This window comes from Hymenobacter sp. 102 (assembly GCF_049949205.1).
GTDB lineage: Bacteria > Bacteroidota > Bacteroidia > Cytophagales > Hymenobacteraceae > Hymenobacter.
Map to the genome: position 1 here is coordinate 401407 of NZ_CP188172.1, position 459520 is coordinate 860926.

Below are 459520 nucleotides of genomic sequence, written 5' to 3' on the forward strand. Positions count from 1 at the left end.
CTGGAGTTCATTGGGATTTACCTGGGGCCCACGCTCATGGCCCCGGCCTCCTGGCTGGTATTGCGCAAAATCATCCGCATCTGCCGCGGGCAGCGCCTCACCTCCATTGCCGATTTTATCTCGGCCCGCTACGGCAAAAGCGCCGGCCTGGGGGCCCTGGTGACGGTGGTATGCGTGCTGGGCGTGGTGCCCTACATTTCCTTGCAGATTAAGGCCATTGCCGCTTCCTTCGATATTCTGACCCGGGATGTGGCCACCCTGAACCTGCCGGTGCAGGATGCTTCGGCGGCGGCGGGCTCGGCCTTTTATACCACCGTGGCGCTGGCGTTTTTTACCATCGTGTTCGGGGTGCGCTCCATTGAGGCCACCGAGCGGCACGAAGGCATGGTGCTGGCCGTGGCCCTGGAAAGCCTGGTGAAGCTGGTGGCGTTTCTGGCGGCCGGGCTGTTCGTCACGTACGGTCTGTTTAATGGGTTTGCTGATGTGTTCGAGCGGGCCGCCGCCCGGCCTGAGCTGGGCCGCCTGTTTACGCTGGACGGGGCCGGTACCACGCCCGGACAATGGTTTACGCTGCTGTTACTGAGCATGGCGGCCATTTTGCTGCTGCCCCGGCAGTTTCAGGTATCGGTGGTGGAAAACGTGAATGAGGACCACCTGCGCAAGGCCATGTGGCTGTTCCCGCTCTACCTCATCGTCATCAACCTGCTGGTGCTGCCCATGGCCTTCGGGGGCCGCCTCCTGGATGCGGCTGGCCGCTTCGACGCCGATACGTTTGTGCTGGCCCTGCCGCTGCAGGCCGGGCACCCGTGGCTGGCCCTGCTGATTTACCTGGGCGGCCTCTCGGCGGCCAGCAGCATGATTATCGTGGAAACTATTGCCCTGAGCGTGATGATGAGCAACCACCTGCTCATGCCCTTGCTGGTGCGGATTCCGGCGGCCCGGGGCCAGGCGGCGCACTGGTTTGCCCGCCTGGGACAGGTGGCGCTTAATAGCCGCCGCATGGCCGTGGTGCTGGTGTTGCTGCTGGCGTTTGGCTACTATGTGGCGGTGGGGCACTTACTGCCGCTGGTGAATATTGGGCTGGTCTCGTTTGCGGCGGTGGCCCAGTTTGTGCCGGTGGTGCTGGGCGGACTATACTGGAAGGGTGGCACCCGCCAGGGAGCCACGGCGGGCATTTCGGCGGGCTTTGCGGTGTGGTTTTTCACGCTGGTGCTGCCCACCATGGTAGGGCCTGATTTGCTGCCGGATACCTTGCTGACGGAAGGACTGTTTGGATTCCGCTGGCTGCGGCCGTTTGCGTTGTTCGGGCTAGAAGGGCTGGACTACCTCTCGCACGGATTATTCTGGAGCTGGTTTTTCAACCTGGGGCTGTACGTGGGCGTGTCACTGCGGCGGCAGCCCTCGGTTCTGGAGCAGCGCCAGGCCGAGTTGTTTGTGAATGTATTCCGCCACGGTACTAGTTTTGAAGGGCCGGCCGGCTGGCACAGCGCCGCCGCCCTGCCCGACGTACGGACGCTGCTGGTGGGCTTCCTCGGAAAGAAGCGGACCAACCAGGCGTTGCGCGTATTTGAGACGCGCTTCCCCGATGCTCACGTAACCGATGCCGTAGCCCCGCCCCAGGCCGACCCCCGCCTGCTGGCTTACGCCGAAAAGCTGCTGGCCGGCTCCATCGGCCCGGCCTCGGCCCGGCTGCTGCTGCGTTCCTCAGTGGGGGTGGAGGATATCAGCTTTGATAGCGTGGTGGGCATCTTGCGGGAAAGCCAGCAGCTGCTGGAAGCCAACCGCCAGCTCCAGAAGCAGCAGCGCCAGCTCCAGCGCCTCACCCAGCAGCTGCAGCAGGCCTACGACCAGCTTCAGGAGCTCGACCAGCACAAGGACGAATTTCTCTACACCGTCACGCACGAGCTGCGCACCCCGCTCACCAGTATCCGCGCCCTGGCCGAAATCCTCTCCGATAACCCCGACGTGGAGGAGGAAGAGCGCCAACGTTTCCTGCTCACCATCACCAAAGAGTCGGAGAGGTTAAGCCGGCTGATTACGCTGGTGCTGGATCTGGAGAAGTACGAATCGGGTAAAGCCACGCTGGAGCTTACTCCGGTGGATGTGGCTGACGTGGTAACCGATGCCCTGGAAGCCGTGGGCCAGCTCCTGCGCGACAAGCAGATTCAGCTGGACCTGGCCGTGCCGCCCGCTCTGCCCCAACTCCCCGGCGACCGGGACCGGCTCATGCAGGTGCTGGTGAACTTGCTCAGTAACGCGGTAAAGTCGTGCCGGGCCGGCGGGTTGGGACGCATTGCGGTGGAGGTGAAGGTGCTGTCGGCAGCCCTGCGCATTACGGTACAAGACAATGGAAAAGGTATTGCCCCCGAGTTTCACCAGCTCATCTTCGATAAGTTTTTTCAGGCCCGCCACCAAACCATCCGCAAGCCCGAGGGCTCGGGGCTTGGCCTGGCTATTACGCGCAAAATTGTGGAGTTGCACGCCGGCCGCATCTGGGTGGAAAGCCAGCCTGAGCAAGGGGCCCGGTTTTCGGTGGAGCTGCCCTTTTTAATTAATAATTAGGAATTAGTAATGAGTAATTCTTTTACACAGTCAGATTCTGCTCTGCTGCATGCAGCTTGGCAGGAAGGGTTATATCGTGAACATGCGTGTATCGGCTTTGCCGCCTTTGGCAATTATTAATTACTAATTCTTAATTACTAATTGACATGAACACGCCCCACATACTCATTGTCGATGACGAACCCAACATCGTCATGTCCCTGGAGTTTCTGATGCGCAAAAGCGGCTACCAGGTCAGCATTGCCCGTAACGGCACCGAGGCCCTGGCTGCGGTGGATGAGCAGGCCTTCGATGTGGTGTTGCTGGATGTGATGATGCCCGATGTGGATGGCTACCAGGTGTGCCGCCACCTGCGCCAGCGCCCCGACCGGGCCGGAACCCGCGTCATTTTCCTCTCGGCCAAAAGCAAAGAGGCTGACATCCAGAAAGGTTACGAAGCCGGTGCCGACCTGTACATTCCCAAACCCTTCAGCACTCGTCAGCTTATGACCATGGTAAAAAACCTGCTGAATATGCCCGCTTAACGGCTTCTACCAGCTCAAACTTCCTATCTTTTGCCAACTCAAGCCCCCATCAAACCCCCAGTGCCACCCATGCCCGATCACGCCCGCATCCGTAGCATCGAAGGCTACCACGAAGCCTACCACCTGAGTATCAACCACCCCGAAGAGTTCTGGGCCTCCGTGGCCGCCCCGTTTACCTGGCGGCGCAAGTGGGATAAAGTGCTCAGCTCCGATATGCCCGCCGGCCGCAACGAGTGGTTCCAGGGGGCCCGCCTCAACATCACCGAAAACTGCCTGGACCGCCACCTGGCTACCCGCGGCAACAAGCTGGCTCTTATCTGGGAGCCCAACGACCCCAAGGAGCGTCACCTGCGCCTAACCTACCGCGAGCTGCACCAGCAGGTGTGCCAGTTTGCCAACGTGCTGCACAACAACGGCGTGGAGAAAGGTGACCGGGTGTGCATCTACATGCCCATGATTCCGCAGCTGGCCGTGGCCGTGCTGGCCTGCGCCCGCATTGGGGCCATTCACTCGGTGATTTTCGCCGGCTTCTCGGCCACCGCCATTGCCGACCGGGTGAACGATGCCCAGGCCAGCGTGGTCATTACCTCCGACGGTCTCAACCGGGGCCCCAAGCAGATTCCGGTGAAGCGCGTGGTGGATGAAGCACTGGAAACCTGCCCCTCGGTGCGCCGCGTGCTGGTGGTGGAGCATCTGGGCTGGCCCGTGCAGATGGAGGAAGGCCGCGACGTGTGGTACCACGAGGAAGTGGAAGGCGTGGCCAAAACCTGCCCCGCCGAGGAAATGGACGCCGAGGACCCGCTGTTCATCCTCTACACCTCGGGCAGCACCGGCAAGCCCAAGGGCGTGGTGCACAGCACCGCCGGCTACATGGTGTGGGCCGATTACACGTTCCGCAACGTATTTCAGGTAGAAGAAAACGACATCTACTGGTGCACCGCCGATATTGGCTGGGTAACCGGCCACTCGTACCTGCTCTACGGCCCGCTGCTGGCCGGCAGTACCTCGCTCATGTTTGAGGGCGTGCCCACCTACCCCGATGCCGGCCGCTTCTGGGAGGTGATTGACAAGCACTCGGTCAGCATTTTCTACACCGCGCCCACGGCCATCCGCAGCCTCATGGCCGCTCCCCTGGACAACGTGCTCAGCTACTCGCTCGATTCGTTGCGGGTGCTGGGCTCGGTGGGGGAGCCCATCAACGAGGAGGCCTGGCACTGGTACCACACCCACGTGGGCAAGGAGCGCTGCCCCATTGTGGATACGTGGTGGCAGACGGAAACCGGCGGCATCATGATTTCGGCGCTGGCGGGCATTACGCCCAGCGTACCGGCCCGGGCCGGGTTGCCGCTGCCGGGCGTATTGCCCGTGCTGCTCACGCAGGAAGGCCAGGAGATTGAGGGTAACGACCAGGAGGGCTACCTCGCCATCAAGCAGGCCTGGCCCGGCATCATCCGGACCACTTACGGCGACCATGAGCGGGCCGTGCAGACCTATTTCAGCGCTTACCCCGGCTATTACTTCACCGGCGACGGGGCCCGCCGCGACGAGCAGGGCCTTTACCGCATCATTGGCCGCGTGGATGACGTGATTAACGTATCAGGCCACCGCTTCGGCACGGCCGAAATCGAAAACGCCATCAACCAGAACCCCAACGTGGTGGAATCGGCCGTGGTGGGCTACCCCCACGATGTAAAGGGCCAGGGCATCTACGCCTACGTGATTTGCCGTGACGGAGCATGTGAGCGGGACTCCGACAAAGCCCACGTCGAAGCCAGCATTATTGAAACCGTAGTGGCCGAAATCGGTAAAATTGCCAAGCCCGACAAGATTCAGTTGGTATCGGGCCTGCCTAAAACCCGCTCCGGCAAAATCATGCGCCGCATCCTGCGTAAGGTGGCCGAAGGCGAAACCAGTTCCCTCGGCGACACGACTACCCTGCTCGATCCGGCCGTGGTAGAGGAAATTATCAAGGGCAAAAAGTAACTGGAGGGGGGCTACACAGCCAGTGACTACGTGGCGCTGCTCCAAAAAAACGCCTCAGCTGAAAAGCTGAGGCGTTTTTTTATCAGGCAAAAGCAACTGGAACTTTTAATATCGGCTCAGGTAATTTTTCTTCAGGAGAGCCTTTTTTTCTTTCTTGCCCGACGACAGCCACACCACCATTCCAGCCGTAATGGCCCCGATAATGGACATCTTGGTAATAAAGGCAGTGCGGTTATACTTCCACTCCACATCATAGCCTTTTTCGGCCCAGATATTGGGGACTTTACCATGTGCTAAGTCGCCTACAATCCCCTCTATCACGTTTACCCGGTCGGCCACGATGAGGGGTAGCCAGTGCCGGTAACGGTTTTCGCTGTAATGGAAAGCGGCCCGCCGAATCAGGCCGCTAAGGCCTCGTGGCGGGGCTGGCGTGCCAAATACCGCCGATATGTTGGGCCGCTCAATGGAGCGTAGCACTTCCGTCGTTACGGGTTGAAGGGAGGCAGGCCGGTGTTTGCTGTCCGGGTCCTGGCTCACGTTCATCCGGTCCCGCATGGGGTAGGTGGGGTCGTTCTTGGGGTCGGCATCTATGCCCCAGCCTTTAATCTGGGTGGGGTCGGTTCGCTTGTTTTCCATGATGAGGGCAGCGTTACTGGTTGGCGGTGGGAGGGAGCAGCACAGTTTTAATGTTGTTATCGAGCTTGGCCGAGAACATGCGGTAGCCATCGGCCACTTCTTCCAGGGGCAGGCGGTGCGTAATCAGGCCTTTGGGGTTGAGTACACCATTCTGCACGTGGTCGATCAGGCGGGGCAGCAGGCGCTTCACCGAGGCCTGGTTGGCCCGGATGGTGAGGCCCTTGTTGAGCACGTTGCCAATCGGAATCAGGTTGTCAGTAGGTCCGTACACGCCCACAATACTCACTACGCCGCCTTTCTTCACGGAGTTGATGGCCCAGTGCAGGGCCGTGGCCGAGCCGGCCTGCAGCAGCAGCTTGCGGCCCGTGATAGTCTGCATCGTATTACCGGCGGCCTCGGCCCCCACGGCATCAATCACGCAATCAGCCCCCATCCAGTCGGTAATCTTTTTGATGAACACCACCGGGTCGTTCATTTCCCGGAAGTTGTAGGCCTCGCAGTAGGAGTAATTGCGGGCAAACTCCAGGCGGTAGTCTTCCTGGTCGATGATGATGACGCGGCCGGCCCCGAACAGCCAGGCGCAGCGGGCGGCCATGATGCCGATGGGACCGGCTCCGAACACTACCACCGTGTCGCCGGTCTGGATGCCGGCCATTTCGGCGGCCTGGTAGCCGGTAGGCACCACGTCGGTGAGCAGCACGGCGTCGTCCAGGTCCATACCCTCCGGAATGATGGTAGGGCCGACGTTGGCGTAAGGCACGCGGGTGTACTCGGCCTGGCCGCCATCAAAGCCGCCTGCCGTGTGGGAGTACCCGAAAATGGCCCCCACAGCCGACGCCTCGGTGTTGGATTCGTGGCAGTTGCCGAACATACCCTGGCGGCAGAAGTGGCATTCGCCGCAGGCAATGTTGAAGGGCACAATCACCCGGTCGCCGGTTTTGAGTTTGGTCACCTCGGAGCCAATTTCCACCACCTCGCCCACAAACTCGTGGCCGAAGGTAGAGCCCACGCGGGTATCAGGTACGTTGCCGTTGTACAGGTGCAGGTCGGAGCCGCAGATGCAGGTGCGCAATACCCGCACAATAGCATCCTGCGGATGCTTTATCTCGGGCATGGGTTTCTGAATGGCGCGGACCCGCTTGGGGCCCCGGTAATCCATTGCTAACATACAGGTGGACTTAGAGAACGAATGGAAGTTTGTTTTTGCTGCCTGTAGGCGGGGCCATGCTGCCTGCGGCAGACCATCCCGGAATAGGGCAGAGGTAGTCCTGCATAGTACTAGCCCCTGCCCGCAAGGTTCTTCTTAAAGCTGCTGGAATACCCGAATTAGGTATTAATACCAGTCGATTAGGGTATTAATACCGAGCACCTGCGGCCACAACCCCATAACGCCACGTCGCCCGGCTTTCCTTATGGAAAACCGGGCGACATGGTCACGGAATGCTTTCGAAACAGCCTAGAGTTGTGGAGCCGGTAGCACCTGGCCCGTCACCTCCCCAAACCCGATGCGCAAACCGTCCTTTTCGCAGTAGCCGCGCATGGTTACCCGGTCGCCGTCCTGCAAAAACTTGCGCTCCGAGCCATCGGCCAGCGGCACCGGGCGGGTGCCGCGCCAGGCCAGCTCTAGCATCGAGCCCAGCGAGTCGGGCGTGGAACCGGAGATGGTGCCCGAGGCGTACAGGTCGCCCACCTGCAGGTTGCAGCCGTTGGAGGCGTGGTGGGTGAGTTGCTGGGCCATACTCCAGTACATGAGCCCGAAGTTGGAGCGGGAAATGGTAGTTTCGGGGCCGCCGTCGGGCTGAATGGCTACTTCCAGGTGCACATCGAAGTTGTGCTGGCCGGGCTGGCGCAGGTACAGCAGGGGCTCGGGCTCCTGCACGGGGCCGGCCACCCGGAAGGGCTCCAGGGCATCCAGCGTGACTACCCACGGCGACACGCTGCTGCCGAAGCTCTTGCCCAGAAACGGCCCCAGTGGCACGTATTCCCAGCTCTGGATGTCGCGCGCGCTCCAATCATTGAACAGCACCAGCCCGAAAATATGCTCCTCGGCGTACTGAATCGGCACGGTTTCGCCCAGGTGCGTGCCCTTGCCCACGATGAAGCCCACTTCCAGCTCAAAATCCAGCTGCTGCGAGGGGCCGAAGGTGGGGGCGGCGGCATCGGGGGCCTTGCGCTGCCCGTTGGGCCGGCGCACGTCGGTGCCGCTTACCACGATGCTGCTGGCCCGGCCGTGGTAGCCGATGGGGATGTGGCGCCAGTTGGGCAGCAAAGCGTTGGCCGGGTCGCGGAACATCATGCCCACGTTGGTGGCGTGCTCGATGCTGCTGTAAAAATCGGTGTAGTTGTGCGACTTTACGGGGCGCAGCATCCGCACCTCCTGCTGGCGCAGCAGGCACTCGCGCATCACTTCATCGGAGCGCAGGGCGGCGTTGTCGTGGCGCAGCAGCTCCGATACGCGCTGGCGCACGGCCCGCCACGCCGGCCGGCCCAGGGCAATAAACTGGTTGAGGGAGCGGCGCCGGAACACCTTGGGCATCTTCGCGCCCAGCTCCAGGTCATCAAAGAAGCCGAACTGGGCTACGGCGTACAAATCCAGCACGTACTCGCCAATGGCTACGCCCAGCCGTGGGCCCCGCTCCTCCGTCTCAAACACGCCAAACGGCAGGTTTTGAATGGGAAAGTCGCTGCCGGGGGCAATATCAATCCAGGAGTGCAGGGCGGGGTCGTTGGGGTTAGCCATTCGGGGTGGAAAGTTGATGGTAGGAGCGGCAAAGGTAGCGGGCCGGGCGGAATGCCGGTAATCGAGGCATAATGCTATGAAGCCGCTATCTTGTGCCGTAGCTTCTGCCACGTATTGCCGCAACTAATTCGGAAGGGTTTGTTTGAGTTATGGAGTGTCTGCTGGAGCTATAACCGAAATAGGGAGCCGATAGAAGATGCTGTGCGTCATCACAAAACCGTAATAATTTTGCACCTGTGAGAATTGTACTGATCATAATAGCTACTATCCTTTCACTGATTTCTTTGCTTTTCATTGCAATTAGCATAGAAGGGTTAATACAATATTCAGGACAGCATATGAGCAATGAGGCAAGAGGTTTTCAGTCGTTTTTTACTGCTTTGGCCTTTGTTTTTACTGTCTTGGCTGTGCTTCTGTGGATTTATATTTTCAATAAGAGAAAAAAGCAATTGCCTCAGGATCAAGGTGCAGTGTAGGTTTCAATGCTATTGATGGCCAGTGTATATCTGTAATGCTCAAACCTGCTGCCGTTAACCCCATACTTCTCAAATCCGCTAGCCTAAAACTCACAGCGCCCCGCCCCAACCGGAAAACCGGCAGGAGCGGGGCGCTGCTGTATGTAACTCTAAGAAGCTTAGAACTGCGGGGTGGGTACCGGCGCGGGCGACTGGGGGTGCCCGGTCTGGCCGGCGGGCTGGGCCGACATGGGCGTGAGGTTGATGGCCTCCACGGCCCGGATTTCGGGCACGGCCTTCTTCACCGATTCCTCCACGCCGGCTTTCAGCGTCATCGGCGACATGGGGCAGGTGCCGCAGGCCCCGAGCAGTTCCAAGCGCAGCACCATATCGTCGGTAATGTCCAGCACGCGCACGTTGCCTCCGTCGGCGGCCAGGTAGGGCCGGATAGTATCCAGGGCCTGTTCGATGCGGGGCAGGAGCGGATGGGTTTCCACGGCGGGTGATACGGTCATAACGGAAGTTTCACTGGGTTGTACGCTGGGCGGGTGGCAAAAGGGCCCGCCAGCGTCGGCAATACGAAAGCAAAGGTAGAACATTCGCCCGACGCTACGGTAAACCGGCCGGAACGGGGAGAAGTTCAGGAGAAGCGCAGGCCCCCAGGGCTGAAGCCCTGGGGCGCGGTGCCTGTTACGACTTCATCTCCACGATGTTCGTTTTCGGAGCCATGGCGTTGCGGATACTCACCTGCCGGGCCAGGTCCTCGGCCAACTGGGCGAAGACGGCGGCGGCCGACGTGTTTTCCTCCAGGATGGCGGGCGTGCCCTGGTCACCGTGCTCACGGATACTCTGCACCAGCGGAATCTGGCCCAGCAGCGGCACCTCGTGCTTGGCGGCCAGCCCTACGCCGCCGCCTTCGCCGAAGATGAAGTACTTGTTATCGGGCAGCTCGGCGGGCGTAAACCAGGCCATGTTCTCCACAATGCCCAGCACCGGCACGTTGATTTGCGGCAACCGGAACATCTGCAGACCCTTTTCGGCGTCAGCCAAGGCTACTTTCTGGGGCGTGGTTACGATGAGCGAGCCGGTGACGGGCACCGTCTGCACCATGGTCAGGTGGATGTCGGAGGTGCCGGGGGGCATGTCCAGGAGCAGGTAGTCCAGTTCGCCCCAGTCCACCTCCGTGATGAACTGCTTGAGGGCCGAGGAGGCCATCGGGCCGCGCCACACAATGGCCGATTCGGCCGGGGCCAGGAAGCCGATGCTCATCAGCTTCACGCCGTGGGCCACCACCGGCTGAATGAGGTTTTTGCCATCGGGGCCCTGAAATACGTGGGGCCGGGCGTCCATCACGCCAAACATCAGGGGCATGCTGGGGCCGCTGATATCGGCATCCACCAGGCCCACTTTAGCGCCGGATTTGGCCAGGGCAATGGCCAGGTTGGCCGTAACGGTGCTTTTGCCCACGCCGCCCTTGCCCGAGGCAATGGCAATAATGTTTTTCACGCCGGGCAGCAGGTCACGGTTCTGGCGCATGGTGGTCACGCGCGAGGTCATCACAATCACCACCTCGGCGCCCGGGTCCACCATCGTGTGGATGGCCCGCTCGCAGGCGTCGTGAATGAGCTGCTTGAGGGGGCAGGCGGGCGTGGTGAGCACCACCGTGAACGATACGCGGCGGCCGTCAATCTGCACATCCTCAATCATGTTGAGTGTCACGAGGTCTTTGCCCAGGTCGGGCTCTTCCACGTAGCTCAGAGCCTTGAGGACGGCTTCTTTGGTGATGGGTTCCATTATAGTCAGCGAAGAAAAGGCGAATGCAAAGCGCAAAGATAACCCGGAAACCTGGCCGGTGGTTGCCGGCGGCGCACCAGGGCGTTCCGGCCCTACGAGCCCGTTCCCTATCTTGGAGGCACTTCGCTATTCTATTACACTTGTTCTCATGCTCGATTACGCTTTGTGCCGCCGGCTGGTCCGGCTAACTGCCGCGGTGGGGCTGGTGGCTGGCAGCTACCAGGCCCGCGCCCAGGCTCCCGCCGATACGGCCTTTCAGCGCTTGGTGCGCGCCAATCAATTTACTCTGACGCAAAGCGGTACCCAGTTCGGGGGGCCAGGCTGGGAGAAATTGCAGCGCGACATCCGGCAGAGCGCCGTGGTGCTGCTGGGTGAGGACCACGGCATGGCCCAGATTCCGGTGTTTGCGCAGGCAGTGGCCGAGGTGATGCAGCCCAAAGTGTACGTGGCGGAAATCGACCGGTACCAAGCCCAGGACCTCACCCGCCTGACCGCCCAGCCCGGCCTGCCTTCGGCCTTTCTGCGGCAGTACCCCATGGATTTGTCGTTTTACAGTTGGGCCGAGGAGTTTGAGCTGGCCCGCTCACTACGGGCCCGGAACGCGGCCATTGTGGGTATTGATCAGCTGGGCTTCGCCGCCGTGGGCCGCACGCTGGCGCTGATGGCCGAGCAGGTTAAGAGTAAAACCACCCGCGCCTACCTACGTCAGCAGTCCGCCGCCATCCAGGCCCGCGACCGGGCCGCGCTGGTAGCCGGCAACTACGGCGGCGTCAGCATCAACGGCCTGCGGCCTTCCCTGCTGGACAGCCTGCGCAGCCTTACCCGCACCGAGCCAGCGCCGGTGCGCCAGATGCTCCAGGACCTGGAAGCCAGTGAGGCCATCTTCCGTACCAATGCGGCCGGCAAACCTGGCGGCCACCAGACGCGCATTAACCTGATGAAGCGCAACCTGCTGCAGGAGCTGCAGCCGTATCAGCCCACTGCGCAGCCGCTGCCGCCCATGCTGTTCAAATTCGGGGCCTACCACGTGGGCCGGGGCCGCAGCATCTGGGGCGACATTTATGATGTGGGTAATCTGATGGTAAACTTGGCCGATGTCCACGACCAGAAAACGCTGCACATTTTCATTATCGGTAAACAAGGGCAGCAGGTGGGGGGCCAGAACCCGGAAGATTTCAGCAAGAATGCCGTGCCGTACTCCAATGCCGAGGCTCCCATGGTGCAGCCCTTCATGGCCGCCTCGGCGGCTGGCGCGGCCTGGCAGGTGTTCGACGTGCGCCCGTTGCGCCGGGCGCTGGTGCGTAAGGGGCTGCCCGTTGCTTCCCAGGAGCTGCAGGCCACCATTCTGGGGTTCGATTACGTGGTCATCATCCCCGAAACCACCGCCAGCCGGAATTTCTAGGCTGGTGGCGTAGAGGCGTAGAGCCGCGAGGTGGCGCGTCTCTACAGCCAAGACGTGCTACTACGCGGCTGATCCTGCCTACCTTTGGGGTTCCGTTCAGTGCCACCCTATTGCCCGCACCGCCTTGGCCCGCATCCCCAAAGAAACCGTTGATCAGATTATTCACCACGCCGACATTGTGGAGGTAGTGGGGGATTTTGTGAGCCTGAAGCGCAAGGGCCAGAATATGTGGGCCTGCTGCCCGTTTCACCACGAGAAGTCGCCGAGCTTCTCGGTGGCCCCGGCCAAGGGGCTGTACAAGTGCTTCGGGTGCGGCAAGGCCGGCGGGGTGGTGCAGTTCATCATGGATATTGAGGGCACCAGCTACGTGGAGGCCCTGAAGTACCTGGCCAAAAAGTACGGCATCGATGTTCAGGAGGAGGAAAAGACGCCCGAACAGCAGCTGGCCCAGAACGAGAAGGACTCCCAGTTCATCGTGTCGGACTGGGCCAAGAGCCACTACCACCACCTGCTGCTCAACACCGACGAGGGCCAGGGCATTGGGCTGAGCTACCTGCGCCAGCGCGGGCTTAACCAGGCCACCATCAAAACCTTCGAGCTGGGCTACTCGCTCGACCAGTGGGACGATTTGCTGAAATCGGCCACGGCGGCGGGCTTCGAGCAGAAGTACCTGGAGAAAACCGGCCTTGTGATTCGCCGCGAGGACGACAACGGGCAGGACACCGGCCGGCGCTACGACCGGTTCCGGGGCCGGGTGATGTTCCCGATCCACAACATTTCGGGTCGCGTCATCGGCTTCGGGGCGCGCACGCTCAAGCCCAACGACAAAACGGCCAAGTACCTGAACTCGCCCGAGTCGGAGATTTACCACAAGTCGGATGTCCTCTACGGGCTCTACCAGGCCCGGCAGCCTATTCGCTCGGAGGAGTTGTGCTACCTGGTGGAGGGCTACCTCGATGTACTCAGCCTGCACCAGGGCGGCATCAAGAACGTGGTGGCCTCATCGGGTACCTCGCTGACGGACGGGCAGATTCGCCTCATCAAGCGCTACACCGACAACGTGACGGTGCTCTACGACGGCGACGCGGCCGGCATCCGGGCCTCGCTGCGCGGCATTGACATGCTGCTGGAAGGCGGCCTGAACGTGCGCGTGGTGCTGTTCCCCGATGGCGACGACCCCGACAGCTACATCCGCAAAGTAGGCGACCAGCGCTTCAAAGAGCATCTGGAAGGAGCCAGCCAGGACTTTATTCAGTTTAAAACCGACCTGGTGAGCCGCGAAGCCGCCCAGGACCCGGTGAAGAAGGCCGAAGCCATCCGCGACGTGCTGCAGAGCATCGGCAAAGTGCCCGACCCGATTAAGCGGCAGGTGTTTCTGCAGCAAACCTCGCAGGCGTTCGGTATTGATGAGCAGGTGCTCATTACGGAGTACAACAAGCTGGTGCGCAACGCTTCCCAGAAAGCCGCCGGTGGCCAGAACAGCAGCGGGAGCGGGGCGGCGGGCAGTGCCAGTGGCTACAGCGGAAATCAGCAGGCGGCGGGCGGTGGCGGACAACGCCCGACCCCGCGGCCCCTGAGTCCCGAGGAAGAGGCCGAAGCCCTGATGTACGGGGCCTCGCCCGAGGACCTGATGGGCGGGGGCGGCGACCTGCTGAGTCTCACTCCCGAGGAGCTGGAGCCCGTGCCCGACGTGCTGGCCCAGTGCGAGCGGGAGGTAGTACGGCTGTTGCTGCTGTACTCACCCCAGCCCCTGGCCCCGGAGGTATCGGTGGCCCAGTATCTGCTGGAGCAGCTGGAGGATACCAACTTCAAAACCGGCCTGTACGCCGATTTGCTGCACCTGTGCCGCGAGGAGTTGGAGCAGGGCCGCTGGCCCGAGGTGCGCACCCTCATCCAGCATGGCCGCTCCGATATCCGGGCGCTGGTGGCCGAGCTGGCTACCGAGAAGTACGAGCTCAGCCCTAACTGGACCACCCACCAGATTCACGTACCCCGGGAGCTGGACCTGCTGCAAACCGCCTGCGACAACGCCATCCTGCGCCTCAACAAGGTGAACGTGGAGCGGGAGCTGGCCGCCCGCCTCGAAGCCCTGCGCCATCCCATGGATGATGCCGCCCTGATGGAAAACCTGCAAACCATTCACCTGCTTAAGCAGATGGACAACCAGCTGGCCAATATGCTGGGTACGGTAATTCCGCGGGCGGCTATGTAACCCAGGTTGCTGGCCTGCCTGCACCCGGTCAGGATAACGCCGCCCTAGTCCTGACAGGGTGAAATCAGCGTGTTTTACGCTCGGGCGAGTCGTTTTATCTTTGCAACATGCCTGCCCCTCCGCCTGTCCAGTCCGCCGCGCTGCGCTACCTGCGCACGGTGTGGCAACGCTTCAACCTGAGCCGTTTTGTGGGCGCGCTGGCCCTCACGGCAGTTAGCCTGGCCGTGGGCATTGGTGGGTTCATGTGGATTGAGGGTTACTCCCTGCCCGACGCACTGTACATGACGATGATTACCGTCTCGACGGTAGGCTTCGGCGAGCTGCACCCGCTGTCGGGGGCCGGGCGGCTGTTCGTCTCGTTCTATATCTTCTTTAACCTGCTGATGCTGGCCTACCTGTTGTCGGTGCTCACCACCTACATCTTCGACGGAGGCCTGCGCTCTATGTTTGCCATGCTCAGAAACGACCAGGAAATCCGCCGCTACTCGGGCCACGTGATTGTGTGCGGCTTTGGCCGCAATGGCCGTAAGGCCTACCATGAGCTGCGCAGCAGCGGGGCCGATGTGGTGGTGGTAGAGCAGAGTGAAGCCCTGCTGAAAGAAGCCACTGAACTGACCGGGGAGGCCGTGGCCGCGGTTTTCGGCGACGCCACCCTCGATGATACCCTGCGTGCCGCCGGAGTGGAGCGGGCCCGCGCCCTCATCACGGCCCTGCCCAAAGACGCCGACAACGTGTTTGTGACGCTCACGGCCCGCGAGCTGGCCCCCGATATCACCATTGTGGCCCGGGCCAGCCTCAAAAGCTCCGAAACCAAGCTGCTGCGGGCCGGGGCCAGCTCGGTGGTGATGCCCGACGAAATTGGCGGTTCGCACATGGCCAATCTCATTACCCGGCCCGAGGTAATCCGGTTTCTGGACATGATTTCGGGCCTGGGCCCCAACAAGCTGCGGCTGGAAGAGCTGCGCACCGAGGAGCTGCGCGGCGAGTGGCGGGGCCTGAGTATCCGGGAGCTGGACATCCGCAGCCGTACCGGGGCCACCGTCATCGGCCTCAAGCACCAGCGCGGCGAATTCACCGTGAGCCCCTCCGCCGACATCGTACCCGTGGCCGGCGACATTTTCCTGTTCCTGGGCACCGACGAGCAGATTACCAGCCTGCTCGATCAGTTCCGTCGGTAGCCAGTAAGTAGCGCGAAGCCTTTGCTTCGCGCATAGCTGCCCGGTGCGGCGTTTCACGCGCAACGGTACGCGAGGCCAAAGCTTCGCGCTACCCGGTTCGTTGGAGGCGGGGCAGGCGCTGCTTTGTAACGGGCCGCCACTTTGTAGCTTTGCAGCCTGACCAGCCCCTTTCCTTCGTGCATATTCTGCAGCTTTGTCCGCGCGTTCCGTACCCGCCCACCGATGGCGGGGCCATTGCCATGTACGACGTGGCCGCCGGACTGGCCCGGGCCGGCCACCGCGTGACGGTGCTGGCCATCAACACGCCCAAGCACCACCAGCCCGCCACCGTGCTCGACCACCTGGGCCCCAACGTGCGGCTGATTACCGTGGACGTGAACACCAACCTCTCGCCGGTGAAAGCGCTGCGCAACCTACTATTTAGCCAGCTGCCCTACAACGTGGAGCGGTTCGTGAGCGACGCGGTAAAGGCGAAGCTGGCCGAACTGCTGGCGCAGGAGCAGTTTGACGTGGTGCAGCTGGAAGGTACCTTCGTGGCCTGGTACGCCGGGTATTGGGTGGAGCGCACAATCTCTGATGGGCCAAATTGGCGGCACCTGCCGCCCGTCATTTTGCGGGCGCATAACCTGGAGTACACAATTTGGCAGCAACTAGCTGAGCATACCAGCAATCCGCTCAAGAAGTGGTATTTAAGCAAGCTCGCGCACCGTCTGAAATGGTTTGAACACTGGATGCTGACCCGTTTCGACGCCGTGGCCGCCATAACGGAGGCCGATCAGCAGCGGATGCGCCAGATCGGGTGCCAAGAACCCGTAGTGTTCATTCCGGCCGGCGTGGACCTCAGCCGCTTCCGGCGCGACGCGACCGTGCGGCCCCGGCCCCGCACCCTGTTCATGATTGGCTCCTTCGACTGGCTGCCCAACCAGGAGGGGCTCGACTGGTTTCTGCGGGAGGTGTGGCCCGCGGCCCGGGTGCAGTTTCCGGAGCTGGAGCTGCATCTGGCCGGCAAAAACCTGCCCGAGCGGTTTGCCCAGCTGCAGGTGCCGGGCGTCACGGTGCACGGCTTCGTGGAGTCGGCGGCGGCGTTTATGCAGCAGTACGAGCTGATGCTGGTGCCCCTGCTGAGCGGGGGCGGCATGCGCATCAAGATTATTGAGGGCATGGCCCTGGGCAAGTGCATCCTGAGCACCGGGCTGGGAGCTGAGGGCATCCACGTGCGGCCCGGCTTCGATATCGTGCTCGGCGACTCGCCCGGGGAATGGCTCACGCACCTGGGGCGCTTCTACCGCGGTGAGTTGGGGCACACGGATATCGGGGAGGAAGCCGCCCGCACCATTGTCCGCCTCTACGACAACCGCCGGGTGGTGGAGAGCTTCGTCGATTTGTACACCATTCTGCAGCCCGCGCCCCGTGTTGCCGCTTCCTGAGGCCCTGGCGGCGGCCGGCCTCTGGGGCGGGCTGGGACTGGTAGCCCACACTTATGTGCTGTTCCCGCTGCTGCTGGCCCGCCTGGCCCGGGGCCGTCACCAGAACGCCAACGTATACGCGCCCGACAGCCCCGAGCTGCCGGCCGTGGATGTGCTGCTGGCCGTGTACAACGAGGAGCAGGTGATTGAGCAGAAAATCCGCTCCACCTTCGCCACCACCTACCCGCCCGAGAAGCTCACCTTCTACATCGGCTCCGATAACTCCTCGGACGGTACCAACGCCCTGGTGGAGCGGCTGGCCCGCGAGTACCCGCGGCTGCGGTTCCGGCCGTTCGGGCAGCGCACCGGCAAGCCCGGCGTGATGGATGCCTTGTCGCGGGAGGCTACGGCCCCCGTGCTGGTACTCACCGACGCCAACGTGTTTTTCACGCCCGATACGCTCTACCACCTCGTCAAGCACTTCCGCAACCCCCGGGTAGGGCAGGTGGGTGGCAACATCCTCAACCCCGACCACCGCCACGACGGTATTTCGGGCCAGGAAAAAGCCTACCTGGAGCGCGAAAACCTCATCAAGTACCAGGAAGGCGTGGTGTGGGGTAGCATGATTGGGGCCTTCGGCGGCTGTTTTGCCGTGCGCCGCGCCTGCTACCACCCGGCCCCGCGCACCTTCATCGTCGATGATTTCTTCATCTCAATGGCCGTGCTGCAGGATGGCTACCAGGCCCTCAACGAGCTGGCGGCCGTGTGCCACGAGGATGTGTCGGACAAGCTGCCGGAGGAGTTCCGGCGCAAGGCCCGCATTTCGGCCGGCAACTTCCAGAATCTGGTAGCGTTCCAGCGGCTGCTGTGGCCGCCCTGGCGGGGCGTGAGCTTCGCGTACTGGTCGCACAAGGTGCTGCGCTGGCTCACGCCGCTGCTGCTGGTGCTTATGCTGCTGTGCAATGCGGTGCTGGTGCTGCGCGGCGGGGGCTGGTTCTACCAGCTGATGCTGGCCGGGCAGATGGCCGCCCCGGCGCTGCTGCTGCTGGATGGGGCGCTGCACCGGCTGGGCATCCACCTTCGGCTGCTGCGCTTTATCACCCATTTCTACAGCATGAACCTGGCCCTGCTGCTGGGGTGCTGGCGGTTTCTGCGGGGCGTGAAAACCACCGTCTGGGAGCCTACCCAGCGGTTTCAACACAAGCGGTAAGCAGCGGGTGAGGCCGAGTGGGCATCCGCTGTCCTGGTCCAGTGCCCTGGCCGGCCTTTGCCGATTCCTGCTTATGTTGCCCGCCTGAACCTACTGGCCGTCACGGCTGCTTCGGTATGAAACCCCTTCGGATTGCCATTTTGGGCTGCGGCAACATGGGCATGGCCTTCGCCAAAGCCTTTCTGCACTACAACCTTGTGAGCCGCGCCGACCTGCTGCTGCTGGGCCGCCACCTCACGCACTGCCAGCGCCTCACCGCCGCGCACCCCGGCCTGCCCGTGGCCGAGCTCAGCCCCGCCGTGGGCGACTACGACGTGGTATTTGTGGCCGTGAAGCCCCAGGATTTTGGCACGGTGGCCGCCGGTTTGCGGGCCGTGCTGCAGCCCGGGCAGGTAGTGGTATCCATTATGGCCGGTATTCCCATGGCCCGCCTGCAGCGCGAGCTCAGCCACCGGCAGGTGATGCGGGCCATGCCCAACACGCCGGCCTTGCTGGGTATGGGCATCACCGGGTTTTCGGCCGCGCCCGAGGTGGAGCGCAGCCGCCTGCACCAGGTAGAAAACCTGCTGAACGCCACCGGCCGCTCTATTTTTCTGGAAGAGGAAAGCCTGCTCGACGCCGTAACGGCCGTGAGCGGCAGCGGGCCGGCCTACTTCTACTACATCGTGCAGGCCATGATGCAGGCCGGGCAGGAGTTGGGCTTCTCCGAATCAGTGGCCGGGCTACTGGTGAAGCAAACTATGCTGGGTGCCTACCACCTGCTGAATACCTCTGACAAAAGCCCCGACGAGCTGATAGCCGCCGTCGCCTCTAAAGGCGGCACCACCGAAGCCGCCCTCCGCGAGTTTCGGGCCGGTGGCCTGGCCGAAACCCTGGCTGCCGGCATTAAAGCTGCCCAGCACCGCGCCACCGAGCTGGCGAAAGAGTAACTGAGTAGCGGAGTAACGGAGTAGGTGCTGTTTCGCAGCAGGCCCGGACAGCCATGCATGACAGGGTTTTATCATCGTCCTCCAGTGCCGGGCTCGTAGGGTTTTACTCCGTTACTCCGCTACTCCGTTACTCTCTCGTAACTTCGCGGCACCGTTACGGGTTGTAGCGGCGTACTGCGCATTGAAGACGGCTTACCCGGGCCGAAACCGCAATCCGCGAAATTCTTTCATCCGTTTAATCCGCGCTCCATGCTGGATTCCATTGAAGACGCCATTGCCGACATCCGCGCCGGCAAAGTCGTAGTAGTCGTTGACGACGAAGACCGTGAAAACGAAGGCGACTTTATCTGCGCCGCCCGCTGCGCCACCCCCGAGGTTATCAACTTTATGGCCACCCACGGCCGCGGCCTGGTGTGCGCCCCGCTCATTGAGCAGCGCTGCGAGGAGCTGGGCCTGGAGCTGATGGTAGGCCGCAACACGGCCCTGCACGCCACCCCGTTCACCGTGAGCATCGATTTGCTCAAGAACGGCGTAACCACCGGCATTTCGGCCTCTGACCGGAGCAAGACCATCCTGGCCCTCATCGACCCCGATACCAAGCCCGAGGAGCTGGGCAAGCCCGGCCACATCTTCCCGCTGAAAGCCCGCAAGGAAGGCGTGCTGCGCCGCGCCGGCCACACCGAAGCCGCCATCGACCTGTCCCGCCTCGCGGGGTTTGAGCCGGCCGGCGTGCTGGTGGAAATCCTGAAGGAAGACGGCGAAATGGCCCGCCTGCCCGAGCTGCGCGAAATTGCTACCAAGTGGAATCTGAAGCTGATTTCGGTGCAGGACCTGATTAAGTACCGCCTCGAAAAGGAAAGCCTCATCACCCGCGAAATTTCGGTGAAGCTGCCCACCGACTACGGCGACTTCGACCTGATTGCCTACACCCAGCGCACCACCAACGCCCAGCACCTGGCCCTGGTGAAAGGCGACATTTCGGGCCCCGAGCCGGTACTGGTGCGCGTGCACAGCTCCTGCGTCACGGGCGACATCTTCGGGAGCTGCCGCTGCGACTGTGGCCCCCAGCTGCACCGCGCCATGCAGCAAATTGAGCGCGAAGGCCGCGGCGTTATCGTGTACATGAACCAGGAAGGCCGCGGCATCGGCCTGCTCAACAAGCTGCGCGCCTACAAGCTGCAGGAGCAGGGCCGCGACACGGTAGAGGCCAACCTGGAGCTGGGCTTCGGCATGGACGAGCGGGACTACGGCGTGGGCGCCCAAATCCTGCGCGACCTGGGCATCAGCAAGATGCGCCTGCTTTCCAACAACCCCCGCAAGCGCACCGGCCTCATCGGCTACGGCCTCGAAATTGTGGACTCAGTGGCCATTGAGGTGGAGCCCAACGAGCACAACGAGCGGTACCTGACCACCAAGCGCGACAAACTGGGCCACACCATCCTGCACAAGGACCGCACCCCGCACCCGGATACAGCCCCGGCTACTGCGGCGGAATAGCGTAGTGGCAGTAAGTGAACATGGGCCCCTGTCGACAGTGTGTTTGGCAGGGGCTCGTGCTTTACGTAGAAAGCCGTATCTATCGAAGAGACTTCTCGCAATAAACTAATTTCTGTGTCCCGAACATTTCGCTTTTCCGGTTTTTTGATAGTTGCGGAAATGCTTTTCGCCCTGACCGGACAGGCACAAACTAGGGTCAGCCATCCGCCTACTGCCAGTGAGGTGAAAAAGGCGGTAGAGCACTTGGCTAGCCTCACAGGAGAAGGGGACGATGGTCGGGCTGAAGGGGTGGCCCGGAAAGTGGTAGCCTATCTGAAAGCACATCGGCCCGACGAGGATGAGGCCAGCGAATTAGGCCTCACGCTGGATACTGCATTGGATGACCAAGCCCAACTGAGCGTATACAGCTTCTCCCATGAGTCGGGCGGTACCCGCGGTACGGTGCATAACGTGGTGGTACAATGGCAGAACGCGACGGGCCAGCTGTTTGCCTATCATATGCCGGTGGAGTGTGCCTTCGCAGAACTATATCGGCTCCGGGCTCCTGGCCGCAACCTGTATCTGCTACTAGGCAATGAGAAAGGCAGCGGCATTTGTCTGGGATACACGGCATACGTGCTGGAATTGAAAGGCAACTACCTGATTCTGAATAATCAGGTGTTTGACGGTATTGACCACGGCAAACAAAACGAGCTAACCACTTGCAACGTGGCAATGACGTTTGACCCTGCACGGCAGGTATTGTCATTAGATGCAGATGGTGGCCCCAACGACCCGGATGTGTATTCCGACAAGCCCTTCAAGCCGTTCAAGCTGGTATTCCGGCAGGGACGGTTTGTGCTGCTGCCGTAGCCGCCGCTGAAATCAATGGGTTTTCGTATCCTGCGTTATGAAACAGCTTCTTGGCTACCTTCTGCTGTTGCTGCCCGTAGCCGCACAGGCTCAGCGGGGGGGCGAAGGCTTTACCCAGCAGTTCAACCGGGCTTCCGTGCTGCTCAGCACCGGCGACACCCTTTCGGGCCCGGTGATGCTGCACCGCACCGAGGAAACCCTCACCATGAGCCTGCCCGATAATACGGTGCGGACCCTGCCGGCCGTGAGCGTGCAGAGTTTTGCTGTGCAGGGTGAGCGGTACGACCGGAGCCGGGAGCGGTTTTACTACGACGACTTCTACGCCATGCGGCAGGGCTACTAATACGGTAACCCGCTGTACACGCTGCCCATACCCCGCCGCCGGGAACGGCCCGATACGGCCCTGGTGCGCGTGTTCCGCACCTACCGCTGGAACCGCGGCAACGACTACAGCGACTTTCGGGCCCCGGGCTTCTTTGAGCAGCTGAGCAGCGGGCCCATCATTCTGCTGCGGCGCGAGGGCTTGGTGCAGCGTCCCATCAACTCCGGGCTAGGCCCCTACGGCGGCTACGGCTACGGTATGCCCGGCCGCACGGTGGGCTACTACACTGATGTGCAGGATTCCTTCTTCCTCGGCCTGCCCAATGGTAATGTCCTCAGCCTGCGCAACCCCAAAAAAGACCTGCTGGCCTATTTCCACGACCAGGCCCGGCGAATTGAGCAGTACGCCAAAGACAATAAGCTGAGCTACACCGATGCCCGCGAGCTGGCGTACATCGTTAACTATGCCAACTCGCTGAGCGCCGCAAAACCGTGAGCGGGTGGTCATCTTGCAGACAGCCGAAGTGGTACTACAACTGGAAATCGTAGTACCACTTCGGCTGTCTGCAAGATGACCGATGTGGTTTTTTAGAGTACCCGCAGTACCGGGTAGCGCAGGTGGGAGGTTTCGTAGTGGTCGGACTGGCGGTACACCCAATCAAGCTGGGCGGCGGCACTGGCGGCAAAGGCGGGGTCCTGCTTTTTCTTCGTCTCCAGCTGGGCACGCAGCTCGGGCCGGCGGCGCAGCAGCTCGGCGGCCACATCCTCAAACACGTAATCCGAGAAATACTCCTTCTGCTGCAGGATGCTGTCGAAGAAGCCCCAGGCAAAAAATGAGTCGGTGGCCTGAGGTTCCAGGGTTTCAATGAGGTAGCGGGCCGCCGGCTGATCGAGCGAAATCAGGTAGTCGCCGCGCAGGAAGGGGCGGGCTTGGCGCACCGGGCGCACCTGCACCTGGGAGTGCAGGTAGTGGCCCTCGTAGGGGCGCGGGGCGGTTTTGTAGTCCTGGATGTAGTAGGTTTCGCCGTTGATGACCGTATCGGCGGCCAGTTGCCGCAGCTGCACCCCCGAGAGGCGGAGGCGTTCTACCACCTCGCCCCAGGCCTGGGGCAACACGTAGGCGCGGGGGCGCTGCACCTGCACCGTGGGCCGGAAGGTGTTGCGGTACGGAACGGCTTTGGTGTAGGGTGCTTTCCGGTCATAAAACAGCCGGGGCAGGCCGCTTACCTCGCTGGGCTTGGTCTTGCCCTCAAACCCGCGGAAAGTAAATTGTTCAATCTGCGTAGTGTCCAGCCTCCAGCCTAAGGCAAACTGCTGTTGGGTTCGGGTCTGCTGGGCCGCTTCGGCCCGGGCCTGGGCCAGGGCCGCGCCATCCTGGTGCACCTGCCCAATGAGCAGGACCAGGAAATCATAGGTGGCGCGCACGCGGGGCGTGTAGGCCTTCAGCATGTGCGTTTCCGTCACAAACCCGATGGTATTGAACAGCGTGGTGTAGCCGGTGGAGTAGCGCGGCGTTTCCAGGAAGCCCACCAGGCCCCGGGCATCGGGGGTGCGGCCCTCGAAGTCAACGTAGGGCGTGAGGTGCCACTTTTTCTTGTCCATGCCGCTGTACAGGGCCGGGAGCAGGCGCTGCTGCATGTACCGGCTCAGGGCCGGGTGCAGCTTGTCCTTCTGGGTGGCAATCAGCGTCATGGTGTACTGGTAGTCGGCCCCGTTGGAGGTGTGGGTGTCCACGTACACCTCGGGCTGCCAGCGCTGAAACAGCTGGGCAAATGCGCGGGCATTGCGCGAGTCCTGCTTGATGTAGTCCCGGTTCAGGTCGAGGTTGCGGGCGTTGCCCCGGAAGCCGTAGCTCTCGGGCCCGTTCTGGTTGGTGCGGGTGGTGCTGTTGCGGTTGAGGGCCCCGTCCACGTTGTAAATCGGGATGAACACCAGCACCACGTCAGCCAGCTGCCGGCGCAGCTCTTTTTTCTGCACGTAGTCGCGGGCCAGCATCATACTGGCATCAATGCCCTCCGGCTCGCCGGGGTGAATACCGTTCTGGATGAACACAACGCGCCGCCCTTTGGCCCGGAGAGAAGTCGGTTCAAAGTCCCCGTCCAACGAAACTACCACTTCGTGCAGGGGCCGGCCACTGTCGGTCTGGCCCACTTCGCGCAGCTGAATTTCGGGGTAAGCCGCGTCCAGCTGCTGGTAGTACCCGATACACTCGGCGTGGGTAGTGGTGGTATTGCCGTTGCCTTTCTCGAAGGGCGTGCGCCAGTCGGGCGCAGGGGCGGTAGTCAGCAGCAAAGCAGAGAGGAGAGTTGCCAGCATGGAAAAGAGGTAAAATGGTCGAAAGGACGCAAGTTGGGGGAGAAGGTGACGTATAAAGAGAAGAGTCATCCTGCTTCAGGTGCAGAATGACTCTTCTCCAATCAACAACGTAGTGCACGACTTCCTCCTGATAGATAAAAAACCGGAAGTATATGCCGGGGCTTAGTGTGTTGGTTTCTTAGGGTAGTTCCGTTTCCACAGTAAGCGAATAACCAGAAAGGCAATCAAGCCGCCCGCTGCCAACACGAAAAGCAGCCAGATGATGAGGATAGTTTTGGGTGCGAGTTCCATTATGCCCGAGAATACACAGTTAGCGAGTGAGTTGCATATACAGCATCCTTAATACAGCCGGCGCGGGGCCGGAAACAGCAACTGGTCGAGGCTGTACCGGCCCGGGCCGATGAAGGCGAGGCTGAGAAACAGAATGGCTGACTCCAGGGCGTGGGAATACTGGTTAAACCCGTCGCCGTTGCTTAGGTGCACCACGGTGGCTACCACCATCGTGCCGAGCAGCAGGGCGCAGGTAAACCGAAAAAACAGCCCGATGGCCAGCAACTGACCGCCCACTGCTTCGGCGAAGGCCGCCAGAAACCCCCAAAACGCCGGAGCAAACCGAATGCCCAGCAGTTGCATGGAGCCACCCAACTCGGTCCAGGCTTCAACCCCGCCCGTAAGCTTGGGGTAGCCATGCATGGTGAACATAATCCCAATTCCGAGGCGCAGCAGCAGCAGGCCCACATCATGCGTACGGTAGCGGTTTTCAAACAATGCCATAGGCGGGCAGGGTGAGGCCAGGGGCGAAACGGATGGAAGAATGCGCTAAGCTTGGCCAAAGTACAATATTTGCTGCTAAATCCAACTGCCCTGCCCCGGGCGCTACCGGTAAAGTAATACCCCCGTGATGCGCGCCGCCGGTGGAATCTCGCTGGATTGAATCTGCTCCGGGGGCTTAGTGGGCAGGGATTTCGGATCAACCACCCAGGCCAGCTGCACCTGTCCCGATACCGCCGCCAGCCCGGCCGGGGTATTCCGAATGCGGGTGAGGCCCAGGTTCTGCCGGGCGGCCCCGAACGGCGAGCCAACCCCAATGCCCTCGGCCGTGCGATAATAGGGCGAGTAAATGCGAATCCGGCGGATGCGGTAGCCCGTACGCGCATCCCCAATGAGCTGCAGCAGGGAGGCCGGCGCGTCGGGGTGGTCGGCGTCCCGCAGCTCGTAGGCCGGCAGCGTCTGGCCTTTATCCTGGTAAGTGATGGGCGTGAGCAGGGCCTCGGGCACTACCTTTTTCAGCCGCGCCTCCGACATACCCAGGCGCAGCCGCCCGGCCCGGCCCGGACTGATCAGGTGTAGCGAATCGGGGACGGGGGCCCCCGGTGTGGGTCCTGGCACGGCGGCACTTTGCGCCACCGCTGCCGAGCCCGGCGAAACCGGGGCCGCGCTGCCATCGGCCGGAGTGAAAGGCGGGGTGCCGGGGTCGGTGGCGGTGCGGGTGGTGGTGCCCGGCTCGCAGCCGGCTAAGGCGGCGGCCAGGGGCAGGAGGGCGAACAGAAGACGAGCAGACATGCCCGCCTATACGAGGCCACCAGCGGAGTTGTTGAAAACCCGGGCGGATGGGCCGGTGTTACCTCTGGGGTGGGCGCGAAGGCCGGGTTGCGCGGCCGTTTTTACCTTTGCCCGGTTTCTCATTTATCCACTCATCCCGTTGCTTGTGACTGACACCGCCCGTAAGCCCCTGATTTTGATTTCCAACGACGACGGCATAACTGCTCCCGGCATTGCCGTACTGGTACGCGTGATGCGCCGCATCGGTGAGGTCGTTGTTGTGGCCCCCAACTCCCCGCAGTCGGGCATGGGGCACGCCATTACCATCGGGCACCCACTCCGCCTCGATGCCAGCCGGATTTTTGAGGGCGTGGAGGCCTACGAGTGCAGCGGTACCCCGGCCGACTGCGTGAAGCTGGCCAAGCACCAGGTACTGAAGGACCGGCGGCCCGACCTGGTAGTATCCGGCATCAACCACGGCTCTAACTCCGCCGTGAACGTGCTGTACTCGGGTACTATGTCGGCGGCCATTGAGGCGGCCGTGGAAGGACTGCCTGCCATTGGCTTCTCCCTCTGCGACTACGGCCACAATGCCGATTTCTCCCACACCGAGGAGTGGATTGAGTTTCTGACCCGCCAGGCTCTGGCGCACGGTATTCCGCAGGGCACGGCCCTGAACATCAACATTCCCAAAAAATCGGCGGAGCCCATTGCCGGAGCCCGCCTGTGCCGGCAGGCCCGGGCCAAGTGGCAGGAGGAGTTTGATCTGCGCCACGACCCGCATAACCGCCCGTATTACTGGCTGATTGGGTCTTTCGTGAATGAAGACCACGGCCAGGATACCGATGAGTACGCGCTGGCCAACAACTACATTTCCATTGTGCCCTGCCAGTATGATCTCACGGCCCTTTATGGGCTGCGCGAGATGAACGCCAGCTGGCAGCTCAGCCCCACGCCCACGGGAGGCAATGCCCCGGCCCCCATAACCGGCAGCGCCGAGCCCGCCCTCGGCGAATCGGCGGAAAGCCTGGGCTAAGCGCAAGGACCGTCACGCAATGAGCCCCGGCTTACCCAACCAGGGTTGGGAGTCGGGGCTCAATGCGTAAGTTGGTTTGGTTAGCGGGGCGGCAGCGAGACATGCTTGGGGTGAGCAGCAGGGTGTTCAGGCTTGCGGACCACCGGTACCGCTGCCATGTGGGGGGGCGAGGGTAAAGCCGGCGGCAGCAGCCGGCCGAGCAGCCATAGCAGCCCCAGCAGGGCCGCGGCCAGCAGCAGAAGCTTCTTCATAAACGGAGGAAAATACGTGAGCGGGCGCGCTGCCAAACGTACCGGCCTCCGCATGAAGAGCGCGTGAACCTACCGTTGCATCGTGCGCGTGCGTTGGGTGGTGTTACGACGGCTCATGGAGGCTTTGCGGGTGCTGGCGGGCGTGGTTACCGTTTGAGTTTTGGCCGTGGCGTTGTAGTTGCCGCTGGGCGTATGAACCTCGTGGGTGCGTACGGTGGTGCGGGCCGCACCGGTAGGCGTGGAGTGGGTGGTGGTGGCCGTTGTTTTTTTCTGTACGGCCTGGGCGTGAGCAGTAGCGGCAGCGGCGGCCAAACAGGCCAGTAACAGGAGCTTTTTCATGGAAACGGGGAAGGTGTAGTGGGCGTATGTCCCGTGTACGCTTCCGCCCGGCTCAGGATGCCCGCGCCCGGGTCCGGTTACGGGAATAGCAGCGAAAACGTAGTGCCTTTGCCTTCCGCCGATTCTACCGCGAGCGGGGCCTTGTGAAACTCGGCAATGGTCTGGGCAATGGGCAGCCCCAGCCCGTACCCCTCCGGGGCCGAGGCTCCCGCTTGAAACCGCCGGAACCGGTCGAAGAGGTGAGGCAGGTGCTGGGCGGCAATGCCGGGTCCGGTATCGGCCACCGACAGGCGGTAGCCACCTGCTTCGGGCCGGCCGGTTACGGTAATGCTGCCGCCCACACGGTTGTACTTCACGGCGTTGCTGATAAGGTTAAACAGCAGCGTGAACAGCAGCGTGCGGTTGGCCTGGGGCACCACGTAATCGGGCTGCAGGTCCTCCAGCAGCCGGATGTCGCGCTGGGCCAGGCGGTCTTCCAGCTCAGTAGTTACATCGGCCAGCACTACGGCCAGGGATACGGCCTCGTCGCGCAGGTACTGCTCGTTTTCGATGTTGGCAATCAGCAGCAGGGTTTTCACGGTGTTGCGCAGCCGGTACAGGGTTTTCTGCGACTCCACAATCTTGAGGGAATGGGCGTGGCTCAGTGCCGGGTCCTGCAGCATATTTTCAAACCTGGACTGCAGAATGCTCACCGGCGTCAGCAGCTCGTGCGACACGTTGGACATGAACTCCCGCTCTTTCTCGAAGGCTGTCTGCACCCGGCGCATGGTGTCATTCAAGCTGTCATCGAGGCGGCGAAAGTCGGTGGTAGTAGTTTCCAGCGGCTCATAGGAAAACGCCGAGGGATGATGCACGCCCTGCAGCTTGCGGCTGATGAGCTGGCGCAACGGGCGTAGCAGATAATGGGCAAAAGCGGCATCAGTGGCAATGGTGAGCAGGGCGGCCATTACCAGCACCCATAACGCCATGCGCTGCAACGTATCGGTGAGCAGCTCCACCGTGGCCAGCGACGAGCCGATTTCCAGCCGGTAGTTGCGGCCCGCCGTGCTGAACTGCTGGCTTAGAATCCGGAAATCCTCCACCTCATTATCCACCTGCCGGGGCTCATCGAAAATGCGGGGCGGGTGGGGACGGTGGCGCGGGTCGGCGCTGGTGGGCAGGGGCGTGAGGGTGATGTACTCCTGCTTCAAAATGTTGTAGTCGGCGTATTCCTCACCCTGCACGAACGTTGAAATACCGTCCCGCTCAATGAGAGCCAGCACTTCCGTCCGCTTTTCGTGCAGGCGCTGGTCGGTGTGGGATACGGCCACCCGGCTCACAATTGGCGGAATCACCACGGCCCCCAGCAGCACCAGCAACAACTTCGAGAGGGCATTCAGCAGGGCCAGCTTGGCTTCCAGGCGCATGGTGGAGGAGAGTAACGGAGTAAGGGAGTAACTGAGTAATTTGTGGGTGATTTATACACGTAGTCCGTGCCTGTTTCTATGTCCGATGAAAACAAGATTGCTCAGAACGAAGCCATGCGGTTACGCACCAAAACGGCCGCGCTACGGATCATCAAACTCTATCAGCAACTGCCCCGCAGTGGAGAGGCTGAGGTGCTGGGCCGGCAGATACTTCGCTCAGCCACTTCGGTAGCTGCCAATTACAGGGCAGCGTGCCGGGCGCGTTCCGCTGCGGAATTCTATGCGAAGCTGTGCATCTGCGTAGAGGAAGCCGACGAAACACAGCTGTGGCTGGAACTGCTGGGGGATGTCAGTATTGTTCCCAAGAGTCGATTGACTGATCTGGAAAACGAATATGCCCATATCACGCCATTCTCACCAGAGCCCGCAAAACGGCCTCCGGAGATAGAGTAGCGGAGTAACGGAGTAATCGTTCTGCTTGCTGGCAATTTGGCCCGGCCCGCCAAGCAGGACGATTACTCCGCTACTCCGTTACTCCGCTACTCGATACCCAATGCCGCGCACGGTTTCCAGGAAGTCGGTAGGAGCGAACTGGCTTAGCTTTTTGCGGATGTTTTTGATGTGCACGTCAATGTAGTTGGAGTCCGAGTCATCTTCCAGCACGTTGCCCCAGAGGTGTTCGCCCAGCTGCAGGCGCGTGAGCACCCGGTTTTTGTGCAGCAGCAGGTAGTGCAACAGGTCAAACTCCTTCTTGGTGAGGGCCACATCCTGGTCGTGGTGGCGCAGCGTGCGGCCGGTGGCATCCAGCTGAAAGCCGCTGCCAAACGTCAGCTCCTGCCGCTTCAGTCCGAACTTGCGGCGGGTGATGGCCTGCATGCGGCTCTGCAGCTCCAGCAATGAGAAAGGTTTGGGCAGGTAATCGTCGGCTCCCAGGTCCAGCCCCTTCACCCGGTCGTCAATGGCCCCGCGGGCCGTCAGAATAATAAACGAGGCCTCCTGCCGGTCGTTGCGCCGGGCCTCCCGCAGCAGGTCCAGCCCGTCGCCGCCGGGCAGGCCCAGGTCCAGCAGCACAAAGTCGTAGCTGTTGACGAATATCTTCTCGGAAGCCTCCGCGTAGGTATAGGCCGAATCGACGAGGTACTGGGACTGCAGCAGAAACTGCCGGACTTCCTGGTGCAGACTTTTCTCGTCTTCCACAATCAGAACGTGCATAACAGAGGCGGAATGGGCGGATGAATGGTGCAACATACGCAGCCTGCCGGTGAAGAGTACATGAAGCGGGCTCATTTGGCCGGATTTGCCGCCCAAACGGCCCGGTAGCAATCAGCCCGGGGCGCAGGTGCCAAAAAGGCCCTCCCGGGAACGGGAGGGCCTTACGGGTTACGCCGGGAAAGGAAGTATCCGATTATTTCTTCTCTATTTTCAACACGGTCACCTGCCCATCGAGCACTACGCGGGCCAGGTACACCCCGGCCGGCAGTGCGGGTAGGCCGGGCAGCGCCAGCACCGCCGCCGGGCTCAGGCTGCCGCTGAAATCGTGGGTGTACACGGTGCGGCCGGCCAGCGTACTGAGCGTTACGGTGGCCGAAGCGGGTACCGCGCCGGGGCTGCTCACGTACAGCGCCAGCTGAGTGTGGAAGGGGTTGGGCGCGGCCGTTACGGTGGCGGCTCCGGGGCCTCGGCGGGGCGTGAGCGTTATCACCGAGGAGTATGTGCTGGTGCCGTCCTGGTCTATCTGCCGCAGGCGGTAATAGCGCGGGCCGGGCTGCGTGGTGGTGTGGCGGAAAGTATAGCGGCGGGTCTGGGTAGAGCTACCGGCAGCGGCCACCCGACCCACTACCTCAAACGCCCGTCCATTAAGGCTGGCCTCGACCTCAAATGCTGCCGAATTCACCTCCTGGGCCGTATGCCAGGTCAGCTCCGAATACGTGGCCGTGGCCTGCCCCCCGAAGGAGGAGAGTGTTACGGGCAGCGGCGGATTGGAGAAGGTGGCCGTCTGGGCATTGTACGCTACAAAGGCCAGGTCGCTGTTGCCGCTCAGCAGCACCCGAAACTTGCGGATGCTGCCCACGTTGGCGCTGGTGATGCCAAAGGCGCTCAAATCGGCGGCCCAAAGGCGCAGGTCCCGGTCGGTCTGCCGAAAGCCGGTAGTCAGCGACATGGGCCGCTGGGAGGCTTCGTAAAAATCGGCCGTCCAGCTGCCCACCGGGGTAATGCTGGTGAAGGTAACCGTAACCGTATTTCCGATGACCTGGTTGTTGGCATCCAGAAACTGGTACTGATCCTGGGAGCCAGCCGGGTCGGCAATCTGGGTTACCAGAATATCCGGCGTCCCGTCGCCCAAGGAGGAGGTTACCACGTCGGAAATCGAAAAATCGAGGGACCCGTTGGGCACGTTGGCCGCACCCGTTCCCAGGTTGAGGCCGTTGCGGCCGTCGCGCAGGTAAAACGGAATATCGTTGGCCGGCGGCGGGGAGCTTGCCCCGTTGGCTACGTTATCATACAGCTCGCCCAAGCCTACTTTGGTGTTGTTGCCAATGGCTCCGCTGATGGCCAGTACCGGCAGGGCCTTAAACTGAGCGGGCGTAAAAGTAAGCTTGTTCGACTCCAGCACCGCGTCATCAACTCCGGTAGAGTACCGGATGCCGTTCAGCGAAAACGCCAGCAAATCGTGCGAATTATTAGGCTTGACCGTGTTTTTAGCCGTGGTCGAGCTTTGCCAGTAGCCGCCGAAGCTGGTTACTACTTCCGTTACGTTGTTCACGGCCTGAGCGTGCGCCCCGGTGCCGGCTAGTAGTAAAGCGGCCGCGAGCAGGGGGTATCTGTTAAGCATAGAAAGGGCAGATGGTAAGTGTGTAAGGCAGGTGTAAAGAATTGCTATTCAGAGAGCTGATAGCGGAGCAGGGACAGGGATGTGCAAAATTATGGTATAATTTCGGGGCAAAACAACACCTTCCCCAGAAATAAGTCCGCCGGATGCCGCCGAATTTCCGCTGTTCCGGCTGCTTGATTTGCCCAGAAAGTCGCTTGTTTTGTGTGGCCCGGGCTTACAGTCAAGCCTTTCTCCTGGTTTTTTACTACCCGCTGATTCCATGAACCATCGTCTTTCTCCGCTGCTGCTATTGGCGGCATTGCTGGTGCTGCTGCTCGGCAGCAACTGCAGCCGTCAGGTCTGGCAAAACCACTACGCCAAAGGATTCGACACCCGCGTGTACATCGTCCGCCACGGCGAGAAGGAACTTACACCCGGTCTGCCCGACCCGCCCCTCACCGCTGCTGGCCAGCAACGGGCTCTAGCCCTGCGCGACTCCCTGCAGCGTGATGGTATGCTGGCGGGCGTGTTCAGCACCGCCACGGCCCGCACCAAAAGCACCGCCCAGCCCCTGGCCGATAAGCTCCGGCTGCCCGTGCAGCCCTACGACGCCAAACAACTAGCCGTCCTGGCCCGGCGGGTGCGGCAGGAGTACCGGGGCAAAAGCGTGCTGGTGGTAGGCCACTCCAACACCATCTTGGAAACGGTGGAGGCCTTCGGGGCCGCCCGGCCCGTGCCCACCATCGGCGACAATGAGTACGATTACCTGCTGGAAGTGCGCATCCCGCGCGACTCTACCCGGCAACCCACCGCCTCGGCCCGCCGCTACGGAGCCGCCAGTCACTGACCTCAGGCAACCCGGCGGCCGTTTTCGGTTCTATGGGGCACCTTTACGCGAAATTCTTTCTCTCTCCCGATGCCTACACCTTTCTTCCGCCGGGCCCTGGGGCTGGCGGCCGTGCTGCTGACCACCGCGCCCCTGGCGGCCACCGCCCAAACCACCATCGACTCGGTGGCCATCCGCAAAATCTACGATGAGGCCCTGGCCCGCGGCCAGAGCTACGACAACCTGCGCTACCTCACCGGCCAGATTGGCGGCCGGCTCAGTGGCTCGCCCCAGGCCGAGCAGGCCGTGCAGTGGGGCAAGGTGACGATGGAAAAGATGGGCCTTGACCGGGTGTATCTGCAGGAGGTGATGGTGCCGCATTGGGTGCGGGGCGCAAAGGAAAAAGCCCAGATAAAAGGCTCTAAGGGCAAGGGCCTGAACCTGAATGTGTGCGCCCTGGGGGGCTCGGTGGGCACCGGCGGTAAGCTGAAAGCCCAGGTGATTGAGGTGCAAAGCCTGCAGGAGCTGGCTGCCCTGCCGGCCGAGAAAGTGAAGGGCAAATTCGTGTTCTTCAACCGCCCCATGAACCCACTGTACATAGAAACCGGCCGAGCCTACGGCGAGGCCGGTGACCAGCGCCGCAGCGGTGCTGCCGAGGCCGCCAAGCGCGGAGCCGTGGGCGCACTGGTGCGCAGCCTCTCCCTGGCCCACGACGACTTCCCGCACACCGGCACCATGCGCTACGAGGACAACGTGGCCAAAGTACCCGCCGCCGCCCTTAGCACCAATGGGGCCGACGAGCTGAGCCAGCTGCTGAAAGCCGACCCCGACCTGACCGTGGAGCTGGAAATGAGCTGCCAGCAGCTGCCCGAAACCAAGAGCTACAACGTCATCGGTGAAATCAAGGGCTCGAAATATCCCGAGGAAATCATCAGCGTGGGCGGCCACCTCGACTCCTGGGACCTGGGCCAGGGTGCCCACGACGACGGTACCGGCTGCACCCAGAGCATGGAGGTGCTGCGCCTGCTGAAAGCCACCGGCCTGCGCCCCGAGCGCACTATCCGGGCCGTGCTGTTCATGAATGAGGAAAACGGCGTACGGGGCGGCAATAAGTACGCTGCAGAGGCCAGAGCCCTCAAGGAAAAGCATCTGGCCGCCATGGAGTCGGATGGGGGCGGGTTTACGCCCCGGGGGTTCTCCATTGAGGCCGACCCGGCCACGGTGCGCAAAATCCAGAGCTGGCAGCCCCTGTTCCGGCCCTACGGCAGCGGGGAGTTCACCACCGGCCACTCTGGCACCGATATCGAGCCCCTCAAAGAGCAGGTGAAAGCCCTGGTAGGCTACCACTGCGACTCCCAGCGCTATTTTGACCTGCACCATACCGCCGCCGACACCTTCGACAAAGTAAACCGCCGGGAGCTGGAACTGGGCGGAGCCAGCATGGCTGCTCTCATTTACCTGATGAGCAAATACGGCCTGTAGCGCAGCCCGAAAGGTCATTTCAACGCCCGCTAGCGGGGGCGCGTACTCCTGCGTGCCCCCGTGAGCGGGCGTGTTTGTTGGCGTAACTTATCGGCATGGATTTATATCTCGTTGCGTTTCTGCTGCCCCCGGCGGCCAGCCAACCAGTGTGGGCCCTGAAACAGGAAGTACACCGGCTCACAGGCAGCCGCAACGCCATTCGGCTACCGCCCCACCTTACGCTGCTGCCGCCCCTGCGCCGCCCACCTGAGTTTGATGGGGAGTTACGGCAGCTGCTGGCGGCCTTCGCCGCCGAAACGCCCGCCTGTCCGGTGGCGCTGCGCAACTTTGCCTGGTTTCAGGACCGGACGCTGTATGTGTGCGTTGAGCCGGATACCGGGCTGCAGCAACTGCACCATCGGTTTTATCAGCTCTGCGCCCGGGAACTGCCTGCCGTGCCGCTACCCACGCGCCCGTTTGTGCCGCACGTAACCCTGGCTACCCGCGACCTGCCTCCGGATCAGGTGCCGGCCCTGCGGGCGCTATTCGCGCCGCGCTCCTTCGCGGCCGATATCGTGCTGAACGAGTTGGTGCTGTTTCGGCACACCGGGCAGCAGTGGGAGGCTGAAGCCCGGTTTTACCTCCCAGCCACGCCGGTTAAGTAACCAACCAGAAACACGCCCGCCCGGCTCAGGCGAGTCGGGCGGGTGGGGGAGAATAATTTCAGCGGGCGAAAGTATTATTCGGCGCTGGCGTTTTTGCGGGGACGGCCGGGGCGCTTGCCGTTGGCGTTGACGGCGCGGGGCTTGCGTTCTTTTTTAACTACTTTATAACCGGGCTCCAACATTTCGTTGAGCTCCGTCATCAGCTCATTTACTTTCGTTACCTGCTTACGGATTTGCGAAAGTACAGCATCGTTTTCTTCGGCATTAGCCAGAATTTGTTGCAGTTTGTTTAGATCAGCAGTTGCCATTGAGCAAGAAATTTATTTGGGAGAGAAAATGGAAGTTCAAATGTGCGGTTTTTTAGCGAAAATATAAACCTGTAATTAATAAATAAGCGGATTAGGTGACGAGCTATTCTTAAATACCATCAAGAATATAGCAGTTGCTCGTGCGATTCTGTGAATTGACTACGCTTACGCGGATTGTTGCAGGATGTTTCTGAGATTCAGTAAGAAAGCCTGAATTAATTAATTGCGCGCGGAACAGGCCAGCTGCAACCAAGCCGAACATTCTGAATATTACAACGGCCGGCTTGGTTCCGGAGAAATAAATACGCCTAGTTCTGCTCCAGAATCTGAAACAGCTCATCAAGCTTAGGCGTCAGAATAATTTCGGTGCGACGATTGAGGGCTTTATTCTGGGGCGAGTCATTGGTGGCTACGGGTACGTATTCGGCCCGGCCTGAGGGGGTAACCTGCCCGGCCGGTAAGCCGGCCTGCGTTAGAATACGCGTTATTTCAGTGGCCCGTAGCACGCTCAGGTCCCAGTTGTCACGCATACCGGCGGTGCCCCGCGCAATGGGTACATTATCGGTGTGGCCCTCCACCAGTACATTCACATCCTGATTACCCTTCAGGGCGGCAGCTAATTTGGTCAGAGCATCCTGGCCTTTGGGGTCAACTTTGGTGGAGCCGGATTTAAATAACAATTGCTCGGAAAGTGATACATATACTTTTCCGTTGCGCACGTTTACCTGTAAATCCTGAGCGTTAAATCCAAGCAGCGCATCACCCACTTTCTGGCGCAACGCTTTTACTGCCGCATCTTTCTGATCCAGGATGCGCTGCATCTCCGCAATGCGCTGTTCCTTGCTGCGCAAATCGGCTGAGAGCTGGGAATTTTCCTGCTGCGCCCCGCTTAAATTAGCATTCAACTGGTTTACCTGCTGATTTTTAGATAGCAGACTGGTGCGTAAGGCTTCTTCGTTTTGCGTTTTCTCCTGTTGCAGCGCCGTCTTTTCTACCATCAGCTGGTCGCGGGAGCGAGTGGCGTCGTTATACTGGCTTTGCAGCGCGGTATATTTCTTCTGCGAAACACAGTTGGCAGTGCCAACCAATAAACCAATACCGCAGGCGGCGTGCAGAAAACCCAATGGAAGAGAATATTTCATGGCAAAAAATTAATTAAAGCAGATGTGGTGCCCAAGGCCCCCCTGCTTTATTCAACGCCCGTTTTGCGGGAGGAGTTACGGAGCTGGGTGAGTAGCATATGTTATTGGGGAGGTATTGCGCAGTTTGCCGTACTTTGAAGCCACGGTATCATTCTTCGGTTTAGATTTATTGATTTGCGTTTACACTACCTCGGTTTTTTACTGCTGCTACTGCCGGGCGCAATCCGGGCGCACACTCCTCCGCCAACGGCGCGCTACTGGGTAAGCTTCCGCCACAAAGCCGGACAGACGTTCCAGCCAGCCGCGTATTTCAGCGCGGCGGCCCAGGCCCGTCGCCGTCGTCAGCATCTGCCCCCGGCCGATAGCACCGATTTTCCCGTGCGCCCGGATTTCGTGGCTCAAGTGCGGGCCGTGGCCGATTCAGTAACGCTGGTCAGCCGCTGGTTTAACGCCGTGGCCTGCCGGGCAACGGCGGCGCAGGCCGCGCAGCTGGGCAGGCTTCCGGGGGTGGCGCAGGTAACGGCCTGGCCCGAGGCTGCCATGCTGCCGGCCGGGCTTGAGGCTGCCGCCCGCCCGCTCACCGCCGCCGACCGGTCGCTGGCCCGGCGGCAGACGGCTTCGTTGGGCGGGGCAGCGTTTCGGCGGGCCCGGCTCAGCGGTAAGGGGCTGCGCATTGCTATTTTTGATGTGGGCTTTAACGGCGCCGATGTACATCCGGCCTTTGCGCACCTGCGGCGCCGGGGGGGCATTGTGGCCACCTACGACTTCCTGCGCCGCAGTCCGCACGTGTACCAGGGTGGCAACCACGGTACGGAAGTGCTTTCCTGCGTGGCGGGGCAGCTGCCCGACAGCACCTACCTGGGGCTGGCCCCCGGTGCCGAGTTTCTGCTGGCCCGTACGGAGCAGATGCACCGAGAAAAATATGCCGAGGAAGAAGCCTGGCTGGCCGCCGCTGAGTGGGCCGACCGCAACGGGGCGGACATCATCAACTCCTCCCTGGGCTACACCGACCGGCGGTACTTTCCGGAGCAGATGAATGGGCGCACTAGCTTAGTAGCCCGGGCCGCAGAGCTGGCGGTGCGCAAGGGCATGCTGGTGGTAAATGCCGCCGGCAACGACGGAGCCGACCCGCGCTGGCGCACGGTGGGTACCCCGGCCGATGGTGACTCCGTACTGGCCGTGGGGGGCCTCGACCCCGATACCTACCTGCACATTGATTTCAGCAGCTACGGGCCGGCCCCGGGCAAACGGCTCAAGCCCAATGTGGCGGCCTTCGGCTCGGCGGTGGTGGCTTTGCCGGGCGGCTACACCCGCACCGAGGGCACGTCGTTCGCCAGCCCTTTGGTGGCGGGCTTCGCTGCCTGTGCCTGGCAGCAGCAGCGCAGCCTCACGGCTATGGAACTGTTCCGGCAGCTGCAGCAGTCCGGCCGGCTGTACCCGTATTTCGATTACGCCCACGGCTATGGGCTGCCCCAGGCCCGAGCATTTCTGGGGCCCGCTCCGGCTGTTGCGCCCACCTTCGATTTCGTTCGGCAGGATTCCACCGTGCGGGTTATCATCCGGGCGGCGGCTACGTATGTGCCGGCCCGCACGCTGCCCCTGCTGGCCGACTCGGTGCAAGCCGTTACGCCCGCCGAAGCCAGGCCAGTAGGGCCGGTGGGGCAGGAGCAGGCCGCAGAAACGCCGCTGGCCCGGCCCGATGAGGTAGTAGTTCCCGAGCCGCCGCACTACCTGTACTGGCAGGTGCTGGACGCCGTCGGCCGGCCTCTGCGCTACGAGGTGCTGGAAGTGACCCAGCGGGCTATCCTGCAGGTACCCTTACCAGAACTGGAGGAAGGCAAATCCGTGCGGGTCCATTATCAAGGTTACACAGCAACGTACCCCACTCCATGAGCCTTTTGCGCAAGCTGACCTTTACTTTGGCCGGATGCCTGGGAGCTTTGAGTGCCCCGGCCCAGCGGGTACTCCTCCGGGCCGAGCCGGCCACTGATTCCATGGATGTGCGCTACGGTCCCAATCGGGCCTTTTTCCAGCACGTATTTCTGGGCTATACGCCCGTGGTGGGCCGCCCGGCCGGACCCGGGGCCGATTTGCGGCCATTTTCCTCGGCGGAGCTTTTTCTGGGAGTACGCTACAAATTCAAGCTCAGTACATCAACGGCGGCGGGCGTTGATGTGCGCTACGCCCGCCTAGTGTACGCGCTGGAGCAGAATGCTCGCAAAGTGGTACCCAGTGCGCAGCAGCACCAGCAGGAGTCTTTGGTACTCTCGCAGCTGCAGCTGGCGCCCTACTGGCGGTTCAGCTACGGGCGGCGCGGTAACGTTATCGGGCGCTACGTGGATGTGAGCGGCTGGGGCGGCTGGGCCATGGCCGTTACGCACCGCACCGAAGACGCGCCCGGCCCAACCGGCGGCAAACGCCTTACCAGTACCGAGCACGGCCTGCGCTACCTGCGCCGCTGGCCCTACGGGGTAGGTGCCCGGCTGGGAGCGGGCCGCTACGCGCTGGTGGGCCGCTACCGGCTTTCGCGCACCTTCACCGCCGCCGCCAACCCGGCCTACGTGGAACTTCCGCGCTGGCTGGTGGGGTTGGAGCTGGGGATATTCTAAAAAGGCCCTAAAAAAGTCCGTTCAACACATCCTCAGGGATAGTTAATCCCGTAAAAAGCCCTAAACGGTCACCGGCTTGCGGGGCCGCGCCAGCCGTGCGGCTTGCTTTAGCCGCCGCCGTATGGTGTGCTTTTTCTACCTCCTTTCGGCTGACGGTAGTTTTTGTATTTTGCCGAACTGATTTGACGATGGTTTTCTTCCCCTTCATGAAAAAGATTCTACTCCCCACCGCTGGAGCCCTGGTTTTGCTGCAGCTTGCCTCCTGCATTAACACGGAGCGCGAAGTGGGGACATCCAAGAATGCCGACCGGGTATTCACGCCTACGCCCGAGGCCAACCGGGGCCGGGTATCGGAGCGCACTATTCTGCGCACGGTAAATGCTCAGCACACGTTCTCGTCTACCAAAGGCAAGGATAACTTTGTGCTACAGCTCCGGGGACCTAAAATTGCTACTTCCCAGGCTTACTTCATGATTGTGAGCAGCACCGGTGATACACTACGCAAGGAGGTAATGCCGGCCACGGCCCTCATCAACGACCGGGAGCTAGATGATCCTCAGGCGGCCACCGTACGCGACAAGGAAATTGCTATTCTGCAGGCCATGAACAATTTCTTCCGCGACGACCGGTTTGTGCAGCCCGCCGTGCCCCGCGCCGCCACTCAGCCCGAGAATGTGGATGCGCAATCCTGGACTTCGGTAAAGGAAGACAGCCGCGCCGTAGGGTTCGACTATCCCGCAGCCGATGGACGGGAGCGGCGCCTGGCTTACTCCAAGAAACTGGGCCGCGCCGTCGTCATTGCTGAATAGACCACAGGCCAACATACAGTGAAAAGCCCCACCCGATGCAGTATCGGGTGGGGCTTTTTGGTGTTTGATGTGAGGGTTTATTTAGCGGCCGAATACCAGTTGCGGAGCCGGACGTCAATTTTCTTGTTGGCGGCAGTCACGGTTTTGCGGAACGCAGCCACGTCGCTGAGGCCGTTCTCGCCGCGGTAGTGGTAAGGGTACACGATGCCCGGCTTAAAGGCCAGAACACCCTGCGCGGCCTGCTGCACGTCCATGGTATAGGGCAGGTTCATGCACACGAAGGCCACATCGATGCCCTTGAGGGCGCGCATTTCGGGGGTGGCTTCCGTGTCGCCGGAGAGATACACGTTTTTGCCGCCCAGCGTGAGCACGTAGCCGTTGCCCCGGCCTTTGGGGTGGCGGGCCTCGGGCGTGGCAGGCAGGTTATACATGGGAATCGCCGCCACGCGCACGCCCAGCGTATCAAGCTGCTGCCCATTGCTTAGCACGCGCGCCCGGCTTCGGTACTCGGCCGGCAGCTTATCGGCCACGGCTTGGGGCACCAGCAGCAGGGCCTTCGCCAGCGAAAGGCCGCCCAGCGTTTTCAGGTCGAGGTGGTCGGGGTGAATGTCAGTGATGAGCACCATATCGGGGGCGGCCAACCCGGCGTAAGCGGCGGCGCCACCATAGGGGTCTATGTACAGGGTTTTGCCGCTCCAGCTCAGCACTACGCTGCCGTGGGTGATGGGCTGCACTGTAAGTGGGCCCTGGGAGGTGGCAATCTGGTCGGCGGGTACGCGGGCGGCGGCCGGGGTGGCGGCAGTCGTCTGGGCTTGGGTAGGCGCGGCCAGGGCCGTTAGCACTGTGGCGAGGAGGAGAGTAGCTTTCATGCCTTTTGTACCGGAAAGGCGGAAAGCAGGTTCGATTTTTTTGGTCAGTGGACAGTGAGCGGGCTCAGCCACTCGCCATCCACTGACCGTATTATCCGCCTGGCAAACCCGCTAAATGGCGTCCTGCCCCGGCAGGCCGAGCAGCTCCGCCGCCTGCCGGGCCACAGCCTTGACGCCGGCTGCCTCGGAGCCGGTGATGGTGAGGTGGCCCATCTTGCGGCCGGGGCGGGCCTGGGTTTTGCCGTAGAGGTGCAGGTGCGTGCCGGGCAAATTCAGCACAGCCGGCCAGTTCGGCTCCCGCAGCTGCCCGGCGGCGTCAAACCACACGTCACCCAGCAGGTTGAGCATGATGGCCGGGGAATGTTGGCGGGGCTGGGGCAGAGGTAAGCCGGCCATGGTGTGCACCTGCAAATCAAACTGAGAGGCGTCGCAGGCATCCAGGGTGTAGTGGCCGCTGTTGTGTGGGCGCGGGGCCATTTCGTTGACTACCAGGCGGCCGTGCGCCGAGCCATCGTCCACCACAAAAAACTCCACGCACAGCACGCCCACGTAGCCCAGGTGTTGGGCAATAGCCACGGCCGCCTCCCGGGCCCGCTCGGCCAAAGCGGGCGGCAGCGCGCCTTCGTAGGCGTGCGTCACGGCCAGAATGCCCGCCTCGTGCACGTTGCGCTGGGGCGGGAAGCTGACTACCAGCCCATCCCAGCCGCGGGCCACCAGCACCGAGCACTCGGCGGTAAGCGGCAGCATCTTTTCCAGCACGCAGGCGGTGTGGCCCAGCCCGGCCCAGGCGGCGGCCAAGGCGTCGGCGGTTTGCACGCGCACCTGGCCCTTGCCGTCGTAGCCCAGGCGGGCAGTTTTCAGGATGCCGGGCAGCAGCTCCGCCGGATTGGCCTGAATAGCCGCCAGCTGGGCCGGCGTTTCCAGTACCGCGTAGGGCGCGCAGGTTACGCCCGACACATCGGCGCAGGCCGAGAAGTGGGCTTTTTCCTCGATGCGGTTCTGGGCAATGCCCACCACGGCCGCGCCCGGGGCCACGGGCCGGGACTGGGCCAGCGTGTGCAACGCCTGGGCAGGCACGTTCTCAAACTCGGTGGTAATGGCCTGGCACAGCTGGGCTAACTGCGCTAAGCCGGCCGGGTCGTCGTAGCTGGTCTGGATGTGATGGTGGCTGACCAGGCCGGCGGGGCTGTGGGCGTCGGGCTCCAGCACGGCCGTGTAGTAGCCCAGCCGCTGGGCAGCGTGCACGAACATGCGGCCCAGCTGGCCCCCGCCCAGCACGCCCAGGGTGGCGCGGTGGCCGGTGGCGTCCAGGCTGCCCGGGAAAATTGGCTTCGAGGTGATTATAGCGGCTTCCTGGCTCATACGGGCAGCGTCATGGCGCGGGCGGCTTCGGTTTGGGCGGCGCGGAAGGCCAGCAGCTTGGCGGCCAGCTCTGGGTTGTGCAGGGCCAGTAAGCTCACGGCAAACAACGCAGCGTTGGCCGCGCCGGCCGTGCCAATGGCAAACGTAGCCACCGGGATTCCCTTGGGCATCTGCACGATGCTGTGCAGCGAATCAACGCCTTGCAGGTGGCGGCTGGCTACGGGCACACCCAGCACGGGTACGGTGGTTTTGGCGGCCAGCATACCCGGCAGGTGGGCCGCCCCGCCCGCCCCGGCAATAATGGCCTGCAACCCACGCGGTCCGACCTGCTCGGCGTAGGCAAACAAATCGTCGGGCATGCGGTGGGCCGATACCACCCGGGCTTCGTGCGCCACGCCGAAATCCGTGAGAATCTGGACGGCGTGCTGCATGGTGTCCCAGTCGCTGCTGGAGCCCATTACTACCCCAATCAGGGGTTTATCGGAGGAGGAAATGCTCATTAAAAGTTATTTAATCGTCGTGTTTCATCTAGTGTCCGCGCAGCCGAAGCACCTTTACTGCTTAGAGGGTATCAAGCCTAGCTGCGTTTTCGTCCGTAAGACATGACGCCAATCTTATTGAATCCCATTGCTTTTGTAAACGAAGTATTACAGAGCAATATATCTGTCAACATCAAAACCGTACTCACCTTCTCTAACGCTTCTTTTAGAGTTGACAAATATGAGTCATGACGTCCGATAACAACATACACCTCGTCTTCATCAAAGAGAGAATATGCATACTCGGCCACCTTTTCGGCTTTATATTCATTTGACTGTGCATGGTTCAAACCCACATAAATCGAGTCTGACCATTCAATAGTGCTTAATCGGTGTTTGCTTGAAATGAAGATGTTTTTTGAATCCATATAGTCTTCGACTTTCAAAACCGGCTAAGTTCAACCAAAGCGGTAGAGATGCTTCGACTACGCTCAGCATGACGTTCTATTTTGCGCCCAGTTAGCCAACGGCCACCGTGGCTTCCCGCTCTAGCAGAATTTCCGGGCCCAGAATCACCATATCCACCCGGCCTTTCAGCGTTTGGTTGATGAAGGGCGTGTTCTGGGATTTGGATTTCATGAACTCCCGGGTGAAGGTGGTTTCGGCTTCGGTATCAAACAGCACGCACTCGGCGGGCTGGCCTACTTCGATGGTGGGCACCGGTAGGCCCATCAGGCGGCGGGGCTCGGCGGAGTAGCGTTTCACTACCAAATCCCACCCAAACTTGCCGGGCTCCACGAAGTGGTGGTAGAGCGACACCAGGGCCGTATCGAGGCCGGTGATGCCGTTGGGCGCGCTGATGAAGTCCTGGGCTTTCTCGTAGGGGGTGTGGGGGGCGTGGTCGGTGGCAATCAGGTCGAACACGCCTTCCTTGAGCCCTGCCAGCAGCGCGTCGCAGTCGGCCTGGGTGCGCAGGGGTGGGTTCATCTTGTAGTTCGTGTCGTAGTCGCCGATGTGCTCGTCGGTAAACATCAGGTGGTGGGGGGCCACCTCGGCCGTTACCTTCACGTCGCCGCGCGACTTCCACCACTTAATCGTTTCCATACCCAACTTGCTGGATACGTGCTGGATGTGAATGTGCGCGCCCGCCGCCCGGGCCAGCCGGATGTCCCGGTCGATGATGATTTCCTCGGCGCAGGCCGGCGAGCCTTTGATGCCCAGGCGGTAGCTCATTACGCCCTCGTTGAGGGCGCGGGGCCCGGCCAGCTCCGGCACCTCGCAGTGGCTGGCGAAGAACATCCCAAACTCAGTGGCGTACTGCATGGCCCGCAGCAGCACGGCCGGGTCGTTGGTGGTGTCGCCGTCGTCGGTGAGCATTTTCACGCCCAGCAGGCGCATCCCGTCAATTTCGGCCAGCTCCTTGCCTTCCCGGTTTTTGGTGACGCAGCCGGAGGTGTACACCGGAATGCGGGCCTTGCGGGCAGCACTTTCCAGCACCGCCGACACTACTGCCGCCGAGTCGATGGCCGGGCGGGTGTTGGGCATCATCACTACGCCCGTCACGCCCCCGTTAATGGCCGCCTCGCTGCCGGTGGTAATGGTTTCCTTGTTCTCAAAGCCCGGGGCGCGAAAGTGCACGTGGGCGTCAAACATGGCGGGCATCAGTATCCGGCCGCGCGCATCAATAACCCGGACTCCCGCCGGCACGGCCAAGTTACGGCCGATTTCCTGAATTTTTCCGTCGATGAGCAGTACGTCGCTTTCACTGAGTTCGGGCGAGTGTTCGGAGGCAATACGGGCGTTCTGAAGCAGGAGCATAGGGGGAACAGGGGAGTTAAACGGCAAAAAAGGGTGGCTTTGGGGTAGAGGATGTGCAAATAACGTACGGAAACAGTGGCCGGGGGCTAGGCCAGCAGGTGGGGCAGCGGGGCCGAAGAGCGCCCGGCCGTGGGCTCCGACTGTGGGCCTTCGCCGCCCGGCGTAAGCCAGTCGAGCACGGCCATGCGCACGGCAATGCCGTTTTCTACCTGGTTGTTAATCAGGCTCCGCTCGTAGTCCATCACGGCGTCGCAGAGCTCCACGCCCCGGTTCACGGGGCCGGGGTGCATGATGTAGAGGCCGCGCTGGCGGATTTCCTCCAGGCGGGTGTTGGTGATGCCGTAGATGCGGTGGTACTCGCGCAGCGTGGGGAAAAACTGCACGTCCTGGCGCTCCATCTGCACCCGCAGCAGGTACACCACATCGGGGGCCCACTGCATGGCCTCGTCGTAGTTGGTGAAGCGGCGGATGGTGGCCGGGCCGTAGGTGGGCACCAGGGAACCGGGGCCGAGGTAGGCCACTTCCACGCCCAGCTTCTGGAGCAGGTTGCTGGTAGAGCGGGCCACCCGGGAGTGCAGAATATCCCCGATGATCAGAACTTTCTTGCCCGCGGGGTTCGGGAATTTCTCCTTGATGGTGAAGGCGTCCAGCAGGGCCTGGGTGGGGTGGGCGTGGGCCCCGTCGCCGGCGTTGATGACCGAGGCCGTGGTCTGGCGGGCAATCAGGCCGGGCAGGCCCGAGCGGCCGTGGCGCACCACAATGTAGTCGGTGCGCATGGCCTGCAGCGTTTCAATGGTTTCCCGAATCGACTCGCCCTTGGTGATGGAGGACTGGGCCACGTTGAAGTTCGTTACCTCGGCCGAGAGGCGCTTGGCCGCCACCTCGAAGGAGGTGTGCGTGCGGGTGCTGGGCTCGTAGAACAGCATCAGCACCGACTTGCCCTCCAGGGCGGGTACCTTCTTCACCGAATGGGTGAACAGGTCCTTGCAGGTGGTGGTGCGGTCGAGCAGAAACTCGATTTCCTCGCGGTGAAGGGATGCAATGTCGAGCAGGTCTTTACGTGCCATACCGGAAGAGAGGAAAAGTAAGGTAGTGTAGCGGAAACGCGTGGGATGAAGTATGCGCAGTGGGTACCGGGGCAGGACCGCCGGAACCGGAAACAGGCCGCCGGGTAGGGGCTGCCAAACTCAACGGGCATAAAAAAACCGTTTCGGAATCCGAAACGGCGGCGGGGTAACACCCGAAAAAAACAACAGAGCCAGCAGCGGCCAAATCAGCAAAACCGATGAGGGGGCAGACCTTGCAGTCCACTCGCGGGTCCTGGCCGGGCAGGCCCCCGCGCTTCATCAACGGGTTCTGGGATTGAAGCACGTTGCAAAACTACGGCATTGTTCCCCCCGCTCGCGCATTGGGGGCGGTAATTTTTTTCCGGGCGGCTGATTGTGGGTATTGCAGCGGATGCTGGCCAGCCAAGTACGCAAGTGTTTGGCGGCTCTGCGCCGGAAGGCGTAGGTGCAGAAAGCAGAAGTTTGATTCAGAGATGGTTAATAGGGCAGCTGAATACGCGCTACGGCCAAGTGCAACGCACCCAGCAGCCCACTGCCAGCGAGCGGAAAGGGCGGCGGACGGGCTCCAAAAATCCAGCCCGGACCACATCTGTCGTCGGGTCACGCATGGGGGGATTTGCAAACAGCCCGCCCGCTTCCGTAGCGGGCGGGCTGTTTCGGGCAGTATAGTTACCCCGGCTACGGCATAGTAAAGGCCAGATCGAAGCTCACCACGCTGGCGTGAAAGTCGACGGTGCGTTGGTAATAGGCGTAGCGCACATCCAGGGACTTGAACTTGGCCACCTTGCGGCCGCCAGCGCCGTTGCTGAACGGCGTTTTGAAGCGCGAAATACCGTACACCGGCGAGTAGCGCAGCCCCAGCCCGTACTTATTGGCCGAGAATTTCGAGAGGTCATAGTCGGACGTATAAAACTCGTCCTGGAGGCTGTGTTGGGCGTAGGGGGCGAAGTACTTGGCCGCCGTCTGGGTGTGGTAGCGGTAGAAGGGGTACAGCACGAAGAAGGGCGTGAGCTTCAGCGGGGCCTCCAATTCCAGCGTATGGGCCGTAATGCCGAAGTTGTCGTTGTAGAAGCGGTAGAAGCCCCGCAGCTGCACGAAATCAGAGGCGTAGTAGCTCACGCGCAGGCCCACCGGATACTTAAAGCGGTGCTGGGGCAGCTGCTCCACTTTCGGCGCGGCGGAGCCCTGGAAATACACCCGGTGGAAGGGCGTGCTCAGCAGCCCGTTCTGGTACACCAGCTCAGTGCTCACGGCTAGCTGCAGCCGCTGGCTAAGCACCTGCGAGTACACCAGATTCAGGTTGTAGCTCTGGCGCTTATCGGTGGGCACCAGCATCTGGCCGGTGCGCAGCTCGGTGGGGTAAATCAGCTTGGCCTGGTCGAAAAAGGCTTGTCCGGCCACGCTCAGTTCCCGGTTGCCATCCTGCGAGGCCCTGGCCCAGGAGGCGGCCACGTTCACCGAAAAATAGTCGTACTCCTTCGACACGCCGCCACCCACTCCCACAATGCGGTGCTTGGCCTTGTTCTCGCGCGAGTAGCCCAGATCTACGTGGTAGCGGGCATCGTGCGAGGAAGGCGTGGAGAGGTACACTCCTTCCACGCCATCAATCCGGTCAGTGGAGGCTGAGGCGTAGAAGTCGGCCCCGATGTTGGCCGTCAGGCGGCTGGCGGTATCGAGCGGGATGTTGAGGAGGATAGTGGGCGTGACGTCGGTGAGTTGCTCGGTACCCCGGCCGCCCTGCACCGCGCCGTGAGAACCATCCTGCTGATAATAGCTGCCGAGGATGTTCACCTCCGTTTCGCCGGGTGAAACCGTGCTGACGTTCGTGGTGGTGGGCGTAGCGGGTACACCGGAGCCATCAATCCGGTTAGGCGTGAGGCCACCCTGCGCCAGGGCCAGCCACGGCAGCAACAGCAGCCCCGCCGCCACCGGCAGCATCCGGAAATTAAAGGAGAAGTTCATAGCAAAACGAGGGGAGTGGTGTGGGGACTTCAGGCCGTCATGCTGAGCGAAGCCGAAGCATCTCTACCGCTTCTTGCACTCGCATTGGTTAGTCAGAGGTAGAGATGCTTCAACTCCGCTCAGCATGACGTTCTGTAAGACTTACTGAACAGCTAATTACAGCCGCAGCCGCCGCCAACTTTGCCGCCGTTGGCACCGCCGGCACCTTCGCGGTAGCTTTCAAAGTTGGTTTCGTACACTTCCACCCGCTTGTTGGCAAGCTTCATGTCCTCGTCGTTGAGATATACTTTCTGGTAAGCGGCCACCGACACGCAACCCGAAAGGCTGGAAGCAGCGGTTAGTAGTCCGGCCAGGCCCAGAATCGGGCGGCGCAGACGCGCACAAATAAGGTTTCGGTTCACGGGCGAGGGGAGAAAAGGGCGAAAAAACTGAGCCGCCGCTAGGGCCGCAGAGCGGTGGCGGGCACCGGGGCGTTGTTGCGCAGGTAGCGCACCTGCATGTTTTTCGACACCAGCGTGTGGTTGTCGTCGGTGATGAGCGTACAGTCCACGCCTTTCAGCGTGTTAATGAAGGCCAGGCCGTTGGTCGGGCCCTTCACAAAGACGACTTCATCCAGGCAGTCGGCCAGTTCCACATCGGGGCAGATGATGGTCACGGAGCGCAGGCCCGTGGCGGGCAGGCCGGTAGCGGGGTTGATGATGTGCCCGTACACCTTGCCGGCCGCGGTAAAGTACTGCTCGTAGTTGCCGGCCGTTACCACGGCCACGTCGGTTACCTGCACCCAGGAGGAAATACTGCCGGGATGGTCCGGGTCGCCGATGGCTACGCGCCACAGCGAGCCGTTGGCCTGCCGGCCCCAGCACAGGATGTCGCCCGAGCCATTAAGCAGACCGCCTTTGATGCCCATTTTATCCAGCACCTGCCGGGCCCGCCGGATGCCGTAGCCCTGCAGCACCCCGGCCAGGTTCAGGCGCATACCTTTTTCCTTGAGCAGCACGGTGCGCTGGGCGGGGTTGAGCACGACGTTGCGGTAGTTGATGCGGGCCACAGCGGCCATCCTTACCGCGGGGTCGGGCAGGGGGTGCTCCTGCCGGTCAAACCTGTAGATCTTGTCGGCCGAGGCGAAGGTGATGTCAAACGCCCCGCCACTCAGCTCCGAGATGCGCAGGGTGCGCTGAATCAGGTCGAATACTTCCTGGTCCACCACCACCGGGCGCAGGCCGGCGGCGCGGTTGATGCGGGTAATCTGGGAGGTGGAATCCCAGAACGACATGAGCCGGTCGATGCGGCGGGTTTCGGTAATGGCGGCATCGAGGGCAGTCCAGCCCAGCGAATCGTTGTCGGCCACCACCGTGTAGGTGAAGTGAGAGCCCATCAGGTGGGCTTGCTTGGAGAAATTGCGCGGGTGGGCCGGCCCGGCCGTAGCGGCAACGGGAAGCAGAAGCGTAATCAGAAGTGTAATCAGACGCAGCATAGCAGCAACAGCAAAGGGCGAAACAACCGGTGCCCCGCGCAAGAGACACACCGGCAGGCGGGGTGAAGTGGCTTACTTCTGCGCCAGCAGCGTGTTCAGGTAAGCGGTATAGGCCGTGGCTCCACCGGCGCGGTAGCCGGTTTTGGCCAGCACCTTACCCTCGGGCGAGAGCAGCACCACCAGCGGAAACGAGCCCTCCTTGTTCAGCATGGCCGCAGCCTGCTCGTTCTGTTTCGTTTGCTCGGCGGGGAGCTTGTTTTTCTTGCTGCGCGGGAAGTCGAAGCGGGCCAGCACCAGCTTATCCTGGGCATAGCGGGTAAACGCGGGCTGATCGAATACTTCCTGCTTGAGCATGATGCAGGGTTTGCACCAGTCGGAGCCCGAAAATACAGCCAGTACGGGATGACCGGTAGCCCTGGCCTGCTGCATGGCCGCGTCGAGAGTGGTATTCCAGGTAGCCGGAGCGGCCGTTGCAACGGTGGCCAGGGCCTGCGCCCGGGCAATGGGTGTGGCGGCCGCGAAAGTCACCGACAAAACAGCCAGCAGGAGGGGAGTGCGCATGAGCGGGAATTCGGATAAGGGGAAGTTGAAAAGCCAATACCGAGCACCTGGAAACCACCATGACGGTGCATGGAAAAACGCGGAACAGCTTTGGTTATAAGCCACCCCGCGTTCTTTACTCCAATCACCGTAACAAACGTACAGGCCAGTGGATGAAGGCCGAATGAAGAAACCAGCCTGTCTGAAAAAAATATCAGGCTTAGGTGGGCTGTACGGCCAGCCAGCCGGTACGCCCATCGGCCTGGCGCACCAGGCGGTAGCCGCCAAACTCGCCCAGGACCGCCACGGCCGTTTGGGCGGGCAGAGAGGCAATGGCTGGGGCATCAGCCAGGGGCGAGGAACGAAGCTCCGCTATGGCCGCCAGGTTTTCACGGCGTAGGGGCGCGGCCGTCAGCACGGCTCGGGCGGGCACAAAACCCGTGCGGCCGGCTGGCAACTGCACCCGCAGCCACTCGGCGGAAGCGCCCAGCACCAGCAGCGGAGTGGTGCGGGTAGCCGCGGCGGCCACGCCCGCCGTGGTGGCCGGCATGCGGCGCAGGTTCAGGTTGGCCTCCTTGGCCCGCACCCACTGGCCCAGTCGGGCCGGCAACACTTTGTGGGCGGGCGGCAGGGCATCGGCCCGGCGCACGAAGGGGAACGGGTCCACGGCCCCGTTGCGGTACACGCCGAAGTGCAGGTGGGGCGGGGTGGTTTTAGCGTTGCCGGTATTGCCCACCAGGCCCAGCGTGTCACCGGGTTTCACCTGCTGGCCGGCCTGTACCAGCTGCTTATCGAGGTGGGCGTAGTAGAGGTGCTGGCCGTGGTCAGTATCGGCCAGCCACACCACCCGGCCCCCGCGCGGGGTTTCCTGCACCCGCGTGATGTAGCCGTTGGCAGATGCCACGGCCGGCGTGCCACGCTGGGCAAAGATATCGATGCCCTCGTGGCGGCGGGCCCCGCCGTCCCGGTCCACGCCCCAGAACGAGCCCACGGCCACGTCCGATTTGCCTTTTACCGGAAAGCTCAGGCTGGGCTCGCGCCGGATGCGCAGGGTATAGCGGCCGCCGCGCAGTAACTCCGGCTGCACCCGCAGCAGGTGCTGGCGGTCGGCCTCGGCCACGTAGCGGAAGCTCAGGTCAGCAGTATCGGCGGAGGCCAAAGGGCGCGGCGTGCGGCGGTCGGGGCTCAGCTCAAAGGCGTCCACGAACACCTTGGGGGCGCGGGTACCGGGAGCCAGCGTGAGGCTGATGTGGATGGTTTCGCCCTGGCGCACCGGGTAGCGCAGGCCGGTGGCTACGGCGCGGTCGGCCGGGAAAAAGCCCGATTCCTGGAACGGCAGCTTCACCACCAAGGAGTCGCGCAGGGCCTGGTCGGCGGCCCGCAGCCAGTCGCGGCCCAAAGCGGTTTCGGCCAGGCCGGCCTCCTTCAGCTTGTGGGCGTAGGCCTCGTGTGGGGTGCGGGCTTGGAAGATGCCCTGCAGCGTCTGGCTTTGGCTGCAGGCAGTAAGAAATAGGACAAACAGAACGGCGGGCAAGGCCCGGAGTCGGTGCAGCATAGAACGGGGTAGGTAATGGAGAACAGGTAATTGGATAAACCCCAGCCGCGGCGGAGTAGTTCGGCTTCCGTCATTGTGAGGAGGCACGACGAAGCAATCCTTCCTTTTTCAAGGTGATAAGCTCTGTGATTCGAAAAGTCTTTAACCTGTGGGGAAGTATGGGAGCCGGGCTTTTGAAAGTGGTTGCGAACGGATGACTCCAGAAGCACCTGCATCAGGGGCTTTTGAATAGGTTGAAGATTGGTCCCCTGAAAAGGACGGATTGCTTCGTCGTGCTTCCTCGCAATGACGGAAGCCAGTACCTTCGCAACTTCACCACCCTTTCCACCCATGCTCCACCTCACCGAATGCCCGCGCGACGCCATGCAGGGCTGGCCCACGTTTATCCCTACCGCCGATAAAATCAGCTACCTCAACACGCTGCTGCGGGTGGGGTTTGATACGCTCGACTTTGGCTCTTTCGTGTCGCCGAAGGCCATTCCGCAGCTGGCTGACACGGCCGAGGTGCTGGCGGGCCTCGACCTGAGCCAATCCAAAACCCAGCTGCTGGCCATTGTGGCCAACCTGCGCGGGGCCGAAACCGCGGCCCAGCATACGCAGATCCGGTTTATCGGCTTCCCGCTGTCGGTTTCCGAAACCTTCCAGCAGCGTAACACCAACAAGAGCATTGCCCAAGCCCTCGACGACGTGGCCCGGATGCAGGAGCTGAGCGCCCGCACTGGGCAGGAGCAGGTGGTGTACCTGAGCATGGGCTTCGGCAACCCCTACGGCGACGCCTGGAGCCCCGCCGTGCTGGGCGAGTTCACCCAGCGGCTCGATGCGCTGGGCGTGGGCATCGTGGCGTTGTCGGATACCATTGGGGCCAGCACCCCGGCCACCATTGCCCCCGCCTTCCGGGAGCTGACCGCCGCTTACCCGCACATCCGCTTCGGGGCGCACCTGCATACCACGCCCGCCACCTGGCGCGAGAAGGTGCAGGCCGCCTACGAGGCCGGCTGCCGCCACTTCGACGGCGCGCTGGGCGGCTACGGCGGCTGCCCCATGGCGGCCGATGAGCTTACCGGCAACATGCCCACCGAACGGCTCCTGGACTTCGCCGCTGAAGTAGGTGCCGCGCCGGAGCTGAATCAGGAGGCCCTGGCTGAGGCACTCGCGTGGAATCAGCGCATATTTGCGGGGCATTAATGATGTGAGCTACTTCAGATGACCATTTCGGATTTAGATCAAATTCTTATAAGGATGAGGATTCGCCCTGACGCTTATGATTTAGGCGGTGGTCTTCCTAATGAAGTGATGTGCTTAAATCAGAATGGTCAGTTGTGGGAAGTATATTACAGTGAACGGGGGCAAAAAACGAATCTATATAGCTTCGAGTCAGAAGACGTAGCTTGTAAGTACTTACTTGGAACACTAATAGGCATGTTTTATTCGTAGCTCGAGCCTGCTCAGCTGTATCTGTTCCTCTACGTTCTTTCTTACGCTTCAACAGTTTCTGCTCTTTATGCCAGCCCCTCAAGTCGATCTGTTCATTCCCTGCTTTATTGACCAGCTTTTCCCGCATACGGCCCTGAACATGGTGAAGGTGCTGGAGGCGGTAGGCTGCCAGGTGCACTACAACGCCAACCAGACGTGCTGCGGCCAGCCCGCCTACAACGCCGGCTATAAGGAGCAGAGCTGTGAGGTGGCCCGCAAGTTCCTGGCCGATTTCCCCACTGAGCAGGAGCACTACATCGTGAGCCCCTCGGCCTCCTGCATTGGCATGGTGCGCAACACCTACGCCGATTTATTCGAGGGCACGCCCGACTCGGGCCGTTACCACGGGGTGCAGCGCCGGGCCTATGAGCTGACCGAGTTTCTGGTGGACGTGCTGGGCGTGAAGTCGATTCCGCAGGCCCGGCTCAGCGGCAAGTACACTTACCATGACTCCTGCTCTGCTTTGCGCGAGTGTGGCATCCGCGAAGCCCCGCGCCAGCTGCTGGATGCCGTGCCGGGCCTGGAGCGGCTGGAAATGGCCGAGACTGAAACCTGCTGCGGCTTCGGTGGCACCTTCGCCGTGAAGTTCGAAGCTATTTCGGTGGCTATGGCCGAACAGAAGGTGGAGCATGCCTTGGCCACCGGTGCCGACTACCTCATCAGCACCGACACCAGCTGCCTCATGCACCTCGACGCATACATCCGCCGCGAGAAAAAGCCCCTCAAAACCCTGCACGTAGCCGATGTGCTGGCCAGTGGCTGGTAAATCAAGGATTTAGACGAATTTTCAGGTGATTTATAGAAAGCGAATCTGTATCCTGTTGCTTGGTATTTGGATGGTGGTAGCCTGCAGCCAGAATACGGCTGAGCTACCAGTGACACAGGAGCCTGCTATTTACACCAGAAATAAGGAGTTTGTGTACTTGGTGACACGTGATACCGTCGGGCAATCTGTCGCAGTGGATACTATAGTATTGACTTCAACCGGCCGCGCATGGAACTCGGATTCCGCGCAAAAAGCCATTAGCTGGGCTGATCGGAGAAATAGGACTACTAATTTCACCGGTGTAAAGGAAAGTGTGGATGGCGTCTGGATTCATCCACCGCGTTTTAATCAGTACGCTATTCTGGAGCTGAGTCCTTTTCCGGAGGTGAAGAAGCCCTGCAAGAAGGGGCAGGAATGGGACTGGGAGTTAGGGGTGGGCTCTCAGTATGCAAATCCAGCCTGGGCAGTTTGGGAAGGTGATATGCTGGTCAAAACCCACTATCGGACAGTTGGTGAACAAACCGTAACTACCCGGCTTGGCCGGCTCACCTGCCAACGCGTAACGGCCGTGGCTCGCTGTGCCCAGGGCTGCTCTACGCTGGATCTGCTGTTTCACCCTCTCTATGGATTTATAAGGTTGGATTACGTGACCATTGACGGTAAGCGGATGCGGCTCGAACTAGTATCCGCGACCGTAACAAATCAGTTTAACGGCAATGAGTATTTTGGGAGTTAACCGTTTCGAGAGGTTGCTTAGCCAATTCTCAAAACGGTTAATCTACATATTCGAAGGATGAATGGTCTGACGATGACTAGGGCGTGTTAACAGTCACGCAACCAGAGCACGGTTGCGGCGAGGTGAATAAAGGCCAGGAAATGAGCATCCAGCTTGTCGTAGCGTGTGGCCAGGCGGCGAAACTGCTTGAGGCGGCTGAACAGCCGTTCGACCGGGTGCCGTTGGGCGTAGCGCAGCGGGTCATAGGCCCGGGGATACCGACGCTTGCGCCGGGGCGGAATGACGGCTTGCGTGCCGCGGCGGGCCAGGTCGGCCACCAGCGGGTCTGAGTCGTAGCCGCGGTCGGCGATGAGCCAGGTCGGGGCGAACCCGTCGAGCAGCGGCAGGGCTTGCGGCGCGTCGTGGCGCTGGCCCGCTGTGAGCCGGCAGCGCCGCAGGCGGCCCCGAGCGTCGGCCGCCACGTGCAGCTTGGTGGTCAGTCCACCGCGGCTGCGCCCGAGGGCTTGCGGCCCGTTTTTTTGCGCGCCCCGCTCGCGTGCTGGTGCGCCCGTACGGTGGTGGAATCGACCAGCAGCGTATGCAGCGCCGCCTCGTCCTGCACGGCTTCGAACACGCGTTGCCACACGCCCGAGGCCGCCCAGCGCTGGAAGCGCGTGTACGTCGTGTGCCAGTTGCCCCGCTCGGCGGGCAGGGCCCGCCACCGCGCCCCGTTACGCGCCAGCCACAGCACGGCTTCCACGAACTGCCGGTTGTCCCGGCCCCGCCCACCGCTGGTGCCCGGCCGGCCCGGCAATAACGGCGCCAACCGCCCCCACTGTGCATCTGTCAACATCTGCTCCATAACGCAAGATAACCACTGTTAACACTTCCTAGTGGGCCATGTCCTCGGCAAACTCCAGGATGTTGCCGTGCAGGTCCGTGACGAAGCCGCAACGCTTGCCAATAGCCGGCACCTCGAATGACTCCCGCACAACGGGCACCCCTTTTTTCCGCAGGTCCGCTAACGTGGCGTCCAGATCATCCACTTCCAGGCAAAGATGATGGAAGCCGGCTGTAACTGGCAGGGCCGGCGGCAGCGTTGAATCCGTGGCGGCTTCGCACACTACTTCCAGCCAGAAGGCGTCGTCGTTGGCCGGTGCCAGGAAGGCCAGCCGCAGGCTCCCGACGGTCCATTCTTTGAGTATGCGGAAGCCTAATTTTTCGGTATACCAGTTGAGGGTGTCAGTGTAATGGGCCGTGCGCAGGCCTACGTGGGCGGCGCGCATGGTACCATTACTGCCTGCTGGATTTTTTGCCGGTAACGGCAGCTGCGGGTTCTGCATGTGGGTACTTTGTGTCAGGATAAATCGTCGGCTGCCAAATGTTGGGCGGGTAGCAGGGCTACTGAGGCCGCAGCAGCTGACGAAGCACAAAGGTCCGGGGCTTTCAGCGGGGCGCACTGGTGAATATTTCAGTTTTTACTGCGTGGAGTACTACAGTTTTGCGGCCGGCATGCCAGTCTGGAGTCTGCTAGGGCCGTTGGGCTGGCTGCTATGCTGAGGTTGTACCGTCTTTATCCTAGCGTTAGCGAATAGCAACCGGGTCAAGGTGATTCACTGAGCGAACTGCGCCTTGAATTGACGACTCTGAGTTGAAATCAGGACCGTAGTGGTATCAGGGTGAGGCGACAGTAAGATGTGCAGGGTCACCGCGGAGTCAAGGGCAGTAAACTGGGCCGCTTCCAAGTCAACAGAGGTGCCGTTATGTCGCTCAAATATGCCCGCACAAGTTGTAACCAGCGCCACGCGGGGTGGCCCCAACGGAGTGTTGGCACTGCGAAAGGTGTACTCGCCCTGCCGGTACATATCGGTTTGCGGGAGCAGGGCGAAAACCGGAGCTGATATCACAAGGAAAAATATCCGGTCGAGTAAAAAGGCCCCGGCCATCAATAAAGGATACGAAAACCAACTGCCAAAATAGAGCTTGCCGGCCCAGCTCATGTGCTTGCGGCGCAACAGGAAGTAGCTGCCGGCGGCTACCCATGCTACTGCAACAGGTAGTATCTCAAGCCATTGCCCGCGTAAGGATATTTTTCCGCCTGCATAAACTACTGCTAACAGCAACGAAAAGCCCCAACTGCTCCAGTGAACAAACCGGAGAAGATGGGGCTTTTGCCGAAGCAGGCGAACTTTGGTCAAGCCAGCCACGCAGCCATAAAACCCTACCAGGAATAGGCTATTGGCGGCTTCCACTTCGCTTACAGCAATACGCTGATTCGCTCCTTCAGCCCCTCCGAGCCTTCTACCAGCGGCAGGCGCACGGCATCGGCGCAGAGGCCCTGGGCGGCCAGGGCGGCTTTCACGCCGACGGGGTTGCTTTCCTCGTACATCAGCGGGTTCAGCTCCACGAAGCCGAACAACAGCTTGGACGCGGCCGGGAAGTCGCCGGCCAGGGCGGCACGGGTCATGTCGGAGAAGCGGCGGGGGAAGGCGTTGGCCAGCACCGAAATGATGCCCACGGCCCCGAAGCTGATGAGCGAAGTCGTCATTATGTCGTCGCCGGAAATCAGCAGGAAATCGTCGGGTTTGGCGGCGGCAATGGTAATGCACTGTTCCAGGTTACCGCTGGCCTCTTTGATGCCGATGATGTTGGGGTGCTTAGCCAACTCCAGAGTGGTAGCGGCCGTGAGGTTGGAGCTAGTGCGGCCGGGCACGTTGTAGAGCAGCACCGGCACCGGCGAGGCATCGGCCACGCGCTGGTAATGCGCAATAATGCCGCGCTGGGTAGGCTTGTTGTAGTAGGGCGAAGCCGAGAGCAGGGCCGCAATGCCCGTGAGGTCGGTGCTGCGGATGGTGCGCTCCACGGCGGCCGTGTCGTTGCCGCCAATGCCGTACACCAGGGGCACGCGGCCCGCTACGTGCTCCTTGGCAACGCGCAGGATTTCGGCCCTTTCCTCGGTGGTGAGGGTCGGCGACTCGGCCGTGGTGCCGTTGATAACGAGGTATTCCACCCCGCCTTCGAGGGTGAAATCAATCAGCCGACGCAGGGCCGGGTAGTCCACGGCACGGTCGGGGGTGGGAGTGAAGGGGGTGACGAGGGCGACGCCGGTACCACGAAGGTTGTCCATGCGGAAAATTAGCGGTTGATTTGTAGAGGGAAGACCCGCGGCGAAGATACGCACCCTGCGCCCAAGGTCGGCCTCTCATCTTTAAAAGTACGGTTCGGAGCCTCTCGGGCCGCGTTATCCTTCTTCATGAACTTCCCTAAGTACCCCGTGCTGGCCGCCGCGCTGGCTACCCTGGGCGCCCTCAGCGCCTGCAACGATGCCAAAAACGCCACGGCCTCCGAGGCTTCTGCCGTAGCCAACAAAGCCCAGGATGCGGCCGACTCGGCCAGTACCGCCGCCACGCCCACGGCCGGCAACGCCTCGGCCGCTAGCACCAGTGCCGGCAGCCCTGCTACCATCCCCGCCGGCCAGCGCGCCGATGCCGCCACCGTGCTGGCCCGCCCCCAGGTGCCCATTCTGTGCTACCACCAAATCCGCGACTGGCGCGCCAAGGACTCGAAAGGGGCCAAGGATTACATCGTGCCCGTAGAGCAGTTTAAGGCCCAGATCAAGATGCTGGCCGATTCGGGCTACCACACCATCCTGCCCGATCAGCTCTACGCCTACCTCACCACCGGCGCGGCCCTGCCCAGCAAGCCCATTATGCTGACCTTCGACGACACCGACCTCGACCAGTTCACGGTAGCCCGTCCCACCCTCGATAAGTACGGCTATAAAGCCGTGTACTTCATCATGACGGTGAGCCTGGGCCGGCCCAACTACATGAGCAAGGAGCAGGTAAAGCAGCTCTCGGACGAAGGCAACGTCATCGGCTCGCACACCTGGGACCACCACAACGTGAAGAAGTACGAGGGCAAGGACTGGGTGACGCAGATTGAGGAACCCACCAAAAAGCTCGAAGAAATTACCGGCAAGAAAATCAACTACTTCGCCTATCCCTTCGGCCTGTGGCGCCCCGAGTCCATCCCCGAGCTGAAGAAACGCGGCATGGATGCGGCCTTCATCCTGGCCGAGAAGCGCGACCAGCAGGACCCGCTCTACACCATCCGCCGCATTATTGCCAGCGGCTACTGGAGCCCCCGCACCCTGCACAACAGCATCGTGCAGAGCTTCTAGGGTAGAAGCGAGAGGCGAGCTATGAGAAACGAGACAGACAAGCCGCAATCATTGCGAGGGCGCGGGCCAACATAGTCCGTCCTTTTTCCAGAGTAAAGTTTAGACCTACGCAAACAGCCCCCTTCGTACGCACGAAGGGGGCTGTTTGCATGTAGAGACGCGACCCTTCGCGTCTCACGCCTACAATCGGGTTGGCATCAAGCGCTTGGCGAATTCAGCAGCCTCTGATTTTAAGAAGTAGAAATTGCCTCGGCTTAGCCTCGCCATGACAGACGGTTCTACTTTTTGACATCCTGTTTCTTCAACTCCTCGTAGCCACCGGCATTCAGCACTTTCTTAAAACCTTTGTCCTGCATTACCAAACCAGCTTGGTTGCTGCGGTTGCCGGAGCGGCAGTATAGCACATACACCTTGTTGGGGTCGAGCGACGCGAGGCGGGAGGCGAAATCAGGGGAGTTGAAGTTGAGGTTTTCGGCCCCGGCAAGGTGGCCGGCGGCGAATTCCTCCGGAGTACGCACGTCGAGCAGTACCGTGCCGGGTTGCTGGAGCAGAACCTTGGCTTTCTGGGGCGGAATTTTGGTAACGGCCGGAGCGGCAACGACGGCCGTTTCACCCCGAAGTGCGACATTCTTGGGGAGAGGAGAAGCCAGCTTAGCATCTTGAACCACATTGGTTTGCGCCATGGCGCTCAATGAGGCCACAGCAAAAGCGAGGGTAAGCGAATAGCGGAGCATAGGGTAGCTGGATGAAGGAGATGGACGAAACTGATTGAAAGACAAGTGCTCAGCAGAAATCGTTGCCTGCCGGGGAAATGATGTCCGAACAATAGCAGACAGAGGTTGCAAGTTGCCGGAACGGATTCAGGAAGGAAACAGACCGTCAGGCTCTACTACCGGCCTTTTGCTTAGAACAGGCTGGTTTGCTGACCAGCATCGGCTTTGGGCTGGGGGGCCGGGGCGGCGGGCTGCTGCTGTTCCTCCGGGGTTTCGGCCTCGTCGGTGGCGGTGGGGAGCATGGCCAGCAGGTCGGTTTCGCCAATGATGGGGACGTTGAGCGAAGTGGCTTTTTCGCGCTTGGCGGGGCCCATTTTGTCGCCGGCCACCAAGTAGCTGAGCTTCTTGCTGATGCTGCCCGTGATTTTGCCGCCGTGCTGCTCAATCAAATGCTGCAACTCCTCGCGGCTGTGCTGCTCAAACACCCCCGACAGCACAAACGTGAGGCCCGCCAGCCGGTCGCTCTGGGGCTGCGGGGCCTCGCCGGTGAGGGCTAGCTGCAACCCGGCGGCCTGCAACCGCTCCAGCAGCTGCCGGTTGGCGGGCTCCTGGAACCAGGCCGCCGCCGATTCGGCAATGACGCCGCCCACCTCGGGCACGGCGGCTAGGTCGGTGGCCGTGGCGGCGGCCAGGGCCTCCACAGTGCGGTAGTGGTTCACCAGTTTCTCGGCCACGGTCTCGCCCACGTACCGGATGCCCAGCCCGAACAGCACCCGATCAAAAGGCACCTGCTTGCTGGCTTCGAGCCCGGCCATGAGCCGCTGCACCGATTTTTCGCCCATGCGGTCCAGCTGGGCCAGCTCGGCGGCTTTAGCGGGCAGGTCGTAGAGCGAGGCGGCGTCCGTCACTAGCCCTAGGTCGAAGAAGCGGCCCACGGTTTCGGCTCCCAGCCCGTCGATGTTCAGGGCCTTGCGCGACACAAAGTGCTCCAGCTTGGCCTTGCGCTGGGGCGGGCAGCCCCGGTCGTTGGGGCAGCGGAAATGGGCCTCGCCCTCGGGCCGGATCAGCGGCGTACCGCAGGCCGGGCACTCGGTGGGATACACAATGGGCTGACTTTCGGCGGGGCGGGCGGCTACGTCCACGCCGGTAATCTTCGGGATAATCTCGCCGCCCTTCTCCACGAACACCATGTCGCCGAGGCGCAAATCGAGGGCGGCAATCTGGTTGGCGTTGTGCACCGAGGCGCGCTTCACCACGGTGCCCGCCAGGGGCACGGGCTCCAGCAGGGCCACCGGCGTAACGGCCCCGGTGCGGCCCACCTGGTACTGAATGGCCTGCAAACGGGTGCGGCCGGCCTCGGCGGGGTACTTGTAGGCAATGGCCCAGCGGGGGCTTTTGGCCGTGAAGCCCAGCAGCTCCTGCTGGCGAAAATCGTCCACCTTAATCACAATACCGTCCGTAGCTACGGGCAGCTCAAACCGCTTTTTGTCCCACTGATGCACGAAGTCCAGCACTTCCTCAATCGTGCCGCACAGCCGCCAGGTATCCGATACGGGCAGGCCCCAGGCGCGCAGGGCTTCCAGCGAGGCGCTGTGGGTGGGGAACTGGTTGCGGCCGGGCATCAGGAAGGAATAGGCGTAGAAGCGCAGCCGGCGGGCCGCCACCTGGGCCGAATCCTGGAGCTTGAGCGCGCCCGAGGCGGCGTTGCGCGGGTTAGCCAGCAGGGCCTCGCCGTTGGCTTCGCGCTCCTGGTTCAGCTCCGCGAATACGGGCAGGGGCATGAAAATCTCGCCGCGCACCTCAAACTCGGGGGGCTGGGGCGCGCCCTCGGGGCGCAGGTGCAGGGGCAGGTTCCGGATGGTGCGTACGTTGCTGGTCACCACGTCGCCGCGGGTACCGTCGCCGCGCGTAACGCCCTGCGTGAGCTGACCCTGCTGGTAGGTGAGGCTCATGGCCACGCCGTCGAACTTCAGCTCGCACACGTAGGCCACGTCGGCCCCTTCCAGGCCCCGGCGCACCCGCTCGTCGAACTCGCGCAGGTCGGCTTCGGAGTAGGTGTTGCCCAGGCTGAGCATGGGGTAGCGGTGCTCGGCCGTGGGGAACTGCTTGGTGATGGTGCCGCCCACGCGCTGCGTGGGGGAGTTGGGGTGGGCCAGGTCGGGGTACTGCTGCTCCAGCTGGGCCAGCTGCGCCAGCAACTCATCAAATTCCTGGTCCGATACCTCGCTGATGTCGCGCTGGTAGTATTGGTAGTTGAGGTGGTGGAGGCGCTCGGTGAGGGCGGTTATCTGTTGCTGAAGTTCGGTCATGATGCGCGGGGCGGATTAGGGCTGCAAGCTACAAAGTAGCGGGTTTTTGGGCCCGGTTTCGCGTAGTGTCTCGGGGTGGAAGGCGCAGTGGTTCGCAGTGAACGGCCACTGCGAACCACTGCGCCTTCCACCCCGAGACACTACGCGAAAAAAGAAAGCCCCGGCCGGAAAGGGCCAGGGCTCTGGAATAGGAGTTAAAAATCTTAAAGCTGGCCCTGAATCAGGACTCCATCAGCTTCGAAATTGAGCTGCTCCTGGGGTTTGGTAATGGCGGCAATTTCCTGGGCCGATTTGCCGGCATCCTTGGCGTAGTGCTGCTGGGCCGCTACCGATACCACTTCGCGCTGGGCAATGCCGTTGACCACCACGGTGCGGCCGGCAATGTCCTTGGGTACGAAGAAGGCGTAATCCTTAAACTTCACCCGCATCTTCTGGCCATCGGGCAACGCCAGCGTCAGCCAGCAGCCTTTGGCCTGGCACACGGCATCGGCCTTGCCCACCAGCGTGAGTGGGGCCGAGCTGCGGCTGCCCAGCAGCTGCCGCACTTCGCCCACCGGTCGGGCCTTCGCTGCAGCAAAGCCAGCGCCGTAAATGGTGCCGGGAGCCACGGTTTGGGCTTTGGCCTGGGCGGCGGTTTCAGCCTTGTCGTCGCAGGCTTCGGCTACTTTAGTCGACTTTTTCTGGGCCGATACGCTTACGGGCAGGCTTAGCGCCAGGGTAATGGCCGGTACACTCAATGAGAGGAAAGTGCGCATAGCAGGCAACGGGATGAAGTGATTGGAGGCCTGAATTTACGATTTTTTCACCTTGACTTTCTCTTTCACTTTCTGCGGACCCTGGGTAGCCATACCACTGTTGATGGCCGTCAGGAGTTGTACTTGGCTGAGCTTACCTTTTTTGTCATACAGTTCGGTTTTGACTACGCCCACCTCCGGTGCGTAGAACTGCACCACCCGCAGCGCGTCGCGCATCACCATATCGGCCCGGGCAATGGTCGAAATTTCCTGCTGGCCTTCCACCTTGTAGCACTGAAACGTGCCGGCGGGCGTAGTTACCGCCTCCGTGCCCGTGATTTTGCGATTCTGCACTACGGCATTTACGGTGGCAATGCTCACGGCCGTGCTGCTAACCTGCACGTTCACCCCGCCGCCGGGCAGGCTGCTGCCCACGGTGGGGCGGTTGGGCCAGGCAATGGGCATGGGCGTATAGGCAAACAGCCGGTCGCGGAAGGAGCGCAGGGCCGTGGGTTCCAGCAGGGCCATACCATCGGTGAAGGCCGTATCCTGGCGACAACGGAACGTAAGGTCCTGCTGGTGTAACAGGCGGTTTTTGGCATCGTAGAGGCCTTGCTTGAGCAGCACGGTGCCAGTAGTAATGGTTTTCTTTTTATTCTGCTCGGAGCCCATGCTCACCACGCGCTGCCGGATGGTGCCGGCGGGTTTGCCGCTCCCATCCTGCAACTGGTACACGCGCTCCATATTGTCGTGGAGGCCAAAGGGGGCCTGGCACTCGGGGGTGGGGGCAGGCGTCTGAGCCTGGGCGAGGGTGGGCAGTAAAACGGCCAACGCGGCAACAAATCGAATCATAACTAGGAAAAAATGGGTGGCAAACCAACCGTTGAGGTTGCATACGCAGCCTGCAGTATTTGGATTCTGGCGGTACAGCGGGCCGCCGGTTTCCCCGCAGTGGCAAATGCCTTGCCAGTTGTAGCGTGTAACTTGCCCCGGCAACGGCCGTTTGCCGGTGTACCATCGACGAGGTCGTCGGCGGTTTTTCTGTTATTCTCTCCTTTCATTATGCCTGAACAACCAACTTCCTGGGCCGACACAGCGGCTTCCCTGCTTTCCAAGCTTTCCGGGGGCGTAGAACTGGCCCTGAACTTCGAGCAGATGGAGCTGCAGGTGCCCAACCCCCAAAATCCGGCCACGCCCACTACCTGGCGGCTCAATGGCTCGTTGCGCATCCGTACCCGGGGCGAGAATCCGCCCAGCAACGCGCTGCCACCCGTTACGCCCCCCGGCCTTGGCTAAGGGGCTGGATGTTGAGGCCCGGCTACTCATCAGCCTCGATGGGGACGACATTCAGGTGGCGGGCTCCGGGGGCTACCTGATTGTGAACCTGCCTAGCCAACGGGTGCTGGACAAGCTGACCAGCGGCCCACCCAAGGACCCCAACGCCCCGCCTGAGCCCCGTACCGGCCCCCGGCCCGACCCCATGCAGCAGCTCAACGACTTGGCGCACGAGCTGGGCCTGGTGCTGGACCTGCGGGTGGGTGGCAAAACCTACGTAACCTTCGGAGCGGGCCGCTCCGCCAAGATTACACTCAACGCCGTGCTGGGTAAAATCGGCTCTTTCTTCCGGAAAGAGTAAGCCAATGGCTGCCCAGCAGTGCTGATACCGGACCTGCAGCTTGGCAGTGGTTAGCGCCCTAAAAACGCACGTCGGCGCGGGCTACTTTTACGTACCTTGGAGAAGCCTCATCTGGTAGGTGCCGGGTGCTCCGGCCGGAACTAATGGGGAAGCAATTGGTTTGCTAGCACGTACGCAACTCCGCTCTACCACCATGAATTCCGATTTTGAACCCAGCAACAAGGTAGGGGCCAACCGCCCGGCATCATCTTTCCAGCGTCTGGAGCGCGTGCCGCTGTTGATGATGATGCTGTATGTAGGGCTGGTGGGCATTTCAGCGTTATTTCTGGTGCTGGTAGGAGCATACGCCTACACGCGGCTGCGCAACGGCGAAACCATTGGCAACGGGTATGCGCTGCCCCGCTACTTTTCGCTGAGTACCCTTGTGCTGCTCCTGAGTACCTACGTTATTTCTCAGAGCCGGCGGCTGTACGCACAAGACAATCTATCGGCCCTGACACGCTGTCTGGGGGCTACATTCCTGTTGAGCAGTATTTTTTCCGGCCTGCAGTTACTAGGCTGGCAGGAGCTGAGTCAGCAGGGACTTAACTTCACCGGCGAGGCCAGCAGCACATTTGTGTACCTGATATCGGGGGTGCACGTGCTGCACGTGCTGGGGGGGATGTTGTTTCTGCTGGTGCTGCTGGTACGCACTCACCACGCCTCCCGCGACGCCGTGCGCAGCCTGGTGTTTATCCGTAACCCCTACCGCGTGCTCCAGCTGCGCATGATAACGCTGTACTGGCACTTCATTGATGGGGTGTGGCTGGCCCTGTTTGCCGCGTTTCTGTTCCTGTAGTAACCCGCGTTGTTCACTACCAGAAGACCTCGGGCCAGGATCAATCCGGTAAAACCGGTGGTCCTGGCCCGAGGCTTTTTTTGCGCAATGTGCGGAGCCTAGTCGGCAATAGTTACGGTGCCCTTGTACTTCTTTCCGTCCGTAAACTCAATCAGGTAGAAATACACGCCCGACGGCTGCTGGCCCCCATCCCAGCGAAAGGCCCGGTTAGTGGTGCGAAACACTTGGTTGCCCCAGCGCGAGAAAATCAGGATATCGGCGAAGTTGGAGTCGCAAAAATCAGGGGGGAGATTAGCCCGGGCGTTATCAAGGGTAAACACATCATTCAGGCCATCTGCGTTGTGGGGGGTGATGATATTGGGGGGCAAAAAAGGCTGCACCGCCGGCGGCTCCACCACAAAGCGTACCCTGCGGGCGCGGGGCTGCGGCCGGCAGGTGCTTTCCTGCAACTGAAAGGTGACTTCCAGCCCGTTACGCCGCACGGCTTCACAGTTGCTTACCCATCGGAAAGTGGCGCTGGCGGCCCCGGTGCCGTTGCGGGGCGTGAACGTCATGCCTGCGGTAGCCAGGACGAAGCCGTTGCCAGTGGCATCCAGTACCAGGGCATCCTGGTCGATATCGGTGCCCTCCAGCGTGGCCTCAAATACCCCATTCAGCGGCCGGCGAATAACGAGAACAGAGTCGGCGGCAGTGGAGGCGGGGAAGCTGGAACGCAGGACGGGTGGCGTATTCTGATAATCAATTTGTATTGGAATGATTACGGTGGTGGCCTGCCGCTCATTACAGGGAGAGGCTGCCGCCGTAAATTCAAACTCATATACGGGTTTATCCACGGCCCGGCAGTCAACCCGCCAGCTGAAGCGCCCATTCAGTTGCTTGCCGGCACTGCCCTGGGTGAGGCCGGCACCCAGGTTCACCGGCGCGAATCCCCGGCCCGTCATGGTCAGGGTCAGCGGGTCGCCGTCGGGGTCAGTAGCCGCTAGGTCAAAGGTTATCAGGTCGCCGACGCGGGCGCGGAGGGGCGGAGTAGCCGTGGTAGTAAGGGCCGGAGCACCGTTAGGGTCGGGCACAGAGGTGAAAGCCACTCGCACTGTATCGCGCTTGGGCAGGCTGCAGCCATTATCGGCCACTATTACATCCAGCAGGAAGACCTTGCCCCGGGTGTTGAAGCACTCCGGAAAACACAGCCGCGACACCACCGTATCGGGCACGCCGGGGGCCCTTACCGTGCCCTGCTGCACACTCAATGAAGGCAGCACCCCGGTAAAGTTAACCGGACTCAGCGACAGGGACAGGGCGGAGGCAGGGTCGGCATCGGTGAAGCGCAGCGTAACGCACCGGTCTTTGCCCGGCGTCAGGCGGAGCGTGTCCCGGCTGGGTTGGTAGGCGCGGGTAGCCCCGGGCAGTTGCAGCAGTACTTTGGGGCGGGTGTTGGTGGCGCAGGTGATGACCTTGAGCTGAAAATCGCGCCGTACTTCCCCCAGGCGTACCCCTTTGCGGTATTCCGTGCACCGGATGGCAAACACAAACAGGCCCAGCTGAGTGGGCCGCACCTCCAGCCGGCCATTCTGCCGGCCAATCCGCAGGGTGGGGGCGCCCGGAATCTGGTAGGTTTCGCTCAGGCCCGGCACCCAGAAAATGGGCGCGTAGGGAGCCGGGTCAGCGAAGCCGGGATTTGGGAAGGCCGTGGTGGAGTGTCCGTTGAGTGGAGTAGCCAGGTCATACACCAATGAGTCGCCATCCACGTCCTGCCCGCCGAAATTATAGTAGAACAGCTCGCCCCGGCAGGCATAGTCGCTCAGGGGCGGAAAAATGCGGGGCGTGGAGTTGCGCAGTGCCACGCCATTGCGTACCACCGGCGGAATCTCCAGGTAAAATGTTTGCGCAGCTCCGGCGGGATTGATAATGTTGCTGATAGTATTGTTGCGGCAGCAGCGCTCCACGGCCACGTAGTAACCGGTGGCATTGGCGTAGGTCTGGGGCGGGAGGGCAATAGTGCTGGTGTACACAATCCGGCGCGTTACCAGATCGGAGGTGGCACAGGCCGGGCTGGTGTAGCTTACCAGCGTGTTGTTGAGCTGGGAAAGGGTCACATTCATCATGCGCCGGTTGGATCCTTTCTCAAAGATGCTGGCCACCATCTGCGGGTCCAGGGCTCCGGGGTTGCCATTCACCGCATCAAAGTACAGATTGAGGGTCAGCTGGTAGGAGTTGCCACTCAGGTACTGCAAGTCCAGCTCCCCGCCCACAATGTGCGTAGCCCGGGCCGCCGGCGCGGCCAGCCAGCACACTAGCAGTAGCACTACAAAGCGGCCGGAAAGCAGAAAGGAAGGTAAAGTTGACATCATACGCGCACAAAAAGCTAGCTCCCCAGTAAGGTACAACGACTTTAGCCAACTATCTATACCAGAACGGTGCCGGACACGGGCAATGGTGCCGTACCTTAGGCTTTCATCCCACCTTACGCGGTTTCTATGCTATCCTCTCGTTACTACGCAGCGGCCCTGCTCATCCTGGGGCTGAGCAGTTCGGCCTTTGCCCAGTTGCCCGCTTACCAACCAGCCGCCATTGATCTGGACGGCTCGGCGGCGCTGGCCTGTGCCCGTACCCATACCAGTGCCCTACGCCCGGCCTACGCCAGCCTCAGCCACCGCCAGAAAATGGCCCGCTACGACGTGAAATACTACAAGCTGGACCTGAACCTGACCAACACCACCCGCTCCGTAAGCGGCGTGGTAACAATAAAAGCGCTGGCTGGCGCAGCGGGGCTTGATTCGCTGGCGTTCGAACTGTACTCCACGCACACCATCGACTCGGTGGTGGTGAACGGCAAACCCGCGTTGGGCAGCCGGCGCAAGGGACTGGGCGACGTTACCGTGGGCCTGGGGCAGCCGGTAGCGGCCAACACGCTCTTCAACGCCCTGATTTACTACCGCGGCACCGCACCCAACGGTGGTTCGGCGGCCATCGGCAACGCCCTCGATACCCGGGTGGCCCCGACGTACGGCGTCAGCACTACCTGGAGCCTTTCGGAGCCCTACAACGCCTATGAGTGGTGGCCCTGCAAGCAGACGCTCACCGATAAAGCCGATTCCTCCGACGTGTGGGTGTCAACAGCGGCCACCAACAAGGTTGGCTCCAACGGGGTGCTGCAACGCACCACTGCGCTGCCCGACGGCCGGGTGCGCCACGAGTGGAAGTCGCGCAACCCCATTGCCTACTACCTGATTTCGGTGGCCGTGGGGCCCTACGTGGAGTACGTGAACTATGCCAACCCCGCCGGCGGCTTGCGCATCCCCATCGTCAATTACCTCTACAACCAAGCTAATCTGAACGCCTACCGTACCGAAATAGACCGCACGCCGGGCTTTCTGGAGCACTTTTCGGAGCTGGTGGGGCTGTATCCGTTTGCCAACGAGAAATACGGGCACAGCATGGCTCCTTTCGGGGGCGGCATGGAGCACCAGACCATGACCACCCAGGACGGTTTCACGTTCACGCTCACCGCTCACGAGTTGATGCACCAGTGGTTTGGCGACAACGTGACCTGCGGGGCCTGGGAGGATATCTGGCTGAACGAAGGCTTTGCCTCCTACGGCGAGTATTTGGCCCTGAACCGGTTCAGCTCGGCCGCTGCGGCCCGCAACTGGATGGACCAGGCCCACGCCACCGCCATAAGCCAGCCCGGCGGCAGCGTATTTGTGTCGGACACCAGCGTCGTGAACCGTATTTTCAGCTACCGCCTGACCTATAAAAAGGCCGCTTCGCTGGTGCATATGCTGCGCTACGTACTCAACGACGACGTGAAATTCTTCCGGGCCCTGCGCACCTACCAGAGTTCCTACGGGGGGCGCACTGCCCGCACCCGCGACCTGCAGCGCATCTTCGAGGCCGAAGCGGGCCGCTCCCTGCAGTATTTCTTCGACCAGTGGTTTCGGGGCGAAGGATACCCCACGTTTGCCGTGCGCTGGAATCAGGCCAACGGGCTGGTGTACATCCAGAATACTGAAACCACATCCATGCCCGCCGTCACGCCCTTCTTCCTGACGGACGTGGATTACCGGCTCACCTTCACCGATGGCAGTACCCGCACCTTGCGCCTGAACCAGTACCAGCCGGTGGTAGCGGCGGCCGTGGCCGAAACGCGCCCCATCAGCAGCATCAGCGTCGACCCGGACCAGTGGCTGCTCAACGGGGCCGGCACCGTCACCCGCGACAATGGCCTGCTGACCGGCACCCGCACCGCCGCCGCTGTGGCTGCCCTTACGCTGTATCCCAACCCTTGCCGCGACCAGCTTCGGCTGGCCGATTTCAGCGGCGGGCAGGCCACGGCCGAGGTGCTGGATGCTACCGGGCGCGTGGTGCTGCGTCAGCGCGTGACGGCGGCGGTTCCCATTCTCCATACAACCGCGCTGGCTCCCGGCCTTTACCAGCTCCGGCTGCTGGCGTCAGGCGGCGTGGTCGCCCAGGCCCGCTTCGTGCGCGCTGAATAGAAACTGCCTGGCTTGTTGCAAAAAACACCGCCCGCTTTTCCTGAAAAAGCGGGCGGTGGTCTGTTATTGCCAGGAGAACCTGCTGCAGATTACAGCTTGCGGTATTCCGCAATCCGCTGCTCAATTTCCGGGGTAGGGGCCGGCTGGTTGAATACGGCCTCCATCAATTCATCGAAGGAAGCAGCCGGGGTGAAGATGGCATCCGAAAACGGGTTGCTCAGCACCCGGATAAAGCCGGGCTGCCCGTTGATGCGCACCAGATCCACGGTTACGTTACCGAAGCGCTGGTCGCAGCGGCCGGAGCTGGCGCAGTCGTGGGGGCGGGGTTTCAGGAAATACTTCTGGGTAGATTCCGTGAAGGTCTCGTGCCGGGTAGTGCGCTCATCGGCGGCACCCAGGTGATAGCCCAGCCCCAGCACCCGGTCCCGCAGATAATCGAACAGGTGCTGGAAGTTACCCGGACCAATGCTGGGGTCGTATAGAAAGACAGCCCCGTGCAGATGTGCTTCCCGGATTAGCTGCACCCGGAAACGGGCCCCCGGCAAGCCGGCCTTCTGGTAGTGGTAGGCCTTAAAGAACGGTCCCGTCCAGTTGCGGAATACCTCATCCGCCAGCCACTGCTGCCGCCGCCGCTCGTGGGCCGGGTGGCGCTGCAAGGGCTGCCATTCCGCCGAAGCGGGATGGGAGCTGGAAAAAAGCCGTTTAATAAAATTCAACAACGTGGTGCAGATGAGTTCAGTTGGTAACACGGCCCGGCACAAATGGTTTGTCGGCCCGGGCCAGCATGTGGTCCCTCAACCTAAATCAAACTGCGGGCCACACGCCGGCAAACCGGCAGTGAACAATAAAAAAAGCCTCTTCTGAGATAGAAGAGGCTTTTTTTAAACAAAGGCGCAGCTTATTTCACCCGCGTCCAGGTCTGCGACTTGCCAATGAGGGAGAAGCCGATGTAGCCTTTTACCTCCATGGTGTTGGCATTTTCCATTTTCATGTAGCAGGAGTACGTTTTGCCGCTTTCCGGGTCGTAAATCTTGCCGTCGTCCCACTTATTGTCGCTGTCGTACTCGAAGCCCTGCATGAACACCAGGCCCAAACGGGGGCGGCTGCGCAGCTTGGGGTCGGGATTCATGGAGTCCGTCTTGGGCTTGCCGGTTTTGGGGTCGTTGGGCACGGTAAGGGTTACAATTTTGCCGCAGAGCTTATTGCCGCACTTGTAAATCTCAAACGTGGCCTTTTTCTCAGCGTTTGTCCACACCCCCAGCGGAGACAGGGACTGGGCCGAGGCCGCACCGATCAGACCCAAAAAGAGGCCCAGGCAGAGGAACAAAATTTTTTTCATGGTGGTGGTGATGAAGTAAATGTGGGGTTTTCGGGAAAAAGATAGAGGAAAAGTCGGGAATGACGATGCACATCAACTCAACTATTGTCCGGAGTGGCAGTTGCAACTTTGGGGCCAGCCTGCCAATTGCGCAGCCAGAGGTATAATAGGTTTTGCTAAAACCTTTGATGGTCAGGTAGATGAAGAAAATATGGCGTGGGAGGCCTAAAAAAAGGCCTTTTTATTTTGAACCATCCCGGGGGCTTTTAACTTTACCTACCGTAGTGAGTGCTACAGCCCCCGCCAAGCAACCCTAAGGTGCTGGGAAGCGCGGCCCGGGTTATGTCGGATCTAAAGAAAGGAGGTACAAAATGTCTAGTAGTCCCAAACAAATCCTGCCAAGCCTGTCGAATGTAGTCCGCTTCACCGCCGGACGCGCGTAACAAGAGCTTCGCGCGGAACTCGCTCCTAACTGAGTTATTTCCCGCATTCTGGCAAGGTCTTACCTGATACGTAGATGGCGGGCCTGTACCCCAGGCCAACCGCTTGGTAAGATTTGAAGGATTAGATGCCCGGTCGCCCAGCACCCTCACCTTGGAGGTCTGCACAGGCAACCGGGCATCGTTGCGTTTATAGTACTATGAGAGATGAGTTATGAGAGTTGAATTATGAGTAATAGCACGACCAAATTCATAATTCATCTCTCATAATTCAGCTCTCACTCACAGCACCCGCCGCACCTGCATAAAGCGCCGCTCGTAATCGGTGCCTTCTACCTGGCTGATTTTGACGCCTGACTCGCGGCGGGCCGAGGAGGAGTGGATGAAGCGCAGCGGTTCACCGGGCTGGCTGAGCACAATGCCCGCGTGGCCGGGCGTGGTAGCCGTTTGGGCCGTGCCCGTGAAAACCACAATGTCGCCGGGGCGGGCCTGCTGGCGGGGCACCGGCCGGCCCACATCAATGAGCAGGGCCGTGGAGTGCGGCACCGGTACTTTGTAGCGGGCAAACACGTAGTTCACGAAGCCCGAGCAGTCGAAACCGGTGTCGGGGGTACTGCCGGCGTAGCAGTAGTTGGTGCCCAGCTGGCGCATAGCAAAGGCCACGATGCTGTCGGCGCGGGGGGAAGCGGTGTTACGGATGACGTAGGCCGTTTTACGGGCGGGAAGTGAGGCCGACGTTTCCGGTCCGGTTTGGGCAGAGTGCAGACGGGCATACGTGGCCCAGGCCAGCAGCCCTGCTACCAATCCCAGAAATATCAGCCAGACAAGACGCATAGGAGGATGACGCACGGTGGAGTTGCTCCCGTAACGGGCGGGTTCCGGTGGAGGTTGGGTAAAGCGTAAAGCCAGTGATGAAGAAAGCATCATAGATACAATAGGGGGGAGTTGGAGCGACGCGGGGAGAGGTATTGGCAATTTTGCGGCCAGGGTTGCAGCCTTCCACGGTTTTCCCCGTTCTTTGGCCGCCCGGCGGTATCGGCCGGCAACCCGTTTACTTTCTCACCCCCCTTCCCGTTCATGCGCCTGATTTCTGCCCGCTACCTGACGCTTGCCGCCCTGGGTGGCCTGCTGAGCACGGCCAGCGCCGCCTCGGCGGCCCCCGCCATCCGCTACACCCTGTCGATGCCCGCCCCGCAAACCCACTACTTCGAGGTGGACATGCAGCTCGACGGCTTCAGCAAAACCTACACCGACGTGAAAATGCCCGTGTGGGCCCCGGGCTCGTACCTGGTACGCGAGTTTTCGAAAAACGTGGAAGGCTTTGAGGCCTCGGCCGGCGCGGAAAAGCTGCGCACCGAAAAGATTACCAAGAATACCTGGCGGGTGTATCACCCCAAGGCCAAAAACTTCCGGGTGCACTACCGCGTGTACGCCTTCGAGCTGAGCGTGCGCACCAGCTTTATTGATGCGGCCCACGGCTACGTGAACGGCACCAGCGTGTTCATGTACCCCGCCGAGGGTAAACAACTGCCTAGCACCCTAGAAGTGAAGCCCGCTCAGGGCTGGAGCCAGGTGAGCACCAGCCTGAAGCCCGCCGGTGGCACCTTTACATTCCGCTCCGGCAGCTACGACGAGCTGGCCGATTCGCCCATTGAAATCGGTAACCAGAAGCTCTATACCTTCACCGCCAACGGCACGCCCCACACGGTGGCTATGTTCGGCGACCCGAAGGTGGACGAGCAGCGGCTCACCCGCGACATGCAGCGCGTGTGTGAGGAAGCTCACAAAGTAGTTGGCCAGAACCCACTGGACCGCTACGTGTTCATCGTGCACAACATCGACCGGGGCACGGGCGGGCTGGAGCACCTGTTTTCCACCACCCTGTCGGTGTCGCGCAACGCCTATTCCTCGGAGGCTGGCTGGAAGGGCTTCCTCGGGCTGGTGGCCCACGAGTACTTCCACCTCTGGAACGTGAAGCGCATCCGCCCGGTGGCCCTAGGCCCGTTTGACTACGACCAGGAAAACTACACGCACATGCTATGGGTGAGCGAAGGTGGCACCGAGTATTTTTCGAATCTGATTACCCAGCGGGCCGGTTTTGTGAGCCCCGACGAGTACCTGGGTGACCTGAGCAACGGCATCACGCGGGTGGAAAACACGCCCGGCAACAAGCAGCAGTCGGCCGCCGAGTCGAGCTTTGATGCCTGGATTAAGTACTACCGCCCCAACGAGAACTCCTCAAATACCGGCATCAGCTATTACGACAAGGGCGAGGTAATCGGGGCGGTGCTCGATCTGATGGTGATTAATGAAACCAAGGGCCAGAAGCGTCTCGACGACGTGATGCGCTACCTCTACGACCAGTACTACGTGAAGCAAGGCCGCGGCTTTACCGACCAGGAGTACCAGGACGCCGTGGCTAAAATAGCAGGCCGCCGCTTCGATGACTTCTTCCGCCGCTACGTGTACGGTACCGAAACCCTGCCCTACGAGCAGGCCCTGGGCTACGCTGGCCTGAAGCTGACCGTAACTGGCCCCGCCGCGTCCGACGCGGCGTTGGGTGCCAGCATCAGCCCCGCCGGTGGCAAGCAAACCGTGAGCAGCGTGCTGCGCGACGGCAGCGCCTGGCAGGGCGGCCTGAGCGTGGGCGACGAAATCCTGAGCATCGACGGCACCCGCGTTACCGACGACCCCAACAAGCTGCTGGCCGGCCGCGCCGTGGGCTCGGAAGTGAAGTTTCTGGTAAACCGCGACGGGCAGATCAAGGAAATTAACATTCCGCTGCAGGCCTCGGTAATGCGCCGCTACCGCATCGAGCGCCAGGCTACCCCCACTGCCGAGCAGCAAACGGTACTGGCCAAATGGCTGCCGGTAAAGCAATAACCTAACCTGGAACCTGTTTTAACCCCTCCGATTCCACCCGGTAAATAGCCTGGAGGCTATTTGCCGGACTCCTCCTCGTTGCATGCACGTATTAGTTGTGCTGGCTCATCCAGAGTCAGCTTCTTTCAATGGCCACCTGGCCCGCCTGGCCGAAACTACGCTGACGGCTGCCGGCCACACTGTCGAAATTTCAGATTTGTACCAGCAGGAGTTCGGTGCAGTAGCTGGCCTGGCTGATTTTACGGAGCCTCTGTCCACCGATTATTTTGATCTGCAGGCGCAGCAGCGGGCGGCTGTAGCCAACCGCACTTTTGCTCCCGATGTACAAGCCGAAATGGATAAGCTGCGCCGCTGCGACCTACTGCTGTTCCAGTTTCCGCTGTGGTGGCATTCAGTACCGGCCATACTGAAAGGCTGGATTGACCGGGTGCTGGCCGTGGGCTTCGCTTATGGGGGCGTGAAGGAATTGGCTGGCAAGAGGGCCTTGGTGTCTCTGACCTCGGGCACGCCCGAACACCTGTGGGATGGAGTTACTCTGCCCACACTCGAAAGCACGCTGAGTCATCTGCTGCGCGGTACGCTGGCATTCTGCGGGATGGCCGTGTACGAGCCATTCATGATTGGGGGCGTCAAACAACTCAGCCCCGAGCAACGGGCCCAGGCCGAAGTTGATTTTGTGGAGATGCTACACCACCTGCCGCAGCGTCGGCTGATTTTTTAGCTAGGCCCGCCCCGCTGGCACCCCCTGCAATACAAACGCCCGGACCGCACTGCGCGGTCCGGGCGTTTGTATTGCAGGGACTAACCGGTTACTGCAGCACAGTTGCCCCCACGGCCGAAGCCAGGTTCACGCGGCCCCAGCCGAAGCTGGCGTTGCGGGCGGCGCGGTTGGAGCTGGCCGCTACCAGGCGGCTCATAATCTGGGCGCGGGTTTCGGTGGGATATTTGGCCCACACCACGGCCGCCATGCCGGCCATGCTGGCGGTGGCTACCGAGGAGCCGCCGATGGTGCTGGGCGCGTCGCCGGTCATGGCCAGGGAAAGGGGGCGCAGGTTATTGCTGCTGCGCTGCATTACCACGGTAAACTCCACGTCGGCACCCACGTGGCACTCGTCGCAGCGGGTAGGCGTGGTGAGGTTATCCTTCATGCCCGTAACGGCCACCGCCTCCGCCAACGAGGCCGGGTAGATGACGCCTACGAAGCCCGCCGACCAGTCAAAGGAAGTGCCGGCCGCGCAGAAGATGAGCTTGCCCTTGCCGTAAGCATAGCGGATAGCATCGGTCATCTGCGACGACGACGTGATCCGGCCCATGCTCATGCTGATAATGCGCACATCGGCGCGGTTACCGGCCAGCAGATAGGCATCCGTCACGCCCTGCACCTCCCGGCTGGCATCCAGAAATACATCTTCAGCGGCGCGCACCGTAATCAGGTTGGCGTTGTAGGCCACGCCCACACTGGCGCCATCGGTGCCACGGGGGGCCGCGCAGGCTCCGGCCATACCGGTGCCGTGGCCGCAGCCGTCGTTGGGCGTTTCGTAGTCGCCGTAGGGAATGCCGAAGATGGTGTTGCGGGGCAGCGTCACCAGCCGCTCCAGGGTGCGGCCGGAACTCAGGCCCTGGTTGAAGGCCGCGCCCAGGTTCTCCTGCCCATCCGAAGCACCGGTATCAATGATGAGCACTTTGGAGCCCCGGCCGGTGCTCTGGCTCCAGGCCGCCCGAATGCCGTGGTACACGTCGGCCTGGTTCCAGGAGGATTTGCTGCCGTTGCTGAGCACCGTGTAGTCGGCGCCGGCCACCAGCCCGGCGGTGGCCACGTTGCTGCCGCAGCCACTGCTGCTGAGAATGGCGGCGGCTTTGCTGGCGGCCGGGTGATAGGGCTCGTAGCCAATGGGCTCGGCGTAGCGCACCAGCCCGGAGGCGCGCAGGGCCTTAATCGTGCTCAGCTCCCGCACCGTTACCGTCAGCACCGGCAACGCATTCGGCTCAAATACCTGCAGCTTGTCGGCCGTCATTTCAGGGTGTGCCCGTTGCTCCTCGCGCAGAATCAGGGCCAGCACCTCGGCGCGGGCCTGCTGCCACTCGGGACTTAGGCGGGCATCTTCGGGCAGCGGAGCCGAGGCCCGCACCGTGGCCGGGCGGTAGCCCACCGACAACACTTGGTCGGATTGCCGCAGGGCGCTCCACACGGTGTGGGCCGGGGCCGCATTCCAGTCGAACCGGCCCTGCTGGCGCAGGGTGCTGTAAATCTGCTCGTCCAGCTGCTGCTGCGAGAGGGCCGTGGTGGGGTCGGGTTGGGGCGTGGGCAGCTGCTCACTGGCTTCCTGCTGACAGGCAGTGAAAGCCACGGCCAGCCCCGCCGCGGTGGCTAGGGGTAAAAAACGCATAGAATGGTGGGTGTTGGTTGGGAAAAGAACAGTAGCTAAAGAAAGCTGAATAGTAGGGAGTTACAATGTGTAGAATTATGTTCGGCTTGCCGAGTAATTCGGAAACCGGCTGCCGGTAAACGCAACGCGCCCCCTCACCAAGTGGCAAGGGGGCGCGTTGGATCTGAACTTCTGGCTGAGCAGATCTACTGCACGCGCTTCAGGGCCACGTCGCGGACGGGCGTAAGCACCAGCGGTACCTTTTCCACCTTCACCGAACTGGTATCCAGCCCGAAATACTTGTCCTCGGAGGCAATGAACTGCTTGATGTAGAAGTACGCCTGCATCACCAGCTTCTCCACCATCGGGAATTCGTTTTCCACCGAGAGGAACTTCTCCAGCACCACGAAGCGGAAGTCGCCGGTTACGTGCTGCTTGCTCAGCGACTCGTAGCGGGACGTAATATCCACTTCCTTGTTGCGCACGAGGTCCTCCACCACTTTGCGGAAGTACAGGTTGATGCGCTGCTCCACCCGGAAGCCCAGCCGGAACGTGATGCGGAACACGTCGTCGTGGGCAAGCTCCGTCACTTTATACTCCATGGTGTACGGCTCATCGGTAGTATCCACGTGTACAAACCAGTAGATATCAGCCCGTTTGGGGCGCTTCTGGAAGATGGAATAGATGATCTTCGACTCGATTTCCGACTGCCGCTCGGCCGATGACATGAACACCAGGTGGGTGGCGTACTTGGACACGGTTTCGTCGTTGCTCAACTCCTTCAGAGCATCAATGTACGGGTCAATCTTGACGAATTCCGTGAGGCGGCGCTTGATGTAGAAGGCCCGGAGCCACACGTACATGACGCCCATCAGGGTGATGCCAATGGCCAGGGAAACCCAGCCGCCGTGGGGAAATTTGATGAGGTTGGCAATCAGGAACGACCCCTCAATAGCTCCGTAAACCAGCCCGAACAGCAGAATGGCCGGCAGCGGCACCCGCTTGGTGCGCAGCCACATAATGAGCAGGATGGTGGTCATCAGCATGGTAAGCGTGATGGCCAGGCCGTAGGCCGCTTCCATATTCTCCGATTTCTGGAAGTACAGCACCACGGCAATGCAGCCCAGCAGCAGCAGGCGGTTCATGCTGGGTACGTACAGCTGGCCCTTCACATCGGTAGGGTAGTTGAGCTTTACCTTGGGCCACATGTTCAGTCGGATGGCCTCGGCCACCAGCGTAAATGAGCCCGTAATGAGGGCCTGCGAGGCAATGATGGCGGCAATAGTGGCAATGCCAATCCCGATGAGCAGAAACCACTCGGGCATCAGTTCATAAAAAGGGTTGCGCTTATTGAGCATCTCACCCTGGTGGGCCAGCAGCCAGCCGCCCTGCCCCAGGTAATTCAGCACCAGGCACGATTTTACAAAAATCCAGCTGATGCGGATGTTGCCCTTGCCGCAGTGGCCCAGATCGGAATACAGCGCCTCAGCCCCGGTGGTGCACAGGAATACCGCGCCCAGCAGCCAGAACCCGCCGGGGTAGTTCACCAGCAGATCGTAGGCGTAGTAGGGGTTGAGGGCCTTCAGAATTTCCGGGTGCTGCAACACGCCGGTTACGCCCAGCACGGCCAGCATGGAAAACCACACGAACATAATCGGGCCGAACGCCTTGCCCACAATCTGGGTACCAAAGCTTTGCAGCAGAAACAGCCCCGCAATAATGCCAATGACAATGGGTACCGTGGGAATATTGGGGTACACGGCTTCCAGTCCCTCAATAGCCGAGGAAACTGAAATGGGCGGCGTAATTACCCCGTCGGCCAGCAGCGCTGAGCCCCCGATGATGGCAATGGCCGACAGCCAGGCCCCACGCCGGCGCACCAGCGCGTACAGCGAAAAGATGCCCCCTTCCCCGTTGTTGTCGGCGTTAAGGGTGAGCATGACGTACTTGATGGTAGTTTGCAGGGTGAGCGTCCAGAAAACGCAGGAAATTCCCCCCAGCACGAGCATTGGGTTAATCTGCTCCGGCACAATGGCCTTCATTACGTACAGCGGCGAGGTGCCGATGTCGCCGTAGATAATGCCGAGGGCAATGAGCAAGCCCGCCGTGGAAATGGCGGTGTGCTGGTGTTTGGCGTCCATGTGCGGGGTAGTAGTGAGAGAATAGCCGTTTTTTGACGAGCGGGGCCAAAGGTAGTAGTTGAACCGGAAAGCCGGTACTAGCCGCGCTTACGCAGCAGCGGAAGAAACGGCTAACCGGCTTGGCTGATACGTCAGGTCAGGGCAGGAGTGCCGGTGGCCGGGCCGCCGCCTGCCAGTCGGCCAGCGCCAGGGCATAAGCCGCCGCCGCCGCCGCCTCGTCGTGGCGCTGCCGGATGCGGCGGTTGGCCTCCAGAGCCAGCCCGGCCCAACTGGCGGCCGGCCCCGACAGGGCCACATGGTACGGCTCCCGGCCGGGCCGGTACACGCGCCAGCGGTTGGTACCCCGCACGCCCCAGGCCAGCAGGGCCAGGCCCGCGCCCACTCCCAGCGCCGCCGGCACCATTCGCAGCCAGAACTGCAGGTACCCGAGCAGAAATGTGCCGAGCACAAAAATCCCCAGCAGTACCCCCAGCAGCCAGCGCACCGGGCGCACCTCCACGCCCTCCAGTTCCCGCCAGCCAAAGAGCTCCTCCCGCAACTCCAGCCCGGTGTTGGTCAGGGCCACCCGGCCGTCTTCGCTGCGCAGCTCCGTAAATTGCTCGGGCGGCGGTGGCGGCTGGGGTGGAGCCGGCGGGGCAGGCCAGTGGGATGCCGGCTCATCGGCGGGCGGCAGGGCTGGGGGAAGAGTCGAATCGGAGGCGGACATAGCGGCAAAAGCCCCGCTGCCGGTGGTGGTTCGTACCCATGGTGGGGAAACGAGGCGCACGGGTGGCAGCGGGGCTCTCATGTAAGTGAAGAGGTTGATTACATTAGTCAGTAGCCTCTCAGTCAGCTATGTAAAAAATGTAATCGGCTTCGGGCTAGCGGTTTACTTTCAGCAGCTCTACGTCAAAAATCAACGCTGAGTCGGGGCCAATGTCACGGCCGGCGCCGCGTTTGCCGTAAGCCAGGTTGGAAGGAATGTACAGGCGCCACTTCGAGCCCTCGGGCATCAGCTGCAACGCTTCTGTCCAGCCGGCAATTACTTGATTGACGCCGAAGGTGGCCGGCTGGCCGCGCTGGTACGAGGAGTCGAATACGGTACCGTTGATGAGCGTGCCGTGGTAATGGGTAGTCACCGACGAAGAAGGACCGGGCTTGGGACCGGTACCTTCCGTCAGCACTTCGTACTGCAGGCCGCTGGGCAGGGTAGTCACGCCCGATTTCTGGGAATTTTCCTGGAGGAAGGCGTCGCCTTCGGCTTTGTTGTTGTTCATGGCGTTGGGGTCTTGGGTATCATCTTGGTCATCACCACCGCCCAACTGCTCCTGCAGCTGCTGCATGGCGCTCTGCATCTGCTCGGGGGTGAGACGGCTGGGCTCCCCGGTCAGGGCTTCTTTCATACTCTGGGCAAACACGTCGATGTCCAGGTCGAGGCCCTGCTGGGCGAAGTTGCGGGCCATGTCGCGGCCGATGATGTAGCTGATTTGCTCTTTCAAGCCGGTCAGGTTCATAAAATCGAGGATTTTGCCGGTTTCCCGGGCCGGGCCGGGTGGTTGGCGGGTACGTTTGTGCAGCGGCCCCCCATGGGTCGCCGCTGTGAAGTACCGAAAACCGCCGCGAATGGATATGGTTTTTTTTGCCCGGGACGGATAACCTCCTGAGCGTGAAGGTCACAAAACCACCTGAAAACAGCACACCCCACCGAATGGGTGGGGTGTGACGGGTAAAACCGGTAGCAGCTCCTGCTTAGCAGAAGTGCAGCTCCTCTTCGTCGCGCAGGTCGAAGAACAGGTTCAGGTCGCGCACTTGGGCGGCTAGGAAGCTCAGGGAGCCCAGGCCTCCCAGTACCAGCAGCGAAGAAACGGCAGCAGTGGACTTTTTCATGCAGGTATGGCTAGAATGATGGTAGTCAGTTTGTTGGGTGCAAAGATAGTACGCGAATATGAATAAAATGTTATGCAAGCATCATTTTTTATCCGTGAATAGGGTAGGCTGCCCGTTTTCCAGTTCCAGCAGGCGCTGCTTGCGCCACAGGCCGCCAGCGTAGCCCGTAAGCTTCCCATCGGCCCCGATAACGCGGTGGCAGGGAATGAGAATGGCCACCCGGTTCTGACCGTTGGCGGCGGCCACGGCGCGCACTGCCTGAGGGCGCTGCAGGGTAGCTGCCTGGTGCCCGTAGCTGCGGGTGTGGCCGTAGGGAATGCGCGTGAGTGCCTGCCACACCTGCTGCTGGAAGGCCGAGCCGGGCGTATGCAGCGGCACCGTGAAGTTACGCCGCGTGCCGGCAAAATACTCGGCCAGTTGCGCCCGCAAGGGGCCGAAATGCGGATTTTCGCCCTGCACCACGGGGGCCTGCACGCGGCGGCTGAGGTCCTGTAGCTCGGTTTCGAGGCCCCGGCGGTCAGTGAATTCGAGCAGGCATACGCCCGCGGCAGTAGCGGCGGCTACCATGGGACCCAGCGGTGTATCGAGGCGGGTGAGGTCGATGACCTGCTGCTGGCGACTGTGGCTGGGCGCGGCCCCAAACACCGTCCGAAACGACTCCTGAAACCCGCTCAGCGACTCGTACCCGCTGCCAAACGCCGCCTCGGTGACGGGCGAGCCGCTTTGAAGCTGCTTGAAGGCAGTGTTGAGCCGGTACAGGCGCTGGTAGGCTTGAAACGTGAGGCCGTGGGTGCGCAGGAACCAGCGCCGCACGGTGGCCGGCTCCAGGCCCAGGGCCCGCAGGTGCTCGTCGCGGATGCGGGTGGCGGGGTCGGCGGCCAGCCGGGCCAGCAGCTGCGCCACAAAGGCGGGCGCATCGGAGCCGGTGGCGGCCAGTGGGGCGCACACCTTGCAGGGGCGGTAGCCGTGTACCAGGGCCTCGCGGGTGGTGGCAAAGAACTCCACGTTCTCGGCCTTGGGCTTGCGGGCCCGGCAGGTAGGACGGCAGAAGATGCCCGTGGTGCGCACGGCAGCAATAAAGCGGCCCTCGTAGGCGGCATTGCGGGCCACCAGGGCGTGGTAGCACTCAGCGGTGGGGGGCAGCGGCAACGTGGTTGGCATGGGCAGCAAAGGTCAGGTAAAGAGCGGAGACAGGCTAGCGGATTCGGCTACGCGCCGGGCCAGCGGCAGAGGCGAGGCGGCCTCGTACAGGAAGTTGCCCATGCTCACGCGGCGCACGCCGGCTGCGGCCAGGTCGGGCAGGGACGGGAGCTGGGGTAGGGCCATCACGTTGAGCGGCAGCGCCGTGTGCTGGTGCAAAGTCCGCATGGCGGCCAGGTCGGTGAGGCCGGGTACGAACAGGCCATCGGCTCCGGCAGCGGCGTAGGCGGCGGCCCGGCCTTGGGTTGCGGCCAGCGGATCGGGGATGGGGAGCAGGTAGGTGTCGGTGCGCACGTTGAGGAACACGGCCAACTGGTGCTCGACGCAGTACGCACGCAGGTGGTGGAGCAGGGCGACCATTTCGGCGGCGGGGCGCAGGTAGCGCGGGCCGCTGGCGGTGGGCACCGAGTCTTCGATATTGATGCCCACCACGCCGAGCCGGAGTAGCGCGTGCAGGTGTTCGGCCACCTGGCGCGGGTCGGGGCTGTAGCCACCCTCCAGGTCCACGGTGAGGGGCAGTGGGGTGGCGGCGCGCAGGCGGCTCACCAGGTACAACAGCGTGTCGAAGGGAAGCTGCTCGCCATCGGGGTAGGCCAGCATATCGGCCATGGCGGCGCTGGAAGTACCCACGGCGGCAAAACCGGCGGCCGTGCAGGCGGCGGCGCTGCGGGCGTCCCAGGCGTTGGGCAGCAGCAGGGCCTCAGATTGGTGGTGAAGGGCGCAGAAGCGCTGGTATAGCTCGGCGGACATAGGGACAGGTGCAGAAGGTGAATTCGGCGGCAAACCTCGCTCATCACCACCCCGGCCCGCAACCGGAAACTGAACACGTATTTTTTTCCGGGCTACTCGGAGGCGTATCAGAAGTCTATTCAAAAAGTAGTGGAACGTCCTGCTGAGCTTGTCAACGTATCGTTCCCACTTTGTCCAAGCAAATCCGTCGAAGCGGTAGCCATCCGTCGACAGGCTCAGCAGGACCGCCCCCCGACCTCCCTCAAAAGGGAGAGAGGGGAGCTGAACGATTGAGGGGGGACATGGACTGGAAAACTGCTCAAAGCCCTTACCCAAGCCGCCCCCGCGGCACGGGGCAGCGGGGGCGGCGGTAACAGAGTCGGAAAGCCGGGGCTTACTTGGCGAAGTCGGCGTCGAGCACGATGCGGTAATGAGCCTTACCGGCGCGTAGGTGGTCCATAGCAGCATTCACCTGACTCATGGGGAAGTGCTCCACCACGGGCGCAATCTGGTGGCGGGCGGCAAAGCGCAGCATCTCGTCAATCTGGCGGCGGCTGCCGGTGGGCGAGCCGGCCAGCGACTTTTTGCCGAGCACCAGCGCCATCACGTGTACCGGCACGGGCTCCAGCACGGCCCCCACAAAGTGCAGCTTGCCGGTGGGCTTCAGCAGGGCAATGATATCGTTCCAGTCGAGGGGCACGTTGGCAGTGATGACCAGGAAGTCGAAAGTGCCGGCCAAGGCTTTCAGCTCCTCGGCATTGGTGCTGGAGGCTGCGTGGTGGGCCCCCAGGGCGCGGGCTTCCTCGTGCTTGGCGGCGCTGCTGGTAAAGGCCGTCACGTCGCAGCCCCAGGCGCTCATAAACTTAATAGCCATGTGGCCCAGCCCGCCAATGCCAAACACGCCCACCTTGTGCGTGGGCAGCACCTGCTGGTCGAGGAGGGGGGAGAAAACGGTGATGCCGCCGCAGAGCAGCGGCCCGGCTGAGGCCGCATCAACGCCTTCCGGAATGGGTACGGCCCACACCCAGTGGCTGCGCACCTGCTGAGCAAACGCGCCGTGGTGGCCCACAATGGTAGGCTGCACCGTGGAGCAGAGCTGATGCTCACCGTCGAGGCAGTGGGCGCAGTGCAGGCAGCTACCCGCGTTCCAGCCCACGCCCACGCGCTGCCCGATCTGCAGGCCCTTCTGGCGGGCAATGTCGCCCAGGCCCACCACCCGGCCGATGGCCTCGTGGCCGGGCACAAAGGGGTAGGCGCTGATGCCCCACTCGTTGTCGAGCATCGACAAATCGGAGTGGCACACGCCGCAGTATTCTACTTCAATGTCAACGTCCTCGGGGCCCAGCGGGCCAGGGTCGTAGGAGTACGATTCGAGGGGAGCTTTGGCCGCTTGGGCCGCCCAGGCGTGTACTTGTGCCATGCGTGGTTTGGTTGGGGGGTAGAAGAACAGGAACAATGCTGCCAGTGCCGCACAGATGCGTTAAACCACGCGGCGGAAAAAAGGTTGAGCCTGGCCGGAAGGCCGGCACCGCATCCAGAGGAACTGGTAGAATAACGCCAGACCATACGTTCCCTGCATACGGTAGTCCTGACTATTGATAGTCCTGCCATCGGTGAATGTGACGTGGCGATAATACGTCTGATCATCAGTGCAGTGAACGGCGCAGCGTGATTGCGCAGGCTGTTACCGAATCTGCTGCAGCAGTTGTCACAGGTACGAGTAATCCGCAGGGCTAAACTGCTGCCAGTGAACCGCGGACCAGTGGCAATGCGGCAGGTGGGGCCCAGTGAAGCCGCGTATAGCATCGGGCGGTGCTGCACCAGATACAGCGTATCAAAGGTGAGATGGTAGGTGGGGCGGCTGCTTTGCGCGGTACAGAGTGCTGTTCATGTGCGGTACACAACGTAGGCCCGACCCTTGCTGTGCAAGGGGGGCGCTACCCGCTCCGGATGGTTGCCGGAGGTGAACCGGGCGTTGTCAAGCTCAACAATAGCTGGGTAAGGGCCACCGGTCAGGACCAGCAATTCCTCCGAGCCCTTGCGCTTTCCGCTCCGGGTTACGAGGGCGCGCACCAGAAAATCAGGCGCGTTGTCGTGGTTGACATCAGCCTGGTACCAGAAGACTGGCACGGATGGCTTAATCAGAACGGTATCCTGAAGGAGCGTAGTAACCGGCAGCAGCTCCACCCTCGCAAAATGTCCGATGCGGATTGCGGCTGTGGTTGGGCGGCTGGTATCCGCCTGCTCCAGGGTACGAAATACGGGGAGTGAGAACAGAAAAAGTACATACAGTCGCATTGACGTCGCGAGAGAAAAACCGGGTACAAGCTGGGTGCTGATCTGGTCCGGTTTGCACACGTGGGGGCAGCTTTATTTCGCCTCGCTCACCTCTACCCGGCGGTTGCGGGCGTCGGGGGAGGGGTGCAGGGGGCGGGCGTCGCCGTAGCCCGTGGTGCGTATGCGGTCGGGAGCCACGCCGGCCTGCACCAGAAACGCCTTGACGGCCTCGGCCCGCTGCTCACTGAGAACCTGGTTTTTCTGGGGCTCACCAATTTTGTCGGTGTGTCCGGCAATGAGAATGCGCAACCCAGGGCGCTGCAGCAGCTCGGCGGCCAGCTGCTGCAACGCCGGCCGGCTTTCGGGCAACAGCTCCGGGGAGCCCAGCTTAAATAGCACGGTGGGTAGCACCACCGGCCGCTCCGACAGCACCGGAGCCGCTGGTGGCCCGGGCGCAACAGGCCGCAGCGTTGGGGGCAGCGCCGCTGGGGGCGGGGCGGGCACGCCCGAGATGGTGCGCCCGGGCAGCGTGGCTACGGGAGCAGGCTGCGCGGGCAGAAGGCCCCCCTCAACCTGCACCGTGATAGGAATAACCGCGCTTTCGCGGGTGGGATAGAAGCCTTGGGTAAGGTAGAAGGTGGTGGTTTGGCCGAGGCGGGTGCGGTAGGTGTTGCCAGTAGCCACAGGCTGCTTCAGCTCGGCATCAGCGTACCAGAGCACGTTGCGGCCCGATACTCGAATGGTCGTTTCGGCCCCGGCCGGCACCGTGGCAGCCGATTTGAGCTTGACCCGGTACAGCACAAAAGTGCCGTGGTCACAGTCGCCTACGGGGCGGTAGGTAGCCCGGCCGGTCAGCCTTTCCTGGGCGGCGTCGTAGGTGAAGGTGATGGCGCCGTCGCACCAGTAGCTGAAGGGGCTGCGGCCGGTTTCGGCCAGTTTACGCACGTGCTCCAGCTGCAGGCCCCCGGCAGTGCGGGTGGCCCGGATCTGAAACGTTACGCTTACCTGCGGCGCTTCGCCCACTTCCTGGTAGAGTACTCCTAATACATTGCCCGATTTGCTCTGCTGCACGCGCAGCAGGGCCGGCCAATACCCGTCCCGGTCACCGGTGTCGGTTTCTACGCCCTGCCACACCCCGGATAACGACTGGGCCTGCCCGCTCAACGCAGCAAAGGCGACGAATAGCAGTGAGGTAACGACGTTTTTCATGGTTATTGCTGTGGTAGACTTTATCCCGGGAGCGGGGCGAGGGTAGCAGCAGGAGTCACGCGCCGGACTCCGGGTGGCGGACTGTTCACATCAGCTTGGTTGTATGGCTGAAATATCGGCCCGAACCGGGGTTGAACGCAAGCCGTCCGGATTAGGGCCGGCCGAATATGCGCTGCAGAAATTGCACGGTGTACTCCAGCGTGGGCGCAAACCAGGGGTTGAATAGCGGAAAGGGGTGCGGAGCCTCGGGAAAGGAGTGCTCTTGGGAGTAGATGCCCAGCGCAGTTAGCTGGCGGTGCACGTCGTCGCGGCCGGCGTGCCCGGACCAATGTGGCTCAGGGCCGAGGCCTGGGGCCACGCAGTGGCTGGCGAGCCGGCTGCTGCCCAGCCACTGCGTGGCCGCCGAAAGGCCCTTGGTGTCGTCGCCTTCCCCTGATTCAGGGTGGGTGAAGGCCAGAATGCCATCCACATCCACAATGGCCTGCACGTGGCTATAGCGAAGGGCACGTTCACGTGGCTGCGAACAGTGCCGGGCACCGGCGTCCGGGCAATACTAATGCTGGGGTGCTGCTTGCGGGCCTTAAGGAAGGCGCTGTAGGTGGTGAAGGAGGTGTCGCGCGGTACAGGGAGGGGCTGGGCCTGGGCGGGGGCGCCTCCCAACAGCCCGCCGGCCACCAGTAGCGGGCATACGAAGGCAGGGAAGAAAACGAAGCGCAGCATAGGGCAGGGACACAAAAGCGGCTGTAAGCTACGCAAGCTCCCGCACGACTCGGCCGGCCGTGGATTCCTGCGTAGCTTGCGGCTCTTTTTTCTCTACCTCATTTTTTTCTACTATCGTATGAAGTACATCATTACCCTTGCGGCGGCACTGACTATTCAGCAGGCTCAGGCTCAGATAAGCCTGATAATGAATGCTACCCGGGCCGCCACCGCAGCGGCCACGCTGGCCGCCCGCCAGAAAAAGAACAAGGCTGCCCACCAAGCGGCCGGTACTGCCACTACCCCAGTGCTGGGCCGGGGTGTTACGCTGTTCACGTACCGCGGCGAAAACGTGCAGCGCAAGCGCACGGCCCCCGAAACCTTCAAAGGCAAAGGCGGCCCCGAAATTCAGGCTTTGGAAGCCCTGCTGGAACAGCGCCACCAAGCGTTGCTGGCCGATTCCACCGCCTCGGTAATGACTCCGGAGCAGCTGACGGCCCTTACCACGGCCGCCCGCACCGCCGCCACCGCCCGCCCCGACTGGAACTATGCCCCCTACCAGCAGGAACTGGCTTTCTATCGGAAAGAGGAGGAGCGCCGCCACCCGGCCACACCGCCCGCTGCAACCAAGTAAACGACCGGCTGCTTCTGCTTCCGACGCCCCATCTGCCGGAACTAGCTGCTACCCATCCGGACCACCGCCAAAAAGCCGCCGCACCAGTACGCAGGTGTGGCGGCTTTTTGCTGGTTAACTATCGTCGGAAATGATTTACTCCAGGTACGCCATTTCCGCGCTGTCCAACCGGATAGCGGCGGCAGCCAGATTTTCGCGCAGGTGAGCCAGCCGGGAGGTGCCCGGAATCGGCAGCAGCCAGGGCGACTTGTGCAGCAGCCAGGCAATATGGAGCTGGGCTTCCGTGACACCGTGGTGGCGGGCTACTTCGGCCACGCGGGTATTGGAGTGGGGCAACGCGTGCAGCAGGGAAAAAAACGGAATGAGCGGAATGCTGTGCTGCTCGCATAACTCCAGCACTTCCGCACCGCCGGGGTTGGTACCATGGGCATGCACCAGGGTAGTGCGCTGGGCGTGGCCGTACATGTTCTCGACGGTGGCAATGGGCCCCTGCTGCAGCCCTGCTTCCAGCTCGGTCCGCGTAACGTTGCTCAGGCCCACGTGCAGCACCTTACCTTCAAGTTGCAGCTCAAACATGGCCCCCAGTTGCTCCTCCAGCGGCACCGGGCCTGCGCCCATCAGCCGCAGGTGCACCAGCTGCATCTGCTCCTGGCCCAGGGTGCGCAGGTTGTTGTCGATGCTGGCCCGCAGCTGCTCGGGGCGGTTGTAGGGTACCCAGCTTTTATCGGGGCGGCGGGTGGCCCCCACTTTGGTGCAGATTACCAGGTTGGCCGGGTAGGGGTGCAGCGCCTCGCGGATCAGGCGGTTGGTCACGTCCTCACCGTAGTAGTCGGCCGTGTCGAGGAAGGTGACGCCTACGTCCACGGCCTCACGCAAAATCTGCAGGGCCTCGGGGCGGTTGGCCGGCTCCCCCCAGATATCGGGCCCGGTGAGCCGCATGGTGCCGTAGCCTAGCCGCGCCACGGTGAGCGGGTGCGCGGAGTGCGGGGCAATGGTAATGGTGGACGTCATAAACGAAAGGATGAGGAGGAAGGAATACCAAAGAATCGGCTGAATGCCGGCGCTGGCAATCTGTGTTACGTCAGTTTAAACGGTGCTGCCGTTGGTGTTTGGGTACTGGGAAGAGTAATCAACGAGCCGCCTTATAGATCTTATCTGCCAGCACTTCCAGGTCGGCGGCGTCGGTGTTGGTGAGTATAAGTACGACGCGGCGAAATTCCGGGTCAGTGAGCAGGACGGAGTTGAAGCCCTCGATGCTGCCGCGCCGTTCCAACACGGGCCGGGGCAGGGTTTTGTCGTTGTAGTAAAAGCCGATGGTGGGGTAGCCCCGGGCGTAGTCGATGAAAGCCGACTGCTGAGGTTGCCGTACCAGCGCGGCCGTGGTAGCGGCCGACAACAGCGTGTGGTGGCGCAGGGCTTCCGTCAGGCGCAGCAGATCGGCGGCGGTGGAGTAGAGGGCCCCGGCCCCGGCGTAGTTGGAGAGGTAGCGGGGCGCATCGTTGCGGAGCGTGTCGCGGGTGGTGCCGGCCCCGAAAGTGTAGTTGTGGTAGCCGTAGACCAGGCGCGGTATTACCCGCTCTTCCTGCACCACACCCGAGTCGTGCATTCCAAGCGGCGTGAAGATGCGGGCCTGCAGCAGGCGGGCAAACGGCTGCTGCGTCACCACCTCCAGCACCCGCGTCAGCACCACGTAATCCACGTTGTTGTAGTGAAACGTACCGGGCCGGCGGGCCTCGTCGCGGCGTACGAACCGGCTGACGTACTGCGCCGGTGAGTACGGGGCGGCGTAAGCATCCTGTGGTTCATTCCGCAGGCCCGAGTGGTGGGTAAGCAGGTCCAGCAGAGTAATGTACTGACAGTTGACCGGTAGCTCCGGTAGGTACGCGGCGACTTTACTGCTTAGGCGAAGCTGGTTCTGCTCGACCAGCTGCAGCACCAGAATGGCCGTGAACGTCTTCGACAGCGAGGCAATGGGGAAGCGGGTGTCGGGGCCGATGGGAACGGCGAACTGCCGGTTGGCCAGGCCGTAGCTGATGCGGGTGGTGGGCCGACCCTCGTGGGCCACCAGCACTGTGCCGCTGAAACGCCCGGCCTCATATTCGACCAGGAGCAGCCGGGCAATGGAGCCCTGCGCGTAGCCCCCTACGGGCAGTACCATCAACCCCACCACCAGCATTCGATACCAGAATAAGAAGGACATAATTACAAGTTGATACGATAATAACAGCCTGGAGTATGGATACGGGCGGCGGGGCAGAGCAAAGCTCTGACCGGCGCAAATGCGCGAAAAGCGTCCTATATCAGCCCTCTTGAGGTGTCAATATATGAATTGAAGCACCGGAAGGTGGGGAGTTGCCGTGCTTTGGCTCACTTGCTGGCTGCTCCGGCCCGGATAAGCCCGACAAGTCTTTCCCTTCACCTCCAACCCTCGCTGCCATGTTCCGCCTCCTACGTCCGCTTCTCGAACCCGTTGTGTTGCCCCATTGGTGGCAGGATGCGTTGCTGCTGCTGCCCCGCGTAGTGTGCGGCTACCTGCTCACCGCCGAGTTTGGGGCCGCCAAGTTCGGCCTGCCCTGGTCGCCGCCCGACAACAACCTGGGCCTGTTTGAGGTGGCCTTCTGGTTTCCGCAGGACGTGGCCGCGTATGGTGGCATCTTCGCCGTGCTTCCCGCCTTCTTTGCCTGGATGGGGGCGTTCAGCGAAGCGGTGGGCGGCCTGCTGCTGCTGGCCGGGCTGGGCACGCGGGTGTCAGCCTTCCTCATCAGCTGCACCATGCTGGTGGCCATCTTCATGCAGCAGCTGCCGCAGGGCATGTGGAACACGCTGCCGGCCGCGGGTTTTTTGTGGGTAAGCCTGATGGCCCTGGTGCTCGGCTCGGGCCGCTTCGGCCTCGATTACCTGCTGGCCCGCTGGCTCCGCCCCGGCCCGGCCGCCCCGGCGGTGGCCCCGTTGCGCCCCGCCACTGCCCTGGCCCTGCTGACCCTGCTGGCGCTGCTGCTCCCCGGCTGCGTGCAGCCCGCCCACGACAAAACCGTGGTGTACCTGCTCGACGTGAGCGGCCACGGCCCGGTAAAGCAGGTGGGCCTGCGCGGCCGCGACAAACCCCTGAGCTGGGAGCAGGACCTGTTCCTCACGCCCGTAGTGCCCGACAGTCTCTACCGCGCCGTTGTGACCACCCACACCGGCTACCGCACCACGGAAGTGAAGTTCACCCTCAACGGCGACTTCGAGCTGGCCGGGGCCGATAACCGCCGCATCGAGTTCGGCCCCGGCGATATGGTGACGTACCGGGCCCGGCTGGGCGTGGCGCAGTAGGGTGCGGGGCTTGTCCCCGCCCTCCGTTGGTACGGATTCAACAATTCTGGCTGCAACGGGCGGGAGCAAGCCCCGCCATCAGCGCGAATGGCGGGCGGGGACAAGCCCACACCCTACGGTTTCTGGCGCAAAGTGTAACTACCCGCATTGCCAGCCCCGGCTACTTCTTATCCGCCTGCATCACGGGGTGGCGGCTGAGGTCGAGGGGCTGGGCGAAGGGCACGCCGGCCAGGGCGGCATCGTCCTGCTGCTGTAGGGCCTGGCGGGCCGCGTCGGGCAGCAGGGTGTGGGTGGCGAGGGGGCGGCCCCGGGCATCCAGCACCTGCACCCGCAGCTCCCGGGCCGACTGGCGCAGGTGCAGCGTGGCCCCGTCGGGCAGCTGCACTTGCTGGGTAGGGAAGGGCGCAACGTCCACCACGGCGGTGGTGCTGAGGCCGTGCAGGGTGTAGCTGTGGGAGGTGGTGGGGCCGGGCTGGTACTGGGCATCGAGTTGGCCCGCGCCGAGGCGCACGGTGTAGCCGAGGGCCGGGCAGGCCTGGGGCAGGCGCGGGGCCAGCGTGAGGCGGCCGGTGCCCAGGTCGGGGCGGATGCCGAGGAAATACTGGTACCACACGCGCAGCTGCTCGGCGTTGGACCAGGCCTGCAGATAGGTGCCGGTGAGGCGGGGCCAGGCTTCGCCGGGGTGGGGGTAGGCGTCCATATTTTCGCTCAGGCCGCCCACCACGCCGCGGGTCAGGGCCTGGCGGTTCATGTTCGCAAACAGCTGCCAGGCCGTGGCCGACTGCCCGGCTTCCAGCATGCGCTGCATGGCAATGCCGTTGTTCCAGAGCCACACGGCCCCGCGGTGGTAGGCGGCATCCTTGTGGTACACGCCGGGGGCAAGGTGGTAGGGGTGGAAGGCCGGGTCCTGGCGGTTGAGCGAGGCCACGCCCCAGGGGTACACCAACTCCTGCCAGCACTGGCGCACCACCTGGCGGCGCAGGGCGGTGTCGGGCACCAGGTCGAGGGCGTAGAGCTGGTTGGGGCGCAGGGTGAAGTCGGGGCGGTTTTGGGCGTCGAGGCGGTCGGCCAGGTAGGGGTGTTGGGAATCGGGGGCGAAGTCGCGGGCGAAGTGGGCCTGCACCCGGTCGGCCAGCTGCTGCCACTGCTGCTGGCGGCCGGCGTCGTGCAGCAACGCGGCAAAGGCCGCACCGGCCCGCAGCTGTTCCACCCACAGGGCCTGGATGTCGTTGGCGCGGGTGCCGCGGGGCGTGTAGGCCACCAGGTTCTGGTCGCGGGCGTCCATCCAGGTTTCGTTGTCCTCGTGCAGCAGGTAGCCCTTGTCGTCGGTCCAGTACTTCAGCGCCCCCTCAATGCTGGCCCGCACGTTGGGGTAGAGCTGCCGCACCAGGGAGGTGTCGCCGGAGTAGCGCACGTAGTCCTGCAGCCCCAGCACGAAGCGCGGGGTGCCGTCGGTGGTGTGGTAGTCGATGTTGCTGGGGTTGACGATGTTGGGCACCCGCCCGTAGTAGCGCGAGGTGGGGTCGAGCTGCTGGTACTGGGCAAACGACAGCAGAATGCGCCGGGCGGGGCCAAACTGCCCCGTCACCAGGGCCGTGCCGGGCAGCGAGATGAACTCGTCGCGGCCCCAGTACTCGTTGAACCACGGCAGGCCGGCGTAAATGCCCTCGCCCTGCTGGTGGGTGATGAGCTGGTCGGTGGTGGCGTGCAGCCAGCGCAGGGCCTGAGTCAGCGAGTCGTGGGGGCTGTGCAGGTACACGGGGCCGCGCAGGTACTCGCCCATGCGCGTGCGGCGGGCCTGCTTCAGCTCCTCGCCCCGCTGCTGCGCCTCCCGAATCAGGGCCGTGGCCTCTGCCTCATCCTTGCCCACCGCCACCAGAAAGCCGGTGCCGCCGGTAGTCTGGGCGCGTTGGTTTTCTACCGTCAGCGCCTGCCCGGCCTGGCGCGGGGCCACGGCTATCAGGAAGTTGCCCTCCCGCGCCGAGAAGAACGCCACGTTGGCCTGCTGACGCAGGAAGTTTACTTTTTCGCCCTTCAGGTGCAGGGCCAGGGGCGCGTTGTGGATCTGGTCAAGGTCCACGGCCAGCACGTTGCGCTCATCCAGCAGCCACAGGGTTTCCACCGCGCCGCCGGCGTGCCGGCGCTGCAACTGGTGCGGGTACACGGCCACTTCGGTAGCGGCGGCATTATCGAGGGGCTGGCCGTTCACCCACAGCGCGTAGCCGCCGAACACGCGGTTTTTGGCCACGTTCAGGCCCTCAAACCAGCTCCACTCGGGGTGGTCGGTGCGGTGCGTCTGGGTGAAGTAATAGGCGGCGGCTTTGTTGGTAAACGACACCGGGCGGTTGGCCGCGCGGGGCACCACCATGCGCATCTGCGCCAGCAAATCGGGGGCCGAGGGACGGGACATGGCAGTGGGGCGGCCGGGGCGGGCAGCGGTGCAGGCGGCCACGGCCAGCAGCAGCAGCGGCGCGGCCCGGCGAACCAGGAAGGAAGACATAGGCAACGGACTAGGGACGGCAAAGGTAAGTCCTCAGGCCCGAGCGGGTAACGGCTGAGCTTGTACGCCCCGGCACATACAGCGGTGGTCCACTACCTGTCGTTGGTCAGTTGCCCGGGCTATTCCTCCGCCAGCTTACGGCGTATTTCATCCAGAAACTCCTGCGGTTTGGTCAGAAAGCGCACGGCGCTGGATTGCTCAATGGCCGCCCATACGGCCGGTACTTCGGGCTTCAGCAGCCATCCTTTGTCATCGAATACCAGCAGGTGCTGCTCCCGGCAGAGGGTGAGCATGGCCGCCAAAAAGCCGGTGTTCCGCGGGTGCGGGCGCAGGTCGGTTCGGAATTCCAGCCACTCCAGCGCGTCGGTAGTTTCGTTGCGGTGCAGATAACAGTCGTGGTCGGGACCGTCTTCGTCATTACTTTTCCAGCTGTAATAATCCGGGCTGGGCTTGCCCCAGGTAGTGCGGGGTAATAGCGCATCTATTTGGGTAGCCACCGGAGCGGCAGGAATGTGCAGCCCGTCCCACCACGCTGTCGAATAGGCATCATTGAACACGGGCTCATCGTCCTTATCCGTGAAGCTGCGGTGCTGCCACGCGTTGCGCCGGCCTTCGTGGTCGATGAAGAGCTGGGTGGGAAGGTGGTCGTAACGGCGGCGCACGGCCTCTTCCGGAACGGCTGTCAAACGATATTGCCAGATTGCCATAAAGCCAGGTCTGAATTCAGGCGAGGTAGAATTACGTAGTCGTTTTTGATAAATGAAGTGTATTTCAGAACGTCATGCAGAGCCGGAGGCGAAGCATGACGATTATAGCTCCTCTGCATCCGTACTTTGACTACTCCCGCCGCGCCCGGCTCATGATGCGCCGTTCCCAGTGCTTGCGCTTGGGGGCAATGGAGCCGCGCAGATACTTTTCCATCACCATCACGGCGCAGGGCGCGGCAGCGGTGGCCCCGAAGCCGCCGTTTTCCAGGTACACGGCCACGGCAATTTTGGGGTTGTTGGCCGGGGCGAAGCCCACGAAGGCGGCGTGGTCGTCGCCCTCGTCGTTCTGCACGGTGCCGGTTTTGCCCGCTACCGTAATGCCCACATCGGCCAGGCTGGAGGCGTCGGCGGTGCCGCCGCGCTCTAGTACGGCCACCATGCCGGGCACCAGGGCGGCAAAGTGGGCGCTGTCGATGAGTGTGTGGCGTTTCTGGCGGAAGCGGGGCAGCGGGCCGCCCGTGCCCACGCCGCGCACTAGGTGGGGCGGGTAGTACCAGCCTCGATTGGCCACAATGGCCGCCATGTTGGCCATCTGCAAACCCGTCAGGTTGATTTCGCCCTGCCCGATGCTGAGTGAGTAGATGGAGCGGTAGGTCCAGTTGCGAGTGTGGCGGGCTTTGTCGTAATAGGCCGGGGTGGGCAGAAAGCCGGGTGCCTCCCGGGGTAAATCCACGCCCAGCACTGAATCGAGGCCGAAGGAGCGCACGTACCGCCGCCACTGCGCTAGGTTGGCGTGGCGGGCGGCCACGGTATCCTGCGCCAGCGAGTCGGGAACGCAGTCGATAAGGCTCTGCATCACCTGGTAGAAGTAGGGGTTGCAGCTGTATTTGAGGCCCAGGGTGAGACTGGTGGCCGGCCGGTGGTGGTGCACGCAACTCACCAGGCTCTGGTTGCAGCGGAAGCTGCTGGCCGGCGTGATGGCCCGCAGCTGCAACGCCACGGCCGCATTCACCAGCTTAAACACCGAGCCCGGCGGGTTGGCCAGCATGGCGGGCCGGTTCAGCAGGGGCATGTCCTCGTGCTCCAGCAGCTCGGCCCGCACCCCGGCCTGGTCGGGGGCGGTGAGGGTGCTGGCCGGGTACACGGGGCCGGAAACGTAGGCCAGGATTTCGCCGGTGCGCGGGTCGAGGGCCACTAGGTAGCCCTTACGGCCACCCAGCAGCTTCTCGGCGTAGGTCTGCAGCTTCACATCCAGGGTGAGGTGCAAATCCTGGCCCTGCTGGAAGGCGGTATCTTTCGCCCAGCTGCCGTGCTGCCGACCCTGCTTGTCAAGCAGCGGGTGCTGGTAGCCGCGGTGGCCGCGCAGCAGGCCGTTGTAGTAGCTTTCCACCCCGCCGTTGCGCAGGCGGTAGAAGCGGCCCCGCCCGGTGCGGCGGGCCTGGCGGTAGAAGCTCTGGGCCTCGGCGCTGAGGTAGCCCAGGGCGTGGGCGGCGGCCGGGGAGGTGTACACCCGGCAGCGCTGCTCCACCAGCTTCAGCTGGGGCCAAGCGGCGCTGTCCTGGCGCACGCGCGCCACTTCGGCGGCGGTCAGGCGCAGTAGGCCGGGGTAGCTGGCGGGACCGGCGCCCGGGAAGGGCAGGGCGTCCTGAATGCGCCGCCGCACGGTGGTGGAGTCCCAGCCCAGTAGCAGGCCCAGGGCCAGGGTATCGAGGGGGTAGCGGCGTGGCAGCTGCAGCAGAAACTGCGGGCGGGTAGCCACCAGCACCGAGTCGTGGCGGTCGAGGATGCGGCCGCGCTCCGGCACCTGGGGCAGCACCACGCGGCGGGCGGTGTAGCGCACGCGCACATCGGGAGCCTGGGGCGAGTGGGTGGGCTGATCGGGCGAGGAGCAGGCGGCCAACCCGATCAGCAGTGCCAGCAGGCCGGTTTGCCACCAGAAGAGAGCAGTGCGCATGGGGTAAAGCTAGCTAATTGCCGGGCTTCGGCGGCGCGACTTTCGGTGAACGGGGCCGGCCGCGGGTTGAGCAACGGTCCGGCCGGCACCTACCCGGCCACTCTTTCTAAACCAGCAGCCACCGAAACCCGGCTTCGACTCTCAACAAAACCTACTCCAGCACCACCTTTCGCTACACCCAGACCCGGCGGAACTGGTTTCTGCCCCGCCCCGGCCAGCCCCACTACTGCTGCCACGATACCACCGCCACCGCCGCCGAAACCCCGCAAACCACCCGTGACTCCACGCCATTCTCCAGGGTTCGATATTGCCCGTTGCCCTCCCGCGCTGTGCGCAAACTGTCGTAGTAGTGAGCTAAGTATGTCGTATCCGCATAACACCGCCGCGCTTGCATCTCCTGTTCTGTTGGAGCAGGGGTAGAACAAGTGTCTGAATAGTTTACAGAAGTTGGGGGCTGCCCTATTGCCTCTTGGCTTAGGCATAGGAATGGCTGTAGCCAGCAAAAAGCGGCTACAAACAGAATGTACGCGTGTTTCATAGAGGAGGGGTTAGGGCTTATATAAAGTTAAGCTTGGCAGATACAAACCCTCCCCTTCAGCCACTATTCGGCCGTTGTATCTAAGCGTGTACCGCTCGAACTCCGCAAAGTCGCAGCGGTTGTTTTTCAAGCGAAAAGACAGGGCAAATGTGTCTTGATCGGCCCTGTTTAGGCGCAGGTAATACGTTCTCACCAAGTCAATGCCGAGTGGCAACTTATCCATTTCATATTTAAGGGCATGAAAGTCAACATAGCCGTCCGGGCGAAGGGGACCGGGAAAAACTACCTCTCCGGTTGAAGCCACGACCTTGACACTATCCGGGTAATAGGGGCCGTTCCAAGCCAGCAAGTTGCGAGAAGTGCGTTGCTCTAGGAGCGAAAAGGAAATGACGGCGCTGTGATAGACCTTATTATCACCCGGCTCGCATTTCTCACTTGCACCAACTAAGCTGCAACCGCTCAGAAGAAAACACAAAGATGAGAGTTTGCGCATATAACAAGTAAGGTATGAGCGAGGAGCAAGGAGCAAGAAGAAATACGCTCGGAGTTGGTTTGGTGCCTTGCTTCGGCCGCATCAGCTTCGCGGAGTTTCAGGGAGTGGAAGCAGTAGAGTAGGTGAAAATAACCGCGCCGCCTGGAGCAATTCGAGCGGCGCGTTCTCGGCTTGGCGCGCCAGCTGGGTTAGCGGAGCTATTTACAATACTTCTTCTGCAAATCATGAGCTTCTTCAACGTCGAAAGCAACAGCTTTGGCTAGATCAACACAGCCAATATTTGGCTTATTTCGCTTTTCTATGAAGTGCAGTGCTTTGGTTAAATGGCCATAACCGATTAACTCCCGCAACTGATATAGGCTATCCGGGCGCCCTTCTTTGCTTTGGCCGAATTTCTCGATCCTTGCCAGATGTTTTTGCATCTCGCTCAGACGTAAGTCACACGTTTGGGCATACAGGCGGTCATCTTGCATTTCTGCATACATGTTAGCTAGATCTTCGTAAACGTCCGAATGCTCATGGTAAAGCTTTAAGGCTCGATGATAATCATTATCGGCAGCCGAATAGTTTTTCAAGGCTGCATACAGAAATGCACGCTGTCTATAATAGTAGCCAACTTTACTGTTTAGGGCAATAGCCTTATTTAGGTAGCTAACAGCTTGTAAGTGGTCCTGTTGCGTGCTTGCTAGCCACACCCAGCCCATATCTAAGTCCGGATAGGTATCAAGTAGTGTCTTGAGCTGAGCTCGTTGCGCTGTAGCATCGAATTTTCCAAATGGCTTCGGATCGAAAGGGTATATATCAGCTAGGCTGTGTCTGAAAAGTGGTGTTGCTTAACTTAGAGTATGGCAGCACGATACGAGTTAACGGATGCGCAGTGGGTCGTGGTGGCAGCCGAGTTGCCACCGCAGCGCACGGGCCGGCCGCGGCGCGACGACCGGCCGCTGTGGAACGCGTTGTTGTGGATCCTGTGCACGGGTGCGGCGTGGCGGGACTTGCCGGCGCGCTACGGCCCGTGGCAAACGGCTTACGAGCGGTTCCGGCGCTGGTCCTCGGACGGCACCTTCGAGCGGGTGCTGGCCGCCTTGCGCTTACGCCTGGACCAAGATGGGCTGCTCGACCTGGACACGTGGCTGGTGGACTCGACCACGGTGCGCGCCACGAAAAGCGCGGCCGGCGGGGCGAAAAAAAAGCCCAGTGCCTCGGGCGCAGCCGCGGTGGTCTGACCACGAAGCTGCACGTGGTCTGCGACGGAGCGGGCACGCCACTGGCCCTGCAGCTCTCGGCCGGGCAGCGCCACGACGCGCCGCAGTTCGAGCCCTTGTGCGAGCAGGTACGCGCCCGCCGCCGACCGCGTCAGCTCATTGCCGACCGCGGCTACGACGCACAGCACATCCGCCGCTGGCTGCGCCGGCGCCGCATTCGCGCGGTCATTCCGCGGCGCCGGCCTGCCGCAGGCCAGCACTGCCGCCGACGCGGCCGCCCGCCGCGCATCGAGCCGCAACGGTATGCCTGCCGCAACGTCGTAGAGCGCTTTTTCGGTTCGCTCAAGGAGCACCGCCGCGTGGCTACTCGCTACGACAAACATGATGCACACTTCCTCAACATGGCCTTGTTGGCCTGTATTCGGCGCATTTTGCAACACCACTTTTCAGACACAGCCTAGTAAATCATTCAATGCATCAGGTGCTTTACGGATGCGTTGAGTAGCCTGTGCCAAATGGTTTGTTTTATTCGCCGTAGGCTCAAAAACGAAATAGGATACATGAGGGCCTCCTGATACCTGGGTAAGTAAAATGGGCGACAAAACCGCAAGTTCCTCGTCCAGCCTTACCAAAGCGGCTTCTTTCGAAGCAGGCTTGGTTAGAACTAATAGGGTAGGTGATGAACAGGTTGAGAATAGCAAAGCCGCAAAGAGCAGACAGGATAATTTCATATAGTTTCTATAGAAAAGGGCGCTACCTCAGCAAGGTAGCACCCGTTTTCATTCAGCCAAAGTGGCCGCAGCTTACATATTCCTTCTATACTGCCCGCCCACCTCAAACAGCGCATTCGTAATCTGGCCCAGGGAGCAGAACTTCACGGTTTCCATGAGGGCCTCGAAGAGGTTGCCGTTGGCCACGGCCACTTGCTGCAGCTGCTTCAGGCGCTGCTCGGTGGTGGCGTGGTTGCGGGCGTGCAGGGCCTGCAGCATCGTAATCTGGTACTGCTTTTCCTCCTCCGTGGCCCGGATTACCTCGGCGGGTACCACCGTGGGCGAGCCGGCCGACGAGAGGAAGGTGTTCACCCCGATGATGGGGTACTCGCCCGTGTGCTTGAGCGTCTCGTAGTACAGGCTTTCCTCCTGAATCTTGCCGCGCTGGTACATGGTTTCCATGGCCCCCAGCACGCCGCCGCGCTCCGTAATCCGGTCAAATTCGGCCAGCACGGCTTCTTCCACCAGGTCGGTCAGCTCCTCGATGATGAAGGAGCCCTGCAGCGGGTTTTCGTTTTTGGCCAGGCCCAGCTCCCGGTTGATGATGAGCTGGATGGCCATGGCCCGGCGCACCGAGGCTTCGGTGGGCGTGGTAATGGCCTCGTCGTAGGCGTTGGTGTGCAGCGAGTTGCAGTTGTCGTAGATGGCGTAGAGGGCCTGCAGGGTGGTGCGGATATCGTTGAAGTCGATTTCCTGGGCGTGCAGGCTCCGGCCGCTGGTCTGAATGTGGTACTTCAGCATCTGCGAGCGGGCGTCGGCGCCGTACTTCAGCTTCATGGCCTTGGCCCAGATGCGGCGCGCCACGCGGCCAATTACGGCGTACTCGGGGTCGATGCCGTTGGAGAAGAAGAACGACAGGTTGGGGGCGAAGTCGTTCACGTTCATGCCCCGGCTCACGTAGTACTCCACAAACGTGAAGCCGTTGCTGAGCGTGAGGGCCAGCTGGGTAATAGGGTTGGCCCCGGCCTCGGCAATGTGGTAGCCCGAAATGGAGACGGAGTAGAAGTTCCGCACCTTGTTGGTGATGAAGTACTGCTGCACGTCGCCCATCAGGCGCAGGCTGAACTCGGTAGAGAAGATGCAGGTGTTCTGGGCCTGGTCTTCCTTCAGGATGTCGGCCTGCACGGTGCCGCGCACCTGCGCCAGCGTGCGGGTTTTGATGGCGTGGTACACCTCCTGGGGCAGCACCTGGTCGCCGGTTACGCCCAGCAGCAGGAGGCCTAGGCCGTTGTTGCCCTGGGGCAGCTCGCCCTGGTAGCGGGGGCGGGGCTGGCCCAGCTCCCGGTAAATGGCCTCAATCTTCTGGTTGACTTCGTCTTCCAGCCCGTTTTCCCTGATGTACAGCTCGCACTGCTGGTCGATGGCCGCGTTCATGAAGAAGGCAGCAATGGTGGCGGCCGGGCCGTTGATGGTCATCGACACCGAGGTCATCGGGTCGGCCAGGTTGAAGCCGGAGTAGAGCTTCTTGGCGTCGTCGAGGCAGCACACGCTCACGCCCGAGTTGCCGATTTTCCCGTAGATGTCGGGCCGGTGGTCGGGGTCCTCGCCGTAGAGCGTCACCGAGTCGAAGGCCGTGCTCAGACGCTTGGCGGGCAGGCCCATGCTCACGTAGTGGAAGCGGCGGTTGGTACGCTCGGGGCCGCCTTCGCCGGCAAACATGCGGGTGGGGTCTTCGCCCTCGCGCTTGAAGGGGAACACGCCGGCCGTGTAGGGGAACTCGCCGGGCACGTTTTCCTGGAGCTGCCACTTCAGCAGGTCGCCCCAGGCCGTGTAGCGCGGCAGGCTCACCTTCGGAATCTGGAGGTGGGAGAGGCTCTCGGTGTGGGTTTTCAGGCGCAGCTCCTTGTCGCGCACCTTAAAAATGAACTCGGGGGCTTCATAGGCGGCTACCTTCTGCGGCCAGGTCTCCAGGAGCTTCCAATTTTGCCCGTCCAGACGGAGCTTGATTTCCTCGAAGGTGCTCTCCAGGCCGGCCACGAGGCTTCCTGCTCCGGGTGCGTGGCTGCCGTGCCCGCTGCCAGGTCCGCCAGCGGCGTTTCCGAGACTTTCGACGGCTCCGACGGCTTGTCGGATTCCATAGAGCTGCTGAGCAACGTCAGCTTGTTTTTGAACCCACTGGTCATACTGGCGGTTGGTTTCGGCAATTTCAGACAAATACCGCGTGCGGTGCGGCGGAATGATGTAAATCTTCTCCGAATCCTGTTGGGAGGTTTCGAGCTGGGAGGCGAAGGCCGCCCCCGTCTTGGCTTCTACGGTAGCCAGCACGGCGCGGTAGAGGCGGTTCATGCCGGGGTCGTTGAACTGCGAGGCGATGGTGCCGAACACGGGCATCTCGTCCAGGGGCTTGTCCCAGAGCTGGTGGTTGCGCTGGTACTGCTTGCGCACGTCGCGCAGCGCGTCCAGGGCCCCGCGCTTGTCGAACTTGTTGAGGGCAATGACGTCGGCGAAATCGAGCATGTCGATTTTCTCCAGCTGGGTGGCCGCGCCGTACTCGGGCGTCATCACGTAGAGGCTGGCGTCGGAGTGCTCAATGATTTCAGTGTCGCTCTGCCCGATGCCCGAGGTTTCGAGGATAATCAGGTCGAAGCCGGCGGCGCGTACCACGTCCACGGCGTCCTGCACGTACTTGCTCAGGGCCAGGTTGCTCTGGCGCGTCGCCAGGCTGCGCATGTACACCCGCGGCGAGTTGATGGCGTTCATCCGGATCCGGTCCCCGAGCAAAGCCCCGCCGGTTTTGCGCTTGCTGGGGTCCACCGAAATGATGGCAATGGTCTTCTCGGGGAAGTCCAGCAGAAACCGCCGCACCAGTTCATCCACGAGCGACGACTTGCCCGCGCCGCCGGTACCGGTAATGCCTAATATAGGAGTTGTCAGTTGCGAATTGCCAGTTGCCTGTTCGTTCTGCTGGTCGCCTTCAACTGGTAACTGAGAAACGGCAACTGGCAACTGAGCCCGCATCCGCTCAAACTCCTCGGGGAAGTTTTCGGCGGCCGAAATGAGGCGGCCGATGCTGCGGGCATCTTTGGCTTTGATGTGCTTGGCCTCGCCGTTGAGGTGCTGGCCGGTGGGGAAGTCCGACTGCTGGAGCAGGTCGTTGATCATGCCCTGCAGGCCGAGGGCGCGGCCGTCGTCGGGGGAGTAGATGCGGGTGATGCCGTAGCCCTGCAGCTCGGCAATTTCGGTGGGCAGAATCACGCCGCCGCCGCCGCCGAAGATTTTGATGTGACCCGCGCCACGCTCCTTCAGCAGGTCATACATGTACTTGAAGTACTCGTTGTGGCCGCCCTGGTAGGAGGTAATGGCAATGGCCTGGGCATCTTCCTGAATGGCGCAGTCCACAATTTCCTGGACCGAGCGGTTGTGGCCAAGGTGAATAACCTCGGCCCCGCTGGCCTGGATGATGCGGCGCATGATGTTGATGGCCGCGTCGTGCCCGTCAAACAGGGCCGCTGCCGTCACAATCCGGACGTGGTTCTGGGGCTTATAAGGAGCTACGGGAGCTGGGTGCATACGCGCAGTACAAAGTGGGTGGAATTCGAGGGGTGAAGGTACAAAAAAAGCCCCGGCGGGGAGGCGCGGGGGCTATTTGATGATTACGCATGGCAGAACGGCTGGACAAGGGGCCGCAGAAAATTATAGCTTTCAGGAGGTAAATTGATTTCACGGGCTACGGCCTCAGCCTGCTGAAAAAAACTCTCGGTAATCCTGATATCAAATTCGTAAAGCTGCACTACGATAATATCAAACCCGACTTCCCACTCGGCATGCTCGAACATCTCTGCGTTTGCACTATCTCGCGGCGGTAATCCCAAAGCTGTGGCAGTGGATAATAGTAACCAGTATTTCTCCTGCTGCTTTCTCATATGCTAGCTGAGTCAGCCCTCAGCGGGGCGGCATATCGGTAGTAATGATAGGAGAATTCAGGGAAAGCCCCAGCGAGTCGACACTGGTTCCGGGTGTCGACCCGCTGGGGCTTGAATAATTCTATTAGCCGGCTTTTCTACCGATATATCGCCCCGCCGGGGTTGGCTGCGGAGGTGTCATCGGCGGCTGTTGAACCGATGAGGGCTGCTTGCATAACTACGGCCATTCAGGAAGCCTTTGGTTACTTCTTGGCAAGTACGCTGGGGTTGAGGACCTGCTCAAGCGGGCCTATTGTCAACAAGTCAGCAATAGTGGCTTCTATACATTGCCGGGTCAGTTCTCGCACGAATAAATCGGGCGGGCGTTGGTACAGGCCGCCCAGGTTTTCACCCTGTGCTATGTCTAACTGAATGACAGTCTGTAGAAACTGATAAGTCCAGACATTGATGCCATACTGCCGGCCATCAGGAAGGGTTACATGAATGTTACAAGCCTCATTTGCTTTTTCCCAATCACCACCCGTTACAAACGTTTCTGTATCCGGGGCCCACTTGATGGAATAATCAACGTGCTCGAATTCGAGCCAGAGCGTGAATGCCTGCATATCCGAACATCTCAAAATGTATACAAAACGGCTACCGCTTGTCCACTTCCTCCAGCACCGTGAAGTATAGGCTGGGCTGCATGGCCTGAATCGTCCAGACGGCCTGGCTGTTCTCCCGTTCCACCATCACCTGCTTTTTGTCGCGGCGCACCGGAATCGAGAAGTATTTGTCCCAGGGGTCCGTTTTCTCGCTTTGCAGCCACTGAATGGTGGCCACCACGGGCTGGGCTTCCAGCCGGATATCGTAGCTGCTCACGTCCAGCTGAACCCAACCCCGCTGCTTGTTGGTAGTGGTTAGCTGGATGTCCTGGGCCAGCAGGGCCCGGCCGGGGCGGCCATTTTCCAGCGTGTACAGGTTCAGGCGGAAGCGCAGGTGCTCGTAGGTATTCGTGGACAGGTACACGTGTAGGGCATCGAGGTAGGCGGGGCGCTTGGGCGTGAGCACCGTGCCCAGTTCCCAGCCCCACTCATCATCCACAGTTTCCTTGCCCGAGGAACCGGCCGTCCAGAGCACCTCGCCGGTGGGTTGGGTACGGCCGATTTGCCCGGCTTTCACCCGGCGGCGCTGCACTACCACGTCGGGCAGGGCCTGTTCCAGCGGCACCAGCGTAAATTCCCGCTGCCCGTTCAGCAAGGCCTGCGGCGACACGGCCGCCCGGAAAAAGCCCACGCTGGTAATGACCAGGGAATCGGTGGGGGCAGCCGGAAACCGCAGAATATAGCGGCCCTGCTCATCGGCCACGGTGCCGATGTTGCGGCCTACAATACCCAGGGTGGCAAATGGGATGGGCTGGTCGGTGCGGGCATTGCGTACCTGCCCTTCGAGGGTAAAGGCCTGCGCGTACAAACAATAGGAGGATAGGCAGAGCAGCCAGCTCAACAACAGCCGACGAATAGACACGGGCAGAACTACGGAAAGGAGGGTTGGGCCGCGAAATAACACGGTTTTTCGTCGGGAGTTGCCCTATCGGGTAGCTTTCTTTTCGGGGGCTTCCGGCAGTGCCTTGGCTGGTAGCGGTAAGCTGAGCGGGTGCCGTTGGAGTCGGATGTAGCCCGGACTTGGGCTGCTAGCGTTTTTGGGGCCTTTTGCGTACCTTCGCCCTCGGAAAAAACCGCCTCTAGTGAAGAACATTCGCAATTTCTGCATCATCGCCCACATCGACCACGGCAAAAGCACCCTGGCCGACCGCCTGTTGGAATTCACCAGCACCGTGGCCAAGCGCGACATGCAAGCCCAGCTGCTCGACAACATGGACCTGGAGCGGGAGCGGGGCATCACCATCAAGAGCCACGCCATTCAGATGCAGTATCAGTACAAGGGCGAGCAGTACACGCTCAACCTGATTGATACGCCCGGCCACGTCGATTTCAGCTACGAAGTATCCCGCTCCATTGCCGCCTGCGAAGGCGCGCTGCTGATTGTGGACTCCTCGCAGGGTATCGAAGCCCAGACGATTTCCAACCTGTACCTGGCCATCGGCTCCGACCTGACCATCATTCCGGTACTTAACAAAATCGACCTGCCCCACTCCATGCCGGAGGAGGTATCGGACGAAATTGTGGACCTCATCGGCTGTGAGCGGGAGGAAATTATTCCGGCCTCGGGCAAATCCGGTATCGGTATCGAAGCCATTCTGAATGCCATCTGTGAGCGGATTCCGGCCCCCCAGGGCGACCCGGACGCGCCGCTGCAGGCCCTCATTTTCGACTCCGTCTTCAACTCCTACCGCGGCATTGAGGTTCTGTTCCGCATCAAGAACGGCACCATGAAAAAGGGCGACAAGCTCCGCTTTATGGCGACCGGCAAGGAATACGGAGCCGACGAAATCGGTATCCTCGGCCTCAACCAGGAGCCCCGCCCCGAAATTTCGGCCGGCAACGTGGGCTACCTGATTTCGGGTATTAAAGAAGCCCGGGAGGTAAAAGTAGGTGACACCATCACCCACGTAGCTCGTCCCACGGCCGAAGCCATTGTGGGTTTTGAGGACGTGAAGCCGATGGTATTCGCCGGTATTTATCCGGTAGATACCACTGAGTATGAAGAGCTTCGTTCGTGCATGGAGAAGCTGCAGTTGAACGACGCCTCGCTGGTGTGGGAGCCCGAAACCTCAGTGGCCCTGGGCTTCGGTTTCCGCTGCGGCTTCTTGGGCATGCTGCATATGGAAATCGTGCAGGAACGCCTGGAGCGGGAGTTCAACATGACGGTGATTACCACCGTGCCCTCGGTGCAGTTCCACGCCACCGGCACCAAAGACCAGCTGCTGACCATCAACGCGCCGAGCGAAATGCCCGAGCCGAACATGATCAAGCACATCGAGGAGCCCTACATCAAAGCCCAGATCATCACGGCGGCCGACTACGTGGGACCCATCATCACCCTGTGCATGGAGAAGCGCGGCATCATCAAAGGCCAGAGCTACCTGACCAGTGAGCGGGTGGAGCTGACGTTTGAGCTGCCATTGTCGGAAATCGTGTTCGACTTCTTTGACAAGCTGAAAACCATTTCGCGCGGCTACGCTTCGCTCGACTACGAGCTGATTGGCTTCCGCGAATCGGACATGGTGAAGCTGGACGTGATGCTGAACGGGGAGAAGGTCGATGCCCTGTCGGCCATCGTGCACCGTAGCAAGAGCTACGAGTGGGGCCGCCGCCTCTGCGAAAAGCTCCGGGAGCTGCTCCCGCGCCAGCAGTTCGAAATTGCCATTCAGGCGTCCATCGGGCAGAAAATCATTGCCCGGGAAACCGTGAAGGCCCTGCGCAAAAACGTAATTGCCAAGTGCTACGGTGGCGACATCAGCCGGAAGCGCAAGCTGCTGGAAAAGCAGAAGGAAGGCAAGAAGCGGATGCGCCAGGTGGGCTCCGTGGAAATTCCGCAAGAGGCCTTCCTGGCCGTTCTTAAAATCGATTAGTAGCGAAAACGCGGCTCCGGAAACGGGCCGCGTTTTTTGTTTCCTTACACTCTTTACCTCATTTTCTCACCTCATACACTTCTTGACACGGCGTGTACTGATTAACCACTTCAAGAACATGTCCGACACCCTTCTCAAGAACTGCACGAGCCCGGAGCAACTGGAAAAAATCATCAAAGGCCAGGAGCGCAAGTTCCGGTGGCGCGACGACTGGCCCGCTATGGAGGCCGCGTTGCAGGCTGCCGGAACCGCCGCCATTGCCGCCCACACCAACACGCAAACCCCCGATCAGAAATAACCGCAACCCAGCATGACCAACAACCCTGAAGCGACTACCTACCAACTTATCGACGGCAAACAGACGGCCGAGAACATCAAAGAGGAAATTGCCGCCGAGGTAGCCCAGCGCAAAGCCACCGGCCAGAAGACTCCGCACCTGGCCGCCATCCTGGTGGGCCACGACGGGGGCTCCGAAACCTACGTGCGCAACAAGGTACTGGCCTGCGAGCGGGTAGGGTTCGGCTCCACGCTGCTGCGCTTCGAGGACGATATTACCGAAGCTGAGCTGCTGGCCCAGGTGGACAAGCTGAACAACGACCCGGAAATTGACGGCTTCATTGTGCAGCTGCCCTTGCCTCGCCACATCGATACCAATAAGGTAATCGAAGCCGTGCGCCCCGAGAAGGACGTGGACGGTTTCCACCCCATGAACATTGGCCGCATGGTGGCTGGCTTGCCTGCGCTGCTGCCCGCTACACCTTCTGGCATTGTGGAGCTGCTGCGCCGCTACGAGCTGCCGACGGATGGCAAGCACTGCGTGGTAATTGGTCGAAGCAACATTGTGGGTACGCCGGTTAGCATACTGTTGGCTAAGAACTTAGAGCCGGGTAACTGCACGGTTACTTTATGTCACTCGCGCACTCAAAACCTGGCCGAGATTACCCGCAACGCCGATATTCTGGTGGCTGCCCTGGGCCGCCCCGAGTTTGTAACGGCCGATATGGTGAAGCCCGGTGCCGTGGTAATTGACGTGGGCACTACGCGGGTAGAGGACGCCGCCAAGAAATCGGGCTGGGCGTTGAAGGGGGATGTGAATTTTGCCGAAGTGGCCCCGCTGGCCTCCTACATCACGCCCGTTCCCGGTGGCGTCGGCCCCATGACCATTGCTATGCTGCTGCTCAATACCTTACGCGCCGCCAAAGGAGAGGTGTATGCTAAGTAAGCTGCTGCCAAGTACCACAGTGGTGCTGAAACAGACGAGAAACCAGGCTGCCTGACTCGGTGATTGGCCTTGTTTAATCCAATTAAAACCGCCTCAGGCTTTTAGATTTCAAGGCAGTGTACTACTTTTAAAGTCGGGCCGTTAGGAGAGGGGCTTGTCTGCGGAAGCGGAATCCCTGCCAACGGCCTGACTTTTTGTTGTCTGAATACGATTGTTTTGCTGCACGAACTACCTGTTACGTCGGCGGCCCCGGCCCAGGGGACGGCGGCGCCCGAACTGCCCGTGATGGAGCAGTTCTACACCATCCAGGGCGAAGGATACAACACCGGCCGGGCGGCCTACTTCATTCGCCTGGGTGGTTGCGACGTGGGCTGCGTATGGTGCGACGTGAAAGAGTCGTGGCCTATGGATGCGCACCCGCGTCAGGCTATTCCGCGCTTAGTAGCGGCCGTTACGGAGCACCCTGGTCGTAATGTGGTTATCACCGGCGGCGAGCCGCTGATGCATAACCTTGGCCCCCTCACGGCGGCTTTGCACGAAGCCGGCTGTCAGAACTGGATTGAAACCAGCGGGGCGTATCCTCTTAGCGGCTCCTGGGATTGGATTTGCGTGTCGCCCAAGAAGTTTAAGGCCCCGTTACCCGAGGTGCTGGCAGCGGCCCACGAACTTAAGATTATTGTTTTCAATAAAAGCGACTTCGCCTGGGCTGAGCAGCATGCCGCCATGGTTGGGCCAACTTGCCGCCTGTATCTGCAGCCGGAGTGGAGTAAATCGGCCGACATGATGCCGCTGATTGTGGAGTATGTAAAAAGCAACCCACAGTGGCAGGTTTCGTTGCAGACGCACAAGTTTCTCGATATTCCGTAGCCGTTCTACTTCTCCCACCTATGCGCCGTTCGTTTGTTGTACCGGTAGTTTTGTTGTTTGCCGTGGGCGGGTTAGTACCGTTGTCGGCGGCGGCTCAGGCCCAACTTGGCACCACCAACACGAAAGCCCGCAACCTCTGGGATAAGGCCCAGCAGCAAGCCAAGGCCCGGGACTTTACTAAGGCCATCGAAACGCTGGGTCAACTCAATCAGAAGTTTCCCTCGCTGGGGGAGCCGTACGTGCTGAAAGGCTCCCTGCTGAAAGCTATGGGCGAGAATCAGTTGGCTTTCGAATCCTATCGGGACGGGCTAACCAAGCTCCCGGTGGAGGCGGCCCGTGCCAACGACTACTTCACGCTGGGTGAGTTGGCCATGACCTTTGGAGAATACCAGACGGCGGCCGATAGTTATCGGAAGTACCTGAAAACAGCCGCCAAGAACCAGCGCAACGCTCCCCGGGCGCAACGTCAACTGCTCAACTGTGAGTTTGCCCAGAAAGCCATGGCCAAGCCCACGGGCATCCAGCCTGAGCCCTTGCCGCAGCCGCTTAATACCTTCCGGTTTCAGTATTTTCCGGTGCTCACCGCCGACAGCCGTTTCCTGCTGTATACGGGGCGGCCCACGGCCGAAAGCGGGGAGGACCTGTTCGTAAGCCGACAGAACAAAGACGGAACGATGGGGGAACCGGTATCTATTTCTCCGGCCATCAACACTTCGTATAACGAGGGAGCCGGGGCTATATCCGGGGATGGCAAAACCTTGGTGTTTGCCTCCTGTGACCGGCCCAGTTCGGTGGGCAACTGCGACCTGTACATCTCGCGCCGCACCGGCAACACGTGGAGCAAACCCCAGAACCTGGGCCGCAACGTAAACTCGCCGGAGTGGGACTCGCAACCGTCGCTCTCGGCCGATGGGCGCACGTTGTATTTCACCAGTACCCGACGTGGGGGCAAGGGCCAGGAAGACATCTACATGACCACTCAGGATGTGGCGGGGAACTGGACGCCCGCCCGCAACCTGGGGGCGCCGGTAAACACCAGCGGCAAAGATATGGCCCCCTTCATCCACGCCAGCGGTACCACGCTGTATTACGTCACCGACGGGCTGGTGGGTATGGGGGGACTGGATGTGTACCGCTGCGAGCAGCTGGCCGCTGATAAGTGGAGCATTCCACAGAATCTGGGGTACCCACTCAACACGTACGAGAATGAAGCCTCTTTGTATATCACCTCTGACAACCGCCGGGGCTTCTGCTCCCGGTCCAAAGCCACGGTTTCGGGGGTGAAGCAGGAGCGGGACCGGCCCGTAGAGCTGTTTGGCTTTGAAGTGCCCAAGGAAGTACGCGCCCGGGAAACCAGTACCTACACTCAGGGGCGCGTCTTCGATGCTTTTACTAAGAAGCCCATCCGGGCCGATGTGCAGCTCTACGACCTCAACACGGATGAGCTGGTGCAGTATGTGGGCTCCGACGCCGAGAATGGAGAGTACACTGTGGTGCTGAATGAAGGCCGGCAGTACGCCATGTATGCTTCCGCCGATAAGTATCTCATGCGCAGCCTCAGCTTTGACTACAGCGACAAGCGCAGCTTCGACCCGCTCACGCTGGATATCTACCTGGAGCCGGTACGCTCCGGCCGCAGCATCGTGCTCAATAACCTGTTTTTCGACTCCAAGGAATTCGCTCTGAAACCCAAGTCGCGCACGGAACTGAACCGGCTGGTGAGCTTCATGAAGCAATACCCCGATATACTGGTGGAAATTTCGGGCCACACTGATGACGTCGGTTCTGATGATGACAACCTCGTGCTTTCTCAGAACCGGGCCAAATCGGTTTATACTTATCTGATCAGCCAAGGGGTAAAGGCCCAGCGTCTGCGCTTTAAAGGCTACGGCGAGACCAAGCCTATTAACCCCAATGATACCGATGAGCACCGGCAGCAAAACCGGCGTATCGAGCTTCGAATTCTCTAACCTGCTCCGTCAGTCCACATGGAAAGGCCCTGTCCGCAAACCGCAGACAGGGCCTTTTTTTAGGTCCTTACTGGACCATTAGTTTGCATAAGCAATTGACTGCCAGAACGTTGTGTAGGCGGTTTTTGAAAAATAAATCAAAAAAATTATAATAAATCTTTGTATTATTAAATAATAGAGTTTATGTTTGATCATCCTCACCTCCCCTACCGGGGGCGGTTAGTCCGGAGCTGCTCGCTGAACGCAGTAGTTGGCCCGGCACTGGATCAAGCAAAAACACTCATTCATCATACACTTAAAACCTCCTGACCACCGTGAAAAAAATTACGCTTTTCATTGCCCTCGCCCTCGGTTTACAGGGCGTGAGCCTGGCCGATGAGCGGGGCACCGGCCTGCAGGCCCGGGCTACGGCCCTGACGCGCTCCATTGCTGAGAAAGCCCGCCTCGATGAAGGCCAGTTCGTGCGAGTGAAACAGCTCAACATTCGGATGCTCACCGAAATGGAGGACCTGCAGACCCGCTTTGCTGCCGACCCCGCTTTGCTGGACCAGCGCTTGGCTGCAGCCCAGCTTCAGTATGAAACTGCCCTGACGGCGCTGTTGCGTCCCGCCCAGCTGGCTCTATTCCAGCAGAACCGGGCCAACATGACGGCACTGGGGCAGCACTAACCCATTCCAACTTCCCATCACTCTACTCCCAAATCCATGAAAAAGCTGACGATTACTTTGCTGCTGGCAGTCCTGACGTTGGCCTCGCAGCGGCTGCTCGCCGACCCGGGCAACGGTAACCGGGACTTGCAGACCCGTGCTTCGGCCATGACCCGCTCGCTGGCTGGGCAGGTTCACCTCAATGAAGGTCAGTACGTCCAGGTAAAGGCCCTGAACCTGCGGTTATTGCAGGAAATGCTGGCTGCCAGGGCCGTATTTGTGCACGATTCGGAAATGCAAAACCAAGCCATTGCCGATGCCCAGCAGCAATATGACTACGAATTGGCAGGGCTGTTGCAGCCCGCACAACTAGCTCTCTACCAGCAGAACCGGGCCAGTCGTACGGCCCTCAACGCCGGCCACTAGAAAAACAGCCCGGGTTTCGTAAGCGAAACCCGGGCTGTTTTTAGTTTAAATATTTTATTGTTTTAATTATATAAATCAGTATTTTCAGCTATCCGTTCTATGCCACTACTTCACATTTCACTTCAAACCCAGCCCACCACCGTCATGAAAAACGTATTCGCCTTCTTCGCCTTCTGCACCTTGGTATCCATTGGTTTCAGCGCACCGGCCACCGCTGGTGATGGTACCACCAAAACGTCCACCCGAGCCACAGAAATGACCCGGCGCATTGCCGAGCATACCCGCCTCACCGAAGGCCAGTACGTGAAGGTGCGGGCCCTCAACCTGCGCCTGCTGAATGAGACGGCCGAGCTGCGTCGGCAGTTTGCGACTGATGCCACGAAGCTCGATGAGGCTATTGCTGAAATGCAGCTGCGCTACGAGTGGGATCTGGCGACCATCCTGCGGCCTCACCAAATGGTAGCTTATGACGAAATGAAATCAACGCTGACAGCAGTTAACGTTCGTTGATTGTCAAGATGTTACAGTGCTTTACTTCTGGTAAAGCTTAACCCAAAAAAAAGCCCGCATTAGCGGGCTTTTTTTTGGGTCTATATCTTTCGGCAGGATTAAGCGCGAGCATCAATGCTCACGTATTCCCGCTCGGTTTCACCAGTGTAGATCTGACGCGGACGGCCGATGGGCTCTTTGTTTTCGCGCATCTCTTTCCACTGGGCAATCCAGCCGGGGAGACGGCCCAGGGCGAACATCACCGTGAACATCTCAGTAGGAATGCCCAGGGCTTTGTAGATGATACCCGAGTAGAAGTCCACGTTCGGGTACAGCTTGCGCTCAATGAAGTACGAATCGGTGAGGGCGGCTTGCTCCAGCTCCTGCGCAATCTTCAGCAGGGGGCTGTCCTCCAGGCCCAGGGCGGTCAGCACTTCGTCGGCGGCCTTCTTGATGATTTTGGCGCGGGGGTCGAAGTTCTTGTACACCCGGTGACCGAAGCCCATCAGGCGGAACGAGTCGTTCTTATCCTTGGCCTTGGCAATAAACTTGCTGGTATCGCCACCGTCCCGCTCAATGGCTTCCAGCATCTCAATTACCTCTTGGTTGGCACCGCCGTGCAGCGGGCCCCACAGGGCATTGATACCGGCCGAAACCGAGCCGTACAGCGACGCATTGGCCGAGCCTACCAGACGTACCGTAGAGGTGGAGCAGTTCTGCTCGTGGTCGGCGTGCAGGATGAGCAGCTTGTTAAGGGCGCTGACAACGACCGGGTTGATTTCGTACTTCTCCGTGGGGAAGCTGAACATCATGTACAGGAAGTTGGCGCAGTAGTCAAGGTCATTGCGCGGGTAGTTCAGCGGATGACCCATGTTGTTTTTGTAGGTCCAGGCCGCAATGGTAGGCATCTTCGCCAGCAGACGAATGATGTTCAGTTCCATTTCCTCGGGGCTCAGGTCCGGCGATACGCTCTGGGGGTAGAACCCGGTGAGGGCGCAGATCAGCGAGGACAGGATGGCCATGGGGTGCGTAGCCGACGGGAAACCGTCGAAAATTTTGCGCATATCCTCGTGCACCAGCGTGTGCTTGGTGATCTGGCCGGCAAAATCGTCGAGTTCCGCCTTAGTAGGCAGCTTGCCGTAAATCAGCAGGTAGGCTACTTCCAGGAAGCTGGATTTTTCGGCCAGCTGTTCAATGGGGTAGCCGCGGTAGCGCAGAATGCCTTCCTCGCCGTCCAGGAACGTAATGGCGCTTTTGGTGGCACCCGTGTTTTTGTAGCCCGAGTCGAGGGTTACGTAACCGGACTGGTCGCGCAGCTTGCCAATATCAAAGGCTTTTTCGTGCTCGGTACCTTCAATAACGGGGAGAGAGAAGGATTTCCCGTCGAGGATCAGTTCAGCAGATTCTGCCATAAAAGTGGGTTGAAGGGTGGGTTGCAGGGCGAAACTAAAGAATTACCGGTTTAGCCGGAAACCCAGTGAGAGTTTGATGCCTATACTACAACCAAGCCCGAGTTGTTGTTTGAGATAGGGAAAGCGCAAAGAAACAGCCCACCCGTTAAAAATGCGGCATGCAGCGCCAGGTTTTTGCCCGTGAGTCAGCATTTTTTCGCTGGCAACGATACCAGAGCCTTTGGCTTATTTGCCGATGCAGAACTGGGTGAAGATGCTGGTGAGCAGGTCGTCGTTGCTGATTTCACCGGTAATCTGACCGAGGGCAGCCAGAGCGTGACGAAGGTCGGCGGCCAGCAGCTCGGTGCCGGCTCCGGTGCTCAGGCCCGTCAGCACGGCGTCGAGGTGCTGGTTGGCCTGCTCCAGGCTCTGGGCGTGGCGCAGGTTGGTAACGATGGTGCTACTGCCGGTGCGGTCAAGGCCATCGAGGCGGGCCCGGTGCAGTAGCTCCTGCCGCAACTCGTCGAGGCCGTCGCCGCGGGAGGCGGCAATGAGCACGGTGCCCGGCCGGTCCCGGAAGGCATCCAGGGCAGGGTCGGGAGCTACGTCCAGCTTGTTGCCCACAGCCAGGACTCCTACGCCAGCAGGTAGCTGCAGGGCTTCAATTTCAACTTCAAGCTCAGTAGGGGTAGTAGTCGATATATCAAATAGATATACGACCAATGCCGCCTGCTTGGCGCGCTTCAGGGTGCGCTCCACGCCAATGGCTTCCACCACATCGGAAGTATTGCGCAGGCCGGCCGTATCCACGAACCGGAACCGGATACCGTCGATGCTCACCTCATCCTCAATCAGGTCGCGGGTGGTGCCGGCCACGTCCGAGACGATGGCGCGCTCCTCGTTGAGCAGGGCGTTGAGCAGCGTACTTTTGCCGGCGTTGGGCCGGCCGGCAATAACGGTAGTAACGCCGTTCTTAATGACGTTGCCCAGCTCAAACGACCGGAGCAGGCGGCGCACCAACTGCTGTACTTCCTGCAGCAGCTGCACCAGCCCGGTGCGGTCGGCAAATTCCACGTCTTCTTCGCCAAAATCCAGCTCCAGCTCCAGCAGGGCGGCAAATTGCACCAGTCGGCCCCGCAGGTCTTTCAGCTCCTGGGAAAAGCCGCCCCGCATCTGCCGCATGGCTACTTGGTGCGAGAGGGCCGAGTCGGCGGCAATAAGGTCAGCCACGGCTTCGGCCTGGGCCAGATCGAAAGCCCCGTGCAGGAAAGCCCGTTTGGTGAATTCGCCGGCCTCGGCCAGCCGGGCCCCGCGCCGCAGCAGCAGGGCCAATACCTCCTGCACAATGTAATCGGAGCCGTGGGTGCTGATTTCCACCACATCCTCGCGGGTGTAGGAGTGCGGGCCCCGGAACAGGGATACTACTACTTCATCCAGAATCCGGTTCCCGTCGCGGATAGTGCCCACGTGCAGAGTGTGGCTGGGCTGGTCGCGCAGGCGCTTGCCGGCAAAAACCTCATCGGTCAGGCGCACTGCCTCCGGGCCCGACAGCCGGACCAAGGCAATGGCGCCGGAGCCGGGCGGGGTTGAAAGGGCAACAATGGTATCGGTGAGGGAAAGCGGAAAGGCTAGGGCCACAGGCTGCATAAATGGGTTCAGCCGCAAAGGTACGGCTAACCAAGCAGCTAGAACAGCCACGCCCATACTGCGCGTCAGGAAGCGAAGAACCGGCTTCTTGTGTCAGCCCCGGGGCCAGGCAAATTCCGGAGAGCATCCATAAGGAATGCCTTAGTCTGTGACGAGTAGGTTGCGGCTTACCTCGGCTGATATAAGATAATTCTGTTGGGTATTAATATTGATTTCAAGCGAATTATCGAATACAATCTTATCTATAACTTCAATAGTAGTGCCCAGGTTGATGCCCACTTTATCCAGGTACTGCAGGAAGGGGGCGGAGGTATTTTTGACGGCAATAACCCGGCCTTGCTCACCGGGGCGCAGGTCGGAGAGCAGGCGGTGCTGGGGGCGGTGCAGCACGCCATCGGCCGTTGGAATTGGGTCGCCGTGGGGGTCCAGCTGCGGGAAGCCCAGAAACTCATCGAGGCGGCGCACCAGCAGGTCAGAGTCGATGTGCTCCATCTGCTCGGCCACGTCGTGCACCTCATCCCAGTTAAAGCCGAAGTGCTGCACCAGGAACACTTCCCAGAGGCGGTGCTTGCGGATGGTAAGTAACGCCAGCCGCCGGCCCTCCGGCGTAAGTGTAACGCCCCGGTAGCGGGTGTAGTGCAGCAGCCCTTTCTCACCCAGCCGGCGCAGCATATCCGTCACCGAGGCGGGCCGGGTCTGCAACTCATCGGCTACGCTGTTGGTGCTGACTTCCGTGCCCGGCTGTGCTTCCGACAGCTTGTAAATGGCCTTCAGGTAGTTTTCCTCGGTGTAGCTGGGCATTCTCTTAAATTAAGAATTGTGAGTGATGAATGATGAATTGGTTGTTCAGCAGCTCAGCAGAAGCTTCGTCAACCAATTCATTATTCATCACTCATCATTCATAATTAGACAACCTACCACTTAATCAAAGCAGAGGCCCAGGTGAAGCCGGAGCCAAAGGCGGCCAGGCACACCAGGTCGCCGCGCTTGATGCGGCCTTCCTGCACGGCTTCGCTCAGGGCAATGGGCACCGACGCGGCCGTAGTGTTGCCGTAGCGCTGAATGTTGCTGAAGATCTTGTCGTCCGTGAGGCCCATTTTCTGCTGCACGTACTGGGTGATGCGCAGGTTGGCCTGGTGGGGAATCAGCATGTCGATATCTTTCGACTCGTAGCCGTTCTGGTCGAGGGCTTCCTTGATAACCTGGGGAAAGCGGACCACGGCGTGCTTGAACACGTTTTGCCCGTTCATGTAGGGGTACATGTCCAGCTCATTGGCCACCACGTAGTCCACCCGGTTGTTGCGGTTGGAGCCGGGCTCCTTTACAATTAACTCCTCGGCGTGCTCGCCCTGAGAGTGCAGGTGGGTGCTCAGGATGCCGTGCCCCTCGCGGGTGCTGGGCCGCAGCACAACCGCGCCGGCTCCATCCCCGAAAATAACCGATACGCCCCGGCCGCGGGTGCTGATATCAAGGCCCGAGGAGTGAATCTCGGAGCCGACTACCAGTACGGTATCATACATGCCGGTTTTGATGAACTGATCGGCCATGCTCAGGGCGTACACGAAGCCCGAGCACTGATTGCGCACGTCGAAGGCCGGTATGGGAGCCTGAATGCCCAACTCGCGCTGCAGCAGTACGCCGGAGCCCGGGAAGAAATAATCCGGCGACAAGGTGGCGAAGACAATCAGCTGCACGTCGTCGGGGGTGAGGCCGGCCATTTCCAGGGCTTTGCGGGCGGCGTTGGCGCCCATGTTGGCCGTGGTGTCCTTGCCTTCCTCAAACCAGCGCCGCTCCCGGATGCCGGTGCGCTCCTGGATCCACTCATCGGTGGTATCCATCAGGGTGGTCAGATCGGCATTGGTTACCACGCGCGCAGGCACATAATGGCCAACGCCGGCAATTTCAGAGTGTCGGAGAGAGTTGTTCATCAGCAGGGGAATTTACAGGCAGGGCAGTCACTAGATAAGCGCACCGAAGGTAGAAAAAATCGGCACCTGCACTGTAAACGGGCCGCAAAGGTCGGTAGTTACCGGATAGAATCCATGAGTCGGTGCAATTTTCCTGCTTCCGTACTCCACAGGGCAGTGCGGTCCGGACCGGTCGGGTAAAAAGCAGCCGCCTGAAGCTGAGCTACGAAGGAATCGACGGGAGGGTAGGTGGCGGCCTGAAAGTCGAATGCCAGGCCCGCGCCAGCCGCGTGTACCGGGGCCGTCCACAATGGGTTAGGGGGTACCACGGCGGGCAGGCCGCTGGCTAAGTACTCGAACAGCTTGGTGGGCACGCAGCGGGCCGTGCTGGGGTGCGGGCGGTAGGGCAGCAGCCCCAGGTGGCTACTCCGGATGGCGGCCACTACCTCGGCGTGCGGCACCAGTGCCGGGCCGCCCACCAGCCGCACGGCTCCCGCCGAGGCTGCCACGGCCTGCTCCAACCGTCCCAACAACCCCGGCTGCTGGCAGGCCCCGATGATGGTGAGCCGGGCCCCCGGCCAGGCCGGCCGCAGCCACTGTACAAACCGGATAGCCTCCCAGACCCCATTCAGCTCCGAGATAGTACCCGAGTACAGCAGCTCCAGCGGCTCCGAAACGCCGGGAAGGCGGTGCCGGGCCGCGGGCGGTTGGGTATCGTAAGGCTGATACTTGTTTTCAATGACGATGGGCCGGGCGGCAAACGGCAATTCATCGGCGTAGCTCTGTTCCGCCAAAATCACGCCCGCCGCCCGGGCGGCAGCCAGGGTTTCGAGGCGGCGTACCAGACCCGCCAGCAGGCCGCGGGCCCAGGCCGGGTACACGGCCTGGGTCCGGATGTTCAGGACATAGTTTTCCCGTACATCGTATATGAACTGTCGCCCGGGGCCCAGTGCCTGCCAGAGCACCGTGAGGGGGAGCAGCTCGGGGGCGTGCACGAAGACTACCTGGGGCTGCAGCCGCCGCAGGAGCTGCCAGTAGCGGGCCTGGGCCGCGAGTCGGGCCCGACTCAGCCGGTTGCCCTGGAGCAGCGCATGGGTGTGCACGTTACCGGGCAGGTGAGGCGGCACGGGGGCGTGGCGGCCTGCTACGTGTACGTCCGTTCCGACCCGCCCGGCCAGGGTACGCCCGAACTTGCCCAGCATGCGGGTATCATCCAGGGGCTTGAGTATGGAAGCCAGTAAAATGGTAATGGCAGGCGGCATATTGGGTGCGAAGATGGTACTTTTGCCGCACGAGTTGTCAGTTTCGGGTTGCCAGTTGTCAGGAACCTTCTGATTCGGCGGGTGGCCAACCCTGACTGACCTCTACAACCTGATACTTCATTTTCATGACTGAGCTACAAACTTTCATCGAAGCGGCCTGGAACGACCGGAGCCTGCTGCAACAACCTGCCACCACCGAGGCCATCCAGCACGTAATTGAGGAGCTGGACAAAGGCCGCCTGCGCGTGGCCCAGCCGGGTGCTGAAGGCGCCGAGTGGCAGGTAAACGACTGGGTGAAAAAGGCCGTTATCCTGTACTTTCCCATCCGCCAGATGGAGACTATTGAAGTGGGACCCTTCGAGTTCCGCGACAAGATGCAGCTCAAAACCAACTACGAGCAGCAAGGCGTGCGCGTGGTGCCCCCGGCCGTGGCCCGCTACGGCGCGTATCTGGCCTCCGGCGTTATCATGATGCCCAGCTACGTAAACATCGGCGCGTGGGTAGGCGAGGGCACGATGGTGGACACCTGGGCTACGGTGGGCTCCTGCGCCCAGATTGGGGCTGGCGTGCACCTGAGCGGCGGCGTAGGCATCGGCGGCGTACTGGAACCGGTGCAGGCCGCGCCGGTTATTGTGGAGGATGGCGCTTTTGTGGGCTCCCGCAGCATTCTGGTAGAAGGCTGCTTCGTGGGCAAAGAGGCCGTAATCGGAGCCGGCGTGACCATCACCGGCAGCACCCGCATCATTGATGTAACCGGGGCTGAGCCCAAAGAATACCGCGGCTACGTACCGGCCCGCTCGGTGGTGATTCCGGGCTCGTTGCCCAAGCAGTTCCCGGCCGGTGAGTACCACGTGCCCTGCGCCCTCATCATCGGACAGCGCAAGCCTAGCACCGACCTGAAAACCTCGCTCAACGACGCCCTGCGCGAGCATAACGTGGCCGTGTAAGCTTCTGCTGGTTAGCGCGTGCTCCTGTACCGTCCCCTGTCCGCTCACGCCGAGCCGGGCAGGGGACGTTTGCGTTGCCGGTCTGGGGTTCCATAATACCGGCGGGCAAATCCTGCTATTTTCGTAGGACCACACTGGCAAATCTGCTAACATTGTGGGCAGTGGTACGGGCGCAATTTCTGCCCGCCCACCGGACTATTCTTTCCCTTTTGCTTGATGAGTACCCATAAATCAGTTGTATCGGCCGCGCAGGCCCGCGACGAAGTGCGCGACTACATTGCCCAGGAGCTGGAAATTGCCCCGGAATCCGTTCAAACCCGGGTAGCTTTCAACCGGGAGCTGCCGTGGGTAGATGGCCGCAGCCGGCCGTGCTTTCTGGTAGAATGGGCCGAGCCCAACGGCCGGGACGGCGTAGCCATTGCCGGTCCCTACACCCACAATTTCTTCGAGTTCACCCGCGCCGATGCCTACCAGTTAGGAGCCCAGAACGCGTGGCGGCAGCAGCTGCTGAACCTGTACGCTGGCTGCGAGCTGGTAGCCCATGCCCGCCTCACCCAGCCCCTCACCGATACGCCCGACCCCACGCGCCTGGCCCTGATCAAGCAAAATCTGGAGGAGCGCACCAACTGGCGCATTGCCGTTAACGTGTCGCTGCGGGACTTCCTGCGCCTGGGCACCGATGAGTACTACATCTTCAACGGCAGCTGGGTATGGAACCCGAACTATCGTTACTCGCACCTGAAAGGCTTTGTGCCTTACAGCGAGAAAACCCTGATGGAGCTGCCGAAAGGTGAATTTCTGCCCGTCAAAAACTTCTCGCCCTTCGAGGCCATTCCGCCTTTGGGTGAGGATGGGGCATACCCCGGCGAATTGGTGAGCTTCATTATCGTGAAGAACAACCAGATTCTGGAAACCCGCGCCCTCGACCTCTACGCCCGCACTCTCATGAACCAGGTAGCTATGTTCTACGCCCTGGGCCGGGAGCATGGCCCCTTCCAGATTGATTTGGTAGAGCAGCAGTAAGCAGTCCGTGTACGGTAGCAAAAAGTCCCGCCCCGAATAGCTCGGGGCGGGACTTTTGCGTTTTCGGCGGCTTCCATTACTTCACGGCGGCCGTCTTCAGCTTATCGGCAAATACCTGCCGGACCTTATCCACCTTGGGCTTCACCACAAACTGACAGTAGGGCTGCTGGCCGTTCTGGTTGTAGTAGTTCTGGTGGTAATCCTCGGCGGGGTAGAAGGTGGTGGCGGCCGTAATTTCCGTCACAATCGGGTTCGGGAAGGCGTGGGCGGCGTTCAGCTTCTGCTTGTAGCCTTCGGCCAGGCGGCGCTGCTCCTCGTTGTGGTAGAATACGCCCGAGCGGTACTGCGTGCCCGTATCGGCCCCTTGGCGGTTGAGGGTGGTGGGGTCATGGGTTTTCCAGAACACCTCCAGTAGCTCCTCAAAGCTGATAACGCTGGGGTCGTAGGTAATCTGGGCCACCTCAGCGTGGCCGGTGAGGCCGCTGCATACTTCTTTATAAGTAGGGTTGGCAATGCGCCCGCCCATATAGCCGGATACAACTTTCTCGACGCCCTTGAGGTCCTGAAAAACGGCCTCGACGCACCAGAAGCAGCCGGCTCCAAATGTTGCCTGTTCCATTCGTGTTGGTTTCTTGGTTGAGTGGGAGAGGGCGGTGGGTTGGGCAGCGGCCGTGGTTAGCAGACCCACGCCCAACAGCACCGTCATAATAGCTCGTAGCATACGGGTATAAGGGATTTAAGGCGGAAAAAGTTTGCTACTGCCGAGAATAAACGCAGCCCTGCCACTGCCCCGGCCACCTGGTGAGGCGCTTCCGGGGGCGTTGGCAGGGCTGGCTAATTTTAGTCGGCGTACTGTGCGGCTCCGGGAGTTACTTCTTGAACCGGTCGGCTACTACCAGGTCCTTGGTGCCGTGGCCCCAGCTGTAGAATCCTTCGCCCGATTTCACGCCCAGACGGCCGGCCGTTACCATATTCACCAGCAAGGGGCAGGGGGCGTATTTGGGGTTGCCGAAGCCGTCGTGCAGCACCCGCAGAATCGCCAGGCACACATCCAGCCCGATGAAATCGGCCAGCTGCAGCGGGCCCATCGGGTGAGCCATGCCCAGCTTCATCACCGTATCAATTTCCTCCACGCCGGCCACGCCCTCATACAGGGAGTAAATGGCCTCGTTGATCATGGGCATGAGGATGCGGTTGGCTACGAAGCCGGGGTAGTCGTTTACCTCCGTGGGCGTCTTTTCCAACTGCCGCGAAAGGTCCATGATGCGCTGCGTCACCTCATCGGAAGTGGCGTAGCCCCGGATGATTTCCACCAGCTTCATCACCGGCACCGGGTTCATGAAGTGCATCCCAATCACCTGCGCCGGCCGCTGGGTGACGGCCGCAATTTTGGTGATGGAGATAGACGAGGTGTTGGAGGCCAGAACGGCATCGGCGGGCGCGTGCTTGTCCAATTCCCGGAAGATGTTCAGCTTCAGCTCCACGTTTTCGGTGGCGGCTTCCACTACCAGCCCGGCGTTGCGCACGCCCTCGGCAATGCTGGTGTAAGTGGTCAGGCGGCCCAGGGTAGCGGCCTTGTCGTCGGCCGAGAGGCTGCCTTTAGTTACCTGCCGGTCCAGGTTTTTGCCGATGGTGGCCAGACCTTTGTCCAGGGCCTGCTGGCTGATGTCGATGAGGGAAACGGCGAATCCGTGCTGGGCAAATACGTGGGCAATACCGTTGCCCATGGTGCCCGAGCCAATAACGGCTACGTTCATGCGAAGAAGGAGAAAAGTGGGTGGGAAGTGCAGCCGGCCTGCCGGCTTACCGCCGCAAAGCTAACCCAAAAGGCAACAGTTGTCCAACCAGGCTACTCGTGGGTGGCAACTGAATATACCAGCCAGCTAGCAGAAAGTTTGAATAGGGTAATATGTTGATAATAAGTTATTTGCGCATGATTTTTGAGATATTCAAAAAAAATAATCCATTGCCGCAAACCTTTTGCAGAAAGGCCCGCGTACAAAACCGCAGATTGGCTGACCAGGCTTCTTCACCCAATTTACCCGGTCAGCCACGCTTTTCTCTCCCTTTTTTCCACCAACTCTCTCCTCTTACCATGGGAAATCTACTGTATATCATTGCCGTTGTGCTGATCCTCATCTGGGCTCTGGGCTTCTTCGGTGTGCTCGGTACCGGCATGGCCGGTAACAACCTGATTCACATTCTGCTGGTTATTGCCATTATTGCCATTCTGCTGCGCGTTATCCGCGGCGGCCGGGTAGTATAGCTGCTTCACCGGTACTAGTCCTGCCCAGGCAAGAGCCTGCAGGTCCAAAAACACAGAACGCCCCGCTCAAGCATTTTGAGCGGGGCGTTCTGTGTTTAGGCCGGTTCGGGGGAGGCGGGGCTATTTCAAATCAAACAGAAAGCTGAAGCGGATAACCGGTTGCCCGTAGATGTCGTTGATGCCGTCGTTAAAGTTGTACAGTACCACAATATCGGCGGCGGCCCGGTCGCTGAAGCGGGTGCGGTAGCCGGCTCCGGCCAGGGGCGTAGTCACGTTGAGTTTGCGCTTGAATAACTGGCCGGTGTTCGTATCCTGATACAGGACTTCGGCATTGGTTACTTCATACTCGGCGTGCAAAAAAAACTCCTTGTACACGATAAACTGGGCAAATCCTTTCAGCCCCAGGCTATTGGTTTTAATGCTTTCAGCCCCGCGCAATGAGTAGCTGTTGTAGGCATAAGAAATACCCGGACCGGCCGCAAACCGCTCGGTGAACCGGTAGCCAATAGCGGGCGCAACGCTGGCGCTGAACTGGCTGAAACCATATATGCTGCTGAAACCCAGGCCGAAGTTGCTGTACAGAAAATACTTGCGCAGTGGCGGGGGCGGCGCTGCCACGCCCGGCCGCTCCGGCAGATCCAGGCCCGAGGGCCGGTTGGGGTCATAGGGCATATTGGAGGCCGGAACGTTGGGCTCAGGGGCCGGGGCCGCCGGGGTAGGCTGATACACCGGCTGCTGGGGGCGGGGGGTGGGGGCACTACCGGGCGGGGCCGTGTTCAGCTGGGGCTTTCCCGTGCGGGTGGTATCGGTGGTTTGGGCTGAAACGGTAGGGGCCAGCCCAACCAGGCCGGCCCCACCCATCAGCATCAGGAACAAGAGTCGTTTCATAATGCTAGCAAGAACGTAATTACGATACCAACTGATACATACGCTGGCGTTGTACCTTGATATTTTCATCGGCCAGGTACTCCTCATAGCTCATGCGCCGGTCAATAATACCATCGGGCGTGAGCTCAATGATGCGGTTAGCCACCGACTGAATTACCTGTAGGTCGTGGGAGGCAAACAGCAGCGTTCCGTTAAAATCGCGCAGCGAGTTATCCAGGGCCGTAATGCTTTCCAGGTCCAGGTGGTTGGTCGGGTCGTCGAGCACCAGCACGTTGCCGCCTTCCATCATCATCTTGCTTAGCATGCAGCGCACCTTCTCGCCCCCGCTCAGCACGTTGGATTTCTTCTGCGACTCCTCGCCCGAGAACAGCATCCGGCCCAGGAAGCCCCGGATGAACGATTCGTCCTTTTCGGTGCTATACTGGCGCAGCCAGTCCACCAGGTTCAGGTTGGTATCAAAGAACTCGGTGTTTTCCTTTGGGAAGTAGCTGGGCGTAATGGTAGTGCCCCACTTGAAGTCGCCGGTATCGGCCTTCACCTGCTCAAACAGCACGTCGAACAGGAGAGAAGCGGCCCGGTCGTCGCGGCTGATGATGGCCACTTTATCCTTCTTGTCAAGCGAGAAGGATACGTTACGGAAAATTACCTGCCCGTCCACCGACTTGCTCAGGTTTTCCACCGTGAGCAATTGGTTGCCGGCTTCGCGCTCCGGCTTGAAGGCAATGTAGGGGTACTTGCGCGAGCTGGGCTTGATTTCCTCCAGCGTAAGCTTCTGCAGCAGCTTCTGGCGCGAGGTAGCCTGCTTGGATTTGGAGGCGTTGGCCGAGAAGCGGCGCACAAACTCCTCCAGTTCCTTGCGCTTATCCTCGGTTTTCTTGTTCACCTCCTGGCGCTGGCGCAGTGCCAGCTGGCTGCTTTCGTACCAGAACGAGTAGTTGCCGGGGTACATGGTAATTTTCGAGAAGTCCAGGTCGGCCATGTAGTTACACACCGCGTCAAGGAAGTGACGGTCGTGGCTCACCACAATTACCGTGTTCTGAAACGAGTCGAGGAAGTTTTCCAGCCACAGCACGGTTTCGGCGTCGAGGCCGTTGGTGGGTTCGTCGAGCAGCAGTACGTCGGGGTTGCCGAACAGGGCCTGGGCCAGCAGCACGCGCACCTTGTCGGAGGTACCCAGGTCGGCCATCAGGGTGTGGTGCTTGTCTTCGCCGATGCCCAGGCCCGAGAGCAGCTCGGCGGCTTCATACTCAGCATTCCAGCCTTCCAGGTCCGCAAATTCACCTTCCAGCTCGGCGGCCCGCTCCCCGTCGGCGTCCGAGAAATCGGCCTTGGCATAGAGTGCGTCCTTTTCCTCCATTACCTTCCACAGGCGGGTGTGGCCCATGATGACGGTCTGGAGCACTGGAAAAGCATCGTACTCGAACTGGTTCTGCTTCAGCACCGAGAGGCGGGCTCCCTTAGGCATATCCACCGAGCCGGTGTTGGGCTCAATCTCGCCCGAGAGAATTTTCAGAAACGTGGATTTACCCGCGCCGTTGGCCCCGATGAGGCCGTACACGTTGCCGGGCATAAACTTGATGGTAACGTCTTCAAACAAGATGCGCTTGCCGTAGCGCAGGCTTACGTTGGAGGTGCTGATCATAGAAAAATGGTAGGGAAAACCCGAAAAGGCCGGTAGGCGAACAACTGGCCCCGCAAAAGTACACAAAATGGCCCGGCTAGCCGGAATATCACCGCTTCCAGTCCCGCAAAGCCGAAAAAAAACCGCCGCATACACAACCGTCTCCCCATCAGGATGGTATAGTATAGGCAGCGGCCGATGCAGGGTAACAACAGCCGGCCCCAGGCTGGTAGTTCCGGGGTATCGAAACCAGCTGCAATAGGTTTTACTTCCACCATTCACCTTTCACTCGTTATGGCTACCTCTCACCTCACCCCCGAAGCCAATGGTGTCCGGTACGGGCTGTTCACGGCCGGCGGCATGATTCTCTACTTTCTGACGGCCTCTCTCTTTGGGCTGACCGAGCATATTGAGTTGAGTTTTCTGAATGGGCTGATTTTGGCCATTGGCATCTGTATGGCCATCGTGCACTACAAACACTCCCGCCACGGCCGTATGCCTTATCTGCACGGGTTTGGTACCGGTATCATCACTGCAGTAGTAGCCTCAGTGGCATTCAGCTTCTTCTTTGTGCTGTATGCTGGTGTGCTGAACCGGCACATTATGGATGGTATCCGGGCGCAGGACCTGTTCGGGTTCGATTTGTCAGTGACCATTGCCTTCCTGGCCATCATCCTACAGGGAGCCATGTCAGGCATGATTATCTCGCTGATTGCCATGCAGTACTACAAAAGCCCCGACCACAAGCCGCTTACCGGGCTTAAGTAGCCAGCAATACATACCCGCAATTCTGAAAAAGCCGGCCCAACAGGGCCGGCTTTTTTTAGGCAGCTGGAATAGATGAGTACTATTATACTGTATTATTGTAATATATATTTTAACATTTTCTATTAACGTGCCTTGTTAATATGGTTTGTTTGTTATTTATTTGTATTAAATAGATGAAGAGAGATTGGAATTTTCTCGGCAGAAATATGGTTTCTCTGCACAAACCTGTTCTTTCTTAGTACCTGCCTGCTTTCCCTACTGTATGAAAGCTCTTATTGTAGCCCTTTTATTACTTGGTTTCTGCTCTGTGGCACATGCCCAGCGGCAAGACCGGTTTGCTGAACGCCCCGGCGATGCAGAGCCTTTTGCTGCCCAGGTGGAGCAGCTGACCCATACCATGAGCCAACAGCTCCGGCTGAATGAGGCGCAGATAATTCAGATGCGCGCCGTCAACAAAATCAAGATTAGCCGGGCCGAAGAGATTCAGTGGCAGTACCAGCACAACACTGCGGAACGGAACGCGCGCTTAGCCGAGCTGGAAACTCAGTATGAAATTGAATGCAGCCGGATTCTGACGCCTTCCCAGTTGAGCATGTATCACGATGATAAACAACGGGACTCCATTGCTGTGCCGGTGAACTCCACCGACGGGGGGCTGGGCTAGCGCGCCAGTACCTGCCAAACGACAATGCGGCTATCCTTCATTGAGAGGGGTAGCCGCGTTGTCGTTTGGCAGGTACCGGCGCGCTAGCTCAAAACAGGCGCTGGTATACCAGTGCAGGCAAATAACGTGTCCGGGGGGAAGTATTATAGGAAATTATATATAAGAATAATCCATTTTACTATTGTAGCACTGGAATGATAAGTTCAGTGACGGTACCAGTGGCTCCGCTACGAATCAGGAGCCGGTTGCGGGAGGAGCGGGGATGGCCCGGGAGGCAATGCGGGCCGGGAGTTACATAGTAGATGTACACCTTGTCGCTCTGTTCACCCAACTCTTCCTCATCAGGGTGACCGAGCAGCGCCGTTACTTCGTTGATTCTGGCTCCGTACAGGTCGTCGCGGTGCTTTTCCAGCACTGGCAACAACGGGCGCCGGGCGTTCTGACAGCCGTATGGGTCAGAGCGCCAGGCGGTAGCATTGAACTCGGGAAACTCGGGCAGGGCATGGCCGCAACCGAAAAAAAGAAAGCCTGCTCCTAGTAGAAAAATGAGCGACTGACGGGCGTAGGAAACGATCTGCACAGGTAGGTGGTTGAGCCGGGCAAGTATATGTAAAGCAAAAGTACTATTTTTGGCCAGCCCTTCGCAGAGCCGTTGCTCAGGGTAGTTTACTTTTACTTGTGCTGCTTAGTTTAGCTGATGACGAATTTCCCGACGGTTGCGGCCGGATTCCTGTTCGTATGTTTTTCGTGGTTGAGTGAAGTTCGCGGCGCGCAGGCCGCTACCAAAGTGGCTTTGACGGGAAGTGGTACCAAGGCAATTGTTACTGTGCCAGTCGTTCTGAGCATGGCCGAGCGAGCGTACTACACCGCCGCTTTCGAGCAGTACGTTACCGCCACCTATGCCCAGGCCCACCTAGTACAAGCTGGGCTGCCCCTTGAAACTTTCCGCAAAGCGCTGATCGGGTATTACAGCCTGCAGCAGCGGGGCGTAATCAGCCAGAACAGTCGCACGCTCACCATTATTGATTTTCAGCGTTCCAGCACGCAGGAGCGGTTCTGGGTGGTGGATCTGGCTGCGGGACGGCTGGCATATCAGACGCTGGTGGCCCACGGCAAGAATACTGGTGAGGAATACGCCCGCACGTTTTCCAACCGGGAGGGCTCAGAAATGAGCAGCCTGGGGTTCTACGTAACCGGCAACACCTACCAGGGTAAGCACGGCCTCTCACTGCGGTTGCAGGGCGTAGATGCTGGTTACAATACCAACGCGCTGAGCCGGGCGGTAGTAATACACGGAGCCGACTACGTAAGCCAGGAGTTTATCCGGGCGCACGGACGGCTGGGCCGCAGCCAGGGCTGCCCCGCGTTACCGGTCACGCAAACGCCGGCTATCGTTCGTCGCATCAAAGGTGGAACGGTGGTATTTGCCAGCGCGCCGGTACGTACGGCCTACCAGTCGGAGCTGCTGGCACTGGACCCGGCGTTGCTGGCCTTTGCGCAGAGCAAAGGCATCCGGCTGCCGGCCAGCTGATAAGGGTTTCGCATTCAAATAAGCCACAACGGCCCTGCCGCCAGGATGTATTTCCTGGCGGCAGGGCCGTTGTACTTTCAGAAGAGCAAGCAGGGGCGGCTACGCCCGGTCGCTGGTGGTGCGTACCAAGTTGATGCCCGCAAAGAAGAAAATCAGACCCACCACGAAGGGAACCCAGGAGTTCATCTTGCCAACGCCCAGGCCCCCGATGCCGAGAAAGGCCATAGCGCCCATGATGATACCCACGATGCCCAGGATGGTGAGGATGCTGCCGAAAGTGCGTTTCTGATTCATAGGGAGGGAAAATTGCGGTAGGGGAGAGAAGCGGCCGAAAGTCCGGCCGCCGGAACAGGGCCTGATACGTGAGTGGGCTGGTCTTGGGTTTCGGGAGCTGGAAACCCTACGCTAGCGGCCGCGTTACAGGGCCTATAGGGCAGATGTGCCCGCTCCCCTCTCTTTCCAAAACCACTAGCTCAACGACAGCATGCGAGGTAACTTACGGTATATCATTGCCTTGGTCATGGCCGCCTTTGCGTTCATACCTTACTACTGCAATACCCAGAAAAACGAGGTAACCGGCGAAGTGCAGCACGTAGATATGTCGGCCCAGCAGGAAATTGCCCTGGGCTTGCAGGCGGCTCCCGAAATGGCCCAACAATACGGCGGCATTCACCCCGACAAGCAAGCCGGGGCGGCCGTGGAGCGTATTGGCCAGCAGATAGTGAGCACCACTAAGGCCGGCCAGTCGCCCTACAAATTTCAGTTCCATTTACTCGCCGATGAAAATACCATTAACGCCTTTGCCCTGCCCGGCGGACAGGTGTTTATCACGGCCGGCTTGCTGAAAAACCTGAAAACCGAAGGCCAGGTAGCCGGGGTATTGGCTCACGAAATCGGCCACGTGGTGGGCCGGCACTCGGCCGAGCAGATTGCCAAGTCGCGCCTGACGAGCGGGTTGACCGGGGCCGCTGCCATTGGCCTCTACGACCCGGAACGCCCCGGTACGGCGGCCAGTGCCGCCGCCGCCGCTATGGTGGGTAAACTGCTTACCCTGCGCTACGGCCGCGAAGATGAGCTGGAAGCTGATCGGTTGGCCGTTGACTTTACGCCGGCCGCCGGCTACGACCCCCGGGCCATGATTCAGGTGATGCAGGTGCTGGAGGGCGCCAACCGGGGCAGCAGCCCGCCCGAATTTCTGAGCACCCACCCAAACCCCGGCAACCGAATTCAGGAGCTAGAGCGTGATATTGCCGCTGACTACCCCCAGGGCCTGCCGGCCAATTTGAAGCCTTAAGCCGTGTACGTGCGGAAACAGTATGTTTGGGAAGATGGGGGATTCCTGTCTTCCCACTTTTTTGCTATTCAGTATGCCTGCCCAATTCCATAACCTGCTGTTCGTACTGAACCCAATTTCCGGTGACGTAGATAAATCGGCACTGGAGGCCACCATTGCTGCTTACTGCGCGGAGCGGGGCCGTCAGGCCTGGTTTTTTCACACCACCGGGCACGATGACCAGACGCACCTGAGGTATTACCTGGAAAACCACGCCGTGGATGCCGTATTCGCGGCCGGGGGCGACGGTACGGTTAGCCTGGTGGCCGAGGTATTGTGCGGGGGCACCCGGCCGCTGGGGATTATTCCGTTAGGCTCGGGCAATGGTTTATCCAAAGACTTGGGCGTACCCCAGAGCGTGGAGGAAGCTTTGCGCCTCACCTGGGACTACGAAGTGCGGGTGTTGGACACCCTGCGGGTGGGTGGCAGATTCGCCGCTCACCTCGCCGATTTAGGCTTCAACGCCCTGATTGTGGAACGGTTTGACCAGGGGGCGGCGCGCGGGCCCGGGGCCTACGTGCGCATTGCCACTCAGGAATACGCCGCTTACCAGCCCGCCACCTACCGTATTGAAACTGACCAGGAAACGTGGGAGGGTCCGGCATTTATGCTCACCATTGCCAACGCCAATACCTTTGGCAGCAATGTTGTCATCAACCCCAATGGGCAGTTGGATGACGGGCAGTTCGAAATCTGTCTGATTGCGCCATTTCCCAATACGGCCGCGCCGGGGCTGCTTTATCGCCTTTACGCCAGTGAGTTCGATGACTCAGACTATACCCGGCGCCTGTGCTGCCGACACGCCCGTATTTCCGTGCCTGGAACCACCGAGGTGCTTGTGCAGATTGATGGGGAGCCGTGCCGCTTGCCTACCCCGGTGGAAGTAGTTATCCGGCCCGGTAGCCTGCGGGTGCTGGTGCCGGCTACCGGTTCCTGAACTGAGCCAGAAGGCGGGGCAGAGCTACCACGGGCGGAGCTGGCACCGGGGTCGGGTACAGCCGTAGTCGGAATACTTCGGAGGCAGCACCTGGCTCCAGCACCCGCAGCCAGGTCTGGTCGGGGTAAAAATCGAGGCTGAAAAAGCCGGTGTGCTCGTGCACGAAAGCCGCTCGTCCGCCCTTCTGCACGAAAGCCGTTTTGCTGCCCGCCCCGCTTACGAGGTAGTGCCCGCCGTGCCGCTGAAAATACTGCAGGTTATGGTCGTGGCCAGCGGCGTATATCACGTTGGGAAAATCGTGCAGCACCCGCAGCAGGCGGCGGCGCAGGCGGCGGTAGCGGGGATGAGCCATATCCTCGGCCGCCCCCACCAGCTTGCGGTAGAGGGGCAGCAAAGAGCCGATGACGGGCAAGGGCACGTAGGCCTGCTTGTGCACTGTAGTGAGCGGAAATACGTGCTGCTTGGCGGTGAATTTGCCCCCGTGCAGGGCGTTGGAATAGAGCGGATGATGTCCGGCTACCAGCACACGCTGGTGCCGGTTGGCCTCCAGTAGCTGCCGCAGCTGGCGGAACGGGGCTTTACTGTCGGCGGCGGGCTTTGGGCCCCGCTGTACCCACCACTGCGTGTTGAGCACTACCAGCAGCACATCGTCGGCCAATTGCAGCGTAACGGGTCCGGGAGTGCCGTTGACCGGCAAATAGTGCGCCGTGGGCAGGTGCTGCCGCACAAAAGCTTCCTGGCGCTGCAGGTAGGCCCAGCCATCGGGGCGGCCTTTGTTCCAGTCGTGGTTGCCACTGAGCAGGACTACACGCCCCGGAAACTGCCGCAGGGCCGAAAGCAAAGCCATAAACCGGGCCTCCGCCTGCGCCCGCCTGGGGTGCTCGGGGGCGGGTAGCCCAACCGGATAAATATTATCGCCGAGAATGATGATGGTACCGGCCCGACCGGTTTGCTGCTGCCAGTCGCCCAGCAAGTCCAGAATCGGGTCGGGGCCGGTGGCGGCCACCGCGCCGGGGTCGCCGAGCAGGGCCACGCGGTGCCGGGGCGCTTGCGCTGGCAGAAGCTGGCTGGCCCAGTTGTTGTGAGTGGGGGCCACGTAGGGCCGCCGCCGGTACTGCCGTTCCTGCCGGTACCGGAATACCAGCCAGAGCAGTAGGGCGCTTATTGCGGCGAGGGTGCAGAATAGAAGTAATGTAGCCGACACGAACGAACGGAATAGAGTACAGCTTCTGTACGCAAACAAGCGGCTATTTGCTGCCTGGCTGCTAAAATGCCGGCGGGGTCAGGTTTTTGAAGTGCCCGTTTAGTCGTACCCGTTCCTTTAGCCGCTCCGTTTCCTGCAGCACTGGCAGTACCGCTTCCAGGTGCTGCAAAATGAGCTGCTGCCGCTCTACCTCCGTTTCCATTTCCAGCAGCTGGTATTCTTGCTCTGTGCTCATGCCCAGGTGATGGGCCACGTCGTACGCCCGGAAATTTTCAGGCAGCTCCAGCAGCAGGCGCTGCAGCCCCAGAATGGCGTAGAGCTGCTCAATCAGCTGGCGGGTCCGGTGGTACAGGGCCACGTCGGCGGCAGTATCATCGGGCAGGGGCTCCACAGTAGCTCCGGCATAGAGCTTGCCCGGCAGCTCATGAAAAAATTCCCGCACCCGGAACAGCCCCACCGCTTTGGTGCGAATGTCCGACTCGCCAGTGCTATAGGCTTTTTCAATGCCAACCAGCCGCATTTCCGTACCAATGGTGCTCACTCCCCCGTTGATGTAGGGCGGGATGCCAAACGTAATGCCTTCCTGCACGCAGTCCTGCACCAGTTGACGGTAGCGGGGCTCAAAGATGTGCAGGTTCAGCTTTTCGCCGGGAAATACAACAAGGTTCAGCGGAAACAGGGCCAGTTGGCGCATAGCGGGTGGGCTGGTTAGGGCAGATGCGGGGGAGAAATAGGTCGAAACATCAATATGAACAAATAATTGAGACTCTTGGTCGAGGCTGGCAAGGCAAAATCTGGTAGGCAAGCAAAAACATCTGAGGTCAAGCCGCATCTGCGAGGCAGAAGCCGTTATTTTTGCGCTGGGCTTACCAGAGAAGGCTCATGGATTGCAACCCTCTTTTGCGTGACGGATTACAGAGTATGGGCCCGCCGGACGGGCCGGATAGCCGTGCAGGTGCTGGCTGCATTGTTCCTGACTTCGGTGGCCTGGGTGCTGCTATACCGGTGGGTGAGTCCGCCCGCCACCTGGCTGATGCTGGACCGCTGTGCCCACGCCCCCGTGGGTAAGGGCTACTACGGCATCCGCGAGGAGGACCGCCGCATCCGCTACAGCTTCCGCACCCTCGATGAGGTATCACCGCAGCTCCCGCTGGCGCTGGTAGCCGCCGAAGACCAGCGCTTTTTACTGCACCACGGCTTTGATGGGGACGCCCTGCTGAAGGCGGCCAAGTCCAACATGAGCGGCAAGAAGCAGCTGCGCGGCGGCAGCACCATCTCGCAGCAGGTGGCCAAAAACGTGTTTCTGTGGCAGGGCCGCAGCTACGTGCGCAAAGCGGCGGAAGCGTATTTTACCCTGCTCATTGAACTGCTCTGGAACAAGCGCCGCATCATGGAAATGTACCTGAACGTGGCCGAAATGGGCGACTGTATCTTCGGGGCCGAGGCGGCCTCTCAGCAGTATTTTCATAAGTCGGCCAGTAAGCTAAGTCCGCAGGAGGCGGCGTTGCTGGCGGGCGTGCTGCCCAACCCGCTGCGCTTCCGGGCCAGCAACCCCGGCCCCCAGGCCCGGGCCAAGCAGCGCCGGGTGCTGCGCCGGATGCGGCAGCTGCGGGGCTCCGTGTACGTGCGCGAGCTGACGGAGAATTAGCCAAGAACCTATTGCCTTACCGTAAAAAGGTCCGTTTCGGCCGTGTGCCGAGAACCGACCTTTTACGTTATTGCAGGCTCCACGAGTGGTTTTCTTGCTTTACGACGATGAAATACGTTTTTCTCAGTGCGGCTTTGGTACTAGCGGCGGCCTGCACCACCGCCCGCCAGCCCACGGCCGCCGATTCGGCCGCTTCCCGCCAGGCTATCCTGCAAGTGCTCAGCACCCAAACCGCCGCCTGGAACCGGGGCGACGTGGCGGGCTTCATGCGGGGCTACTGGCAGAACGATTCGTTGGTATTCATCGGGAAAAGCGGGCTGACCTACGGCTGGCAGCGCACCCTGGACAACTACCGCCGTAGCTACCCCACGCCCGCCGCCATGGGCCAGCTCGATTTTTCCAACCTGCGCATCCAGTCTCTCAGCCCTGATGCGGCCCAGGTAATTGGCCGCTGGCACCTGGCCCGCCCTGCCGCCGGCGACTTGCAGGGCCATTTTCTGCTGGTCATGCGCCGCATCAACGGGAAATGGGTGGTAGTAGCGGATCATTCGAGCTAGGAGTAATTGAGTGGCGGAGTAAGGGAGTAATTGTTCTGGCGAGGCCGTTCGGGCCGTTAGCACAATTACTCCCTTACTCCGCCACTCAGTTACTCCACTACTGCATCACCGGCTGGCCGCTGCCTTCTCCATCCATGCCATCCTCTTCGGAGGCTGATTCATCCTTGCGCTTTTCCTGTTCCACGGCGGGTATGGCTTCGTGGAAAACGAGGCCCGTGCGGGCGGCGTGCTCGGCGGCCTGCACGGTGTCCTTCACCAGCAGCATCTCCACCTTATCATCCACCAACTCAGCGGATACCTTTTGTACCATGGCGGAGCGTTCCGGCAGGTTCACGTCGCGGATGTAGATGGCCAGCACCCGGCCGGGGTGGCGGCGCACTACCTCCGAGTAAATGTTGGCATCTTCCTGGCCCGAGTCGCCGATGAGCACGAAGGGCAGCTTGGGGTAGGTGAGCAGCAGGTTGTCGATTTCCTTGAGCTTGTGGCCGTGGTGTTCGGAGGCCGCGCCGGCCTGCTTGCGCTTCAGGGCCATGTCGCGCAGTAGCAGGGGGCCGGGCGGAATGTCGTTGAGGTGCAGAAAGTCCTCCAGCAAATCATACAGGTTCCAGGGCGAGCTGCTGACATAGAAGAACGGATTGTTGCGCTTGCCATTGCGGCCCAGCTGCAGCTGCCGGTAAAACTCGGCTACGCCCTTGAAGGGCAGGCGGGAGCGGGCGTTGCGCAGCAGCACCGTGCGGGCCATGCGCAGCAAATCCGTAGCCGAGGTCTGGATAACGGTATCATCAAGGTCAGAGATGATACCGTACTCCGCATCAACCGGCGGGATGAGCACCATGGAGCGGGTACTCAGCCGGGGCGGCGTGGGGAAGGGGGCGGGGGCCTGCCGCAGCAGCACCTCCACAGGGTACCAGAGGTAATCCACCGGCTCGGGCAGCTGCTGCGGCGCCAGGTTCAGCGTATAGTACCCTTCCTCATCCGACACCACCGTGTGGTCGGAGCCATCGGCGGGCAGCACGCTCAGCTGCGCCCCGCTGATTTCGTTGCTGTCGAAACGGCGGTACATATTCAGCAGGTTGTGCCAGCGCGAATCCGAAGGGTCCGGCTCACTGATGCCCTTGTCAGTGAGGAGTCGGCCCTTCACGTACAGGCGCTCGGGCGTACCGTAGCTGCGGTAGGCAACCAGCTGCAGCGGGTCCAGCAGCCCCAGCCGGGCGCGGGTGCGCGTGAGGGCCTCGTCGGCGCGTTCCGCCCAGTCGTTTAGTTTATCGAATAATGGTGCCATCAAAAGAGAAAGGGTGATTTGCTGAGTCTGTACCTACGTATAACCCACCGCCGAGTGTTGTCAGTGGGACCAGAAACCTGCATCGAAAGCCACAAAAAAAGCCCCCGGCCCAGGCCGGAGGCTTTTTAAAAAGTAGCAGGCTCTGCTTTAAAGAGCATTTCGGAGGGCCGCAAAATCGGAGCTGCCGGCCGTGCGGTTGCGGCAGCTCAGCTGGTCGGCTTTGGTTTGAATGTTCTGGATGCGGGAACCCGGGTCGGGGTGGGTGCTCAGGAACTCGGGTGGGCTCTGCTGGCCCTCGTTCTGGGCCTTGATGAAAAAGCCCGCCGCCCCGTCGCAGGCGTAATAGTTGGTGCCGTTCAGGTACTCCACCGAGTAGGTGTCAGCCTCCGTTTCATAGTCGCGGCTGAATTTCAGCTGGCCCAGGCCGGAGGCCACGTCCGCCAGCGTGTTCTGGTTTTCGCCCAGCAGCAAGCTCAGCAGTACGCTGATGCCATACTGGTTTTGCAGCTGCCGGGAGGTATGCCGCCGGTCGGCGTGGGCAATTTCGTGACCCAGCACCCCAGCCAGCTGCGTTTCGTTGTCGAGGTACTTAATGAGTCCCGAGTACACGTAAATGTGGCCGCCGGGCGTAGCAAAGGCATTCTGGGTCTGGTCGTCGCGGATGATTTTTACGTCCCAGGGAAACTCGTTGCGGTACTGGAGCTTGCCGTTATCCAGCACCCGGGTGACAATGCGGCCCAGAGCAGCGTAGGCCTGGGGGTTGCTGCCGGGTTCCACCAGCTGGCCTTTAGCCCGGAAGGTGGAATCGGTTTGGGCGGCTACTTTCTGGCCCAGGGCCTTGTCGTCCTCCACGGAAAACAGTAGAACCCCGTCGCCGTCTTTAGAGCAGGAGGCCACACCGCCTAGCGTGAGGGCCAGGCCGGCCAGCAATCCGGTTTTTTGCAGAAGGTGGTGCATACGATGCGCGTCAAATTGAAATAAGGGAAAGGAGCGGATACCAGGCTCCTAGAAAAAACAATGCCAGAGCCGGTAGGCAGCCTAACGCGCCCGGCCGCTCATGTGTTGCGCCCGGTACCTCCCGCAACGGGCAAGAGAACGGTAAATCAGGTCGAAAAAATCAAGAGCAGCCAAGTGCCCGCACCCTTGGTGCCGTTGCTGCGTACAGGCAGGTACCGCTCGTGTTGGCGGTTCTGTAACTCCCTCGCTCCTCATGGCCACTGCCGCTGCTACCGCCCGCCCCAAAACCAAAAAGAAGCGTCTTGATCCGCTCACGGAGGCGCATTTATTGTATAAAGACCCCGCCCGGCAGGCTGAGCTGGCCGGGCTGCGCTACCTCACCGATACCAAGCCCGGGCTAACCCGCACGGCCACCAAAGCCGGGGAATTTGCCTATCTGAGCCCCAAAGGCGAGCCGGTGCAGGATGAGAAAACGCTGCACCGGATTCAGGGCTTCGTGATACCGCCAGCCTGGACGGATGTGTGGATTTCGCCTTCAGCCAACACGCATTTGCAGGTAACCGGCCGCGACGCCAAGGGCCGCAAGCAGTACCTCTATCACCCGGCCTGGGACCAGGCCCGGGCCCTTACCAAGTTCAGCCGGCTGCGGGCTTTCGGGGAAAAGCTGGCCGAGCTGCGCGCCCGCATGCACCGCGACCTGGCCCGCCCCCAGCTGGATAAGCCCAAGGTAGTGGCCCTGGTGCTTACGCTCATGGATCAATCGTTTATTCGGGTTGGGAACAAGGAATACGCCAAGAAAAACAAAACCTACGGCCTCACCACTCTGCGCGACAAGCACGTGCAGGTATCGGGGGCGGATGTCCGCTTCAGCTTTGTGGGCAAGAAAGGCGTACCGCACGATCTGACCATTCACGACCGGAAGCTGGCCCGGCTGGTGCAGAAGTGCAAGGAAATTCCGGGCCAGCACCTGTTTCAGTACTACGCCCCCGACGGGCACCGCCAGGAGCTGGAATCCGGGGATGTAAACGACTACCTGCACGAGGTTACCGGTATGGCGCTTTCCGCCAAAGACTTCCGCACCTGGGGTGGCACCGTGAAAATGGTGGAATGTCTGGAACGGATACTGGCCGATGAGCCAAACTTTCCCAAACCCAAAACCCTGAAACGGGCCATTAAGGACGTGGCCGAGAACCTGGGTAACACGCCCACCGTGTGCTCCAAATATTACATTCATCCCCAGGTAATTGAGCTTTTCAACTCCGATAAGCTCATCGACTACCTGCGCCGCCACGATGCCGACCCTACCGAACAGGACCTGCTCAGCCCCACCGAGCACATGGTGCTGGATATGCTGGCCGAGCTGGAAGGGCAGAAGTAGCAGAGAAGGTGACAAGTGCTGATTAGCCGGAGCACTTGTCACCTTATACCTATCTTACCGGTTATCGGCCGGAGCCGTCCCGGTCAAAAGCATGGGAAAGAACGTCGTGCTGGGTGCGGTCCTTGGTTTCGGGGCCGGGCTCCAGCACGTTGTTGCGTTTGGTATCAAAAAAACGGGTGCGCTTGCGCAGGCCGGCTACCTGCGAGGAATCCTGCACGGTGTCCTCATCGGGGCCGCCGTAGATGTCTATAAACGGCGACTTTCGCACGTGCCCCGTCAGCACGAATTCATCCTTACCCTCCAGGCCATGCAGCAGCACAGTGCGGGTGTCGGTGGGGTTGAAGCTGCGCTGGTAGAGGAGGGAAGTGCCGGGGTTTTTCTGGTTGAGCGGAAGCGAATAGACCGATACCACTGTAGCAGTATCAGCCCGGCGCTCCACCACAAACCGCTCAGCAGCATCGGTACCGGCCACCAGCACCTGCCGGGCCTTCAGCTGGTAAAATGTGCCGGCTACGGCTGGTAGCTGGGCCCGGCGGGCCTGCAGGGTGGAAATCAGCCGTGGGCCCTCCAGCCGGAACACCTCAGGCGGCAGTCCCTGCCGGACGGCCCGCACGATAACGCTGTCAGTGAGGCGCTGCTGTAATTCCCGGGCAGTACGCAGATATTCACTGCGCGGCACCGCCGCCAACGCCCGCTCATCCATAAACGCAGCATTACGGGTGTACCCTTCCACACTCTCAAACCGGGGACTGAATGTGCGGAACTTCGCCACCAGCTTGCTCGCCAGCCAAGACACCAGGCCGTCATCGAACCGGAAGAATACCTGGTCCCGGTCCTGCGGCACTGGTTTCCAGAGGGTACGTCCCCCCGGCTGGGCGTAGGCCGCCCAACTCCATTGGCCTTCGTGCCGGTCCCAGTCGCCGAGCCAGAGGTCCAGCAGGCGGGCGCGTACGTAGGCATTGCCGTCCAGTTGATGCTTGGGGGAAGCATAGCGTTCCGCCAGCACATCCTCCGATTCCTCCAGGTCCAGGGCTCCGGCTACCGGGCCGGCAATGTTCTGCTTGCCTTCGTATTTTTCTTCCAGCAAGACCACTTTGCCCTGAAAACGCTCCGAGGCCGACCCCAGGCCCTGCTCGTCGGCGCGTACGTAAAAAGCCCGGGGCGTTGTATGAGGCAGCCCGGCGGCCGCGGCCAGCGGGGGCACCACAAACGCTCCGTAAGGCATACCAGCCGATGTTGCGTCGCGCACAATTGTGAGCACAAAGCCTTGCCGCAACACCTTCGGCAGGGTGCGGTAAGGGTCTTTATCGAGGCTGCGCAGGGCGTAGCTCCGGCCGTCGGCTCCTACCAGGGTCATGCTGGTGGTTTGGAAGCCGCCCCCGATTTTGCCGAAGCGCAGGCCGCCGGGCACGGCCGTTTGCGGGTTGAACACGGGCAGGGTAACGGGCTGAGCCCAGGATGTGCGGTAGTGGCGGCCCAGAAAGAACCGGCCCAGCGGCCCGCGGTGGTAATGTCGACCGGCCGTTACCTGGGCACTGTCGGCAGTGGAGGGCAGAGGAGTGCGGAAAGCCAGCCGGGCATCGGGCTGAAAATAGGTGTTGCGGCTGCACCCGAAGGTGACGAGCAGCGTAGCAAGAAGAGTAGTTCGTGGCGTCATGCAGGGCGGAAAAGCGCGGCTAGGAGTTCCTTCAACGCAACTCGGCCAGAAAAGTCAATTCTCCGTTCTACAACCGCCAAGGCAGGGTTTGCGCTATAAGGCCTACTGTTCTAATGCGGGCACAGTGCCTACGTTCAAAATTCGTCTTTCGTGCTCTTCTCCTTGTCCAACTCCTGGGTAACTGCCAGCCTGAGTGGCAGCCTGCTGCTGGTATCGTGCTCAGCCCCGGCCCAGCCCCGGCCCGCCACCCGGCCCACCATTCGTCCCGACTCCACGGTGCAGGTGGCTGCCGGTCCGCAGTATGACCGGGGAGCCCTGCACCGGTTTTTCTGGGGCACGCACTACCGGCCGCTGTGGGGGCTGCCCGTGACGGCTCCGGTCTTCAACCTGCGCACGGCCGTGCCGGGCGGGCTTACTCCCATTCGGGAAGGCGGCTCGTTCCAGACCAAAAACCTGCGGCTGGTAGACCGCAACGGCGTGCAGTACGTGCTACGCTCCGTGGATAAGGATGCCACCAAAGCCCTGCCCGAAGGCCTGCAGGATGGCCCCATTGGTCGGCTCATGAAGGACCAGACCAGCGTTATTCATCCCTACGGGGCCTATATAGCCGCCCCGCTGGCCCAGGCGGCCGGGCTATACCACACCAACCCCCGGCTGGTATATGTAGCCGATGATCCCGCCCTGGGCGAATACCGTCAGAGCTTTGCCAATGCCCTCTACCTGTTTGAAGAGCGCCCCGAGGGAGACCAGCGTACCGTAACAAGCTTCGGTAACTCAGCCGCCGTGGAAAGCTCCCGCAAAGTATTCACGAACCTGGTAGCCAGCACCCGCTTCCGCGTAGATGCCCGGCAATACCTGCGCAGCCGCCTGTTTGATATGTGGCTGGGCGACTGGAGCCGGCGGGAGGACCAGTGGCGATGGGCCAGCTTTCCGGCGGCCTCCGGCCGCACGGTGTACCGCGCCATTCCCCGCGACCGGGACCATGCGTTCTTTAAGTTCGATGACGGTCTGCTCACCCACATCATTGGCTGGGTGAAAACCAACTACCAGAGTTTTCACGAAGAAATCCGGCTGGCTGATGTGGAGGGCCTTAACCAGGCCGCCCGGCCCATGGATAAATCGTTACTGGCCTACCTGAGTCGGGAGGATTTCCGGCAGGTGGCCGATTCGCTGCGCCAGGCGCTGCCCGATGCCGCTATTGACCGGGCTTTACGCGTGTGGCCCGCCGAAGTGCAGCAGATGAGCGCTACCGAATTCAGCCGCAAGCTGCGCCGCCGTCGGGAGCAGCTGCCCGCCGTGGCCGACAAGTTTTACCAGCTGCTGGCCCGGGATGTGGAGCTGCCCGGTACCGATGAAGCCGAGCGGTTTGTGGTGGAGCCGGCCGGGCCGGGGCTGGTGCGGGTGCAGCTGTTCCGACTCACGCCCGAAGGGGCCGTGCTGGTGCAGCAGCGCCAGTTCAGCCACCGCGAAACCCGGTCAATCAAGCTGTTCGGGCTGGGCGGCAATGATGGGTTTGAACTGCGCGGCCAGCCCGATGCCCGCATTGAAATTGGGGTGTACGATGGCGCCGGTCAGGACGTGGTAGAGGCCACGCCTGCTCCGACAAAGCGTCCGCCCAGCCGCCTCACCATTTACGACAGTGGGGACGGAAATACCCTGCGTACCGGCAAGCTCCGGCTGGAGAAGTACCAGCCCCGGGCCGAGGAGTTTGACGGAGCCGGCTGGCTGCTACGCCACCGGCTGTTTTGAGCCCGGCCAGACACAGGGAGTGCCGCCTGCTTCTATTGCCCGGCTGCCTATCTTTAGGCCCTATTCTGTTGGTATGCGCATTTTCGACGCTCCGGACTATCTGCAACTCTCGTTTCGCAGCGACCTGAATTTTTTGGTAGCCCGGTGGCTGCGGCCGGTTACGGGAGCCGAAACCCGGGAAGGCTATCAGCTTATTCTGGAAGCGGCCCGGCAGTGTAGCTGCCCCTATTGGCTGCTGGATGGCCGGCGACGCTTACCGGCCGACGCGGAAACTACCCGCTGGGGGCTGGAAGAGTTTTTTCCGCGGCTAGCCGAACTACTGGGCCAAACGGTGTACCTGAGTCAGCTTCTTTCGCCATCCTACCAGCAGCTCACGGACGCCTTGCCGGCTTTCTACACCGCCGAGCACGACCGGCAGCGTACCTATCAGATGCGCCGTTTCAATGACGAAACCACTGCCGTGCAGTGGCTGCAACAAGTGCAACGGCCTCATTAGCCACAGCAGGTTTAACCGAATACTTTCACTTTGTCTTTGTGCTCGGTGCGCAGATACTGACGGATAATCTGCTGGGCGTCCTTATTATCGTGGTAGCGGGTAATGGCGTCCCGGAAGTCCGGGAAACGACGGGCGGTGAAGGTTTCGTCCACATAGCCGAAACCCATGTACCGGCCGTTTTCCACCACTACCAGGCTTTTCTCATCGGGCCGGCGGCCGGCCCCGATTACCACGAAGGAGCCGTGCTCGTAGGTGAACGACTCAATGGCCTCTTCCACGCGCTTGTTGTACTCCTCGGCCGGCTCCAGCCCAATGCAGGCACCTTTGCAGCGGTGCACCTGGTAGTCAAAGCAGGAACCCTGGGTCTTGTACAGGTCGCAGAGCTTCTGGCAGAGGTTGAACTTGGCTACTTTATGAAACAGAAAGCCCTTGGCCTTGAACTGGTTGCCCAGCGCAATCAGCGGGTGCGACTGGGCGTGGTCGTCGGCGCGGCCGTAGTAGAGGCGCTTGTAGCCGTTCTCATCGGTGCGCAGGAAAATACCGGCCGGAAACACGGAGCGGCGCAGCTTGCGGTTGTACAGCGGCTTTAACCGCTTGATTTCGTGCGACTCGTACAACAATGCTACCAGCTCCGAACCCGTTAGCTCCCATGTAATATCCGAGATGGAGTTCTTGAACTCTATGCTCTTGCGCGACTTATAATCGACGGCAAAGTGCTGCTGAATCCGCTTATAGATGTTGATGCTCTTGCCCACGTAAATCACCTCCCCAGCCTCATCGTGGAAGTAATACACCCCCGCTTCCTGGGGCAGAGAAGCCACTTTCTCGGGGGTGATATTGGGTGGAAGCAGGGCAGTTTTGATAGCCTCCTGCACCGCCTTAAGCTTCCGGGGCGAAGGCTGCTTGCTGGTTTCGGGCTTGCGGCCGGCCGGGGCGTTGGCATCCACCACGGCCAGCGTATCGGCCGCGGGGCGGGTGCTGTCGGGGTCCTGCTGCTGACTGATGGCCAGTAGCCGCCCGAACAGAATGGCGGTGGCGGCGGCGTCGCCGGCAGCACGGTGGCGGCCGTTCAGCGGAATGCCAATGTTTTGGCACAGCTTGCCCAGACTGTAGCTGGGTTGCCCCGGCATCAGGGAGCGGCTCAGGCGCACCGTGCACAGGGTTTTGCGCGAGTAATTATACCCCAGATCGGCAAACTCCTTTTTCAGAAATGAGTAGTCGAACCGCACATTATGAGCCACAAACACACAGCCCTCAGTCATCTCCACCACTTTGCGGGCCACCTCGTGAAACTTAGGCGCATCGCGCACCATATCATCGGTGATGCCGGTGAGCTGCGTGATAAAGAAGGGAATGTTGCGGCCGGGGTTGAGCAGGGTGCTGAACTCGTCCACCACTTTTTCCCCATCGTGGATGTAAATGGCAATTTCCGTGATGCGGTCCTGCGTGGGCTGGCCCCCGGTGGTCTCAAGGTCGATGATGGCGTACAAAGGCGGCGTGCTACGAATGCGGCGGTATAGCTAAACAGATTGGTAACAAAGATACCCGGCCGGAAGGTTGCAACCACCGCTGCCTAAGTAGGTAGGCACGCAAAAAGCCCGCCTTGGGGGCGGGCTTTCTACACTAATACTACCGGACAAGGGTATTAGCGGGTACCTTTTTGCTGGGTAATCCAGTTCTTGGCCGACAGAATTTCGCCGTGCTGCTTCTGAATCACGTTACGAGCCTCTACCGGCAACTCATTGGAGCGCAGGGCCGTTTCGTAGGTTTTCAGCGCGGTGGCGTCGCCGGTTTCGCACTCACCCAGAATGGCCGAGTCGTCCTGGCCCGTTACGGCCGATTTGATGTTGATCCAGCCCCGGTGTACGGCGGCGGCAGCATCTGCTACCAAGCCTTCCACGGTACCTTCGCTTTCAGGGTTGATGCCGTACTGCTGGGCGTGCTGGCTAAGCTCCGAAGCAAACTGGGCGCGCTGCTGGCTCATCTGGCTAAGCTTCGATTTCAAATCGGGGCTGGATACGCCTTCAGCGGCTTCCTGGTAGCCTTTAGCGGCCGTTTTGTTGATTTCTACGAGGTCGTTGTATGCGCGGGCGGTTTCGCCGGTGATGGTTGACATAGGAAAGAAAATTAGGGTGGTAAAGAGCACATCGGCAGGTAGGGTGTTGGCCCGGGCTGCTGGGTGGTATACCGTACGGAGGCGGGCTGAGGTTGCGTACAAAATTTGGCTGCTGGTGCCGCACGGCATTCTCAGGGGACAAAAAAAAGGTCTGCCGGCAACGTGCCGACAGACCCTTCAGGCAGTAGCGCAGCTGCGGTATCAGGCCGCTTTGCCGGTTAGTCGGCCCCAGAGTCGTTGTAGCGCGTTGGGTTGCTTATTCTCAGGCTTCACGGAATCCTCGCCCTCGGCCGTATCGCCCAGCAGAAAGCCCCAGGGCTCGGTGGCTTTGTTGGCGTCCAGCACCACTTTGGCCACGGCCATCAGCGGAATGCTCAGAATCATGCCCGGCGTACCCCACAACTCCCCACCCAGAATCAGGGCCAGGATGGCAGCCAGCGGGTTGATGCTTACCTGCGAGCCGGTAATCATAGGCGTGATAAAGTTGCCTTCCAGAAACTGCACCACCACAAACACACCAATTACCAGCGCCGCCTGCACCGGGGAGCCGGTCTCCACCAGCGTGATAATGGCCGGAACAGTAGCCCCAATCATGATGCCGATGTAAGGAATGACGGCCAGCACCGAGGCGAAAATGGCGAAGAAGATGGCAAATTTCACTCCCAGCGCCAGCAGGCCGATGCCATTGAGAATGGATACGATGATAATCACCTTTACCAAGCCCGAAATGTAGGCCTGCACTACCGTCTGAATGTTATCGACGGTGTGCAGCACCGTGGTGCGCTTGTCCGGCGCCACAAACCGGAACATAAACTGGCGCAGATGGTCGCGGTAATACAGAAAGCAAAAGATGTAAATGAGTACCTGAGCCAGGTTGCTGAGTACGGCGGTAGTGGTGTTGAGCGTGGTGCCCAGATAAGAGCCACCCGATTTCTTAAGAGCCTTGATGGAGGTTTCCTTCAGGTCGGCGATGCTCATGGGCTGGTAGCCGAACTTCGTGTGGGCCCATTCCTGGATGTCGGTGAAAAACTGCATCATCTTGGTCTGCAGCTTCGGAATCTCATTTTTAAACTGAGCCAGCTGGGAGCCGAATCCCAGAATAATGCCCACAAACACGGCAATAACAAGCAGCAGGCACACTACAATGGCCAGTACCCGGGGTACCCCGCGCAATTCCAGCCAGCGGCAAATGGGCAACAGCAGCAGCGTGAACACCGCCGAGAACAGCAGCGGCAGCAGAATGTCGTCCAGAATTTTAAGCGTGTACACCAACAGCACTAGCCCCACCATAAAAAAGGCGAACTGAATGATGGGCGTTTGCTTTACTACCGGGCTGGGCTTGTGGCCGGAAGGCGGCAGATGGTGTTGTGCGTTGGGGTGCAGCATTTGCTAATATGATTGGTAATTGAGGGGAAAGAGAGGAAGCGGTTACGGGGAATTAACGCGAATTTTTTCCTGATTCGACCGTTGTGATTGGCGAAAGCGCCGGTAAAATGCTAACTTTACTAGCGAAATGCGGCGCGGAAAAGGTCAATTTTCTGCGTTATTTTACCCCGAATCTGATTTCTGGTTTTCTCTGATGGCTGAACAGCAAGTTTCTTCCGCTTCCCACGCATATACCGAAGACAGCATCCGCTCCCTCGACTGGCGGGAGCACATCCGGCTGCGTCCCGGTATGTACATCGGCAAGCTCGGCGACGGCTCAAGCTACGACGATGGTATTTACGTGCTGGTAAAGGAAGTCATCGACAACTCCATCGATGAGCACGTAATGGGCTACGGCCGCACCATCGACATCAAAATCTCCGACAGCCGGGTGCAGGTGCGCGACTACGGCCGGGGCATTCCGCTGGGTAAGGTGGTGGAGGTGGTCAGCAAGATTAACACGGGCGGCAAGTACGACAGCAAAGTCTTCCAGAAATCTGTTGGCTTGAACGGCGTAGGCACCAAGGCGGTTAATGCGCTTAGTAATTATTTTCTGGTGCAGAGCGTGCGCGACGGCCAACTGAAGGCCGCCGAGTTTGAACAGGGCCTGCTCAAAACCGACGCCCAGCCCCAGCCCACCAGCCAGCGCAATGGTACGCTGATGGTGTTCCAGCCCGACGACAGCATCTTCCGCAACTACCGCTTCATCCCGGAGTTCCTGGAAAGCCAGATCTGGAACTACTGCTACCTGAACGCGGGCCTCACCATCAACTTCAACGGCCAGCGCTACCACTCCGAAAATGGCCTCAAAGACCTGCTGGCCCGCAAGGCCGACCCCGAGGCCATGCGCTACCCCATTATCCACCTGAAAGGGGAGGATATTGAGCTGGCCCTTACCCACGGCAACGACTACGGCGAGGAGTACTACTCGTTCGTGAACGGGCAGTACACTACCCAGGGCGGTACTCACCTAGCTGCCTTCCGCGAGGCCGTGGTGAAAACCGTGCGCGAGTTCTACAAGAAAGAGTACGACGCGGCCGATATCCGGGGCTCCATTGTGGCTGCCATTTCGGTGCGGGTGCAGGAGCCGGTATTTGAAAGTCAGACCAAAACCAAGCTTGGTTCCCTCAATATGGGCCCCGATGGGCCAACTGTGCGCGGCTTCATCCTTGATTACGTCAAGGAGCACCTCGACAACTACCTCCACAAAAACCCGGCGGTAGCGGAGGCCCTTAAGAAACGCATTGAGCAGAGTGAGCGGGAGCGGAAGGACATGGCCGGGGTGAAAAAGCTGGCCAACCAGCGCGCCAAAAAGGCTAACCTGCATAACCGCAAACTGCGCGACTGCCGCCTGCACCTGGGCGAAACCAAGGACGAGGAAAAAGCCCTGCTTACCACCCTGTTTATCACCGAGGGCGACTCCGCGTCGGGCTCCATCACCAAGAGCCGCAACGTGGAAACGGAAGCCGTATTCAGCCTGCGGGGCAAGCCGCTCAACTGCTTCGGGCTGAAGAAGAAGATTGTGTACGAGAACGAGGAGCTGAACCTGCTGCAGCACGCCCTCAACATTGAAGAGGGCATCGAAAACCTGCGCTACAACCGCGTGGTCATTGCCACCGACGCCGACGTGGACGGCATGCACATCCGGCTGCTGCTGCTCACGTTCTTCCTGCAATTCTTCCCTGATCTGGTGCGCAACGGCCACGTGTTCATTCTGGAAACCCCGCTGTTCCGGGTGCGCAACAAGAAAACCACCATCTACTGCTACAACGAGCAGGAAAAACAGGCCGCCATGCGCCAGCTGGGCCGCAACCCCGAAGTGACGCGCTTTAAAGGCCTGGGCGAAATCAGCCCCGACGAGTTCGGCAAGTTCATCGGCGACAACATTAAGCTGGAGCCCGTGATTCTGCAGTCGGACCGCTCCATTCAGCAGGTGCTGACTTACTACATGGGCAAAAACACGCCCGCCCGCCAGGAATTTATCATCGACAACCTGCGGCAGGAAAAGGACTTGATAACCTCCGACGTGCTGCCTGTGGCGGAAGTAGCGGAAGAGGATCTGGCGTAATTTCAGGAGTTCCTCCGGCCGCTGGTCGGGGAGAGGTACAAGAACAATAACTGTGGCAGGTGCCACACCCTACCGTGTCAGAAGAAATGAACCCCCAAGACCCAAATTCGGAAGAGCAGCCTAACTTGTTCGGGGCTGGTGACTCTGTTGAATTTGGGGCTGCATCCGCCCCGACCGACGCTTCGCAGCTTGCGGTGAGTGAGGACGGTGAGCTGCTGCTGGAAATGGCGGCTATCGAATCAACCGCTGAGCTGGTATCCGAGGAACCCGCGCCCGAGGAGGAGCCCAAATTTGCGCCCGGCGAGACGATTCACGACGTAGCCACCGTGAATGGCATGTATCAGAACTGGTTTCTGGACTACGCCAGCTACGTGATTCTGGAACGGGCCGTACCCGCCATCGAAGACGGCCTCAAGCCCGTGCAGCGCCGCATTCTGCACGCCATGAAGGAAATGGACGATGGCCGCTTCAACAAAGTAGCCAACGTTATCGGGCAGACCATGCAGTACCACCCCCACGGCGACGCCAGCATCGGCGACGCCATGGTGAACCTGGGCCAGAAGGATTTGCTGATTGAAACCCAGGGTAACTGGGGCGACATCCGCACCGGCGACGGCGCGGCCGCGCCGCGTTACATCGAGGCCCGCCTCAGCAAGTTTGCCCTGGACGTGGTGTTCAATCCCGATATTACGGAGTGGCAGATGAGCTACGACGGCCGCAAGCGCGAGCCCACCACGCTGCCCGTGAAGTTCCCGTTGCTGCTGGCGCAGGGCGTGGAGGGCATTGCCGTGGGCCTGAGCACCAAGATCATGCCCCACAACTTCCGGGAGCTGTGCAAGGCCAGCATCGACGTGCTGCGGGGCCGCGACATTCAGCTGTTCCCGGACTTCCCCACCGGCGGCCTCTGCGACGTAACCAACTACAACGGCGGCCTGCGCGGCAGCAAAATTCGCCTGCGCGCCACCATTGAGAAGGTGGACAAAACCCTGCTCGCCATCCGCGACATTCCCTACGGCACCACCACCACGGCGCTGATGGAAAGCATTGTGAAGGCCTCGGAAGCCAATAAAATCAAGATTAAGAAGGTGGTGGACAACACCGCCGCCGAGGTGGAAATTCAGGTGCACCTGCCGGCCGGGGTGAGCCCCGACCTGACGATGGACGCCCTTTACGCCTTCACCGACTGCGAAATCAGCATCTCGCCCAATACCTGCGTGATTATTGAGGAGAAGCCGCGGTTTGTGGGGGTGGAGGACATGCTCAAGCTCAGCACCCAGAAAACGGTGCGTCTGCTGGAGCGGGAGTTGGAAATCCGCCAGGACGAGCTGCAGGAGAAGTGGCACTCGGCTTCACTGGAGAAGATTTTCATCGAAAACCGCATCTACCGTAAAATTGAGGAGTGCGAAACCTGGGAGGATATTCTGCAGACCATTGATGCCGGCCTGCGCAAGTTTGTGCGCGTGGAAGGGGAGAAGCCCAAAGCCAACGACCAGCGCATTGTGCTACGCCGCGCCATCACCGAGGACGACCTGACCCGGCTGACGGAAATCCGCATCAAGCGCATCAGCAAGTTTGATGGCTTTAAGGCCGAGGAGTACATTCAGCGCCTGGAAACGGAGCTGGCCGAGGTGGCCGACCATCTGGCCAACCTCACCCGCTACGCCATCAACTACTTTGAAGGGCTGCTGAAAAAGTACGGCGCCGGCCGGGAGCGGAAAACCCAGTTGCGCACCTTCGACGTGGTAACGGCCCAGAAAGTAGCCATTGCCAACCAGAAGCTGTACGTGAACCGTCAGGACGGTTTTGTGGGCTACGGCCTCAAAAAGGACGAAAAAGCCGAGTTTGTGGTGGATTGCTCCGACCTGGACGACATCATCAGCATCCGGCGCGACGGCACGTTCATGGTGAGCAAGATTGCCGAGAAAACCTTCGTGGGCAAGGATATCCTGCACGTGGGCGTGTATAACAAGAACGACGACCGGCTGGTGTACAACATGATTTACCAGGACGGGGCCTCGGGCATCAGCTTCGCCAAGCGCTTCCTGGTAACGGGCATCACCCGCGACAAGACCTACGACCTGACCAAGGGCACCAAGGGCACCAAAACGCTCTACCTCACGGCCAACCCCAACTCCGAGTCGGAGGTGGTGAATATACAGCTCTCGGATAAGGCGGCGGCCCGCGTGAAGCAGTTTGATTTCGATTTTGCCGAGCTGGCCATCAAGGGCAAGGGCTCGATGGGCAACATCGTAACCAAGCAGCCCATCAAGAAAATCGTGCAGAAAAGCCTGGGCGACTCCACCCTGGGCGGGCGCGAAACCTTCTTCGACAGCGTAGTGGGCCGTCTCAACCACGCCGGCCACGGCCGCTACCTGGGGGCCTTCGATACCGACGACACCCTGCTGCGCGTGTTCAAGGATGGTAGCTACGATTTGCAGTCGCCGGACCTGGCCCTGCACTTCGACATGGCCAACATGGTGCTGCTGCGCAAGCTGGAGCCTGATACCGTGCTAACGGCCGTGTACCAGGAGGGCGAGTCGAAAACCTACTTCGTAAAGCGGTTCAAGATTGAAACGAGCACCTTGGATAAGCGCTTCGTATTCATTTCCGAAACCAAGGGCTCCAAGCTGATTGCCGTGACGGCCAACCCCGAGCCCGAGGTGGAAATCAAGCTCCAGCGCGATAAAAAGGCCGACAAGGAAACCGAAAAGCTGCTCCTGCACGAGTTTATCGACGTGAAGGGCTGGAAGGCTCAGGGCAATAAGCTGGGCTACTTCAAGGTGCACGCCATCCAGCTGCTCACTGACGAAGGCCCCGAGCCGGAGCGCAAGGCGGCTAAGAAGAAAGCCGGCCCGGCCACCATACCACGGGCCACCGCGCCGGTTACGGCCGAGTCTCTGCCCGACCAGACGGGGCCCGTAGATATTTCAGATGCCGACGTGGCTCAGGCGCAGGCGGTCCTGAAAACGCCCAAGTCGCAGCTGAAACTGTTTTAAATTCACCGCATTTTCCGGGCTTTTCCCGGAACTACATGGCCGCCCAACTTAGTTGGGCGGCCATTATGCTGCTGAATGCTCAACTTTGCGCGTAATCAGGCGTCTTTTTCGTCGTTCGTCTTTGCCCCGTTATCCTTTGTTGCTGCCTGGTATGTTCCGTCTGGTTTGCTCCCTGGTTTGCTGGACGCTGCTGGCCTGGGCAATTCCGCAGCTAGGCCGGGCCCAAGCGGGCGGGCAGGCCGCACCGGCAGCCCTTTCTGCCCCCGATCCGGCCACGGCCCGGTTGCTGGCGGAAGCGGCTCGGCTGCAGAGTGAATACCACGAGTCGGAAGCCCTGGCTAAGTACGAGCAGGTGCTCAGCAAAGCACCGGCCACGTACGAGGCCCTGTGGCCGGCCGCTGTACTGAGCATCCGTATTGGTAGCCGCTACACCGATGAAACCCGGAAGGCGGCCTATTTTTCGGCGGCCCGGCTGTACGCCAACCGAGCCTTGGTGGTGCGGCCAGATGGAGCCGAAGGGCACTATGCCGAAGCGTTTTGCCTGGCAGCCCAGGCTCCGTTGCTCACGGCCCGGGGGCGGTTGCTGGCCTACCGGGAAATGCGTCCCCATGTATTCCGGGCTACGGAACTGCGCCCGGAGTGGGCCGATGCCTGGCAGTTGCTGGGCCGCTGGCACTACCGCGTGGACCATTACAACATTCTGGAGCGAATCTTCAGCCGGGTTTTTCTGGGCGGTATGCCCACCGGAGCCAGCACGTTCATGGCTATTGATGCGTTGCGCAAAGCCCATGAGCTGGATCCTCACCGTATCCAGTACGCCTATGACCTCGCGCGCGTGTACCTGAACCGGGGCCAGCAAACCCGCGCCACCGCCGTACTGCAGGAAGCTGTGACGCTGACGCCCGTTACGGTGGATGAATTGGAAACCAGCCGCCGCTGCCGCCGCATGCTGGAGCTACTGAACCGGCAGCTCCGCCGGCAGGTGCATCGTCGTCTGAAACGGCTGTAACCACTTACTGCCGAATTTGCCCCGTATCTTTAGACCAGTTTTTTATCGTTGCTCGTGTCTGCCTCCCATTTTTCTTGGTTTTCACTTGTGTTGGCCTCCGGCTGGCTGCTTGGCTGTGCCGAAGCCCCGACGGAGCGCCCTGAAAGCATGGTGAACCTGAAAACCGTGCAAAGCGGCCCGCATATTCAGGCCGAAGAACTTGACGGCGCTATTCAACGCCAGCCCCGCAGTGCCTCTTTGTATGCGCGTCGGGCTGCTTTCCGGCTGGAAGCAGGCCAGGTAGAGGCTGCCCTGAAGGATATTGAACAAGCAGTGGAGCTGGATGAGTCACCGGGCGAGTTCTACTTCACCAAGGCCCGGGCGCTGCGTGCCCAGGGCCGCATTAAATCGGCGCTGGCTGCCACCAACGAAGCCGCCCGCCGTGGGTTTGCCTCGCCTGAGTTGAACCTGCTGGTGGGGGAGATGCACTTGGCTACCCGCCGCTACCAGGATGCGCTGGACCAACTGGACCGCGCCCTGCAGCAGGAGCCGGACTTAGCCGCCGCCCTGTTTTATAAAGGCGTGGCCTACGTAGGCTTGCAGGATACCGTGCAGGCGCTGGATTACCTGCGGGCCAGTCTCGCCCGTGACCCCCGCCAACCCGAAACCCTGCACCAATTGGCCTTTCTGCTGAATGCCTTCCGGCAGCCCGCGCAGGCCGCGCAGTACGCGGCTAAAGGCCTGAAGCTGGCACCTACTTACGGTCCGCTCTGGTATGACTACGGCCGGCAGTTTGAGTTGCAGAACCAGCCCGACAGTGCTGCCCGCATCTACGCCCGTACCGTGCAGTTGGACACTACATTCTACCGGGCCGATTATCGCCTGGGGCTTGCGGCTTATAAAGGTCACCGGTACGCCCAGGCCATTCCGCATCTGCAGCGGGCTCTACGCCGCGCGCCGCGCCTGGAAAACGCCCGCCAAATGCTGGCCGAAAGCTTCGAAAGCCTGGCTCGTTGGGCTGAAGCCGCCGACCAGTACCGCTTGCTGGTGCAGGAAAACCCCGGCAACCGCCACTGGACTTACAAAGCCTGGAAAGTTGGCAACCGCTCCCGCGGAGTCATCGTGAATGAAACTCCGCGCCCGGCCCCCGTGGAGGCCATTGAGCCCCTCCAGGCCCAGCAGCCGGGGTTGTAGATGCTGAGGCGGGGAGTTTGCCGTTCAACACGCGAATAGTGCATTAGCAGAACATCAAACTCTCCATTTCACCACCTCACAATCTCATCACTTGCGTAACTTGCGGCCTCACGGCTGTTTGTATAGCCACAAATCCCATTTTATGCTCAATATCACCCTCCCCGACGGCTCGGTGCGCCAGTTTGTAGATGGCGCCACGGGCTACGACGTTGCTGCCGGCATCAGCGAAGGCCTCGCCCGCAATGCCCTTGGTGTGCGCGTCAACGGCGAAGTGCGCGACCTGCACCGCCCCATCGAACACGATGCTGAGGTGGCCATTCTCACCTGGAACGACCCCGACGGCAAGTCCACGTTCTGGCACTCCTCGGCGCACCTGATGGCCGAAGCGCTGGAAGCCCTGTATCCTGGCGTGAAGCTGGGCATCGGCCCCAGCATCGAAAATGGCTTTTACTACGACATCGACTTGGGTGAAGGCCGCGCCATCTCTACCGACGACCTGCCCGCCGTGGAGCAGAAAATGCTGGAGCTGGCCAAGAAAAAAAGCCAGTATCAGCGCCGCGAAGTCAGCAAGGCCGACGCCATTGCCTACTTCACCGAGAAGCAGGACCCCTATAAGCTCGATCTGCTGGAGCGCCTCGACGACGGCTCCATCACGTTCTATACCCAGGGTGATTTCACCGACCTCTGCCGCGGCCCCCATATTCCCGATACCTCGCCCATTAAGGCCGTTAAGCTGTTGAATGTGGCTGGGGCTTACTGGCGCGGCGACGAGAAAAACAAGCAGCTCACGCGCATCTATGGCATCACCTTCCCCAAAGCCAAGGAGCTGACGGAGTACCTGGAGAAGCTGGAAGAAGCCAAGCGCCGGGACCACCGCAAGCTGGGCAAGGAGCTGGAACTGTTTGCCTTCTCCGAGAAGGTAGGCGCGGGCTTGCCCCTGTGGTTGCCCAAAGGCACCGCCCTGCGTGAGCGGCTGGAGCAGTTTCTGCGCCGGGCGCAGGTAAAAGCCGGCTATTCGCCCGTGGTGACGCCCCACATCGGCTCCAAGGAGCTGTACGTGACCAGCGGCCACTACGAGAAGTACGGAGCCGACTCGTTCCAGCCCATCAAAACGCCGAACCCGGGCGAGGAATTCTTCCTCAAGCCCATGAACTGCCCCCACCACTGCGAAATCTACAAAACCAAGCCCCGCTCGTACCGCGACCTGCCGGTGCGCCTGGCCGAGTTTGGCACCGTGTACCGCTACGAGCAGTCGGGCGAGCTGCACGGCCTCACGCGGGTGCGCGGCTTCACCCAGGATGACGCCCACATCTTCTGCCGCCCCGATCAGGTGAAGGAGGAGTTCATGAAGGTAATTGACATCGTACTGTACGTGTTGCGCGCCCTCGACTTTCCCGACTTCACCGCCCAGATCTCCCTGCGCGACCCGGAAAACAAAACCAAGTACATTGGCACCGACGAGAACTGGGCTAAAGCCGAGCAGGCTATCATCGAAGCCGCCACGGAGAAAGGCCTGAACACGGTAACGGAGCTGGGCGAAGCCGCCTTCTACGGTCCCAAGCTCGACTTCATGGTGCGCGACGCCTTGGGCCGCAAGTGGCAGCTGGGTACCATTCAGGTGGATTACAATCTGCCCGAGCGGTTCGACCTGGAATACGTGGCCCCCGACAACTCCCGTCAGCGCCCCGTCATGATTCACCGCGCGCCGTTCGGCTCGCTGGAGCGTTTCGTGGCCGTACTCATCGAACACTGCGCCGGCAACTTCCCGCTCTGGCTCTCGCCCGAGCAGTTTGCCGTGCTGCCCATTTCGGAGAAGTACCACGACTACGCCCAGCAGGTGTACGACCAGCTAGTGCAGGCCGAGTTGCGCGGCACCGTGGATCACCGCGACGAGAAAATCGGCCGGAAAATCCGCGACGCGGAGGTTTCCAAGATTCCCTACATGCTCATCGTAGGGGAGAAGGAGCAGGCCGAGGGCGTGGTGTCCGTGCGCCGCCACGGCCAGGGTGACGTGGGCAGCATGCCCATTGCCGAGTTCATCAGCAGCTTCCAGCAGCAGGTGCAGGATATGATGGATGGGAAGGTAGCAACCGCCGAAACCCACTAATCCAAGCAGTCCGGCCAGCTACCCGGCTGGCCGGTGGCAGGCTCCCGTTACCCGCTTGGGTACGGGAGCCTGCTCGTTCCTGGCCGCCCCAGGAGCATAATTTTACATAGGCTTTTTTGAGCGTTTGGAAAAAAAGCCGGATATTCGCCCGCTGATTGAACCCATGCGGACCAACTAGTGTCCGGTCAATCACGCGCAAAACCGACTTTCACCTTAAGGAGAAACCGCCATAGCTACCCCCAACCGCCGCTACATCCCTCGCACCCAGGTCGAGGAGCCGTTCAAAATCAACCAGAAGATTACGGCCCGTGAAATTCGCCTCGTTGGCGACAACGTGGAGCAAGGCATCTATTCCACTGACCAGGCTCGTCGCATGGCTCAGGAACAAAACCTGGACCTGGTAGAAATTTCCCCCACGGCCGTACCGCCGGTATGCCGCATTATCGACTACTCGAAATTTAAGTACGAGCAGAAGAAGAAGACCCGCGAGCTGAAGGCCAAGCAGACCAAAGTAGTCATTAAGGAAATCCGTTTCGGACCCAACACTGATGACCACGACTTTGCCTTTAAGCTAAAGCACGCCCAGGAGTTTTTGCGGGAAGGTGCCAAGATTAAGGCGTACGTGCACTTCGTTGGCCGTAGCATTGTGTTCAAAGAGCGGGGCGAAATCCTGCTGCTCAAGTTTGCCCAGGCTCTGGAAGACCTGGCTAAAGTAGAGCAGTTGCCCAAGCTGGAAGGCAAGCGCATGTTCCTGTACCTGGCTCCCAAAGCCGTAGCCCCGGCTAAACCAGCCAAGGCCGCTGCCCCGAAGGAAGGTGGTAAAGAAGCTCCCAAGGAAGCTAAACCTGCCGCTGCTCCCGCCGATAAGGCTGCTGAATAGCTTTTCCGGGGCTTCGGCCCCACTTTTACGCTGGCGCACCGGCCCTAGGCAGCCGACCGCCGCAGTTTTTCACCTTTTATCACCACCACAATGCCGAAAATGAAGACCAAGTCCGGCGCCAAGAAGCGTTTCTCGCTGACCGGCACGGGCAAGATCAAGCGTAAGCACGCCTTCAAAAGCCACATCCTGACCAAGAAAACCACCAAGCAGAAGCGTGCCCTCACGCACGTTGGTCTGGTTTCCTCGGCCGACATGAACCGCGTGAAGGACATGCTCAACCTGTAATTGGTTGCTGGTTTTCGGGTTTCGGCTGATTTGATCAACCGCTAGGCCTAAGACCAATTACCGAGAACAAACAACTCATTTTTCACCAGGCGTCCGGTAGACTCCAAGCTGCGGCAGATATGTCCGCCGCCGGCCGCCAAAAACAACTCTGGTTATGCCAAGAAGTGTAAACCACGCGGCCTCGCGCCACCGTCGGAAAAAAGTAATGCGTTTGGCGAAAGGCTACTATGGCCGTCGCAAAAACGTATGGACCGTTGCCAAAAATGCCGTTGAGAAAGGCCTGCTCTATGCTTACCGTGACCGTAAGGTTAAGAAGCGTGAGTTCCGTGCCCTCTGGATTCAGCGTATCAACGCTGGTGCCCGTGAGCATGGTATGTCGTACTCGCAGCTGATGGGCGGCCTGAAGAAGGCGGGCATTGAACTGAACCGTAAGGTTCTGGCTGACCTTGCCCTGAACCACCCCGAAGCCTTCAAAGGCATCGTGGAAAAAATCAAGTAAGCTGCTTACTGAGGGGTTTGCCCCACCGAAACACCTGACCTGTTCGCATGGGTCAGGTGTTTTTTTATGTGCTTAATTTTCGTCACAGGCAGTAGCAGCTACTAGCCTAGAACTTGCTACAGCGTGTGAAAAATTAATTCTTAAAACCGGGCCTCAGAACAGCCAAGTGGGGGGCTATAAGTGCCGGATGGACACAGGCATGCCCTGCTACTGATTGGTTGGCTGACTACAGGCCCAGGCCCGTGCGGTAGGTACATCAGTGAAATAGCGTAGCTCGATGGGCAGACCCTGCACCGGGGAAGTATATTCTTCCTGAATCAGGGCCCGGTTAAATCCATCTTCCGACTCAACAATAGCTAGGCGCCGGAGGCCATTAGTAGCCAATGCCGGCAGAATTTCCGCGCCAATCCAGGCCAGATCTTCTCGTTCCATTGGGCCCAGGCGCCGGTCATCCGCAATCCAGGCTTCAGCGTGGTGCTGTCGCACGAATACCACTGCCTGCTGAATCGCCTCCCGAAAAAACGAGCTGCTGACGTAGTCGCCCCACACCGCTTCCAGGGCGTTGCAGCCAATGTTGTGCAGATAAAACGTAACAAAGGGAAATGAGGCGAGATGCACCATTCGTATAAGCCCGAAATAATTGAGTACCCACCTGCGTAGGTCGGCACACGTGATGGAATAAGCAATAAAACGCAGTACGAATACTGCCGGGTAAGATACTATACATATATAATCTTGATCGGGTAGCTGCCGTCCGCCTGGAAGTAGCAAGAGCTGGGGCGAACCCAAAACGATAAAGATGTCAGGCGGATAAGATCGGGTAGAAGCCAATGAAAAAACGGCTTCTCCGATCTGGAAAAGCCGTTTTTGCAAGTAGCGGGGACGAGAGTTGAACTCGTGACCTCAGGGTTATGAATCCTGTGCTCTAACCAACTGAGCTACCCCGCCCTGTTTTGGTGGTGCAAATGTAGGAACAAGATTTGACGTAATGCAAGTGTTGTGCAAAAAAAAACCCGCGTATATTGGCTGCCGGGCCACTTTCACCAATCAGCCTCCCGCCCTAAATTCTTTACTCTGTTCTGCTTATGCCGCTTTCCGCTACTCGCCTCAAGCACCGTTTTACGGTTGAATACCCCGTGAATGCTTCTCCCAAAATTCTGTATCCGTACTTAGCTACGGCTTCGGGCCTTTCGCACTGGTTCTGTCAGGACGTGAAAATTGAAGGCGGACACGTGTATAATTTCATCTGGGACAACCAGCCGCACTTTGCCGAAATGGCCTCGCACCGCACCAACCGCTCCGTGCGGTTTGTGTTTCTGGACGATAACAAGCGCCATACTCCCGACGCCAATTACCTCGATTTTCTGATTGAAGAGTCGCAGCTGACCCAGGAAGTGTATCTGCGGGTAGTTGACTACTCGGAGGAGGCCGATACTATTGAGCTGCAGGAAATGTGGGATAATCTGATCCAGAACCTGCGCGAGCAGGTGGGCGGCTAACAACGCCACCCGACTCTTGTGGAGAGGAGCAGGCACGAAACGAACCGTATCTTCGTTTCCTGTTTGCTCCTTTTTGTTTGTAGCCCAATGCCGGGCCAGCCGCAGCAGCTGGCGGCACCTAGTATGAAAAAACTCGATAAGCTGATTCTACAGGCCTTTGCCGGACCCTTTCTGCTCACGTTTGCCGTTGTAGAATTTATTTTCCTGATGCAGTTCATGATGAAGTACATGGACGATCTGGTAGGTAAAGACCTGGGCTTTGGGGTAATTGCGCAGTTGCTGTTTTACTTCAGTGTGCTGATTGTGCCCATTTCTTTGCCGCTGGCCGTGCTGCTGTCGTCGTTGATGACCTACGGCACGCTGGGGGAGCACCACGAGCTGACGGCCATCAAAACGGCGGGCATTTCGCTAACCCGCATTCTGCGCCCCGTGATGCTGTTCAGCCTGTTTCTAGCCGGGGGAGCGTTCTGGTTCAACAATACTATTGTGCCGCTAGCCAACCTGGAGGCGTACAGCCTGCTCTGGGACGTGCGCCAGCAAAAGCTGGCCCTGGACATCCGGGAAGGCGTGTTTTACAATGGCATACCGGGCTACACCATCAAGGTAAACAAGAAGCTGGGCGAGAACGGGGATATTCTGAAGGGCGTGATGATCTACGACCATACCCAGAGCCGGGGCGGTAGTGCCGTTATTCTGGCTGATTCGGGGCGGATGTACACCCGCTTCGGGGGGCAGTATCTGGCGCTGGAGCTGTTCCGGGGCCGCACGTACGTGGAGCAGCCCAGTGCCCAGGGTGGGGCCGGAGCCAGCTTCATCCGCCAGAATTTCGACCGCAACCTGATTACCTTCTCCCTGGCTTCCTTCGGAATGGACCGCACCAAAAAGGAGCTGTTCAACACCAACAAGATGATGCTGAATCTGGGGCAGCTCACGCACTATACCGATTCGCTGCACAACCGGGTACTGCTGGAGCGGCGGCAGTTGATTCCGCAGCTGAACCCGTACTACACCTTCCTGCGCCTGGATACGACCGGCCGCGTAGCCATGCAGCGCGTGGAAAGCTGGCAGGTGCCCGATAAGGAGCTGCAGCCGGTCAGTCTGAACGTGGCCCAGCAGGCGGCCAACCGGGCCCGCAACGTGCGCTCCTTCCTGGGTACCTCGGCCGAGCGGCTGACCAACTTGTCCAAGGAAACGGCTAACTACCGCATCGAGAGCTACCGCAAGTACACGCAATCGGTAGCCATTCTGCTCATGTTTCTGATTGGGGCTCCGCTGGGGGCCATCATCAAAAAAGGCGGTATTGGGGTGCCCATTCTGGTATCCATCGTCTTCTTTATAATTTACTACGTGGTATCCATCATGGGGGAGAAGTACGGCCGGGAGATGGTCATGCCCGTGGGGGTGGGAATGTGGCTCTCGGGTGCCGTGCTACTGCCCATCGGGCTGTTCTTCCTCTACCAGGCCCGCCACGATTCCGGCGTGCTGGACGTGGACTGGAGCCGCTTTGTACCGGGCTGGCTGCGCTGGCCCTGGCGAGGCTACAAAAAGGCGGTATGAGTAGAATGTGTTAGAATGCAGGCGAATGTGCAGAATGTGAAAAATTAAAAGCGACAACACATTCCAACACATTCCAACACATTCCAACACATTCCAACACATTATTCCGATTAACTCCTTACCTTTGCGGCCACCCCGAAATGCGGGGTGGCTTTTCTTTTTCATATTTTTTAATCTAAGACGGGGAAACCTATCTGCCGATGCAACTCACCACTGAAGCAAAACAGGCTATTTTCGAAAAAAACAGCCTGCAGAAGTCCGCTAACGACACCGGTTCGGCCGAGTCGCAGATTGCGCTGTTTACGCACCGCATTGCTCACCTGACCGAACACCTGAAGGTGAACAAAAAGGACTACTCGACCCGTCTGGGTCTGCTCAAACTCGTTGGTAAGCGCCGTCGGATGCTGGACTACCTCCAGCACCGCGAAATCAACCGCTACCGCGCCATCATCAAGGAGCTGGGCATTCGTAAGTAAGCCCACCGCCTGGAGCAGGGGACCTTCCACCACGGAAGGTTCCCTGCTCTTTTTTTGTCCGAAGCGGAGCGCACCATTTGCCGGCTTCGGGCGTTGAGTTTCCCAAAGAAGAATTTTTAGAGCAAAATAAGGCCGCTGCCGGCCTTGTTTTTACGGCTGCTCGCCCGCTGCACGCTTTCCATAAGCAACCCCTCTCAGATGCCCAATTACAACGCGGTTACCAAACACATTACGCTGCCCGACGGTCGGCAGATTTCCATTGAAACCGGCAAGCTGGCCAAATTTGCGGATGGCGCCGTAGTAGTACGCCTCGGCGACGCCATGCTGCTGGCTACCGTTGTGTCGCAGCCCAGCGCCCGCGGAGACGTGGATTTTCTGCCCCTGTCGGTTGACTACCAGGAGAAATTCGGTGGTGCTGGCAACATTCCAGGCTCGTTCCAGCGCCGGGAAGGCCGCCTCTCGGATTACGAAATTCTGGTGTGCCGCCTCGTAGACCGCATCCTCCGCCCGATGTTCCCCAAGGACTATCACTACGAGGTGCAGGTGATGATTACCCTGATTTCGGCCGATAAAACCGTGCAGCCCGATGCGCTGGCCGCGTTGGCTGCTTCGGCTGCCCTCTCCATTTCGGATATTCCCTTCGCTGGCCCCATCTCGGAGGTGCGCGTAGCCCGCATCGATGGCAAACTGCAGATCAATCCTCTCACCGCCGACATTGCCCGCGCCGACATCGACCTGATTGTGGGGGCCACGGCCGACTCGGTAGCCATGGTGGAAGGTGAAATGAACGAAGTGAGCGAGGAGGAAATGGTAGAAGCCATTGCCTTCGCCCACGAAGCCATTAAGGAGCAAGTGCGCGTGCAGCTGGAGCTGGCCGCTGAGGTGGAGAAATCCCACGTGAAGCGCGAGTACCCCAAGTACGAGGAAAACGACGACCTCAAGAAGCGCATTCAGGAAGGCGTGTACGAGCAGGCCTATAAAGTGGCGCACTCCGGCAACCCCAGCAAAGCCGGCCGCAAGGAAGGCTTCTCGGCCATCAAAAAGTCGCTGACCGAGAAACTGCTGGAAGAGCAGCCCGAGCTGGACATGAAGATGTTCGGTCGCTATTATTCTTCGGCTGAGAAGAAGGCCATCCGCGACATGATGATCAAGGAGCGCACCCGCCTCGACGGTCGTAAGCTCACGGAAATTCGCCCGATCTGGAGCGAGGTGAACTACCTGCCCGGTGCCCACGGCTCGGCCCTGTTCACCCGCGGCGAAACCCAGTCCTTGACCACGGTGGCCCTCGGTACCAAGCTCGATGAGCAGATCATCGATACGGCCATGACTTCGGGCTACAGCAAGTTCATGCTGCACTACAACTTCCCGGCTTTCTCGACCGGTGAGGTGAAGCCGAACCGCGGCCCCGGCCGCCGCGAAATCGGCCACGGCAACCTGGCTCAACGCTCCCTGAAGAAGGTAATGCCTTCTGATGATGAGAACCCCTACACCGTGCGTATCGTGTCGGACATCCTGGAGTCGAATGGCTCTTCGTCGATGGCCACGGTGTGCGCTGGTTCCATGGCCCTGATGGATGCCGGTATTCCGGTACGCGCCGCTGTTTCGGGTATTGCCATGGGCCTCGTGCAGGACAAAGAAACCGGCGAATACGCCGTGCTTTCGGACATTTTGGGCGATGAGGACCACCTCGGCGACATGGACTTCAAAGTGACTGGTACCGAGAAGGGTATCGTGGCTTGCCAGATGGACATCAAAATTCAGGGTTTGAGCGCCGAAATCATGACGGCTGCCCTGCACCAGGCCCGCGAAGGTCGTCTGCATATCCTGCGCGAGATGGCCAAGACCATCAGCCAGCCCGCCGCCGAGCTGAAGCCGCATACGCCCCGCTCGCACAAGATGCTGATTGATAAAGAGTTCATTGGGGCCGTAATCGGGCCCGGTGGCAAGGTGATTCAGCAGATCCAGAAGGATACTAACGCCACGGTTATCATCGAGGAGAAGGAGGAGAAAGGCCACGTAAGCATCTACGCCTCTAACCAGGAAGACATGCAGGCGGCCATCAGCCGCATTCAGGCCATTGCCGCGGTGCCGGAAGTGGGCGCTACATACAAAGGCAAAGTGCGCAGCATTCAGCCTTACGGTGCCTTCGTGGAAATCATGCCGGGCAAAGACGGCCTGTTGCACATTTCGGAGGTGTCGCACGAGCGTCTGGCTGCCCTGGAAGGGGTGCTGGAAGTAGGGCAGGAAATTGACGTGAAGCTGCTCGATATCGACAAGAAAACCGGTAAATACCGTCTGTCGCGCAAGGTGCTGCTGCCCAAGCCTGAGCGGGCTGCCGATTCCAACGGCGCCGCATAAGCAGGCCTTCCCGAACTTTCGCGGGTACCGGTGTGTTGGACACAATCAATGCCGGTACCCGCGTTTGGGTATCCTCCGTATAGCGGAGTAAACACGACGTTAGTAGCATCAACACTTCAATTCTCTCGCGCCCGCAATGAGACAGCTAAAAATCAGCAAGCAGATCACCAACCGCGAAAGTCAGTCGCTGGACAAATACCTCCAGGAGATTGGCAAGGTGGATCTGCTCACCCCCGATGAGGAGGTGACGCTGGCGCAACGCATCAAAGAAGGTGACCAGCAAGCGCTGGAAAAACTCACCAAAGCCAACCTGCGCTTCGTGGTGTCGGTGGCCAAGCAGTACCAGAACCAAGGCCTGAGCCTGGGTGACCTGATCAACGAAGGCAACCTGGGTCTGATTAAAGCCGCCAAGCGCTTCGATGAAACCCGGGGTTTCAAATTCATTTCCTACGCCGTATGGTGGATTCGTCAGTCGATTCTACAGGCGCTGGCTGAACAGTCCCGTATTGTGCGTCTGCCCCTGAACCGGGTAGGCTCGCTGAACAAAATCAGCAAGTCGTTTTCGGAGCTGGAGCAGAAATTCGAGCGGGAGCCTTCGCCCGAAGAAATTGCCGAAGTACTGGAACTGACTACCTCGGAAGTGGTGGATACGCTCAAGATTTCGGGCCGCCACGTATCGGTGGATGCTCCCTTCGTGCAGGGGGAGGAAAACCGCCTGCTCGACGTGCTCGAGAACGAGGACGAGGAGTCGCCCGATACCGGCCTGATGAACGACTCGCTCCGCAAGGAAGTGCAGCGCGCCCTGAGCACGCTCACCAAGCGCGAAGCCGACGTAATCACGCTGTATTTTGGCCTGAACGGGGAACACTCGCTCACGCTGGAGGAAATTGGCGAGAAGTTTAACCTGACCCGCGAGCGGGTTCGTCAGATCAAGGAAAAAGCCATTCGCCGGCTGCGTCACACGTCCCGCAGCAAAGCGCTGAAACCGTATCTGGGGTAAGTTTTTCTACCCCGCCACAGAAAACCCTGACCATTGGTTGGGGTTTTTTGTTGACTACAATCATCCACATTCTTCTTCATGCCTGAATCCATTCAAAGTTCAGTTGTTGGGCTGTTGGTGCAAGACGATAATTTTGAGGACTGGTGGCAAAGCCAGCCGGTGCCCGTGCCGTTTTTCGACCATATGCCGCTGACGGTCATCCTCAGCGGGGCAACAGCACCAACGGCCTCAGACCTAGCCGACCTGGATGACTGCCTGCGCAACTTTCTGGCGCTGGGTCCAGCCGACCGGCTAGCCGCGTCCGGCCTTGTCTGGGCCAACTATCAGGAGATGGTCGACGCAGTAGGCGAGGAAGAGTTGGACGTCAGCATTTCTGCGCCGGCCGAGGTGTGGGCGCAGGTGCGGCCGGGCGACATACATATCTCGTGGCGTGACCGGCGTGACCAGGACGTGTACCTGAGCATCGAGTGTGGCTGTGGCTGGGAAGAAGAGCACGGCCTGCAACTGGTGTTTCGACGGGGACGCATGCTCACGCGGGTCAGCCAGTACGACGGGCATCTTACGGAGGCAGATGCTTATGACCGGCCGGATGTAACCGACGCGCTGCTGTCGGCCTATAACACTACTTTTGCATTTCCAAAAAAATAGAACCTACCCGAATGAGCGAGGCAACCACTGCCGCTGAACACATCAAGTGTCTGATTATTGGCTCTGGCCCGGCCGGCTACACAGCGGCCATCTACGCGGCCCGCGCCAACCTGAAGCCGGTCATGTACCAGGGCCTGCAGCCCGGCGGCCAGCTAACCATTACCAACGACGTAGAAAACTTCCCCGGCTACCCCGACGGCATCATGGGCCCCGAAATGATGGAGGACCTGAAAAAGCAGGCCGCCCGTTTTGGTACCGATATCCGCTACGGTATTGCCACTTCAGTGGACTTCTCGGGCCACCCGCACCGCGTGACGGTGGACGAAAAGGTGGAACTGACGGCCGATACTATCATCATTGCCACCGGAGCTTCGGCCAAGTGGCTGGGGCTGCCCTCGGAGCAGCGCCTGAACGGCTCGGGCGTATCGGCCTGCGCCGTGTGCGACGGGTTCTTCTACCGCGGCAAGGACGTGGCCATTGTGGGTGCCGGCGACACGGCGGCCGAGGAGGCTACGTACTTGGCCAACCTCTGCAACAAGGTGTACATGATTGTGCGGAAAGGGGAGATGCGCGCCTCGAAAATCATGCAGAAGCGTGTGCTGGACAACCCCAAGATTGAGGTGCTCTGGAACACGGTAACCGACGAAATCCTGGGCGAGCACGCCGTGGATGGAGCCCGCGTGAAAAACGTGCTGGACGGCAGCACCCGTGACCTGGCCATTGAGGGCTTCTTCGTGGCCATCGGGCACGAGCCCAACTCCAAAATCTTCCAGCCCTACCTGCACCACGACGAGCAGGGCTACCTGAAAACCATTCCCGGCACCGCCAAAACCAACGTGGACGGCGTATTTGCTTGCGGCGACGTGCAGGACTACACCTACCGCCAGGCCGTAACGGCCGCCGGCTCCGGCTGCATGGCCGCCCTCGACGCCGAGCGGTACCTGGCCGCGCTGGGGGACCATTAGCAGTGAATGAGTGAATGAGTGATTGAGTGAGTTAGGTTAGCGTCACACTATCCATTTAGATGGGACGTTGAGCTTACTTTCTCATTCACTCATTCGCCCAATCACTCATTCACTCATTAATTTTTTGCTCTTGCTGCATTTTGTGAAACATTGGCTGCTGCCGCTGCTACTGATCGGGCTGTTTATTGGCTTGCCCGGCCAGCTGCAGGCCCAGCGGCGCAAAACACCCGAGCCCAAGGCCAAAGCCGGCTCGGCCGGCAAGCGGAAGGATTTTTTTCGCATTAAGTCGCCTACCATCCGCTACGTGCGGCCCGATACCACCATCCTGATTGAGACGGAGGAGCTGCCCGAGGAAAACTCCGACGCGGCCAAATCCATCTTCTTCAACCCCGCCAAAAAGCTCTCCATTGTGAGTGAGGATACCAGCACGCTAAACGAGGGCGTGCAGGAGATTGTGGAAGTATCGGAGCAGGTGAAAATTGACTCCTCCTGGATTAAAGTGGCGGGGTATTATGCCATTTGGGATACGCACAACATCAACCCGTACCGGGTAGATGGCCGCCGCATAAAGGACACGCTGAACCTGAAGCTGACGGAACCCGAAAAGCAGCGCTACGCCAAAATGCCCCTGACCAAAACCCCGATGACTTCGGACTTCGGTTTCCGGGGCTACCGCTGGCACTACGGCGTGGACCTGGACCTGGAAACCGGAGACTCGGTAAAAGCGGCCTTTGATGGGGTCGTGCGCATTGTAAAGTGGGACGGCTCAGGCTACGGTAATTACATCATGGTGCGCCACTACAATGGCATTGAAACCCTGTACGGTCACTTGCAGAAGTCTCTGGTGACGCCGGGCACGTTTGTAAAGGCCGGGGAGCTGATTGGGCGGGGTGGCAGTACGGGCCGCAGCAGCGGCTCCCATCTGCACTTTGAGGTGCGTTACGAAGGCAACCCCATCGACCCGGAGCAGATGTACGACTTTCCTGACTACCGGCTCATCAAAGACAATTTCCAGATTACCTCCGGTTTGTTTGCCTACTACAGTAAGTCGCTGAAGTACCGGGGAGGCAGCGTGCCGGGAGCGGGCAGCGGTAGTAGTAGCCGCAGTGGCAGTGGCCGGCCCACTCAGGCCCGGCAGGTAGTCACCCATAAAATCCGCTCGGGCGATACCCTATCGGAAATTGCGGACAAGTACGGCGTGTCGCAGGCGCAGCTGCGGCGGCTCAATGGCAACGTGGGCGTATTGCGGCCTGGCCGCACCCTGCGCATTAAATAAGTTTTCGGTTGCGAGGTGCCAGAATGATGCTGACAACTCGCAAGCGGCGACCAGCAACTGAATACACATGAAGCTTGATATTTTGGCCCTGGGGGCGCATCCCGACGACGTGGAGATGTCCGCTGCGGGTACCTTGCTGGCGGCCGTGGCTGCTGGTAAAAAGATTGGTATCGTTGATTTTACCCGGGGCGAGCTGGGTACCCGCGGCACACCGGCCACCCGGGCGCAGGAGGCCGAAGCCGCCAGCCGTATTCTGGGCCTGAGCGCCCGCGAAAACCTGGGCCTGCCCGACGGCTTCTTCCGCAACGACCGGGAGCATCAGCTGCCCGTTATTGCCGCCATCCGCCGCTACCAGCCCGATATCATCCTCTGCAACGCCATTCATGACCGCCATCCCGACCACGGCCGGGGCGCGCAGCTGGCCTCGGAATCGTGCTTTCTGAGTGGGCTGCGCATGATTGAAACCCTCGGTGACGACGGCCAGCCCCAGCAGCCCTGGCGGCCCCGGCTGGTGTTTCACTACATCCAGGACCGCCAGATTCCGGCCGATTTCGTGGTGGATATTTCGGCCCACTGGCCCAAAAAGTGGGAGAGTATCCAGGCCTATCGTACCCAGTTTCACGACCCCGAGAGTACCGAGCCCAGCACCTACCTCTCCACGCCGGTATTCAGCAACTTTATGGAAGCCCGCGCCCGGGAGTTCGGCCACCTGATCGGAGTAGAGTTCGGGGAAGGCTTCACGCGGGAGCGGCCGTTGGGCGTGCGCGAAATCACCGAGCTGATATAAGTACGCGGTCAAGCCGCAAACCGAGAAAGCCTCACCAGTCTGGTGAGGCTTTCTCGGTTTATAGGTAGTTGCATGTGCCGAAAGCGTAGAAGTACAAAGTCTGATTGGCTGACCTGAAAACGGCTCTTAATGCTTATCTATGGCTGGCGGATAAGTCAGTGAAAAGTCTGATGGTCGGGTGGATTGAACTGGCGAAGCCGAATTCAGCGTGCTACTTCGGGCATCCTCTCGGTGCAACGCCATGAGCCGCGTGGCGGGAGGACCAAGCGTTGTTTCGCACCTCATTCTTCTTCGCTCATGAAACGTGTTCCGGCCCGCCTGCCGCTTTGGTTGAAACTGGTGTTCACCGCCTTCCTGCTGGTGATGGTGCCGGTGTACTGGGTAAACTACGGCCCCACCAACTTCCTGTACTTCTGCGACGTGGCCCTGCTGCTGTGTCTGGTGAGCGTGTGGACGGAGCGCCGCCTGCCGGCCTCCATGGCCGCCGTGGGCATCCTGCTGCCGCAGGTGCTGTGGTGCGCCGATTTTGTGGGGGAGCTGTGCGGCCACCATCTGCTGGGCATGACGTCCTACATGTTCGATGAAAACCGCTCCCTGTTTCTGCGGGGGCTCTCGTTCTTCCACGGCTGGCTGCCTTTCCTCATCCTTTTTCTGGTAAAGCGCCTGGGCTACGACCGGCGCGCCCTGCCTGCCTGGACGCTGCTGGCCTGGGCGCTGTGCCTGGTGGCCTACTTCTGGCTGCCGCCCGCCGGCACGGTGCTGCCCAACCCCAAGATTCCGGTGAACATCAACTACGTGTTCGGCTTCGACGATGCCCACCCGCAAACCTGGCTGCCCGCCCCGCTGTACCTGATGGGCTGGATGCTCACGCTGCTGCTGGTGATTTACCTACCCACGCACTGGGCCCTGCGTCGCTGGCTGGCCCCGAAATCTGCCGGAGCTACGGAGCCGGCTACGTCTTCGGGCCAGTTGGCCTGGGAGCGGGTGTAGGATTCGGTAATTGTTAGCTGAACCAGTATCTTGTTATGAAAATCACGCGTATTATCCGCCCCATTACCCGGTTATTTCTGATGTCTGTCTTTGGTCCTGAGCCATCCACCGATGCCGCTTGCCAGCCCACCGCCCGCCCTGGTCGCCGCCAGCGCCTGGTGGGGGCCACCGCCACCCAATTGCTGCCGCTGCTGAAGCTACTCGACACCATCCAGCCCCAGGTTTCTAGCGACTCGGTGTTTCACCTGCGGCGGCTGAAAATTCAGGCCCACTTTGCCGAGGTGCGCCAGGAGCTGCGCACCGAGCGGCCCCGGCGCGAAGCCGTGCAGCATGCCCTCCACGCCCTCACTGAGCTGGTGCGCGAAGAAGTGCGCGACATCCACCGCGACGAGCTTCAGCAAGCCGCCAAGGAAGTAGTACTGGCCACCCTTAAGAACGCGCCGGCGCTGATTAACGTGGCCAACCAGGCGCGGCTGCTGGCGTAAAGAGCTATGCAAGCCAATTGGCTGCTGAGGTGATTTTTGCTTATATGTTTAACAAACTACTGCTTAATGCCTGTCGACAGTTTTATTCCGCAAAACAGAGTCTTAAAACTGCTAAGCTATTACAATCTGATAGGTGGTATTGCTGGTCTGTTTATACTGACATCTCATTTATCTGAGTTAGATCAATCAGCCCTACGCATTAGCGGTGGTATATATGCGGCATTGGCCTTCGTGCTCTCCATTCTCTCGTTCATCACATATCAGAAGCTGCAAGACCCTACATTGATGGGTGTTATGGCCATCCTGCAGTTACCAGTCATCCGATATGGAGGGCTGAAGTATGTGCTCAGTAATGGAGTATTAGCCGTCTTCGGCCTTGATGCCTTAAGTAATATCGGCCTGACTTTAGATGCTCTCTATGAGGTCAAGTTTAGCTTTGCCATAGCTAATCAGGAAGAGTGGTTTTTTGGCGTAAATGTAGTGCCGGCAATTATGCTGTGGTATCTGATGGTACGCTACAAGCCCACAGATTCAGCAGAAATTACAAAGCCCAAAGCAGGGTAGTCATGAGCCCAATAGAATAGTTTTTATTTCCGCTTCCCAATCAGGTAAATTATCCAAATACACATAAAGCCAAACGCCCGGCCATCTGGCCGGGCGTTTGGCTTTATGTGTATAAACTACATTCTACCGCACTCCCAACCGGTTGCGCTTCCAGGCGGAGCCGGTGGCGGCCGGTGCCTCAGCGGCGGGCGTAGCACTCGGTTTCTTCTCCGTCAGGAGCATGGCGGTGAGCACGGCGGCCAGCTTGGCGGTGGCTTCGTCCGGGGCGGCGGGCTTCAGCGACTCGGGCGTGAAGTGGTCCTTAATGAAGTTGGTGTCGAAGTTGCCGCTCACGAAGGCCGGGTGCTGCAGCACGTAGCGGCCGAAGCCCAGCGTGGTTTCGATGCCGGTAATCTGGTACTCCTCAATGGCGCGCAGCATCCGGGCAATGGCCTCCTCGCGGGTGGCCCCGAAGGTCACGAGCTTGGCAATCATGGGGTCGTAGTAAATCGGAATGTCCATGCCCTGCTCGAAGCCGTCATCTACCCGCACACCGGGGCCCTGGGGACGCACGTAGGTAGTCAGCGTCCCGATGTCGGGCAGGAAGTTGTTCTGCGGGTCTTCGGCGTACACGCGCAACTCCAGGGCGTGGCCGGTGATGGTGAGGTCTTCCTGGCGGAAGGACAGGGGCTGGCCCTGGGCTACTTTAATCTGCTCCTTCACCAGGTCGAGGCCGGTAATCTGCTCCGTGACGGGGTGCTCCACCTGCAGGCGGGTGTTCATCTCCAGGAAGTAGAAGTTGCGCTGGTCGTCGAGCAGGAACTCCACGGTGCCGGCGCCGGTGTAGTTGCAAGCCCGGGCCACGTCCACGGCGCAGCGGCCCATTTCGGCGCGTAGCTCGGGCGTGAGCACCGAGGAAGGCGCTTCCTCAATCACCTTCTGGTGGCGGCGCTGAATGGAGCATTCCCGCTCGAACAGGTGCACGATGTTGCCGTGCTCGTCGCCCAGTACTTGAATTTCGATGTGGCGCGGGCCGGTCACGAACTTCTCAATGAACACGGCCCCGTCGCCGAAGGCCGACACGGCCTCATTCACCGCCAGCTGCATCTGCTCCTCAAATTCCTCGGGCTGGTACACCAGGCGCATGCCCTTGCCGCCGCCCCCGGCCGAGGCCTTAATGAGCACCGGGAAACCTACCTGCTCGGCCACGCGCTTGGCCTCCTGCACGTCGCTGATGGCTTCATCCAGGCCCGGCACCAACGGAATGTTGTAGGCTTTCACGGCCTGCTTGGCCGAAAGCTTGTCGCCCATCACATCCATGGCTTCCGGCGAAGGACCTACGAAAATCAGGCCGGCTTCCTTCACAATGCGGGCGAATTCGGCGTTTTCGCTCAGGAAGCCGTAGCCGGGGTGAATGGCATCGACGCCCAGCTGCCGGCATACTTCCAGAATTTTGTCGCCGCGCAGGTAGCTGTCCTTGCTGGCGGGCGGGCCCACGCACACGGCCTCGTCGGCGTAGCGCACGTGTAGGGCGTTGCGGTCGGCTTCGGAGTAGATGGCCACGGTTTGCAGGCCCATTTCCCGGGCGGAGCGCAGCACGCGCAGGGCAATTTCGCCGCGGTTGGCGACCAGCAGCTTGGTGATTTTCTTCATGGTGGAGAGGGTAGGCGGGTGGGAGAGAACAACGCCGGCGGCCCAGAGGCAAAACCCTAAGCTCAGCAGGGAGTTTACTGTTCTGCTGCGCGGCGCAGGGCTTCAACCCCGGGCCGCCGGCGTAATGTAATGCCAAAGAAACGCCATTCCGGCCGCACCAGAAAACGCATCGGGCCAATTCCTATAAGGTTGGATGCCTGCCCGCGGCGGGCTACCTTTGCGGATTGCCATAACTTTGTACATTCCCCGAGCGTTATGCCCCCCAAGCATAACCGCTTGTTTTCGTTTCACATTCAACCTGTTCCCTCGTGGATCTATTTGAGAAGATTGCCGCCAACCGCGGCCCGCTGGGTAGCCATTCACACTACGCGCACGGCTATTTCACCTTCCCCAAGCTGGAAGGCGAGATTAAGCCCCGCATGATTTTCCGCGGCAAAGAGGTTCTCACCTGGAGCCTGAACAATTACCTGGGCCTGGCCAACCACCCCGAGGTGCGCAAGGCCGACGCCGACGCCGCGGCCGAGTACGGCATGGCCCTGCCCATGGGTGCCCGCATGATGAGCGGCAACTCCAACCTGCACGAGCAGCTGGAAAATGAGCTGGCCGAGTTTGTGATGAAGCCCGACTGCATGCTGCTCAACTTCGGCTACCAGGGCGTGGTGTCCATCATCGACGCCATGGTGGGCCGCCACGACGTGATTGTGTACGACGCCGAGTCTCACGCCTGCATCATTGATGGCGTACGCCTGCACGCGGGCAAGCGCTTCGTGTACGTGCACAACGACATGCAGAGCTTGGAGAAGCAGCTGGAGCGCGCCCAACGCATCATCGACGAAACCGGCGGCGGCATCCTGGTCATTACTGAGGGCGTGTTCGGCATGTCGGGCAACCAGGGCGACCTGCGCGGCGTGGTAGCGTTGAAGGAGAAATACCAGTTCCGTTTGTTCGTGGATGATGCCCACGGCTTCGGTACCATGGGCACTACGGGTGCCGGAACGGGCGAAGAACAGGGCGTACAGGACGGTATCGACCTATATTTTTCGACGTTTGCGAAGAGCATGGCCAGCATTGGTGCCTTCGTGGCCGGCCCCGAGAACGTAATTGAATATTTGCGCTACAACATGCGCAGCCAGATTTTCGCCAAAAGCCTGCCCATGCCGCTCGTAGTGGGCGCTTTGAAGCGGTTGGAGCTGCTGCGCACCCGCCCTGAGCTCAAGGAAAACCTCTGGACGATTGTGCACGCCCTGCAAAGCGGTCTGCGCGAAAAAGGCTTCAATATCGGCACCACTACCTCGCCGGTTACGCCGGTACTGCTGGAAGGCCAGATTCCGGACGCCACGCAGGTAACCTTCGATCTGCGTGAGAATCACGGCATTTTCTGCTCTATTGTGGTGTACCCGGTAGTACCCAAAGGCGTGATTATGCTCCGCATCATCCCCACTGCCGTGCATACGCTTGACGATGTGGCCATCACCATTAAGGCCTTCGAGGCGGTGCAGGAGAAGCTCTCGAAAGGGCTTTATTCCAAAGCTGAAGTGCCCGAGGGCCTGCAACGCTAGTTTGAGCTTCGCTAAGTGCAAAAGCCAGCTGCCACCCGGTAGCTGGCTTTTGTGTTTTTGTACTATTCCGTGGGTGGTAGTGGTGTGAAGTAAGGTGTAGAAGAGGCCCGGAAGGATAAAAAGCCTCCCTGTGCGCCAGAAAAGGCATTTGAAAAAAAACTTGGCAACTTGCTTGTATTTGAAATCCCTGTATATTAGGCCCGGTTAAACACTTTTTCCACACCATACAACCCCTCCCAACCATGAGCAATTTCGCCCAACTGAAAGACCTCGTTATGTCGCTGGAAGCTGACTTCGAGAAATTCTACGACAAAGGCAACTCGGCCGCTGGCACCCGCGTGCGTAAAGGCATGCAGGAGCTGAAGAACATGGCCCAAACCATCCGCACCGAGGTGCAGAACAAAAAGAACGACGGTGCTGCCGCCGCTCCGGCTGCTAAAGCTGCTCCGGCTAAGAAAGCCGCTGCTCCCGCTGCCAAGAAGGCTGCTCCCGCTAAAAAGAAGTAATGCGGCGCTACGCCTGGCGTAGCTACTCTTCTTATCGCAAAAAAAGGCCCTGCCGATTATCGGCAGGGCCTTTTTCTTTTTTTACTGGCCGGGGCGCAAGGGCTACACCAGCGTAATCAGGAAGTAGCTCTTACCCTTCTGGGCTACCAGGTACTTGTCCAGCAGCGGGGCTACGGCCGTGGCGCTCTGGTCGAGGGTTACTTTCTGGCGGTTGAGCTTCACGCCGTTGTTCTGCACCATTTTGCGGGCCTCGCCTTTGCTGGAGAAGATAACGGTGCCAGCAGCGGTGCTCAGCAGGGTGAGGGCATCCTGGCCTTCCAGCTCGGCGCGGGAAACCTCTACGTGGGGCACGCCGGCAAACACGTCGAGCAACGTAGCTTCATCGAGGCTGCTCAGCTCCCCACCGCCGAACAGGACCTGCGAAGCAGCCAGCGCGGCCTCAAAAGCCGCTTCGCCGTGCACGCGAATAGTTACGTCTTTGGCCAGGGCTTTTTGCAGCACCCGCAGGTGGGGGGCAGCGGCGTGCTCGGCCTCTAGGGCCTCAATTTCCTCCTGCGAGAGCAGCGTAAACACGCGGATGAGGCGGGGCACGTCGGCGTCGGCGGCGTTGAGGAAGAACTGGTAGAACTGGTACGGGCTCGTCATGGAGCCATCCAGCCACACGGTGCCGGTTTCGCTCTTGCCGTATTTGGTGCCATCGGCCTTGGTGATGAGTTGGCCGGTGAGGGCGTAGGCCTTGCCCTCGCCGCCCGACATGCGCCGGATCAGCTCGGTGCCGGTGGTGATGTTGCCCCACTGGTCACTGGCGCCCATTTGCAGGGTGCAGCCAAATTCCTTATAAAGGTGGAAGAAGTCGTAGCCCTGCAGCAGCTGATAGCTGAACTCGGTGTAGCTGATGCCCTCGGCGCCGGACTCTTCGTTGCCGCCGATGCGGCGCTTCACCGAATCCTTAGCCATCATGTAGTTCACGGTGAGGTGCTTGCCCACTTCGCGCAGGAACTGCAGGAAGCCAAACTCCTTGAACCAGTCGTAGTTGTTGACTACCCGGGCCCCGGTGGGCGAGTTGTCGAACACCAGGAACTTCTCCAGCTGGGCCTGAATGCCGGCCTGGTTGCGGCGCAGCGCGTCCTCATCCAGCAGGTTCCGCTCGGCCGACTTGCCCGAGGGGTCGCCAATCATGCCGGTGGCGCCGCCTACTAGGGCCAGGGGCCGGTGGCCGGCCCGCTGCAAATGCACCAGCAGCATAATAGTGGCCAGGTTGCCGATGTGCAGGGAAGGCGCGGTGGGGTCGAAGCCGATGTAGCCGGTGATGGGCGCGTTCTTCAGCAGGTGCTCCTCGGTGCCGGGCATCATGTCGTGAAACATGCCCCGCCAGCGCAGTTCGTCTATGAGGTTCAAAGTGTAAGTAGTAAGTAAGAATTAGGAATTAAGAATTGAGCCGGCGAAATCCAGAGAGGCAAACGTGCTTTCCTCAGCCGGTACCAGCCGCCCAATTCTTCCAAAGCTGTTCGGCAAAGGTAAGAGGCAGCCCGTACCTTTGGGCAGGAAGAATTGGGAAGGTGCTCACCAGTGCGCCCGCATCAATTCTTAATTACTAATTGCTCATTACTAATTAAAAATTGACTCTCTCGCCCGACGAAATCCTGAAGCAGCTCCAGCAGCGGCAGTTTGCGCCCGTGTACTTTCTGCAGGGGGAGGAGCCGTATTATATTGACCTGGTGGCCGATCTGCTGGAAAAGCACGTGCTGCCTGAGCACGAGAAGGGTTTCAATCAGGTGGTCATGTACGGCAAGGATACCGACGTGGCCGGCATTCTGGGCCAGGCCAAGCGCTTCCCCATGATGGCGGAACGCTCGGTGGTTATTGTGAAGGAGGCCCAGGCCGTGGCCGATCTGGAAAACGACAAGACGTGGCCCTTTCTGGAGGCCTACCTGCGCAATCCGCTGCAGAGTACGGTGCTGGTATTCTGCTACAAGCACAAAACCCTGGACGCGCGCAAAAAGCTGGGCAAGCTGCTGGCCGGCGACAAAAAGGAGCCCGCCCCGGCCGGCACCGTGCTCATGACCAGCAAAAAGCTCTACGATAACCAGGTGGCCCCCTGGCTGAGCAACTACGTGCGCTCCAAAAACCAGCAGATTACGCCCCAGGCCACGGCTATGCTGGCCGAATACATCGGGGGGGAGCTGGGCCGCCTCACCAACGAGGTGGACAAGATGCTCATCAACCTGCTGCCCGGCCACAGCATCGACGAGGACCTGGTGCAGCGCATGGTGGGCATCAGCAAGGAGTACAACATCTTCGAGCTGCAGAGCGCCCTAGTGCGCCGCGACGTGCTCAAGGCCAACCGCATCCTGCTCTACTTTGAGGCCAACCCCAAGAACAACCCGCTCATCCCCAACCTGACGCTGCTGTTCAACTACTTCTCCCGCCTGCTGGTGCTGCACCAGCTGCCCGGGAGCCCCGCCGAGGCCGACTGGCTGAAAATGGGCCTCCGCTTCCCCATCCAGCGCCAGGACTACCAGGTGGGCCTGAAAGTATTCGACTTCCACCGCACCCGCGACATTGTGCACCTCATCCGCCGCGCCGACGCCCAGAGCAAAGGCATCGACTCAGGCTCCATGACCGACGGCGAAATTCTGCGGGAGCTGATCTGGCTCATCATCCACCCGGTGCCGCTGCACGCGGTGGTGGGGCAGTAGAGGACGAGTTGACGTTGCCTCGGAGAGTAGGTGACGGCAGGGGGCGTGAGTAGTGTATACTTAGTTAATACGATGGAGCGTAGTCGGGTTAAACTGAAGTGGTATTGGCTGCTTGCGACGCTGTGCGCAATGGGCGCAACGTGGATGGCCTATCCGTACGACCATAGTCTGTTGCCGGCTCTGATGGGTATCGGCTTTGCCGCCTTGCTGCTGTATGCCACCATCTGGCTGCTGCGCCGGATTCTGAAACCCCGCCCCAAACGAAATGTGCCCTAACTGCTTCCCGGCCGGGATGTACGGCTTCCCCTCGTAGTGGGCCTACGAGGCCTTTGAGCAGCAACTGCTATGTAAGCCGCTGAAGCTGCTGCCCGGTGAGGTGATTCGATACACCTGCCCGGCGTGCCGGGAGGTGTGGGTGCTGTCGGAGCGGACAATGCGTGGCGGGGCTATTTTCTGCCGCAAGCCGCTGCCGACGCTTATGGGCGTCGGCGGGCCCTGCGCGCGAAGATGCGCCGGCTCGGCTGCTTGGGGCTGTTGCTGGCGGCAGGGTTGTATTGCGGGTGGCGGTGGTGGTAAGTAAGCTGCAGGTGCCGTTGTCGGGAACAGACTGGTTTGCGGGAAACACTCAACGGTACAATAAAGAGTGAGAATGTGAAACAATGTCTATACATTTGATGTATAGACATCAAATGTCTTCTCCGCAGACTGCCTAGCTGGCCGTTGCCTTTTACTCCTAGGGTGGGGCCGACATGATTTCGCAGCTCAGCGGTAAGACGCCTACTTTTCTCTAAACACGGTAGTATGAACATTCTGAACGTCATTTCCAGCCCCCGTGGCGGCGCTTCCTTCAGCATCAAGCTTGCCAACGGCATCATCGAGAAGCTGCAGGCTGCGTATCCCGGCAGCACCGTAATTACCCGCGACCTAGCCACGCATCCGTTCCCGCAGCTGGAAGAAGCCAAGCTGCAGTCCTTCTTCACGCCGCCTGCCAACCGCACGCCCGAGCAGCAGGAAGCCGCCCGTCACTCCGACGACGCCATTGCCGAACTGCAGGCCGCTGACGTCATCGTTATTGGTGCGCCGCTCTACAACTTTGGCATTCCGTCCACGCTCAAAGCCTGGATTGACCACATTGCTCGCGCCGGCATTACGTTCAAGTATGTCGATAATGCTCCCCAGGGCCTGGTAACCGGCAAGAAAGTGTACGTGGCCATGTCCAGCGGTGGCATTTACTCCGAGGGCCCGGCTGCCGGCTTCGATTTCGTGGCCCCGTACCTGCAGGCCGTGCTGGGTTTTCTGGGCATGACCGATGTAACGGTGGTGCGGGTGGAAGGCGTGTCCATTCCCGGCATACAGGACACGGCCCTGGAAAAAGCCCTGAACAGCGTGGTTATCTCGCAATCGGCGGAACTTGCTGTATAGCTGTTCTCTTGGTCCAGCAACGCCGCGTGATTAGCAACGACGAGGCTACAGCTAATCTGGTTCTGTAGCTTCTGTATGGCAGCTTGAATAGCCGTTTGGCCTCCGTAGCCGGTTTTCTGGTTGCAAATAAAGCCTGGTCAGTTTTCCAATGGAAAATCGGCCAGGCTTTGTTATTGGGTGGGGCCCCAACTGGTACCGGGCTGACGTAGTTGGAGAACTTAGAGAAATTTTTCCTCGTTAAACGGAAAAATTTCTCTAAGTTCGTTCTGTCAAACACACACCGATGGCTACTGCTGCACACCACCCGAAAATAACGGCCGTTATGCCGGCGGCTTTGCGCAAGAAATGGGCGGCCTGGGGCCGGACCGGGCAGGACGCGTACGCCCTGGTGATGGAAGCCCGCAAGGGCGTACCGGCCGCCACGGCGTTTGAGGTGGCGGAGGCCTACCAGCTGCAGGCCCAGGAGCTGGAAGCCATCTACGAGCTATCCACCAAAACCCTCCGCACCTACTCCCAGGAAAAGAAAAACCTGAGCGCCGCCAGCAGCGAGAAAACCCTGAAAATCATCAGCCTCTATAATCTAGGAGTGGAAATATTCGGGGAGGCCGCCGCGTTTCTGCGCTGGCTGGATAAACCGGCCCACGGCCTCGACGGGGAGATTCCACTGCGGCTGCTGGAAACCAGCGGGGGCATAGATCTGGTGGCCGAGGAGCTCACGCGCATTACCTACGGCGACTTATCCTAGGGCCCCGAGTATGCTGGTGTACCGCATCTGCCTGGCCAAATACGCCGACGACCTGTTTGCCTCCGGCTACCGGGCGCGCTGGAATTATAAGGATCAGTTTGTGATTTACACCGCCGCCAGCCGGGCCCTGGCCTGCCTGGAAAACGTGGTGCACCGCGGCGGAGAGGGCCTCACCGGCCAATTTCGGGTGCTGGTGATTGACGTGCCCGATGACCTGTTGGTGGAAGAGGTACCACTGAGCCAGCTGCCCCGGGACTGGGAGCAGGCCAGCCGCTACGCCGTGTGCCAGCCTCTCGGGGCCGAGTGGTACGCGCGCCGCAGCTCGGCCGTGTTGCGGGTGCCCTCGTCCATTGTGCCCCAGGAGTTCAACTACGTGCTGCACAGCCGCCACCCCGATTTCAAGCGCATCCGGATTGTGAGTCGGGAGGAGTTTCGGTTTGATGCGCGCATTAAGGCCGATGAAGTAGGGTAGCGGGGAATAAGGCTGGTGACAATAATTGTCATTCCGACCGAAGGAAGGAATCTGAGTCAACCATCTGACGGATAACCCAGATTCCTCCCTTCGGTCGGAGTGACAGTTGAAACAATATCAGCAAGCAGCAACCCGACAGGAAATACTCGGCCGCTGCAACTGCAGAATGTGCCTCGCTTGGCGTAATTTCCGGCTCCAGTAAAGTTCACTGTGCCGCATACCGTTCATCTCTCCCAGCAACTCCCGGACCTGACGCTGCCTCAGCTGCTGCAACTGGTCCCGCGCGGCTTTGTGCCGGATACGCGCCAGTACCGGGCCGTGACGCCGCTGGAGCTGACTGTGGATACCGGGCAGTTTTCAGCCGGAACGGTAGTAGGAGGAATGACCGGGCCGGAAGTGGAAGTGAGTCAAACCAAAACCGGCCTGACGCTGAGCTGCACCTGCCCGGCCGGCACGAACGACGAGCTGTGCGAAAACCAGGCCCTGACGCTGCTGGCCCTGCTGCACCGGCCGGAGCTGCGGGCGTTTTTCGACGGGGAGCTGCGCGGGCAGAAGCTGCGCGCTGTGGCCCGGGAATACGGCCTGGAACAGGCTCCCGACCTGGACGCGCACTTTCAGCTGACATTTGCCAACGGGGCCACAGCGGTAATGCCGCGCCGGGCGGATCTGCTGCCCGTGACGCCGGCTTCCAAGCAGGAACTGATGCGGCAGTTACTGCCCGCGAAGCCGGAGCCGGTGGTGCCGGGAGCAAATGGGCAACGGCTGCTGGTGCTGGCCCGGCATCGGTATTATAGCCACCTTACGCTGCACCTGGTGGAGGCCAGCCTCACAGCAGCGGGCAAACCCAAGAACCCGCTGACGCTGCTCAACCCCCTGGACGGTATCTGGCAGCTGACCAACCCGGCGGAGCTGAAGTTCTACACCGGCCTGGCCCGCTTCCAGCACAACTACGACGAGGAACGCACGCCGGCGGCCGTGGAGGCCTTGCGGGCGGTAGTGCAGAATCCGTTTCGGCTGCCCGTTTTTGCGTACCGCGGCCCCCAGGGCGACAAGCTCACGGCCGCGGCGCTGGTGCCGGTGCGCCTGCACAGCGCCCGCCTGCAGCTGCGCCTGCAGGTAACTCAGGAAGACGAATTCTACCAGATAACTGGCCAGCTGCTGCTCCACGACCAGGCCCTGGATCTGGAGCAGCTTACCCTGCACTACGACTACTTCGTGGCCCTGCACGATGATCTGTACCTGCTGGATGACCTGGACCTGTGGCGGGTGGTGGAGTTTTTCCGGCAGCGCAATAACGCCTTGCTGATTCACCAGTCGCAGTTTGCGGAGTTCCGGGAGGATGTGCTGACCAACCTGGAAAACCGCCTGCAGATTCACTACGCCTACCTGCGCCCGGCCACCCGGCAACAGCTGGCGGCTGCGGGCTTCGACGAGGCACCCGAGCCGGTGCTCTACCTTTCCGATGCCGGCCCCCACGTGGAGCTGCTGCCGGTGATGCGCTACGGGGAGCGGGAGGTGTCGGTGCTGAGCAAGCAGCAGCTCCAGGCCACCGACGCTTTGGGCCGGGCCTTCACCGTGAGTCGTAATGCCCTGGCTGAAGACCGGTTGGTGGCGGCCGTGTTGCGGCCCTGGCCGGAACTGGCCGGGCAGCAAACCCCCGATTCCTTTTACCTGGCCCGGCATGAGTTGCTGGACGCCGACCGAGTGCTGCCCGCCCTGGAACACTGGCGGCAGGAAGGTATCCGGGTGCTGGGCTTCCGGCAGCTCAAGGATAACCGGCTTAACCCGCACCCGGCCCGGGTGTCGGTACAGGTAAGCAGTGAAACCAACTGGTTTGATACCAGGCTGGCGGTGCGGTTTGGCAAGCAGCACGCCACACTACCGCAACTCAGCCAGGCCCTGCGCAACCGCCGCCGCTACGTGGTGCTGGATGATGGCAGCCACGGCGTGCTGCCCCAGCAGTGGCTGGAGAAATTTGCCCGCTACTTCGCCGCCGCCGAGCTCATCGACGGCCAGCTGCGCACCCCACACAGCCAGTTTGCCGCGGTGGAGGAACTGTACGCGGAGGATGAGCTGCTGCCCTCGGCGCGGCAGCGGCTAACCGAAACCCGCGCCGCCCTGGCCGATTTCACTGGTATTGCGCCCGTAGCGGTACCCGCCGGCCTGCACGCCACCCTGCGCGACTACCAGCGGGAGGGCCTCAACTGGCTGAATTTCCTGGATACGTTCGGCTTCGGGGGCTGCCTGGCCGACGACATGGGCCTGGGCAAGACGCTGCAGGTGCTGGCCTTCGTGCTGCACCTGCGCGCGGGCGGCCGTACCGGACCCAGCCTGGTGGTGGTGCCCACGTCCCTGGTGTTCAACTGGCAGGCCGAAGCCGCCCGCTTCGCTCCCGACCTGCGGGTGCTAGTGTGGCACGGCGCGGGCCGCCAGCGCACCCAGCCGGATTTCGCCGACTACGATTTGGTGCTGACTACCTACGGCACGCTGGTGTCGAATTTGCGCCGGCTGAAAGCCCAGGAGTTCGAGTACGTATTTCTGGATGAGGCCCAGGCCATCAAAAATCCGGCTTCGTTGCGCTACCGGGCCGCTTGCCAGCTGCGGAGCCGGGGGCGGGTGGTGCTCACGGGCACGCCGCTGGAGAATAATACCTACGATATTTTCGCGCTGCTCTCGTTTGCCTGTCCGGGGTTGCTGGGCACGCTGCGGCAGTTTCGGGCGCAGTATGCCACGCGCATTGATAAGTTTGGGGATGAGCAGAAGGCCCGGGAGCTGCAGCAGAAAATCCGGCCCTTCGTGCTGCGCCGCACCAAGGCCCAGGTAGCCACCGAGCTGCCCGAAAAGACGGAAATGGTGCTCTACTGCGAGATGCCGCCCGAGCAGCGCCGCGTGTACGAGGCCTGCCGCCAGGATTTCCGGAATCTGCTGCTGGGCCACCGCGAAGATGTAATGGCCCGCAACCATGCCTCGGTGCTGCGGGGCCTTACGCGCCTGCGCCAAATCTGCGACTCGCCCGCTTTGCTGCCCGATCTGGAGGATTATGGTTCCACCTCGGCCAAGCTGGCCGTGCTGCTGGAGGAAATTCAGAACCACGCCCCGGAGCACAAAATCCTGGTGTTTTCGCAGTTCGTGGGCATGCTGAACCTGGTACGGCCCATGCTGGATGCCCACGATATTCCCTACGAGTACCTCACCGGCCAAACCCGGCAGCGCGGGGCCGCCGTGCGGGCATTCCAAGAGCGGCCCGAGGTGCGCGTGTTCCTTATCAGCCTGAAAGCCGGCGGTACCGGCCTTAACCTCACCGGCGCCGACTACGTGTACCTGCTGGACCCCTGGTGGAACCCCGCCGTAGAAAACCAGGCCATCGACCGGGCCTATCGCATCGGCCAGACCAAGCCCGTAGTAGCCGTGCGCCTCATCTGCCCCGGTACGGTGGAGGAGAAAATTCAGCACCTGCAGCAGTCCAAGCGGGAGCTGGCCCAGGGCCTGATCCGCACCGACGCGGCCCTGCTCAAATTCCTGACGCCCCAGGAACTGCTGGCGCTGGTGGGTGAGGAAATGTGAAGGTGAAACCAACAGCCCGTCATTCCTCGGCTGCGCTCAGAATGACGGTCGAAATGTCATTTGCCCGATAAAATCCGCAGCTTTACACCATTCCAACCAGCCCCGCCATGTTCCAGACCTCGCCCGATATGCAAGTCGTTGATATTATCCAGATGTCGCCGAAGGAGGTGTTCATGGTGGGATACGTGAGCGGGCCGGTAAAGCCGGGACAGTGGGAGCTGCGGCGCAACGGTGAGGCCGTGGCCACGGTGCAGGCCACCGGGGAAGTGCAGGTGGAGGCCGGCCGCAAGGGCAAGCTGGCCCCGCCCCGGGTTATCAGCTGCCAGGGCCAGGTAGATAAAAAGCAGTTCGATTTCACCCAGGACGAAGTAACGCTGGTGCCGCTGCCGGCTTAGCGCGGCCGGAAAAACTGCAGCACTTCCTGGTTAAACGCGGCGGGCATTTCCTGCGGGGCGTAGTGAGTAGCCCCTTCCAAAATGAGCAGCCGTCCGTTGGGCAGTGCCCGGGCAATGGCCCGCGTGTGCGCCTCCCGAATTACATCATGCTGCCCGGCCAGCACCAGCACCGGGGCCTGAATCGGGCTGATTTGCGGCAGGGTGAAGTGCGGCTCCTGCACCAGGAGGCGCACCAAGCGGGTTTCGGTGGAAGTGGCGCTACGGCTTTGGACCTGCTGTAACTGCCGCTGAAACTGCGCCAGCACGGCCGGCTCAATGGCTTTAGAAGTAGGGAATAGATTGGCTCCCATAATGGCCAGGCGGCCCACATACTCCGGGTGGTGCAGGGCCAGACTTAGCGCCGTATTGCCTCCGTCGCTCCAGCCCAGAATATTCACCCGGCGCAGGTGCAACGTATCCAGCAGCTGGCGCACATCATCGGCAAACAGCTCGTAGCTGAAATCCTGGGTGGTAAAATCCTGACTGCGGCCCTGGGCGCGGGTATCCAGGGCAATAACGTCGAACTGCCGGGCCAGCTCGGCAATCTGGAGCTGGAAAGCGGCAATGGACTGGCCGTTGCCGTGCAGCAGCAGCAGCGGCTGGCCCTTCCCGTACCGCTCGTAGTACAGCCGGCCGCCCCGCACGTGCAGGTGGTGTCCGGCGGCGGGGTTGCTGCCGTAGTGCTGAGGGTTGGTGAGTGGTAGCCCCGATTGAGAGACGAAGCGTGTGTACTGCAGGCTGTCGGGCAGCGCGTAATTTTCGGGCGTATCCGCTGCGGCCTCTTCGTTGGCAGTGGGTTGGTTGCGGGAGGTTTGGTAGGTATCGGCGGTGAAGTAGATGCTCAGGTAGCCAGCTGTTTCCTGCCAGCGGGCCTGACTTTTGTCGCGGGTGAAAATGCTGTGGCCGGGCAGCGGCACGGCGGCAAGGCCGAAGGCTTTGGGGTTGCCTTCCTGCGCCTCACTCCGGAGCCACTGCACCGTCACGGCTACTTCCTTCAGGTCCTGCAAATACAGATTATAGGGCAGCAAATCAACTTTCACCCAGCCTCGGGATTGGGTCACGGTGAAGCGGATATCAGGGTGGGAAAGGGGCTCGGCGGGGCGGCCGTTGCGTACCCGGTACAGCAGCAGCCGGAATGTAACGGCCCGGAACCGGTTGAAGGCCACAAACAGGTGCACGTCGCGCAGGCGGCAGTCCAGGGTGAGCGGCACAATGGTACCCTGTTCCTTGCCCAGCCCGTCGCTGAGCAGGCCGGGCTCGGTGTAGAGGCGGGCCGTCATGAGCGTGGAGCTGCTGGTGCGCCCGAACGTGCGGGTGCGCACCTTACCGGGCCGCACCGTTACGGTGCCCAACCGCTGGGCCAGTGGTTTCAGCTGGATAACTGCCGCTCCGGCGGTGCGCAGACTGGCTGTTGGCACCGTGGCCGGCGCATATCCCACACTGGAAACCACTACCGGGTGTTGCACCGAATCGGGGAGGTGAAACCGGAAACGTCCGGCACTGTCGGCCACGGTGCCGAAGGGGCGCCCGGCTACGCCTACCGAGGCAAAGGGTATTGGCTGGTGGGTGGCCGCATCCAGTACGGTGCCCTGCAGCCGGGCAGTCTGAGCGAATAAGGTAAACCGGAAACAGCAGAGCAGAAGCAGAAGGAAAGCCGCGCGCATAAACAGGAGGAATGTCCTCCCGGGAGTAGTAAATGCCCCGAACCGTTGCGTGTGCGGCAAAAATTCCGGGCTTTTTCTGGTTGCGCGCAGCACGTTAGGTAGTGAAGCACCTGTACTTTACTACCCAACGTGCTGCGGCTGGTGCCGGACTAGGCTGTGTCTGAAAACTCCAAAACAGTCATGCTGAGCTTGCCGAAGCATCTCTACCGCTTTGTCAGATGGTTCGCACGAAGCGGTAGAGATGCTTCGGCAAGCTCAGCATGACGTTCCGCGAGTCTCAAACGACATTTCTAGACATAGCCTAATGCAGCAATTTATAGTGGATAGGTGTGGAGCGGGCCCCAATGAGCTGCACGTAGTAAACGCCCGTACTCAATGGCACGGTGGCAATGTCCAGTTCAGTTTGGGTGCTGCCTACTGGCAGGCGCAGCTGCCCCCGGGCCAGTACCCGGCCCACCGGCGAAAGAAGCGAGTACGTAAGGGTGGCGTTCTGGGCGGGCGGAAACGTGAGGGTATAACGCCCATCGGGCGAGGGGTTGGGGTAAATGGCCGAAGGCGGAGCCAGCTGCCGAACGGTGGCTGCTGCCAGCGGCCGGGCCGCCGGGGTGCCCGTGGCCTGCCAGACTTCCAGGCCGGAGAGGTTACAGGTGCCGCCCGAGGTGGTGAGCTGCAGCTGCCCGGTGGTGACGCTCACGTCAAACGGCCCGAGCTTGCGCCAGGTGCCGGCCGGGCCGCTGTTGTAGTTGGATTGCACGGTCTGCCCATTCAGGGCCAGGCTGAAGACTTCCGCGTTGTTGTCCTCCCACACGTAGGCCCACACCCGGTATTGGCCGTTGGGCACCTGGCTGAGGGTGGCCGAGAGGCTGGTCAGGCTGTAGGCCGAGCTGCGGATCATTCCCGTACGGGCGGCATCAGTAGCCGGCAGTAGGGGCACGTTATTGTTGGAGAAGAACGTGCCGTTGGTGGTGAAGTTCGGGGCCGGCGTGCCGCTCCAGGCGTTGCCATCCAAGGTCAGGGCGGGCCCATTCAGATTCACGGCCCGGTAGAAGGTGTAGGTCAGGCTGCCAGCCGGATTCACCGTGATGCTCACCAGGTCAGCGGTGCTGCTGGCCCCGGCGTTGTCTTTCACGACGAGGCTGAATACATAGGAGCCGGCCACCAGCCCGCTAACGGTTGGCGCAGCGGTAGTCAGCGAAGAAAACACTGCCGTTGTGGGCCCGCTCACCTGGCTCCAGGTGTAGCTGCTGATGGTACCGTCGGGGTCAGTGCCGGAGCCGGCCAGCGTGGCGGAACTGGTCGGCAGCGTAACGGTTTGATCCGGCCCAGCATTAGCGGTGGGCAGCTGGTTGGTAGGCGGTGGGGGCGGGGTGCCCGTGGCCTGCCAGACTTCCAGGCCAGAGAGGTTGCAGGTGCCGCCCGAGGTGGTGAGCTGCAGCTGCCCGGTGGTGACGCTCACGTCAAACGGCCCGAGCTTGCGCCAGGTGCCGGCCGGGCCGCTGTTGTAGTTGGTCTGCACGGTCTGCCCGTTCAGGGCCAGGCTGAAGACCTCCGCGTTGTTGTCTTCCCACACATACGCCCATACCCTATACGAACCAGCCGGTACGCCGCTCATGGTAGCGGATAAACTGGTCAGGCTGTAGGCCGAGCTGCGGATCATACTGGTGCGGGCGGCATCGGTAGCCGGCAGCAGGGGCACATTCCCATTGGAGAAGAACGTGCCGTTGGTGGTGAAGTTGGCAGCAGGCGTGCCACTCCAGGCGTTGCCGTCCAGCGTCAGGGCCCCGCCGCCCAGATTCACGGCCCGGTAGAAGATGTAGGTACTGGTGGGCGGGGGTGGCCCCTGAGGATTCACCGTGATGCTCACCAGGTCAGCGGTGCTGCTGGCCCCGGCGTTGTCTTTCACGACGAGGCTGAATACATAGGAGCCGGCCACCAGCCCACTCACCGTCGGGCCCGCAACGGTGGTGGAGCTGAACGCCGCCGTAGTGGGCCCGCTCACCTGGCTCCAGGTGTAGCTGCTGATGGTACCGTCGGGGTCGTTACCGGAACCTTGAAGCACCACAGAACTAGTGGGCAACGTCAGTGTGACATCTGGGCCGGCATTGGCGGTAGGCAGCTGGTTAGTGGGCGGTGGGGGCGTACCGGAGGCCTGCCAGACTTCCAGGCCGGAGAGGTTACAGGTGCCGCCCGAGGTGGTGAGCTGCAGCTGCCCGGTGGTGACGCTCACATCAAACGGCCCGAGCTTGCGCCAGGTGCCGGCCGGGCCGCTGTTGTAGTTGGTCTGCACGGTCTGCCCATTCAGGGCCAGGCTGAAGACTTCCGCGTTGTTGTCCTCCCACACGTAGGCCCACACGCGGTAGGCCCCGTTGGGTACGCCGCTCATCGTAGCCGACAAGCTGGTCAGGCTGTAGGCCGAGCTGCGGATCATACTGGTGCGGGCCGCATCGGTGGCCGGCAGCAGGGGCACATTCCCATTGGAGAAGAACGTGCCGTTGGTGGTGAAGTTCGGGGCCGGCGTGCCACTCCAGGCGTTGCCATCCAAGGTCAGGGCCGCCCCGCCCAGGTTCACGGCCCGGTAGAAGGTGTAGGCGGGGGCGGTGCTGCAATCCGGGTTCAGGCGGATTTCCTGGGTAGTAGCCAGGCCGGCGGCGTCCGTCACGGTCAGTACCACGCGGTAGTAGTACGTTTCGGCTCCGCAGCCCAGGGGGGAAGTTGTCAGGCTCCCGGTGGCCGTAGATTGGGTCGGCTCGGGGTGTTCGTGGTCGGCGTGGTGCAGGTAGCACTGCCACAGGTAGCTAAGCTGGCCGGAGGTGTGCTCCTGGTCGGTTACGGAGGCTGTGAGGGCAAACGTGGTGGCAGTTATAATAGAGTACAGCGCGTTGTTGGCAGGGCTGGTAATGGTAACCTGGGGCGGGGTGTTATTAGCCGAGATGAGCAAGGTAGCCTGGCTACTGAGGCCCTGGTTGTCGGTTACCGTCAGCCGCACCGAGTAGGCCGCCGGAGCCGGGCCGGGGGCCATGAAGGTGTGCGTGGGGTTAGCCGCAGTGCTGCTGGTACCGTCGCCGAAGTCCCAGGCGTAGCTTAGCGGTTGGCCCTCGGGGTCGGTGGAGGCACTGCCCGTAAACTGTACCGCCAGCGGACTGGCCCCGTATTTCTTATCTGACGATGCTACGGCGACGGGCGGCTGATTGGCCGCGTTGTAGGTGATTTTGCGAATCTCGTTGGGGAAGTTTGCGTAATAGAGCCCCGGCTGCGAAGGATGGACCGCCAGCCCCACGGCAATGGCTCCGCTGGGAACAAAGTCGCGCACCACCGAGGGCACATTGCCGGCATCCACCGTCAGGCTACGCAGCCAGCCCCCCGAGTAGTCGCCGAAAAAATAGGTGTTGCGGTAGGAAGCCGGAAAATCGGCGTGCGGGTAAAACACCCCGCCCACGCTGGCACTACCCCCAAACTGCGGCCCCGCTACCGGCGAGCCGGCCGCCCCCAGGTTGGCTACCGTGGCCGTACTCCCGCTAAAGGTGCCCGTGCGCGACGGCCCGGTGCCGTGCTTCCAGTCAATGAGCGGGCGGGTGTGCACGAAGGTGGGTACCGAAGCCGCAATGGCCTGCCCCCCGCAGGGGTTCAGGAAGGTAGCCGTGCCGCCAGGCGTGGCCTGGGCAATCAAATCCTGAAAATAGTAGTACTGCTGGGTGCAGCCATTTACGCCGTACTGCGGGTTGGGCTGGTAAAAATTGTAGCGCTTCTGGGCCCCGAAGGCACTATTGGCTTCCAGACCCTCAAACAGTGGCCACCCCATATTCTGGCCCGGCCGGCTCACCACGTCCACTTCCTCCCAGGTAAAAAAACCCACGTCGCCGATGTAGAGTGTGCCGGGGTTGCCGGCCGCCGCTGAGGTGCTGCCGGTGCCGGGGCGCAGCGTCATCCGGAAAGGGTTGCGGAAGCCCAGGGCCCATACCTTGGAGCGCGGGGCCTGCGGGTCGGCGGCGTTGTAGAAGGGGTTACTGGGCACGCCTGCGCCGGTTTCGGGGTCCAGGCGCAGGATTTTGCCATTCAGGCAGTCTACCAGCTGGGCCCGGAACGCCCCCACGTTTTCCTTGCTGGTAATGATGCCGTCGGCCAGGGCCTGGGTGTAATAAGTACCGGGGTTGCTGCCGAAGTCGGCGTCGGCCCCGTTGGCCCCGTCGCCGGTAGCCACCAGCAGCGTTCCGTCCGTCCCGAACACGAGGCTGCCCGTTACGTGGCTGCGCTCCAGCGAAGGCACCCCGGTGGCTTTGGTGGCCCCCAGCAGCACCCGGCGGCTGGCCGGGTTCACCGAGTACACGCCCCCGCTCAGGGTGGCCGTGTAGCGCGTAAGCCGGCCAATGGTGGCGCTGAAATAGTCGTTAGTGGCGGGGTTGTAGGCTGCCGTACCGTAGTTGAGCAGGTGGTGGCGGTCCACCAGGTAAAAGAGGTAGAAGTAGCCGTTGGTTTCAAACTGCGGGTGCAGCGCCAGCCCCAGCAGGCCGTGGTCGTGCCAGGCACCCACTTCCTCGCTGATATCGAGCAGCAGGCGGCGCTGCCCGTTCTGCACCGTCCAGACCTTGCCGGGCCGCTCCCACACAAACATGTGCGAGCCGGAGGCCGTGAACGTCAGACCCACGGCCTCATTCCACTGGTCTGAAACCAGGGTAGAGGTAAACCCGGTGGGGGGAGTCTGGGCTGGCAGTGCCAGCGGGCAAAGCAGCGCAGACAGTAGCCAGGCAAGAATATGGTAATGCATAACCGGAAAAGGTTAAAATGAAACATGCCGCCTCCCGGCCAACTCCCGGGCAGGCAGCGGAACAAAGCCAGAAAGAAGGGATAGAATGGGGCGCAGCCTGCAGCCCGCGCCGGAGCCATGGGCCACGCGCAGCCTGCAGTAAGTCAGTTCTGCGTTCAAAAAAGCATGTGTGCAGGCCGATTAAGTTCTGGCGGCCCGATCCAATTAGTACACCATTCCCTGCACCAGTGCCATCCTTTGGGGCGGCACCACACTACAAATCAGCCCGGCTCCCGGCCGGGCCACCCAACAACCCGCAAGCAGCACTGAACGGTGGTGGTAGAAATAGTAATTTACAGTAATTTTTAAATAAAATATATAATTTATTTAATAAATAAAAATAAGTGTATAGTGATTCTGCTGTGCAGAGCCGGGCTGTCGTTAATACCGCCTTTCCTTCCGCGCTGCGCTCAGGTCCAGCAGATACTCGCAGGCCCGGCGGAAACCATCCGGTTTGTCGGGGCTATGGCGGAGTACCGCGTGGTAACTATCGGCCGTGTGGGCTTCCAGCATCCAGTAGGCCCCGTCCACTACAGTACTGGATTCACAGACCGTTTGCCGTGAAAAGCCACTCCGTTGCAGGAGCTGCTGAAACTGCTGCCATTGCTGCGGCGTGAGGAGGCGGGTGGTTTCCAGCTGCGGTAGTTGCTCGGCCGGGCGGTTCGTTTCGGCTAGTTTGCGTTGCACTTCCGGGTTTTTCTGTTCCAGGTCGAACTCGCGCTGTAGCCGGGCTGCTTCCTGGGGTGAGGCTGTTGGGGGAATGAATAGAATTACGGCAAGCCTGGGAGCTGAGGCTGATTTGGTGAGGAACTGAGTCCGGAGCGTGGCCCCATCGGCCTGCTGCGTGAGGGTCAGTAATACGGGCCGGTGGAAAGACTGCAGCCACAAAAACCGGTAGGTATCGTGGCCCAGGTAGTAGTTCGACAGCACCGGTGCCCCAAAGCAGTGCAGGTTAGCGGAGGCCCCGCCGAATACTTCCCGGCAATACGCAGCCTGGGTATTCTGTTCCTCCGCACTCAACTGGTTTGCAGTCAGAACAGGCTTACTCGCCAAATCTGCCGCCGGGAAATAGAACGTGCTGGAATCCCGTGGCTGGCCTTGCGCATCCGAAACGGCCGGATTCTGTGGATACCTGGACTGGCTGACAGCAGGCGAGGAGCAGGCCCCCAATAGCAGCGAAATTAGTACAAGGATACGGCGCATGGATGGCAGGATAAGAGGATAAACCAGTCGGCCGCAAGGTAGGAACCAGCGTTGCCGTACACCAAACCCACCCCGCTTCGCGTTAAAACCCGCAGAAAGGCCCATTTCGCGGCAACCCCGCCCGAACTTTTCGCTACTTTTGGCTACCCCCGTTGCGGCTTCCCGCCGCGGCTCCTCTTCCGCGTAACGCTTTCTGATGAAACTATTCCCCCGCCTGGCGCTGGCCGCCTCCCTTTCCGCTGCCGCCCCGCTGGCAGCTTCGGCCCAGCAAACGCAGGTGTTCACCGCTGATGAACGCCACTTCCAGGAAGGCCTCGAACTATTCGACCGTGGCAAGTACGGCGCGGCCCAGCAGGCTTTCCAACGCTACCTCGACCTCACCCAGCGCCGCACCGGCGAGCTGGCCCCCGGCCGCACCCAGGATGCCGAATACTACTACGCCGTAGCCGGCCTCTACCTGTTCCACCCCGACGCCGAGGACCGCATCCTGGCCTTCGCCACTCAAAACCAGGCCCACCCCAAGGCTGCCCAGGCCTATTTCGAGCTGGGCAAGTTCTACTTCGATAAGAAGGACTACGTGCGCGCCATCGACTACCTGCAGAAGGTGGGGCCCGATAATCTCACCGACGACCAGCGGGCCGAGGCTGAGTTCAAGCTCGGCTACGCCTACTTCGCCCAGAAGGAGTTCGACAAGGCCAAGCTGCAGTTCGACCGCAACAAAGCTGGCAACCACCAGTACCGCTACGCCAGCTCCTACTACGCCGGCTACCTGGCCTACCGCGCCGGCGACTACGCCGGGGCCCGCAAAGACCTGGCCGTGGCCGAGCAGAACGACGCCTATAAGCCCGTGGTGCCGGCCGTTATGTCGCAGATATACTACAAGGAAGGCGACTACGACGGGCTGATTGCCTACGCCACGCCGGCCCTGCAGCAAACCCCGCCGCCCCAGAGCGCCGACGAGATTCAGCTGCTGATGGGCGACGCCTACTACCAGAAGGAGGATTTCAAGCAGGCCGCCGAGTACTTCGACAAGTACGCCGCCGGCCGCAAGAAAATCGAGCCCGAGGTGCAGTACAAAATCGGGTACGCCAACTTCAAGCAGGGCGACTTCAAAGGAGCCATTGGCAACCTGAAAGGCGTGGCCGCCCGTCGCGACTCACTGGGGCAGAACGCCGCCTACCACCTGGGGCTGAGTTACCTGAAAACCAGCCAGAAGCCGCTTGCTTTGAACTCGTTTGATGCGGCCCGCAAGCTCACCTTCGATAAGGTAATTACCGAAAACGCCACGCTGAAGTACGCCCAGGTAAGCTACGAGCTGGGCAACACCCAGGAAGTCATCAACGCCCTGCGCGACTTTGGCAAGCGGTACCCCCGCTCCAAGAACCGCGCCGCCGCCGACGACATCCTGAGCCAGAGCTTCCTCAACTCCTCCGACTACGCCCAGGCGCTCAACTACCTCGACAACCTCGACGACCGGAGCCAGAAGCTCAACGCCACGTACCAGCGCGTGGCCTACCTGCAGGCGGCCACCCTCTACAACGACAACCGCTACCAGGATGCCCTGCCGGTGCTCGATAAGAGCCTGAAGTACCCCGAGGACGAGGCCCTGCGTGCCGCCGCCCAGGTGCTGAAGGGCGAAATCTACAGCATTGGGCAGCAGTACCAGCCCGCCATTACGGCCTACACCGCCGCCGCCCGCACGGCCCGCACCGGCTCGGCTTCCGAAACCGACTTCGACCAGAAGGCCCGCTACGGCCTGGGCTACGCCTACTACAACACCAAGCAGTACGACCGGGCCCGCCAGCAGTTCCAGGCCTGGCTGCAGGACCCCGTGGCCAAGCCCGCCGACGCCAACTACTACGACGTGACCCTGCGCCTGGGCGACACCTACTACATCGGCAAGCAGTACCAGCAGGCCCTGGAGCAGTACAACAAAGTCATTCAGGCCAACGCCGCCGATAAGGACTACGCCTACTACCAGAAAAGCGTGGTGCTGGGGCTGCTGGGCCGGCGCGAGGAGGCCGGTGCCACGCTGAGCACCCTGCTCAAAACCTCGCCCAACTCCCGATACGCCGACGACGCGGTGTACCAGCAGGCCCAGCTCGATTACGAGGCCGGCTCGTTCCAGCCCGCCGTGGATGGCTTCACCAAGCTCATCAACAACCGCCCCAACTCAGCCCTGATTCCGCAGGCTCTGCAGAAGCGCGGCGTGGCCTACCAGAACCTGGATCAGCACGACAAGGCCGCCGAGGACTTCAAGCGGGTGCTTACCCAGTTTCCGCGCACCAAGGCCGCCAGCAGCGCCATCTACAGCCTGCAGGAAAGCCTGAGCGCCCAGGGCAAGACGGAGGAATTCGACCAGTACCTGGCCCAGTTCAAGCAGCAGAACCCCGACAGCAAGGCCACTGAAAGCGTGGAGTTTGAGGCTGCTAAGTCCTTGTACTTGGCTGAGAAGTACGCCCAGGCCATTCCGCGCCTGGAAGGCTACCTGCAGCAGTACCCCAGCACCACTCTGGCCGCCGACGGCCGCTACTTCCTGGCCGATTCCTACCTGCGCACGGGCCGCAAAACCGACGCGCTGCCCCGCCTGAAAGCGGTGGTAGAGGAAGGCAAGAGCGAGTTCGTGAACCGGGCCGTGGGCCGGGTAGCCGACCTGGAATTTGAAAACAAGAACTACGCCGAGGCCGCCAAATACTACGGCCGCCTGCGCGAGGTGTCGCAGAACAAGCGCGAGGTGGCCAACGCCGGCATCGGGCTGATGAAGAGCTATTACGAGGCCGGCGACCTGGAAGGTACCCGCCGGGTGGCCCAGGAACTGCAGGCCCAGGGCGGCGCTTCGCTCAACGCCACCAACCTGGCGCTGCTGTACCTGGGCAAGGCCACCTACAAAGCCGGCAGCCTGGAGCAGGCCATCGGGGAGCTGACCACGGCCGCCGCCACTGCCAAGGACGAGAGCGGGGCCGAAGCCCAGTACCTCATTGCCAGCGCCCTTTACCAGCAGAAGAAGTACCCCGAGGCCCTGGACGCGGCCTACAAGAGCAATTCCGACTTCGCCAACTACGACCTGTGGCTGGGCCGGGCCTTCCTGCTGATTTCCGACATCTACGTGGCCCAGAACGAAATCTTCCAGGCCCGGGCCACGCTCAACTCCATCATCGACAACAAATTTCCGGTAGCCGAAATTGTGGCCGGGGCCAAGGAGCGCCTGGCCACCCTGCCCGCCGACCCCGCCGCGCCGGCCCCAGCCCCGCCGAAAGCCACGCCTAAGTCGGCTCCGGCCACCACGCCAAAATCAACCACCAAACCCGGTACTACCACCAAGCCCACCGGCAAAACGACTCCGGGCAAAACGCCGGTGCGCAACTCCCTGGCTCCCTCGGAGGTGCAACCCGCCGATACGACAACCAACCCCGGGCCCACGCCAGTCGAGAACTAACGGCGTAGCAGTAGCTGTAAGCACTGCTTGATGTTGCGCGTAGTAATTGGTTGATAATAAGAAATAAATCCTGAGTAATAGGAGAGAAGTGACAAGCTTCTAACGGGCCTGAATCCTGACTTTCCTACTTGCTTGAGTTTCCCAGATAGAATGACACATTCGTCGAAACTGCTGGCCGCTGCGGCCCTGCTGACTGCCACCGCCCACGGTACCGATGCCTGGGCGCAGAAGACGCGCGGCAAGATTGAGGACGCCGAAATTGAGATTGTGAAGGAGCGGGTGAACGAGCTGCCCGAGGCCACCCGCAATTTTGAGAAGGTAAAAATTGAGGCTCCTGCCAAATCCACGGAGCCCGTCAATTATTCCTTTTCTGATTTCCGCCTGCCCGCCGACAAGCTCAACCCCTCGGTGCGGGTGCTCACCATCCGGCAGGAAGAGCTGGCCCCGCTCACCGGCAACTACCTCAAGGCTGCATTGGGCAACTACGGCACCGTCTATGGGCGGGCCTACCTGCACAACACCCGCTCCGAAGCCGGCAGCTACGGCCTCGATTTCAAGCACCTGTCGTCGGCCAACGGGCCAGTGGACCGCCGCAACTCCGGCCAGAGCCAGACCAGCCTGGGCCTGAATGGCGAAACCTATCAGGGCCCGCTGGTGCTGGGTGCTAAGGTAGACGTGGGCCGGGAGCGGTATAACTTCTACGGCTACAACGGCAACGTGCTGCGCGAGCTGCCCAAGGCCGACAGCATCAAGCAGGTATTCAAGCGTGCGGCCGTGAAGGTGTACGCCCGCAACCGGGCCAAAGACGCCGCTTTCCAGTATGATTTTGGCCTGGGCTTCAACTACTGGTCAGACTTCTACAACGCCCGGGAAAGCAACGTGTACGCCACCCTGCGCTCGGGTTACACGCTGGGCGAAACCAGCCGGGTGAGCGTGAACGGCGACGTATCGTTCATCTCTCACAAGGATTCGCTCACCGTGAGCCGGCCCTTCGTGCAGGTAACGCCCGCCTACGAGCTGACGCTGGACCGGCTGGCCTTGTCGGTGGGCGCTACGCTGGGCTACACCGGCGACACCATCGGTAAGGCCCGGCAGTTCAACGCCTACCCGGCCATCCGGGCGGCTTACACCGTAACGGAGGATAAATTCGTGGCCTACGCGGGCCTGGGTGGCGCCATTCAGCGCGTAACGCTCTACGACCTGTCCACCGAAAACCCTTGGCTGGCCCCCAACGTGCGCGTGGCCGACACCCGCCGCGGCCCCACGCTCTACTTCGGCTTCCAGGCCACGCCGGCCCGGGCCCTAGAAGTAAATGCCCGCGTCACGCTCAGCAACGACCGGAACCTGTACTTCTACAACAACTCCCGCCGCGACTCCAGCAAGTTTGATCTGGTGTACGATAAGAAAGCCACCCAATTGGTGAACGTGCACGGTGAAATCATCTACAACGCCGCCGAGCAGTTTCGCCTGGGCTTCAAGGCCGACTACAACGGCTACAACGTGAAGACGCTGGCCAAGGCTTTCCACCGTCCGGCCTTCCAGGGCGTACTCTTCGGCACGTATAATTTCTACGACAAGCTGCTGGTGGGCGGCGAGCTGTACACCTACAGCTCCAGCTTTGGCACCGGCCTGCAGCGGCGCGAAATTCCTTCCGTGCCACCCGGTCCTTCTCCCGTTATCTACACCCGCACGGTACGCCCCACCGACTCGGTTATCGACCTGAATCTGCGGGCTGATTACCGGATTATGGAAAATCTGTCCATATTTGCTTTGGGCAACAACCTCATTGGCCGCAAGTACGAGCGGTTCCTGAACTATCCGGTGAAGGGAATCAACGTGCTGGCCGGTGTCACGTATGACTTTTAATTCGGCGCTGTTTTAATGCGGAACCAACCGGCTAATCATCTGTCATCCTGAGTACAGCGAAGGACCCTGCTCCGTCTGAACGCATAACCGGACCGGTTATGAAAGCGGCGCAAGGTCCTTTGGCGTACCCAAGATGCGGGGTGGTTTAGCTGTTATCCGTCCGGCGTTTTCTTCTTACCAGTACCCGCAACCGAATGCTCTCTGACCATATCCGCACCTTGCTCCGGAACCATGACTGCGTCATTATTCCTGATTTTGGGGGGCTGATTGCTGACTACGCGCCCGCCCGAATTCATCCGGTGCGGCACACGCTGGCTCCGCCAGCCAAGCGTGTGGCCTTCAATCAGTCGCTCACCCGCAACGATGGACTACTGGTAGATGCCCTGAGCGCTCAGCTCAGCATCAGCGCGACGCAGGCCCGGCAACTCGTGCGTGAGGCCGTACTGCGGATGGAGCGGGAGCTGGAAAGCGGTGCCCGTACCGAGCTGGAGGGAGTAGGCGTGTTTCGCCGCACTCCCGGCCGCGGGCTGGAGTTCGAATACACCGGGGCACAGAACCTGCTTAATGCCAGCTTCGGGCTACCCGAGCTGGTGTCGCGGCCGGTGCGCGCCACGGATGCCCTGCTGGCCCGGGAGCGGCCGGTTCCTGCGCCGCTGCTGGCGGCTTCCCGCTCCCAAAAAATGGCGCGGGCGTTTCGCTCGGTCGGTACGGTCGTCATTGCGGGCCTCGTGCTATCGGCCAATTACATCTTTGCCGATATGTTCGGCTACCTGCCGGACCAGCTGCGTTTGCCGTCATCTACGGCAACAGCAGCTACCCCGGCTCCTGCAGTCGTTGAAATGCCGGTTCGCAGCCAGCAAGCCGCGTTGGGCAACCCACCGTCGGAACTGGCTGCTACGCCAACGCCCTCCAGTATGCCCGCTTCCGAAAAGCCTCAGCCTGCCTTGGCGGCTAAGGCTGCAGTTCCGGAAGCTACACCCGTGGTTGTAGCCCGCCCGGCCGTAGCGACAACCGTGGTAGCTAAGCCGGCCGCCAAACCTGTGGTCCAAACTGTAAAGGGCAGAGCTACCGCCAAGTCAGCAGTTAAAGCCCCGGGTTGGGAAAAAGCAGCGGCCACTAATGCAACCAACGCAGCTGTTTCCTCGACAATTAATCACCGCACCGGGCGTTACTTCATTGTGGCGGGCTCTTATACCAGCTTGGCCAACGCTGAAAAGGGGCGGCAGGCACTGGTCCGGCTAGGCCATCCGGCCCGCGTGATTCTGCCGGCCGCGGGCAGCCGCCAGTACATGCTGTCGGTAGCTGATTACCCGGACCGGGCTTCGGCTGACCGGCAGGCCAGTATCCTGCGCAAGCGCCTGGGTGACCTGTGGATCAAAAATTACTAATCTCCCACTTGAAGTAATTCTACGCATTTGTGAAAAGCTAAAACACTGGAGGCTACCTGATTAGGGCCTTGGTGTTTTAGCTTTTCTTTTGCTTTTTATTCTCTCTCCCGCATGACGCACCTGCTTTCTTTGCTGCTGCAACTACAGGTTGGTGACGCGGCCCCCGCCGCTTCGCCCGCCGCCGCTGCCGATTCTGCCGCTACGGCAGCCAACGCCGCCGCCGCCGCCGCGCCCGGCCTCTCGCTCATCGACCTGATTCTGGCCGGGGGCTGGATTATGGTACCGCTGTTTCTGCTCTCGTTTATTTCCATCTACATCATCCTGGAGCGCTACATTACCATCCGCAAGGCGGGGGCCGTGCCTGAATCGTTCATGCCCGGCATCCGCAATCTGATGGTGAAAGGGGACCTGCAGGGAGCCAAAATGCTCTGCGCCCAGAATGCCACCCCGCTGGCCCGCATGATTGAGAAGGGTATCCGCCGCATTGGCCTGCCGCTCAAAGAAATCGAAACCAGCGTGGAAAACGTGGGCAAAATTGAAATTGCCCGCCTCGAGAAGAACATCAACGTGCTGGGCATTATTGCGGGCGTGGCCCCCATGCTCGGCTTCGTGGGTACCATTATCGGGGTAATCAAGATTTTCTACGCCATCAGCTCCACCGGCGACTTCGGCATTGCCCAGATTTCGGGCGGTCTGTACACCAAAATGGTAACCTCGGCCGCCGGCCTCATTGTGGGTATCATCGCCCACGTTGGCTACCACTGGCTAAGCATCATGGTCGAGCGCATGGTTTTCCGCATGGAAAACTCCGCCATTGAGTTCATGGATATTCTGCAGGACAATTAGCGTTAATGTGTTTGAATGTGCGAAACGTGGTAAATGTGTCTGTTCTGACACAACCGGATACCATTTCTCACATTCTGCACATTCAGCCACATTTCTCACATTCACGCAATGGACCTCAGCCGGCGTCGTAAGCTTTCTTCCCACGTCGAGACCAGCTCGATGAACGACATCATGTTCTTTCTGATGCTGTTCTTCCTGATTGTGTCGACGATGGTGAACCCCAACATTATCAAGCTCATGCTGCCCAGCGCCAAGAGCAGCAAGCAGATGATGAAACAGCCCATTACTATTTCGGTGGATGCCGGCGGGGCCTACTTCATTGACCGCCAGCCCACCAGCGCCCAGCAGCTGGAAGGCGAGCTGCAGCGCCGCATTCAGGGCCTGGAAAGCCCCACCGCCGTGCTGCGGGTGGATGCTTCCCTGAACGTGCAGAAACTGGTGGACATTCTCGAAATCGGCAACCGCCTCAAGATTAAGATGGTCATGGCCACCCAGGCCCAGCAGGGGAAATAAGATTTTCGTTTTTCGTTGGTCGTTTTTTGTTTTTCGGCTCGTTTAAAAACGGGTAGCAGTAGCAAAGCAACAGGCACCAACCCAGCCAACGGAAAACAAAAAACGACCAACGAAAAACAAAGATGGAATACCGGGAAGAACATCGGCGGGAGGCCCTGATTGGCACCGTGGTGCTGCACGCGGCCCTGGCGGCGCTGTTCATCTTCACCGTCTTCAAAGGCCCCGATCCGCCGCTGGAGTCCCTCGGTGGCGACGGGGTGGAGTTGAACTACGGCGTAGATGAAGTCGGCTCCGGCGACATCCAGAGCCAGGCCCCGGCCAACGAGTCGCAGAACCGGGAGGACAGCCGCCCGCCCGCTGCCCAGCCCGACCCCACGCCCCCGCAGCCCACCGCCCAGCCCGACCCGACCCCGCCCAGCGAGGCGCGCGTAGTGACCAGCGAAGCGGAGGAAAGCCCCGTGACGGCCCCGCCGGTAGAAAAGCCGGCCCCGCAGCGCGAGGAAGTGAAGCCCGAGCCGCCCCGGCCCAAAGTGGATCAGCGGGCCGTGTTCACGCCCCGCGCCAACCGCGCCGAGGGTGGCGGCAACGGCGTAAACGGCACCAGCAACGCGCCCACCGGCAACAACAACGGCGACAACCCCGGCACCGTGGGCGACAAGGGTGACCCGCGCGGCACCTACGGCGGCACGGCCTACTCCGGCGAGCCGGGCAGCGGCGGCCGCGGCACCAGCCCCGGCAGCGGCGGCCTGGAAATGGCCGGCTGGGCGTTTGTAACCCGGCCCAACGTGCCGGCCCTTGACAACAACTCCGGCTTTGTGCGTTTCAAAATTAAAATCAACGCCGATGGGGAAGTGGAGGCCGTTACCAAAGTGGCGGGCAATGTAACGCCAGCCCAGGAGAAGGTGTGCCGCGACGCTCTGGAAAACGTGGAGTTTCGCCGCACCAGTTCGGCCGAGGGCGGGGCCACCGGCTTCTACACCTTCCGCTTCACGGTGCGATAGGCCGCAGCCCTAACCACGCACAAGCGCCACTCCGGTTCCGGGGTGGCGCTTGTGCGTGGTTAGGGCTGCGGGCAAGTGGCCGAGTCGGCTACCTTTGCAGTCCACCCGCGCATTTTTAGCTCCATGACTTACCAGCAAACCCTCGATTTTCTCTACCAGCAGCTGCCCATGTTTCAGCGGGTGGGCGAGGCGGGGTACAAGCCGGGGCTGGAACGCACCGAGGCGCTGGCCGCGGCCATGGGCAACCCCGAGCGGCGGCTGCGCTGCGTGCACGTGGCCGGCACCAACGGCAAAGGCAGCTCCAGTAACCTGCTGGCCGCCATTCTGCAGGCTGCCGGCTACAAAGTAGGCCTCTACACCTCGCCCCACCTTAAGGAGTTCACGGAGCGCATTAAGGTAAACGGCCAGGACCTGGACCCTGGCTACCTGGTGCAGTGGGTGGCCCGGTGGCGCGGGTTGTTTGATGAGGTGCAGCCCTCGTTTTTTGAAATGTGCGTGGCCCTGTGCTTTGCTTACTTTGCCGAGCAGCAGGTGAACGTGGCCGTGGTGGAAGTGGGGCTGGGCGGGCGGCTCGACTCCACCAACATCATCCGGCCGCTGGTGTCGCTCATCACCAACATCAGCCTCGACCACCAGAACCTGCTGGGCGAGACACTGCCACTCATTGCGGCCGAAAAAGCCGGCATCATCAAGCCCGGTGTGCCCGCCATCATCAGCCAGACCCAGCCCGAGGTAGCCGACGTGTTCCGCCAAAAAGCCGCCGCCGAAGCGGCCCCGCTGCAGTTTGCCGACGAGCAGTTCCGGGTGGAACTGGTGCAGGAACCGGCCCCCGACGAGCCTACGCAGCGCCTCCAGGTGCTGCGCAACGAAGCGCCGTATTTGCCCGACCTGGAGCTGGCCCTCGTGGGCGACTACCAGCGCCTGAACCTGCCCGGCGTGCTGGCCGTGGTGGAGGAGCTGCGCGACCAGGGCTTTGCCATTCCGGAAGCGGCCGTGCGGGAAGGCCTGCGGGAAGTGCGCCGCCTCACCGGCTTCCGGGGCCGCTGGACGATACTGGGCCGCCGCCCGCTGGTGGTCTGCGACACGGGCCACAACGAGGCGGGCATCCGCTTCATTACCGGGCAGCTGGCCCGGCTGCCGCGTCGGCAGCTGCACTTCGTGCTGGGCGTCGTCAATGACAAGGACGTGAGCAAGATGCTGGCCCTGCTGCCCCGGGAAGCCACCTACTACTTCTGCCAGGCCAGTATTCCGCGGGCTTTGCCGGCCGACGAGCTGGCCGAGCGGGCTGCGGCCCTGGGCCTGCAGGGCCGCGCGTACGGCCCGGTGCCGGCCGCCGTGGCCGCTGCCCGCGCCGCCGCCGCCGCCGATGATGTGGTCTTCATCGGGGGCAGTACCTTTGTAGTGGCGGAGATTGAGGAGCTGTAACGTCGTGGTTCGTTTTTGGGGATTCGTTTTTCGTGGGCTGCAAGGCGCATCCACGGTTTACAACTACCAAAATCAAACGGCGAACAACGAAAAACAACCAACCAAAAACGAATAGAGTGAGTCGAGTAAAACTGAAGCGCTTTGCCGAAAATGCCGAACGGGCCAGTGTGGTAGAACCCGGCAAAGACACCTACCAACAGCTCGGCGGCCGCTGGCACGAGGCTTTTTTCCAGAACCCGAACCCGATTACCCTGGAAGTAGGCTGCGGTAAGGGCGAGTACACCGTGGGCCTGGCCGAGCGCTACCCCGAGCGCAATTTTCTGGGCCTCGACATCAAGGGCGACCGGATCTGGCGGGGCAATTCCCGGGCCGAGGAAATGGGTCTGACCAACGTCGGCTGGGTGCGCACCCGGGCCCACGATCTGCTCACGCATTTCGCCCCCGGCGAGCTGCACGAAATCTGGATAACCTTCCCCGACCCGCGCCCCCGCGACCGGGACATCAAGCGCCGCCTGACGTATCCGCGCTTCCTCGACCTGTATCAGCAGATTCTGCGCCCCGGCGGCCTGATTCACCTCAAAACCGACAACGAGGACCTGTTCGACTACTCCCTCGAAACCGTGCAGCAGCGCCCCGGGGCCACCATCCTGGCCCACACCAAGGACCTGTACGCCACCCCCGAGCTGCTACCCCACGCCGAGGACATCCAGACCACCTTCGAGCGTAAATACCGCTCCGTCGGCGTGCCCATCAAGTACCTGCAGTTCCAGGTGAGCTAGACCGTAGCATCCAGCCTATGCGCGTGCAACGAACAGGAACGCAGCAACCGGCTCTGGCTAATACTCAAAGCCTGAAAAAGCGGAAATCCGGCAACCCGTATTTCCGCTTTTTCGTGCCTGCTCACTACTCACTACTCACTACTCACTACTCACTACTGATGCAGCCCGTCCGGATTCCTGATACCCTGCCGCTGTTTCCGGTGCTTGATGACCTGCTGCTGCAGGTGTTGCGCAGCCTCAGCCCGGCCGACTGGCAGCGGCCCACGCTGGCGCCCGGCTGGACGGTACACGCCGTGGCCCTGCACCTGCTCGATGGCAGCCTGCGCAGCCTGTCCATGCTGCGCGACGGGCACTTTGCCGGTCAGGGGCCGGCGAGCGGGGATTACGCCGATGTGGTAACCTACCTCAACGCGCTCAACAACTCCTGGGTAGCGGCCGGCCAACGGCTGAGTCCGGCCGTGCTGCTGGAGCTGCTGGCCGCCGTAGGGCCTCAGTATAACGACTTCCTGACAAGCCTTGATCCGGCCGCGCCGGCTGCTTTTGCCGTGGCCTGGGCCGGGGAATCCGAGTCAACCAATCACTTCCACATTGCCCGCGAGTACACCGAGAAGTGGCACCACCAGCAGCAGATCCGGCAGGCCGTTGGGCAGGAGGGGCCGCTGCTGGAGCCGGCGCTGTACGCGCCGTTTCTGGCTACCTGCGCCCAGGCCCTGCCACACCACTACCGCGCCGTGGCGGCGGCCCCCGGCACCGTAGTGCAGGTGCAGCTGACTGGCCCCGCGCCCGCAACCTGGTTTCTGGTCTGCACCCCGGCAGGCTGGGAGTTGGGACAGCACAACCCCGGCGCAATAGCGGCCAGCATCGAGCTGGACGGAGCCGTGGCGTGGCGGCTGTTCACCAAAAGCCTGCCCCGGCCCGAAGCCGCCCGCCACTTGCGCCTGCACGGCCCGGCGGCGCTTACCGAGCCCATCTACTCGCTGCTGACGGTAATGGCCTGACAACCCCAGAAAACCGCGGAGCCCCGAAACGACACGTTCGGGGCTCCGTTGTTTCCGGGGCAGGTTGGCTTATTCTTCTTCCAGCTGATCGAATACGGCCTCCATTTCGTCGAAGTCGCGCAGGCCGGGCTTGATTTCGTCGCCGCCCTGCAGCACGATGCCGGCCGGGCGCAGCGTCTCCACGAAGCTGCGCAGGTTATCGGGGGCGAAGCCGGCTCCCAGCCACAGCGAGTAGGTGCGGGCCTGCTCGGTGAGGCGCAGCAGCTCGGCGGCGTTGGGCAGGGGCGAAGGGGGCGTGGCCAGCACGAAACCCTGGTAGTGCGGGGCCTGCTCGCGAAAGCGCAGGTCCACGTCTTCGGGCATCATATCCTGCACCCAGGCCGTCAGCTTCAGGGCTGGTACCATAAGCTGGGCCAGCTCGTCGGCGGGGCGGCGGCGATGCAGCAGCACCGCGTGCAGGCCGCATTGCTGCACGAGGCGGTTGATATCTTCCACCGGCAGCGTATCGAACTCGCCGATGAGCTGCACGCCGGCCACCCAGCCGCTCAGCTCCTGTACGGCCTCGGGCGTCAGGTGGTCAGCAAAGGCAGGATCGAGGCGGAAGGTGAGCGAATCGGCCCCCATGCCGGCGCAGTAGCGGGCGTCGGAGAGGTTATTGATGCCGCGCACCAGCACGGGAACTAGCAAGGACATAGATAGGGAAGGCAAGTGAAAAATGACTGTCGGAAACGCCCTGCAGGCCTCGGGCCGGCATTGCGCCTGCAATATTCGGAGGAAATATGGTGTGAATGATGAGAGTTGAATTATGAATGATGAGTTATGAGTTGGGACGGCAGCCTGACGATTCTGATTTCATGGTGGATGATGGGGCCAACCTGGTAGCGCAGGCCACCGCATCCCGGCCCAGCCAGAGCCACCGGCCAATTCATCTCTCATCATTCATAACTCAACTCTCATCATTCATATCTCCACATCGTATCTTTGCCCATTCGGCCGGAACCTTTCACGCTTCGGGCGCAATTTGATTCACGTATGAATACAACGAAAGGACGGGTGCTCGTCGCTATGAGCGGCGGCATCGACAGCTCCGTGGCAGCCGTGATGCTCCACGAGCAAGGGTATGAAGTGGTGGGCATGACCATGAAAACCTGGGATTACGCCTCGGCGGGCGGCAGCAAGAAGGAAACCGGCTGCTGTTCCCTCGACAGCATCAACGACGCCCGGCAGATTGCCGTGGAACTGGGCTTCCCCCACTACATCATCGACATCCGCGACGAGTTCGGCGACTTCGTCATCAGCAACTTCACCGAGGAGTACCTGGCCGGGCGCACGCCCAACCCCTGCGTACTCTGCAACACCCACATCAAGTGGGACGCGCTGCTGCGCCGGGCCGACCAGCTGGGCTGCGAGTTCATTGCCACCGGCCATTACGCCCAGGTGCGCCAGGAAAACGGCCGCTACGTCATCAGCAAAGGCCTTGATGATAACAAGGACCAGAGCTACGCGCTGTGGGGCGTCACGCAGGAAAGCCTGGCCCGCACGCTGTTCCCGCTGGGCCAGCTGCGCAAAACGGCCATCTACGATTTCGCCCGGGAGCGGGGCTTCACCGAGCTGGTGAACAAGCCCGAGAGCTACGAAATCTGCTTTATTCCCGACAATGACTACCGCGGCTTCCTGCGCCGCCGGGTGCCGGGCCTGGAGGAGCGCGTGGCCGGCGGCGAGTTTGTACTGCGCGACGGCACGGTGGTGGGCAAGCACGAAGGCTACCCGTTCTACACCATCGGGCAGCGTAAGGGGCTGGGCGTGGCCCTGGGTTTCCCGGCCTACGTCACGGCCATCGACCCTGAAACCAACCGCGTGGTACTCGGCAACTTCGATGATCTGGCCAGCACCCGTACGGTGGTGGGCAAGCTCAACATGGGCAAATATGCTTCCCTGGAGGGTCGCGGCCTGGTGCCCAGCACCACCAAAATCCGCTACAACCACGACGGCTCCCCGGCTTTCCTGGAGCAGAAGGGCGACAAAATCTACGTGTACTTCGAGGAAGCGGTGCACGCCGTGACGCCCGGCCAGGCCGCTGTGTTCTACGACGGGCAGGATGTACTGGGCGGGGGCTGGATTGAGCGCCATACCATCGGCGAAATTCCCGAGCCTTCCGTAGCAGTGGCCCTTAGCTAGTACTGCTAAACGCACGAAAGCCGGTTTTCTGCTGTCAGAAAATCGGCTTTCGTGCGTTTAGCAGTCTGGCCGCGTCCGGCGCGGAACTGCGCGGGGGTGAGGTCCGTTCAAGCGGACAGTACCGGAAGTTGCCAAAGGAAGCGTACTTTCAGCCAGTGAATTTCATGATATGAAGCAAGAATATTCGTTTACCTGGGGGCGGCCGGCGGCCGGCGCGCTACTGATTATGCTGCTCGGGTCGGCCGTGGCCGGCTGCAACAACGACGCCGAGATACTGCCCAACCCCGGCCCGGAGTACTATCCGCTAGCCGTAGGGGCCTACCGCATCTATGACGTGGCCGATACCACCTGGCGCAACAACGTGCCCACCGCCAGCCGCTTCCAGTTCCGGGAGCAGGTAGCCGCCGAGCTAACTCCAGATGCCACCGGGCAGCCGGTGTACCGCGTGATCCGCTCCCGCCGGGCCACCGCCACCGATGCCTGGGCCGTCGATTCAGTGCTGACCGTAACGGTGGGCAAAAACTTTCTCACGGAGCAGCGCAGCAACCGGCGCTCGGTGGAACTGGTGTTTCCGGTGGTAGAAAATAAATCTTGGAGTAATACCGGATTTTATGCCCCTGACACCGCAAAGCAGGTAAATCGGGAACCTACCCGGTTTTACCGGGCGGTAGGAGAACCATTTACTATTGCTTCCGGAACGAAGCAGTTTTCCTACGAGAATACCGTGACAGTAACGAATGATTTATCAACCCCTTTTATCTTTCCAACGGACCCCGGAGGGCCAAATATCAATAACAAGACTACCAATATTGTGCGGGCCACGTTTGCGAAAGGAATCGGACCTGTGTACCGATACAAACGTTCGATTGATCATTGCTCCATTAATGGTGGCTCCTGCGACCGACGAAACTTCATAATCGGCCAGTCGCGCAGAGAAGTGCTTGTGGAAAGCGGGCAGTAATTTCTACACGCTGCCTTAACGCGGCACCCTACCAGCGTGGCACATCCGCCCTGGTTTCCGGGGCCGAAACTGTGAATTTACCGGGGCGCGTTGTATCTTCCGGCACGCCAATCCTTTTTTGAATGGTTTCATCCCGCCTCCTGCTCACCGCCGCCCTGAGCTGTTCGGCCGTTCTAACGCACGCTGCCGCCCCCGGGCCTCTTCTTCAAGCGGGTACGCCCGCCAAAACGGCCGGCACCATCCGCAAGCACCTCATTTACTTCAAGGACAAAGCGGGTACGCCATTTACCGTTACCAATCCACAGGCCTTTCTCTCGGCCCGGGCTATTCAACGCCGGCAGCGGCAGAATATTGCCGTGCTGCCCCGGGATTTGCCCGTGTCGCCGGCCTATGTGCAGCAGTTGAAAGCCGTGTCCGGCGTGCAGCTGTGGTATACTTCCCGTTGGTTTAACGCCGCCGTTGTAGCCTGCGACTCCGCCACGCTGCAGCAGGTGCAGGCCTTGTCCTTCATCCGCTCGGCCCAGACCCTGAACCGGGGTTTGCCCGGTACCCGCAAGCCCAAGGGCGAAGATCCGGACGAGCCGCAGGTGCTGGAGCGCGGCACCCGCAGCCAGTACGGCAAAGCCTACACTCAGGCCCAGATGATTGGGGCCGTGCAGATGCACGACGCCGGCTACCGGGGCGAAGGGATGCAGATTGCCGTGTTCGATGCGGGCTTTCCGGGCGTAAATACAGCTTCTGCTTTCGCTTCCATCTTCTCGGAGCAGCGGCTGGCCAGCACCTTCAACGTGGTTAGCAAATCCACGCAGGTATTCACCAGCAACAGCCACGGCACGCACTGCCTGTCGGCCATCGGAGCCAACCAATCGGGGCTTTACATTGGCACGGCTCCCAAGGCTACCTTCCGGCTGTACATCACCGAGGATGTGGCCTCGGAGCACCCCATCGAAGAAGCCAACTGGCTGATTGCCGCCGAAAAAGCCGATTCGGCGGGGGTGGATATCATCAGCTCCTCGCTGGGCTACAGCACCTTCGATTTTCCGTCCATCGACTATACCTACGCTAACATGAACGGGCGCACGGCCCTTTCTACGCGGGCGGCCACGGTAGCGGCCCGGGTGGGCATGGTGGTAGTAAGTGCCGCCGGCAACGAGGGCAACGGGAACTGGCGCTACATCACGGCACCCGCCGACGCCGATTCAATCCTGACCGTTGGGGCCACCGACTCGCTGTCGGTGGTGGCTGGCTTCAGTTCCCGCGGGCCTACGGCCGATGGGCGCATCAAGCCCAACGTCGGAGCTATGGGCGTGCAAACGGCCATCGTGAGCCCTTCGGGGGCAGTTACCCGGGGCAACGGCACGTCCTATGCCTGTCCGGTAACGGCCGGGATGGTGGCCGGTTTCTGGCAGGCCAACCCCACGCTCACGGCCCAGCAGGTTATCAGCTTCCTGCAACGCTCGGGCACCCGCGCCACCGCCCCCAACGACGAAACCGGCTACGGGATTCCCAATTTCGTGCGGGCCTACAACCTGGCCAATCCCAATGTGCCGCTGGCCGCCGCCCCGCCGGCCCCCCGCCAAGACCTGCTCATCTATCCCAACCCCTCCAAGGAAGATGAGCTGTACCTGCAGCTGGCCGTCGATTTTCAGGCGGTGCCGCTCCAGGTACGGATCTATGATGCCCGGGGTGGGTTGGTTTCGGAGCAGCGGGTAGGACCTACCTCATCGGCTGCCGTACGCCTGCAGCCTGGCGTGCTCGGCAAAGGCGTGTACACGTGTCGCATCAGCAACGGCCGGGAACAGCGGGTGGTACGGTTTGTGAAATTATAGCCGCTCAGTAGCAAATCAATGAAAAAAGCAGCTCGTAGCGGGCTGCTTTTTTCATTGATTTGCTAACCTGTTTGGGTGTAAAATTGCGAATAAAATTAGTAAATTGTACCAGATTTCCGGTCCGGAGACATACTGCCAACGGACCTTGTTTCTGCACTCACTTAATCTCGTTTGACCAATGCTGCAAATGATGGTAACCAAGCGCCTGGGGCGCCGCACTTTTCACTTCACCGTGTCAGGCAATAACCTGCACGAAGTGGTGGCCGAATACGACCGGCTAAGTTTTCCGGACGTGGCCAAGTGTGGTATCTGCGGCTCCGATAACCTGGACCTGACCAGCCGGGTGGCCAAGGACAAGTTCAAGTACACCAGTCTCAAATGCCTCGACTGCCGCGCCGACGTGACGTTCGGCAAGCGGGCCGATGATGATACCACCTACTTCCTGCGCAAAACGGAGGACGGCAAGCTGGACTGGCGCGCCTGGGAAAAGGAGCCAGCGGTAAAATAGCCAGGCACCTTCCCGATAGCCTTTCCCTCTTATGGGCGAACCACAAAATGCTACGGCGGGCAGTGGTTCGCCCGTTTTTTTGGGGCAAGTACACCAAACGCTGCCGGGCCAGCGTTGCCGGAATTTCAGCCGGTCCGTATTGCCTGCCGTTCCGGAGTTTTCCGGGCTTTGGCGTGTTACTATCCTGCGCTATTCAGTTACTTTCGCGCTATGAATCCAACCCGTCGAATGGCGCCGCTGCTGGCTCCCTCACTTCTCGCCGCCGATTTTGGCAACCTGCAATCTGAAATGGAGCGCCTGGCTGGCTCCGCCGCCGACTGGCTGCACTTCGACGTGATGGACGGGCGCTTCGTGCCCAATATCTCCTTCGGTATTCCGGTGCTGCAGGCCGTGCATCGCCACTGCCAGCAGCCCATTGATGTGCACCTCATGATTGAGGAGCCCCAGCACTACCTCAGCGCCTTCCGCGACGCGGGCGCGGCCAACATTACCGTGCATTACGAGGCTTGTCCGCATTTGCACCGCGTGGTGCAGCAAATCAAGCAGCTGGGCTGCCGGGCAGGCGTGGCCCTGAACCCCCACACGCCGGTGAGCGTGCTAGAGGACGTGGCCGCCGACCTGGACCTGGTGCTGCTTATGTCGGTAAACCCCGGATTCGGGGGGCAGGCCTTCATTCCGAATACCCTGCGGAAAGTGGCGACCCTGAAGGAGCTGCTGGTGGATTGCGGCTCGCAGGCCCTGATTGAGATTGACGGCGGCGTGACTCTGGACAATGCCGGGGCGCTGGTGGAAGCCGGGGCCGATGCGCTGGTAGCCGGCTCGTTCGTGTTCAACTCGCCCGACCCCGTCGCCACGCTGGCCGAGATGCGCCGGCAGCTGGCCGTAGTGGTGCAGGGAGAGGAGCTTTCTTAAGCCGCGGCGAATGGCAGGAAAATTCCGCGCCCACTCCGTGCTGTGCGTACGGTTGCTGCTGGGAGCCGCCGCCGCGGTTGCCGGGCCCGTTGCGGTGCAGGCCCAGCAACCGGCCCGGGTGCTGCTTACCGGTACCGTGCGCGACGCTGCCGGCCAGCCTCTGGAGCAGGTGGCGGTGGGCGTGGAGGGTATGCCCGGCGGTACCAGCACCGATGATAAGGGGCGGTTTGCCCTGAGCGTGGTGCGCCCGCTGGGCAGCAAACCGCCCGTGCTGGTAATCCGCCGCCTGGGCTACCGCACCGAGCGGGTAGTCCTCGACCTGGCGACGCAGCGGGAGCTGACCCTGACCCTGCAGGAAGACAGCCGTTCCCTGGGCAACGTAACTGTGCGCGGCCGCTCCGACGCGACGGATACCCGCGAGCAGGTGAGCGTGCTGGAGCTGGAGCCCCGCACGGCCAAGGAAATTCCCTCGCCCTTCGGGGATTTTTCGGCCATCGTTAAAACCCTGCCCGGCGTCAGCACCACCAATGAGCTGACCAGCACCTACTCGGTGCGGGGCGGCAACTACGAGGAAAACCTGGTGTACGTGAACGGCTTTGAGGTATACCGGCCGTTTCTGGTCACGGCCGCCCAGCAGGAGGGCCTCAGCTTCGTGAACCCCGATCTGGCGAGCCGTATTGAGTTTTCGACCGGGGGCTGGCAGCCGAAATACGGGGATAAGCTGTCCTCGGTGCTGGATATTCAGTACAAGCAGCCCGACCGGTTCGAGGGCTCAGCCACGGCCAGTCTGGTGGGCGGCACGGTGCACGCCGGGGCGGCTTCGGCCAACAAGCGCGTGAGCTACCTGGCCGGGGTGCGCTACAAAAACGCCACCTACGTGTTCAACTCTTTGCAGCAGCAGCAGGGCGGCTACAACCCCACGTTCTACGATGGGCAGAGCCTGATTACCCTCAACCTGGGTCCCAAGGAGAACCTGGAGCGCACGGGGCTGGGTATCTTCAACACGTTTGCCCACAACGATTTTCGCTTCAATCCGGAAAGCGGGCAGAGCACCTTTAGCACCGGCACTAACCAGCTCTCGCGCCTGTACATTGTCTACGCCGGCCGGGAGCGGATGCAGTACGATATGTACCAGGGCGGCTTGCGCCTGCACCATGACGTGGGCCGCAACCTGCGCCTGGAGCTGTTGGGTGGGCTGCTGTACTCGCGGGAATTCGAGTACCGGGACGTGGAAGCGCAGTATGATATTGCCGAAATCAACCGGGACCAGAATTCCCCCAATTACGGCAACGACGTGAACCGGCGCGGGCTGGGCAGCCGGTTTCAGCACTCCCGCAACAACCTGCTGGCCCGCATTGCCACCCTGGAAACCCGCGGTACCTGGACGCCCGGTAACCGAAACACGGTGCGCTGGGGGCTGAAAACCGGCCGGGAGCGAATTGAAGACGTGCTGAACGAATACAGCTTCGTGGACTCGGCGGATTTTGTGCCGGAAGCCCGCCGCACCCGGTTGGTTTCGACGCTGAACCTGGAAAGCACCCGCACCCAGGGCTACCTGCAGCACACCATCCGGTTTGATTCCCTGCGCACGCTCACGTACGGGGCCCGGGCCAGCTACTGGACGGTCAACCGGCAAACCACCTTCAGCCCCCGGGTGCAATACGCCTTCACCAGTGCCCGCAACCCGCGCCTGTCGTGGAAAGCGGCCGTGGGCCTGTACCACCAGCCCCCGTTTTACCGGGAGTTGCGCAACCAGACCGGCGCGCTCCAGGATCAGCAGGCTGTGCTGAACACGGAGTTGCGGGCCCAACGCTCCCTGCATTTCATTGTGGGCAATGAGCTGCGCTTTACCCAGTGGGGCCGCCCGTTCCGGTTCACCGGCGAAGCCTACTACAAGTACCTCACCGATGTGGTGCCCTACGACATCGACAATGTACGGCTGCGCTACTTCGCCAACAACGAAGCCCGCGCCTACGCCGCCGGGGTGGATGCCCGCGTGAGTGGGGAGTTCATTCCCGGCACCGAGTCGTGGTTTAGCCTGGGCGTGCTCACCACCCGGGAAAACCTGGCCAACGACTCCATCAACACCTTCGCCAACGGCACGGTCACCGGCCGCGTGCCCAAGGGCTATATCCGCCGGCCTTCCGACCAGCGGGTGAATCTGGGCGTATTTCTGCAGGACAACCTGCCCGGCAACCCCTCGGTGAAAGGCTACGTGAACCTGGTCTTCGGCACGGGTTTGCCCTTCAGCCCGCCCGATTTGCCCGATTTGCGCGGCACCAGCAGGCTCACCCGCAGCTATAAGCGCGCCGACCTGGGCTTTACCAAGGTGCTGAGCCTGCGCACGGCGGTAGAGGAGCAGCAGGGCCGTACTGTGCAGCTGCGCACTCTCTGGGTGAGTCTGGAAGTGCTGAATGTGCTGGGAGCCGACAACCTGGCCGGCTACAACTACATTCAGGACCTGAACGGCGTCACGTATTCCGTACCCAATTTCCTCTCACGCCGCCTCGTGAACCTGCGCGTTATTGCCCGGTTTTAGCTGGTGGGTAAAAAGGCAAAGCGCTGACGTGGCCCGCTACAGGCTGCGTCAGCGCTTTGCCTTTTTAGCTTCGCGTGGGGCTAATCTAGTACGCTTTGGCCTGCCACTCCGTGAGGGCAATGCGCATGTTCGGCAGCTGCGACTTGAAGGCAGTATCTTCCTTGTCGCCGAGCTTAATGGCTTTGCGGGCGTACACGATGGCCGTGCCGAAATCCTGTTGCTGGGCCAGTAGCCGCGCCTTAATCCAATTATTGGTGGCCGCGTCCTGCAGCTTCAGTGACTCGTTGATGTACGTAAGCGCCCGCTCGGGCTGGATATTGTTCTGCACCAGGTAGTCTGCGGCCTGCGCCAGCAGCTGCCAGTCGTTAGGGTGCTGCTGCAGCACCTGCTCCATGCCGGCCATCACCTGCTTGTGTACTTCCGTTTCAATGGGCAGCATCAGGGTGCGTTTTTCCCAGGTCAGGTTCAGGTGAGCACCGGTGGGCTTGATGTCGGAAAACCAATACGTGAGGTTTTCGTGGAAAGGGGCCGTTTCGGGCATCACGGGCACCCGGATAATGTCGTCGCGCTGGTCGTAGCCTTCGTTTCCCCAGTGCGTGGTTACTTTGTTGAGCACCAGCTCCCAGTCCCGGTCCTGGTGGGGCACTACGTAATAGGAATAGCGCCCGGCCGGCAGCAGCTGCTGTTTCAGCAGTACGGGCGTGGAGAAGCTGATGATGGTGTTCTCGTTGGCCCCGGCCCGCCATACCTGGTCGTAGGGCACCAGGCCGCCCCACACGTTGCGGTTGCGCACGGCCGGCGAATGATACTCCACGGTAATATCCGTGAGGCCCACTGATTGCATCACCTGCGCCCGGGGGCTAGCCTGCGGTACCGGCAGTTGGATCGGGCCGGTGGCGGGCATAGCGGAGACGGGTGCCGGTACCGGGGTGGCTGGGGTAGGAGCAGCCGCAGCGGGAGTGGGCACCTCAGGTGTAGCCGTTGGTACTGAAGTAGGTGCTGGTGCGGGGGCAGGAGTTGTTTGGGCCTGAACCAGCGACACGCCACCCAGGCTAAGCCATAAGCATACACTAGCGCGTTTTATCAAGGTCATAAGCAGCGGCAATAGGAGTAGAAAACCCGGCAACCGGCCTATTGAAACAATAGTGCCAGAAAATTGGCCGGAAAGAGCGGGCGAACCGTAAAGTTCTGGCTTTCGGTTAACTTTTTCCCGCAAAAATTTTCATCCTGCCGTTTGCCTCCTACCTTTGTCCCGCTACTCTAAGCCCCGTATGCAATTCTCCGCGCTGTTTCTGTGCCCCCTGAGCCACCCGGCCGCCCCCGTAGCGGGTCGCCTGGCCGAGGCCTGCGCGTCTGAGTCGAAGCACCACCATCATCACGGGCACCATTCCTCTTTCTAGAGGAATGAACGCATCATATTGACCCCGTTGGGCGAACCGCACTTGGTTCCCCGGCCCCCGCAAACTGGTGGCCCGGCCTTCTACTGGCCTTTTTCCAACGTCAGGGTCCTCTTCCCCGTTTCCCCACCAACCTGTTCTGAATTACGATTACGTTCTGGCTCCAGTGGCCAATTCCGAACTCCTAATTCATAATTCCTAATTCAAAGAATATGCTCCGTCTGGCCATCCAGAAATCGGGCCGCTTAAGCGAAGATTCCCTGAACCTGATTCGGGAATGCGGCATTAGCTTCCTCTCGGCTTCCTACAAGCTCAAAACCGAAGCCACCAACTTTCCCCTCGAAATCCTCTACCTGCGCGACGACGACATTCCCGGCTACGTGCAGGACGGCGTGGCCGACCTGGGCATCGTGGGCCAGAACGTGCTGGTGGAAGCTGGTTTCCCCAGCCTGGAAGTGGAAGGCCTGGGCTTCAGCAAGTGCCGCCTGAGCCTGGCCGTGCCCCGCGCCGCCACCTATGATTCCATCGAGGATTTGCAGGGCGTGAACATTGCCACCTCGTACCCGCGCATTCTGGGCGACTACCTCGCGGAGCGCGGCGTAAAAGCCAACCTGCACACCATCAGCGGCTCGGTGGAAATTGCGCCCAGCATCGGGCTGGCCGAGGCTATCTGTGATATTGTGAGCAGCGGCTCCACGCTGCTGGGCAACGGCCTGCGCGAGGTGGAAACCGTGTTCCGCTCCGAAGCCGTACTCATCGCCAACCAGAACCTGAGCGCCGAAAAGTGGGAGCTGTTGGAGCAGCTGCAGTTCCGGATGCAGGCCGTACGCCGCGCCCGCCGCAACAAGTACATCCTGCTCAATGCCCCCGTGGCCTCGCTGGATGCGGTAAAGTCCCTGCTGCCCGGCATCAAGTCGCCCACCGTGACGCCCCTGGCCGAGGAAGGCTGGGTGTCGGTGCAGTCGGTGGTGAACGAGGATGACTTCTGGCACATCACCAGCCAGCTCAAAGCCGTCGGCGCCGAAGGCATCCTGGTGCTCCCGATTGAGAAAATGATTTCCTGATTAGTGCTCAGTTGTTAGTGCTTAGTGCCTAGTAAATGGGTTTTGAAATACTAAGCACTAACAACTAAGCACCAAGCACTATTCCAGATGAACATCTTCCAATATCCATCCCAGCCGGAGTGGGCGGCGCTGCAGCAGCGGGCGGCCCAGCAGCAGGCCCAGGACGTGGAGCAGCGCGTGCAGCAGATTTTCGAGGACGTGCGCCAGCGGGGCGACGCGGCCCTGCTTGACTACGCCCGCCAGTTCGACGGGGCCGACCTTTCGGCTGGTCTGCACGTGGGGCCCGAGGAGCTGGCCGCGGCTGCGGCCCAGGTGCCTTCGGAGCTACAAACGGCCATCCGGCAGGCGCACGCCAATATTTTGCGCTTCCACAAAGCGCAAATCCCGCAGGAAGAGCGCGTGGAAACCATGCCGGGCGTGACGTGCTGGCGGCGGGCGGTGCCCGTGCAGCGCGTGGGCCTCTACATTCCGGGCGGCACCGCGCCGCTGTTTAGCACCCTTCTGATGCTGGGAGTGCCCGCCCGCCTGGCCGGCTGCCCCGAAATCGTGCTCTGCACCCCGCCCCAGAAGGACGGCTCGGTGAACCCCATCATCCTGTTCACGGCCCAGCTGCTAGGCATCAGCACCATCGTGAAAGCCGGCGGGGCCCAGGCCGTGGCCGCGCTGAGCGGCGGTACTGACTCGGTGCCGGCCGTGGACAAGATTTTCGGGCCCGGTAACCGCTACGTGACGGCCGCCAAGCAGCTGGCCACCCGCTACGGCGTGGCCATTGATATGCCGGCCGGCCCCTCCGAGGTGCTGGTTATTGCCGACGAATCGGCCACGCCGGCTTTCGTGGCCGCCGACCTGCTCAGCCAGGCCGAGCACGGCCCCGACTCGCAGGTGATTCTGCTGTCCGACTCGCTGTCGATGCTGGAGCAGACCAAAGCCGAGGTGGAGCGCCAGCTGCGCGAGCTGCCCCGGGCCGAGGTAGCCGCCCAGGCCCTGACCGAAAGCCGCGCCATCCTGCTGCGCACGCCGGAAGAAATGTTATACTTCTCGAACCAATACGCGCCCGAGCACCTGATTCTGGCCGTGCGCAACCCCGAGCAACTGGCCGAAGGCGTGACCAACGCCGGCTCCGTGTTCCTGGGTCACCTCACCCCGGAAGCCGTGGGCGACTATGCTTCGGGCACCAACCACACGCTGCCCACCAACGGCTACGCCCGCAACTACAGCGGCGTGTCGCTGGATTCGTTCCTGAAGAAAATCACCTTCCAGCGCCTCACCTCCGAAGGCCTGCTAAACGTGGGCCCCGTGGTAGAAACCATGGCCGAAGCCGAAGGCCTCCGCGCCCACGCCCGCGCCGTAACCCTCCGCCTGGAAGCCCTGGCCGGTGGGGAGCAGTAACGATTGGATGAAGTAGAACGTCATGCCGAGCTTGTCGAAGCATCTCGCTTGCCAACGCCAGATCGACAACCGCTCCATAGTCCAGGGTATAAACCCTGGGCTACTGAACCACCGCCGGCCGTTTTACAAAATCCGTGAAATCCGAATAATCCGTCTAAATCCGTGATTCATGTTCAACCTTGATAGCCTCGTACGCCCCAACCTGCGGGATATGAAGCCCTACTCGTCGGCCCGCGACGAATTCCAGGGCGAGGCCCAGGTCATGCTCGACGCCAACGAGAACAGCCTCGGCAGCGCCGGCCCCGACCAGTTCAACCGCTACCCCGACCCGTTGCAGCGCGCCGTGAAGCAGGAGCTGGCCCAGTTCAAAGCCGTGCGCCCCGAGCAGATTTTCCTCGGCAACGGCTCCGATGAAGCCATCGACCTGCTGGTGCGCCTCACCTGCGTGCCCGGCCACGACAGCCTGCTCATCCTGCCGCCCACCTACGGCATGTACGAGGTGGCCGCCAACCTGAACGATGTGCGCGTGGAGCGCCTGCAACTGACGCCCGACTTCCAGCTCTCGCCCGAAATCGTGGCCGGCGTGCTGGCTTCGGATGCCAAAATCGTGTGGCTCTGCTCGCCCAATAACCCTACCGGTAACCTGCTCCACGCCGAGTATATGGAGGAAATTCTGCGCGGTTTCCGCGGGCTGGTGGTGGTAGATGAGGCCTACGCCGATTTCGCCGCTGCCCCCAGCTGGACCACCCGCCTGGCTGAATTCCCCAACCTGGTGGTGCTGCAAACCTTCTCGAAGGCCTGGGGGCTGGCCGGCCTGCGCCTGGGCATGGCCTTCGCCTCGCCGGAAATCATCGGCTACCTCAACAAAATCAAGCCGCCCTACAACGTGTCGGAGGCTACGCAGCGGTTCGCCCTGCAGGCCCTGCGCGACGCCGACCGGTTTGAGGCGCTGCGCCGGCAGCTGCTGGTAGGCCGCGACTGGCTGCAGGAGCGCCTGCCCGCGTTGCCCATTGTGGCGGAGGTGTTCCCCTCGGATGCCAACTTCCTGCTGGTGCGATTCCGTCCCGATGCCACGGCCGTGTACGATTTCCTGGTTGCCCGGGGCATTATCGTGCGCAACCGCACTACCCAGCCCGGTTGCGCCGGCACGCTCCGCCTCACCATGGGCACCCCCGCCGAGAACGAGCTGCTGCTCCAAGCCCTGCGGGAGTTTGCGGTTGCGGGGTAGTATATATAAGGAGTAGAGCCCGACATGCTGAACGAAGTCAAAGCATCTCTACCGTTTCGTTCATTAATCAAGTCCGAGCCATGAGCGAAAATCCTGTGATTGGCCGAATAGCCAATGCGTCCCTAGTTCTTGAGCACTTCGGGTACTGGCCGAATTTCCACGATGCGGAAGTAAAGAAGGTGGCCTTTGAAGCTAATCCGGGCTATTATCCGACAGTTACTTTCGTACTAGCCGCATTTCAGTCGTCTGCGTCAACCGATGCGCAGGGATATTTTCGTCAGGTCAAGCACTGCGAAATCGAACTTCGGTTCACGGGCATCAAGGAAATCGACTTTGATGGATTCAGTCATCAGAACGTCATCTTTAATTTAAAATTTGATGAGCAAGGCATCGACCTTATCTGCACACTTGAGTCGTCTGTCGGTTTGGATGCTTGTGTTAAAGCTGAAGCAGCTGAAATTGTAAGTCTGACCCCGACACTTCTTATCTAACATACCTTACCATGCAGCTTGTGCTGTTCTGCGGAATTCAGGCTACCGGAAAATCGACGTTTTATCAACAGCGGTTTTTCCATACGCACGTGCGCATCAGTATGGACCTGCTGCGGACGCGCCACCGGGAACGGCGGTTGCTAGAGTTGTGCCTGGAAACCCAGCAGCGTTGCGTGATAGATAACACGAACCCCACGCAGGCTGAGCGGGCCGTATATCTGTCGGCGGCCCGGGCGGCGGGGTTTGAGGTAGTTGGCTATTTCTTTCAGTCGGTGGCGGCGGAGGCACTGGTGCGCAACCAGCAGCGTCCGCCGGAACGGCAGATACCCGACAAGGGTATTCGGGCCACCCGCAATCGGCTGGAGCTGCCTACCCGCGCTGAGGGCTTCGAGCAGCTATACTTTGTGCGCCCGCTCGGCAATCAGGAATTCGACGTGACCAACTGGCAGGATGAAATTTAATGACCTCGACGCGCGACTGCGCGTATTCGAAACCGCCCACGACCATTGCGCGTTGCCTGGCCTGTATCTGGTGGCGCGCCTGGACGGCCGTGGGTTTACCCGCCTGACCAAGGAAGTACATCCGTTTGAAGCTCCCTTCGATGTGCGCATGCGCGACTATATGGCTGAAACCACCCGGCACTTGCTGGAATGTGGTTTCCGAATCGTGTACGGCTATACGCAAAGCGACGAAATTTCCCTGCTGCTGCATCCTTCGGAGGACTCTTTCGGCCGTAAGCTGCGCAAGTACACGTCGGTACTGGCGGGGGAGGCTTCCGCCAAATTCTCGCTGCTGCTCGGTGATATAGGAGTATTTGACTGCCGAATTTCCCAGTTGCCGCGCCGGGATAATGTGGTAGACTATTTTCGGTGGCGCCAGGAAGACGCTGCGCGCAACTCCCTGAATGCGCATTGCTACTGGTTGCTGCGCAAACAGGGTAGCTCTGTAGCCGAAGCTACGGTGCAGGTGAAAGGCCAGCGCACCGCAACCAAGCACGATTTGCTTTTCGCGCACGGTATTAATTATAATGAGTTGCCGGCCTGGCAAAAGCGGGGTCTGGGTTTGTACTGGGAAGAGTATCCGAAAGCCGGCCTCAACCCGCACACGCAGGAGCCCGTGGAAACGATGCGCCGGCGGCTCGCACTTAATCTGGAGTTGCCGTTGGGCGATGCCTACGCGGATTTCATCCGAACCCTTTTGCCAGCCGACTGAGTAAGTCGGCCGTTGTTTCACTGTTTATTTCCGGCTGTCGGATTGTAGTGGTTCGGCACCAAGAATTCTCTTCATGAAAAAAGTACTCTTCATTGACCGGGACGGCACCATCCTCATCGAGCCGCCGACGGATTTCCAGGTGGACGCGCTGACGCGGGAAAAATTTCAGTTTGTGCCCGGTGCCATCACCGGCCTCTCGCGCATTGCCCGCGAGCTGGATTACGAGCTGGTGCTGGTGAGCAACCAGGACGGTCTCGGCACCGAGAGCTTCCCGGAGGATACCTTCTGGCCGGCTCACACCATGATGCTCGACGTGCTACGCTCGGAAGGAGTGGAGTTCGTGCGCGAGCATATCGACCGGAGCTTTTCCCACGAGAACCTGCCTACCCGCAAGCCCGGTACCGGCATGCTCACTCAGTACCTAGGCGAGGGCAGCGGCTATGACCTCAGAAACTCCTTCGTCATCGGCGACCGGTTGACCGACGTGGAGCTGGCCCAGAACCTGGGCTGCCAGTCTATTCTGCTGAAGCCGGAAGGGGAGGGCGACGAGCGCGCCGCGCTGACCACGATGAGCTGGGAGAAAATATACCAGTTTCTGCGGCTGCCCGCCCGTACCGCCGTGGTACAACGTGACACCAACGAAACCAAAATCAGCATCGAGCTGAACCTCGACGGCAACGGCCGCTCCGAGATGCACACCGGCCTGGGCTTCTTCGACCACATGCTCGACCAGCTCAGCAAGCACTCGGGCGTGGATATGAAAATCACGGTGCAGGGCGACCTGCACATCGACGAGCACCACACCATCGAGGACACGGCCATTGCTTTGGGCGAAGCCTTCACTCAGGCCCTCGGGGATAAGCGCGGCCTGGCCCGCTACGGCTTCCTGCTGCCCATGGACGACGTGCTGGCTCAGGCCGCCATCGACTTCTCGGGCCGCCCCTGGATTGTGTGGGATGCCGAGTTCAAGCGCGAGAAAGTAGGGGATATGCCTTGCGAAATGTTTTACCATTTCTTCAAGAGCTTCTCCGACGCCGCCCGCTGCAACCTCAACATCAAAGCTGAGGGCCAGAACGAGCACCACAAGATCGAAGCCATTTTCAAGGCCGTAGCCAAGTCCATCAAAATGGCGCTGGTGCGCGACGCCGGCCGCATGGAAATCCCCAGTACGAAAGGCATTTTGTAGTTTATCCATTTGTTTAAACAAATGGATAAAGAGCTGGTTACACGTGATTTGCACGCACAACTGTCATCCTGACTGAAGCGAAGGTCCTTACACCTTGCACCGATTCGTGCTACCGTAACAAGGCTTTCGGTTCCAGTCAGGATGATGATTTACAAGGGGAAACCTCCTTAAACATTTATTTAAACAAAAGATAAAGCAACGTCCTTCACTCGATATGTTCAAATGGAAATAGCCATAGTAGATTACAAAGGCGGCAACGTGCAGTCGGTGCTGTTTGCGCTGGAACGGCTGGGCGTGCAGGCCACGCTCACGGCCGACCACGATGTGATTCGCCGGGCCGATAAGGTGCTGTTCCCGGGTGAGGGCGAGGCCGCCTCCGCCATGCGGGAGCTGCGCGCCCAGGGCCTGCATGAGTTGCTGCCTACGCTCACGCAGCCGTTCCTGGGCATCTGCCTAGGCATGCAGTTGCTGGGCCGCCACACCCAGGAAGGTGGCGGCACCGAACTGCTCGGGATTCTGCCGTTCGACGTGGTGCGGTTTCCGGCCACGCCGGAATACAAAGTGCCGCACATGGGCTGGAACAACCTGCAGGCCTTGCGCGGTCCGCTGTTCGAAGGCCTCAGCGCCGAGGACTACGTGTACTTCGTGCACAGCTACTACGCCCCGGTGGGCGAGTACACCATTGCCGAGGCCTCGTACCCCGCGCCATTCAGTGCCGCCGTGCAGCACGAGAACTTCTACGCCGTGCAGTTCCACACCGAAAAGAGCGGTCCCGTCGGCACCCGCATCCTGGAAAACTTTCTCAAGCTGTAAGCCCGTGATAAAACAACGGTCATGCTGAGCCTGTCGAAGCATCTCTACCACTTCGTTGTGGTGGTATTTGATTACCCTCGGTAGAGATGCTTCGACAGGCTCAGCATGACGTTCTTTTGATCCGCTATCAGCACCAAGCATTAGACCCCAACATGGAAATAATTCCCGCAATTGACCTCATCAACGGCCAGTGCGTGCGCCTGACGGAGGGCGACTTTGCCCAGCAGACCACCTACGACGCCGACCCGCTGGCCGTGGCCCAACGTTTCGAGGCCGCCGGCGTGAAGCGCCTGCACCTGGTGGACCTCGACGGGGCCCGCGCCAAGCGCCCCGTGAACCTGCCCGTACTGGAGCGCATTGCCCGCCACACCAGCCTGCACATCGACTTCGGGGGCGGGCTGCAAAGTGAAGAAGCCGTACGCCAGGCCTTCGACGCCGGGGCCCGGCAGATTACCGCTGGCAGCATTGCCGTGCGTGAGCCCGAAACCGTGAATGGCTGGCTCCGCACGTTCGGGGCCGACCGCATCATCATTGGGGCCGACTACCGCGACAACCACATTTCCATCAACGCCTGGGCCGAGCAGAGCGAGCGGACCCTGCGGGAGTTCGTGGAGGGCTACCTGGCCAGCGGAGCCACCACCTTCATCTGCACCGACGTGAGCAAGGACGGCAAGCTCCAGGGCCCATCACTGGCTACGTACACCGAGCTGCGCGAGCAGCTGCCCGCCGCCCGCCTCATTGCCAGCGGCGGCGTGACCACCCTAGCCGACGTGGAGGCCCTGGCCGCCGTGGGTATGCACGGAGCCATCATCGGCAAAGCCATCTACGAAGGCACTATCACGCTGGAGCAGCTGCAGCCCTGGCTGTAGTCTTTGGTTTTTGGTAGGTGGTTTTTGGTTTATGGCTCAGTATCGAGAATCGTCACAGCTACTAAACCCTACCGAACATCTGCTAAAAACCAAAAACCACCTACCAAAAACCAATACAATGCTAACCAAACGAATCATACCCTGCCTCGACGTGAAGGACGGGCGCACTGTGAAAGGGGTGCGCTTCGAGGGCCTGCGCGACGCCGGCGACCCGGTGGCTTTGGCTGCCCGCTACGCCCGCGAGGGGGCCGATGAGCTGGTGTTCCTCGATATCACCGCCACCAACCAGAAGCGCGCCACGCTGGTAGCCCTGGTGCGCGACGTGGCCCGGGAGCTGGACATTCCGTTCACCGTGGGCGGCGGCATCGGCACCGTATCCGATGTGGAGGCCCTGCTGATGAACGGAGCCGACAAAGTAAGCATCAACTCGGCCGCGTTGGCGCGCCCCGAGCTGATTGACGAGCTGGCGGCCCGCTTCGGCTCCCAGTGCATTGTGGTGGCTGCTGATGCCCGCTACCACGACGCCGACGACTGGCAGATCTATACCCGGGCCGGCACCCACAACACGGGCCGCGACGCGGTGCAGTGGTGCCGGGAAGCTGCCGACCGGGGCGCGGGCGAAATCCTGCTGACCTCCATGAGCAACGACGGCACCAAGGACGGCTTCGCGCTGGACATCACCGGGGCCGTGAGCCGGGCCGTAACCATCCCGGTAGTAGCCTCGGGCGGCGCCGGCTCCAAGCAGGATTTCACTAATGTATTCCAGCAGGCCCACGCCGACGCCGGCCTGGCCGCCAGCATCTTCCACTTCGGCGAAATCGGTATCCGCGAGCTGAAAGAACACCTGCGCCAGGACGGCATTGCCGTGCGGCTGTAATCTGGTTGGTTTTTGGTGGCTGGTTTTTGGTTTTTGGCCTGGGGCGGAAAGTCGTTGCCAACAATCGAAATGAACCTCAACCAAAAACCAAAAACCACCCACCAAAAACCAACACGAAATGGATTTTGCCAAAATGCCCGATGGGCTGATTCCGGTGATTGTGCAGGATGCCCACACGGGGCAGGTGCTCATGTTGGGCTACCAGAACGAGGAAGCGCAGCGCGTGACCCGCCAGACGGGCCGCGTGACATTCTTTTCCCGCTCCAAGCAGCGCCTCTGGACCAAGGGCGAAACCTCCGGCAACTACCTCACCGTGGTGAGTGAGCACGAGGACTGTGACCAGGACGCGCTGCTCATCCTGGCCCGCCCCGATGGCCCCACCTGCCACCGGGGTACCACCAGCTGCTTTGAGCAGCCCCAGCAGACGCGCTACCCGGCCCCGGCCGTGAGCTTCGTGGCGGAGCTGGAGCGCCTGGTGCAGCGCCGCCACCAGCATCCCGACGAAGACCCCAAGTCGTACACCGCCTCGCTGTTTAGCAAGGGCATGCCCAAAATCGCCCAGAAAGTGGGAGAGGAGGCCGTAGAAACCGTCATCGACGCGGTGGGTGGCAACCTTGAAGGCCTGAAAGGCGAAGCTGCTGACCTCCTGTACCATTTGTTGGTCCTGCTGACGGCCTCCGGCCTGTCGATGGAAGACGTGGTAGAGGTGCTCAAGCAGCGCCATACCACCATTTCCGGCGGGGTGCGGCGGGAGTAGTTACTTTTCGTTGAGCTAGATGAAACGCTGCCGGTGCCTTATCAGGTACGGGCAGCGTTTTTCCATTTCTTTAAACGAATGGGCACAGCGGCCAAAACGCCGATACCCGAGCCCCGCACGGACAGCGTTACGGCTCCCCGCTGGGAATTATAAGTGTATTGTACCGGTACCCGCATCATCGTTGTTAATCCCTGATTTAGAAACAGGCTAATGTTGAAACGTTCCCGGCCCAAACGGTAAAATCGGGCCGTGGCCCCGGCGGTGAGAAATGCGCCCCAATGCCGGATAATACTGGGCTGCTGACGAAACACAATGGTATCCTGAGGCGATACAAAACCGGCACTCAGGTTACATGTCTGACAAAAGCCACGAACGTAGTTCATCCCGCCGCCCGCAAAGGCGTCTATACGGATACTGTACACGTATTGCTCGGCTGCGGTAGGTAAGGGTTGAAAATCAAAACGCGCCACGGGCCGACTCACCAGCAAGGGAAGTCGGTCAAGATAGACTCCGACAGCACGGCCAGCGTAAGCTCCTCCGTATGCTCCGTTGCTTTGTGCTTTAGGTATCTGGAGTGTATAGCCCCATCCTAGTGCCCCGCCCGAGTAACCGAATGAAATGCCAGTGTCATTTTGTAGTTGTAAGCGAACCATAGGGGCTAAAAACGGATTTAGCAGGAACGCATGTCCTTTGAAGGGTCGTTTGCCTACCCCGAAATGTCCTCCTTCCGCATACGCATACTGACCGCCTATCTGGAGGTCTAAAGAGAGCTGCTGAGCCTGGGTTTGACTAGCGAGGCCAATCAGGAGGGTTAGTATTGTTGTGTTTGGGATAACATAAGGGCTGACGGTTGCCATATGCCTGTTATAGATAGTGTCGATTGGATTTGCTTGCGCTAACGTAATGTTTATAGCAATATATATAACTGACGAGCAAAAGATGCTGCCATCCGTTCGGCCGCTTTTGCGTATGGGCAGGTACCGTGCCCGAAACCTTGCGTACCTTGCGCCCCGTTTTACCCCTCTGTTTCTATGTCTGCTGCTCCCGACCGCGCTGCCTACCTTGCCTCCCAAAGTCTGACGGTATTGGTACCCGTCTATAACGAAGAAGAAAGCCTGGGGCAGTTTGTGGTGGAGATGGACAAGTTTCTGGCCGAAACGCCGGTGCCGACCACCGTGCTGTTCGTTAACGACGGCTCTACCGACGGTTCCCTGGCCATTCTGCGCGACGTGTGCCGCCAGAAGCCGCAGTATGAGTTCATCAGCCTAAGCCAGAACCGGGGCCTGAGCACCGCCGTGAAAGCCGGTATCGACCACGCCCGCACCACGCTCATCGGCTACATCGACTCCGACATCCAGACCACCCCGCTCGATTTCCTGACCTTTTTCGAGTTCTTTCCGGAGTTCGACATGGTGAACGGCATCCGGGCCAAGCGGCAGGATACGTTCGTGAAGAAGATGTCGTCGCTGGTGGCCAACACCGTGCGCCGCACGCTCATCAACGACGGTATTCAGGATACGGGCTGCCCGCTGAAAATCATCAAAACCGAGCATGCCCGCCGCATTCCGCTGTTCCATGGCATGCACCGCTTCCTGGGGGCGCTGGTGCAGCTGCAGGGCGGCCGGGTAAAGCAGCTGCCGGTGCGCCACTTCCCGCGCTTCGCGGGTACGGCCAAGTACAACCTCTGGAACCGGGCCTGGAAGCCGCTGGTGGATACATTCGGGTTCCGCTGGATCCGCAGCCGCTGGAAGAACTACGAAATCGGGGAGGCCCACCGCCAGGATGCCGGCGTGGCTGCCGCCCAGTAACCCCGAGGCGCTATGACAACGCAAACCGTTGCCCTGGGCATTGGGCTGGTGTCGCAGCTGTTGTTTTCCAGCCGCATTGTGCTGCAGTGGATTCAGAGCGAGCGGGCCAAGCGGGTATTGGTGCCCACCTTGTTCTGGCAGATCAGCCTGATTTCCTCGTTTCTGATGATTGTGTACGGTATCCTGCGCCACGACCCGGTGATTCTGGGGGCGCAGGTCATCAGCTACGCCATCTACATCCGCAACCTGCAGCTGCTGGGCGAATGGCGTAAGCTGAACCCGTGGTTCCGGGCCGGGGCCTACGTGTTTCCGGTAGCCATGCTGGCGTGGTTTGTGGCCGGCAACCAGCACTTCAGCCTGCGGGCCATGCTGGGCAGCCGCATTCCGGGCGGGCTGCTGGCACTGGGGGCCGTGGGGCAAACCATTTTCCTGCTGCGCTTCGTGTACCAGTGGCTGTACTCCGAGCGCAAGGGCGAATCCACGCTGCCCCTGAGCTTCTGGGTGATTAGCTTCGTGGGTTCGGTGCTGATTCTGGTGTACGCCTTTTTGCGCTGGGACGCCGTGCTCATTATTGGCAACGTATTCGGCACGGTGGTATACGCCCGCAACATTGTGCTGCTGCGCCGCGAATTGCGCCGCACGGCTACTGATGAACTCAGAGCACCAGTTCGGTAGATAAGATACGGGTGATAAAACAAGCGGGAGCGGGGCTAATAGTTCCGCTCCCGCTTGTTTGCTGTGTACAGACCCTAAAAACCGGGTGTAGGGGTCGTTGTCGGCCCGAAATGCGTGTGTATCTTTGAATCAAGCGTACGGTAAACACCCCGCCAACACGGTAGCCTATAAACGGCGAAACCCCGACTGTTGGCGCAATCGGGGTTTCAAGAAGCGGGTGAATACACACCCTATCTTCTTACTCCATGAGAAAGGTGCGTACGAACCCGAAGCAAACCGTCCGTCGGTTTCTTCGGGAGAACAAGTCCCTGCTGCTGCAGGTGGCGTTGTTTGTGGTAAAAGAGTGGCTGCTGCCGCTGCTTACCCACAAGTAACAGTTCGGATAGGGGGCGGGGCCTGGGGCTCAGCCCCCTATTTTGGTAAGCAGCCGCTTGCTGCTCCAGGCAAATGTACGGGGTTTGAAAAAAATTGGTGCGCCGCCCCGCTAAAATTTACTGTCTACCACGGCTCTGGCTGGTAGCAGGGGCTGGTCAAGCCACTGCACGAAGCGGGCCAATCCATCGGATAAGGTAGTTTTTGGGGCGTAGCCCAGCAGCCGCTGGGCCTTGCTGATGTCAGCGTAGGTGATGTCCACGTCGCCGGCCTGCATGGGCTGGAATGTCAGTTCAGGGGCTATGCCCACGGCCTGGCCTACGGCGGCAATCAAGTCCAGCAAGGCTACCGGCCGGCTGTTGCCCAGGTTTACGGTTTCGTACACGCCCTGGTGCCGCAGCAGATATTCCACGCCCCGGGCAATGCCATCCACGGTATCCAACACGAAGGTATAGTCGCGGGCCGTGCTGCCGTCGCCGTACACGGGAATGGGCTGTCCGTCCTGCAGGAGGCGCACAAACTTATGAATAGCCAGGTCGGGGCGCTGCCGGGGGCCGTACACGGTGAAAAACCGGGCATTGAGCACATCCAGCCCGTAGAGGTGGTGATAAGTGTAGGTGAGCTGCTCGCCACTGAGCTTAGAAGCGGCGTAGGGCGAGATGCAGGCCGCCTGCAGGTTCTGCTCCTCCCGGAAGGGCTGCTCCCGGGTGTTGCCGTACACGGAGGACGAGGAGGCAAAAAACAGCTTGCTAATGTCGCGCAGGCGCATCCATTCCAGCAGGTGAGTAGTGCCGAGCACGTTGTTTTCCAGGTAGCCGATGGGATCCTGCACCGAGGGGCCGACGCCAGCCTTGGCCGCCAGGTGTACGACCACCTCAACGGGGTCGGCGGGCAGCGAATCCACCAGCGCATCCAGCCCCCGGCGTAAATCGGCTTCGTGAAAGCTGAAGCGGGGGTGGGCCAGGCAGGCGGCCAGGTTCTGTTGCTTCTGGGCCTGGGAATAGAAGGGGTCGAAGTTATCCAGGCCTACTACGCGGTGCCCGTCGTGGAGCAGGCGCTCGGCCAGATGCGAGCCGATAAAGCCCGCGCAGCCCGTTACCAGAATGGATGCCATGCGTGAGATGCAGGGGAAAAAGAGAGTAGAAGAACAGTGTCCGTGAGGGTGGGGGCGCAAAGGTAAACGGAATTACCCGCCGCCGGTTATCCTCCGTATAGGGAGAATGCTGCTGCGCCGGAGCTGTTTTCCGCTTGGCGAGGCTGCGGGGGCCCGGGGCCTGGTACTGTTTTTATCCTCTGTGTATGCGCCTGCGCTGTTCTACTCTTTTCTGGTGCGGGGTACTGGCCCTGGGGGGCCTGCCGGCTCCAGCGGCCCGGGCGGGGGCCGCCGACGAACCCGTTGCGCCGACGGCCCCCGCCCGGGCAACGCTGGTTATCGGACATGCCGGGTCTGGCTTTTTTCACTTTTTCAATTCCCTGCCGCCCAGTAGCCTGCGCGGCATCCGCCGGGCCCTGCACCGGGGTGCAGATGGGGTAGAAGTGGATGTGCGGCTCAGCCAGGACAGTATTCCGGTGCTTTACCACGATAATGCTCTCGCCTCCATGACCATTGGCACGGGCTGCGTGAGCCAGACCCCGGCCGCCGAGCTCACCCGGCTGCGCTACCGGGGCGGCTGGCCCCACGACTGGCTGCAGCACGAGAAACTACTGACGCTGGAAACCCTGTTGCAGCAGTTGCGTCAGCAGCCCCGGTTCCCGTACCTGCACCTGGATTTGCATGAGGACGACGACTGCAATGCCCATGATACCGCCCGCAGCCAGGCCCTGGCCCGCCGGTTGCGGGAGCTGCTAACCCGCTACCAGGTGCCCCTCGACCGGGTACTGATCCTGACTAACCGGGCCAGCACATTGGCTTATTTGGCCACACTGCTGCCGCAGGTGCCACTGGGGCTGGAAATGAATGCTACCTACGCAACCGATCTGGCTACGCTGCAGCAACAGCCCGGCGTGCGGGTGGCGGTGCTGCACAAGGATAAGATCACGCCCGAGCGGTCGGCCGAGCTGCATGCGCTGGGGCGGGAAGTGGTAGTGTTTGGTGGCCGCTCCGCTCGGGCCGTCCGGCGGGTAGTTGCCACCGGCCCGGACGCCTACGAAGTCGATAACGTCCGGCAGCTGCGGGCAGCTTTGCGCCGCTAGCACGCCGTGTTGCCCGGCGGATTGTTTCTTTGCGGTAGCCCCCGGCTGCGGTAAGCGGGGGCAGCGCCTATTCATTCCCTCCCTTATGATACTACAACAACTGGCGCAGTCGCGCTGGGGCCGGCTGCTGGCCGTGCTGGTGGTGTGCGGAAGCAGTTTCTTTATCCACGGAGATGCTCCGGCCGTGAGCCTGATGGAGTCCCGCAATTTTGTAGCTGCTCGCGAAATGGTGGCGGGGGGCTCCTGGCTGATTCCGACCATGAACGGGGAATTACGCCTGGCTAAGCCCCCGCTGCCTACCTGGGCCGTGGCCGCGGTACAGCTGTTTACCGGTCCCACGGCCGATTTAGGTTTGCTGCGGCTCCCGGCTGCGCTGGCGGCTACCTTGTTGGTTTTGTTCTTCTGGGGGCTGGTGCGGGAACTCACCCGACACCAGCCCGCCGAAGGTGCGGCCCCCGGGCGCACGGCTTGGCTGGCGGCCCTGGTGCTGGCCAGCAGCCTGCTGGTGATTACCACCGGGCGGGAAGGACAATGGGATATTTTTGCCAATAGCCTGCTGATAGGAGGGGTGTGGCTGCTGGTGCGCGGCTGGCAGCGCGTAGGCGCGGGTACCGGCAGCCTCTTCGGGGCCGGGGTGCTCGTGGGACTGGCAATGCTCAGCAAAGGCCCGGTGCCCCTGTACGGAATCCTAGTGCCCTTTCTGGGGGCCTACCTGCTGGGCCAGCCCCGCCACCGGCAGGTGGTAAGGCAGCACACGGCCGCTACCATGCTGGCCGTGCTGGTGGCTCTGGTCGTGGGGCTGAGCTGGCCGGTATATGTCTGGGCCCACGTGGCTCCCGTAGCCCGGGCAGTTGCCCGTACCGAAGTCTCCTCCTGGGCCGACCGGCACGTGCAGCCGTTCTGGTACTACTGGTCGTTCTTTGCCTTTACCGGATTGTGGGCTTTGGTAGCCCTGGCCTCACTGGTCACCACTTACGCCCGGCCCCGGCTGCGGGCCTTTATTCCGTACGGTGTTGCCTTGGCGTGGGTGTTGGGGGGGCTGGTGCTGCTGAGTGTGGTGCCCGAGAAGAAAGAACGGTACATGCTCCCGTTGATGCCACCGCTGGCCCTGCTGATTGCCGGGCTGCTGCGCTACTGGGAAAGCCGCCCGGTCCGGGAGTGGTCCCGGACCGATGGGTGGTTGCTTAAAAGCTGGGGAGGACTGCTGGCGGCCGTATGCGCCGCGCTGCCAGTGGCATTGGGGTGGGTGTCCCTGTCCGGGTTTGAAGTCGGGACCTTTCGGTTTATGCTGGTGAGCCTGGTATTCGGAGGAGTAGCGGGGGGGCTGATTGTGCACGTGGTGCGAGGCGTGCGCCCGGTTAGGCTGGTGGGAGCCACGCTGCTCGTCACGGGTGCCGTTACGGGATTACTGATGCCCGTGTATCCGGTGTGGGAGGCCCGCAAGGCCACTGCCAGTCTGCCGCGCATGGAGAGCGTGGGGGGGAAGTCGGCGTATGCCGGGGTTTCCCGGTGGTACAGTCTGGATACCATGCACGTGAAACAGGTGTGGGCGGCCGGGCGGGCGGTACCCATCTGGCACCCCACTGATAGCTCCCTGGCGGCACTCCCGGGCAGAGTGGTGGTAGTGGCTGGCTCATCCATCCAAAAGAAACTGCCGGCTGGCTGGGAGCGTCGGGTCAGGATCAGCCAGCCGGACAGCTTCTACCTTGGCCGGGATGAGAAATCAGGCTACTGGCTGATATGCCGTTTGGATCCAATTTGATATTTCAGCAAACAGAAGCATTACTTACTGTTAATAAGTGGGTTATGTAAAATATTTGATTAACATAATTATAAACCAACCGGTTTGTCTTGTATAAGCTGGATGCTGTAAAGCAGTAAGCCGTTGAGGGACGACGATATGATTACGTCGTCCCTCAACGGCTTATCTGTGTAATAAGGGGGCCAGAATTAGGAGAATCAGGAAGACAGGCGCCGACGGATCTGCTTCAGCAAAGCCTCAACCACCGCTAAATCATCCGCTTCCTGAATAGTGAGGTGGGTATCTAGTCCGGGGCCCTGAATGCGGATAGCGAATGTCAGTTCCGGCTCAACACCAGTGTCTCGGGGAACTGGCAGATGAGGTAAGGCCGTAGGCATCGGGAGGGCCACTGCTTGGCTTGGGCCGGCCGCGGTGGCAGGTTCTGCAGCAGTTGTGGGCGTGGAAGCCGGGGCGTGATGTGCGGAAACAGGTAGGGGTGGTACAAAGATGGCCTCCGGGCCGCTGAGGGGTACAGCTAGTTCATCGGCCACAGAGGGAGAGTCTTCCAGATCATCGGTATCCAACCCAAATAAACTCGACACAGCATCCAGAGTACGCGTTGGTGCGGGTACGGGAGGTATAAGAGTTACGGGGGAAGATATACTACCGGAGGAAATAGGAGCGGAGCCAGCACCCGATGTTACGGAAGGGGCACCCGTGCCTCCCCGGAACAGATTAGGAGGCATTTCACCGCTACTTAATTCCTTGCGTGGTGTCTGCTGGGCAGCCAGCTGATCAATGTCGGCAATGATGTTGTTCTCGTCGAGAATACCAGCCATTCGGGCCCCATCAAGGAAGGCTTTGGCAACACTCTGAGCATTTATCTCTTCAACTCCAAACTCCCGAATGAGCATTACATCAAACATGTGCACCGGTAGTTCCCGGTTGCGGAATTTGCGACAAATCTGGTTGAACATCGGCGGATGCAAAAAGGCCTCCCGGTGGTATATGCGTTCTTCCTGTTTGTCATAAGCATGCTTTATCCGGCGAAACAGGTTCGTAGTTGTCAGGAACTCCCGTTTGCTGGTAAGCAAACCGAATTTAACGGCAGAGCCAATGATGGCCTTAAATGAGCCACTGACTTTTCGGTTCAATTTACGAGCAGCAGTATCGATGGCGCACTTGCCACCAGTATCGTCAACTACTTCAGCTACTTCCCAAGCACCAGCATAAGAGGTGCGGGGATAGTCAATAGTCTTTGGCATAAAAAGAAGTGGAGGATGGAGAAGTAAATATAAAGAGTAGAAAAATAAACACAAAGAATAAAAGTACAAAAAAGTAGTATAAAGTATATAAAAGTAAAACTATTTATAACTTTTTGTACTTTTATGTACTTTTAATGCCTATGCTTTATAATTCTCTTCCTTATTGCTTTAACAGTACCATTATTAATTTAAATACCCTCTTTTTATTTATCCGGGTCGGGACGGGCAGCTAGACTCCTGTCGGGGCCTGTATTGGCCCCGTTACGCTCATATCTCGGATTATTATAGAAGAGTTGCCACTCCAAGAAAAGTCTGCCCATATGGCTTATATACAGCGTTACCAGACCTTGATTTCATATAGCACTTTCTCGGAAGTCGGCATGCGTGACTTCACAACAGTAAGGCAGAATAGGAGAGTGGCCCGTTTTATAGTTCCTAATCCATGAACTACCCTGATGCAAATCACCCATCAGTAATAGGCTTAATTAGAAGAAACTCATTAAAGTCAGCCACAGTGAGCATGAACAATTCATAACAGAATAGCAGGACCCAATTTGCGCAACTCCAGATGCGGGATGCTTCGAACTCGCTTACATAACAGGTTTAGGTCATCTTCAAAGTAACCGCCCGGATGGTCTGGCAACAATCCGCACAACGTTCTAAGGAACTTCAGCTGCTTAAGCTATATCAAGTGACTATTCAGAAATGGATTCTTTTTAAGACGACTCATTAAAGCAGGGCGCGGGGCGAAGCTTCCAGCTCCAACGAACAGGACGCTATGCCATGGATATGAAACGCGACAGCATATAAGTGACTTTTGAGAAAAGCAACAACACTCCTGGCTAACGCACCACGAAGACCCAAAGACTATTTGGTTGTAGAACACGAACACCACCACACAGTGAAACCAGAGAACAACTTATGAAGAGTCATTTCCTAGCGTATTTTATTGTCTTATAATTTATATTATGTTAAGTAATATTTCACAATATAGGCCGGACATACTATCCGGCCTATAAAGCAATTAGTAGATGCTCCCCTCTTGGAGAACTTTACCTACAGTGCTTATTTTTTGGAGGCATCCAGTTTAGCAGCCATTCGTTCAGCGTCAGCCGTGCGACCTACCCGCAGGTATGCTTTCTGCAGAGAAGAAATTGATGAACGATCATCCGGTTGAATCTGGACGGCTTTTTCAAAATACGGAATGGCTTCCTGGAACCACTTCTTTCCATCAGCCTCAAACTTCTTACCGCTTTTCTGATATTCGGCCAAGCTCATTTTGCTGGCTTTGGTGAACAGATCAGCGCCCTTGTTATAGTTGTACACCCCAAGGTTAAAGTTTGCGTCAAAATTATTCGGCTCTACCTCAACCGCCTTTTTGTAGGCCTCCATTGCTTGAGCCGACTGCTTGGTGGCGTCCAACAGCCCACCTTTTACGGCGTAAAGGTTGGCATTCTTAGGATCCGCCGCAATGGCAGCGTCAATTTTGGCCAGGGCCTGAGCACTACGCCCAGCGCTGATATCCATATTCAGCTCCTCCAGCATGAATCCCTTGTTAGAGGGAAACGCCGCCCGGGCATCCTGCACAACTTTCAAAGCAGCTGCATCATCCTTTTCCTGACGGGCAATCTGCAGCAGACGGCCATACATCTGGGGCGACTTGTAGCCAATGCCCTGCAGCTTGCCGTACATTTCCTTGGCGCCAGTGAAGTCCTGGTTGGCCTCCGCAGCATACGCCGCGTACAGATAGGCCGTTGAATCCTGAGGACGGATCTGCTGAGCCATTTTATACGAGTCAATCGCCTTGGCGAAATCCTTGCCGTTGTAGCTTTCCACTCCGGAGTTCAAGGTCAGACCGTACAGGCCGTCGAGCTTGGCCGTGGCCATTTTGCCGTACTCGCTGTCTTTACCTTCCAGGCTTACGGCCTTGGAGTACGACTCGAAAGCCGTTTTGGTAGCCTCCGTGGCGGGCATCGTTTTGCCGTAGATGGGGCTGGCTACAATGCCTTCGTAGATTTCACCCCGGGTGTACCAGGTTTTGGCTTTACCCTGGGTCTTCTCGTGGGTGATGGCCTTGTCGATTTCCGTGCGGGCTTTATCCAGCGTGCCTTGCTTCTGATACAGAATGGCATTCGTTACGGCAGAATTCTGAGCGGAGGCCGTGTGCAGGGCCGCCGCTGCTACGAGCGTCAAAACAAGCTTCTTCATGGGAGTTTTGCTGAAGAATTACAGGTGTAAGTGAAAGGAATTGCAAGACAAACGGCAGAACCCGTTTCCGAGTTCTGCCGCCGCAAGTTAATTAGCACTGATGAAATCCGGGTCCGTCAGGTCGTTGAGGTCGGTGTCCGGGGTGGCGGAATGCTCCTCCCCGTCCGGACCGGATCCGTTGGTTTCCCCGGGCAGCAAGTCCAGTTCCGACTCGGCGTCCTTTTCCTCGGTCGCCACTTTCGCCACGGAGGAAATCTCGTCGCCGGAGCTGATTTTCAGCAGCCGCACGCCCTGGGTAGCCCGCCCGATGCTGCGCAGCTCGCTCATCCGCAGGCGGATGGTAATGCCCGACTTGTTGATGATCATCAGGTCGTCGGCGTCGTTGACGGCCTTAATGGTCACCAGCTGCCCGGTTTTGTCCGTCAGCTTCATGGCGCGCACGCCTTTGCCGCCGCGGTTGGTGATGCGGTATTCCTCCAGCGGGCTGCGCTTGCCGTAGCCGTTTTCGGAAACTACCAGCAGCTCATCCTGGCTGTCCTTGTCGATGCACACCATGCCCACTACCCGGTCGTCGGCCATTTCCTCCGACAAGGTGATACCGCGCACCCCGGCGGCCGTGCGGCCCATGGAGCGCACTTTCTCCTCGGGAAAGCGCACGGCCCGACCGGAACGTAGGGCTAGTACCACCTCGGAGTTGCCGTTGAGCAGTTGCACGTCGAGCAGCCGGTCGCCCTCGTTGATGGTAATGGCGTTGATGCCGGCGGTACGGGGCCGCGAGTAGGCCTCCAGCGGGGTTTTCTTCACGGTGCCCTGCTCGGTGCAGAACATCAGGAAGGTATTGTCGAGGTAGTCCGGGTCGCGCAGGCCGCGCACGTTCAGCACGGAGCGCACCGAGTCTTCGCGGGGAATTTCGATGAGGTTTTGAATGGGCCGGCCCTTGGTGTTCTTGCCGCCTTCGGGCACTTCGTACACTTTCAGCCAAAACACACGGCCGGCTTCGGTGAAGAACAGCAGGTACTCGTGAGTGGTGGCCACGAACAGGTGCTCCGTGAAGTCGTCCTGCTTGGAAGCGGCCCCGCGGGCCCCTACTCCTCCCCGACCCTGCGCCCTGTACTCATCCAGCGCGGTGCGCTTGATATAGCCCTCACGGGAGATGGTAATCACCATGCTCTCGTCGGCAATCATATCCTCCATCGAGAAGTCGCCGCCGGCGTACTCGATGCTGGTGCGACGGGCGTCACCGTAACGGTCCTTGATATCTACGAGCTCCTGGCGGATGATGTCGCGCTGCATGTCCTCGGAAGCCAGTACCGCCTTGAGGTGGTCAATGAGCTGCATCAGGTCGTTATATTCCTGCACCAGCTTATCGCGCTCCAGGCCCGTGAGGCGCTGCAGACGCATATCCAGGATGGCGCGGGCCTGCACCTCACTCAACGAGAACCGCTCAATCAGCTGGGCGCGGGCCACGTCTCCGTCGCGGGACGCGCGGATCAGGGCAATTACTTCGTCGAGGTGGTCGAGGGCAATCAGCAGGCCTTCCAGGATGTGGGCGCGCTTCTGGGCTTCGGCCAGCTCGTAGCGGGTGCGGCGCACCACCACGTCGGCCCGGTGCTCCACGAAGTGGTGGATCAGATCCTTGAGGTTGAGCGTCATGGGGCGGCCTTTCACCAGGGCCACGTTGTTCACGCCGAAGGACGACTGCAGCTGGGTGTACTTGAACAGGTTGTTCAGCACCACCGTAGGCATGGCGTCGCGCTTCAGGTCGTACACAATGCGCATCCCGTCCCGGTCCGATTCGTCGCGCAAATCGGCAATGCCCTCGATTTTCTTCTCGTTGATGAGGCCGGCGGTTTTCTCAATCATCGAGGCCTTGTTCACCATGTAGGGAATTTCGGTCACGACAATCTGCTCCTTGCCGGAAGCGGTGGTTTCGAAGTGGGCTTTGGCGCGCATTACCACCCGGCCGCGGCCGGTTTCGAAGGCCTGTTTCACGCCCTCGTAGCCGTAGATGATGCCGCCGGTGGGAAAGTCAGGAGCCGTTACGTGCTCCATCAGCTCGGCAATGGTGATGTCGGGGTTGGCCAAGTAGGCCACGATGCCGTCCACTACCTCGGTGAGGTTGTGGGGGGCCATGTTGGTGGCCATGCCCACGGCAATACCAGTGGTGCCATTAACCAGCAGGTTCGGGAACTTGGCCGGCATCACCGACGGCTCCTCCAGGGAGTCGTCGAAGTTGGGCTGGAAGTCCACGGTTTCCTTGTCCAGGTCGCCCAGCATTTCGTCGGCCAGGCGCTTGAGGCGGGCTTCAGTGTAACGCATAGCGGCCGGTGAGTCGCCGTCGATGCTGCCGAAGTTCCCCTGACCATCAACCAGCGGATAGCGCAGGCTCCAGTCCTGGGCCATACGCACCATGGTGTCGTACACCGAGGAGTCGCCGTGGGGGTGGTACTTTCCGAGCACCTCCCCCACGATACGGGCACTCTTCTTATAGGATTTGTTGTAGGATACGCCCAGCTCGGACATACCGTAGAGTACGCGCCGGTGCACGGGTTTGAGGCCGTCGCGCACATCGGGCAGGGCCCGGGAGATGATAACCGACATCGAGTAGTCGATGTAGGCCCCACGCATCTCATCTTCAATGTTTATCGGAATGATCTTTTCGCCTTCCGCCATAGGGAGCATGTAGTCGGCCGGGGCGCTCCGCAAAAAGGAGCTTCCAGGCCCGTGAGAGTGAACTTCGTTAAGCCTGCAAGATAGGCATAAAAACCCGCTTTACCTAGCTAAAAACCCAATTTCGGGCCTATTTCAGGGTCTTACTCCGGTCGTTGGAATGCTTGCCGGTTTCCTGCTTGTGCACCTTGATTTTTTCGCCGATGGCCGGGTTCTGCTTCTTCCACAGCGGCTGCCCGCGAAACTTGTTGCCGCCGTGCAGGTGCACCTTGCGGGTGTGGCAGGACTCAATGGGACAGGTGCGGCAGGAGCTTACCAGCAGCAGCCCCAACACCGGCAGCAGCAGCCGGGAAAACGGAAGAGAAAAACGCATGGGGTAAAGATAGGAATTAGCGGTGGGCCACGTCCTGCCCGTCCCACTCACGCAGAAACTGCGCGAGAAACTGCTCCATGAAGCCGTGGCGCTCCTCAGCTACCCGGCGGGCGGCGGGGGTATTGAGCCGCTCGCGCAGGTGCAGCAGCTTCTCGTAGAAGTGGTTGATGGTGGGCGCCGTGTTCTGCTTGTAGCTCTCGAAGGTGGCGTGCGTGACGGGCGGTACGGCGGGGTCGTGCAGGGGCCGGCCTTTGTGCCCCCCGTAGGCAAAGGCCCGGGCCACCCCAATGGCCCCGATGGCGTCGAGGCGGTCGGCATCCTGCACCAGCTCGCCCTCAATGGAACTCATGGGCGTGGCCACCCCCAGGCCCTTGAAGCTGATTTCGCGGATGATGGCTTCTACCCGCGCAATGACCTCCGACGGGGCCTGCTGGCTTTCCAGCCACTGCCGGGCCGCCCGGGGCCCGGCCTCCTCATCACCGTCGTGGAACTTCCAGTCGGCCACGTCGTGCAGCAGCGCACCCAGCTCCGTCACCAGCGCATCGGCCCCGGGCGTACCCTGCGCCAGCCCACGGGCCACCAGCCACACCCGGCGGATGTGGGCCCAGTCGTGGCCGGAGCCTTCGTGCAGGAATTTTTCGCGGATAAACTCGGCGGTGCGCGTAATCAGGGGGTGCTCAGTAGGAAAAGCAGTTGTAGGCATAGCTGCAGCAAGACAAAATCAGGAATGGACCTGCAATGATACTTCGTTCGGAGAGGCCCGCCAGCCGAAAACTGTCCATTACTAGGATTTACCTTATTTTTTACCGAAATTATTCCAGTAATTCCCTTTCTCGCTCATTTCAACCGAACTACCTCCGACGCCTATGTAACTACCCTTTACTGCCAGCATTTTCCCAAACTTCTGACCATTACCCCTATGAACTGGTTGAGAAGCATGGTGCGGTCTGCCGTTTTTATTGTTCTACTCACTGGCTGCGCGTTATCCGGAGTTGCTACCCCCGGCGAACATAGTGAGGAAACTGTATCGGCCGCTGTCCGGACGGCCCGGGCTTCTTTGCGGAGCCTGCTGGACACCCACGAGCGGGGCCCCACAGCAACCTACCAGGCTCTTGGCCTGGGCGGCGGGGCCGCAGCACCCACGTTTTACGCCCGATGCAATTTCACCACCCATTGGGTGGAGGAAACCGGGTGGAATCCGCAGGCCCGGCAGGCCCTGAAGCTGTTGAGCCGGGCCGCCGATGTGGGACTGGCCCCCAGCCGCTACGCCGAGCCTACGCTGCAACACCTCCCTGATTCACTGGCCCGGGCCAACGGCCCCCGGCGGGGGCTGCAGCTGGCCGTGTCTGAGCTGCGCCTGACTGATGCCCTGCTACAGTACCTGCTGCACGTACAGCGGGGGCAGCTGCAGCCGCACACGCTCACTCCCATAGCCCCGCCAGACAGCGTTACGGCCCGGCTGGTTGCCGACCAGCTCCGGCAGGCCCTGCAGGCACCCGAGCTAGTACCGGCCCTGTTGCGGTACCAGCCCCCCAGCCGTAGTTACCGTCTTCTGCAACAAAGCTGGGTCCACTTACTGCATGCCACTCCCCAGGATTCAGCCCGGTTGATGCAGGATACTACGGCTGGATTCCGTCGGGTGGCAGTTAACCTGGAACGGCTACGCTGGGAGCCAGTCCCTGATTCGGAATATGCCGTGGTAAACATTCCGGCCTACCGGCTGCAGCTGATCCGCAACGGTCAGGTACTACGCACCCACCGGGTAATTGTGGGCAAGCCCGAAACGCCTACCCCCGTGCTACGGGGCCGGATTGGCGTGTTTGTAATAGCCCCCGAGTGGCGCGTGCCGTACAGCATTGCCGTCCGGGAATTTCTGCCGGAACTGCAGCAGGATCCGGGCTTTCTCGCCGACCACCACTACCGCCTCTACGACTGGCGGGGCAACCGGGTAAATCCCTGGCGGGTCAACTGGCAACGCGTAACACCGGAAAAGTTTCCCTACAGCATCCGGCAGCAGGCCGGCTCGTTCAATGCGTTGGGGAACGTGGTATTCTACTTTCCGAATCAGCAGACAGTATTCCTGCACGATACGCCCGCCCGCAGCGCCTTCTCCCGCCCTGAGCGGGCCCTAAGCCACGGTTGCGTACGGGTGGACAAGCCCTTACACCTGGCCGAGTATCTGCTGCGGCGGGAAAACCGGGCTGGCGAGCTGACGGCCATGTACCAGCACGTCCGGCAGCACGAAAAACAACGCATCAACCTGGTCCGGCCCCTGCCCATTTACCTGCAGTACCTGACCTGTGAGACAGATAAAGGTCAACTGCTTTTTCTGGCCGATATTTATCAGTTGGATACTGCACTGGCTAACGCTCTGTTTACTTACTGAACCGGCGCGTACTAGCTCAACGCAGACTGCTCACCAAGGTGGTAACGGACTGCGGCTCCACGTGCAATGAGGTACCGGTGGGTACGGTAGCACTAGGCGCCAGGTCGGAGGTAGCGGAGGTAACGTATGTTTGGCCGCGGCTAAGGGGTTTGCCAGCTACTTCCAGGCGCAGGTTGGCGGCGGTAGCAGCAGGGTTCACCACCACCGTAATCAGCTGGCGGCCGTTGGGACTACGGTAGGCCGATACAAGAGGACCATTAGCTGGTGCGCCTTCGAGCGTGGCGGTGAGGCGTACGGCCCCGGGGCGCACGAAGCGGCTGTAGTTGCCCAGCACCCACAGCATTTTGCTGGAGTGGTAGTTGCCGTCGGTCTTGTTTTTATCCACGTACACCAGTCCGTCCTTATAATCGTAGGGTGACACGGCCAGCCACCACTGCCACGCCGTGGCGTTAGCCACCGTGAGGTCGGTGTGGATTACGCGGGCCAGGTATAGGGCAGCCGTCATGCCCAAATCACGCGGGCCGCCGTTGATTTCGCCCGCATTATCACCCAGAATGCAGTATTCCGACTGCCAGAACGCCAGCCCCGGCAGGGCGGCTACCTGAGCTGCCAGCTGCTCCCGCGTGGCCACGGCCGCCGTTTGGGGCGAGGTGGTGAAGTAGCTATGCCCGGCTACGATGCGCGCCACCCGGGGCGTATTGCCCAGGTAGGTCTGTGCCGTGGTATTGCCGAAGAAAGCGGCAATCTGGCTACCCTGCTCGGGTTTATCGGCGGGGCCAGTGAGGTAGTCGAGCTTGCCGGCTTCGGTGATGAGTACTTGGGTGGGCAGCTTGCTGGCCTGCAGCTTCGGGCCCAGCGCCCGGGCAATGCCGCTGATGTCATCGTTGCGGAAGGGCGTGCCTTCCTGGCCTCCGTCGCTCCAGTCCCACTGGGGCTCGTTCACGGGGCTGAGGTACTGAAAGGTGATGCCCGTTTTCTGGCGCAGGCCTTCCAGCACCCGCACGCAGTAATCGGCCAGGGCGGCCTGGCGCCCGGGGGCCAGATTGGGCTGCTTGGCGGTGGCGTAGGCTTTGCCGTTGCGGGTGAGGCTCACGGGCGGGCTGTTCAGGAAACCCAGGAACTGCTCCACGCCCCGCTTCCGGGCGGCTTCCAGAAACCAGCGCTGCCCGGCCAGGCGGTTCCAGTCGTAGGTGCCGGCTGGGGTTAGGAACGATTCTGCCCGCCGCCACTCATCCTTGATGCCGCTTTGCTCGCCCTGCTCGGCGCTACCCGCCCCCAGGTTGAAGCGCCACATCGAGAGGCCAATACCCCGGGGCTGCCCGCCGGGGCCGGTGGCAGTGCTGAACAGCAAATCGGCAATGGCCTCTTTCTTAGCCGTTGGCCAGTTGCCCACAAACTGGCAGGCCCAGGCATCGGAAGCGGCGAAGTTAGCAATGATTTGCCGGGGCTGGCCAGGCTCGATGCGGACGGTATAGGTGGGCACCGACTGACTGTAGGCCGGCTGCGCCAGCAGCCACAAGCTACCGAATACGCCCGCCGCCAGCCCGCGGACCTGTTGCATGGAAAAGATGGACATAGAACGGAAAGCGGCGGCCACTACTAACTCGGTAGCAGCCGCCGATAAGGTGGAAAGGGAAAGCACAAAGAAAAGTGGTTACTGCTGCCACACCAGCCACTGCTGGCCGGCGCTGTTGGTGCCGGCCGCCTGCATCACCCCCGCCGCCGTGGTGGTAGAAGCCCCGCTCCCATCCAGCACCTGGCCCGTGCTGCGGTTTTTGAGCGTATAGTAGCCGGCCTCGTTGGCCGTAAGCTGCCATTGCTGGGTTGGGGCGCTGTTATCGGGGTTTTGCACTACCATGGTGGTAGTCACGTCGAGCAGTTGGTCGCTGTTGCGGTTTTTGAGCGTGTAGTAGCTGCCGGCCGAGGTGAGCTGCCACTGCTGGTTGGCCGCGCCGTTGGAGTACCACTGCACCACGGGGGCCATGGGCTGCTTGCTGGCCCCGTTCACATCGGCCACTTGGCCGCTGCTGCGGTTGATGAGGCGGTAGTAGGCAGTGGGAAACAGCTGATTGGTGCCGCCCAGGCCCTCGCCCCAGGCAAACTGCACCCGGCCCAGGCCCGAGCCGTTAGTCACGGTGGTGTTGGTGCCGTCGAACTGCAGCAGGCTGTACTGGTCGCCGCTGCGCAGGCCGGGCCAGTACACGCTGGCAATGTTATGCTGGCGGCAGTAGTTGCTCACGCCCAGCACGTAGGCCTTCTTCACGTCGTTATCAATGGCCGAATAGTAGTTCACGCCGGTGGTCATGAACGCGCCCCATTCGGTAAAAACCGTGCGGCTGGCGTTGTTGCCCAGCTTGCTGGCAAACACGGCCTCCCAGCCCGCCGCCGTGGTGGCGGGGCTGTTGTAGAAGAAGTCGTAGAGGTGCAGGGAGAGCAGGCAGTTACTGAAGCGCGTATCGGCACCCAGCTTGGTCAGGTCCTCGGAGTAGCCGGTGCCGCCCAGCAGCACCCGGTTCTGGGGCACGGCCGGAAAGCGGCTCAGCCAATCGGCGTACAGGGTGCCCAGCTCGGCGAGGGAGTAGCCGTAGGGCTCGTTGAACACCTCGAAGTACACCTTGGGGTTGGTGCCGTACTTGCCCACTACCGTTTGCCACATGCTGATGAACTGCGTCGGGTCGTCCACGCGGCCGTCGCGGCGGGAGCTGCTTTCCCAGCAGGCCAGAATCACCTTTATGTTCTTGGCCAGGGCTTGGTCGATGGCGCCGGTGTAGGCTTCCCAGGTAGCGCCGGTGGCCGTGGCCGGGTTGATGGGCAGGCGCACGGTGTTGGCCCCGGTGCTGCCCTGCAGGCCACTGATAATCTTGGCCGATTTGGTTTGCACGGTGGCGTAAGTGTCGCCGGCCTGCAGGCCCGAGAGCACCAGGGCATCGTCCACGAAATTGTCGCGGGGGTCGGCCCAGTTGAGGCCGGCAATGTTGCCCGCGCCCAGCCCGGCGGCCAGCACGGGCTCCACGGTAACGGGCGGAACCGGATCAGGGTCCTGCGTTTTGGAGCCACAGCCGGCCAGCGCCAGCAGCAGGGCCCCGGCCGCCAGGCGGGGCAGAATAACAGAACGAATCATGGGCATAAGCTCGTCAGGAAGAAGCCGGTAACAACCAAATGCCCGGCGCAGACTGGTCTGCGCCGGGCATTGAGCCTGTAAAATGGGTTAGTAACCGGGGTTCTGGGTTACCACGCCGCCCGAGAGCTGAATCTGGGGCGTGGGAATCGGGAACAGGTTGTTCTTCTCCGAAATCTGGTCCTTCACCTTGCCGCCGTCATACTGGTCGGTGTTGGTGCGCTGGGAAGCGTTGAAGGCCTGCATTACCTGCACCAGACGCTTCTGCCGCACCAGGTCGTAGTAGCGGTGGCCTTCCATGGCCAGCTCCAGGCGGCGCTCCAGCCAGATGTCGGCCAGCAGCTGCGCGCCGCCGGAAGTGCGGGGCAGCACGGTGCCGGGCTGCAAACGGTTGGCGCGGGCCCGCACCAGGTTCAGCGAGGTAAGGGCTTTGCTGTCCTGACCCAGGCGCTGCGAAGCCTCGGCGTGAATCAGCAGCAAATCGGGGTAGCGCATTTCGATGCGGTTAAGCGGGGAATGCTCCCGCTCGTTGGCCGGACGGTCGGCCAGGGGCACGAACATCTTGCGGCTGATGCGGCCCGACTCGTTTTCCGACGGTTTGGTGTCGTACTTGGAGTAGTCGAAGCTAGCCGTTTTCGGACCCACATTGTCGCCCTCCTTGATGATGGTCCACTTGCGGCGGGGGTCGTTGCCGAAGGCCTGCTCCAGGTTGCTGGTGGGCGTGTTGAAGCCCCAGCCGTTGTCGGCGCGGCTGCGCATCACCACCGTCAGGGCCGTACCCAGGTTGAAGGTTTGGTTGGCGTTGTAGTTCAGCTCGAAGATGGACTCGTTGCCGTTGTGGTTGTTCACGTTCCACACGTAGCTGAACTCATCGTTGAGGTTGTACTGGCCCGAGTTGATGACCTGCTCGGCAGCCTGCTGGCTGAGGGCCCACTGCTCCGTGAACAGGTAGGCCTTGGCCAGGTAGGAGTTGGCGGCACCTTTGGTAGCCCGGCCCTTCTCGCTGCTGGGGCGGGCGGCCTTCTCGGGCAGCGCGGCGGCGGCATCCTGCAAATCCTTGATGATCTGGGCGTAGCAGTCGGCGGTGCTGGCGCGCTGGATGGTAAGGGCCTGGCTCGGCGACACCGGCGTGAGCACCAGCGGAACCCCGCCGTAGCCCTTCACCAGCTCAAAATAGTTGTAGGCGCGCAGGAACTTCAGCTCACCCAGCAGCTGCTGCTTCAGGGTGGCATCAACGGGAGCCTTCTCTACTCCTACCAGCGCGGCGTTGCAGTTGCCGATGGCTTGGAAAATGAAGGTGTAGCGGTTATCGAACCACTCGTTGTTGGGCAGCCAGAAAAAGCGCGAGAAGTCGCCGAACTCGCGCTGGTCGCCGGCAATGGAATTGCCCTTCCAGGCGTCGTCGGAGCCGGCGTCGCCGAACATGCGGGTGCGGTCAATTTTCCACCAGTCGTCCTGGTCGGTGAGGGCGTAGCAGCCCATTACGGCCGCCTTGCACTCGTCGGCGTTGGTGTAGAAGTTGGCGGTCGTCTGCTGGCCGTTGGGCAGCTGGGTCAGGAAGTCTTCGCAGCTCTGCAGCGCGAGGCCCAGAGAAACCAGGCCCACATATAGACAGTATTTTTTCATGACAGGGAGCGGGTGGGAAGGGTTAGAACGTGATGTTGGCACCGGCCAGGAACGTGCGGTTGGTGGGGTAGTTGCCCAGGTCTACGCCGCGGTTCAGGGCAGAGGCCCCGTCGGTGTAGGAGCGGCCGTAGCCCAGCTCGGGGTCGAGGCCGCTGTACTTGGTGAAGGTGAACAGGTTCTGGCCGCTCACGTACAGGCGCAGGCTCTTCATGCGCATGGTGTTGGTGAGGCCGTTGCTGAAGGTGTAGCCCAGCTGCAGGTTCCGCACGCGAGCGTAGGAGCCGTTCTCCACGTAGAAGTTGGAGAAGCGCGTCAGGTTCTGGTTGTTGTCGTTGGCTACCACGCGCGGCACCGAGTTGCTGGTGCCTTCGCCGTGCCAGGCTTTGTCTTCGAGGCCGGCAATCTTGTTGTAGTTGTAGCTGCCCGAGTACCACCAGCCCTTGTTGGCATTTACGATGTCGTTGCCGAAGCTGCCCACCAGCGAGGCCTGCAGGTCGAAGCCCTTGTAGCCGGCCGTGAGGTTCACCCCAAAGGTCAGGTCCGGGAAGGGGTTGCCGATAAACTTCTGGTCGTTGGCGTCAATCTTTCCGTCGCCGTTCAGATCGGCAAAGCGGAAGTCGCCGGGCTTGGCGTTGGGCTGGATGGTTTGCCCGTTGGCCGCCTTGTAGTTGTCTACCTCGCCCTGATTCTGGAAGATGCCGCTGGTCTGGTAGCCGTAGAACGCGCCCACGTAGCCGCCTTCCTCGGTTTTGGAGGGCCGGCCGAAGATGGGCGTGTTGCCCGAGTAAATGGCCTGCCCGTTGGCCAGCTTGTCAATGCGGCTGATGGCGCGGGTACCGTTCACGCTCACGCCGTAGGTGAAATCACCGGCCGACTTGTTGTAGCCCACCGTGAAGTCGAAACCGTTGGTGTGCATGCTGCCCACGTTGGTGATGGGGCTGTTGTAGCCCGCGCCCACGTGGCCCGGAATGGCCTGGTACATCAGCATGTCGTAGGTGTTGCGGCGGAATACGTCGGCCGTTACCGTGAGCTGGTTGTTGAACAAGCCCAGGTCGGTACCCACGTTGTAGTCTTCCACCGTTTCCCACTTCACGTCGGTGTTGGGCACGTTGCTTTGCACCACGGCCACCTGCTGGGTGGCATCCACGCCGGTTACGTAGTAGGTTTTGGCCAGTGTGCCGATGAAGGCGGTGTTGCTGATGTTCTGGTTGCCTACGCGGCCCCAGCTGGCGCGCAGCTTCATGAAGTTCAGCGTCTCAAACGACTTCAGGAACGACTCATCCGACACCAGCCAGCCCACCGACAGCGAGGGGAACGTGCCCCAGCGGTTGTTGGCGGGGAACACCGAGGCCGCGTCGCGCCGCACGCTGACCGACAGCAGGTAGCGGCCTTTGTAGTCGTAGTTCACCCGCCCGATCAGCGAGGCAATGGTGTTCACGTAGTTGTTGCCGTAGGCCGCGTAGTTGGCCGTAGCGGCATCCAGGTAGCGCAGGCTGGGGTCGTTGCTGGGAATGGCCTGGCCCGAGCCCGACTGGGTGCGGTTGTCGAACTTCTCCAGCGTACCGGCGGCCAGGGCCGTGAAGTTGTGGTCGCCCAGCGTTTTGGTGTAGGTAAGCGTGTTGGTGTTGTTCCAGTAGATGCCCAGGTTGTGCTCCCGGGTTACGGAATTCACCAGGTTCTGCTCGTTGCCATCAATCTTGAAGAACGGGTAGAACGAGTCCCGCTCGTAGATGTTGGTGTTGGTGCCCACGCGGGTTTCCAGCACCAGCCCGTCGATGAACTCGTAGTTGGCGTACAGGTTGCCCACCACCGAGTAGTTGTTGCGCCGGTCGTCGTTGCGCTCCACTACGGCCAGCGGGTTGCCAATATCGGTAGGCGAAGCGCCGTAGTAGTCGTAGGGGTTGCCGGAGGTGCCGGGTACGCGGGCCTTCGTGATGGGGTCGTCGTTGAAGGCGTCGCGGAACAGGCTGCCGCTGTTCTGGTAGTGCTGGCCGGTGGTGGTGAGGGTCAGGTCCTGCCCCACTTTTAGTCGGCGGGCCGGCTGGTACTGCGTTTTCAGGCGCAGCGACAACCGGTCAAAATCCGAACCCTGAATCAGGCCCCGCTCCTTAAAGTAGCTCAGGCCCGTGGAGTACACCAGCTTGTCGCTGCCGCCCGAGAGGCCCAGCGAGTAGTTCTGGGTGATGCCGCGGCGGGAAATTTCCTTCCACCAGTCAGTGGTTTCGGTGAAGGAAGCCGGGTTCTGGTACACGGCCGGCAGGCCGGAGTTAGAAGCCGCCAGGTTCATCAGGCGGGCGTACTCGCTGGCCGAAGCCATATCGGGCACCCGCGTGGGGCTGGATACGCCGGTGGTGGCATCCACCGCAATAACCGACTCGCCCTTGGTGCCGGTTTTGGTGGTAATCAGGATAACGCCGTTGGCCGCGCGGGAGCCGTAGATGGCCGCCGAAGCCGCATCCTTCAGCACCGAAATGGTGGCAATATCCTTCGGGTTCAGAAAGTTGATGTTGTTTACCGGCAGGCCATCCACCACGTACAGCGGCGAGTTGCCGTTGATGGTCGAAATACCCCGGATCAGAATCTGGGGCGGAGTCCCCGGCTCCGAGCCCGCGCCCACTACCGTTACGCCGGCGGCCTTACCCTGCAGGGCCGAGCCTACGTCGCTCACCGTGAGCTTGGAGAGCTCCTTACCGGCCACCGTGGTTACGGCGTTGGTGACGGTGCGCTTTTCCTGGCTACCGTAGCCTACTACTACTGCTTCGCTCAGCAGCTGCGTATCGGGGCTGAGGGCCAGCGAGAAGGTTGATTGGTTGCCCACGGGCACCTCCTGCCGGGTGTAGCCGATGGAAGTAAATACCAAGGTGGGGTTGGCGGTACCGGCCGGAATTTGCAAAGAGAAATTCCCGTTCTGGTCGGTGGTGGTGCCTACGGAGGTGCCCTTCAGGATAACCGTTACGCCGGGCATACCGGCCCCTTTTTCGTCGCGTACGGTGCCACTCACGGGGCCGTCGGCCACCACGGCGGGGGCACTGGGTGTGCGTACCGCCCCGGCCGAAGCCAGCGTGGGGGCGGCCGCCAGCGGCAGCAAGGCACCGCAAAGCAAAATAGAAGTTCTCTGCATGATGTGGGAGGAAATTGTGGGCCGGCGGGGCAGCCCGTGAGGGAGGGAAGTAGTAGCGGGAGTAAGTGGTTACTGGACTCCAGAGAGTGGCCGCAACCGGGGCCGTTGTAAGCTGGGGTAAAACTAGCGGGTGGTTACGCCCAAATCGGGCGGTATTTCGGGCTATAAGGGGGCACAGATTCGCCACTCCCCCGGCTGGCTGCCCTCTGACGAACGGCTGCTCCCTCTTACCTAATTGCCAGCACCAACATCACCCCGCTGCCGGTAGCTGCCGGCCGAACTTCCCTGTCAACTGCCCCCACCCCGCGGCCGCCAGTAGCCTGCCGCCCGACAGAACAGTATTCCGGACGGTACAGCTACCACCCCATCATACTATTAGGAGTTGCCTGGCCCCCGGCGCCACCCACCGGGGGCCAGGTGTAGCGCCGCCCCGGGAGGCCAGCCACACCTGGCGATTCGAGGCGCGGCGCTACACCTGGCCCTCACCTATTCAAGTCAGCCCCCCCCGATTTGACGGATTTACCGCCCATTATCGCAGGATTTGGAACGCCCCCGGGCTTGCACCGGCCGCTACCTTTGAGGCATCCGATGTCCATAGCCGGCAGCCAGTAAGCTGACATGCTCTTTACTGCCCCGTTTCGCCCCCGGTTTTTAGCGGACGCTTTCTATGCTGCTCCGATAGCGGAGCCCGCGCCGCGGCAAACCATCCACCCCCATTCGCCACATCTCCTTTCTAGCACGTGATGATAGGAAAGCATATTGCCGGCCTGCTGCTGAGCGGCCTGACCCTGACCACCGGCGCCTCCGCCCAATCGACCGCCGCCAAACCGGCCACCGCCAAGCACAGCTTCACGCTGAGCGACGAGCAGTTCCTGCTCGATGGGAAGCCTTTCCAGATGATTTCCGGGGAGCTGCACTACCCCCGCATTCCGCGGGAGGCCTGGCGGGCCCGCATGAAGGCGGCCAAGGCCATGGGCCTGAACACCATTGGCACCTACGTATTCTGGAACCTGCACGAGCCCGAGCCGGGCAAGTTCGACTTCAGCGGCAACAACGACATTGCCGCCTTTGTGCGCACGGCCCAGGAAGAAGGCCTGTGGGTGGTGCTCCGGCCCAGCCCCTACGTCTGCGCCGAGTGGGAATTCGGCGGCTACCCCTACTGGCTGCAGAAGCAGAAAGGCCTGGAAGTGCGCAGTCTGGAGCCGCAGTACCTGGCCGCCTACGGCCGCTACCTCAAGGAAGTAGCCCGGCAGCTGGCCCCGCTGCAAGTCAACCACGGCGGGCCGGTGCTGATGGTGCAGGTGGAAAACGAGTACGGTTTTTACTCCAATGACAAAAAATACCTGGCCGAAAACCGCCGCATGTTTGAGCAGGCCGGCTTCGATGGGCTGCTGTACACCTGCGACCCGGGCGACAAGGTAGCCGAGGGCCACCTCGACGGGCTGCTGCCGGCCGTGAACGGCTGGGACAGCCCCAGGAAGGTGAAGAACGTGGTGCGCCAGAACCACGGCGGCAAGGGCCCCTATTACATTGCCGAGTGGTACCCGGCCTGGTTCGACTGGTGGGGTACGCCGCACCACACCGTGCCGGCCGCCCAGTACAGCACCCGCCTCGATTCGGTACTGGGTGCGGGCATCTCCATCAACATGTACATGTTTCACGGGGGCACCACCCGCGGCTTCATGAACGGGGCCAACTACAAAGGTGGCGACACCCGCTACGAACCCCAGACCAGCAGCTACGATTACGACGCCCCCCTGGACGAAGCCGGCAACCCTACCGCCAAGTTCCTGGCTTTCCGGCAGGTTATTGAGAAGCACCTGCCCAAGGGTCAGCAGTTGCCGCCGGTGCCCGCTGCCAAGCCGGCCATGCGCCTGCCCACCATTAGCCTCACCAGCAGCACCAGCCTGCTCACCGCCCTGCCCAAGCCGGTCGCCAACGCCCAGCCCCTCACCTTCGAAGACCTGAGCCAGCCCTACGGCTACGTCCTGTACCGCACCACTGTGCCCGGCGGCCGCACCGGGGCCCTGCAGCTCAAAGACCTGCGCGACTACGCCGTGGTGCTGGTGAACGGCCAGCGCGTGGTCACCCTCGACCGTCGCCTCAACCAGGAGCAGGTGGAGCTGAAGCTGCCCGCCGGTCCGGTTACGCTGGATATTCTGGTGGAAAACATGGGCCGCCTGAACTTCGGGCCCTTCCTGAACCAGAACCGCAAGGGCCTGACCGGGGGTGTGCGCTTCGCCGGCCGGCCCCTCACCGGCTGGCAGCACTACTCCATGCCCTTCACCACGCCGCCTGCCGCGGTTAAGGCTACGGCCAAACCCGGCAGCAACGCGCCGGTACTGCGCCGCGGCTCCTTCACCGTAGCCAAGCCCGCCGATACTTACTTTGATATGAGCAGCTGGGGCAAAGGCTGCGTGTGGGTGAACGGCCACCACCTGGGCCGCTTCTGGGAAATCGGGCCGACGCAGACCATGTACGTACCCGCCGAATGGCTGAAAAAAGGCCAGAATGAGGTAGTAGTGCTGGAGTTGCTCAAAACCGACCAGGACCAACTCACCAGCCTCGACAAGCCCATTTTGGACGTAGTACGACCCGACGGCGAGGCCCGTAAGCAGGAGTAAAAGCTACTGCTGACATTGGCAGCGCCAACAAGCCGGGAGCTGCTTATCCGATTCGGATAAGCAGCTCCCGGCTTGTTGGCGCTGCGGCTACTCTAAAAAACAGTGCGTGGCGCTCTTCGCTCGCGCCCATGAAGCAGACATTACTCGGTACATTCCTCAGCTTCTCTCCTCATAAAAACCCCGACAAACCACAGGCAAATTCAATGTACCAAACCCAGTGTATTCACCACGTAATTATCATACCTCGACACTATTACAATCCAAAAATTTATTACAGTTATTGAAGTTGAATAATTATTTTATTTTTTCTAAATCCAACCAATCAATGCAGCGCGTACATGCGGCAAATAGTATCACACCCTCATTTTCTTGCTCGCATTACCCCATGAAAAAACACCTGCTTTCCCTTGCGTTTGTCGCTCTGCTGGGCACCGCGGCTGCCACCTCTGCCGCGGCTCAGGCCAAACTCACGCCCGGCACCGTTTCGGTAGGTGGCGAGGCCATGTACCCGAATAAAAACATTGTTGAAAACGCCGTCAACTCCAAGGACCACACCACGCTGGTAGCGGCCGTAAAGGCTGCCGGATTGGTAGAAACCCTGCAGGGAAAAGGTCCTTTTACGGTATTTGCCCCTACCAATGCTGCTTTCAATGCCCTACCCGCCGGCACCGTGGAAACCTTGGTAAAACCCGAGAACAAAGCTACCCTTACCAAAATCCTGACCTACCACGTGGTAGCGGGTAACATGACGGCCGACAAGATTATGGCCGCCATTAAAACCGGCAAAGGCACGGCTACCCTAAAAACCGTAAGCGGCGGCACACTCAAGGCCATGATGAACGGCCCGAAAAACGTAGTACTGCAGGATGAGAAAGGAAATATCTCGACGATTTCTACTTACGACGTTGTGCAAAGCAACGGCGTAATTCACGTAATTGACAAAGTACTGATGCCCTAATTCAGGCAGGTATTCGTAAATAAATAATTCAGGCCAGTGTTGTTTAACGCTGGCCTGAATTATTTATTTACGAATACTATTTTCAGTTGGCTGACCGCTTTCCAACAGACTTTTTTCGCTTCCGATGGTTGTACAGGACCAACCCTTCCATCGGCCCCCGCCTATGCCTCATTTCACCGCCGCCGACCTGGCCCAACTAGAGAAAGTGTACCGCCTGAATCTGGTGAATGCCATTACCGGCTTCAAACCGGCCAACCTGCTGGGCACCCAAGACCCCGCCGGGCGGACCAATCTGGCCATCATCAGCTCAGTAGTACACCTGGGGTCTAACCCGGCACTGCTGGGCTTGGTAATGCGTCCGCCCAGCGTGGAGCGCCATTCCTACGAAAACATCCGCTCCACCGGCCACTACACCCTCAACCACATTCATGCCGGCATTGTGAAGGCTGCCCACCTCACCTCGGCCAACTTTCCCCGGGAGGAATCGGAGTTTGGAGCCTGCGGCCTGACGCCCGAGTACCGGGACGACTTCCAGGCTCCGTACGTGCAGGAAAGCTACCTGAAAATTGGGCTCACGCTGGCCCAGGAGCTGCCTATTGAACTCAATGGCACCATCCTGCTGATTGGCCGCGTGGAGCATGTGTACCTCCCGGAGGAAAATGTGCTTCGCCCCGACGGCTCCCTGCACCTGACGGCGGCCGGCACCATGGCCCTCAGTGGCCTCGATACCTACTATGAAACTACTCCCGTGGCCCGCTACGGCTACGCCCGCCCCCACCAGCCCCTGCCGGAACTGCCGTTGTAAAGCAGTTACGGGCGGCAGACTGGGAGCTGGGAGCTGTGGGCGCTACTCTACTCTCACGGCTCCCAGCTTTACCAGTTCTTCCCAGACGCGGTGTACGGGCAGCCCCATTACGTTAAAATAAGAGCCTTCCAGCCGGGTCACGGCCATCATCCCAATCCAGTCCTGGGCCCCGTAGGCCCCGGCCTTATCCAGGGGGCGGTACTGGCGCACGTAATGCTCAATTTCGGCGAGGCTGAGCGGGCGAAAATGCACGCGGGTCTGGTCCGAAAACACAACGCGGCGGCCGTCGCCGTGCAGCAGGCACACGCCGGTGTACACGTCGTGGGCGCGGCCCTGCAGCCGCTGCAGCATCAGCACGGCCTCCGCTTCGTCGGCGGGCTTGTTGAGCACGTCATCGTCGAGGCACACGATGGTATCGGCGGTAATCACCAGCTCGTCGGGGGCCAGGGTGGCGGCGTAAGCGGCAGCTTTGTGGGCGGCCAGGTACTCGGCTACCTCGGCCCGCACCAAGTGGGCCGGAAACGACTCATCCACTTCCTGCAGCCGGATTTCGTAGCGCAGGCCCAGCTCCGTGAGCAGCTGCCGCCGCCGGGGCGAACCGGAAGCCAGCACCAGCCGGGGGGCGGACGAAGCAGCGGGGGTAGTACTATCAGCCATGAAATGCCGCGTAAAAGGGTGACTGCGCTTCGGCCGGCTGAATGCTGCTGAAGAGAAATCCCCCGATTGTTTTGGGATAAAAGAAAGTTGACTTCGGGGGCATTACGGCCCCGGAGTGGCACACCCGCTCCACCTCTGCCATGGTCACTTCATTGGTGATAAACGCGGCGCAGGCCTCGCCCCGGTCCACGCGGGTGAGGCACTCGGGAAAGTTGCGCACGTAGGCTACCCCAGACCACTCCCGCTGTGCTTCGGGCCCAACGATGCCCAGGGCCTTGTCCAGCACAAAGTAGTGCAGCACCGTCAGGTCCAGGTTTTTTACTTCGGGGGTCGTATCCCAGTCCAGCAAAGCGTGCACCTCGGGCCGCAGCCGGAGCTTATACACCTGCCCTTCGCCCAGGTACAACCCGAAGGCCCACTGCTTGCCGGCAATGCGCTCGGGCAGGTCGTAGGGGTCGTCCAGGGGCAGCACCGTGAAGTAGGGGGCCAGCCGGGCCAGCAGCCCAGCCGCCGTGAGTCCACAGGGCAGCTCCAGCAGCAGCCGGTGCGTAGGCAGAATCCGCAGGTCGTCGGCGGCGCTGTTGGTCAGGTACATCAAATGGTAGTTCCAGGGCTCCTGCCCCGTATAGGCCGCCCCGGCCGCCTGCTGCCGGGCCCGGCGGTAGGCCAGGGAGCCTTCGTAGCGGTGGTGCCCATCGGCCAGAATCACCTGCCGCTGGGCCAGCACCTGCTGGAACTGCCGGATAACGCCTGCATCCTGAATCACCGCCAACACGTCGCGGGCTCCCTGGTAGTCTTCCTCCGTCTGGTAGAGCGGGTTGCGGATGGCTTCGTCCAGGTACTGCTCCAGGCAAAACCCTTCGTCGCGGTACAGCCCGTGGGTGGCGCTGGTTTGAAACTCGGTACGGGCCAGCAGCTCCGCCCGGTCGTTCACGGCGGCGGGCAGGGTGTTTTCGTGGCGCAGGACCACGTTATCGGCCCAATCATAGGCCCGGATATGGCACATGAAGCCCTTGCGGCAATACTCCCGGGCCGAGCCTGGCAGCCGGAAATACTGGTAGTACACGTAGATGCCCGGCAGCTCATCCTGGCGCAGCACCCCACGCTGCTGCCACTCCAGCAGCAGCGCCCGGGCCGCACCGGCCGGGTCAGGGCCCCTCGGCACCGACAGGTGAATACTGTTGAGCGGATTACGGTACAGCGCTTCCCGCTGCTTTACCGACACTACATCGAACAGCGGGGAAACGTACTCATCGATGTGCTGGCTTAGCTCCGGGTTGTAGCGCCAGCCGCGCACGGGTTGAATTTCGGCCAAGGAATACTAAAATGATGAATGCAGAGAGTAGAATGATGAAGCAGGGAATGATGACAGTCGAATTGCCGGTTTCAATTCATACGTCAACTCTCATCACGTATAATTCTTCACGGGGCCAGCCGGCTGATGTGCCAGCCCTGGGGTTGCCGCTCGTACACCAGCCGGTCGTGCAGGCGGGAAGGCCGCCCTTGCCAGAACTCAATACGATGGGGCCGCAGCACGTACCCCCCCCAGTGCGCGGGGCGGGGCAGCGGGTCCTGCCCGGCAAAGCGGGCCGCCACTTCCTGCTCCCGTTGCTCCAGCTCCTCCCGGGTCCGGATGGGCTGGCTCTGGGGCGAGGCCCAGGCCCCCAGCTGGCTGCTACGCGGGCGGCTCTGGAAATACTCGGTGGATGCCTCCGGAGCCGCTTTCTCAACGCGCCCTTCCACCCGCACCTGCCGCTCCAGCGCGGGCCAGAAGAATGTGAGGGCCGCCAGCGGACTGGTAGCCAGCTCCTGTCCCTTGCGCGAATCGTAATTGGTAAAAAACAGGAAACCGGCATCTTCGGGCAGCCCCTTGAGCAGCACGATGCGGGCAGCGGGCTGTCCGGCCTCGTTCACGGTTGCCAGCGTCATGGCAGTGGGCTCCTCTACCCGGGCGGCAATGGCCTCATCCAGCCAGGTTCGGAACTGGGCTACGGCCTCCGGCTGCACGTCGGCTTCGGTAAGAGTTTGGCGGGAATAGGTCTGGCGCAAGTCCGCCAGCTGCTGGTCGGTCATGGAAAGGAAACTGTAAACGAAGAAAAGTACGCCGGCGGGCAGAGGCCGGCCGGGGGCCACTGCCCCCACGCACCGGCTCCGCAAGGTAACACAAATGAGGCGGGCCACCCCAACCTGAGCCCCCCTGCCTCGCGTACTGCTGCCAGAAGCTGCTGTTGGCCATCCCCGGACGCCAACCGGCTTTTTCGAGAATTTTTGTTCCCTTCTGCGCGTTTTTTCCGTTAGACCTCCCACCGTCAGTCTTTTCCCATGCCTCATCTTCGCCCCGGCTGCCTGCTGATTTCCCAACCCTTCCTCGGCGACCCGAACTTTGAGCGCACGGTGGTGTTGCTCTGTAGCCACTCGGAGGAAGAAGGCTCTTTCGGGCTGGTACTTAACCGCCCGGCAACCCTGCAGCTGGGCGACGTGCTGACGTTGCCCGGGGGCGACGCCCTGCCAGCCGCCCGGATTCCGCTGGGCGTAGGCGGCCCCGTGCAGCCCGATACCCTGCACTATCTGCACCGCCACGCCGCCCTACCCGAGGCCCAGTCCCTGGGCCAGCAGGTGTACTGGGGGGGTGATTTTGAAGGCCTGCTGGCCCAGCTCATCAGCGGGGCCCTTCCTCCCGGGGATGTGCGCCTGTACGTGGGCTACTCGGGCTGGACGGCCGGACAACTGGCCGCCGAAATCCGGGAAAATGTCTGGATTGTACACCCCGATGCTGCCGCGAAAGTATTTACTTTGACCACCGATGCCTTTTGGCAAGCCATTCTGCGGGAGAAAGGCGGCCGCTACCGGATGCTGTCCAACTACCCCACTGACCCCCGTTTAAATTAACGCTCCTCCACCTGCCGGCTTCGTGCCCGGCCTTCCAGCTGTTGTCTATGCTACCTGACCAAGATACCCCCACGCCCGCCAACGCCCCCGGCGACAACGAGTCGCCGCAGCGCATTCTGGAGCGCCGCCTGGCCGAAATTCAGGCCCGGCAAACGGCCTCCGATGATATAACGGAACGCCCGCCCCAGGGCACCCCGGCCATGCCGGCCCAACCCGCCGGAGCGGGCACCGCCGAGCCCGAAGCTACGCCTGCCCCGGAAGCGGCCGCCACCGCCGAATCGGTGGAGCACCTGCCGGCCGACGCCCCTGCTACCCCGATTCACTCGGCCGGTGAAGCCCGGGCCGTGGCCCACTACGGCACAACCACCCCCGCAGAGCCGGTCGCCCCGGCCAACTCAGATGCCCCGGAGTCCGCGGTGGATGCCACCTCGGCCGAGTCCGCCGAGCCTGAGGCTCCGCACGTAACTCCCGTTGTAGAAGTTGCGCCCACCGAATCAGTTGAGGCGGCGTTGGAAAGCAGCCCCACCGTTGGCTCATTGCCGACCTCCTCCGATGCGGCGGCCTCGGAAGAAGAAGAAGATTATGTACCGGAAACGCCCGTGGCCGATTTCCAGGCCCTGGATCTGCCCGCCCAAACTCAGCATCTGCTGGGGTTGCTGCAACGACCCGATGCCCGCCAGAACCGTCGGCAGATTATGGACCTGCACCGCCAGTACGAAACCGGCATTCAGGCCGACCGGACGACGGCCCGGGAGCGGTTTCAGGCCGAAGGCGGCGCGGCTGATGACTTTGCTTATGCAGGCCCGGCCGGTTACCCCGACCTCACCAAAGCCGTGCAGAGCTTCCGGGAAACCCGGGCCCGCGACGCCAAGGCGGAGGATGAGCAGCGCGCCAAAAACCTGGCCCACAAGCAGTATCTGCTTTCCCAGCTCCGCACCCTGGTAGAGTCGGCCGAGACCAAAGACAGCTCCGCCCGCCTCAAAGCCCTCCAGCACGACTGGAAAGCCACCGGCCCCGTGCCGCAGAAAGACGCCCAGGAGCTATGGAACAGCTACCACGCCCTGCTGGACATCTACTACAACAACCGGGGGCTGTTCTTTGAGATGAAGGAGCTGGACCGCCGCCGCAATCAGGAGGCCAAGGAAGCCCTCATTACCCGCGCCGAGGCCCTGCAGCAGCAGCCCAGCATCAATAAAGCATTGCAGGAGTTGCGGCAGCTGCACGAGGACTGGAAGCACATCGGCCCCGTTCCCAATGAACAGCGCGAAACCCTGTGGCAGCGTTTTCTGCAAGCTTCCGAGCAGGTGCACAACCGCAAGCAGGAATTCCTTTCGGCCCGCCAGACCCAGGAAAACGCAAATCTGGAGCGCAAAACAGCGCTGCTGGAGCAACTCCGGCCCTTTGGGGAGTTTCAGACGGAACGCGTGAACGAGTGGCGCGCCAAAACTGATGAGCTGCAGAAACTAAAGGAAGCCTGGGACGCCGCCGGCCTGGTGCCCCGCGACAAGGCCGAGCAGCTGAACAAGCAGTTCTGGGGTGCCTACAAAGGCTTTTTCCAGAAGAAAAACCAGTTTTTCAAGGCGCTTGATGAGGAGAAAAATGCCAACCTGAAACGCAAGCTGACTTTGTGTGAACAGGCTGAAGCCGCCCTGCAGAATTCCGACTGGGAAGCCGCCCGCGAAACCGTGATTCGCCTGCAGAAAGACTGGAAGCTGATTGGCCGGGTGCCGGAAAAGCAGTCCGATAAGGTATGGAACCGGTTCCGGACGGCCTGCGACGCCTTCTTTGACCGCAAGAAGGAAGAAACCCGGCAGCGGGAGCAGCACGTGCAGCAGCTCAGCCAGGAGCAGACTCAGCATCTTACCCGCCTGGCCGAGGCCGTCGCCGCCCTCTCGCCCGACCAACCCGGTACACTGGAAGGATTCCGCCAGCACCTTGAGGAGTGGCGGGCCTTCGACGGAGCCCGTACCAGCAATCAGGCAGAGGAGAAGTTTCAGGCCCAGATGGCCCGCTACCTGGATGCCGTCCCGGGCCTTACTTACCCCGAGCGGACTGATTTGCTGTTTAGCCTGCAGGTAGAGCGGCTGAAGAATTCCCCGGACGCCCAGCAGCTGCTCTATAAGAAGGAGCAGGCGCTGCGCCGGGAAATCAACGAGCTGGAAAACGATATTTCCACCCTTAAAACTAACCTGGAGTTTTTTGCCCGTTCCAAAAATGCCGGGCAGCTGCGGCAGGAGTACCAGGGCCGCATCGACGAAACCCAAACCCGCATCGACGGGTTGAAGCGCCAGCTCAAAGCCGTCCGGAGCTAATTTGGCTGGCCCTTGCTGCCAAGCACTAAAAAAGGCTCCGCTGGAAGAATGCGGGGCCTTTTTTAGTATCCGGTTAGTCAGCCAGTTACCAAATTCTTTCGCCAATTCCGGCAAAAATATTTGCCCTGCTCACTTTCAGCATCTACTTTTGTGCCACCTGAACGCCTCCTTAGCTCAGCTGGTAGAGCAACTGACTTGTAATCAGTAGGTCGTTGGTTCGATCCCGACAGGAGGCTCACAGTAGTTAGAACGCCTTGCAAATCAGTGATTTGCAAGGCGTTTTTGTTTTACAGCATGTACATTCATCAGCTGCCGTGCAAGCCGGTATACCGGGGCCATGAATATGGGCCTACTAAACCGGTAGCCAAATAGCCAGCCCACTATGTCAGTCGGGCAGAGCGGCATTCAGCCCGGGTATTGGAACCCCAATGGCACGAACTGCCCAACCTTGGATAATGCTCCCTACAGGTCTGAAAAATACGCACTGCGTTATATCCCACACAGGATAAGGCCTGCAGACCTTTCGCCATCCTATCTTTGCCTGTATGAAAGCCCCCCTATTTCATCCTGGCCAGGAAGTCGTTTGCACCAACGACGACTTTACGCTGCTGCTGGTGCAGAACCCCAACATCCAAACGCCCAAGCGCGGGCCCATCTATACCGTGCGCAGCGTGTACGACACTCACAATGGCTTCGGCATAACGCTGGCGCAGATCAACAACGCGGCCGTGGCCCCCGGCTTTCCGGAAGCCAATTTCCACGAGGGCCGTTTTTGCTTGGTACCGCCAGTGGAAGAAGTAGACATCAGCGCCGCAGTGGAGGAATCCGTGGTAGCTTAAACAGCTCATACGGGAGGTCTGCCCCCGCTTTCACCTGCCCTGAACCTAGCCCGCCCCGTTTCGTAGGGAGTATTCGGCGGAGTTTCCCGTAACGCCGGTGCAACCCCGGCTTCGATTTACCACTCCATATCGTCTGGCTAATCCGCCAGGCATACCCTATTTTATCTGACACCCTCACCCACACACCCTACGAATGCCGACTAGGCTGTGTCTGAAAAGTGGTGTTGCTTAACTTAGAGTATGGCAGCACGATACGAGTTAACGGATGCGCAGTGGGTCGTGGTGGCAGCCGAGTTGCCACCGCAGCGCACGGGCCGGCCGCGGCGCGACGACCGGCCGCTGTGGAACGCGTTGTTGTGGATCCTGTGCACGGGTGCGGCGTGGCGGGACTTGCCGGCGCGCTACGGCCCGTGGCAAACGGCTTACGAGCGGTTCCGGCGCTGGTCCTCGGACGGCACCTTCGAGCGGGTGCTGGCCGCCTTGCGCTTACGCCTGGACCAAGATGGGCTGCTCGACCTGGACACGTGGCTGGTGGACTCGACCACGGTGCGCGCCACGAAAAGCGCGGCCGGCGGGGCGAAAAAAAAGCCCAGTGCCTCGGGCGCAGCCGCGGTGGTCTGACCACGAAGCTGCACGTGGTCTGCGACGGAGCGGGCACGCCACTGGCCCTGCAGCTCTCGGCCGGGCAGCGCCACGACGCGCCGCAGTTCGAGCCCTTGTGCGAGCAGGTACGCGCCCGCCGCCGACCGCGTCAGCTCATTGCCGACCGCGGCTACGACGCACAGCACATCCGCCGCTGGCTGCGCCGGCGCCGCATTCGCGCGGTCATTCCGCGGCGCCGGCCTGCCGCAGGCCAGCACTGCCGCCGACGCGGCCGCCCGCCGCGCATCGAGCCGCAACGGTATGCCTGCCGCAACGTCGTAGAGCGCTTTTTCGGTTCGCTCAAGGAGCACCGCCGCGTGGCTACTCGCTACGACAAACATGATGCACACTTCCTCAACATGGCCTTGTTGGCCTGTATTCGGCGCATTTTGCAACACCACTTTTCAGACACAGCCTAGTTCTTCCCCGTCGCTTGGGGGCATGAAGCACATTGTATACATCAGCCGCGCCGTTCATCCGCTTTCCGACGCTGACCTCCAATATCTCCTTGACCAGTCCCGGCACGACAACGCCGAAAATGGTATTACCGGCATTCTGTTTTACAGCCATGGCAACATTGCCCAGCTGTTTGAGGGCGAAACCGACACGGCTGATGCCTTGTTTAAGAGGATTGCCGTGGACGGACGCCACTCCCACGTGCGCAAGCTGATTGACCGGCCCATCACGGCCCGCAGCTTTTCCGACTGGTCGATGGCCTTTCACCCGCTTGAACCAGCCGGTTTTGAGGCCCTGCAGGGTTTTTTGCTCCCCCACCGCGTTCCAGCCGTTCCCCCTTCCCTCTCCATTGCCGATGCCTTGCTGGTAGAACTGGTACGCTTGGCCGTATTTGGCCCCGACCCGTCCCAGCCCTTCCATCATGCGTTGCCCGTTACTTCTTTGCCCGAAGAGTAAGAACCCGCAGCTGACTACCCATGGCTCGGCCGACGAGCCAATTTATCAAGCTGAACCATAGCGAGGCTGAACGGTTAGCCACCGAGCCCCGACTACTCAGTAGCCGGCAAGTCTATTATATTGCCTTTGTTAATGACTACTCCTCCATTTGAGCAAATGCTGCGCCAGCTGCAGGCAGGCGTGGCAACGCTGACCGGCCCTGACTTGCGCTATGGTTTCGTGAATGACCGGATGCGCGAGCTTGTGGGCCCCGGAGCAGTGGGCCAGCGCGTGGCTGATCATCCGGGCTACCTGCCTTCCGTTTTCGTGGAGGTGCTGCCCCGCATTCTGACTGGCGGGGAACAGTACGTAGCCAAAGCCTGTGCCTGTGGTCCGCGTCATGGCAACGGCCCCTCCCGGTGCTACGACTTATCGGTGGAGCCTTACCACGACGAGTCGGGCACTGCAACGGGCCTGCTGTTGCTGGCCGTGGATGTGAGCGAGCAGGAGGCGGCCCGGCAGCGGGCCCACGAGCTGTCCATTACCACTCGCCGCCTCGATGCCCGCCTACGGGTGCTTACGGAAACGGCTCCGCTCGTGACCTATACCATCGATGATACCGGGGCCGTTACGTACGCCAGTCCGCAGTGGTACCGCTTCACCGGCCAGCCGCCTACCGCCGATTTGACCGCCATCTGGCCCCTGCTGATTCATCCGGACGACCGGCTCCGGGTACTGTATGAGTCGGATGCCGCCCGCCGCGCCGGTACGGGTTGGAATTTTGAGTACCGTTTGCGGCGCTATGACGGACAGTTTCGCTGGATGCTGAGCCGGGCTCTGCCTGAAGTGCACCCGCCTGATCCACCCGTGTTCTGGCACGGCGCCTTGACGGAAATTCACTCCCAACGGGAGTTAAGCGAAGCCCGCCGCCGCGGCGAAGCCGCCCTGCAGTTCCTGGCCGATAGTATTCCGGAGCTGGTGTGGACTGCTTCGGCCGAAGGCCTGGCCGACTACTACAACCAGTACACCCTGGATTACACCGGCCTGACGAAGGAAGAGCTGGGCCCTACTGGCTGGGTGGGCCTGCTCTACCCTGAGGAACAGGCCGCCGCCGCCCGGCGGTGGGTGCAGAGCGTGGCGAGCGGGGAAGACTTTGAAGGCGAATACCGCCTGCGCCGCCACGATGGCACCTACCGCTGGCACACTATCCGGGCCCGGCAGCTCAGTGACGAAAGTGGCCCCCGCTGGTTTGGTACCTGCTCCGATGTGGAAGAGCAGTACCGGCTCCGGCAGGTGCTGCAAACCCAGTACGACGAGCTGGCCCGCGCCCACCACGACTTGGACACCTTCGTGTACGCCGCCTCCCACGACTTGCGGCAGCCGACACTCAACCTGCGCGGCCTATTTGATGAGTTGCGCCGCTCGGCCACCTTTACTGATCCGGAGCAGGCCATGATGCTGCGGATGGTGGATACTGCCCTGGCGCACCTGGATACCGTACTGACGGATCTGGCGGCCACCGTGCGCACCCAGCGCCAGCAGCAAGAGCCCATTGAGCTACTCGACCTGGCCCTGGTACTGGAAGAGATACTACTGGGCGTACGCCCCCAGATTATGCAGCGTGGTGCCCGCATGGACGTACTGGTGCAGGAAGCGCCGGGCCTGTTTTACAGCCGGGCCAACCTTCGCTCCGTAGTACATAACTTAATCAGCAACGCCCTCAAATTCAGCCACCCCAACCGGCCCCCGCACGTGGTGCTGCGCAGCTACCTCACCCCCGATGAGCAGCCCGTACTGGAGGTACGCGACAACGGACTGGGTATGCATATTGACAACCCGGCGCATCCGGTGTTTCAGCTGTTCGCCCGCCAGCACACTCACGTAGATGGTACCGGCGTGGGTCTGTATCTGGTGCAGCGCATTGTGAGCAGCCAGGGCGGCCACGTGGAGGTTGACAGCGTTATTGGGGAAGGTACCACCTTCACTATTTACTGGACCAAGCCTGCATCGGCGAATCCGTAGTCAGCGCGGATAATGCAGCGGAAGTCGGCAACTTTTCTGGCCGTCGGAGAGTTATGTCTTGCTGTTGAGCTCCGGCCCGGCGCCTGCGTTGCCGGCTCCCCCGCTCGCCCGAACATACTGACGTTTGCATGCATCACATTATCTACCTGAGCCGCCCCGCCGCGGCGCTCAGCAACGACGACCTTATGCAGCTGCTGGCCGGTGCCCGCGCCACCAACAGCCGGCTGGGGGTTACGGGCATTCTGTTCTACGGAGACGGGCAGTTTGCCCAGCTGCTGGAGGGCGAGCAGTCGGTGCTGGAGCAATTGTATGCTAAAGTGTGCGCCGACCCTCGGCACAAGGATGTGGTAAAGCTGGCGGATAAGGAGATTCAGCACCGCGCCTACGACACTTGGGCCATGGCCTACGAGCCCGTTTCGGGGCAGGCCTTCGAAGCCTGAGCGGCTACCTGAGCCCCGAACAGGTTCAGGTCCCGCCTCCCCAGCTTACCGCGGCCGATGCACTGCTGTTCGACATGATTAAAAGCTCAGTTGCCCCTCAGAGCTAGTTTTTCTTAGCCCGGCCGAGGAATATAAGCACCCTGAGCCTACCCCCGCGTGAGCCCCTGCCGCGCCGCCATCTGAAAAAATACGCTATGCTGCCCGGTATCCCCCCTTTGTAATCTATTTCTGTAAAAACACCCGGAACCCTCGTCTTGCTTTCGGTACTGGCCTCTGCCGCCGCCAGTGCACAAACATCCGACCCACCGCTGCTGCCAACGCCTACCGTTACCAAGGCCGACCCGCAGGTGCACGACGTGACGCAATAAACAGGAGATGGACGTGCAGTACCGCAACCCGCGGAAATGCGCCGTGGCCTTTCTGCAGCAGGCCCGGATGGAAGGGTGAAGCAAAGAGCAGCCGGCCGCGTAAGCCGCGCAGGTTCCACCCCGGAGAATAGCTGGCTGGCAGCCGGGCCCGGCCTACGGCAGCGCTGGCCTCTGCCGAGCATGTTACCTTTGTTGTTGAAGCGGCCGATGGTCACCCGCTTGTGCGCTGGCAGGCCCCGGCCTCAACGCCCAAACCGGTACGGCTTGGGCGTTGAGGCTGTACGCCGAAGTAGTTATGGTGCACCTGCCCGTCCCGCTGGCGGATGGGGACCGTGAATTGGAGGAGGACACCACGAAGAAGCGGTTTGCTTTTCTGATTCGGTTGTAGGCCTGGTGGACCGTTTTACTAAGCCAACAGCCGCAAGGTAATGGGACGGCAAAATTTCCTCTCCCCGCTGCGGTAAAAAAGCCCGTCAGGGGTACCATTTCCGTTCCGGAAAAAGCATAACGATACGCGGCCCGCCCTCTACTGCAGTGGAGGGCGGGCCGCGTGTTTCCAGTGGGCTGCTGGTTAGGCTTCCTGTCAGAGGGCACCGGCATCCGTACGGCTTTCCACTACCTGCTGCACGGCCGGAGCCACGGCCGAGAGCAGGTCGTAACCGGTAGCTGCTTCAATGGCATCCACGGTGGTGCGGTACTGGCCCCAGTTGGTGTTGATGGTATTATCGTTGGGCGTGTCCACGGCAATAACGCGGGTTTCGGCGGTTACGCGGGCGGCGTCGTTGTCGCCCACGGGCAGAATCACCACCACCTTCCAGATGCGCGCCGGTACGGTAACCCGGCCCTGGTCGAGAGTGGTTTTGTAGCCGCTGGAGCCAGTGCCGCCCACTCCGTAGCTGCCACAGACGACGTACACCTCATTCGCTCCATTGTTCAGCTGAGCCCGGGTAAAGTTTTCCAGGTTGGCCCAGGTCTGCTGGTTGTTGCGCGGGGCCTGGGGCATCATGTTGGTCATCAGAAATGTAGCCGAGTTATCCGCCACCGAGGAGGTCCGGTCCGCCGACGGGCAGTTGTGCCCCCTGTCGAATCCGGACCCGCTGTAACTAGTGGCCTGCACCTGGTACCAGCCCGCAGGCAGCGTAGCGTCCGGCCGGAAGTCATCCTGGCGGTCAGAGTTGCCGCGGTGGGCGCTGGTCAGGTGCCAGCTTACCCAATTGGGAATACCCCGGTCACGGTGGTAGCTGAGAGCATACTGCGGCTTCAGCATCAGGTAGTTGGTGGGCCGGTCAGCAGCGGCTACAGCCCCACTGGGGTTGCCCAGCGTCAGGTGCTCCGGCAGTACTACGGGCGGGGCACCCGGCGTGGGCGGCGTTGCAGGTGCGGGGTCGGCGGTGGATGCGCAGCCACTCAGCCAGAGTGCCGCGGGGAAAGCCAGCGCAATTGAAAAGAGTTGACGGAAAGCAATGGGTGTGTAGAGCATACCCGCAAGGTACAACCGGCGGCCCAGTTGCCGGGTCGGGCGCCGTATCAGCCGGACCCGAAAAGGCCCGCCGAACGGGGGTAAGCACCGCCCGGTTGGGTTGGGTAGCCGCTTGGTGCCCCCCACCAAGCGGCCCGGCACAGCTAGCCATCAGCTGCCGGACAGGGGCAGCAGAAAATAGTGACAGGCAAAGGCCGGAAACTCACCCCGGATGAATAGGCGTGTACGGCATGCCAGCAAATTAGGGCCACTACCGCAGCCACGAAAGCTTGCAGCAAACCAGCTGCACAGGCTAAACAGGTAGAAGCCTGTTTTATTCCCGTAAAATACCATATATAGTGTTATTTTGCGGTTTGTCTGCCTTTTGCTGGTTTCCTCCGGCCATCTTTTCCGGTACTTCGGTCCTTCGCCTATTTTTTCATGATGATCCGCTTTCTGGCACTGTGGTCGGTGCTGGGCGTGCTGCTGAGTTTCTCTGCCCGCGCGCAGAGCCCCCAAACCAAGCCGATGCTCCGCGCGCTGGCCGCTGCTGCCACCGATACGTCCCGGGTATTGTGGCTGGCCGATGTGGCCGCTACCTACCGCTATTCTCGCTTCGATTCGCTGCAATGGTATGCCCAGCAGGGGTTGGCGCTGGCGTCCCGCATCGGGTATGCCAAGGGGAAAAGCCGCTGTCTGGCCCGGTTGGCCATTCTGCCCAGCGAGCGGGGCAACCTGCCCCAGGCGCTGCGCCTTGATCTGCAGGCCCTGCACCTGGCCCAGGCCAGCCACGATACGGAAGGCACCGCCCGCCTCCTCAACCAGACCGGACTCCTATACTTTGCCCTGGATGATTTTCGGCTGTCATTGCGCTACTACCAGCAAGCCCTGCGGCTGTACCAGGCTACCGCCGCACCCGATACGTCGCAGCTGGTAAGCGTACTCACAAACCTGGGTGCCAGCTACGAGGGCCTGCACCAGTACGACTCGGCTGCCTACTTTCTGAACCGGGCCTGGACCATGACCGCCCGCTCCCGGGCAGTACACCGCAGCAGCTGGGGCAACCCGGCCCCCTACGTGCTGCGCGAACTGGGGCTGTTGCAGCTGGCGCAGGGTCACCCCAAGGCCGCCCTGGCCTTCTACCAGCGCAGCGCCCGGGCGGCCCTGCCTGAAAACGACCGGCGCAGCGCCAGTCGCACGTTTCAATACATGGCCGAGCTTTTCCAGGCCCGGGGCCAAACTGATTCCAGCATCTTTTACGCCCGTAAGGCCCTGGCCCTGGCCCAGACCCTGCCGTTTATGCTGGGCGTAGCGCGCAACAACAAGCTGCTTACTGAGGCCTTTGAATCCCGGCACCAGCCCGATAGTACCCTGCGTTACCTGCGGGCCATGCTCGTTGCCCAGGATAGCCTGTACAACCCCCGCCGCATCAAGCAGCTGGACGCGCTGGAATTTGCCGAGCAGCAGCGCCTGCAGGAGTTGGAAACGGAGCGCGCCCAGCTGCACGAGCGGGTGTGGCTGGTGGCATTGGCTACCGGGCTCTGCGGCCTGCTGGTAGTATCGGTGCTGCTATGGCGCAACAACTACCTGCAGCGGCAGGCCCACCGGCAACTCAGCCACCTCCACGAGCAGGTCAGCGTGCAGACCCGGGAGCTCACCGCCCAGCGCGACAGTCTGGCCCGTATGCTCCAGGAGCTTAAAATTGCCCAGAGTCAGCTGGTACTGCGGGAGAAAATGGCCTCGCTGGGAGAACTTATGGCCGGCGTGGCCCACGAGATTCAGACGCCCGTGAACTGCGTACGAAAATTTGCCGCTATCAGCGTGGAGCTGTGCGAGGACGTACGCCTGGAGCTGCAGAAACTCACCCTGCCTGCCCACGACCAGGAAATAATGGACGAGATGCTGCAGAATCTGGGGCAGAACCAAACCAAGATAGCCCAGTACGGGTACCGGGCCGAATCCATTGTACGGGGAATGCTGGAGTACTCGCAGGATGGCACAGCTCCGCGCCAACCTACCGACCTCAACCGCCTGGCCGAGGAATACCTGCGCCTGACGTACCAGGATCTGCGCGCCAAAAATCGTTATTTCAACGCAGCCCTGCTCCTGCACCTGGACCCGGCCGCCCGCCCCGTGCCCATCATCCGCCAGGATATCGGACGGGCGCTGGTGGGCGTCTTCAGCGCAGCCCTGCTGGCGACCCAGCAACGGCTGGCCGATGCGGATGAGGAGGCGGAATATGTACCCCAGGTGGAGCTAAGTACCCGCTACACCGGGCAGCAGCTGGAAATCCGGGTGCGCGACAACGGACCGGGGCTGGCTCCCGAACAGCTGCATCTGCTCTTCCAGCGGTTTCAGGGGGGAATTGATGCCAAGCTAGGGCTGGCCCTAAGCCACGATATTGTAACGAAGGGACACGGCGGCACACTCACGGCCCAGAGTACGCCCGGTCTGGGCACGACCTACCTACTAACCCTGCCGGCGGAAACAGCAGTGGCCGCCCCCGCTTAAAGTGGCCCCGTCAGCCAGGCTGTGGCACTGGCCTCATCCGTGAAGGTGCGATAAATCAGCGGCAGGTTTTGCACCGAGGTGGTGATGTAGGCCGTCGCCAGCCGGGTAAATACATCCTCCGCTACCAGCACGCTGCCGTAGCGGTACCCGCCTTCCTGCACGGCGCGGGGCAGCCACTGCTGCACAATCCACTGCTGCTCCTCGGTGCTGAAAGCGCGCAGCTGCCGCTGATCCACCAGGATTTTCGACCACCCATTGCGGCGCAGGGCCTGAATCATGTGATTGAACACGGCGTGGCAGGTTACCGCGTCGCGCTCCTGCGCAGTCCAGATAACCCGCAGAAAACCGGCCGGATCCTCCAGGATGCGGCCGGCGCTGTTTTCAAAATAGAGAGTAGGAGAAACCGAACGCATAGGAGTAGAGCAAAAGTACTATCAAGCATTCCGTTTTGTTTGCGCGCCCATACCATTCCGGCAACCCACCCTTCCAAAACGGAAGGGTTTTCTTTTTTGCTACCAATCTATCACCCAGCTCATCAACAAGCAACTAGCTAATTATTAGACATTTAACAATAAAAAGTAAGCAATAATCAAAACAGGCACCGGACTTGGCATTGGGTCATCATCTCCCAAACACCACCAATACCAATGCCCCTGTTTGATCACATCGCCAAAGCCGCCAAGGACTTCTTCATTGAAGAAACATCCCCCGAAGGGCCGTCCGTAGCCGCACCCCGCCCCCTGCCCGGCCAGGTGGCCCCGGTGGCTGGTTCCAGTTTCTCCGCCCCCGCCGCGGCTCCGCTCCTTACCCAGCCCGAGCAGCGCCACCTTGACCACATCCGGCAGTTGCTCGCCGGCGACGGCAAAGATTTCATGGCTTTCACCAAACTGGTGACCAGCCTGCAGGCCAGCGGCCTCTCGGGCCCCATCCTGTACCAGACGGCCTTCAACGCCTTCGCGGCCGTGACCAGCCTGGATTTGCCGGCGTTGCTGAAATCAGCCGAGCAGTTTGAGCTGAAGCTGACTGCTGACCGCAACAGCATTCTGGAGCGGCACCGCGAGAAGGTGGGCGAAATCCGGATTCCGAACGTGCCGCCCAGCCCGCTGGTGCAGCTGCAGCAGCAGGAACAGCAGCTGCAAACCGGCCTGGCCGACCTGGCCCGGCAGCTGGAAGAAGCTCAGCAGCGCCTGCTGGCCGTGCGCCAGCAGCTGCAGGAGCAGCAGCAGAAAGCCACCGCCGCATTGGCCTCCTACGAACTGGCCCATGCCTCCGCCGCCGCCGAGCTAAAGGCCCACCAGCAGGCCGTGCAGGCCTTTCTGCTGAAGTGAGGCGGCCTGGCCCGGGTAAAAATTCTGGTCCTCTCCTCCGACTTCTAACCAGGCGCATCTCTCTACTCACTACCAACTACTCACTACTACAACCATGAACTCTCTTTCCACTCCCGATTTTAAAACCGGCGAGCTGCCCAAGTGGCAGCAGCCCGAGAAGGTAGCCGGCTGGATTTTCCTGGCCGGGCTGGCCGGAGCCGGCATCTACTTCTGGGGTACCATCGTGCCCTTCCTGGTCGAAATGGTATTCGACACCGTGAAGCTGGGCATCGGGCTGGGTGTGCTGCTGGCGGCCTGGCTGGTGCTTACCAGCCCCCGCGTGAAGGCGGGGCTGTGGTACGCCGGGCAGCGCATTTTCCGCACCGCGGCGGGCATCTTCGTCAACACCGACCCCATCGGCATCATGGAGGACTACATCCGGAGCACCTCCCAGGAGGCGCGCAAGATGGAGGAGGAAGTGGGCCACGTAGAAGGGGCCCACGAGCTGGTGAAGCGCAAGCTGGAAGCCAACACCCTGCAGATGCGCGAGTACCTGGCCCTGGCCGACGCCGCCACCCGCCAGCGCGAGCCCGACGCCGCCGAGCAGTACGCCAGCCGCGCCGCCCAGTTGCAGGACTACAACCAGCGCCTGCAGCCCATGCTCACCACCACCCAGAACGTGAGCCTGGTGATGCGCCAGATTCTGAAAGCCGCCCTGCGCCAGATTGACGGCAGCAAGTTCAAGGTGAACCTGCTCAAGGACGAATACCAGCTGGTGAAGCGTACCAGCTCGGGCATGCGCGCCGCCATGAACATCCTGCGCGGCGACCCGGATAAAAAGTACTTCTTCGACCTGGCCACCGACCGCGTGGCCCAGGACATGGCCCAGCAGCTCGGCCAGATCAAGCAGGCCATGCGCTACAGCCAGGAGTTCGTGAAGGAAATGGACATCCAGAACGGGGTGATGAGCGAGAAAGGCCAGCGCCTGCTCGAAAAGTATCAGAAAGGCGACTTCAACGCCCTGCTCGACGAGAAACCTGCCCCCACCACCCCCGCCCAGCAGCGCACCGCCACCAACGACGCCTACCGCAGCCTGCTGGATTAGGGGTGAATGTGAGTGAAATGTGCGGAATGTGGCGGATGCGCCTCCGCACAAGCAGTAACAACCAGGATTAGAGCTACAAACTCCCCTCCTTTTTCAAGGAGGGGTGCCCGAAGGGCGGGGTGGTAAACCCGCCTGAACGACTACTGGAAAACTAAAAGCTACAGCTAGAGCCCCTCTCCCCCCGGAGAGGGGTTGGGGTGAGGCGACTAGAGCAAACGAAGCGGTAGAGATGCTTCGGCTACGGCTGCGCCTCCGCTCAGCATGACGGCCCATCAACCGGCCTATCCAATCAAAAAACAATCAACCCAAAAACGAACAACGACAATGACAACCCGTGGTAAACTGGTACTAGGCGTGCTGCTGGCAGCGCTGCTGTACTTCGGCATCAACAAGCTCGTGCAGAGCGGGGTGCTGTTCAAGAAAGCCGCCACCGAATCGGTGCTGCTGAGCTCCATTGAGCTGCCGAGCAGCGCCGGCGGCTCGCGCACCAACGTAGCGGTGCCGCTGGCTCCGCTGCCCTCTGAAACTCCGGCCGGTAAGGGCACCCCGCTGGTGTGGGAAGTAATGGCCTGGAACTCGCAGATGGCCGGCATGCTGGCCAACGGCGGCCCCCGCACCACCCAGGGCTCCAGCATGGCTGCCGGCGGCCTGGATATGCAGATTGTGCGCCAGGACGACGTGGCCAAAATGCAGGCCGACCTGGTGAAAAACGCCCTCGACCTGCAAAGCAACCCCGAAACGCCGGGCCTGCTGGTGAGCATCATGGGCGACGGGCTGCCGGCCTTCTCGGCGGTGCAGCCCCAGCTGGAAAAAGCCGGTACCGGCCTGCAGATTATTCCCTACTCGGTGGGCAAGAGCTTCGGCGAAGACAAGCTAATGGGCCCCAAGGAGTGGCTGGATAACCCCAAAGCCGCTCTGGGCAAAACCGTGGCCTGCTACCTGCGCGACGGGGACCAGAACATTGCCCTGAAATGGTGCGCCGACAACGGCCTGAAAGTCAACCCCGACGAAACCACCTACGACCCCGAGGCCGTGAACTTCATGGCCGCCTCCGACTTCCTGGTGGCCGCCGAGAAATACATCATCGGCAAGCCCGAGCAGCGCGTGAAAGTGGTAAAAGGTAAAAACACCGGCGTGAAAGTGGACGTGGTGGCCGACGCCGTAGCCACCTGGACGCCCGGCGACGTGAACATTGCCAAGCAGAAAGGTGGCCTGGTGAACATCGTGAGCACCAAGGACTACAGCAACCAGATGCCCAACATCATGGTGACCACCAAGCGCTGGTACGACGCCCACCCGAAGGAAGTAGAAGCCCTGATGACGGCCCTGGCCGTGGCCGGCGACCAGGTAAAATCGCACCCCGAGGCCCTGAGCCGCGCCGCCGACATTTCGGCCTCCGTGTACGGCGATAAGGACAAGCCCGGCAGCTACTGGCTGCGCTACTACAAGGGCGTGAGCGAGGCCGACCGCAACGGCGAGGTGGTGGAGCTGGGCGGCTCCAAGGCCTTCAACTTCGCCGATAACCTGGCTTTGTTCGGCCTGAACGAAGGCGGCACCAACATCTACGCTGCCGTGTACAAAACCTTCGGCGACGTGCAGCACCAGCTCTACCCCAAGGAACTGCCCAGCTACGTGCCCCTCGACCAGATGCTGGACCTGGCCCCGCTGCGCAAGCTGCAGGACAAGTACCGGGGCAAAAACCTGGCCCCGGCCGAGCAGCAGCAGTTTGCCGCCGATGACGAAATCCGCCAGAGCGTGAGCCGCCGGGCCTGGAACATCGAGTTCAACACCGGCCAGCGCACCTTCACCCCCGCCGCCGAGCAGCAGCTCAACAAGCTGTTCAACGACCTAGTAGTGGCCGGCCGCCTGAAAGTAGCCGTGCACGGCCACACCGACAACGTGGGCGACGCCCAGCGCAACCAGCAGCTTTCCGAAGACCGCGCCGTAGCCGTGCAGCACTGGCTGGAGCAGCGCAGTTCCAGCGCCTTCCCCGCCGGCCGCGTGCAGGTGTACGCCCACGGTGCCCAGGAGCCCGTGGCCCCCAACACCACCCCCGAAGGCAAAGCCCGCAACCGCCGCGTGGAAATCGTGCTGGGCAACTAGCGGTAAATGAGCGAGTGAGTGAATGAGTGAAGTGTCATCCTGAGCCTGCGAAGGACCTAATGGCAGTTGCACGACCTCCGTGAACCTCTGCGGGAAATGACCTCCGCCCGTGAAAAGGTCCTTCGGCTACCGCCTCAGGAGGACAAGCTACTTCACTCATTCGCTCATTCACCCATTCACTCATTGTATCATGAAAACCCTCTTCCTCCCCAACGCCCGGCCGCCGCGCACCACGTTTGCCCTGATGGCGGCCGGGCAGGCGGGGCTGCTGCTGCTGCTGTGGCTGTTCTACCCGCTGCAGCTGTTCCCCTCGCTCGGCGACGTGCTGCGGGCCCTCGTGGACCTCACCACCACTCAGGGCCTCATTCCGGAGCTGTGGGCCAGCATGACTACCGCCCTGCAGGCCCTGGGCATGGCCACGGTACTGGCGCTGCTGATTTCCTACCTCACGGCCCTGCCCTTCTTCCGGCCCCTGGCCTACGCGGCTTCCAAGATGCGCTACCTTACCCTCACCGGCCTCACGTTTTTCGTGGCCCTGCTGGTCAGCTCGGGCCACGAGGTGAAGCTTTCGGTACTCACCTTCGCCACCACCGTGTACCTGGTTACGGGCATGACGGCCGTGATGCTCAGCACCACCCAGCAGGAGCTGGACCACGCCCGCACCCTGGGCCTGGGCGAGTGGCGCAGCTTCTGGGAAGTGGTGGTGCTGGGCAAGCTGGCCGATATGCTGGAAGTAGTGCGCCAGAACTTCGCCATTATCTGGACGATGATTACGCTGGTGGAAACGCTCTACCAGTCGGAAGGCGGCATCGGCCTGCTGCTCTACAAGCAAAACCGCTACCTCCACCTCGACGGCGTGGTCGCCATCCAGCTCGTCATCCTGGCCGCCGGCGCCGCGCAGGACTATGTTTTCGGCCTGCTCCGCCGCGTGTTTTTCCCCTACGCCAGCCTGGCTGCGGCGCGGTAGGGGCCTCCCCCCCCGGCCCCCTCTCCTTCAGAGAGGGGGAGCCTGACGACTCCCTGAGTCTGTTTCGGCGACTTACTCTGATTCTCTAAATAAAATTAAACGCGCACCCACCAAGCCGCCATGGCTCCCCCTCTCCCCCTGGAGAGGGGGTCGGGGGGTGAGGCAACCGCCAGAACGACAACTCACTCATTCGCTCATTCACCGATGACTCCCTATTTCTACAAATCCCCCGTGCTCACCCTCGACAAGGTGTCGCTGACGCTGAACGGGGAAACCATTCTGCGCGACATTTCGGCGCAGGTGCTGGATGTGTGCAGGCCGGGCATGAGCCAGGGCCAGGTGGTGGGCTTCTACGGCCGCTCGGGCATGGGCAAATCTGTCTTGTGCCGGCTGATGGCGGGGCTGCTGCCCCCCAGTAGCGGCGAGGTGCTGGTGGGCGAGGCGCAGCAGCCGGCCACGCCCGGCGCGGTGGGCTTCGTGCAGCAGCACTACCCCCTGTTCAACCACCGCACCCTGCTCGATAACCTGCTGGTGGCCGCCGCCCGCCGCTACCCCAACCCCGCCGAGGCCCGGCGTCAGGCCGAAGAGTATCTGGAGCGGTTCCAGCTTACGCCCCACCGCGCCAAGTACCCGGCCCACCTCTCGGGCGGGCAGCGCCAGCGCGCCGCCATTGCCCAGCAGCTGCTCTGCTCCGACCACCTCATCCTGCTCGACGAGCCCTTCTCTGGCCTCGACGTGGCCATGATTGACGAGGTGCGCAAAATCATCCTCGAAGTCACCACCCTCGACGAGCTCAACACCGTGGTCATCGTCTCCCACGACCTGGCCACCACCACCGCCCTCTCCGACCGGCTCTGGCTACTCGGCCAGGAGCGCGACGCCGCGGGCCAGCTGCTGCCCGGCGCCACCATCAGCCCCCAACACCAGTACAACCTCGCCGAAATGGGCCTCGCCTGGCACGAAAACGTGGAAGCCGAACCGGAATTCGTCCGGTTCGTGGAGCATTTGAAGGAGGAGATTCGGCTGAGCGCGTAACTAAGTTGTCAAGCTTGTTTTCAGCTCAATTATCTCTCCTTTCGATACTCGGCCTATCAATGTTTTAGAGAAGCTACTGATGAAACTATTAGACACAAGCTTTTCAAAAGAATCAAAATAAGACGAGGGACTGCCTGTTTCCAGTATCAACAGCCACACTTCTTCACAACCCGTCAGATAGCCTCCAACATTCTTGATCTTACGCTGAATGATAGCTTGAACTGTTTCGGACGAAATTTCAGGCACCCAAAAACTAGTAATCGGTGACCAGCAGGATTCGGTGAGACGGTCCAGATAAAATAAGCTAAATCCCTGAATATGGGTGTGCCCAACGTCGTTAATACAGATATCAAATTGCGACTGCCTCGCTAGATTCGATATAAGATGTTTTATCTGCTGCTCAACGCAATTGGCCAGATACACTGCTGCCTGCTTGCGGTCGACCCGCTTCCAATCAACTGTTTCGACGAAATCAACGGAAACATGCAATGGAATAGGGTGGCGTGCTTCGAAGAGGCATTGAGCTTGACTAACGATGGCATCTTGCGCGGCCTCTCGCTGCCTAACGCCACTGTCTGGTATTAGATCAGTGATTTCAATGCCGACCAATTTTCCATCAATGTGGATAATAACGTCTGGCAATGGCGGAGCAGGTTGGATCAGCGAATACGATTTTCCATCCAATAACTCGGGTAAAAATCTTTGGAGAAGATAAAGCTCACGACTCTGTTTATCTGACATAGAAACGAGGCTGTAGAGACGCAATATCTTGCGTCTCGTCGTTGCGGATGTTGTTTAAACCGCTCGGGCAAAGTCGTTCAACGACGAGACGCAAGATATTGCGTCTCTACACTCCGGCCTGCAGTTTCCCTCACAAGCCGATACTTTCGCATCCGAATCCCTCATTACTAATTCATAAAATGCCCTCCGGTACCCTGCTCCTGATTGATGACGAAGCCCGCCTGCGCCAGCTGTTGGCGCGGGTGCTGGAGCTGGAAGGCTACACCGTGCTGCAGGCCCCCGATGCCAGCCGTGGCCTGGAGCTGCTGCAGCAGCACGCCCGCGAGGTGCTGGTGGTTATTTCCGACGTGAAGCTGCCCGACGGCCACGGCGTGGACCTGATGCCGCGCTACCGCGCCAAGGCCCCCGACTGCGAAATCGTGCTGCTCACGGCCTTCGGCACCATCCCCGACGGCGTGCGGGCCATGAAGCAGGGCGCCTTCGACTACCTCACCAAGGGCGACTACGAGCAGCAGCTGGTGGTGGTGGTGGAGCGCGCCGCCGAAAAAGCCCGTCTGCGCTTCCGGGTGGCCGAGCTGGAGCGGCGTATGAGCCAGCGGTTCAGCTTCGAGAGCATGGTGGGCGCGGCCCCGGCCCTGCGCCGCGCCCAGGACCTGGCCCGCCAGGTAGCCCCCACCGACAGCACCGTGCTGCTGGAAGGCCCCACCGGCGCGGGCAAGGAGCTGTTTGCCCAGGCCCTGCACGAGGCCAGTGAGCGGAAAGCCAGGCCCTTCGTGGCCGTGAACTGCTCGGCTTTCCCCAAGGATTTGCTGGAATCGGAGCTGTTTGGCTACAAGAAGGGCGCGTTTACGGGCGCGCTGGCCGATAAAAAAGGCCTGCTGGAAGAAGCCGCCGGCGGCACGCTGTTTCTGGACGAAATCGGGGAGCTGGAGCTGAACGTGCAGGCTAAATTCCTCAGGGTGCTGGAGACGCGGCAGTTCACCAAGCTCGGCGACACTAAGCCCACCAGCGTGAACGTGCGCATCGTGGCCGCTACCAACCGCAACCTGAAGCAGGAAGCCGCCGAAGGCCGCTTCCGCCCCGACCTGTACTACCGCCTCTCGGTGTTCACCATTCAGGTGCCCAGCCTGCGCGACCGGGCCGCCGACGTACCCGCCCTGGCCCGGCACTTTCTGCAGCATTTTGCGGCCCAGCTGCGCAAGCGTCTGCCGGGCCTGGAGCCCGAGTGCGTGGAGCTGCTGCAGCGCTACGAGTGGCCCGGCAACGTGCGCGAGCTAAAAAACGTGCTGGAGCGCGCCGCCATCCTGGCCCCCACCGACCAGCCCCTCGCCGCCGGTTACCTCCCCGACGAGTTCCACACCCTGCCCGCCCCCCTCAGCCCCGACGCCGACCCCGCCGACCAGAGCCTGCGCGCCGTGGAGGCCCGCCACATCCGCCAGGTGCTGCACCAGTGCCAGGGCAACAAAACCGAAGCCGCCCGCCGCCTCGGCATCGGCCTGACCACGCTCTACCGCAAGGTGCAGGAGTACGAGCTTTGATTAGGGTGAGCGGGTAAGCGGGTGGGAGTTGAGGAGTTGTTTATCATCCTCCATCTGGCGTCCGCCTGCGAAGGACCTTATCCCGCTCAACCAACTCCTCCCGAACGACTCTGCGCCCTCTGCGCCAAACCTCTGCGTCCTCTGCGGGCTAAAAACTGCTGAACGACCATCGTGCCACTGGCATAAGGTCCTTCGCAGGCGGACGCCAGATGGAGGATGACAGACAACTCCTAAACGCTTACCCGCCCACCCTGACACCCTACAACCCATGTCCCTCAAACTCAAAATCCGCCTGAGCATCCTCACGATGCTGGTTCTGCTGCTGGGGCTGGGCGGGTACACGTTCTTCAGTTTGCAGCGGCTGGAAGGCGGGGCCCGGGGCATTCAGCGGGCCAATTTCCGCTCGGTGGAGTACGGCGAGCAGATGCTGCGGGCCCTGGAGGCGCTGCAGGACCAGCCCACGGCCCGCTCCCCGCTGCAGCAGCTGCGCCGGGCCCTCACCCGCGAAGCTGCCAACATCACCGAGCCCGGCGAGCTGGAGCTGGTGGACACGCTCACCCAGCAGCTGGCCGACTACCAGCGCCTGGTGGATGACCGCGCCCCGGCCACCGCTCAGGTAGCCCAGCTGCACCGGCTGCGGGCCGCCACCCACCGCATGATGCGGCTCAACGCCCGCTCCTTCAACCGCCAGACCGACCAGGCCGCCGCCCTGGCCCGCTCGAGCCGGCGCACGGTGCTGGCCCTGCTGCTGCTGAGCACGGCCGTGGGCCTGAGCCTGGTGGTGCGCCTGCCCCGGGCCGTGCTGCGCCCGTTGCGCCGCCTGCGCGCCGACGTGGAGGACGTGGCCAGCCCCGGCCCGGCCACCCAGGTGGCCATCGGCAAAAACGACGAAGTGGGGGCCGTGGCCCTGGCCCTGAACCGCGCCTTCGGCTACATGCAGGACCAGCGCAGCGTAACGCGGGCGGCCCTGGCTACGGAGCGGAGTCGATTGGAAAGCCTGATTGAGCACCTGGATGAGGGCCTGCTCCTGCTCGACCCCGACCGCACCGTGCTGCTGGCCAACCCCGTGGCCCGGGAGCTGCTGGGCCGCGAGGCCGCCGCGCTGGTGGGCCGCCGGGCCGAAGACCTGAGCCAGGAAACCGAGCTACTGCACCAGCTGTTTCGACCCTTGCTGGAGCAGGAAGCCGTGCGCGCCGGCGACACGCCCGCCCCGATTACGCTCACCCTCAGTCGCCCCGACGGCGAAACGGCCTACTACCAGCTCACGCTCAACCACATCGTGAGCCGTAACCGCGAAACCGGCCGCACTGAGTTTGTGGGCCACATCCTGAGCCTGCGCAACGTGTCGGATTTCAAAAAGCTGGACGAGGTGAAATCGAACTACCTGGCTACCATTTCGCACGAGCTGAAAACCCCGCTGGCTAGCATCAAGCTCAGCCTGATGCTGCTGCAGGATGCCCGCACCGACGCGGAAGAACGTCAACGCCTGGCCGACGGCATCGGCGACGAGACCCAGCGTCTGCTGGGCATGGTGGGGCAGCTGCTGGCCGTATCCCGGCTGGATGCGGGGGCCGAAATTCAGTTCGATGTACAGCCTATTCCGCTGCGTGATATTGTGCGCTACGCCGTCGAAACCGTCCGCCCTCAGCTGGAAGACCGAGAACTGCACCTGCGCCTGGAAATACCCCAGAACCTGCCCGCTGCCCGGGCCGACCTGGAAAAAACCACTTGGGTGCTCATCAATCTGCTGGCCAACGCCATCCGCTACAGCCCCCGCGGTGCCGATTTGTGCGTGCAGGCCACGGAGCGCAACGGGCAGCTGGAAATAGGCGTGCAGGACTGCGGCCCGGGCATTGCGGCGGAACACCACGAACGGATTTTCCAGCGGTTCTCGGAGGTACCGGGGGGGGGCAGCGGCCACAAAGGCGGCTCAGGGCTGGGCTTAAGTATTTCCCGGGAGTTCATTGAGGCGCAAGGCGGGCGGCTATGGGTGGAAAGTGAGCCCGCACAGGGCAGCCGGTTTGTATTTACGCTGCCCGGCACCGGAGCCGCCTGAAAGTAGAGTGCTTTTGCTATCCGGCCTTGTCACAAACAGTCATTGTTTTCGGGTGGTTTTTTGCTCTGGCCTGGATATCTACCCACTATAGCGAGGAAAAACGCCCGACTTCTACTTCCTGGCTCAACGGTAGCCGTGTCACAAACGCAGCGAAACCGGGCTTGGTGGGTACTCCGGATTAGGGCACCTTTGTGCATCCCTATGGCCTGTTCTGCAATAACTGGCCAACCCCGTCCCCCTTTTCCGCAACCAAACAGCACAACCCGAGGCCTGGCCCCGGGTTGTGCTGTTTTGGCCGTGGGCACCGATGGTCGATTACAGCCCTGAGTGCCAGTCGTAGCCCCGGTCAGCCCAGTAGTCGGCGGGGCGCTGGGGCGGGAAGCTGATGGAACCCAGCCGCTTGATGTGCTTGATGCCGTACTTGACGGGCGTAACCAGCCGCAGGGGGGCCCCGTGCTCGGGGGTAAGCGGCTGCCCGTTCATCTCGTAGCACAGCAGGGTTTGCGGATGCAGGGCGCTGGCCATGTCCAGCCCCACGTAATACTTGCCGTCGGGCGTGGTGAGATTCACGTAGGGCAAGCTCGTATCGGCCAGCGGGTAGCGGGCCAGAAAATCGGCGAAACGCGCTCCGGCCCAGGTCACAATCACGCTCCAGCCTTCAATGCATTTCAGCTCGGTGGTCATTTCTACCCGGGGCAGGGCCTGCACCTCGGCCAGGGTAAATTCCCGGGCGGCCCCACCCGCAGCCGGCGTTACGCGCAGGCGCCAGGTGGCCGGATCCAGCACTGTTTTCAGCCCCACTTTGCCATTAACCCGTGGCTCCCGGGCCCGGCTCCTGGGGAATACCGGAGCCAGGTGAGCCGAGCTGTAATACGCTTCGGCCAGCTGGCCATTAGCATCCAGCACACTCCGCAGCGGCCGGGAAATGCCGTCGGCCTCGTCGCCGGTGCTGGCCCAGCGCCAGCCCAGCAACCCCAGCAGCGCGGCGCTGCCGCCCACTACAAAAGCCCGGCGGGAGCGGCGGCGGGCTTCCAGGAGCACCGCTTCGTCGGCGGGAGTTTGCGGCTGATCAGGTGAGTTAGTGGCCATGCGAGGACGGAATTGACGAATCAGGAGTTGATGAAACGGTGGGCGGGGTAGGATTGTCAACAACCTCGAAGCCGGCCACCATGGAGCGGAAATTGTTCCAGCCGGCCCGCGCTACCTGCGCCACGTGCACCACAAAGAACAGCACGTAGCCGATGGTCAGGACGAAATGCTCCAGCCGGGCCGCCGCGTAGCCACCCAAGGCAGTAGTCAGCCAGGCTAGCTGAGTAGGTTTGTAGATGGCCGCGCCCGTGAGCAGGGAGCCCACGGCCATCAGCACCACGGCCGAGTAAGCAATCTGCTGGGCGGCATTGTACTTGCGCGCGGGCGGCGCAGTTTTACGAAACCCTAAGTCGTGCAGGATAACCTGGCCGGCCTCGCGCAGGGCGTGGCGGCCGGGCACCAGCTCCCGCCACTCCCCCGATACCAGCGTGTAGAGCACGTACAGCAGCCCGTTAAGCACAAATACCCACATCAGCACAAAGTGCCAGGCCATGCCCTTGGCCAACTTGTAGGGCACGTCGAACGCCTCGTAGAAGGATTGGGGAAAGAATTTGAGTAGCGTGGTGGAACCCCAGCCCAGCCGGTACACGTCGTTGGCCCAGTATATCCAGAGGCCGCTCCAAATCATCAGGGCCAGCACCGGAAAGTTGATCCAGTGAAACCACCGGATGGCCAGGGGGTGCTTCTCGCGCAGGTATTTCATGCCGGAATCTACGAGAAAACCGGCCCGGCCGGTGCAGCAGGCCGGCTGCTTTTAGCAGCCGGCTGCCGGTTAGGTGCCCGGCGCGGGCAATGGGCGGGCCGGATGTTATGCCAATGTTACGTCGTTATCTTGCAGCCCCTTCGTGCCCAGTTTCCTTCCGAAAGCCAATCCCGATGCCCGCTACCCTTCTCGTTGCCGCTCGTAGTCAGGCACTTGCCGCCCTGCTCTGCGTAAGTACGGCCCTGCCCCTGGCGGCCCAGCAAGTGCCCGTGGCACCCACCGATACCACCCGCAAGTACGAAAACCCCGGCGGGGTGCCGGCTCCGGTGAAAAGCCCCTGGTACAAGGGCAAGCTGGTGAAGGCCACCATTGTGCCGGCCCTGCTCATCGGCTACGGGGCATCCACCATCAACGGCAACGGATTTTACAGCAGCTACGATGCCCGCCGGGACCTCCGGCGTAACTTCCCCAACTTCCGCACCAAGGTGGATGATTACCTGATTCTGGCCCCGTACGCCGAGTTGGGCCTGGTGGCGCTGGCCGGCGTGGAGTCGCGCAACGACCGGCTGAACACGCTGCTGATTATCGGCAAGTCGGAGCTGATCTTCGGAGCACTGACGTACGTGCTGAAGAACACCACCAAAATACTCCGGCCCGATGGCAGCACCCGCAATTCCTTTCCCTCGGGCCACACGGCCCAGGCGTTTCTGGCGGCCAGCATCGTGCACACCGAGTTCCGGGATAAAAGCCAGTGGTACGGCGTGGGGGCCTACACCATTGCCACCAGCGTGGCCGCCCTGCGCATGCTCAACGACCGGCACTGGCAGTCGGATGTAGTGGCCGGGGCGGGCATTGGCATTCTATCGGCGCACCTGGGCTACCTCTCGCACCGCAACCGCTGGGGCCGCAAGCCGCGCATCAAGGGCATGAGCATGTCGCCGATGGCCTGGCCGGCCGGCACCACGGGCCTCACGTTCGTGTGGCGGCCGCAGTAGCCCCGCAGTATAGCCGTAACACGCCGCCGGGCGGCTACCACGTTGTTACTGGCAGCCGCCCGGCGGCGTATTGTAGCTGAGTAGGAAGCGTCCGGCGACTAATGCCCGCGGGCCAGCAGGGCAATGCCCACCACAATGCACAGCAGCCCCGCCACCTGCGGCCATGACAAGGCCTCGCGCAGCACCACCAGTCCCAGCACGGCCGTGAGCAGCACCGAGCCGCCCACAATTACCGGCGTACCCACCGAGGAAGATACGCCCCGGCTGAACACGATGAATGTGAGGATTTCGGCCAGACCTACGCCGGCCCCGGCCAGCACCGCCAGGCCCACGCCTTTACTGCTCACGTCCAGCGGCTGGCCTTTCAGGCGCAGCACCAGCAGCCAAACGCCACCCAATGCTGCCGCCACCAGCTGCAGAATAACAGCCCCGGCCGCCGCCGAAATATGGCCGGCCGCCAGCTTAATGAAGAAGTTATAGCCCGCCAGGCAAAATGCCGTGAGCAGGGCTAGTACCAGCCAGGGCACGCTTACTCAGCCGCTAAGCGGGCCAGCAGATCCTGCTGGTGCTGTTGCCACTGCGGGTAATCAGCTGATTTGGCCCATTCCTCCTGCAGCTCCGATTTGCGCAGCACGGCTTCCACCGCTTCCACGGCCAGATCAGCCAGGTCGTCGTCGGCTTCCATGCCGTTCACGGCTAGCAGCAGGCCCGGCAAAAAATCATCGGTTGGATGCCCCAGAATGGCGGCTACAATTTCGGCGGCAGCCAAGGCCTCGGCGGCTTCGGGCAGCTCCACGGAATCTTCGGTTTCGGCAGCCGTGGCCAGGGCCTCGTACAAAACGGCCTCGTTGGGGTTCTGGCGGAAGTTCTCGGCAAAGTCCGCCGCGTCGTCGTTATCGAAGTTGTGGTAATCCCAGGTGCCCATGTGGTGTGTGGTAAATGTCGAGTGGAAAGAGGAAAGCTTACTCCTGATTCTCTGTGTACGGAGAGTAATAGCGTCGGGGTGGCCCCTGCGTCTCCAGATACCGGGCTTTCAGGTGTCGAAAAGCGTATTGATAGGCTACTACGCTCAGAGTAAGAAGCGCGGCGGGCAGCATTCTACGCCAAAGCGCGTCCGTCTTTACTGACACCCGAAAAGCCCACGTAACCAGCCCGGTCCAGAACAGCACGTTAAGCAGCGCCAAAACCGGAGGCAGCCCGGAAAGCAGACTAACGTAGGAGCCCCAAGCCGCTACCAGCCACGTAAAACCCAGCAAAACCGCCGTCAGAATCAGCCGCATCCTACTTAAACTTCTCCTTCAGCAGCTCAATCTCAATGGCCGGGGAAATCTTCTCGTAGAGGATGTGGTAGGCGGCCGAGGTGATGGGCATGGACACCTGCAGCTTGCGGTTCAGCTCGTAAATGCTCTTGACGGCGTAGTAGCCCTCGGCCACCATGTTCATCTCCAGCTGGGCCGATTTTACGGAGTAGCCCCGCCCCACCATGCTACCAAACGTACGGTTGCGCGAAAACTGCGAGTACGCCGTCACCAGCAAGTCGCCCAGGTAAGCGGAGGCCGATAGGTCGCGGGGCTGGGGGTTGAGGGCGTGCACGAAACGGCGCATTTCCTGCACGGCGTTGCTCACCAGTACGGCCTGGAAGTTGTCGCCGTAGCCCAGGCCGTGGGCAATGCCGCCGGTGAGGGCAATGATATTCTTCATCACAGCGCAGTACTCAATCCCGTCGAGGTCCTCGGCGGGGTTGGCTTTCACGTAGCGGTTGCGCAGCAAACGGCTGAATTCCTCGGCCAGGTCAGCGTCGGGCGAGCCGATGGTGAGGTAGCTCTGCTTTTCCAGGGCCACTTCCTCGGCGTGGCAGGGGCCGGCCACTACGCCTAGGCGGGTGTGGGGCAGCCGGAACCGCTCGGCCACGTAGTCCGTCACCAGCACGTTTTTGCCCGGAATCATGCCCTTGATGGCCGAAATAACCCGTTTGTTCTTCAGCTCGTCGCGACCCAGCTTGTCGAGGGTGCTCTGCACGAAGGCGGCGGGCACGGCCAGCACCAGCCAGTCGGCCTCACGCACGGCCTCATCCAGGTCGGTGGTGGGCAGCACCCGGCTCAGGTCGTGGGCCACCGACGACAGGTAGCGCGGGTTGTGGCGGGTGCGCAGCAGGTGCTGCACGTCGTCCTTACTGCGCATCCACCAGTGCACGCGGCTACCGTTTTCGGACAGGATTTTCGTGAGAGCAGTGGCCCAGGAGCCGCCGCCGAGCATGGCTATTTTTTCCAAGGGGTGGGAATGGTGAACTGGTGAGGTGGTGAGATGGTGAGTCTGGCGTTCGGATGGCGCTAACGGCACGGTTTGCGTGGCGTCGGACCCCGAGGTTCTCCACCACCGTAAACTCGCCGTTTCACCACTTCACCAACTCACCTTCCCGTCAATCTTAGCCAAAAAAAACGGAAGGCGGGCCCTCCGGTCAGGAGAACCCGCCTTCCGGCCGGGGTTAGCAACTACTACTCAGGCAGTAGCCGGCGGGCCGATTATTTATCTTCTTCGTCGGTAGGCTCCTCCTTCATGGCCGCCTTGTCGAGGCTCTTGGCGTCCTTCACTACCACCATAGCGCCATCCTTCAGGGTTTTGGACACGGCCCGGAACGGCCCGCTCACCACTTGGTCGCCGGCCTGCACGCCGCTCAGCACCTCAATGTTCTGGAAGTCGCTGATGCCGGTTTTTACCGGCGTCAGCATGGCCTTGCCGTTGCGGATGAGGAACACCACTTCTTGCGCGGCGGGCTTGATGCCGGTGGCCTCGGGCTTTTCAGGGGCCGCCGTGGAGCCACGGTTTACTTTGATACCGGAGCCACCTTTTTTATCCTCCGTCTTGGCGCTGTCGGAGCGGGTGGTTACGGCGGCCAGCGGCACACTCAGCACATTGACTTTGCGGTTGGTGATAATGTCCACGGAAGCCGTCATGCCGGGGCGAAACGGAACGATGGTGCGGCCCTGCACCGTGCGCGTGAGCGAGCGGTACGACTCGGGCAGCAGGCGGATGCGCACTTCAAACTCGGTTACGGCTTCGGCCGTGAGGGCATCCTTGGCCGTATTGGCAATGGCCGTCACAATGCCCCGGAATTTCTGGTCCTTGCTGGCGTAGCTGTCCACTTCCACGTCGGCCGAGTCGCCCAGGTCCACGTTGATGATGTCGTTTTCGTTCACGCTCACCCGCACCTCCATGTTGTTGAGGTTGGCGATGCGCATGATTTCGGTGCCGGCCATCTGCGAGGTACCCACTACCCGCTCGCCCTTCTTCACGTTGAGCTTGCTGACGGTGCCGCTTACGGGGGCGTAAATGGTGGTTTTATCGAGGTTGCGGCGGGCTTCCTCCAGACCGGCGCGGGCGCTCCGCACGCTGCTCTGGGCCGCCCGGATGCTCTGGCGGGCCGAGTTGATTTCCTCCTGCGAGGCATCATAGGCGGCCCTGCTGGCCTCGTAATCAGCCTGCGAAATCACCTTCTGCTTGTACAGCGAGGCATTGCGGCGGTAGGTCAGCTCGGTTTGGCGGGCGTTGGCAATGAGCTGCTGCAGGCGGGCCTGGCTCTGCCCCACGTTGGCCTGCTGGGTACCCACCACGGCGCTCTGCTGGCTTACTACGGCCTGGTAGTTATCGGGGCGGATGCGCAGCAGCAGCTGGCCCTTCTTCACGGAGTCGCCTTCCTCCACGTACAGCTCGGTAATTTCGCCCGATACGTCGGGGGAAATCTTCACTTCGGTTTCGGGCTGCACTTTGCCCGAGGCGCTAACCTTCTCCACAATAGTGGCCGGGGCCGCTTTGGCAGCCAGTACTTCGGTGCCGGCCGGCGCCCCTACCAAACCCATCTTTTTCGCCACCATAAAGCCGCCAATCAGCAGCACCAGCACGCCGAGCAGGATAAACAGGGTACGGTTATTCTTCATGTTCTAGGAGAGAAGTTAGAAATCAGGTGCTAAGCCACTTGCAGCCTTTCTGCAGAACCCTGGCTTGAACCGCTGCCGGGCACCCGTTCAGGCGTGGATACTGCTTACAGCGCTACGGGCCGGCCCTGGTAGAAATCCAGCACTTTGCGGCGGAAGATGAATTCGTATTTGGCCTGAATCATCGTGGATTCGGCGGCCGTGAGGTTGTTCTTGGCAATGTTGAACTCGGTGCCGTTGAGCAGGCCGTTGTTGAAGCGGATTTCGGCGTTGCGGTAGGCCGTGGTGAGGGCCTCCACCTGCCGCCGCGACGAGAGGTAACGGCGCTGGGCGGCAATGGCATCGGCGTAGCTCTGCTGAATACTCTGGCGCAGCGTGAGGCGGGTTTGCTCGGCCCGCAGCGCCTGCTGCTGAATATTAATCTGGGCCCGCTGCACCGAGGTGCGTACCTGCAGACCATTCAGAATGGGGATTTGCAGCGAGAACTGGATGTTTTTACCCAGGTTGTCTTTCAGCTGCTGCGAGAAAGCCGTGGAGCTGAATTCGCGGCGGGGCTGCACCGTAAGCAGGCCCAGCGAAGGGTCGGGCCGGCCCGTCTGGCGGTTAATAACGGGGATAAACGTGGAATCGAGCCCGGTTTGAATAAACGAGGAGCGCGCCGACGAGTAACCAGTGAAAATACCGGCTCCCAACCCCAGGCGGGGGTAGTAGCCACCCCGGGCCACATCGAGGCTGCGCTGGGCAGAACGCACGCGCAGGTCGGCGGCTTTGATTTCGGGTAGCAGACTCTGGGCCGTCTGGTAAGTACCATCGGGGTCGGCTTCCAGCAGCGGCGCGTCGTCGGGGTCGGCCAGTTGGGGAACCTCAATGGTAAAGCCCGCGGGCGAAGGGAGGTTGAGCAGCTGCGTGAGTGAGAGGCGAGCCAGGTCGCGCTGGTTTTGGGCCGTAATCACGTTCAGCTCATCGGAGGCCTGCTGGGCCTGGATATCGAGCAGGTTGCTTTCCGGAATGGCACCGGCCTTCAGCAGCTTCTGAGTACGCTCCACCTGAGCCTTCGTGCTGCTCACGCGAATTTCGTTGGCGCGCACCAGCTCCTCGGCCAGTACCAGCTGCAGAAACGCCGAGGCCACGTTCAGCGACAGGTCGTTGCGGGATTTCTCAATATCCAGGACCGAGGCTTCGGCATCCAGCAGGTTGCGCTTCACCGTGTTGCGCAGCTGAAACCCCGAAAACAGCGTCACCTGCGAGTTCGCCGAGAAGTTGTTGGACCGGATGGTCTGGCTCTTGAACTCGTTGGTCAGCGGGTCAATACTGGTACCGAAGTTCCAGGCCTGGGTGCCGCTCAGGTTGGCCGAGGGCAGCAGCGCGGCCCGGCTTTGGCGCAGGGTGGCACTCTGCAGCTCGGCCGTAAGCTGCTGCTGCCGCACCGAGAGGTTGTTCTGCAGGGCGTAATCAATGGCCCGCTGCAGCGTCCAGGGGCCGGTGGGCGCGGTGGCCGCTACTGTTCCGGCCGGCGGTTGCGTGGGCAGCTGCTGCGCCTGCGCCGCGTGGCCCCCCGCGAGCCCGGCCATCAGCAGAACCCAGTAAAAACGCTTCATAGAAAAAGGAAGTGAAGGCGTGAACAAGCTCATCCGTGGCCACCAGGGCAGTTTGCGCGGGTGGCCTAAGCCACCAAAGGTACACGCCACCGGTAGCCAGCCAAGCCGAAAATCAACCAACCGCGCAAATTCGGGCGTTAACCCAGCGGATTCCGCCGTTAGTCGATGGTGGGAATGTACGTGACGCGGTGCACCCACCGTAGCTGGCGCAGGTAGTCCAGGGTGATGTCGCGCAGGCCCGAGTCGATTTCGATAAACTGGCGGGCCGCGTCATTTTTCCCTTTCCGGCTCACGAACATGGTGGCAATGTTGCAGTCGTCGTGGGCAATAACGCTGGCAATGAAGGCAATGGAGCCGGGCACGTCGTCGGCATCAATGATGAGCGTGTGCAGCGAGGCCGAGAAGTCCGACGGAAACCCATCTACCTCCACAATCCGGATTACGCCCCCGCCCCGGCTCTGCCCGATTACTTCCACCGCGTGGCCCGTGCGCTCGTCGCGCAGCTGCAGCCGGATAGTGTTGGGGTGCATGGTGGAGGCATTGCCCACGCCCTGAAAGGTGTACTGCAGGCCGGCTTCCCGGGCGTGGTCGAAGGCCTCGCGGATGCGCACATCGTCGGTGGGCATGCCCAGCAGGCCGGCCACAATGGCGCGGTCGGAGCCGTGGCCCTCGTAGGTGCGGGCAAAGGAGTTGTAGAAGGTGATGGTAGCGTGGGTGGGCACGCTACCCAGAATGCGGATGGCGGCCCGCGCAATGCGCACCACCCCGGCCGTGTGCGAGGAGCTGGGTCCTATCATCACCGGCCCAATCATGTCGAAAATGCTGGATTTTTCTGCCATAAGCAGGGTAAAGGTAATTTTTAATGTGATTGAAATGTGGGAAATGTGAGGAAGGGCCAGCGGAGTGAGCCAGAACAGGTAGATGAAAGCGTTGCCTCTTCCGTATCCGTCCGCTTCGCCGCGTTGCCTGCATTCCCTCACATTTCTCACATCTTTGCACCTGCTACCGTCCTTTCCCCCCACATGACGACTCCCGAATTTCAACCTTCCCCTGCCGTGCTGGAGCAGCTGCAGCGCCTGCAGCAACGCTACGCCGCCGACGACCAGGACCTGGCCGCCTACCTGGAAGGCCTCTACCACACCCGCTACCTGGGCTACTGGGACTACATTCAGCTGGAAACCCTGCTGAGTTTGCAGCGCCCCCTCACTACCATCCCCGACGAGCGGATTTTCATCATCTACCACCAGATTACGGAGCTCTACTTCAAGCTCTGCCTCTGCGAGTACGAGCAGCTGGGCGACCTGGCCGCGCCCACCGTGGAGGAAGTGACGCGCCGGGTGGGCCGCATCAACCGCTACTTCGAAAATCTGATTGATTCGTTTGACGTGATGGTGGACGGCATGGACAAGCAGCAGTTTCTGGAGTTTCGGATGGCGCTGATGCCGGCCTCGGGGTTCCAGAGCGTGCAGTACCGTATGATTGAGCTGGCCAGCACCGCCCTGAGCAACCTGGTGCCTGAGGAGCAGCGCCGCCTGCTGGGCGAAGCCGCCGCCCACGACGAGCTGATGGGCTGCATCTACTGGAAATCGGGGGCCACGGTAGTGGAAACCGGGGCCAAGGCCCTTACGCTCACGGAATTTGAGAAGAAGTACGCCGACCGGCTGCTGGCCCACGCCCGCGAGTACGAGCACCGCAACCTCTGGGCCGTGGTGCAGCGCCTGTCCCCCGGCCCCGAGGGTCAGGAGAACCCGCGCCTGCTCCGCCAGCTCAAGCAGCTGGACGTGAACGTAAACGTGAACTGGCCTCTGATGCACTACAAATCGGCGGTGCGCTACCTGGAGCGCCGGCCCGATGCCATTGCGGCCACCGGCGGCACCAACTGGCAGCAGTACCTGCCTCCCAAGTTTCAGCGCCGCATCTTCTACCCCCAGCTCTGGACCGCGCAGGAGCTGGCCGACTGGGGCAAAGGCTGGGTAGAAAGTGTGCTGGGAGAAAGGTAGGCGGCTGACTTCCGGTGGCCTGACCCGCCGTATAGCCGCCTACTTTACCTCAAACTGCACCTGCGTTTTCTCCCAGGCCAGCGTTACCTGCCCGGCTTTGCTGGCCGTGATGGTGAATTGCTCCAGCGGGGCGGGAATAGCAGTTGCGGGGGCCGGCACGCGCAGCACGTCATCGGCAGCCTGGTACTCGTAGGCCCCCCACTGCTTGGCCGTTTTGTTGAAGATGATGGTCCACTCCTTTTTAGTGGGGATGGTAAACAGGGCGTATTTGCCGGCCGGCAGCGGCTGGCCCTGCACCCTCACCGGCTGGCTTACCTCGAACGTGGTGGCCTCGTTGGCCCCGGTGCGCCAGACCTGCCCGTACGGAACCAGCCCGCCGAACACGGTGCGGTCTTTGGCGGAAGGACGGCTGTAGCTGATGCGCAGGGTAGCACCAGAAGGCGTGGTTGCCACCACCTGAGCCGGCGGGCTGGGCCGGTTTACCGCCCGTTCGGACCTGTCGGACTTGGAGGAGCAGGAGGAGCAGCAGAGAAGTACTCCCAGCGTCAAGAACGAAAAGCGCGCGGCAAGGGTACGGGTAGCAGGCATAGGCAACAGAAGCGGATCAGAGAGGCGTTGACCATACAAAGCAAATGGTCGGCGGTAGCTCCCTCAATAATTATACCTCAATTTGGGCGTTAAGTTGCCTCGGGCTTGATTCTGGAAATTATGAAGCGCCCAACCTTTTCTTTTTCCGTTGTTTCCCTCCTACTTTCGGGCACTATTCGCCGGTTTTTAGCTGACATCATATGCTGAGTTTTCGCTCCCAGCTGTTACGCGCCCTACTGGCAGCCCCGTTCGCCCCGGGGCTGGCCGCCTGCTCCCCCGATGCCCAAGAGGCCTCCTGCGCCGTTGAGGTGGGGGCCACCGTGGTTACGGCCACCAGCGCCGGAAGCGGCAAAGTTGGTACTCCCGTGCCGGTCACCTACGTGGTGAGCATTGGCGACGGCTGCGGTAAGTTTCAGCAGCTGCGGGAGCAGCGGGAGGGCAACAAGGTGTATCTGGTGCCCATTGTGCGTTATGAAGGCTGCACCTGCCCCCAGGTTGTTTCCGAATATCAGGGCACGTACCAGTTCACGGCCACGCAGCCGGGCCAGTACGTGCTGCTGTTCCCCAACCCAACCCGGGCCGTCGCCGATACCATCACGATTCAATAAGGCTTGCGCGGGCTTCTTCCTGGCTGATGCGGGACGTGGCGCGGGTATCGGGCATGCGCCAGTACACCAGCAAGGAGGCGGCGGCGCAGGCCGTTACGTACCAGTAAAACCAGTGCTCCACGCCGTGGTCCTTGGCCAGCAGCGCCAGGTACTCGGCCGTGCCCCCGAAGATGGCCACCGTGAGGGCGTAGGGCAGCCCCACCCCCAGGGCCCGGATTTCCGTCGGGAACAGCTCAGCCTTCACCACGGCGTTGATGGAGGTGTAGCCGCTCATAATCAGCATGGCCAGGAGCAGGTAGCCGAAAGCGCCCCCCACGCTGCCCGGGTGGGCCAGCGCAGTGAGCAGCGGCACCGTAGCCACCGTGGCTCCCACGCCAAAAAACAGCAGCACCGGCCGCCGCCCAATACGGTCCGACAAGGCCCCCATCAGCGGCTGCAGCAGCATGGCCCCGCCCAGCGCCCCGAACGATACCAGCGTGGCCTGGTCCTTGCTGAAGCCGGCGGTGTTCACCAGAAACTTCTGCACGTAGGTAGTGAAGGTGTAGAACACCACCGTACCGCCCAGCGTGAGGCCCACCACCGTGAGCACCTCCCGCGGATGCTGCAGCAGAATCCGCAGCTGGCTGGGTTTTTCGGCCTGAACCGGGGCTACTACCCGCTGCTGGAAGGCGTCGGTTTCTTCCATGGAGCGGCGCAGGTACAGCGCCACCAGCGCCGCCAGGGCCCCAATCACAAACGGCACCCGCCAGCCCCAGTCGGCCAGCTCGGCGGGCGTGAGCAGCTGCTGCAGGCCCAACTGCACCAGCAGGGCCAGCAGCTGCCCGGCAATGAGGGTCACGTACTGAAAGCTGGAGAAGAAGCCCCGGTGGCGGGAATCGGCCATTTCGCTGAGGTAGGTGGCCGAGGTGCCGTACTCCCCGCCCACGCTCAGGCCCTGCAACAGCCGGGCTACCACCAGCAACACGGGGGCGGCCACGCCAATCTGGCTGTAAGATGGTGTGAGGGCAATCAGCAACGAGCCCCCGCACATGAGCAGCACGGAGGCCAGCAGCGCCGCCTTGCGGCCGGCCCGGTCGGCGTACAGGCCCATGAGCCAGCCGCCCAACGGCCGCATCAGGAAGCCCACCGCAAAAATGGCCGCCGAGTTCAGCAGCTGAGCCGTGAGGTTGCCCTTTGGAAAGAAAGCCGGCGCGAAATACAAAGCGAAGGCCGAGTACACGTACCAGTCGTACCACTCCACCAGGTTGCCCACCGAGCCGCTGAAAATGGACCGGATGCGGGAGGACATGGTACGCGGCGGGGCAAGGGGCAACATAGGCAGCAAGGTGAAAGCAAGGACAAAAGAAACTCTAAGCCGGCTGCCCACGGCCCGCCGCGCCTAGCGACCGGCCGGCGGCAACCCCGGCAGCTCCGGTTCGGCGGACCGCGCGGCGGTTTCCGTGGCAACTACCACAAACCCGTAGCCGAAAACAAACAGGTTCAGGCTGATTTGCAGGCTCAGGATATCGACCACCAGCATGGCGACGGCCTGGGTGAAGATGAACACCCACACGTAGGGATTACGGCGGGTGGCCCGCTGCACCAGCGGCCCCAGCAGCACGGCCAGCCACAGGGCCAGCCCCACCACGCCCCCGCCCACCAGCGTGCTCAGGTACTGGTTGTGCACGTTCACCCGGTTTTCGGGCCGCAGCCCGAAGTTGCGCCAGGCATACTGCGCCTGCATGGCGGCGTAGGCATCGGCCGGGCCCGCGCCCAGCAACCAGTTTTCCCGGATGATGGCCCCGGCCGTTTCCACGGCCGCCAGCCGCTGGGCCAGGGAGTAGCCGTTGATGTCGCGCCCCTCGGTGTACTGGGCCACGTCGTAAAGCGTGGTGCTGATGCGCTGCTGCACCGGCTCCAGGGTGCGGTAGGCCAGCCAGGGCAACACCAGCACAGCCAGCAGCAGCCCCAGCCCCACCAGCCGCTGCCGGCGCCGCAGCAGCAACCGGAACGCCCAGGCCAGCAGCCCCGCGTACAGCACCAGCAGCCCCGTGCGGTAGGCCAGCACGTGCAGGCTCAGCGCAATTACCCCCACGGCCAGCAGCAACCCGGTCCGCAGAGCCTGCCCCGCCAACGGGCTGCGCCGCAGCAGCAGCCCCCAGAAAAACGCCTGGGCCAGCATCAGCCCGAAGGCAATGTGAAACGTCCCCGTAGCCGCCTGTAGGTTCTGCCCCACCCGAATGGCCTCTAATGCCGCCGCCGGATCAAGCAGGTACTGGCCCATCGTCAACAGGCCCACCGCCGCCGTGCTCAGGACGAAAAAAGCGCCCACTGTCAGCCGCTGGCGGGCGCTCAGGGGTACGGCCAGCGTGAAGGCCAGCGGCACGCCCAGCCAGGTCAGGCTCCGGAACAGCTCGTGCCGCCACACGGCCCACTCACTGGTGTACAGGCCGCTCAACAGCAGAAACGCCACCAGCGCCGCTGCCCGCAGGGCCGCGCCGTTGCGCCAGTATTGGGGCAGAGCCTGCCGCAGCCGGGGATTGGTCAGCGCGGCCAGCACGCCCACCACCGGACTCAGCGCAATCAGCATCCGGAAAGCCAGCAGCCCCGCCACTCCGGCCCCGCAGGCTAGCCACAGCAGCTGCTGCGACAACTGCCCCGAATGGTAATACTGCCCCCAGGAAAAGGCCCCAATTCGCTGCTGCATAGGGTATTCGTAACTAAATCTGCTGTGCAAAAGTAATCAGGTGCGGGCCGTATCCAGCGCGAGCTTGCCCGTCAGCTCCCGTACTGCCTCCGTGGTTTCCAGCCGCTTTTCGTACTCCACAATCAGGTGGCCGCCGGTGAGTACCGTCAGGCTGTGGTTGAGCTGGGCCAGCTCGGCGTACGCCTCCGGGCGGCGGGCCGAGGGCGTGCCTTTCCGCAGGCCCCGCTGCCGGGCCCGCCACCCGGCCAGCCGCATCCAGGGATAATAAAAAGGCAGCAGTGCCAAGGATGTATAGTTGACCTTTGAGGGATGCACCTCCACTATCCGCAGCCCCGACAGCGCCGCCAATGCCCGCTGCTTGGTGAGGTTGGCGAAGAAGATATGGCCCAGGTACACGTCGTGGATGGTGCGGGCATTATCCGAGGCCCACACGGAATCCACTTCGTTGGGGGGCATGAGCTTGTAGCCCTCACTTTCCAGCAGCAGGTAGCTCAGGCGGGTGCGCAGGTTGGAGTAGTTGGGCGTGGTGATGATGGCCCGCCCCCCCGGCCGCAGCACCCGGTTCAGCTCCTGAAACAGGTGCAGCTGGTTGGGCATGTGCTCAATACCCTCCTGGCAAATCACCATATCAAAGCTGGCATCGGCAAAGGGCAGAGCCCTGTTCAGGTTGGCCTTGACGCACTCAATAGCCGGCACCCGAAAAAACTCCGGGTACAGGTCGGCGGCCGTTACCTGGGCCCCCAGTTCCAGCAGGAGCCGGGCCGTGTCGCCGTTGCCGGCGGGTACATCCAGCACCCGCTGGCTCACCAGCCGGGCCTGCTCCCGCCGCAGCAAGTTGTTTACCAAGTGTTTAATATCCTTACTGCCTGAGAAAAACGGCCGCGCAATACGAATCATTAAAAATACTAATTAAGTAGGCCCCGTCAGCGGGTGGAGCGCAAAGGTAGAGGCATTGCCCGGATACTTCCGCCGGGCCAGCGGCCGCAAGCAAATCGCGCAAACTGTGCGTAGCTTGCGGCCACGTTCTTTGCCTGTGTTTTTCAGTCAGACGAGCGGCGTGGTGGCCTTTCTCCCTGCAGAACAGGCCCGAAAAGGGAACCGGGTGCAACTCCCGGACAGACGCGCTACTGTAAGTGCCCGTGGCCCGCGTAAGCGGCCGCAACGGTATCCCCGCGCAGCCCATTGCCCCTGGCGGGTGAGAAGGGCGGGATACCGGGCACAAGTCAGGATACCTGCCCGCCGCTTTTGATGATGAGGCCTCTTCGCGACCTGAGGGCCTTATCGGGTGCTGCCACTTCGGGCCGACTAGCGGCGGCCCGCGCCGTTTCGTGTGGGCCGGCGCGGCGGAGGCGTGGGCAGAACACCGGGTAAGCACCTTGGGAAAAGAGGCCCCCGAAAAGCGGGCCGGGAAGGTTATTCTTCACCTTTTTCCCTTTCACCCATGCTTACCCTCGACGAGAAAATCAGCCAGGCCGAAACCCGCATCTTCAAGGCCGTATTCCCCAACACCACCAACCACTACGACACCCTGTTCGGGGGTACCACCCTGCACCTGATGGATGAGGTGGCGTTCATCACGGCCACCCGCTTCTCCCGCCTCAAAATGGTCACGGTTTCCTCCGACAAAGTGGATTTCACCCACCCGATTCCCGGCGGTACGCTGGTGGAGCTGATTGGCCGGGTGGAGCACGTGGGCACCACCAGCCTGAAGGTGCGGGTGGAGCTGTTTGTGGAGCAGATGTACTCCGAAGAGCGCCACCGGGCCGTTTCGGGGCTGTTCACCTTCGTGGCCATCAACGACCAGAAGCAGCCCGTCCGGATTCTGCCGGCGGAGGCTGAGCCGCTACGCCCGCGGTAGTGCTGCCGTGCAGTGAATGGAGAAACGGGCGCCCGGCGGAATGGGACGCAGGCAAGAATTTTTCGAGTTATCCCGAACTATTTAGCCTGTGTTGGCGGTTTGCTTGCCACTCCCCGTTTCTTCCATTCTTCACTATGTCTCACGAGCAGCCCTCTACTTCTCCTATAAATAAGCGTCTGGAACAGTCATTCCGGGATGCTGACCAGGCCCGGGAAGAACTTACTGAGTCTCTGGCCAATTCGGTGGCCGCCAACTGCGACCTGCTGCACCACGGCCTGGTCAGCGCTAAAGGTCTGGAAGTAACCACCGAAATGTACCGTCACTTACTGGGCCAGCTGCTGCGCCACTCCTCCGGAGAAGTGCGCAATCAAGTGCTGGCGCAGTTCAACGAGTCCATCGAGCAGTTCTGGCCCCGGACGAAGGGCAGTAAGGGCAGTTCCTCGCTGACCAACAATTAGCGTTCAGTACCCCATTTGCGCAAGCCTCCCCTGCTGCCCGCCGGATTTCAGCTCTGGCCCGGCCGCAACGGGAGGCTTGTCTGCGTATCTTTGCCGCCCCTTGCGTACCCGTTTCGGTTCAAAGGCTAACTCCCTTTCACCTCTCAGCTATGGCTTCCCCCCAGGAAATTGAGCTGCTTCTGCCCCCGGAAGTGGCCTATGATGAACTGGCCCGCTACCGGGCCCTGCTCGATGCCGCCGGCCTCGTGCCCGGCCAGGCCGATTTTGTGCACCTGCGCAAACGCTCCATTGATGCCCGCGGCCGGCAGCCCCTCATACGCCTCCGCGCCGATATTTACCGCGCCGCCCCGCCCGCCGAGCTGTTCGGCCCCTGGTTCAGCTACCCCAACGTCAGCCAGGCCACCCGCTCGGTACTGATTGTGGGCGCGGGTCCGGCCGGGCTGTTTGCCGCCTTGCGGGCCATTGAGCTGGGTATCAAACCCATTGTACTGGAGCGCGGCAAAGACGTGCGCACCCGCCGCCGCGACCTGGCTGCCCTCAACAAAGAGCACGTGGTGAACCCCGACAGCAACTACTGCTTCGGGGAAGGCGGGGCCGGCACCTACTCCGATGGCAAGCTCTACACCCGCTCCACCAAGCGCGGCGACATTCAGCGGATTCTGCGGATTCTGGTGCAGCACGGTGCCACCCCCGATATTCTGGTGGACGCCCACCCCCACATCGGCACCAACAAGCTGCCCTACGTGGTAGCCGCCCTGCGCGACAGTGTGCGCGAGGCCGGCGGCGAGGTGCGCTTCGACACCCGCGTGGATGATTTGATTTTGACCGGCAAGCACCTGCGCGGCGTGGTTACCAGCACCGGCGAGGAGCTGACGGCCGACGCCGTGATTCTGGCCACCGGCCACTCGGCTCGGGATATGTATGAGCTGCTGCACCGGCGCGGGGTACTCATCGAAGCCAAGCCCTTTGCTTTGGGCGTGCGCGTGGAGCACCCCCAGCAACTCATCGACCAAGCCCAGTACCGCCGCCAGAACCGGGGCCAGCTGCCGGCGGCCTCCTACTCGCTGGTGCACCAAACCCAGTGGCAGCAGCGGCAGCGGGGCGTGTTTTCGTTCTGCATGTGTCCGGGCGGCTTTATCGTGCCCGCCGCCACGGCCCCCGGCGAGGTGGTAGTAAACGGCATGAGCCCCAGCCGCCGCGACTCGCGCTTTGCCAACTCCGGCATTGTGGCCGCCGTGGAGCTGGAGGATATGGATGTGCGCCAGTACGGAGCCCTGGCCGGCCTGCGCTTTCAGCAGGAAATTGAGCAGCGGGCCTGCTTGCTGGCCGGCAACACCCAGGTAGCCCCGGCCCAGCTGCTGGGCGACTTTCTGAAGAAAAAAGTATCTGCCAGCCTGCTGGAAACCAGCTACCAGCCCGGCCTCGTGTCGGTACCAATGGATAAAGTGCTGGGTGCTGGGCTGGCGGAACGGCTGCGCCAGGGTTTTCAGAACTTCGGCCGCAAAATACCCGGCTACGCCACCAACATGGCCCAGATTGTGGGCGTGGAAAGCCGCACCTCCTCGCCCGTGCGCATCCCCCGCGACCGGGACACGCTGCAGCACCCCGAGGTGCGGGGCCTGTTCCCCTGCGGCGAAGGTGCGGGCTTCGCCGGCGGCATCGTGTCGGCGGCTATGGACGGGGAACGGTGCGCGGAGGCGGTGCTGGCGGGCTTTTGAGTTTTTTGTCGTTGGTTTTTCGTTTTTCGGGCGGGGTTTGGCGCATGAATCGGTCTTCTGCATGATTTATGCGTTAAAGTCACCATCCTGCACAGGCAGCAGTGCCTCTGGTCAGCCAGGTAACGGACGAAAAATCAACAATCCACAACGATAAACGAGTCATGAAAAAGACCCTGGTACTGGGTGCTACCGATAATCCCGCCCGCTATGCTTACCGGGCTGTGCACCAGCTCAAAAACCACGGCCACGAGGTAGTGCCCGTGGGTATCCGCAAAGGCTCCGTGGCCGGCCTGGAAATCCGCAACGACCGGCCCACGGCCGCGGATGTGGACACCGTGACGCTGTACGTAGGCCCCCAAAACCAGCCCGCCTGGTACGACTACATCCTGGACCTGAACCCCAAGCGCATCATCTTCAACCCCGGCACCGAAAACCCGGAGCTGGAGGAGCTGGCCCACCAGCGCGGCATCCAAACCGAAGAAGCCTGCACGCTGGTAATGCTCAGCGTGGGGCAGTACTAGCCTAATCGTAAGTACACACAAAAGCCGCCATGCCTTGGGCACGGCGGCTTTTTGCGTTATAAAGCTTGCCGAAAGCTACTCGGCGTTGCCGTACATATTGGACTCGCCGCCGTCGATGGCAATGGTCTGGCCGTTCAGGTAAGAGGCATCGTCGCTCAGCAGGAACGCCACTACTTTGGCTACTTCCTCGGGCTGGCCCAGGCGGCGCGTGGGGTTGTTGCTGGCGTACCGGGCCTCGGCCTGTTTGGGGTCAGAGGGATTGACCTGCTTAAACGCCTCGGCCACCATGGGCGTGAGAATGGCCCCGGGCGCAATGGCGTTGGTGCTGATGCCGTAGCGGCCGTATTCCAGGGCCGCGTTCTTGGTCATGCCCGACACGGCGTGTTTGCTGGCCACGTAGGGCATCTGGTTGAGTACGCCCCGGATGCCGCCCACCGAGGCCACGTTTACAATCCGGCCGAAGCCCTGGCGCTGCATCACGGGCAGCACGTAGCGCAGACCGTAGTACACGCCCATCAGGTTGATATCGATAACCTTCTTGAACACGGCCACATCGTATTCCGTGATGCTGGCCTGCTTGCCCTCAATGCCCGCGTTGTTGTAGAACCCATCAATGCGGCCAAACTTGTCCACGGTTTCCTGCACGTAATGCTGCACGGCCGTTTCGTCGGATACGTCGGCCACTACCGTCAGAATTTCTACCGCCGGAAACTCCTGGCTGATAGCCTCGCGGGCTTCCTGCAGGCTTTGCTCATTGTAGTCAACCAGCACCAGACTGGCACCCCGGCTCGCCAGCTCTTTAGCGGCGGCCAGGCCCAGACCCATGGCTGCCCCGGTAATCACCAATACTCTTCCTTGCATCGTCTTCATAGCGAACGAATATATGTTGGTACATAATATAGACAGATTTCCCTCCCCGATTGTTGAATAAAGCCGGTATTTTTCCAGCAGATTTCTCCCGGCTATGTTGGTAAGTTTTTTTTGAGTAGCCAGGCAACTGTCCGCCGTTTCCTGCCATCTAGCCTCCCAAACGCCCTGCTTCTGACTGCACTTTACCCTTTCTTTCCGTGACTGAAGTAGAACTTATAGCTGCCTGCCGCGAGGGCAGTAGCCGGGCCCAAAAGCTACTCTATGAGCGGTTTGCGGGCCTGATGCTGTCTGTGTGCCTGCGCTACCTGCGGCGGCGTGAAGATGCGGAGGAGGCCTTGATTGTGGGCTTCACCAAAGTATTCCGGGCCCTGGGCCAGTACCGGCACGAAGGCTCCTTCGAAGGCTGGATCCGGCGCATCGTGGTGAATGAGGCCCTGGGCATGCTCCGCCGCAAGGAGCCGCTGCACATGGCCATTGATGATTTAACCTACGACGTGCCGGCCACCGCCGCCGAAGCCGAAAGCCAGCTCAACGCCCAGGATATGCTGGCGTTACTGGCCGAGTTGCCGGCCGGCTACCGCACCGTCTTCAACCTCTACGCGCTGGAAGGCTACACCCACCCCGAAATCGGCGAGCTGCTCGGTATTTCGGAAGGCACCAGCAAGTCGCAGCTCAGCAAGGCCCGGGCCATGCTCCAGCGCCGCCTGGCGGTAGCCGGGGCGCAGGCCCGGCCCACTCCTACCACCCTCTACAGCTACTAAGCCATGCACCCCGAAGATATTGACAAGCTGTTCCGCGAGAAGCTGGCGGACCACGCGCCCACCCCGCCGGCCTTTATCTGGGCCGAAATCGAAGCCGAAATCCGGCCCCGCAAGCGGCGGCCGGTACTGTGGCTGGCCGCCGCCTCGGTGGCGCTGCTGACCTTGCTGGGCGGCCTTTGGTGGACGCTGCAAAACGGCGCGGGCCCGCAGAATGGCCGTCCCGAGCTGGCTGCTACCACGCCGCGCCGCGCCGCTGCTTCAACTTCTTCAACTTTTTCTCAGCCCCAGGCAACCCCCACCCCGACGGTTCCATCTAGCCCCTCAGAAGCCCCGGCCACCGAGCCGACTGCCGCAGTGGCCACTGCGGCGCCCACTGTCAAAACCCCGTCCGAGGGTGTACAACCGGACCCGGTTTTGGTAGCCCGCCGGCCCAGCCGGCCCCGCGCTTCAACCCTGCGCCAAGACGTGGCCCAGGTTACCCCGGAGCCCGCTGCTCCTCAGCAGCTGCCCGCCACGCCTGAGCCACTCGCTCCGGCGCAGGCACTGGCCCAGGCCCCCACGGAGCTACCCGCCCGCACGGTGGCCGCTACCGGCCCCATTGAGGTGGAAGTACGGCCCGCCGCCGCTCCGGCTGCGCCCGTAGCTCCGGCTCGCCGGCCCCGGCTGGTGGCCCTGCTCCGGCAGGCCCGCAACGTGGTGCAGGGTGAAAAGGTGAGCCTCACGGCCGCCGGCTTACCCGAAACGGTGACGGTGCAGGCCCGCGTGGCGGGTCACACGCTCACCAAAGTCATTCAACTCTAACTCTCCCGCTTTCAGCGCCTTTTGTCATGAAACGCCTCCCCGTTCTCCTCACCGCCCTCCTGCTGGGTGCTGCCTCCGCCGCCCAGGCCTCCGACTTCACCCGCCTCACGCCCCCTCGCGCGGCCAACGACGACACTATTGTGGTGAAGCTGCCCAACCAGGCCAGCATGACGCTGTTCGTGAAAAACAAGGCCCAGCTGCGGGAGCTGCGCCAGTACAAGCTGGACTCCCTGCTGGTGCTGCTGGACGGCTACATTACCCAGGCCGAAGCCGCCGGCAAAAACTCCAAGTCGGAGCAGGTAACCATGGAGTTCTACCCCGCCAAGGAGCAGCCCGGCAAGCAGGTACCCGAGCAAATCCGCATCACGGTGCGCAACCAGGGCACCGGCGCGAAAACCACCAAATCGGCCGACCACGTGGACGTGACGCTGGGCCGGGTGTTCGGGGTATCAGTGGATGAAAACACCGACGGCGGCTCCGACCGGGTATCGGTGCGGGTGGGCTCCACGCCCGCTTCCGATTCCATCCGGAATGCGCAGCGCCAGGCCAAGCGCGAGGAATACGCCAACCGTTCCGTACACAGCAACTTCGACATTGACCTGGGCGTGAATGCGCTGGTAAATAAAGGAGCCGATGCCAATGGTGTCACTCCCGACCTGCGGCCCATTGCCTCCCGCTACCTCAGCCTCAACTGGCATTATGATATCCGGGTTGGCCGCAAGGGCTCTGCGCTATTCCTGCGCACCGGCCCGGAGCTGGCCTTCAACAACTACATGCTGGATGGCAACTACCAGTTCGCCAACACCAACGGCGTAACTACCCTGGTAAAACCTGAGCTCGGGCGCGACCTGGAGAAAAGCAAGCTGTCCGTCACCAGCATCAACCTGCCTCTGATGCCCATGCTCAACTTCCAGGACAAGAATGGTAAAGATGCGTTTCGCCTCGGGGCGGGCGGGTTTGTGGGCTACCGCCTGGGCTCCCACACTAAAATCAAGTACCAGGAAGGCGGCACCACCAAAAAAGATAAGGACCGGGGCAGCTACAACCTGGAAGACTTCCAGTACGGCGTGCAGGGCATCGTCGGCATCCGGGGCATCGACCTGTTCGTGAAATACAACCTCAACGACACGTTTAAAAACAACCGCGGCCCCCAGGCCCAAACCCTCAGCTTTGGCTTCTCGCTGCTGAATTAGCGGTGAAACAGTGAGGTGGTGAAATGGTGAGTTTGACGTTCCGCTTGCGCCATCAGGCCCGGTGGAACGTCAAACTCACCATTTCGCTATTTCACCACCCCACTGTTTCACCGCTCGTTCCGGTAGAAGTTATCCAGCAAAATGGCGGCTGAAACCGCTACGTTGAGGCTTTCGGCCTGGCCCCGGCCGGGAATGTGCAGGCGCTGGGTGAGGCAGGCTTCTACGGGCGGCGTGAGGCCGTGGCTTTCACTGCCCATGATAAGCACGCCCGTGGGCCGGAGCGTGAGGCGGTGCACGTTGTCGCCGTGCAGGTCGGCGCCGTACACGGGCAGCTCCGGGGGCAGGCTGCCCAGCCACTCGGGCAGGTTGCGCTGCCACACCGGCACCCGGGTGAAGGAGCCCATGGTGGCGGCCACGGTTTTGGGGGCCCAGGGGTCAGCGCAGGTATCGGAGCACACCACGCCGGCCAGCCCGTACCAGTCGGCCAGCCGGATGAGGGTGCCCACGTTGCCCGGGTCGCGCACTTCGTCAAGGGCCAGCACCAGCTCCCGGGCGGGGTTGGGCAAGGGCTTCTCCTGGGGCAGCTGAGCCACGGCCAACGCGGTATTGTTGGTGCTGAGCGTGCTCAGGCGCGTTAGTTCCTCGGCCGAAACCACATCAACTGGTACGCTGGCGGGTAGCTCGTCACTGATTTTCTCCGCGAATTCAGCCGTCAGGATAAGCCGTTCCGTTAGAATGCCGGAACTTAGCAGCTCCCGCACGCTTTTGCCGCCCTCTACCAGGAACGCGCCGTGCCGGGTTCGATACTTCTTCAGGTGCAGCGCGTGCACATATTTCGCTACTGCTTTTGAAACCATTGGCGCAAGTAAACGGAGGCCCTTTCGAGGGGCATTTAGTGAATAAAAAAAGAACCGGGCTGCGGCTGGGCACGCTGCTGCTGGCCGGCGGTTTGAGCGCCTGCTCACCTACCCGCCTGCTTCAACCCGGCCAGCGCCTGCTGAGCCGCGTGAAAATAGAAGGAGCCAAGCAGGCCGATTCGGAACGGATGCAGGCGCTGGTGCAGCAGAAGCCCAACAGCACCTTTCCGCTGCCAAAGGTAGCCATCTACCAGCTAGGCCGCTCCTTTTACAACCCCGGGCGCATTCAACAGAAGCTGGACGAGGACCGCACCCGCTACGACCAGCTGATGAAAGCAGCCGCCACCGACTCGGCCGAGGTGGGCAAGCTGCTCACCAAGCGCGACCGGCATACCCGCCGCCACCAGCTGGCCCTGGACAAGGGCAATGCCGTCATGCGCCTGGGGGAGGCCCCGGTTATCTACGACTCCTCGCTCACGGCCGCCTCGGTGCAGCAGCTGGGCATCTACCTTAAGTCGAAGGGTTTCTTCCGCAGCTCCGTGTCAGCCACCGATACCGTTCCGACTGAGCGGTTTGCACCCTTCCGGATTTTTGCCCTCAAGTCGCCGTTTCACGCTGATTCGCAGCGCGTGACGGTGACGTACCGGGTGCAGGAAGGCCCAGCCTTCCACTACGCCCAGCTGGATTATGACATTGCCGACTCGGCCGTGGCCCGGCGGGTACTGGCCAGCCAGCCCCAGAGCCTGCTGCGGGTGGGTCAGCAGTACGATGAGGAAATTATCGGCTCGGAGCGCAGCCGCCTTGAAACCCTGCTGAAAAACCAGGGCTACTTTGATTTCCGGGAGCAGTACATTACCCTGGAAGCCGATACCAGCTTTGCGCCTACCACCGTGCGCCTGCGCACCCTCATCAGCAAGCCCGCCCGCGGCGGGCAGCACCGGTTGTATACCATCCGGAACGTAAACTTTATTACGGATGCCGGCATCGTGCGTTTCGGGCAGCAGCGCGACACCTTGGTGCGCGACTCGGTGAATTACCTGGCCTACCGGCACCGCTTCAGCACCCGCGCCCTTGACCGGAAGCTGCTGGTGCGGCCGGGGCAGCCCTATAGCCTGGCCAAAACCCAGCAAACCCAGCGCCAGCTCAGCAGCCTGGATATGTTCCGGTTCAGCACAGTTACCTACCGGCGCGTGCGGGGCACTGCAACCCTGACCGACTCGACCCAGGGTCTGCTGGATGCCACCGTGAATGCCTCGCCGGCCAAGAAATTTCAGGAAACCACTGAGTTCGGTGGTACCTACGTGGCCGAGAAAGTAGGGCCGTTCGGCAACGTACGGCTGAAAGTGCGCAACGTGTTTGGCGGGGCCGAGGTGCTGGAGTTCGGGGTGCGGGCCGGCTTTGAAGGACAGTATAACCTGACGGGCCTCAACCAGAGCGACATTCAGTCCTCGAACCTGCGCAGCCAGCTTACTACCCAGCTGGGGGCCAATGTAAACCTGGTACTGCCCCGGTTTCTGGTGCCCTGGCAGGGCGGGCGCTACTTCGCCCGCTACAACCCGCGCACCCGCATCAACATGGCGTACACCTACGTGCGCCGCCCGGAGTACACCCGCACCAACGTGGAGGGCACGTTTGACTACCTCTGGCAGCCCTCCACCTACGCCCAGATTGTGCTGACGCCCATCGACGTGAGCATCATCCGGACAGCTTCCATCGATACGGCTTTCCAGAACCTGTTGCAGCGGCTACGCTTCAACCAGGGCTCCCCCCTGTACCGTAGCTTCGATAACCTGTTCGTTCCCAGCATCAGCGCCTCTTATCTCTATAACTCCAACGACTTCACCCAGACCCGGGATGCTCAGTACCTGCGGCTGTTTGCGGAAGTAGGCGGCCTCACCCGCGGGCTGTATCAGCAGGAGCCGCTGACCACGTACCGCGAGGATTTTGGCAGTAACAAACTCAAAATCTATGATTTTGGGAAATTTACGGCCGACTACCGCCGCTATTTCAAGTTTTCGCCCAATACTTATTTTGTGTACCGGCTGGCGGGCGGTATCGCCACGGCCCTCACCAGCACCGATATCATCACCCAGAACAAGGATGGTTCCAACGCTATCCGGGAGACGCTGTACCTGATTCCGTACGACAAGTCGTTGTTTGCGGGGGGCAGCACCAGCGTCCGGGCCTGGAAACCGCGCCGCCTGGGTCCCGGGGCCTACGCCACCACCCGCACCATCCGGAACTCCGATGGCACAACCTCCACCGTGCGCGACTATAACACGGAGCAGCCGGGTGAGGTGCTGCTGGAAGGCAACGTGGAGTACCGCTTCCCCATCTACAGCTTTATCAAAGGGGCGTTGTTCACGGATTTCGGCAACGTCTGGACCCTGCGCAACGACCCGCGGCCGGGGGCAGAGTTCAAGCTGAATGAGTTTTACCGGCAGTTTGCCGTGGGCTCGGGCATCGGCTTCCGCTTTGATTTCGACTTCCTGATTCTGCGCCTCGACGTGGCCACCAAGGTGTACGACCCTTCGGCAACCGGCAACAAGTGGGTGATTCGCAAGTTCAGCCTGCGCGAAGACCAGTCGGCCTTCAACCTGGGCATCGGCTACCCCTTCTAATCCCTTCCGGAATATACAAAAGGCGGCCCCTCCAGTGGAGGGGCCGCCTTTTTGGTATGCCTGCGTGGGCTAGTAGCTGAGCAGCTCCTGCAAAGCAGCCAGTACTTTGTCGGGGTTGGGCAGCATCTGCTTTTCCAGCTCCACGTTGAGAGCAATGGCGGGCAGGTTGGCGGCCCCCAGCGTGAACACCGGCGCATCGAGCTGGCGGAAGCAGTGGCGCTGGATGCGGCCGGCCAGGCTCTCGGCGAAGGAGTTGAGCAGCGGCTCCTCGGTGAGCACCAGGGCCTTGCCGTGGCGGCGCACCGCGGCCTGCACGGCCTCCCAGTCGAGGGGGTTGAGGGTGCGCAGGTCCAGGATTTCAACCTGGCCGGGCAGCTGGCGGCTGGCGGTTTTGGCCCAGTACACGCCCATGCCGTAGGTAATCACCACGCAGGTTTCGCCGTTGCGCAGCTTATCGGGGGCGGCCTCCTGGGCTACGGCAGCCTGGCCCAGCGGCAGCACGTAGCCGGCGGCGGGCTCCACGGTTTTGGCATCCTCGGTACCGGGCACCTTGCTCCAGTACAGGCCCTTGTGCTCCAGCATGATGACCGGGTTGGGGTCGAGGAAGGCGGCCCGCATCAGGCCCTTCATATCGGCCGCGTTGCTGGGGTACACCACCTTAATGCCCCGGATGGTGAGCAGCGTGCTTTCCACCGAGCCCGAGTGGTAGGGCCCGCCCCCGCCGTAGGCCCCGATGGGCACCCGGATGAGGCTTTGCACCGGAAACTGGCCGTTGGAGAGGTAGCACGATTTGCTGAGCTCCTCCACCAGCTGGTTCAGGCCGGGCCAAATGTAGTCGGCAAACTGGATTTCCACGATGGGCTTGGCCCCCACGGCGCTCATGCCGGCGGTGCTGCCCACAATGTAGGCTTCCTGAATAGGGGTGTTGAACACGCGGGCGTCGCCGTACTTTTTGGCCAGCAGGGCGGCCTCGCGGAACACGCCGCCCAGCTCCCCGCCCACGTCCTGACCGTAGAACAACGCCTCCGGGAATTCCTGCAGAATATCGTCCACGGCGTGCAAAGCCGCGTCCACCATCAGAGCCTTGTCGGCCCCGGCGGGGCTCCGCTCACCGGCTTCCTGCGTCACGGCGGGCGGGGCAAACTCGTGGTCCTGGAAGGTAGCCGGGTCGGGGTTGGGCGCGGCCAGGGCGCGCTCGTAGTCCTGCTGCACGGTGGCGCGGGCGTCGGCGGCCAGCTGCTGCAGCTCTTCCTCGGCCAGGCCCAACGCCAGCAGCTGCTGATGGAAGCGGGGCAGCGGGTCCTGCTGGCTATGCTGGGCCAGGTTGTCGCCGCGGTACCACTCGCGGCGCACGCCGCTGGTGTGGTGGCCCAGCAGCGGGCAGCGGGCGTGTACCAGCACCGGCCCGCGGCGCTGCCGCACGTACCCGGCCGCCTCGGCGAGGGTGGCGTAGCTGGCCACGAAATCGGCCCCGTCGCACTGCAGCCGGTGCAGCCCTTTGAAGCCGGCGGCAAATTCGTAGGCATCCATGCTGCGCATTTCGCGGCCGGTGGCCGAAATGCCCCATTCGTTGTCCTGCACCAGGTAGATGATGGGTAGCTGGTGCAGGGCGGCCATCTGCAGGGCCTCGGCCACTTCGCCCTCCGTCATGGCCCCATCCCCGATGGAGCACAGCACGAGCGGGCGGTCGGCGGGGCCCGCGGCCCCCCGGGGCGTGAGCTGCTGGCCTTCCAGATACTTCATGCCCTGGGCCACGCCGGTGGCCGGAATGGCCTGCATACCGGTGGCAGAGCTTTGGTGCGGAATGGTGGGCAGGCCCGCCCGGCGCAGCGAGGGGTGGCTGTAGTAAGTGCGGCCGCCCGAGAACGGGTCGTCGCGCTTGGCCATAAGCTGGAGCATCAGCTCGTAGGGCTCCAGCCCGAAGCCCAGCAGCATGGCATCGTCGCGGTAGTACGGGGCGGCGTAGTCGGAGCCGGTGAGCTGGAAGGCGGCGGCCAGCTGAATGGCCTCGTGGCCGCGGGCCGTGGCGTGCACGTAGCGGGCCGTTACGGCCTTGTTTTCTTCGTAAAGGCGCGCCATTTCGGCGGCCGTGTGCATCAGGCGGTAGGCCCGGCGCAGGGTTGTCCCATCGGGGTGGGCGGCAGTAAACTCAGTTTCGGGCAAAACAGCAGTTTCAGTAGTCATGTGCGGGTGGTGGGTGCGGGCACGAAGTTACAGGTTTGGACGGAGGTGAAGCAGCGGGTAACGGAGGAGCTGATGGAAACCCCGCCGGCGAAACAGGTTCTGCCAGGCCTGCCGCCTGCCGCCTCGGGTGCTCAGCCGGATGGTTGGCCCTTTAACAAGACAAGGTGGGTTTATGCATCCGCGTAACCCTGCCTATTTTTGTCCCATGTCTGCCTCCGACCTCTTCTTCTCCCCCGCCTCCGAAGCCGAACTGCCCGCCCTCAACCGCCTGGTAAACCGCGCCTACCGGGGCGAGGCCTCCGAGCAGGGCTGGACCACCGAATCGCACCTGCTGGCCGGCCAGCGCACCGACGAAGCCGACCTGCGCGCCCAGCTCCACACGCCCGGCGTCACGTTTCTGCTGGCCCGCACCAGCACCGGCGAGCTGGTGGGCAGCGTGTTTCTGCAGCCCCAGGGAGCCGATTTGTACCTGGGCATGCTGTCGGTGGAGCCGACCCGGCAGGCGCAGGGCCTCGGCCGGCAGCTGGTTACGGCCGCGGAAAATTTTGCCCGCCAGCAGGGCTGCACCGGCATCCGCATCACCGTCATTTCGGTGCGCCACGAGCTGCTGGCCTGGTACGAGCGCCTGGGCTTCCGGCCCACCGGCGAAACCGTGGAATTCCCCACCGACCCGCGCTTCGGCATCCCGCGTCAGCCCGAGCCGCTGGTTCTGCTGGTCCTGCGCAAGGAACTCTTCCGAGCTTAATTTTATGAAGCACTTGCACCTGACAATCAGCTTATTGTTTTGTGGAAGCTGCTTGCCTTTCAGGCACCAAACTCAACCTGTATCGGTAGATGTAAGATTTCCATCCTGCGTAGATGGGACGCCTATTCTTACGTACATTTTCTCCAATCCAAATACTCAACCCGTTACCATCCATCCGGCAGGACTTGGCTTTGGCGATTTTACGAGCATTACCGCACTTGAGCCACCCCGACTTGCAAGAACTTGTGGTGATGCTACTACGCTCCCACAAGTGATGATAATCCCTGCAAGAGGTCGGATTGAGGTTCAAGCCCACGGCTTGTTTTTCGGCAGCTTTGACCTGGATAACGGGGAACAGTATCAGGTAAAGCAAACGGTGTTTTTATACGGCAGTCGGCGTGCGGCATCCTTGCTTATTCAAAAACCTACCATCACATTCAGGACGTGTAAATAGGCTAATTATCAATCAAACGCCCACCACGCCTCCCGTAGCGGGGCCGCGCCCAGCGTGTACGGCTCGCCGATGCGGGGCACCGTGACGGGCAGACCCGCCGCGTCGGCGGCGGCCAGCACCCGCTGCACCGGCTCGTTCCAGGGGTGGTAGGCCAGCGTGAACTTGGCCCAGTGCACCGGCAGCAGCAGCCGCGCGCCCAGCTCCCGGGCAGCCAGCACGGTTTCCTCGGGCAGGCAGTGAATGGCGTGCCAGCTCAGGTTGTACTGGCCGTTTTCGAGCAGGGCCACGTCGAAGGGGCCGTACTGCTCCCCGATGGCGCGGAAGTGCGGGCCGTAGCCACTGTCGCCGCCCAGAAACAGCCGGTACGCATCCAGCTGCAGCACAAACGAGGCCCACAACGTGCGCTGCGGCTTGAGGCTGCGGCCCGACATATGCTGGGCCGGGGTGGCCGTGAGCTGCACGCCGGGCACGGGCGTGGCGGTTTCGTGCCAGTTCAGCTCGGTTAGCTGCTCCGGCGCGTAGCCCCAGGCCCGCAGGTGGCTGCCCACGCCCAGCGACGTTACCACGTGCCGCACCCGCGGCTGCAGGGCCCGCACGGTGGCGTAATCGAGGTGGTCGTAGTGGTCGTGGGTGAGCACCAGCACGTCGATGGGCGGCAGGTGGGTTACCTGGTAGGCGTCGGCGCCGGGGTAGGCCCGCACCGCAAACGGCACCGGCGAGGCGGCCCCGCTCAGCACCGGATCAACCAGAATGTTCAGTCCCCGGGCCTGAATCAGGTAGGACGAGTGCCCGAACCAGATAATGGTGGGTGCGGCGGTGGCGGGCTGGTGCAGGCTGGTGGCCACCGTGGGCACGGGCCGCGACGGGGTAACGGTGCGGGGCCGCCGCAGAAAATCCCGCAGCATCTGCCCCATGGGGGCCTCGCGGGGGCTGAACCGCACGCCCCCCAGGTTCTCAAACCGCCCGCCGCGGTAATTGGCTAAGCCGGTAAAGCGGCGCTGAAATTCCGCCGTTGGGTTCTGACCGAAAACTGAAAACATAGAAGCAAACAAGCCGGAAATACGCCCCGGACCGCGCAGGCAGACGCGGCAGGCCGGGTTTTACTTTAGGCGGGCAGCAATTTGTGTTGATTGGGATGATGACTGACCAGCATGCAATGAGCCTGTCGGGGAAGAAGCAGCGCTCTATGCCGGGCATTCTGCCAATCACGCAGCAGCGAAGCATCCCGCTCGGCTGACATCAGGAGTACTACTGCAACCTCAGCACGCGGGATGCTTCGGCCTCCGGCCTCTGCATGACGTTCATTGCCTACCTTTGCGGCTTGTATCACCGCCCCGTTCCGGCATGCAGATTCCCGCACTATCCCCTTTCCCGCAGCCCCAGCCCCACACCCGCTTCCGCGACACGGTGGAGCACTGGATGCGGCAGTTTCAGGACTGGCTGTGCCAGCAGCTCGAAACCACCGACGGCCCGGGCCGCTTCCGGGAAGATGCCTGGCAGCACCACAGCGGCGGCGGGGGCCGCACCCGGGTACTTACCGACGGGGCCGTTATTGAGAAAGGCGGGGTGAATTTTTCGGGCGTGGAAGGCCGCATGACCGAGCAGGCCGCCCGCGTGCTGCTCATGCCCGACCCCAACTACTTCGCCACTGGCGTATCGGTGGTGCAGCACCCGCGCAGCCCCCGCGTGCCCATTTCGCACATGAACGTGCGCTACTTTGAGGCCGGCAACGGCGAGGCCTGGTTTGGCGGCGGGCTCGACCTGACCCCGATTTATGTGGACGTGGAGCAGGCCCGCTGGTTTCACGAGCAGATTGCCGAGGTGTGCCGGCGCCACCACCCGGGCTACTATGAGCGGTTCAAGCAGTGGGCCGACGAGTACTTCTTCCTGCCCCACCGCCAGGAAACCCGCGGCGTGGGCGGCATCTTCTTCGACCGGCTGGTGGTGGGCAAGGAAGCATCGGCCGAGGAGCTGTTTGCCTTTGTGCGCGACGTGGCCGAGGTGTACGGCCGCACCTACACGGCCCTGATGCAGCACAACGCCGCCCTGCCCCACACCCCCGCCCAGAAACAGTGGCAGCTGGTGCGCCGGGCCCGCTACGCCGAGTTCAACCTGGCCTTCGACCGGGGCACGCGCTTCGGGCTGGAAACCGGGGGGCGCACCGAGAGCATCCTCATGAGCTTGCCTCCGCAGTGCGAGTGGCACTACAACCTGCAGCCCGCTCCCGGCTCGCCCGAGGCCGACACCCTGCAGTGGCTGTGCAAGGACATTAACTGGCTGGCCGCTCAGCCTTCCGCGGCGTGCTAAAGCAGCTGCAGGCCCTCGACCGTTGGCTGCTGGTAGCGGCCAACGCCCACCGCACGCCCCGGCTGGATACGTGGATGATTTTCTTTACCGAGCGGCTGGTGTGGTTTCCGGCCTACTTCGTGCTGCTGGTGGTACTGGCCTACCTGTACCAGCGCCGGGCGTGGCTGCTGCTGCCGCTGCTGGGCCTGAGCGTGGCCCTGGCCGACGTTATTTCCAGCCGCTTCTTTAAGCCCTACTTCGCCCGCCTGCGCCCCTGCCACGACCCCGACCTCTCGGCCACGCTCAACCTGATTCACGGCTGCGGTGGGCAGTTCGGCTTCATTTCCTCGCACGCGGCCAATGCCTTTGCGCTGGCCGTATTCGTGGCCCTGGTGCTGCCCCGGCGCTACCGCGTGGCCAAGTGGCTGCTGTTCGGCTGGGCCTGCCTGGTAAGCTACAGCCGCATGTACCTGGCCGCCCACTTCCCCTCCGACGTGCTGGCCGGCGCGTTGCTCGGCTCCGGCCTGGCCTGGCTCTGCGCCTGGGCGTATCAGCGGCTGGCGGTGCGGTGGTTTGGGCAAGCATAGCACATAGCCTTTGTCTCGCACCATCACGCTACGGCCGCAGTAGGACGTTTTTTAGTCGGAGCCGTTTTACTCGGCTACCATACCCTACGCATTCTGAATCAGCTAATAGCAAATTGTCAGATTCAACGCCTCCACCTTTTTCGTCTGGCCTTGTTGATGCCCGTCGAAGGTGAGCGTAAGGTTGTTTTCAGCGGCCGCCCTGAAGCTGAACTGAGTTTGGTCAACCAACTGTTGTAAGCCTGGTTCATCGGCGGCAAAGTGGCGTAGTCCGAAGTGGGCGTGGGTGAGTTGCTGCAAACCAGCCAAGTGCTGAGTGGGCTCGGTAGTGGCCGTTTTAGCGCCCTTGAATGGTAGCCGAAACAGCCAGGGCAACGCATGATTGTGCGCGTTGGGCAGCACGTCGACGGTCAGGCCCGGTGGGAAATATTGGGGCTGGTACACCAGCGCATCCGCGAAAACCGAATCCGTATCCGGCGTATTGACCAGGCACAGACCGTACGGCGAAGCTCCCGTGGCAGCGTACTGAGCCCGCTCCCACAACCGGGTAGGCAGTAGCAGCGGGCTGGTAATTTCAGTTACATCATGCACCCACAGGATTTCTAAAAAGAAGTTCTGGAAGTAGAACTTCCGGTTGGTTGTTCCCTGTCCCGGATGCACGCGGCTGCTTCCTTCCGTCAGGCCCAGTGCCAGCAGTTCCGCCGCAGCTACGTTCGGCGAATCGGAGAAGATGAATATATGGTCGATTTCCATACGTGTGGCGGCACTGCCTTTCCGCGGTTAACCGTTGTAGCAAGCCAAGGGTTTGCATCCTACTTCCCCAGCAGCTTGGCCACGTACTTGCCCACGATGTCGAACTCCAGGTTTACCTGGTGGCCGGGGCGCAGGTCCTGGAAGGTCGTGTGCTCGTAGGTGTAGGGAATGATGGCCACGGAGAAGCCGTCGTCGGTGCTGTTGAAGCAGGTGAGGCTGGTGCCGTTGATGCAGATGGAGCCTTTTTCCACCGTCACGCGGCCGGGGCCGGGCGCGTGGCGGAACCGGTACAGCCAGCTGCCGTTCTGGTCTTCCACCGACTCGCACTCGGCCGTGAGGTCTACGTGGCCTTGCACGATGTGGCCGTCGAAGCGGCCGTTGGCGGCCAGGCACCGTTCCAGGTTTACGCGGCGGCCAGGAGCCCAGGCGTTCAGGTTGGTTTTCTGCAGCGTCTCGTCGATGGCCGTTACCACGTGGGTGCCAGCCATGCCGTCCACGGCCACCACCGTGAGGCACACGCCGTCGTGGGCCACGCTCTGGTCGATTTTCAGCTCCTGGGCAAAGCCCGACTGCACGGTAAAATGGATGTTGGTGCCTTCGCGGCGCACATCGGTGATGGTGCCAAGGGTTTCAATGATGCCGGTGAACACAGCTGCTGAATTATGAGTGATGAGTGATGAGTGATGAAGTAACTCCCGAAGCCCGCCGCAGTTTTCAGCCGGCTTCAATTCATAATTCAGCACTCAACTCTCAGAATTAAATTTCTACTTGCCCCGCCCCTCCACGATAATCTTCAGCGTGTAGAGGAGCACCCGGAAGTCCATCGCCAGGCTCATGTTTTCGATGTAGAGGATATCGAACTTGAGGCGTTCTACCATTTGCGCCACAGTTTCGGCGTAGCCGTACTTCACCTGGCCCAGCGAGGTAAGACCGGGCCGCACGCGGTGCAGGTGGCGGTAGTGGGGGGCAATCTGCACAATCTGGTCGATGAAATACTGGCGCTCAGGGCGGGGGCCCACAATGCTCATATCGCCCTTGATAACGTTCCAGAACTGGGGCAGCTCATCGAGGCGCACCTTGCGCATAAAACGGCCCCAGGGCGTGATGCGCGGGTCGTGGTCGGAGCTGAGGGCGGGGCCCATTTTTTCCGCATCCACGTACATCGAGCGGAACTTGTAGATGCGGAAGGGCCGCCCCTCCCGCCCAATGCGCTCCTGCGAGTAGAACACCGGCCCGGGCGAGGAAAGCTTCACCATCACGGCCGTGAAGGCGTACACCGGCCAGGCCAGCAGCAGAAACAGCCCCGACAATACCACATCGAGCACCCGCTTGAGCACCCGCTGCCACAGCGGCAGCAGCTCCTGCTTGATTTCGATGAGCGGCGTGCCAAACACGTGGCTCACCTTCACGGAGCCTAGCAGCATCTGATACAAATCGGGCAGGATACTCACCCGGGCAGGGGTACCGGCCAGCAGCGTCAGAATCTCCTCAATGGTGCGGTGCTCACTGGGCTCAATGGCAATAATTACCTGCTCGATGTTCAGAGCCCGGATAAGGGCCGGCAGCCGCCGGAACGTGCCCTGGGCGGGTAGCTCAGCGACCAGCTCGGCATCCACCACGTCGCTCAGCGGAGTAAAGCCCACCAGCTTCAGCCCCAGGTGGCGGCCGGTGCGGCGCAGCTCCCGGGCCGTGTCGCGGGCCAGGGCGCCCGAGCCCACCAGCAGCGTGTTGAAGGTGATAACGCCCCCGCGCACCAGCTTCTGCACGCTGCTCACGGCCCAGAGGCGCAGAATGGCCGTAAGGGAGAAGTGCAGCAGGAAATACGCCGAAATGGTTTTGTAGTAGCTGCGGTAGTTCTGCACGCCCTGGTCGTCGAGCAGCAGCACGAAGAAGATGAGGATAGCCCCCAGGATGGACACCCGCCCCAGCCGAATCAGCTCGGCCAGGCGCGACTTCCGGAAAATATCGTGGTACTCGCCCAGCAGCGCGTACAGGCCCGTCCAGAACGTCGCAATCATCAGGGCCGAGCCGGAGAGAAAAGCCGCATCAGCGGTAAAGTGGTAGTCACCGGTGATTTCGCGCAGCAGGTATTTGCGCAGCAGAAAAAAACATACCCACGCCAACAGGGCCGCGCCGAAATCGGCGGCTATCAGCTTCAGTTTTTGGAGAGTACGAATCAAGAGCAGATGAACTACCCGGCCGGGCCGGTACCTGGGGTGATTTTATGCGCCCCGCGCCGTAATTTTACGCGTCGGGAAGGGCTGCGCCGGCCCGTTGGGGCCGTTTTGAAAGTTGCGCAAAGGTAGGAAAACCCCGCAATCCGGCACCCCGCCTCTCACCCACCCGTTTTTCCCTGTCGCCCTTTCTGATGTCTGCCGATACCTACCGTCACCGAGGAATGCGCCGCACGCTGGTGGAGGAGTTGCGCCGCAAGGGCATCCGCGACGAGCGGGTGCTGGCGGCCATCGGCACGGTACCGCGCCACCTGTTTTTCGAGTCGGCCTTCCAACCCCACGCCTACCAGGATAAGGCCTTTCCCATCGGTGAGGGCCAGACTATTTCCCAGCCCTACACGGTAGCCTACCAGACGGAGCTGCTGCAGGTGCAGCCCACCGACCGGGTGCTGGAAATCGGGACGGGCTCGGGCTACCAGTGCAGCGTGCTGCTGGAGCTCACGCCCCACGTATGCAGCATCGAGTACAATGAGGTGCTGTTTGAGCGCACGGCCCGCCGGCTGGCAACTATGGGCCGGGCCCCACGCCTGTTCTGCGGCGACGGGTCAATGGGCCTGCCCCAGCACGCGCCCTTCGATAAGATTCTGGTGACGGCCGGTGCGCCCGTGCTACCGCGCCCCCTGTTGCGGCAACTGCGCGTGGGTGGGGCCCTGGTTATCCCGGTAGGCGATGAAACCAGCCAGCGCATGATGCGCGTGGTACGGGAAAGTGAGACGGAGTTTTCCCGCCAGGAACTGGAAGAGTTTCGGTTTGTGCCGCTGCTGGGCCAGGCCGGCTGGGCCAAGCAGTAGATGAATAGTTAGGTGGTTGATACTGTTAGCCTGAGTCTGTAGCGCAGCAGGCAAGCACGCAGGATGACACACAAGCGGCTTACTATTTCTCCACCTCTCCACTTCAGAATCCCGCCGCAGAGTACCTTTGCAGTATCATACTACCCAACACCAATGCTGCGTAAACAAAAGCCCGTAAAAGACTCCTTCGTCCGGATGACGGAACTGGTCCTCCCCAATGATACCAACACGCTCAATAACCTGATGGGGGGACGCATGATGCACCTGATGGACGTATGCGCGGCTATTTCCGCTCAGCGCCACTCCAACCGCATCGTGGTAACGGCCTCCGTGGATAACGTCTCGTTTCGGGAGGGCATCAAGCTGGGCAGCGTGGTTACCCTGGAGTCGCAGGTGACGCGCTCCTTTAGCTCCAGCATGGAGGTGCACATCAACGTATGGGCCGAGGATATTCCCAGCGGCACCAAAATCAAGAGTAATGAGGCCTTCCTCACCTTCGTGGCCGTGGACCAATCGGGTCGTCCGATTGACGTTCCGGAGGCTGTGCCCTCCACCCCCGAGGAAATTGCTCTCTATGAAGGGGCACTGCGGCGGCGGCAGCTGCGCCTGGTACTGGGCGGCCGCATGGCTCCGCACGAAGCTACCGAGCTGAAAGCCCTGTTCGAAGGCCTGGAGTAAGCCCCTCCTTGGCGGAGGCTTCCGCATCCCCTATTCGCCGACCACTCTGTTATGGACACTGCTGCCACTCTTTCTTTTTTCCAGAGCTTCTACACCGGAGCGGCTCTGTACGTGGTACCGGAGGCGAATACTCCGGTAACTACGGAGCCAGTGCCCGGGTTGGTAGAAACTGCTGCGGAAGCCGTCGCACCACTGGCTCCCGCAGCAGCCTCACCCGTTCCACCCAGCGTACCACCCCCTGCGCCACCAGTAGCTGCGGTGCAGCCCGCTGCGCAACCTCTGCCCTCACCTGCGCCGGTTGCGCCTGCGCCGGTTGCGCCGGCCGCGGCGCCAGTCACTACGCAGCCGCTGGGCACTCTACCACTGGCCAACCTGCCAGCCGCGGCTCCGGCTCCGGCCGGGCGGGTGCAGCCTACCCCCACTCAGTCGCCGGTAGCCCATATCCCGTTCAGTACGCTGGGCAGCAACCCGCACGGTCTGGTGCTGTTGGTGCGGCTACCGGCGGAGCAGTTCCGTAAGCTGCCGCGCAACGTGTTCCTCAACAACCTGCTCAAGGCGTTGCGTCTGGTGATGGAGGACGTGGTGCTGGTGAACGTGGAGCACGAGAAATACCCCGTGGCTTTGTGCAGCCTGCGCCGCGAAATTGCCGCCCGCCAGATTCTGGCTTTCGGCAAAAACCTGCTCGACGTAGCCGTATACACCACCCAGCCTTACGAGCCCGTACTGCTCTACGGCGACACGGCCTACCTCGGAGCGAGTGAAATTGATATGCTGGAGTACGATGCCGGCCGCAAAAAACAGCTCTGGCAGGCTGTACAGCGGATGTTTCTTAGCTAGTTGTCAGTTGTCAGTTGTCAGTTGTCAGTTGTCAGTTGTCAGTTTTGTATTGATGGACAGATAAAGAGTTACAAAAAAGGCCCGCTATGTGCGGGCCTTTTTTGATTTAAAGCTGTCACCTACCACCACTATTTCAGCACCGAAGCCAGCTTGGCTTCCAGAGCCTCGCCGCGCAGGTTTTTGCCAATGATGCGGCCCTGCGGGTCGAGCAGAATGGAAGCGGGGATGGATTTGATACCGTAAGCCTGACCGGCGGCCGATTCCCAGCCTTTCAGGTCCGAAACGTGCTTCCAGGTGAGGCCGTCGGCTTCAATGGCTTTGAGCCACTTGCCCCGGTCCTGGTCGAAGCTCACACCGTAGATTTCAAAACCCTTGCCTTTGTACTTGTTGTAGGCCTTTACCACGTTAGGGTTTTCGCGGCGGCAGGGGCCGCACCAGCTGGCCCAGAAATCAATCAGCACGTATTTCCCCCGCAGGCTAGTCAGCGGTAGCGCCTTGCCATCGGGAGCAGCCAGGCTGATTTCGGGGGCGGTAGTGCCCAGGGCCGTGGCGCGCAGAGGCTCCAGACGGGCCACCAGGGCCTTGGTGTAGCGGGAGTTGGGCTGACTGGCTTTCAGCTGGTTGGCTACCGAGTCGGCCAGGGTGAAGTTCTCATCCGGGTTCAGCACGCTGCTCAGCACAAATGCCGATACCACCGAGTTGGGCTGCTGACGCACCAGCCGGGCCACTTCGCGCTGCCCCTGCCCCTGCAAAGCTTCGGCTTTGCGCTGGATAATCTGCATGGAATCCTGACGGCCGGCCTGGGCGGCGCGGGTGTAGCGCTGCTCCAGCAAGGGCATGGCCTGCTGCATCTGCTGCTGGCTGGCCTGCAGCGTCCGGTTGATGTTTTTGAGCAGTTCCGAATCGGGGGAGCCTTTCACGGTGTAGGTGGCGGGCAGCTGGTTGGCGTCGCCGGTCAGCTCCACGCGGCTGCCGTTGCTGAGCACCACCAGGGCCTGGCTCTGGTCGGAGGTTTTCACCTGGTAGAGACCTGGTTCGGGCACAGAACCCGTGAATTTGAACTGTCCCTTCTCGTCCACCGTGGCCGTGTCCCGGGATACAAACTGGGTTTCGCCCAGCTCGGCCAGGTACACCTTGGTGCCGGCCGGCGCGTTCTGCAGCTGCCCGCTCAGCTGGTAGCTGGCTGCGCCATCCGTGTTGCCCGTGGTGGGCGTGGTGTTTTTGTTACAGGCATTGGCCATGCCCAGCAGGGCACCCATATAGAGCAGGCTCTTCATTTTGTGCATCATTCAGGAGGCAAAACCGGCCGGAGCCGGGAGTAGTTCAGCTAGTGACGGAGAAATGGGCCGCAAGTTGCCACTTTTGCCCGGAATTATGCCCCGGCCGCCTCACTTGCTCGGCTTGCCTAAGGCAGTAGCTTTGCCAGCCGTTTTTCCAGCGGCTCGCCCCGCAGGTTTCGCGCCAGCACCCGGCCATCCGGGGCAATGAGCACGGTGTAGGGCACGGCCAGCACCCCATATAGTTGGGCAGCCGGTGACTCCCACCCTTTCAGGTCCGATACCTGCGTCCAGGGTAACTGGTCCTGGGCTACGGCCTTGCGCCATTTGTCCCCGTTGGCATCCACCGACACACTTACAATTTCCAGCCCCCGGCTCTGGTAGTGCTGATAGAGGCTGCGCAGCCGCGGGTTCTCGGCGCGGCAGGGGCCGCACCAGCTGGCCCAGAAATCAACCAGCACGTATTTCCCCCGCAGGCTGCTAAGCGCGAAGGCCGGCCCCGCCACGGTGGGCAGGGAAAAATCCGGAGCTAACTCGTCCCCTTTTTCGCTCTGGGCGGCCGTACGGGTGCGGGTGGTCAACGTCTGTATTTCGGCCAGGTTTGGCTGCCGCTGCGTTAACACGGTGGTCATGGAGTCCACGAATGCCTGCTGGCTGGCCTGACGGCTGAGGTAGCTTTTAGTGAGGTAGGCCGCCAGAAAATCGTCGGGCGTACGGCGCACCAGGGCCCGCAGTTCCCGCAGGCCCCGGTATTTGGCCGGAAACTGGGTTGAGCCAATCAGCTGTGGCATAATGGTGCGCTGAAACTGCTGCCACTGCTCCACGCCCACCGAGCCCTGGGCCGTGAACCGCAACGCCTCCTTTCTCGGCTCCGGTTCCAGCCTGAAGGTCAGGTTGTCGCCGGGGTGCAGGGGCAGTTGATACAGCACTTTCTGCCCCCGGACTTTCAGGGAAGCCAGAACGGGGGCCGGCAGCTGCCCCCGCAGTTTACAGTAGCCCGCCGCATCCACGGTAGCCGAGTCGAGCGTAACCCACTGGTCCTGGTAGTGGGTGAGGTAGATTTTGGTGCCGGGCGCAACGCCGGTCAGCTGGCCCTGCACCACGTAATCGGGTGAAGGTACGGCCAGGCTCAGTAGCCAGGGAAATAGAGCAGCGAGCATACAAAAATGGAATAACGTGGAAAATAGGAGCAGCAAAGCTGCCTAATCCAACGCATATATTTTAAAAAACTATTATTCGGGGCAGCTTGCCGCCGCTTCGGCCGGCCCCATGGCCTAATCCAGCGGAATGTATTCCGAAATCTTCTGGCCCAAAGCCCGGCCGCGCAGGTTGGTTGCCAGCACGCGGCCTTCGGGGTCGAGCAGCACGGAGTACGGAATGGCGCGCACCCGGTAGGCCCGGACGGCCGCGCTCTGCCAGCCCCGCAAGTCCGACACGTGGTACCAGGTAAGCTCATCGGCAGCAATGGCCTGGTGCCACCGCGCCCGGCTGTCGTCCAATGACACGCTCACCATTTCCAGCCCCCGGGAGTGAAACTGCCCATACATCTTCCGCAGATTGGGGCTTTCGGCCCGGCAGGGCCCGCACCAGGAGGCCCAAAAGTCAATGAGCACGTACTTGCCGCGCAGGCGGCTGAGCTGAAACCGGGAGCCGTCGGCCGCGGGCAGGTCGATTTTCGGGGCCCGCCGCCGCTTCGCCGCTGGTTCCTCTGCCACGGTCTGTTCAGCACCGGGTACCCGCCCGGCCGGGCGCTGACCCCCCATCCACAACCCTGCTATCAGCAGGAAAAACACCGGTGCACGCATGGTTACCTATCGGTATGTCACCCTGGATGGAACGCCAGACAGAGCCAGGGGCTTGTTGTTGCCAGAGTAGCCGTCGTGCTTCGCCTGCGGCTCTGCATGCCGGTTGCTACTCCCATATCATCCCAGGCATAAAAGAAAACCCCTTCAACGCTGGGGCTGAAAGGGTTTTCGGTCAAGACTTCAAGCAGGCTACGCGTCCAGTTTCTGACGCAGCAGCTGGTTGGCCAGTTTCGGGTCGGCTTTGCCGCCGGTGAGCTTCATCAGCTCGCCCATGAACATACCCGTCAGGCTCTTTTTGCCGGCGCGGTACTCAGCCACCTTGGCCGGGTTGGCATCCAGCACCTGCTGAATCATAGCTTCCAGCGCCCCGGCATCCGACTGCTGCAACAGGCCCTGCGCCTCGGCGGCGGCGGCGGCGGTTTGCGTGGGGTTGTCGAGCAGGTACGGGAACAGCTGCTTGCTGGCAACTGAGTGGCCCACCTTGTTCTCGTCGATGAGCCCGATTATATCGGCCAGATGCTGAGTGGTAAGTGGGAACTGGTCCAGGGTGAGGGCCCGCTCGTTGAGGTAGGCTTTCACGGGGCCGGTTACCCAGTTGGCGGCGGCTTTGGCGTTGGGCGTCAGGCGGGTCAGCTCATCGAAGAACAGGGCCACGTCCTTGTCGGCCGTCAGCACGTTGGCGTCGTAATCCGAAAGGCCCAGCTCGCCGGTGAAGCGGGCGTAGAGCTGCTGGGGCAGCGCCGGCAGCTCGGCCTGCACGCGGTGCAGCCACTCATCGGAGATGATAACCGGGGGCAGGTCGGGCTCCGGGAAGTAGCGGTAGTCGTTCAGGGTTTCCTTGCTGCGCTGCCCGCTGGTGGTGCCGGTGGTGGCGTCGAACCCCCGGGTTTCGGAGTCAATTTCGCCCCCGGCCTCCAGAATGGCAATCTGCCGCTCAATTTCGTACTCAATGGCGCGCTGCACGTTGCGGAAGGAGTTCATGTTCTTCACTTCCACCTTGGTACCAAACTTTTCGGCACCCCGTAGCATCACCGAAATGTTGGCGTCGCAGCGCAACGAGCCTTCCTCCATGTTGCCGTCGCAGATACCCAGGTACTGCACCAGCTTTTTGATTTCGGCCAGGTAAGCGTAGGCTTCTTCGGAGTTGCGAATGTCCGGCTCCGATACAATTTCGATGAGCGGCACCCCGGCCCGGTTCAAATCCACCAGGGTTTCAGTTTCGCCGGCCAGGTGCATGGATTTGCCCGCGTCTTCCTCCATGTGGATGCGGGTAACCCCAATTTGGCGGATTTGCCCATCAGCCAGCCGGATGTCCACGTGCCCATCGTGGCAAATGGGCGTTTTGTCCTGGGTAATCTGGTAGCCCTTCGGCAGGTCGGGGTAGAAGTAGTTTTTGCGCGCAAACAGATTGTCGCGGCGGATGTGGCAGTTGGTGGCCAGGCCCATTTTCATGGCGTACTCCACGGCTGAGTAGTTCACGCGCGGAAGCGTGCCGGGGTGACCCAGCGTGATGACGCTCAGATTGTTATTGGGCAGAGCGCCGTACTCGTTTTCATCGGAGGAGTACATTTTGCTACGGGTAAGCAGCTGGGCGTGTACCTCGAGGCCGATAACGGGCTGGTATTTGGATTTGATGCTGTCGTCCATTGAATCACAGATTCGCGCTGATTGTACTGATGGCGCTGATTTCTGCCGCAAAGTAAGCACTATTCCGCCGGAGCCCTACAAAAGGGTAACTCCCAAGGGCTGCCGCTATGCTAGTCCTTAAATACCGGAATATAGGCGGCCTGAAAGTTGTTACCGGCCTGGTTGTATGCCTGGGCCAGCTTCTGGTTTTGCGCGTTGTAGTAGCCGATAAAGCCGTTGAATTTGTCGGCATCGGCTTTGGTGAAGGCGTCTTTGCGGTCCAGCAGAGTCTTCATCTGGGGGGCTTGGTTGGCGGCAAACGCGGCGTAGAACTTCACCAGGTTGCGGGCCGCGTCGCGGTACTGGGCATCCTTGCCCCGGAAAGGCTTGATGGCCGTTAGCTCGGTGGTGGCGGTTTGGGCATCCTGCACCAGTTGCAGGCGGGCGGCTTCAAAGGCGGCGGCGTCCTGGGCGCTGAGGGCGTCGGTGAGGCGGGCCGAGGCTTTTTCGATGCGGAACTGCGCCAGATACACCCGGTGCTGGTAGCTGTTCACCTCCGATACCTGCCGCATGTACTGGGCCAGCCGCTTGCCCTCAGGGTCCTCGGAAATAGTCATTTTGTGGCGCTTGGCAAACCGGGCCTGGGCGGCATCCACCGAGTCGTTGATGATTTGCATTTTGGCCTCGGCAATTTCCTGGAGCTTGAAATACTGCTCCATGTTTTCCACGGTAGCCGTGCGGGTGGCCGCCAGCATATCCACCGCTTTGTAGTCTTCCGAGTACACTTTCAGCAGCTGATACAGGGCCTCGGTGGTTTGCTCCTTGAAGCCTTTATCATCCTGAAAAGCCGGCAGCTTGGCAATCTTGTTCAGCGAGAGTTCCGTCTGCTTGATCAGGTCCTGGCGCTTGGCATCAATCTTTTTCTCGTTGTCGGAGTGAGCCGATTTGCTGATGTAGCGCAGGTTTTTCTTGAGCATGGCCCGCTGCTCACTCACGATGAAGTTGTTGTAGGCGCCAGGATCGGTAAACATCTGGGCCTGGGCAGTGGTGGCGAGGCCCAGCAGCAGGCCGGCGGAAAGAATGAGGGTAGAAACGCGCATAGATTGTGGGTTAGAGGAAAAGAATGATTAACGAATGGTAAAGGTGACGGGCAAGCCAAACAGAACATCCACCGGCTCCCCGTCCAACCGCCCCGGTGTCCAGCCTTGCAGACTATTCACGACCCGCAAGGCTTCGGCATCAAGCTCGGGGTGCACACTCTCACGGATTCGAGCCTGCCGGATGCGGCCCTGCGCATCCACCACAAAGGCCACTTGCACTTTCCCCGTCACGCCTTGCCGGATCAGTGGCTGCGGGTAGGTCGTCCGGCGCTGAATATCAGTCAGGAGCGTCAGCAATCCACCCGGATACTCCGGATATACCAGCAGCTCCGGCGTAGCCTGCCCTGTACCATCGGGCGCATTGCTGCTGGCTTTTTTCTGCTTGCCTTGCTGGTATAGGCTGCGCCGCTTCACGGCCCCGCCGGGATAGTAGGTCGTCAATTCACCGTGCAACTCATTCTCCCTGTATTGCTCCGACAATTGTACCTGCCCGGTTTCATACCAGCGGGTATGCGGCCCGCTGAGAACACGCTTTTTAAAATCGGCATACTCATACTGCTCGTACACCTGACCCGAAGGATAATACTTTTTAACGGTTCCGCCCGCTCCGGTAGCCGCCCGCACGGTGTCTGTACGGAATAACACACCCGACCCAAAACCAAGAGTAGTCTGGTGAGGCTGCGTTTGGAAGTATGCCGTGAGCGTTTGGCCTGGCTGCTGGGCGAAAGCCGGAGTAGATAGTCCTATCAACAGGAAAAACAAAGTGCGCATGGATTTAAACAAATACTCGTGACTTATTGAATAAAGCTGTCCGGATGACCAGGAGTTGAAAGCGGCACGCCGCTGCCCCTTTTTACCACCTAATCTAGTAGCGAAAGCCGCCGCTGCACTAAGCAGTTTACAAATAATGACGTAATGAAAACGGGCGTTGTGCTATACCGCACAACGCCCGTTTTCAAAGGCAAGGATAGACAGTCAAAAATACCGCCTTCCTACTACAATACAAATCTACGCCAGCTTCTCGCCCACCAGCGCCTCGGCTTTGCCGATGGCGGCGGGCAGCCCGGCGGCGTTTTTCCCGCCGGCCGTGGCAAAGAACGGCTGGCCGCCGCCCCCACCCTGAATTTCCTTGGCCAGCTCGCGCACCAGCGTGCTGGCGTTGAGCTTACCACCCTTGGCCAGCTCATCGTCGAGCATTACGGCCAGCTGGGGCTTGCCGTCGATTTCGGCACCGAGCACGGCTACCAGGTTGGGTACCTGCTGGCGCAACTGGAAAGCCAGGGTTTTGAGTGAGTCGGCGGAAGTTGCCTGCACCTGCGCAGCCAAGAAGTTTACCGCGCCGAGCGGCTTCACCTGGCCCACCAGCTGCTCGCGCTGCTGGTTGATGCTCTGCTGAGCGAACTGCTCAATCTGCTTGCGCAGGCCGCCAATTTCCTCGGTCTGCTTTTCGAGGCTGGTGAGCAGGTGTTGGGGGTTGCCCAGAGCCTCGCGCACCTGCTGTAGCAGGGCTAGTTGCTGGTCTACGTAGGCTTCGGCGGCGTCGGCCGTTACGGCCTCAATGCGGCGCACACCCGCGCCCACGGCGCTTTCCGAGGTAATTTTGAAGTAGCCAATGCTGCCGGTGTTTTGTACGTGCAGGCCCCCGCACAGCTCCACGGAGTAGTCCTTATCAAAGGTGATAACGCGCACAAAGTCGCCGTATTTCTCACCGAACAGGGCCATGGCACCCAGCGTTTTGGCTTCCTCAATGGGCACGTTGCGGCGCTCATCCAGCGGAATCTGCTGGCGGATGCGGCGATTCACGAGCTGCTCAATCTCGCGCAGCTGCTCGTCGGTTACCTTGGTGAAGTGCGAGAAGTCGAAGCGCAACAGCTTGTCGTTTACCAACGAGCCTTTCTGCTGCACGTGGCTGCCCAACACCTGGCGCAAAGCAGCCTGCAGCAAGTGGGTGGCCGTGTGGTTGTTGCGGATAAGAGCGCGCCGGGCCGCATCGGGCCGGGCCAGGAACTCGGCCTCCAGGTCCTGGGGCAAGTCCAGGGTGGTATGGATGATGAGGTCGTTTTCCTTTTTGGTGTCTAGCACGCGCACTTTGCTCAGCGGCGACTCCAGGTAGCCCGTGTCACCAATCTGCCCGCCCGATTCAGCGTAGAACGGCGTCTGGTCGAGCACCAGCTGGTACTCGGTTTTGCCCTTCTTGTCGATTTTGCGGTAGCGCAGCAGGCGGGCCGTGGCCTCGTCGTGGTCGTAGCCCACAAACACGTTGGGCGCGTCGTGCTCGGTTACCGTTACCCAGTCGCTCTGCTCGGTTTCCTGGGCGTTGCGGCTGCGGTTCTTCTGCTGCTCCAGCTCCTTTTTGAAACCTTCCTCGTCCACCGTCAGGCCTTTTTCGCGGGCAATGAGGGCGGTCAGGTCGAGCGGGAAGCCGAAGGTGTCGCTCAGCTCGAAGGCCGTTTTGCCGTCAATCACGCCGCCGTTCTGGCGGGTGGTTTCTTCCAGGGCGTCGAGGCGGCGCAGGCCGGTTTCCAGGGTTTTGAGGAAGGCAATTTCCTCCTCCTCAATCACGCGCTGCACGAAGGCCGTCTGGGCTTTCAGCTCGGGGAAAATACCGGCCATCTGGTCGGCCAGCACGGGCACCAGCTTATACAGGAAGGGCTGCTTCTGGCCCAGCGACGAGAAGGCGTAGCGCACGGCCCGGCGCAGAATGCGGCGAATCACGTAGCCGGCCTTCACATTGGAGGGCAGCTGCCCGTCGGCAATGGTGAAGGCGATGGTGCGGATGTGGTCGGCAATTACCCGGATGGCAATGTCCGTTTTCTCGTTTTCGGTGGCCGGCTGGTCGTTCACGGTGGCCGGGGCCGTACCGTGGTACTCCTTGCCTACTTCCTTGGCAATGAACTGGATAAGCGGCTGAAATACGTCGGTATCGTAGTTCGACTTTACGCCCGACACGGCCATCATCAAACGCTCGAAGCCCATGCCGGTGTCCACGCTCTGCTCGGGCAGCTTAATCAGGCTCTTATCGGCCAGGCGCTGGAACTCCATAAACACGTTGTTCCAGATTTCCACCACCTGCGGGTGGTCGGCGTTTACCAGCTCGCGGCCGGGCTTCTGGGCCCGCTCCTCCTCGGAGCGCAAATCGATGTGGATTTCGGTGCACGGACCACACGGACCCGTATCGCCCATCTCCCAGAAGTTGTCCTTCTTGTTGCCGGGCAGAATCCGGTCGTCGGTGGTGTACTGGCGCCACAGGCCTTGGGTCTCGGTGTCGGCGGCGGTGCCGTCGTTCTGGTCACCCTCGAAGTAGGTCACGTACAGGCGGTCCTTGTCCAGCTTATACACCTCGGTGAGCAGCTCCCAGGCCCAGGCAATGGCGTCCTTCTTGAAGTAATCACCAAACGACCAGTTGCCCAGCATCTCGAACATGGTGTGGTGGTAGGTGTCGTAGCCTACCTCTTCCAGGTCGTTGTGCTTGCCCGATACGCGCAGGCACTTCTGGGTATCGGCAATGCGCTTGAAGGGCGCGGGCTTGTTGCCCAGGAAATAGTCCTTGAACGGGGCCATGCCCGAGTTGATGAACAGCAGCGTGGGGTCGTCCTTCACCACAATGGGGGCCGAGGGCACGATGTGGTGGCCTTTGGAAGCGAAGAAGTCCAGGAATTGCTGGCGGACGTGCGAGGCGGTGGGCAGTGACATAGGAGTAGCGCGAAGCTCTGCTTCGCGACGCGTGAGGGTTCGTAGAAATTGGCGGCTGCCGGGATTTTGGCTATTTTTCGCCTTTCCCCGGAAGAGGCACTAGCGGCAAAGGTAAAAGGTATTGAGTATTGAGTGCGGCGTAGTGAGACATTGTTTCAGCTGCCGATATTCCATCTCATTACTCGATACTCTCTACTCACTACTACATCATGCCCTACAAAGAGCGCGACATCGAGAAGCAGTATTACACCATCGGCGAAGTGGCCGCGCAGTTCAACGTGGCCCCCTCGCTGATTCGCTTCTGGGAAACGGAGTTTGAGGAACTGCGCCCCCGCAAAAGCAAGAAGGGCAACCGCCTCTACACGCCGCAGGACATCGACACGTTCCGCACCATCTATCACCTGGTAAAGGAGCGCGGCTACACCATCCCCGGCGCCCGCGACATGCTCAAGCAGAAAGGCCCCCAGCTCAAGGAAAAAATCGACGTCATCCAGAGCCTGGAGCGCATCCGTAAGTTCATGGTGACGATGAAGAAGGAGTTGGATGCCATTGGGAAGGCACAGCAGCAGGGATAGTTTCTGCTAAAAATTGACCTTTTTAATTATTCATCGCCCTTTTGATATTATAAATAGTGATTTTTTACATTTTTATCCCCAGCGTTCTGGGCTGGCTATTCTTTCGCTTCATCGGCTTATGCTTAGGCGACCCAGTGCAAGCTCGCTATGCAAAAATATTTGCGCTAGCAGCCTTACTATGGGGACCTTTGCAGCTTGCGTGGTATAACAGCTTGTCGAAGGATTATAGCTACTGGGTTAAAGATAGAAGTAAACCCCCTATCGGTCGTTATGAAAATGGCATGCCTATGTATCCATCAAAGTTTATTGAGGTACCGGGGTACCACTACGGTATAGGCTACAAGTTTAATCTGGCAAATCCCATCGCTAAGTTCATATATGATAAGATAGGCTGGTTAGGAACGATGGTTGTCATGTCCTCTGTGGATGTGCTCATCTTGGGGAGTATATGCTCCTTTCTGGTGTGGCATCTCCAGCGGCCGAATCCTCATATTCGTTAGCCATTTACGCAAGTCATATTTATCCCTGATAAAGCGTGAAGTCCACCGAATGAACGATACGGACACCCTCCTCCACGAAGTCGCCTTGACGCTGTTTTCCGGCGTGGGGCCGCAGCTGACGCGGCAGCTGATGAGCTATGGGGGCTCGGCGCGGAACGTGCTGCACCTGCCGCCGGGTAAGCTGCTGAAGATTCCGGGCGTGGGGCCGGCCACGGTGAAGGTGCTAACAGGACCGGAGCGCACTGCCGCGCTGAAGCAGGCCGAGGAATCGGTGCGCAAGGCGGAGAAGGAAGGCGTGCAGTTGCTGTTCTACACCAGCAAGCAGTTTCCGGCCCGGCTCAAGCAGATTCCCGACGCCCCCGCCCTGCTCTATTACCAGGGCACCGCCGACCTCAACCAGCCCAAAACCCTGGCCCTGGTAGGCACCCGCCAGGCCACCGACTACGGCCGGGAGCAAACCGAGCGGCTCATCAAAGGCATTGCCAGCCACCGCCCGCTCATTGTGAGTGGCCTGGCTTACGGCATCGACATTGCCGCCCACCGCGCCGCCTTGCAGGAGGGCTTGGAAACCGTGGGCGTCATGGCCACCGGCCTCGACGTCATCTACCCCCACGCCCACCGCAAAACCGCCGAGAAAATGCTCAGCCAGGGCGGCCTGCTCACGGAATTTCCCTTCGGCACCCCGCCCGATAAATACAACTTCCCGGCGCGTAACCGCATCATTGCCGGCCTCTCCGATGGTACCGTGGTAGTGGAAGCCGCCCGCAAAGGCGGGGCCCTGATTACGGCTGATCTGGCCCTGGACTACAACCGGGAGGTGCTGGCCGTGCCCGGCCCGCTGGGCTCCCCCGCTTCCGAAGGCTGCCACGATTTCATCAAAACCAGCCGGGCCGCGCTGTACGCCGAGCCCGCCGACATTGAGCAGGCCCTGAACTGGGACTTAGCCCTGCACCTGCAAGGCAAGCCCACGGCTCCCACAGCATTTAATAGTCAGGACTTTACACCTGAGGAATGGCAGCTGGTGCAGGTACTGCAGGCCGCGCCCGACCGGGAAGAGCATCTGGATACGCTCGCCTGGAAAGCCCAGCTGCCGGTACATACCGTGGCGTCCCTCCTGCTGGGCTTGGAATTCCGAAGCGTGCTAAAGGCACTACCAGGCAAGCGGTTTGGGTTACTGTAAAACCGTGCGCCACGCCCGACCCGGCCATAATTAGCATCTTAACTTGCTACACAAATAATCGTGGAACACCAAAATGTTCCACGGGGAACCTTGCCTGAAAAAATGGGTTTACGCGCCGTTATGCAAGGTTTACAATACGTTAAGCATTCCATCCAATCCCCATATTTTGTTGATACTAGCTGTAGTGCGGGGGCCTGAAAGCGGGTTCCACGGCCGCGTCGTACCTTGTTCACCGGTTTTTGACCGGCGCTGGTAACTCGTTTGCCTGCTCTGCTTTTCTTTTACGTCGCATGGTTCTGTACAACGGTCAACTGCTGCCCGCCGACGAGGTGCGCCTGCCCCTACCCAACCGGGGGCTATTTTTCAACGACGGGTTCTTTGAAACGCTCGTGCTGCACCAAGGCCGCATCCGGTACCTGCCGCACCACTGGCAGCGGCTGCAGCGCGCCGCTCAGGCCCTGCAGTTGGCGCTGCCTGCCCAGCTGAGCACCGCCGAGAGCCTCACCGCTACCCTTGTTTCGCTTGCTGCGGCTAGTGCAGTTAGGGTCACCACGCGGTTTCGGCTGCAGCTCTGGCGGCAGGGTGGCGGGCTGTATGCGCCCTCCTCCGACGACGCCAACTGGCTGCTGACTCACCAGCCCTTTCAGCCAGCCCACGGCCCTATCCGCACCTGCGAGCTGGCCGGGCAGGTACGCACGCTGGCCTCTGCCGTATCGTTCTGTAAAGGCCCCCAGGCGCTTACTTACGTGTTGGCGGCCCAGGAACGGCAGCAGCGCGGTCTGGATGAGCTTATTCTGCTGTCGGCCGAGGGATACCTGGCCGAAACGGTGGCCGCCAGCCTAGCCTGGATTCAAGGGGGTACGGTGTTTACGCCGGCAGCGAGCAGCGGCTGCGTGGCGGGTACACGCCTGGCCCATCTGCGGGATTGTGCCGTCCGGGCCGGCATTGGGTGGCAGAGCGGGTTGTATTGGCCGACGGAACTGCTCACGGCCGAGGCTGTATTTACGGCCAACATTGCCGGTATTCGGCCCGTGTGCTGGGTGCAGGGTACGGCATTTGCCTCAGCCAGCCACCCGCTGCTGCAGCGCCTGATACAGTTGGATGAGGTAGCGTAGCAATCAGCAGCAGCCCGGCGGCTGGGGCTCAGGATACCCGGCAGCGCATTTGAAACCAGCTTTCAAAGTACTCGGCCAGATCAGCCTCCGTTACGTTGTTCACCCGCAGAATCGTAGCTCGGTCCTGCAGCGTCGCATCCAGAGAGTATAGGGCTACCCAGGCACGGTGCCGCCGGCTTAGATGGGTATGGAGGATAGTGGGCATAGCGCAAACACTTGGAGTGTACCATACCCGAGCTACGAACCACTTGGAGGGATTGGATTTTACGCAGTCAACTGCAGATTTTTAATTCCCAAACTGGCAAAAACGGCTACTCGTCTGTGCTATTTTTTCGCACTTGCATTCTGAACCAACTTTCCTGGTACTCTGCCAGGTCAGCTTCGGTTACATTATTCTGAGCCAATACCTGATTGCGGTAAACCGGGGCAATTTGTAAGGTATATAAAGCAATCCAGGCGCGGTGCTCACGCGATAAGGAGGAAGTAGGAAAACTGGCAACAGGCATGACGCTATCAATTTTATGCAGTTATCTACGACCGTAGTCCTATTATCGGATTGCATTTTTCTCAAATTGAGGCAAAAAAAATTTTAGGAGGGAACTTTTTCAGGAGTTGAACTCCACCAACTTTCTGGCTTTAAACCATGTAGCTACTTATATTCAGTGTGGTTATAACTTGGCTATTACCACGCCCATATATTCAAAGCTGCCTTTGACGACCTTAAACATTACACGGCTACCGGGGCTTTGATGGCGGGCCAGGGGTTGTAGTTTTCCAGGGTAAAGTCCTCGTACTGGAAGGCGAAAAGGTCCTGCACGGCCGGGTTGAGGCGCATGGTGGGCAGCGGGCGGGGCTCCCGGGTGAGCTGCAGGCGGGCCTGCTCTAGGTGGTTGCTATAGAGGTGGGTGTCGCCGCCGGTCCAGATGAACTCGCCGGGCTCCAGGCCGGTTACCTGGGCCATCATGAGGGTGAGCAGGGCGTAGCTGGCAATGTTGAAGGGCACGCCCAGGAACACGTCGGCGGAGCGCTGGTAAAGCTGGCAGCTGAGGCGGCCGTCGGCTACGTAGAACTGGAACAGGGCGTGGCAGGGCGTCAGGCGCATTAGCGGCAGCTCGGCCACGTTCCAGGCCGATACCACCATACGGCGCGAATCGGGCTGGGTGCGGAGCAGGTGCACCATCTGCGCAATCTGGTCGATGCTCTGGCCGTCGGGCGTGGCCCAGCTGCGCCACTGCTTGCCGTAGATCGGGCCCAGGTTGCCGTTCTCGTCGGCCCACTCCCGCCAGATGGTCACGCCCACGTCTTCCAGCGACTGGTTGCTGGTGTCGCCGCGCAGAAACCACAGCAGCTCGTGAATGATGCTTTTCAGGTGCACCTTCTTGGTGGTCACCAGCGGGAAACCCTGCTGCAAATCAAACCGCATCTGGTAGCCAAACACCGAGAGCGTGCCGGTGCCGGTGCGGTCGGTTTTCCGGGTGCCGTGGTCGAGGATGTGCTGGAGCAGGGTGTGGTACTGGTTCATGGGAGCAGATGGTAGCGTAGGCTTTAGCGTGCGCCGAAGCGGACAAGCCGCCAAAAATAGAAAAAAGCCGCCCGGTTCAGGCGGCTTTTCTGGCTGACTGGCTTTTGGAGGAAATACGGCGCGTTTACCGCTTGCTGATTTTGTTGTGGGTGATACTGCGCTGCTGGTTGCTTTTGAAGCCGTCCACGTCGTCGGAGCGGAGGGCGCGGTGCTTGGTGGCGCGGCCGGTCATGCGGGCCCGCCACATCCGGAACGAGGACGCCTTCATTTCGCGGCGCATCAGGGCAACGACCTCCTTTTCGGCCAAGCCAAACTGCGCTTCAATGGCCTCGAACGGCGTGCGGTCCTCCCACCCCATTTCGATGATGCGGTCAATGTCGGTGGAAGATAAAGGGGCGTTTGCGGGCATACGGCAGCGGATAAGTGCAGGCGGGGGGCGGCCGGCGCTTCTGCAACCGTCGGGCTTCGGGGGATGTTTCGGGAGGCCCCGCCGCTGGCCGCTACTGCGGCGGCAGCACTTCGCGCCACTGGCCGCTTTCGGCGTAGTGCCTGACCACGCGCGCCCGCTCCACCAGAAACTTCCGGAGGTAGCGTTTCAGGACCAGCGCATCCACCACCCGGCCCAGCCAGCCCAGCGGGGAGGCAAATTCGAACACGTCCCTCATCAGGGTACCAGCATCCTGCCCCTGAAAATGGTGCTCGTGGCGCATGCGTTTAAAAGCGCCCCGCTGCATTTCGTCGCAGAAATAAGTCGGGGCCTCAAACGCTGTGACTTTGCTTGTCAGCGTCTGCCACACACCAAAATGCCGCGCTCGGAACGTGACATAGTCGCCAAGCTGCAGCACACCGCGGCGGACGCCACCGATGATTTCCTCCTGGGTTTGGCGGGCCGAAATAGTATGCAAATCCATGCTTAGCGCCAGCTGAAAACAGCGGGCCGCCGGGGCGTTGATGAACGTCAGGACTTCGATAGTGGGCATACCGTGCTTACCATTAACTGCTTGCTCATCTTACACTATGCGCCAGGCAGGCTTCCCTGAAACTTACTATACTCTGCTTTTCAGCCTGCTTTAAATACCGCTTGATTGGCGCATAGCCGACAGTTTTAGGCACGTTAACCGAGAAATAACCGGGCAAATGACTTTCCTCCCAATCACAGCCCAGCTTCTCCAAAGCCTGTTGCACCTTACTCCTCATATCCGCCTGCAACAGCATAATCTGCAGCGTGGTGTTGCCGGATTCCTCTTCCAGACCTTTCACAACCAACTGCCCTTCCTCCATCTCCGCCAGCACAATGTCGCCTAGCGAGTAGCTCGTCACGAAAAACGGCACATTATCGAGCCGGTATAAACCTTGATTCTGGTCAACTACTTCAGCCCACAGGCTTTCTACATAGTCCTCATCAAGCACCGTATTGAAGAAGTGAAAAACCACTTTAACTGAGGCTGGCTCCATTGAAATCATATAAGCGGTTGACAGGAATCAGTAGAATCACCTGTCTGATAAAAGGCTGTAAAAGCGAAATACCCCACGCATTTCTACATGCGTGAGGTATCAGCTGCTTGCTAAGAATGGGCTCTTCTTACAGCGACTTCACGGCCGGGGCCGGCGTGGCGGCGGCAGTTTTGGCGCCTTTCTTCATGCAGCACGAGGGCGTACCGGCGGTGGCGCCGGTTTTGGCGCACTTGGCGGCCATTTCGGTGGAGCAGGCTTCTTTCTTCTTGCCTTTGGCGGCGGCTTTATCGCCTTCGGAGGCAACGGCGGAACCGGCGAAGGCGAACAGGCAGAGGGCGAGCAGGGCGTTTTTCATGGGCGAAGACGGGGGAAACGAGGAAACAAAAGCCCGAAAGCCGGGGTTGGCTTCTGGTTGCCCTAAAGTAGCGCGGATTTGGTAGAAACCCGCGCCGGGGCGGCCCTACCTTTGCGCGGGCTGCCCTGCGGCCTTTTTCCGTTCAACGATGCGCGCGGCCCCGGCGGCGCGGTACTGGTTTCTATGCCCCTTCGCAAACTTGCGCACCTCACGCTGCTGGCCCTCGGACTGCTCACGGCCCTGGCCGGGTTCTTCGTGGCCCAGTTGCGCTTCAACTACAATTTCAACGACTTCTACCCCGCCGGCGACCCGGACCTGGACTACTACGAACAGTACGCCAGCCGCTTCGGCAACGACAACGACTACGTGCTGCTGGGCCTGGAGGCCCCGGCCGGCCAGACGGTGTTCGAGCCCCGGTTCCTGACCAAAGTCGATTCGCTGACGCGCTTTATCCGGGCGCGGCGGCACGTCACGCAGGTATCGTCGCCCACCACAGCCAGCAACCCGGTGGTGGAAGGACTGGGCGTGTTCAATGTGCCCTACCTGCACCCGCAGGAGCCCGAGCGGCGCGCCCAGGACTCGGCGCTGGTGTACCGCACGCCGGGGCTGGTGGGCAACCTGGTTTCGCGGGATGCCCGGGCCGTGACCATCCTGCTGCAGACCTCGCCCAACCTCAGTAAACCGCCCGGCGACTCGCTGCTGGCGGCCGTGCGCACGGAGCTGGCCCGGCAGGGCATTCCCGAAAACGAGTACCATTTGGCCGGCAAGATGGTGGCCCAGTCGGTGTTCGTGGACCGGCTGCAGATGGAGCTGCTGGTGTTCATGAGCCTCTCGGTGCTGCTGGTGACGGGGCTGCTGTGGCTCACGTTCCGGACGTGGTGGGGCGTGGTGCTGCCGCTGGTGGTGGTGCTGGGGGCCATTCTGTGGGGGCTGGGCGTGATGTCGGCCTTCGGGGTGAGCATTGATTTGATGACGGCCCTGCTGCCGGTAATGCTGTTCGTGGTGGGCATGTCCGATACCATCCACATCATCACGCGCTACGTCACGGAGCTGGGCTACGGGGCCAGCAAGCGGGATTCGCTGCTGATTGCCCTCAAGGAATCGGGCTTCGGCTCGGGGCTGTCGGCCCTGACCACCAGTATCGGGTTTTTCACCCTGATGACCAGCACCATCCGGCCCATCTACAACTTCGGACTGTTTACGGGCATTGCCGTGCTGCTCACGTTTGCCCTCAGCTTCACGCTGCTGCCGGCCATGCTGGTGCTGCTGCGCAAGCCCCAGCTGCGCATTCCGCGCCAGGAAGGCCACAGCTGGGACGGGGTGCTGGGCCGGATGTTCCGCACGGTGCTGGCCCGGCGGCACTGGGTGGTGGCCATCAGCGCCGTGGTGCTGGGGCTGTCGGTGGCCTCGGCCTCGCGCATCCGCATCAACTCCGCTTTGCTGGATGATTTGTCGAAAAACGACCCGGTGAAGCTGGATTTCCGGTTTTTCGAGCGGCAGTTTGCCGGCGTGCGGCCCTTCGAGCTGGACCTCAAGCCCGGCCCCGGCCGCACGATTTACGACCTGCAGGTACTGCGCCAGACCGAGCAGATTGAGAACTACCTGCAGCGGGACTACGGCCTGAACTTCGTGGCCTCGCCCGTCACGCTCATCAAATCGGTGCGCAAAGCCCTGAACGGCGGCCTGCTGACCGAGTACCGCCTGCCCGACTCGGAGTCCGAGCTGCAGCGGCTGCTGCGCAAGGTGAAGCTGTTTCGGAAGAAGCCCGAGTTCCGGGCCCTGGCCCTGCCCGACGGCTCCGAGGGCCGCCTTACCGGCCGTATGCCCGACGTGGGCAGCATCCGGGCCGACCAGCTAAACGCCGGCCTGCGCGGCTTCCTGCGCACTTCCGTGGACAGCACCGTGCTGCGTACCCGCCTTACCGGCTCGGCCAACCTCATCGACAAAAACAACTCAACCCTCACGCTCAACATGATTACGGGCATGAGCATCGACATTGTGATGGTGACGCTGATTGTGCTGCTGCTGTTCCGCTCGGTGCGCATGACGGTGGTGGTGCTCATCCCCAACCTGGTGCCCATTCTGCTAGTGGCCGGCGTGATGGGCGCGGCCGGCGTGAGCATGAAAGTCAGCACCAGCATCATCTTCACCATTGCCTTCGGTATTGCCGTGGATGACACCATCCACTTCATCTCCAAGCTGAAACTGGTGCTGCTCAAAGAGCCCAGTCTGTTCAAAGCCGTGCGCAAAACCTACCTGATGGCCGGCAAAGCCGTCATCGTCACCTCCCTGATTCTGGTGGGCGGGTTCTCCACGCTGATCTTCTCTTCGTTTGACGGGACGTTTTACGTGGGGCTTTTGATTGGGCTGACCTTGCTGTTCGGGGTGGTAGCCGAGCTGACGCTGCTGCCGATTCTGATTCTATACTTCTACCGGCATAAACCCAAGGAAATCCGGCAGCCGGTGCCGCTGCTGGAGGCGTAACATTCCTATAAAAACGGCCTCCCCGCTCGGAAAGCAGGGAGGCCGTTTTGTTTATTGGTTAGACGTTGTTTAGGGCTTAGCTAGCGTCAGACCTACTGGTGCCAGCAGCGGACCTTCGTCGTAGAAGTTGAGGTAGAGCAACATAGGTTTGGCGTTGCCGGCCCAGGTCACCTCGTACACGTCCAGCATACCCATTCCGCCGATGATGCCGTTGGGCGTTTTGAAGGCACAGCAGCTTCCGCGCCGCCGGTAGCTGATTTCCTCGCCGCTGGGTCCACGCAGAGCATTCAGATAAGCCTGCTGATTACGGGCTCCCGAATCCGTTTTGCCGCCCACACAGATGGGTTTTTGCTGTGTTACGCCGTACTCCGGGTCGGTGGTACCGGATAGTCCGGTGGCCGGTGCTACAGTCTGGCGCGCGTTGTCATAGTAGCTTTGCGGCAGGTTGGTAGAGCCGGTTATGTTCGGCTTTTCATTGGTACCGGACGTAGTTTTGGCGGTCTTACAGGCCGAAATACTCAGCACTACCGATAGACTTAGAAGATAGAATATACGTTTCATAGGCTCGATTTACGCATAATTGCCTTTCTCTCCACCTCTGCTTCTGTTTCGCTTTGATTTGTTCGCCCTTTTCGCGCCGCTTCACATCCTTTTGCTTCGCCACTTGCCTAACTCTTGGGTCAGTCCTCGCCCAGACGCCCGCCACCGCCCCGCCCGACGACCCGCTGCCCCGCCTGATTCAGGAGCGCCAGCAGCTGGTGCAGGAGTACGAGGCCGCCGCCGCCCAGCGCAACGCCTTCCTGGCCGATAAGCCCAGCAAAAAAGACCTGCAAGAAGTGGTGGACGCCCTGAAAGGCATCATCCGCAAGGACACTGAAATAGTGCGGGCCGTGCAGGCCGGCACCCTGCGTAAAACCGCCGCCGTAGTAGCCGAAAACCAGCAGGTGAAGCAGCTGGCCACTGTGGCGCAAACCGACCAGAGCAGCACCCGGGAGCGGTTCCACGACCTGGAAAACCAGATTGCCAACCTCCAGGAGCGGGACCGGCAGCGCGACAAGAAACTCCAGGACCTGCAAGCCACCGCCGACGAAGCCACCGCCGCCCGCACCAGCCGCGAGCTGCTGGCCGCTGCCCTGGCCGTGCTGAGCGTGGGGCTGTTGGTGTACGTAGGCAAACTGCGCGGGCAGCGCGGCACGCCGGTGAAACGCCGGAAGTAGAACAAGTAAACAACAGCATTGTAGAGATGCAAAGTATTGCGCCTCTACAATGCTGTTGTTTACTCTGCGCGGTAACAGTCGGACCCCAACGAGACGCGAAGTGTCGCGTCTCGACGCCGTTGCAATCCGCTACCATCGTACCTTGCCGCCTATGCCTACAACTTTCCCTTTCCAGGTGGCTGATTTAGCCGACAAGGCCGAGCCTGGCCGCCAGGAGCGAATCCTGGTAAACCTCACTCACCTGGAGGACTACTATAACGTGTTCGAGAAGTACGGTTTCAGTGGCAGCGGAGCCAGCTGGGCCGAGCACATCGAAACCATCCTGGAGGAGCATGCCCCAGCCCTGCTCAACCACGTGGAGCTGGCCGGCCAGGGCGACATCTTCCTGGCCTTCACCGATGGTCCCGCCGCCACTGAGCAGTTTCTGGCCCTTATCCACCCCATCTTCGGCGACCTGGGCAGCCTCAACAAGTACCTCAGCCAAGCCGACCCGGGAGACTTTTTCGAGTAACCATCTGCCCTATCACACCCGCCACCGAAAACGCTACCTGCTGAAAACTGGTGCTGGGCTCCGAGGCCGACTACAAAGGCATGGACGACGTGCTGACCTCGCTCTACGACCAGTCGGAGCGCAAGGCGGGGCGGGGCGGCTCCGCGCCGCGCGTGAGCTGCTGGCTGGGCGACATCCGCACCTGCTTCCCCACCAATGTGGTGGCTGTCATGCAGCGCGACGCCATGGACCGCCTGGGGCTGCACCAACTGCTGCTGGGGCCCAAAGTTCTGCGCTTGGCGCAGGCCAATGGGCAGCTGGTGGGCACGCTCATATCACTGAGCCGGGTGGGGCCCGGGAGGTGATGGGCAAGGTAGCGAAGGAGTTCAAGCAGCTCTCAAACCTGCTGCGGCAGGCGGAGCAGGGTGGCCTGAGCCGGGCCGTGCGTACCCCATTCCCGCTACCGGGAAATCGACTGGGCCGCCATCATCCGGGCCAACCTCGAGCATTACCGGCCCGAGCAGCGCATCTTCATTCCGGAGCGGTGGATGGGCTTCCAGTGGCGCGGGCCGGTACTCAAGGAAATGGTGCAGTACGTGGACCAGTGCGGGTCCCTGGCCTCCTCGGTGGTGTACGCGGGTGGGTTTGGGGCGGTGCTGGCTTCCATTGAGGCGGTGAAAACGCACATGGTGGTAGTTGCAGAAGCTTTCGGCCGGGTCGGCGGCGGGTGCGTATAGGCTATCTGCATTACTTTACCGCCCGCATGAAAATACTCCTGGTGGAAGACGAGCCGAAGCTGGCGTCTTTCGTGAAAAAAGGGTTCGAAAACGAGGGTTATGAGATTGATATAGCCTACGATGGCCGCATAGGCCAGTCCCTGATTCAGCAGAACCGCTATGATCTGGTGATTCTGGACGTGAACCTGCCCTACGTGAACGGCTTCGAGCTGTGCCGGCTGGTGCGCCGCCAGGATGCCCACGTACCCGTGCTGCTCCTTACCGCCCTCGATAGCCTTGAAGATAAAGTAACCGGCTTTGAGGCCGGTACCGACGACTACCTGGTGAAGCCCTTCGAGTTTAAGGAGCTGCTGCTGCGGGCCCGGGTACTCACGCGCCGCCACACGGAAGCCGCCACCGTAACACCGGCCCTGCGCATTGCCGACCTGGAGCTGAACCTCGACGCCAAGACCGTCAGCCGGGCCGGGCAGCGCATCGACCTGACCACCAAGGAATATGCCCTGCTGGAGTACCTGCTGCTGAATCGGGGCAAAGTTATTTCCCGGGTAGATATTGCCGAGAAGGTGTGGGAGCTGAATTTTGACACCAACACCAACGTCATCGACGTGTACGTGAGCTACCTGCGCAAAAAGCTCGATAAAGGCTACCCCGTTAAGCTGATTCATACCGTGGTGGGCATGGGCTACGTGCTGCGGGAAGGGTGATTTTTAAGTAAAAATCAAGAATTAAAAGGCCTCGCCTTTGAATCAACTTTACGCCGTTGATCCACCTGCGCCTGTTATTGCCCGCTGTAGGTTGGGCCCAAACGGCACCAACGGCGTAACACCCACCGCACTCCACCTTTACTTTTTTTTAATTCTCAATTTTCAATTCCCCCTCCCGTGCTCATTCGCAACAAGCTGATTCTGCGCTTTACGCTGCTGGTGGTGGGGATTCAGCTGTGCTTTTCGGCGTTTCTGTACTACTTTCAGGCTACTACCCGGGAGCAGCGGTTCGTAACCCGCCTGACCACCAAGGCCACCATGACCACCCGGCTGCTGGTGCGCCGCGGGGGCCGGGTTGATGAGAGCCTGCTGCGCCAGCTGCACCGCCGCGACCTGTTTACCATTCCGCAGGAGCAGATCAGCATTTACGGCCCGGGCCAGCACCTGCTCTACACCAGTGCCGATAACCTCAGCCAGCGGCTAAACTCCCAGTACTTACCCAAGATTCAGCCGGGCCAGCTGGTCCGGTTTGCCGATGGGCCGCTGGAAGTGGTGGGCATGCGGTACCGATACCAGGGGCAGCCCTACTGGCTGTTTGCGGCCGGGCACGACGATTTTGGCCTGGGCCAGCTGCAAAAGCTGGGACTGATTCTGCTGGCCGCTAACCTGGGGGCGCTGGTGCTGATTATTCTGGCGGGCTGGTACTTCGCCGATGAGTCGCTGAAACCGATTTCGCGCGTTATCCGGCAGGTGGAGCGCATAACGGCTTCCCGGCTCAGCACCCGGGTAGATGAGGGCAACGGCACCGACGAAATTGCCCAGCTGGCCCGCACTTTCAACCACATGCTGGGCGGCGTGGAGCAGGCGTTTGAGTCGCAGAAGAGCTTTCTCAGCAACGCCAGCCATGAGCTGCGCACCCCGCTGGCCTCGGTGCTGGGCACCCTGGAAACCGCTTATGCCTACGATACCACGCTGGCCGAGGCCAAGCACAGCATCAGTTCGGCGGTAGAGGAAATCAAGAAGCTGATTGAGCTGACCAATGGGCTGCTGAGTCTGGCAAAAGTAACCGACCCCTCGTTACGCCAGCAGCCCCTGCGCCTGGATGAGTGCCTGACCCAGGCCCTGGCAGCCTGCCAGCACCGCCACCCCGGCCGGGAGCTGCGCCAGGAGTTCGGCAAGCTACCCGCCGCCGCCGATAACCTGTTTATGGTGCGGGGCAACGAGCAGCTACTTACCACGGCCCTGCTTAACCTGCTCGACAACGCGTGCAAATACTCCTCCGGCCCCGTGCAGGCCCGCCTCGACTACCCCACCCCCGATATTATTCGCGTGCAGGTGGTAGACCAGGGTATTGGCATGGCTTCCCACGAGCTGGCCCGCATCTACGAGCCCCTGTACCGGGCCGGCTCGGCCACTACGGCCCCCGGCTACGGCATCGGTCTGCCCATGACGCGCAAAATTGTGCAGGTCCACGGCGGCGACATCCGCCTGAACTCCCAGCCCGGCCGGGGCACCACCGCCACCGTGGAGCTGCCGGCAGTAGGCTAACGAGGGCCCGCTGCTCTTTGGCACGAAATTCCGGGCGTGGCCGGGAGGTGGCCATATCATCTGAGGCAGTATATAGCTTATACTAAAACAGCTTATGCCTGGCCGGGCCTGGACGCCCGCCCTTTTAATTTCTTCTAATATTTCTCTCATACCGTTTTAATGTGGTGGGGCGAGGTTTGCGGGTATGAGAAGCGAACCGACCACCTGGCCCGACTCGCGGGGGCTGCTGCTGGGGCTGCTGCTGGCTACCCTGCTGCTGTCCACGGGGCTCAACCTGTACCTGCTGTGCCGGGCTCCGGCCTGGCCCGCTTCAGATGAGCCCCTGCTGGAATCGGCGGCCACGGCTGAGCTGGTGCAAACGCGCCGGGCCCTGGCGGCCTGCCAGGCGGGCCACTCCCTCCCCGCCGATTCGCTTGCTTCCTCTTTTCCTGCTACTCCCTGAGCCGCCTCACCCCCGAGGGGGCTTTCTGTATTTCTCCATTTCTCCTCATGTTACCCCGCCAACAACACGTTCTCAACGCTTTAGCCATGTGCGCCGCCGCCTGCGACCAGTGCGCCGCCCTGGGCTTGCAGGACTCGCCTGCTGCCTACCACCTGCGCAGCTTCCGCCTCAGCCGCGACTGCGCCGATTTGTGCCGCCTGGCTGCCACTTTCGTCGCCCGGGAGGCCGAGCACACTCCCCACCTTCTGCGCGAGTGCGCCGAGTTGTGCCGCGACTGCGCCAATGAGTGCACGCAGTTCGACACGGCCCAGCACCGGGCCTGTACCGAGGCCTGCCGCCGGGGCGAGGACGCCTGCCGCACGGCCTTCGTGTAAGGCGCCGGGGGCTTTTAACAACATTTAATCTCCCTCTCACCTCATTTTAATGTTCCGGCCGGAGCTTTGTCCCGAACCCGTTCCGGTCAACTTCTTCGCCTGATTCCTATGCCTGCTCCTATGCTGAAATCCTTTCGCTGGCTCCTGCTGCCGCTGGCCTCGGCCGTACTGGCGGGGTGCGGGGCCAACTCCCAGGCCGAACCACCCAAAGCTGAAGCGCCCCCCGCTCTGCCCACTACCCAACTCACGGCCCGCGACACCATGCTGACCCACGACTACGTGGCCGACATTCAGGCGGTGCAGAACGTGGAAATCCGGGCCCGGCTGGAGGGATTTCTGGAGCAGATGTACGTGGATGAAGGACAAGCCGTGCGCAAGGGGCAGCCTTTGTTCCGCATCAACGATGCAGAGTACAAAAGCCGGCTGAGCCGGGCGCAGGCGGCCCTCAGCAGCGCCAAGGCCGCCGCCCGGGTGGCCCGGCTGGAGCTGGAGCGCGTGCAGCTGCTCACCGACAAAAACATCATTTCGAAAACCGAGCTGGAAGTAGCCCAGGCCAAATACCACGCCGCCGAAGCCGACGTTCAGCAGGCCCGCTCCACGGCTGCCAACGCCGCCCTGCACCTTTCCTACACCCTGGTACGGGCCCCTTTCGATGGCGTCATCAACCGGATTCCGCTGAAAAAAGGCAGCGTTATTGAGGATGGCACCCTGCTCACCACCGTGTCCGACATTGACGAAATGTTTGCCTACTTCAACGTGTCGGAGGCCGAGTACCTGGAATACGTGAAGAAAAGCCGGCGGGACTCAAGCCGGCGCACCAACGTGGCCCAGCTGCTGCTGGCCGACGGCTCCGTGTACCCGGTGCGGGGCCGGGTAGAAACCGTGGAAAGCCAGTTTCAGGCCAGCACCGGCTCCATTGCTTTCCGGGCCCGCTTCGATAACCCCCAGCAGCTGCTGCGCCACGGAGCCAGCGGCAAGGTGCGCCTGAGCAATACCGTGGAGGACGCCGTGCTGGTACCCCAGAAGTCGGTGTTTGAGATTCAGGACAAAAACTACGTGTTTCTGGTGGACCAGCAGGGCCGGGTGAAGCAGCATGCTTTCCAGCCCCGAACCCGCCTCTCCGACTTCTACGTGGTGAAAACCGGCCTCAAAAGCGGCGACAACATCGTGTACGAAGGGGTGCAGGACCTGCGCGACGGGGCCACCATCCGGCCCCAGCCCGTGGCGATGAGCAAGTTGATTGCGGAAGCCCGGTAGGGTTGGTAACAAGTCTAAAGCTAAAGGGCTAAAAACTAGCTTCCCTCCTTTGAGGAGGGGTTGGGGGTGGTTGACCGGAGCGTTGACGTAGGGACTGGCGCTGGATTTTATTCCCGGTTGAGGGGCTGGGAAGTACGATACTGGCGCTAAAACGCTGATGCCCATCAACCACCCCTAACCCCTCCTCATCCAAGGAGGAGAACTAGCTCTAGCCTTAGTTCTTCCCCTGCTCCCTACGGTTCACCCTCCCCCGATACCCCACACCCTATGCTTGCACTCTTCATTCGCCGGCCGGTGCTCTCGCTGGTGATTTCCCTGTTTATCACGTTTCTGGGCGGGCTGGCGCTGTTCTCACTGCCCATCACCCAGTTTCCCGACATCGTGCCGCCCTCCGTGACGGTAACGGCCCGCTACACCGGGGCCAACGCCGAGGTGTGCGCCAAAGCCGTGGCTACGCCGCTGGAACGGGCCATCAACGGGGTGCCGGGTATGACCTACATGTCGTCGGTGAGCAGCAACAGCGGGCTGACGGTGATAACCGTGTTTTTTCAGGTGGGCACCGACCCCGACCTGGCCGCCGTGAACGTGCAGAACCGGGTGCAGACCATCATCGACGAGCTGCCGGAGGAGGTAATCCGGGCCGGGGTGAGCACCGAGAAGGAGGTGAACAGCATGCTGCTCTACCTCAACGTGATGAGCGAAGACCCCAAGGTGAGCGAGAAGTTCATCTACAACTTCGCCGACATTAACGTGCTGCAGGAGCTCAAACGCATTGATGGCGTGGGCTTTGCCGAAATTATGGGTCAGCGCGAGTACTCCATGCGCGTGTGGCTGCAGCCCGACCGCATGGTGGCCTACAACGTGTCGGCCGAGGAAGTGGTGGAGGCCATCCGGGCCCAGAACGTGGAGGCCGCGCCCGGCAAATCGGGAGAAAGCTCAGGCCAGGATGCCCAGATGCTGCAGTACGTGCTGCGCTACACCGGCAAGCTCTTCGAGCCCAAGCAGTACGAGAACATTGTGCTGCGGGCCAACCCCGACGGCTCGGTGCTGCGCCTGAAGGACGTGGCCCAGGTGAAGTTCGACGTGCTCAGCTACGGCATGGTATCCAAGATTGACGGCCGGCCCTCGGCGGCCATCATGCTCAAGCAGCGCCCCGGCTCCAACGCCTCCGACGTGATTAAGCAGGTGAAGGAGCGCATGGCCGAGCTGAAGCAAACGTCCTTCCCGCCCGGCATGACCTACAACGTGGCCTACGACGTGTCGCGCTTCCTCGACGCCTCCATTCACGAAGTGCTGCGCACCCTGGTTGAGGCGTTTTTGCTGGTGTTTGTGGTGGTGTACCTGTTTTTGCAGGACTGGCGCTCCACTCTTATTCCGGCCCTGGCCGTGCCGGTGGCGCTGGTGGGCACGCTGTTTTTCATGCAGCTGCTGGGCTTCTCCATCAACCTGCTCACGCTGTTTGCCCTGGTGCTGGCCATTGGCATTGTGGTGGATAACGCCATTGTGGTGGTGGAGGCCGTGCACGCCAAAATGCACGAAAAGCACCTCTCGGCCATGGATGCCACCCTGGAAGCCATGTCGGAAATTGGGGGCGCTATTGTGGCTATTACCCTGGTGATGTCGGCGGTGTTTGTGCCGGTGTCGTTCATGGATGGGCCCGTGGGCGTGTTCTACCGGCAGTTTTCGCTTACGCTGGCTATTTCCATCGTCATTTCGGGGGTGAATGCCCTGACCCTGACGCCGGCGTTGTGCGCGCTGATGCTCAAGCCCGTAGCGCACCAGGAAGGCAAGAAGCCGGGGCTGCTGGACCGGTTCTTTGCCGGCTTCAACCGCCGCTACGAGGCCCTGGCCACCCGCTACCAGTGGCTGGTGCGCACCGTGGCCAGTCGCCGCCTGATTACCATTGGCCTGCTCGTGGGCTTTTGCCTGGCCACCTGGGGCGTGAACTCCGTGCTGCCCAGCGGCTTTATCCCCACCGAAGACCAGGGCATGGTGTACGTGAACGTGACCACCCCGCCCGGCGCCACCGTGGAGCGCACCGAGAAAGTGCTCGACGAAATCCAGAAAGTGGCCGCCAGGCTGGGCCCGGTGGAATCCGTGTCGACGCTGGCCGGCTACAGCCTCATGAACGAGGTGGCCGGGGCCAGCTACGGCATGGGCATGATCAACCTGAAAACCTGGGACGACCGGAAGGAATCGGTAACCGACCTGATTGCCCAGCTCAACGAGCAAACCAAGCACATCCACGACGCCGATATTCAGTTCTTCCCGCCGCCTACGGTGCCGGGCTTCGGCAACTCCAGCGGCTTCGAGCTGCGCCTCCTGGACAAAACCGGCCGCGGCGACCTGCCCGCTACCGCCCGGGTGGCCGATAAGTTCATTACCGCCCTCACCAACACCCCGGCCGTGGGCGGGGCCTTCACCGGCTTCGATGCCAGCTTCCCCCAGTACCTCATCCACGTAGACCAGGACCAGGCCGCCAAGAAGGGCGTGACGGTGGACAAGGCCATGAGCACGCTGCAGACGCTGATGGGCTCGTTCTACGCCTCCAACTTCATCCGCTTCGGGCAGATGTACAAGGTGATGGTGCAGGCTGCCCCCGGCTACCGCACCAGCCCCGAGGACGTGCTGAAAATGCACGTCAAAAACGACCGGGGCGAGATGGTGCCTTACTCCAGCTTCGTGCGCCTGGAGCGGGTGTACGGCCCCGAGCAGCTCACCCGCTACAACATGTACACCTCGGCCATGCTCAACGGCGACGCCGCCCCCGGCTTCAGCTCCGGCGACGTAATCAAGACCATTGAGGAAGTGGCCGCCAAGGAGTTGCCCCGGGGCTACAGCTACGAGTGGAGCGGCATGACCCGGGAGCAAATCCTGAGCGGCAACCAGGCCATTTACGTGTTTGCGGTGGTATTGCTGTTCGTGTACTTACTGCTGGCGGCCCAGTACGAGAGCTTTTTGCTGCCGCTGCCGGTGCTGCTGAGTTTGCCCACCGGCATCTTCGGGGCCTTCCTGTTTCTGAAGCTGCTGGGCCTGGAAAACAACATCTACGCCCAGGTTTCGCTGGTGATGCTCATTGGTCTGCTGGGCAAGAACGCCATTCTCATCATCGAGTTTGCGGTGCTCAAGCGCAAGGAAGGCCTGTCGGCGCTGGAAGCGGCCGTGCAGGGCGGCTATTCCCGCCTGCGCCCCATCCTGATGACCAGCTTCGCCTTCATTGCCGGCCTGATTCCCTTGACCATTGCCACCGGCGCGGGCGCGTTGGGCAACCGCTCCATCGGCACCGCGGCGGCCGGCGGCATGTTCATCGGCACCCTGTTCGGCGTCATCCTGATTCCGGGCCTCTACGTGCTGTTTTCGCGTCGGGATAAATCGAAGGAGAAGCGCCAGCAGCTCGCTGAGCCTGTTGAAACCTTGGAAACCGCTCACGCCTGATGAATCCGATTCCCAGGGTTGAAACCCTGAATTTTTCTGTCATCCTGAGCGGAGCGAAGGACCTTGTCACGTTACAACGACTCGCGCCAAAGTTATAAGGTCCTTCGCTCCGCTCAGGATGACAGAAGTAATAGCCTTGCTAGCCTCATGACCCTACCCAACCCGATACGCTCCCTCTCCCGCCGCACGCTGCCGGCGTTGGCAGCCCTGGCCCTGGCTACGGGCTGCCGGGTGGCCGAGCCCACCGTGCAGCCCGCGGCGGCCACTATGCCCGCCGCCTTCCCGGCCCCGGCCGCTACTACTGACTCCACTTCCCTGGCCGACCAGCCCTGGCGAAAGTTTTTCGGGGATAAAAACCTGGTGGGCCTCATTGACACGGCCCTGCAGGCCAATCCTGATGTACGCACGGCCATTCAGCGCATCGAAATTGCCCGGGCCAACCTGCAGGTGCAGCGCGGGGCTTTGTTGCCCACCGTGAACGGGGTAGCCAGCGCCGGCGTGGAGAAGTTCGGCGACTACACCCTCAACGGCATCGGCAACTACGACACCAACCTCTCGCCCAACGTGGAGGGCCGGCAGCGCATCCCCAACCCCACGCCCGACTTTTTCCTGGGCCTGCGCAGCTCCTGGGAAATTGACCTCTGGGGCAAGCTGCGCCAGCGTCGGCAGGCGGCTTATATGCGCCTGCTGGCCTCCGAGAAAGGCCGCCACCTGGTAGAAACGGCCCTGGTAGCCGAGGTGGCCCGGCTGTACTTCAACCTGCTGGGGCTGGATAACGAACTGGCCGTACTTTCCAAAAACCAGCGCCTGCAGGAGCGGGCCCTGGATATTGTGAAGGTGCAGAAGCAGGCCGGCCGCGCCAACGAGCTGGCCGTGCAGCAGTTTACGGCCCAGCTGTTGCGCACCCGCAGCCTGGAAGCCGAAACCCAGCAGCGTATTGCCGCCACTGAAAACGAGCTGAACCGTCTGCTGGGCCGCTACCCCCAGCGCATTGCCCGGGGGCTGCCCATTCTGCAGCAGCCGCTGCCTACCCAGGTGCAGGCCGGCCTGCCCGCCAGTATGCTCCTGCGCCGCCCCGATGTGCAGCAGGCCGAGCTGCAGCTGGTGGCCGCCCGCGCCGACGTGTCGGCGGCCCGCGCGGCCTTTCTGCCTTCGCTCACGCTCACCCCGTTTGTGGGCGTGAATGCCTACCGCGCCTCGGTGCTGTTCAACACGCCCGGCTCCCTGGCCTACGGGCTGCTCGCGGGCCTGAGCGCCCCCCTGCTCAACCGCAACGGCCTCAAAGCCGACCTGCGCCGCTCGGCCGCTGAGCAGCAGATTGCCTACAACGACTACCAGAAAGCTGTGCAAACCGGCTTCGAGGAAGTGAGCACCAGCCTGCGCGGCATTGGCAACTACCAGCGCATGTTTGAGCTGCAGCAGCAGGAAGTAGCCGCCCTCACCAAAGCCGTGAGCGTATCCGACGACCTGTACAAGGCCAATTATGCCTCCTACCTGGAAGTGGTAACCGCCCAGCGCAACGTACTGGAAGCCGAGCTGAACCTGACCCAGACCCGCCGCCAGCAGTTCCTGCTCTTCATCGACCTCTACCGCGGCCTGGGCGGCGGCTGGACGCCGACTGCGGCGGCGGAATAAGTAACAAGCCATGTTTAAAACAGAAAAGCGGAGCCACTGCTGCAGTGGCACCGCTTTTCTGTTTTAAGCAGTTTGATGGCACGTTATGAATAGTACATCATTCCGAGCTTGCCGAGGAATCTCGCGTGCTGACGTTGCTATACTAATCGTCATGCTGAGCGAAGTCGAAGCATCCCTATCGCTTCGTTGAATAACTATCCCAACATCAGCACGCGAGATTCCTCGGCTTCACTCGGAATGACGTACTACAATTATTCTTCCTTACAACGTCCCGCAATCATCCGAGCCGATGGGGGCGCCGTCGGGCATGGGAAGGGCGGGCGCGGGCTGGAACTTCTCGGGGTTATCCTCGAACTGCCGGATGGTGCGCAGGGCGGCCAGGGCGGTGGCGCGGCGGCTTTCCTCCTTGGCTTTCTGGTCTTTTTGAAGCTGCTTTTTCAGGTCTTCCACCTTCAAGGCAGCCAGGGCTTTCACGCCTACCGGGGCTTGCGGAGCGGCGGCCAGGGCCAGCAGCTTTTGCAGGGTGAGCATCTGCACGAGGCGCTGCAGCTCGCCGGGGTAGCCGGTTTCGGGTTTGGCGTCCCAGGTGGCGGCCAGCAGCTTATCCAGCACCGCCCCGAGGCCGGGCTGCCCGGCGTGGCGGGCGTGGTACTCCTCCAGGCGCGCCGCCCGCTGGGGGTTCAGCAGAAACTCCAGCGTGGTAGCCGCCGCCGATTCGGCCGCGGCCAGGGGGTCGAAGGTGAGGCCGGTGCGGGCGGGGAAGGTTTCGCGGCTGCGGCCGTAGTTCACGGGGCGGGGCGGAATCTTCAGCAAGAGTTCCTCGGACAGGGCCAGCTCCCGGGGCGAAATCGTGCGCAGCAGCGCGTCCAGGGCCTTCCACTGCTCGGCGGGCTCCAATAGTTTGGTGGTGGTTTGGCCGTCGCCCTTTACGGCGTAGGTGTAGTAGAGGCCGCCCAACTCCTTGGAAGCCGCCTCCACCTGGTAGCGCTGCAACAGGTACATAGGCACCAGCACTTCCTCCAGCATGGCCATAGGCTGGCCGGGCGCCAGGGCTTTTTCGGAGAAGCGGGCCAGTAGCTGCCGGCGCACATCCAGGAGACGGTTGAGCTCGTCGGCGGCGTTGGGGCCGTCGTCCCAGAGGTGAGCCGTGGGGTGGGCCCCGCCGGCGGCCCGGGCATCGGCATCGGCCATGAACACGTAGCCATCGGCGAGGGTCTGCTTCATTACGGCATCCAAAGCCGCTTTTTCATCCGCCTGGGGGCCGAAATCCTGGTAGCCGTAGAGGATGGCGCGCTTGTCCCAGCTGCCGATGCCGGTGGCGTAGGCCTCGCTCAGATCAATGCTGCCATCGGCGCGGGTGTTGATGCGGGGCATGGGGTAGTCCATCACCGACGACCTATCCCGGGTGCTGGCCGAGTAGTTGTGGTAGAGCCCCAGGGTGTGGCCCACCTCGTGGGCGGCCAGCTGGCGCAGGCGGGCCAGGCCCATTTGCAGCATCTCGGGCGGGGTGGGCTTACCGTCCTCATAAGGTTGCAGCAGGCCCTCGGCAATCAGGAAGTCCTGACGCACCCGCAGGGAGCCCAACGACACCTGCCCCTTGATGATTTCGCCGGTGCGCGGGTCCACAATGCTCGCCCCGTACGACCAGCCCCGGGTAGAGCGGTGCACCCACTGAATGAGGTTGTAGCGAATGTCCATGGGGTCGGCGTCCTCGGGCAGCAGCTTCACCTGGAACGCATTGCGGTAGCCGGCCGCCTCGAAGGCCTGGTTCCACCACGCGGCCCCCTCCATCAGGGCGGAGCGCACGGGCTCGGGCGCGCCCCGGTCGAGGTAATACACCAGCGGCTCCACGGCCTCACTCTGAGTCGCTGTGGGGTCTTTTTTGGCCAGGCGGTGGCGCACCAGCTGCCGCTGCATAATCGGCCGGTCGATGGGCGTGGCGTAGTCCATGTACTCGTTGGCGTAGTAGCCGGCGCGGGGGTCAAAGGCCCGGGGTTTGTAATTCGCGTCGGGCAGCTGCACGAAGGAGTGGTGCATGTGCACCGTCACGGCATTCGGGTCGGGAGTAACCGACTGAATTTCGCGGCCTTTGGCTTTGCCGGTGAGGGTAATGATGGCCTCAAACTCCGAGTTCTGGGGAAAGCCTTTGGTATTGGGCAAAAACACGGCCGAGCGGCTTTCCTCGGCTTTGAAATTGCCCTGCTTGAGGTCTTCCAGCTTGTCACTGATCTGGTGGGAGTCGCGCAGCAGAAACGGCGTGAGGTCCACCAGTACCCGGTTGCCTTCCTGGGCCTCGGCCTTGAAGCCCCAGATGACGGACTGGGCAAACGCCTGCTCCACCGATTTGCGCTCCTCCGGGTTCTGGCTCACGGCGCGGAAATCATAATTGGGCTGCAGCAGCAGAATCTTGGGGCCGCTCTTCACGAACTTCACAATGCGCGTCTGCCCAATCTGCCCCCGGTCAAGGCCCAAATCGTTGGAGCCCACACCCTGGGGCAGGCTGCTCACGTACAGGATTTCCTGGTCGAGCTTGTCGATTTCCAGCAGGATGCGCCCGCCCTTCTCGTCCCAGTAAAACGGGAAGAAGCCGGGGAATTTCTGGAGGCCTTTCGTCTTTTCAGTCAGAGTTTGGGCCGAAGCCAGGGGTGCACTCAGCAGAAAGCCACCGAGCAATAATGCGTAGAGTTTTTTCACGCGGAAAGGAAGAATAGTCGGGACCGTAAGGTAGAAATGGAAGTTAATAGTTAGGCACCAGCCAATTGGGTTTTATCGGACTTGGTCTCGGTTTGTGGATGCTATTTATCAGAACGTCATTCCGAGCAAAGCCGAGGAATCTCGCGTGCTGACGTTGCCATACTAAATCGTCATGCTGAGCGAAGTCGAAGCATCTCTACTGCTTCGTTGAATCATCACGCCAACGTCAGCACGCGAGATTCCTCGGGCCCTGGCTTGATGCGCTACATGCCCGGAATGACGGTCAAATTGGCGGAAACACGCCGGTTTCAGCATGAAATGTAGCCGGGTTGAAAAGCCTAGATGTAATGCAACGCGCAGCAGATGGCATGTATCTTACAGCTTAATTCCTCTCCTCTATTTCCGTGCATTTTCTACATTCCGCTCTGCTGATGGCCGCCTTGTCCTCAAATCCCCCAGCAGCGCCTGAGCCTCTCACAGCCCGCGAAACCCGCAACCTCTCGGCCCTCGCCAGGCTGGCGGGCGACGTGAAATACTTCTACCCCAACCGCCACACTGCCCGCCTGAGCTGGGAAACGGTGCTGGTGCGCAGTATCCCGGCCGTGCGACGGGCCCGCACCGACGCCGCCCTGGCCCACACCCTCGACAGCCTGCTGCGGCCTTTGGCTCCGGAAATTCGGTTTAGTATAGTCAAGGCACCCGCGTCCCCGACGCCCTTTTCACCGACAAGCACGGGGCCCTACTACTTTTGGGAGCACCACAGCTTGGGCCTGGATAAAACCGGGTTACCGGTAGTCCGGCTGATGCTGAAGCTGGCCGGTATTCCCTACGCCAGTAGCATTCAGGCCACTTCGGGGCCGGTGGCCGACAGCCTATTTTCCGGCAAGCGCCAGTACTTTGAAGCACTTACTGATTCCGTTCAGCTGACGTTACCGCTGCTCCTAACCGAAGCCCAGCACCAGCAGCGTCTTTCGGGCCGGCCAAAGCGGCGGGTCCGGCGGTTGTCGGCGGCCACGCCGGAGCAGCGTCTGGCCACGGTACTGCTTACCTGGAACATCATCCGGCATTTTTACCCCTACCGGGCGGTGCTGGAGCGGGCCCGGTGGGAAACCGCCCTGCCCGCTGCCCTGCAGCAAGCCGCCCAGGCTTCTACGGAGGCCGAGTTGTTGGCGGCCTGCCGCACCCTGTTGGCCCATCTGCCCGACCAACACGTGGCCATCGGCCCTAAAACCCGCACCGGCCTGCGCATCGTGAACCCGCCCTGGGCGCTGCAGCTGGCTTGGATAGAGGAGCAGGTAGTAGTACGGCAGGTTCCGGCGGCGCTGCAGGCGGCGGTAGCTCAGGGCAGCGTCCTCACGCACGTACACAACCGGCCGGTGGCCCTGCTGCTCGACTCGCTGCAAACCCATATGCCGGCTACCTCTGCGGCTGTGGCCCGCCAGCTAGCCACCGAGCAGCTGCTTACCACTATTGCGGCAACAGCTCCCGTCGCCACTTTCACTTTCCGCGACTCCCTGGGCCGCAGTGCCAGTACCCAATGGATATTCCGGCAACTGCGGGGCAACTTCTACAACCAGGCCCCGCCCGTGCAGGAACTGGCACCCGGGCTGGCGTACCTGGATGCGGCCCGGCTGCGCTACACCGATTTTCAACGGGCCCTGCCCCAGTTGCAGGCGGCCCGGGGCGTGGTAGTGGACCTGCGCCAGCGTCCCCACTACGACCTGCTGCGTATCCTGCCCCACTTCACTCAAACACCGTTACTGATGGACAGCCTGGCTATGCCGGTGCTGCGCCAACCGGCTTTTCAGCACGCTGATTTCGCGGGGGAGAAATCAGCCTGGAAAAGCCCGCAGTTGCCGTTGGTTGCTGCGCCCAAAGTATTTCTGATTGGTCCGCATACCTACAGCTACGGCGAAACCATTACCGAGCTGGTGCGGCGCTACCAACTTGGCCAGCTGCTGGGCCAAACTACCGGCGGTGCCAACGGGGAAATGAATTTTGCGGCCATCGGGCGGGCATATTTGTTGAGTTGGACCGGACGGCGGGTGATAAGCCGTAGCGGCTCCTACCAGGGCCGGGGTATCGCGCCGGAAGAGGCTGTCAGGCCCACGCTTCGGCAGGTTGCGGCCGGGCACGATGCCGAAGTGCAGCGTGCTGTGGAGCTGCTACTGCAGAAAAGTGGCGGTGCTCCTTAACACCTTTTGCCCACAACAACTACGTACTATACAACCAGCCCCGGTGGACCCTGAGAATTTTCTTAATCCGGCCGGTAAGGTACCCCTACCACAACGTCTTCGGGTTGCGCTACGCCTCCCATATCTATCAGCTACCACATGCCCCAGCAACCCACTCTGCAACGCTTCCTGGATGCCCAGCAGCGCGACTACGCCACGGCCCTGGCCGAAATCCGGGGCGGACGTAAGCGCAGCCACTGGATATGGTACATTTTCCCCCAGCTGCAGGGCCTGGGCTACAGCGAAACGGCCCGGTTCTACGCCATCCAGAGCCGGCAGGAAGCCGAGGCCTATCTGCAGCATCCCGTGCTGGGCTCCCGCCTGCAAGAAATCAGCGCGGCCCTGCTGACGCTGGAAAGTACCGATGCCACCCGCATCATGGGCAGCCCGGATGACCTGAAGCTCCGCTCCAGCATGACGCTGTTTGCTGCTCTGGAAGGTGCCGACCCTGTTTTTCAGCGGGTGCTGGATAAATTTTTCGGCGGCGAGCCAGACGAGAAGACGCTGCACATCCTGCGGCAGCACCCCTAGCGGCCGGCTGCCAGCACGATGTAGAGACGCGAAGTGTCGCGTCTCTACATCGTGCTGGTAGTTCGGCACACTGTAACCTATACTCTGCCTACCCCAGCACGGCCTCAATCCGGGCCAGTTCCTCGGGGCTGAACTGCAGGTTTTCCAGGCAGCGCAGTGAATCGGTGAGCTGCTCGGGCTTGCTGGCCCCAATGAGCACGGAGGTGATTCGCTCGTCGCGCAGAATCCAGCTCAGGGCCATCTGGGCCAGGCTTTGGTTGCGCTCCTGGGCCAGGTCGTTGAGCCGGCGGATCTGGGTGAGGCGGGCTTCGGTCAGCTGGGTTTCGGTGAGGAAGCCCACGCCTTTGGCCACGCGCGAATCCTGAGGAATGCCGTGCAGGTACTTGTTGGTGAGCAGGCCCTGGGCCAGGGGTGAAAACGGGATGCAGCCCACACCCTCCTCGCCCAGCAGATCCAGCAAACCTTCTTCCACCCACCGCTCAAACATGGAGTATTTGGGCTGGTGAATCAGGCAGGGCGTGCCCAGCTCGCGCAGAATCCGGATGGCCTCAACGGCCTCCCGGGGCTGGTAGTTGCTGATGCCCACGTACAGCGCCTTGCCCTGGCGCACCACGTGGTCGAGGGCCGACATGGTTTCTCCCAGGGGCGTATCCGGGTCGGGGCGGTGGGAGTAGAAGATGTCCACGTAGTCCAGCCGCATGCGCTTGAGGCTCTGGTCGAGACTGGAGATGAGGTATTTGCGGGAACCCCACTCGCCGTAGGGGCCTTCCCACATGTGGTAGCCGGCCTTGGTGGAGATGATCAACTCGTCGCGGTAGCCCCGGAAATCTTCTTTCAGGATGCGGCCAAAGTTGGTTTCGGCCGAGCCGGGGGGCGGACCGTAGTTGTTGGCCAAATCAAAGTGGGTGACGCCACTGTCGAAGGCGCGGTGCAGGATGGCCCGGAAGTTCTGGAGCACGTCCACGTCGCCGAAGTTGTGCCAGAGGCCCAGCGACACGGCCGGCAGTTTGAGCCCGCTGCGGCCGCAGCGGCGGTAAGGCATAGCGGCGTAGCGGCCGGGGCTTGGTTGGTAAGGCATGATGCAGGGAGTTAGGTGGCTTGGAGCAGCAAGTACGCAGGAACCTGCCCAAAGCAAGCGCAGCCACAGCCATTTTTCCTTTGAACACCCGTACTTTTCTGGCGCTTCGCCCCGGCAGGGGGCTCGTGCCTGCCTCTACCTTTTCCGACCACCCGCCATGCCCAACCTAATTCCTACCTACCGGCTGCAAGCATTTTCTCCCTCCGATGCGGACCCGGCCGAGGTGTTTTTTCTGGATGAGCATTCCCACACCACCGGTCCGCCCCTGGGCGTGCCGTACCGGGGCAATTATTACAAGATTGGGCTGTGCCTGCGCGGCACGGCGGAGCTAAAAGCCAACCTGGAAACCTACCGCATCGAGCCGGGCAGCCTGATGCTCATCACACCCCACATCATCAAGGAGTGGACGGACTTCTCCGCCGACCACGACAGCCTGTCGGTCTTTTTCACGCCCGAGTTCATCACCACCCGCAACCATATTCCGGTGGATAACTTCCAGTTTCTGGAAAGTATCACCCGGCACGTGCTGCCCCTGACAGCCGCCGAAGCCGAGAGCATCACGGCTTCCATGCGCCTGCTGCAGCAGAAATTTCAGGCCCCGCACCCCTACCGCCACCAGGTCATCAAGAGTCTCATCAACAGCCTGCTCTACGAAGTGGTGGGCCTCTACGACCAGCAGCACGCGGCGCTGCAGGCTACCCAAACGCGCAGCCAGCAGCTCACGGCCGAGTTCAAGCACCTGGTAAACGCGCATAGCACCACCGCGCGCAGCGTGAAGTTCTATGCTGACCGCCTGTGCATCACGCCCAAGCACCTCACCGACACCCTGAAGCAGGCCACCGGCAAAACCGCCGGCGAGTGGATTGAGGAGGCCGTGATGCTGGAGGCCAAAGCCCTGCTGCAGCACGGGCACCTTACCGTGGCCCAGGTGGCCGACCTGTTGCACTTCCCCGATCAGTCGGCGTTCAGCCGCTTCTTCCGCAACAGCCTCGGCCTCTCGCCCACGGCGTACAAGCAGGCGGGGTAGGTTTTTGAGGACAGGAATTCTTGAGGATAGGAACGTCATGCTTCGACAAGCTCAGCATGACGTTCTTTTTCTGAGCGCCCCTCGCGCCGCTTCCCTCCTTCCCGCCTTTTTGCCTAACCTTCCCACCCTTTCGCTCTGGTAGCGGGCGTGGGGGCGGGCCACCTTTGCAGCACCCGCTTCCGGCCAGGTCTGCAGTGGCTGAATCAGGCAAATACCGGCCAGCGCGGGCCGTGTTTCTCATCCTTATTTCCCTTTCGTATGATTCTGATAACGGGTGCAACCGGCCACATTGGCTCGGCTGTAATTGACCGGCTGCTGCAGCTAACTGCCCCCGGCCAGGTGGCCGGCCTGGTGCGCGACGAAGCCAAAGCCGCCGACCTCAAAGCGCGGGGCGTGCAGCTCCGGGTGGGCAACTACCGCGACCCGGCCTCCCTGGACCGGGCCATGCAGGGCGTCAGCAAGGTACTGCTGGTTTCCGGCGGTGCCGATGAGGATGGCCTGCAGCAGCACTACAACGTGGTGGATGCCGCCAAAAAAGCCGGCGTAACGTGCCTGGCCTACACCAGTCGCGCCCTGCAAAACCCCGCCACGCTGGCCAACCAGCTCATGGAACGCCACTTCCAGACGGAGGACTACATCCGGGCCAGCGGGGTGCCGTACGTGCTGTTCCGCAATATTCTGTACATGGATACGCTACCGCAGTTTGTGGGGCCGCAGGTATTGGAGCGGGGCATTCAGCTGCCGGCCGGCATGGGCGAGGTGGCGTTTGCCCTCCGTCAGGAAATGGGCGAGGCCATTGCCAACGTGCTGGCCGACAGCCGCTGCGACAACCGCATCTTCACCTTCACCGGCAGCACCACCTACTCCTTCGCCGACGTGGCCGCGGCCCTGAGTGAGTTATCGGGCCGGAAGGTGGAGTACACGCCCATTGAGGAAGCGGCGTTTGCCGCGCGGCTGCAGGCCCAGGGCCTACCCCCCGCAGTAATTCAGCGCATCAGCGGTTTTCTCACCGACATCAGAAACGGGCAGGAAGCAACCGTCAGCACTGATTTGGCCGATGCACTAGGCCGCCCACCAGCTTCGCTGCCAGAAGGGCTATCAACCATTTTCAAGCTGTAAACAGTCGCACCCCAGTAAGAAAGCCCGGCCCGCGTGTCGGGCTTTTCTTTGTTTGACGGGCAGCTGCAGTGGTCGGGAAGCACCATATTGCCCGACGATTGTTCAGGCGCTGTTCTGCCGCTGCTTCTATTGTCTTCCTTACCAAGTACCATGACCCCACAAATCCGCTCCCTCCGCCCCTTTATCGGCGCGAAGGAATTCGCCACGTCTCGCAGCTTCTACCAGGCCTTTGGTTTCACCGAAACGGTCCTGTCACCAGCTATGTCCCTATTTACGCTGGAAGGGGTGAGTTTTTACCTGCAGGACTATTACGCGGCGGAATGGGTAGACAACACCATGCTGTTTCTGGAGGTGGAAGACGTGGAGCAGTACTGGCAGCAGCTGACGACCCTCGACCTGCCCGGCCGGTTTTCCGGCGTGAAACTGCTGCCTATCCGGCACGAGGCCTGGGGCAAAGAATGTTTCGTGCACGACCCCGCCGGCGTGCTCTGGCACATCGGCGAGTTCACCAACGGGCAGTAAGCCTGTAAACGCCTAAACCGTCATGCTGAGCTTGTCGAAGCATCTCTACTGCTTTGCCTGAAGATTGCTCAACGAAGCGGTAGAGATGCTTCGACAAGCTCAGCATGACCGATCATAGAGTTAATACTGACTTTCCGAATAGCAATCCAACCATGACGGCCCAAACCATCATCCATGACCTGCAGCTGCTGCCCCACCCCGAGGGCGGCTACTACTGGGAAACCTACCGCTCCGCCCACACCCTGACTACCGCCGAGGGCCACACCCGCAGCGTGAGCACGGCTAACTACTACCTGCTCGAAAACGAGGACAAGTCGCACTTTCACCGCATCAAGTCCGATGAGCTGTGGTTTTTCCACCAGGGACAGGCGCTGGAAATCGTCCTGCTCACGCCCGGCCAGCCCACCCGCCTCACCCTCGGCCCCGACTTTGCCGCCGGCGAGTTGCCCCAGGCCGTTATTCCAGCGGGCGTGTGGTTTGCAGCCCAGATCAAGCACCGCCCCGGCTACGGCCTCGTCAGCTGCACCGTGGCCCCCGGCTTCGATTTCCGGGATTTTGAGCTGGCCGAGCGGGCCGCGCTGCTACGGGAGTTTCCACAGGCAGCGGAGGTAGTGGAATGGTTTACGAAGGCTTGATCCTTTGTTAACTACCTGAGCTCTCCGTATTTCCCAATGCTCCTTATACCAGCGTGCAGACCTACAATGCTGCCCGCACCTTGAGCCACACCGACAACAGTTGTCCGTTCACGGAAGACGCTGAGGTATCGACTGGCCCGGAAGTCGCGGCAGCTGCTATAGAACGCGGCGGCTACTGAAGCCCCTGAAGTAGCTTCGATTCTGGCCGATGGTTTCATTCTGCTACTACTGTAAATGTAAACGAGCAGGCACTGCCTCGGCGGCAATACCTGCTCGTTTGCGGATACATGGTGCGCGGCCTCGCTGGCGGCTCGGCGCTTTGCCGGCTATTTACCGCGCTTCATCAGCGCCCAGCCCCCCACAATGCCCAGCACCAGCGCCGCGGCTACGGCAGCTTTCGGTACGGCTTGGCGCGGCTGCGGGGCAGGCTTGCGGGCAATGTCCTGGTCACGGAAGGGCTGGCGGCGCAGGGTGGCCAGAATCAGGCGGACGGCTTCGGCGGGCTGGTCCCACTGGGGGAAGTGGCCGCAATGGTCGAACCAGTAGAGACGGGCGTCGGGAAACTTGGCCAGGGCCCGGCGGGCCTGGCCAGGCAGGCATACCCGGTCATGGCGGCCCCAACCGATGATCAGCGGGGCCGTAATGCTGCCGGCCGGCGCGGCCTGCTGCACCTCGCCATGAGCCAGCGCGTCCAGCAGCTCGCCGAACACAGGCGTGTGGGCAAAGCTGTACATCTCATCCTGGGCTTGGTCCCCATCCACGGCCCAGGGGCGGGCCGAAAACTGCGGCAGCAGCGCCGTACGGCCCACCGCTGAGTGCATCAACGCCGGCATTACGGGCTGCAAAGCGCCCACCAGCTTCTGCGACACGGCCACGGAATGGTAGAAGAACGGCACCTCCCAGCCTTCCCAGAACCCACCGGGGTCGAGGGAAACCACGGCCCCGAGCACACCGCCGCGCCGCGCCAGTTCCAGCACCAGCCGGGCCCCCATCGAGCTGCCGACGGCATCAATGCCCAGCAGGTCGTGCTCCGTAAGAAAGGCCGTGAGGGCATCGGCCAGGGTACCGATGGTGTGCTTGCCGGGCAGCTGCGGCGATGCGCCGTGGCCGGGCAAATCCACGGCAATTACATCGTGCTCAGCGGCCAGCGTGTCGAAAATGGTATTCCAGGAGCGCCAGCTGCCGCCGATACCGTGAACCAGTAGCAGGGCCGGGCCAGTGCCGCGCCGGATGTAGTGCAGTGCCATAAAAAAGGGGAAAGGGAAAAGCGTGGTTAGTGCATACGGCCCACCCCACCCCGAGTTAGCGGCAGTACGATATATATCTGCTACGCCACGTGTTGCGGGCGGTGGTGCCGCCCATACCGTTCAGCCTCACTTTGTGGCGCCGGTTTCACTAGCCGAAGCTTTGCAAGCCGCTGGCAGCGGCTGAAAGCCTGTAGTTGTCATGCTGAGCTTGCCGAAGCATCTCTACCGCTTCTTTGGGTTCCATTTACCTTTGACTCACACTACATCTTCTCCTATATGATCGAAGTTTGGGTATTTCACGGAGCCGGCAGCCGTTTCACCAGCGGCGTATTCACTTCCCGGCAGCAGGCAGAAGAGTTTATTCAGCAGTATCAGCTAAACGGCATCCTGACCAAATATCCATTGGGAATCAGCGTCTATGACTGGGCGCAACAGGAAGGCATTTTTCAGCCAACCAAACCGGAGCGAGCAGTACACTACGGGCTTTATCCAGCGCTTCACGTCAGCCAGCCAGGAGCATTATCACTATGAGAATGGGAAGCATGATGTATAACAAAGCCCTGCTGAAACGCTACTGGATTGAATTCATACCCACCAGCGGTTCCCAAAAAGTCTACGGCGTAACGGCCTACACACTTGATGATGCGCTGTACATTCTTCAGAAGAAAGGAGTTCTAGGTGCTTTTATGCCCGATATACTATGCTCTACCGAGAATATTGATGTCAGCACCCTTGATACAGACCACGTGCTTCCAAACCTAACGTGGCCTACAATCTGGCGAGGCATTTGGTATCCTAGTGGATTGCAGATTAATCAACCAGTTTAAGTAGCCTCTGCTACGATGCGCGTCAGCATACTCATAAGCTTTGGCTGATATAGAGCCGTTATGCCCTCAAGCTTTTCATCTAGCCTTTCCAATACATCCGGTGCCCAACAGAGCCTTTCCTGCTCCATCGGAAACTCTCTGATACGCTCGCATTAGTTGTGTACTACGTGTAGCTCTTCATTGCTTAAGGGCGTGATGTTGTGTTGAGCCAACCAGTACAAGTTCCTATCTAACCTAATACTACCGAGCGGCAATTCGACCTGCCCGGTAGTAACCGAACAAGCCGTTGAGACAAACTTGCGAAGTAGGCCGACTGACTTCGGTGGGTTTGACATTGGAACTTTTTAGGATATCTGGCAGATACGATTAGAGCCCGCAAAGTAAAGTTTCCTCCCGACCTTCGGCCACCTTTTCCCCGATTTCGTTGTTACCAACGATTCGCACAAGAACCTTAGAAGTTGGCTGAACAACCTACCTATACCGACCCGTACGCGCTGGAAAAAGAGCTGCGCAAGGTGCAGGCCCTCATGAAGCTCGAGCAGCAGGAGGACCTCGAACAATTCAAAATCAAGAGCGCCCAAGCTACCATTGCCGAGCGCCAGAAACGGGGACTCACCTGGTACCCGGTCAAAATTACCTCGGAAGATATCGGCTTCGGCGGGAAGCTGGTGCTGGAGCTGGAACGCCCGGCGGGTGCCGGCGGGCTGCACCTGTTTCAGGTGGGCAAAAACGCCGCATTGTTCGGCAACATCCCCGGCCGCTCCGGCTCCGACCGGCCCACGCTGTCGGGCGTGATTACCAGCGTCAAGCGCAACAAGATTCTGCTGGCCACTACCAAGGAAGACCTGCCCGACTGGGTGGACGAGGGCAAGCTGGGCGTGGACTTAACCTTCGACGAGGTAAGCTACCGTGAGATGGAGTACGCTCTGGGCAAGGTGATGGGCGCTTACGGCACCCGCCTGGCCGAGCTGCGCGACGTGCTGCTAGGGGCCAAGCCGGCCCGCTACAAGCCGGAATCGGAAGCCACGCTCTACTACCCCTCGCCCCTCAACGACTCCCAGCTGGCGGCCGTGCGCCACGTGCTGGCGGCCCAGGATGTGGCCATCATCCATGGCCCGCCCGGCACCGGCAAAACCACCACGCTGGTGCAGGCCATTCTGGAAACCATCCGGCGGGAGCGGCGGGTGCTGGTGTGCGCCCCCAGCAACACAGCCGTGGATTTGCTCACCGAAAAGCTGGCCGAGCGGGGCGTAAACGTCATCCGGATGGGTAACCCCTCCCGGGTTTCAGACTTGCTGCTGCAGCACACGCTGGATGCCCAGATTATGAACCACAAAAGCTACGCCGAGCTGCGCAGCATGCGCCAGACCGCCGAGCAGTACCGCGAGGAAGCCGGCAAGTTCAAGCGTCACTTTGGCTGGGAAGAGCGGGAGCAGCGCCGCCAGCTCAAGCAGCAGGCCCACGATTTGCTGCAGGAGTCGGACCAGCTGGAGCGCTACATCACGGAGGATTTGCTGGAGCAGGTGCAGGTGATTACCTGTACGCTGGTGGGTGCCAGCAACCGCGCCATCCGTCACCTCACCTACGAAACTGTGTTTATTGATGAGGCCGCCCAGGCCCTGGAGCCGGGCTGCTGGATTCCCATCAGCAAGGCCAACCGCGTGGTGCTGGCCGGCGACCATCAGCAGCTGCCGCCCACCGTGAAAAGCGAGAAGGCCGCCGCCCAGGGTCTGCGCGAAACGCTGTTTGAGAAGTGCATCAAGCGCCAGCCCGACACGGCCCGCATGCTGGAGGTACAGTACCGCATGCACGAGCAGATTATGGAGTTCAGCTCGGAGCAGTTCTACGAGGGCCGCCTGCAAGCCGCGCCCAGCGTGGCCCACGCCGACCTGCCCGCCTACGACCTGCGCTTCGCGCCGGATACGGCCGTGGAGTTTTTGGATACGGCCGGCTTCGGCTTCCAGGAAATCACCATCGAGGAAAGCCGCTCCACCGCCAACCCCGAGGAAGCCGATCTGCTGCTGAAACGCCTGGCCCAGCTGCTGGAGGCCTACGACCAGGCCGACCACGAGGCCGACCTGCTTACCATCGGCGTAATTGCCCCCTACCGCGCCCAGATCAACTACCTCAAGGATGCCATTGAGGAAAACGACGAGCTGGTGGGTTTACTGGAGCATCGGATGCTGAGCGTGGGCACCGTTGATGCGTTTCAGGGCCAGGAGCGTGACATCATTGCCATCAGCCTCACCCGCTCGAACCCCCAAGGCGAAATCGGCTTTTTGAGCGACATCCGCCGCATGAACGTGGGCATGACCCGGGCCCGCCGCAAGCTCCTGCTCGTCGGCGACTCCAGCACCCTGGGCGGGCACCCGTTCTACAAAGCCTTCCTCGATTATGTAGAAAGCATCGGAGCCTACCGCACGGCCTGGGAGCTGCAGTAAGAGCTTAGTTATTAGTTGTTCGTTGTCCGTTGCTCCTGTCGTTCTGACAACGAGCAACGGATAACGAACAACCAGTAACCCGACAATTACTAGGCATTTCCGTAATTAGCCCCGCAATTCATTTCCCAACCCCAGCCCGGACCAGCAGCGTCCACCCTACCCATGACTCAAATCAGCGAAAACAAAGTCGTTACCATCACCTACGACCTGAGCGTAACCGACGAGAACCAGGAAAAAGTATTGGTGGAATCGGCTGAAGAGGATGCGCCGATGGTGTTCCTGTTCGGCATGAGCGGCCTGCCCGATGAGTTTGAGCGCCAACTCAGCGGCAAGCAGCCCGGCGACTCGTTCACCTTCTCCCTCACGCCTGAGCAGGCCTACGGCGACTACGACCAGCAGGCCGTGGTGGAAATTCCGAAGAACGTATTTGAAATTGACGGGCAGATTGACGAGGAGATGCTGCAGGTGGGCAACTTCCTGCCCATGGCCGACAACCAAGGTCACCACATGCAGGGCAAAGTGGTGGAAATCGGCGACTCGGCCGTAAAAATGGACTTCAACCACCCCCTGGCCGGCATGGTGATGCACTTCGACGGCAAAGTAGCCGACGTGCGCGACGCTACCCGCGAGGAACTCGACCACGGCCACGTACACGGCGAAGGCGGCCACCAGCACTAGGTTCCTAACCTTCCGAAAAACAAGCAGAGCGACTCATCAGGGTCGCTCTGCTTGTTTTTCAAGGACAATGTAGAGACGCAACACTTTGCGTCTCGTTGTTGCTGATGTTGTTTGATTTGCGTGGTGCGTGTCGTTCAACGACGAAACGCAAAGTGTTGCGTCTCTACATTGTTCCAACGTCAGCACGCGAGATGCTTCGTCGCTGGCTTGATGCGCCACATGCTCTGCATGACGTTCAAGGTCCCTTGGAACACCTTACTGCCAGCTCTGCACCGACGTTCCACCGAAAATGCCTTTGTGGATAGCTGGAGTAAAAATACCGTAGGGGAAAACGGGTGCCAGCGCGCTGGCCTCCTGAAGCTGCCGCAGGTGCTCGGGTGACAAATGCAGGTCCAGGGCGGCCAGGTTATCCAGCAGTTGCGTGCGTTTGCTGGCTCCCAGGATAACGGAGGTAATGCCGGGCTGGGCCAGCACCCAGGCCAGCGCCACCTGCGCGGCGGGGCGGTTGAGCGCCCGGGCTACTTCCTGCACTACCGCCAGCACCCGCCAGTTATGCTCAGTGAATTTGCTGTCCTGGAATGGGTTGGGGCCGGTAAGGCGGCCTTCGCCGCTGGCTTTGGCCCCGGAGCCGGCCGCACGCTGGTATTTGCCGGCCAGGAAGCCGGCGGCCAACGGGCTCCAGGGCGTGATGCCCAGCCCGCACTCCCGGGCGGCGGGCACGTGCTCATTTTCAATGTGGCGCTCCACCAGGGAATACTCCAGCTGCAGGGCAATGGGCCCGGGCACGTGGTGGGCGGCGGCCAGCGTGGCGGCTTTGGCGGCGTACCAGGCCGGCACATCCGAAAAGGCGAAGTAGCGGATTTTACCGGCCCGCACCAGGTCGCCGAGGGTTTGGAGCACTTCCTCCACTGGCGTCACCATATCCCACACGTGCACCCAATACAGGTCCACATAGTCGGTTTGGAGGCGGCGCAGGGAGCTTTCCAGGGCCTGATTGATGTTTTTGCGGCCGTTGCCACCCCCGTGCGGGTTGCCCGGCTGCCCGCTATGAAACCCCGATTTGGTCGCCAGCACCAGCTGGTCGCGGAGGCCGGCGGCAGCCACGTACTGGCCCACTAGCTCCTCGCTGCGGCCCTTGGCGTACACGTTGGCCGTGTCGATGAAATTGCCGCCGGCTTCCACATACGCCCGGAAAATGGCTTCCGATTCCTCGTCCGAAGAACCCCAGCGCGGGGTGCCAAACGTCATGGTGCCCAGGGCCAGGGGGCTCACCACCAGCCCGGAGCGGCCCAGGGTGCGATATTCGGTCAGATTCATAAGCGAAGAAGATTAGTGATGCAGAAAAAGAACGTCCTGCTGAGCTTGCCGAAGCAACTCTCCCGCTTCGTTAAATCGATGTGGACGAAGCGGAAGAGTTGCTTCGGCAAGCTTAGCCTGACTGGCGGCGTTGAAGGTCAGCCGTAACCTACCTACTGCCCCGACAGCCGAAAAGCCGCTGGGGTGAGGCCGGTTTTGCTTTTGAACAGGCGGGTGAAATACTGCGGATACTCGAAGCCCAGCTGGTAGGCTGTTTCGTTGATGGACTGGGAAGTACCGAGCAGCAGCACTTTAGCCTTCTCGATGAGGGCCTGGTGGATGTGCTGCTGGGTGTTCTGGCCGGTGAGGGTGCGCAGCATGTCGCTGAGGTAGGCCGGCGACACGTGCAAAGCATCGGCGAAGTGCTGCACGGTGGGCAGCGGCTGTTCCTTGTCCTGGGCAAAATACCCGCGCAGCAGCTCCTCAAAGCGCGCGAGCAGGTCGTGCTCGGCGGTGCGCCGCGTGAGAAACTGCCGGTGGTAGAAGCGGTTGGCGTAGCTCAGCAGCACATCCAGCTGAGCCACCAGCACCTCCTGGCTGAATGCGTCGATGGGCTGCTCGTACTCCTGGCGCATGCTGCGGAGCAGGTCGTCGAGCCGGGCTTCCTCCTGGCCCGAGAGGTGCAGCGCCTCGTGGGCCTGGTAGGAGAAAAACCCGTAGCTCAGGATTTTGCGCCCCAGCGGATACTTGTGCAGCAAATCGGGGTGAAACACCAGCATCCAGCCCTCCAGCCCCGATACATCCAGGTCAGGGTCGGCGGCAAATACCTGGCCCGGGCCCACAAAGAACAGTACGCCCTCGTGAAAGTCATAGGACTGCCGGCCGTAGAGAATAGTGCCTTTCAGGCCCCGTTTCAGGGCCATGGTGTACAGCTGCTGCCTTATCGGTGTGGTTACGGCCGGCAAGGTGCGGGCATGCGCCATGTCGATAAGGGTGAGCAGCGGATGCATGGGGGCCGGCAGCCCGTAGAAGCGGGTATAGTCCGTTACGGTACTAAGTACGCGGGGGGCGTTGGCAGCGGGTTTCATAGGCTGGTAGCGGAAAAGTAACAGGGAAAAAACAGGTGTGCTGACCACCCAAAGCAACATACTGACAGACAAGATACTGCCCGGCCGCTGCTTGGGCGGTTGGAGAAACCCTTGCCGGCCTGGCACAGCGTTGCGAGCTACTGCCCGCTCGGGGCGGCTTCACGTACCCTTGCGCACAGGCCGGCAGTTCCGGACGAGGAGCCGCGCCCTACCTGCTGCCCCCCAACAGCATATCAGCCGGGATATGCCGCACCGGCCGCGCTGCCAACCGGCATAACGGCCTCAATAGCGGCCAGCTCCTGCTCCGACAGCAGCAGGCTGGCGGCGGCCACGTTCAGCTCCAGGTACTGGCGACGCTTGGTGCCCGGAATAGCCACCACGCCTTGGGCCAGCACCCAGGCCAGGGCCAGCTGCGCGGTGGTTACGCCCTTCTCGGCGGCCAGGGTTTCCAGCTTGTGCACCAGCTCTAGGTTCTTGTAGAAATTCTCGCCCTGGTAACGGGGAAAGTGCCGCCGAAAATCATCCTCGGCGAAGTCGTCGGGCGTTTGGATGTCGCCGGTAAGGAAGCCGCGGCCCAGGGGCGAGTAGGCCACGAAGCCAACGCCCAGTTCCCGGCTGGCGGCCAGAATGCCTTCCTCTTCCACCCGACGGTCGAAAAGCGAATACTCGGTTTGCAATGCCGTAATGGGATGTACCTGGTGGGCGCGGCGCAACTCATCGGCCGACACTTCCGAGAGGCCCAGGTAGCGCACCTTGCCCGCCTCTACCAGCCGGCTCATAGCCCCCACGGTTTCCTCCACCGGCACCTGCGGATCAATGCGGTGCAGGTAGTAGAGGTCTACGTAGTCGGTGCCGAGGTTGCGCAGGGAACGGTCGATGCTGTGCTGCAGGTACTCGGGGCGCCCATTAAGCCGGCCGGTCCACACCTCCTGGTCATCGTCTACCTCGAAGCCAAACTTGGTGGCTAGGATAACCTCCTGCCGGCGGCCGGCAATGGCCCGGCCCACCAGCCGCTCGTTGAGCAGGGGGCCGTACAAATCGGCCGTATCGAGCAGGTGTACGCCCAGCTCCAGGGCGCGGTGAATGGTGGCCATACTTTCGGCTTCGTCGGCTACGCCGTACACGGCGGCCCCGTTAATGGGCGTCATGCCCATGCAGCCCAGGCCTTCCACCGGTACTTCCAGACCCTGGCTACCCAGGGGTACGCGTTTGAGGTTGCTCATTGTGCAGTAAATCAGGATAATGATTGAACAGCACAAAGGTGAGGCCCGCCCGGCCCGCCGGAGCTACACAAACCCACGCTTCTGCAATACAAACCGTAGCACACTACAACCAAAGCTTTCTTTGTAATCAGCTCGCCACCATTGACGCCACGTATACGAGGCAGCCCCCTACACGACCAAAACGCATTTATCGTCTTGAACTACAACGTGAAAGAATCTTTCAACAAGGAATTTTGCGAGTTTCTGGAGTACCATCTAACCCGCACTTTCGCGCACAACCCAGACGCTCAGAATAACGGATTGTGGTGCGACGGCATACTGCCACCTGCGCTGGATATTCAACTCACCCAAAAGCACGTCAACGATACCCGGCGTATTGTCACCACGGCTTTTATTGGCTACCAGGAAACCCAGCTGTACGCCCTGACTATCCTGCTGGGCCGCTACTCATTGCGCAGCTATAGCCGGGGGCACTCGTTGCAGGATTGCGTGCCCGATGAAACCGCTTCGGACTGGTACACCCTGGATACAAATAGCCGACGGCTGGAGATACGCCTGCTCTAAAGCTGCTACCGGCTTTCCGCCGCCCCCGCCCGCAGCTCCGGCCAGAACTCCTGAAAATCCGCCTCGTAGGCCGGCAGCTCCGCCAGAAACGCGGCGGCCCCGGTAGCCAGTACTTCGGCGGCGGGCACCCGGCGGCTCAGGCCCAGCAAAGCGCGGTGCAGGCCCTCGGGGTGGGCGTAGCCGGTCAGCCAGTCGTGCTGGCGCATGTAGTGCAGCATGTGCTGCAGCCGCTGCGGCAGCTCGTGGCGGCGCTGGTGCAGCAACTGGTACTGGCGCTGGGCAAACTGCGGCAACGGCTCCTCAGGGTGGTAGCGGGCAAAGTCGCGGGCCAGCAGGTGGTCGAAGCCTACATCCGACACTACGCCGGCCCACTTGCCTAGGCCCGCCGCCCGCAGGCGGGCGGTGGTACGGCGCACGGCCGGGTGCGCATCGGTAAACGAGTCAATTAAGCGGTGCAGGCGGATGCCGCGCTGCACGGGCTCGGGGTAGGCCAGCAGGCCGGCACGGCCCCGCACGGCCTCGGCCGCGAAGTTGCCCACCACTATATCGGCGTAATTGGGGTCGGTGGGAGAACCGGAAAGCAGCAGGTGGGCGAGGAAATTCATACGGTGCGGAAGGTCGGCAAAATAGGGCCGGCGGTCCGGTTGAGCTCAACCCAGGAACGGGCCGGACCGTACAGGCAACAGGCCGGGCCGGTTTTCGGCTGCCTTTCCGTTGATTTTTTCTATTCTTCCCCCACACTAGCTTCCCATGTCCACGCAACCCAACGTCACCAACGACCTGTCCACTCTGCTCGATAAAATCAAGGACGTGCGCATTGCCATGCTCACAACCCAGGACCAGGACGGCAGCCTGCGCAGCCGCCCCATGTTCACGCAGAAGCCCGACGGCAGCAGCGCCCTGGTATTCCTGACCGATAAGGACTCGGCCAAAGTGTACGAGGTAAAAAAAGACAGCCACGTAAACCTGAGCTACGCCAAGCCCGACGACAACGTGTACGTATCCGTATCGGGCCGCGCCAACGCCTACCGCAACCAGGCCGAAATCGACAAGCTCTGGAGTGAGCCCATGCGCGCCTGGTTTCCCAAAGGCAAGGACGACGAGAGCATCTACATCCTGAAAGTGGAAATTGAGAAGGGCGAGTACTGGGATACGCCCAGCAGCCTGCTCACCCAGGCTGTAGCCTACGTGAAAGCCCTGGCCACCGGCGAGCGGAGCACCTCCGACGACGTGAATGAGCACGCCAAAGTAGAAGTGAAGTAAATTTGTCTTGCTGAACTTGCGCGAAGGGCCGGAAGCAATTCCGGCCCTTCTTTGTTTTCCCGAAGCCTACGTAACTCCTGCCCCTTGCCACTCACCACCCTTTCCATCCTCACCCTCCTGCCCAACCAGCGGCGCTGGGGCTTTGCGCAGATGGGCACCGCCCAGCGGCCCTTGCGGCGCGTGCCGGGCCTGCGGTTTCAGAAGCTGCTGGGTAGCGGCGCGGGTGGCTTCGGAGCGCTACCCAACCTGCGCCGCTACGGCTTACTGGCCGTGTGGGACTCGGAAGAAGCTGCTCAGGAGTTTTTCAGCCACCACCCCTTGTGGCAGCAGTACCGGCAGCGCACCCAGGAAATCTGGACGGCCCGGCTGGCCCCTGTCAAGTCGCACGGACTATGGGATGGGAAAAATCCGTTTGACTATGAAACCGCGGCCGGCGCGGCCGATGGGCCGATGATGGTGCTTACCCGGGCCTCCATCCGCTGGCAGAAAACACCCCGTTTCTGGCGCTACGTGGCTCCGGTAAGCGCCACCGTGGCCGAGGCCCCGGGCGTGCGGGCTGCCATCGGGCTGGGTGAGTTACCGGTGGTGCGCCAGGCCACCGTCAGCCTCTGGGAGTCGCAACAAGCTATGCAGGACTACGCCTACCGTAGCCCCAAGCACAAAGAAGTTATTCGCCTCACCCGCCAGGAAAACTGGTATGGCGAGGAGCTGTTCGCCCGGTTCCGCGTGCTGGACGCGGAAGGCACCTGGGACGGCCACAACCCCGCTGCGCAGTAGCAGCTGGTACCACCCTACCGCAACACTGGCTGTACCAGCAGCTGCACCCGGGGCTGATTGGTGCGCACGCGCAGCCACTCGCCTACCCGCTGCCGCTCAGTCCGCGGCAAGGAGTCGCGCACGTCCAGGCTTACTACCAGCACCGTATCGGCGGGCAGTGAGTCGGCGGGCAGTGAGTCGGCGGCCAGGGCCGGGCGGGGCAGACGCGTGAGGGCCAGACGGCGCACGACGGGGTGCTCTACCTGCAGCTCCCGCAGCAGCGTGGCGGAGGCGGGCAGGCCCGCCCCGGCGGCGGCAGCCAGCTGTTTTAGGCGGGCCAGCTCGGCCGAAGCCGGCGGCGTCTGGCGGGCGCGCACATCGGCCAGCAGGCTGCGGCGGAAGGCCTCGGCATCAGCGGAATCGTAGGCCTGCAGGCCCTGGCGCACCACCAGCGTGGTGGGGTGCAGGCGGTAGCGGCGCAGCTGCTGGCGCACCTGGCCCAGGCGCACCGTGTCCACGGGCCGGCCCACCAGCAGCACGTTGATGCTACGCTGACGGGCGTCAATCTGCCGGGTAGCCACGTAGGCGTTCGGAAAGCTGAGCTGCTCCTCCACAAACTGCTGGGCCTGGTGCTCGTACACGGAGCGCTGCACAATGCCGTAGCCCAGCCACACGCTGGGCGCGGCCACCACCACGGCGGCGGCCAGCATCAGCCGGCGCACCCGCCGGGCCCGGCTCTCATCCTCAAACTGGTGCGCGGGCAGCCGCAGAAACCGCATCACCAGAAACGCCGCCAGCGTGATAAACACGCAGTTGATGGCAAACAGGTAGAACGCCCCGGCCGCGTAGTGCCACTGGCCCGAGGCCAGCCCGTAGCCCACCGTGCACAGCGGCGGCATCAGGGCCGTGGCAATGGCTACGCCGGGAATCACGTTGCCTTTCTCGCGGCGGGTGAGGCCCACAGCCCCGGCCAGCCCCCCGAACAAGGCAATGAGCACATCCCAGATGGTGGGCTCGGTGCGGGCCAGCAGCTCCGACTGGGCCTCGTTCAGGGGCGTAAGCCAGAAATACAGGCCCGAAGTAAGCAGGCTGATGCCCACGGCCAGCAGCAGGCCTTTCAGGGCCCGGCGCAGCAGGCCAGGGTGGTTGGTAGCCGCGCTGTAGCCCAGCGTTACTAGCGGCCCCATAAGCGGCGAAATCAGCATGGCCCCGATGATGACGGCCGTGGAATTGACGTTGAGCCCTACCGAGGCAATGAGAATGGCGAAGATGAGCACCCACAGATTAGTACCCCGAAAGGTGGTGCTGGACTCCACGCTTTCGGCAATATCCTCGGGCGCGGCCATATCATCCCGCAAATCAAACCGCTGACGCAGCCAGCGCAGCAGCAGGGCCGGGTACTCAGAAAAGGGCATACGGTTCAGATTTGCCTTTCTCCTACGGATCGGGGGCCGGGGCGTTCGGCCGCCCTCAACGGCAGCTGGCATAAAAAAGCGGCCCCACCCTCGTTTTTCCGTAATTTCGCCCGTTCCGATTAACTGTACCCCGACTGCCCATGCCCGGCTACCATCCCCAGGATATTGAGAAGAAGTGGCAAGCCCACTGGAAAGAGCATCACACCTTCAAGGCTGAAAATCAGCCAGAGAAGCCCAAATACTACGTGCTCGACATGTTCCCGTACCCCAGCGGCGCGGGCCTGCACGTGGGCCACCCGCTGGGCTACATTGCCTCCGATATCGTGTCGCGCTACAAGCGTCTGCGCGGCTTCAACGTGCTCCACCCCATGGGTTTCGACTCGTTCGGGTTGCCCGCCGAGCAGTACGCCATCCAGACCGGGCAGCACCCGGCCCTGACCACGGAGCAGAACATCGACACCTACATCAAGCAGCTGTCCTCGCTCGGTTTCAGCTACGACTGGAGCCGGGAAGTGCGCACCTCCGACCCCGCGTACTACAAGTGGACGCAGTGGATTTTCCTGAAGCTGTTCAACTCCTGGTACAACCTTGATACCGACCGGGCTGAGCCCCTCAAAACCCTGCTGGAGAAGTTCGAGCAGAACGGCAGCGAGGGCATCCGCGCGGCCGGCGACGAGGAGGAGCGCCACGCCTTCACGGCGGGCCAGTGGAAGCTGTTTTCGGAAAAGCAGCGTTTACAGGCTGTGCACCCCTACCGCCTGGCCTACCAGCAGGATACCTACGTGAACTGGTGCCCCGGCCTGGGCACGGTACTCTCCAACGACGAGGTGAAAGATGGCCTCTCGGAGCGCGGCGGCTTTCCGGTAGAGCGCCGCCTCATGCCCCAGTGGAACCTGCGCATCACCGCCTACGCCGACCGCCTCCTGCAGGGCCTCGACACCCTCGACTGGCCCGACGCGGTGAAGGAAATGCAGCGCAACTGGATTGGCAAGAGCATTGGGGCCGAAGTAACCTTCCAGGTGCAGGGTCACGAGCAGGCGCAAATCAAAGTGTACACCACCCGCGTGGACACCATTTACGGCGCTACCTTCCTGGTGCTGGCCCCCGAGCACGAGCTGGTGAAGGAGCTGACCACGCCCGCGCAGCTACAGGCCGTGCAGGACTACCAGGATGCCACCAAGCGCCGCTCGGAGCGGGACCGGATGGCCGATACCAAAACCGTATCGGGCGCTTTCACCGGGGCCTATGCAATCAACCCGTTCACCAACGAGCCCATCCAGATCTGGATTGCCGATTACGTGCTGGCCGGCTACGGCACCGGCGCCGTAATGGCCGTGCCCTCCGGCGACCAGCGCGACTACGTGTTTGCCAAGCACTTCAACCTGCCCATTGTGCAGGTGGTGGACCAGCAGCAGATTGACGAGCAGGCCGACCCCACCAAGGAAGGCATCTACCTGCACGGCCTCATCCAGGGCCAGAACTACAAGCAAGCCACCCAGACGCTAATTCAGGAGCTGGAGCAGCGCGGCATCGGCAAGGGCAAAACCAATTTCCGCATCCGCGACGCCATCTTCGGCCGCCAGCGCTACTGGGGTGAGCCCATCCCGATTTACTATAAGGACGGCGTAGCCTACGGCGTGGCCGAAGCCGACCTGCCTTTGGTGCTGCCGGAAATCGACGAGTACAAGCCCACCGAAACCGGCGAGCCGCCCCTGGGCCGCGCCAAGGATTGGAAGTACAAGGGCCAGTATGAGTACGAGCTGAGCACCATGCCCGGCTGGGCCGGCTCCAGCTGGTACTACCTGCGCTACATGGACCCGCACAACGCGGAGCGTTTTGTGGGCCAGGAAGCCGAGCAGTACTGGCAGAATGTGGATTTATATCTCGGTGGTGCAGAGCACGCTACGGGCCACCTGCTCTACTCCCGCTTCTGGCACCTGTTCCTGAAAGACCTGGGCCTGGTAACGGCCAACGAGCCCTTCCAGAAGCTCATCAACCAAGGCATGATTCTGGGCCGCTCGAACTTCGTGTATCGCATCAACGGTACTAACACGTTTGTGACTGCGGGCAAGAAGGGTGACCACCAGACTACCGCGCTACACGTGGACGTGAATATCGTGGACAACGATGTGCTCGACGTAGAAGCCTTCCGGAACTGGCGCGAGGAATACGCCAACGCGGAGTTCATCCTGGAAGACAACGGCACCTACGTGGTGGGCGTGGAAGTCGAGAAGATGTCGAAGTCGAAGTACAACGTGGTAAACCCCGACACGCTCATTGAGAAGTTCGGGGCCGATGCACTGCGCTTGTACGAGATGTTCCTCGGGCCCCTGGAGCAGTTCAAGCCCTGGAACACCAACGGCATGAGCGGTGTGGCCGGCTTCCTCAAGAAGCTCTGGCGCCTCTACCACCCCCAGGATGGCGACTTCGCGGTGACCGACGAGGCCCCGAAGCCCGCCGAGCTGAAAGCTTTGCATAAAGTCATCCGCAAGGTGGAGGAGGACATTGAGAAGTTCTCGTTCAACACCACCGTCAGCGCCCTGATGATTACGGTGAACGAGCTGACCGCCCTCGACTGCCACAAGCGCGCCATTCTGGAGCCGCTGGTGGTGCTGCTCTCGCCCTATGCCCCGCACCTGGCGGAGGAGCTGTGGGTGAAATTGGGCCACGAAGCTGGCAGCATCAGCCACGCCCAGTATCCCGAGTTCCGCGAGGAATACCTGGTAGAGGATACCGTGAATTACCCCGTAGCCATCAACGGGAAGGTGCGCGAGACGCTGCAGTTCCCTGCTACCGCCACGCCCGCCGACATCGAAGCCGCCGTGCGGGCCTCCGACTTCCTGCCCCGCTTCGCCGACGGCAAGGAACCCAAGAAGTTCATCGTCGTGCCCGGCCGCATGGTGAACGTGGTGGTTTGATTTTTAAGCTATTAGTTACCGGCTACCAGCTGTTAACAACAAGGCCCGCCGGATGCATCCGGCGGGCCTTGTTGATTTTGTACACGTTATCTGTCGGCCCTGTAACCTGCGCAAGAAGCCGTAGCTGAATCAGGATACTTATGGGCGACAATAGCCCTTGGCGCGCAGCAACTCTCCCGCTCGTTATCCGACACGGAATCTTGCGCTGACTTGTCGTAAATCGTGAGCCGGTACACACGCGCTGGCCCACCACTTTCACGCAGGTGATGACGCAGGCCCCGCCGCTTTTGCCTTTGTTTTTGGCCGCAATAGCCCTGCGCGCTTTGTAACAGTCGCGGCCCGGCAAGGTGCCGGCGGTAGGGTCGGCATTCAGTTGGTCGATCAGGGCACTATAGTCACTTCGGATAGAAGAGTACTGCTACCCTAGCTTTATCAGCCGCCGCTGGAAGTCTTCCGAAACAATGAGCTCGAAGCTTATCGAGCAGTTCCCGGGCGGATTTCAGCTTGACGTTGCCCTACTCCTGCTGGGCCGGGGTGAGCCTCTTGGGAGCTGGCGGCCCAACGGGCTTGGCATCGGCCTCAAAAGGCAAAGCTTTCGAATACCTTCACCAGAAAGGCGTATTGCTCATCGGGAACAGTCAGCAGGACCTGGCGCATACTGCAAAATACTGAGTTTCTAGCGTAGTAGTGCGTCGCGCACGGCCCGGGGCAACGACGCGCGCACCAGGTCGTAGGAATGGTCGATCAACTCGCGCAGCTGCCGCTCCGGCGCGCCGGTGCCGATGAGCACCGTGTTCCAATGCTTCTTATTCATGTGGTAGCCGGGCAGCACGTAGTCGTGGGCTTCGCGCAGCTCCTGAGCCCGCTCCGGGTCGCACTTGAGGTTGATGCTGCCGAAGGTTTCGATGTCGGTGAGGGCAAACACTTTGCCGCCCACTTTAAACACCAGGGTTTCGGGGCCGAAAGGCGTTTCTTCGGTTACGCCGGCTTTCAGCAGGCAGTAGTCGCGGAAGTCTTCGATGTGCATACAGACTATAACATTTTGGCCAATGCAAGCTCAACAGTAACTACCGTTGCCGGAATAGGTATAGGCAAGTAACTATTCTTTCGTTTCTTTTCCTTTTTCCTCATGCACTACCTTCCCGTCACCAAACCCCGCTTGCCGCTGGCCCTGCTGGGCTTGCTCCTGATTCTGGGCCTGAGCCGCTGCGGTATTTCCGAGCAGGTACAACAGGCCAAAGCCTTCAAGAATGCTCAGTTTCGGCTAGCCTCCGTGCAGCAGGCCACCATGGCCGGCGTCGATGTAACGCAGGTGCGCCGGCCCGGAGACCTGAGCACCGTGGACAAGGCCCGCCTGGCTTCCGCCTACGCCACCGGCAACCTGCCCCTGCGCATGCTGGTGAATCTGGAAATCCGCAACCCCAACGATGAAACCGCCGCCCTCAACGAGTTGGATTACATTGCTCTCATTGATGGCAAGCAGGTAGCCACCGGCCGCACCACCCAGCGCATTGAGGTAGCCCCCAACGGCACTACCCTGGCCCCCGTTACGGTAGAAAGCAACCTGCGCGAAGCCATGGGCGAACGGTCGGCGGAGGCCCTGGCCGACCTGGTGCTGGGCCTGGCCGACCGGGACCGGCAGCCCCTGCGCCTGACCATGCGCGTGCGCCCTACGTTCATTACCAGCAACGGCCGCCGCATTGCCCCGGCCGGCTACGTTGATGTGAACAAGGATTTCACCGCCGGCGAGGTGCTGGATGCCCTGGACCGCCGCGACTCACTGAAGACCCGCCCCTAGCATCACTTCAACCACGTAAAAACGGCCCCAAACCTGACATGAGTTAGGTTTGGGGCCGTTTCGCGGATATGGGCTTAGCGCAGAAACCAACGATAAAGCAGCACCACCAGCGCCACCAAAAACATGGCCATGCTCAGCTTATTGATAAAGTGCATGGTGCGCAGGTTGAAGTTGGTGTGGCGCGCGGGGTCGTTTTTGCGGAAAAAGTAACCGAGGGCCGGGCCGAAATTAAACAGGTCTTTACGCATGACAGGAGGAAAATCAGGTTCAGCAAGATAACACTCCGGGCGCGGAAAAGATTTAGCCGCAGGCCGGATAGCCAAGCAGTAGCGCGAACTTTGCAGTTCGTGCCCCCCGCGCCTTCCGGACGATTTCGTTTCAGCGGCGCGGGGGCACGAACTGCAAAGTTCGCGCTACTGCCTTAGCCCCGGAACAGCTTCTCGATGCGCTGCTGGTTGTTTTGGCTGATGATTTTGCGGCGCACTTTGAGCGTGGGCGTCAACTCGCCTGACTCTACGCTCCAGAGGGCGGGCAGCAGCTCAATTTTCTTGATCTGCTCCCATTGGGCGAAGGCGGCGTTGGTTTGCTGCACCAGCTGCTCGTAGAGTTGGCGCACCTGGGCGTGGGCAGCCAAAGCGGTGTCGGAAAGGTCGGCGGGGAGCTGGTGCTGCCGGGCCCAGGCGCGCAGCTCGGTGAAGGCGGGTACCAGCAGGGCGGCGGCATACTTTTCGCCCTCGCCCACCACCATCACCTGCTCCACCAGCGGCGACTCCGCCAGCTTCGATTCCAGGGGCTGCGGGGCCACGTACTTGCCGTTTGAGGTCTTGAACATCTCCTTTTTGCGGTCGGTGATGCGGAGGAAGCGGCCCTGCACCAGCTCGCCGATGTCGCCGGTGTGCAGCCAGCCCTCGGCGTCGATGACCTCGGCCGTGAGGTCGGGGCGGTTGTAGTAGCCCTGCATCACCGAAGGGGAGCGGGTCAGGATTTCGCCGTCGGCGGCAATTTTCACTTCCACGCCCGGCAGCACCGGCCCCACGGCCCCGATGAGGTTGCCCTCGGGCACGGGCTGGCTGGCGGCAATAACGGGCGAGGTTTCGGTCATGCCATAGCCCTCCATCACCCGGATGCCGGCCGCCCAGAACACCCGCGCCAGCCGCGGCTGCAGGGCCCCGCCTCCGCTCACGATGTAGCGCACCTGCCCGCCCATGGCCGCCCGCCACTTACTGAACACCAGCTTATTGGCCAGGGCCAGCTGGGCGTTGTACCACGCACCCTGGTCTTGTTGGGTGTCGTAGCGCAGTCCCAGGTCGAGGGCCCAGAAGAACAGCTTGCGCTTGAGGCCGCTGAGCTGCTGGCCGGTAGCTACAATCTTATCGTAGATTTTTTCGAGCAGCCGGGGCACCGTGGTGAATACGTGGGGCTGCACCTCGCGCAGGTTGTCGGGGATGCGCTCCACGTTTTCGGCGTAATAGATGCTGAAGCCCAGCTGCAGGTACAGAAAGGTAGCGGTGCGCTCGAAAATGTGGCTCAAGGGCAGGAAGCTGAGAGTTTTGTGGCCCGGGGCCAGCGGCAGGTAGCTCAGCAGGTTCTGGCAGTTGAACAGGATGTTGCGGTGGCTAAGCATCACGCCCTTGGGCCGGCCGGTGGTGCCGGAGGTGTAGATGAGGGTGAGCAGGTCGTCGGGCTGCACGGCGGCTTTCAGAGGCTCCAGCGCGGCCACGTCGGCGGCGGCCCCCAGGGCCAGCAGGTCGGCGAAGGAGCGGTGGCCGGGCGTGGGCTCGAAGGTGAGGATGTGCTCGGGGCCGTGCGGCAGCCCGGCTACGGCCTCCTGCACCCGGGCCAGCAGCTTCCCGCCCTCCACCAGCACCACGCGCACGCCGGCATCCTGGAAAATATGGCGGTAGTCCTCCACCGTGATGGTGGGGTACATGGGCACGCTCACGGCCCCGAGCTGGGCAATGCCCATATCGGCCACCACCCACTCGGGGCGGTTGGGGCAGATGATGGCCACTTTATCGGCGGCCCGCACGCCCAGGGCGCGTAGGCCCAGGCTGGTGTGGTTGCTCATTTCCTGCACCTGGGCGGCACGCAGCGGCTGCCAACGGCCATCCTTTTTTTCTACCAGGCAATCGGCCTCGGGGGTGGTGTGGGCCAGGTGAGCCAGGAGGTCGAAGGTGCGGGAAAACGTCATGAGAAAAGCACGGAAAAAGCTGCCGCAACTGCGGCAATCCGCAAAAATAGGCCGCTTCCGGGTGTTAATGGCGGCAGATCACAATTTTATCGGCACCACAGATAGCCGCGTAGGCTGGCAATACGATATGGCGCGGCTCAGCGCTGAACGAGCGGAACCGCACCGGCGACATACTGCAGAGACGCCACACTTCGCGTCTCCTCGTTGATTGGCAGGAACCAGGTTGTTTTGAACAACCTCAGCAACGAGGAGACGTGAAGTGTCGCGTCTGTACAGCCAGCGGCGGCCGGCGTGATGCCGCTACCTAACGTTCCGTTACCTTGTGCGCTCTACCCCGCTGCTCAATTTATGAAGCCTTTGCTCCTGCTACCCCTGCTGCTCACCACCTCGGCGGCCTTCGCTCAAACCAAGCCGGCCGCCGAAACCGAAGCCGTGCAGCAAACCATCCGCCGCTTCTTTGACGGGATGCGCCGCGGCGACAGTGCCGCCGTGCGCGCCACGCTGGCCCCGGGGGCCGTGTTTCACACCCTCGCCACCAAAAACGGCCAGACGCAGCTGCACCCCGAAAACCCCTCCGACTTCGTGAAAGCCGTGGGCACGCCGCACCCCGAGGTGTGGGATGAGCGCATCACGTTCGAGCGGGTGCTCATCGACGCCAACCTGGCCAGCGTCTGGACGCCCTACCAGTTCTACCGGGGCAACACCTTCAGCCACTGCGGCTACAACTCGTTTCAGCTGGTGAAGCTGGCCGAGGGCTGGCGCATTGCCCACGTCATCGACACGCGGCGCAAGGAGCCGTGTAAGTAGGCCAAGTTGGCACGATGTAGAGACGCAAGATTTTGCGTCTCCCCGTTGCACGGCCGGAACCGCACCAACAGCACAGTGTAGAGACGCGACACTTCGCGTCTCCCGCCAGAACGAGCGGAACCACGCGAGATAAACAACGTCAGCAACGAGGAGACGCGAAGTGTCGCGTCTCTACATCGTGCAACTCATCGTTGAGCGACCGTAACCTGCGTCAATCAAACAACATCAGCAACGACGAAACTTCAGCTATTCCATCCTTACCCTTTCGCCGCCGCTACGATGTCGGGGACTTCCAGGATGGGTTTGGGGTAGCCGCGCCGGGCTACGTGCAGCATGGCCTGGCCCAGCTCCGTTATGGTAGAAGCAAACTTGGGTGCCACGCCCCGCAGCACGGGGTACAGCCAGCCGAAATATTTGTAGTAGGACAGCACGTGCCGCTGACCCGGAGTAGCGCGCAGAAAGCCCGGCCGGAACATAAACGCCTGCCGGAAACCCAGCTGCCGCAGCTCGTTTTCGGTTTCGCCCTTCACCCGGGCCCACATCTGCCGGCTGCGCAGCGTATCGTCGGTGCCGGCACCCGAGACGTAGCAGAACGTGAGGTCGGGGCCGTTGTGGGCCAGCAGGGTGCGGGCGAAGTGCAGGGTCAGGTCGTGGGTGAGGCGGCGGTACTCCGGCTCCTGCATTCCTACCGACGACACGCCCAGGCAGAAAAAGCAGGCATTGTAGCCCGTGAGCTGATCGGCAATGGGCCCCAAGTTCTGGAAATCCTCGTGCAGCAACTCCCGCAGCTTGGGATGCTGGTGCCCACTGGGCCGCCGGCTGATGCTGAGCACCTGCTCCACCTCGGGGGTTTGCAAACATTCCAGCAGCACCCCTTCCCCCACCATACCGGTCGTGCCGGTGAGTATCACGCGTAATTTCATGCTGGGGAGGACGGATGAGCGGCGCGGATGTTTTAGGCGTCGTCCGGATTCTGGTAGCCGGTAAAGTCCGCGCCCATGTAAGCAGCTGCATCATAGGCATCCAGTGGATACTCCTCCACAAACTGGGTATTCCAGAAAAACTGTCCCAGCGAGCAATTAAGCTTGATGAAGAACTTGCGCGGGTTTTCGGTTTCCTCTTCCCAGAAGTAGTCGTGAAACAGGTAGCCTACCTGCGAATCCCGGATATCCAGCGCCACCGGGTCGCCGGTTGAGCCGCTGCCTAGCAGTAGCAGCCCGGCCTGCAGAGCCCGCTGAAAATCGTCTTCCCAGTCCAGTTTCTTTTTCAGGGTATTCACTTGGTCAAACTGCACCTCCCGGATTGCCAGTTCCGTATCGAAAGAAAATTCCGCCAACAGCTGCTGCACCTCCTCCGAAACGCCCCACTGCTGCAGAAGCGCCGCGTTTTCGGGGCGCAGCGGCTCCCGGTGTTTCTGAGCGTTGATTCCTGCTGCTTCCAGCGCGGCCTGTAATTTCTGTATATCTGTCATCAGCACTATACTTTCTGCTTTAATCACCCTCCGCCAGCAAACCACAATGTGCCTGCGCTGCCTGTTGAAGAAGTACCATAAACGCAGCCCGCGTGCCTGGGCTCACGGCCGCTGCAGGCAACTGACGCAGCTGTTGTTGTTTGCGGATAACCAACTCGTTGCCCCAGCGAAATTTACCGTAGTAATCAAGCCACGATTCAATAATTGCGGCGGCTTGCAGTTCGACAAACGCCTCGTATTCAATACCACCAATACGTTCCAGCGTTAAGCCTTTGCTCGAAAGGTTCTGGCTGTCGGAAACCAAGTAGAAATCCAGCATAGATACGCTCAGTTACAAAAAACGGGATTGAACCCTGCAGCCCAATCCCGTTTCCGTCAATCTTACTTTCTCTTCTACCCCGCCACCGGCTCTTCCAGCAGCACAGGCTCAATCCAGCGGCCGTCTTCGCGCATGAGCTCGATAAGTTCGTCCACGGCGCGTTCTTCGGGAACGGATTTCTTGATGACTTCCTGGCCGCGGTAGAGGGCAATTTTGCCTTTGCCCACGCCCACGTAGCCGTAGTCGGCGTCGGCCATTTCGCCGGGGCCGTTCACGATGCAACCCATGATGCCGATTTTCACGCCCTTCAGGTGGTCGGTGCGCTTGCGAATCATGGCGGTGGTTTCCTGCAAGTCAAACAGGGTACGGCCGCAGCTGGGGCAGCTGATGTACTCGGTTTTGCTCATGCGGGTGCGGGCCGCCTGCAGAATGCCGAAGCTGAGTTGGTTGAGTTGGTCCAGCGTGGTCAGCCACTCCTCCTTGCTACGCTCGGGCAGCAGCTCGGTGCTCAGCACCACCCCGTCGCCGAGGCCGTCGAGCAAGAGGCCGCCCACGTCGGTGGCGGCGTAGAGCTGGGTTTGCTCGGGGCTCAGGGCCGGATACTGGCGGTTGATGACGACAGGATTGGTAACGCCGTTCGTCAGCAGCTCAAAAAACGCCCGCCGGATTTCGGGCATGGCGTGGGCGTTGTCGGTATAGAGGATGATAACAGCCGTGGCATCCTCTCGCAGCTGGGCCAGCGTGGCGGGCGTGAGCGAAGCCAGGTTCTGGAACACGAAATTCAACTCCGGGTGGCGGGGGCCGGCCGTGGCGTACTCCGTTTGGGTGAGCACCGGAAAGTGGTCGGGGCGCTGGCCGGCATCCAGCCAGGCGGTGTAGTCCACGGCTTCCTTGAGGCCGTTGGGCAGCATAAACGGAATGGGGCGCTGGCCCGAGTACACGTAATCGGCCCCCAGATCATTCATCTGAAACTTGTCCAGGAACGCTGAATATAAATGCCCTACGGCGCGCAGATCGGCGTATTCCAGGCTGGGCAGCCGCGAGAGGTCGGCCATTACGCGCGGCACGTTCTGCCCGCCCAGGTTCAGCACTTCCCGCGTACTGCGGCGGTGATACTGAAAGGGGTCAATGGGTAATGAGTAATTAGTAATTAGTAATGAAGAATTGGCGGGCGCAGCGGCTGCGGGCGTGGCAGCAGCAGCCTCGTTTTCACTTACTAATTGCTCATTACCAATTACTAATTCCTTAATTGGCTTGGCCTCAGCGGCGCGGTGGGTATACCGGTCGATGAGGGCGCGGGCTACGGGGGCTTCGGCTTCGGGAGCTTCAGTGAGGCTCACGCGCACGGTGTCGCCGAGGCCGTCTTCGAGCAGCGTACCGATACCCACGGCCGACTTAATGCGGCCGTCTTCTGCTTCCCCGGCTTCTGTTACGCCCAGGTGCAGCGGGTAGGGCTGCAGGCCTTCTTCGTCGAGCTTCTGCACCAGCAGGCGGTAGGCCTGTACCATCACCTGGGTGTTGCTGGCTTTCATGCTCAGCACCACGTCGTAGTAGTTTTCCTCCTCGCAGAGGCGCAGAAACTCCAGCGCCGACTCCACCATGCCCAGCGGCGTATCGCCGTAGCGGCTCAGAATCCGGTCGGACAAAGAGCCGTGGTTGGTGCCGATGCGCATGGCCGTGCCGTACTGCTTGCAGATCTGCACCAGCGGACGGAACCGCTCCCGGATGCGTTCCACCTCGGCCTGGTAGCTGGCGTCGGTGTACTCAATCACGTCGAACTTCTTTTTGTCGGCGTAGTTGCCGGGGTTCACGCGCACCTTCTCCACGATGCGGGCGGCCAGCTCGGCGGCGTTGGGCGTGAAGTGAATATCGGCAATGAGGGGCACGTTGCAGCCTCGCTTCCGCAGCTCCTTTTTGATTTCGAGCAGGTTTTGGGCCTCCTTCACGCTGGGAGCCGTGATGCGCACATACTCGCAGCCGGCTTCCACCATGCGCAGCGTCTGCTCCACCGAGCCCAGCGTGTCCATGGTGTCCACGGTGGTCATGCTCTGCACCCGGATGGGGTTGAGCCCGCCCACGGGCACGTCGCCGATTTTTACTTCCCGGGAGAGGCGGCGCTTGTATTCGGTGAGGCTGGGGCAATACGTTTTGTTCATAACCCGGTTTAAAGGCGTTTTTCTGGAGGATAACAAAGGTACGCAAGGTTTGTGCTCTACGAAGTAGTGGCCGGTATGGTCCGGCTTCGCAACTTCGGGCGGCGTTCCACTGTCTTATGCTGCATACCCCCTTTTCTGCTAACATGAAGTACCCCACATTCATTGCCCTGCTGGCGGGCCTGCTGCTGACCACCGCCGCTCAAGCCCAACAGGTACAGGTACTTAAAATACCCGAGCTGCAGAAGCGCCTCGCCCGCCCCACCGATACTACCTACGTGGTGAACTTCTGGGCTACCTGGTGCGGCCCCTGCGTGAAGGAACTGCCCCACTTCGACAAGCTGACCACCACCTATAAAAACCAGAAAGTAAAAGTGCTGCTGGTGAGCATGGACTACGCCTCCCAGCTGGATAAAAAGGTGAAGCCCTTCGTGGCGAAAAACGCGCTAAAATCGGAGGTGGTGCTGCTCAACGAAACTGACCCCAACCTCTACCTGGCCAAAATTGACCCCAAGTGGACCGGTTCGCTGCCCTTCACGCTACTGCTCAACAACGCCCGCCACAAGCGGCAGACGTTTGAGCAGGAATTCACCGCTGAGGAGCTGCAGAAGCAGCTACAGGCGTTTCTGCAATAGTCGGCTGTCATTCCGAGCAACGCGAGGAAGCTGAGTTTACTACCTGAATAGCTTAACCCAGATTCCTCGCGTTGCTCGGAATGACAAATTCACTCACCTTATTCCTCTTTAACTCATGAAAAAGCTCCTTTCCTTACTGGCGGCCTGCCTGGTGCTGGCCCTCAGCAGTTTCATCATGCTCGGTTCCGCAGCCGAAACCAGTTATAAAGTAGGCGATAAGGCCGCCGACTTCAGGCTTAAAAACGTGGACGGCAAGCTGATGTCTTTGGCCGATAACAAGGCGGCCAAGGGCTACATCGTGGTATTCACCTGCAACACCTGCCCGTACGCCAAGGCCTATGAGCAGCGCATCATTGACCTGCACACCAAGTACGCACCCCAGGGCTACCCGGTAGTGGCCATCAACCCCAACGACGCGGCCACCGTGCCCGGCGACTCCTTTGCCGAGATGCAGAAGCGGGCCAAGGCGAAAAAGTATGCCTTCCCCTACCTGCAGGACGAAACCCAGCAGGTAGCCCGGCAGTTTGGGGCCACCCGTACGCCCCACCTCTACGTGCTCACGCGCCAAGGCAACAGCTTTGTGGTGAGCTACATTGGAGCCATCGACGACAACTCGGAAGATGCCAAACTGGTGAAGACGAAGTACCTGGAAAATGCCATGACGGAGCTGGTAGCGGGTAAGCCCGCCACCGTGAGCACCACCCAGGCTATTGGCTGCACCATCAAGTGGAAGAAGTCGTAGTGCTACGTACTTGACTACCCATAAAAAAGCCGTTTCCTGCCTCAGGAAACGGCTTTTTGGTTAGATATGCTTCGGGCTAAGGAAAGGGCAGCGGTTATTTTTCGCCGGCCCGGGTGAATACGCCTTCCAGCGTGTCAGTTTGTACGCCGGGGGTTTCGTCGAGGGCGGCCTGAATCATGGCGCGGGCTACGGTGCGGCCGTGAATGGGCCGGTACTGGTGCAGCACGGGCAATGCGCCGGCTACCGTGGCCAGCAGGATGCCTACTTTTTCACCCAGTCGTACCTCCTGCCGGTTACCGGCCAGAATGCCGGGCTGCAACAACCGTATCCGCTGGAACGGCAGCCGCTTCACGTCGCGCTCCAGCTCGCCCTTCATGCGGCTGTAAAACACCAGCGCGTCGGCATCGGCCCCGGCAGAGGAGACAAGCACATACGTGGGCACTCCGTTTTCGGCGGCGGCTTTGGCTGCCTGGTATTGATAGGTAAAATCAACGCGGTACTGGTTTTGCTGACTGCCCGCCTGCCGCAGGGTGGTGCCCAGGGACGAAAACAGCACATCACCGGTTAGGAGGTGGCTCCAGTCGCGGGGCTGGTCGAAATCTACAATGTGCTCTTCCAGCTTGGAGTTCTGATAGCCGGTAGGCCGACGGGTAAACACTTTCAGGTGCGTGAATCGGTCATCGAGCAGCAGTTGACCAAGCAGATAGTTACCTACCAGTCCGGTAGCGCCCACTAGAAGTGCGGTGTACATAGCAAAGAGGAAAAGAGGAAAGGAATGGAGGCCCGGGTCGTAGCCAGCCGCTACGCGCCCGGCTGGAATACCTACGGCCCCTTAACCGGTGAAGACGAATTTCGTTGGCAGGTATTGCACAGCCGCCCCTCAAACCCACTGGCTGCCACCAGTTTCTGCTTTGCCTTTATCCTGGCCGGCGCTGCCTGAATGGCTCATTCGCTTCCGAAAACACCATGCAGCGGAGGTGTAAGAAATGAGAAGGAATAGTCTGCCAGGCTTGCTGAAATAGGCTGGGCATGATGTCTTCGTGAAATGTTACTTGCCCACTGATCCTAGCCCACCGTCAGCACCACCTTGCCAATATGGGTGCTGCTTTCCAGCAGCTCGTGTGCTTCCCGGGCCTGGGCCAGCGGCAAAGTGGCATGCACCACGGGCCGCACGGTGCCAGCGGCCACCAAGGGCCACACGTGCTCCTCCACGGCCCGGGCCAGGGCGGCCTTAAACTCCGCCGAGCGAGGCCGGAGCGTGCTGCCCGTAATGGTCAGGCGGCGGCTCATTACCTCCAGGGCATTGAACTCCGCCGGGCCACCCTGCATGGCATTGATGAACACCAGCCGGCCGTCGTCGCGCAGCAGCCGCAGATTTTTGGGCGTGTAGGGTCCCCCAATCATATCCAGTATCACATCCACCCCGCCGCTGGCCTGCAGCACCGCTTCAAAATCTTCGGTTCGGTAGTTGATGGCTGGGTCGGCCCCCAGAGCCTGCACGGCGGCGGCTTTCCCGGCGGAGCCCACGGTGGCGGCCACCGGGCTGCCCAGGGCCCGGGCCAGCTGCACAGCCAGCACACCGATGCCGCTGCTGCCGCCGTGCACCAGCAGCCGCTCCCCGGGCTGCAGCTGCCCCCGCTGAAACACGTTGTGCCACACAGTAAAAGCCGTTTCGGGCAGGCTGGCGGCCTCTACTGGCGTCAGACCCGCCGGAATGGGCAGGCAGTGGCCGGCGTCTACGGTTACGTACTCGGCGTAGCCGCCTTGGCTGAGCAAGGCGCACACAGCGTCGCCGGGGCGCCAGCGGGTAACGCCGGGGCCGCTTCCTACTACCGTGCCGGCCACTTCCAAACCCGGAATCAGGCCGGTTACGTCGCCGCTGCCCCGGTATTTGCCTTGGCGCAGCAGCACATCGGGGCGGTTCACGCCGGCGGCGGCTACCTGAATCAGTACCTCATGGGCGGCCGGCCTGGGAGCGGGCTGCGGACGCAGGTTGAGTACTTCGGGTCCGCCGGGCCGGCGTATTTCAATGGCATTCATACACATGAGGTAAATTCGGGTACACCACCACAACAAGCGGCTTATCTGTACGTAAACCGTACTCAACGGTAGAGCCGGCGTGCCGCAAGCGGGTACATTCCGACGCAGTACCACTTACAGCGGCTTTTTTTTGGATGAAACCCTTGCCCCGTCTGCCTCATTTTCTTCGTGCCGCCGGCCAACTTACGGGCCTGGCGGCCTGGCAAACCGGCCGCCTGTTCCGGCTGGCGGCCCGCACTGCCTTGGAGGCCGTGCAGGAGGTACTCCGGGCCGAGGTAGAGAAGGGAAATATGCGGCTGGTGCGCGAGTTTCTGATGGGAAAAGCTCTACCCGCCGCCCGGGCCCTGCTGCTGGAGCGCATGACGGCCCGTCTGCTGGTACGCCTGGGCCTGCGTGGGGCGCTGGCCAGCAATGTAGTGGGTTGGGTGCTGCCCGTGGTGCTGGAGCAGGTGCTGAAAGCCGCGCACAGGGCGGGCTTAGTAGATAAGATCCGCGGCAACGCCACCGTACAGGATACGCTGCTTCGCCTGGAGGAGCTGAAGCATGCCGCCTGGAAACGCCTGGTACCCGACCACGGCAGCGGGGCGGAAGTGCTGCCCGACGACGCGGAAATTCCCCCGCAGCTTTCAGCATAAACGGGACAGAAAACCTTATCCCAAGCCAAAAAATTCCCGGTTTTTTCTTTACTTTTTTTTATTGTTTGTGCAGGCCCACCACACAATCCAACCTTTAAAAGGTCCCCGTACATGGGCCCAATGAAACAATTTCCTGAGCATACTGCCGACGAAAAAACATCTTTCCCTCCGGCCCGGATGGCCCTGCGGGACTTATACCGCTCGGCCCGGCACCTGTCTTCTACTGACCCGTACGCCCCGGCCCGGCTGGCCCGCATTGCCGACCAGGCTGAGTATTTTCTGCAAGCGTGGCCCGCCTCAGCCTGGCCCCAGGCCCTGCACTCCGGCCAGGCCCTGCCCGCCCGCCAGACCTTACTGATTTGGGTGCAATCAGCCAAGCGCGAAATCAACCAATTGGGCACCACTCCTGCCGTTACTTGGTCGTACCCAGCCTGGCACCGCATTTTTACGCTGCTGCTGGCCGCCCTGGTACATTTTGCCTGAAACACGGGGTTACCGCCGGTACCGCGCCCGGCCGCCGGCCCGGGCGCGGTTTTTTGTGGCCGTGGCCCTAACGGGTAAAGCCGGTCTGCCGTTATGCTGGGATAAGGTCCACCGGCCCCTATTTTGCCCACTCTATGCATGCTTTCCGCCCCGATGCCCGCCTACTAGCCCAGCAGCGCCGGGCCGCCGAATACGCCATCCTGGTCCGGCGCGCCCACAGTGCCCGGTGGGTGAACCGGGCAGCGGTGATATTCTGTCTGCTACTGAGCCTTGATTGGGCATTGCCCATGCAGCAGCTGATGGATGAGCCGGTGCTGGAGCGGCGGCCGGTACCCGTAGCCGCCTACCTTTCCAATCCGCAGATGGCCTACCGCATCCGCACGCCCCATACCCGGTTTACGCTGCACCCCAGCCAGTTGCACCGCCTTGAAGGAGCTACCCACGTAACAGTATGGCGCACGCCCCTACTCCGGGTGGTGCAACTGGTAAAGGCCCCCCGCGTGGCGGCGGGCCGCGAGCCATTTACGCCGTACAAAAGTGGTATCTATAAACCGCTGACGGCCATCTTCCCCCTGACGTTACTCTTGGTGGCGGGTGGGGGGCTGCTGCTGCCCCTCGGGCCCGAGGCTCGCCTGAATACGGCTATTGTCAGCGGCCTGCTGTGGCTGGTTACGCTGGTCATGCTGGCCCTGTTCTGATGGTGGTCCTCGTCGCTACCCGCCGGGTAGCGTGCCGTTACAGATCAACGGCCCGTTGGGAGTAGCCGTACTGTGCTTGGCCATACCCGCGCCCTGGATGCTTTGTTATTCGTCTGACACTCCTGCCATACTGAAAGTACTTATCTTCGTCGCCACCAGCTCTGCTTTCTTATGCTTTCTGCCTTTCCAGATGATGGTGCTTTTTTTGAAAGTTTCTTCACTATCGCTCAGGCTGGGGGCATGCTTGGTCGCCCTGTACGCACTGCTGCCGGGGCCTTGGTTGATGTTGCCATAGAGCGGCTCAACCCGGCGGCCCAACACCTGCTGCAACGGTCGGCCTACCCCAACTGTACGTTTCTGGACCTTTTCGGGGCCGATACGCCGCCAGACGTGCTCCACCCCTTCCTGACTTCCCTGGACCCGTCCGCCCCCGAAAGCCGGGAGCTGGTCGTACTATTCGCCGGAACCGGCCGCCAGCGGCGACTCCGGCTGGCCGCCCAGCCCATAGGCGAGCAGCTGCTATTCAGCTTTCAGGAGTTACCCGCTGCCGGCCCGCCGGAGCTGCCGCTGGCGGAGCAGCACCTGCTGGTGCAGGCTTTGCTGGCCCAGGCTCCGGTGGCCGTTTGCCTGTTTCAAGGAGACAACCTGCGTATTGCCGCCGTTAATGAGCTGATGGCCACACTCTGGGGCTCCTCTGTCGAGGAAGTGCTCCACAAGCCCTTACTGGAGGCCGTACCGCAGCCGCAGCATTTGGGCTTCGGTACTTTGCTGCGCCAGGTACTGACCACTAAAGCCCCCGTATCGGAAACTGAAGTACCCGTTACTCTGCCCCGCAACGGCGAGTTGCACACGGCTTACTACAACTTCGTGTATCAGCCCTTGTTTGATGCGCAGAACCGGGTAATGGGAGTAATTGACGTAGCAACCGACGTGACGGGTCAGGTACGGGCCCGGCAGCAGATTGAGCGACTCAACCAGGAGCTGGAAACGCGCGTGCAGCAGCGCACCCAGCAGTTGGAGCAGCAGCAGCAGCGGCTCCAGCAGATGCTGGGCCAAGCTCCGGCTGCCGTGGCCACACTGAGCGGCCCTGAGCACCGCTACACCTTTGCCAACGCGTTCTACCACAGCCTGGTTGGCAAACAAACCATTGTTGGACGCACCGTTTCTGAGGTGCTGCCCGAACTGGTGGAGCAGGGCTTTCTGGAACGGCTGCACCGGGTACGCGCTACCGGGCAGCCGTTCGTGGGCCGGGAAACAGCCCTGCGGCTCTATCACGAAACCACCGGCGAGTGGCAGCAGCGGTATTTGAACTTTGTGTACCAGCCTTTGCGGGTAAGTCCCGATCAGGACCTGGACATCATGGTTTTTGCGGTGGATGTAACCGAGCAGGTGCAGATGCGCCAGCAACTGGAACAGCTGAACCTGCAACTGGAGGCCCGGGTGCTGGAAGGCAACCACCAGGCCCAGCAGGCCCAGCGGGAGGCTGAGCGGCAGCGTGGGGAGCTGTGGCGGGTATTTGAGCAGGCTCCACTGGCTATTGCCGTGTACCGGGGGCCCCACTACATCATTGAGCTGGCCAACCCTACCGTAGCCCGGCTGTGGGGCCGTACTCAGGAGCAGCTTATTGGCAAGGGCCTGTTTGAGGCCCTACCGGAGGTGGCCGGTATGGGCTACGAAGAGTTGCTCGACAACGTGATGGCCACCGGCGTGCCCCACGTGGCCCACGCCATGGAGGCCCAGCACGACCGGAACGGCCGCCGCGAAACTGTGTACTGGGATTTTGTATATGTGCCCATGTACGAGGCCGACGGCAGCATCTATGGTGCTATGGTGGTTGCAACTGAAGTGACCGAGCAAGTGCAGGCCCGGCAGCAGATTGAGCGGCTCAACCAGGAGCTGGAAACCCGCGTGCAGCAGCGTACCCGCCAGCTGGAGCAGCAGCAGCAACTGCTCCGCCAGATTCTGCGGCAAGTACCGGCGGCCATTGCCACCCTGGGTGGCCCCGAGCACCGCTTCACCTTTTTTAATGAGCCGTACCAGTTGATAGCATCCGGCCGCACGGTGCTGGGGCATACGGTGCTTGAGGTATTCCCGGAAGTAGCGGAGCAGGGCTTCGTTACTTTGCTTGACCACGTGTACGCCACGGGCCAGCCCCACGCGGGCCAGGATGTGCTGATTACGCTCTATAACGCTGAGAGCGAACTATTCGAGCCGCGGTACATTGATTTCGTGTACCAGCCCTTGTTCAACGAAAATGGCCAGACCCGGGGCATTCTGGCTTTTATTCTGGATGTAACCGACAAAGTGGGGGCCCGCCAGCAGGTGCAGCGGCTGAACCAGGAACTGGCCGCCACCAACGAAACCCTGCAGGCTACCAACCAGGAGCTGCACGCCACCAATACCCGGCTCACCCGCACCAACGCCGACCTGGACACCTTCGTGTATACCGCTTCCCACGACCTGAAGGCCCCCATTGCCAATATTGAAGGGCTGTTGGATGCGTTGCGCGAATATCTGCCTCCCACTGAGGCCGAGCCCATGATACCCCGCCTGCTGGCTATGATGCAGGGCGCTGTTACGCGCTTTAGGCAAACCGTGGGACACCTCACCGATGTTTCGCGCCTGCAGTATGGACAAACCCAGCCGGCCGAAGCCATTGTGTTGGCTACCATAATTGAGGATGTGCGCCAGGACCTGGCCCCGCTGCTGGAGTCCACCGGAGGCCGCCTGGAACTGGCGCTCCGGGAGTGTCCCACCGTTTACTTCCCCACCAAGGACCTGCGCAGTATTCTGTACAACCTGCTCAGCAACGCTCTCAAATACCACAGCCCCGAGCGCCCTCCCCTGGTGCAGGTGCGTGCGTCCTGCACCGATACTCACGTGCATATTGCCGTGACGGATAATGGCCTGGGGCTGAATGAGCAGCAGCAGAGTAAACTATTCATGCTGTTCCGCCGCCTGCACAACCACGTTGATGGCTCGGGCGTGGGCTTGTTCATGATCAAGCGCATTATCGAAAATGCAGGCGGCACCATCACCGTGCAAAGCCAGCCCGAGGTAGGCTCCACGTTTCTCGTTACCCTGCCCCGCTCCTGATTATTCCGTTTACGCATGGAAAAACTACCCCACATCCTGCTGGTTGACGACGACGAAACCACCAACTTCCTTAATGAGCACCTGCTTAAACGACTCAACGTGACCGATCAGGTGCAGGTCGCCCACGACGGCCGGGCCGCGTTGGAGCTGCTTACCCGGCTTCCGCCTTACTCCCCGGCCCTGCTGCTGCTGGATGTGAGTATGCCCGGTATGGATGGCATTGAGTTTCTGGAGGCCTACATGGCCTTGCCCCAGGCTCAGCAGGAGGCCACGGTCATTATCATGCTCACCACTTCCATGGACGCGGCCGATTTGGTTCGCATCAACGAGTTGCCCATTGCCGGCCTCGTTAGCAAACCCCTCAACCGGGAAAAGGTGAATACGCTGCTTCAGCTCCATTTTCAGCGGCACCTGCCCCAGGAGTAGCCCCATAGCCGCAATACTTCTGTTTTCCGTCACTGCCAACCGGCCCCTACTTCCCCCACTCGTTTTGCATTATGCCTATAGAACTCGTCAACGGCTTTGGTAAGGTGTACCTAACCATTGAGTATGACCCCGCCAACCACTGGGTGTACAACAACTGGATGGGCTACCAGACCTACACCGGCATTATTGCCGGAGCCGATGCCTGCCTGCCCACACTCGAGGAAAACGCCTGCGCCTACCTGCTCAACGACAACCGTCAGGTCATCGGCCCCTGGGACCACGCCGTGGAATGGATTGTCACCAACTGGGCCCCGCGGGCCATCAAGAGCGGCCTCACCCACTTCGCCCACATCGTCAGCCCCGAGTCGCTGGCTGCCCAGTCGGCCACATCCATGCTGCTCGGCTTCGAAGGCCAGCTGCAAATGCACATGTTCGACAACCTGCCTGAGGCCCAGAATTGGCTACTGGTGGCCCAGCAAGCGCGTGGGTAAATGTGCCCCTACCTTTCAGCTGGGCCGGCCAGCGGCCGTAGGCTACCAGCCTTTGCTTCAAAAATGTAAACGTGTTAGTTAAAATTATTCCCATGACAGCTTCTTCCCAAGCAGCTGAAAAGCACTCTGAACAGTGTTCAGGGCCAGAATGTGAAGTGTCGCGTCTATGTGCCTGCGTGCGTCGTCCATGAAACCGCGCTAGCACACGGCCGATTATTTGAAACAAGCAATACTTTGTCAAGACTATATTCAGGTACTACCGTGAGCCGTACTCAATGAGCCATTGTTTTACCGGGAGCCTACCCCATCTCTGGCCGGCTCATTTAGGTGTACCTTTTCGAGCCACCTTGAGCACAATGCTCAGTTGCCCACATTAGCAATGTGCCGTAGCTTTGAACCGGCGAAACGCTCCGGTGGTGTATTTTCGGCAATGAGCAATTAATAAGCGTGTTCCTATACCTATACCCGCCTGGCTTTCGCCACCCCGATATATCCTTTTCCTATTACCCCGCATGAACAAAACCCTTTCTCCTATTCTTCTCGCTGGTGCGCTAGTGCTGGCCGCGACAAGTGCTCACGCTCAGTCCTCCTTCCGGATCGGTCCCAAAGTAGGCATCAACCAATCGTTTGGCCGTTTCGAGTATCCCGGTAACACGTATCTGAAGGTGACCAATTCTTCCCGTAGCGGAGCAGAGGCCGGCCTAGTAGCGCAGGTCGGGCTGGGTACCCACTGGTCCGTACAGCCGGCGGTGCTGTACTCGCAGAAAGGTTTTTCCTTCGACGAAGATGCCTACGACGCGCCTTACGACTACACTTATCATGGCGAGTACGAGTTCCGCTTCAATTATCTGGCTGTACCCCTTAACGTAATGTTCAGTTCGCAGGAGGGCAGTCAAGGTCTGCAGGTGTTTGCTGGCCCCTACGTGGGTTTCCTGCTGGGGGGCAAGTATAAGTCTGCGCAAAGCGGCCGGTATGGGAACGGCGCGACCCGCGGCGGCTCCGATGAGGGAGATGTGGAGGGTGGTGACACGTATAAGAACGGTCCCGAAGATCCATACGTGTCCAAGGAGCTTGACCTGGGCCTGCAGGGAGGCCTGGGCTATGGCTTTAACAATGGCCTGCAAATGCAGCTCGGCTACAGCCAGGGGCTGCGTAACCTCGGGGCCGAGTACGAGCCCGGTCGCACTAACGCCAAACCGCCAACTTACCGCAGCCATGCTTTCCAGTTCTCGGTCGCTTATTTGTTCGGCTCCCAGAAGTAAAGAAGCGTTAGCAGCTGTTCGGTAAACGCGTAGCTTCTACTCACCAATGACTGTCCAGAAAAAGGCATCAAAAACGCCCCCGAAAACTCTGTTTTTCGGGGGCGTTTTTACTGGTCGTCTATCTATTCATGAACCGTCCGTTTTGTCGGCCAAGCGCGAGTTTAACCGGCGGAGCACTTCCAGCAGCTGCAACTGCACTTGCGCCTTCGGTGCGGGCCCAGGGACAGTGGATGGTACAGTTACGTCGTCGCTGGTGGCTCCGCCCTTGGTGTAACCGCGCAAGCGCTTGGTTTCCAGGAACTGTTCAATCTGCACCACCTGCGGGTCGGCCCGCATCCACGCGGGAATCATGTACTCATTCTCGTGCACTACGCCGGCCACCGGATACCCATCCTGGTCCAGGAGCCTGCCGCTCGGCGCGACGGTCATACGGTTCATATCAAGCAGATTCAGACCATTCGAAGCCAGCGTGCACTCACCTGCCCGAAAGCCCATAATTTTAGCGGTAGCCGCTGCCGCCCCAGCCGTGGCCAGGGCATGTGCGCCAAAGGTATAGGTTACGCCCAACGGCACGGTAACTGGCGGAGCCATGGCCGAAATCTTTGCTCCAGCCTCCGCATTGGCAGCCCACTGCTTCGGTAAGCTTATGCCTATTTCCGCAATGGCAATGGCTTTCTGAGCCGCCTGTGCCGCTTTACACAGCACGTTCTTCTTGCCCAGCACACTTACTTGCCCTACGTGCCTAAGCTCGACGACAACCTACCACCTGGCCCGCCTGGCCGGTATTACCCGCACTCCGGTGACCAGCCGCGTGGGCTGCAAAACCTTCGTCACCCTCAAGATCCACTAGGGCATGTCGCGCACGGAGGTGATGCTGGCCACAGGCCACCCGACCGAGAAGAGCTTCATCCGCTACCTGGGCACCTACGAACACGAGTTGGTAGCAAGCTTCCGGCGCGTCGCCAAACTAGCGGCCAAAACTGGTGGCGGCAAAACGCCTAACGCCGCATACCGCTGCTTAACGCCGAAAATGAAAACGCCCTGCTGATACTCAGCAGGGCGTTTTTGCCATGCACCAAAATGCAGGCACAAAAAAAGCCGTCCCCACCCGGAAACGGCTTTTCTGAAATCGTGGCGCGGAGAAAATTCCCACCCAACTCCGGCCCGATTCTGACCTCGGACTTAGTGCCGGAACAACAGTTCGCGGTACTTTACCAAGGGCCAGTCCTCATCGGCCACCATCAGCTCCAGCTTATCCACGGAGCGGCGGATGGTGTCGAAATGTGATTTCACGGTGTCGCAGTAGGCCACGGCCCGCTCGCGCGTATCGTCTAGTTTGTTGGCCACTTTGCGGGCGTTGATCATCTCATCCACCTGGGTTTTGATGGTGGTGATGTGGCGCGAAATGGCTTTGATGGTATCCAGCGTTACCTGCGTGTTCTCATCGTCGAGGCCCAGCTCGCGCAGGCCGCGCACGTTGGTGATGAGCTTAGTCTGGTAGGCCACGGCCGTGGGGATGATGTGGTTCACCGCCAGGTCGCCCATTACGCGGCTCTCAATCTGGATTTTCTTGATGTAATCCTCCAGCAGAATCTCGTGGCGGGCGTGCAGCTCCACGTGCGAGAAAATGTTGTGCCGTTCAAACAACGCGGCGGCCTCGGCCTCCACAATGGCATCCAGGGCCTGGGGCGTGGTAGGCACGTTGGAGAGGCCACGGGCGGCGGCTTCCTCCTTCCACTCGTCGGAGTAGCCGTTGCCTTCGAAGCGGATGCTCTTGGAGCTGATAACGTACTCGCGGAGCACGTCCACAATGGCTACTTCCTTCTTCTTACCCTGCTCGATGAGCTTGTCCACCGACTTTTTGAAGTCGATAAGCTGTTCGGCCACAATGGCGTTGAGCGTGGTCATGGCCGACGAGGAGTTAGCCGAGGAGCCTACCGCGCGGAACTCGAACTTGTTGCCGGTGAAGGCGAAGGGCGAGGTGCGGTTCCGGTCGGTGTTGTCGAGCAGGATAGCCGGAATCTTGTCGATGCCGAGCTTCAGGTAGATGTTGTCACCTTTGTCGAGGGGCACTTTGGCGGTGCGCTCCAGCTCATCCAGCACGGAGTCCAGCATGGAACCCACGAATACCGACATGATGGCCGGCGGGGCTTCGTTGGCACCCAGGCGGTGGTCGTTAGAGGCCGAGGCAATGCTGGAACGCAGCAAATCGGCGTAGCGGTGCACCGCTTTGATGGTGGTGATGAAGAACGCCAGGAACTGCAGGTTCTCCTTCGGGCGACGACCCGGGGCCAGCAGGTTCACGCCGGTATCGGTGCTCATGGCCCAGTTGTTATGCTTGCCCGAGCCGTTTACGCCGGCAAACGGCTTCTCGTGCAGCAGCACTTTGAAGTTGTGCTTGTCGGCCACGCGCTCCATGATGTCCATGAGCAGCTGGTTGTGGTCGACGGCCAGGTTGGCGTCCTCGAAGGTGGGGGCGCACTCGAACTGGTGCGGGGCTACCTCGTTGTGGCGGGTGCGCAGCGGAATGCCCAGCTTGTTGGCTTCTTCCTCGAAGTCCAGCATGTAGGCGTGCACCCGGGCCGGAATGGAGCCGAAATAGTGGTCTTCGAGCTGCTGACCTTTGGCCGGGGCATGGCCGAACAGCGTGCGGCCGGTCATTACCAGGTCGGGGCGGGCGTTGTACAGGGCGCGGTCAACCAGGAAATACTCCTGCTCGATACCGAGCGTGGTGTGCACGCGCTGCACGTCCTTATCAAAATACTGACACACATCCACGGCGGCCTTTTCCAGCGTGGCCAGCGACTTCAGCAGCGGGGCTTTGTAGTCGAGGGCTTCGCCGGTGTAGGCTACGAAGATGGTGGGGATGCACAGGGTTTTGGCCCCGGCGGTTTCCAGAATGAAAGCGGGCGAAGTGGGGTCCCAGGCGGTGTAGCCGCGGGCCTCGAAGGTATTGCGGATGCCGCCGTTGGGGAACGACGAGGCATCGGGCTCCTGCTGCACCAGCGCCGAGCCTTTGAAATTCTCAATCGGCCGGCCGTCGGAGTTCAGGTCGAAGAACGAGTCGTGCTTCTCGGCGGTGGCACCGGTGAGGGGCTGGAACCAGTGGGTATAGTGGGTGGCACCCTTGGCCATGGCCCAGGTTTTCATGGCCGAAGCCACGGCATCGGCCACGCTGCGCTCTACCGGCGAGCCTTGCTTGATGGCCGCTTGCAGCTTCTTGAAGTATTCGCCGGGCATGGTGGCCCGCATGGCGTCGAGATTGAATACGTTCTTGCCGAACGTATCGGAGCGACGCTCACCCGTAACGGTGACGGCCAGCGGCTGGCGCTGGTCAACTAATTCGAGAGCTTTAAAGCGAAGAATTGCCATGCTAGAGGTAGGCGTGAGAGATAAATCGGGGTTATGATGCCAAAGGTACAGGCAAACCACACTATTTCACAACAACACCCCCATTTTTTAGCCTGTATTTTCGATAAACATACACATTTTCACCACTACCCCCGTCAATTATTGGGTTACACAGTCAAAATACAACCTATGAGTAATCTAATAGCCTGTAATATCTACGCTTTTCTCACCAACCCGCTCAACTGACGCCGCCCAGCACGGGCTTCTCCGCTAGCAACCCGTAGCCTACCTTTGGGGGGTGAAAAACCGCTTCGCGTTTCAGCCCCGCTATTTCGTTTTCTGGCTGGCGTATTTCGTAACGGCCAAGGCCGCTTTTCTGCTATATCACGCCGCCCGCACGGCTACACTGAGCCCGGAAACGGTTGCCCGGGTTTTCGGCTACGGGCTGCGGCTGGATGCTTCGGCCACGGCGTACCTGTGCCTCGTGCCGTTTCTGCTGTTTGCGGTGGGCAGTTTGTTGGGGCCGAAGTTTCCGCTGGAGCGGCTGCTGCGGTTTTTCACGGCGGTGGCCGGGGTAGTGGTGGCCACGCTTACGGTGGCTGATCTGGAGCTGTACCGCGCCTGGGGCTTCCGGCTGGATGCTACGCCGCTGCAATACCTGAGCACTCCGCAGGAAGCCGCCGCCTCGGCCGGAACTGCGCCGGTGCTGCTACTGCTGGGCGCGTTTGCCGGGCTGCTGCTGCTGGGCTGGGGTTTCTATCAGAAGCTAGTGGGCCGTTTGCCGGCCCTGCCCGCCGGTTTTGGCCGGGGCCGGGCGGCGCTGGCGGGGATGCTGTACCTGCTGCTGCTGGTGGTGCCCCTGCGCGGCGGGCTGCAGCAGATTCCGGTAAACCAGAGCGACGTGTACTTTTCCAGCGTGCCCTTCGCCAACCACGCCGCCGTGAATGTACCCTGGAACGTGGTTAACTCCCTGTTTCTGCAGAACGCCGGCCCGAACCCCTACCAGTTCATGGCCGATTCAACGGCGCAGCGGTTGGTACAACCGCTCTACGCCCCTGCTCCGGATACTACTACCCTGCTGCGCACCCGGCGGCCCAACGTGCTGTTCATCATCCTGGAAAGCTTCACGGGCAAGCTGGTGGGCCACCTGGGCGGCGAGCGGGGCGTTACACCCACCCTCGATAGCCTGGCCCGCACCGATGTAGCCTTCCGGAACATCTACGCGGCCGGCGACCGGAGCCAGAAGGGCCTGGTGGCGCTGCTCTCGGGCTACCCTAACCAGCCGGCTACCTCTATTATAAAGTATCCGCGCAAGACGGAACGCCTGCCCCACCTGGCCCAGGTGCTGCGCGGCCAGGGCTACAGCACGGCGTATTACCACGGTGGCGAACTGGCCTTTGCCAACATGAAAAGCTACCTGGTAACGGCCGGTTACGAGCAGTTCACGGAACGCGCCGACTTCGCCCGCCAGGACCAGAACTCCAAGTGGGGTGCCCACGACCACGTGCTGCTGCGACGGATGCTGCGGGAGCTGCCCCGGCAACGGCCGCCGTTCTTTGTCACGGCCTTCACCCTCAGCTCCCACGAGCCCTTCGATGTGCCCATGCGCACCCGCTTTGCTGGTACGGATGAGGCCAGCCGCTTCCGCAACTCCGTGTATTACACCGACCACGTGCTCGGCCAATTCCTGGCCCAGGCCCGCCGGCAGCCGTGGTGGCCGAATACACTAGTAGTGCTGGTAGCCGACCACGGCCACCCCCAGCCCGGTGACACGCCCAACCATGCCCCCGCCAAGTTCCGGGTGCCACTGCTGCTCACCGGCGGCGCTCTGCGTCCGGAAGTGGCGGGCCGCAGCATCAGCACCTACGGCAGCCAGACCGACGTAGCCGCCACCCTGCTGCACCAGTTGCAGCTGCCCGCCACCGGCTTCAACTGGAGCCGCGACCTGCTGGCCCCCACTCCAGCCGGCTGGCCCGGCGGCGTGGCCTTCTACTGCTTCACCGATGGCTTCGGCGTAGCCTCGCCAGCAGGAACCGTGACCTATGACAACGTGGCCCGGCAGGTGATTGAGCGGGACGCCGGCGTATCGGATGCGCAGCTCCGGTTTGGGCAGGCGTATGAGCAGTTGTCGTTTGCCGATTTTCTGCGGAAGTGAGTATGCTATTCGGGGCGTATAGAGGTAATAATAGTGTGAAGCAGACGCTGATGGTTTGCATCCGTTGCCTTTGGCTCATTAATGGTTGTAAAACCAAATTGTGCCATACACCCAGATGATTGGACTAAGACAGCTGTTGAGCGCAGACGCAAATTCTGGGTAGTAAATTCATAATCAAGGACAACCATCGGAAGTTGATGAATAATGGTGTCCCGACGGCTGTGTAACGTATAACGCTCAAACTTCTCTCGGAAAGCCTCTTCCATAAGTGTCCCCGTCTCAGTTAACGACACCTCAGGAGTCGGTGTAGTTAACCGAATAACAACATTCTCACAAAACGAGGCTGCCGTATCGCAAGGGGGCTGAAATGCATATAAACCAGCTACACCCTGCCCCGCTTTCGTGGCAGATACGTCCAGTGGCTTCCATGTCGTAGGCAACTCTATTGTAAATGCCCCAACACGGTGACGCGAAAAAGGGACTCTTACATTTAACGGTTCTGAGTTATTTGACGTGCAACTCAACAGGCTGAAAATAATTCCAGTTAACAACATAAAATGCGAAGAATGGGTAGGACGCAAAGCAGTAAAATGTTTATCCGACTTCAAATTTAAGAATAGCTCTGTTTTTCCTGTGTGTAACGAAAGTTGAACAGTACTCACCTTTCAAATCCAAGTAGTACATGATATAGGCTTCTGATATAGGCTTCCGTATTCGGTAAGGCCGCCAAGCCATCTGCCTCGCTGCCGGAAACCTGCAACTTCTGCCGTATCTTTGCCGCCTTGTTTATGGAAATGGAAACCAGAAAAGTTGCCTTTTACACGCTGGGCTGCAAGCTCAATTTCTCCGAAACGTCGGCTATCGGCCGACAGTTTGAGGAGCACGGCTTCGTGAAAGCCGCTTTCGAGGATGCCGCCGACATCTACGTTATCAACACCTGCTCCGTCACGGACCACGCCGACCGCAAGTGCCGGAAGGTGGTGAAGGAGGCCCTGAAGCATAATCCCGAAGCCCTGGTGGCCATTGTGGGCTGCTACGCCCAGCTCAAGCCCCAGGAAATTGCCGAAATTCCGGGGGTACACGCGGTGCTGGGCGCGGCCGAGAAATTCCAGCTGGTTGAAACGCTGGCCGGCTTCCAGAAGCCCGAGAAGGGCCAGCCCGGCCAGGTGTTTGCCTCACCGATTTCCGAAGCCACCGAGTTTCACGCGGCCCACAGCTACGGCGACCGGACGCGCACCTTCCTGAAAGTGCAGGACGGCTGCGACTACAGCTGCTCCTTCTGCACCATTCCACTGGCCCGGGGCAAGAGCCGCTCCGGCTCGGTGCAAAGCGTGGTGGAACGGGTAGAGAAGCTGGCCGAGACTGGCGTGAAGGAAATTGTGCTGACGGGCGTTAACCTTGGCGACTTTGGCCTGCAGGGCCCCGAGCGGGAGCGGAAGGAAACTTTCTTCGACCTAGTGCGGGTCCTGGACGAGGTGGCAGGCATCGAGCGGTTCCGCATCAGCAGCTGTGAGCCAAACTTGCTTTCCGACGAGATTATCCGCTTCGTGGCCCAGTCGAAGCGGTTTATGCCCCACTTCCACATTCCGCTGCAGTCGGGCTCCAACAAGATTCTGGGCCTGATGCGCCGGCGCTACCGCCGCGAGTTGTACCAGGAGCGCGTGGCCCTCATTAAAGAGGTAATGCCCCACGCCTGCATCGGGGTGGATGTGATTGTGGGCTTCCCCGGCGAAACCGAGGCCGATTTCCTGGAAACCTACCAGTTTCTGAATGAGCTGCCGGTTAGCTACCTGCACGTATTCCCATACTCGGAGCGCGATAACACGCTGGCCCCCACGCTGCCCGGCCGCGTGCAGGACCGCCACCGCCACGAGCGCACCACCCAGCTACGCAGCCTCTCGGAGAAGAAGAAGCGTTACTTCTACGAGCAGCACCTGGGCGAGGAAGCTACCGTATTGTTCGAAGATGACGTGACCAACGGCCAGATGGAGGGCTTCACGCCCAACTACATCCGCGTAACGGCCAAATACGACCCGTTGCTGGTAGGCGAGCTGAAACGCCTGCGCCTGACCCAGGTAAATCCACAGACGCTGATGGAAGCCGAGGAAGTTGGCATTGAAGTATTTCAGCACTAAATAAATTACACAAATGAAAAAGGCCTGAGATGTAAACGTCTCAGGCCTTTTTCATTTGTGTAAAAACATTATTTTGCGAGTTGGCGTTGCATAAGGTCCATCATTTGCTGCATCAGTCGTTGCTGCTCCTGCATGTGCTGGTTACGCATTTCGGCCAGGGCCAGCTGGTGCGCCATCTGCTGCGTGTACAAGGCCGTTTGCCAGGCTCCCGCATCAGCTGCGGGGGTAGCAGCAGGGGCCACGGGAACAGGTGCAGTAGTCGGCTCAACGATTGAAGACTGAACAGTTGGCAGCGGTGCAGCTGGCGTGGGCTCGGATGCGGGTGCTGATGATGTAGCCGTGACAACTGACTGCGACGACGGGGCAGTAACCACGGAGGCTTGCGGGATGGGCTCGGCCGGTATCGTTCCGGCGGCCATTAGCGGGGCGGGAGTCACCGGCGTAGCTGATGCAGAAACGTCAGGCCTATTAGCAGCGGCTGAAGCAGGCTCAGCCGTTCCCCACATTGGGCCATCACCCTGCATCAACCAATCTTTAGAAACATTTGGATATACTTCAAATATCTTACATAAAAGGTCAAAACCGGGCTTATTTCGCTCTTCAACCAAATGTTGAATAACAGTTGCGGTTTTGTCCAGGGAAATGGCAAAGGCGTTTTTGCTCAGTCCTAACTGCTGAATCAGTTGCGCAATGCGCTGCCCTACTGTTGATGATTCGGCCATATATCCAAATGGTTATTTACGCAAATGTATGTATAAATGACCAAAATACTAGTTTCCTTATTCTGCCGCGCTAGTCTGGCTACGCATAGCGTTTCAAAACGACGTAGTACCTATTACGCAATGAGGCGGGCTATTGCATAGGCTACCTATAGGGAGCTACGAAACGTCTCGGGCCTTACCACACGCACCGCTGACGGATACGGGCAAAAAAAATGGGAGTGCCTCTACCCCAATGACGTTTCCAAGCCGGCCCCACGCTGCCGCCACCATTCTTCCAAAGCCAACGTCAATGCATCCCCGGATTCAGGCGGCGGTGCCTGCCGGCCAAACCACAGGTATAGCTCCTATTGCAGCAGGCGCAGCCGTTGCTCGGGAGTGGCGGCTTTGGGCAGTTGGTAGAGCAGGGTGCGGGCTAGCTCCGGATACAGGGGCGAAGCTTCGGCATCGGCTCCCAGGCCCGCTGGGTCGTGCTGGATCAGCACTTGAACCAGCGAATCGAGGTGAGGACCAACCTCCTGCCGGGCTGTATTCAGATTGGGGATGCGGGCTTGCAGGAGCTGCCGGCGCTGATGCGCCAGTAGCTCTTGCCGGAGCTGGTTTTCATCGGCCCGATTGCGCGGCCGCCGGGAAATCAGGCGGAGCAGAAGGCCAACTCCGGGGAACACATTAGCGCTGGTTTAGTGATGAGCCGGAAGGCAAAAGTTACGGGCTGCGGAGCCGCCGTTAGCCGGAGGTGAACCCGCTTTCCGGTAAGCGAATGGGCTATAGCCAACGCCTCCAACTCGGCCTCTCTCCTACTGCCGCTACTCAAACCGCAACGACTCGATGGGGTCGAGGCCGGCGGCTTTGCTGGCCGGATAGTAGCCGGAGGCCAGCCCAACGGTTACGCAAATCACCAGGCCAATAAACATCCAGAGCCAGGGCACCACGAAGCCGGCGCTGCCCACCAGCAACGACACGCCGTTGCCCATGGCCACGCCCAACAGGATGCCCAGCGTACCGCCCATCACGCAGATGACGATGGCCTCGATGAGGAACTGCTGCCGGATTTGCAGGGAAGTTGCCCCCAGCGCCTTCCGAATACCGATTTCTCGGGTCCGCTCCGTTACCGATACCATCATGATATTCATGAGGGCAATGCTGGCCCCGAGCAGCGTGATAAAGCCCACCAGAAAGCCGCCCATCTTCATGTTGCCCGACAACGCATCCAGCTTGCCGGCCAGGGAGTCAGAGCGCTCCAGCTCGAAGCTGTCTTCCTGGCCCAGCTGGTCGCGGCGCACGGCGCGCATGATGCGGGTGGCTTCGCCGGTGAGGTAGGTGAGTTGCGTGGGGTCGGTGGTGGCGGTTTTTACGTCGTAGGTGAGGGCGCGCTGCCGGGGCAGCTGGTTGCCGGTTTCCAGCGGAATCAGCAGGAGCCGGTCGGCGCCTTTGCCGCCCATGCTGCTGCCACTTTTCTCCAACTCGCCAATTACCAGAAACCGACGACCCAGCATGTACACGTACTTGTCGAGGGGACTTTGGCCCGGGAACAGCTTCTCCTTGAGCTCGGCCCCGACAATCACCACATTAGCCCCGTTGTCGAGCTCGGCCGGCGAGAATACCCGCCCGCTGCTGAGGTTGTAGTTCTGAATCATCAGGTAGTTTTCGTCGCCGGCCACTACCTGCATGTTGGGGTTGGTTTTGATGCCGTTGGCCTTCACCTCCACGGCTCCGGCAATCTGGGCCGAAACCCCCACTTTGGCTTCTTCGGCCAGCTGCGTTTTGTACTGCCGGGTCTGCAGGTACGTGAGGGCCGGGTACTGCTTGCCCTGCACTCCCCCCCGGCGCACCCGGTTGGAATAGCCCTTGGCCTTGATTTCAAACGAATTGGCCCCCAGGCTGGCAAACGTGGAGTTCAGCGAGGCCTTCATGGCATCAATGGCCGTGAGGATGCCCACCAGCGACATGATACCAATGCTCACAATCAGGGCCGTCAGCACCGTGCGCAGCAAATTGCTCTGAATGGAACGAAACGCCTCTTTGATGTTTTCCAGCAAGTGCATAACGCGGCAGCCAACAAGGGAACGAAACCAGCCAACGCCCCCGGCTTGCGGGCCGGGCCAACAGGGGCTGGTTGCGCAAGGTAACGGGTTTTCTACGAAACTCCCATCCGGATTCGCTACCTTTAATTGCACGGATTCGGCTGAAATTTCGGCTTTCCCTGCGAATTTCGGTAGCCAGCCGGCCGTTGCGTTGGCTGAACTATCATACCGCCGTATTTGGACGTTACCTGCGCATGAATTTCCCTCGCTTCCTCCCTTTTTTGCTGGTGCTGGCGGCCCTGAGTCAGTCTCTGGCAGTTCGGGCCAACCACATTCTCATCCCGATGGATAACTCCCAGAAGGAGCACCTGAAGGCCTATGGGGCGGCGTACTGGCTGCTGGGCAAGCAGGTGGAGGTGGACTGGCTGCTTAATTACCGGGGCGGCGCTTTTGCCTGCGACGTGGCCCCCGGGGCCGAAAACGAGCTGGCTGTGCGCGGCGTTACGTACCAGGTAATTTCTGAGGCCCAGTACACCAGCATCCTCTCCGAAATAGCCGACCCCAACGCTAACATGGACGTGATGAAGCTGGAGAAGGTGCCCAAAATTGCGGTGTACACGCCTAAAGGCAAGCAACCCTGGGATGATGCCGTGACCATGGTGCTCACCTACGCCGAAATTCCCTATACCCAGATTTACGACGACGAGGTGTTGCGCGGTGACCTGCCCAAGTACGACTGGCTGCACCTGCACCACGAGGATTTTACGGGGCAATACGGCAAATTCTACGCTACCTACCGCTCCCGGCCCTGGTACCAGCAGCAACAACGCGACGCCGAAGCCGCCGCTAAGCGCAACGGCTTTACCAAAGTCAGCCAGATGAAGGGGGCCGTGGCCGTGAAAATGCAGGAATTCATTGCCGGTGGGGGCTTCCTATTTGCCATGTGCTCCGCCACCGACTCCTACGATATTGCCCTGGCCGGGCTGGGCGTGGATATGGTGGAAAGCATGTACGACGGGGACCCCGCCGACCAGCAGGCTCAGTCCAAGCTTAATTTCAACCGCACGCTGGCCTTTCAGAACTTCCAGCTGCGCATGAACCCGTTTGAGTACGAGTACAGTAACATCGACATGGACCCGCGCGAACGGGGCGTGTACGAGGACAACGACTACTTCCAGCTGTTCAACTTTTCGGCCAAGTACGACCCGGTGCCCACTATGCTCACCCAAAACCACGAGCGGACTGTGAAAGGCTTCATGGGCCAGACCACTGCCTTCCGCAAGCAACTGGTGAAGCCCGACGTGGTTGTAATGGGCGAAAACAAAGCTTCCGGCGAGGTGCGGTACATGCATGGCACCCTGGCTAAAGGCACCTGGACCTTTTATGGCGGCCACGACCCCGAGGACTACCAGCACCTCGTGGAGGAAGAGCCTACCGACCTGAGCCTGCACCCTAACTCTCCCGGTTACCGCCTCATTCTCAACAACATTCTGTTCCCGGCGGCCAAGAAAAAGAAGCAGAAAACCTAACAGTACGGCTCCGGAAGTACTACTCTGCCACCCACGCCGGCTCGCACTGCTTTACGTGGACCAGCGTGCATTTTATTACCGCAGAAGCATCCGCGGCGGGAGTAGCTACGTTGTTAGACTACCACCTTTCCCCGCTGCCATGTCAACTTCCACGCCGGCCAACTACGGTTACTCCAACCACCAGCACGATATCCGCACGGCGAATCCCCTGCCCCGGGCCGTGTTGCGCGCTAATAACTACCTGCTGCTGGACGGGGAGTGGAAGTTTGCCCTAGACACGCACGATGTTGGCCTGCAGGACTCCTGGCACCTCTCCCATACCTACGACAGCACCGCCAGCTGGCCCGGCTCGGTAGAGGAGCACCTGCGCCTGGCCCGGCCCGACTCCCCCGGTTGGCACGATAAGGTGGTGGTCTGGTATGAGCGGCTGTTTGAACTGCCTGAGCGCGACGCGGATGATGCCCACTCGTTGTTTCAACTTACTTTCGGGGCCTGTGGCTACGAAACGCAGGTGTGGCTCAATGGCTTCCAGCTTTCTACTATCGAAGGTGAAGCCATTCACTATGGCGAGTACACTTCTTTCTCCTTTGAGCTGCGCGAGGAGCACCTGCGGCCCGTAAATCGCCTCACGGTGCGCATCGTGGATACTATGGACGCCGAAACGCCCCGGGGCAAGCAGGAGTCGCACGTGTACAAGCGGGGCGGCATCTGGTACCAGACTTATACCGGGGCTGTGCGCAGCGTGTGGCTGGAGATGGTGGAGCGCAACCGCCTCCGCTCCCGCGTGGGGGTTGACAGCGTGATTGAAGACCGGATGGTACGCTTCAACCTCACCACCCGCATCCACGACCCCGGGCACTACACGCTGCGCCTGCAGGTGTTCGACCCAACGACTACCTCCGGCCAGCCCTTGGCTACTGCCGATTTTCCGTTGCGCCTGGAAGTAGGCCAACGGCAGCAACGGGTAGTGATGGAAGTACCCGGAGCCCGCCTCTGGGCCCCGGGTGCCCCCAACCTGTACCGGCTGGTGGCTCATCTGATTGACGAAAACGGCTACTCAGCCCAAATCGAAACCCATTTCGGTCTGCGCAAAATAGAGTCCCGGGGTACCTACGTGTATCTGAACAACGAGCCGACGTACCTGGATGGCATTCTGTACCAGCCTGGTACGGCCACTTTCGAAGAAATGCAGCGCCACATGCACGCCATGCAGGCCTTGGGCTGTAACCTGGTGCGCGTGCACATTGCCGGCGTCGACCCGCGCATCTACGCGTTAGCCGACGAGCTGGGACTATTGTTGTGGGTGGAAGTGCCCAGCCCCCACTCCAGCACCCCGCGCAGCCGCGAAAATCACCGGGCCGAGCTGCTGCGCATGCTGGCCCTGATGGAGTCGCACCCGTCAGTGGTTATCTGGAGCCTGTACAATGAGGATTGGGGCGCTCAGGACATTGCCACCAACCCCGACACCCGCCGCTACATTGTGGATATGTACCACTACCTGCACATCCAGCACCCACAGTTCCTGGTGGTGGATAACGACGGATGGCAGCATATTTCGCAGGAAGGCCGGCTGAAGTCGGACCTGCTCACGGCCCATATTTACACGCCCGAGCTGACCCGTTGGACGGAATTGCTGGACCGCATGGTGCAGGGCGACCTGAATAACGTGGCCGTACTGCCGCTGGTAATCGGGGACCCGTTCTTCTATGGCCGGCAAAAACCCCTGATTGTGAGTGAATGGGGCGGTTTCGGATTTGCTGATTACGGCGGCCCCCAAAGCTCGGAGGAGCGCACGGAGCGCATCCGGCAGTTCAAGCAGGAAATGCGCAAGCGCCCCATTGCCGGCGACGTATACACGCAGGCAACCAACATTGAGGATGAGCGCAACGGCCTGATTGACCCGCACACCGGCGAGTTGTCGGTGCCGACGGGCCTGCTTGCCTCCCACGCCCCGGCTCTGCCACTACAACAGCCAGACTATCCACCTGCTATTTAGACAGGTGCAGTATTTTCTGAACCGTCGGAGGCAGGTCGGAGGTTTTTTCAGGGTCCATGGGCAGCACTACGTCCACCAGCACCGGCTGGCCTTTAGCGGCACCGAATACAATCAGCTCGTAGGCCATGCCCCCGGCCTCAGTCGGGTAGCTTAGCCGGACTCCCTGTACCATAGGGCCGCCCAGAATGCTGCATTCCAGCGGCTGTTTTTCCGTGCCTTTGTGCTTTTTTTCCGCCTGTTTAATGAACTGCTGCGGATACGTTTTCATCAGGCTGAAATCCAGATACATCCAGTTGAGCTGGTAGTTTCCGCAAGTCAGCGCGTACTTTGATTCGGGCGTGCAGCCCCCTTCTACTGGCAACTCAACCCCGCAGAAATTCATGGTTGCTGGCGCCACTTCGGCCGGGGCCTGCGCTTGAGCACCGCACGACAATCCAAACAGCACAATAAGTAGCAGAAGTACAGTCTGTTTCATAAGGGTAAAATACAGCAGGAATGACCAAAGTATAAAATTCTATGGATATACTACAAATTATATTCAAACAATTCTATACTCGTCGGTTTTGCTACTTAGTGCATCCGGTCGTCGCGCACGGGCAGGCTGGTTACAATTTCGCCCTCAATTTTCAGCAGTTCCTGCAGGCGGTCATCTACCTCGCGGGGGTCACAGTATTCCTTGGCTAGGTCCACGTAGCTCACGAAGTGGCCGGCCTCGGAGGCCATCAGCTCGTAGTAAAACTGGCTGAGCTCGGGGTCAGGAATGTGCTTCCACAAAAGCTTGAACCGCTCGCAGCTACGGGCCTCTATCAGAGCACTTACCAGCAGCTGGTCCATTAGCTGCCGCTCACGGGCTCCGCCCTTGCGCACGTGGGCCATCAGCTGCACCACGTACTCGTCGCGGCGGGGCCGGCCCAGCTCGTGGCCCCGCTTGCGCAGTTCCTGCAGCACCCGGGCAAAATGCTCCCATTCTTCGGCTACCAGGGCCGTCAGCTCTTCTACCAGCCGGGTTTTCTCGGGGTACTTCACAATCAGCGAAATGCCGGTGCTGGCTGCTTTCTGCTCGCAGTAGGCATGATCCACCAGAATGTCCACGATGTTTTTGCTGGCAATATCCACCCACCGCGGGTCAGAGTTCAGCTTAAGCTTAAGAATGGTTTTTTCTTTCATGAAGGCAACGGTGAAGTGGTAAAAAAATGAAATTATGACGCTGCAAACGGCTTACCATCTGCTCATTACCAGGCCAGAATTCCGCTCTTTCACCACTTTACAAATTAATTAAAGAACTGCCAGCGCAGGCCAAACTCAAAGCGGCGGGGCAGCGCGGCGTAGTACGGCGTGGCGAAATAGCCGGGCTGGGGCAGAAACTGGTTTACGTAGGCCATTTTCAGAAAAATGCCCACCGTGCGGATGTCGCCGCTCAGGAACACATCCACCACCGGCGTATTACGAATGGTGAAGCGGTCCTGCACGTAAAACTGCTGGGTACTGGGGCTGTAGTCGTAGGCCTTCCAGCGCGACTGGAAGTAGCCTTGTACACCCACCTGGCCCAGCAGCGCCTTTTTAAACAGGTAGCCCTCGTAATACACCCGCGACTCGGCCACCACGGCCGGAATGCGCAGGCCGGGGTTATCGGCACCCGCCCCAATAGTGTAGGTTGCCTGGTTGTCGGCCACAAACTTGCCCCAGTTCAGGCGGTAGCGGGCCATGAAGGTGGTAAGCTGCCGGGCCGTGCCCAACTGCTGGGGCGCGCCAAACTGCCCGCCGGGCGCATTGGCCGTGTAATACACCAAGTTCTGGATATTGGCCACGGTGCCCACGGCTTCCAGGTAGTGAATGCCCAGCTGCCGGGCCGCCCGCACGCGCAGCTGCTGCACCTGCGTGTTCTCGAACGGGTCGGTGCTGCCGGCGGTATGGTCCCAGCTATAGTGGTTGCCCTCGAAGCGCAGTTGCGTGAGCGTGGGGGCGTAGCTGCTGAGCAGTACCTCTCCGCTGATGGGCCCCAGCCGGGCGGCGCCCCGCAGCCAGTATTCCGTACTGCCCAATTCGGAGAATTTTGCCGTAGGCCGAATTTCGCCGGCGGTTTCGATGGCAAACTGCCGGTACTGGAAGGCGGCCGTGCCGCCCACGAACAGCTGGGTGGTATCAACGGGCTGCAGCTTTTTCAGCGCGGGCTGGGCGGGCAGGTCGGAGCGGCTGCGGGTATCCAGGCTCGCGTTGCGCAGGCGGGCATACAGGCGGTACTCTACAGCCCGGGTGTTACCCATGAAGCCCGCCGTGTTTTCCAGCTGCCGGAACTCGGCCCGGTCGTCGGTTTGCACGGTGCTGCGCCGGATCAGCGGGTAAAAGCGTACTATTCCGTTAGTGCTGGAAAGGGCCTCGTCGGTGTACTTGTTGAGCTGGCGGCGGTAATCAATGATATGGTAGGCCGTGAGGCCCCGGCCTAGCAGCCGGTACGTGTGGGCCAGCCGCAGTTCGTCCCGGTCCTCGTAATTGATGGCTTTGGTCAGGTTGACAACCTCGCGCTGATATTCAAATAGTTGAGAGAGAATTACATCCCCATGCTCATCGAAGTCACTGGGCGCGGCAGGATTGTTTGTCACCAATTGAGGCTGAATTCCCCCCTGCTCCACGGCCTTATGGCGGGAGGTATTGAAGTTGGCCATGGCGTGGTAACGACCATCGGGGGAGTCGTAGCGCACGAAGAACAGGAAGTTGCTGTGCTCTACCTGTCCGGTTTTGGTGTTGGTAACGGCCACCGCTTTATTGGACCCAAACCGCTCGTAGGCAAAGCCCGCGTTGAAGTGCTTTTTCAGGCTGCGGGCATACGACAGCTCAAAAATCTGCTCGTAGGGGTTGCCCTGGTGAAAGCGGAAAAACGTGTAGGGCGAGCGGGTATCGTAGTACGGAATATCGGCCGAGTTGCGGGCGTATTTATCGAATACGTTGCGGCCCAGGCGGGCCCCCAGCTCCAGATTCGGCTCCCACAAAAGCCGCCGCGAGGCCGTGCCGAAGTTACCCAGATCCTGCTGAAACGTGGTATCGTGGGCCCAGTAACGCTGCTGCGGCAGGCGCGTGAGGGTCGTATCAATCACCTGGCCCAGCGTGTCTTCGCGCAACAAGTCCCGCTCCTTCAGAATGAAGGTGGTATGCGCTCCGTAGCGGACCTTGGTAGAGTCGTCGAGCACCTGGGCGTGGCTCATGGCAGGCAGCAGGCCGGCCCCGAGCAGCGCCGCCACGGGCAGTACCCGGCGCACCCGGCAGCGCACCCGCCCCGGGCGCTTGGCAGAAGCGGCCACGGCGAAAAAAAAGGAAGTCGGCAGTGAGTCAGACAGCAACGTGGGGCGGAAAATAAGCGGTGAGCAGCTCCGTGAGCCGGGCAGCGCCGTCGGCCAGGAAGTGAACGTCAATAGGAATGTAAAATACGGGCAAATTGCGCACACTTGCAGCCAAATGCGGTTCCAGCAGGCGCGCGGCGTCCTTCTGCGTGGTCAGAACGCACTGGCCCGGCTGTAATTGCGCAGCCAGCGCCTGCAGGTCGGCCGGCGTGAAGGCGTGGTGGTCGGCGAAGCGGGCATGGTGCCGGATGCGGTAGCCAGCTTCCGCCAGATACTCCACCAGCGGCCCGGGCTGGGCAATACCCGTCAGCAGCACCACTTCCGGCCCGGGCTGGGTACTGGCGCCGGTGCCGGGCACCGCCACCGGCGCTCCGTAAGCATACCCCGAAAACAGCACCGGCACGTCGGGCCGGGCGTAGCGCCGGATGTGCCCAGTAATCTGCTGCTGCTCGGCGGCCGGCAGTTGCAGCGGGCATTTGGTTACAATAATCACATCGGCGCGGCGGGCCCCGGCGCGGCTCTCGCGCAGGCGGCCGGCGGGCAGCACCCAGTCCTCGTAAAATGGCCGCTGCTGCTCGGTGAGCAGGATGTTGCAGGCCGGGCGCACGCGGCGGTGCTGGTAGGCATCGTCGAGTACCACGGCCGTAAGGCCGGGCACCTGATGAAGCAGCTGCCGGATGCCGGCCACGCGGTCTTCGCACACGGCCACCGGTACCCGCCCGGCAAAGTGCTGATACTGCTGCAGCGGCTCGTCGCCCACGGTAGCGGCCGTGTCGGCGGGGCCGGCGAGGCGGTAGCCGCGGGTGCGGCGGCCGTAACCCCGGCTTAGCAGCGCCGGCCGCTGCCCTTGTTGCCGCAGCCACTGCACCAGCCAGGCCACGTGGGGCGTTTTGCCGGTGCCGCCCACCCGCAGGTTCCCCACGTTCAGCACGGGCACTTCCGGGAAGGCCGTCTGCGGCTTCCAGCCTTGCTCGTACAGCCAGTTGCGCCCGGCCAGTACGGCCGCGTACAGCCAGCTCAGGGGCAGCAGCAGGTAGGAAAGCAGGTGGGGCATAGCACAGGCAAAGGTAACGGTTGCCCCGCGCCGAATGGCATGTGCCTGCCACCCCACCCTTCCACCGCCAACTGCCGTAAAGCCGTCTATGCCCTTCGCCGACCGCCTGCTTCGCTTCCTCACCCAGTTTCCGCTGCCGCCCGCGTTGCCCGAGGGCGTGGAGGCCGTTAGTCCCTACCAGCAGCCGGGGCCGCGGGAGCTGCTCACGCAGTTTGCCCGGCTCTACTACCGCGGCGAGCAGCCCCGGGTGGCCTTACTGGGTATCAACCCCGGCCGCCTGGGCAACGGCCGCACCGGCGTGGCCTTCACCGACCCCGCCACCCTCTCCGACTGGGGCATCCCGAACGAGTTGCCGCGCCGCCGGGAGCCCTCCAGCGAGTTTGTGCAGCAGGTCATTCTGGCGTTGGGCGGCCCGGCGGCTTTTTACGAGCGGTTTTTCCTGGGCTCCCTTTACCCGCTGGTGCTGCTGAAAGACGGCCGCAACTATAATTTCTACGACTCGCCAGCGGTAACCGACGCGCTGTGGCCCGGCATCCGGGCCTCGCTGCAACAGCAGGTAACGGAAGTGGGGCTGGCCCGGCAGGCAGTGGTGTGCCTGGGCCGCCGCAACGCCCAGTACCTGCAACGACTGAACGAGGAGCTACAGCTGTTTAACCAGATTCACGTGCTCGACCATCCGCGGTTTTTGATGCAGTACAAACGCCGAAATCTGGCAGAAAACGTGGCCCGTTACGTGGAAGTGTTAATGGAATGTGAGCGAATGGGTTGAAATGGGAGCAATATGTCCGGAACCGTTGGGAAGCCGCCTGGTGCGCGTTTCTCCGTTTGCCATTCCTATGCATATCCATTCATTTTGCTCACATTTACCCCATTCCCCGGATTTCTCACCTTACCCAAACATGCCCAAGCTCCTCGACCTGATGCGGGTGCTGGAACAGGCCGCCCCGCCAGCCTACCAGGAAAGCTACGACAACGCCGGCCTGCAGTGCGGCGACCCGCAACTGGAAGTGCGCGGCGTGCTCATTGCCCTCGACTGCACCCCCGCCGTGGTGGACGAGGCCCTGCGCCGGGGCTGCAACGTGGTGGTGGCCCATCACCCGCTCATCTTTAAACCCCTCAAGCGCCTCACCGGGGCCAACGAGGTGGAGCAGACCCTGCTCAAAGCCATCCGCCATGATGTGGCCATCTACGCCGCCCACACCAACCTGGATAACGTGCGGCACGGCGTCAACCGCAAGCTGGCCGAGAAGCTGGGCCTGCAGAACCTGCGCATCCTCGACCCCAAGCCCGGGCTGCTGGGCAAGCTCATTACCTACGTGCCCCCCACCCACACCGAGGCCGTGCTGCAGGCCCTGTACGCGGCCGGCGCGGGCCAGATTGGGCAGTATGCGGAGTGCAGCTTCCGCTCGGAGGGCACCTTCACCTTTACCCCGGGCCCGGAAACAAACCCGTTCAGCGGCCAGCGCGGCCAGCCCCACACCGGCTCCGAGGACCGCGTAGAAGTGCTGCTGCCCCTGCACCTGCAGGCCGCCGCCCTGCGCGCCCTGCGCCAGGCCCACCCCTACGAGGAAGTGGCCTACGAGCTGATCAAGCTGGAAAACCTGCACCAGGAGGTGGGCTCCGGCATGGTGGGTGAGCTGCCCGAGCCCCTGATGCCCGCCGAGTTTCGGCAGCGGCTGCGCGCGGCGTTGGGCGTGCCCGTGGTCAAGCACACCGAGTTCGGGGAGCCCATCCGCACGGTGGCGCTGTGCGGCGGGGCAGGCAGCTTTCTGATTGGCAAGGCCCGCGCCGCCGGGGCCCAGGCCTACGTCACCGGCGACCTGAAATACCACGAATACTTCCTGCCCGAAGGCCGCCTGATGCTCTGCGACGTAGGGCATTTTGAGAGTGAGCAGTTCACCGGCGAAATCTTCCGGGATTTGCTTATGGGCAACTTTGGAAGTACTTTTGCGCTCTTGATTGCAGAGACCCTCACCAACCCAGTCCGTTATGATTTCTAATCCGTCCGCGGAAATTCCGGTAGCCAGCAAGCTGGAAGCCCTTCTGAACCTGCAGCGCATCGATTCGCAGCTCGACGAAATCCGGCGCGTGCGCGGCGACCTGCCCGAAGAAGTGCAGGACTTGGAGGACGAAATTGCGGGCTATGAGGTGCGCGTGAGCAAGTTCGACGAAGAAATTGCCGGCCTCAACGACCAGATTAAACAGCGCAAGCAGAACGCCAAGGACGCCGACGGCCTGATTAAGCGCTACGAAGACCAGCAAACCAACGTCCGCAATAACCGCGAGTACGAGGCCATTGCCAAGGAAATTGAGCTCCAGAAGCTGGAAATCCAGATTTCGGAGAAGAAAATCAAAGAAGCTCAGTACCAGATTGAGCTGAAAAACCAGGAAATCAGCGGCACCAAGCAGAAGCTGGACGAGCGGAAGAAAGACCTCGACAACAAGAAGTCGGAGCTGGAAACCATCGTGGGCGAAAGCGAAGCCGATGAGAAAAAGCTCATGGATGAGCGCGCCGAAGCCGTGAAGCCAGTGGAGGAGCGCCTGCTGATGGCCTACACCCGCATCCGCGGCAACGTGCGCAACGGACTGGCCGTGGTAACGGTGAAGCGCGACGCCTGCGGCGGCTGCTTCAACACCGTACCGCCCCAGCGCCAGGCCGACATCATCGCCCACAAGAAAATCATCGTGTGCGAGCACTGCGGCCGCGTACTGGCCGACGTAGAGGCCCGCAACGCCTAAGCTATTTTGCGTCTTTAAGAGAAGAACGGCCTTGTTTCGGGGCCGTTCTTTTTTTGTTTTTATGAGTTTTCTCGCAGTGGTTCGCAGGGGAATGCGCAGTGGTTCGCAGTGGCTGTTGTGGCTGCTGCTGTACACCCTTGTGCCCGGCCGTTGCTTTGGCGAGCCCCCGCGCGATACGCTCACCCCCACCCAGGCCAAAGCCTACGCCGAAGTGCTGAACATGCGCCCCGCCGCGGCCCGGGCCCTGCTCAACGGCTCCGACGCCGGCACGCTGCTGGTGCAGGACTGCCTCGGCATCACGGAGCTGCTCATCAGTCAGGATGCCAGCCGGTACGCGGCCACCGTGCAGGCCCAGGACCAACGGCTGAAGCAGCTGCAGCAGCTGCCCGCCGGGGCCCTGCCGGCCTACACCGCCGCTGAAATCCGGCTGCACCAGGCCGCCGCGCAGGTGGTATTCGGGCACGAGGTGCAGGGGGCCTGGAGTTTGCGCCAGAGCTACCTGGCCATGCAGCAGGTGGTGCGCCGCTACCCGCAGTACCTGCCGGCCCGCAAAACGCTGGGCATGCTGCAGTTTTTCATTGGCTCGTTGCCCGAGTCGTACCGCTGGTTTCTGAAGCTGCTGGGGCTGCCGGGGTCCGTGGAAGCCGGCTTGCACAACCTGCGCCGGGCGGCCGCCGAGCCCAACGACTTCCAGCTGGAAAGCCGGCTGATTCTGGCTTTGCTGGAGGAAACCTACTACAAAAAGCCCGAGGCAGCCCTTACGCTCATGGGCACGCTGCAGCGCCAGCAGCCCCGCAGCCAGCTCCTGAGCTACCTGCTCATCAGCCAGCTCAAGAAGCAGCACCGCACCGACGAGGCCCTGGCCGCCTACCGCACCCGGCCCACCGGCCCCGAGTACCTGCCGCTGCCCTACCTGCACCACATGGCTGCCGATTTGCTGCTCTACCAGGGCCAGTACGCGGCTTCGCAGCACGAGAACCTCTTGTTTCTGCAGCAGTACCCGGGCCAGCACTACCGCAAGGATGCCTGGTTCAAGCTGTATCTGGCGGCGTGGCTGGGCGGCAACCCGGCCGCGGCCGATAAGTACCGCCGACAGATTGGTGCGGGCGGCCGCACGGTGCTGGAGGAAGACACCTACGCCCAACGGTTTCTGGAGGATAGGCAGCCGCTGAACCCGGTGCTTACCCGGGCCCGCCTGCAGATTGACGGCGGCTACTACCGCCCGGCCCTGGCCACCCTCGACGGCTTCGAGCCCACCGCCACCACGCCCCTGCGCGACCGGCTGGAGGAGCCCTACCGCCGCGCCCGGGCCCTGCACCTGCTCGGCCGCCCCGACTCGGCCCGGCCCTACTACGCCCGCACCATTGCCCTGGCCGGCACGGCATCCTACTATTTCGCGCCCCAGTCGGCGCTGCAGCTCGGCTACCTGTACCAGGCCGAGGGCCAGGCCGCCACCGCCCGCGCCTACTTCCGCAAAGCCCTGAGCTACCCCCGCCACGAGTACAAGAACAGCACCGACACCAAAGCCAAACTGGCGCTGAAGGAGCTGGGCGAGTGAGGCTGCTGAGAGCAGGATATAGAACGTCATTCCGAGCGAAGCCGAGGAATCTCGCGTGCTGACGTTGCAATGCTATTCAGACGTCAGCCGAGCGAGATGCTTCGGCTCCGGCTCTGTACGACGGCCTTTCTAGTACGCGGTCCACCGGTCCTCGTCAAAGCAAGTTGGCCGTTCGGTCCCGTACCTTTGCCCTGTGCTTTCCGTTCCGCTTTCGTCCCTCCCGCCCGACTTCCGCGCCCGCGCTCTGCGCTGGGCCGCGCAGTTTCCGCATTGCGCCTACCTGGAATCCAACGACCTGGCCTATCCCGAAGGCCCTTTCCGGCGGCTGCTGGGCGTAGCCGAGGACGCCCCCGGCGCGCCCCGCTCCCTCACTGAGCTGAGCTCCTGGCTGGCAGCTACCGATGGAGCCGCCCCCCGGCTGGGGTTTGTCACCTACGACGTTAAAAACGAACTAGAGGACCTGCGCAGCGCCAACCCCTCGGGCCTCGCCTGGCCGGCGCTGCACTTCTTCCAGCCCCACACCTGGCTGCACTGGCGCGCCGACCACCTCGAAATCCACGGCCGCACCGCTGGGGTGCTGGCGGCTATTCTGGCCATGGCGGTGCCGACGCTGCCGCCCCCCGCGGTGCCAATCTTCACCCCACGGATGCCCAAGGCAGAATACCTGACGGCAGTGCAGGCCGTGCGCGAGGATATTTTGAATGGGGAGGTGTACGAGCTGAACCTATGCCAGGAGTTCTACGCCGAAAACGTGCGGATTGACCCGGTAGACGTGTTTCTGCGGCTGAATGCGGCCTCACCGGCCCCGTTTGCGGGCTTCGTGCGGCACCACCACCACTACCTGCTGTGCGCCTCGCCCGAGCGGTTTCTGGCCCGGCAGCAGGCGCGGCTGGTGTCGCAGCCCATCAAGGGCACCATCCGCCGCGGCGCTACGCCGCCGGAGGACGAGCAGCAGCGCCAGACGCTGCTGCACGACGAAAAGGAACGGGCCGAAAACCTGATGATTGTGGACCTGGTGCGCAACGACTTGGCCCGCGTGGCCCGCACCGGCTCGGTGCAGGTGCCCGAGCTGTTCGGGCTCTACCCGTTCCGCCACGTGTGGCAGATGATTTCGACGGTTACGGCCGAGGCGCGCCCGGAAATCGGCCTCGCCGACGTGCTGCGCGCCGCCTTCCCGATGGGCTCGATGACGGGCGCGCCGAAAATCCGGGCCATGCAGCTGATTGAGCACTACGAGCGGGCCCGCCGCGGCCTCTACAGCGGCAGCATCGGCTACGTGGACCCCGACGGCGGCTTCGATTTCAACGTGGTCATCCGCAGCCTGCAGTACCGCCAGGATACCGGCCACCTCAGCTTCCAGGTCGGCTCGGCCATCACCTACGACTCCGACCCCGAGCGGGAGTACGCCGAATGCCTCCTCAAAGCCCGGGCAATCCTGGAAGTGCTGGACGCGGTGGTGAGGTAGGTGGTTGGGTGGTTGGGATAAGGTCCGTCATTGCGAGGAGGCACGACGAAGCAATCCGTCCTTTTCAGCGCGCCCAGCATCGACCTACTCTAAAACGGGCTGTGTATGGGGGCTTCGTTTGGGTTCAGCGTGTAGAAAAGGGGAAGGAAGGATTGCTTCGTCGTGCCTCCTCGCAATGACGGACCTTATCCCAACCACCTAACCACCCAACCACCTCCTGCCATTCTGTCATTTTCACCCGAAAAAGGCTACCTTTGCCGTTCTCTGAATTGTGATGCCGCTGCCTGTTGCAGGCCCTTTGCCATGTCCCAACCACTGATTACCCTCGATTTCCTCGATACGCCCACCCTGCCCACGCCCACCACGGAGGCCGCCACCCACGCCCACGAACCCTCGGGCGAAGTACGCGTGAACCCCAGCACCCGCACAGGCAAAAGCCGCAAGCTCTACATTGAGAGCTACGGCTGCCAGATGAACTTCTCCGACTCGGAAATCGTGTCGAGCATCCTCTTCAACGAGGGCTTCGACACCACCGACCAGCTCGATTCCGCCGACCTGGTGCTGCTCAACACCTGCTCCATCCGCGAGAAGGCCGAGCAAACCGTGCGCATGCGCCTTAAGCAGATCAACGGCCACAAAAAGCGCAACCCCGGCCTGCTGGTGGGGGTGCTGGGCTGCATGGCCGAGCGTCTGAAAAGCAAGTTTCTGGAAGAAGAAAAGCTGGTGGACCTGGTAGTGGGCCCCGACGCCTACCGCGACCTGCCCCAGCTGATTCAGCAGGTGGATGGCGGCCAGAAGGCGGTGAACGTGCTGCTGAGCCGCGAGGAAACCTACGCCGACATTACGCCGGTGCGCCTGAACTCGAACGGCATTACGGCCTTCATCAGCATCATGCGCGGCTGCGACAACATGTGCTCCTTCTGCGTGGTCCCCTTCACCCGGGGCCGGGAGCGGAGCCGCGACGCCCACAGCATTGTGCAGGAAGCCCGCGACCTGGTAGCGGCCGGCTATAAGGAAGTGACCCTGCTGGGCCAGAACGTGGACAGCTACAAGTGGGCCTCCGAGGACGGTACCGAGCAGGTGAACTTTGCCCAGCTGCTGGAACGCGTGGCACTGGTGAGCCCCGAGCTGCGGGTGCGCTTCTCCACCTCCCACCCCAAGGACATCACCGACGAGGTGCTGCACACCATGGCCCGGTACGAGAACATCTGCAAATACATTCACCTGCCGGCCCAGAGCGGCAACTCGCGGGTGCTCAAGCTGATGAACCGCACCTATGACCGGCCCTGGTACGAGGAGCGCGTGCAGGCCATCCGCCGCATCCTCGGCGACGACTGCGCCATCAGCACCGACATGATTGCCGGCTTCTGCTCCGAAACCGAGGAGGAGCATCAGGACAGTCTCTCCCTGCTCGATTTCGCCCAGTACGACATGGGCTATAACTTCTTCTATTCAGAGCGCCCCGGCACGTTGGCCGCCCGCAAGCTGGAGGATGATATTTCGCTGGAGGTGAAAAAGCGCCGCCTGCAGGAAATTATCGACCGGCAGCAGCTGCACGCCCGGGCCCGCTACGCCCGCATGGTGGGCCGCGTGCACCGCGTGCTGGTGGAAGGCCCCTCGAAGCGAAGCCAGGAGCACCTGAGCGGCCGCAACAGCCAGAACCAGGTGGTCATCTTCCCCAAAGGCACCGCCCAGAAAGGCGACTACGTGGACGTACTGGCTACCAGCACCACCGGCGCGGCCCTGATTGGGGAAATTGTGTAGTTAGTTTTTAGTTGGTGGTTTTTGGTTTTTTGCTCCCGTTCTTGACCTAGCTACTCCAATTTTCATGGAAAAGCCTCCGCAGCAGAATTATAAGGATTTGCGCGTTTGGCTACATAGTCGGGAATTGGTAAAGGAAATCTACGTCCTCACCCAGACATTCCCGGAACTAGAGAAATACGGGTTAACCAATCAGATGAGGCGGGCAGCCGTTTCGGTTCCGTCTAACATCAGCGAAGGCAGTGGTCGTCAGCATCCCAAAGACACTATCCATTTCCTTGTAATAGCGCGTGGTTCCCTTTACGAGCTGGAAACGCAATGCTACTTGGCTTTTGATCTTGCATTTATCACACAGGAGCAACTAGAGCATATTCAACAAAAAATAATCAGCAGTATTCAGTTAGTCCAAGGCTTCATTCGCTATTACCGCTCATTAGGCTGAGGTTTTCGGTAATCCTTGCCAAAAACCAAAAACCAAAAACCACCAACCCGACTTGACACCTTCCGAAATACAATCAATCAAGCAACGCTTCGGCATTATCGGCAACGCGCCGGCGCTGAACTACGCCATTCAGGTGGCGGCCCAGGTGGCGCCTACCGATATGACGGTGCTGATTACCGGCGAAAGTGGCTCCGGTAAAGAGTCGTTTTCCAAGATCATCCACGCCCTGTCGCCGCGCAAGCACGGGCAGTTCATTGCCATCAACTGCGGGGCCATTCCGGAAGGCACCATCGACTCGGAGCTGTTTGGGCACGAGAAAGGCTCGTTTACCGGGGCGCAGGAGGCCCGCAAGGGCTACTTTGAAGTAACCAACGGCGGCACCATCTTCCTGGACGAAATCGGGGAAATGCCCTTGGGCACCCAGGCCCGCCTGCTGCGCGTGCTCGAAAACGGCGAGTTTATCCGCGTGGGCTCCTCCAAAGTGCAGAAGACCGACGTGCGCGTGGTGGCCGCTACGAACGTGAATCTGCTGGATGCCGTGCGCGAAGGTCGCTTCCGCGAAGACCTGTACTACCGCCTTAACACGGTACCCATTACAGTTCCACCACTGCGTGAACGAGGCGACGATATCTACTTACTGTTCAGAAAGTTCGCCACGGATTTTGCTGATCGTTACCGGGTAAAACCCATCAGCCTCACCCCCGATGCGGTGCAGGAGCTGCAGCGTTTCCGCTTCCCCGGCAACATCCGCCAGCTCAAGAACGTGGCTGAGCAGATGTCGGTGCTGGAAACCGACCGGGAAATTGACGCCCGCGGCCTGCGCCGGTACCTGCCCCAGGAACAATCTTCGCAGCTGCCCATGCTGGTGCACGCTGCCGGCAGCGCCACCGACGGAGCCGGTAACGCCTACTCGGAGCGCGACCTGCTGTACAAAGTATTGTTCGACATGCGCCGCGACATGACGGACCTCAAAAAGCTGGTGCTGGACATGGCCGGCGGGCCCCGCTCGGCCCAGGACGCCCAGGAGCTGCTGCGCCAGAACAGCCACCTGTTCACCAACGTGCAGGTTTCGCCCTACGAGGGCCCGGCCGCCCGGCCCCTGCGCCCCGAGGTAGGCCCTTCCGAATTTATCCTGAACCCGCGCGAGCTGGCCGTGGAAGACGCCACCGACTACGAGGACGAAGACGGGCAGCGCGTGGAGGATATTTCGCACGAAACCGAGGAGGAAACGCTGAGTTTGGAGGCCAAGGAAAAGGAAATGATTATTAAAGCGTTGAAGAAGCACAATAACAAGCGTAAGTATGCTGCGCATGATTTGGGCATCTCAGAACGCACCCTCTATCGGAAACTCAAGCAATATGATCTGGAACAAGCGTAACTGGGCTTTTGGGCTGTGTCTGCTGCTACTGCTGCCGCTGTTCAGCGGCTGCGGAATCTATTCGTTTAGCGGCACCAATATTGACCCCACGGTCAAGACGATATCCATTGCCACCTTCGCCAACAACGCCAACAACGGGCCCTCGTTCCTGTCGCCGCGGTTTACGGAAGATTTCAAGGACTATTTCCAGCGTAATACCTCGCTGAAGCTGGTACCGCGCGACGGCGACTTACAGTTTGAAGGCCAGATCATTGCCTATGACTTTGCGCCGGCCGCCATCCAGAGTACCAATGGCCAGGACCAGGCTGGTGCCAACCAGCTTACCATTCAGGTGCGGGTGAAATTTACCAACACTAAGGACCCCAAACAGGACTTTGAGCAAACCCTGCAAACCACCCGGCCCTTCCCCGCCAGCCAGGATATTACCAGCATCAACAACGACCCCACGGCCCTGCGGGAGCTGTTCCGCAACCTCATTACTGATGCGTTTAATAAGTCGGTAGCCAACTGGTAGCTCCCACTATACCGGGCTAAATTCCTAAATTGGCCCCTTGGTGCCGCCCACGTCCTGCGGGCAGCCCTCCTAACGTCCTCCACTTTTCTTTCCGTGCAGCCCACTGGCCATTTCCGCCACGGCAGGCCGCTTCTAGTGTATTATTGAATGACCCGCGCGTCGCTTTTGCATATTCTGGACCACGTAGACGGCATTTCGGATACCGAAGTCCGGGAGTTGGAACAACTAGCCGCCGCGTTTCCGTACTGCCAGACGGCCCACGTGTTGCTGGCCAAAGCGGCCCACGACCGGGGTAGCATGCTGGCCAGCCAGCGCCTGCGCCGGGCTGCCACGTATGCCGCCGACCGGGAGTTGCTGCGCCAGTTGCTGGAGCAGCCCGCAGCACCTCAACCCGCTGCCACGCCCGAGACTCCACGAGCGGAATCGGCCGTTGTTGAGCCAGTTGCAGTAGCAGAGCCGGATGCTCTTCCAGAGGCTACGCCTGTACAGGAACTAGCTGCAACGCCAGATTCGCTCCCGGCAGAGGCGGCCTCTACCCCAGCTCTTTTGCCGCAGGAAGCTGCGGAGTCTGCTACTCTGACTGAAGTACCAGACGTTGAGCCTACTACCGAAGTAGTCGAGTCTCTGCCCCCCGAAACACTGCCGACGGAAGCATCGGATGCAGAGCTATTTGAAATACCGCACCCAGACTCAGTTATTACCTCTGAAGAGGCAGTCGCCGAATCAAGCCTCCCGGAGGCATCTGCCCCCGCAGCGGAGCAACAGCTGGACGAGGTAGCCTTAGCTGCTCCAGCTGAACCTTCCATCACCGAAACAGTGGTTTCTGCGGCCGCAGCGGAAGATAACGATGTACTGCCCGCCGTGGCCCCGCCCATTCGCCCCCCGGCCGACGGCGGTATTTCCCGGTTTGAGTTTGGCCTTAGTCAGCCCGCCCTTGCCGAGCCGGTTGGCTATCAGCTGCCGGGCCTGGAGGATGAGGAAGACGATGAACTACCAACGCTCAGCTTTCTGGCTACGGCACCGGCTCCGGTAGTAACCGCCCCGTTCCGCGCCGATGCCGACCTGGGGTATGCCCTCGGGGCCGGCAGCCGGCTGGGCTACGACTTGCAGGCCCACGATGCCTACACGCTGGATTTGCCCCTGGATGCTTTCTTTGAGCCGGATGCGTTGCTACTAGCCCACCTGAAAGCGCACAAGCCCAAGCCGGTTGCGTCGTCGCTGGATCTGATTAACCGCTTCCTCAAAACCCAGCCGCGCATCAAAACGCCGGCAGGTCTGCCCCTACCGGCCGAGGAACAACCCGACTTATCAGTGCGCAGCACCAGTGCGGCCCCGGCCATAGCCTCCGAAAGTCTGGCCAAAATCATGGTGCGGCAGGGTAAGAAGGATAAGGCCATCGAAATATATGAGCGCCTGATGGAGCGCCAGCCCGAAAAAAAGGCGTATTTTGCCGACCAAATACAACAACTGCAACAACCTTCGGAGTAGATGTACTACGCTCTTATTGCCCTGATTCTTCTTGTTTGCTTTCTGCTGGCCGTAGTGGTGCTGGCCCAGAACCCCAAGGGGGGCGGAATTTCCAGCCAGTTTGGCGCTGGTGGTGCAGCTCAGCTCATGGGCGTAAAACGCACCGGTGACCTATTGGAGAAGCTCACCTGGGGCTTCGCCATTGGGCTGATGGTCCTGAGCCTGGGCACCCACGTAATTGGGGGTGCTCCCACGGCCGGCCCCGCCCGCAGCATCAATCAGCGGAAAGCCCAGGAGTCGCGCCCGGCTCCTGCCCCGGCTACTCCGGCACCCGCTATGCCCGGAGCCACGGCTCCTGGTGCGGCTCCGGCTACGGCTCCCGCCCCGGCCCCGGCTACAACGCCTGCTTCGCAGCCAGCGCAGTAGGTGCATTTGCTTTTTCTCTACAAAACCGGTGGTTCCTTCGGGAGCCACCGGTTTTTGTTTGGGGCAGGCTCAACTCATCGGCCCAACCTGTTGCGCCGGAAAGCCGTAGTGCGGCGAGCCTGTCTGCCGGATTTTCTGCCAGGGCTGACAGGAAGTTGGCTTTTAGCGTCCATTCTGTCAGGTTTTGCGGGGCTGGCACAGGAAGTGTAGCACCCCAGGCACCACTCGTTTTACGTAAACCTTTCAACCAAAACGTACAATATGTCGCTTAGCATCAAACCGCTGGCTGACCGCGTAATTATCGCGCCTGCCGCCGCCGAGGAAAAAACCAAATCGGGCATCATCATCCCCGACACGGCGAAAGAAAAGCCCCAGCGTGGCGAAGTAGTAGCCGTAGGTGAAGGCAAAGTGGCCGACAATGGCACGACCATCAAGCCCCAGGTGAAAGCAGGTGACCAGGTGCTGTACGGCAAATACGCCGGTACCGAAATTACCGTGGACGGCCAGGACTACCTCATCATGAAGGAGTCGGACATTTTTGCCGTACTGTAAGGTTTCCTTTTTTCCATTCCTCTCTGATTCCAAACACCCGAACCCACGATGGCTAAGAACATCCAATTCGATACCGAAGGCCGCGACAAACTCAAGCGCGGCGTTGATAAACTGGCAAACGCCGTGAAAGTAACCCTGGGCCCCAAAGGCCGCAACGTGGTTATCGACAAGAAATTTGGTGCCCCCACTATCACTAAGGACGGGGTATCGGTTGCTAAAGAAATTGAGCTGTCGGATCCGGTTGAAAACATGGGCGCGCAGCTGGTGAAAGAAGTAGCCAGCAAAACCGCCGACCAGGCCGGTGATGGTACCACCACTGCCACCGTACTGGCCCAGGCCATCTACACGGCCGGCTCCAAAAACGTAGCCGCCGGTGCCAACCCTATGGACCTGAAGCGCGGCATCGATAAGGCGGTACAAGCCGTAGTTGCCAACCTCAAGTCGCAGTCGAAGAAGATTGAAAACTCGTCGGAAATTGCTCAGGTAGGCGCTATTTCGGCCAACAACGACATGGAAATCGGCAAAATGATTGCCGACGCCATGGACAAAGTGGGCAAAGAAGGCGTGATTACCGTGGAAGAAGCCCGTGGCACCGAAACCGAAGTAAAAACGGTGGAAGGCATGCAGTTTGACCGCGGCTACCTGTCGCCCTACTTCGTGACCAACCCCGAGAAAATGGAGGCGGAGTTCGACAACCCCTTCATCCTCATCTACGACAAGAAGGTGAGCACCATGAAGGAGCTGCTGCCCGTGCTGGAGCAGGTGGTACAAACCGGCAAACCGCTGGTTATCATCTCCGAAGACGTGGACGGCGAAGCCCTGGCTACCCTGGTAGTAAACAAACTGCGTGGCTCGCTGAAGATTGCCGCCGTGAAAGCCCCCGGCTTCGGCGACCGTCGCAAGGCCATGCTGGAAGACATTGCCGTGCTGACCGGCGGTACCGTTATCAGCGAAGAGCGTGGCTACAAGCTGGATTCGGCTACCCTGGAGTACTTGGGCACTGCCGAGAAGGTGATTATCGACAAGGATAACACCACCATCGTGAACGGTAAAGGCGAGAAAGAAACCATTACCGCCCGCGTAAACGAAATCAAAGGCCAGATTGGCACCACGACTTCAGATTACGATAAGGAGAAACTGCAGGAGCGTCTGGCCAAGCTGTCGGGTGGTGTCGCTATCCTCTACATCGGTGCTTCTACCGAAGTAGAAATGAAGGAGAAGAAAGACCGTGTGGACGATGCCCTGCACGCTACCCGCGCCGCCGTGGAAGAAGGTGTAGTACCCGGTGGCGGTGTTGCCCTGGTGCGCGCCATAGATGCTCTGGAAGCCGTTGATACCCTGAACGCCGACGAGAAAACCGGTGTGCAGATCATCCGTACGGCCATTGAGGCTCCCCTGCGCACCATCGTGGCCAACGCCGGTGGCGAAGGTTCGGTAGTAGTACAGAAAGTGCGCGAAGGCAAAGCCGACTACGGCTATAACGCCCGCGAGGACAAGTACGAAAACCTGATGGCGGCCGGAATCCTCGACCCCACCAAGGTAACGCGCCTGGCCCTGGAAAATGCCGCTTCAATTGCCGGCCTGCTCCTGACCACTGAGTGCGTGATTTCGGATGAGCCCGAGGAAGACAAAGGCCACTCGCACGCTGGCGGTGCCCCCGGCATGGGCGGCATGGGCGGCATGATGTAATAGCAGCCGTTAGCTCACAGAAAAGCCCCGCTGGATTTCGATCCGGCGGGGCTTTTTTGCTTTAGTTGAGCAGATGGCGAGCTATTTTTTGCGGATGAACTGGTTGCTGAAGCCGATAAGCGCAAGCAGCAGAACTCCGATACCACCAGTTGCCCATTTAGCGAACTGGTAGTCGGCGCAGAGGTTACGGCCCGTTACTACTGAAAAGCACGGGTCGTGGTGCGTTTCGTACTTCATACTTACCTGCACACTCACAATTCCGAGGCCGACGTACAGCAGCAACAGGCTCACAGCTACCACCAACCACGTGTGCATTCTATCCGACATATCAAGCGTTTTATAACAAAGTAAAGGTACCAGAAGGCAACCTACGCGCTGCAGACATATTCCACAAAGAAAGCCCCACTGGACGTTGGTCCGGCGGGGCTTTCTAAATGCAGATTGAATGAAGGAATCCGTCTAAATCCGTGGTTTAGCCGCGGCCGTGCATCATGGCGAACAGCTTTTTAGCAATGGCAATCAGAATCAGGCCCGCCAGAATTACGAAACCAGCAATAAGGCCGAATACCTTCAGCGCCCCGAGTTCCTCCACGTACGAGGCAATGTAGCCACCCGCAATCTGAGCTACGAAAGGCGCCAGGAACCATACCCCCATCAGCATAGAGGTGAGCGTGGGGGGCGACAGGCGCGACACCATGCTCAGTCCAATCGGAGACAGGCATAGCTCCCCAATGGTATGGAAGAAATAAGTAGCTAGCAGCCACAGAATGCTGGCCTTTACCGTTTGGTCGGCCACGTCGCCGCCGCGCTGCATTACGGCCCCTACCATGAACAGGAAGCCTACGCCCAGCAGCACCATGCCCAAACCCATTTTTACGGGAATAGACAGGTCTTTGCCCTTGCGGCTCAGGCTCATCCAGATGGCAGCCACCGGCGCGCCCAGCAATACAATGAAGCCCGGATTTACCGACTGGAACCAGGAAGTGGGAATCAGAAACCCGAATACCTCACGGTTAATGTATTTATCGGTGTAGAGCGTGAGGGAGGAGCCCGCCTGCTCAAAGCCCGCCCAGAAGAAAACCACGAACAGGGTTACAATGAAAATAACCGCCATCCGGTCGGTTTCCTCCTTGGTCAGGGGTGCCTTGGCTGCTACTGAGGACGTACCGTCGCTGTTCTGGCCTTCCGGGTACATGCCCACGTCGCCGAGGTATTTTTTTCCCAGCAGGTTAAACACCAACTGCCCAAGCATCATCCCAATACCCGCCGCCAGAAAACCGTAGCGGAAGCCATAGCTCGTCACTTTCTCCACTCCATCAACCACGGCGCGGGTGGCAAACAGGTTTTCGGCCAGGTAGCCACACACCAAGGGAGCCAAAAAGGCACCGGCGTTGATGCCCATGTAAAAAATCGTGAAAGCCGAATCCCGCAGCGGATCACCCTGCTTGTAAAGCTTACCCACGATGGTGGAAATATTGGGCTTGAAAAAGCCGTTACCCACAATCAGCAGCAGCAGCCCTAAGGCCGTGGGCCAGGGCAGCCCGAATAAAGCCGGCACAGTGGATATTTCCGGTTGCATAAATAAGGAAAGCTGTCCTAGGGCCATGGTAATACCACCGATGAGAATGGCCCGACGCTGGCCGATAAATTTATCGGCCAGCCAGCCGCCCAGAATGGGCGTCAGGTACACAAAACCCGTAAAATAGCCGTAGATCAGCGAGGCGCTAGCCTCGGAGATTCCCAGACCGCCTTCAATAGCCGTTTTGGATAAGTACAGCATCAGCAGGCCGCGCATCCCGTAGTAGCTGAACCGCTCCCACATTTCGGTGAAGAAGAGTAGGTAGAGGCCTGGCGGATGGCTTTGCCGCATGGTGGGCTGCTCCTGAACGGCAGTGGTCGTTTGCATGAAAAGGAAAAGTGAAGTGAAGAAACCCCCGCAGCTGCAACTGCAGGGCAGGTTGGTAAAGCTACAAAAGTTTCGCAACCCAACCGAAGGTGGCAGACTCCGTTCTAGCGGCTACTGACGAACATTTGTAAGCAAGAAAAAAACCTAAGCGAAAATTCGCTCTTTTTTCGGGTTTCACCGTACAGGGCTCGGGTTTTTGTCTATTTTTGTTCTCGAATTCCCCCATTTCCCACCCAAATCCCCCAACCCGTTTTCGGCCCTTTTTTATGATGGATTCCGCCGCCAACGCTCGCCTCGCACCCCTGGGCATCTCCCACACCGCCCAGGTGCACCTCAACCTCACCCCCGCCGAGCTGGTAGAACACGCCCTGCGCCGGGGCGAAGGCACCCTCACCGACACTGGTGCCCTGATGGCGGATACCGGCCAGTTTACCGGCCGCTCCCCCAAGGACCGGTTTGTGGTGAAAGATGTCAGCACCGAGGAATCGGTATGGTGGGGTGACATCAACATTCCGTTCGACGCCGACAAGTTCGACCAGCTGCACCAGAAGATGGTGAAATATCTGGAAGACAAGGAAGTGTACGTGCGCGACGCCTACGCCGGGGCCAACCCCGACTACGAACTGAAGCTGCGCGTGGTAAACGAGCTGGCCTGGCACAACCTGTTCTGCTACAATATGTTCCTGCGCCCCGCCGAAGGAGCTGACACCAGCTGGACGCCCGATTTCAGCATCATCTGCGCCCCCGGCTTCGAGGCCGACCCGGCCGTGGATGGTACCCGCCAGAAAAACTTTGCCATTCTGAACTTCTCGAAGAAGATGATTCTGATTGGCGGCACGGGCTACGCCGGCGAGATGAAAAAGGGCATCTTCGGGGTGCTGAACTACCTGCTGCCCCACCAGCACAACACGCTCAGCATGCACTGCTCGGCTAACGTGGGTAAAGACGGCGACACGGCCATCTTCTTCGGCCTCTCGGGCACGGGCAAAACCACCCTCTCCGCCGACCCCAACCGCGGCCTCATCGGCGACGACGAGCACGGCTGGACGCCCGACGCGGGCATCTTTAACTTTGAGGGTGGCTGCTACGCCAAGGTGATTGACCTGAGCCAGGAGAAGGAGCCCGAAATCTGGAACGCCATCAAGTTTGGCTCCATCGTGGAGAACACCCGCTTCAAGCCCGGCACCCACACCGTGGACTACGCCAACAAGAGCGTGACGGAAAACACCCGCACAGCCTACCCCATCCACTACATTCCGAATGCCATTGAGCCGTCGGTAGCCGGAGCGCCCAAAAACATCTTCTTCCTGACAGCCGACGCGTTTGGGGTGCTGCCTCCCATCAGCAAGCTGGACAAGAGCCACGCCATGTACCACTTCATGAGTGGCTACACGGCCAAGGTAGCCGGCACCGAAATGGGCGTAACGGAGCCCCAAACGACCTTCTCGGCCTGTTTCGGTCAGGTGTTCCTGCCTCTGCACCCCACCAAGTACGCCGAGATGCTGGGCCAGAAAATGGAGGGAAACGACGTGAACGTGTGGCTGGTGAACACCGGCTGGACGGGCGGTTCCTACGGCGTGGGCTCGCGCATGAAGCTGGGCTACACCCGCGCCATGATTACGGCTGCCCTCAACGGCGAGCTGGACAACGTGGAGTTCCACAAGCACCTGGTGTTTGGCGTGGAAGTGCCTGCCTCGGTACCCGGCGTGCCCACCGAAATCCTGGACCCGCGCAATACCTGGGCCGATAAAGACGCCTACGACCGCACGGCCGCCGACCTGGCCGAGAAGTTCGTGCACAACTTCCAGCGGTACGCCGACTATGCCAACGAGGACATCCTGGCTGGCGCGCCTAAAGTAGCGGTGGCCGCCGGCGTATAACGCCCCCGCGCCTCCTGCTTTCGGGCATGTAAAAGCCCCGCTAGTTGCAGCTGGCGGGGCTTTTGTGTTTTCTCAGGGCGCGGTTTTACTCAGCGGGCGTTTGGGTGAGTTGAGTGGCCGCCTGTTGTTCCAGGATGCCTTTGAGCAGCAATCCGCCGCCGAACAGCATGATGCCCACATATACTACGTAACTGCCGCCCAGGTATAGCCAGCTCAGAAGCGAGAGGAACGCGCCACCGGCCAGAAACACCAGCCCGATGGTAATGAGCGTTTGCGCGCCCTTGCGCTTTTTGCGGGCATCCTCAGTGGCCAGCAGCTGCTGCATTTTCTGGTATTTCAGGGCCAGGTGCTCGGCTTGGTCGGGGGCGGCACCTTCTTCCAGTAGCATCGGCAGTACTTCGGGGCCGCGGCCGGCGGCGAATAGCTGGATGGCGCGTTTGTGCGCGTATTTCTCTCGGTACATGATAACGAAGCTGATTACTGGGGAAAGGCGGTAAAACTAGTAAGTTTGTCTTCTCACTTCATTCCTTTTCCTGTTAGTTGTATGCGTAAGCGCCTGTTGCCGCTGCTGCTGGCCCTGCTGTCACCCCTGAGCCTGTGGGCCTGGGGCGTGGAGGGGCACCGCGCCGTCGGAAAAATTGCCGAACACCACCTCTCCCGCCACGCCCGCCGCGAAGTGCAGAAGCTGCTGGGCACCGAAACCCTGACGCTGGTAAGCACCTGGCCCGATGAAATCCGCTTCTACCCGGAGTTCAAGGATACGGCCCCCTGGCACTACGTGAATACGCCCTCGGGCCTGGGCCACGATGCCTACATTCAGGCCGTCAAAACCCAGACCAACGCCAACGCTTATTCGGCCCTGGAAACCCAGCTGCGCATCCTCGGCGACGAGAGCAAGCCCCAGGCCGAGCGCGCCGCGGCCCTGAAATACGTGGTGCATATTGTGGGCGACATTCACCAGCCCATGCACACGGGCCACGCCGAGGACAAAGGCGGCAACGACATCAAGCTGAAGTACCGCGGCAAAGACACCAACCTGCACAGCCTCTGGGACAGTGGCCTGATTGACTACCAGGGCCTGAGCTACACCGAAATGGCCTGCCAGTACGACCGGAAGCTGCGCCACAGCCAAGTACGCGCCTTCCAGAAAAGCACGCCCGAGCAGTGGCTGTGGGAGTCATATTCGGCCAGCGAGAAGCTGTATCAGGAAACGCCCAACGGCACCGACGTGGATTATAAATACTACCCGGCCCACGCTGAGCTCATGAAGCAGCGCATTGTGGAAGCCGGGGTACGCCTGGCTGGCCTGCTGAACAACGTGCTGTAGCCGGCCCGTTTGGCTGACCGCCGCAACGCCCCTCTGGCCCTGGCTGGCGGGGCGTTGTTGTGAGCGGGCTGGCCGTTTGCCTCTGTCCGATTCGCCCTACCTTTGCCCCATGCCGCACACCTTCTTTGCCCCCGACCTGACCACCGCCCCCACCCACACGCTGCCCGAAGACGAAAGCAAGCACGCCGTGCGCGTACTGCGCCTTACTGAGGGCGACGCTGTGGTGCTGGTGAACGGGCAGGGTGGCGTATTCGGGGCCGAAGTGGCGGAGGCTAACCCTAAGCGCTGCCAACTGCGGATAGTACAGCCCCGGCAGATGGCGCGCCGCCCCTATCACGTGCATCTGGCCGTGGCCCCCACCAAGAACCTCGACCGCATGGAGTGGCTGGTGGAAAAAGCCACTGAAGTGGGCGTAGATCAGATTACGTTTCTGCGCTGCGCCCGCTCGGAGCGGCGGGAGCTGAAGCTCGAGCGGCTGGAGAAAATTGCCGTCAGCGCCCTCAAGCAGTCGGGCCAGGCCTGGCTGCCGCAGCTCACGGAGCTCACCGATTTCGGCCGCTTCCTGCCCACTGTTACGCCCGAAACCACGTTTATTGCCCACCTGGAAGATGGTGAGCGGACCCCGCTGGCCCGCGTGGCAGGACTGGCAACCGGCTGCTGCATCCTGATCGGGCCCGAGGGCGACTTCACCCCGCAGGAAATTGAGGCGGCGTTTGCCTGCGGCGTTCGGCCCGTAACGCTGGGGGCCTCCCGCCTGCGCACCGAAACGGCCGCTTTGGCCGCTGTGCACACAGTGCACGTGGTGCGGGAGCTATAGAGAATCAAAGAGCTTTCACTCAAGAGGAAAAATAGCGCACTTCCGTGTCGTTATGCAGGTCCTGAAAATCAAACACCAAGCAAGTTATCTGCATTAAGAGCTGCATACTGCGTTCCAGATCCTCTGTTGTAGCCAATGGCTGGAAGGCCAATAGCTTGTCTTTGTGGTCATAGTAGGCAAAGCCCAAATTTTTCAGCTGCCGCAGGTGCTGGGGGCGGATATTGAATTCCTGACGGTGCCGGACTATCTCCGGAATAGTAAAAATGACAGTTCGCCGCACGCGCCGAATCGTAATAGACAGCCGCATGGACTTACTCAATACCAGAGTGAAGGTATGTAGCTCTCCGGCTAACAATTGTCCCATAAGCTCCCGTACTACAGAAGTACTGGTTGATGGTGCGGCTGCAGCTGCCAGCAGTTTCTGGCGTTGCTGCTCATAGTTTTGCAGCATTTCCTGATGAAAATCGGCAGACTCCTGTTTGTCCGCTATTTCCCGCCGCAGAAAAGCAATCCATCGGTCTAACTGCTCTATCTCATCAAAGTGCCTATTCTGGAGTAATTTCAACAGATGCAACTGGTGCGCTACCCGATATTGTCCCTTCTGGATGCGGGCGGCCAGGCGATAATCCCGCTCTTGCAAAGCCTCTCGTACCTGCTTGGCCAGTGTCCGTTGTTCACGAGTATAGTATTTTAGTAGAAGGGGTAGCTTATCATCCATGAGAAATGGAATTACTTAGATTCGTGATAACCTCACTAAAATACCAGCAGCCGCCCGAATTTCCACCGTTCTGGTGCTGTTGAGACGTACACCACCGCGCGTGGCGGTCCTACCTGTCCCTTTATTTTCCTGCTCATGCATCGGCTCTTTGCTTTTCTACTCCTCTTGGTATTGCCGTTGCTGGCCGCCGGCCCGCCCGTGGCGCCCAGCTTCCGCCTGGCCAAGCTGCACTATGGTGGGGGTGGCGACTGGTACGCTAACAAAACCAGTCTGCCCAACCTCATCCGCTTCTGCAACCAGTCGCTGCGCACCAACATCGACCCCGAGGAAGCTACCGTGGAGCTGGATTCGCCGGAGTTGCTCACCTACCCCTTCGTGCACATGACCGGCCACGGCAACGTCACGTTCACCGACGCGGAGGCCCGCAACCTGCGCCGCTACCTCACGGGGGGCGGTTTCCTGCACATTGACGATAACTACGGCCTCGATAAATTCATCCGGCCCGAGATGAAGAAGGTATTTCCCGAACTGGAGTTCGTGGAGTTGCCCTTCACCCATCCTATCTACCACCAGAAATTCCAGTTTCCGCGCGGTTTGCCCAAGGTGCACGAGCACGACGGCAAGCGCCCCCAGGGTTTCGGGTTGCTGTACAAGGGCCGGCTGGTGTGCTTCTACAGCTTCGAGTGCGACCTGGGCAACGGTTGGGAGGACCTGGGCACCTACCCCGAAGACACTCCCGCCACCCATGAAGCTGCGCTGAAAATGGGGGCTAATCTGGTCACGTATGCCCTCACGCAGGAATAAGCGCCCGGAAAGGTTGGGCTTCTGAATTTCTATCAGGCGGGGTGAGTGGCCGCAGATCTGAAGCACATTGCGCACCATCCTGTGCCGGATGGTGACCACCAGCTTTGCTGTTCGCGCCGCCCTCTTCAGAACCGCCGTTGCAGAATCTCGCCCAGCACAAAGGCGGTGCGCACGCTGGCCGGGTTTTTCAGCATCTCCTGGATGGTCAGACGGGCGTGCGCAGAAGCCGCGGGCCGCGCCCAGTAGTCATCGGGGTTGGCTTGAGCGGCGGCCCGGGGTAAGGTAGCCGCCCGACGGGCTTCGCGCTGGGGTACTTCCAGAGAACGGGAAGTGGCCGGCTGCTCCAAGGAGCGGGCCGGAGCAGCGGCGCGTTCCAGGTTGCGAACCGGTACGGCGGCTTCCCGGGGCACGGTCCGGCCTGCCGGGGTAGTGGCGGGTGGTGCAACCGACGGTGCGGAAGCTGGGGCGGTATTGCCTGATTTCGGCTGATTCTGGGCCTGCATCTGCTTTAGCAGCTCCTCGAAGCTGCCGGACGGCAGCGGCGGCACCGTGCGCGTGTTGCGGGGGCGCTGCTGCTGTTCCCGCGCGGTGGTGGCCCGCGCCTTCTGCACCATCCGCCAGATGAATACTCCCAGCCCAAGCAGTATCCAGAGCAGTGCTTTCAGTTCCGCCATCGGGCAACACAGAAATAAGTGAAGAAAATCAGCCTAAGCCAGCCGGGCCGGGAACTCAACGTACGCCTTTTTCCGGAAAACGGCCCTTTTTGGTGCGGTAGAACGCCTTAATTTCCTCCAGGTCCTTCTCATAGTCGCCGGTGGGCCAGAAAGCGGGGCCGACGCCGGCTTCCTTTTTCTCGTAGTCGAGGTAGCCCAGCAGAATGGGGACGCCCGCTCCCAGAGCCGCGTGGTAAAAGCCCTTGCGCCACTTAGGCTGGTAAGAGCGAGTACCTTCCGGGGTGATGAGAATTACCAGTTCATCCCGCTCGTTAAACAGCTGCACCATGCCATCCACGAGGCTGTTATTCTTGCTGCGGTCCACGGCCAAGCCGCCCAGGCTGCGCACCAGCGCACCCAGTACCGGAATGGTGGTCCACTCCTTTTTGATGGTCAGCTTTACGTCTACGTCCATCAGAAAAAAGGCAGCCCGTGCAAAAATGAAGTCCCAGTTGCTGGTGTGGGGCGCGGCAATCATCATGCTCTTTTTGATATCGGCCGGCACCCGTGGTCCGAGCCGCCAGCCAGCCACAGCAAAAATGGCCTTCGAAATGTAGTACCAGAAGGTAGAAGTCTTGCGCGCCATAAGCAGGTAAAAGCAGCAGCCGGATAAGTTAGGGAGGGCTACCGTATCCCAAAGCTAGAAAATTGCCCCGTAAGCCCCTGCTTCAGCGCAGCAGACTTTCCAAGGCCCGAGCCTGCGCCAGCGTGTAGCGGTAGCCAATATCAAACAACTCCGGAGCGCGGCGGAAGCTCATGGTTCGGTACGGTCTCAACGCGGGGGGCTCCAGTAAGAAGTCGCAGAGCTGCTTGCTGGGCAGCGTATTGCTGCCGATAGCCAAGTTGAACGTGCGCTCCACCAGCGCCCGCATGTTAGGCACCTGAGCTTCTCCGTTCGGCGGATTGCAGTGTACACCCACTGCCCGCAAACCGGGCGGGGCCGCTGCCAGCAACGCCTCCACGGGCAAGTTGTTGAGCAGGCCGCCATCTACCAGCTGCCGCCCCTGGTACTCTACCGGCTGGTACAGGATGGGAACCGCTGCCGAGGCCAGCAGCGGCGGGAGCAGCGGCCCGCTATTAAAGCGTACCGACTCCCCGGCCAGTAAATCGGTGGCCACCAGCGTAAGGGGCAGCCGCAACTGTTCAAAGGTGCATCCCACGCCCAGGTACTGCTCCAGCAGGGTTCCTACCGCATCCATGCGCAGCAGGCCGGCACTGCTCAGGGCCACGCGGGTAATGCGGAGAATGGAGAGATTCTGCAATAGCCGCAGTACCTCCCGCGGAGGCAGCCCCGCCGCGTACAGTACCGCCACAATCCCGCCCGATGATACCCCGGCCAGCCGCGCCACGGGCAACTGCAGCTCATCCAGCGCCGCCAATACTCCCAAGTGAGCAATACCCCGGGCTCCCCCGCCCGAAAGCGCCAGGCCCAATTGGTTAGCGGCGGACGGTTGGTTGCTGGTTGTTGTGGGCTGGTTCTGCATGATGGAGCTTGCGGAGCTGTAGGGAGACGAAAAACCAACGACAAAAACCAGCCTCCATTGCCTACAGTTCGCTTAGCCGGAACCGCTCGGCTACCCGGATGCCTTTTTCGGTGTCCTGCACCGTAATGCACTCCGTTTGAGCGTCATGCTCCAGCACCAGTACCCAATTTTCCGCGGCCGCCCGGCGCAACAGGGCGGCTTTTTCCTCCATAGTTACCAGGGGGCGCATATCGTAGCCCATTACGTAGGGCAGCGGCACGTGCGCGGCACTAGGTATCAAATCAGCTACGAAGGCCAGGGTGCGGCCTTTGTATGGCAGCACCGGTAGCATCATCTTCTCCGTGTGGCCATTCACCGGAATAATTTCCTGGAATACAGAAAGTGCCGCCGGCACCGCCCCACCCGGCTCCAGGAACTGCAATTGCCCGCTTTCCTGAATTGGTAAGATATTCTCCTTCAGAAAGCTGGCTTTCTCGCGCGGATTGGGATGTATGGCCCAATCCCAATGCGCCTGGTTGCTCCAGTAGATGGCATTGACAAAGGCCGGCCGGAGCGCATCCTCCGGGGTGCGCTCCACAGCCCCGCCCACGTGGTCGAAGTGCAGGTGAGTCAGAAACACGTCCGTAATATCGGCGGAGGTGAAGCCCAGGGTGCGCAGGGAGTTTTCCAGCGTATCCTTGCCGTGCAGGTAGAAGTGGCTCCGGAATTTGGCGTCCTGCTTGCTACCAATGCCGGTATCTACCAGCGTCAGGCGGTTGCCCTCCTCAATTAACAGGCAGCGCAGAGCCCAGGTGCACATATTATTCACGTCGGCGGGCACCAGCTTCTGCCACAGGCTTTTGGGCACTACGCCAAACATGGCGCCGCCATCCAGTTTGAACAGGCCGGTATCGAGGGTGTGAACGGTCATAGGGAATGGGTGGGGTTGAAACGGCAAAGGAATAAAAAAAAGTCATCCTGAGCGGGGCGAAGAACCTCATCACATTGCAACGATTCGTTTAGCTGTGATAAGGTTCTTCGCCCCCGCTCAGGATGACAGGGAGTTGTTTAGCCGCTTGGCAGTTACTCCAGCACCACGCCCATGTTCGAGAACTTGTCGATGCGCTGGCTGATGCGCTCCTCGTGGGGCAGGGCTTCCAGCTCGTCCAGCGTTTTAAGGATGGTTTTCTTCAGGGTTTTAATCATGGCCGCCGACTCGCAGTGGGCACCGCCCAGGGGCTCCTTCACGATGCCGTCGATGAGGCCGGCCTTGAGCATATCAGTAGCCGTGAGCTTGAGGGCCTCGGCGGCCTGCTCCTTATAGTCCCAGCTGCGCCACAGGATGCTGCTGCACGACTCGGGCGAAATCACCGAGTACCAGGTATTTTCCAGCATCAGCACCCGGTCGCCGATGGCAATGCCCAGAGCCCCGCCCGAGGCCCCCTCGCCGATGATGATGCAGATAACGGGCACCTTCAGCAGGAACATTTCCTTGAGGTTGCGGGCAATGGCCTCGCCCTGGCCCCGCTCCTCGGCTTCCAGACCCGGAAATGCGCCGGGCGTGTCAATGAGGGTGATAATGGGCTTGTTGAACTTCTCGGCCAGCTTCATCAGGCGCAGGGCCTTGCGGTAGCCCTCGGGGTTGGGCATGCCGAAGTTGCGGAACTGCCGCTGCTTGGTGTTGCGGCCCTTCTGCTGGCCGATGAACATCACCGAGCGGCCGTCTATTTCGCCGAACCCGCCCACCATGGCCTTGTCGTCGGCCACGGTCCGGTCGCCGTGCAGCTCAATGAACTTCTCGCTCATGCCCTCAATGTAATCGAGGGTGTAGGGCCGGTCGGGGTGGCGTGAGAGCTGCACGCGCTGCCAGCGCGTGAGGTTTTGGTAGGTTTCCTTTTTAAGAGCCTTGATTTTGGCTTCGAGGGCGGTTACCGCTTCCGATACATCTACCTGGCTGTCGAGGGCCAGTTGTTGCATTTCGCGGAGCTTGCCTTCGAGGGCGGCAATGGGTTGTTCAAAATCGAGGAGCTGGGCCACGGCTGAATACGCTTTGTGAGGTGCGAGGTGGATGGGTTGACAAGAAAGCAAAGGTAAGCGACGGGCCGGATTTGCGCCCCAGCCGCCTCAGCAGGATTTTGGCAAAAATTTTTCTACCTGACTGCCAGCTTAAAACAATCTACCGGGCTTCTTTTTTCTATCTTTTTTTAGCCCTGGTGTTGCACAGTCCAAATCGGCCCTCTACTTTTGCATCATCAAAACGGAAGGACGCACGGTCTGACCCTATGATGAAACGGTTCGGTAGTTCAGTTGGTTAGAATGCCGCCCTGTCACGGCGGAGGTCGCGGGTTCGAGTCCCGTCCGGACCGCAAAGGCCCTTCAGCAAAAGCTGAAGGGCCTTTTGCTTTTCCAACCTCTCGGTTGGAACGCTGTAGAGACGCGACATCTCGCGTCTCGTCGTTGCTGACGTTGCAGCTGTTTATAAAGTAGCCGAGCGTCAGCACGCGAGATGCTTCGCTGCGCTCGGCATGACGTGCTGTTGATTGTCAAGTGCTTTCAACGCAATTCCGCTGTGCGGCCTAAGTGGTTCCAGCCTTTCAACGGGGAGAAGCGAAGTGTCGCGTCTCTACAGCCTGCTGGCGGCACGGAGCCAATTGTTCAGTGAGGAAATGTGAATACGCGTTTCTACACGGCCGGCGGTTTTTATTTGGTTGGCGGTAGGCTTGCTGCGGTGCGCGGCGCATCTTTACCCTTGTGAAAATTCTGCTGCTCGTCTGCGTTCTGATAAGTTCGGCTCTGGTAGGGCGGGCAGAACCGGCGGCGCCTTCTCCCCTGCTGCGCGACCTGCAAACGGCCCTGGCCCACAAAACCCGCTACGACCAGCAGCGGCAGCAGCGCATTGCGGTGCTCACGGCGGCGTTCCGGGCCTCGCCGGCCAATCCGGAGGCCCGTTTTGGGCTGGGGCTGCGCATTTATGAGGAGTACAAAGCGTTTCAGTACGACTCGGCGTTTGTGTACAGCCAGCAGCTGACCCGGCTGGCCCGGGAGCTGGGCAGTCCCGAGAAAACTGAGCTGGCCCGGCTGAAGCTGGCGTTTATCCTGCTCTCCTCGGGCATGTTCAAGGAAACCTTCGAGGAGCTCGGCCGCATCCGGCCGGCCTACCTGAGCCGGGCTGACCGGCAGGAATTCTACTTCCTGCAGGCCCGCGCCTACAGCGACCTGGGCGACTTCAACCACGACCAGGTATACCGCCCCGCCTACCACACCCAGGCCCTGGCCTACGCCGATTCGGCGCTGCGCTACAGCCGGCCGGGCTCCTACGAGCAGCTGTCGGTGCAGCAGTTCCGGGCCGTAAAAACCGGGCAGCTGGCGCAGGGGGCGGCGTTGTACCGGCGCATCCGGCAGCTGCCCGGGCTCACGCTGCACCAGTTGGCGGTGAGTGCCAGCACCACGGCCTACATCTACACCCTGCAGGGGCAGGAAGACCGGGCGTTTGCGCTGCTGCTGGAGTCGGCGGCGGCCGACGTGAAATCGGCCACCAAGGAAACGGTGGCGCTGTTTCAGCTCTCGGAGTACTGCTACCGGCGCGGCGACCTGGAAAACGCCTACGCCTTCATCAAGGAGGCGCGGGCGCAGGCCACGTTCTACAAGGCCCGGCAGCGGCAGCTCGAAATCAGCCACATTTCCTCGGTGATTGAGGGGCAGAAAATCACCATCATTGAGCAGCAGCGCCGCTCGTTGCGGCTGTACGCCGGGGCCGTGACGCTGCTGGCGGTGGTGGTAGCGGCGTTTATCGTGGTGATCTGGCGGCAGTTGCGCAAGCTGCAGCGGGCCGGGGAGCTGATTTCGGCCACTAACCACGCCCTGCAGGAGCGCAACGAGGAACTGGCCCGGCTGAACACGGGCCTGCACGAGGCCAGCCAGATTAAGCAGGAGTACATCGGCTACTACTTTCACAACAACTCCCGCCTGCTCGACCGGCTCGAATCCCTCAAGCAGGCCCTCGACACCCAGCTGGCCGGCAAGCAGTATGGGGCCGTGCAGAAGCTGGTGAGCGGCCTCAACATCCGGCAGCAGCGGCAGGAGCTGCTGCGCGGCTTCGACGCGGTGTTCTTGCGCCTGTTCCCGCAGTTCATCCCGCAGTTCAACGCCCTGTTCCGGCCCGAAGACCAGTTCCAGCTCCCCGACGACCAGCTGCTGAGCAGCGAGCTGCGCATCTTCGCCCTCATCCGCCTGGGCATTCCGGACAGCGAGCAAATCAGCCGGATGCTGGGCTACTCCATCAACACCATCTACACCTACAAAACCCGGGTGAAGAACCGCTCGATAGTCCCGAACGAGGAATTTGAAGCCCGGATTATGGCCATTGAGGCGGTGTAGGTTGGGGTAGTTTGCACGATGTAGAGACGCAATATTTTGCGTCTCTACATCGTGCAACTCAATCCAATACTCTTCTTAATTGCTGAAATCGGCTTCAACTCATGCAATATTCCGTCTATATTTTCATCAACTATTTTCAATACAATAAATTATAAATCAACATCTTAACCCCAATACCTAATTATATTTTCTTGACGCGGGCTTGATAAATTCCGCGGGTGGGCACGGATGGATTGCTTTGCAGTGTTCCGGGCCGACACGGCTGGTCCGGCCGCCACGTTCCGCTCCCCTTTTCCCTACTCAAATTCCCATGCGTCAGTATTTCTGGCTGCTGCTGTTGCCGGCGGGTTCGGCGGCGGCGCAGGCCACCGCCCCGCTTACCGTGCAGCTCGACAACGTGCGCCTGCAGGTGGCCCGCAACGCCGCCGGCCAGCCCACCTACGCCGTGCAGTTCGGCGCGAAACCCGTCATCAATACCTCCCGGCTGGGCCTGGCGCTGGCCGACGGGCCGGGCTTTGAGGGGCCGCTGGAAATTACCGGCTCCGAAACCAGGGACGTGGATGAAACCTGGAACCCGGTGTGGGGCGAGGTGAAAACCATCCGCAACCACTACCGCCAGCTCACAGTGCACCTGCGCCAGCCCCAGCAGCCCGGCCGCCGCCTCGACGTGGTGTTTCGGGTGTTTGCCGATGGCGTGGGCTTCCGCTACGAGGTGCCCCGGCAGCCGGGCCTGAGCTACTTCACGGTGCAGCAGGAGCTCACCGAGTTCAACCTGCCCGCCAACCACAAAGCCTTCTGGATTCCGGGCGACTACGACTCCAACGAGTACGCCTACACCACCTCCCGCCTGAGCGAGGTGAACACCACCCCCATCGAGGCCATTCAGCAGAAAGCCGCCCCCCACCGCGTGCAGACGCCCCTGATGCTGAAGGCCGACAACGGGCTGTACGTGAACATCCACGAGGCCGCGCTGGTGAACTACCCGGCCATGATGCTGGACGTGAACCCCGCCACCTACGGCCTGCGCAGCCACCTGGTGCCCGCCGCCACCGGCGCAGCCGCCTACCTGCAGGCCCCCGAGCACACGCCCTGGCGTACCATCGTGGTGAGTGACAAGGCCCCCGAGGTGTTGGCCAGCAAGCTGATTCTGAACCTGAACGAGCCCACCCAGCTCCCCACCACCAGCTGGATCAAGCCCCAGAAATTCGTGGGCGTGTGGTGGGAAATGCACGTGAACAAAGCCAGCTGGAACTACGCCGACACCAGCAATATCAAGCTGGCCGGCACCGACTGGAGCCGCCTCCGGCCCAACGGCCGCCACGGGGCCAACACCGCCAACGTGAAGCGCTACATCGATTTTGCCGCCCAAAACGGTTTGCAAAGCGTGCTGGTGGAGGGCTGGAACGTGGGCTGGGAAGATTGGGCCGGCAACTGGAAAGAAGAGGTGTTCGACTTCGTGACGCCCTACCCCGATTTCAACGTGCCGGAGCTGCAGCAGTACGCCGCCGCCAAGGGCGTGCAGCTGATGATGCACCACGAAACCTCGGGCTCGGTCACCAACTACGAGCGGCGCCAGGATGCCGCCTACCGCTTCATGAAGGCGCATAACTACGCGGCCGTGAAAACCGGCTACGTGGGCCGCATCATCCCGCGCGGCGAGCATCATGATGGGCAGTGGATGGTGAACCACTACAACCACACTGCCGCCCTGCTGGGCCAGCACGAGCTGATGGTGGACATGCACGAGGCCGTGCGGCCCACCGGCCTGCACCGCACCTACCCCAACTGGCTGGCTTCGGAGGCGGCCCGGGGCAACGAGTTCAACGCCTGGAGCACCGGCAACCCGCCCGAGCACGAAACTATTCTGCCCTTCACCCGCCTCATGGGCGGCCCCATGGACTACACGCCCGGCATTTTCCGCATCAAGCTGGAAGCCTGGAACCCCGCCCAGAACAAGGGCCGGCAGGTGCACACCACCCTGGCCAAGCAGCTGGCCCTGTACGTGACGATGTACAGCCCCGTACAGATGGCCGCCGACCTGCCCGAAGCCTACGAGCAGCACCCCGACGCCTTCCAGTTCATTAAGGACGTGGCCGTGGACTGGGACGATACCCGCATTCTGGCCGCCGAGCCCGGCGAGTACATCACCACCGCCCGCAAGGCCAAGGGCCGCGAGGACTGGTTCGTGGGCAGCATCACCGACGAAAACCCGCGCCAGCAAACCATCAGGCTCGATTTCCTGACGCCCGGCCGGCAGTACGAGGCCACCATCTACGCCGACGCCAAAGGAGCCAGCTGGGACCGGAACCCCGAGGCCTACCAGATCCGGCGGCAGAAAGTCAGCAGCAACTCCACGCTCAAGCTACAGCTGGCCCCCGGCGGCGGCGCGGCCATCAGCCTCCGGCCAATTGGCCGCTAAGCAGTACTTGTCATGCTGAGCTTGTCGAAGCATCTCTACCGCTTCGTATGAGCCGTTAAACGAAGCGGTAGAGATGCTTCGACAAGCTCAGCATGACGTTCTGAAAGTTTCCCACTAATATCATTCCCACCGTTTCCCTTTGTCCTATGTCACTGTTTATCAAACTCAACCGCGCTAGCCTGCCCCTGCTGTTGGCGGCCGGGCTGCTCGGGGCCTGCAAATCGTCGGGCTCCGGTGACCCAACGCCGACGCCACCGCCTGCTCCCCCTACTACCCCGACACCCACGCAGTACGGCACCCCGTTTGCGGGCGTACCCGACCGCCAGAATGCGGTGATGTACCAGGTGAACATGCGCGCTTTCAGCCAGAGCGGCAATTTTGCCGGCGTCACGGCCCGCCTCGATTCCATCCGGGATTTGGGTGTGAACGTGCTGTATCTGATGCCGATTTACCCGATTGGCACGGATAGCAAGTCGGTGAACTCGCCCTACGCCGTGAAGGATTACCGGGCCGTAAACGCTGAGTTTGGCTCGCTCACCGACTTGCTCACCCTCGTGGACGGGGCCCACGCCCGGGGCATGGCCGTAATGCTCGACTGGGTGGCCAACCACACCAGCTGGGACAACCCCTGGATAACCCAGCACCCCGACTGGTACCGGAAAAACGCGGCCGGGGCCATTCAGCCCGTTTCCAACAACGGCACTACCTACAACGACGTGGCCCAGCTGGATTTCAGCAACGCGGCCATGCGCCTGGAAATGATTTCGGCCCTGAAATCGTGGGTGTACACGGCCAACGTGGACGGCTTCCGCTTCGACTACGCCGACTTCCAGCCCAACGACTTCTGGAAGCAGGCCACCGACACGCTGCGCAACATCAAAACCCACAAGCTGCTGCTGCTGGCCGAGGGCACCCGCGCCGCCAACTTCAGCTCCGGCTTTGACTACAACTTCGGCTTCAACTGGTACGGTGGCATCTACCAGGTGTACAAGAACGGCAGCGCCGCCACCGCCTTCGATGCGCTGAACACTACGGAGTACAGCGGGGCCACGGGCAGCCAGCAAGTGGTGCGCTACATCACCAACCACGACGTCAACGGCTCCGACGGCACGCCGGTGGAGCTGTTCGGCGGGAAAGCCGGGGCCATGTCGGCCTTTGTTATTACTACGCTGTACAAGGGCGTGCCCATGATTTATAACGGGCAGGAGGCCGGCATGAGCCAGCGCATTCCCTTTCCCTTTACCGGGGTGAAAGTACGCTGGGGCGTGAACTCCGATGTAAAACGGGCTTACAAGCAACTGCTGGCCGCCCGGGCCGGAAGCAATGCCCTGCGGATAGGCTCGCCGGTTGGCTATAGCACCGCTGCCGTGTGCGCCTTCACCAAAACAGCTGGCTCTGAGCAGGCTTTTGTACTGGTGAATACGCGCAACAGTTCCCAAACCTACTCTGTACCCGCCGCCCTGGCCAATACTACCTGGACCGACGCCCTGCAGAGCGGCACGGTAACGGTGGGGACTCAGGTAACGTTGCCCGCGTATGGCTATCTGGTATTGAAAAAGTAGGCCAAGAGCATAGGGCTCAAAAAAAATATTTGATATTTTTTTTGAGCCCTATTCGATTTAGTAACAGAGCAATACACTCCTAAAAAGGCCCGTCATGGGCCACTAAGGCAGTTTTTTGTTTGCACCGTCTAAATCGGCCTTCTATATTTGCATCATCAAAACGGAAGGACGCACGGTCTGACCCTATGATGAAACGGTTCGGTAGTTCAGTTGGTTAGAATGCCGCCCTGTCACGGCGGAGGTCGCGGGTTCGAGTCCCGTCCGGACCGCAAAAAGCCCCAGTATCAGATGATGCTGGGGCTTTTTCGGCTTTATGCCGTTGCTTTGGCAACCCGGTACGCCAAGTCCTCAATATCGGCGCGGCGGGCCAGCACCTGCAGCCACTCGGGCGGAATGGCGGCCTCGCCGTAGTACAAGCCGGCCAGCCCGCCGGTGACGGCCCCGGTGGTATCGGTATCGTCGCCGAGGTTGACGGCTGCCAGCACAGTTTCGGCGTAGGTTTCGTGGCGCAGCAGGCACCAGAGGCTGGCTTCCAGCGTGGCCATTACGTAGCCCCCGCTGTCGATGGCCGTAACGGCTATATCGGGCAGACGGCCGCTCAGGATGCGCTCAAACTTCTCCGCTTCGTGGGCCGGAATATTCAGCTCGCGCAGCTGAGCCGGGGCCTGCTCCCGCATGGCCAAGTAAGCCTCGGCCGGCGTGAAACCGGCGCGCAGGTGACGGGCTACTTCCAGGTACAGAAAGCACGCCACGGCCGAGCGGATGTGCCCGTGCGTAACGGCCGAAATCTGCCGAATCAGCTCAAACCGCTCCGGTAGCGGCGCATCTTCCTGGTAGAACGCCAGCGGCAGAATCCGCATCAGGGAGCCGTTGCCGTTGCTGCACTCGTCGGTTCCGCCAGCCAAAATCAGGTCGGGGTCAGACTGCAGGCGGCTCAGGGCCTCGCGGGTGGTGATGCCGATGTCAAACACCCGGCCGTGGGGCGTCCAGAGGTTTTCGTAGTACCAGCGGCGGCTGTATTCGGCCACTTTGCCTACGCTGAAGCCATCGGCAATGGCCTGAGCCAGGCAGAACGTGAGGGAGGCATCATCGGACCAGGTGCCGGCGGGCTGGTGGTGGGTACCGTATTCGCGCATGTGCACTACGGGGTCGAGGCGGCGGGCGGGGCGGCTCTGGAACTCCACGGGTACGCCCAGGGCATCACCCACGGCCAGGCCCAGTAATGCAGACCGGAGTTGGGATTCGCGGGAGGATATAGCTGTCATGCAGTATAAAAGAAAAATACGCGCCCAAATTACGAGGGAGAACAGAAAGCAGGTGACAGGTTGGTACGTCATTCCGAGCCAAACCGCAGCTGTGGCATGACATACCATTTGTCACCTCATCATTTCCCACATCTTCACCTTTCACCACCTCATCGGATTACCGCCTGCTTGCTGGCCGAGCGTCCGTAGCGGGTGGGGAAATACATGAGTTCGGCTTTGGCGGGATTAAGGGTGTAGCGGCCCCGGTAGCGGGGCTGCAGGGCAATGCGGAACGTGTGGCGGCCGACGGGCAGCACGTCCATAAAGATGCCCACCTGATGGCGCAGGTACTCCCGGTGCACCTCAAAGGCGTTGCCGCGCGCTGGCTCCCCATAGGAGCAGCCGGCCGGAATGGGCACTTCCAGCAGTACATAGCGGGCCTCGGCTTTTACCTCCACGGTTACTTCCAGCTCGGCGGGCTGCCCGGCCGGTAACGGCACGCTACCACCCTCCTGCCCGGCCAGGCGGGTGCGCACCACGAAGGGCGCGGCCACGGCGGCCGGCGCGGGATTCCAGAACAATTGATAGGCCGTGGCGTACACCGGCAGGCCGCCCTGCTTATGCAGCGTAAGCGGCCCGGCAGCTGCCGGTATCGTCGTTTCGAACGGGAACTTGCTGATTTCCTGGGTGAGCCCGCCGCTGAGCCGGGCCCGGGCCGTGAGGCCGCCGCTGGCCGGCACCACCAGATCGGGGCCGATGGTGGCCAGAATCTGAGCGGCCTCGTAGGTGCTGGCCCAGTGGCCCTGCTGCCGACGCTGCTGCAACAAGTATGTTCGGATGCGCAATAGCTCCCGCTCCTGCCCGCCCTGGCCCCGTAGCAGCCGGTACGCCTGCAGCGTATTGCCGACCCGGTCGGGCAGCAGATACCGGTAATACGTGCCCCCGTGCAGGGTATCGGCGTAAAACACCCCACCCAGCTCGGTGCGCAGGCGGTAGCGGCGCAGCGTATCCAGCTGGAACGGCAGGCCGATTTGCTGGCGCAGCTGCGTGAGGGCCAGGTACCGGTCGAGGGGCTGACGGCCGCGCTGCTCCTGCTCCATTCGCCGGATCAGGGTGGGGAAATCGGGCTGGGCCCCGAGCCGGTGGAGCAGGTGCAGCAGCCGGATCCGGTCGTCGTCGGTGCGGAAATACAAGGCGTCGAGGCGCTGCCCGTTGGGCGTGGCGGCCAGGGCCTGCCGCACGGCGGCATCGGCAAAGGCCATGTCCAGCTGCCGGAGCAGAAACTGCCGGAACGGGGCTTTGTCCAGGGCCACTTTGTAGCCTTGCTCCTCGGCCTGTAGTAAGGCTTCCAACACATGCAGCGTGGCCCAGGGACTTACCGGCGAAGTCGGCCAGGTGCCCCACAGCCCTTCCGGCTGGTGGCGGCCGCGCAGCAGGTGCCGGATAAGGCGCTCCACATTGCGGCCATCTTTGAACGGCTGTTGCAGCCCCTGCCGGATGCGCTGCTCCAGCAGCAAGCCCAGCAGCTTGGAGGCCGCCTGCTCGTTGCAGAGGTAGGCGTAGCCCTGCAGGTGGCGGATTTCTTCCAGCAGCACGGGCAGCGGGTCGCTTTCCAGCCGCACCGTTACGGGGCCCAGCTCCGGACGGGTGGGCAGCGTGAGCGTGGTGTCGGCGGCGGTAACCACGGCGAAGGAGCCCACCCGCTCCCGGGTGCCGGCCGGCAGCACCGGCAGGTGGCGCAACTCCCCGTCCTGGTAGCCGTTGGGCTGCAGCAGGCTGAAGCTCACGGCCACCGAATCGGCATCGGAGGGGGCCGTGAAGGTGAGGGTATCCAGGGCCGAGGTAGCCACGCGCCGGGCCTGAGTGCGGGCCGGCCCCTCGCCCACCCGGAAGCTGGTGGTTACCTGGGCGGTATCGGGGAGGTAGTTGAGGGTTTTGCCCAGCACTTGCGGCCGGTCGCCCTGCACCAGGAAGCGGGGGGCGGCCAGCTCGCCCATCACGGCCTTGAAGGAGCGGAGCTTCTGGGTGAGGCTGCCGGTGCGGGCGTGGTCGTCGGAAGCCAGCACGAAGGTATCCCAGCCGGTAATATCGTCGGGAATAATCACCTCGGTGCGGGCCTGGCCCTGCTGGTCGGTGACTAGCGTGGGCCGCCACCAGCCCACGTCCGAGAAGCGCCGGCGCAGGGCCAGGCGCGGGTCGCGGCCGGCGGCCAGGGGCAGGCCATCGGGGCCCAGCGCGGCCGGAGCCCCGTTCAGGCCAGGGGCCGGGCGGCCGGGTACGCCGTTTTTGGTGGTGATAATGAGGACCCCATTGGCCGCCCGGGAGCCATACATCGCCATAGCTGATTCTGATTTCATAACCCGCACGTTGGCAATCTGCTCGGGGCTGAGGTTGAGGCTGTTCAGGTCGCCACTGTACGGCAGGCCATCCACGATGAGCAAGGGCTGGCCGCCCGGCAGGCTGCTGGCTCCGCGAATCCGGATAACCGGGCCGGCACCGGGCACGCTTTCAATCTGTACGCCGGCCACTTTGCCGGCTAAGCCCTGCTCTATGCTAACCGTGGCTACCGAATATGCCAGCTCCTGCCGTTTCCGCTCAATGCCATACCCGGTTACCACTACCTCTTGTAACTGCTTGCTATCCGTTGCCAACGCCTCCCGAATATCCGGTCCGTCAACCCTGCGCTCCTTCGATACATAGCCAACTGAGGAAAACACCAGAATGCCGCCGCTGGGAGGCGCCGACAGCACAAAGCTGCCATCGGCCTGGGTGCTGACGCCGATGGTGGTGCCTTTGAGCAGCACCGTTACGCCGGGCAGGCCCTCCCCGCTGGACCGGTCGGTAACGCGGCCCCGCACCACTACCCAGCCGGGCTGCGGGCTGAGGGGAATGGCCACCGGAATTTCGCGGCGGGCTTCCAGCTCGTCTTTGGGGGTAGGTTGGGCGGCCAGCAGGCGCTGGGCTATTTCGCGGGTGATGCGGCGCTTAATCGTGCGCCAGGCCGGGCCAGCGGCGAGGCGGTCCAGGGAATCCACCTGCACGTAGGTGGTGCCGTTGGCCTGCACCCGGACGTCGGTGGCCGGAGCCAGTACGGAGCTGTCGGCCAGCAGTAGGGCCAGGCGGTAACGGCCGGGCGGCAACCCGTGAATGGGCTGCGGCAGGTAGCGCAACAGCCGGCTGAAAGCCGGCACCGATGGCTGCGTGACCAGCGTGTACAGCACCGGCGGCAGCTCCGCCCGCCCGGAACGGGCGAGCAGGCGCACTTCCACCCGCCCCTGCCCCGCCGGCGTGCTGGCGGGGTTAAGCAGCAACGGCTCGGGGCGCGGGGCACGGTAGAAATTGGTGGCCGGGCGGGGCCGCAGGTCGGCTTCGGTGTAGGCGAAATCGGCCAGGGGCAGCCGGGTAAAATCGGACGCCGCATCCAAATGACCCAGCCGGTCATCGGGAAGGCTGCGCATTTTCAGCAGGCCCGCCGCAAACGTGTAGCGGAAACCGGGCTCGGGCAGGAACAGCTGGCGCAGGCCGTCGGAGCGGCGCAGCAGTACCGAATCGGGCCGGAATGGGCCGGCCAGCCAGGTATACTGATTTTCGGGCTGGTAGCGGTACGGCAGGGCCGGCCGGTTCAGTAGCTGGGGCCGGCCCTCGCCCACGGCCTGCAGACGGTTGCCCTGGCGCAGCAGCAGCCGCTCGTGGGGCTGGCTCCGGTCAATGAGCAGCAGAAACCGGCTTAGCTCGCGCTGCTCCTGCACAGTCACGGGGCCCAGCTTCTCCACCTGCAGCTCGTGGCAGGGGTGGTGGGGGTCGATGCTGAGCGTGAGCTTGTGCAGGTGGCGCAGGCGCACATCGTGCAGGGTGATGCGGTGCGTAGGCGTCCGGATGGCTACCACGTGCCGGCCGCTGTCGGCCACCAGGGCAAAGGGCTCCTCCCCGTTCACGGCGGCCACGTACACCGGCAGCCCATCCACGTACACCGCCACCGTGGGCTGCACCCGGCCCGAATCCACCACGAACGGGGCCAGCTGGGTGAGGCCGCCGGGGGCCGGGCGGTACTCGTAAAACGCCCCAAACTCGGGGTACAGAAACTGGTAGAACCGCAGTGAGTCGAGGCCCAGCTGCTGCCGCCACGCGCCCCAGGGCAAGGGCTGCCGCGCCGGCTGGCTGGCGTTATTCTCAAAGCCCGCGCCCAGCCCGAACCGCCGCCGCGAAATGCGCCCCTGTACGGCCGGCTCGAAATCGGGCACCTGGGGCGCGGCCGGCTGGTCAAATTTGCTGGCGTAAGCGTAGGCGGTCAGGTCGGCGCGGGGCACGGGGCGGCCGGCCCCGTCGCGCACGGTGTAGCGCAGCTGCACTTTCTGGCCGGGGTACACCACCTCGGGCTGCTCGGCCTCAATGGTTAGCCGGTGCTGTGGCAAGGGCACGTTGTACTCGGCCGTGCGCAGCTGCCCACCCCAGACGTAGTGCAGCGACACGTACCAGGGCTCGGTACCCGGGGCGGGCAGGCGCAGCGCCAGGGCCGTGGTATACTCACGGCGCACCAGGGTGTTGCCCCGGTACAGAAAGTACCAGAACGGCAGCCGGCGCGGGTTGTCCAGGGCCAGGAAAACAGAATCCGGGGTGCGGTCGGAGCGCACCAGCAGGCCGGCATTGTCGGCGGAGAGCAGCAGGGAAGCGGTGCGCTGCTGCGCGTCCTGCAGCTGGTAGCGGGTGGCGCGGGCATCAACCGGCCGGGCCAGCGGCAACGACACCACTTCCGGAGTGGTCATCTCTCCTTTCTCAGCGCTGAGCCGGGTAACGCGCAGCGTGGCCACTCCGGGCCGGGACTGGCCATCAACCAGGTAGCGGGCCACTACGGAGTCCTGGCGCAGCTCCAGCTGCAGCTCCCCCTCCTCCGCCAAGTAGGCCACCGTGGCCGACTCCGTGCGGCGCTCATTGTCACCGTTCAGAAATACGGCCTGCACCCGGTAGGTAAGGTTGGCGGCGGGCAGGGCGGCAGCAGGCAGGTTGAGGCGGGTTTCGCCGGTGGCATCCAGGGGCTGGGCGCGGGTCCAGAGGGTATCGGGCACGAACACCTGCCGGCCGGGGAATCGGCCCACCCCGGCGGGCGTCACGCTCAGCCGCACGCGGGCATCCAGCAGGTTCAGCTCGTTGGCATCCTGGCCCCGCAGAAACAGGGCCTGCGTGGTGCCGGTCCGGTGCGTGGTCTGGGCCGGGCGCAGCGTGTAGCGGGTATTTTTCAGTTCGTAGTCTTCCAGCCGAAAGCTGCCTTCCGCCACCGTTTGCCCGTTCCGGCCCGGCTGCACCAGCTCCAGGGCAATGCGCTGGTCGGCGCGCAGATTCAGGGTATCCAGCAGCGGGGCCGCGTACTCATAGGAGCCCGGCCGCACCGGCCGCAGCACGGCCAGCAGCCGGCTCCGGCGGTCCTGCTCGGGCAGGAGGCGTAGCTCCAGCGGGCGGCGGTAGGGCCGGCCGTGGCGGCTGAGGACGCGGGCCTTCAGGCGCAGGGTGTCGGCCTGAGGACGGTAGCGGGGTTTGCTCAGCACCAGATACGTCTGCCACCGCTGGCCGTGCTGCTCCGCCCGGCGGTCCTGCCGCTCCTCCCGCACATCGGCGCTTAAAGCAGCCCGCACCAGCCCAATGGGCCCGGTGTACACAGTGGAAGCGTAGCGCAGCTGGCCCACCAGCGTGCGTACCGGCCGGGCCAGCAGCCCCAGCGGAAACCCAAATACCACCCGCTGATACACCCGCCGCCAGCTAAGCGGGTAGCGGCTGCCGGGAGGCCGTTGGTAGGGAAAGGGTTGGTTAAGCGCGTGAAACGTGGTGCGCCCGCCCTGTTCCACGGCCAGCAGCCCCGGTCGGGCCCGGCGCCCGGGCAGGCGGTACGTTTGCGTAGCCGCATCGAACGGTACGGCCCGGCCTTTGGGCAAGGTCACGCGGGCATCGGGCAGCAGCCGGCCCACGGAGTCCTGCACCAGCAGCGTCAGGTCCACCTGGTTATCCAGCAGCGTGAGCTGCCGGCTGGTGCGGGCCTGCAGCCAGAACACCAGCTCGGGGCCCTCGGTGTGGGCCACCAGGTAGTAGCCCAGGGGCAGAGCCGCCAGCCGGAGGCGCCCCAGACTATCGGCATCGGTCGGGAATGAATCCACTGCTTGCACGAAGAACTCCGGACGCGCCGCCGCCAGGCCCCGCTCGTAGAGGGTGCGGGTCTGCTCCTCGCTCAGGCGAAATACTTTGGTGAAATAGCTGCGCTGCCGGGCCGAGGCGAGAGGCTGCTGGGCGCGGCTGACTGAGGCAGCCGATAGTAAAAAAAACAGCAGCAGAAGCGGACGTAAAAATTGTAACATAGGCCGGTTGAAGTATAATTTCTACCCGTCGGATGCTGACAATCATCAGATTCCACAATCCGACCCCGACTTTTTTTGCGTACTGTCCGTATTCTGGCCGAATACTTGCCGTCTGGCGTCTTAACTTCGCCACCCGTTTTGCGGCTTACCCTTCTTTCTATGCCCCGACTTTTTTTACTTCTCTGGCTGATGCTCATGGCCTTAGTGGACGTGAGCCCGGCTTTGGGCCAGGCCGGCCCGGCGGCGCGCGCCAAAATGCGCGGTAAAGTGTATGTACACCGCCCCAACTACCGCACCTATAAGGGCCGGAGCCGCAAAGTTCGCCGCAAGCGCACCGTGCGTTACCGGCAGAAGTGGTATCAATTCTGGCGGCGCCGGAAGAAAACCAGCACGCCCACCCCGCAACGCTCCCGCAACCAGACAATTCGCGGATAGGCGCCGTCCCGCGCAGCTTGCACCAACCGGTCTTTTCGGGCGTATGGCTCGGGAAGACCGGTTGTTTTTTTCGGGGAGGGGGGTAACTACGGAGCCCGGAGCTGAGGAGCACTGTTCGACCACTCCGGCACAATTTTCAGCAGGCTTTGAGAGTTACCGGTTTGTACTCTTAACCGGTCTGGTAGCTTATGACTCGCTTACTGCTCCTGTTGCTGACCCTGCTGCTGCTCGGCGGCCCCCTGCTTCCCTCGGCCGAAGCCGGCCGGCCCACTCGCTACGCCCGCGCCAAAATGCGGGGCCGCAGCTACACGCACCGGCCTTTTTACAAGCTGTACAAAGGCCGTAAAGCCAGCAAGAAACGACTTAACTTCTTTCACAGGAAAGCCCGCCCCAGCCAGTCAGGCTACAAAGTAGGCCGGCACTCCACGCGGTAGGCAGCAGGCAAAGGGTATATAACGTGTCATTCCTTGCTTTGCTCGGAATGCCCCATTCTTTTGGGTTAGTTTCTCTTTTGTCGGTGGTTATTTCAACTGCGCGTACCACGCCCGCCGCACCTGCACCAGCCGGGCCTCGGCGGCGTCCTTATCCGGCGTTTCGGGCAGGGCGGCGGCAGCGAAGGCGGCTTCTACGCGGGCTACCAGGGCTTCGGCCTCGGCTACCAATTGCTCGTACTCAAACTCGCCCCGACGGATTTGCAGCAGGAACTCCCGGTTGGGGCGGCGCACGTGCAGGCGGCCGGTGGTGGCAATTTCCTCGGCCATGCCCAGCAGCCGGAACACGTGGAGCATGTTCTTGGCGTCGTAGTTTTTGCCGTGCTGCACGGTGTTCTGGTACCGTTCGGGGTTGCGCTTCTGCTCCCACTCCTGGTACTCCCGAAATACCCGGCAGTAGGTGCTGTAGCCGTTGCGGTTAAAGCTCAGATAGGCTACGGGCACCTCCCCTTTCGGCACGGCCGAGAGCAGCACGTCCTGGGAGGTTTCCGCGTCGCGCAGCAGGCCCCGGTAGCCGTGGCAACGGTCCGGCGTTTCGTCCACGAACAGGGCGTACAGGTCGTGGAGGTGGTTTACGTTGGCGAGGCCGCACTGCCCGGGCTGGAGGCTGCGCCGCGCCAGCCAGGTAGCTACCGGCTGCGCCCCGGCCCCTACCGTCACGTAGCAGAAATCCAGCACCGATTTGCACTGGGGCGGCTCGGGGTGGTTGATTTTCTTGTTCAGCCCCCGGGCCTTTTTGATCTGGGCCACGGCGTACTCGGCGAAGCTCTGGCGGCACAGCTGGGAGAGGAAGTCCTCCACCTGAAACGCCTCGAACAGCGGGTGCCGCACACGCACGCAATCCGCGGGGGAGGCCAGCAGCTCCAGGGCCGTGGGGTTGCTTTTGAGCAGCAGTTCCACGAAGCGGCGCAGCTCATAATACACCTCGTCGTTGGTGGCGTTGGCTACCTGGGGCACGTAATCGAGGCCGTAAAACTCAGTTTCGGGCAGGATGAACACGCCCTTCAGGTCCACGTCGGAGTGGGGCAGGTCGGTGCCGTAGGCGCGGCTGCCGCTCAGGGCCTCAAACAGGATAAGGCCCCGCTGGCGCAGGTCGTCGATAGTGAGCATATTGACACGAATGTACTCCCTTTGATTTAGGATGCCGGCTCCCCTTGTACACCTGCGGCCCACCCAGGAGGCCGATTTACCGCACCTCTACGCGTTTCAGCTGGATGCCGAAGCCTGCCGCCTGGCGGCCTTCGTGCCCGCCGAAAACGCCGACCAAGTGGCCTACCTAGCCAAATACCGCCGCTTTCTGCGCACCCCCACCATTCACATGCAGAGCATTCTGGTGGATGGGGAGCTGGCCGGCAGCATCGCCAAGTTTGAAGTCGAAGGCGAGGCCGAGCTTACCTACTGGCTCGACCGGCGCTTCTGGGGCCGGGGCGTGGCCACGGCCGCGCTGCGGCAGTTTCTGCAGCTGGAGTCCAGGCGCCCCCTGCACGGCCGGGTGGCTTTCGATAACTCCGGCTCCCGGAAGGTGCTGGAAAACTGCGGCTTCGCACCAATCGGCACGGATACAGGCTTCGCCCCGGCCCGGCAAACGGAGGTGGAAGAAATCATCTACCAGCTGTAGCGCAAAGCCTTTGCTCCGCGTTTGCCTGAACAGCCGCATAAACCGCCGGATTTTGCAACGCAATGCGAAGCAGAGGCCTCGCGCTACAGCCAGGCCCGAAACACGCTGTCCAGCGCCGGCGTGGGGTTGGGCTGCTGGGATGCGGGCAGGGTGGCGCGGGCGGCCAGACCAGCTTCGTATTCCTGCTGCAGGAAAGCAACCAGCGCCGCCGGGCGCGGCACGGTGGTTTTCTCGTCGGCGGTGGCTTTGCGGGCCAGCAGCTCATCTACGGTACCGGTCAACTCCGTCGGCAGCAGCTCCCGCAGCTGCCGGAACTCCATGGGCGGCACTTCGGTGGGGCGCTGCTGAATCCAGCGGGCGGCCAGCGTGGCGCGCAAGGCGTAGAACAGCCGCTTGAGGCGCACCTGCTCGCCGGTCAAATCCTCCTCCACCCCGCGCCGCAGCTGGCCCAGGTAGTGGTGCAAGCCAGCCCGGGGGTTCCAGCAGGCGGGCAGCAGCGGCCCCAGCGCCGCCCGAAACCCGGCCGCCTCCCGGTACACCACCGGCGACTGAAGCCACTCAAAAAGAGCCGCGTTGGAGCCGCGCAGCAACTTCAGCGTCTTGCGCAGCTCCCAGCCGCCTAGGTCCAGCTCGTCATCCACGGGGAAGCTGAGCGTGTCGGGGCCTTCCTCGAGGGTCAGGTACCACGCGGCCGGGTGGGCGTAGAGGAAGCGCACGTCGTAGTCGGAATCGGGCGAGGGGAAGCCCCAGGCCCTGCTGCCCGACTCGCAGGCGTACAGGACGCGAATGTGGTGGCGGGCTTCGAGCTGGGAGAGGGCGGATTGGATGCGGAGCTGCACGGGCAGGAATCAGGAAGTAGCAGGGGTAACGGCTACCCGCTAAGGTAAAATGCTGCGTTGCGTTTTTCCGCCGAATCCCTAAACTGCACTATCGAGTCTCTATTTTACTTATTGGCTATCTACGCCAGCTTTCATGCGCCACCCACTCTGCCGCCTCAGCCAGCTTCTTGTTGTACTATGCCTGGCGCTGGGCTCGGCCTGCGACTCCGCCCCGGTCGGCAAGCAGCCGAAGCAGGCAGCCGGCGCGCGCCCTGATTACGCAGCCGACCTCCTGCGCACCGGGTTGGTGAAACCGCAGCATCGGCGTTGGCTGCGGTTCTGCGACACCACCCGACTGGAACACTTTCAACTCGGACGAACGGCGCGCCGGGTGCGCGGCTGGCTCAGCGAATACGAAGCACTGCAGGAAAAACACTGGCACTTCAACCCCGACTCGCTGCGCATCGCCACTGAGCAGGAAATGGAACAGGAAGCCCCTGATCCACCTTCTCTGACGCCAATGTTCGCGACGGTGATTCATCTGCCCAACACGCCACAGGAAAAACAGCGGGTACGCGCGCAAACCACCTTGTTGGTAAGGCAGCTGCGGCGAGCCCGGCTGCTTACCGCCAACGAACACCGGATTCTGCTGCCACTGGCGCAAGCCGGCCGATTTTACAGCCGCCACAACCTACTGTATAATGCCGACGAGATTCTGGCCCTGACCAGCCGCCTGCGAGCTACCCGCACGCTACCGCCCGTGCTGCAGCAACTTGGCTTCCTGACGCCCGGGCAGGCCCGGCAGCTCAGCCTGGAGTTACGGTCCGGCCACCTGCACGACCCCGTCGAACTGCTGAACCGTCTTCCCCAGGCCCGAGTCTTTTACCGCTCCGACTATCCGGCCAGCCTGGCGCCTTATCTGCGTCAGCTGCACCAGGATGCAGCCGGACTGCTCCAACTGACCTTTTCCGACTTCCGGTTTGAGGTAGTACAGCCCGGCCAACTTTCTACCTGCCTAAACTGCCCTGAAGACCAGGATGTAGTGGTACATCTGCGGGTGAACGGGAAAGCCTACCACCACCGTTGCGCCCTGTACGCCGCCAGTACAGGCAGTAGCGCAAGCGTATATCCGGAGCAGTTTTATCAGATTTTTAACCAGATTCTGGCCGACCAGGCCGCCCGCCACCGGCTGGTATTTATTGAATCGGAGCGGGAGAAGTATCTAACCGGCCCCGAGGAACGATTTGGCCTCTGGCGGCTCACATCGGCCCAGTTAGAAGCCGTGGACACCCTGGAATTTTCCGCCCTGCACGTCACCTCGGCACCTGGTTTTTCGGTTCTGCCCACGGATACTGTAACGGCCGCTTTGGCTGCTTTCACAAGGTTGGGGTTCCTGCGCCATCTTTCACCAGAGCAGCGTGCGGCGGCCGAAACCCGACTACGGCAGGCCCGCCTAAGCGAGCGGGAGGAGATACTGCACTACGTGCCCGGGAGTGTGGGCGAGTACCGGGGTGCCCCGGATTACGCCACGTGGTCGTACCGCCGCCTGCTGAAGGTACTCGAAGAGGTAGCAGGCAGGCGGTTTCACTTCGTGCAGGTGCAGGACCGCACCCAGCCGGCCGAGGGCGGACCGCTGCACTTCAGGTTGGGTGGTAAACTGTATCGCACGGTGCTCGACCAGGCCAGTGAGCGGCCGGATGCCCGCCTGTTTAAGCTGGTGCAGCAGGCACTGCGGGAGCAACGAGTGCCGGGCAAATTCTTCGAGGTACAGGGTGGGCTGGCCCAGTCCCGCGGCATGGTAACGGCCTACGTGTTTCTATTGCCGGAGCAAGAGCAAATTATCCGGCGCCGGCAACTGCTCCACCTCATTGACCCTACTCTCACCCAGGAGGAACAGCTGGCCCGCGAAGAAGCAGAGGAAGCATCCAGCCTGTGACCCCACCCAGCGCGCGCACTACCTGGTCGGCTTTAACCCGTGAAGCACCGGAATAGCGTGACGCTTCTTTTTCTCAAACGTTCTTTCCCCATGACCAAAGCCCGCCTCGAGGCCTTCAGCGACGGAGTCCTGGCCATCATCCTGACCATCATGGTGCTGGAAATCAAGGTGCCCCACGGGGCCGATTGGGCCGTGCTGCGCCCGTTGCTGCCGGTGGCTCTGAGCTACGTGCTGAGCTTCGTGTACGTGGGCATCTACTGGAACAACCATCACCTGATGATTGGCACCGTGACGCGCCTGAGCGGCGGGATGCTGTGGGCCAATCTGCACCTGCTGTTCTGGCTTTCCCTCACGCCGTTTGCCACCGGCTGGATGGGCCAGAACCAGTTTGCCCCAGCCCCCATGGCCACCTACGGCTTTGTGCTGCTGATGTCGGCCGTGGCGTACTACGTGCTGCAGCAAACCATCATCCGGGCCGAGGGGCCCGGCTCGCGGCTGGCCGCGGCCCTCGGGCCCGACTGGAAAGGCCGGGTGTCGCCGCTGCTGTATTGCCTGGGCATCGGGGGCAGCTTCTGGCACGCGGGCATCGGCGGGTTCTTCTACGTGCTCGTGGCCCTGCTGTGGCTGGTGCCCGACCGGCACCTGGCGCGCACCCTGGCGCACCGCCCGGAGCCGGGTTCCTAGCCCGCTCCCCGAACTTCTGCTACCTTATGCCCTGCTACCTACCTGCTTCTGCTATGCTGCCCCGTCTGCTTCCCGCGGCCCCGCTCCTGCTCGGCCTGGCCCTGGCCGGCTGCCACACCCGGCCCGCCACCACCACTACCACCACGCCCGCCCCGGCCGAAACCACCGCACCGGCGGCTCCCGCGCCCGGCGCGGCCCCGGCCGAGGCCATCGGGGCGGCCAGCATTAGCAAGTATCTGCGGGCGGTGTCGTCGGATGAGATGCTGGGGCGCAAGCCGTTTACCGAGGGCGAGACGCGCAGCACGCAGTATCTGGCCGATGAGTTCCGGCGGCTGGGTTTGCAGCCGGGGCCCAACGGCACGTATTTCCAGCCGGTACCGCTGGTGGAAATTACCGGCGCGTCCGCCCCGGCCCTGCTCATCAAGGGCAAAGGGCAGCCGCTGAGCCTGCAGTACAAGACGGATTTTGTGACCTTCACCCAGCGCGAGCAGCCCACGGTGAGCGTGCAGAACGCGCCGCTGGTGTTTGCCGGCTACGGCGTGGTGGCCCCCGAGTACGGCTGGGATGACTACGCGGGCCTCGACGTGAAGGGCAAAACCGTGGTGGTGCTGGTGAATGACCCCGGCAACGCGGGCCAGGACTCCACCCTGTTCAAGGGCCGGGCCATGACCTACTACGGCCGCTGGACCTACAAATACGAGGAAGCCGCCCGCCACGGGGCCGCCGCCGTACTCATCGTGCACGATACCCAGCCGGCCGCTTACCCCTGGAGCGTGGTGCTGAGCGGGGCCGTGAGCCCCAAGTTGCGCCCCCAAACCGACAATAAAGGAGCCGACAAGTGCGCCCTGGAGGGCTGGCTGACGCTGGACGCGGCCAAACGGCTGTTCCAGGCCGCCGGCCAGAACTACGACCAACTGTACGCCGCTGCCAACACCAAGGGCTTTAAGCCGCGCGCATTGGGCGGGCTCACGCTCTCGGGCAGCATCCAGAACAAGCTCCGCCGCCAGACCTCGCGCAACGTACTGGCCGTGCTGCCCGGCACCACCCACCCCAGCGAGTACATTCTCTACTCGGCGCACTGGGACCATTTCGGCATCGGCAAAGCCATTCAGGGCGACTCCATCTACAACGGGGCCGTGGATGATGGCACCGGCCTGGCCGCCCTGCTGAGCATTGCCGAAGCCTTCCAGAAAAGCCCGGAGAAGCCCCAGCGCAGCATCGTGTTTCTGGCCGTTACGGCCGAAGAGCAGGGTTTGCTGGGCTCGGCCTACTACGCCCAGCACCCGCCCTTCCCGCTGAATAAAACGGTGGCCGACCTGAACATGGACATGCTCTGGCCCTACGGCCCGATGAAGGACCTCACGGTTATCGGCTACGGGCAGTCGGAGCTGGAGGACTACGCCCGCGCGGCGGCCCGGGAGCAGGACCGCTACGTGCTGCCCGACCAGACGCCCGAAACCGGCATGTTCTACCGCTCCGACCACTTCAACTTTGCCCACGTGGGCGTGCCCTCCCTCTACGCCAGCGGCGGATTTGAGAGCCGCACCCAGGGCAAGCAGTGGATTGCCGACAAGCGCCGCGCCTACACCGCCGACATGTACCACAAGCCCGCCGACCAGTTCGACCCCGCCTGGGACCTCTCGGGCATTGCCCAGGACGCCCAGCTCTACTTCCGCGTGGGCCAGCGCCTGGCCTCGGAAACCACGTTCCCGAAGTGGCGCGCAGGCTCGGAGTTCAAAGGGGCGCGTGAGAAGAGTATGAAACTTTCAAATTAATCTTCATATTCGCCATAACAAACACCTTATATTTTTCTCAAAAATCTCAAACCCAGATAAACAATGGATTTATTCACAAAATCTTTGATTTTAAAAGAGAAAGAAGAAAAAACTGGAAAACTTTTATTACCGGGACTTTTAACTGGAATTATACCTGAAGACTTAACGACATTAGAACATTTAGACACAATAATTATTCAGGACAGTAAATGTTCAAAAATAACTTTCCCTAGCAATCTACAAAAACTCACTAAACTCAAAAATATTCATATTCACCAAACACTCATAACTGAAATTCCAGAAGAATTATTTTCAGCTATTTCAATTACAAATTTATGCTTAGGAGGCAATAAAATAGAACATATATCTGAAAATATATGCAATTTAAAAATTTAAGGAGATTAAATTTAAGAAATAACAAGTTATCAGAAATACCTAAACACATAATCAAATTAAATAAGCTTCAAGAAATCTCTTTATCACAGAATCAAATAAAACATATTGACAAAGAATTCATAGGATTGGCTAAGCTAAAATCCCTAGATTTAACCACTAACAAAATCCGCGCACCGCGCGAAGCTTTAAGAGGCAGAGGTATAGATGTAATTCAATACATACTAGATTTTCAAGACGCTAAAAACAAAAAACCTCTACACGAAGCAAAATTAATTTTTATTGGATCAGGAGACACTGGCAAAACATCTCTTATAAAGATGATTACTAAAAAAAGATTTAATAGTTCAGAAAATAAAACAGATGGAATTGAAATAACAGATTGGTCAGTAAAAAGAGACAAAAACAAAATAAAGGTTCACATTTGGGATTTTGGCGGACAGGAAATAATGCATGCTACTCATAAATTTTTTATGACGAGCCGTAGTGTTTATGTCCTAGTTGTAAATCCTAGAACACAAGATAATTACGGAAATAGTGAAATAGAATATTGGCTTAAGCTCGTTCGTTCGTACGCAGGTGATGTTCCAGTAATAGTTGCAGTTAATAAATGTGAAGTTCACAAGGCAAATATTGCGAAAGGACAAATAACTGACAAATATGATAACGTCCTTGGTTTTATCGAGACTTCATGCTCAAAAAATATTGGCATAAATGACCTCAAAACAACAATAGCAAATGCAATCGGAAAACTTGAATTTATTGACGACGAACTACCTCAAAGCTATTTTGATATAAAACTAAAACTTGAAGAAACAAATAAAGAATATATTGAATTCGAAGAGTACGAAGAAATCTGCAAAGAGGTAGATCCTAATTTTAAGAAGAGCAGCAAAATTGCACTTGTAAGGCTTTTACACGACTTAGGTGTCATGCTTAATTTCAGTGACAACCGGGTACTAAGAAACACACAAGTGCTTAATCCAGAATGGGTTACAAAGGGAGTTTATCAAATAATAAACTATCCTAAATTAATCGAGAACAAAGGAATTCTTTCTTTATCTGATCTACCTGAAATATTAGATCAGGATCAATATCCAACAGAAAAGGAAAGGTTGTATATTACAGATATTATGGGTCATTTTGAATTATCATTTCAAATGGAAGGCAAACAAGACTTATATTTTGTACCAGGCACATTTCCCAAGGATAAACCAGATATAAATTGGACACATGCAACTGAATCCTCATTAAAATTTCAATTTCAATATGACATATTACCCAGTAGCATAATTTCAAGGTTTATAGTTAAATCGCATAGATTAATTAGGGAAAATAATTTTTGGTTGAATGGTGTCGTTTTAGCACATGAAAACTGTGAAGCTCTTATTGTAACCGACCCACAAGAAAGAACTATAAAAATTGAAGTAAGCGGAAATGGGGATAAAAGAGCATTCTTAGCAGTAATAAGAGAAAAATTCGAAGAAGTTCATACAAGCTACCAAGATATCGATATACAAAGATATATATCGATAGATCCAGAGGGAATAATATTAGTAAACTACAATGATCTACTTGCTCATGAAGAAGCCAACGAAGATTACATTTTTATTCCAAAACTTAAAACTAGATTTAATGTTAAAACTTTACTAAACGGTATCGAAAGAGAAAAAACAAGAAACTCAAAGCCCATAGAAATGGAACATGAAATAAAAGGTGCTAGTGTTTTCATATCTTATTCTCATAAGGATGAAAATTTAAAAGACAAACTAAAAGCTCATTTATCAACACTAAAAAGAAAAAATATAATTGATATATGGGATGACAGAAATATTATTCCTGGAAAAGATTTTGATAAAGAAATATCTCATTATTTAACTACATCTGATATAATTCTACTGCTAATTAGCTCCGATTTTATTAATTCTGATTACTGTTATTCAACCGAAATGAATAACGCAGTTATTCGCCATGAATCTGGCGAAGCAGTAGTAATACCTATTATTTTACGATCTTGTGATTGGACAGATACCCCATTTAGAAAGTTACAGGGCCTCCCTAAAGACGGGCATCCGGTTACAAGTTGGAGTAATGAAGATGAAGCATTTACCAATGTTGCTCAAGGCATAAAGAAGGCAATTGAAAGTTTTTTAAAGTTATAAACGAGGGTCCACGGCTTCGCTTTCCAGGGCCAGCACGCCGAATACGCACTGGTGCACCTCGCGCAGGGGGGCGCCGGCCACGAACCGTTCGAGTCCTTCCACACCCAGGGCAAATTCGCGCAGGGCCAGGTTGCGCTTGCTTTTCACGTTTCGCTCGCGCAGGCGCTCCAGGTTGCCGGGCAGCAGGTAGTCGGGGCCGTAGATGATGCGCAGGTACTCGCGGCCGCGGCACTTGAGGGCCGGCTGCACCAGGTGTTTCTGGCCCGCGGGGATGAAGTCGTAGGGCTTCACCACCATGCCTTCGCCCCCGGCGGCCGTGAGGTCCAGCCACCACTGGGTGGCGGCTTCCACGTTGGCAATATCCTGCAAGTGCACCACGCGGTAGGGCGTGGCTCGCAGCAGGCCTTCATCCTGGAGGCAGATGGCGCGCAGGGTTTCCATGTGCCAGGCGTGGTCCTTATCAAAGTACGTGCGGCCTTCGGTGGCGAGCAGGTGGAAGGGGGCCAGGCGCAGATCCTCCACGCTGTCCACGGGCCAGCAGTAGCGGCGGTAGGCCTCGGCGTAGTGCCGGGCGGCTTGCTGGCGGGTGCTGGTGCGGGCCAGCAGGGCTTCTACCCCATCCAGGCCCCGGCCGGCGGCCTGGCTGAGCAAGGCCACGGCTTCGGGCAGAGCGGCCGTAGCGGCGGCGGCCACGGCGGCGTACTGGTCCTTGATCAGCTGCTGGGCCTTGGCCGACCACGGCAGCAGCTCGGCGTCGAGGCAGAGCCAGTCGGTGCTGAACCGCTCCCAGAAGCTGCTGGCCGTGAGGGCCGCCTGCAGGCGGGTGAGGAAGGCAGCTTCCAGCGCGCTGTCGGTGAAGAAGTTGCGGCCGGTGCGGGTGTATACCTTGCCCGGCCCCTCGCCCACCACCCCGAAGCGGCGGCGGGCGGCGTCCTCACTGCGGGCCAGTACCACCACCACGCGGCTGCCCATGTGCTTTTCCTCGCACACCACCCGCTCCTGCCCCTGGCGGCGGAAGTAGTCAAAGGCCTCGGCGGGGTGCTCCAGCAGGTCGGGCAGGGCCGAGGTTTCGGAGGGGCTCATGGTGGGCGGCAGGTACAGCAGCCACTTTGGGTTGAGGGCAAACCGGCTCATCACCTCCAGCGCCGCCGCCGCGTTTTCCTCCCGCACCGTCACCGACGGCAGCAGGCGCGTACGGATAATCTGCTTGCCCAGCACATCACGCAAATCCAGCAGGTCGTCGTTTTGTTGTTGGGCAGAAAGTTGGTTGTTGGTTTCTAGTTTTTCGTTGTTGGCTTCGGCCAGGCGACGCAGGTAGTCGAGCGGCCGGACCGGCTCGCAATACACTTGGGCGGCGGGCACGGATACCAGCTCCCGCTCGGGGTAGCGCAACGCGGTGAGGCGGCCACCGAACACGCAACCGGTGTCAATGTCGATGGTGTTGTTGAGCCACTCGGGCGCGGGCACGGGCGTGTGGCCGTACACCACCATGGCCCGGCCGCGGTACTCGGCGGCCCAGTTGTAGCGCACCGGCAGGCCAAACTCGTCGATTTCGCCAGTGGTTTCGCCGAACAGCGCGAAGGCCCGCACGGCTCCCGAGCCGCGGCCCTGCATTTCCTCGCGCATACCCGCATGGGCCACCACCAGCTTGCCGCCGTCGAGCACGTAGTGGCTTACCAGCCCATCCAGAAACTGCCGCACCTGATTTTTGAACGTGTCAGATTCCAGGGCCAGTTGCTGTACCGTTTCGGCGAAGCCGTGTTTTTCGTTCACCTGCTTGCCGTTGAGGTAGCGCAGCAGCTTGATGTCGTGGTTGCCGGGCACGCACAGGGCCTGCCCGCCCTGCACCATACTCATAACCAGCCGCAACACTTGAGGCGAGGCCGGGCCCCGGTCTACCAAATCTCCCAGAAATAGGGCCCGACGGCCGGCTGGGGCCGTCACCCGCACGCCCAAATCCCGCGCATCCAGCACGGGTGTTTCCTCCACGGCGTAGCCCAGCTCCGTGAGCAGCTGCACCAGCTCCTGGTAGCAGCCGTGCACGTCGCCGATGATGTCGAAGGGGCCGGTGTCCTGCTTGCGGTTGCTGTAGAGCGGGTCGCGCTGGATGGTTTGCACCGCGTCCACTTCCTCGGGGCCGCGCAGGTGGTAGATGTGGCGGAAGCCTTCCTGCTTGAGGGTTTTGAGGCTGCGGCGCAGCTGCTGGCGCTGCTGGGGCACCACGTGGCGGCCCAGGTGCCGGCGCTCGGCGCGCTGGTGGTTGCGGTCCTCGGCCACGCGGTCGGGCACGTCGAGGATGATGGCGGTGGGCAGTACGTGGTAGTCGCGGGCCAGCTGCACCAGGGTTTTGCGGGCTTCGGGCTGCACGTTGGTGGCGTCCACCACCGTCAGCAGGCCGCGCTTCAGACGCAAACCCACCAGGTAGTGCAGCAGGGCAAAGGCGTCGGTAGTAGCGGCCTGGTCGTTCTCATCATCCGATACCAGCGCCCGGCATTGGTCCGACGACACAATTTCAGTGGCCTGAAACAGCCGCCGCGCAAACGTAGATTTACCCGCCCCGGAGGTACCGATGAGCAGGACGAGAGAAAGTTCGGGAAGCTTAAGGGAGGTAGCAGGTTGGGGCATGCGATGCTTGGAGGCGTATATTGAGCAGTTCTCGATAAGGATAACGTCCGGTAAAAATGCGTAAACTCTATCAATAGAACCCCTATTCAGATGCAGATTTCCATAGAGCGAATTATTCAGGAAGGTGACATCAGCCCGCTGAAATGGGGCATGAGTGGTGAAGACATTGCCCAAAGGCTTCTCCACTCCTACCCACTGATTCAGAAGTATCGGCAGGGCAATTATCCTTTTCTGGACTTAGATGGCGTTGAGCTTTACTTCAAAGAGGACTTCTACCTGGGGCTCACCCAACTTATCATTCAGGCCTGGCGCATCAAACCAAAACGTAAAAGCCGATTCTTCGATTTTGGCTGGCTCCATCATGAGCTAACGTACGACAAGGTGTTGCGCAACCTCGAGCGGTTGGGTTGGGCATTTACGAAGTATGTTGGATATTACAAAGAACCCGTGCTGCTAGTAGATAATCATGCCCTGTTTCACTTCTACGATATACCGGAGCCGAATGGGACGTATGTTATCAGCAAGGTCGTCATTCTTCATCCTCAGGATACTCAACTCGTTATTGACCAGCTAGGGAAGTTACCCTATGAAATGATTCACGCTAGTTGAATCAAAGCAGCTTCAACTATTAATGACTATTCAGCAACTCATAACAATCCTCAAAACGAACCTACCACAGACGGACATAACGCTGTATCCGCCGGCCAGCGCGCAACAGCTACAGCAGCTCGAAGCAGCATTAGGTTTAGTCCTTCCGGCTGACTTTCGGGAGTTGTACGCCTTCTGCAACGGGTTCGAATCGGCTGAATTCCTGTTTCACATCACCCCAATCGAGGAAATACTCCATTTTAAAGCAGACTACCAGCCCCGTCAATTCCTCTTTGCTGAGTATGCCGTTTGCGTTGACTTTTGGGTAGTGGAAATAGCGCCGACGAGCAGCGGCTACCGGATTCTGAGTCAGGATTCAGCTGGCGAATTGGTCTTTCTGACCGATTCGCTGGCCTCATTTATCCATCGATTCTTGCAGGGCGGCGTTTTTGGATTGCTTGACTGGGCATCTGAGCTACACACCTGATCAACGACCAAGCCGGCAACAAGCTCGCCTACCCGCCTACCGCCCGCCCGTTACCCGCACTTCCACGCGGCGGTTGAGGCGGCGGGTGGCTTCCTGGTCGTTGCTGGCGCGGGGCTCGGCCCCACCCAGGCCCCGACCAGTAATCCGCTCGGGGGCCACGCCGTGACTCACCAGATAAGCTTTGACCACGGCTACGCGCTGCTCGCTGAGCTGCACGTTCAGCTGCGGGTCGCCTTGGTTGTCGGTGTGGCCGCGCAGCTCGATGGTAAGCTGGGGGGTGGTCGTCAGCAGGGTCAGCAGCCGGTCCAGGTCGGGGGTGGAGGACGGGAGCAGCACGGCTCTGCCTTGCTCAAACTGCACGTTGTCGAGGCGCAGCGTAGTCCCTGGGTTCAGAGGCCGAAGTACTATATCCTGACCCGACGGGCCAGCGGGCAGGCGGTAAGCAGTATCGGCAGGAACGTAACCGTCCAGCTGAGCCTGCACCTGGTAGGCCTGCCCCGCTTGGCCGGCCAGCAGAAACTCGCCGGCGGCGGTGAGCGTGCGGCTGCCGGCCGGGGCCCCAGGCCCGCTGAACTGCAGCCGGGCCTGGGGCAGCGGACGGAGCGTAACGGCATCCAGCACCCGGCCCAGCCAGGTAGTCGTACCAGTGGCCGTCTCCGCCGCAACCGACGGGGCCGCCGCGGCCGGCCGGAACAGGCTGCAGCCGGCCAGGTCGGTGTACACGCCGCGGCGCAGGCGTGTAGCCTGCCGATGCTCCAGGTCTACTTCAAAAATTGATTTGGGCCCGGCCAGCAGCAACCGACGCCGCCCCGCCCCGTCCTGCTCCAGCAGCACGTCGCTGTAGCCGCCCTGCTCGGGCAACCCAGTGAGGGGCAGCAGTTCGGGGCCGGGGCGCTGGCTGGCCAGGTCCACGGTCAGCAAGGTCCCGTCGGTGCTGTACACATCGTACAGCTTGCCGGTTTCGTCGAGGCCGAAGTTGGCGTGGGTGCCGGCCTTGGCAAACCCAATGGCCGGGTAGTAGGCCGCCTGCCGCAACGGGTCGGTTTCCCACACCGTCACCACGGAGTCGGTGGCCGGGCTTACGCGCACCAGCAGATGGGCGTCGCTGGTCTGGAAGTATAGGTCGCCGCGGCGGTCGGTGGCGGCCGAAATCCAGACGTTACCGGGCCCCTGGGCGGGCAGTTCCCAGCCGGTGTACTCG

General features: G+C 61.1%; 404 protein-coding genes, 4 tRNA genes, 5 pseudogenes and 1 riboswitch (2 of these 414 running past the window's edge). Of the genes and pseudogenes, 232 read left to right on the forward strand and 181 right to left on the reverse strand.

The annotated features are described in order from the left end of the window. The 3 genes from ACN19L_RS01710 to acs all read left to right on the forward strand — a co-directional run. On the forward strand, nt 1-2562 hold the 3' portion of the coding sequence (locus ACN19L_RS01710; protein ID WP_426491826.1) for an ATP-binding protein. The gene continues 195 nt to the left of window position 1, outside the view; 2562 of the gene's 2757 nt are visible here — the last part of the coding sequence; its start codon lies off the left edge, out of view; its stop codon occupies nt 2560-2562. 146 nt (nt 2563-2708) lie between these two features. After that, nucleotides 2709-3086, forward strand: coding sequence for a response regulator transcription factor (locus ACN19L_RS01715; RefSeq protein WP_426491827.1), 378 nt, complete (start codon nt 2709-2711; stop codon nt 3084-3086). Between the two features lie 69 nt (nt 3087-3155). Continuing rightward, nucleotides 3156-5069 (forward strand): acetate--CoA ligase, encoded by a 1914-nt coding sequence (acs, locus tag ACN19L_RS01720; protein WP_426491828.1) that lies wholly within the window; start codon nt 3156-3158, stop codon nt 5067-5069. 105 nt (nt 5070-5174) lie between these two features. Here the strand turns inward: acs and ACN19L_RS01725 are convergent, their stop codons facing one another. The 3 genes from ACN19L_RS01725 to fahA all read right to left on the reverse strand — a co-directional run bounded on the left by ACN19L_RS01725 (nt 5175) and on the right by fahA (nt 8445). Continuing rightward, nucleotides 5175-5705 (reverse strand): hypothetical protein, encoded by a 531-nt coding sequence (locus ACN19L_RS01725; protein WP_426491829.1) that lies wholly within the window; start codon nt 5703-5705, stop codon nt 5175-5177. A 13-nt stretch (nt 5706-5718) separates the two neighbouring features. Further along, nucleotides 5719-6873 carry a zinc-dependent alcohol dehydrogenase gene (locus tag ACN19L_RS01730; protein WP_426491830.1) on the reverse strand — a complete coding sequence of 385 codons (1155 nt, stop codon included), beginning with the start codon at nt 6871-6873 and terminating at the stop codon, nt 5719-5721. 288 nt (nt 6874-7161) lie between these two features. Next, the gene (gene fahA / locus ACN19L_RS01735; RefSeq protein WP_426491831.1) at nt 7162-8445 is read right to left on the reverse strand and encodes a fumarylacetoacetase; all 1284 of its coding nucleotides are present in this window, start codon (nt 8443-8445) and stop codon (nt 7162-7164) included. A gap of 236 nt (nt 8446-8681) precedes the next feature. Here fahA and ACN19L_RS01740 point away from each other — a divergent pair, with 236 nt between their 5' ends. Continuing rightward, nucleotides 8682-8921 (forward strand): hypothetical protein, encoded by a 240-nt coding sequence (locus ACN19L_RS01740; protein WP_426491832.1) that lies wholly within the window; start codon nt 8682-8684, stop codon nt 8919-8921. Between the two features lie 158 nt (nt 8922-9079). On the opposite strand, the gene ACN19L_RS01745 is transcribed toward ACN19L_RS01740, so the two are convergent. Together ACN19L_RS01745 and ACN19L_RS01750 are read right to left on the reverse strand one after the other, a co-directional pair. After that, nucleotides 9080-9415 (reverse strand): NifU family protein, encoded by a 336-nt coding sequence (locus tag ACN19L_RS01745; protein ID WP_426491833.1) that lies wholly within the window; start codon nt 9413-9415, stop codon nt 9080-9082. Nucleotides 9416-9590: 175 nt separating this feature from the next. Then, nucleotides 9591-10694 (reverse strand): Mrp/NBP35 family ATP-binding protein, encoded by a 1104-nt coding sequence (locus tag ACN19L_RS01750; protein ID WP_426491834.1) that lies wholly within the window; start codon nt 10692-10694, stop codon nt 9591-9593. 148 nt (nt 10695-10842) lie between these two features. Here ACN19L_RS01750 and ACN19L_RS01755 point away from each other — a divergent pair, with 148 nt between their 5' ends. From ACN19L_RS01755 to ACN19L_RS01800, 10 genes are all read left to right on the forward strand, one after another. Then, a complete protein-coding gene (locus ACN19L_RS01755) occupies nt 10843-12096 on the forward strand; it encodes a hypothetical protein (RefSeq protein ID WP_426491835.1) in 1254 nt (417 codons plus the stop codon). Between the two features lie 124 nt (nt 12097-12220). Beyond that, on the forward strand, nt 12221-14308 hold the full coding sequence (dnaG, locus tag ACN19L_RS01760; protein ID WP_426491836.1) for a DNA primase: 2088 nt from the start codon (nt 12221-12223) through the stop codon (nt 14306-14308). A 107-nt stretch (nt 14309-14415) separates the two neighbouring features. Next, on the forward strand, nt 14416-15486 hold the full coding sequence (locus tag ACN19L_RS01765; protein WP_426491837.1) for a potassium channel family protein: 1071 nt from the start codon (nt 14416-14418) through the stop codon (nt 15484-15486). Nucleotides 15487-15635: 149 nt separating this feature from the next. Further along, nucleotides 15636-16913: a glycosyltransferase family 4 protein gene (locus ACN19L_RS01770; protein ID WP_426491838.1), complete on the forward strand. Its 1278-nt coding sequence runs from the start codon at nt 15636-15638 to the stop codon at nt 16911-16913. Further along, complete coding sequence (locus ACN19L_RS01775) at nt 16897-18102, forward strand: glycosyltransferase (protein WP_426491839.1); 1206 nt, start codon at nt 16897-16899, stop codon at nt 18100-18102. The genes ACN19L_RS01770 and ACN19L_RS01775 overlap by 17 nt, the downstream gene beginning before the upstream one ends. Nucleotides 18103-18218: 116 nt before the next feature. After that, on the forward strand, nt 18219-19031 hold the full coding sequence (proC, locus tag ACN19L_RS01780; protein ID WP_426491840.1) for a pyrroline-5-carboxylate reductase: 813 nt from the start codon (nt 18219-18221) through the stop codon (nt 19029-19031). Nucleotides 19032-19280: 249 nt separating this feature from the next. Next, complete coding sequence (locus tag ACN19L_RS01785; RefSeq protein WP_426491841.1) at nt 19281-20528, forward strand: bifunctional 3,4-dihydroxy-2-butanone-4-phosphate synthase/GTP cyclohydrolase II; 1248 nt, start codon at nt 19281-19283, stop codon at nt 20526-20528. Nucleotides 20529-20687: 159 nt separating this feature from the next. Next, the gene (locus tag ACN19L_RS01790; RefSeq protein ID WP_426491842.1) at nt 20688-21380 is read left to right on the forward strand and encodes a hypothetical protein; all 693 of its coding nucleotides are present in this window, start codon (nt 20688-20690) and stop codon (nt 21378-21380) included. A 37-nt stretch (nt 21381-21417) separates the two neighbouring features. After that, nucleotides 21418-21723 carry a hypothetical protein gene (locus ACN19L_RS01795; protein WP_426491843.1) on the forward strand — a complete coding sequence of 102 codons (306 nt, stop codon included), beginning with the start codon at nt 21418-21420 and terminating at the stop codon, nt 21721-21723. A gap of 63 nt (nt 21724-21786) precedes the next feature. Further along, nucleotides 21787-22197, forward strand: coding sequence for a hypothetical protein (locus ACN19L_RS01800; RefSeq protein WP_426491844.1), 411 nt, complete (start codon nt 21787-21789; stop codon nt 22195-22197). Nucleotides 22198-22289: 92 nt separating this feature from the next. Here the strand turns inward: ACN19L_RS01800 and ACN19L_RS01805 are convergent, their stop codons facing one another. The 3 genes from ACN19L_RS01805 to ACN19L_RS01815 all read right to left on the reverse strand — a co-directional run bounded on the left by ACN19L_RS01805 (nt 22290) and on the right by ACN19L_RS01815 (nt 25580). Further along, entirely contained in the window at nt 22290-24017 is a 1728-nt protein-coding gene (locus ACN19L_RS01805; RefSeq protein ID WP_426491845.1) for a M14 family metallopeptidase, read from the reverse strand. Nucleotides 24018-24356: 339 nt separating this feature from the next. Further along, nucleotides 24357-24791 carry a DoxX family protein gene (locus ACN19L_RS01810; protein ID WP_426491846.1) on the reverse strand — a complete coding sequence of 145 codons (435 nt, stop codon included), beginning with the start codon at nt 24789-24791 and terminating at the stop codon, nt 24357-24359. A gap of 102 nt (nt 24792-24893) precedes the next feature. Beyond that, nucleotides 24894-25580, reverse strand: a complete 687-nt coding sequence (locus tag ACN19L_RS01815) for a hypothetical protein (protein ID WP_426491847.1) — start codon at nt 25578-25580, stop codon at nt 24894-24896. A gap of 145 nt (nt 25581-25725) precedes the next feature. On the opposite strand from ACN19L_RS01815, the gene surE reads away from it, so the two are divergent. Then, a complete protein-coding gene (gene surE / locus ACN19L_RS01820) occupies nt 25726-26595 on the forward strand; it encodes a 5'/3'-nucleotidase SurE (protein ID WP_426491848.1) in 870 nt (289 codons plus the stop codon). An 80-nt stretch (nt 26596-26675) separates the two neighbouring features. Here the strand turns inward: surE and ACN19L_RS01825 are convergent, their stop codons facing one another. From ACN19L_RS01825 to ACN19L_RS01835, 3 genes are all read right to left on the reverse strand, one after another. Further along, nucleotides 26676-26846 (reverse strand): hypothetical protein, encoded by a 171-nt coding sequence (locus ACN19L_RS01825; RefSeq protein ID WP_426491849.1) that lies wholly within the window; start codon nt 26844-26846, stop codon nt 26676-26678. Between the two features lie 69 nt (nt 26847-26915). Next, nucleotides 26916-27185, reverse strand: coding sequence for a hypothetical protein (locus ACN19L_RS01830; RefSeq protein ID WP_426491850.1), 270 nt, complete (start codon nt 27183-27185; stop codon nt 26916-26918). A gap of 77 nt (nt 27186-27262) precedes the next feature. Continuing rightward, nucleotides 27263-28591, reverse strand: coding sequence for a sensor histidine kinase (locus ACN19L_RS01835; protein WP_426491851.1), 1329 nt, complete (start codon nt 28589-28591; stop codon nt 27263-27265). 78 nt (nt 28592-28669) lie between these two features. Between ACN19L_RS01835 and ACN19L_RS01840 the strand changes: the two genes are divergently transcribed. Continuing rightward, entirely contained in the window at nt 28670-29044 is a 375-nt protein-coding gene (locus tag ACN19L_RS01840) for a four helix bundle protein (protein WP_426491852.1), read from the forward strand. Nucleotides 29045-29122: 78 nt separating this feature from the next. Here ACN19L_RS01840 and ACN19L_RS01845 read toward each other — a convergent pair whose 3' ends face one another. Further along, a complete protein-coding gene (locus ACN19L_RS01845; RefSeq protein ID WP_426491853.1) occupies nt 29123-29803 on the reverse strand; it encodes a response regulator transcription factor in 681 nt (226 codons plus the stop codon). A 193-nt stretch (nt 29804-29996) separates the two neighbouring features. After that, nucleotides 29997-31424 (reverse strand): T9SS type A sorting domain-containing protein, encoded by a 1428-nt coding sequence (locus ACN19L_RS01850; RefSeq protein ID WP_426491854.1) that lies wholly within the window; start codon nt 31422-31424, stop codon nt 29997-29999. Nucleotides 31425-31683: 259 nt separating this feature from the next. Here ACN19L_RS01850 and ACN19L_RS01855 point away from each other — a divergent pair, with 259 nt between their 5' ends. From ACN19L_RS01855 to ACN19L_RS01865, 3 genes are all read left to right on the forward strand, one after another. Beyond that, nucleotides 31684-32250 carry a SixA phosphatase family protein gene (locus ACN19L_RS01855; protein WP_426491855.1) on the forward strand — a complete coding sequence of 189 codons (567 nt, stop codon included), beginning with the start codon at nt 31684-31686 and terminating at the stop codon, nt 32248-32250. Nucleotides 32251-32319: 69 nt separating this feature from the next. Next, nucleotides 32320-33711 carry a M20/M25/M40 family metallo-hydrolase gene (locus ACN19L_RS01860; RefSeq protein ID WP_426491856.1) on the forward strand — a complete coding sequence of 464 codons (1392 nt, stop codon included), beginning with the start codon at nt 32320-32322 and terminating at the stop codon, nt 33709-33711. A 95-nt stretch (nt 33712-33806) separates the two neighbouring features. Continuing rightward, the gene (locus ACN19L_RS01865) at nt 33807-34355 is read left to right on the forward strand and encodes a 2'-5' RNA ligase family protein (RefSeq protein WP_426491857.1); all 549 of its coding nucleotides are present in this window, start codon (nt 33807-33809) and stop codon (nt 34353-34355) included. Nucleotides 34356-34429: 74 nt separating this feature from the next. On the opposite strand, the gene ACN19L_RS01870 is transcribed toward ACN19L_RS01865, so the two are convergent. Further along, nucleotides 34430-34663, reverse strand: a complete 234-nt coding sequence (locus ACN19L_RS01870) for a hypothetical protein (protein WP_426491858.1) — start codon at nt 34661-34663, stop codon at nt 34430-34432. 308 nt (nt 34664-34971) lie between these two features. Continuing rightward, complete coding sequence (locus ACN19L_RS01875; RefSeq protein ID WP_426491859.1) at nt 34972-35805, reverse strand: OmpA family protein; 834 nt, start codon at nt 35803-35805, stop codon at nt 34972-34974. Nucleotides 35806-35979: 174 nt separating this feature from the next. Between ACN19L_RS01875 and ACN19L_RS01880 the strand changes: the two genes are divergently transcribed. Both ACN19L_RS01880 and ACN19L_RS01885 read left to right on the forward strand, forming a co-directional pair. After that, nucleotides 35980-37698 (forward strand): S8 family serine peptidase, encoded by a 1719-nt coding sequence (locus ACN19L_RS01880; RefSeq protein WP_426491860.1) that lies wholly within the window; start codon nt 35980-35982, stop codon nt 37696-37698. Continuing rightward, nucleotides 37695-38414 (forward strand): hypothetical protein, encoded by a 720-nt coding sequence (locus ACN19L_RS01885; protein ID WP_426491861.1) that lies wholly within the window; start codon nt 37695-37697, stop codon nt 38412-38414. Before ACN19L_RS01880 ends, ACN19L_RS01885 begins: the two co-directional genes overlap by 4 nt. Before the next feature lie 7 nt (nt 38415-38421). Here the strand turns inward: ACN19L_RS01885 and ACN19L_RS01890 are convergent, their stop codons facing one another. Next, entirely contained in the window at nt 38422-38622 is a 201-nt protein-coding gene (locus ACN19L_RS01890) for a hypothetical protein (RefSeq protein ID WP_426491862.1), read from the reverse strand. Between ACN19L_RS01890 and ACN19L_RS01895 the strand changes: the two genes are divergently transcribed. Next, nucleotides 38621-39223 carry a hypothetical protein gene (locus tag ACN19L_RS01895; protein WP_426491863.1) on the forward strand — a complete coding sequence of 201 codons (603 nt, stop codon included), beginning with the start codon at nt 38621-38623 and terminating at the stop codon, nt 39221-39223. The genes ACN19L_RS01890 and ACN19L_RS01895 overlap by 2 nt on opposite strands. 77 nt (nt 39224-39300) lie before the next feature. Here the strand turns inward: ACN19L_RS01895 and ACN19L_RS01900 are convergent, their stop codons facing one another. The 11 genes from ACN19L_RS01900 to ACN19L_RS01950 all read right to left on the reverse strand — a co-directional run bounded on the left by ACN19L_RS01900 (nt 39301) and on the right by ACN19L_RS01950 (nt 50349). After that, nucleotides 39301-40092: an MBL fold metallo-hydrolase gene (locus tag ACN19L_RS01900; RefSeq protein WP_426491864.1), complete on the reverse strand. Its 792-nt coding sequence runs from the start codon at nt 40090-40092 to the stop codon at nt 39301-39303. Nucleotides 40093-40203: 111 nt separating this feature from the next. Continuing rightward, nucleotides 40204-41454: a 5-(carboxyamino)imidazole ribonucleotide synthase gene (locus tag ACN19L_RS01905; RefSeq protein ID WP_426491865.1), complete on the reverse strand. Its 1251-nt coding sequence runs from the start codon at nt 41452-41454 to the stop codon at nt 40204-40206. Next, nucleotides 41451-41954: a 5-(carboxyamino)imidazole ribonucleotide mutase gene (purE, locus tag ACN19L_RS01910; RefSeq protein ID WP_426491866.1), complete on the reverse strand. Its 504-nt coding sequence runs from the start codon at nt 41952-41954 to the stop codon at nt 41451-41453. The genes ACN19L_RS01905 and purE overlap by 4 nt, the downstream gene beginning before the upstream one ends. Nucleotides 41955-42031: 77 nt before the next feature. Further along, nucleotides 42032-42379, reverse strand: coding sequence for a hypothetical protein (locus tag ACN19L_RS01915; RefSeq protein WP_426491867.1), 348 nt, complete (start codon nt 42377-42379; stop codon nt 42032-42034). A gap of 73 nt (nt 42380-42452) precedes the next feature. Continuing rightward, on the reverse strand, nt 42453-43751 hold the full coding sequence (locus ACN19L_RS01920; RefSeq protein WP_426491868.1) for a dihydroorotase: 1299 nt from the start codon (nt 43749-43751) through the stop codon (nt 42453-42455). Nucleotides 43752-43837: 86 nt separating this feature from the next. Further along, on the reverse strand, nt 43838-44818 hold the full coding sequence (locus ACN19L_RS01925) for an aspartate carbamoyltransferase catalytic subunit (RefSeq protein ID WP_426491869.1): 981 nt from the start codon (nt 44816-44818) through the stop codon (nt 43838-43840). Between the two features lie 678 nt (nt 44819-45496). Beyond that, a complete protein-coding gene (locus ACN19L_RS01930) occupies nt 45497-46780 on the reverse strand; it encodes a DUF3570 domain-containing protein (protein WP_426491870.1) in 1284 nt (427 codons plus the stop codon). Nucleotides 46781-46932: 152 nt separating this feature from the next. Further along, entirely contained in the window at nt 46933-47133 is a 201-nt protein-coding gene (locus ACN19L_RS01935; RefSeq protein WP_426493558.1) for a DUF4266 domain-containing protein, read from the reverse strand. Nucleotides 47134-47219: 86 nt separating this feature from the next. Next, a complete protein-coding gene (locus tag ACN19L_RS01940; protein ID WP_426491871.1) occupies nt 47220-48254 on the reverse strand; it encodes an FAD:protein FMN transferase in 1035 nt (344 codons plus the stop codon). A 72-nt stretch (nt 48255-48326) separates the two neighbouring features. After that, the gene (locus tag ACN19L_RS01945) at nt 48327-48815 is read right to left on the reverse strand and encodes a thioredoxin family protein (protein ID WP_426491872.1); all 489 of its coding nucleotides are present in this window, start codon (nt 48813-48815) and stop codon (nt 48327-48329) included. Between the two features lie 199 nt (nt 48816-49014). Continuing rightward, nucleotides 49015-50349: a peptidoglycan DD-metalloendopeptidase family protein gene (locus tag ACN19L_RS01950; RefSeq protein ID WP_426491873.1), complete on the reverse strand. Its 1335-nt coding sequence runs from the start codon at nt 50347-50349 to the stop codon at nt 49015-49017. A 330-nt stretch (nt 50350-50679) separates the two neighbouring features. On the opposite strand from ACN19L_RS01950, the gene ACN19L_RS01955 reads away from it, so the two are divergent. From ACN19L_RS01955 to ACN19L_RS01965, 3 genes are all read left to right on the forward strand, one after another. Continuing rightward, entirely contained in the window at nt 50680-51534 is an 855-nt protein-coding gene (locus tag ACN19L_RS01955; protein ID WP_426491874.1) for a hydroxymethylglutaryl-CoA lyase, read from the forward strand. A gap of 316 nt (nt 51535-51850) precedes the next feature. Next, a complete protein-coding gene (locus ACN19L_RS01960) occupies nt 51851-52588 on the forward strand; it encodes a (Fe-S)-binding protein (RefSeq protein ID WP_426491875.1) in 738 nt (245 codons plus the stop codon). A 208-nt stretch (nt 52589-52796) separates the two neighbouring features. Then, complete coding sequence (locus ACN19L_RS01965) at nt 52797-53324, forward strand: hypothetical protein (protein WP_426491876.1); 528 nt, start codon at nt 52797-52799, stop codon at nt 53322-53324. A gap of 86 nt (nt 53325-53410) precedes the next feature. Here the strand turns inward: ACN19L_RS01965 and ACN19L_RS01970 are convergent. The 4 genes from ACN19L_RS01970 to dapA form a co-directional block, all read right to left on the reverse strand. After that, a protein-coding gene (locus tag ACN19L_RS01970; protein ID WP_426489868.1) for an IS5 family transposase occupies nt 53411-54165 on the reverse strand; the annotation gives its coding sequence in 2 pieces (ribosomal slippage) (nt 53411-53835 and nt 53835-54165; 756 coding nt in all). 28 nt (nt 54166-54193) lie between these two features. Continuing rightward, entirely contained in the window at nt 54194-54646 is a 453-nt protein-coding gene (locus tag ACN19L_RS01975) for a VOC family protein (RefSeq protein ID WP_426491877.1), read from the reverse strand. Nucleotides 54647-54916: 270 nt separating this feature from the next. After that, on the reverse strand, nt 54917-55555 hold the full coding sequence (locus ACN19L_RS01980; RefSeq protein WP_426491878.1) for a hypothetical protein: 639 nt from the start codon (nt 55553-55555) through the stop codon (nt 54917-54919). A gap of 5 nt (nt 55556-55560) precedes the next feature. Then, entirely contained in the window at nt 55561-56430 is an 870-nt protein-coding gene (gene dapA, locus ACN19L_RS01985) for a 4-hydroxy-tetrahydrodipicolinate synthase (protein WP_426491879.1), read from the reverse strand. Between the two features lie 126 nt (nt 56431-56556). On the opposite strand from dapA, the gene ACN19L_RS01990 reads away from it, so the two are divergent. Next, entirely contained in the window at nt 56557-57486 is a 930-nt protein-coding gene (locus tag ACN19L_RS01990; RefSeq protein WP_426491880.1) for a polysaccharide deacetylase family protein, read from the forward strand. A gap of 278 nt (nt 57487-57764) precedes the next feature. Here the strand turns inward: ACN19L_RS01990 and ACN19L_RS01995 are convergent, their stop codons facing one another. From ACN19L_RS01995 to ACN19L_RS02010, 4 genes are all read right to left on the reverse strand, one after another. Continuing rightward, a complete protein-coding gene (locus ACN19L_RS01995; protein WP_426491881.1) occupies nt 57765-58220 on the reverse strand; it encodes a rhodanese-like domain-containing protein in 456 nt (151 codons plus the stop codon). A gap of 170 nt (nt 58221-58390) precedes the next feature. After that, nucleotides 58391-60508, reverse strand: coding sequence for an NAD-dependent DNA ligase LigA (gene ligA / locus ACN19L_RS02000; RefSeq protein WP_426491882.1), 2118 nt, complete (start codon nt 60506-60508; stop codon nt 58391-58393). 203 nt (nt 60509-60711) lie between these two features. Further along, nucleotides 60712-61263: a DUF4920 domain-containing protein gene (locus ACN19L_RS02005; RefSeq protein WP_426491883.1), complete on the reverse strand. Its 552-nt coding sequence runs from the start codon at nt 61261-61263 to the stop codon at nt 60712-60714. A 36-nt stretch (nt 61264-61299) separates the two neighbouring features. After that, nucleotides 61300-62094, reverse strand: coding sequence for a hypothetical protein (locus ACN19L_RS02010; RefSeq protein WP_426491884.1), 795 nt, complete (start codon nt 62092-62094; stop codon nt 61300-61302). A gap of 210 nt (nt 62095-62304) precedes the next feature. Between ACN19L_RS02010 and ACN19L_RS02015 the strand changes: the two genes are divergently transcribed. The 3 genes from ACN19L_RS02015 to ACN19L_RS02025 all read left to right on the forward strand — a co-directional run bounded on the left by ACN19L_RS02015 (nt 62305) and on the right by ACN19L_RS02025 (nt 63716). Continuing rightward, entirely contained in the window at nt 62305-62538 is a 234-nt protein-coding gene (locus ACN19L_RS02015; RefSeq protein WP_426491885.1) for a hypothetical protein, read from the forward strand. Further along, complete coding sequence (locus ACN19L_RS02020) at nt 62531-62878, forward strand: hypothetical protein (protein WP_426491886.1); 348 nt, start codon at nt 62531-62533, stop codon at nt 62876-62878. The genes ACN19L_RS02015 and ACN19L_RS02020 overlap by 8 nt, the downstream gene beginning before the upstream one ends. Before the next feature lie 193 nt (nt 62879-63071). After that, nucleotides 63072-63716: a cytochrome c oxidase subunit 3 gene (locus tag ACN19L_RS02025; protein WP_426491887.1), complete on the forward strand. Its 645-nt coding sequence runs from the start codon at nt 63072-63074 to the stop codon at nt 63714-63716. 98 nt (nt 63717-63814) lie between these two features. Here ACN19L_RS02025 and ACN19L_RS02030 read toward each other — a convergent pair whose 3' ends face one another. Then, nucleotides 63815-66064, reverse strand: coding sequence for a gliding motility-associated C-terminal domain-containing protein (locus ACN19L_RS02030; RefSeq protein ID WP_426491888.1), 2250 nt, complete (start codon nt 66062-66064; stop codon nt 63815-63817). 126 nt (nt 66065-66190) lie between these two features. On the opposite strand from ACN19L_RS02030, the gene ACN19L_RS02035 reads away from it, so the two are divergent. After that, entirely contained in the window at nt 66191-68209 is a 2019-nt protein-coding gene (locus ACN19L_RS02035) for a M1 family metallopeptidase (protein ID WP_426491889.1), read from the forward strand. Between the two features lie 89 nt (nt 68210-68298). Here ACN19L_RS02035 and ACN19L_RS02040 read toward each other — a convergent pair whose 3' ends face one another. From ACN19L_RS02040 to ACN19L_RS02050, 3 genes are all read right to left on the reverse strand, one after another. Continuing rightward, nucleotides 68299-68925, reverse strand: a complete 627-nt coding sequence (locus ACN19L_RS02040; protein WP_426491890.1) for a hypothetical protein — start codon at nt 68923-68925, stop codon at nt 68299-68301. 182 nt (nt 68926-69107) lie between these two features. Further along, on the reverse strand, nt 69108-69548 hold the full coding sequence (locus ACN19L_RS02045) for a DUF2147 domain-containing protein (protein ID WP_426491891.1): 441 nt from the start codon (nt 69546-69548) through the stop codon (nt 69108-69110). 701 nt (nt 69549-70249) lie between these two features. Continuing rightward, complete coding sequence (locus tag ACN19L_RS02050; protein ID WP_426491892.1) at nt 70250-70801, reverse strand: C40 family peptidase; 552 nt, start codon at nt 70799-70801, stop codon at nt 70250-70252. 243 nt (nt 70802-71044) lie between these two features. Between ACN19L_RS02050 and ACN19L_RS02055 the strand changes: the two genes are divergently transcribed. Next, nucleotides 71045-72850 carry a M61 family metallopeptidase gene (locus tag ACN19L_RS02055; RefSeq protein ID WP_426491893.1) on the forward strand — a complete coding sequence of 602 codons (1806 nt, stop codon included), beginning with the start codon at nt 71045-71047 and terminating at the stop codon, nt 72848-72850. 82 nt (nt 72851-72932) lie between these two features. Further along, complete coding sequence (locus tag ACN19L_RS02060; RefSeq protein WP_426491894.1) at nt 72933-73571, forward strand: NAD(P)H-dependent oxidoreductase; 639 nt, start codon at nt 72933-72935, stop codon at nt 73569-73571. A gap of 88 nt (nt 73572-73659) precedes the next feature. Here the strand turns inward: ACN19L_RS02060 and ACN19L_RS02065 are convergent, their stop codons facing one another. The 11 genes from ACN19L_RS02065 to ACN19L_RS02115 form a co-directional block, all read right to left on the reverse strand. Continuing rightward, the gene (locus ACN19L_RS02065; RefSeq protein ID WP_426491895.1) at nt 73660-75237 is read right to left on the reverse strand and encodes a S8 family peptidase; all 1578 of its coding nucleotides are present in this window, start codon (nt 75235-75237) and stop codon (nt 73660-73662) included. Between the two features lie 185 nt (nt 75238-75422). Next, nucleotides 75423-77357 (reverse strand): KUP/HAK/KT family potassium transporter, encoded by a 1935-nt coding sequence (locus ACN19L_RS02070; RefSeq protein WP_426491896.1) that lies wholly within the window; start codon nt 77355-77357, stop codon nt 75423-75425. A gap of 136 nt (nt 77358-77493) precedes the next feature. After that, nucleotides 77494-78144, reverse strand: a complete 651-nt coding sequence (locus tag ACN19L_RS02075) for a hypothetical protein (protein WP_426491897.1) — start codon at nt 78142-78144, stop codon at nt 77494-77496. Nucleotides 78145-78217: 73 nt separating this feature from the next. Continuing rightward, nucleotides 78218-78850: an FKBP-type peptidyl-prolyl cis-trans isomerase gene (locus tag ACN19L_RS02080; RefSeq protein WP_426491898.1), complete on the reverse strand. Its 633-nt coding sequence runs from the start codon at nt 78848-78850 to the stop codon at nt 78218-78220. 235 nt (nt 78851-79085) lie between these two features. Further along, entirely contained in the window at nt 79086-79223 is a 138-nt protein-coding gene (locus ACN19L_RS02085) for a hypothetical protein (RefSeq protein ID WP_155832933.1), read from the reverse strand. A gap of 81 nt (nt 79224-79304) precedes the next feature. After that, nucleotides 79305-80384, reverse strand: a complete 1080-nt coding sequence (locus tag ACN19L_RS02090; RefSeq protein ID WP_426491899.1) for a bifunctional transcriptional activator/DNA repair enzyme AdaA — start codon at nt 80382-80384, stop codon at nt 79305-79307. A 12-nt stretch (nt 80385-80396) separates the two neighbouring features. Continuing rightward, nucleotides 80397-81173 carry an isocitrate lyase/PEP mutase family protein gene (locus ACN19L_RS02095; protein ID WP_426491900.1) on the reverse strand — a complete coding sequence of 259 codons (777 nt, stop codon included), beginning with the start codon at nt 81171-81173 and terminating at the stop codon, nt 80397-80399. A 373-nt stretch (nt 81174-81546) separates the two neighbouring features. Further along, entirely contained in the window at nt 81547-82572 is a 1026-nt protein-coding gene (gene ahr / locus ACN19L_RS02100; protein ID WP_426491901.1) for an NADPH-dependent aldehyde reductase Ahr, read from the reverse strand. A 467-nt stretch (nt 82573-83039) separates the two neighbouring features. Further along, entirely contained in the window at nt 83040-83282 is a 243-nt protein-coding gene (locus ACN19L_RS02105) for a hypothetical protein (RefSeq protein ID WP_426491902.1), read from the reverse strand. A 240-nt stretch (nt 83283-83522) separates the two neighbouring features. Further along, on the reverse strand, nt 83523-84638 hold the full coding sequence (locus ACN19L_RS02110; protein ID WP_426491903.1) for an OmpA family protein: 1116 nt from the start codon (nt 84636-84638) through the stop codon (nt 83523-83525). A 151-nt stretch (nt 84639-84789) separates the two neighbouring features. Next, complete coding sequence (locus tag ACN19L_RS02115) at nt 84790-85125, reverse strand: hypothetical protein (protein WP_426491904.1); 336 nt, start codon at nt 85123-85125, stop codon at nt 84790-84792. A 351-nt stretch (nt 85126-85476) separates the two neighbouring features. Between ACN19L_RS02115 and ACN19L_RS02120 the strand changes: the two genes are divergently transcribed. Beyond that, on the forward strand, nt 85477-85971 hold the full coding sequence (locus tag ACN19L_RS02120) for a hypothetical protein (RefSeq protein ID WP_426491905.1): 495 nt from the start codon (nt 85477-85479) through the stop codon (nt 85969-85971). 135 nt (nt 85972-86106) lie between these two features. On the opposite strand, the gene ACN19L_RS02125 is transcribed toward ACN19L_RS02120, so the two are convergent. Together ACN19L_RS02125 and ACN19L_RS02130 are read right to left on the reverse strand one after the other, a co-directional pair. After that, complete coding sequence (locus ACN19L_RS02125) at nt 86107-86982, reverse strand: aldo/keto reductase (RefSeq protein WP_426491906.1); 876 nt, start codon at nt 86980-86982, stop codon at nt 86107-86109. A 118-nt stretch (nt 86983-87100) separates the two neighbouring features. Then, entirely contained in the window at nt 87101-88171 is a 1071-nt protein-coding gene (locus tag ACN19L_RS02130; RefSeq protein WP_426491907.1) for a serine hydrolase domain-containing protein, read from the reverse strand. Between the two features lie 236 nt (nt 88172-88407). On the opposite strand from ACN19L_RS02130, the gene ACN19L_RS02135 reads away from it, so the two are divergent. Next, on the forward strand, nt 88408-89286 hold the full coding sequence (locus tag ACN19L_RS02135) for a DoxX family protein (protein ID WP_426491908.1): 879 nt from the start codon (nt 88408-88410) through the stop codon (nt 89284-89286). A gap of 160 nt (nt 89287-89446) precedes the next feature. Here ACN19L_RS02135 and ACN19L_RS02140 read toward each other — a convergent pair whose 3' ends face one another. The 5 genes from ACN19L_RS02140 to ACN19L_RS02160 form a co-directional block, all read right to left on the reverse strand. Further along, entirely contained in the window at nt 89447-91786 is a 2340-nt protein-coding gene (locus ACN19L_RS02140) for an amylo-alpha-1,6-glucosidase (RefSeq protein WP_426491909.1), read from the reverse strand. Nucleotides 91787-91905: 119 nt separating this feature from the next. Then, on the reverse strand, nt 91906-92472 hold the full coding sequence (locus ACN19L_RS02145; RefSeq protein ID WP_426491910.1) for a hypothetical protein: 567 nt from the start codon (nt 92470-92472) through the stop codon (nt 91906-91908). 151 nt (nt 92473-92623) lie between these two features. Then, a complete protein-coding gene (locus ACN19L_RS02150) occupies nt 92624-94447 on the reverse strand; it encodes a peptidoglycan D,D-transpeptidase FtsI family protein (protein ID WP_426491911.1) in 1824 nt (607 codons plus the stop codon). A 548-nt stretch (nt 94448-94995) separates the two neighbouring features. Then, on the reverse strand, nt 94996-95478 hold the full coding sequence (locus tag ACN19L_RS02155; protein WP_426491912.1) for a hypothetical protein: 483 nt from the start codon (nt 95476-95478) through the stop codon (nt 94996-94998). A gap of 197 nt (nt 95479-95675) precedes the next feature. Then, nucleotides 95676-96182: a tetratricopeptide repeat protein gene (locus ACN19L_RS02160; protein ID WP_426491913.1), complete on the reverse strand. Its 507-nt coding sequence runs from the start codon at nt 96180-96182 to the stop codon at nt 95676-95678. A gap of 141 nt (nt 96183-96323) precedes the next feature. On the opposite strand from ACN19L_RS02160, the pseudogene ACN19L_RS02165 reads away from it, so the two are divergent. Then, a pseudogene (locus ACN19L_RS02165) lies at nt 96324-97144 on the forward strand (IS5 family transposase). Between the two features lie 342 nt (nt 97145-97486). Here the strand turns inward: ACN19L_RS02165 and ACN19L_RS02170 are convergent. From ACN19L_RS02170 to ACN19L_RS02185, 4 genes are all read right to left on the reverse strand, one after another. Next, nucleotides 97487-100963, reverse strand: a complete 3477-nt coding sequence (locus ACN19L_RS02170) for a methylmalonyl-CoA mutase family protein (protein WP_426491914.1) — start codon at nt 100961-100963, stop codon at nt 97487-97489. A gap of 83 nt (nt 100964-101046) precedes the next feature. Further along, the gene (locus ACN19L_RS02175; protein ID WP_426491915.1) at nt 101047-101316 is read right to left on the reverse strand and encodes a hypothetical protein; all 270 of its coding nucleotides are present in this window, start codon (nt 101314-101316) and stop codon (nt 101047-101049) included. 242 nt (nt 101317-101558) lie between these two features. Then, complete coding sequence (locus ACN19L_RS02180) at nt 101559-101921, reverse strand: hypothetical protein (RefSeq protein WP_426491916.1); 363 nt, start codon at nt 101919-101921, stop codon at nt 101559-101561. Between the two features lie 31 nt (nt 101922-101952). Next, nucleotides 101953-102822 carry a carboxypeptidase-like regulatory domain-containing protein gene (locus ACN19L_RS02185; RefSeq protein WP_426491917.1) on the reverse strand — a complete coding sequence of 290 codons (870 nt, stop codon included), beginning with the start codon at nt 102820-102822 and terminating at the stop codon, nt 101953-101955. A 220-nt stretch (nt 102823-103042) separates the two neighbouring features. Here ACN19L_RS02185 and lepA point away from each other — a divergent pair, with 220 nt between their 5' ends. From lepA to ACN19L_RS02225, 8 genes are all read left to right on the forward strand, one after another. Next, the gene (lepA, locus tag ACN19L_RS02190) at nt 103043-104830 is read left to right on the forward strand and encodes a translation elongation factor 4 (RefSeq protein ID WP_426491918.1); all 1788 of its coding nucleotides are present in this window, start codon (nt 103043-103045) and stop codon (nt 104828-104830) included. Nucleotides 104831-104948: 118 nt separating this feature from the next. After that, on the forward strand, nt 104949-105128 hold the full coding sequence (locus tag ACN19L_RS02195; RefSeq protein WP_426491919.1) for a hypothetical protein: 180 nt from the start codon (nt 104949-104951) through the stop codon (nt 105126-105128). 12 nt (nt 105129-105140) lie between these two features. Continuing rightward, nucleotides 105141-106052: a bifunctional methylenetetrahydrofolate dehydrogenase/methenyltetrahydrofolate cyclohydrolase FolD gene (folD, locus tag ACN19L_RS02200; RefSeq protein WP_426491920.1), complete on the forward strand. Its 912-nt coding sequence runs from the start codon at nt 105141-105143 to the stop codon at nt 106050-106052. 285 nt (nt 106053-106337) lie between these two features. Next, on the forward strand, nt 106338-106919 hold the full coding sequence (locus tag ACN19L_RS02205; RefSeq protein WP_426493559.1) for a 7-carboxy-7-deazaguanine synthase QueE: 582 nt from the start codon (nt 106338-106340) through the stop codon (nt 106917-106919). A 20-nt stretch (nt 106920-106939) separates the two neighbouring features. Beyond that, nucleotides 106940-108889 carry an OmpA family protein gene (locus ACN19L_RS02210; protein ID WP_426491921.1) on the forward strand — a complete coding sequence of 650 codons (1950 nt, stop codon included), beginning with the start codon at nt 106940-106942 and terminating at the stop codon, nt 108887-108889. A 314-nt stretch (nt 108890-109203) separates the two neighbouring features. Beyond that, a complete protein-coding gene (locus ACN19L_RS02215; protein ID WP_426491922.1) occupies nt 109204-109557 on the forward strand; it encodes a hypothetical protein in 354 nt (117 codons plus the stop codon). Nucleotides 109558-109593: 36 nt separating this feature from the next. Beyond that, nucleotides 109594-109962: a hypothetical protein gene (locus ACN19L_RS02220; RefSeq protein ID WP_426491923.1), complete on the forward strand. Its 369-nt coding sequence runs from the start codon at nt 109594-109596 to the stop codon at nt 109960-109962. A 144-nt stretch (nt 109963-110106) separates the two neighbouring features. Then, entirely contained in the window at nt 110107-110472 is a 366-nt protein-coding gene (locus ACN19L_RS02225) for a hypothetical protein (RefSeq protein WP_426491924.1), read from the forward strand. A gap of 98 nt (nt 110473-110570) precedes the next feature. On the opposite strand, the gene ACN19L_RS02230 is transcribed toward ACN19L_RS02225, so the two are convergent. The 5 genes from ACN19L_RS02230 to ACN19L_RS02250 all read right to left on the reverse strand — a co-directional run bounded on the left by ACN19L_RS02230 (nt 110571) and on the right by ACN19L_RS02250 (nt 116658). Then, nucleotides 110571-111863: a citrate synthase gene (locus ACN19L_RS02230; RefSeq protein ID WP_426491925.1), complete on the reverse strand. Its 1293-nt coding sequence runs from the start codon at nt 111861-111863 to the stop codon at nt 110571-110573. Nucleotides 111864-112088: 225 nt separating this feature from the next. Continuing rightward, nucleotides 112089-113480: a tRNA uridine-5-carboxymethylaminomethyl(34) synthesis GTPase MnmE gene (gene mnmE, locus ACN19L_RS02235; RefSeq protein ID WP_426491926.1), complete on the reverse strand. Its 1392-nt coding sequence runs from the start codon at nt 113478-113480 to the stop codon at nt 112089-112091. A gap of 150 nt (nt 113481-113630) precedes the next feature. Beyond that, a complete protein-coding gene (locus tag ACN19L_RS02240; protein WP_426491927.1) occupies nt 113631-114290 on the reverse strand; it encodes a metal-dependent transcriptional regulator in 660 nt (219 codons plus the stop codon). Between the two features lie 113 nt (nt 114291-114403). Further along, nucleotides 114404-115417 (reverse strand): 3-oxoacyl-ACP synthase III family protein, encoded by a 1014-nt coding sequence (locus ACN19L_RS02245; RefSeq protein ID WP_426491928.1) that lies wholly within the window; start codon nt 115415-115417, stop codon nt 114404-114406. 98 nt (nt 115418-115515) lie between these two features. Continuing rightward, the gene (locus ACN19L_RS02250; RefSeq protein ID WP_426491929.1) at nt 115516-116658 is read right to left on the reverse strand and encodes a glycosyltransferase; all 1143 of its coding nucleotides are present in this window, start codon (nt 116656-116658) and stop codon (nt 115516-115518) included. A 125-nt stretch (nt 116659-116783) separates the two neighbouring features. On the opposite strand from ACN19L_RS02250, the gene ACN19L_RS02255 reads away from it, so the two are divergent. Continuing rightward, nucleotides 116784-117605, forward strand: a complete 822-nt coding sequence (locus tag ACN19L_RS02255; protein ID WP_426491930.1) for a 2,3,4,5-tetrahydropyridine-2,6-dicarboxylate N-succinyltransferase — start codon at nt 116784-116786, stop codon at nt 117603-117605. Between the two features lie 216 nt (nt 117606-117821). Next, complete coding sequence (locus tag ACN19L_RS02260; RefSeq protein WP_426491931.1) at nt 117822-118628, forward strand: hypothetical protein; 807 nt, start codon at nt 117822-117824, stop codon at nt 118626-118628. A 76-nt stretch (nt 118629-118704) separates the two neighbouring features. Here the strand turns inward: ACN19L_RS02260 and msrA are convergent, their stop codons facing one another. Both msrA and ACN19L_RS02270 read right to left on the reverse strand, forming a co-directional pair. Continuing rightward, the gene (gene msrA / locus ACN19L_RS02265; RefSeq protein WP_426493560.1) at nt 118705-119247 is read right to left on the reverse strand and encodes a peptide-methionine (S)-S-oxide reductase MsrA; all 543 of its coding nucleotides are present in this window, start codon (nt 119245-119247) and stop codon (nt 118705-118707) included. 250 nt (nt 119248-119497) lie between these two features. Next, nucleotides 119498-120385 carry a 3-hydroxyacyl-CoA dehydrogenase family protein gene (locus ACN19L_RS02270; protein ID WP_426491932.1) on the reverse strand — a complete coding sequence of 296 codons (888 nt, stop codon included), beginning with the start codon at nt 120383-120385 and terminating at the stop codon, nt 119498-119500. 338 nt (nt 120386-120723) lie between these two features. Between ACN19L_RS02270 and ACN19L_RS02275 the strand changes: the two genes are divergently transcribed. Further along, nucleotides 120724-120894, forward strand: coding sequence for a lmo0937 family membrane protein (locus tag ACN19L_RS02275; protein ID WP_426491933.1), 171 nt, complete (start codon nt 120724-120726; stop codon nt 120892-120894). Nucleotides 120895-121014: 120 nt separating this feature from the next. Here ACN19L_RS02275 and ACN19L_RS02280 read toward each other — a convergent pair whose 3' ends face one another. Together ACN19L_RS02280 and ACN19L_RS02285 are read right to left on the reverse strand one after the other, a co-directional pair. After that, on the reverse strand, nt 121015-121782 hold the full coding sequence (locus ACN19L_RS02280; RefSeq protein WP_426491934.1) for a hypothetical protein: 768 nt from the start codon (nt 121780-121782) through the stop codon (nt 121015-121017). 19 nt (nt 121783-121801) lie between these two features. Beyond that, entirely contained in the window at nt 121802-123424 is a 1623-nt protein-coding gene (locus tag ACN19L_RS02285; RefSeq protein WP_426491935.1) for an ABC-F family ATP-binding cassette domain-containing protein, read from the reverse strand. A 273-nt stretch (nt 123425-123697) separates the two neighbouring features. Between ACN19L_RS02285 and ACN19L_RS02290 the strand changes: the two genes are divergently transcribed. Both ACN19L_RS02290 and ACN19L_RS02295 read left to right on the forward strand, forming a co-directional pair. Next, on the forward strand, nt 123698-124171 hold the full coding sequence (locus tag ACN19L_RS02290; RefSeq protein ID WP_426491936.1) for a DUF4199 domain-containing protein: 474 nt from the start codon (nt 123698-123700) through the stop codon (nt 124169-124171). 307 nt (nt 124172-124478) lie between these two features. Next, on the forward strand, nt 124479-124835 hold the full coding sequence (locus tag ACN19L_RS02295) for a hypothetical protein (RefSeq protein ID WP_426491937.1): 357 nt from the start codon (nt 124479-124481) through the stop codon (nt 124833-124835). 178 nt (nt 124836-125013) lie between these two features. Here the strand turns inward: ACN19L_RS02295 and ACN19L_RS02300 are convergent, their stop codons facing one another. Continuing rightward, entirely contained in the window at nt 125014-125415 is a 402-nt protein-coding gene (locus tag ACN19L_RS02300; protein ID WP_426491938.1) for a hypothetical protein, read from the reverse strand. 246 nt (nt 125416-125661) lie between these two features. On the opposite strand from ACN19L_RS02300, the gene ACN19L_RS02305 reads away from it, so the two are divergent. Continuing rightward, complete coding sequence (locus tag ACN19L_RS02305) at nt 125662-126366, forward strand: murein L,D-transpeptidase catalytic domain family protein (RefSeq protein ID WP_426491939.1); 705 nt, start codon at nt 125662-125664, stop codon at nt 126364-126366. 99 nt (nt 126367-126465) lie between these two features. Here ACN19L_RS02305 and ACN19L_RS02310 read toward each other — a convergent pair whose 3' ends face one another. Continuing rightward, a complete protein-coding gene (locus tag ACN19L_RS02310) occupies nt 126466-126660 on the reverse strand; it encodes a hypothetical protein (RefSeq protein WP_426491940.1) in 195 nt (64 codons plus the stop codon). A gap of 226 nt (nt 126661-126886) precedes the next feature. Between ACN19L_RS02310 and ACN19L_RS02315 the strand changes: the two genes are divergently transcribed. Continuing rightward, nucleotides 126887-127660, forward strand: coding sequence for a M48 family metalloprotease (locus ACN19L_RS02315; protein WP_426491941.1), 774 nt, complete (start codon nt 126887-126889; stop codon nt 127658-127660). A 73-nt stretch (nt 127661-127733) separates the two neighbouring features. Beyond that, entirely contained in the window at nt 127734-128636 is a 903-nt protein-coding gene (locus ACN19L_RS02320; protein ID WP_426491942.1) for a diacylglycerol/lipid kinase family protein, read from the forward strand. On the opposite strand, the gene ACN19L_RS02325 is transcribed toward ACN19L_RS02320, so the two are convergent. Both ACN19L_RS02325 and ACN19L_RS02330 read right to left on the reverse strand, forming a co-directional pair. After that, nucleotides 128623-129840 (reverse strand): metallophosphoesterase, encoded by a 1218-nt coding sequence (locus ACN19L_RS02325; RefSeq protein WP_426491943.1) that lies wholly within the window; start codon nt 129838-129840, stop codon nt 128623-128625. The two genes, ACN19L_RS02320 and ACN19L_RS02325, sit on opposite strands and share 14 nt — an antisense overlap. A gap of 61 nt (nt 129841-129901) precedes the next feature. Further along, the gene (locus tag ACN19L_RS02330) at nt 129902-130534 is read right to left on the reverse strand and encodes an LON peptidase substrate-binding domain-containing protein (RefSeq protein ID WP_426491944.1); all 633 of its coding nucleotides are present in this window, start codon (nt 130532-130534) and stop codon (nt 129902-129904) included. Between the two features lie 210 nt (nt 130535-130744). Here ACN19L_RS02330 and mtgA point away from each other — a divergent pair, with 210 nt between their 5' ends. Together mtgA and ACN19L_RS02340 are read left to right on the forward strand one after the other, a co-directional pair. Then, complete coding sequence (gene mtgA / locus ACN19L_RS02335) at nt 130745-131488, forward strand: monofunctional biosynthetic peptidoglycan transglycosylase (protein WP_426491945.1); 744 nt, start codon at nt 130745-130747, stop codon at nt 131486-131488. A gap of 107 nt (nt 131489-131595) precedes the next feature. Next, nucleotides 131596-132045 (forward strand): YybH family protein, encoded by a 450-nt coding sequence (locus ACN19L_RS02340; protein WP_426491946.1) that lies wholly within the window; start codon nt 131596-131598, stop codon nt 132043-132045. A gap of 97 nt (nt 132046-132142) precedes the next feature. On the opposite strand, the gene ACN19L_RS02345 is transcribed toward ACN19L_RS02340, so the two are convergent. Beyond that, entirely contained in the window at nt 132143-133327 is a 1185-nt protein-coding gene (locus ACN19L_RS02345) for an App1 family protein (protein WP_426491947.1), read from the reverse strand. A gap of 147 nt (nt 133328-133474) precedes the next feature. Further along, nucleotides 133475-134284 (reverse strand): M48 family metalloprotease, encoded by an 810-nt coding sequence (locus ACN19L_RS02350; protein WP_426491948.1) that lies wholly within the window; start codon nt 134282-134284, stop codon nt 133475-133477. A 253-nt stretch (nt 134285-134537) separates the two neighbouring features. Here ACN19L_RS02350 and ACN19L_RS02355 point away from each other — a divergent pair, with 253 nt between their 5' ends. Further along, nucleotides 134538-135662 (forward strand): DNA topoisomerase IB, encoded by a 1125-nt coding sequence (locus ACN19L_RS02355; protein ID WP_426491949.1) that lies wholly within the window; start codon nt 134538-134540, stop codon nt 135660-135662. 61 nt (nt 135663-135723) lie between these two features. On the opposite strand, the gene ACN19L_RS02360 is transcribed toward ACN19L_RS02355, so the two are convergent. After that, complete coding sequence (locus ACN19L_RS02360; protein WP_426491950.1) at nt 135724-137319, reverse strand: hypothetical protein; 1596 nt, start codon at nt 137317-137319, stop codon at nt 135724-135726. Between the two features lie 162 nt (nt 137320-137481). Here ACN19L_RS02360 and ACN19L_RS02365 point away from each other — a divergent pair, with 162 nt between their 5' ends. Continuing rightward, nucleotides 137482-139068: a hypothetical protein gene (locus ACN19L_RS02365; RefSeq protein ID WP_426491951.1), complete on the forward strand. Its 1587-nt coding sequence runs from the start codon at nt 137482-137484 to the stop codon at nt 139066-139068. Nucleotides 139069-139141: 73 nt separating this feature from the next. Continuing rightward, on the forward strand, nt 139142-139564 hold the full coding sequence (locus ACN19L_RS02370) for a hypothetical protein (protein ID WP_426491952.1): 423 nt from the start codon (nt 139142-139144) through the stop codon (nt 139562-139564). Nucleotides 139565-139575: 11 nt separating this feature from the next. On the opposite strand, the gene ACN19L_RS02375 is transcribed toward ACN19L_RS02370, so the two are convergent. From ACN19L_RS02375 to ACN19L_RS02385, 3 genes are all read right to left on the reverse strand, one after another. After that, nucleotides 139576-141054, reverse strand: coding sequence for an exonuclease domain-containing protein (locus ACN19L_RS02375; RefSeq protein WP_426491953.1), 1479 nt, complete (start codon nt 141052-141054; stop codon nt 139576-139578). Between the two features lie 155 nt (nt 141055-141209). Further along, nucleotides 141210-141680, reverse strand: coding sequence for a ferritin-like domain-containing protein (locus ACN19L_RS02380; RefSeq protein WP_426491954.1), 471 nt, complete (start codon nt 141678-141680; stop codon nt 141210-141212). Between the two features lie 201 nt (nt 141681-141881). Then, entirely contained in the window at nt 141882-143066 is a 1185-nt protein-coding gene (locus ACN19L_RS02385; RefSeq protein ID WP_426491955.1) for an AI-2E family transporter, read from the reverse strand. A gap of 193 nt (nt 143067-143259) precedes the next feature. Here ACN19L_RS02385 and ACN19L_RS02390 point away from each other — a divergent pair, with 193 nt between their 5' ends. From ACN19L_RS02390 to rplT, 8 genes and pseudogenes are all read left to right on the forward strand, one after another. Beyond that, entirely contained in the window at nt 143260-145173 is a 1914-nt protein-coding gene (locus ACN19L_RS02390; RefSeq protein ID WP_426491956.1) for a DNA topoisomerase IV subunit B, read from the forward strand. 224 nt (nt 145174-145397) lie between these two features. Further along, a complete protein-coding gene (locus ACN19L_RS02395) occupies nt 145398-148169 on the forward strand; it encodes a DNA gyrase/topoisomerase IV subunit A (protein ID WP_426493561.1) in 2772 nt (923 codons plus the stop codon). Between the two features lie 151 nt (nt 148170-148320). Continuing rightward, on the forward strand, nt 148321-149178 hold the full coding sequence (locus ACN19L_RS02400; RefSeq protein WP_426491957.1) for a hypothetical protein: 858 nt from the start codon (nt 148321-148323) through the stop codon (nt 149176-149178). Nucleotides 149179-149265: 87 nt separating this feature from the next. Continuing rightward, nucleotides 149266-150351 carry a tetratricopeptide repeat protein gene (locus ACN19L_RS02405; protein ID WP_426491958.1) on the forward strand — a complete coding sequence of 362 codons (1086 nt, stop codon included), beginning with the start codon at nt 149266-149268 and terminating at the stop codon, nt 150349-150351. 142 nt (nt 150352-150493) lie between these two features. Further along, nucleotides 150494-152458: a threonine--tRNA ligase gene (thrS, locus tag ACN19L_RS02410; protein ID WP_426491959.1), complete on the forward strand. Its 1965-nt coding sequence runs from the start codon at nt 150494-150496 to the stop codon at nt 152456-152458. Between the two features lie 229 nt (nt 152459-152687). Further along, nucleotides 152688-153245 (forward strand): annotated as a pseudogene (gene infC / locus ACN19L_RS02415) (translation initiation factor IF-3); the annotation flags it as partial. A 183-nt stretch (nt 153246-153428) separates the two neighbouring features. Further along, a complete protein-coding gene (rpmI, locus tag ACN19L_RS02420) occupies nt 153429-153623 on the forward strand; it encodes a 50S ribosomal protein L35 (protein ID WP_226268612.1) in 195 nt (64 codons plus the stop codon). Between the two features lie 154 nt (nt 153624-153777). Continuing rightward, nucleotides 153778-154122, forward strand: a complete 345-nt coding sequence (gene rplT, locus ACN19L_RS02425) for a 50S ribosomal protein L20 (RefSeq protein ID WP_125423859.1) — start codon at nt 153778-153780, stop codon at nt 154120-154122. A gap of 207 nt (nt 154123-154329) precedes the next feature. On the opposite strand, the gene ACN19L_RS02430 is transcribed toward rplT, so the two are convergent. After that, nucleotides 154330-154743 (reverse strand): hypothetical protein, encoded by a 414-nt coding sequence (locus ACN19L_RS02430; RefSeq protein ID WP_426491960.1) that lies wholly within the window; start codon nt 154741-154743, stop codon nt 154330-154332. Between the two features lie 253 nt (nt 154744-154996). Beyond that, nucleotides 154997-155070: transfer RNA gene (locus tag ACN19L_RS02435), tRNA-Met, on the reverse strand. Between the two features lie 137 nt (nt 155071-155207). On the opposite strand from ACN19L_RS02435, the gene ACN19L_RS02440 reads away from it, so the two are divergent. The 12 genes from ACN19L_RS02440 (at nt 155208) to ACN19L_RS02495 (ending at nt 166727) form a co-directional block, all read left to right on the forward strand. Beyond that, complete coding sequence (locus ACN19L_RS02440) at nt 155208-155621, forward strand: START-like domain-containing protein (protein ID WP_426491961.1); 414 nt, start codon at nt 155208-155210, stop codon at nt 155619-155621. A 123-nt stretch (nt 155622-155744) separates the two neighbouring features. Beyond that, complete coding sequence (locus ACN19L_RS02445; RefSeq protein WP_426491962.1) at nt 155745-157178, forward strand: LptF/LptG family permease; 1434 nt, start codon at nt 155745-155747, stop codon at nt 157176-157178. 200 nt (nt 157179-157378) lie between these two features. Then, nucleotides 157379-157654, forward strand: coding sequence for a 30S ribosomal protein S15 (rpsO, locus tag ACN19L_RS02450; protein ID WP_226268668.1), 276 nt, complete (start codon nt 157379-157381; stop codon nt 157652-157654). A 198-nt stretch (nt 157655-157852) separates the two neighbouring features. Then, nucleotides 157853-160012, forward strand: a complete 2160-nt coding sequence (gene pnp / locus ACN19L_RS02455; RefSeq protein ID WP_426491963.1) for a polyribonucleotide nucleotidyltransferase — start codon at nt 157853-157855, stop codon at nt 160010-160012. Nucleotides 160013-160148: 136 nt separating this feature from the next. Further along, on the forward strand, nt 160149-161012 hold the full coding sequence (locus ACN19L_RS02460) for a sigma-70 family RNA polymerase sigma factor (protein WP_022823752.1): 864 nt from the start codon (nt 160149-160151) through the stop codon (nt 161010-161012). A gap of 78 nt (nt 161013-161090) precedes the next feature. Beyond that, nucleotides 161091-161660: a DUF6985 domain-containing protein gene (locus tag ACN19L_RS02465; protein WP_426491964.1), complete on the forward strand. Its 570-nt coding sequence runs from the start codon at nt 161091-161093 to the stop codon at nt 161658-161660. A gap of 11 nt (nt 161661-161671) precedes the next feature. After that, nucleotides 161672-162625: a thioredoxin-disulfide reductase gene (gene trxB, locus ACN19L_RS02470; RefSeq protein ID WP_426491965.1), complete on the forward strand. Its 954-nt coding sequence runs from the start codon at nt 161672-161674 to the stop codon at nt 162623-162625. A gap of 142 nt (nt 162626-162767) precedes the next feature. Next, a complete protein-coding gene (locus ACN19L_RS02475; RefSeq protein WP_426491966.1) occupies nt 162768-163901 on the forward strand; it encodes a peptidoglycan DD-metalloendopeptidase family protein in 1134 nt (377 codons plus the stop codon). A gap of 67 nt (nt 163902-163968) precedes the next feature. Continuing rightward, nucleotides 163969-164688 (forward strand): bacillithiol biosynthesis deacetylase BshB1, encoded by a 720-nt coding sequence (gene bshB1 / locus ACN19L_RS02480; RefSeq protein ID WP_426491967.1) that lies wholly within the window; start codon nt 163969-163971, stop codon nt 164686-164688. Nucleotides 164689-164985: 297 nt separating this feature from the next. Then, nucleotides 164986-165678: a membrane-associated protein gene (locus ACN19L_RS02485; RefSeq protein ID WP_426491968.1), complete on the forward strand. Its 693-nt coding sequence runs from the start codon at nt 164986-164988 to the stop codon at nt 165676-165678. 35 nt (nt 165679-165713) lie between these two features. Continuing rightward, the gene (locus ACN19L_RS02490; protein WP_426491969.1) at nt 165714-166163 is read left to right on the forward strand and encodes a hypothetical protein; all 450 of its coding nucleotides are present in this window, start codon (nt 165714-165716) and stop codon (nt 166161-166163) included. 66 nt (nt 166164-166229) lie between these two features. Further along, on the forward strand, nt 166230-166727 hold the full coding sequence (locus tag ACN19L_RS02495; protein WP_426491970.1) for a hypothetical protein: 498 nt from the start codon (nt 166230-166232) through the stop codon (nt 166725-166727). 123 nt (nt 166728-166850) lie between these two features. Here the strand turns inward: ACN19L_RS02495 and accC are convergent, their stop codons facing one another. Then, nucleotides 166851-168359 (reverse strand): acetyl-CoA carboxylase biotin carboxylase subunit, encoded by a 1509-nt coding sequence (accC, locus tag ACN19L_RS02500; RefSeq protein ID WP_426491971.1) that lies wholly within the window; start codon nt 168357-168359, stop codon nt 166851-166853. A gap of 308 nt (nt 168360-168667) precedes the next feature. Here accC and ACN19L_RS02505 point away from each other — a divergent pair, with 308 nt between their 5' ends. Continuing rightward, nucleotides 168668-169918, forward strand: a complete 1251-nt coding sequence (locus tag ACN19L_RS02505) for an aminotransferase class I/II-fold pyridoxal phosphate-dependent enzyme (RefSeq protein ID WP_426491972.1) — start codon at nt 168668-168670, stop codon at nt 169916-169918. A 242-nt stretch (nt 169919-170160) separates the two neighbouring features. Next, nucleotides 170161-170331, forward strand: a pseudogene (locus ACN19L_RS02510) (histone H1); the annotation flags it as partial. A gap of 195 nt (nt 170332-170526) precedes the next feature. Here the strand turns inward: ACN19L_RS02510 and tyrS are convergent. Continuing rightward, entirely contained in the window at nt 170527-171822 is a 1296-nt protein-coding gene (gene tyrS / locus ACN19L_RS02515; RefSeq protein WP_426491973.1) for a tyrosine--tRNA ligase, read from the reverse strand. A 221-nt stretch (nt 171823-172043) separates the two neighbouring features. Between tyrS and holA the strand changes: the two genes are divergently transcribed. The 7 genes from holA (at nt 172044) to ACN19L_RS02550 (ending at nt 179721) form a co-directional block, all read left to right on the forward strand. Continuing rightward, on the forward strand, nt 172044-173123 hold the full coding sequence (gene holA, locus ACN19L_RS02520; RefSeq protein ID WP_426491974.1) for a DNA polymerase III subunit delta: 1080 nt from the start codon (nt 172044-172046) through the stop codon (nt 173121-173123). Between the two features lie 129 nt (nt 173124-173252). Then, nucleotides 173253-173399: a hypothetical protein gene (locus ACN19L_RS02525; RefSeq protein WP_426491975.1), complete on the forward strand. Its 147-nt coding sequence runs from the start codon at nt 173253-173255 to the stop codon at nt 173397-173399. Nucleotides 173400-173924: 525 nt separating this feature from the next. Next, nucleotides 173925-174545: an FMN-dependent NADH-azoreductase gene (locus tag ACN19L_RS02530; protein WP_426491976.1), complete on the forward strand. Its 621-nt coding sequence runs from the start codon at nt 173925-173927 to the stop codon at nt 174543-174545. Between the two features lie 283 nt (nt 174546-174828). After that, nucleotides 174829-175290: a type II RES/Xre toxin-antitoxin system antitoxin gene (gene parS, locus ACN19L_RS02535; RefSeq protein ID WP_426491977.1), complete on the forward strand. Its 462-nt coding sequence runs from the start codon at nt 174829-174831 to the stop codon at nt 175288-175290. A gap of 10 nt (nt 175291-175300) precedes the next feature. Next, nucleotides 175301-175762, forward strand: a complete 462-nt coding sequence (locus ACN19L_RS02540; RefSeq protein ID WP_426491978.1) for an RES family NAD+ phosphorylase — start codon at nt 175301-175303, stop codon at nt 175760-175762. 210 nt (nt 175763-175972) lie between these two features. After that, the gene (locus ACN19L_RS02545; RefSeq protein ID WP_426491979.1) at nt 175973-179326 is read left to right on the forward strand and encodes a DEAD/DEAH box helicase; all 3354 of its coding nucleotides are present in this window, start codon (nt 175973-175975) and stop codon (nt 179324-179326) included. Nucleotides 179327-179433: 107 nt separating this feature from the next. Then, nucleotides 179434-179721 (forward strand): hypothetical protein, encoded by a 288-nt coding sequence (locus tag ACN19L_RS02550; RefSeq protein ID WP_426491980.1) that lies wholly within the window; start codon nt 179434-179436, stop codon nt 179719-179721. Here ACN19L_RS02550 and ACN19L_RS02555 read toward each other — a convergent pair. From ACN19L_RS02555 to ACN19L_RS02565, 3 genes are all read right to left on the reverse strand, one after another. Continuing rightward, nucleotides 179718-181424, reverse strand: coding sequence for an alpha/beta fold hydrolase (locus ACN19L_RS02555; RefSeq protein WP_426491981.1), 1707 nt, complete (start codon nt 181422-181424; stop codon nt 179718-179720). The genes ACN19L_RS02550 and ACN19L_RS02555 overlap by 4 nt on opposite strands. Before the next feature lie 301 nt (nt 181425-181725). Beyond that, on the reverse strand, nt 181726-186186 hold the full coding sequence (locus ACN19L_RS02560) for a PKD domain-containing protein (protein WP_426491982.1): 4461 nt from the start codon (nt 186184-186186) through the stop codon (nt 181726-181728). A 420-nt stretch (nt 186187-186606) separates the two neighbouring features. Continuing rightward, nucleotides 186607-187428 carry a hypothetical protein gene (locus ACN19L_RS02565; protein ID WP_426491983.1) on the reverse strand — a complete coding sequence of 274 codons (822 nt, stop codon included), beginning with the start codon at nt 187426-187428 and terminating at the stop codon, nt 186607-186609. Between the two features lie 196 nt (nt 187429-187624). Between ACN19L_RS02565 and ACN19L_RS02570 the strand changes: the two genes are divergently transcribed. From ACN19L_RS02570 to ACN19L_RS02610, 9 genes are all read left to right on the forward strand, one after another. Beyond that, entirely contained in the window at nt 187625-190864 is a 3240-nt protein-coding gene (locus ACN19L_RS02570; protein WP_426491984.1) for a tetratricopeptide repeat protein, read from the forward strand. Between the two features lie 150 nt (nt 190865-191014). Next, entirely contained in the window at nt 191015-192730 is a 1716-nt protein-coding gene (locus ACN19L_RS02575; protein ID WP_426491985.1) for a hypothetical protein, read from the forward strand. A gap of 194 nt (nt 192731-192924) precedes the next feature. Next, nucleotides 192925-194118, forward strand: coding sequence for an SPOR domain-containing protein (locus ACN19L_RS02580; RefSeq protein ID WP_426491986.1), 1194 nt, complete (start codon nt 192925-192927; stop codon nt 194116-194118). 111 nt (nt 194119-194229) lie between these two features. Then, complete coding sequence (locus tag ACN19L_RS02585; protein WP_426491987.1) at nt 194230-194964, forward strand: MotA/TolQ/ExbB proton channel family protein; 735 nt, start codon at nt 194230-194232, stop codon at nt 194962-194964. 108 nt (nt 194965-195072) lie between these two features. After that, on the forward strand, nt 195073-195477 hold the full coding sequence (locus ACN19L_RS02590; RefSeq protein WP_426491988.1) for an ExbD/TolR family protein: 405 nt from the start codon (nt 195073-195075) through the stop codon (nt 195475-195477). A 122-nt stretch (nt 195478-195599) separates the two neighbouring features. Continuing rightward, entirely contained in the window at nt 195600-196478 is an 879-nt protein-coding gene (locus ACN19L_RS02595; RefSeq protein WP_426491989.1) for a hypothetical protein, read from the forward strand. 123 nt (nt 196479-196601) lie between these two features. Continuing rightward, nucleotides 196602-197903 carry a bifunctional folylpolyglutamate synthase/dihydrofolate synthase gene (locus tag ACN19L_RS02600; RefSeq protein WP_426491990.1) on the forward strand — a complete coding sequence of 434 codons (1302 nt, stop codon included), beginning with the start codon at nt 196602-196604 and terminating at the stop codon, nt 197901-197903. Nucleotides 197904-198019: 116 nt separating this feature from the next. After that, nucleotides 198020-198682 (forward strand): tRNA (guanosine(46)-N7)-methyltransferase TrmB, encoded by a 663-nt coding sequence (gene trmB / locus ACN19L_RS02605; RefSeq protein ID WP_426491991.1) that lies wholly within the window; start codon nt 198020-198022, stop codon nt 198680-198682. A 113-nt stretch (nt 198683-198795) separates the two neighbouring features. Continuing rightward, entirely contained in the window at nt 198796-199680 is an 885-nt protein-coding gene (locus tag ACN19L_RS02610; RefSeq protein ID WP_426491992.1) for a maleylpyruvate isomerase family mycothiol-dependent enzyme, read from the forward strand. Between the two features lie 69 nt (nt 199681-199749). Here ACN19L_RS02610 and ACN19L_RS02615 read toward each other — a convergent pair whose 3' ends face one another. Next, nucleotides 199750-200373: a hypothetical protein gene (locus tag ACN19L_RS02615; RefSeq protein ID WP_426491993.1), complete on the reverse strand. Its 624-nt coding sequence runs from the start codon at nt 200371-200373 to the stop codon at nt 199750-199752. 339 nt (nt 200374-200712) lie between these two features. Here ACN19L_RS02615 and mnmA point away from each other — a divergent pair, with 339 nt between their 5' ends. The 6 genes from mnmA to ACN19L_RS02645 all read left to right on the forward strand — a co-directional run bounded on the left by mnmA (nt 200713) and on the right by ACN19L_RS02645 (nt 208607). Next, nucleotides 200713-201858, forward strand: coding sequence for a tRNA 2-thiouridine(34) synthase MnmA (mnmA, locus tag ACN19L_RS02620; RefSeq protein WP_426491994.1), 1146 nt, complete (start codon nt 200713-200715; stop codon nt 201856-201858). A 169-nt stretch (nt 201859-202027) separates the two neighbouring features. After that, the gene (locus tag ACN19L_RS02625) at nt 202028-202819 is read left to right on the forward strand and encodes a hypothetical protein (RefSeq protein WP_426491995.1); all 792 of its coding nucleotides are present in this window, start codon (nt 202028-202030) and stop codon (nt 202817-202819) included. 122 nt (nt 202820-202941) lie between these two features. After that, complete coding sequence (locus ACN19L_RS02630) at nt 202942-204648, forward strand: S8 family serine peptidase (RefSeq protein ID WP_426491996.1); 1707 nt, start codon at nt 202942-202944, stop codon at nt 204646-204648. A gap of 178 nt (nt 204649-204826) precedes the next feature. Then, entirely contained in the window at nt 204827-205156 is a 330-nt protein-coding gene (locus ACN19L_RS02635) for a hypothetical protein (RefSeq protein ID WP_426491997.1), read from the forward strand. 210 nt (nt 205157-205366) lie between these two features. Then, nucleotides 205367-206068 carry a ribulose-phosphate 3-epimerase gene (rpe, locus tag ACN19L_RS02640; protein ID WP_426491998.1) on the forward strand — a complete coding sequence of 234 codons (702 nt, stop codon included), beginning with the start codon at nt 205367-205369 and terminating at the stop codon, nt 206066-206068. Between the two features lie 10 nt (nt 206069-206078). Next, on the forward strand, nt 206079-208607 hold the full coding sequence (locus ACN19L_RS02645) for a TonB-dependent receptor (RefSeq protein ID WP_426491999.1): 2529 nt from the start codon (nt 206079-206081) through the stop codon (nt 208605-208607). Nucleotides 208608-208692: 85 nt separating this feature from the next. Here ACN19L_RS02645 and ACN19L_RS02650 read toward each other — a convergent pair whose 3' ends face one another. Beyond that, on the reverse strand, nt 208693-209574 hold the full coding sequence (locus ACN19L_RS02650; RefSeq protein ID WP_426492000.1) for a DUF2911 domain-containing protein: 882 nt from the start codon (nt 209572-209574) through the stop codon (nt 208693-208695). Between the two features lie 304 nt (nt 209575-209878). Between ACN19L_RS02650 and ACN19L_RS02655 the strand changes: the two genes are divergently transcribed. The 12 genes from ACN19L_RS02655 (at nt 209879) to hisIE (ending at nt 219890) form a co-directional block, all read left to right on the forward strand. Next, complete coding sequence (locus ACN19L_RS02655) at nt 209879-210007, forward strand: hypothetical protein (RefSeq protein ID WP_426492001.1); 129 nt, start codon at nt 209879-209881, stop codon at nt 210005-210007. 209 nt (nt 210008-210216) lie between these two features. Next, on the forward strand, nt 210217-211068 hold the full coding sequence (gene hisG, locus ACN19L_RS02660) for an ATP phosphoribosyltransferase (RefSeq protein WP_426492002.1): 852 nt from the start codon (nt 210217-210219) through the stop codon (nt 211066-211068). An 87-nt stretch (nt 211069-211155) separates the two neighbouring features. Then, entirely contained in the window at nt 211156-212457 is a 1302-nt protein-coding gene (gene hisD, locus ACN19L_RS02665; protein ID WP_426492003.1) for a histidinol dehydrogenase, read from the forward strand. 169 nt (nt 212458-212626) lie between these two features. Further along, nucleotides 212627-213685, forward strand: a complete 1059-nt coding sequence (hisC, locus tag ACN19L_RS02670; protein ID WP_426492004.1) for a histidinol-phosphate transaminase — start codon at nt 212627-212629, stop codon at nt 213683-213685. A gap of 80 nt (nt 213686-213765) precedes the next feature. Beyond that, complete coding sequence (locus ACN19L_RS02675) at nt 213766-214176, forward strand: Imm50 family immunity protein (RefSeq protein ID WP_426492005.1); 411 nt, start codon at nt 213766-213768, stop codon at nt 214174-214176. An 11-nt stretch (nt 214177-214187) separates the two neighbouring features. Next, entirely contained in the window at nt 214188-214637 is a 450-nt protein-coding gene (locus ACN19L_RS02680) for an AAA family ATPase (RefSeq protein WP_426492006.1), read from the forward strand. Then, nucleotides 214627-215388 (forward strand): tRNA(His) guanylyltransferase Thg1 family protein, encoded by a 762-nt coding sequence (locus ACN19L_RS02685; protein ID WP_426492007.1) that lies wholly within the window; start codon nt 214627-214629, stop codon nt 215386-215388. The genes ACN19L_RS02680 and ACN19L_RS02685 overlap by 11 nt, the downstream gene beginning before the upstream one ends. A gap of 73 nt (nt 215389-215461) precedes the next feature. Continuing rightward, nucleotides 215462-216574: a bifunctional histidinol-phosphatase/imidazoleglycerol-phosphate dehydratase HisB gene (gene hisB / locus ACN19L_RS02690; RefSeq protein WP_426492008.1), complete on the forward strand. Its 1113-nt coding sequence runs from the start codon at nt 215462-215464 to the stop codon at nt 216572-216574. Between the two features lie 222 nt (nt 216575-216796). After that, nucleotides 216797-217387 carry an imidazole glycerol phosphate synthase subunit HisH gene (gene hisH / locus ACN19L_RS02695; RefSeq protein WP_426492009.1) on the forward strand — a complete coding sequence of 197 codons (591 nt, stop codon included), beginning with the start codon at nt 216797-216799 and terminating at the stop codon, nt 217385-217387. A gap of 152 nt (nt 217388-217539) precedes the next feature. Further along, nucleotides 217540-218256, forward strand: coding sequence for a 1-(5-phosphoribosyl)-5-[(5-phosphoribosylamino)methylideneamino]imidazole-4-carboxamide isomerase (gene hisA / locus ACN19L_RS02700; protein ID WP_426492010.1), 717 nt, complete (start codon nt 217540-217542; stop codon nt 218254-218256). A gap of 118 nt (nt 218257-218374) precedes the next feature. Next, the gene (hisF, locus tag ACN19L_RS02705) at nt 218375-219133 is read left to right on the forward strand and encodes an imidazole glycerol phosphate synthase subunit HisF (protein WP_426492011.1); all 759 of its coding nucleotides are present in this window, start codon (nt 218375-218377) and stop codon (nt 219131-219133) included. Between the two features lie 118 nt (nt 219134-219251). Beyond that, complete coding sequence (gene hisIE, locus ACN19L_RS02710; RefSeq protein ID WP_426492012.1) at nt 219252-219890, forward strand: bifunctional phosphoribosyl-AMP cyclohydrolase/phosphoribosyl-ATP diphosphatase HisIE; 639 nt, start codon at nt 219252-219254, stop codon at nt 219888-219890. 41 nt (nt 219891-219931) lie between these two features. Here hisIE and ACN19L_RS02715 read toward each other — a convergent pair whose 3' ends face one another. Continuing rightward, nucleotides 219932-220747: a hypothetical protein gene (locus tag ACN19L_RS02715; RefSeq protein WP_426492013.1), complete on the reverse strand. Its 816-nt coding sequence runs from the start codon at nt 220745-220747 to the stop codon at nt 219932-219934. Nucleotides 220748-220921: 174 nt separating this feature from the next. Here ACN19L_RS02715 and ACN19L_RS02720 point away from each other — a divergent pair, with 174 nt between their 5' ends. From ACN19L_RS02720 to ACN19L_RS02730, 3 genes are all read left to right on the forward strand, one after another. Further along, a complete protein-coding gene (locus ACN19L_RS02720) occupies nt 220922-221698 on the forward strand; it encodes a glycosyltransferase (protein WP_426492014.1) in 777 nt (258 codons plus the stop codon). 12 nt (nt 221699-221710) lie between these two features. After that, nucleotides 221711-222373 (forward strand): lipid-A-disaccharide synthase N-terminal domain-containing protein, encoded by a 663-nt coding sequence (locus tag ACN19L_RS02725; protein WP_426492015.1) that lies wholly within the window; start codon nt 221711-221713, stop codon nt 222371-222373. A gap of 245 nt (nt 222374-222618) precedes the next feature. After that, nucleotides 222619-222747, forward strand: a complete 129-nt coding sequence (locus ACN19L_RS02730) for a hypothetical protein (RefSeq protein WP_426492016.1) — start codon at nt 222619-222621, stop codon at nt 222745-222747. A gap of 110 nt (nt 222748-222857) precedes the next feature. Here the strand turns inward: ACN19L_RS02730 and ACN19L_RS02735 are convergent, their stop codons facing one another. After that, on the reverse strand, nt 222858-223859 hold the full coding sequence (locus ACN19L_RS02735; protein ID WP_426492017.1) for a GDP-mannose 4,6-dehydratase: 1002 nt from the start codon (nt 223857-223859) through the stop codon (nt 222858-222860). A 185-nt stretch (nt 223860-224044) separates the two neighbouring features. Here ACN19L_RS02735 and ACN19L_RS02740 point away from each other — a divergent pair, with 185 nt between their 5' ends. Both ACN19L_RS02740 and ACN19L_RS02745 read left to right on the forward strand, forming a co-directional pair. Continuing rightward, nucleotides 224045-224938, forward strand: coding sequence for a glycerophosphodiester phosphodiesterase (locus tag ACN19L_RS02740; RefSeq protein WP_426492018.1), 894 nt, complete (start codon nt 224045-224047; stop codon nt 224936-224938). 85 nt (nt 224939-225023) lie between these two features. Further along, nucleotides 225024-226700, forward strand: coding sequence for an ArnT family glycosyltransferase (locus ACN19L_RS02745; RefSeq protein ID WP_426492019.1), 1677 nt, complete (start codon nt 225024-225026; stop codon nt 226698-226700). A 197-nt stretch (nt 226701-226897) separates the two neighbouring features. On the opposite strand, the gene ACN19L_RS02750 is transcribed toward ACN19L_RS02745, so the two are convergent. From ACN19L_RS02750 to ACN19L_RS02770, 5 genes are all read right to left on the reverse strand, one after another. Next, on the reverse strand, nt 226898-227944 hold the full coding sequence (locus ACN19L_RS02750) for a hypothetical protein (RefSeq protein WP_426492020.1): 1047 nt from the start codon (nt 227942-227944) through the stop codon (nt 226898-226900). A gap of 1065 nt (nt 227945-229009) precedes the next feature. Beyond that, entirely contained in the window at nt 229010-230152 is a 1143-nt protein-coding gene (locus ACN19L_RS02755; RefSeq protein WP_426492021.1) for a tetratricopeptide repeat protein, read from the reverse strand. A gap of 87 nt (nt 230153-230239) precedes the next feature. Further along, entirely contained in the window at nt 230240-232825 is a 2586-nt protein-coding gene (gene gyrA, locus ACN19L_RS02760; protein WP_426492022.1) for a DNA gyrase subunit A, read from the reverse strand. A gap of 127 nt (nt 232826-232952) precedes the next feature. Continuing rightward, a complete protein-coding gene (locus ACN19L_RS02765) occupies nt 232953-233195 on the reverse strand; it encodes a hypothetical protein (RefSeq protein WP_426492023.1) in 243 nt (80 codons plus the stop codon). 16 nt (nt 233196-233211) lie between these two features. Then, nucleotides 233212-233898, reverse strand: coding sequence for an HD domain-containing protein (locus ACN19L_RS02770; RefSeq protein WP_426492024.1), 687 nt, complete (start codon nt 233896-233898; stop codon nt 233212-233214). 216 nt (nt 233899-234114) lie between these two features. On the opposite strand from ACN19L_RS02770, the gene ACN19L_RS02775 reads away from it, so the two are divergent. Next, nucleotides 234115-235581, forward strand: a complete 1467-nt coding sequence (locus tag ACN19L_RS02775; protein WP_426492025.1) for a L,D-transpeptidase family protein — start codon at nt 234115-234117, stop codon at nt 235579-235581. 16 nt (nt 235582-235597) lie between these two features. On the opposite strand, the gene ACN19L_RS02780 is transcribed toward ACN19L_RS02775, so the two are convergent. The 4 genes from ACN19L_RS02780 to ACN19L_RS02795 form a co-directional block, all read right to left on the reverse strand. Beyond that, nucleotides 235598-237223 (reverse strand): glycoside hydrolase, encoded by a 1626-nt coding sequence (locus ACN19L_RS02780; RefSeq protein WP_426492026.1) that lies wholly within the window; start codon nt 237221-237223, stop codon nt 235598-235600. Between the two features lie 12 nt (nt 237224-237235). After that, on the reverse strand, nt 237236-238702 hold the full coding sequence (locus ACN19L_RS02785; protein ID WP_426492027.1) for an RICIN domain-containing protein: 1467 nt from the start codon (nt 238700-238702) through the stop codon (nt 237236-237238). An 87-nt stretch (nt 238703-238789) separates the two neighbouring features. After that, entirely contained in the window at nt 238790-240325 is a 1536-nt protein-coding gene (locus ACN19L_RS02790; RefSeq protein ID WP_426492028.1) for a RagB/SusD family nutrient uptake outer membrane protein, read from the reverse strand. A 22-nt stretch (nt 240326-240347) separates the two neighbouring features. Beyond that, nucleotides 240348-243446 (reverse strand): SusC/RagA family TonB-linked outer membrane protein, encoded by a 3099-nt coding sequence (locus ACN19L_RS02795; RefSeq protein WP_426492029.1) that lies wholly within the window; start codon nt 243444-243446, stop codon nt 240348-240350. Between the two features lie 743 nt (nt 243447-244189). Between ACN19L_RS02795 and ACN19L_RS02800 the strand changes: the two genes are divergently transcribed. The 3 genes from ACN19L_RS02800 (at nt 244190) to ACN19L_RS02810 (ending at nt 247833) form a co-directional block, all read left to right on the forward strand. Then, nucleotides 244190-246070 (forward strand): beta-galactosidase, encoded by a 1881-nt coding sequence (locus ACN19L_RS02800; RefSeq protein ID WP_426492030.1) that lies wholly within the window; start codon nt 244190-244192, stop codon nt 246068-246070. A 385-nt stretch (nt 246071-246455) separates the two neighbouring features. Then, nucleotides 246456-247028, forward strand: a complete 573-nt coding sequence (locus tag ACN19L_RS02805) for a fasciclin domain-containing protein (protein WP_426492031.1) — start codon at nt 246456-246458, stop codon at nt 247026-247028. A gap of 163 nt (nt 247029-247191) precedes the next feature. Continuing rightward, the gene (locus ACN19L_RS02810; RefSeq protein WP_426492032.1) at nt 247192-247833 is read left to right on the forward strand and encodes a flavin reductase family protein; all 642 of its coding nucleotides are present in this window, start codon (nt 247192-247194) and stop codon (nt 247831-247833) included. Between the two features lie 42 nt (nt 247834-247875). Here ACN19L_RS02810 and ACN19L_RS02815 read toward each other — a convergent pair whose 3' ends face one another. The 3 genes from ACN19L_RS02815 to pdxH all read right to left on the reverse strand — a co-directional run bounded on the left by ACN19L_RS02815 (nt 247876) and on the right by pdxH (nt 250563). Then, a complete protein-coding gene (locus tag ACN19L_RS02815; RefSeq protein ID WP_426492033.1) occupies nt 247876-248490 on the reverse strand; it encodes a Maf family nucleotide pyrophosphatase in 615 nt (204 codons plus the stop codon). Further along, entirely contained in the window at nt 248483-249805 is a 1323-nt protein-coding gene (locus tag ACN19L_RS02820; RefSeq protein WP_426492034.1) for a DUF1015 domain-containing protein, read from the reverse strand. Before ACN19L_RS02820 ends, ACN19L_RS02815 begins: the two co-directional genes overlap by 8 nt. A gap of 107 nt (nt 249806-249912) precedes the next feature. Then, the gene (pdxH, locus tag ACN19L_RS02825; RefSeq protein ID WP_426492035.1) at nt 249913-250563 is read right to left on the reverse strand and encodes a pyridoxamine 5'-phosphate oxidase; all 651 of its coding nucleotides are present in this window, start codon (nt 250561-250563) and stop codon (nt 249913-249915) included. 249 nt (nt 250564-250812) lie between these two features. On the opposite strand from pdxH, the gene ACN19L_RS02830 reads away from it, so the two are divergent. The 8 genes and pseudogenes from ACN19L_RS02830 to ACN19L_RS02865 all read left to right on the forward strand — a co-directional run bounded on the left by ACN19L_RS02830 (nt 250813) and on the right by ACN19L_RS02865 (nt 258525). Then, nucleotides 250813-251379, forward strand: a complete 567-nt coding sequence (locus ACN19L_RS02830; protein WP_426492036.1) for a YqgE/AlgH family protein — start codon at nt 250813-250815, stop codon at nt 251377-251379. A 47-nt stretch (nt 251380-251426) separates the two neighbouring features. After that, complete coding sequence (locus ACN19L_RS02835; RefSeq protein WP_426492037.1) at nt 251427-253691, forward strand: DUF349 domain-containing protein; 2265 nt, start codon at nt 251427-251429, stop codon at nt 253689-253691. A gap of 163 nt (nt 253692-253854) precedes the next feature. Then, a tRNA-Thr gene (locus tag ACN19L_RS02840) sits at nt 253855-253927 on the forward strand. Nucleotides 253928-254236: 309 nt separating this feature from the next. Further along, a complete protein-coding gene (locus ACN19L_RS02845; RefSeq protein WP_426492038.1) occupies nt 254237-254530 on the forward strand; it encodes a hypothetical protein in 294 nt (97 codons plus the stop codon). Nucleotides 254531-254770: 240 nt separating this feature from the next. Next, nucleotides 254771-255591 (forward strand): annotated as a pseudogene (locus ACN19L_RS02850) (IS5 family transposase). A gap of 22 nt (nt 255592-255613) precedes the next feature. Then, nucleotides 255614-256084: a BLUF domain-containing protein gene (locus ACN19L_RS02855; RefSeq protein ID WP_426492039.1), complete on the forward strand. Its 471-nt coding sequence runs from the start codon at nt 255614-255616 to the stop codon at nt 256082-256084. A gap of 132 nt (nt 256085-256216) precedes the next feature. Further along, the gene (locus tag ACN19L_RS02860; protein ID WP_426492040.1) at nt 256217-258085 is read left to right on the forward strand and encodes a PAS domain-containing sensor histidine kinase; all 1869 of its coding nucleotides are present in this window, start codon (nt 256217-256219) and stop codon (nt 258083-258085) included. Between the two features lie 128 nt (nt 258086-258213). Next, nucleotides 258214-258525, forward strand: a complete 312-nt coding sequence (locus ACN19L_RS02865) for a BLUF domain-containing protein (protein ID WP_426492041.1) — start codon at nt 258214-258216, stop codon at nt 258523-258525. A 951-nt stretch (nt 258526-259476) separates the two neighbouring features. Here the strand turns inward: ACN19L_RS02865 and ACN19L_RS02870 are convergent. Next, entirely contained in the window at nt 259477-260373 is an 897-nt protein-coding gene (locus tag ACN19L_RS02870) for a DNA/RNA non-specific endonuclease (protein ID WP_426492042.1), read from the reverse strand. Nucleotides 260374-260793: 420 nt separating this feature from the next. Between ACN19L_RS02870 and ACN19L_RS02875 the strand changes: the two genes are divergently transcribed. Continuing rightward, on the forward strand, nt 260794-262863 hold the full coding sequence (locus ACN19L_RS02875) for a tetratricopeptide repeat protein (protein WP_426492043.1): 2070 nt from the start codon (nt 260794-260796) through the stop codon (nt 262861-262863). On the opposite strand, the gene ACN19L_RS02880 is transcribed toward ACN19L_RS02875, so the two are convergent. Further along, on the reverse strand, nt 262860-263276 hold the full coding sequence (locus ACN19L_RS02880) for a hypothetical protein (RefSeq protein ID WP_426492044.1): 417 nt from the start codon (nt 263274-263276) through the stop codon (nt 262860-262862). The two genes, ACN19L_RS02875 and ACN19L_RS02880, sit on opposite strands and share 4 nt — an antisense overlap. Before the next feature lie 234 nt (nt 263277-263510). Between ACN19L_RS02880 and ACN19L_RS02885 the strand changes: the two genes are divergently transcribed. The 5 genes from ACN19L_RS02885 to ACN19L_RS02905 all read left to right on the forward strand — a co-directional run bounded on the left by ACN19L_RS02885 (nt 263511) and on the right by ACN19L_RS02905 (nt 269380). Continuing rightward, nucleotides 263511-264191 (forward strand): hypothetical protein, encoded by a 681-nt coding sequence (locus tag ACN19L_RS02885; protein WP_426492045.1) that lies wholly within the window; start codon nt 263511-263513, stop codon nt 264189-264191. 94 nt (nt 264192-264285) lie between these two features. Then, nucleotides 264286-265275: a hypothetical protein gene (locus ACN19L_RS02890; RefSeq protein WP_426492046.1), complete on the forward strand. Its 990-nt coding sequence runs from the start codon at nt 264286-264288 to the stop codon at nt 265273-265275. A gap of 324 nt (nt 265276-265599) precedes the next feature. After that, nucleotides 265600-267378 (forward strand): OmpA family protein, encoded by a 1779-nt coding sequence (locus ACN19L_RS02895; RefSeq protein ID WP_426492047.1) that lies wholly within the window; start codon nt 265600-265602, stop codon nt 267376-267378. Nucleotides 267379-267568: 190 nt separating this feature from the next. Further along, the gene (locus ACN19L_RS02900) at nt 267569-268345 is read left to right on the forward strand and encodes an ABC transporter permease (RefSeq protein WP_426492048.1); all 777 of its coding nucleotides are present in this window, start codon (nt 267569-267571) and stop codon (nt 268343-268345) included. A 204-nt stretch (nt 268346-268549) separates the two neighbouring features. Continuing rightward, on the forward strand, nt 268550-269380 hold the full coding sequence (locus tag ACN19L_RS02905; protein ID WP_426492049.1) for an ATP-binding cassette domain-containing protein: 831 nt from the start codon (nt 268550-268552) through the stop codon (nt 269378-269380). Here ACN19L_RS02905 and ACN19L_RS02910 read toward each other — a convergent pair whose 3' ends face one another. Next, nucleotides 269381-270121: a hypothetical protein gene (locus ACN19L_RS02910; RefSeq protein WP_426492050.1), complete on the reverse strand. Its 741-nt coding sequence runs from the start codon at nt 270119-270121 to the stop codon at nt 269381-269383. Nucleotides 270122-270300: 179 nt separating this feature from the next. Here ACN19L_RS02910 and ACN19L_RS02915 point away from each other — a divergent pair, with 179 nt between their 5' ends. Both ACN19L_RS02915 and ACN19L_RS02920 read left to right on the forward strand, forming a co-directional pair. Continuing rightward, entirely contained in the window at nt 270301-271659 is a 1359-nt protein-coding gene (locus ACN19L_RS02915) for a sigma-54-dependent transcriptional regulator (RefSeq protein ID WP_426492051.1), read from the forward strand. 268 nt (nt 271660-271927) lie between these two features. Continuing rightward, nucleotides 271928-273715, forward strand: a complete 1788-nt coding sequence (locus ACN19L_RS02920; RefSeq protein ID WP_426492052.1) for an ATP-binding protein — start codon at nt 271928-271930, stop codon at nt 273713-273715. A 315-nt stretch (nt 273716-274030) separates the two neighbouring features. Here ACN19L_RS02920 and ACN19L_RS02925 read toward each other — a convergent pair whose 3' ends face one another. Both ACN19L_RS02925 and ACN19L_RS02930 read right to left on the reverse strand, forming a co-directional pair. After that, complete coding sequence (locus tag ACN19L_RS02925) at nt 274031-274804, reverse strand: molybdopterin-dependent oxidoreductase (protein WP_426492053.1); 774 nt, start codon at nt 274802-274804, stop codon at nt 274031-274033. Next, entirely contained in the window at nt 274794-275507 is a 714-nt protein-coding gene (locus ACN19L_RS02930) for a cytochrome b/b6 domain-containing protein (protein WP_426492054.1), read from the reverse strand. Before ACN19L_RS02930 ends, ACN19L_RS02925 begins: the two co-directional genes overlap by 11 nt. Nucleotides 275508-275680: 173 nt before the next feature. Here ACN19L_RS02930 and ACN19L_RS02935 point away from each other — a divergent pair, with 173 nt between their 5' ends. Beyond that, a complete protein-coding gene (locus ACN19L_RS02935) occupies nt 275681-276502 on the forward strand; it encodes a phosphatase PAP2 family protein (protein WP_426492055.1) in 822 nt (273 codons plus the stop codon). A gap of 98 nt (nt 276503-276600) precedes the next feature. On the opposite strand, the gene ACN19L_RS02940 is transcribed toward ACN19L_RS02935, so the two are convergent. The 6 genes from ACN19L_RS02940 to sdaAB form a co-directional block, all read right to left on the reverse strand. Further along, nucleotides 276601-277029 carry an EamA family transporter gene (locus ACN19L_RS02940; protein WP_426492056.1) on the reverse strand — a complete coding sequence of 143 codons (429 nt, stop codon included), beginning with the start codon at nt 277027-277029 and terminating at the stop codon, nt 276601-276603. Between the two features lie 2 nt (nt 277030-277031). Continuing rightward, nucleotides 277032-277427, reverse strand: coding sequence for a DUF4259 domain-containing protein (locus tag ACN19L_RS02945; RefSeq protein WP_426492057.1), 396 nt, complete (start codon nt 277425-277427; stop codon nt 277032-277034). A gap of 356 nt (nt 277428-277783) precedes the next feature. Then, on the reverse strand, nt 277784-278773 hold the full coding sequence (locus tag ACN19L_RS02950; protein WP_315997546.1) for an NAD(P)H-dependent glycerol-3-phosphate dehydrogenase: 990 nt from the start codon (nt 278771-278773) through the stop codon (nt 277784-277786). A 251-nt stretch (nt 278774-279024) separates the two neighbouring features. Then, a complete protein-coding gene (locus ACN19L_RS02955; protein WP_426492058.1) occupies nt 279025-280437 on the reverse strand; it encodes an efflux RND transporter periplasmic adaptor subunit in 1413 nt (470 codons plus the stop codon). A gap of 104 nt (nt 280438-280541) precedes the next feature. Beyond that, complete coding sequence (locus ACN19L_RS02960) at nt 280542-282032, reverse strand: TolC family protein (RefSeq protein WP_426492059.1); 1491 nt, start codon at nt 282030-282032, stop codon at nt 280542-280544. A 158-nt stretch (nt 282033-282190) separates the two neighbouring features. Beyond that, on the reverse strand, nt 282191-282871 hold the full coding sequence (sdaAB, locus tag ACN19L_RS02965) for an L-serine ammonia-lyase, iron-sulfur-dependent subunit beta (protein WP_426492060.1): 681 nt from the start codon (nt 282869-282871) through the stop codon (nt 282191-282193). A gap of 183 nt (nt 282872-283054) precedes the next feature. Here sdaAB and ACN19L_RS02970 point away from each other — a divergent pair, with 183 nt between their 5' ends. Then, nucleotides 283055-284032, forward strand: coding sequence for a tryptophan 2,3-dioxygenase family protein (locus ACN19L_RS02970; protein ID WP_426492061.1), 978 nt, complete (start codon nt 283055-283057; stop codon nt 284030-284032). A 39-nt stretch (nt 284033-284071) separates the two neighbouring features. On the opposite strand, the gene ACN19L_RS02975 is transcribed toward ACN19L_RS02970, so the two are convergent. Beyond that, nucleotides 284072-284620 carry a DUF2911 domain-containing protein gene (locus tag ACN19L_RS02975; protein WP_426492062.1) on the reverse strand — a complete coding sequence of 183 codons (549 nt, stop codon included), beginning with the start codon at nt 284618-284620 and terminating at the stop codon, nt 284072-284074. A gap of 200 nt (nt 284621-284820) precedes the next feature. On the opposite strand from ACN19L_RS02975, the gene ACN19L_RS02980 reads away from it, so the two are divergent. After that, nucleotides 284821-285228 (forward strand): hypothetical protein, encoded by a 408-nt coding sequence (locus tag ACN19L_RS02980; protein ID WP_426492063.1) that lies wholly within the window; start codon nt 284821-284823, stop codon nt 285226-285228. Here ACN19L_RS02980 and ACN19L_RS02985 read toward each other — a convergent pair. The 3 genes from ACN19L_RS02985 to ACN19L_RS02995 all read right to left on the reverse strand — a co-directional run bounded on the left by ACN19L_RS02985 (nt 285215) and on the right by ACN19L_RS02995 (nt 288811). Next, complete coding sequence (locus ACN19L_RS02985) at nt 285215-286543, reverse strand: MFS transporter (RefSeq protein ID WP_426492064.1); 1329 nt, start codon at nt 286541-286543, stop codon at nt 285215-285217. The genes ACN19L_RS02980 and ACN19L_RS02985 overlap by 14 nt on opposite strands. Before the next feature lie 63 nt (nt 286544-286606). Further along, nucleotides 286607-287914, reverse strand: coding sequence for an O-antigen ligase family protein (locus ACN19L_RS02990; protein WP_426492065.1), 1308 nt, complete (start codon nt 287912-287914; stop codon nt 286607-286609). Between the two features lie 36 nt (nt 287915-287950). Further along, nucleotides 287951-288811, reverse strand: a complete 861-nt coding sequence (locus ACN19L_RS02995; protein ID WP_426492066.1) for a class I SAM-dependent methyltransferase — start codon at nt 288809-288811, stop codon at nt 287951-287953. A 143-nt stretch (nt 288812-288954) separates the two neighbouring features. Further along, nucleotides 288955-289168, forward strand: a riboswitch (cobalamin riboswitch). Nucleotides 289169-289355: 187 nt separating this feature from the next. Between ACN19L_RS02995 and ACN19L_RS03000 the strand changes: the two genes are divergently transcribed. The 4 genes from ACN19L_RS03000 to ACN19L_RS03015 all read left to right on the forward strand — a co-directional run bounded on the left by ACN19L_RS03000 (nt 289356) and on the right by ACN19L_RS03015 (nt 292469). Then, complete coding sequence (locus tag ACN19L_RS03000) at nt 289356-289772, forward strand: acyl-CoA thioesterase (RefSeq protein WP_426492067.1); 417 nt, start codon at nt 289356-289358, stop codon at nt 289770-289772. A 134-nt stretch (nt 289773-289906) separates the two neighbouring features. Continuing rightward, nucleotides 289907-290230 carry a hypothetical protein gene (locus tag ACN19L_RS03005; RefSeq protein ID WP_426492068.1) on the forward strand — a complete coding sequence of 108 codons (324 nt, stop codon included), beginning with the start codon at nt 289907-289909 and terminating at the stop codon, nt 290228-290230. A 149-nt stretch (nt 290231-290379) separates the two neighbouring features. After that, nucleotides 290380-291948, forward strand: coding sequence for an NAD(P)/FAD-dependent oxidoreductase (locus ACN19L_RS03010; protein ID WP_426492069.1), 1569 nt, complete (start codon nt 290380-290382; stop codon nt 291946-291948). A gap of 161 nt (nt 291949-292109) precedes the next feature. After that, the gene (locus ACN19L_RS03015) at nt 292110-292469 is read left to right on the forward strand and encodes a CoA-binding protein (protein ID WP_426492070.1); all 360 of its coding nucleotides are present in this window, start codon (nt 292110-292112) and stop codon (nt 292467-292469) included. Nucleotides 292470-292544: 75 nt separating this feature from the next. Here ACN19L_RS03015 and ACN19L_RS03020 read toward each other — a convergent pair whose 3' ends face one another. Further along, a complete protein-coding gene (locus tag ACN19L_RS03020; protein ID WP_426492071.1) occupies nt 292545-293339 on the reverse strand; it encodes an SDR family oxidoreductase in 795 nt (264 codons plus the stop codon). 197 nt (nt 293340-293536) lie between these two features. Here ACN19L_RS03020 and ACN19L_RS03025 point away from each other — a divergent pair, with 197 nt between their 5' ends. The 3 genes from ACN19L_RS03025 to ACN19L_RS03035 are packed head-to-tail and all read left to right on the forward strand — an operon-like array spanning nt 293537 to nt 296094. After that, nucleotides 293537-294100 (forward strand): RNA polymerase sigma factor, encoded by a 564-nt coding sequence (locus tag ACN19L_RS03025; RefSeq protein ID WP_426492072.1) that lies wholly within the window; start codon nt 293537-293539, stop codon nt 294098-294100. A gap of 3 nt (nt 294101-294103) precedes the next feature. Next, nucleotides 294104-294901: a hypothetical protein gene (locus ACN19L_RS03030; RefSeq protein WP_426492073.1), complete on the forward strand. Its 798-nt coding sequence runs from the start codon at nt 294104-294106 to the stop codon at nt 294899-294901. Between the two features lie 26 nt (nt 294902-294927). Beyond that, entirely contained in the window at nt 294928-296094 is a 1167-nt protein-coding gene (locus tag ACN19L_RS03035) for an outer membrane beta-barrel protein (RefSeq protein WP_426492074.1), read from the forward strand. A gap of 107 nt (nt 296095-296201) precedes the next feature. Here ACN19L_RS03035 and ACN19L_RS03040 read toward each other — a convergent pair whose 3' ends face one another. Next, nucleotides 296202-296951: a TrmH family RNA methyltransferase gene (locus tag ACN19L_RS03040; RefSeq protein ID WP_426492075.1), complete on the reverse strand. Its 750-nt coding sequence runs from the start codon at nt 296949-296951 to the stop codon at nt 296202-296204. Between the two features lie 38 nt (nt 296952-296989). Between ACN19L_RS03040 and ACN19L_RS03045 the strand changes: the two genes are divergently transcribed. Beyond that, nucleotides 296990-299572: a BamA/TamA family outer membrane protein gene (locus ACN19L_RS03045; RefSeq protein ID WP_426492076.1), complete on the forward strand. Its 2583-nt coding sequence runs from the start codon at nt 296990-296992 to the stop codon at nt 299570-299572. A 69-nt stretch (nt 299573-299641) separates the two neighbouring features. On the opposite strand, the gene ACN19L_RS03050 is transcribed toward ACN19L_RS03045, so the two are convergent. Beyond that, the gene (locus ACN19L_RS03050) at nt 299642-301756 is read right to left on the reverse strand and encodes an alpha-ketoacid dehydrogenase subunit alpha/beta (RefSeq protein ID WP_426492077.1); all 2115 of its coding nucleotides are present in this window, start codon (nt 301754-301756) and stop codon (nt 299642-299644) included. A gap of 205 nt (nt 301757-301961) precedes the next feature. On the opposite strand from ACN19L_RS03050, the gene ACN19L_RS03055 reads away from it, so the two are divergent. Further along, the gene (locus tag ACN19L_RS03055) at nt 301962-302501 is read left to right on the forward strand and encodes a GNAT family N-acetyltransferase (protein ID WP_426492078.1); all 540 of its coding nucleotides are present in this window, start codon (nt 301962-301964) and stop codon (nt 302499-302501) included. A 462-nt stretch (nt 302502-302963) separates the two neighbouring features. On the opposite strand, the gene ACN19L_RS03060 is transcribed toward ACN19L_RS03055, so the two are convergent. Next, a complete protein-coding gene (locus tag ACN19L_RS03060) occupies nt 302964-303995 on the reverse strand; it encodes an MBL fold metallo-hydrolase (protein ID WP_426492079.1) in 1032 nt (343 codons plus the stop codon). A 304-nt stretch (nt 303996-304299) separates the two neighbouring features. Here ACN19L_RS03060 and hemF point away from each other — a divergent pair, with 304 nt between their 5' ends. Continuing rightward, nucleotides 304300-305262 (forward strand): oxygen-dependent coproporphyrinogen oxidase, encoded by a 963-nt coding sequence (gene hemF, locus ACN19L_RS03065; protein ID WP_426492080.1) that lies wholly within the window; start codon nt 304300-304302, stop codon nt 305260-305262. Continuing rightward, nucleotides 305256-305828, forward strand: a complete 573-nt coding sequence (locus tag ACN19L_RS03070) for a phosphatase PAP2 family protein (protein WP_426492081.1) — start codon at nt 305256-305258, stop codon at nt 305826-305828. The genes hemF and ACN19L_RS03070 overlap by 7 nt, the downstream gene beginning before the upstream one ends. A 102-nt stretch (nt 305829-305930) precedes the next feature. Here ACN19L_RS03070 and ACN19L_RS03075 read toward each other — a convergent pair whose 3' ends face one another. From ACN19L_RS03075 to ACN19L_RS03085, 3 genes are all read right to left on the reverse strand, one after another. Beyond that, nucleotides 305931-306578 (reverse strand): VOC family protein, encoded by a 648-nt coding sequence (locus ACN19L_RS03075; protein WP_426492082.1) that lies wholly within the window; start codon nt 306576-306578, stop codon nt 305931-305933. A gap of 59 nt (nt 306579-306637) precedes the next feature. After that, nucleotides 306638-307228, reverse strand: a complete 591-nt coding sequence (locus ACN19L_RS03080; RefSeq protein WP_426492083.1) for a riboflavin synthase — start codon at nt 307226-307228, stop codon at nt 306638-306640. A gap of 114 nt (nt 307229-307342) precedes the next feature. Continuing rightward, complete coding sequence (locus tag ACN19L_RS03085) at nt 307343-308758, reverse strand: sugar transferase (protein ID WP_426492084.1); 1416 nt, start codon at nt 308756-308758, stop codon at nt 307343-307345. 188 nt (nt 308759-308946) lie between these two features. Here ACN19L_RS03085 and ACN19L_RS03090 point away from each other — a divergent pair, with 188 nt between their 5' ends. From ACN19L_RS03090 to ACN19L_RS03100, 3 genes are all read left to right on the forward strand, one after another. Further along, a complete protein-coding gene (locus ACN19L_RS03090) occupies nt 308947-309603 on the forward strand; it encodes a protein-L-isoaspartate(D-aspartate) O-methyltransferase (RefSeq protein WP_426492085.1) in 657 nt (218 codons plus the stop codon). A 153-nt stretch (nt 309604-309756) separates the two neighbouring features. After that, nucleotides 309757-310281, forward strand: coding sequence for an acyl-CoA thioesterase (locus tag ACN19L_RS03095; RefSeq protein ID WP_426492086.1), 525 nt, complete (start codon nt 309757-309759; stop codon nt 310279-310281). 51 nt (nt 310282-310332) lie between these two features. Further along, the gene (locus tag ACN19L_RS03100; RefSeq protein WP_426492087.1) at nt 310333-311118 is read left to right on the forward strand and encodes a hypothetical protein; all 786 of its coding nucleotides are present in this window, start codon (nt 310333-310335) and stop codon (nt 311116-311118) included. A gap of 128 nt (nt 311119-311246) precedes the next feature. On the opposite strand, the gene ACN19L_RS03105 is transcribed toward ACN19L_RS03100, so the two are convergent. From ACN19L_RS03105 to alaS, 7 genes are all read right to left on the reverse strand, one after another. After that, the gene (locus tag ACN19L_RS03105) at nt 311247-312407 is read right to left on the reverse strand and encodes a redoxin family protein (protein ID WP_426492088.1); all 1161 of its coding nucleotides are present in this window, start codon (nt 312405-312407) and stop codon (nt 311247-311249) included. A 116-nt stretch (nt 312408-312523) separates the two neighbouring features. Next, nucleotides 312524-313555, reverse strand: a complete 1032-nt coding sequence (locus ACN19L_RS03110) for a redoxin domain-containing protein (RefSeq protein WP_426492089.1) — start codon at nt 313553-313555, stop codon at nt 312524-312526. Nucleotides 313556-313669: 114 nt separating this feature from the next. Then, nucleotides 313670-314200: a TlpA family protein disulfide reductase gene (locus ACN19L_RS03115; protein WP_426492090.1), complete on the reverse strand. Its 531-nt coding sequence runs from the start codon at nt 314198-314200 to the stop codon at nt 313670-313672. Nucleotides 314201-314389: 189 nt separating this feature from the next. After that, nucleotides 314390-315847: an Asp-tRNA(Asn)/Glu-tRNA(Gln) amidotransferase subunit GatB gene (gene gatB / locus ACN19L_RS03120; RefSeq protein WP_426492091.1), complete on the reverse strand. Its 1458-nt coding sequence runs from the start codon at nt 315845-315847 to the stop codon at nt 314390-314392. Between the two features lie 110 nt (nt 315848-315957). Further along, the gene (locus ACN19L_RS03125; protein WP_426492092.1) at nt 315958-316926 is read right to left on the reverse strand and encodes an LIC11966 family surface protein; all 969 of its coding nucleotides are present in this window, start codon (nt 316924-316926) and stop codon (nt 315958-315960) included. A 27-nt stretch (nt 316927-316953) separates the two neighbouring features. Next, nucleotides 316954-317697: a TonB family protein gene (locus ACN19L_RS03130; protein ID WP_426492093.1), complete on the reverse strand. Its 744-nt coding sequence runs from the start codon at nt 317695-317697 to the stop codon at nt 316954-316956. A 237-nt stretch (nt 317698-317934) separates the two neighbouring features. Continuing rightward, on the reverse strand, nt 317935-320619 hold the full coding sequence (alaS, locus tag ACN19L_RS03135) for an alanine--tRNA ligase (protein WP_426492094.1): 2685 nt from the start codon (nt 320617-320619) through the stop codon (nt 317935-317937). A 209-nt stretch (nt 320620-320828) separates the two neighbouring features. Here alaS and ACN19L_RS03140 point away from each other — a divergent pair, with 209 nt between their 5' ends. From ACN19L_RS03140 to ACN19L_RS03155, 4 genes are all read left to right on the forward strand, one after another. Continuing rightward, entirely contained in the window at nt 320829-321194 is a 366-nt protein-coding gene (locus ACN19L_RS03140) for a MerR family transcriptional regulator (protein ID WP_426492095.1), read from the forward strand. Between the two features lie 56 nt (nt 321195-321250). Further along, a complete protein-coding gene (locus tag ACN19L_RS03145) occupies nt 321251-321694 on the forward strand; it encodes a hypothetical protein (RefSeq protein ID WP_426492096.1) in 444 nt (147 codons plus the stop codon). An 85-nt stretch (nt 321695-321779) separates the two neighbouring features. Beyond that, nucleotides 321780-322874 (forward strand): DNA-processing protein DprA, encoded by a 1095-nt coding sequence (gene dprA / locus ACN19L_RS03150; RefSeq protein ID WP_426492097.1) that lies wholly within the window; start codon nt 321780-321782, stop codon nt 322872-322874. Nucleotides 322875-323164: 290 nt separating this feature from the next. Further along, entirely contained in the window at nt 323165-323989 is an 825-nt protein-coding gene (locus tag ACN19L_RS03155) for an aminotransferase class IV (RefSeq protein ID WP_426492098.1), read from the forward strand. A 28-nt stretch (nt 323990-324017) separates the two neighbouring features. Here ACN19L_RS03155 and ACN19L_RS03160 read toward each other — a convergent pair whose 3' ends face one another. The 6 genes from ACN19L_RS03160 to ACN19L_RS03185 form a co-directional block, all read right to left on the reverse strand. Next, nucleotides 324018-324194, reverse strand: a complete 177-nt coding sequence (locus ACN19L_RS03160) for a hypothetical protein (RefSeq protein ID WP_426492099.1) — start codon at nt 324192-324194, stop codon at nt 324018-324020. A 522-nt stretch (nt 324195-324716) separates the two neighbouring features. After that, entirely contained in the window at nt 324717-325511 is a 795-nt protein-coding gene (locus ACN19L_RS03165) for a thymidylate synthase (protein ID WP_426492100.1), read from the reverse strand. Between the two features lie 124 nt (nt 325512-325635). Next, nucleotides 325636-325920 (reverse strand): TIGR03643 family protein, encoded by a 285-nt coding sequence (locus ACN19L_RS03170; protein WP_426492101.1) that lies wholly within the window; start codon nt 325918-325920, stop codon nt 325636-325638. A gap of 91 nt (nt 325921-326011) precedes the next feature. Continuing rightward, complete coding sequence (locus ACN19L_RS03175) at nt 326012-326491, reverse strand: SRPBCC family protein (protein WP_426492102.1); 480 nt, start codon at nt 326489-326491, stop codon at nt 326012-326014. A gap of 25 nt (nt 326492-326516) precedes the next feature. Then, complete coding sequence (locus ACN19L_RS03180; RefSeq protein ID WP_426492103.1) at nt 326517-326975, reverse strand: DUF4265 domain-containing protein; 459 nt, start codon at nt 326973-326975, stop codon at nt 326517-326519. Nucleotides 326976-327093: 118 nt separating this feature from the next. Continuing rightward, nucleotides 327094-327321 (reverse strand): hypothetical protein, encoded by a 228-nt coding sequence (locus ACN19L_RS03185; RefSeq protein WP_426492104.1) that lies wholly within the window; start codon nt 327319-327321, stop codon nt 327094-327096. Between the two features lie 183 nt (nt 327322-327504). On the opposite strand from ACN19L_RS03185, the gene ACN19L_RS03190 reads away from it, so the two are divergent. Further along, nucleotides 327505-329805, forward strand: a complete 2301-nt coding sequence (locus ACN19L_RS03190; protein WP_426492105.1) for an efflux RND transporter permease subunit — start codon at nt 327505-327507, stop codon at nt 329803-329805. A gap of 69 nt (nt 329806-329874) precedes the next feature. Here the strand turns inward: ACN19L_RS03190 and ACN19L_RS03195 are convergent, their stop codons facing one another. Beyond that, entirely contained in the window at nt 329875-330366 is a 492-nt protein-coding gene (locus ACN19L_RS03195) for a hypothetical protein (RefSeq protein ID WP_426492106.1), read from the reverse strand. Nucleotides 330367-330419: 53 nt separating this feature from the next. Between ACN19L_RS03195 and ACN19L_RS03200 the strand changes: the two genes are divergently transcribed. From ACN19L_RS03200 to ACN19L_RS03250, 11 genes are all read left to right on the forward strand, one after another. Beyond that, the gene (locus ACN19L_RS03200) at nt 330420-331022 is read left to right on the forward strand and encodes a hypothetical protein (RefSeq protein ID WP_426492107.1); all 603 of its coding nucleotides are present in this window, start codon (nt 330420-330422) and stop codon (nt 331020-331022) included. Nucleotides 331023-331173: 151 nt separating this feature from the next. Continuing rightward, nucleotides 331174-331533 (forward strand): Imm51 family immunity protein, encoded by a 360-nt coding sequence (locus ACN19L_RS03205; protein ID WP_426492108.1) that lies wholly within the window; start codon nt 331174-331176, stop codon nt 331531-331533. 50 nt (nt 331534-331583) lie between these two features. Beyond that, the gene (locus tag ACN19L_RS03210; protein WP_426492109.1) at nt 331584-331877 is read left to right on the forward strand and encodes a hypothetical protein; all 294 of its coding nucleotides are present in this window, start codon (nt 331584-331586) and stop codon (nt 331875-331877) included. 183 nt (nt 331878-332060) lie between these two features. Next, nucleotides 332061-332249, forward strand: coding sequence for a hypothetical protein (locus tag ACN19L_RS03215; RefSeq protein ID WP_426492110.1), 189 nt, complete (start codon nt 332061-332063; stop codon nt 332247-332249). 26 nt (nt 332250-332275) lie between these two features. Beyond that, the gene (locus ACN19L_RS03220; RefSeq protein WP_125429423.1) at nt 332276-332953 is read left to right on the forward strand and encodes a response regulator; all 678 of its coding nucleotides are present in this window, start codon (nt 332276-332278) and stop codon (nt 332951-332953) included. A gap of 177 nt (nt 332954-333130) precedes the next feature. Beyond that, a complete protein-coding gene (locus ACN19L_RS03225) occupies nt 333131-334501 on the forward strand; it encodes a sensor histidine kinase (RefSeq protein WP_426492111.1) in 1371 nt (456 codons plus the stop codon). Between the two features lie 184 nt (nt 334502-334685). After that, a complete protein-coding gene (locus ACN19L_RS03230; RefSeq protein WP_125429417.1) occupies nt 334686-334943 on the forward strand; it encodes a hypothetical protein in 258 nt (85 codons plus the stop codon). A gap of 47 nt (nt 334944-334990) precedes the next feature. Beyond that, on the forward strand, nt 334991-335317 hold the full coding sequence (locus tag ACN19L_RS03235; protein ID WP_426492112.1) for a four-helix bundle copper-binding protein: 327 nt from the start codon (nt 334991-334993) through the stop codon (nt 335315-335317). Between the two features lie 108 nt (nt 335318-335425). Then, nucleotides 335426-336574, forward strand: a complete 1149-nt coding sequence (locus ACN19L_RS03240; protein ID WP_426492113.1) for an efflux RND transporter periplasmic adaptor subunit — start codon at nt 335426-335428, stop codon at nt 336572-336574. Nucleotides 336575-336841: 267 nt separating this feature from the next. Next, nucleotides 336842-340009, forward strand: coding sequence for an efflux RND transporter permease subunit (locus ACN19L_RS03245; RefSeq protein ID WP_426492114.1), 3168 nt, complete (start codon nt 336842-336844; stop codon nt 340007-340009). A 147-nt stretch (nt 340010-340156) separates the two neighbouring features. After that, nucleotides 340157-341644 carry an efflux transporter outer membrane subunit gene (locus tag ACN19L_RS03250; RefSeq protein WP_426492115.1) on the forward strand — a complete coding sequence of 496 codons (1488 nt, stop codon included), beginning with the start codon at nt 340157-340159 and terminating at the stop codon, nt 341642-341644. Nucleotides 341645-341905: 261 nt separating this feature from the next. Here the strand turns inward: ACN19L_RS03250 and ACN19L_RS03255 are convergent, their stop codons facing one another. Further along, the gene (locus ACN19L_RS03255) at nt 341906-344338 is read right to left on the reverse strand and encodes a zinc-dependent metalloprotease (protein WP_426492116.1); all 2433 of its coding nucleotides are present in this window, start codon (nt 344336-344338) and stop codon (nt 341906-341908) included. 404 nt (nt 344339-344742) lie between these two features. On the opposite strand from ACN19L_RS03255, the gene ACN19L_RS03260 reads away from it, so the two are divergent. Beyond that, nucleotides 344743-346533, forward strand: coding sequence for a S41 family peptidase (locus ACN19L_RS03260; protein ID WP_426492117.1), 1791 nt, complete (start codon nt 344743-344745; stop codon nt 346531-346533). Nucleotides 346534-346671: 138 nt separating this feature from the next. Further along, nucleotides 346672-347103, forward strand: coding sequence for a DUF1810 domain-containing protein (locus ACN19L_RS03265; protein WP_426492118.1), 432 nt, complete (start codon nt 346672-346674; stop codon nt 347101-347103). Between the two features lie 88 nt (nt 347104-347191). On the opposite strand, the gene mgrA is transcribed toward ACN19L_RS03265, so the two are convergent. Continuing rightward, complete coding sequence (gene mgrA / locus ACN19L_RS03270; protein WP_426492119.1) at nt 347192-348181, reverse strand: L-glyceraldehyde 3-phosphate reductase; 990 nt, start codon at nt 348179-348181, stop codon at nt 347192-347194. 157 nt (nt 348182-348338) lie between these two features. Between mgrA and ACN19L_RS03275 the strand changes: the two genes are divergently transcribed. The 4 genes from ACN19L_RS03275 to ACN19L_RS03290 all read left to right on the forward strand — a co-directional run bounded on the left by ACN19L_RS03275 (nt 348339) and on the right by ACN19L_RS03290 (nt 351484). After that, entirely contained in the window at nt 348339-349208 is an 870-nt protein-coding gene (locus tag ACN19L_RS03275; protein ID WP_426492120.1) for a helix-turn-helix domain-containing protein, read from the forward strand. A gap of 258 nt (nt 349209-349466) precedes the next feature. After that, complete coding sequence (locus ACN19L_RS03280; protein WP_426492121.1) at nt 349467-350327, forward strand: SDR family oxidoreductase; 861 nt, start codon at nt 349467-349469, stop codon at nt 350325-350327. Nucleotides 350328-350477: 150 nt separating this feature from the next. Then, complete coding sequence (locus ACN19L_RS03285; protein WP_426492122.1) at nt 350478-350849, forward strand: glyoxalase; 372 nt, start codon at nt 350478-350480, stop codon at nt 350847-350849. Nucleotides 350850-351001: 152 nt separating this feature from the next. Then, entirely contained in the window at nt 351002-351484 is a 483-nt protein-coding gene (locus tag ACN19L_RS03290; RefSeq protein WP_426492123.1) for a cupin domain-containing protein, read from the forward strand. A gap of 326 nt (nt 351485-351810) precedes the next feature. On the opposite strand, the gene ACN19L_RS03295 is transcribed toward ACN19L_RS03290, so the two are convergent. Beyond that, nucleotides 351811-352731 (reverse strand): alpha/beta fold hydrolase, encoded by a 921-nt coding sequence (locus ACN19L_RS03295; protein ID WP_426492124.1) that lies wholly within the window; start codon nt 352729-352731, stop codon nt 351811-351813. Nucleotides 352732-353007: 276 nt separating this feature from the next. On the opposite strand from ACN19L_RS03295, the pseudogene ACN19L_RS03300 reads away from it, so the two are divergent. The 4 genes and pseudogenes from ACN19L_RS03300 to ACN19L_RS03315 all read left to right on the forward strand — a co-directional run. Continuing rightward, nucleotides 353008-353160 (forward strand): annotated as a pseudogene (locus ACN19L_RS03300) (DUF7710 domain-containing protein); the annotation flags it as partial. Continuing rightward, complete coding sequence (locus ACN19L_RS03305) at nt 353150-353284, forward strand: DUF7710 domain-containing protein (RefSeq protein ID WP_426492125.1); 135 nt, start codon at nt 353150-353152, stop codon at nt 353282-353284. The pseudogene ACN19L_RS03300 and the gene ACN19L_RS03305, both read left to right, overlap by 11 nt. Before the next feature lie 732 nt (nt 353285-354016). Then, the gene (locus tag ACN19L_RS03310) at nt 354017-355999 is read left to right on the forward strand and encodes an AAA domain-containing protein (protein WP_426492126.1); all 1983 of its coding nucleotides are present in this window, start codon (nt 354017-354019) and stop codon (nt 355997-355999) included. Nucleotides 356000-356161: 162 nt separating this feature from the next. Then, nucleotides 356162-356677, forward strand: a complete 516-nt coding sequence (locus tag ACN19L_RS03315; RefSeq protein ID WP_426492127.1) for an FKBP-type peptidyl-prolyl cis-trans isomerase — start codon at nt 356162-356164, stop codon at nt 356675-356677. A gap of 255 nt (nt 356678-356932) precedes the next feature. On the opposite strand, the gene ACN19L_RS03320 is transcribed toward ACN19L_RS03315, so the two are convergent. The 3 genes from ACN19L_RS03320 to ACN19L_RS03330 form a co-directional block, all read right to left on the reverse strand. Beyond that, complete coding sequence (locus ACN19L_RS03320; protein ID WP_426492128.1) at nt 356933-357994, reverse strand: aldo/keto reductase; 1062 nt, start codon at nt 357992-357994, stop codon at nt 356933-356935. 152 nt (nt 357995-358146) lie between these two features. Beyond that, nucleotides 358147-359061 carry a helix-turn-helix domain-containing protein gene (locus tag ACN19L_RS03325; RefSeq protein WP_426492129.1) on the reverse strand — a complete coding sequence of 305 codons (915 nt, stop codon included), beginning with the start codon at nt 359059-359061 and terminating at the stop codon, nt 358147-358149. A 233-nt stretch (nt 359062-359294) separates the two neighbouring features. Then, nucleotides 359295-360284, reverse strand: coding sequence for an aldo/keto reductase (locus ACN19L_RS03330; protein WP_426492130.1), 990 nt, complete (start codon nt 360282-360284; stop codon nt 359295-359297). 207 nt (nt 360285-360491) lie between these two features. Here ACN19L_RS03330 and ACN19L_RS03335 point away from each other — a divergent pair, with 207 nt between their 5' ends. Then, complete coding sequence (locus ACN19L_RS03335; protein ID WP_426492131.1) at nt 360492-360848, forward strand: hypothetical protein; 357 nt, start codon at nt 360492-360494, stop codon at nt 360846-360848. Between the two features lie 5 nt (nt 360849-360853). Here ACN19L_RS03335 and ACN19L_RS03340 read toward each other — a convergent pair whose 3' ends face one another. Continuing rightward, nucleotides 360854-361453: an ACP phosphodiesterase gene (locus tag ACN19L_RS03340; protein ID WP_426492132.1), complete on the reverse strand. Its 600-nt coding sequence runs from the start codon at nt 361451-361453 to the stop codon at nt 360854-360856. A 145-nt stretch (nt 361454-361598) separates the two neighbouring features. Between ACN19L_RS03340 and ACN19L_RS03345 the strand changes: the two genes are divergently transcribed. Beyond that, complete coding sequence (locus ACN19L_RS03345; protein ID WP_125429348.1) at nt 361599-362111, forward strand: pyridoxamine 5'-phosphate oxidase family protein; 513 nt, start codon at nt 361599-361601, stop codon at nt 362109-362111. 84 nt (nt 362112-362195) lie between these two features. Continuing rightward, nucleotides 362196-362888, forward strand: a complete 693-nt coding sequence (locus tag ACN19L_RS03350; RefSeq protein WP_426492133.1) for a spheroidene monooxygenase — start codon at nt 362196-362198, stop codon at nt 362886-362888. Between the two features lie 14 nt (nt 362889-362902). On the opposite strand, the gene ACN19L_RS03355 is transcribed toward ACN19L_RS03350, so the two are convergent. After that, nucleotides 362903-364282, reverse strand: a complete 1380-nt coding sequence (locus ACN19L_RS03355) for a DUF389 domain-containing protein (protein WP_426492134.1) — start codon at nt 364280-364282, stop codon at nt 362903-362905. Between the two features lie 140 nt (nt 364283-364422). Between ACN19L_RS03355 and leuS the strand changes: the two genes are divergently transcribed. Continuing rightward, entirely contained in the window at nt 364423-367200 is a 2778-nt protein-coding gene (gene leuS, locus ACN19L_RS03360) for a leucine--tRNA ligase (RefSeq protein ID WP_426492135.1), read from the forward strand. Nucleotides 367201-367876: 676 nt separating this feature from the next. On the opposite strand, the gene ACN19L_RS03365 is transcribed toward leuS, so the two are convergent. Then, the gene (locus tag ACN19L_RS03365; RefSeq protein ID WP_426492136.1) at nt 367877-368227 is read right to left on the reverse strand and encodes an MmcQ/YjbR family DNA-binding protein; all 351 of its coding nucleotides are present in this window, start codon (nt 368225-368227) and stop codon (nt 367877-367879) included. Between the two features lie 102 nt (nt 368228-368329). On the opposite strand from ACN19L_RS03365, the gene ACN19L_RS03370 reads away from it, so the two are divergent. Beyond that, complete coding sequence (locus ACN19L_RS03370) at nt 368330-368998, forward strand: LEA type 2 family protein (protein ID WP_426492137.1); 669 nt, start codon at nt 368330-368332, stop codon at nt 368996-368998. A 74-nt stretch (nt 368999-369072) separates the two neighbouring features. Here ACN19L_RS03370 and ACN19L_RS03375 read toward each other — a convergent pair whose 3' ends face one another. After that, complete coding sequence (locus ACN19L_RS03375) at nt 369073-369246, reverse strand: DUF6728 family protein (RefSeq protein ID WP_315996307.1); 174 nt, start codon at nt 369244-369246, stop codon at nt 369073-369075. Between the two features lie 173 nt (nt 369247-369419). Further along, nucleotides 369420-371189, reverse strand: a complete 1770-nt coding sequence (locus tag ACN19L_RS03380) for an AMP-dependent synthetase/ligase (RefSeq protein ID WP_426492138.1) — start codon at nt 371187-371189, stop codon at nt 369420-369422. Between the two features lie 348 nt (nt 371190-371537). On the opposite strand from ACN19L_RS03380, the gene ACN19L_RS03385 reads away from it, so the two are divergent. Then, on the forward strand, nt 371538-371996 hold the full coding sequence (locus ACN19L_RS03385; protein WP_426492139.1) for a nuclear transport factor 2 family protein: 459 nt from the start codon (nt 371538-371540) through the stop codon (nt 371994-371996). Between the two features lie 257 nt (nt 371997-372253). Here ACN19L_RS03385 and ACN19L_RS03390 read toward each other — a convergent pair whose 3' ends face one another. From ACN19L_RS03390 to ispG, 4 genes are all read right to left on the reverse strand, one after another. Then, nucleotides 372254-372919 (reverse strand): epimerase, encoded by a 666-nt coding sequence (locus ACN19L_RS03390; RefSeq protein WP_426492140.1) that lies wholly within the window; start codon nt 372917-372919, stop codon nt 372254-372256. Between the two features lie 32 nt (nt 372920-372951). Then, nucleotides 372952-373467: a hypothetical protein gene (locus ACN19L_RS03395; RefSeq protein WP_426492141.1), complete on the reverse strand. Its 516-nt coding sequence runs from the start codon at nt 373465-373467 to the stop codon at nt 372952-372954. A gap of 19 nt (nt 373468-373486) precedes the next feature. Then, nucleotides 373487-373786, reverse strand: a complete 300-nt coding sequence (locus ACN19L_RS03400) for a hypothetical protein (protein WP_426492142.1) — start codon at nt 373784-373786, stop codon at nt 373487-373489. A gap of 74 nt (nt 373787-373860) precedes the next feature. Further along, entirely contained in the window at nt 373861-375942 is a 2082-nt protein-coding gene (gene ispG, locus ACN19L_RS03405; protein WP_426492143.1) for a (E)-4-hydroxy-3-methylbut-2-enyl-diphosphate synthase, read from the reverse strand. 143 nt (nt 375943-376085) lie between these two features. Here ispG and ACN19L_RS03410 point away from each other — a divergent pair, with 143 nt between their 5' ends. Next, nucleotides 376086-376574: a TlpA disulfide reductase family protein gene (locus ACN19L_RS03410; RefSeq protein WP_426492144.1), complete on the forward strand. Its 489-nt coding sequence runs from the start codon at nt 376086-376088 to the stop codon at nt 376572-376574. 115 nt (nt 376575-376689) lie between these two features. Continuing rightward, entirely contained in the window at nt 376690-377316 is a 627-nt protein-coding gene (locus ACN19L_RS03415; RefSeq protein WP_426492145.1) for a thioredoxin family protein, read from the forward strand. Between the two features lie 94 nt (nt 377317-377410). Here the strand turns inward: ACN19L_RS03415 and ACN19L_RS03420 are convergent, their stop codons facing one another. Together ACN19L_RS03420 and ACN19L_RS03425 are read right to left on the reverse strand one after the other, a co-directional pair. After that, a complete protein-coding gene (locus tag ACN19L_RS03420) occupies nt 377411-378067 on the reverse strand; it encodes an NAD(P)H-binding protein (protein ID WP_426492146.1) in 657 nt (218 codons plus the stop codon). A gap of 314 nt (nt 378068-378381) precedes the next feature. Next, the gene (locus tag ACN19L_RS03425; RefSeq protein ID WP_426492147.1) at nt 378382-379356 is read right to left on the reverse strand and encodes an NAD(P)H-quinone oxidoreductase; all 975 of its coding nucleotides are present in this window, start codon (nt 379354-379356) and stop codon (nt 378382-378384) included. 134 nt (nt 379357-379490) lie between these two features. On the opposite strand from ACN19L_RS03425, the gene ACN19L_RS03430 reads away from it, so the two are divergent. The 7 genes from ACN19L_RS03430 (at nt 379491) to ACN19L_RS03460 (ending at nt 386447) form a co-directional block, all read left to right on the forward strand. Then, a complete protein-coding gene (locus tag ACN19L_RS03430; protein WP_426492148.1) occupies nt 379491-379991 on the forward strand; it encodes a hypothetical protein in 501 nt (166 codons plus the stop codon). Between the two features lie 120 nt (nt 379992-380111). Beyond that, nucleotides 380112-380474: a hypothetical protein gene (locus ACN19L_RS03435; RefSeq protein ID WP_426492149.1), complete on the forward strand. Its 363-nt coding sequence runs from the start codon at nt 380112-380114 to the stop codon at nt 380472-380474. A gap of 134 nt (nt 380475-380608) precedes the next feature. Next, a complete protein-coding gene (locus ACN19L_RS03440) occupies nt 380609-381172 on the forward strand; it encodes a hypothetical protein (protein WP_426492150.1) in 564 nt (187 codons plus the stop codon). Nucleotides 381173-381412: 240 nt separating this feature from the next. Continuing rightward, nucleotides 381413-384268, forward strand: coding sequence for a PAS domain-containing sensor histidine kinase (locus ACN19L_RS03445; RefSeq protein ID WP_426492151.1), 2856 nt, complete (start codon nt 381413-381415; stop codon nt 384266-384268). Between the two features lie 15 nt (nt 384269-384283). After that, nucleotides 384284-384694, forward strand: coding sequence for a response regulator (locus tag ACN19L_RS03450; RefSeq protein ID WP_426492152.1), 411 nt, complete (start codon nt 384284-384286; stop codon nt 384692-384694). A 71-nt stretch (nt 384695-384765) separates the two neighbouring features. Next, entirely contained in the window at nt 384766-385185 is a 420-nt protein-coding gene (locus ACN19L_RS03455; protein ID WP_426492153.1) for an STAS/SEC14 domain-containing protein, read from the forward strand. Nucleotides 385186-385697: 512 nt separating this feature from the next. Continuing rightward, nucleotides 385698-386447: a porin family protein gene (locus ACN19L_RS03460; RefSeq protein ID WP_426492154.1), complete on the forward strand. Its 750-nt coding sequence runs from the start codon at nt 385698-385700 to the stop codon at nt 386445-386447. A 126-nt stretch (nt 386448-386573) separates the two neighbouring features. Here the strand turns inward: ACN19L_RS03460 and ACN19L_RS03465 are convergent, their stop codons facing one another. Continuing rightward, nucleotides 386574-386885: a hypothetical protein gene (locus ACN19L_RS03465; RefSeq protein ID WP_426492155.1), complete on the reverse strand. Its 312-nt coding sequence runs from the start codon at nt 386883-386885 to the stop codon at nt 386574-386576. Nucleotides 386886-387300: 415 nt separating this feature from the next. Between ACN19L_RS03465 and ACN19L_RS03470 the strand changes: the two genes are divergently transcribed. Beyond that, nucleotides 387301-387495, forward strand: a complete 195-nt coding sequence (locus tag ACN19L_RS03470; RefSeq protein WP_426492156.1) for a hypothetical protein — start codon at nt 387301-387303, stop codon at nt 387493-387495. A gap of 134 nt (nt 387496-387629) precedes the next feature. Here the strand turns inward: ACN19L_RS03470 and ACN19L_RS03475 are convergent, their stop codons facing one another. After that, nucleotides 387630-389819 (reverse strand): glutamine synthetase III, encoded by a 2190-nt coding sequence (locus tag ACN19L_RS03475; RefSeq protein WP_426492157.1) that lies wholly within the window; start codon nt 389817-389819, stop codon nt 387630-387632. Nucleotides 389820-390096: 277 nt separating this feature from the next. On the opposite strand from ACN19L_RS03475, the gene ACN19L_RS03480 reads away from it, so the two are divergent. Continuing rightward, complete coding sequence (locus tag ACN19L_RS03480) at nt 390097-391953, forward strand: LTA synthase family protein (RefSeq protein WP_426492158.1); 1857 nt, start codon at nt 390097-390099, stop codon at nt 391951-391953. Nucleotides 391954-391958: 5 nt separating this feature from the next. Here ACN19L_RS03480 and ACN19L_RS03485 read toward each other — a convergent pair whose 3' ends face one another. Beyond that, complete coding sequence (locus ACN19L_RS03485; RefSeq protein WP_226269067.1) at nt 391959-392615, reverse strand: DcrB-related protein; 657 nt, start codon at nt 392613-392615, stop codon at nt 391959-391961. A gap of 126 nt (nt 392616-392741) precedes the next feature. Here ACN19L_RS03485 and mtaB point away from each other — a divergent pair, with 126 nt between their 5' ends. Further along, the gene (gene mtaB, locus ACN19L_RS03490; protein ID WP_426492159.1) at nt 392742-394088 is read left to right on the forward strand and encodes a tRNA (N(6)-L-threonylcarbamoyladenosine(37)-C(2))-methylthiotransferase MtaB; all 1347 of its coding nucleotides are present in this window, start codon (nt 392742-392744) and stop codon (nt 394086-394088) included. Nucleotides 394089-394156: 68 nt separating this feature from the next. On the opposite strand, the gene ACN19L_RS03495 is transcribed toward mtaB, so the two are convergent. The 3 genes from ACN19L_RS03495 to ACN19L_RS03505 form a co-directional block, all read right to left on the reverse strand. Beyond that, on the reverse strand, nt 394157-394810 hold the full coding sequence (locus ACN19L_RS03495) for a hypothetical protein (RefSeq protein WP_426492160.1): 654 nt from the start codon (nt 394808-394810) through the stop codon (nt 394157-394159). Between the two features lie 344 nt (nt 394811-395154). Further along, nucleotides 395155-395475, reverse strand: a complete 321-nt coding sequence (locus ACN19L_RS03500; protein WP_426492161.1) for a hypothetical protein — start codon at nt 395473-395475, stop codon at nt 395155-395157. Between the two features lie 138 nt (nt 395476-395613). Next, nucleotides 395614-396852 (reverse strand): ABC transporter permease, encoded by a 1239-nt coding sequence (locus ACN19L_RS03505; protein ID WP_426492162.1) that lies wholly within the window; start codon nt 396850-396852, stop codon nt 395614-395616. 233 nt (nt 396853-397085) lie between these two features. On the opposite strand from ACN19L_RS03505, the gene ACN19L_RS03510 reads away from it, so the two are divergent. Continuing rightward, on the forward strand, nt 397086-398360 hold the full coding sequence (locus ACN19L_RS03510) for an asparagine synthetase B (protein WP_426492163.1): 1275 nt from the start codon (nt 397086-397088) through the stop codon (nt 398358-398360). Between the two features lie 139 nt (nt 398361-398499). After that, complete coding sequence (locus tag ACN19L_RS03515; protein ID WP_426492164.1) at nt 398500-400356, forward strand: glycoside hydrolase family 2 protein; 1857 nt, start codon at nt 398500-398502, stop codon at nt 400354-400356. Here the strand turns inward: ACN19L_RS03515 and ACN19L_RS03520 are convergent. The 4 genes from ACN19L_RS03520 to lpxK all read right to left on the reverse strand — a co-directional run bounded on the left by ACN19L_RS03520 (nt 400349) and on the right by lpxK (nt 404745). Then, the gene (locus ACN19L_RS03520; RefSeq protein ID WP_426492165.1) at nt 400349-400831 is read right to left on the reverse strand and encodes a hypothetical protein; all 483 of its coding nucleotides are present in this window, start codon (nt 400829-400831) and stop codon (nt 400349-400351) included. The genes ACN19L_RS03515 and ACN19L_RS03520 overlap by 8 nt on opposite strands. 95 nt (nt 400832-400926) lie before the next feature. Further along, nucleotides 400927-401523, reverse strand: coding sequence for a tRNA-(ms[2]io[6]A)-hydroxylase (locus tag ACN19L_RS03525; RefSeq protein WP_426492166.1), 597 nt, complete (start codon nt 401521-401523; stop codon nt 400927-400929). Between the two features lie 104 nt (nt 401524-401627). Continuing rightward, the gene (locus ACN19L_RS03530; RefSeq protein ID WP_426492167.1) at nt 401628-403652 is read right to left on the reverse strand and encodes a putative porin; all 2025 of its coding nucleotides are present in this window, start codon (nt 403650-403652) and stop codon (nt 401628-401630) included. 28 nt (nt 403653-403680) lie between these two features. Further along, nucleotides 403681-404745 carry a tetraacyldisaccharide 4'-kinase gene (gene lpxK, locus ACN19L_RS03535; protein WP_426492168.1) on the reverse strand — a complete coding sequence of 355 codons (1065 nt, stop codon included), beginning with the start codon at nt 404743-404745 and terminating at the stop codon, nt 403681-403683. Between the two features lie 88 nt (nt 404746-404833). On the opposite strand from lpxK, the gene ACN19L_RS03540 reads away from it, so the two are divergent. From ACN19L_RS03540 to groL, 13 genes are all read left to right on the forward strand, one after another. Next, nucleotides 404834-405514 carry a uracil-DNA glycosylase family protein gene (locus ACN19L_RS03540; RefSeq protein WP_426492169.1) on the forward strand — a complete coding sequence of 227 codons (681 nt, stop codon included), beginning with the start codon at nt 404834-404836 and terminating at the stop codon, nt 405512-405514. 130 nt (nt 405515-405644) lie between these two features. Continuing rightward, nucleotides 405645-406745, forward strand: coding sequence for a Nif3-like dinuclear metal center hexameric protein (locus ACN19L_RS03545; RefSeq protein ID WP_426492170.1), 1101 nt, complete (start codon nt 405645-405647; stop codon nt 406743-406745). Beyond that, on the forward strand, nt 406735-407484 hold the full coding sequence (locus ACN19L_RS03550) for a zinc ribbon domain-containing protein (RefSeq protein WP_426492171.1): 750 nt from the start codon (nt 406735-406737) through the stop codon (nt 407482-407484). Before ACN19L_RS03545 ends, ACN19L_RS03550 begins: the two co-directional genes overlap by 11 nt. Nucleotides 407485-407545: 61 nt before the next feature. Beyond that, nucleotides 407546-409042 (forward strand): tetratricopeptide repeat protein, encoded by a 1497-nt coding sequence (locus ACN19L_RS03555; RefSeq protein ID WP_426492172.1) that lies wholly within the window; start codon nt 407546-407548, stop codon nt 409040-409042. Between the two features lie 193 nt (nt 409043-409235). Next, nucleotides 409236-410507 carry an aminodeoxychorismate synthase component I gene (pabB, locus tag ACN19L_RS03560; RefSeq protein ID WP_426492173.1) on the forward strand — a complete coding sequence of 424 codons (1272 nt, stop codon included), beginning with the start codon at nt 409236-409238 and terminating at the stop codon, nt 410505-410507. 303 nt (nt 410508-410810) lie between these two features. Then, nucleotides 410811-412271 (forward strand): tRNA (N6-isopentenyl adenosine(37)-C2)-methylthiotransferase MiaB, encoded by a 1461-nt coding sequence (miaB, locus tag ACN19L_RS03565; protein WP_426492174.1) that lies wholly within the window; start codon nt 410811-410813, stop codon nt 412269-412271. Between the two features lie 64 nt (nt 412272-412335). Further along, nucleotides 412336-412710 (forward strand): four helix bundle protein, encoded by a 375-nt coding sequence (locus ACN19L_RS03570; RefSeq protein WP_426492175.1) that lies wholly within the window; start codon nt 412336-412338, stop codon nt 412708-412710. A gap of 52 nt (nt 412711-412762) precedes the next feature. Further along, on the forward strand, nt 412763-414088 hold the full coding sequence (locus ACN19L_RS03575) for a sigma-54 interaction domain-containing protein (RefSeq protein ID WP_426492176.1): 1326 nt from the start codon (nt 412763-412765) through the stop codon (nt 414086-414088). Then, nucleotides 414069-414602: an LptE family protein gene (locus ACN19L_RS03580; RefSeq protein WP_426492177.1), complete on the forward strand. Its 534-nt coding sequence runs from the start codon at nt 414069-414071 to the stop codon at nt 414600-414602. Before ACN19L_RS03575 ends, ACN19L_RS03580 begins: the two co-directional genes overlap by 20 nt. 147 nt (nt 414603-414749) lie before the next feature. Further along, nucleotides 414750-416090 (forward strand): hypothetical protein, encoded by a 1341-nt coding sequence (locus tag ACN19L_RS03585; protein WP_426492178.1) that lies wholly within the window; start codon nt 414750-414752, stop codon nt 416088-416090. Beyond that, nucleotides 416091-416495, forward strand: coding sequence for a preprotein translocase subunit SecG (secG, locus tag ACN19L_RS03590; RefSeq protein ID WP_426492179.1), 405 nt, complete (start codon nt 416091-416093; stop codon nt 416493-416495). Between the two features lie 261 nt (nt 416496-416756). After that, on the forward strand, nt 416757-417047 hold the full coding sequence (groES, locus tag ACN19L_RS03595; RefSeq protein WP_045687497.1) for a co-chaperone GroES: 291 nt from the start codon (nt 416757-416759) through the stop codon (nt 417045-417047). Between the two features lie 48 nt (nt 417048-417095). Further along, a complete protein-coding gene (gene groL / locus ACN19L_RS03600; RefSeq protein ID WP_426492180.1) occupies nt 417096-418736 on the forward strand; it encodes a chaperonin GroEL in 1641 nt (546 codons plus the stop codon). A gap of 81 nt (nt 418737-418817) precedes the next feature. On the opposite strand, the gene ACN19L_RS03605 is transcribed toward groL, so the two are convergent. Both ACN19L_RS03605 and ACN19L_RS03610 read right to left on the reverse strand, forming a co-directional pair. Further along, entirely contained in the window at nt 418818-419063 is a 246-nt protein-coding gene (locus ACN19L_RS03605) for a hypothetical protein (RefSeq protein WP_426492181.1), read from the reverse strand. A 145-nt stretch (nt 419064-419208) separates the two neighbouring features. After that, complete coding sequence (locus tag ACN19L_RS03610; RefSeq protein ID WP_426492182.1) at nt 419209-420642, reverse strand: peptide MFS transporter; 1434 nt, start codon at nt 420640-420642, stop codon at nt 419209-419211. A 266-nt stretch (nt 420643-420908) separates the two neighbouring features. On the opposite strand from ACN19L_RS03610, the gene pckA reads away from it, so the two are divergent. Beyond that, the gene (gene pckA, locus ACN19L_RS03615) at nt 420909-422522 is read left to right on the forward strand and encodes a phosphoenolpyruvate carboxykinase (ATP) (RefSeq protein ID WP_426492183.1); all 1614 of its coding nucleotides are present in this window, start codon (nt 420909-420911) and stop codon (nt 422520-422522) included. Nucleotides 422523-422607: 85 nt separating this feature from the next. On the opposite strand, the gene ACN19L_RS03620 is transcribed toward pckA, so the two are convergent. Next, complete coding sequence (locus ACN19L_RS03620) at nt 422608-422985, reverse strand: hypothetical protein (protein WP_426492184.1); 378 nt, start codon at nt 422983-422985, stop codon at nt 422608-422610. 81 nt (nt 422986-423066) lie between these two features. Between ACN19L_RS03620 and ACN19L_RS03625 the strand changes: the two genes are divergently transcribed. Beyond that, complete coding sequence (locus ACN19L_RS03625) at nt 423067-423849, forward strand: S1/P1 nuclease (protein WP_426492185.1); 783 nt, start codon at nt 423067-423069, stop codon at nt 423847-423849. A 109-nt stretch (nt 423850-423958) separates the two neighbouring features. Next, nucleotides 423959-424666 (forward strand): 16S rRNA (uracil(1498)-N(3))-methyltransferase, encoded by a 708-nt coding sequence (locus tag ACN19L_RS03630; protein WP_426492186.1) that lies wholly within the window; start codon nt 423959-423961, stop codon nt 424664-424666. Nucleotides 424667-424685: 19 nt separating this feature from the next. On the opposite strand, the gene ACN19L_RS03635 is transcribed toward ACN19L_RS03630, so the two are convergent. Beyond that, nucleotides 424686-425384: a hypothetical protein gene (locus tag ACN19L_RS03635; protein WP_426492187.1), complete on the reverse strand. Its 699-nt coding sequence runs from the start codon at nt 425382-425384 to the stop codon at nt 424686-424688. Nucleotides 425385-425519: 135 nt separating this feature from the next. Here ACN19L_RS03635 and ACN19L_RS03640 point away from each other — a divergent pair, with 135 nt between their 5' ends. Continuing rightward, on the forward strand, nt 425520-426188 hold the full coding sequence (locus tag ACN19L_RS03640; protein ID WP_426492188.1) for a DUF4159 domain-containing protein: 669 nt from the start codon (nt 425520-425522) through the stop codon (nt 426186-426188). A gap of 125 nt (nt 426189-426313) precedes the next feature. Here ACN19L_RS03640 and ACN19L_RS03645 read toward each other — a convergent pair whose 3' ends face one another. From ACN19L_RS03645 to ACN19L_RS03665, 5 genes are all read right to left on the reverse strand, one after another. Then, nucleotides 426314-426862: a hypothetical protein gene (locus ACN19L_RS03645; RefSeq protein ID WP_426492189.1), complete on the reverse strand. Its 549-nt coding sequence runs from the start codon at nt 426860-426862 to the stop codon at nt 426314-426316. A 55-nt stretch (nt 426863-426917) separates the two neighbouring features. Further along, on the reverse strand, nt 426918-427487 hold the full coding sequence (locus tag ACN19L_RS03650; RefSeq protein ID WP_426492190.1) for a 1-acyl-sn-glycerol-3-phosphate acyltransferase: 570 nt from the start codon (nt 427485-427487) through the stop codon (nt 426918-426920). An 82-nt stretch (nt 427488-427569) separates the two neighbouring features. Continuing rightward, nucleotides 427570-428385: a patatin-like phospholipase family protein gene (locus ACN19L_RS03655; RefSeq protein ID WP_426492191.1), complete on the reverse strand. Its 816-nt coding sequence runs from the start codon at nt 428383-428385 to the stop codon at nt 427570-427572. A 61-nt stretch (nt 428386-428446) separates the two neighbouring features. Continuing rightward, nucleotides 428447-429295, reverse strand: coding sequence for an MBL fold metallo-hydrolase (locus tag ACN19L_RS03660; protein WP_426492192.1), 849 nt, complete (start codon nt 429293-429295; stop codon nt 428447-428449). 152 nt (nt 429296-429447) lie between these two features. Next, nucleotides 429448-430401 carry an acetyl-CoA carboxylase carboxyltransferase subunit alpha gene (locus tag ACN19L_RS03665; protein ID WP_426492193.1) on the reverse strand — a complete coding sequence of 318 codons (954 nt, stop codon included), beginning with the start codon at nt 430399-430401 and terminating at the stop codon, nt 429448-429450. Nucleotides 430402-430656: 255 nt separating this feature from the next. Between ACN19L_RS03665 and ACN19L_RS03670 the strand changes: the two genes are divergently transcribed. The 5 genes from ACN19L_RS03670 to ACN19L_RS03690 all read left to right on the forward strand — a co-directional run bounded on the left by ACN19L_RS03670 (nt 430657) and on the right by ACN19L_RS03690 (nt 436991). Then, nucleotides 430657-430730: transfer RNA gene (locus ACN19L_RS03670), tRNA-Asp, on the forward strand. A gap of 385 nt (nt 430731-431115) precedes the next feature. Then, nucleotides 431116-432741 (forward strand): DUF6377 domain-containing protein, encoded by a 1626-nt coding sequence (locus ACN19L_RS03675; RefSeq protein ID WP_426492194.1) that lies wholly within the window; start codon nt 431116-431118, stop codon nt 432739-432741. Nucleotides 432742-433051: 310 nt separating this feature from the next. Further along, the gene (locus ACN19L_RS03680; RefSeq protein WP_426492195.1) at nt 433052-435160 is read left to right on the forward strand and encodes a glycoside hydrolase family 97 protein; all 2109 of its coding nucleotides are present in this window, start codon (nt 433052-433054) and stop codon (nt 435158-435160) included. A 146-nt stretch (nt 435161-435306) separates the two neighbouring features. Then, the gene (locus ACN19L_RS03685; RefSeq protein ID WP_426492196.1) at nt 435307-436722 is read left to right on the forward strand and encodes an alpha-amylase family glycosyl hydrolase; all 1416 of its coding nucleotides are present in this window, start codon (nt 435307-435309) and stop codon (nt 436720-436722) included. Between the two features lie 195 nt (nt 436723-436917). Beyond that, nucleotides 436918-436991 (forward strand) — tRNA-Asp (locus ACN19L_RS03690). 42 nt (nt 436992-437033) lie between these two features. On the opposite strand, the gene ACN19L_RS03695 is transcribed toward ACN19L_RS03690, so the two are convergent. Both ACN19L_RS03695 and ACN19L_RS03700 read right to left on the reverse strand, forming a co-directional pair. Further along, a complete protein-coding gene (locus ACN19L_RS03695; RefSeq protein WP_426492197.1) occupies nt 437034-437987 on the reverse strand; it encodes an ADP-ribosylglycohydrolase family protein in 954 nt (317 codons plus the stop codon). A 149-nt stretch (nt 437988-438136) separates the two neighbouring features. Then, the gene (locus ACN19L_RS03700) at nt 438137-444307 is read right to left on the reverse strand and encodes a carboxypeptidase-like regulatory domain-containing protein (RefSeq protein ID WP_426492198.1); all 6171 of its coding nucleotides are present in this window, start codon (nt 444305-444307) and stop codon (nt 438137-438139) included. A 159-nt stretch (nt 444308-444466) separates the two neighbouring features. Here ACN19L_RS03700 and ACN19L_RS03705 point away from each other — a divergent pair, with 159 nt between their 5' ends. Together ACN19L_RS03705 and ACN19L_RS03710 are read left to right on the forward strand one after the other, a co-directional pair. Next, nucleotides 444467-444742, forward strand: a complete 276-nt coding sequence (locus tag ACN19L_RS03705) for a hypothetical protein (RefSeq protein WP_426492199.1) — start codon at nt 444467-444469, stop codon at nt 444740-444742. A gap of 188 nt (nt 444743-444930) precedes the next feature. Beyond that, nucleotides 444931-445176, forward strand: a complete 246-nt coding sequence (locus ACN19L_RS03710; protein WP_426492200.1) for a hypothetical protein — start codon at nt 444931-444933, stop codon at nt 445174-445176. Between the two features lie 87 nt (nt 445177-445263). Here ACN19L_RS03710 and ACN19L_RS03715 read toward each other — a convergent pair whose 3' ends face one another. Beyond that, a complete protein-coding gene (locus ACN19L_RS03715; protein WP_426492201.1) occupies nt 445264-446343 on the reverse strand; it encodes a DNA polymerase beta superfamily protein in 1080 nt (359 codons plus the stop codon). A gap of 31 nt (nt 446344-446374) precedes the next feature. Between ACN19L_RS03715 and ACN19L_RS03720 the strand changes: the two genes are divergently transcribed. Continuing rightward, a complete protein-coding gene (locus ACN19L_RS03720) occupies nt 446375-446851 on the forward strand; it encodes a GNAT family N-acetyltransferase (RefSeq protein ID WP_426492202.1) in 477 nt (158 codons plus the stop codon). An 83-nt stretch (nt 446852-446934) separates the two neighbouring features. Here the strand turns inward: ACN19L_RS03720 and ACN19L_RS03725 are convergent, their stop codons facing one another. Continuing rightward, nucleotides 446935-447690 carry a nucleotidyltransferase domain-containing protein gene (locus tag ACN19L_RS03725; protein ID WP_426492203.1) on the reverse strand — a complete coding sequence of 252 codons (756 nt, stop codon included), beginning with the start codon at nt 447688-447690 and terminating at the stop codon, nt 446935-446937. Between the two features lie 133 nt (nt 447691-447823). Between ACN19L_RS03725 and ACN19L_RS03730 the strand changes: the two genes are divergently transcribed. From ACN19L_RS03730 to ACN19L_RS03750, 5 genes are all read left to right on the forward strand, one after another. After that, a complete protein-coding gene (locus tag ACN19L_RS03730; protein ID WP_426492204.1) occupies nt 447824-449605 on the forward strand; it encodes a hypothetical protein in 1782 nt (593 codons plus the stop codon). Nucleotides 449606-449695: 90 nt separating this feature from the next. Next, nucleotides 449696-450289, forward strand: a complete 594-nt coding sequence (locus tag ACN19L_RS03735) for a TMEM175 family protein (protein WP_426492205.1) — start codon at nt 449696-449698, stop codon at nt 450287-450289. Nucleotides 450290-450342: 53 nt separating this feature from the next. Next, nucleotides 450343-452064: a M28 family metallopeptidase gene (locus ACN19L_RS03740; protein ID WP_426492206.1), complete on the forward strand. Its 1722-nt coding sequence runs from the start codon at nt 450343-450345 to the stop codon at nt 452062-452064. 63 nt (nt 452065-452127) lie between these two features. Continuing rightward, complete coding sequence (locus ACN19L_RS03745) at nt 452128-452460, forward strand: hypothetical protein (protein ID WP_426492207.1); 333 nt, start codon at nt 452128-452130, stop codon at nt 452458-452460. Continuing rightward, the gene (locus tag ACN19L_RS03750; RefSeq protein ID WP_426492208.1) at nt 452442-454619 is read left to right on the forward strand and encodes a COR domain-containing protein; all 2178 of its coding nucleotides are present in this window, start codon (nt 452442-452444) and stop codon (nt 454617-454619) included. The genes ACN19L_RS03745 and ACN19L_RS03750 overlap by 19 nt, the downstream gene beginning before the upstream one ends. Here the strand turns inward: ACN19L_RS03750 and ACN19L_RS03755 are convergent. Next, nucleotides 454614-457244, reverse strand: a complete 2631-nt coding sequence (locus ACN19L_RS03755) for a polynucleotide kinase-phosphatase (protein WP_426492209.1) — start codon at nt 457242-457244, stop codon at nt 454614-454616. The genes ACN19L_RS03750 and ACN19L_RS03755 overlap by 6 nt on opposite strands. A gap of 90 nt (nt 457245-457334) precedes the next feature. Between ACN19L_RS03755 and ACN19L_RS03760 the strand changes: the two genes are divergently transcribed. Both ACN19L_RS03760 and ACN19L_RS03765 read left to right on the forward strand, forming a co-directional pair. Continuing rightward, nucleotides 457335-457853, forward strand: coding sequence for a hypothetical protein (locus ACN19L_RS03760; protein WP_426492210.1), 519 nt, complete (start codon nt 457335-457337; stop codon nt 457851-457853). A gap of 22 nt (nt 457854-457875) precedes the next feature. Next, entirely contained in the window at nt 457876-458319 is a 444-nt protein-coding gene (locus ACN19L_RS03765; protein WP_426492211.1) for an SMI1/KNR4 family protein, read from the forward strand. Between the two features lie 36 nt (nt 458320-458355). Here ACN19L_RS03765 and ACN19L_RS03770 read toward each other — a convergent pair whose 3' ends face one another. After that, nucleotides 458356-459520, reverse strand: the 3' portion of a protein-coding gene (locus tag ACN19L_RS03770; RefSeq protein ID WP_426492212.1) for an OmpA family protein. 836 nt of this gene lie beyond the right edge of the window; only the last 1165 of its 2001 coding nucleotides appear in the window; the start codon falls outside the window, past its right edge; its stop codon occupies nt 458356-458358.

Coding starts and splice junctions, on each gene's coding strand:
- ACN19L_RS03275 (WP_426492120.1), top strand. CDS start 348,339: ATGCCCAACCTAATTCCTACCTACCGGCTGCAAGCATTTTCTCCCTCC.
- ACN19L_RS01805 (WP_426491845.1), bottom strand. CDS start 24,017: ATGCTGGCAACTCTCCTCTCTGCTTTGCTGCTGACTACCGCCCCTGCG.
- ACN19L_RS03330 (WP_426492130.1), bottom strand. CDS start 360,284: ATGAGCAACCTCAAACGCGTACCCCTGGGTAGCCAGGGTCTGGAAGTA.
- acs (WP_426491828.1), top strand. CDS start 3,156: ATGCCCGATCACGCCCGCATCCGTAGCATCGAAGGCTACCACGAAGCC.
- ACN19L_RS03450 (WP_426492152.1), top strand. CDS start 384,284: ATGGAAAAACTACCCCACATCCTGCTGGTTGACGACGACGAAACCACC.
- ACN19L_RS03410 (WP_426492144.1), top strand. CDS start 376,086: ATGAAGTACCCCACATTCATTGCCCTGCTGGCGGGCCTGCTGCTGACC.
- alaS (WP_426492094.1), bottom strand. CDS start 320,619: ATGTCACTGCCCACCGCCTCGCACGTCCGCCAGCAATTCCTGGACTTC.
- ACN19L_RS03630 (WP_426492186.1), top strand. CDS start 423,959: ATGCCGCACACCTTCTTTGCCCCCGACCTGACCACCGCCCCCACCCAC.
- ACN19L_RS03525 (WP_426492166.1), bottom strand. CDS start 401,523: ATGAAAGAAAAAACCATTCTTAAGCTTAAGCTGAACTCTGACCCGCGG.
- ACN19L_RS02995 (WP_426492066.1), bottom strand. CDS start 288,811: ATGATTCGTATTGCGCGGCCGTTTTTCTCAGGCAGTAAGGATATTAAA.
- ACN19L_RS02960 (WP_426492059.1), bottom strand. CDS start 282,032: ATGAAGCGTTTTTACTGGGTTCTGCTGATGGCCGGGCTCGCGGGGGGC.
- ACN19L_RS02245 (WP_426491928.1), bottom strand. CDS start 115,417: ATGAACAACTCTCTCCGACACTCTGAAATTGCCGGCGTTGGCCATTAT.
- ACN19L_RS03520 (WP_426492165.1), bottom strand. CDS start 400,831: ATGAAACAGACTGTACTTCTGCTACTTATTGTGCTGTTTGGATTGTCG.
- miaB (WP_426492174.1), top strand. CDS start 410,811: ATGTCCCAACCACTGATTACCCTCGATTTCCTCGATACGCCCACCCTG.
- ACN19L_RS03465 (WP_426492155.1), bottom strand. CDS start 386,885: ATGAACCGTATGACCGTCGCGCCGAGCGGCAGGCTCCTGGACCAGGAT.
- ACN19L_RS03180 (WP_426492103.1), bottom strand. CDS start 326,975: ATGATTTCAATGGAGCCAGCCTCAGTTAAAGTGGTTTTTCACTTCTTC.
- ACN19L_RS02230 (WP_426491925.1), bottom strand. CDS start 111,863: ATGGCAGAATCTGCTGAACTGATCCTCGACGGGAAATCCTTCTCTCTC.
- ACN19L_RS01825 (WP_426491849.1), bottom strand. CDS start 26,846: ATGAAGAAGCTTCTGCTGCTGGCCGCGGCCCTGCTGGGGCTGCTATGG.
- ACN19L_RS02490 (WP_426491969.1), top strand. CDS start 165,714: ATGAAAATCACGCGTATTATCCGCCCCATTACCCGGTTATTTCTGATG.
- ACN19L_RS02010 (WP_426491884.1), bottom strand. CDS start 62,094: ATGATTCGATTTGTTGCCGCGTTGGCCGTTTTACTGCCCACCCTCGCC.
- hisH (WP_426492009.1), top strand. CDS start 216,797: ATGGAAATAGCCATAGTAGATTACAAAGGCGGCAACGTGCAGTCGGTG.
- rpmI (WP_226268612.1), top strand. CDS start 153,429: ATGCCGAAAATGAAGACCAAGTCCGGCGCCAAGAAGCGTTTCTCGCTG.
- proC (WP_426491840.1), top strand. CDS start 18,219: ATGAAACCCCTTCGGATTGCCATTTTGGGCTGCGGCAACATGGGCATG.
- purE (WP_426491866.1), bottom strand. CDS start 41,954: ATGAGCATTTCCTCCTCCGATAAACCCCTGATTGGGGTAGTAATGGGC.
- ACN19L_RS03005 (WP_426492068.1), top strand. CDS start 289,907: ATGTCTCACGAGCAGCCCTCTACTTCTCCTATAAATAAGCGTCTGGAA.
- ACN19L_RS03585 (WP_426492178.1), top strand. CDS start 414,750: ATGACCCGCGCGTCGCTTTTGCATATTCTGGACCACGTAGACGGCATT.
- ACN19L_RS03000 (WP_426492067.1), top strand. CDS start 289,356: ATGCTTACCCTCGACGAGAAAATCAGCCAGGCCGAAACCCGCATCTTC.
- ACN19L_RS02575 (WP_426491985.1), top strand. CDS start 191,015: ATGACACATTCGTCGAAACTGCTGGCCGCTGCGGCCCTGCTGACTGCC.
- ACN19L_RS02655 (WP_426492001.1), top strand. CDS start 209,879: ATGCAATTCTCCGCGCTGTTTCTGTGCCCCCTGAGCCACCCGGCCGCC.
- ACN19L_RS02085 (WP_155832933.1), bottom strand. CDS start 79,223: ATGAAAAAGTCCACTGCTGCCGTTTCTTCGCTGCTGGTACTGGGAGGC.
- ACN19L_RS03095 (WP_426492086.1), top strand. CDS start 309,757: ATGCTGCGTAAACAAAAGCCCGTAAAAGACTCCTTCGTCCGGATGACG.
- ACN19L_RS02340 (WP_426491946.1), top strand. CDS start 131,596: ATGAAATACGTTTTTCTCAGTGCGGCTTTGGTACTAGCGGCGGCCTGC.
- ACN19L_RS03055 (WP_426492078.1), top strand. CDS start 301,962: ATGTCTGCCTCCGACCTCTTCTTCTCCCCCGCCTCCGAAGCCGAACTG.
- ACN19L_RS02570 (WP_426491984.1), top strand. CDS start 187,625: ATGAAACTATTCCCCCGCCTGGCGCTGGCCGCCTCCCTTTCCGCTGCC.
- ACN19L_RS02465 (WP_426491964.1), top strand. CDS start 161,091: ATGCCTGAATCCATTCAAAGTTCAGTTGTTGGGCTGTTGGTGCAAGAC.
- ACN19L_RS03475 (WP_426492157.1), bottom strand. CDS start 389,819: ATGGCAATTCTTCGCTTTAAAGCTCTCGAATTAGTTGACCAGCGCCAG.
- ACN19L_RS03730 (WP_426492204.1), top strand. CDS start 447,824: ATGCGCCACCCACTCTGCCGCCTCAGCCAGCTTCTTGTTGTACTATGC.
- ACN19L_RS02815 (WP_426492033.1), bottom strand. CDS start 248,490: ATGGCTGATAGTACTACCCCCGCTGCTTCGTCCGCCCCCCGGCTGGTG.
- ACN19L_RS02880 (WP_426492044.1), bottom strand. CDS start 263,276: ATGCGTTCGGTTTCTCCTACTCTCTATTTTGAAAACAGCGCCGGCCGC.
- ACN19L_RS01870 (WP_426491858.1), bottom strand. CDS start 34,663: ATGGCAACTGCTGATCTAAACAAACTGCAACAAATTCTGGCTAATGCC.
- ACN19L_RS01755 (WP_426491835.1), top strand. CDS start 10,843: ATGCTCGATTACGCTTTGTGCCGCCGGCTGGTCCGGCTAACTGCCGCG.
- hisIE (WP_426492012.1), top strand. CDS start 219,252: ATGGATTTTGCCAAAATGCCCGATGGGCTGATTCCGGTGATTGTGCAG.
- ACN19L_RS03315 (WP_426492127.1), top strand. CDS start 356,162: ATGACTCAAATCAGCGAAAACAAAGTCGTTACCATCACCTACGACCTG.
- ACN19L_RS03425 (WP_426492147.1), bottom strand. CDS start 379,356: ATGAATGCCATTGAAATACGCCGGCCCGGCGGACCCGAAGTACTCAAC.
- ACN19L_RS03155 (WP_426492098.1), top strand. CDS start 323,165: ATGGTTCTGTACAACGGTCAACTGCTGCCCGCCGACGAGGTGCGCCTG.
- ACN19L_RS02725 (WP_426492015.1), top strand. CDS start 221,711: ATGACAACGCAAACCGTTGCCCTGGGCATTGGGCTGGTGTCGCAGCTG.
- ACN19L_RS02320 (WP_426491942.1), top strand. CDS start 127,734: ATGCCTGCCCAATTCCATAACCTGCTGTTCGTACTGAACCCAATTTCC.
- ACN19L_RS03720 (WP_426492202.1), top strand. CDS start 446,375: ATGCCGGCTCCCCTTGTACACCTGCGGCCCACCCAGGAGGCCGATTTA.
- ACN19L_RS02580 (WP_426491986.1), top strand. CDS start 192,925: ATGCTCTCTGACCATATCCGCACCTTGCTCCGGAACCATGACTGCGTC.
- ACN19L_RS01750 (WP_426491834.1), bottom strand. CDS start 10,694: ATGGAACCCATCACCAAAGAAGCCGTCCTCAAGGCTCTGAGCTACGTG.
- ACN19L_RS02130 (WP_426491907.1), bottom strand. CDS start 88,171: ATGTCCTTCTTATTCTGGTATCGAATGCTGGTGGTGGGGTTGATGGTA.
- ACN19L_RS02885 (WP_426492045.1), top strand. CDS start 263,511: ATGCCCCTGTTTGATCACATCGCCAAAGCCGCCAAGGACTTCTTCATT.
- ACN19L_RS01875 (WP_426491859.1), bottom strand. CDS start 35,805: ATGAAATATTCTCTTCCATTGGGTTTTCTGCACGCCGCCTGCGGTATT.
- ACN19L_RS01860 (WP_426491856.1), top strand. CDS start 32,320: ATGCCTACACCTTTCTTCCGCCGGGCCCTGGGGCTGGCGGCCGTGCTG.
- ACN19L_RS03750 (WP_426492208.1), top strand. CDS start 452,442: ATGCAATTTAAAAATTTAAGGAGATTAAATTTAAGAAATAACAAGTTA.
- ACN19L_RS02530 (WP_426491976.1), top strand. CDS start 173,925: ATGAACATTCTGAACGTCATTTCCAGCCCCCGTGGCGGCGCTTCCTTC.
- ACN19L_RS01850 (WP_426491854.1), bottom strand. CDS start 31,424: ATGCTTAACAGATACCCCCTGCTCGCGGCCGCTTTACTACTAGCCGGC.
- hisD (WP_426492003.1), top strand. CDS start 211,156: ATGAACATCTTCCAATATCCATCCCAGCCGGAGTGGGCGGCGCTGCAG.
- ACN19L_RS02925 (WP_426492053.1), bottom strand. CDS start 274,804: ATGGCCACTAACTCACCTGATCAGCCGCAAACTCCCGCCGACGAAGCG.
- ACN19L_RS02360 (WP_426491950.1), bottom strand. CDS start 137,319: ATGACGCCACGAACTACTCTTCTTGCTACGCTGCTCGTCACCTTCGGG.
- ACN19L_RS03765 (WP_426492211.1), top strand. CDS start 457,876: ATGACTATTCAGCAACTCATAACAATCCTCAAAACGAACCTACCACAG.
- ACN19L_RS02585 (WP_426491987.1), top strand. CDS start 194,230: ATGACGCACCTGCTTTCTTTGCTGCTGCAACTACAGGTTGGTGACGCG.
- ACN19L_RS02810 (WP_426492032.1), top strand. CDS start 247,192: ATGCCTCATTTCACCGCCGCCGACCTGGCCCAACTAGAGAAAGTGTAC.
- ACN19L_RS02635 (WP_426491997.1), top strand. CDS start 204,827: ATGCTGCAAATGATGGTAACCAAGCGCCTGGGGCGCCGCACTTTTCAC.
- ACN19L_RS01920 (WP_426491868.1), bottom strand. CDS start 43,751: ATGCTCCTGCTTCAGAACGCCCGTATTGCCTCCGAACACTCGCCCGAA.
- dapA (WP_426491879.1), bottom strand. CDS start 56,430: ATGGACAACCTTCGTGGTACCGGCGTCGCCCTCGTCACCCCCTTCACT.
- ACN19L_RS03375 (WP_315996307.1), bottom strand. CDS start 369,246: ATGCGTAAAGACCTGTTTAATTTCGGCCCGGCCCTCGGTTACTTTTTC.
- ACN19L_RS03125 (WP_426492092.1), bottom strand. CDS start 316,926: ATGCGCGTTTCTACCCTCATTCTTTCCGCCGGCCTGCTGCTGGGCCTC.
- ACN19L_RS02735 (WP_426492017.1), bottom strand. CDS start 223,859: ATGGCATCCATTCTGGTAACGGGCTGCGCGGGCTTTATCGGCTCGCAT.
- ligA (WP_426491882.1), bottom strand. CDS start 60,508: ATGACCGAACTTCAGCAACAGATAACCGCCCTCACCGAGCGCCTCCAC.
- ACN19L_RS02285 (WP_426491935.1), bottom strand. CDS start 123,424: ATGATCAGCACCTCCAACGTAAGCCTGCGCTACGGCAAGCGCATCTTG.
- ACN19L_RS02485 (WP_426491968.1), top strand. CDS start 164,986: ATGAAACGTGTTCCGGCCCGCCTGCCGCTTTGGTTGAAACTGGTGTTC.
- ACN19L_RS02540 (WP_426491978.1), top strand. CDS start 175,301: ATGCTGGTGTACCGCATCTGCCTGGCCAAATACGCCGACGACCTGTTT.
- ACN19L_RS02240 (WP_426491927.1), bottom strand. CDS start 114,290: ATGCCCAGCTACACCGAGGAAAACTACCTGAAGGCCATTTACAAGCTG.
- ACN19L_RS03660 (WP_426492192.1), bottom strand. CDS start 429,295: ATGACCGTTCACACCCTCGATACCGGCCTGTTCAAACTGGATGGCGGC.
- bshB1 (WP_426491967.1), top strand. CDS start 163,969: ATGAAGCTTGATATTTTGGCCCTGGGGGCGCATCCCGACGACGTGGAG.
- ACN19L_RS02715 (WP_426492013.1), bottom strand. CDS start 220,747: ATGGCAACCGTCAGCCCTTATGTTATCCCAAACACAACAATACTAACC.
- ACN19L_RS03115 (WP_426492090.1), bottom strand. CDS start 314,200: ATGCGTGCACCGGTGTTTTTCCTGCTGATAGCAGGGTTGTGGATGGGG.
- ACN19L_RS03295 (WP_426492124.1), bottom strand. CDS start 352,731: ATGGCACTGCACTACATCCGGCGCGGCACTGGCCCGGCCCTGCTACTG.
- ACN19L_RS02625 (WP_426491995.1), top strand. CDS start 202,028: ATGAAGCAAGAATATTCGTTTACCTGGGGGCGGCCGGCGGCCGGCGCG.
- ACN19L_RS02750 (WP_426492020.1), bottom strand. CDS start 227,944: ATGCCAAAGACTATTGACTATCCCCGCACCTCTTATGCTGGTGCTTGG.
- ACN19L_RS02380 (WP_426491954.1), bottom strand. CDS start 141,680: ATGTCAACCATCACCGGCGAAACCGCCCGCGCATACAACGACCTCGTA.
- pnp (WP_426491963.1), top strand. CDS start 157,853: ATGCCCAATTACAACGCGGTTACCAAACACATTACGCTGCCCGACGGT.
- ACN19L_RS01905 (WP_426491865.1), bottom strand. CDS start 41,454: ATGAGCCAGGAAGCCGCTATAATCACCTCGAAGCCAATTTTCCCGGGC.
- ACN19L_RS02745 (WP_426492019.1), top strand. CDS start 225,024: ATGATACTACAACAACTGGCGCAGTCGCGCTGGGGCCGGCTGCTGGCC.
- mgrA (WP_426492119.1), bottom strand. CDS start 348,181: ATGCCTTACCAACCAAGCCCCGGCCGCTACGCCGCTATGCCTTACCGC.
- trxB (WP_426491965.1), top strand. CDS start 161,672: ATGAGCGAGGCAACCACTGCCGCTGAACACATCAAGTGTCTGATTATT.
- ACN19L_RS01725 (WP_426491829.1), bottom strand. CDS start 5,705: ATGGAAAACAAGCGAACCGACCCCACCCAGATTAAAGGCTGGGGCATA.
- ACN19L_RS02155 (WP_426491912.1), bottom strand. CDS start 95,478: ATGCGCAAACTCTCATCTTTGTGTTTTCTTCTGAGCGGTTGCAGCTTA.
- ACN19L_RS02250 (WP_426491929.1), bottom strand. CDS start 116,658: ATGCCGCCTGCCATTACCATTTTACTGGCTTCCATACTCAAGCCCCTG.
- fahA (WP_426491831.1), bottom strand. CDS start 8,445: ATGGCTAACCCCAACGACCCCGCCCTGCACTCCTGGATTGATATTGCC.
- ACN19L_RS02110 (WP_426491903.1), bottom strand. CDS start 84,638: ATGAAAAACGTCGTTACCTCACTGCTATTCGTCGCCTTTGCTGCGTTG.
- ACN19L_RS03020 (WP_426492071.1), bottom strand. CDS start 293,339: ATGAAGACGATGCAAGGAAGAGTATTGGTGATTACCGGGGCAGCCATG.
- hisF (WP_426492011.1), top strand. CDS start 218,375: ATGCTAACCAAACGAATCATACCCTGCCTCGACGTGAAGGACGGGCGC.
- ACN19L_RS03695 (WP_426492197.1), bottom strand. CDS start 437,987: ATGACAGCTATATCCTCCCGCGAATCCCAACTCCGGTCTGCATTACTG.
- ACN19L_RS02345 (WP_426491947.1), bottom strand. CDS start 133,327: ATGGCACCATTATTCGATAAACTAAACGACTGGGCGGAACGCGCCGAC.
- ACN19L_RS02870 (WP_426492042.1), bottom strand. CDS start 260,373: ATGCTCTACACACCCATTGCTTTCCGTCAACTCTTTTCAATTGCGCTG.
- ACN19L_RS02565 (WP_426491983.1), bottom strand. CDS start 187,428: ATGCGCCGTATCCTTGTACTAATTTCGCTGCTATTGGGGGCCTGCTCC.
- ACN19L_RS02395 (WP_426493561.1), top strand. CDS start 145,398: ATGGCGGCTATCGAATCAACCGCTGAGCTGGTATCCGAGGAACCCGCG.
- leuS (WP_426492135.1), top strand. CDS start 364,423: ATGCCCGGCTACCATCCCCAGGATATTGAGAAGAAGTGGCAAGCCCAC.
- ACN19L_RS02315 (WP_426491941.1), top strand. CDS start 126,887: ATGGCCGCCTTTGCGTTCATACCTTACTACTGCAATACCCAGAAAAAC.
- ACN19L_RS02050 (WP_426491892.1), bottom strand. CDS start 70,801: ATGCGTCTTGTCTGGCTGATATTTCTGGGATTGGTAGCAGGGCTGCTG.
- hisB (WP_426492008.1), top strand. CDS start 215,462: ATGAAAAAAGTACTCTTCATTGACCGGGACGGCACCATCCTCATCGAG.
- ACN19L_RS03505 (WP_426492162.1), bottom strand. CDS start 396,852: ATGCACTTGCTGGAAAACATCAAAGAGGCGTTTCGTTCCATTCAGAGC.
- ACN19L_RS02495 (WP_426491970.1), top strand. CDS start 166,230: ATGCCTGTCGACAGTTTTATTCCGCAAAACAGAGTCTTAAAACTGCTA.
- rplT (WP_125423859.1), top strand. CDS start 153,778: ATGCCAAGAAGTGTAAACCACGCGGCCTCGCGCCACCGTCGGAAAAAA.
- ACN19L_RS02740 (WP_426492018.1), top strand. CDS start 224,045: ATGCGCCTGCGCTGTTCTACTCTTTTCTGGTGCGGGGTACTGGCCCTG.
- ACN19L_RS02390 (WP_426491956.1), top strand. CDS start 143,260: ATGGCTGAACAGCAAGTTTCTTCCGCTTCCCACGCATATACCGAAGAC.
- ACN19L_RS02930 (WP_426492054.1), bottom strand. CDS start 275,507: ATGAAATACCTGCGCGAGAAGCACCCCCTGGCCATCCGGTGGTTTCAC.
- ACN19L_RS02600 (WP_426491990.1), top strand. CDS start 196,602: ATGACTTACCAGCAAACCCTCGATTTTCTCTACCAGCAGCTGCCCATG.
- hisC (WP_426492004.1), top strand. CDS start 212,627: ATGTTCAACCTTGATAGCCTCGTACGCCCCAACCTGCGGGATATGAAG.
- ACN19L_RS03760 (WP_426492210.1), top strand. CDS start 457,335: ATGCAGATTTCCATAGAGCGAATTATTCAGGAAGGTGACATCAGCCCG.
- ACN19L_RS03430 (WP_426492148.1), top strand. CDS start 379,491: ATGAAACCCTTGCCCCGTCTGCCTCATTTTCTTCGTGCCGCCGGCCAA.
- hisG (WP_426492002.1), top strand. CDS start 210,217: ATGCTCCGTCTGGCCATCCAGAAATCGGGCCGCTTAAGCGAAGATTCC.
- ACN19L_RS01990 (WP_426491880.1), top strand. CDS start 56,557: ATGAACTTCCCTAAGTACCCCGTGCTGGCCGCCGCGCTGGCTACCCTG.
- ACN19L_RS03545 (WP_426492170.1), top strand. CDS start 405,645: ATGCCCAAGCTCCTCGACCTGATGCGGGTGCTGGAACAGGCCGCCCCG.
- ACN19L_RS03455 (WP_426492153.1), top strand. CDS start 384,766: ATGCCTATAGAACTCGTCAACGGCTTTGGTAAGGTGTACCTAACCATT.
- ACN19L_RS02910 (WP_426492050.1), bottom strand. CDS start 270,121: ATGTCAGATAAACAGAGTCGTGAGCTTTATCTTCTCCAAAGATTTTTA.
- ACN19L_RS03015 (WP_426492070.1), top strand. CDS start 292,110: ATGAAAAAGACCCTGGTACTGGGTGCTACCGATAATCCCGCCCGCTAT.
- ACN19L_RS01960 (WP_426491875.1), top strand. CDS start 51,851: ATGCCAGCCCCTCAAGTCGATCTGTTCATTCCCTGCTTTATTGACCAG.
- ACN19L_RS02975 (WP_426492062.1), bottom strand. CDS start 284,620: ATGCCTGCTACCCGTACCCTTGCCGCGCGCTTTTCGTTCTTGACGCTG.
- hisA (WP_426492010.1), top strand. CDS start 217,540: ATGGAAATAATTCCCGCAATTGACCTCATCAACGGCCAGTGCGTGCGC.
- ACN19L_RS01815 (WP_426491847.1), bottom strand. CDS start 25,580: ATGTCTGCTCGTCTTCTGTTCGCCCTCCTGCCCCTGGCCGCCGCCTTA.
- ACN19L_RS02125 (WP_426491906.1), bottom strand. CDS start 86,982: ATGACGTCCACCATTACCATTGCCCCGCACTCCGCGCACCCGCTCACC.
- ACN19L_RS03165 (WP_426492100.1), bottom strand. CDS start 325,511: ATGAACCAGTACCACACCCTGCTCCAGCACATCCTCGACCACGGCACC.
- ACN19L_RS03060 (WP_426492079.1), bottom strand. CDS start 303,995: ATGTTTTCAGTTTTCGGTCAGAACCCAACGGCGGAATTTCAGCGCCGC.
- ACN19L_RS01790 (WP_426491842.1), top strand. CDS start 20,688: ATGCTTTTCGCCCTGACCGGACAGGCACAAACTAGGGTCAGCCATCCG.
- ACN19L_RS02355 (WP_426491949.1), top strand. CDS start 134,538: ATGGCCACTGCCGCTGCTACCGCCCGCCCCAAAACCAAAAAGAAGCGT.
- ACN19L_RS02080 (WP_426491898.1), bottom strand. CDS start 78,850: ATGAACCTGACCGGCTTGAAAGAGCAAATCAGCTACATCATCGGCCGC.
- ACN19L_RS02310 (WP_426491940.1), bottom strand. CDS start 126,660: ATGAATCAGAAACGCACTTTCGGCAGCATCCTCACCATCCTGGGCATC.
- ACN19L_RS03555 (WP_426492172.1), top strand. CDS start 407,546: ATGAGTTTTCTCGCAGTGGTTCGCAGGGGAATGCGCAGTGGTTCGCAG.
- ACN19L_RS02460 (WP_022823752.1), top strand. CDS start 160,149: ATGAGACAGCTAAAAATCAGCAAGCAGATCACCAACCGCGAAAGTCAG.
- ACN19L_RS02370 (WP_426491952.1), top strand. CDS start 139,142: ATGCGCATTTTCGACGCTCCGGACTATCTGCAACTCTCGTTTCGCAGC.
- ACN19L_RS03190 (WP_426492105.1), top strand. CDS start 327,505: ATGCCCCTTCGCAAACTTGCGCACCTCACGCTGCTGGCCCTCGGACTG.
- ACN19L_RS01835 (WP_426491851.1), bottom strand. CDS start 28,591: ATGCGCCTGGAAGCCAAGCTGGCCCTGCTGAATGCCCTCTCGAAGTTG.
- gyrA (WP_426492022.1), bottom strand. CDS start 232,825: ATGGCGGAAGGCGAAAAGATCATTCCGATAAACATTGAAGATGAGATG.
- sdaAB (WP_426492060.1), bottom strand. CDS start 282,871: ATGGCAGAAAAATCCAGCATTTTCGACATGATTGGGCCGGTGATGATA.
- ACN19L_RS03040 (WP_426492075.1), bottom strand. CDS start 296,951: ATGGTTTCAAAAGCAGTAGCGAAATATGTGCACGCGCTGCACCTGAAG.
- ACN19L_RS03355 (WP_426492134.1), bottom strand. CDS start 364,282: ATGCCCTTTTCTGAGTACCCGGCCCTGCTGCTGCGCTGGCTGCGTCAG.
- ACN19L_RS01745 (WP_426491833.1), bottom strand. CDS start 9,415: ATGACCGTATCACCCGCCGTGGAAACCCATCCGCTCCTGCCCCGCATC.
- ACN19L_RS02065 (WP_426491895.1), bottom strand. CDS start 75,237: ATGCGTTTTTTACCCCTAGCCACCGCGGCGGGGCTGGCCGTGGCTTTC.
- ACN19L_RS02615 (WP_426491993.1), bottom strand. CDS start 200,373: ATGTCCTTGCTAGTTCCCGTGCTGGTGCGCGGCATCAATAACCTCTCC.
- ACN19L_RS02140 (WP_426491909.1), bottom strand. CDS start 91,786: ATGTCTTCCTTCCTGGTTCGCCGGGCCGCGCCGCTGCTGCTGCTGGCC.
- ACN19L_RS02035 (WP_426491889.1), top strand. CDS start 66,191: ATGCTATCCTCTCGTTACTACGCAGCGGCCCTGCTCATCCTGGGGCTG.
- ACN19L_RS03370 (WP_426492137.1), top strand. CDS start 368,330: ATGCACTACCTTCCCGTCACCAAACCCCGCTTGCCGCTGGCCCTGCTG.
- ACN19L_RS03035 (WP_426492074.1), top strand. CDS start 294,928: ATGAAACGCCTCCCCGTTCTCCTCACCGCCCTCCTGCTGGGTGCTGCC.
- ACN19L_RS03495 (WP_426492160.1), bottom strand. CDS start 394,810: ATGGCCGAATCATCAACAGTAGGGCAGCGCATTGCGCAACTGATTCAG.
- ACN19L_RS02175 (WP_426491915.1), bottom strand. CDS start 101,316: ATGAGAAAGCAGCAGGAGAAATACTGGTTACTATTATCCACTGCCACA.
- ACN19L_RS03345 (WP_125429348.1), top strand. CDS start 361,599: ATGTCCACGCAACCCAACGTCACCAACGACCTGTCCACTCTGCTCGAT.
- ACN19L_RS02060 (WP_426491894.1), top strand. CDS start 72,933: ATGCACGTATTAGTTGTGCTGGCTCATCCAGAGTCAGCTTCTTTCAAT.
- ACN19L_RS03550 (WP_426492171.1), top strand. CDS start 406,735: ATGATTTCTAATCCGTCCGCGGAAATTCCGGTAGCCAGCAAGCTGGAA.
- ACN19L_RS02685 (WP_426492007.1), top strand. CDS start 214,627: ATGAAATTTAATGACCTCGACGCGCGACTGCGCGTATTCGAAACCGCC.
- ACN19L_RS03735 (WP_426492205.1), top strand. CDS start 449,696: ATGACCAAAGCCCGCCTCGAGGCCTTCAGCGACGGAGTCCTGGCCATC.
- ACN19L_RS02095 (WP_426491900.1), bottom strand. CDS start 81,173: ATGTCCGCCGAGCTATACCAGCGCTTCTGCGCCCTTCACCACCAATCT.
- ACN19L_RS02150 (WP_426491911.1), bottom strand. CDS start 94,447: ATGCGCACTGCTCTCTTCTGGTGGCAAACCGGCCTGCTGGCACTGCTG.
- ACN19L_RS01785 (WP_426491841.1), top strand. CDS start 19,281: ATGCTGGATTCCATTGAAGACGCCATTGCCGACATCCGCGCCGGCAAA.
- ACN19L_RS02775 (WP_426492025.1), top strand. CDS start 234,115: ATGAACTGGTTGAGAAGCATGGTGCGGTCTGCCGTTTTTATTGTTCTA.
- ACN19L_RS03620 (WP_426492184.1), bottom strand. CDS start 422,985: ATGTACCGAGAGAAATACGCGCACAAACGCGCCATCCAGCTATTCGCC.
- ACN19L_RS03285 (WP_426492122.1), top strand. CDS start 350,478: ATGACCCCACAAATCCGCTCCCTCCGCCCCTTTATCGGCGCGAAGGAA.
- ACN19L_RS02385 (WP_426491955.1), bottom strand. CDS start 143,066: ATGCTGCACCCCAACGCACAACACCATCTGCCGCCTTCCGGCCACAAG.
- ACN19L_RS01940 (WP_426491871.1), bottom strand. CDS start 48,254: ATGCTGCGTCTGATTACACTTCTGATTACGCTTCTGCTTCCCGTTGCC.
- ACN19L_RS02260 (WP_426491931.1), top strand. CDS start 117,822: ATGAGTACCCATAAATCAGTTGTATCGGCCGCGCAGGCCCGCGACGAA.
- ACN19L_RS02915 (WP_426492051.1), top strand. CDS start 270,301: ATGCCCTCCGGTACCCTGCTCCTGATTGATGACGAAGCCCGCCTGCGC.
- ACN19L_RS02855 (WP_426492039.1), top strand. CDS start 255,614: ATGAAGCACATTGTATACATCAGCCGCGCCGTTCATCCGCTTTCCGAC.
- ACN19L_RS03110 (WP_426492089.1), bottom strand. CDS start 313,555: ATGCTCGCTGCTCTATTTCCCTGGCTACTGAGCCTGGCCGTACCTTCA.
- ACN19L_RS03515 (WP_426492164.1), top strand. CDS start 398,500: ATGTCAACTTCCACGCCGGCCAACTACGGTTACTCCAACCACCAGCAC.
- ACN19L_RS03705 (WP_426492199.1), top strand. CDS start 444,467: ATGCCCCGACTTTTTTTACTTCTCTGGCTGATGCTCATGGCCTTAGTG.
- ACN19L_RS02120 (WP_426491905.1), top strand. CDS start 85,477: ATGAAGTACATCATTACCCTTGCGGCGGCACTGACTATTCAGCAGGCT.
- ACN19L_RS02210 (WP_426491921.1), top strand. CDS start 106,940: ATGCGCCGTTCGTTTGTTGTACCGGTAGTTTTGTTGTTTGCCGTGGGC.
- ACN19L_RS01765 (WP_426491837.1), top strand. CDS start 14,416: ATGCCTGCCCCTCCGCCTGTCCAGTCCGCCGCGCTGCGCTACCTGCGC.
- ACN19L_RS02560 (WP_426491982.1), bottom strand. CDS start 186,186: ATGCATTACCATATTCTTGCCTGGCTACTGTCTGCGCTGCTTTGCCCG.
- ACN19L_RS03740 (WP_426492206.1), top strand. CDS start 450,343: ATGCTGCCCCGTCTGCTTCCCGCGGCCCCGCTCCTGCTCGGCCTGGCC.
- ACN19L_RS03715 (WP_426492201.1), bottom strand. CDS start 446,343: ATGCTCACTATCGACGACCTGCGCCAGCGGGGCCTTATCCTGTTTGAG.
- ACN19L_RS03685 (WP_426492196.1), top strand. CDS start 435,307: ATGTCACTGTTTATCAAACTCAACCGCGCTAGCCTGCCCCTGCTGTTG.
- pdxH (WP_426492035.1), bottom strand. CDS start 250,563: ATGACCGACCAGCAGCTGGCGGACTTGCGCCAGACCTATTCCCGCCAA.
- secG (WP_426492179.1), top strand. CDS start 416,091: ATGTACTACGCTCTTATTGCCCTGATTCTTCTTGTTTGCTTTCTGCTG.
- ACN19L_RS02290 (WP_426491936.1), top strand. CDS start 123,698: ATGGCTACCTCTCACCTCACCCCCGAAGCCAATGGTGTCCGGTACGGG.
- ACN19L_RS02275 (WP_426491933.1), top strand. CDS start 120,724: ATGGGAAATCTACTGTATATCATTGCCGTTGTGCTGATCCTCATCTGG.
- ACN19L_RS03245 (WP_426492114.1), top strand. CDS start 336,842: ATGCTTGCACTCTTCATTCGCCGGCCGGTGCTCTCGCTGGTGATTTCC.
- ACN19L_RS01865 (WP_426491857.1), top strand. CDS start 33,807: ATGGATTTATATCTCGTTGCGTTTCTGCTGCCCCCGGCGGCCAGCCAA.
- ACN19L_RS02330 (WP_426491944.1), bottom strand. CDS start 130,534: ATGCGCCAACTGGCCCTGTTTCCGCTGAACCTTGTTGTATTTCCCGGC.
- ACN19L_RS01895 (WP_426491863.1), top strand. CDS start 38,621: ATGAAAAAGATTCTACTCCCCACCGCTGGAGCCCTGGTTTTGCTGCAG.
- ACN19L_RS02630 (WP_426491996.1), top strand. CDS start 202,942: ATGGTTTCATCCCGCCTCCTGCTCACCGCCGCCCTGAGCTGTTCGGCC.
- ACN19L_RS02445 (WP_426491962.1), top strand. CDS start 155,745: ATGAAAAAACTCGATAAGCTGATTCTACAGGCCTTTGCCGGACCCTTT.
- ACN19L_RS03610 (WP_426492182.1), bottom strand. CDS start 420,642: ATGCAAACGACCACTGCCGTTCAGGAGCAGCCCACCATGCGGCAAAGC.
- ACN19L_RS01810 (WP_426491846.1), bottom strand. CDS start 24,791: ATGGCATTGTTTGAAAACCGCTACCGTACGCATGATGTGGGCCTGCTG.
- ACN19L_RS02755 (WP_426492021.1), bottom strand. CDS start 230,152: ATGAAGAAGCTTGTTTTGACGCTCGTAGCAGCGGCGGCCCTGCACACG.
- ACN19L_RS01925 (WP_426491869.1), bottom strand. CDS start 44,818: ATGGCACGTAAAGACCTGCTCGACATTGCATCCCTTCACCGCGAGGAA.
- ACN19L_RS02645 (WP_426491999.1), top strand. CDS start 206,079: ATGGCAGGAAAATTCCGCGCCCACTCCGTGCTGTGCGTACGGTTGCTG.
- thrS (WP_426491959.1), top strand. CDS start 150,494: ATGCTCAATATCACCCTCCCCGACGGCTCGGTGCGCCAGTTTGTAGAT.
- groL (WP_426492180.1), top strand. CDS start 417,096: ATGGCTAAGAACATCCAATTCGATACCGAAGGCCGCGACAAACTCAAG.
- ACN19L_RS02430 (WP_426491960.1), bottom strand. CDS start 154,743: ATGGTGCATCTCGCCTCATTTCCCTTTGTTACGTTTTATCTGCACAAC.
- ACN19L_RS03175 (WP_426492102.1), bottom strand. CDS start 326,491: ATGCCCACTATCGAAGTCCTGACGTTCATCAACGCCCCGGCGGCCCGC.
- ACN19L_RS02225 (WP_426491924.1), top strand. CDS start 110,107: ATGAAAAACGTATTCGCCTTCTTCGCCTTCTGCACCTTGGTATCCATT.
- ACN19L_RS03390 (WP_426492140.1), bottom strand. CDS start 372,919: ATGAAATTACGCGTGATACTCACCGGCACGACCGGTATGGTGGGGGAA.
- ACN19L_RS03140 (WP_426492095.1), top strand. CDS start 320,829: ATGCCCTACAAAGAGCGCGACATCGAGAAGCAGTATTACACCATCGGC.
- groES (WP_045687497.1), top strand. CDS start 416,757: ATGTCGCTTAGCATCAAACCGCTGGCTGACCGCGTAATTATCGCGCCT.
- ACN19L_RS02890 (WP_426492046.1), top strand. CDS start 264,286: ATGAACTCTCTTTCCACTCCCGATTTTAAAACCGGCGAGCTGCCCAAG.
- ACN19L_RS02055 (WP_426491893.1), top strand. CDS start 71,045: ATGCGCCTGATTTCTGCCCGCTACCTGACGCTTGCCGCCCTGGGTGGC.
- ACN19L_RS02955 (WP_426492058.1), bottom strand. CDS start 280,437: ATGAAGAATAACCGTACCCTGTTTATCCTGCTCGGCGTGCTGGTGCTG.
- ACN19L_RS03030 (WP_426492073.1), top strand. CDS start 294,104: ATGCACCCCGAAGATATTGACAAGCTGTTCCGCGAGAAGCTGGCGGAC.
- mtaB (WP_426492159.1), top strand. CDS start 392,742: ATGGAAATGGAAACCAGAAAAGTTGCCTTTTACACGCTGGGCTGCAAG.
- ACN19L_RS02905 (WP_426492049.1), top strand. CDS start 268,550: ATGACTCCCTATTTCTACAAATCCCCCGTGCTCACCCTCGACAAGGTG.
- ACN19L_RS03700 (WP_426492198.1), bottom strand. CDS start 444,307: ATGTTACAATTTTTACGTCCGCTTCTGCTGCTGTTTTTTTTACTATCG.
- ACN19L_RS02985 (WP_426492064.1), bottom strand. CDS start 286,543: ATGTTGCCCCTTGCCCCGCCGCGTACCATGTCCTCCCGCATCCGGTCC.
- hemF (WP_426492080.1), top strand. CDS start 304,300: ATGCAGATTCCCGCACTATCCCCTTTCCCGCAGCCCCAGCCCCACACC.
- ACN19L_RS03325 (WP_426492129.1), bottom strand. CDS start 359,061: ATGAAACCCGCTGCCAACGCCCCCCGCGTACTTAGTACCGTAACGGAC.
- ACN19L_RS02025 (WP_426491887.1), top strand. CDS start 63,072: ATGAATTCCGATTTTGAACCCAGCAACAAGGTAGGGGCCAACCGCCCG.
- ACN19L_RS03380 (WP_426492138.1), bottom strand. CDS start 371,189: ATGACGTTTTCCCGCACCTTCGACCTCCTGGCTCACCTGGCCCACACC.
- pckA (WP_426492183.1), top strand. CDS start 420,909: ATGATGGATTCCGCCGCCAACGCTCGCCTCGCACCCCTGGGCATCTCC.
- ACN19L_RS03510 (WP_426492163.1), top strand. CDS start 397,086: ATGAATTTCCCTCGCTTCCTCCCTTTTTTGCTGGTGCTGGCGGCCCTG.
- ACN19L_RS02070 (WP_426491896.1), bottom strand. CDS start 77,357: ATGGACGCCAAACACCAGCACACCGCCATTTCCACGGCGGGCTTGCTC.
- ACN19L_RS01930 (WP_426491870.1), bottom strand. CDS start 46,780: ATGAACTTCTCCTTTAATTTCCGGATGCTGCCGGTGGCGGCGGGGCTG.
- ACN19L_RS03605 (WP_426492181.1), bottom strand. CDS start 419,063: ATGTCGGATAGAATGCACACGTGGTTGGTGGTAGCTGTGAGCCTGTTG.
- ispG (WP_426492143.1), bottom strand. CDS start 375,942: ATGAACAAAACGTATTGCCCCAGCCTCACCGAATACAAGCGCCGCCTC.
- ACN19L_RS03570 (WP_426492175.1), top strand. CDS start 412,336: ATGGAAAAGCCTCCGCAGCAGAATTATAAGGATTTGCGCGTTTGGCTA.
- ACN19L_RS02160 (WP_426491913.1), bottom strand. CDS start 96,182: ATGGGCTGGGTGTGGCTAGCAAGCACGCAACAGGACCACTTACAAGCT.
- ACN19L_RS02045 (WP_426491891.1), bottom strand. CDS start 69,548: ATGAAAAAAATTTTGTTCCTCTGCCTGGGCCTCTTTTTGGGTCTGATC.
- ACN19L_RS03050 (WP_426492077.1), bottom strand. CDS start 301,756: ATGACTACTGAAACTGCTGTTTTGCCCGAAACTGAGTTTACTGCCGCC.
- ACN19L_RS03435 (WP_426492149.1), top strand. CDS start 380,112: ATGAAACAATTTCCTGAGCATACTGCCGACGAAAAAACATCTTTCCCT.
- ACN19L_RS02205 (WP_426493559.1), top strand. CDS start 106,338: ATGGAGCAGTTCTACACCATCCAGGGCGAAGGATACAACACCGGCCGG.
- ACN19L_RS02935 (WP_426492055.1), top strand. CDS start 275,681: ATGCCCGCTACCCTTCTCGTTGCCGCTCGTAGTCAGGCACTTGCCGCC.
- ACN19L_RS03580 (WP_426492177.1), top strand. CDS start 414,069: ATGATCTGGAACAAGCGTAACTGGGCTTTTGGGCTGTGTCTGCTGCTA.
- ACN19L_RS01715 (WP_426491827.1), top strand. CDS start 2,709: ATGAACACGCCCCACATACTCATTGTCGATGACGAACCCAACATCGTC.
- ACN19L_RS02680 (WP_426492006.1), top strand. CDS start 214,188: ATGCAGCTTGTGCTGTTCTGCGGAATTCAGGCTACCGGAAAATCGACG.
- ACN19L_RS01830 (WP_426491850.1), bottom strand. CDS start 27,185: ATGAAAAAGCTCCTGTTACTGGCCTGTTTGGCCGCCGCTGCCGCTACT.
- ACN19L_RS01890 (WP_426491862.1), bottom strand. CDS start 38,622: ATGAAGGGGAAGAAAACCATCGTCAAATCAGTTCGGCAAAATACAAAA.
- ACN19L_RS02005 (WP_426491883.1), bottom strand. CDS start 61,263: ATGCGCACTTTCCTCTCATTGAGTGTACCGGCCATTACCCTGGCGCTA.
- ACN19L_RS03240 (WP_426492113.1), top strand. CDS start 335,426: ATGCCTGCTCCTATGCTGAAATCCTTTCGCTGGCTCCTGCTGCCGCTG.
- ACN19L_RS02255 (WP_426491930.1), top strand. CDS start 116,784: ATGACTGAGCTACAAACTTTCATCGAAGCGGCCTGGAACGACCGGAGC.
- ACN19L_RS02800 (WP_426492030.1), top strand. CDS start 244,190: ATGATAGGAAAGCATATTGCCGGCCTGCTGCTGAGCGGCCTGACCCTG.
- ACN19L_RS02270 (WP_426491932.1), bottom strand. CDS start 120,385: ATGAACGTAGCCGTTATTGGCTCGGGCACCATGGGCAACGGTATTGCC.
- ACN19L_RS01900 (WP_426491864.1), bottom strand. CDS start 40,092: ATGAAAGCTACTCTCCTCCTCGCCACAGTGCTAACGGCCCTGGCCGCG.
- ACN19L_RS03655 (WP_426492191.1), bottom strand. CDS start 428,385: ATGCAGAACCAGCCCACAACAACCAGCAACCAACCGTCCGCCGCTAAC.
- ACN19L_RS02900 (WP_426492048.1), top strand. CDS start 267,569: ATGAAAACCCTCTTCCTCCCCAACGCCCGGCCGCCGCGCACCACGTTT.
- mnmA (WP_426491994.1), top strand. CDS start 200,713: ATGAATACAACGAAAGGACGGGTGCTCGTCGCTATGAGCGGCGGCATC.
- rpe (WP_426491998.1), top strand. CDS start 205,367: ATGAATCCAACCCGTCGAATGGCGCCGCTGCTGGCTCCCTCACTTCTC.
- ACN19L_RS03415 (WP_426492145.1), top strand. CDS start 376,690: ATGAAAAAGCTCCTTTCCTTACTGGCGGCCTGCCTGGTGCTGGCCCTC.
- ACN19L_RS02770 (WP_426492024.1), bottom strand. CDS start 233,898: ATGCCTACAACTGCTTTTCCTACTGAGCACCCCCTGATTACGCGCACC.
- ACN19L_RS02945 (WP_426492057.1), bottom strand. CDS start 277,427: ATGGGCACCTGGGATTACCACAACTTCGATAACGACGACGCGGCGGAC.
- ACN19L_RS02220 (WP_426491923.1), top strand. CDS start 109,594: ATGAAAAAGCTGACGATTACTTTGCTGCTGGCAGTCCTGACGTTGGCC.
- ACN19L_RS02550 (WP_426491980.1), top strand. CDS start 179,434: ATGTTCCAGACCTCGCCCGATATGCAAGTCGTTGATATTATCCAGATG.
- ACN19L_RS02790 (WP_426492028.1), bottom strand. CDS start 240,325: ATGAAAAAATACTGTCTATATGTGGGCCTGGTTTCTCTGGGCCTCGCG.
- ACN19L_RS02895 (WP_426492047.1), top strand. CDS start 265,600: ATGACAACCCGTGGTAAACTGGTACTAGGCGTGCTGCTGGCAGCGCTG.
- ACN19L_RS03395 (WP_426492141.1), bottom strand. CDS start 373,467: ATGACAGATATACAGAAATTACAGGCCGCGCTGGAAGCAGCAGGAATC.
- ACN19L_RS03185 (WP_426492104.1), bottom strand. CDS start 327,321: ATGAAAAACGCCCTGCTCGCCCTCTGCCTGTTCGCCTTCGCCGGTTCC.
- parS (WP_426491977.1), top strand. CDS start 174,829: ATGGCTACTGCTGCACACCACCCGAAAATAACGGCCGTTATGCCGGCG.
- ACN19L_RS02970 (WP_426492061.1), top strand. CDS start 283,055: ATGACGACTCCCGAATTTCAACCTTCCCCTGCCGTGCTGGAGCAGCTG.
- ACN19L_RS02845 (WP_426492038.1), top strand. CDS start 254,237: ATGAAAGCCCCCCTATTTCATCCTGGCCAGGAAGTCGTTTGCACCAAC.
- ACN19L_RS01855 (WP_426491855.1), top strand. CDS start 31,684: ATGAACCATCGTCTTTCTCCGCTGCTGCTATTGGCGGCATTGCTGGTG.
- ACN19L_RS01885 (WP_426491861.1), top strand. CDS start 37,695: ATGAGCCTTTTGCGCAAGCTGACCTTTACTTTGGCCGGATGCCTGGGA.
- ACN19L_RS01950 (WP_426491873.1), bottom strand. CDS start 50,349: ATGCTGCACCGACTCCGGGCCTTGCCCGCCGTTCTGTTTGTCCTATTT.
- ACN19L_RS02805 (WP_426492031.1), top strand. CDS start 246,456: ATGAAAAAACACCTGCTTTCCCTTGCGTTTGTCGCTCTGCTGGGCACC.
- ACN19L_RS02015 (WP_426491885.1), top strand. CDS start 62,305: ATGCCTGAACAACCAACTTCCTGGGCCGACACAGCGGCTTCCCTGCTT.
- ACN19L_RS03195 (WP_426492106.1), bottom strand. CDS start 330,366: ATGAAACGTATATTCTATCTTCTAAGTCTATCGGTAGTGCTGAGTATT.
- ACN19L_RS02180 (WP_426491916.1), bottom strand. CDS start 101,921: ATGCAGGCATTCACGCTCTGGCTCGAATTCGAGCACGTTGATTATTCC.
- ACN19L_RS02030 (WP_426491888.1), bottom strand. CDS start 66,064: ATGATGTCAACTTTACCTTCCTTTCTGCTTTCCGGCCGCTTTGTAGTG.
- ACN19L_RS03340 (WP_426492132.1), bottom strand. CDS start 361,453: ATGAATTTCCTCGCCCACCTGCTGCTTTCCGGTTCTCCCACCGACCCC.
- ACN19L_RS02350 (WP_426491948.1), bottom strand. CDS start 134,284: ATGCACCACCTTCTGCAAAAAACCGGATTGCTGGCCGGCCTGGCCCTC.
- ACN19L_RS02195 (WP_426491919.1), top strand. CDS start 104,949: ATGTCCGACACCCTTCTCAAGAACTGCACGAGCCCGGAGCAACTGGAA.
- gatB (WP_426492091.1), bottom strand. CDS start 315,847: ATGGACGACAGCATCAAATCCAAATACCAGCCCGTTATCGGCCTCGAG.
- ACN19L_RS01975 (WP_426491877.1), bottom strand. CDS start 54,646: ATGCAGAACCCGCAGCTGCCGTTACCGGCAAAAAATCCAGCAGGCAGT.
- ACN19L_RS02730 (WP_426492016.1), top strand. CDS start 222,619: ATGAGAAAGGTGCGTACGAACCCGAAGCAAACCGTCCGTCGGTTTCTT.
- ACN19L_RS03235 (WP_426492112.1), top strand. CDS start 334,991: ATGTTACCCCGCCAACAACACGTTCTCAACGCTTTAGCCATGTGCGCC.
- ACN19L_RS03205 (WP_426492108.1), top strand. CDS start 331,174: ATGCCTACAACTTTCCCTTTCCAGGTGGCTGATTTAGCCGACAAGGCC.
- ACN19L_RS03385 (WP_426492139.1), top strand. CDS start 371,538: ATGAAGCCTTTGCTCCTGCTACCCCTGCTGCTCACCACCTCGGCGGCC.
- ACN19L_RS02525 (WP_426491975.1), top strand. CDS start 173,253: ATGGGCGCAACGTGGATGGCCTATCCGTACGACCATAGTCTGTTGCCG.
- ACN19L_RS02860 (WP_426492040.1), top strand. CDS start 256,217: ATGACTACTCCTCCATTTGAGCAAATGCTGCGCCAGCTGCAGGCAGGC.
- ACN19L_RS02830 (WP_426492036.1), top strand. CDS start 250,813: ATGCCTCATCTTCGCCCCGGCTGCCTGCTGATTTCCCAACCCTTCCTC.
- ACN19L_RS03130 (WP_426492093.1), bottom strand. CDS start 317,697: ATGCGCACTTTGTTTTTCCTGTTGATAGGACTATCTACTCCGGCTTTC.
- lpxK (WP_426492168.1), bottom strand. CDS start 404,745: ATGCCCCACCTGCTTTCCTACCTGCTGCTGCCCCTGAGCTGGCTGTAC.
- ACN19L_RS01955 (WP_426491874.1), top strand. CDS start 50,680: ATGCTCCACCTCACCGAATGCCCGCGCGACGCCATGCAGGGCTGGCCC.
- ACN19L_RS01840 (WP_426491852.1), top strand. CDS start 28,670: ATGTCCGATGAAAACAAGATTGCTCAGAACGAAGCCATGCGGTTACGC.
- ACN19L_RS03680 (WP_426492195.1), top strand. CDS start 433,052: ATGCGTCAGTATTTCTGGCTGCTGCTGTTGCCGGCGGGTTCGGCGGCG.
- ACN19L_RS03745 (WP_426492207.1), top strand. CDS start 452,128: ATGGATTTATTCACAAAATCTTTGATTTTAAAAGAGAAAGAAGAAAAA.
- ACN19L_RS02980 (WP_426492063.1), top strand. CDS start 284,821: ATGCTGAGTTTTCGCTCCCAGCTGTTACGCGCCCTACTGGCAGCCCCG.
- ACN19L_RS02720 (WP_426492014.1), top strand. CDS start 220,922: ATGTCTGCTGCTCCCGACCGCGCTGCCTACCTTGCCTCCCAAAGTCTG.
- ACN19L_RS03400 (WP_426492142.1), bottom strand. CDS start 373,786: ATGCTGGATTTCTACTTGGTTTCCGACAGCCAGAACCTTTCGAGCAAA.
- rpsO (WP_226268668.1), top strand. CDS start 157,379: ATGCAACTCACCACTGAAGCAAAACAGGCTATTTTCGAAAAAAACAGC.
- ACN19L_RS02595 (WP_426491989.1), top strand. CDS start 195,600: ATGGAATACCGGGAAGAACATCGGCGGGAGGCCCTGATTGGCACCGTG.
- ACN19L_RS03635 (WP_426492187.1), bottom strand. CDS start 425,384: ATGGATGATAAGCTACCCCTTCTACTAAAATACTATACTCGTGAACAA.
- ACN19L_RS03710 (WP_426492200.1), top strand. CDS start 444,931: ATGACTCGCTTACTGCTCCTGTTGCTGACCCTGCTGCTGCTCGGCGGC.
- ACN19L_RS03215 (WP_426492110.1), top strand. CDS start 332,061: ATGGGCTTCCAGTGGCGCGGGCCGGTACTCAAGGAAATGGTGCAGTAC.
- ACN19L_RS03540 (WP_426492169.1), top strand. CDS start 404,834: ATGCCCTTCGCCGACCGCCTGCTTCGCTTCCTCACCCAGTTTCCGCTG.
- ACN19L_RS03365 (WP_426492136.1), bottom strand. CDS start 368,227: ATGCACATCGAAGACTTCCGCGACTACTGCCTGCTGAAAGCCGGCGTA.
- ACN19L_RS02920 (WP_426492052.1), top strand. CDS start 271,928: ATGTCCCTCAAACTCAAAATCCGCCTGAGCATCCTCACGATGCTGGTT.
- ACN19L_RS03290 (WP_426492123.1), top strand. CDS start 351,002: ATGACGGCCCAAACCATCATCCATGACCTGCAGCTGCTGCCCCACCCC.
- ACN19L_RS03090 (WP_426492085.1), top strand. CDS start 308,947: ATGTCTGCCGATACCTACCGTCACCGAGGAATGCGCCGCACGCTGGTG.
- ACN19L_RS03160 (WP_426492099.1), bottom strand. CDS start 324,194: ATGCCCACTATCCTCCATACCCATCTAAGCCGGCGGCACCGTGCCTGG.
- ACN19L_RS03460 (WP_426492154.1), top strand. CDS start 385,698: ATGAACAAAACCCTTTCTCCTATTCTTCTCGCTGGTGCGCTAGTGCTG.
- ACN19L_RS03010 (WP_426492069.1), top strand. CDS start 290,380: ATGGCTTCCCCCCAGGAAATTGAGCTGCTTCTGCCCCCGGAAGTGGCC.
- ACN19L_RS03755 (WP_426492209.1), bottom strand. CDS start 457,244: ATGCCCCAACCTGCTACCTCCCTTAAGCTTCCCGAACTTTCTCTCGTC.
- ACN19L_RS02795 (WP_426492029.1), bottom strand. CDS start 243,446: ATGCAGAGAACTTCTATTTTGCTTTGCGGTGCCTTGCTGCCGCTGGCG.
- ACN19L_RS02675 (WP_426492005.1), top strand. CDS start 213,766: ATGAGCGAAAATCCTGTGATTGGCCGAATAGCCAATGCGTCCCTAGTT.
- ACN19L_RS03625 (WP_426492185.1), top strand. CDS start 423,067: ATGCGTAAGCGCCTGTTGCCGCTGCTGCTGGCCCTGCTGTCACCCCTG.
- ACN19L_RS03220 (WP_125429423.1), top strand. CDS start 332,276: ATGAAAATACTCCTGGTGGAAGACGAGCCGAAGCTGGCGTCTTTCGTG.
- ACN19L_RS03650 (WP_426492190.1), bottom strand. CDS start 427,487: ATGGCGCGCAAGACTTCTACCTTCTGGTACTACATTTCGAAGGCCATT.
- ACN19L_RS03100 (WP_426492087.1), top strand. CDS start 310,333: ATGGACACTGCTGCCACTCTTTCTTTTTTCCAGAGCTTCTACACCGGA.
- folD (WP_426491920.1), top strand. CDS start 105,141: ATGACCAACAACCCTGAAGCGACTACCTACCAACTTATCGACGGCAAA.
- ACN19L_RS03305 (WP_426492125.1), top strand. CDS start 353,150: ATGACTGGGCGCAACAGGAAGGCATTTTTCAGCCAACCAAACCGGAGC.
- ACN19L_RS03640 (WP_426492188.1), top strand. CDS start 425,520: ATGCATCGGCTCTTTGCTTTTCTACTCCTCTTGGTATTGCCGTTGCTG.
- ACN19L_RS03320 (WP_426492128.1), bottom strand. CDS start 357,994: ATGAATCTGACCGAATATCGCACCCTGGGCCGCTCCGGGCTGGTGGTG.
- ACN19L_RS03420 (WP_426492146.1), bottom strand. CDS start 378,067: ATGTACACCGCACTTCTAGTGGGCGCTACCGGACTGGTAGGTAACTAT.
- ACN19L_RS02090 (WP_426491899.1), bottom strand. CDS start 80,384: ATGCCAACCACGTTGCCGCTGCCCCCCACCGCTGAGTGCTACCACGCC.
- ACN19L_RS02170 (WP_426491914.1), bottom strand. CDS start 100,963: ATGCACCCAGCTCCCGTAGCTCCTTATAAGCCCCAGAACCACGTCCGG.
- ACN19L_RS02400 (WP_426491957.1), top strand. CDS start 148,321: ATGTTCCGTCTGGTTTGCTCCCTGGTTTGCTGGACGCTGCTGGCCTGG.
- ACN19L_RS02875 (WP_426492043.1), top strand. CDS start 260,794: ATGATGATCCGCTTTCTGGCACTGTGGTCGGTGCTGGGCGTGCTGCTG.
- ACN19L_RS01730 (WP_426491830.1), bottom strand. CDS start 6,873: ATGTTAGCAATGGATTACCGGGGCCCCAAGCGGGTCCGCGCCATTCAG.
- ACN19L_RS01795 (WP_426491843.1), top strand. CDS start 21,418: ATGAAACAGCTTCTTGGCTACCTTCTGCTGTTGCTGCCCGTAGCCGCA.
- ACN19L_RS02765 (WP_426492023.1), bottom strand. CDS start 233,195: ATGCGTTTTTCTCTTCCGTTTTCCCGGCTGCTGCTGCCGGTGTTGGGG.
- ACN19L_RS02835 (WP_426492037.1), top strand. CDS start 251,427: ATGCTACCTGACCAAGATACCCCCACGCCCGCCAACGCCCCCGGCGAC.
- ACN19L_RS02785 (WP_426492027.1), bottom strand. CDS start 238,702: ATGATTCGTTCTGTTATTCTGCCCCGCCTGGCGGCCGGGGCCCTGCTG.
- ACN19L_RS02590 (WP_426491988.1), top strand. CDS start 195,073: ATGGACCTCAGCCGGCGTCGTAAGCTTTCTTCCCACGTCGAGACCAGC.
- ACN19L_RS02280 (WP_426491934.1), bottom strand. CDS start 121,782: ATGAAACGACTCTTGTTCCTGATGCTGATGGGTGGGGCCGGCCTGGTT.
- ACN19L_RS02135 (WP_426491908.1), top strand. CDS start 88,408: ATGTTCCGCCTCCTACGTCCGCTTCTCGAACCCGTTGTGTTGCCCCAT.
- ahr (WP_426491901.1), bottom strand. CDS start 82,572: ATGGCACAAGTACACGCCTGGGCGGCCCAAGCGGCCAAAGCTCCCCTC.
- ACN19L_RS03445 (WP_426492151.1), top strand. CDS start 381,413: ATGCTTGGTCGCCCTGTACGCACTGCTGCCGGGGCCTTGGTTGATGTT.
- ACN19L_RS02555 (WP_426491981.1), bottom strand. CDS start 181,424: ATGCGCGCGGCTTTCCTTCTGCTTCTGCTCTGCTGTTTCCGGTTTACC.
- ACN19L_RS03645 (WP_426492189.1), bottom strand. CDS start 426,862: ATGGCGGAACTGAAAGCACTGCTCTGGATACTGCTTGGGCTGGGAGTA.
- ACN19L_RS02440 (WP_426491961.1), top strand. CDS start 155,208: ATGCCGCTTTCCGCTACTCGCCTCAAGCACCGTTTTACGGTTGAATAC.
- ACN19L_RS03230 (WP_125429417.1), top strand. CDS start 334,686: ATGAGAAGCGAACCGACCACCTGGCCCGACTCGCGGGGGCTGCTGCTG.
- ACN19L_RS01845 (WP_426491853.1), bottom strand. CDS start 29,803: ATGCACGTTCTGATTGTGGAAGACGAGAAAAGTCTGCACCAGGAAGTC.
- ACN19L_RS02865 (WP_426492041.1), top strand. CDS start 258,214: ATGCATCACATTATCTACCTGAGCCGCCCCGCCGCGGCGCTCAGCAAC.
- accC (WP_426491971.1), bottom strand. CDS start 168,359: ATGAAGAAAATCACCAAGCTGCTGGTCGCCAACCGCGGCGAAATTGCC.
- ACN19L_RS03075 (WP_426492082.1), bottom strand. CDS start 306,578: ATGGAAATCGACCATATATTCATCTTCTCCGATTCGCCGAACGTAGCT.
- ACN19L_RS02990 (WP_426492065.1), bottom strand. CDS start 287,914: ATGCAGCAGCGAATTGGGGCCTTTTCCTGGGGGCAGTATTACCATTCG.
- ACN19L_RS03105 (WP_426492088.1), bottom strand. CDS start 312,407: ATGATGCACAAAATGAAGAGCCTGCTCTATATGGGTGCCCTGCTGGGC.
- ACN19L_RS02075 (WP_426491897.1), bottom strand. CDS start 78,144: ATGAGAGCCCCGCTGCCACCCGTGCGCCTCGTTTCCCCACCATGGGTA.
- ACN19L_RS03440 (WP_426492150.1), top strand. CDS start 380,609: ATGCATGCTTTCCGCCCCGATGCCCGCCTACTAGCCCAGCAGCGCCGG.
- ACN19L_RS01995 (WP_426491881.1), bottom strand. CDS start 58,220: ATGCTCCGCTATTCGCTTACCCTCGCTTTTGCTGTGGCCTCATTGAGC.
- ACN19L_RS03265 (WP_426492118.1), top strand. CDS start 346,672: ATGCCCCAGCAACCCACTCTGCAACGCTTCCTGGATGCCCAGCAGCGC.
- ACN19L_RS01945 (WP_426491872.1), bottom strand. CDS start 48,815: ATGCGCACTCCCCTCCTGCTGGCTGTTTTGTCGGTGACTTTCGCGGCC.
- ACN19L_RS03470 (WP_426492156.1), top strand. CDS start 387,301: ATGTCGCGCACGGAGGTGATGCTGGCCACAGGCCACCCGACCGAGAAG.
- msrA (WP_426493560.1), bottom strand. CDS start 119,247: ATGGAACAGGCAACATTTGGAGCCGGCTGCTTCTGGTGCGTCGAGGCC.
- ACN19L_RS03280 (WP_426492121.1), top strand. CDS start 349,467: ATGATTCTGATAACGGGTGCAACCGGCCACATTGGCTCGGCTGTAATT.
- ACN19L_RS03170 (WP_426492101.1), bottom strand. CDS start 325,920: ATGCCCGCAAACGCCCCTTTATCTTCCACCGACATTGACCGCATCATC.
- ACN19L_RS03250 (WP_426492115.1), top strand. CDS start 340,157: ATGACCCTACCCAACCCGATACGCTCCCTCTCCCGCCGCACGCTGCCG.